The organism is Ruicaihuangia caeni, assembly GCF_040536845.1.
GTDB lineage: Bacteria > Actinomycetota > Actinomycetes > Actinomycetales > Microbacteriaceae > Ruicaihuangia > Ruicaihuangia caeni.
On sequence record NZ_CP159582.1, the window covers coordinates 1,143,838 to 1,599,026 of the forward strand.

The 455,189-nt window shown below is 67.6% G+C and carries 424 protein-coding genes, 12 tRNA genes, 1 pseudogene and 1 riboswitch (2 of these 438 only partly in view); of the genes and pseudogenes, 226 read left to right on the forward strand and 211 right to left on the reverse strand.

Annotated elements, in window-relative coordinates; translation table 11 throughout:
• Positions 1–252, reverse strand: partial view of a nitroreductase family deazaflavin-dependent oxidoreductase gene (locus tag ABV606_RS05270; protein ID WP_353988626.1) — the 5' portion only. The gene continues 213 nt to the left of window position 1, outside the view; the window shows 252 of its 465 coding nt (coding positions 1–252); its start codon is at positions 250–252; the stop codon falls past the left edge of the window.
• A 134-nt stretch (positions 253–386) separates the two neighbouring features.
• Positions 387–459 (reverse strand) — tRNA-Arg (locus tag ABV606_RS05275).
• Positions 460–644: 185 nt separating this feature from the next.
• Between ABV606_RS05275 and ABV606_RS05280 the strand changes: the two genes are divergently transcribed.
• Both ABV606_RS05280 and ABV606_RS05285 read left to right on the forward strand, forming a co-directional pair.
• Positions 645–1,211, forward strand: coding sequence for an SRPBCC family protein (locus ABV606_RS05280; RefSeq protein ID WP_281488739.1), 567 nt, complete (start codon positions 645–647; stop codon positions 1,209–1,211).
• A 189-nt stretch (positions 1,212–1,400) separates the two neighbouring features.
• The gene (locus ABV606_RS05285; RefSeq protein ID WP_353988627.1) at positions 1,401–3,329 is read left to right on the forward strand and encodes a BCCT family transporter; all 1,929 of its coding nucleotides are present in this window, start codon (positions 1,401–1,403) and stop codon (positions 3,327–3,329) included.
• A 14-nt stretch (positions 3,330–3,343) separates the two neighbouring features.
• On the opposite strand, the gene ABV606_RS05290 is transcribed toward ABV606_RS05285, so the two are convergent.
• Both ABV606_RS05290 and ABV606_RS05295 read right to left on the reverse strand, forming a co-directional pair.
• On the reverse strand, positions 3,344–3,991 hold the full coding sequence (locus ABV606_RS05290; RefSeq protein ID WP_353988628.1) for a UdgX family uracil-DNA binding protein: 648 nt from the start codon (positions 3,989–3,991) through the stop codon (positions 3,344–3,346).
• A 736-nt stretch (positions 3,992–4,727) separates the two neighbouring features.
• Positions 4,728–4,814: transfer RNA gene (locus ABV606_RS05295), tRNA-Ser, on the reverse strand.
• Between the two features lie 88 nt (positions 4,815–4,902).
• Between ABV606_RS05295 and ABV606_RS05300 the strand changes: the two genes are divergently transcribed.
• Complete coding sequence (locus tag ABV606_RS05300) at positions 4,903–6,048, forward strand: replication initiator (RefSeq protein WP_353988629.1); 1,146 nt, start codon at positions 4,903–4,905, stop codon at positions 6,046–6,048.
• A 232-nt stretch (positions 6,049–6,280) separates the two neighbouring features.
• Here ABV606_RS05300 and ABV606_RS05305 read toward each other — a convergent pair whose 3' ends face one another.
• From ABV606_RS05305 to ABV606_RS05320, 4 genes are read right to left on the reverse strand one after another with little or no spacing between them, the layout of a single operon-like run.
• On the reverse strand, positions 6,281–6,706 hold the full coding sequence (locus tag ABV606_RS05305; RefSeq protein ID WP_353988630.1) for a very short patch repair endonuclease: 426 nt from the start codon (positions 6,704–6,706) through the stop codon (positions 6,281–6,283).
• 10 nt (positions 6,707–6,716) lie between these two features.
• Positions 6,717–7,412 carry an HNH endonuclease gene (locus tag ABV606_RS05310; RefSeq protein WP_353988631.1) on the reverse strand — a complete coding sequence of 232 codons (696 nt, stop codon included), beginning with the start codon at positions 7,410–7,412 and terminating at the stop codon, positions 6,717–6,719.
• Between the two features lie 2 nt (positions 7,413–7,414).
• Positions 7,415–8,293, reverse strand: a complete 879-nt coding sequence (locus tag ABV606_RS05315) for an NgoMIV family type II restriction endonuclease (RefSeq protein ID WP_353988632.1) — start codon at positions 8,291–8,293, stop codon at positions 7,415–7,417.
• Positions 8,293–9,252 (reverse strand): DNA cytosine methyltransferase, encoded by a 960-nt coding sequence (locus tag ABV606_RS05320; protein WP_353988633.1) that lies wholly within the window; start codon positions 9,250–9,252, stop codon positions 8,293–8,295. The genes ABV606_RS05315 and ABV606_RS05320 overlap by 1 nt, the downstream gene beginning before the upstream one ends.
• 380 nt (positions 9,253–9,632) lie before the next feature.
• On the opposite strand from ABV606_RS05320, the gene ABV606_RS05325 reads away from it, so the two are divergent.
• The 3 genes from ABV606_RS05325 (at position 9,633) to ABV606_RS05335 (ending at position 11,800) form a co-directional block, all read left to right on the forward strand.
• Entirely contained in the window at positions 9,633–9,950 is a 318-nt protein-coding gene (locus tag ABV606_RS05325) for a hypothetical protein (protein WP_353988634.1), read from the forward strand.
• A gap of 71 nt (positions 9,951–10,021) precedes the next feature.
• A complete protein-coding gene (locus ABV606_RS05330) occupies positions 10,022–10,432 on the forward strand; it encodes a hypothetical protein (RefSeq protein WP_353988635.1) in 411 nt (136 codons plus the stop codon).
• Positions 10,433–10,633: 201 nt separating this feature from the next.
• A complete protein-coding gene (locus ABV606_RS05335) occupies positions 10,634–11,800 on the forward strand; it encodes a tyrosine-type recombinase/integrase (RefSeq protein ID WP_353988636.1) in 1,167 nt (388 codons plus the stop codon).
• Here ABV606_RS05335 and ABV606_RS05340 read toward each other — a convergent pair.
• The 6 genes from ABV606_RS05340 to speB (ABV606_RS05365) form a co-directional block, all read right to left on the reverse strand.
• A tRNA-Ser gene (locus ABV606_RS05340) sits at positions 11,782–11,870 on the reverse strand. The two genes, ABV606_RS05335 and ABV606_RS05340, sit on opposite strands and share 19 nt — an antisense overlap.
• Positions 11,871–12,040: 170 nt before the next feature.
• Entirely contained in the window at positions 12,041–13,312 is a 1,272-nt protein-coding gene (locus ABV606_RS05345) for an LCP family protein (protein ID WP_353988637.1), read from the reverse strand.
• A 173-nt stretch (positions 13,313–13,485) separates the two neighbouring features.
• The gene (locus ABV606_RS05350) at positions 13,486–14,151 is read right to left on the reverse strand and encodes a cyclase family protein (RefSeq protein WP_353988638.1); all 666 of its coding nucleotides are present in this window, start codon (positions 14,149–14,151) and stop codon (positions 13,486–13,488) included.
• A gap of 57 nt (positions 14,152–14,208) precedes the next feature.
• A complete protein-coding gene (locus ABV606_RS05355) occupies positions 14,209–15,612 on the reverse strand; it encodes a purine-cytosine permease family protein (RefSeq protein WP_353988639.1) in 1,404 nt (467 codons plus the stop codon).
• 81 nt (positions 15,613–15,693) lie between these two features.
• Positions 15,694–16,122 carry a YybH family protein gene (locus ABV606_RS05360; protein ID WP_353988640.1) on the reverse strand — a complete coding sequence of 143 codons (429 nt, stop codon included), beginning with the start codon at positions 16,120–16,122 and terminating at the stop codon, positions 15,694–15,696.
• A gap of 72 nt (positions 16,123–16,194) precedes the next feature.
• Entirely contained in the window at positions 16,195–17,142 is a 948-nt protein-coding gene (gene speB / locus ABV606_RS05365) for an agmatinase (RefSeq protein ID WP_353988641.1), read from the reverse strand.
• 173 nt (positions 17,143–17,315) lie between these two features.
• Here speB (ABV606_RS05365) and ABV606_RS05370 point away from each other — a divergent pair, with 173 nt between their 5' ends.
• Positions 17,316–17,900 carry a helix-turn-helix domain-containing protein gene (locus ABV606_RS05370; protein WP_353988642.1) on the forward strand — a complete coding sequence of 195 codons (585 nt, stop codon included), beginning with the start codon at positions 17,316–17,318 and terminating at the stop codon, positions 17,898–17,900.
• 20 nt (positions 17,901–17,920) lie between these two features.
• Here ABV606_RS05370 and ABV606_RS05375 read toward each other — a convergent pair.
• The 4 genes from ABV606_RS05375 to serS all read right to left on the reverse strand — a co-directional run bounded on the left by ABV606_RS05375 (position 17,921) and on the right by serS (position 21,731).
• Positions 17,921–18,008: transfer RNA gene (locus ABV606_RS05375), tRNA-Ser, on the reverse strand.
• Positions 18,009–18,239: 231 nt separating this feature from the next.
• The gene (locus ABV606_RS05380; RefSeq protein WP_353988643.1) at positions 18,240–19,550 is read right to left on the reverse strand and encodes an LCP family protein; all 1,311 of its coding nucleotides are present in this window, start codon (positions 19,548–19,550) and stop codon (positions 18,240–18,242) included.
• Between the two features lie 94 nt (positions 19,551–19,644).
• On the reverse strand, positions 19,645–20,469 hold the full coding sequence (locus ABV606_RS05385; RefSeq protein WP_353988644.1) for an HAD family hydrolase: 825 nt from the start codon (positions 20,467–20,469) through the stop codon (positions 19,645–19,647).
• Positions 20,466–21,731 carry a serine--tRNA ligase gene (gene serS, locus ABV606_RS05390; protein WP_353988645.1) on the reverse strand — a complete coding sequence of 422 codons (1,266 nt, stop codon included), beginning with the start codon at positions 21,729–21,731 and terminating at the stop codon, positions 20,466–20,468. Before serS ends, ABV606_RS05385 begins: the two co-directional genes overlap by 4 nt.
• Before the next feature lie 38 nt (positions 21,732–21,769).
• On the opposite strand from serS, the gene ABV606_RS05395 reads away from it, so the two are divergent.
• Complete coding sequence (locus tag ABV606_RS05395) at positions 21,770–22,780, forward strand: diacylglycerol/lipid kinase family protein (RefSeq protein WP_353988646.1); 1,011 nt, start codon at positions 21,770–21,772, stop codon at positions 22,778–22,780.
• A 62-nt stretch (positions 22,781–22,842) separates the two neighbouring features.
• Here the strand turns inward: ABV606_RS05395 and pheA are convergent, their stop codons facing one another.
• A complete protein-coding gene (pheA, locus tag ABV606_RS05400; RefSeq protein WP_353988647.1) occupies positions 22,843–23,787 on the reverse strand; it encodes a prephenate dehydratase in 945 nt (314 codons plus the stop codon).
• A gap of 35 nt (positions 23,788–23,822) precedes the next feature.
• Here pheA and pgm point away from each other — a divergent pair, with 35 nt between their 5' ends.
• Entirely contained in the window at positions 23,823–25,475 is a 1,653-nt protein-coding gene (gene pgm / locus ABV606_RS05405; protein WP_353988648.1) for a phosphoglucomutase (alpha-D-glucose-1,6-bisphosphate-dependent), read from the forward strand.
• 18 nt (positions 25,476–25,493) lie between these two features.
• Here the strand turns inward: pgm and ABV606_RS05410 are convergent, their stop codons facing one another.
• Complete coding sequence (locus tag ABV606_RS05410; protein WP_353988649.1) at positions 25,494–26,378, reverse strand: M15 family metallopeptidase; 885 nt, start codon at positions 26,376–26,378, stop codon at positions 25,494–25,496.
• Between the two features lie 225 nt (positions 26,379–26,603).
• Here ABV606_RS05410 and ABV606_RS05415 point away from each other — a divergent pair, with 225 nt between their 5' ends.
• Positions 26,604–28,256, forward strand: coding sequence for an MDR family MFS transporter (locus ABV606_RS05415; protein ID WP_353988781.1), 1,653 nt, complete (start codon positions 26,604–26,606; stop codon positions 28,254–28,256).
• Positions 28,257–28,331: 75 nt separating this feature from the next.
• On the opposite strand, the gene ABV606_RS05420 is transcribed toward ABV606_RS05415, so the two are convergent.
• The 4 genes from ABV606_RS05420 to ABV606_RS05435 are packed head-to-tail and all read right to left on the reverse strand — an operon-like array spanning position 28,332 to position 32,117.
• Positions 28,332–29,108: a heme ABC transporter ATP-binding protein gene (locus ABV606_RS05420; RefSeq protein ID WP_353988650.1), complete on the reverse strand. Its 777-nt coding sequence runs from the start codon at positions 29,106–29,108 to the stop codon at positions 28,332–28,334.
• Positions 29,105–30,172, reverse strand: coding sequence for a FecCD family ABC transporter permease (locus ABV606_RS05425; protein WP_435415476.1), 1,068 nt, complete (start codon positions 30,170–30,172; stop codon positions 29,105–29,107). Before ABV606_RS05425 ends, ABV606_RS05420 begins: the two co-directional genes overlap by 4 nt.
• On the reverse strand, positions 30,169–31,218 hold the full coding sequence (locus ABV606_RS05430) for a lipoate--protein ligase family protein (RefSeq protein ID WP_353988651.1): 1,050 nt from the start codon (positions 31,216–31,218) through the stop codon (positions 30,169–30,171). The genes ABV606_RS05425 and ABV606_RS05430 overlap by 4 nt, the downstream gene beginning before the upstream one ends.
• 11 nt (positions 31,219–31,229) lie before the next feature.
• Positions 31,230–32,117: an alpha/beta fold hydrolase gene (locus tag ABV606_RS05435; protein ID WP_353988652.1), complete on the reverse strand. Its 888-nt coding sequence runs from the start codon at positions 32,115–32,117 to the stop codon at positions 31,230–31,232.
• 94 nt (positions 32,118–32,211) lie between these two features.
• Here ABV606_RS05435 and ABV606_RS05440 point away from each other — a divergent pair, with 94 nt between their 5' ends.
• The 4 genes from ABV606_RS05440 (at position 32,212) to ABV606_RS05455 (ending at position 37,408) form a co-directional block, all read left to right on the forward strand.
• Complete coding sequence (locus ABV606_RS05440) at positions 32,212–32,631, forward strand: MarR family winged helix-turn-helix transcriptional regulator (RefSeq protein WP_353988653.1); 420 nt, start codon at positions 32,212–32,214, stop codon at positions 32,629–32,631.
• Positions 32,628–33,950, forward strand: a complete 1,323-nt coding sequence (locus ABV606_RS05445; RefSeq protein WP_281488760.1) for an MFS transporter — start codon at positions 32,628–32,630, stop codon at positions 33,948–33,950. Before ABV606_RS05440 ends, ABV606_RS05445 begins: the two co-directional genes overlap by 4 nt.
• Before the next feature lie 456 nt (positions 33,951–34,406).
• A complete protein-coding gene (locus ABV606_RS05450) occupies positions 34,407–35,921 on the forward strand; it encodes a sugar transferase (RefSeq protein ID WP_353988654.1) in 1,515 nt (504 codons plus the stop codon).
• A 233-nt stretch (positions 35,922–36,154) separates the two neighbouring features.
• The gene (locus tag ABV606_RS05455) at positions 36,155–37,408 is read left to right on the forward strand and encodes a hypothetical protein (RefSeq protein ID WP_353988655.1); all 1,254 of its coding nucleotides are present in this window, start codon (positions 36,155–36,157) and stop codon (positions 37,406–37,408) included.
• Between the two features lie 27 nt (positions 37,409–37,435).
• Here the strand turns inward: ABV606_RS05455 and ABV606_RS05460 are convergent, their stop codons facing one another.
• The 3 genes from ABV606_RS05460 to ddaH form a co-directional block, all read right to left on the reverse strand.
• Positions 37,436–38,557 carry an acyl-CoA dehydrogenase family protein gene (locus tag ABV606_RS05460; protein ID WP_353988656.1) on the reverse strand — a complete coding sequence of 374 codons (1,122 nt, stop codon included), beginning with the start codon at positions 38,555–38,557 and terminating at the stop codon, positions 37,436–37,438.
• Positions 38,558–38,686: 129 nt separating this feature from the next.
• Entirely contained in the window at positions 38,687–39,793 is a 1,107-nt protein-coding gene (locus ABV606_RS05465; protein ID WP_353988657.1) for a 3-hydroxyisobutyryl-CoA hydrolase, read from the reverse strand.
• 119 nt (positions 39,794–39,912) lie between these two features.
• Positions 39,913–40,761, reverse strand: a complete 849-nt coding sequence (gene ddaH / locus ABV606_RS05470) for a dimethylargininase (RefSeq protein WP_353988658.1) — start codon at positions 40,759–40,761, stop codon at positions 39,913–39,915.
• Positions 40,762–40,864: 103 nt separating this feature from the next.
• On the opposite strand from ddaH, the gene ABV606_RS05475 reads away from it, so the two are divergent.
• Positions 40,865–41,302 (forward strand): Lrp/AsnC family transcriptional regulator, encoded by a 438-nt coding sequence (locus ABV606_RS05475; protein WP_281488766.1) that lies wholly within the window; start codon positions 40,865–40,867, stop codon positions 41,300–41,302.
• A 110-nt stretch (positions 41,303–41,412) separates the two neighbouring features.
• Here the strand turns inward: ABV606_RS05475 and aceB are convergent, their stop codons facing one another.
• On the reverse strand, positions 41,413–43,050 hold the full coding sequence (gene aceB, locus ABV606_RS05480) for a malate synthase A (protein WP_353988659.1): 1,638 nt from the start codon (positions 43,048–43,050) through the stop codon (positions 41,413–41,415).
• Positions 43,051–43,063: 13 nt separating this feature from the next.
• Positions 43,064–44,407, reverse strand: coding sequence for an isocitrate lyase (gene aceA / locus ABV606_RS05485; protein ID WP_353988660.1), 1,344 nt, complete (start codon positions 44,405–44,407; stop codon positions 43,064–43,066).
• 134 nt (positions 44,408–44,541) lie between these two features.
• On the opposite strand from aceA, the gene ABV606_RS05490 reads away from it, so the two are divergent.
• The 3 genes from ABV606_RS05490 to ABV606_RS05500 all read left to right on the forward strand — a co-directional run bounded on the left by ABV606_RS05490 (position 44,542) and on the right by ABV606_RS05500 (position 47,689).
• Entirely contained in the window at positions 44,542–46,077 is a 1,536-nt protein-coding gene (locus tag ABV606_RS05490) for a helix-turn-helix domain-containing protein (RefSeq protein WP_353988661.1), read from the forward strand.
• Between the two features lie 41 nt (positions 46,078–46,118).
• A complete protein-coding gene (locus ABV606_RS05495; RefSeq protein ID WP_353988662.1) occupies positions 46,119–47,156 on the forward strand; it encodes an isopenicillin N synthase family dioxygenase in 1,038 nt (345 codons plus the stop codon).
• A gap of 176 nt (positions 47,157–47,332) precedes the next feature.
• Positions 47,333–47,689: a GntR family transcriptional regulator gene (locus ABV606_RS05500; RefSeq protein WP_353988663.1), complete on the forward strand. Its 357-nt coding sequence runs from the start codon at positions 47,333–47,335 to the stop codon at positions 47,687–47,689.
• A 70-nt stretch (positions 47,690–47,759) separates the two neighbouring features.
• On the opposite strand, the gene ABV606_RS05505 is transcribed toward ABV606_RS05500, so the two are convergent.
• Together ABV606_RS05505 and ABV606_RS05510 are read right to left on the reverse strand one after the other, a co-directional pair.
• Positions 47,760–51,278, reverse strand: a complete 3,519-nt coding sequence (locus tag ABV606_RS05505; protein ID WP_353988664.1) for a bifunctional proline dehydrogenase/L-glutamate gamma-semialdehyde dehydrogenase — start codon at positions 51,276–51,278, stop codon at positions 47,760–47,762.
• A 685-nt stretch (positions 51,279–51,963) separates the two neighbouring features.
• The gene (locus ABV606_RS05510) at positions 51,964–52,554 is read right to left on the reverse strand and encodes an NADPH-dependent FMN reductase (RefSeq protein ID WP_281488770.1); all 591 of its coding nucleotides are present in this window, start codon (positions 52,552–52,554) and stop codon (positions 51,964–51,966) included.
• A gap of 134 nt (positions 52,555–52,688) precedes the next feature.
• Between ABV606_RS05510 and ABV606_RS05515 the strand changes: the two genes are divergently transcribed.
• From ABV606_RS05515 to ABV606_RS05530, 4 genes are all read left to right on the forward strand, one after another.
• Positions 52,689–53,270: a MarR family winged helix-turn-helix transcriptional regulator gene (locus ABV606_RS05515; RefSeq protein ID WP_353988665.1), complete on the forward strand. Its 582-nt coding sequence runs from the start codon at positions 52,689–52,691 to the stop codon at positions 53,268–53,270.
• Positions 53,271–53,332: 62 nt separating this feature from the next.
• Positions 53,333–54,883: a phytoene desaturase family protein gene (locus tag ABV606_RS05520; RefSeq protein ID WP_353988666.1), complete on the forward strand. Its 1,551-nt coding sequence runs from the start codon at positions 53,333–53,335 to the stop codon at positions 54,881–54,883.
• 211 nt (positions 54,884–55,094) lie between these two features.
• Complete coding sequence (locus ABV606_RS05525) at positions 55,095–55,625, forward strand: SRPBCC domain-containing protein (RefSeq protein ID WP_353988667.1); 531 nt, start codon at positions 55,095–55,097, stop codon at positions 55,623–55,625.
• Positions 55,618–56,049: a DUF1801 domain-containing protein gene (locus tag ABV606_RS05530; protein ID WP_353988668.1), complete on the forward strand. Its 432-nt coding sequence runs from the start codon at positions 55,618–55,620 to the stop codon at positions 56,047–56,049. Before ABV606_RS05525 ends, ABV606_RS05530 begins: the two co-directional genes overlap by 8 nt.
• Before the next feature lie 327 nt (positions 56,050–56,376).
• Here the strand turns inward: ABV606_RS05530 and ABV606_RS05535 are convergent, their stop codons facing one another.
• Positions 56,377–57,300 carry a DNA-3-methyladenine glycosylase family protein gene (locus ABV606_RS05535; protein ID WP_353988669.1) on the reverse strand — a complete coding sequence of 308 codons (924 nt, stop codon included), beginning with the start codon at positions 57,298–57,300 and terminating at the stop codon, positions 56,377–56,379.
• Between the two features lie 155 nt (positions 57,301–57,455).
• On the opposite strand from ABV606_RS05535, the gene ABV606_RS05540 reads away from it, so the two are divergent.
• Both ABV606_RS05540 and ABV606_RS05545 read left to right on the forward strand, forming a co-directional pair.
• Positions 57,456–58,352 carry a rhodanese-related sulfurtransferase gene (locus ABV606_RS05540; protein ID WP_353988670.1) on the forward strand — a complete coding sequence of 299 codons (897 nt, stop codon included), beginning with the start codon at positions 57,456–57,458 and terminating at the stop codon, positions 58,350–58,352.
• Positions 58,353–58,424: 72 nt separating this feature from the next.
• On the forward strand, positions 58,425–59,450 hold the full coding sequence (locus tag ABV606_RS05545; RefSeq protein WP_281488777.1) for a 6-phosphofructokinase: 1,026 nt from the start codon (positions 58,425–58,427) through the stop codon (positions 59,448–59,450).
• 65 nt (positions 59,451–59,515) lie between these two features.
• On the opposite strand, the gene ABV606_RS05550 is transcribed toward ABV606_RS05545, so the two are convergent.
• Positions 59,516–63,883 carry a beta strand repeat-containing protein gene (locus ABV606_RS05550; RefSeq protein ID WP_353988671.1) on the reverse strand — a complete coding sequence of 1,456 codons (4,368 nt, stop codon included), beginning with the start codon at positions 63,881–63,883 and terminating at the stop codon, positions 59,516–59,518.
• A 162-nt stretch (positions 63,884–64,045) separates the two neighbouring features.
• On the opposite strand from ABV606_RS05550, the gene ABV606_RS05555 reads away from it, so the two are divergent.
• The 5 genes from ABV606_RS05555 to panD all read left to right on the forward strand — a co-directional run bounded on the left by ABV606_RS05555 (position 64,046) and on the right by panD (position 66,684).
• On the forward strand, positions 64,046–64,480 hold the full coding sequence (locus ABV606_RS05555; protein ID WP_281488779.1) for a DUF6916 family protein: 435 nt from the start codon (positions 64,046–64,048) through the stop codon (positions 64,478–64,480).
• A 6-nt stretch (positions 64,481–64,486) separates the two neighbouring features.
• On the forward strand, positions 64,487–65,074 hold the full coding sequence (locus ABV606_RS05560; RefSeq protein WP_353988672.1) for a phage tail protein: 588 nt from the start codon (positions 64,487–64,489) through the stop codon (positions 65,072–65,074).
• Positions 65,075–65,126: 52 nt separating this feature from the next.
• Positions 65,127–65,624 carry a phage tail protein gene (locus ABV606_RS05565; RefSeq protein WP_281488781.1) on the forward strand — a complete coding sequence of 166 codons (498 nt, stop codon included), beginning with the start codon at positions 65,127–65,129 and terminating at the stop codon, positions 65,622–65,624.
• A 45-nt stretch (positions 65,625–65,669) separates the two neighbouring features.
• Positions 65,670–66,197 carry a phage tail protein gene (locus ABV606_RS05570; protein ID WP_281488782.1) on the forward strand — a complete coding sequence of 176 codons (528 nt, stop codon included), beginning with the start codon at positions 65,670–65,672 and terminating at the stop codon, positions 66,195–66,197.
• Positions 66,198–66,273: 76 nt separating this feature from the next.
• Positions 66,274–66,684 carry an aspartate 1-decarboxylase gene (gene panD, locus ABV606_RS05575; RefSeq protein ID WP_353988783.1) on the forward strand — a complete coding sequence of 137 codons (411 nt, stop codon included), beginning with the start codon at positions 66,274–66,276 and terminating at the stop codon, positions 66,682–66,684.
• A gap of 68 nt (positions 66,685–66,752) precedes the next feature.
• Here the strand turns inward: panD and ABV606_RS05580 are convergent, their stop codons facing one another.
• Positions 66,753–68,075, reverse strand: coding sequence for a glycosyltransferase (locus ABV606_RS05580; protein WP_353988673.1), 1,323 nt, complete (start codon positions 68,073–68,075; stop codon positions 66,753–66,755).
• Between the two features lie 211 nt (positions 68,076–68,286).
• Between ABV606_RS05580 and ABV606_RS05585 the strand changes: the two genes are divergently transcribed.
• Entirely contained in the window at positions 68,287–68,895 is a 609-nt protein-coding gene (locus tag ABV606_RS05585) for a TetR/AcrR family transcriptional regulator (RefSeq protein WP_353988674.1), read from the forward strand.
• Here the strand turns inward: ABV606_RS05585 and ABV606_RS05590 are convergent.
• From ABV606_RS05590 to ABV606_RS05605, 4 genes are read right to left on the reverse strand one after another with little or no spacing between them, the layout of a single operon-like run.
• On the reverse strand, positions 68,877–70,055 hold the full coding sequence (locus tag ABV606_RS05590) for an ABC transporter ATP-binding protein (RefSeq protein ID WP_353988675.1): 1,179 nt from the start codon (positions 70,053–70,055) through the stop codon (positions 68,877–68,879). The genes ABV606_RS05585 and ABV606_RS05590 overlap by 19 nt on opposite strands.
• Positions 70,052–70,828, reverse strand: coding sequence for an ABC transporter permease (locus tag ABV606_RS05595; protein ID WP_353988676.1), 777 nt, complete (start codon positions 70,826–70,828; stop codon positions 70,052–70,054). The genes ABV606_RS05590 and ABV606_RS05595 overlap by 4 nt, the downstream gene beginning before the upstream one ends.
• Positions 70,825–71,775, reverse strand: coding sequence for an ABC transporter permease (locus ABV606_RS05600; RefSeq protein WP_353988677.1), 951 nt, complete (start codon positions 71,773–71,775; stop codon positions 70,825–70,827). The genes ABV606_RS05595 and ABV606_RS05600 overlap by 4 nt, the downstream gene beginning before the upstream one ends.
• A 52-nt stretch (positions 71,776–71,827) precedes the next feature.
• Positions 71,828–72,967, reverse strand: coding sequence for a polyamine ABC transporter substrate-binding protein (locus ABV606_RS05605; protein WP_353988678.1), 1,140 nt, complete (start codon positions 72,965–72,967; stop codon positions 71,828–71,830).
• 109 nt (positions 72,968–73,076) lie between these two features.
• Between ABV606_RS05605 and ABV606_RS05610 the strand changes: the two genes are divergently transcribed.
• A complete protein-coding gene (locus ABV606_RS05610; protein ID WP_353988679.1) occupies positions 73,077–74,435 on the forward strand; it encodes a hypothetical protein in 1,359 nt (452 codons plus the stop codon).
• On the forward strand, positions 74,405–75,469 hold the full coding sequence (locus ABV606_RS05615) for an SIS domain-containing protein (RefSeq protein WP_353988680.1): 1,065 nt from the start codon (positions 74,405–74,407) through the stop codon (positions 75,467–75,469). The genes ABV606_RS05610 and ABV606_RS05615 overlap by 31 nt, the downstream gene beginning before the upstream one ends.
• 215 nt (positions 75,470–75,684) lie before the next feature.
• Here ABV606_RS05615 and mgrA read toward each other — a convergent pair whose 3' ends face one another.
• The 10 genes from mgrA to ABV606_RS05665 all read right to left on the reverse strand — a co-directional run bounded on the left by mgrA (position 75,685) and on the right by ABV606_RS05665 (position 84,459).
• On the reverse strand, positions 75,685–76,737 hold the full coding sequence (gene mgrA, locus ABV606_RS05620) for an L-glyceraldehyde 3-phosphate reductase (protein WP_353988681.1): 1,053 nt from the start codon (positions 76,735–76,737) through the stop codon (positions 75,685–75,687).
• Between the two features lie 72 nt (positions 76,738–76,809).
• Positions 76,810–77,493, reverse strand: coding sequence for a bifunctional 4-hydroxy-2-oxoglutarate aldolase/2-dehydro-3-deoxy-phosphogluconate aldolase (locus ABV606_RS05625; protein ID WP_353988682.1), 684 nt, complete (start codon positions 77,491–77,493; stop codon positions 76,810–76,812).
• Positions 77,490–78,272: an IclR family transcriptional regulator gene (locus ABV606_RS05630; protein WP_353988683.1), complete on the reverse strand. Its 783-nt coding sequence runs from the start codon at positions 78,270–78,272 to the stop codon at positions 77,490–77,492. Before ABV606_RS05630 ends, ABV606_RS05625 begins: the two co-directional genes overlap by 4 nt.
• Positions 78,272–79,237, reverse strand: a complete 966-nt coding sequence (locus ABV606_RS05635; protein ID WP_353988684.1) for a sugar kinase — start codon at positions 79,235–79,237, stop codon at positions 78,272–78,274. The genes ABV606_RS05630 and ABV606_RS05635 overlap by 1 nt, the downstream gene beginning before the upstream one ends.
• Positions 79,238–79,351: 114 nt before the next feature.
• Entirely contained in the window at positions 79,352–80,179 is an 828-nt protein-coding gene (locus ABV606_RS05640; RefSeq protein WP_353988685.1) for a sugar phosphate isomerase/epimerase family protein, read from the reverse strand.
• A gap of 19 nt (positions 80,180–80,198) precedes the next feature.
• Positions 80,199–81,179: a VOC family protein gene (locus tag ABV606_RS05645; protein ID WP_353988686.1), complete on the reverse strand. Its 981-nt coding sequence runs from the start codon at positions 81,177–81,179 to the stop codon at positions 80,199–80,201.
• Positions 81,176–81,616, reverse strand: a complete 441-nt coding sequence (locus ABV606_RS05650) for a carboxymuconolactone decarboxylase family protein (RefSeq protein WP_353988687.1) — start codon at positions 81,614–81,616, stop codon at positions 81,176–81,178. Before ABV606_RS05650 ends, ABV606_RS05645 begins: the two co-directional genes overlap by 4 nt.
• Positions 81,613–82,419, reverse strand: a complete 807-nt coding sequence (locus ABV606_RS05655) for a 2-keto-4-pentenoate hydratase (RefSeq protein ID WP_353988688.1) — start codon at positions 82,417–82,419, stop codon at positions 81,613–81,615. The genes ABV606_RS05650 and ABV606_RS05655 overlap by 4 nt, the downstream gene beginning before the upstream one ends.
• A 14-nt stretch (positions 82,420–82,433) precedes the next feature.
• The gene (locus ABV606_RS05660; protein WP_353988689.1) at positions 82,434–83,579 is read right to left on the reverse strand and encodes a Gfo/Idh/MocA family protein; all 1,146 of its coding nucleotides are present in this window, start codon (positions 83,577–83,579) and stop codon (positions 82,434–82,436) included.
• Between the two features lie 88 nt (positions 83,580–83,667).
• Positions 83,668–84,459: an IclR family transcriptional regulator gene (locus ABV606_RS05665; protein WP_353988690.1), complete on the reverse strand. Its 792-nt coding sequence runs from the start codon at positions 84,457–84,459 to the stop codon at positions 83,668–83,670.
• Positions 84,460–84,654: 195 nt separating this feature from the next.
• Here ABV606_RS05665 and dctP (ABV606_RS05670) point away from each other — a divergent pair, with 195 nt between their 5' ends.
• Both dctP (ABV606_RS05670) and ABV606_RS05675 read left to right on the forward strand, forming a co-directional pair.
• Positions 84,655–85,698: a TRAP transporter substrate-binding protein DctP gene (gene dctP / locus ABV606_RS05670; protein ID WP_353988691.1), complete on the forward strand. Its 1,044-nt coding sequence runs from the start codon at positions 84,655–84,657 to the stop codon at positions 85,696–85,698.
• Between the two features lie 120 nt (positions 85,699–85,818).
• On the forward strand, positions 85,819–86,877 hold the full coding sequence (locus ABV606_RS05675; protein WP_353988692.1) for a Gfo/Idh/MocA family protein: 1,059 nt from the start codon (positions 85,819–85,821) through the stop codon (positions 86,875–86,877).
• Here the strand turns inward: ABV606_RS05675 and ABV606_RS05680 are convergent.
• A complete protein-coding gene (locus tag ABV606_RS05680; RefSeq protein ID WP_353988693.1) occupies positions 86,867–89,014 on the reverse strand; it encodes an ATP-dependent Clp protease ATP-binding subunit in 2,148 nt (715 codons plus the stop codon). The two genes, ABV606_RS05675 and ABV606_RS05680, sit on opposite strands and share 11 nt — an antisense overlap.
• A 195-nt stretch (positions 89,015–89,209) precedes the next feature.
• Here ABV606_RS05680 and ABV606_RS05685 point away from each other — a divergent pair, with 195 nt between their 5' ends.
• The 4 genes from ABV606_RS05685 (at position 89,210) to ABV606_RS05700 (ending at position 93,231) form a co-directional block, all read left to right on the forward strand.
• Positions 89,210–90,205 carry an LLM class F420-dependent oxidoreductase gene (locus ABV606_RS05685; RefSeq protein ID WP_353988694.1) on the forward strand — a complete coding sequence of 332 codons (996 nt, stop codon included), beginning with the start codon at positions 89,210–89,212 and terminating at the stop codon, positions 90,203–90,205.
• A gap of 178 nt (positions 90,206–90,383) precedes the next feature.
• Complete coding sequence (locus ABV606_RS05690; protein WP_353988695.1) at positions 90,384–91,649, forward strand: sensor histidine kinase; 1,266 nt, start codon at positions 90,384–90,386, stop codon at positions 91,647–91,649.
• Positions 91,637–92,368: a response regulator transcription factor gene (locus ABV606_RS05695; RefSeq protein WP_353988696.1), complete on the forward strand. Its 732-nt coding sequence runs from the start codon at positions 91,637–91,639 to the stop codon at positions 92,366–92,368. The genes ABV606_RS05690 and ABV606_RS05695 overlap by 13 nt, the downstream gene beginning before the upstream one ends.
• Positions 92,365–93,231, forward strand: a complete 867-nt coding sequence (locus ABV606_RS05700; protein WP_353988697.1) for a hypothetical protein — start codon at positions 92,365–92,367, stop codon at positions 93,229–93,231. Before ABV606_RS05695 ends, ABV606_RS05700 begins: the two co-directional genes overlap by 4 nt.
• Positions 93,232–93,313: 82 nt before the next feature.
• Here the strand turns inward: ABV606_RS05700 and ABV606_RS05705 are convergent, their stop codons facing one another.
• Both ABV606_RS05705 and ABV606_RS05710 read right to left on the reverse strand, forming a co-directional pair.
• The gene (locus ABV606_RS05705) at positions 93,314–93,817 is read right to left on the reverse strand and encodes an aminoacyl-tRNA deacylase (RefSeq protein WP_353988698.1); all 504 of its coding nucleotides are present in this window, start codon (positions 93,815–93,817) and stop codon (positions 93,314–93,316) included.
• 67 nt (positions 93,818–93,884) lie between these two features.
• Entirely contained in the window at positions 93,885–95,069 is a 1,185-nt protein-coding gene (locus tag ABV606_RS05710; RefSeq protein ID WP_353988699.1) for a class I SAM-dependent methyltransferase, read from the reverse strand.
• A gap of 221 nt (positions 95,070–95,290) precedes the next feature.
• Here ABV606_RS05710 and ABV606_RS05715 point away from each other — a divergent pair, with 221 nt between their 5' ends.
• Entirely contained in the window at positions 95,291–96,565 is a 1,275-nt protein-coding gene (locus tag ABV606_RS05715; protein ID WP_353988700.1) for an MFS transporter, read from the forward strand.
• A 62-nt stretch (positions 96,566–96,627) separates the two neighbouring features.
• Here the strand turns inward: ABV606_RS05715 and ABV606_RS05720 are convergent, their stop codons facing one another.
• The 4 genes from ABV606_RS05720 to dnaK all read right to left on the reverse strand — a co-directional run bounded on the left by ABV606_RS05720 (position 96,628) and on the right by dnaK (position 100,672).
• Positions 96,628–97,047, reverse strand: coding sequence for a heat shock protein transcriptional repressor HspR (locus ABV606_RS05720; protein ID WP_353988784.1), 420 nt, complete (start codon positions 97,045–97,047; stop codon positions 96,628–96,630).
• A 41-nt stretch (positions 97,048–97,088) separates the two neighbouring features.
• Positions 97,089–98,051: a DnaJ C-terminal domain-containing protein gene (locus ABV606_RS05725; RefSeq protein WP_353988701.1), complete on the reverse strand. Its 963-nt coding sequence runs from the start codon at positions 98,049–98,051 to the stop codon at positions 97,089–97,091.
• Positions 98,052–98,192: 141 nt separating this feature from the next.
• On the reverse strand, positions 98,193–98,810 hold the full coding sequence (locus ABV606_RS05730; protein ID WP_281488804.1) for a nucleotide exchange factor GrpE: 618 nt from the start codon (positions 98,808–98,810) through the stop codon (positions 98,193–98,195).
• 5 nt (positions 98,811–98,815) lie between these two features.
• Positions 98,816–100,672 carry a molecular chaperone DnaK gene (dnaK, locus tag ABV606_RS05735; protein WP_353988702.1) on the reverse strand — a complete coding sequence of 619 codons (1,857 nt, stop codon included), beginning with the start codon at positions 100,670–100,672 and terminating at the stop codon, positions 98,816–98,818.
• A 347-nt stretch (positions 100,673–101,019) separates the two neighbouring features.
• Here dnaK and ABV606_RS05740 point away from each other — a divergent pair, with 347 nt between their 5' ends.
• Entirely contained in the window at positions 101,020–102,483 is a 1,464-nt protein-coding gene (locus ABV606_RS05740) for an MFS transporter (protein ID WP_353988703.1), read from the forward strand.
• An 84-nt stretch (positions 102,484–102,567) separates the two neighbouring features.
• Positions 102,568–102,993 (forward strand): MarR family transcriptional regulator, encoded by a 426-nt coding sequence (locus ABV606_RS05745; protein ID WP_353988704.1) that lies wholly within the window; start codon positions 102,568–102,570, stop codon positions 102,991–102,993.
• 61 nt (positions 102,994–103,054) lie between these two features.
• Here the strand turns inward: ABV606_RS05745 and ABV606_RS05750 are convergent, their stop codons facing one another.
• Positions 103,055–103,840, reverse strand: coding sequence for a 2-keto-4-pentenoate hydratase (locus ABV606_RS05750; protein WP_353988705.1), 786 nt, complete (start codon positions 103,838–103,840; stop codon positions 103,055–103,057).
• 68 nt (positions 103,841–103,908) lie between these two features.
• A complete protein-coding gene (locus ABV606_RS05755; RefSeq protein WP_281488825.1) occupies positions 103,909–104,709 on the reverse strand; it encodes an IclR family transcriptional regulator in 801 nt (266 codons plus the stop codon).
• A gap of 64 nt (positions 104,710–104,773) precedes the next feature.
• On the opposite strand from ABV606_RS05755, the gene ABV606_RS05760 reads away from it, so the two are divergent.
• Entirely contained in the window at positions 104,774–105,733 is a 960-nt protein-coding gene (locus tag ABV606_RS05760) for an acetaldehyde dehydrogenase (acetylating) (RefSeq protein ID WP_353988706.1), read from the forward strand.
• Positions 105,734–105,736: 3 nt separating this feature from the next.
• A complete protein-coding gene (gene dmpG / locus ABV606_RS05765; RefSeq protein WP_353988707.1) occupies positions 105,737–106,783 on the forward strand; it encodes a 4-hydroxy-2-oxovalerate aldolase in 1,047 nt (348 codons plus the stop codon).
• Between the two features lie 111 nt (positions 106,784–106,894).
• Here the strand turns inward: dmpG and dcd are convergent, their stop codons facing one another.
• On the reverse strand, positions 106,895–107,500 hold the full coding sequence (gene dcd, locus ABV606_RS05770; RefSeq protein ID WP_353988785.1) for a dCTP deaminase: 606 nt from the start codon (positions 107,498–107,500) through the stop codon (positions 106,895–106,897).
• A gap of 89 nt (positions 107,501–107,589) precedes the next feature.
• The gene (locus tag ABV606_RS05775) at positions 107,590–108,345 is read right to left on the reverse strand and encodes an SDR family NAD(P)-dependent oxidoreductase (protein ID WP_353988708.1); all 756 of its coding nucleotides are present in this window, start codon (positions 108,343–108,345) and stop codon (positions 107,590–107,592) included.
• 132 nt (positions 108,346–108,477) lie between these two features.
• Between ABV606_RS05775 and ABV606_RS05780 the strand changes: the two genes are divergently transcribed.
• Together ABV606_RS05780 and ABV606_RS05785 are read left to right on the forward strand one after the other, a co-directional pair.
• A tRNA-Gly gene (locus ABV606_RS05780) sits at positions 108,478–108,548 on the forward strand.
• Between the two features lie 997 nt (positions 108,549–109,545).
• A complete protein-coding gene (locus tag ABV606_RS05785) occupies positions 109,546–110,556 on the forward strand; it encodes a TerC family protein (protein ID WP_353988709.1) in 1,011 nt (336 codons plus the stop codon).
• 103 nt (positions 110,557–110,659) lie between these two features.
• Here the strand turns inward: ABV606_RS05785 and ABV606_RS05790 are convergent, their stop codons facing one another.
• Positions 110,660–111,532 (reverse strand): universal stress protein, encoded by an 873-nt coding sequence (locus tag ABV606_RS05790; RefSeq protein ID WP_353988710.1) that lies wholly within the window; start codon positions 111,530–111,532, stop codon positions 110,660–110,662.
• Positions 111,533–111,756: 224 nt separating this feature from the next.
• On the opposite strand from ABV606_RS05790, the gene ABV606_RS05795 reads away from it, so the two are divergent.
• On the forward strand, positions 111,757–112,233 hold the full coding sequence (locus ABV606_RS05795; RefSeq protein ID WP_281488831.1) for a hypothetical protein: 477 nt from the start codon (positions 111,757–111,759) through the stop codon (positions 112,231–112,233).
• 234 nt (positions 112,234–112,467) lie between these two features.
• The gene (locus ABV606_RS05800) at positions 112,468–112,977 is read left to right on the forward strand and encodes a DUF2231 domain-containing protein (RefSeq protein WP_353988711.1); all 510 of its coding nucleotides are present in this window, start codon (positions 112,468–112,470) and stop codon (positions 112,975–112,977) included.
• 64 nt (positions 112,978–113,041) lie between these two features.
• Here the strand turns inward: ABV606_RS05800 and ABV606_RS05805 are convergent, their stop codons facing one another.
• On the reverse strand, positions 113,042–113,803 hold the full coding sequence (locus ABV606_RS05805) for an MBL fold metallo-hydrolase (protein ID WP_353988712.1): 762 nt from the start codon (positions 113,801–113,803) through the stop codon (positions 113,042–113,044).
• A gap of 109 nt (positions 113,804–113,912) precedes the next feature.
• On the opposite strand from ABV606_RS05805, the gene ABV606_RS05810 reads away from it, so the two are divergent.
• A complete protein-coding gene (locus ABV606_RS05810) occupies positions 113,913–114,350 on the forward strand; it encodes a hypothetical protein (protein WP_353988713.1) in 438 nt (145 codons plus the stop codon).
• Positions 114,351–114,465: 115 nt separating this feature from the next.
• Entirely contained in the window at positions 114,466–115,725 is a 1,260-nt protein-coding gene (locus ABV606_RS05815) for an APC family permease (protein WP_353988714.1), read from the forward strand.
• 49 nt (positions 115,726–115,774) lie between these two features.
• Here ABV606_RS05815 and ABV606_RS05820 read toward each other — a convergent pair whose 3' ends face one another.
• Both ABV606_RS05820 and ABV606_RS05825 read right to left on the reverse strand, forming a co-directional pair.
• On the reverse strand, positions 115,775–116,836 hold the full coding sequence (locus tag ABV606_RS05820; RefSeq protein WP_353988715.1) for a glycosyltransferase: 1,062 nt from the start codon (positions 116,834–116,836) through the stop codon (positions 115,775–115,777).
• 53 nt (positions 116,837–116,889) lie between these two features.
• The gene (locus ABV606_RS05825) at positions 116,890–117,468 is read right to left on the reverse strand and encodes an HhH-GPD-type base excision DNA repair protein (RefSeq protein WP_353988716.1); all 579 of its coding nucleotides are present in this window, start codon (positions 117,466–117,468) and stop codon (positions 116,890–116,892) included.
• A gap of 141 nt (positions 117,469–117,609) precedes the next feature.
• Here ABV606_RS05825 and ABV606_RS05830 point away from each other — a divergent pair, with 141 nt between their 5' ends.
• Positions 117,610–117,912: a DUF2470 domain-containing protein gene (locus ABV606_RS05830; RefSeq protein WP_353988717.1), complete on the forward strand. Its 303-nt coding sequence runs from the start codon at positions 117,610–117,612 to the stop codon at positions 117,910–117,912.
• 60 nt (positions 117,913–117,972) lie between these two features.
• Here ABV606_RS05830 and mmsB read toward each other — a convergent pair whose 3' ends face one another.
• On the reverse strand, positions 117,973–118,899 hold the full coding sequence (gene mmsB, locus ABV606_RS05835; protein ID WP_353988786.1) for a 3-hydroxyisobutyrate dehydrogenase: 927 nt from the start codon (positions 118,897–118,899) through the stop codon (positions 117,973–117,975).
• 258 nt (positions 118,900–119,157) lie between these two features.
• Here mmsB and ABV606_RS05840 point away from each other — a divergent pair, with 258 nt between their 5' ends.
• Positions 119,158–119,814 (forward strand): heme oxygenase (biliverdin-producing), encoded by a 657-nt coding sequence (locus tag ABV606_RS05840; protein WP_353988718.1) that lies wholly within the window; start codon positions 119,158–119,160, stop codon positions 119,812–119,814.
• A 44-nt stretch (positions 119,815–119,858) separates the two neighbouring features.
• Here the strand turns inward: ABV606_RS05840 and ABV606_RS05845 are convergent, their stop codons facing one another.
• Positions 119,859–120,722 carry a DUF72 domain-containing protein gene (locus tag ABV606_RS05845; RefSeq protein WP_353988719.1) on the reverse strand — a complete coding sequence of 288 codons (864 nt, stop codon included), beginning with the start codon at positions 120,720–120,722 and terminating at the stop codon, positions 119,859–119,861.
• A gap of 19 nt (positions 120,723–120,741) precedes the next feature.
• Complete coding sequence (locus tag ABV606_RS05850; protein WP_353988720.1) at positions 120,742–122,031, reverse strand: ATP-dependent DNA helicase; 1,290 nt, start codon at positions 122,029–122,031, stop codon at positions 120,742–120,744.
• A 56-nt stretch (positions 122,032–122,087) separates the two neighbouring features.
• Between ABV606_RS05850 and ABV606_RS05855 the strand changes: the two genes are divergently transcribed.
• On the forward strand, positions 122,088–123,047 hold the full coding sequence (locus tag ABV606_RS05855) for a hypothetical protein (RefSeq protein ID WP_281488840.1): 960 nt from the start codon (positions 122,088–122,090) through the stop codon (positions 123,045–123,047).
• A 68-nt stretch (positions 123,048–123,115) separates the two neighbouring features.
• Here the strand turns inward: ABV606_RS05855 and ABV606_RS05860 are convergent, their stop codons facing one another.
• From ABV606_RS05860 to rpmB, 5 genes are all read right to left on the reverse strand, one after another.
• Entirely contained in the window at positions 123,116–125,095 is a 1,980-nt protein-coding gene (locus tag ABV606_RS05860) for a cytochrome c oxidase assembly protein (protein ID WP_353988721.1), read from the reverse strand.
• Between the two features lie 364 nt (positions 125,096–125,459).
• The gene (locus ABV606_RS05865) at positions 125,460–125,747 is read right to left on the reverse strand and encodes an HU family DNA-binding protein (protein WP_281488842.1); all 288 of its coding nucleotides are present in this window, start codon (positions 125,745–125,747) and stop codon (positions 125,460–125,462) included.
• Positions 125,748–125,822: 75 nt separating this feature from the next.
• Entirely contained in the window at positions 125,823–126,128 is a 306-nt protein-coding gene (gene rpsN, locus ABV606_RS05870) for a 30S ribosomal protein S14 (protein ID WP_281488843.1), read from the reverse strand.
• Between the two features lie 3 nt (positions 126,129–126,131).
• On the reverse strand, positions 126,132–126,299 hold the full coding sequence (gene rpmG, locus ABV606_RS05875) for a 50S ribosomal protein L33 (RefSeq protein ID WP_281488844.1): 168 nt from the start codon (positions 126,297–126,299) through the stop codon (positions 126,132–126,134).
• The gene (gene rpmB / locus ABV606_RS05880; protein WP_281488845.1) at positions 126,299–126,535 is read right to left on the reverse strand and encodes a 50S ribosomal protein L28; all 237 of its coding nucleotides are present in this window, start codon (positions 126,533–126,535) and stop codon (positions 126,299–126,301) included. The genes rpmG and rpmB overlap by 1 nt, the downstream gene beginning before the upstream one ends.
• 367 nt (positions 126,536–126,902) lie before the next feature.
• On the opposite strand from rpmB, the gene ABV606_RS05885 reads away from it, so the two are divergent.
• Positions 126,903–129,047, forward strand: a complete 2,145-nt coding sequence (locus ABV606_RS05885) for an acyl-CoA dehydrogenase family protein (RefSeq protein WP_353988722.1) — start codon at positions 126,903–126,905, stop codon at positions 129,045–129,047.
• Between the two features lie 136 nt (positions 129,048–129,183).
• On the forward strand, positions 129,184–130,218 hold the full coding sequence (locus tag ABV606_RS05890; protein ID WP_353988723.1) for an LLM class F420-dependent oxidoreductase: 1,035 nt from the start codon (positions 129,184–129,186) through the stop codon (positions 130,216–130,218).
• A gap of 70 nt (positions 130,219–130,288) precedes the next feature.
• On the opposite strand, the gene ABV606_RS05895 is transcribed toward ABV606_RS05890, so the two are convergent.
• The 12 genes from ABV606_RS05895 to ABV606_RS05950 all read right to left on the reverse strand — a co-directional run bounded on the left by ABV606_RS05895 (position 130,289) and on the right by ABV606_RS05950 (position 142,794).
• Entirely contained in the window at positions 130,289–130,681 is a 393-nt protein-coding gene (locus ABV606_RS05895; protein ID WP_281488848.1) for a Fur family transcriptional regulator, read from the reverse strand.
• Positions 130,678–131,541: a metal ABC transporter permease gene (locus ABV606_RS05900; RefSeq protein WP_353988724.1), complete on the reverse strand. Its 864-nt coding sequence runs from the start codon at positions 131,539–131,541 to the stop codon at positions 130,678–130,680. The genes ABV606_RS05895 and ABV606_RS05900 overlap by 4 nt, the downstream gene beginning before the upstream one ends.
• Positions 131,538–132,497 (reverse strand): metal ABC transporter permease, encoded by a 960-nt coding sequence (locus tag ABV606_RS05905; RefSeq protein WP_353988725.1) that lies wholly within the window; start codon positions 132,495–132,497, stop codon positions 131,538–131,540. Before ABV606_RS05905 ends, ABV606_RS05900 begins: the two co-directional genes overlap by 4 nt.
• A complete protein-coding gene (locus ABV606_RS05910; RefSeq protein WP_281488851.1) occupies positions 132,484–133,254 on the reverse strand; it encodes a metal ABC transporter ATP-binding protein in 771 nt (256 codons plus the stop codon). The genes ABV606_RS05905 and ABV606_RS05910 overlap by 14 nt, the downstream gene beginning before the upstream one ends.
• 4 nt (positions 133,255–133,258) lie before the next feature.
• On the reverse strand, positions 133,259–134,365 hold the full coding sequence (locus ABV606_RS05915) for a metal ABC transporter substrate-binding protein (protein ID WP_353988726.1): 1,107 nt from the start codon (positions 134,363–134,365) through the stop codon (positions 133,259–133,261).
• Positions 134,366–134,459: 94 nt separating this feature from the next.
• Positions 134,460–136,814 carry a heavy metal translocating P-type ATPase gene (locus ABV606_RS05920; protein ID WP_353988727.1) on the reverse strand — a complete coding sequence of 785 codons (2,355 nt, stop codon included), beginning with the start codon at positions 136,812–136,814 and terminating at the stop codon, positions 134,460–134,462.
• Complete coding sequence (locus tag ABV606_RS05925; protein ID WP_353988728.1) at positions 136,811–137,137, reverse strand: heavy-metal-associated domain-containing protein; 327 nt, start codon at positions 137,135–137,137, stop codon at positions 136,811–136,813. Before ABV606_RS05925 ends, ABV606_RS05920 begins: the two co-directional genes overlap by 4 nt.
• Before the next feature lie 180 nt (positions 137,138–137,317).
• Positions 137,318–137,599, reverse strand: coding sequence for a metal-sensitive transcriptional regulator (locus ABV606_RS05930; RefSeq protein WP_281488855.1), 282 nt, complete (start codon positions 137,597–137,599; stop codon positions 137,318–137,320).
• Between the two features lie 212 nt (positions 137,600–137,811).
• On the reverse strand, positions 137,812–139,362 hold the full coding sequence (locus ABV606_RS05935; protein WP_353988729.1) for a dihydrolipoamide acetyltransferase family protein: 1,551 nt from the start codon (positions 139,360–139,362) through the stop codon (positions 137,812–137,814).
• An 86-nt stretch (positions 139,363–139,448) separates the two neighbouring features.
• Positions 139,449–140,408, reverse strand: coding sequence for an alpha-ketoacid dehydrogenase subunit beta (locus tag ABV606_RS05940; RefSeq protein ID WP_353988787.1), 960 nt, complete (start codon positions 140,406–140,408; stop codon positions 139,449–139,451).
• Between the two features lie 182 nt (positions 140,409–140,590).
• Positions 140,591–141,706 (reverse strand): thiamine pyrophosphate-dependent dehydrogenase E1 component subunit alpha, encoded by a 1,116-nt coding sequence (locus ABV606_RS05945; RefSeq protein ID WP_353988730.1) that lies wholly within the window; start codon positions 141,704–141,706, stop codon positions 140,591–140,593.
• A gap of 38 nt (positions 141,707–141,744) precedes the next feature.
• Entirely contained in the window at positions 141,745–142,794 is a 1,050-nt protein-coding gene (locus ABV606_RS05950) for a histidinol-phosphate transaminase (protein WP_353988731.1), read from the reverse strand.
• A 48-nt stretch (positions 142,795–142,842) separates the two neighbouring features.
• Between ABV606_RS05950 and ABV606_RS05955 the strand changes: the two genes are divergently transcribed.
• Positions 142,843–143,235: a phage holin family protein gene (locus ABV606_RS05955; protein WP_353988732.1), complete on the forward strand. Its 393-nt coding sequence runs from the start codon at positions 142,843–142,845 to the stop codon at positions 143,233–143,235.
• On the opposite strand, the gene ABV606_RS05960 is transcribed toward ABV606_RS05955, so the two are convergent.
• Positions 143,195–144,655 carry a hypothetical protein gene (locus ABV606_RS05960; RefSeq protein ID WP_353988733.1) on the reverse strand — a complete coding sequence of 487 codons (1,461 nt, stop codon included), beginning with the start codon at positions 144,653–144,655 and terminating at the stop codon, positions 143,195–143,197. The two genes, ABV606_RS05955 and ABV606_RS05960, sit on opposite strands and share 41 nt — an antisense overlap.
• Positions 144,645–144,899, reverse strand: coding sequence for a hypothetical protein (locus tag ABV606_RS05965; protein ID WP_281488861.1), 255 nt, complete (start codon positions 144,897–144,899; stop codon positions 144,645–144,647). The genes ABV606_RS05960 and ABV606_RS05965 overlap by 11 nt, the downstream gene beginning before the upstream one ends.
• Positions 144,900–145,015: 116 nt before the next feature.
• Between ABV606_RS05965 and ABV606_RS05970 the strand changes: the two genes are divergently transcribed.
• Both ABV606_RS05970 and purB read left to right on the forward strand, forming a co-directional pair.
• On the forward strand, positions 145,016–145,540 hold the full coding sequence (locus ABV606_RS05970) for a low molecular weight protein-tyrosine-phosphatase (protein ID WP_281488862.1): 525 nt from the start codon (positions 145,016–145,018) through the stop codon (positions 145,538–145,540).
• Positions 145,537–146,922 carry an adenylosuccinate lyase gene (gene purB / locus ABV606_RS05975; RefSeq protein ID WP_353988734.1) on the forward strand — a complete coding sequence of 462 codons (1,386 nt, stop codon included), beginning with the start codon at positions 145,537–145,539 and terminating at the stop codon, positions 146,920–146,922. Before ABV606_RS05970 ends, purB begins: the two co-directional genes overlap by 4 nt.
• A 57-nt stretch (positions 146,923–146,979) precedes the next feature.
• Here purB and ABV606_RS05980 read toward each other — a convergent pair whose 3' ends face one another.
• The 7 genes from ABV606_RS05980 to rpsF form a co-directional block, all read right to left on the reverse strand.
• Positions 146,980–147,144 carry a hypothetical protein gene (locus tag ABV606_RS05980; protein WP_353988735.1) on the reverse strand — a complete coding sequence of 55 codons (165 nt, stop codon included), beginning with the start codon at positions 147,142–147,144 and terminating at the stop codon, positions 146,980–146,982.
• Between the two features lie 89 nt (positions 147,145–147,233).
• The gene (locus ABV606_RS05985; RefSeq protein WP_281488882.1) at positions 147,234–147,860 is read right to left on the reverse strand and encodes a DUF308 domain-containing protein; all 627 of its coding nucleotides are present in this window, start codon (positions 147,858–147,860) and stop codon (positions 147,234–147,236) included.
• A 110-nt stretch (positions 147,861–147,970) separates the two neighbouring features.
• Positions 147,971–149,353, reverse strand: a complete 1,383-nt coding sequence (gene dnaB, locus ABV606_RS05990) for a replicative DNA helicase (protein ID WP_281488884.1) — start codon at positions 149,351–149,353, stop codon at positions 147,971–147,973.
• A 575-nt stretch (positions 149,354–149,928) separates the two neighbouring features.
• On the reverse strand, positions 149,929–150,384 hold the full coding sequence (gene rplI / locus ABV606_RS05995; RefSeq protein WP_353988736.1) for a 50S ribosomal protein L9: 456 nt from the start codon (positions 150,382–150,384) through the stop codon (positions 149,929–149,931).
• A gap of 10 nt (positions 150,385–150,394) precedes the next feature.
• A complete protein-coding gene (gene rpsR / locus ABV606_RS06000; protein WP_281488886.1) occupies positions 150,395–150,658 on the reverse strand; it encodes a 30S ribosomal protein S18 in 264 nt (87 codons plus the stop codon).
• A gap of 49 nt (positions 150,659–150,707) precedes the next feature.
• The gene (locus tag ABV606_RS06005; RefSeq protein WP_281488887.1) at positions 150,708–151,196 is read right to left on the reverse strand and encodes a single-stranded DNA-binding protein; all 489 of its coding nucleotides are present in this window, start codon (positions 151,194–151,196) and stop codon (positions 150,708–150,710) included.
• A gap of 3 nt (positions 151,197–151,199) precedes the next feature.
• Positions 151,200–151,574 carry a 30S ribosomal protein S6 gene (gene rpsF, locus ABV606_RS06010; RefSeq protein ID WP_281488888.1) on the reverse strand — a complete coding sequence of 125 codons (375 nt, stop codon included), beginning with the start codon at positions 151,572–151,574 and terminating at the stop codon, positions 151,200–151,202.
• A gap of 146 nt (positions 151,575–151,720) precedes the next feature.
• Between rpsF and ABV606_RS06015 the strand changes: the two genes are divergently transcribed.
• A complete protein-coding gene (locus ABV606_RS06015; RefSeq protein ID WP_353988737.1) occupies positions 151,721–152,806 on the forward strand; it encodes an inositol-3-phosphate synthase in 1,086 nt (361 codons plus the stop codon).
• A 6-nt stretch (positions 152,807–152,812) separates the two neighbouring features.
• Here ABV606_RS06015 and ABV606_RS06020 read toward each other — a convergent pair whose 3' ends face one another.
• Positions 152,813–154,231, reverse strand: a complete 1,419-nt coding sequence (locus ABV606_RS06020) for a CCA tRNA nucleotidyltransferase (RefSeq protein WP_281488890.1) — start codon at positions 154,229–154,231, stop codon at positions 152,813–152,815.
• 63 nt (positions 154,232–154,294) lie between these two features.
• Between ABV606_RS06020 and ABV606_RS06025 the strand changes: the two genes are divergently transcribed.
• The 7 genes from ABV606_RS06025 (at position 154,295) to ABV606_RS06055 (ending at position 163,101) form a co-directional block, all read left to right on the forward strand.
• A complete protein-coding gene (locus ABV606_RS06025; RefSeq protein WP_353988738.1) occupies positions 154,295–156,337 on the forward strand; it encodes a DUF6049 family protein in 2,043 nt (680 codons plus the stop codon).
• Positions 156,330–157,985, forward strand: coding sequence for a murein biosynthesis integral membrane protein MurJ (gene murJ / locus ABV606_RS06030; RefSeq protein ID WP_353988739.1), 1,656 nt, complete (start codon positions 156,330–156,332; stop codon positions 157,983–157,985). Before ABV606_RS06025 ends, murJ begins: the two co-directional genes overlap by 8 nt.
• A gap of 254 nt (positions 157,986–158,239) precedes the next feature.
• A complete protein-coding gene (locus ABV606_RS06035; RefSeq protein ID WP_353988788.1) occupies positions 158,240–159,244 on the forward strand; it encodes a fatty acid desaturase family protein in 1,005 nt (334 codons plus the stop codon).
• A gap of 146 nt (positions 159,245–159,390) precedes the next feature.
• Positions 159,391–160,335, forward strand: coding sequence for a thioredoxin-disulfide reductase (trxB, locus tag ABV606_RS06040; protein ID WP_353988740.1), 945 nt, complete (start codon positions 159,391–159,393; stop codon positions 160,333–160,335).
• A gap of 52 nt (positions 160,336–160,387) precedes the next feature.
• Positions 160,388–160,711 (forward strand): thioredoxin, encoded by a 324-nt coding sequence (gene trxA / locus ABV606_RS06045; protein ID WP_353988741.1) that lies wholly within the window; start codon positions 160,388–160,390, stop codon positions 160,709–160,711.
• A gap of 113 nt (positions 160,712–160,824) precedes the next feature.
• Entirely contained in the window at positions 160,825–162,138 is a 1,314-nt protein-coding gene (locus tag ABV606_RS06050) for a PLP-dependent aminotransferase family protein (protein ID WP_353988742.1), read from the forward strand.
• Positions 162,139–162,144: 6 nt separating this feature from the next.
• The gene (locus ABV606_RS06055) at positions 162,145–163,101 is read left to right on the forward strand and encodes a D-alanine--D-alanine ligase family protein (protein ID WP_353987068.1); all 957 of its coding nucleotides are present in this window, start codon (positions 162,145–162,147) and stop codon (positions 163,099–163,101) included.
• Between the two features lie 154 nt (positions 163,102–163,255).
• Here the strand turns inward: ABV606_RS06055 and ABV606_RS06060 are convergent, their stop codons facing one another.
• From ABV606_RS06060 to rpmH, 8 genes are all read right to left on the reverse strand, one after another.
• Positions 163,256–164,215 (reverse strand): ParB/RepB/Spo0J family partition protein, encoded by a 960-nt coding sequence (locus ABV606_RS06060; RefSeq protein WP_281488897.1) that lies wholly within the window; start codon positions 164,213–164,215, stop codon positions 163,256–163,258.
• Complete coding sequence (locus ABV606_RS06065; RefSeq protein WP_281488898.1) at positions 164,208–165,110, reverse strand: ParA family protein; 903 nt, start codon at positions 165,108–165,110, stop codon at positions 164,208–164,210. Before ABV606_RS06065 ends, ABV606_RS06060 begins: the two co-directional genes overlap by 8 nt.
• A gap of 1,398 nt (positions 165,111–166,508) precedes the next feature.
• Positions 166,509–167,141 carry a 16S rRNA (guanine(527)-N(7))-methyltransferase RsmG gene (rsmG, locus tag ABV606_RS06070; RefSeq protein ID WP_353987069.1) on the reverse strand — a complete coding sequence of 211 codons (633 nt, stop codon included), beginning with the start codon at positions 167,139–167,141 and terminating at the stop codon, positions 166,509–166,511.
• 5 nt (positions 167,142–167,146) lie between these two features.
• A complete protein-coding gene (locus ABV606_RS06075) occupies positions 167,147–167,704 on the reverse strand; it encodes a protein jag (protein ID WP_353987070.1) in 558 nt (185 codons plus the stop codon).
• A complete protein-coding gene (gene yidC, locus ABV606_RS06080; protein WP_281488901.1) occupies positions 167,701–168,669 on the reverse strand; it encodes a membrane protein insertase YidC in 969 nt (322 codons plus the stop codon). Before yidC ends, ABV606_RS06075 begins: the two co-directional genes overlap by 4 nt.
• A 10-nt stretch (positions 168,670–168,679) precedes the next feature.
• On the reverse strand, positions 168,680–168,991 hold the full coding sequence (gene yidD, locus ABV606_RS06085) for a membrane protein insertion efficiency factor YidD (RefSeq protein WP_422785378.1): 312 nt from the start codon (positions 168,989–168,991) through the stop codon (positions 168,680–168,682).
• A gap of 5 nt (positions 168,992–168,996) precedes the next feature.
• On the reverse strand, positions 168,997–169,350 hold the full coding sequence (gene rnpA, locus ABV606_RS06090; protein ID WP_353987071.1) for a ribonuclease P protein component: 354 nt from the start codon (positions 169,348–169,350) through the stop codon (positions 168,997–168,999).
• Positions 169,351–169,359: 9 nt separating this feature from the next.
• Positions 169,360–169,497, reverse strand: a complete 138-nt coding sequence (gene rpmH, locus ABV606_RS06095; protein WP_058724833.1) for a 50S ribosomal protein L34 — start codon at positions 169,495–169,497, stop codon at positions 169,360–169,362.
• A 303-nt stretch (positions 169,498–169,800) separates the two neighbouring features.
• Between rpmH and dnaA the strand changes: the two genes are divergently transcribed.
• The 11 genes from dnaA (at position 169,801) to ABV606_RS06150 (ending at position 180,522) form a co-directional block, all read left to right on the forward strand.
• Entirely contained in the window at positions 169,801–171,228 is a 1,428-nt protein-coding gene (gene dnaA, locus ABV606_RS06100; RefSeq protein ID WP_353987072.1) for a chromosomal replication initiator protein DnaA, read from the forward strand.
• Positions 171,229–171,610: 382 nt separating this feature from the next.
• Entirely contained in the window at positions 171,611–172,756 is a 1,146-nt protein-coding gene (gene dnaN / locus ABV606_RS06105; protein ID WP_353988789.1) for a DNA polymerase III subunit beta, read from the forward strand.
• Complete coding sequence (gene recF / locus ABV606_RS06110; protein ID WP_353987073.1) at positions 172,753–173,919, forward strand: DNA replication/repair protein RecF; 1,167 nt, start codon at positions 172,753–172,755, stop codon at positions 173,917–173,919. The genes dnaN and recF overlap by 4 nt, the downstream gene beginning before the upstream one ends.
• Positions 173,920–173,990: 71 nt before the next feature.
• Positions 173,991–174,470: a DUF721 domain-containing protein gene (locus tag ABV606_RS06115; RefSeq protein WP_422785379.1), complete on the forward strand. Its 480-nt coding sequence runs from the start codon at positions 173,991–173,993 to the stop codon at positions 174,468–174,470.
• A gap of 90 nt (positions 174,471–174,560) precedes the next feature.
• Complete coding sequence (gyrB, locus tag ABV606_RS06120) at positions 174,561–176,522, forward strand: DNA topoisomerase (ATP-hydrolyzing) subunit B (protein WP_281488907.1); 1,962 nt, start codon at positions 174,561–174,563, stop codon at positions 176,520–176,522.
• Between the two features lie 60 nt (positions 176,523–176,582).
• Complete coding sequence (gene gyrA, locus ABV606_RS06125; protein ID WP_353987074.1) at positions 176,583–179,150, forward strand: DNA gyrase subunit A; 2,568 nt, start codon at positions 176,583–176,585, stop codon at positions 179,148–179,150.
• Positions 179,143–179,550 carry a DUF3566 domain-containing protein gene (locus tag ABV606_RS06130; protein ID WP_281488909.1) on the forward strand — a complete coding sequence of 136 codons (408 nt, stop codon included), beginning with the start codon at positions 179,143–179,145 and terminating at the stop codon, positions 179,548–179,550. Before gyrA ends, ABV606_RS06130 begins: the two co-directional genes overlap by 8 nt.
• A 49-nt stretch (positions 179,551–179,599) precedes the next feature.
• A tRNA-Ile gene (locus tag ABV606_RS06135) sits at positions 179,600–179,673 on the forward strand.
• Positions 179,674–179,710: 37 nt separating this feature from the next.
• Positions 179,711–179,783 (forward strand) — tRNA-Ala (locus ABV606_RS06140).
• A 97-nt stretch (positions 179,784–179,880) separates the two neighbouring features.
• A complete protein-coding gene (locus tag ABV606_RS06145) occupies positions 179,881–180,048 on the forward strand; it encodes a hypothetical protein (protein ID WP_353987075.1) in 168 nt (55 codons plus the stop codon).
• A gap of 48 nt (positions 180,049–180,096) precedes the next feature.
• Entirely contained in the window at positions 180,097–180,522 is a 426-nt protein-coding gene (locus ABV606_RS06150; protein ID WP_281488929.1) for an NUDIX hydrolase, read from the forward strand.
• A gap of 89 nt (positions 180,523–180,611) precedes the next feature.
• On the opposite strand, the gene ABV606_RS06155 is transcribed toward ABV606_RS06150, so the two are convergent.
• The gene (locus ABV606_RS06155; RefSeq protein WP_281488930.1) at positions 180,612–181,139 is read right to left on the reverse strand and encodes a DNA helicase; all 528 of its coding nucleotides are present in this window, start codon (positions 181,137–181,139) and stop codon (positions 180,612–180,614) included.
• Positions 181,140–181,261: 122 nt separating this feature from the next.
• On the opposite strand from ABV606_RS06155, the gene ABV606_RS06160 reads away from it, so the two are divergent.
• Positions 181,262–181,795 (forward strand): peptidylprolyl isomerase, encoded by a 534-nt coding sequence (locus tag ABV606_RS06160; protein ID WP_281488931.1) that lies wholly within the window; start codon positions 181,262–181,264, stop codon positions 181,793–181,795.
• Between the two features lie 228 nt (positions 181,796–182,023).
• Entirely contained in the window at positions 182,024–182,635 is a 612-nt protein-coding gene (locus ABV606_RS06165) for a rhomboid family intramembrane serine protease (RefSeq protein WP_353987076.1), read from the forward strand.
• 169 nt (positions 182,636–182,804) lie between these two features.
• Here the strand turns inward: ABV606_RS06165 and ABV606_RS06170 are convergent, their stop codons facing one another.
• Entirely contained in the window at positions 182,805–183,050 is a 246-nt protein-coding gene (locus tag ABV606_RS06170; RefSeq protein ID WP_281488933.1) for a cell division protein CrgA, read from the reverse strand.
• Between the two features lie 113 nt (positions 183,051–183,163).
• On the opposite strand from ABV606_RS06170, the gene ABV606_RS06175 reads away from it, so the two are divergent.
• Genes ABV606_RS06175 through ABV606_RS06185 form a run of 3 tightly spaced genes read left to right on the forward strand, consistent with a single transcriptional unit; the run spans position 183,164 to position 184,883 of the window.
• Positions 183,164–184,069: a class E sortase gene (locus ABV606_RS06175; RefSeq protein WP_353987077.1), complete on the forward strand. Its 906-nt coding sequence runs from the start codon at positions 183,164–183,166 to the stop codon at positions 184,067–184,069.
• On the forward strand, positions 184,069–184,227 hold the full coding sequence (locus ABV606_RS06180) for a hypothetical protein (RefSeq protein WP_281488935.1): 159 nt from the start codon (positions 184,069–184,071) through the stop codon (positions 184,225–184,227). Before ABV606_RS06175 ends, ABV606_RS06180 begins: the two co-directional genes overlap by 1 nt.
• Positions 184,224–184,883 (forward strand): anthranilate synthase component II, encoded by a 660-nt coding sequence (locus ABV606_RS06185; protein WP_353987078.1) that lies wholly within the window; start codon positions 184,224–184,226, stop codon positions 184,881–184,883. The genes ABV606_RS06180 and ABV606_RS06185 overlap by 4 nt, the downstream gene beginning before the upstream one ends.
• 60 nt (positions 184,884–184,943) lie before the next feature.
• Here ABV606_RS06185 and pknB read toward each other — a convergent pair whose 3' ends face one another.
• From pknB to ABV606_RS06220, 7 genes are all read right to left on the reverse strand, one after another.
• Positions 184,944–186,650: a Stk1 family PASTA domain-containing Ser/Thr kinase gene (pknB, locus tag ABV606_RS06190; protein WP_353987079.1), complete on the reverse strand. Its 1,707-nt coding sequence runs from the start codon at positions 186,648–186,650 to the stop codon at positions 184,944–184,946.
• 132 nt (positions 186,651–186,782) lie between these two features.
• Entirely contained in the window at positions 186,783–188,510 is a 1,728-nt protein-coding gene (locus tag ABV606_RS06195; protein ID WP_353987080.1) for a serine/threonine-protein kinase, read from the reverse strand.
• On the reverse strand, positions 188,507–189,961 hold the full coding sequence (locus ABV606_RS06200; protein WP_353987081.1) for a peptidoglycan D,D-transpeptidase FtsI family protein: 1,455 nt from the start codon (positions 189,959–189,961) through the stop codon (positions 188,507–188,509). The genes ABV606_RS06195 and ABV606_RS06200 overlap by 4 nt, the downstream gene beginning before the upstream one ends.
• Positions 189,958–191,379 carry an FtsW/RodA/SpoVE family cell cycle protein gene (locus ABV606_RS06205; RefSeq protein WP_353987082.1) on the reverse strand — a complete coding sequence of 474 codons (1,422 nt, stop codon included), beginning with the start codon at positions 191,377–191,379 and terminating at the stop codon, positions 189,958–189,960. The genes ABV606_RS06200 and ABV606_RS06205 overlap by 4 nt, the downstream gene beginning before the upstream one ends.
• A complete protein-coding gene (locus tag ABV606_RS06210; RefSeq protein WP_281488941.1) occupies positions 191,363–192,607 on the reverse strand; it encodes a Stp1/IreP family PP2C-type Ser/Thr phosphatase in 1,245 nt (414 codons plus the stop codon). The genes ABV606_RS06205 and ABV606_RS06210 overlap by 17 nt, the downstream gene beginning before the upstream one ends.
• Before the next feature lie 4 nt (positions 192,608–192,611).
• The gene (locus ABV606_RS06215) at positions 192,612–193,145 is read right to left on the reverse strand and encodes an FHA domain-containing protein FhaB/FipA (RefSeq protein ID WP_353987083.1); all 534 of its coding nucleotides are present in this window, start codon (positions 193,143–193,145) and stop codon (positions 192,612–192,614) included.
• Positions 193,142–193,852: an FhaA domain-containing protein gene (locus ABV606_RS06220; RefSeq protein WP_281488943.1), complete on the reverse strand. Its 711-nt coding sequence runs from the start codon at positions 193,850–193,852 to the stop codon at positions 193,142–193,144. The genes ABV606_RS06215 and ABV606_RS06220 overlap by 4 nt, the downstream gene beginning before the upstream one ends.
• Before the next feature lie 176 nt (positions 193,853–194,028).
• Between ABV606_RS06220 and ABV606_RS06225 the strand changes: the two genes are divergently transcribed.
• Both ABV606_RS06225 and ABV606_RS06230 read left to right on the forward strand, forming a co-directional pair.
• Positions 194,029–194,112 (forward strand) — tRNA-Leu (locus tag ABV606_RS06225).
• Positions 194,113–194,423: 311 nt separating this feature from the next.
• A complete protein-coding gene (locus ABV606_RS06230; RefSeq protein WP_353987084.1) occupies positions 194,424–195,116 on the forward strand; it encodes a hypothetical protein in 693 nt (230 codons plus the stop codon).
• 48 nt (positions 195,117–195,164) lie between these two features.
• Here ABV606_RS06230 and ABV606_RS06235 read toward each other — a convergent pair whose 3' ends face one another.
• From ABV606_RS06235 to ABV606_RS06245, 3 genes are all read right to left on the reverse strand, one after another.
• Positions 195,165–195,554: a VOC family protein gene (locus tag ABV606_RS06235; RefSeq protein WP_353987085.1), complete on the reverse strand. Its 390-nt coding sequence runs from the start codon at positions 195,552–195,554 to the stop codon at positions 195,165–195,167.
• Between the two features lie 39 nt (positions 195,555–195,593).
• Positions 195,594–196,658 (reverse strand): 2,3-butanediol dehydrogenase, encoded by a 1,065-nt coding sequence (locus ABV606_RS06240; protein WP_353987086.1) that lies wholly within the window; start codon positions 196,656–196,658, stop codon positions 195,594–195,596.
• Positions 196,659–196,819: 161 nt separating this feature from the next.
• Positions 196,820–197,776 carry an alpha/beta fold hydrolase gene (locus ABV606_RS06245; protein ID WP_353987087.1) on the reverse strand — a complete coding sequence of 319 codons (957 nt, stop codon included), beginning with the start codon at positions 197,774–197,776 and terminating at the stop codon, positions 196,820–196,822.
• A 238-nt stretch (positions 197,777–198,014) separates the two neighbouring features.
• Here ABV606_RS06245 and ABV606_RS06250 point away from each other — a divergent pair, with 238 nt between their 5' ends.
• A complete protein-coding gene (locus ABV606_RS06250) occupies positions 198,015–200,525 on the forward strand; it encodes a sensor domain-containing protein (RefSeq protein ID WP_353987088.1) in 2,511 nt (836 codons plus the stop codon).
• Between the two features lie 3 nt (positions 200,526–200,528).
• On the opposite strand, the gene ABV606_RS06255 is transcribed toward ABV606_RS06250, so the two are convergent.
• Together ABV606_RS06255 and ABV606_RS06260 are read right to left on the reverse strand one after the other, a co-directional pair.
• Positions 200,529–201,173: a hypothetical protein gene (locus ABV606_RS06255; RefSeq protein WP_353987089.1), complete on the reverse strand. Its 645-nt coding sequence runs from the start codon at positions 201,171–201,173 to the stop codon at positions 200,529–200,531.
• Positions 201,170–202,045: an endonuclease/exonuclease/phosphatase family protein gene (locus ABV606_RS06260; RefSeq protein ID WP_353987090.1), complete on the reverse strand. Its 876-nt coding sequence runs from the start codon at positions 202,043–202,045 to the stop codon at positions 201,170–201,172. Before ABV606_RS06260 ends, ABV606_RS06255 begins: the two co-directional genes overlap by 4 nt.
• A 143-nt stretch (positions 202,046–202,188) precedes the next feature.
• Here ABV606_RS06260 and ABV606_RS06265 point away from each other — a divergent pair, with 143 nt between their 5' ends.
• Complete coding sequence (locus ABV606_RS06265; RefSeq protein WP_353987091.1) at positions 202,189–202,647, forward strand: GyrI-like domain-containing protein; 459 nt, start codon at positions 202,189–202,191, stop codon at positions 202,645–202,647.
• 37 nt (positions 202,648–202,684) lie between these two features.
• Here the strand turns inward: ABV606_RS06265 and ABV606_RS06270 are convergent, their stop codons facing one another.
• A complete protein-coding gene (locus ABV606_RS06270; protein ID WP_353987092.1) occupies positions 202,685–203,050 on the reverse strand; it encodes a DUF488 domain-containing protein in 366 nt (121 codons plus the stop codon).
• Positions 203,051–203,195: 145 nt separating this feature from the next.
• Here ABV606_RS06270 and mgtA point away from each other — a divergent pair, with 145 nt between their 5' ends.
• Positions 203,196–205,784 carry a magnesium-translocating P-type ATPase gene (mgtA, locus tag ABV606_RS06275; RefSeq protein ID WP_353987093.1) on the forward strand — a complete coding sequence of 863 codons (2,589 nt, stop codon included), beginning with the start codon at positions 203,196–203,198 and terminating at the stop codon, positions 205,782–205,784.
• Between the two features lie 41 nt (positions 205,785–205,825).
• Here mgtA and ABV606_RS06280 read toward each other — a convergent pair whose 3' ends face one another.
• Together ABV606_RS06280 and ABV606_RS06285 are read right to left on the reverse strand one after the other, a co-directional pair.
• Entirely contained in the window at positions 205,826–207,127 is a 1,302-nt protein-coding gene (locus ABV606_RS06280) for a M20 family metallo-hydrolase (RefSeq protein ID WP_353987094.1), read from the reverse strand.
• Between the two features lie 189 nt (positions 207,128–207,316).
• The gene (locus ABV606_RS06285) at positions 207,317–208,960 is read right to left on the reverse strand and encodes an amidohydrolase (RefSeq protein WP_353987095.1); all 1,644 of its coding nucleotides are present in this window, start codon (positions 208,958–208,960) and stop codon (positions 207,317–207,319) included.
• Positions 208,961–209,102: 142 nt separating this feature from the next.
• On the opposite strand from ABV606_RS06285, the gene ABV606_RS06290 reads away from it, so the two are divergent.
• From ABV606_RS06290 to ABV606_RS06300, 3 genes are all read left to right on the forward strand, one after another.
• On the forward strand, positions 209,103–210,260 hold the full coding sequence (locus ABV606_RS06290; RefSeq protein ID WP_353987096.1) for a helix-turn-helix domain-containing protein: 1,158 nt from the start codon (positions 209,103–209,105) through the stop codon (positions 210,258–210,260).
• Positions 210,261–210,413: 153 nt separating this feature from the next.
• The gene (locus ABV606_RS06295; protein ID WP_353987097.1) at positions 210,414–210,545 is read left to right on the forward strand and encodes a hypothetical protein; all 132 of its coding nucleotides are present in this window, start codon (positions 210,414–210,416) and stop codon (positions 210,543–210,545) included.
• 2 nt (positions 210,546–210,547) lie between these two features.
• Positions 210,548–211,912 carry an MFS transporter gene (locus ABV606_RS06300; RefSeq protein WP_340309597.1) on the forward strand — a complete coding sequence of 455 codons (1,365 nt, stop codon included), beginning with the start codon at positions 210,548–210,550 and terminating at the stop codon, positions 211,910–211,912.
• Positions 211,913–212,112: 200 nt separating this feature from the next.
• Here ABV606_RS06300 and ABV606_RS06305 read toward each other — a convergent pair whose 3' ends face one another.
• On the reverse strand, positions 212,113–213,051 hold the full coding sequence (locus ABV606_RS06305; RefSeq protein WP_353987098.1) for an Lrp/AsnC family transcriptional regulator: 939 nt from the start codon (positions 213,049–213,051) through the stop codon (positions 212,113–212,115).
• A 213-nt stretch (positions 213,052–213,264) separates the two neighbouring features.
• Here ABV606_RS06305 and ABV606_RS06310 point away from each other — a divergent pair, with 213 nt between their 5' ends.
• The 7 genes from ABV606_RS06310 to ABV606_RS06340 all read left to right on the forward strand — a co-directional run bounded on the left by ABV606_RS06310 (position 213,265) and on the right by ABV606_RS06340 (position 222,018).
• Positions 213,265–214,122 carry an ABC transporter substrate-binding protein gene (locus tag ABV606_RS06310; protein ID WP_281488957.1) on the forward strand — a complete coding sequence of 286 codons (858 nt, stop codon included), beginning with the start codon at positions 213,265–213,267 and terminating at the stop codon, positions 214,120–214,122.
• Between the two features lie 72 nt (positions 214,123–214,194).
• Complete coding sequence (locus tag ABV606_RS06315) at positions 214,195–215,055, forward strand: amino acid ABC transporter permease (RefSeq protein ID WP_281488958.1); 861 nt, start codon at positions 214,195–214,197, stop codon at positions 215,053–215,055.
• The gene (locus ABV606_RS06320) at positions 215,052–215,858 is read left to right on the forward strand and encodes an amino acid ABC transporter ATP-binding protein (protein WP_281488959.1); all 807 of its coding nucleotides are present in this window, start codon (positions 215,052–215,054) and stop codon (positions 215,856–215,858) included. The genes ABV606_RS06315 and ABV606_RS06320 overlap by 4 nt, the downstream gene beginning before the upstream one ends.
• Complete coding sequence (locus ABV606_RS06325; protein ID WP_353987099.1) at positions 215,848–216,885, forward strand: C-terminal binding protein; 1,038 nt, start codon at positions 215,848–215,850, stop codon at positions 216,883–216,885. The genes ABV606_RS06320 and ABV606_RS06325 overlap by 11 nt, the downstream gene beginning before the upstream one ends.
• 54 nt (positions 216,886–216,939) lie before the next feature.
• Entirely contained in the window at positions 216,940–218,655 is a 1,716-nt protein-coding gene (locus tag ABV606_RS06330) for an amidohydrolase (protein WP_353987100.1), read from the forward strand.
• Entirely contained in the window at positions 218,652–220,364 is a 1,713-nt protein-coding gene (locus ABV606_RS06335) for a thiamine pyrophosphate-binding protein (RefSeq protein WP_353987101.1), read from the forward strand. The genes ABV606_RS06330 and ABV606_RS06335 overlap by 4 nt, the downstream gene beginning before the upstream one ends.
• An 88-nt stretch (positions 220,365–220,452) precedes the next feature.
• Complete coding sequence (locus ABV606_RS06340) at positions 220,453–222,018, forward strand: amidohydrolase (protein ID WP_353987102.1); 1,566 nt, start codon at positions 220,453–220,455, stop codon at positions 222,016–222,018.
• A 21-nt stretch (positions 222,019–222,039) separates the two neighbouring features.
• Here ABV606_RS06340 and ABV606_RS06345 read toward each other — a convergent pair whose 3' ends face one another.
• Entirely contained in the window at positions 222,040–222,249 is a 210-nt protein-coding gene (locus ABV606_RS06345; protein WP_353987103.1) for a hypothetical protein, read from the reverse strand.
• 827 nt (positions 222,250–223,076) lie between these two features.
• On the opposite strand from ABV606_RS06345, the gene ABV606_RS06350 reads away from it, so the two are divergent.
• Complete coding sequence (locus tag ABV606_RS06350; RefSeq protein WP_353987104.1) at positions 223,077–223,592, forward strand: COG4315 family predicted lipoprotein; 516 nt, start codon at positions 223,077–223,079, stop codon at positions 223,590–223,592.
• A gap of 77 nt (positions 223,593–223,669) precedes the next feature.
• Here ABV606_RS06350 and ABV606_RS06355 read toward each other — a convergent pair whose 3' ends face one another.
• Both ABV606_RS06355 and ABV606_RS06360 read right to left on the reverse strand, forming a co-directional pair.
• On the reverse strand, positions 223,670–224,467 hold the full coding sequence (locus ABV606_RS06355; protein ID WP_353987105.1) for an ABC transporter permease subunit: 798 nt from the start codon (positions 224,465–224,467) through the stop codon (positions 223,670–223,672).
• A complete protein-coding gene (locus ABV606_RS06360) occupies positions 224,464–225,564 on the reverse strand; it encodes an ABC transporter ATP-binding protein (protein ID WP_353987106.1) in 1,101 nt (366 codons plus the stop codon). The genes ABV606_RS06355 and ABV606_RS06360 overlap by 4 nt, the downstream gene beginning before the upstream one ends.
• Before the next feature lie 144 nt (positions 225,565–225,708).
• Here ABV606_RS06360 and ABV606_RS06365 point away from each other — a divergent pair, with 144 nt between their 5' ends.
• Positions 225,709–226,692 (forward strand): ABC transporter substrate-binding protein, encoded by a 984-nt coding sequence (locus ABV606_RS06365; RefSeq protein WP_353987107.1) that lies wholly within the window; start codon positions 225,709–225,711, stop codon positions 226,690–226,692.
• A complete protein-coding gene (locus tag ABV606_RS06370) occupies positions 226,682–228,100 on the forward strand; it encodes a M20 family metallopeptidase (protein ID WP_353987108.1) in 1,419 nt (472 codons plus the stop codon). Before ABV606_RS06365 ends, ABV606_RS06370 begins: the two co-directional genes overlap by 11 nt.
• Before the next feature lie 420 nt (positions 228,101–228,520).
• Here the strand turns inward: ABV606_RS06370 and ABV606_RS06375 are convergent, their stop codons facing one another.
• The 3 genes from ABV606_RS06375 to ABV606_RS06385 are packed head-to-tail and all read right to left on the reverse strand — an operon-like array spanning position 228,521 to position 231,432.
• The gene (locus ABV606_RS06375; RefSeq protein ID WP_281488969.1) at positions 228,521–229,282 is read right to left on the reverse strand and encodes an ATP-binding cassette domain-containing protein; all 762 of its coding nucleotides are present in this window, start codon (positions 229,280–229,282) and stop codon (positions 228,521–228,523) included.
• A gap of 53 nt (positions 229,283–229,335) precedes the next feature.
• Complete coding sequence (locus ABV606_RS06380; protein WP_281488970.1) at positions 229,336–230,364, reverse strand: ABC transporter permease; 1,029 nt, start codon at positions 230,362–230,364, stop codon at positions 229,336–229,338.
• Between the two features lie 51 nt (positions 230,365–230,415).
• Entirely contained in the window at positions 230,416–231,432 is a 1,017-nt protein-coding gene (locus ABV606_RS06385) for an ABC transporter substrate-binding protein (protein ID WP_353987109.1), read from the reverse strand.
• Positions 231,433–231,717: 285 nt separating this feature from the next.
• On the opposite strand from ABV606_RS06385, the gene ABV606_RS06390 reads away from it, so the two are divergent.
• Both ABV606_RS06390 and ABV606_RS06395 read left to right on the forward strand, forming a co-directional pair.
• A complete protein-coding gene (locus ABV606_RS06390; protein ID WP_281488972.1) occupies positions 231,718–232,971 on the forward strand; it encodes a zinc-dependent alcohol dehydrogenase in 1,254 nt (417 codons plus the stop codon).
• An 85-nt stretch (positions 232,972–233,056) separates the two neighbouring features.
• The gene (locus ABV606_RS06395) at positions 233,057–233,455 is read left to right on the forward strand and encodes a RidA family protein (protein ID WP_353988790.1); all 399 of its coding nucleotides are present in this window, start codon (positions 233,057–233,059) and stop codon (positions 233,453–233,455) included.
• 180 nt (positions 233,456–233,635) lie between these two features.
• Here ABV606_RS06395 and ABV606_RS06400 read toward each other — a convergent pair whose 3' ends face one another.
• From ABV606_RS06400 to dctP (ABV606_RS06410), 3 genes are all read right to left on the reverse strand, one after another.
• Entirely contained in the window at positions 233,636–234,562 is a 927-nt protein-coding gene (locus ABV606_RS06400) for an EamA family transporter (protein ID WP_353987110.1), read from the reverse strand.
• Between the two features lie 28 nt (positions 234,563–234,590).
• Positions 234,591–236,033, reverse strand: a complete 1,443-nt coding sequence (locus ABV606_RS06405) for an aldehyde dehydrogenase family protein (RefSeq protein ID WP_281488975.1) — start codon at positions 236,031–236,033, stop codon at positions 234,591–234,593.
• Between the two features lie 199 nt (positions 236,034–236,232).
• Entirely contained in the window at positions 236,233–237,252 is a 1,020-nt protein-coding gene (gene dctP / locus ABV606_RS06410) for a TRAP transporter substrate-binding protein DctP (protein ID WP_281488976.1), read from the reverse strand.
• Between the two features lie 180 nt (positions 237,253–237,432).
• Here dctP (ABV606_RS06410) and ABV606_RS06415 point away from each other — a divergent pair, with 180 nt between their 5' ends.
• The 4 genes from ABV606_RS06415 (at position 237,433) to ABV606_RS06430 (ending at position 242,210) form a co-directional block, all read left to right on the forward strand.
• On the forward strand, positions 237,433–239,136 hold the full coding sequence (locus tag ABV606_RS06415) for a thiamine pyrophosphate-dependent enzyme (RefSeq protein ID WP_353987111.1): 1,704 nt from the start codon (positions 237,433–237,435) through the stop codon (positions 239,134–239,136).
• Positions 239,137–239,336: 200 nt separating this feature from the next.
• Positions 239,337–240,101, forward strand: coding sequence for an ATP-binding cassette domain-containing protein (locus ABV606_RS06420; RefSeq protein ID WP_281488978.1), 765 nt, complete (start codon positions 239,337–239,339; stop codon positions 240,099–240,101).
• Positions 240,101–241,123 (forward strand): ABC transporter permease, encoded by a 1,023-nt coding sequence (locus ABV606_RS06425; RefSeq protein WP_353987112.1) that lies wholly within the window; start codon positions 240,101–240,103, stop codon positions 241,121–241,123. The genes ABV606_RS06420 and ABV606_RS06425 overlap by 1 nt, the downstream gene beginning before the upstream one ends.
• Positions 241,124–241,184: 61 nt before the next feature.
• Entirely contained in the window at positions 241,185–242,210 is a 1,026-nt protein-coding gene (locus ABV606_RS06430) for an ABC transporter substrate-binding protein (protein WP_353987113.1), read from the forward strand.
• Between the two features lie 71 nt (positions 242,211–242,281).
• Here ABV606_RS06430 and ABV606_RS06435 read toward each other — a convergent pair whose 3' ends face one another.
• The 4 genes from ABV606_RS06435 to ABV606_RS06450 all read right to left on the reverse strand — a co-directional run bounded on the left by ABV606_RS06435 (position 242,282) and on the right by ABV606_RS06450 (position 245,432).
• Positions 242,282–242,716, reverse strand: coding sequence for a secondary thiamine-phosphate synthase enzyme YjbQ (locus ABV606_RS06435; RefSeq protein WP_281488981.1), 435 nt, complete (start codon positions 242,714–242,716; stop codon positions 242,282–242,284).
• Positions 242,713–243,609, reverse strand: coding sequence for an amidohydrolase family protein (locus ABV606_RS06440; protein ID WP_353987114.1), 897 nt, complete (start codon positions 243,607–243,609; stop codon positions 242,713–242,715). The genes ABV606_RS06435 and ABV606_RS06440 overlap by 4 nt, the downstream gene beginning before the upstream one ends.
• Positions 243,606–244,601 (reverse strand): carbohydrate kinase family protein, encoded by a 996-nt coding sequence (locus ABV606_RS06445; protein ID WP_353987115.1) that lies wholly within the window; start codon positions 244,599–244,601, stop codon positions 243,606–243,608. The genes ABV606_RS06440 and ABV606_RS06445 overlap by 4 nt, the downstream gene beginning before the upstream one ends.
• A gap of 138 nt (positions 244,602–244,739) precedes the next feature.
• Complete coding sequence (locus tag ABV606_RS06450) at positions 244,740–245,432, reverse strand: GntR family transcriptional regulator (RefSeq protein WP_353987116.1); 693 nt, start codon at positions 245,430–245,432, stop codon at positions 244,740–244,742.
• 387 nt (positions 245,433–245,819) lie between these two features.
• Here ABV606_RS06450 and manA point away from each other — a divergent pair, with 387 nt between their 5' ends.
• Positions 245,820–247,019 carry a mannose-6-phosphate isomerase, class I gene (gene manA, locus ABV606_RS06455; protein WP_353987117.1) on the forward strand — a complete coding sequence of 400 codons (1,200 nt, stop codon included), beginning with the start codon at positions 245,820–245,822 and terminating at the stop codon, positions 247,017–247,019.
• Positions 247,020–247,139: 120 nt separating this feature from the next.
• On the opposite strand, the gene ABV606_RS06460 is transcribed toward manA, so the two are convergent.
• The gene (locus ABV606_RS06460) at positions 247,140–247,832 is read right to left on the reverse strand and encodes a GntR family transcriptional regulator (protein ID WP_353987118.1); all 693 of its coding nucleotides are present in this window, start codon (positions 247,830–247,832) and stop codon (positions 247,140–247,142) included.
• Positions 247,833–248,106: 274 nt separating this feature from the next.
• On the opposite strand from ABV606_RS06460, the gene ABV606_RS06465 reads away from it, so the two are divergent.
• Positions 248,107–249,120 carry an SIS domain-containing protein gene (locus ABV606_RS06465; RefSeq protein ID WP_353987119.1) on the forward strand — a complete coding sequence of 338 codons (1,014 nt, stop codon included), beginning with the start codon at positions 248,107–248,109 and terminating at the stop codon, positions 249,118–249,120.
• Between the two features lie 423 nt (positions 249,121–249,543).
• Here the strand turns inward: ABV606_RS06465 and ABV606_RS06470 are convergent, their stop codons facing one another.
• Entirely contained in the window at positions 249,544–250,506 is a 963-nt protein-coding gene (locus ABV606_RS06470; RefSeq protein ID WP_353987120.1) for a 2-hydroxyacid dehydrogenase, read from the reverse strand.
• Positions 250,507–250,766: 260 nt separating this feature from the next.
• Here ABV606_RS06470 and ABV606_RS06475 point away from each other — a divergent pair, with 260 nt between their 5' ends.
• Complete coding sequence (locus ABV606_RS06475) at positions 250,767–251,321, forward strand: TRAP transporter small permease (protein WP_353987121.1); 555 nt, start codon at positions 250,767–250,769, stop codon at positions 251,319–251,321.
• Between the two features lie 12 nt (positions 251,322–251,333).
• The gene (locus tag ABV606_RS06480; RefSeq protein ID WP_281488990.1) at positions 251,334–252,614 is read left to right on the forward strand and encodes a TRAP transporter large permease; all 1,281 of its coding nucleotides are present in this window, start codon (positions 251,334–251,336) and stop codon (positions 252,612–252,614) included.
• A gap of 270 nt (positions 252,615–252,884) precedes the next feature.
• Here the strand turns inward: ABV606_RS06480 and ABV606_RS06485 are convergent, their stop codons facing one another.
• The gene (locus tag ABV606_RS06485) at positions 252,885–253,904 is read right to left on the reverse strand and encodes a LacI family DNA-binding transcriptional regulator (protein ID WP_353987122.1); all 1,020 of its coding nucleotides are present in this window, start codon (positions 253,902–253,904) and stop codon (positions 252,885–252,887) included.
• Between the two features lie 194 nt (positions 253,905–254,098).
• On the opposite strand from ABV606_RS06485, the gene ABV606_RS06490 reads away from it, so the two are divergent.
• The 5 genes from ABV606_RS06490 to ABV606_RS06510 all read left to right on the forward strand — a co-directional run bounded on the left by ABV606_RS06490 (position 254,099) and on the right by ABV606_RS06510 (position 259,859).
• Positions 254,099–254,944 (forward strand): PfkB family carbohydrate kinase, encoded by an 846-nt coding sequence (locus tag ABV606_RS06490; protein WP_353987123.1) that lies wholly within the window; start codon positions 254,099–254,101, stop codon positions 254,942–254,944.
• Between the two features lie 50 nt (positions 254,945–254,994).
• Positions 254,995–256,440 carry an NAD(P)/FAD-dependent oxidoreductase gene (locus tag ABV606_RS06495; RefSeq protein WP_353987124.1) on the forward strand — a complete coding sequence of 482 codons (1,446 nt, stop codon included), beginning with the start codon at positions 254,995–254,997 and terminating at the stop codon, positions 256,438–256,440.
• 110 nt (positions 256,441–256,550) lie between these two features.
• Entirely contained in the window at positions 256,551–257,390 is an 840-nt protein-coding gene (locus tag ABV606_RS06500) for a sugar phosphate isomerase/epimerase family protein (protein WP_281488994.1), read from the forward strand.
• A 40-nt stretch (positions 257,391–257,430) separates the two neighbouring features.
• Complete coding sequence (gene hglS, locus ABV606_RS06505) at positions 257,431–258,849, forward strand: 2-oxoadipate dioxygenase/decarboxylase (protein WP_353987125.1); 1,419 nt, start codon at positions 257,431–257,433, stop codon at positions 258,847–258,849.
• The gene (locus ABV606_RS06510) at positions 258,846–259,859 is read left to right on the forward strand and encodes a hydroxyacid dehydrogenase (protein ID WP_353987126.1); all 1,014 of its coding nucleotides are present in this window, start codon (positions 258,846–258,848) and stop codon (positions 259,857–259,859) included. Before hglS ends, ABV606_RS06510 begins: the two co-directional genes overlap by 4 nt.
• A 146-nt stretch (positions 259,860–260,005) precedes the next feature.
• Here ABV606_RS06510 and ABV606_RS06515 read toward each other — a convergent pair whose 3' ends face one another.
• The 8 genes from ABV606_RS06515 to ABV606_RS06550 all read right to left on the reverse strand — a co-directional run bounded on the left by ABV606_RS06515 (position 260,006) and on the right by ABV606_RS06550 (position 267,092).
• On the reverse strand, positions 260,006–261,526 hold the full coding sequence (locus ABV606_RS06515) for an amidase family protein (RefSeq protein WP_353987127.1): 1,521 nt from the start codon (positions 261,524–261,526) through the stop codon (positions 260,006–260,008).
• A gap of 79 nt (positions 261,527–261,605) precedes the next feature.
• Positions 261,606–262,592, reverse strand: a complete 987-nt coding sequence (locus tag ABV606_RS06520) for an ABC transporter substrate-binding protein (protein ID WP_353987128.1) — start codon at positions 262,590–262,592, stop codon at positions 261,606–261,608.
• 72 nt (positions 262,593–262,664) lie between these two features.
• Positions 262,665–263,714 carry an ABC transporter permease gene (locus tag ABV606_RS06525; protein WP_353987129.1) on the reverse strand — a complete coding sequence of 350 codons (1,050 nt, stop codon included), beginning with the start codon at positions 263,712–263,714 and terminating at the stop codon, positions 262,665–262,667.
• On the reverse strand, positions 263,711–264,499 hold the full coding sequence (locus ABV606_RS06530) for an ATP-binding cassette domain-containing protein (RefSeq protein ID WP_281489000.1): 789 nt from the start codon (positions 264,497–264,499) through the stop codon (positions 263,711–263,713). The genes ABV606_RS06525 and ABV606_RS06530 overlap by 4 nt, the downstream gene beginning before the upstream one ends.
• A gap of 139 nt (positions 264,500–264,638) precedes the next feature.
• Positions 264,639–265,298, reverse strand: coding sequence for a TetR family transcriptional regulator (locus ABV606_RS06535; RefSeq protein WP_281489001.1), 660 nt, complete (start codon positions 265,296–265,298; stop codon positions 264,639–264,641).
• Between the two features lie 233 nt (positions 265,299–265,531).
• Complete coding sequence (locus tag ABV606_RS06540; protein ID WP_281489002.1) at positions 265,532–265,723, reverse strand: DUF2795 domain-containing protein; 192 nt, start codon at positions 265,721–265,723, stop codon at positions 265,532–265,534.
• 101 nt (positions 265,724–265,824) lie between these two features.
• A complete protein-coding gene (locus tag ABV606_RS06545) occupies positions 265,825–266,061 on the reverse strand; it encodes a CDGSH iron-sulfur domain-containing protein (protein ID WP_281489003.1) in 237 nt (78 codons plus the stop codon).
• Positions 266,058–267,092 (reverse strand): iron-containing redox enzyme family protein, encoded by a 1,035-nt coding sequence (locus ABV606_RS06550; protein WP_435415536.1) that lies wholly within the window; start codon positions 267,090–267,092, stop codon positions 266,058–266,060. The genes ABV606_RS06545 and ABV606_RS06550 overlap by 4 nt, the downstream gene beginning before the upstream one ends.
• A gap of 304 nt (positions 267,093–267,396) precedes the next feature.
• Between ABV606_RS06550 and ABV606_RS06555 the strand changes: the two genes are divergently transcribed.
• On the forward strand, positions 267,397–267,852 hold the full coding sequence (locus ABV606_RS06555) for a nuclear transport factor 2 family protein (RefSeq protein WP_353987131.1): 456 nt from the start codon (positions 267,397–267,399) through the stop codon (positions 267,850–267,852).
• Here ABV606_RS06555 and ABV606_RS06560 read toward each other — a convergent pair.
• Positions 267,833–270,217 carry a LuxR C-terminal-related transcriptional regulator gene (locus ABV606_RS06560; RefSeq protein WP_281489006.1) on the reverse strand — a complete coding sequence of 795 codons (2,385 nt, stop codon included), beginning with the start codon at positions 270,215–270,217 and terminating at the stop codon, positions 267,833–267,835. The two genes, ABV606_RS06555 and ABV606_RS06560, sit on opposite strands and share 20 nt — an antisense overlap.
• Positions 270,218–270,389: 172 nt before the next feature.
• On the opposite strand from ABV606_RS06560, the gene ABV606_RS06565 reads away from it, so the two are divergent.
• From ABV606_RS06565 to ABV606_RS06605, 9 genes are all read left to right on the forward strand, one after another.
• Positions 270,390–271,595: an acyl-CoA dehydrogenase family protein gene (locus tag ABV606_RS06565; RefSeq protein ID WP_281489007.1), complete on the forward strand. Its 1,206-nt coding sequence runs from the start codon at positions 270,390–270,392 to the stop codon at positions 271,593–271,595.
• 7 nt (positions 271,596–271,602) lie between these two features.
• Positions 271,603–272,823: a flavin reductase gene (locus ABV606_RS06570; RefSeq protein ID WP_281489008.1), complete on the forward strand. Its 1,221-nt coding sequence runs from the start codon at positions 271,603–271,605 to the stop codon at positions 272,821–272,823.
• Positions 272,824–272,853: 30 nt separating this feature from the next.
• Positions 272,854–273,837 carry an ABC transporter substrate-binding protein gene (locus ABV606_RS06575; protein ID WP_353987132.1) on the forward strand — a complete coding sequence of 328 codons (984 nt, stop codon included), beginning with the start codon at positions 272,854–272,856 and terminating at the stop codon, positions 273,835–273,837.
• Positions 273,838–273,946: 109 nt separating this feature from the next.
• Positions 273,947–274,699, forward strand: coding sequence for an ABC transporter permease (locus ABV606_RS06580; protein WP_281489010.1), 753 nt, complete (start codon positions 273,947–273,949; stop codon positions 274,697–274,699).
• Positions 274,696–275,526 carry an ABC transporter permease gene (locus ABV606_RS06585; protein WP_281489011.1) on the forward strand — a complete coding sequence of 277 codons (831 nt, stop codon included), beginning with the start codon at positions 274,696–274,698 and terminating at the stop codon, positions 275,524–275,526. The genes ABV606_RS06580 and ABV606_RS06585 overlap by 4 nt, the downstream gene beginning before the upstream one ends.
• On the forward strand, positions 275,523–276,332 hold the full coding sequence (locus tag ABV606_RS06590) for an ABC transporter ATP-binding protein (RefSeq protein WP_281489012.1): 810 nt from the start codon (positions 275,523–275,525) through the stop codon (positions 276,330–276,332). The genes ABV606_RS06585 and ABV606_RS06590 overlap by 4 nt, the downstream gene beginning before the upstream one ends.
• Positions 276,333–276,486: 154 nt before the next feature.
• Positions 276,487–277,368 carry a VOC family protein gene (locus ABV606_RS06595; protein WP_353987133.1) on the forward strand — a complete coding sequence of 294 codons (882 nt, stop codon included), beginning with the start codon at positions 276,487–276,489 and terminating at the stop codon, positions 277,366–277,368.
• Between the two features lie 5 nt (positions 277,369–277,373).
• Entirely contained in the window at positions 277,374–278,567 is a 1,194-nt protein-coding gene (locus tag ABV606_RS06600) for an MFS transporter (RefSeq protein ID WP_353987134.1), read from the forward strand.
• 60 nt (positions 278,568–278,627) lie between these two features.
• Positions 278,628–279,482, forward strand: coding sequence for a fumarylacetoacetate hydrolase family protein (locus ABV606_RS06605; protein ID WP_353987135.1), 855 nt, complete (start codon positions 278,628–278,630; stop codon positions 279,480–279,482).
• Between the two features lie 66 nt (positions 279,483–279,548).
• On the opposite strand, the gene dgt is transcribed toward ABV606_RS06605, so the two are convergent.
• The 6 genes from dgt to ABV606_RS06635 form a co-directional block, all read right to left on the reverse strand.
• The gene (gene dgt / locus ABV606_RS06610) at positions 279,549–281,081 is read right to left on the reverse strand and encodes a dGTP triphosphohydrolase (protein WP_353987136.1); all 1,533 of its coding nucleotides are present in this window, start codon (positions 281,079–281,081) and stop codon (positions 279,549–279,551) included.
• A gap of 21 nt (positions 281,082–281,102) precedes the next feature.
• Complete coding sequence (locus ABV606_RS06615; protein WP_281489027.1) at positions 281,103–281,753, reverse strand: HAD hydrolase-like protein; 651 nt, start codon at positions 281,751–281,753, stop codon at positions 281,103–281,105.
• A 62-nt stretch (positions 281,754–281,815) separates the two neighbouring features.
• Entirely contained in the window at positions 281,816–283,078 is a 1,263-nt protein-coding gene (locus ABV606_RS06620; RefSeq protein WP_353987137.1) for a hypothetical protein, read from the reverse strand.
• 13 nt (positions 283,079–283,091) lie between these two features.
• Positions 283,092–283,787, reverse strand: coding sequence for an endonuclease NucS (gene nucS, locus ABV606_RS06625; protein ID WP_353987138.1), 696 nt, complete (start codon positions 283,785–283,787; stop codon positions 283,092–283,094).
• 472 nt (positions 283,788–284,259) lie between these two features.
• Positions 284,260–285,552: an MATE family efflux transporter gene (locus ABV606_RS06630; protein WP_353988791.1), complete on the reverse strand. Its 1,293-nt coding sequence runs from the start codon at positions 285,550–285,552 to the stop codon at positions 284,260–284,262.
• Positions 285,553–286,088: 536 nt separating this feature from the next.
• On the reverse strand, positions 286,089–287,354 hold the full coding sequence (locus ABV606_RS06635) for a uracil-xanthine permease family protein (protein ID WP_353987139.1): 1,266 nt from the start codon (positions 287,352–287,354) through the stop codon (positions 286,089–286,091).
• Positions 287,355–287,668: 314 nt separating this feature from the next.
• On the opposite strand from ABV606_RS06635, the gene ABV606_RS06640 reads away from it, so the two are divergent.
• Positions 287,669–289,612, forward strand: coding sequence for a M13 family metallopeptidase (locus ABV606_RS06640; RefSeq protein ID WP_353987140.1), 1,944 nt, complete (start codon positions 287,669–287,671; stop codon positions 289,610–289,612).
• 221 nt (positions 289,613–289,833) lie between these two features.
• Here the strand turns inward: ABV606_RS06640 and ABV606_RS06645 are convergent, their stop codons facing one another.
• Positions 289,834–290,469 carry an NYN domain-containing protein gene (locus tag ABV606_RS06645; RefSeq protein ID WP_353987141.1) on the reverse strand — a complete coding sequence of 212 codons (636 nt, stop codon included), beginning with the start codon at positions 290,467–290,469 and terminating at the stop codon, positions 289,834–289,836.
• 115 nt (positions 290,470–290,584) lie between these two features.
• Complete coding sequence (locus ABV606_RS06650) at positions 290,585–291,814, reverse strand: glutamyl-tRNA reductase (RefSeq protein ID WP_281488147.1); 1,230 nt, start codon at positions 291,812–291,814, stop codon at positions 290,585–290,587.
• 43 nt (positions 291,815–291,857) lie between these two features.
• Between ABV606_RS06650 and hemE the strand changes: the two genes are divergently transcribed.
• The 15 genes from hemE (at position 291,858) to hemC (ABV606_RS06725) (ending at position 306,749) form a co-directional block, all read left to right on the forward strand.
• Complete coding sequence (hemE, locus tag ABV606_RS06655; protein ID WP_281488148.1) at positions 291,858–292,913, forward strand: uroporphyrinogen decarboxylase; 1,056 nt, start codon at positions 291,858–291,860, stop codon at positions 292,911–292,913.
• Between the two features lie 8 nt (positions 292,914–292,921).
• Positions 292,922–294,271 carry a protoporphyrinogen/coproporphyrinogen oxidase gene (locus ABV606_RS06660; protein WP_353987142.1) on the forward strand — a complete coding sequence of 450 codons (1,350 nt, stop codon included), beginning with the start codon at positions 292,922–292,924 and terminating at the stop codon, positions 294,269–294,271.
• 352 nt (positions 294,272–294,623) lie between these two features.
• Positions 294,624–295,784: a ferrochelatase gene (locus ABV606_RS06665; RefSeq protein WP_353988792.1), complete on the forward strand. Its 1,161-nt coding sequence runs from the start codon at positions 294,624–294,626 to the stop codon at positions 295,782–295,784.
• Positions 295,781–296,755 (forward strand): hydroxymethylbilane synthase, encoded by a 975-nt coding sequence (gene hemC / locus ABV606_RS06670; RefSeq protein WP_281488150.1) that lies wholly within the window; start codon positions 295,781–295,783, stop codon positions 296,753–296,755. Before ABV606_RS06665 ends, hemC (ABV606_RS06670) begins: the two co-directional genes overlap by 4 nt.
• The gene (locus ABV606_RS06675; protein WP_353987143.1) at positions 296,752–297,606 is read left to right on the forward strand and encodes a uroporphyrinogen-III synthase; all 855 of its coding nucleotides are present in this window, start codon (positions 296,752–296,754) and stop codon (positions 297,604–297,606) included. The genes hemC (ABV606_RS06670) and ABV606_RS06675 overlap by 4 nt, the downstream gene beginning before the upstream one ends.
• A complete protein-coding gene (gene hemB, locus ABV606_RS06680) occupies positions 297,603–298,589 on the forward strand; it encodes a porphobilinogen synthase (protein WP_353987144.1) in 987 nt (328 codons plus the stop codon). The genes ABV606_RS06675 and hemB overlap by 4 nt, the downstream gene beginning before the upstream one ends.
• A complete protein-coding gene (gene hemL / locus ABV606_RS06685; RefSeq protein ID WP_353987145.1) occupies positions 298,586–299,968 on the forward strand; it encodes a glutamate-1-semialdehyde 2,1-aminomutase in 1,383 nt (460 codons plus the stop codon). Before hemB ends, hemL begins: the two co-directional genes overlap by 4 nt.
• 155 nt (positions 299,969–300,123) lie before the next feature.
• The gene (locus ABV606_RS06690) at positions 300,124–301,161 is read left to right on the forward strand and encodes an iron ABC transporter substrate-binding protein (protein ID WP_281488154.1); all 1,038 of its coding nucleotides are present in this window, start codon (positions 300,124–300,126) and stop codon (positions 301,159–301,161) included.
• Complete coding sequence (locus ABV606_RS06695) at positions 301,158–302,702, forward strand: ABC transporter permease (protein WP_281488155.1); 1,545 nt, start codon at positions 301,158–301,160, stop codon at positions 302,700–302,702. Before ABV606_RS06690 ends, ABV606_RS06695 begins: the two co-directional genes overlap by 4 nt.
• Complete coding sequence (locus tag ABV606_RS06700) at positions 302,699–303,805, forward strand: ABC transporter ATP-binding protein (protein WP_281488156.1); 1,107 nt, start codon at positions 302,699–302,701, stop codon at positions 303,803–303,805. Before ABV606_RS06695 ends, ABV606_RS06700 begins: the two co-directional genes overlap by 4 nt.
• 74 nt (positions 303,806–303,879) lie before the next feature.
• Positions 303,880–304,359 carry a hypothetical protein gene (locus tag ABV606_RS06705; protein ID WP_353987146.1) on the forward strand — a complete coding sequence of 160 codons (480 nt, stop codon included), beginning with the start codon at positions 303,880–303,882 and terminating at the stop codon, positions 304,357–304,359.
• Positions 304,356–304,793 carry a phage holin family protein gene (locus tag ABV606_RS06710; protein ID WP_353987147.1) on the forward strand — a complete coding sequence of 146 codons (438 nt, stop codon included), beginning with the start codon at positions 304,356–304,358 and terminating at the stop codon, positions 304,791–304,793. Before ABV606_RS06705 ends, ABV606_RS06710 begins: the two co-directional genes overlap by 4 nt.
• Positions 304,790–305,020, forward strand: coding sequence for a DUF3618 domain-containing protein (locus ABV606_RS06715; protein WP_281488159.1), 231 nt, complete (start codon positions 304,790–304,792; stop codon positions 305,018–305,020). Before ABV606_RS06710 ends, ABV606_RS06715 begins: the two co-directional genes overlap by 4 nt.
• Positions 305,021–305,160: 140 nt before the next feature.
• Complete coding sequence (hemQ, locus tag ABV606_RS06720) at positions 305,161–305,853, forward strand: hydrogen peroxide-dependent heme synthase (protein ID WP_422785359.1); 693 nt, start codon at positions 305,161–305,163, stop codon at positions 305,851–305,853.
• Positions 305,850–306,749, forward strand: coding sequence for a hydroxymethylbilane synthase (hemC, locus tag ABV606_RS06725; RefSeq protein WP_281488160.1), 900 nt, complete (start codon positions 305,850–305,852; stop codon positions 306,747–306,749). The genes hemQ and hemC (ABV606_RS06725) overlap by 4 nt, the downstream gene beginning before the upstream one ends.
• Before the next feature lie 98 nt (positions 306,750–306,847).
• On the opposite strand, the gene ABV606_RS06730 is transcribed toward hemC (ABV606_RS06725), so the two are convergent.
• From ABV606_RS06730 to ABV606_RS06745, 4 genes are all read right to left on the reverse strand, one after another.
• Entirely contained in the window at positions 306,848–307,222 is a 375-nt protein-coding gene (locus ABV606_RS06730; protein ID WP_353987148.1) for a DMT family transporter, read from the reverse strand.
• A complete protein-coding gene (locus tag ABV606_RS06735) occupies positions 307,219–307,533 on the reverse strand; it encodes a DMT family transporter (protein ID WP_281488162.1) in 315 nt (104 codons plus the stop codon). The genes ABV606_RS06730 and ABV606_RS06735 overlap by 4 nt, the downstream gene beginning before the upstream one ends.
• A gap of 16 nt (positions 307,534–307,549) precedes the next feature.
• A riboswitch (guanidine-III (ykkC-III) riboswitch) is annotated at positions 307,550–307,616 on the reverse strand.
• A gap of 54 nt (positions 307,617–307,670) precedes the next feature.
• Positions 307,671–308,687: a LacI family DNA-binding transcriptional regulator gene (locus ABV606_RS06740; protein WP_281488163.1), complete on the reverse strand. Its 1,017-nt coding sequence runs from the start codon at positions 308,685–308,687 to the stop codon at positions 307,671–307,673.
• The gene (locus ABV606_RS06745; protein ID WP_353987149.1) at positions 308,684–309,667 is read right to left on the reverse strand and encodes a polyprenyl synthetase family protein; all 984 of its coding nucleotides are present in this window, start codon (positions 309,665–309,667) and stop codon (positions 308,684–308,686) included. Before ABV606_RS06745 ends, ABV606_RS06740 begins: the two co-directional genes overlap by 4 nt.
• Positions 309,668–309,861: 194 nt before the next feature.
• On the opposite strand from ABV606_RS06745, the gene speB (ABV606_RS06750) reads away from it, so the two are divergent.
• Positions 309,862–310,851, forward strand: a complete 990-nt coding sequence (speB, locus tag ABV606_RS06750) for an agmatinase (protein WP_281488165.1) — start codon at positions 309,862–309,864, stop codon at positions 310,849–310,851.
• A 52-nt stretch (positions 310,852–310,903) separates the two neighbouring features.
• Here the strand turns inward: speB (ABV606_RS06750) and ABV606_RS06755 are convergent, their stop codons facing one another.
• The gene (locus tag ABV606_RS06755) at positions 310,904–311,680 is read right to left on the reverse strand and encodes a nitrilase-related carbon-nitrogen hydrolase (RefSeq protein ID WP_281488166.1); all 777 of its coding nucleotides are present in this window, start codon (positions 311,678–311,680) and stop codon (positions 310,904–310,906) included.
• A 261-nt stretch (positions 311,681–311,941) separates the two neighbouring features.
• Here ABV606_RS06755 and ABV606_RS06760 point away from each other — a divergent pair, with 261 nt between their 5' ends.
• Positions 311,942–313,423, forward strand: coding sequence for an APC family permease (locus tag ABV606_RS06760; protein ID WP_353987150.1), 1,482 nt, complete (start codon positions 311,942–311,944; stop codon positions 313,421–313,423).
• A 178-nt stretch (positions 313,424–313,601) separates the two neighbouring features.
• Here ABV606_RS06760 and ABV606_RS06765 read toward each other — a convergent pair whose 3' ends face one another.
• The 5 genes from ABV606_RS06765 to ABV606_RS06785 all read right to left on the reverse strand — a co-directional run bounded on the left by ABV606_RS06765 (position 313,602) and on the right by ABV606_RS06785 (position 318,470).
• Positions 313,602–314,669 carry a threonine aldolase family protein gene (locus ABV606_RS06765; protein ID WP_353987151.1) on the reverse strand — a complete coding sequence of 356 codons (1,068 nt, stop codon included), beginning with the start codon at positions 314,667–314,669 and terminating at the stop codon, positions 313,602–313,604.
• Positions 314,666–314,947 (reverse strand): SHOCT domain-containing protein, encoded by a 282-nt coding sequence (locus tag ABV606_RS06770; RefSeq protein ID WP_353987152.1) that lies wholly within the window; start codon positions 314,945–314,947, stop codon positions 314,666–314,668. The genes ABV606_RS06765 and ABV606_RS06770 overlap by 4 nt, the downstream gene beginning before the upstream one ends.
• A 134-nt stretch (positions 314,948–315,081) precedes the next feature.
• Complete coding sequence (locus tag ABV606_RS06775; protein WP_353987153.1) at positions 315,082–316,170, reverse strand: ABC transporter permease; 1,089 nt, start codon at positions 316,168–316,170, stop codon at positions 315,082–315,084.
• Positions 316,167–317,051, reverse strand: coding sequence for an ABC transporter ATP-binding protein (locus ABV606_RS06780; RefSeq protein ID WP_353987154.1), 885 nt, complete (start codon positions 317,049–317,051; stop codon positions 316,167–316,169). The genes ABV606_RS06775 and ABV606_RS06780 overlap by 4 nt, the downstream gene beginning before the upstream one ends.
• A 21-nt stretch (positions 317,052–317,072) precedes the next feature.
• On the reverse strand, positions 317,073–318,470 hold the full coding sequence (locus ABV606_RS06785; RefSeq protein ID WP_353987155.1) for a DUF6421 family protein: 1,398 nt from the start codon (positions 318,468–318,470) through the stop codon (positions 317,073–317,075).
• 267 nt (positions 318,471–318,737) lie between these two features.
• On the opposite strand from ABV606_RS06785, the gene ABV606_RS06790 reads away from it, so the two are divergent.
• The 5 genes from ABV606_RS06790 to ABV606_RS06810 all read left to right on the forward strand — a co-directional run bounded on the left by ABV606_RS06790 (position 318,738) and on the right by ABV606_RS06810 (position 325,088).
• Positions 318,738–319,655, forward strand: coding sequence for an AEC family transporter (locus ABV606_RS06790; RefSeq protein ID WP_353987156.1), 918 nt, complete (start codon positions 318,738–318,740; stop codon positions 319,653–319,655).
• Between the two features lie 178 nt (positions 319,656–319,833).
• Positions 319,834–321,945 carry an MMPL family transporter gene (locus tag ABV606_RS06795; RefSeq protein ID WP_435415539.1) on the forward strand — a complete coding sequence of 704 codons (2,112 nt, stop codon included), beginning with the start codon at positions 319,834–319,836 and terminating at the stop codon, positions 321,943–321,945.
• 375 nt (positions 321,946–322,320) lie between these two features.
• Positions 322,321–323,157 carry an exodeoxyribonuclease III gene (locus ABV606_RS06800; RefSeq protein ID WP_353987157.1) on the forward strand — a complete coding sequence of 279 codons (837 nt, stop codon included), beginning with the start codon at positions 322,321–322,323 and terminating at the stop codon, positions 323,155–323,157.
• A gap of 48 nt (positions 323,158–323,205) precedes the next feature.
• Complete coding sequence (gene pyrE / locus ABV606_RS06805) at positions 323,206–323,760, forward strand: orotate phosphoribosyltransferase (protein ID WP_353987158.1); 555 nt, start codon at positions 323,206–323,208, stop codon at positions 323,758–323,760.
• The gene (locus tag ABV606_RS06810) at positions 323,757–325,088 is read left to right on the forward strand and encodes a septum formation family protein (RefSeq protein ID WP_353987159.1); all 1,332 of its coding nucleotides are present in this window, start codon (positions 323,757–323,759) and stop codon (positions 325,086–325,088) included. Before pyrE ends, ABV606_RS06810 begins: the two co-directional genes overlap by 4 nt.
• A 37-nt stretch (positions 325,089–325,125) precedes the next feature.
• On the opposite strand, the gene ABV606_RS06815 is transcribed toward ABV606_RS06810, so the two are convergent.
• Both ABV606_RS06815 and ABV606_RS06820 read right to left on the reverse strand, forming a co-directional pair.
• The gene (locus ABV606_RS06815) at positions 325,126–325,929 is read right to left on the reverse strand and encodes a class I SAM-dependent methyltransferase (RefSeq protein ID WP_353987160.1); all 804 of its coding nucleotides are present in this window, start codon (positions 325,927–325,929) and stop codon (positions 325,126–325,128) included.
• Positions 325,930–325,968: 39 nt separating this feature from the next.
• Entirely contained in the window at positions 325,969–326,892 is a 924-nt protein-coding gene (locus ABV606_RS06820) for a DNA-methyltransferase (protein ID WP_353987161.1), read from the reverse strand.
• A 209-nt stretch (positions 326,893–327,101) separates the two neighbouring features.
• Between ABV606_RS06820 and ABV606_RS06825 the strand changes: the two genes are divergently transcribed.
• Positions 327,102–327,701, forward strand: coding sequence for a TrmH family RNA methyltransferase (locus ABV606_RS06825; RefSeq protein ID WP_353988794.1), 600 nt, complete (start codon positions 327,102–327,104; stop codon positions 327,699–327,701).
• 78 nt (positions 327,702–327,779) lie between these two features.
• A complete protein-coding gene (locus ABV606_RS06830) occupies positions 327,780–329,066 on the forward strand; it encodes an adenylosuccinate synthase (RefSeq protein WP_281488179.1) in 1,287 nt (428 codons plus the stop codon).
• A gap of 115 nt (positions 329,067–329,181) precedes the next feature.
• Here the strand turns inward: ABV606_RS06830 and ABV606_RS06835 are convergent, their stop codons facing one another.
• A complete protein-coding gene (locus tag ABV606_RS06835) occupies positions 329,182–329,790 on the reverse strand; it encodes a maleylpyruvate isomerase family mycothiol-dependent enzyme (RefSeq protein ID WP_281488180.1) in 609 nt (202 codons plus the stop codon).
• A 119-nt stretch (positions 329,791–329,909) separates the two neighbouring features.
• Between ABV606_RS06835 and ABV606_RS06840 the strand changes: the two genes are divergently transcribed.
• The 3 genes from ABV606_RS06840 to ABV606_RS06850 all read left to right on the forward strand — a co-directional run bounded on the left by ABV606_RS06840 (position 329,910) and on the right by ABV606_RS06850 (position 331,847).
• On the forward strand, positions 329,910–330,827 hold the full coding sequence (locus tag ABV606_RS06840) for a DMT family transporter (RefSeq protein WP_353987162.1): 918 nt from the start codon (positions 329,910–329,912) through the stop codon (positions 330,825–330,827).
• Between the two features lie 71 nt (positions 330,828–330,898).
• Positions 330,899–331,213 (forward strand): chorismate mutase, encoded by a 315-nt coding sequence (locus tag ABV606_RS06845; RefSeq protein WP_281488182.1) that lies wholly within the window; start codon positions 330,899–330,901, stop codon positions 331,211–331,213.
• A 40-nt stretch (positions 331,214–331,253) separates the two neighbouring features.
• Complete coding sequence (locus tag ABV606_RS06850; protein ID WP_281488183.1) at positions 331,254–331,847, forward strand: nuclear transport factor 2 family protein; 594 nt, start codon at positions 331,254–331,256, stop codon at positions 331,845–331,847.
• A gap of 60 nt (positions 331,848–331,907) precedes the next feature.
• Here ABV606_RS06850 and purL read toward each other — a convergent pair whose 3' ends face one another.
• The 4 genes from purL to purS form a co-directional block, all read right to left on the reverse strand.
• Positions 331,908–334,169: a phosphoribosylformylglycinamidine synthase subunit PurL gene (gene purL, locus ABV606_RS06855; protein WP_281488589.1), complete on the reverse strand. Its 2,262-nt coding sequence runs from the start codon at positions 334,167–334,169 to the stop codon at positions 331,908–331,910.
• Positions 334,170–334,378: 209 nt separating this feature from the next.
• Entirely contained in the window at positions 334,379–334,918 is a 540-nt protein-coding gene (locus ABV606_RS06860) for a DUF3817 domain-containing protein (RefSeq protein ID WP_281488184.1), read from the reverse strand.
• A 2-nt stretch (positions 334,919–334,920) separates the two neighbouring features.
• Complete coding sequence (gene purQ / locus ABV606_RS06865; protein ID WP_281488185.1) at positions 334,921–335,619, reverse strand: phosphoribosylformylglycinamidine synthase subunit PurQ; 699 nt, start codon at positions 335,617–335,619, stop codon at positions 334,921–334,923.
• Complete coding sequence (purS, locus tag ABV606_RS06870; protein WP_281488186.1) at positions 335,619–335,918, reverse strand: phosphoribosylformylglycinamidine synthase subunit PurS; 300 nt, start codon at positions 335,916–335,918, stop codon at positions 335,619–335,621. Before purS ends, purQ begins: the two co-directional genes overlap by 1 nt.
• A gap of 164 nt (positions 335,919–336,082) precedes the next feature.
• Between purS and ABV606_RS06875 the strand changes: the two genes are divergently transcribed.
• Together ABV606_RS06875 and ABV606_RS06880 are read left to right on the forward strand one after the other, a co-directional pair.
• Complete coding sequence (locus ABV606_RS06875) at positions 336,083–336,559, forward strand: Fur family transcriptional regulator (protein ID WP_281488187.1); 477 nt, start codon at positions 336,083–336,085, stop codon at positions 336,557–336,559.
• 76 nt (positions 336,560–336,635) lie between these two features.
• Complete coding sequence (locus ABV606_RS06880; protein WP_353987163.1) at positions 336,636–338,090, forward strand: catalase; 1,455 nt, start codon at positions 336,636–336,638, stop codon at positions 338,088–338,090.
• A 238-nt stretch (positions 338,091–338,328) separates the two neighbouring features.
• Here the strand turns inward: ABV606_RS06880 and ABV606_RS06885 are convergent, their stop codons facing one another.
• The 3 genes from ABV606_RS06885 to ABV606_RS06895 all read right to left on the reverse strand — a co-directional run bounded on the left by ABV606_RS06885 (position 338,329) and on the right by ABV606_RS06895 (position 340,793).
• Positions 338,329–339,198 carry a VOC family protein gene (locus tag ABV606_RS06885; RefSeq protein ID WP_353987164.1) on the reverse strand — a complete coding sequence of 290 codons (870 nt, stop codon included), beginning with the start codon at positions 339,196–339,198 and terminating at the stop codon, positions 338,329–338,331.
• A gap of 184 nt (positions 339,199–339,382) precedes the next feature.
• Positions 339,383–339,889: a GNAT family N-acetyltransferase gene (locus tag ABV606_RS06890; protein WP_281488190.1), complete on the reverse strand. Its 507-nt coding sequence runs from the start codon at positions 339,887–339,889 to the stop codon at positions 339,383–339,385.
• 4 nt (positions 339,890–339,893) lie between these two features.
• On the reverse strand, positions 339,894–340,793 hold the full coding sequence (locus tag ABV606_RS06895) for a phosphoribosylaminoimidazolesuccinocarboxamide synthase (protein ID WP_435414784.1): 900 nt from the start codon (positions 340,791–340,793) through the stop codon (positions 339,894–339,896).
• Positions 340,794–340,911: 118 nt separating this feature from the next.
• Between ABV606_RS06895 and ABV606_RS06900 the strand changes: the two genes are divergently transcribed.
• The 3 genes from ABV606_RS06900 to ABV606_RS06910 are packed head-to-tail and all read left to right on the forward strand — an operon-like array spanning position 340,912 to position 344,267.
• Entirely contained in the window at positions 340,912–342,195 is a 1,284-nt protein-coding gene (locus tag ABV606_RS06900; protein ID WP_353987165.1) for a CaiB/BaiF CoA transferase family protein, read from the forward strand.
• Positions 342,185–343,354, forward strand: a complete 1,170-nt coding sequence (locus ABV606_RS06905) for an acyl-CoA dehydrogenase family protein (RefSeq protein WP_353987166.1) — start codon at positions 342,185–342,187, stop codon at positions 343,352–343,354. Before ABV606_RS06900 ends, ABV606_RS06905 begins: the two co-directional genes overlap by 11 nt.
• Before the next feature lie 49 nt (positions 343,355–343,403).
• A complete protein-coding gene (locus ABV606_RS06910) occupies positions 343,404–344,267 on the forward strand; it encodes a metallophosphoesterase (RefSeq protein WP_353987167.1) in 864 nt (287 codons plus the stop codon).
• Positions 344,268–344,612: 345 nt separating this feature from the next.
• On the opposite strand, the gene purD is transcribed toward ABV606_RS06910, so the two are convergent.
• Both purD and ABV606_RS06920 read right to left on the reverse strand, forming a co-directional pair.
• Positions 344,613–345,851, reverse strand: coding sequence for a phosphoribosylamine--glycine ligase (gene purD / locus ABV606_RS06915; RefSeq protein ID WP_353987168.1), 1,239 nt, complete (start codon positions 345,849–345,851; stop codon positions 344,613–344,615).
• A 23-nt stretch (positions 345,852–345,874) separates the two neighbouring features.
• Positions 345,875–346,912, reverse strand: coding sequence for an MBL fold metallo-hydrolase (locus tag ABV606_RS06920; RefSeq protein WP_353987169.1), 1,038 nt, complete (start codon positions 346,910–346,912; stop codon positions 345,875–345,877).
• A 135-nt stretch (positions 346,913–347,047) separates the two neighbouring features.
• Between ABV606_RS06920 and ABV606_RS06925 the strand changes: the two genes are divergently transcribed.
• Together ABV606_RS06925 and ABV606_RS06930 are read left to right on the forward strand one after the other, a co-directional pair.
• Positions 347,048–347,407, forward strand: coding sequence for a sterol carrier family protein (locus ABV606_RS06925; protein ID WP_353987170.1), 360 nt, complete (start codon positions 347,048–347,050; stop codon positions 347,405–347,407).
• Positions 347,408–347,482: 75 nt separating this feature from the next.
• Positions 347,483–347,878, forward strand: a complete 396-nt coding sequence (locus ABV606_RS06930; RefSeq protein ID WP_353987171.1) for a hypothetical protein — start codon at positions 347,483–347,485, stop codon at positions 347,876–347,878.
• Positions 347,879–348,001: 123 nt separating this feature from the next.
• Here ABV606_RS06930 and purF read toward each other — a convergent pair whose 3' ends face one another.
• Positions 348,002–349,459: an amidophosphoribosyltransferase gene (purF, locus tag ABV606_RS06935; protein WP_353987172.1), complete on the reverse strand. Its 1,458-nt coding sequence runs from the start codon at positions 349,457–349,459 to the stop codon at positions 348,002–348,004.
• A gap of 75 nt (positions 349,460–349,534) precedes the next feature.
• Between purF and purM the strand changes: the two genes are divergently transcribed.
• A complete protein-coding gene (gene purM / locus ABV606_RS06940; protein WP_353987173.1) occupies positions 349,535–350,626 on the forward strand; it encodes a phosphoribosylformylglycinamidine cyclo-ligase in 1,092 nt (363 codons plus the stop codon).
• A 99-nt stretch (positions 350,627–350,725) separates the two neighbouring features.
• On the opposite strand, the gene ABV606_RS06945 is transcribed toward purM, so the two are convergent.
• Positions 350,726–350,926 carry a DUF3073 domain-containing protein gene (locus tag ABV606_RS06945; RefSeq protein WP_281488200.1) on the reverse strand — a complete coding sequence of 67 codons (201 nt, stop codon included), beginning with the start codon at positions 350,924–350,926 and terminating at the stop codon, positions 350,726–350,728.
• 123 nt (positions 350,927–351,049) lie between these two features.
• Between ABV606_RS06945 and ABV606_RS06950 the strand changes: the two genes are divergently transcribed.
• Together ABV606_RS06950 and ABV606_RS06955 are read left to right on the forward strand one after the other, a co-directional pair.
• Positions 351,050–352,147 carry an NAD(P)-binding domain-containing protein gene (locus ABV606_RS06950; protein WP_353987174.1) on the forward strand — a complete coding sequence of 366 codons (1,098 nt, stop codon included), beginning with the start codon at positions 351,050–351,052 and terminating at the stop codon, positions 352,145–352,147.
• Positions 352,144–352,437, forward strand: a complete 294-nt coding sequence (locus tag ABV606_RS06955) for a hypothetical protein (protein ID WP_281488202.1) — start codon at positions 352,144–352,146, stop codon at positions 352,435–352,437. Before ABV606_RS06950 ends, ABV606_RS06955 begins: the two co-directional genes overlap by 4 nt.
• Here ABV606_RS06955 and ABV606_RS06960 read toward each other — a convergent pair.
• Both ABV606_RS06960 and ABV606_RS06965 read right to left on the reverse strand, forming a co-directional pair.
• Positions 352,339–352,698 carry a fluoride efflux transporter FluC gene (locus ABV606_RS06960; RefSeq protein WP_353987175.1) on the reverse strand — a complete coding sequence of 120 codons (360 nt, stop codon included), beginning with the start codon at positions 352,696–352,698 and terminating at the stop codon, positions 352,339–352,341. The two genes, ABV606_RS06955 and ABV606_RS06960, sit on opposite strands and share 99 nt — an antisense overlap.
• The gene (locus ABV606_RS06965) at positions 352,695–353,084 is read right to left on the reverse strand and encodes a fluoride efflux transporter FluC (protein WP_353987176.1); all 390 of its coding nucleotides are present in this window, start codon (positions 353,082–353,084) and stop codon (positions 352,695–352,697) included. Before ABV606_RS06965 ends, ABV606_RS06960 begins: the two co-directional genes overlap by 4 nt.
• Before the next feature lie 50 nt (positions 353,085–353,134).
• On the opposite strand from ABV606_RS06965, the gene ABV606_RS06970 reads away from it, so the two are divergent.
• On the forward strand, positions 353,135–353,764 hold the full coding sequence (locus ABV606_RS06970; protein ID WP_353987177.1) for a hypothetical protein: 630 nt from the start codon (positions 353,135–353,137) through the stop codon (positions 353,762–353,764).
• A gap of 673 nt (positions 353,765–354,437) precedes the next feature.
• On the opposite strand, the pseudogene ABV606_RS06975 reads toward ABV606_RS06970, so the two are convergent.
• The 3 genes and pseudogenes from ABV606_RS06975 to ABV606_RS06985 form a co-directional block, all read right to left on the reverse strand.
• A pseudogene (locus ABV606_RS06975) lies at positions 354,438–354,818 on the reverse strand (PadR family transcriptional regulator); the annotation flags it as partial.
• Entirely contained in the window at positions 354,815–355,615 is an 801-nt protein-coding gene (locus tag ABV606_RS06980; RefSeq protein ID WP_353987178.1) for a DUF4097 family beta strand repeat-containing protein, read from the reverse strand. The pseudogene ABV606_RS06975 and the gene ABV606_RS06980, both read right to left, overlap by 4 nt.
• A 342-nt stretch (positions 355,616–355,957) precedes the next feature.
• Positions 355,958–356,644: a YczE/YyaS/YitT family protein gene (locus ABV606_RS06985; RefSeq protein ID WP_353987179.1), complete on the reverse strand. Its 687-nt coding sequence runs from the start codon at positions 356,642–356,644 to the stop codon at positions 355,958–355,960.
• Positions 356,645–356,823: 179 nt separating this feature from the next.
• Between ABV606_RS06985 and ABV606_RS06990 the strand changes: the two genes are divergently transcribed.
• The 4 genes from ABV606_RS06990 to ABV606_RS07005 all read left to right on the forward strand — a co-directional run bounded on the left by ABV606_RS06990 (position 356,824) and on the right by ABV606_RS07005 (position 363,394).
• Entirely contained in the window at positions 356,824–360,090 is a 3,267-nt protein-coding gene (locus ABV606_RS06990; protein WP_353987180.1) for an efflux RND transporter permease subunit, read from the forward strand.
• 90 nt (positions 360,091–360,180) lie between these two features.
• Positions 360,181–360,648: a type II 3-dehydroquinate dehydratase gene (aroQ, locus tag ABV606_RS06995; RefSeq protein ID WP_353987181.1), complete on the forward strand. Its 468-nt coding sequence runs from the start codon at positions 360,181–360,183 to the stop codon at positions 360,646–360,648.
• 1 nt (position 360,649) lies between these two features.
• Positions 360,650–361,525 carry a shikimate dehydrogenase gene (locus tag ABV606_RS07000; protein ID WP_353987182.1) on the forward strand — a complete coding sequence of 292 codons (876 nt, stop codon included), beginning with the start codon at positions 360,650–360,652 and terminating at the stop codon, positions 361,523–361,525.
• A 45-nt stretch (positions 361,526–361,570) separates the two neighbouring features.
• Positions 361,571–363,394: a bifunctional sugar phosphate isomerase/epimerase/4-hydroxyphenylpyruvate dioxygenase family protein gene (locus ABV606_RS07005; protein ID WP_281488211.1), complete on the forward strand. Its 1,824-nt coding sequence runs from the start codon at positions 361,571–361,573 to the stop codon at positions 363,392–363,394.
• 21 nt (positions 363,395–363,415) lie between these two features.
• On the opposite strand, the gene ABV606_RS07010 is transcribed toward ABV606_RS07005, so the two are convergent.
• Complete coding sequence (locus ABV606_RS07010) at positions 363,416–364,822, reverse strand: MFS transporter (RefSeq protein WP_353987183.1); 1,407 nt, start codon at positions 364,820–364,822, stop codon at positions 363,416–363,418.
• A 164-nt stretch (positions 364,823–364,986) separates the two neighbouring features.
• Here ABV606_RS07010 and ABV606_RS07015 point away from each other — a divergent pair, with 164 nt between their 5' ends.
• From ABV606_RS07015 to ABV606_RS07080, 14 genes are all read left to right on the forward strand, one after another.
• Positions 364,987–365,772, forward strand: a complete 786-nt coding sequence (locus tag ABV606_RS07015; RefSeq protein ID WP_353987184.1) for an IclR family transcriptional regulator — start codon at positions 364,987–364,989, stop codon at positions 365,770–365,772.
• Positions 365,773–365,900: 128 nt separating this feature from the next.
• Positions 365,901–367,796, forward strand: coding sequence for an FAD-dependent oxidoreductase (locus tag ABV606_RS07020; RefSeq protein WP_353987185.1), 1,896 nt, complete (start codon positions 365,901–365,903; stop codon positions 367,794–367,796).
• Positions 367,793–368,569, forward strand: a complete 777-nt coding sequence (locus tag ABV606_RS07025; RefSeq protein WP_353987186.1) for an SDR family NAD(P)-dependent oxidoreductase — start codon at positions 367,793–367,795, stop codon at positions 368,567–368,569. Before ABV606_RS07020 ends, ABV606_RS07025 begins: the two co-directional genes overlap by 4 nt.
• A gap of 82 nt (positions 368,570–368,651) precedes the next feature.
• The gene (locus ABV606_RS07030; RefSeq protein WP_281488216.1) at positions 368,652–368,942 is read left to right on the forward strand and encodes a Dabb family protein; all 291 of its coding nucleotides are present in this window, start codon (positions 368,652–368,654) and stop codon (positions 368,940–368,942) included.
• 247 nt (positions 368,943–369,189) lie between these two features.
• A complete protein-coding gene (locus ABV606_RS07035) occupies positions 369,190–371,325 on the forward strand; it encodes a DEAD/DEAH box helicase (RefSeq protein WP_353987187.1) in 2,136 nt (711 codons plus the stop codon).
• Between the two features lie 215 nt (positions 371,326–371,540).
• Positions 371,541–372,530 (forward strand): LLM class flavin-dependent oxidoreductase, encoded by a 990-nt coding sequence (locus ABV606_RS07040; protein ID WP_353987188.1) that lies wholly within the window; start codon positions 371,541–371,543, stop codon positions 372,528–372,530.
• Between the two features lie 191 nt (positions 372,531–372,721).
• The gene (locus ABV606_RS07045) at positions 372,722–375,007 is read left to right on the forward strand and encodes a bifunctional metallophosphatase/5'-nucleotidase (protein WP_353987189.1); all 2,286 of its coding nucleotides are present in this window, start codon (positions 372,722–372,724) and stop codon (positions 375,005–375,007) included.
• A 209-nt stretch (positions 375,008–375,216) separates the two neighbouring features.
• Positions 375,217–376,152, forward strand: a complete 936-nt coding sequence (cysK, locus tag ABV606_RS07050) for a cysteine synthase A (RefSeq protein ID WP_353987190.1) — start codon at positions 375,217–375,219, stop codon at positions 376,150–376,152.
• Positions 376,153–376,154: 2 nt separating this feature from the next.
• The gene (gene cysE, locus ABV606_RS07055; RefSeq protein WP_353987191.1) at positions 376,155–376,679 is read left to right on the forward strand and encodes a serine O-acetyltransferase; all 525 of its coding nucleotides are present in this window, start codon (positions 376,155–376,157) and stop codon (positions 376,677–376,679) included.
• Between the two features lie 82 nt (positions 376,680–376,761).
• Entirely contained in the window at positions 376,762–378,957 is a 2,196-nt protein-coding gene (locus ABV606_RS07060; RefSeq protein WP_353987192.1) for a S9 family peptidase, read from the forward strand.
• Entirely contained in the window at positions 378,896–380,893 is a 1,998-nt protein-coding gene (gene recQ / locus ABV606_RS07065; protein ID WP_435414796.1) for a DNA helicase RecQ, read from the forward strand. Before ABV606_RS07060 ends, recQ begins: the two co-directional genes overlap by 62 nt.
• A gap of 47 nt (positions 380,894–380,940) precedes the next feature.
• On the forward strand, positions 380,941–381,651 hold the full coding sequence (locus ABV606_RS07070; protein ID WP_281488224.1) for a lysophospholipid acyltransferase family protein: 711 nt from the start codon (positions 380,941–380,943) through the stop codon (positions 381,649–381,651).
• 131 nt (positions 381,652–381,782) lie between these two features.
• Positions 381,783–382,652, forward strand: coding sequence for a KPN_02809 family neutral zinc metallopeptidase (gene ypfJ / locus ABV606_RS07075; RefSeq protein WP_353987194.1), 870 nt, complete (start codon positions 381,783–381,785; stop codon positions 382,650–382,652).
• Between the two features lie 79 nt (positions 382,653–382,731).
• Positions 382,732–383,061, forward strand: a complete 330-nt coding sequence (locus ABV606_RS07080) for a hypothetical protein (protein WP_353987195.1) — start codon at positions 382,732–382,734, stop codon at positions 383,059–383,061.
• A gap of 25 nt (positions 383,062–383,086) precedes the next feature.
• On the opposite strand, the gene rarD is transcribed toward ABV606_RS07080, so the two are convergent.
• From rarD to ABV606_RS07125, 9 genes are all read right to left on the reverse strand, one after another.
• On the reverse strand, positions 383,087–384,088 hold the full coding sequence (gene rarD / locus ABV606_RS07085; protein WP_353987196.1) for an EamA family transporter RarD: 1,002 nt from the start codon (positions 384,086–384,088) through the stop codon (positions 383,087–383,089).
• A 268-nt stretch (positions 384,089–384,356) separates the two neighbouring features.
• Positions 384,357–385,622 carry an amidase gene (locus tag ABV606_RS07090; protein WP_353987197.1) on the reverse strand — a complete coding sequence of 422 codons (1,266 nt, stop codon included), beginning with the start codon at positions 385,620–385,622 and terminating at the stop codon, positions 384,357–384,359.
• Positions 385,623–385,693: 71 nt separating this feature from the next.
• Positions 385,694–387,208 carry a sodium:solute symporter family protein gene (locus ABV606_RS07095; protein WP_281488230.1) on the reverse strand — a complete coding sequence of 505 codons (1,515 nt, stop codon included), beginning with the start codon at positions 387,206–387,208 and terminating at the stop codon, positions 385,694–385,696.
• A gap of 159 nt (positions 387,209–387,367) precedes the next feature.
• Positions 387,368–388,381 (reverse strand): LacI family DNA-binding transcriptional regulator, encoded by a 1,014-nt coding sequence (locus ABV606_RS07100; RefSeq protein WP_281488231.1) that lies wholly within the window; start codon positions 388,379–388,381, stop codon positions 387,368–387,370.
• A gap of 40 nt (positions 388,382–388,421) precedes the next feature.
• Entirely contained in the window at positions 388,422–389,951 is a 1,530-nt protein-coding gene (locus ABV606_RS07105; protein WP_353987198.1) for an MFS transporter, read from the reverse strand.
• Positions 389,948–391,198, reverse strand: a complete 1,251-nt coding sequence (locus ABV606_RS07110) for an amidohydrolase (RefSeq protein ID WP_353987199.1) — start codon at positions 391,196–391,198, stop codon at positions 389,948–389,950. The genes ABV606_RS07105 and ABV606_RS07110 overlap by 4 nt, the downstream gene beginning before the upstream one ends.
• Positions 391,199–391,407: 209 nt before the next feature.
• Positions 391,408–391,758: a hypothetical protein gene (locus ABV606_RS07115; RefSeq protein ID WP_281488234.1), complete on the reverse strand. Its 351-nt coding sequence runs from the start codon at positions 391,756–391,758 to the stop codon at positions 391,408–391,410.
• A gap of 48 nt (positions 391,759–391,806) precedes the next feature.
• The gene (locus ABV606_RS07120) at positions 391,807–392,106 is read right to left on the reverse strand and encodes a hypothetical protein (RefSeq protein ID WP_353987200.1); all 300 of its coding nucleotides are present in this window, start codon (positions 392,104–392,106) and stop codon (positions 391,807–391,809) included.
• A 204-nt stretch (positions 392,107–392,310) separates the two neighbouring features.
• A complete protein-coding gene (locus ABV606_RS07125; protein WP_353988796.1) occupies positions 392,311–392,736 on the reverse strand; it encodes an Hsp20/alpha crystallin family protein in 426 nt (141 codons plus the stop codon).
• Positions 392,737–393,177: 441 nt separating this feature from the next.
• Between ABV606_RS07125 and ABV606_RS07130 the strand changes: the two genes are divergently transcribed.
• Complete coding sequence (locus ABV606_RS07130) at positions 393,178–395,286, forward strand: hypothetical protein (RefSeq protein ID WP_353987201.1); 2,109 nt, start codon at positions 393,178–393,180, stop codon at positions 395,284–395,286.
• Here the strand turns inward: ABV606_RS07130 and ABV606_RS07135 are convergent.
• The gene (locus tag ABV606_RS07135) at positions 395,265–395,471 is read right to left on the reverse strand and encodes a hypothetical protein (RefSeq protein WP_353987202.1); all 207 of its coding nucleotides are present in this window, start codon (positions 395,469–395,471) and stop codon (positions 395,265–395,267) included. The genes ABV606_RS07130 and ABV606_RS07135 overlap by 22 nt on opposite strands.
• On the reverse strand, positions 395,447–396,106 hold the full coding sequence (locus tag ABV606_RS07140; protein WP_353987203.1) for a methyltransferase: 660 nt from the start codon (positions 396,104–396,106) through the stop codon (positions 395,447–395,449). The genes ABV606_RS07135 and ABV606_RS07140 overlap by 25 nt, the downstream gene beginning before the upstream one ends.
• A gap of 187 nt (positions 396,107–396,293) precedes the next feature.
• On the opposite strand from ABV606_RS07140, the gene ABV606_RS07145 reads away from it, so the two are divergent.
• On the forward strand, positions 396,294–396,557 hold the full coding sequence (locus ABV606_RS07145) for a type II toxin-antitoxin system Phd/YefM family antitoxin (protein ID WP_353987204.1): 264 nt from the start codon (positions 396,294–396,296) through the stop codon (positions 396,555–396,557).
• A complete protein-coding gene (locus ABV606_RS07150; RefSeq protein WP_353987205.1) occupies positions 396,554–396,826 on the forward strand; it encodes a type II toxin-antitoxin system RelE family toxin in 273 nt (90 codons plus the stop codon). The genes ABV606_RS07145 and ABV606_RS07150 overlap by 4 nt, the downstream gene beginning before the upstream one ends.
• A gap of 325 nt (positions 396,827–397,151) precedes the next feature.
• Here ABV606_RS07150 and ABV606_RS07155 read toward each other — a convergent pair whose 3' ends face one another.
• The 4 genes from ABV606_RS07155 to ABV606_RS07170 form a co-directional block, all read right to left on the reverse strand.
• Positions 397,152–398,012, reverse strand: coding sequence for a hypothetical protein (locus tag ABV606_RS07155; RefSeq protein ID WP_353987206.1), 861 nt, complete (start codon positions 398,010–398,012; stop codon positions 397,152–397,154).
• Positions 398,013–398,969: 957 nt separating this feature from the next.
• A tRNA-Phe gene (locus ABV606_RS07160) sits at positions 398,970–399,042 on the reverse strand.
• Positions 399,043–399,104: 62 nt separating this feature from the next.
• Positions 399,105–399,178, reverse strand: a tRNA-Asp gene (locus ABV606_RS07165).
• Positions 399,179–399,198: 20 nt separating this feature from the next.
• Positions 399,199–399,271: transfer RNA gene (locus ABV606_RS07170), tRNA-Glu, on the reverse strand.
• A 303-nt stretch (positions 399,272–399,574) separates the two neighbouring features.
• On the opposite strand from ABV606_RS07170, the gene ABV606_RS07175 reads away from it, so the two are divergent.
• Positions 399,575–400,978 (forward strand): M23 family metallopeptidase, encoded by a 1,404-nt coding sequence (locus ABV606_RS07175; RefSeq protein WP_353987207.1) that lies wholly within the window; start codon positions 399,575–399,577, stop codon positions 400,976–400,978.
• 34 nt (positions 400,979–401,012) lie between these two features.
• Positions 401,013–402,371, forward strand: coding sequence for a C40 family peptidase (locus ABV606_RS07180; protein WP_353987208.1), 1,359 nt, complete (start codon positions 401,013–401,015; stop codon positions 402,369–402,371).
• A gap of 435 nt (positions 402,372–402,806) precedes the next feature.
• Here the strand turns inward: ABV606_RS07180 and ppa are convergent, their stop codons facing one another.
• Positions 402,807–403,295, reverse strand: a complete 489-nt coding sequence (ppa, locus tag ABV606_RS07185) for an inorganic diphosphatase (RefSeq protein WP_281488242.1) — start codon at positions 403,293–403,295, stop codon at positions 402,807–402,809.
• A 47-nt stretch (positions 403,296–403,342) separates the two neighbouring features.
• On the opposite strand from ppa, the gene tilS reads away from it, so the two are divergent.
• The 14 genes from tilS to ABV606_RS07255 all read left to right on the forward strand — a co-directional run bounded on the left by tilS (position 403,343) and on the right by ABV606_RS07255 (position 417,088).
• Positions 403,343–404,617 (forward strand): tRNA lysidine(34) synthetase TilS, encoded by a 1,275-nt coding sequence (gene tilS / locus ABV606_RS07190; protein WP_353987209.1) that lies wholly within the window; start codon positions 403,343–403,345, stop codon positions 404,615–404,617.
• A gap of 49 nt (positions 404,618–404,666) precedes the next feature.
• Positions 404,667–405,218: a hypoxanthine phosphoribosyltransferase gene (gene hpt / locus ABV606_RS07195; RefSeq protein WP_281488243.1), complete on the forward strand. Its 552-nt coding sequence runs from the start codon at positions 404,667–404,669 to the stop codon at positions 405,216–405,218.
• A gap of 163 nt (positions 405,219–405,381) precedes the next feature.
• Entirely contained in the window at positions 405,382–407,481 is a 2,100-nt protein-coding gene (ftsH, locus tag ABV606_RS07200; protein ID WP_353987210.1) for an ATP-dependent zinc metalloprotease FtsH, read from the forward strand.
• An 11-nt stretch (positions 407,482–407,492) separates the two neighbouring features.
• On the forward strand, positions 407,493–408,149 hold the full coding sequence (folE, locus tag ABV606_RS07205) for a GTP cyclohydrolase I (protein ID WP_353987211.1): 657 nt from the start codon (positions 407,493–407,495) through the stop codon (positions 408,147–408,149).
• Complete coding sequence (folP, locus tag ABV606_RS07210) at positions 408,146–409,033, forward strand: dihydropteroate synthase (protein WP_353987212.1); 888 nt, start codon at positions 408,146–408,148, stop codon at positions 409,031–409,033. The genes folE and folP overlap by 4 nt, the downstream gene beginning before the upstream one ends.
• A complete protein-coding gene (gene folB / locus ABV606_RS07215) occupies positions 409,030–410,184 on the forward strand; it encodes a dihydroneopterin aldolase (RefSeq protein WP_353987213.1) in 1,155 nt (384 codons plus the stop codon). The genes folP and folB overlap by 4 nt, the downstream gene beginning before the upstream one ends.
• A complete protein-coding gene (locus ABV606_RS07220) occupies positions 410,181–410,786 on the forward strand; it encodes a DUF3180 domain-containing protein (RefSeq protein WP_353987214.1) in 606 nt (201 codons plus the stop codon). The genes folB and ABV606_RS07220 overlap by 4 nt, the downstream gene beginning before the upstream one ends.
• Before the next feature lie 81 nt (positions 410,787–410,867).
• Complete coding sequence (locus ABV606_RS07225) at positions 410,868–411,365, forward strand: PH domain-containing protein (protein WP_353987215.1); 498 nt, start codon at positions 410,868–410,870, stop codon at positions 411,363–411,365.
• On the forward strand, positions 411,362–413,095 hold the full coding sequence (locus ABV606_RS07230; protein ID WP_353987216.1) for a PH domain-containing protein: 1,734 nt from the start codon (positions 411,362–411,364) through the stop codon (positions 413,093–413,095). The genes ABV606_RS07225 and ABV606_RS07230 overlap by 4 nt, the downstream gene beginning before the upstream one ends.
• Positions 413,092–413,931, forward strand: coding sequence for a Rossmann-like and DUF2520 domain-containing protein (locus tag ABV606_RS07235; RefSeq protein WP_353987217.1), 840 nt, complete (start codon positions 413,092–413,094; stop codon positions 413,929–413,931). Before ABV606_RS07230 ends, ABV606_RS07235 begins: the two co-directional genes overlap by 4 nt.
• Positions 413,928–414,800, forward strand: a complete 873-nt coding sequence (gene panC / locus ABV606_RS07240) for a pantoate--beta-alanine ligase (protein WP_353987218.1) — start codon at positions 413,928–413,930, stop codon at positions 414,798–414,800. Before ABV606_RS07235 ends, panC begins: the two co-directional genes overlap by 4 nt.
• Before the next feature lie 275 nt (positions 414,801–415,075).
• Entirely contained in the window at positions 415,076–416,569 is a 1,494-nt protein-coding gene (gene lysS / locus ABV606_RS07245) for a lysine--tRNA ligase (RefSeq protein ID WP_353987219.1), read from the forward strand.
• A gap of 8 nt (positions 416,570–416,577) precedes the next feature.
• On the forward strand, positions 416,578–416,742 hold the full coding sequence (locus ABV606_RS07250; RefSeq protein ID WP_281488254.1) for a hypothetical protein: 165 nt from the start codon (positions 416,578–416,580) through the stop codon (positions 416,740–416,742).
• A gap of 142 nt (positions 416,743–416,884) precedes the next feature.
• Positions 416,885–417,088, forward strand: coding sequence for a hypothetical protein (locus ABV606_RS07255; protein ID WP_422785362.1), 204 nt, complete (start codon positions 416,885–416,887; stop codon positions 417,086–417,088).
• A 111-nt stretch (positions 417,089–417,199) separates the two neighbouring features.
• Here the strand turns inward: ABV606_RS07255 and ABV606_RS07260 are convergent, their stop codons facing one another.
• The 3 genes from ABV606_RS07260 to ABV606_RS07270 form a co-directional block, all read right to left on the reverse strand.
• Positions 417,200–418,204 (reverse strand): pirin family protein, encoded by a 1,005-nt coding sequence (locus ABV606_RS07260; protein WP_353987220.1) that lies wholly within the window; start codon positions 418,202–418,204, stop codon positions 417,200–417,202.
• Positions 418,205–418,213: 9 nt separating this feature from the next.
• On the reverse strand, positions 418,214–418,417 hold the full coding sequence (locus ABV606_RS07265; protein WP_353988797.1) for a helix-turn-helix domain-containing protein: 204 nt from the start codon (positions 418,415–418,417) through the stop codon (positions 418,214–418,216).
• A gap of 65 nt (positions 418,418–418,482) precedes the next feature.
• A complete protein-coding gene (locus ABV606_RS07270) occupies positions 418,483–419,136 on the reverse strand; it encodes a hypothetical protein (protein ID WP_353987221.1) in 654 nt (217 codons plus the stop codon).
• A 204-nt stretch (positions 419,137–419,340) separates the two neighbouring features.
• On the opposite strand from ABV606_RS07270, the gene ABV606_RS07275 reads away from it, so the two are divergent.
• From ABV606_RS07275 to ABV606_RS07295, 5 genes are all read left to right on the forward strand, one after another.
• On the forward strand, positions 419,341–421,887 hold the full coding sequence (locus tag ABV606_RS07275; protein WP_281488257.1) for an ATP-dependent Clp protease ATP-binding subunit: 2,547 nt from the start codon (positions 419,341–419,343) through the stop codon (positions 421,885–421,887).
• Between the two features lie 89 nt (positions 421,888–421,976).
• On the forward strand, positions 421,977–422,750 hold the full coding sequence (locus ABV606_RS07280) for an LLM class flavin-dependent oxidoreductase (RefSeq protein WP_353987222.1): 774 nt from the start codon (positions 421,977–421,979) through the stop codon (positions 422,748–422,750).
• 20 nt (positions 422,751–422,770) lie between these two features.
• Complete coding sequence (locus tag ABV606_RS07285) at positions 422,771–423,280, forward strand: amino-acid N-acetyltransferase (RefSeq protein WP_281488259.1); 510 nt, start codon at positions 422,771–422,773, stop codon at positions 423,278–423,280.
• Positions 423,281–423,284: 4 nt separating this feature from the next.
• Positions 423,285–423,950, forward strand: a complete 666-nt coding sequence (locus tag ABV606_RS07290) for a hypothetical protein (protein WP_353987223.1) — start codon at positions 423,285–423,287, stop codon at positions 423,948–423,950.
• Positions 423,951–424,000: 50 nt separating this feature from the next.
• Positions 424,001–424,420 (forward strand): SseB family protein, encoded by a 420-nt coding sequence (locus tag ABV606_RS07295; RefSeq protein ID WP_281488261.1) that lies wholly within the window; start codon positions 424,001–424,003, stop codon positions 424,418–424,420.
• A 150-nt stretch (positions 424,421–424,570) separates the two neighbouring features.
• Here ABV606_RS07295 and radA read toward each other — a convergent pair whose 3' ends face one another.
• The gene (radA, locus tag ABV606_RS07300) at positions 424,571–425,920 is read right to left on the reverse strand and encodes a DNA repair protein RadA (RefSeq protein ID WP_353987224.1); all 1,350 of its coding nucleotides are present in this window, start codon (positions 425,918–425,920) and stop codon (positions 424,571–424,573) included.
• A 96-nt stretch (positions 425,921–426,016) separates the two neighbouring features.
• On the opposite strand from radA, the gene ABV606_RS07305 reads away from it, so the two are divergent.
• Positions 426,017–426,107: transfer RNA gene (locus tag ABV606_RS07305), tRNA-Ser, on the forward strand.
• Positions 426,108–426,192: 85 nt separating this feature from the next.
• Here the strand turns inward: ABV606_RS07305 and ABV606_RS07310 are convergent.
• The 3 genes from ABV606_RS07310 to ABV606_RS07320 form a co-directional block, all read right to left on the reverse strand.
• Positions 426,193–427,374, reverse strand: coding sequence for an adenosylhomocysteinase (locus tag ABV606_RS07310; RefSeq protein WP_353987225.1), 1,182 nt, complete (start codon positions 427,372–427,374; stop codon positions 426,193–426,195).
• A gap of 111 nt (positions 427,375–427,485) precedes the next feature.
• Positions 427,486–427,923: an SRPBCC family protein gene (locus ABV606_RS07315; protein ID WP_353987226.1), complete on the reverse strand. Its 438-nt coding sequence runs from the start codon at positions 427,921–427,923 to the stop codon at positions 427,486–427,488.
• Positions 427,920–428,570: a MerR family transcriptional regulator gene (locus ABV606_RS07320; protein ID WP_353987227.1), complete on the reverse strand. Its 651-nt coding sequence runs from the start codon at positions 428,568–428,570 to the stop codon at positions 427,920–427,922. Before ABV606_RS07320 ends, ABV606_RS07315 begins: the two co-directional genes overlap by 4 nt.
• A 156-nt stretch (positions 428,571–428,726) precedes the next feature.
• Between ABV606_RS07320 and ABV606_RS07325 the strand changes: the two genes are divergently transcribed.
• Positions 428,727–430,121 (forward strand): M20/M25/M40 family metallo-hydrolase, encoded by a 1,395-nt coding sequence (locus tag ABV606_RS07325; RefSeq protein WP_353987228.1) that lies wholly within the window; start codon positions 428,727–428,729, stop codon positions 430,119–430,121.
• 27 nt (positions 430,122–430,148) lie between these two features.
• On the opposite strand, the gene ABV606_RS07330 is transcribed toward ABV606_RS07325, so the two are convergent.
• Positions 430,149–430,646 (reverse strand): MarR family winged helix-turn-helix transcriptional regulator, encoded by a 498-nt coding sequence (locus tag ABV606_RS07330; protein ID WP_353987229.1) that lies wholly within the window; start codon positions 430,644–430,646, stop codon positions 430,149–430,151.
• A 101-nt stretch (positions 430,647–430,747) separates the two neighbouring features.
• On the opposite strand from ABV606_RS07330, the gene ABV606_RS07335 reads away from it, so the two are divergent.
• Positions 430,748–431,371 (forward strand): NADPH-dependent F420 reductase, encoded by a 624-nt coding sequence (locus tag ABV606_RS07335; RefSeq protein WP_353987230.1) that lies wholly within the window; start codon positions 430,748–430,750, stop codon positions 431,369–431,371.
• A 76-nt stretch (positions 431,372–431,447) separates the two neighbouring features.
• On the opposite strand, the gene ABV606_RS07340 is transcribed toward ABV606_RS07335, so the two are convergent.
• The gene (locus ABV606_RS07340; protein WP_353987231.1) at positions 431,448–432,047 is read right to left on the reverse strand and encodes a TetR/AcrR family transcriptional regulator; all 600 of its coding nucleotides are present in this window, start codon (positions 432,045–432,047) and stop codon (positions 431,448–431,450) included.
• A 193-nt stretch (positions 432,048–432,240) separates the two neighbouring features.
• On the opposite strand from ABV606_RS07340, the gene ABV606_RS07345 reads away from it, so the two are divergent.
• The gene (locus tag ABV606_RS07345) at positions 432,241–432,798 is read left to right on the forward strand and encodes an OsmC family protein (protein ID WP_353987232.1); all 558 of its coding nucleotides are present in this window, start codon (positions 432,241–432,243) and stop codon (positions 432,796–432,798) included.
• 110 nt (positions 432,799–432,908) lie between these two features.
• Here the strand turns inward: ABV606_RS07345 and ABV606_RS07350 are convergent, their stop codons facing one another.
• Positions 432,909–434,090 carry a 4-hydroxybenzoate 3-monooxygenase gene (locus ABV606_RS07350; protein ID WP_353987233.1) on the reverse strand — a complete coding sequence of 394 codons (1,182 nt, stop codon included), beginning with the start codon at positions 434,088–434,090 and terminating at the stop codon, positions 432,909–432,911.
• Between the two features lie 76 nt (positions 434,091–434,166).
• The gene (locus ABV606_RS07355; RefSeq protein ID WP_353987234.1) at positions 434,167–434,934 is read right to left on the reverse strand and encodes an IclR family transcriptional regulator; all 768 of its coding nucleotides are present in this window, start codon (positions 434,932–434,934) and stop codon (positions 434,167–434,169) included.
• 119 nt (positions 434,935–435,053) lie between these two features.
• Between ABV606_RS07355 and ABV606_RS07360 the strand changes: the two genes are divergently transcribed.
• Positions 435,054–436,067 carry a LacI family DNA-binding transcriptional regulator gene (locus ABV606_RS07360; RefSeq protein ID WP_281488272.1) on the forward strand — a complete coding sequence of 338 codons (1,014 nt, stop codon included), beginning with the start codon at positions 435,054–435,056 and terminating at the stop codon, positions 436,065–436,067.
• Positions 436,068–436,168: 101 nt separating this feature from the next.
• Here ABV606_RS07360 and ABV606_RS07365 read toward each other — a convergent pair whose 3' ends face one another.
• Positions 436,169–437,677 (reverse strand): hypothetical protein, encoded by a 1,509-nt coding sequence (locus tag ABV606_RS07365; RefSeq protein WP_353987235.1) that lies wholly within the window; start codon positions 437,675–437,677, stop codon positions 436,169–436,171.
• An 81-nt stretch (positions 437,678–437,758) separates the two neighbouring features.
• Positions 437,759–438,745, reverse strand: a complete 987-nt coding sequence (locus ABV606_RS07370; protein WP_353987236.1) for a hypothetical protein — start codon at positions 438,743–438,745, stop codon at positions 437,759–437,761.
• A 286-nt stretch (positions 438,746–439,031) separates the two neighbouring features.
• On the opposite strand from ABV606_RS07370, the gene ABV606_RS07375 reads away from it, so the two are divergent.
• The 16 genes from ABV606_RS07375 to ABV606_RS07450 form a co-directional block, all read left to right on the forward strand.
• The gene (locus ABV606_RS07375; RefSeq protein ID WP_353987237.1) at positions 439,032–440,081 is read left to right on the forward strand and encodes a Gfo/Idh/MocA family protein; all 1,050 of its coding nucleotides are present in this window, start codon (positions 439,032–439,034) and stop codon (positions 440,079–440,081) included.
• A complete protein-coding gene (locus ABV606_RS07380; RefSeq protein ID WP_353987238.1) occupies positions 440,078–440,881 on the forward strand; it encodes an SDR family NAD(P)-dependent oxidoreductase in 804 nt (267 codons plus the stop codon). Before ABV606_RS07375 ends, ABV606_RS07380 begins: the two co-directional genes overlap by 4 nt.
• A gap of 124 nt (positions 440,882–441,005) precedes the next feature.
• Positions 441,006–442,076, forward strand: a complete 1,071-nt coding sequence (locus ABV606_RS07385) for a BMP family ABC transporter substrate-binding protein (protein WP_353987239.1) — start codon at positions 441,006–441,008, stop codon at positions 442,074–442,076.
• A gap of 64 nt (positions 442,077–442,140) precedes the next feature.
• Positions 442,141–443,814 (forward strand): ABC transporter ATP-binding protein, encoded by a 1,674-nt coding sequence (locus tag ABV606_RS07390; protein ID WP_353987240.1) that lies wholly within the window; start codon positions 442,141–442,143, stop codon positions 443,812–443,814.
• Positions 443,807–444,898 (forward strand): ABC transporter permease, encoded by a 1,092-nt coding sequence (locus ABV606_RS07395; protein WP_353987241.1) that lies wholly within the window; start codon positions 443,807–443,809, stop codon positions 444,896–444,898. Before ABV606_RS07390 ends, ABV606_RS07395 begins: the two co-directional genes overlap by 8 nt.
• Entirely contained in the window at positions 444,891–445,799 is a 909-nt protein-coding gene (locus ABV606_RS07400) for an ABC transporter permease (RefSeq protein ID WP_353987242.1), read from the forward strand. The genes ABV606_RS07395 and ABV606_RS07400 overlap by 8 nt, the downstream gene beginning before the upstream one ends.
• A gap of 242 nt (positions 445,800–446,041) precedes the next feature.
• Positions 446,042–446,827, forward strand: a complete 786-nt coding sequence (locus ABV606_RS07405; protein WP_353987243.1) for an acetoin reductase — start codon at positions 446,042–446,044, stop codon at positions 446,825–446,827.
• 275 nt (positions 446,828–447,102) lie between these two features.
• Positions 447,103–448,014, forward strand: coding sequence for a hypothetical protein (locus tag ABV606_RS07410; RefSeq protein ID WP_281488282.1), 912 nt, complete (start codon positions 447,103–447,105; stop codon positions 448,012–448,014).
• Positions 448,015–448,037: 23 nt separating this feature from the next.
• Positions 448,038–448,952, forward strand: coding sequence for a PfkB family carbohydrate kinase (locus ABV606_RS07415; RefSeq protein ID WP_353987244.1), 915 nt, complete (start codon positions 448,038–448,040; stop codon positions 448,950–448,952).
• Complete coding sequence (locus ABV606_RS07420; RefSeq protein ID WP_281488284.1) at positions 448,949–449,698, forward strand: GntR family transcriptional regulator; 750 nt, start codon at positions 448,949–448,951, stop codon at positions 449,696–449,698. Before ABV606_RS07415 ends, ABV606_RS07420 begins: the two co-directional genes overlap by 4 nt.
• Before the next feature lie 92 nt (positions 449,699–449,790).
• Positions 449,791–450,822, forward strand: a complete 1,032-nt coding sequence (dctP, locus tag ABV606_RS07425) for a TRAP transporter substrate-binding protein DctP (RefSeq protein WP_353987245.1) — start codon at positions 449,791–449,793, stop codon at positions 450,820–450,822.
• Positions 450,823–450,897: 75 nt separating this feature from the next.
• Positions 450,898–451,476 (forward strand): TRAP transporter small permease, encoded by a 579-nt coding sequence (locus ABV606_RS07430; RefSeq protein ID WP_281488286.1) that lies wholly within the window; start codon positions 450,898–450,900, stop codon positions 451,474–451,476.
• Positions 451,473–452,753 (forward strand): TRAP transporter large permease, encoded by a 1,281-nt coding sequence (locus ABV606_RS07435; protein ID WP_353987246.1) that lies wholly within the window; start codon positions 451,473–451,475, stop codon positions 452,751–452,753. Before ABV606_RS07430 ends, ABV606_RS07435 begins: the two co-directional genes overlap by 4 nt.
• Positions 452,754–452,809: 56 nt before the next feature.
• A complete protein-coding gene (locus ABV606_RS07440; RefSeq protein ID WP_353987247.1) occupies positions 452,810–453,301 on the forward strand; it encodes a nuclear transport factor 2 family protein in 492 nt (163 codons plus the stop codon).
• A complete protein-coding gene (locus tag ABV606_RS07445; RefSeq protein WP_353987248.1) occupies positions 453,298–454,305 on the forward strand; it encodes a 2-hydroxyacid dehydrogenase in 1,008 nt (335 codons plus the stop codon). Before ABV606_RS07440 ends, ABV606_RS07445 begins: the two co-directional genes overlap by 4 nt.
• Before the next feature lie 39 nt (positions 454,306–454,344).
• Positions 454,345–455,189 carry the 5' portion of a saccharopine dehydrogenase family protein gene (locus tag ABV606_RS07450; RefSeq protein ID WP_353987249.1) on the forward strand. The gene runs 340 nt beyond the window's last position, so the window shows 845 of its 1,185 coding nt (coding positions 1–845); the start codon lies at positions 454,345–454,347; its stop codon lies beyond the right edge, outside the window.

Consider the following 455,189-nt stretch of genomic DNA (forward strand, 5'->3'; position numbering starts at 1 on the left):
AACGTTGAACACCCATGCCGGGTGCTTGGGCGCCCCACCTTTCGAGCCGACGAGCAGATACTTCCCTCCGTGCTCCACTCGCATGAGCGCCGTCTTCCGCAGCTTGCCGGTCGAGGCTCCGACCGTCGTCACGACGATGATCGGCATCCCGCGCAGCGTTGCAGCCTCGGTGCCGCCCGATGCTTCGTACCGCTCGGCCTGTTCACGCGCCCAATCCGAGGTGCTCGGCGCGTATTCACCCTGCAATGCCATGTGCTCCCCTCCCAGACACTGGGAGACTACAGCCCCCGCGACCTCCGGCTCGGCACGCGATCGCATTGGCGGATGCCGGTGAGATTCACGTGGCGTGTGCGAAGGGATCGCCGACGCCCACGGAGAAACAGATGCGCGCCCGGAGGGACTCGAACCCCCAACCTTCTGATCCGTAGTCAGATGCTCTATCCATTGAGCTACGGGCGCATACTGGCGAAAACCAACCTGAAAAGCATAACAGGTTGTGAAGGCTCCGAAATCTGGGTGGGGCTGAGCGCAGCCTGAGCGGAAGCTGCGGCATCCGTCCCCTCCCCTGTCACGGCGTAACCGGCCCGCCTACCATGGGCGGCACTTGACCAGCCGTGTCAAGACATTCCGACGAAGGAGGGCTGATGTCCAACACGACGAACGCCGATGTGGAGATCGATGCACCGGTCGAGACGGTGTACACCCAGTGGCGCAATGTTGATGCGTTCCCCGGGTACTTCCCGAACGTCAAGTCTGTGCGGCGCATCGACGCCGACACTACGCACTGGGCCGTCACCGTTGGTGGAGTGGAGCGCGAGTTCGATGCGCGCACGACTGACAGCGTTCCGAACCAGCGCATCTCGTGGACCAGCACCGGCGACACCGAACACCAGGGTCGGGTGATCTTCAGCACGATCGACGGAGGCCGCACCAGGGTCGAAGTCGAAGTCGACTGGGAGCCTGAGGGATTCGTCGAGAAGGTCGGAGCGGTGCTGCACGTCGACGCCATGCAGTTGAAGACGGCGCTCGGCCACTTCAAGGATTTCGTCGAGCACCACATGCGGCAGTCCGGTATGGCGACCAACGAGGACGACGTGATCGGTGACGAGAACGAGTTCCATCAGCACTACCCGCCGAAGCGCGCGGGCACCGAGTTCTCGACCGACCCCCGGATGCACCCTCCGGTTGACCCGCCTGAGACCCGGATCTAGTCGCACCTGACCGCGGCCGCGGCTTCTTGAGCTCGAGCCGCGACCAGATGGCGTCAGATCACGGCGCGCGCCCCTGTTGCACCAGGGGCGCGCGCCGTCTGCTTGCGTCACCATGGGGCGGCGCACTAGCGCGCGGCGATGAACGGTGCGCCGCGCATGTCACTGCAGCAGAGGACAGGATCCAACGTGATGACTACGGCGAGCGAGCAACGACAGCGGCCGGCCACGCGGCGAGCCCTCGAGGCGTGGGTGTTCTGGCCGACGGCTGTAGTAGTGCTCGCGTTCTCAGCGTTCGCAATGATCGCGCCCCAGACTGCCGAGCAACTGTTCGGCGCGATCCAGTCGTCGATCGTCAATGCGTTCAGCTGGTACTACGTGCTGATCGCTGCGTTCTTCGTGGCGTTCAGCCTCTTTCTCGGGTTCAGCCGGTTCGGCGATATCAAGCTCGGGCGTGACGAGGACCATCCGGAGTTCTCGCTCGGCGCCTGGTTCGCTCTGCTGTTCGCGGCAGGCATGGGGATCGGACTCGTCTTCTACGGAGTGAGCGAACCGCTGAGCCATTTCGCGACGCCGCGACCCGGCGTGACCGGCACGACCGAGCAGCTTGCCCAGCAGGCGCTGACGCAGACCTACCTGCACTGGGGCGTGCACGCCTGGTCGATGTACGTCGTGGTGGGTCTCGCGCTCGCCTACGCGATCCACCGCCGGAAGCGCCCGATCTCGATCCGCTGGACCCTCGAGCCGCTCTTCGGCCGCCGCATTCGCGGCTGGGTCGGCAACGTCATCGACGTCGTCGCCTTGGCGGGCACGCTCTTCGGCGTCGCGACCTCGCTGGGGCTCGGCGTGCTGCAGATCTCGGCTGGGCTGGATGCGTCCGGGCTGCTCCAGCCGTCGGTCGGCGCGCAGATCGGGATCATCGCCGTGATCACCGTCTTCGTGCTCATGTCGGTGCTCTCAGGAGTGGCCCGTGGCATGAAGTGGCTGTCGTCGATCAATCTCGTGCTCGCCGGACTGCTCCTGCTCTATCTGCTCGTGGTCGGCCCCACCGGATTCCTGCTTCGCGAGTTCGTGCAATCGATCGGCAACTACATTCAGAACTTCGTCGGCCTGGCGTTCAACGTGAGCGCGTTCCAGGGTGCGGCAGGTGAGGCCTGGCAGGCGAGCTGGACCTCGTTCTACTGGGGGTGGTGGATCTCCTGGGCGCCCTTCGTGGGGATCTTCATCGCGCGTGTGTCTCGCGGACGCACAGTGCGGCAGTTCGTCGCCGGCGTGCTGCTCGTTCCTACGCTGCTCGGCATCCTCTGGTTCAGCGTGCTCGGGGGTTCGGCGCTCGTGCTCGAGGCGGCATCCCCCGGCACGCTGACGCGGCCCGACGGCACCGTCAACGTCGAGGCGGCGCTGTTCGAGCTGCTCCGGCACGTGCCGGGTACGCCGGTGCTCACGATCGGCACCATCCTGCTCATCGCGATCTTCTTCATCACCTCGAGCGATTCCGGCGCGCTCGTCATGGGAATGATCGCGACCGGCGGCCAGGTCAGCCCAGCGCGCTGGGTTCGCACGTTCTTCACGCTCATCACTGCGGTGCTCGCCACGGCGCTGCTGCTCGCCGGGGGCCTGCAGGCACTGCAGACCGCCGCGATCATCATCGCGCTGCCATTCAGCGTCGTGATGCTGCTCATGTGCGCCTCAACCGTCCGGGCGTTCCAGCGCGAGAGACGAGCGTACGATCTCGCACGACGCGCGCGGTTCGTCGACCACATCGGCGAGTACTACGGTCTGGAGGCCGAGAGCGTGCCGACTCCGGATGCCGGCGGCACCGCCCTGGGACGCTTGTTCTTGCTCGCCAGGCAGCGTTTGAGGAGGGGCGGGGCACCGCTCGACATAGCGGTCGGCCCGACCTCGCCGTTGCCGCGGCAGCCGGCACGGCCGGCGGCTCCTGTGGGCGAACCCCACCCGATCCACCCCTCCGAACGGGCTCTCGCCGCTGAAGAAGCGGAGAGCGAGTCGGCCGCGCCGAACGATGTCGACGAGATCGTCGCCCACGACCGCGAGGCGCTGCTGCACGACGTCGACGAGGTGCCCGACAGGGGCGACGACGCTCCCCCGCCGATCCGGTAGGGGCGGGGCCTGCTTCACCGCAGAAGACCGGCGGCAGTCCTCAGGTCGGCGACCAGTTGAGCGAACGCGGCCTCGCGATCGTCGTCTCCGCGCAACCGCAGGATCGCCGAGGGGTGCGCCGTCACGACTACTGGTGCGGGTAGCCCCTCGCGCACGAGCGGCTCGCCCCTCGCCCGACCGATCGCCACAGTGCGGCCGAGCACCGACCTCGCGGCGGTGGCGCCGAGGCACACGATCGCCTGCGGTTGCACCGCCTCGAACTCCGCTTCGAGCCACGGGTGGCACGCCACGATATGCGCCACCGCAGGCTTGGCGTGGATGCGCCGCTTGCCCCGCTGCTCGAACCTGAAATGCTTCACCGCGTTCGTGAGGTAGAGCTCCTCACGACGGATGCCGGCGGCATCCACCGCCTCGGCGAGCACACGCCCGGCAGGCCCCACGAACGGCTTGCCTTCCTCGTCCTCCCGATCGCCCGGTTGCTCGCCCACGAGCATGAGCCGCGCAGCGGCCGGGCCGGTGGAGAACACCACCTGGGTGGCCGGTTTCCAGAGCTCGCAGCCGCGGCATCCTTCCGCCGCGCGCTTGAGTTCGCCGAGGCTCGCCTCTGCCGGCACCCACCGCTGCGCGCCGGGACGCTCGACCTCTGCGAGTTCGGGAGCCATGCCCCGAGTGTAGGAGCGGGCCGCGCGTGCGGAAGGAGGCTCTGCCGAGGTAAGGCTCGCGCCTGGCTGCGAGCCCGCTGCGCTTCAACCGAGAAGTGGAGAGTGCTCCTTGACCTGCGCGCAAGCCGCGCTAACCTCTTAGGCCATGGCAAGGCTCAACGCTGATCGAAGAGGGCGCGCCGCAGAGCGATCAGCGCACTGGGCACGCCGCTCGCTCTCAGCGGTGCCACCGAACGCGGAGCCGCGATCCGAAGCATGAACAGTGACCAACTTCGACCAATGATCTGTCGAGACTGCCTCTACCCGCTGCAGCACATCGGGGGTTCGGAGCGTCCGTACTTCGGGTGCATCCTCTGCGGGGCGCTGGGAGTGCGGGTTGCTCAATCGACTGAGCGTTTGTCAGACGCTGACGCTCAAATCCACAGCCCGAGCCACGGTCGCCATGAGTTCCGTCGTCGTCGACGCGGAGACTCGGATGCGAGCAATCGGTCGTTGCCGCACGGCGACGGAGACTTGCAGCGCTAGCACCGCCGTATCAGAAGGCCCCCAACAACCGCTGGAATCTCGCGGAAGTGCGGGGCTAGCGCTTGGCGGAGACGGAGGGACTTGCTCCCGTGGTCCTCCCCCACCATTGGTCCGCAACGCTCGGCGCCCGTGGGCGTGACCCCACCCGACAGTCCAAGCCACAGCACCCGCTCATGAAAAAACCCGGCCTTGGCCGGGTTTTTTTCATGAGCGGAGACGGAGGGATTTGAACCCTCGGTCCCCCGGAGGGGACTCCACCTTAGCAGGGTCGTCCGTTCTCGGCTGCGATGCAGTTTCCTACTCAGTCTGCAACTTATGCAACTGGGATCACGGGCTGCGCGCGCCTGCGGGGACCCCCACAGGACCCTTGGACTCGGCCGAACCTCATGGCCGCCGATCCGTTCGACTTGCTCTCTGCCGCTCGCAGCCGCTTCTGCTCACAACCGCTAGAGGTGGCTCCTGGCTTATTCGTGCGTTGCCAATCCCGCCGCCGGTCGGTGTGTCCGTCGTGCTCCGATCTGTACCGCGGGGATTGGGATCACATCGCTAGGGCGGGCATTTACACCCTGGACGGCACGCCCGTAGCAGGTCACCGCTTTTACTTCATTACCCTCTCTGCACCGAGCTTCGGTCAAGTTCACCGAGTCCCAAGCACGGCCACGCAGAGGGCGCGTCGTTGCGCATGTGGAAGGAGTCACGCTCAAGGAGACGCTGACTTGCGCGGCGTACCGATAGATCTGGACCGCTACAAGTACCGGCAGCAAGTGTCTTGGCACCTCGGGTTGGGTCGCCTGTGGAACTCGACCGTGATGGCAATGCGCGATCTCGCACCTGATCTGGCCTTCTTTGCAGTGCGTGAGGCCCAGGCCCGCATGGCCTTGCATGTCCATGCCCTAGTTCGAGTCCCCGAAGCGCAGGCTGTGCCTGCTGAGGCGCTCGGCCGTGCCGCTCGACGAGCCACGGCGATTCATCCCGTCACGCGCAGAATCGTGAGGTGGGGACAACGGGGAGCTAAAGACTCCGAAATCGCACCCATGACGGCGCTAGCGGCCGAAGCGCTGCCAACCGAAGGCGCGCCTCCGACAGAATCGGTAGCAGCGTCACGCGTGGCTCGATATGTGTCCAAGGCGGTCACCTACTCGTTGAAGGACATCACACCAGGCGACGAAGCTTCAGCGATAGGCGCATCGCCGCTTCGGCTTGAGTTCATCAGGCGACTGCATGCGGCAGCACGATTTGAAGTCCGCTGTCCGAAGTGTGGACATGCCGGCCCGCGGAATTGCGCCGCGCGGTCGCATTCAAACCTCGGTTACTCCGGGCACACAGTTTCGGTAAGCCGCGCTACCCCGGAAAGAGCCGGCTGGGCACTAACGGGTGTTACTCGGGCTAGCCTCCGAGAGCGACGCCGCGAGTGGATGGAGGAAAATGCAGCCGACCTGCTGGGAGCCGGTCTGGACCACACTGCACTCAACGTTGCGGAGTGGATTCAGAGCGAATTGAACCGCCGTGCAAGGGCACCTGAGCGACCGTGACCTGGGAACTCGTGCCTGGTCACGCGCGTGTCGTGCAAGGCTCGATGCATGAGGAGTTTCTCGTCCCCCGGGTCAGTAGCATCGCGAACGGTCTACTGGACCAGTTGCGAGGAGTGCGGGCTTGACGGACAGGAATGGGATGACGAACTTTCGGCGAGGCGGGACTTGAACGTCCACAGACGGATCTGGCATCCGTCATCGAGATAGGTAGGGCGTCCGACAACGAGAAAACTTAGGCCGGATGGTGATGCGCGACGGCGCAGATCACGGCTGCTGCGATATCGGCGGGGTCCTCGTGCTCCCAAAAACGCAAGACCGTCCATCCTTCGGCCGCGAGTTTCTCCGTCGTCTCCCGATCTCGATCTCGTGTGCGTTGCAGTTTGGGGCTCCAGTAGCCAGCGTTGATAGCTGGGGCGCGGCCGTGCAGCGGGCAAGAGTGCCAAAAACAGCCGTCGATAAAGAGCGCGACCCGCCTCCGCGTGAACACAACATCGGCCGTGCGGCGAAGGTCAGGGATCGGACGGCAGGCAACACGGTATCGGAGGCCCGCAGCGTGGAGCAGTCGTCTGACTGCCAGTTCCGGCTTGGTGTCGCGAGAGCGATTCGCTTGCATGTTCCGGCGTCTGGCTGGCGTTGATGCCCAGCTCTCGGTTGGCATTACGCCAGTCTCAGCGATGTTGCTGGACGAGTTCTCGGACCGCAAGCGGGGTAATCCAGGGACCACGGTGACACATTCGGTGGCAATTCGCGCACAGAAGTGCCAAGTCTTCAAGAGAGGTCTTCGTCGGGCCCGATACATGGAGCGGGAGCACGTGGTGAACTTCTATGTAGCCGTCACCTCGCTCGCCGTAGAACGCCCTGAAATCGAAGTTGCATGCCTCGCAGATGATGCTTCTACCCTGTGCGCGCACCTCAGCAAGCTTCCGGTCGCGCAGTGATCGATCGCGCTCACGGGTCCTCGCGATGTGTTCGAGGATGCCGCCCTCATGTCCCAGCTCATCGTCGTGAGTGTCAGCGGGACCGACTTCCCCAGCCAAGAGGGCAGCTCGGATCGCACCTGCACGGGCCTGCATGCCGACAAGGTCGTCGCGGAACGCCTGAATGACCGGCCCCACGAGCATGCCTCCCCGGGTCGGTTTTCCGTGGTATGCCGCGTCGGCGGTTGCGAGATCGAAGGTCTTGCGTTGGATGCTCGCAGGGCTACGGAAGTTTGCGGGGAGGATGATTCCCGGATGCAGTTGGCCTCGCTTCAATAGCTCGGACAACGCTTGTGCCGCCGGCGAAGTCGATCTGACTCCTGTCCACGCGTTCTTACTGACGAGGTCAGCAGCGAGCACGAGTTCATCGTGCGTCCAATTCGGCATGGTCACACGGCTAGGTCCAGGGGCAGATCGGCGATATCTCGCAGTCGCTTCCCCGAAACCATGGTGTCGAGCAGCGTCATCGCTTCGTCGTTGTCTGAGGCCTGAACCGCGTCGATCAACTCAGGTAGGGCGAAGTGATAGAGGCAGTCAATATCGCCGGTTCCGAGTGCCAGAGAGGCCAGTCGCGAAGGCGAAGGTTCAGCAGTAACGACCGAGATGTGTGGCAGCCGGCCTTTTCGGTTGCGTATGAGATTCAGTGACTCGGAACGGGCGTTCTGGGCCCGGTCACTGCGGATCGTCCACTTGCAGGAAATGACCGCGTGGAGAATCCCCAGGGGTTGGTTAACCCTCCGAATGGAAGTTCGTCGGGCGACGCTGTCGTCAACGAGGGTTTGGTCGCGATTTATTAGCTCGTCGTCGACGGGTGCACGCACCACTACGACGTCAGGGGCAATCACATACGCGTTTCCCAAGACAGCCCGTAGCTGCGGGTTTTCTCTGACCGCGTCGTCTAACTCTGAGAGGTGGGAGTACTGCTCGTAGCGCGCAATGTACTCGATGCTTCGGCGGCCAGCGACTTTGATCACGTCCCACTCGCCGGGCCGCAACATTCCCAACTGCGTGAACGTGGATCGCACAAAATCCGCGCAGGCCGTTTCAAATTCTCCACCGCTGGTCTGACCGGCCAGGCGTTCGGCGACCGTCTCTACGAACAGCTGCTCTGCAATGTGCTTGGCGTACGCCACGCTCGATCTCTGCGACCCGTCCGCATTACTCGCAACGCCATTGGCGTTCACTGTCAGGACGTTGTTCGCAAGCAGTCCCGCGTGGAACTGCCTACGCGCTTCTGCAAACCGGGATGCGCTGGTTGCGGCGTCCATTACGCCACCGCGTGCAGCGTGCGGACTGACAGTGCCTTTCGGATGTTGTCACCTACTGCTCGCGCGACGGGGGCCGGAAAGGCATTGCCGACCTGGCGATATGCTGCCGTCTTGCGTCCCCAGATCTCCCAGTCATCGGGGAATCCCTGTATGCGCGCAGCCATCCGCACTGTGAGGCGAGGCATCCCGACGAAGCCGGGCTCGGGCGCTTCCTCGGCTAGAGTCCGGCCGTCGACGCCGAGCGCAGCCCATGCGGCACGAGCGCGCGTGGGACCCAAGTCAGGGCCACCGTGTTTCTTCGACCCTCCTACGAGGGTGGGAGCGATGCTAGACGCGCGCTCCGCCCACACGTCCGCCCCCTCCCAGCCACGCTCAGCCATGAGGTCGCGGAGCGTCTCTCCAACCGTGGGCGGCTGAGCGTCATGCGGCGTGGGCCAGCGGAAGTGCTCCGAGAGGTCATTCCTCATAGCGACGAATATCACTCTCGGCCGCAGCTGTGGCACCCCAAAGTCGGAGGCGTTGACTAGGCGCCACCCTGGCGTGTAGCCCAACTTTCGAAGTTGAGACTCGACATCGTTGCGGTAGGTGTCGAACACCGCGTCTAGAAGACCACGGACGTTCTCGAACATCACTGCGCGGGGTCGAATTTCATCGACCAAGTCGATCGCCTTGGGGAACAGGTTGCGTTCGTCCTCGGCACCGAGCTGCTTGCCTGCTTTGGAGAACGGCGGGCAAGGCACGCCCCCAGCCAGTAGGTCGACGCCTTCATAGCCCTTGCCGGACCACTGGAGCAGATCCTGCTCCAGAACGTTCCACTCGGGACGGTTGGCGCGGATCGTCTGACACGCCGCGTGCTCGTACTCCACGAGCGCGAGGTGCTCGAAGCCCGCCTGTTCAAGACCTAGTGCCTGGCCGCCGGCTCCGGCGCATATCTCCACGGAAGTAAAGCTCGAAGTCACGCCACAACCGTATCGGGAAGCCCCGACATTACTCAGATCCGAGCACCGGGCGCGCCCCGACTCTTTGGTGGCGCAGCCACGAGAGCGGTAGCCGCGTTAGCGCGGGTGCCGCTCTCCCTTGTCTCTGTAAGGCGTTTCTCCACCGTCGCAACCCGTTTGCAGCCGACTGCGCGGGCCCCGCATAGAGGCAGGCAAAGGCAGTTCCAACACATGACCAACGACCGACCCCACATCCCAGGAGTGGAAATGAACCCTACGCTTCGCCCTCCCGACAGGGCTCCACCCGCGGCTACCCGTTTTGCCGCATCCATGAAATTCGAGCGACCGACATGAGTCGCGACCAGGGAGCCCGGAAGGGCGCTAGTAGAAAGGCAATCTTCATGCCACACCTCATCGACACGTCCGGGGGCGGCTACGTCCCGCTGTCCGTCGAGCCGAAAACCGACCGAGAGGGCAACCAGAGGCGAAATCGCGAAGGTGTCCCGCAGTGGACCATCAACGTCCTCCATGCAGAGCCGGGCCGCGGGAAACCCGAGGTCATCGCCGTCACTGTGTCATCCACCGATGCGCCCGCCATCAAGCCGATGCAGCCCGCGGTCTTCACCAATCTGCGAGTCGACATGTACCAAGTCGGCGACAGTGCCGGGCTGTGGTTCGCGGCGGACGCCGTCGCTCACGGCAGCCGCACCGACCAGTAACGACAATCAGCGCCGCGGAGCGGTGGACCGAGTCTTCCGCTCCGCGGCTCGACCTAGAGAAAGGAACAAGAATGACGAACTTCCCTCAGTGGTTCATCCTGGACCTGATGGGCGAAAAAGAGGGCATCCACGACGGAGAGGGCCTGCGCCGCGTCGCTCGCACGTGGCTGTTTCGCGCTCGGCACTCTCTCAAGAGCGAGCCCCTCGACACTGCGACCCGGTTCCGCCTGGACAGGCAGCTGAAGGACGCGTTCACAGCGCTCGGTGACTGTTCAGACGACGCCGACCAGCTGGATGCAATCCTCCGGGCAGTCCTGGCGGTCAGCGCGAACGTGCCTCATCGCTATATCTCGCTCAGCGATGATCAGGGGAACTGGAGCGAGCCGATCACCTATGAAGTGCTCGACCCCGCCTGGCGTGCCATCGAATCCTGGCGTGACCACTTGAGGATGGTCCACCACTCCGGCCCGTGGGGCCTCTAACGTGATGACCGACCGCGTCGCGACCGCTCGCCTCCTTTTCATGACTGAGAAGGAGGCGGCGGCGACGCTCCGCATTCACCCGTCGACCCTCGGTCGCCTCGCCAAGGCGGGGCACGCTCCTGTGGCGCCCGTTGTCGCGGGTTCTCGTCGCATTTATCCAGTCGCTGCTATCGAACAGCTGGCGGGAGTAAAGGGGGAATCATGATCGAGAGGCGAACGCTACGAGATGGAACGCTTCGGTGGAAGGCGAGAGTAAAGAGTGGCGGCCGCGTCGTCGCTCAGCAGACATTCGCCCGAAAATCCGACGCTGAGGCATGGGAGCGTGAACAGTATCGCGCTCTCCATTTGGGGGTCTTTCTGCCGCCTTCAGGAGGCAAGACCAGCCTCCACGAGGTCGTCGAGCGGTTCCTAGACGCTCGCAAGGCGCAGGTATCACCGCATTCCTATCGAACCGACCGCGACAATCTCGCGGCGCTTCCGGCCACCCTTCGCGCTCGTCCCATAGCGTCTGTGGACTCAGGAGAGGTCCTCGCATTCCTGACCGCGCAACTGCACGTGAAGGCTCACTCGACGGTGGCTCGATTGAAGACGACCCTTAGCGCGCTATTTTCCTACGCGGTCCGTGAGCGACTTATCCCGGCAAACCCGGTCATTGGGGTACGGCTGCCTGCAGGAGCAAGTCAGAAACCGGCGGATGAATGGTTCACCGCTGAGTCCCTTGCCTCGACGCTGAGAGCCCAGTACTCGCGCTCGCCTCACTACGCGTCAATCAGCGAGTGGCTGGCCCTCACTGGCCTCCGATGGTCTGAAGCGCGTGCCCTGCGAGTCGCTGACTTGCAGGACATCCCGTTTCCGGGTGTGAGAGTCACCCGAGCTCACTCCGATGGATACGCAGAGAAGGCACCCAAGTCGCGTCGCTCGCGGCGAACGGTGCCCCTGACCAATCGCGCGTTGGAAATCGCGAATCACTTCCGAGCGGACAAGCAGATCGACGACTACCTCTTCACAACGAAGACGGGTAAGCAGCTTCGAATGAATCTGTTTCGACGGTACGCAGCGTGGAGCGATACAGCCCCAAACAAGCGGGTTCATATGCTCCGCCACTACGCTGCCTCGTCCTGGCTTCGTTCGGGCGTGCCCATCAATCAGGTGGCTGCGTGGCTTGGCGACGACCCGCGCACTGTGCTTTCCGTTTACGCGCATGTCCTGGGTGAACAGCAAGACTTGCAAGCGCTCCGCCGTCTCAACGCGTTGGCGTCGGGCCCCTCTCAGGACCCCGGCAAGCCCGATATCACAACACCCTCCAACACTCAGGAAGGAGAAACGCCCGAGTTTCCACGGGTCTTCAGCGGAGACGGAGGGATTTGAACCCTCGGTCCCCCGGAGGGGACTCCACCTTAGCAGGGTGGTGCACTAGACCTGACTATGCGACGTCTCCAGATAGTCCTGTGCAAGCATACCGGCATCCGCAAGCGGCTTCGAACAGGGTCGACCGACGAGAAGCTCTCTGCTCGGCGAGAGTTCGATACGCCGACCGGGGTTGCAGCCCCGTCCAGCGTCGACAACTCGGGCGCGCGCCTGCGAACCGGCGCCGCTGCGAGCGCGCGCTCAGTTCGCGCGCGAGCAGGTCTGCTGAGCGGCTGTCTGACCGAGCACGCCCTCGAGCACTTCGGGCTCCGGTGTCGGCGAAGCCGACTCGGTCGGAGCGGGAGTCGCGGTTCCCGCACCCTCGCCTTCCGGCGCAGGCGCGGCGGTCTCGGCGGGCTCGGCGGTCGCAGTCGGCTCTGAGCCGGGCGCGAGCGTCGAACCGACACCGGTCTTGCCCTCGAGCGCGAAGAGCTCGTCGTTCTGCAGCTTCGCCATGAGGGCATCGGCCTGCGACTTGATGGGGGCGACCTTGCCTTCGTAGACGCCGCCGAGGCCAGTGGTGCCGGGGTACTGCACGAAGACGACCTTCTCAAGATCGAGCTTTCGCAGCACGTTCGCCATCGACACCATGGTGTCGAGGTTGGCGAGACTCGTTGAGAGCGTCATGCTCTCGGTCGCGGTCTTGGCAATGTTGTAGAGCTTTCCGGGGTTGGTCAGGGTGTCCGAGCTCTTCAGCGTGCGGACGAGCGACGACATGTACACCTGCTGCGAGCTGATGCGCCCCAGATCGCTGCCGTCGCCCACCCCGTGTCGCGACCTGAGGAATGCGAGCGCCTGATAGCCCACGAGCGTGTGGTTGCCGGCGGTCGGCAGGTCGAGCCCTGTGTAGCGGTCGTAGATCGGGGCGTCGATGCAGACGTCGACGCCGCCGACCGCTGAAGACATCATGGCGACGCCGTCGAAGGTGATGAGACCGGCGTACGGGATGCTGAGGCCGGTGAGTTCCTCGACGGTCAGCACGGTGCAGGCGAGCCCGCCATGTCCGAGCGTCGAGTTGATCGGCTGCGCGCGCATGGGCGAGAGCTCGCCCTCGCCATCCGGGTCGGGACAAGCAGGCACCGGGACCACCAGGTCGCGCGGGATGCTCACCACCACGGCGCTGCTGTGGTCGTTCGCCACGTGCACCAGGATGTTGACGTCGTTGAGCTCACTCCCGGTGTAGCCGAACTCCTCTTCGCGTCCCTCACGGCTGTCGCTGCCGACCAGCAGGATGTTGAAGCCACCGTCGAACTCGCCGATCTGCGGAAGCGGCGCCCCCTGCCCGCTGGCGAGGTCCACCGTGTCGAGATTGCTGGCGAATTGCGCGGCCGTCACGGTCGCGACCGACACGCCGCTCACGAGCACGACCGAGAGCACGGCGGCGACGCCCTTCAGCAGAGCCGGCCAGGCGCGGTGGCGGCGACGGCGGGCGTGACGGGGCGTAACGGCGTTGCGGCGTTGCGATGCGGGCATGATCGGTGTGGGCGGGTCTGCTCTCGTGCGGCTGTTGCTCGGTGACGGTGTCGAGGAAAGACGATGTCGAGGAAAGAAGTCGCGGGAGCGCCCGCGCGAACCAGACTAAACGAAGAACGTGCCGCGAAAGCTGAGCGCGACACACTCCTGGCCGCCCGGAAGGGCCTCGCGCGTCAGTCTGCCGGCACGCCGAAGGCGACCGCTCTTACCGGCGCGCCGTCTGCGTCGATCTTCAGTGGGAAGAAGCCGAGCTCCACGAGCACGGGCAGCCCGTCGAGCCCCGCAAGGTTCTCGACGATGAGCCCATCGCCGCCGAGCACCACCTCATGCACGGGGAAGCCCCCGGCATCCGAGCCCCCGGCATCCGACCCCGTCTCATCAGGGCTGAGCGTGTCGACGGCGAGCAGGTGCATGCCTCTGTTTCGGAGCTCCCGCGCTGCTTCGGCGGCCATGAACGGATGCCGCAGCGCCCGCTCGGTGCCGAAGTGCTTCTCCCAGCCGGTGTGCATGACCACGATCGAAGGCACGCGCTCTGGCAGCTCCCCGCCGAGCGCGGCCGCGATCTCGGCGGCACCGTACTGCTGGCCGTCGGCGAGCTCCCCCAGGTGAACGATGAGCGCGTCGCCCACCAGTTCATCGAGCGCGATGTCGCCGGTGGTGCGACCGCCCTCGACAGTGTGCGACGGCGCATCGAGGTGGGTGCCGGTGTGGCTTCCCATGTGCAGTTGCGCAACGTCGACGCCGTCACGGGCCAGCACGAGTCCCGGCTCGATCGTGACCCCGGGGTCGCCCGGGTAGACCATCATCGCGTCGGTGATGTTCCGGCTCAGCTCACGCATGGGCGTCGTCCTGGCGGACGATGCGGCGGCGTGTCGGCGCGACCCCGAGGTCATCGCTCAACCGTTCTCGACAGCCGTGCGGTCGGCCTCGTTCGCGTCGACATCCGCCAGGTGGCGGCTCGGTTCGGCCGCATGCCGTGCCCGATCGGGCAGCATCGCGAGCAGGTACACGACGAAGCTCAGCACGAACGCCGGGATGGTCGCCCCGACCGGCAGCGGCCAGACATACGCCCAGACATACGACATGACGGCCCCGAGCACCCACACCGCGATGGCGATCCAGTTGACACCGCCGGTGTACCAGTGGCGCCCGCCTCGTGCCGCGAGGATGTCGCGTCCGTACGACGCCCGCTTGATGATGTAGTAATCGACGATCATGATCGCGAATACCGGCACGAAGAAGGCGCCGATCATGACAAGGAAGTCGGTGAACTGATTCAGCAGAGCGAGCCAGGTGGAGCCGATGATCGAGATGCCGCCCAGCAGGAGCGCCATCGGCAGGAATCGAAGGCGGCTCCCGGCCTTTGCGTTCACCACCGAGGTGACCATGCCGTAGACGACCATGGTGTTCGTCGCCATGACCGAGAGGAAGATGACGATCGCGATCGGCGCTCCGAAGTGCTCGACGAACACTGCGGGGTCGAAGACGTCTGGCGTGCCGCCCGACAGCATGATGTAGACGAACGCGGTGAGACCGAGGGTCATCGAGGTGACAGTCGAGAGCGTGTAGCCCACGCCCGAGCCGATCACGCCAGCCTTCGTGGTGCGGGCGAGCCGGTTGAAGTCGGCAGACAGCACGGTCCACGAGATCGCCGTGGCGATCACGATGTCGAGCACCGAGATCGCGTTCATGCCGTATGAGGGGTCGGGCTCGACCGCCTGGAAGTCGCCGAGGTCGAAGGTCGTGAACGCGGTGATGAAGATCCACGCGATGATCACGAGCATCAGCACGGCGAACCACGGCTCGAGGCGCGCAATGCCCTCGTGCCCGAAGATCGCCATGATGACGACGAGCGTCTGGCAGAGCACCGAGAACAGGATCGGGTTGGAGAACCCGGTGAGGCTGTGCACGAGCGCGTCGACGGTGACTCCGGCGAGCATCGCCTGCACCCAGCTCCAGCCCATGAGGATGATGACGTTCGCCGCGACCGGCAGGAAGCTCCCGTTGATGCCGAACGCGCCGCGGGTGAGCGCCATCGTCGGCAGTCCCGTGCGGGTGCCCATGGCGCCGATCGATGTCAGCACGATCGCCCCGCCAGCAGTGCCGAGCACGATCATCAGGAACGCCGTGCGGAAGTCGACACCCGGCACGAAGAAGGTTCCCGTGAGCAGGGTGGTGACGACCAGGTTCGCGGCCAGCCAGATCATGCCGATCCTGGGCAACGAGAGCGTGCCTCGGATCGGCCCGCTGCCTTCTGCCTGCGCCTCGAGGCGTCGATCGAGTCGGGTGTAGAGCGACATTGCTGTCTCCTCTTGTCAGGGTGTTGCGGCGTCGGTGCGCCGCGGGTCTGCATTCACAGGGGGTCAGGGTTGTTCAGCGTGTTACTCGTCGTTCGCGTCGTCTTCAGCGTTGTCGTCCTGCGGCATCGGCGACAAGTGCTCATGCACGGCGATGAGACCATCGTCATCGACGCTGAACACGATCGTCTCGCGCTCCTCGTAGGCGTCTTCACCGTCTCCGGTGTCGACGCGCGTGAACACGTGGTGGGTGAAAACGGCGCCGCCGGGGAACGTCTGCACGCGACGCTCGCTCGACCGGCACTCGAGCACGCGCCAGCCGTCGGCCACCCACCCCTTCCAGATGTCCTCGTACTCAGGAGTGTCGAGCAGTTGCGGCTCGGTGTGGAACAGGAACGTCGCATCGCGCGCGAACCCGGCGAAGTAGCGCTCGGTGTCGGTGGCGGCGAAGGCATCGACGATGGCGGATGCCGCGGCCAGCACCTCGCTCTCGGTCGGCGTGCGGGTGGTCATCGCTTGCTCCTTCGGTCTGCGTGACTGCTGGTCGCGGCATCCGAATTGCGTATCCGGGATGCCGGTGGCGGATCAGCCGCGGGGTGCCATGGCGCTGATGAGGTCGTAAGCGACATGGCTGGCCGCCACAGCGGTCAACTGGGCGTGGTCGTACGCGGGTGCGACCTCGACGACATCCGCACCGACGATGTTGCGATCGGAGAGCGCACGGATCATGCGCAGCAGTTCGCGACTCGTCAGGCCGCCGGCCTCGGGCGTGCCAGTGCCGGGCGCGTGCGCCGGGTCGAGCACGTCGATGTCGATCGAGATGTACAACGGCTTGTCGCCGATGCGGGTGCGGATTCGCTCGATGGCGACCTCGACGCCTCGCTCTTCGATGTCTTCGCTCGTGACGATCGCGAAGCCGAGGCGCTTGTCGTCTTCGAGGTCGCCGACGTCGTACAGCGGGCCACGAGTGCCGACGTGCATGCTCGCGGTGAGGTCGATGAGGCCCTCCTCCGAAGCGCGGCGGAACGGCGTGCCGTGGGTGATCGGGGCACCGAAGTAGGTGTCCCAAGTGTCGAGGTGCGCGTCGAAGTGCAGCACCGCGACCGGGCCGTGCTTCTTCGTGACGGCGCGCAGCAGCGGAAGCGCGATGGTGTGGTCTCCGCCGATCGTGACGATCTTGTCGGCCTTCTCGGCGAGCTCGAGTGCACCGGCCTCGATATCGCGAACGGCTTCATCGATGTTGAACGGGTTGACCGCGATGTCACCCGCGTCTGCGACCTGCTGCACGGCGAACGGAGAGATCTCCTGTGCCGGGTTGTATGGCCGCAGCAGGCGGGATGCCTCGCGCACATGTGACGGGCCGAAACGCGCACCGGGGCGGTAGCTGACGCCGCTGTCGAAGGGCACGCCGACGACCGCCACGTCGGCGCGTTCGACCTGGTCGAGGCGGGGAAGGCGGGCGAAGGTGGCGATGCCGGCGAAACGGGGAACGACGCTCGCGTCGATCGGACCGATGGGCTCGTTTGGTTGCATAGAGCTAAACTTCCGATAAATTGAGGTAAACCTTGGCCGTCATGCTACGCCGCGGCTCGGAAGACTGTCAACGCGGACGCCCCTCTTTCGTGGAGCTGCAACCGTGATCACCGCTCCAACCGCCAGCATGCGGCAACCCAACCTGTCTTGCCACCCTCATCAGGAGTTTCTCCATGCGACCCGTCCCACCTTCGCCAAGTGGTCAGCCCCTCCTGATCGGCGCCCGCATCCGCAGCGCCCGCCAGGGGCAAGGGCTCACCCTGGCGCAAGTGGCCGATGCGACCGGGCTCACCAAGGGCTTCCTCAGCCGCCTCGAGCGAGACGACACATCCCCGAGCGTGGCCACGCTCGTGCAGCTCTGTCAGGTGCTCTCGATCGAGGTGGGCTCGCTGTTCGCCGAGCCTCCGATCCAGCGGATCCAGCTCTCGCAGGCGCCCCGCATAAACCTCGGCGGCACGAAGCTCGATGAGCGGCTGATCTCACCGCGCTCTGAATCGAGGGTGCAGATGATCCGATCGTCGATGCAGCCCGGAGCGACCGGGGGCGAAGGCTTCTACACGATCAGTTGCGAGGTGGAAGTGCTCCACGTCATCTCAGGGTCGGTGACGGTGAAGTTCGTCGGTCGCGAGATCGTGCTCGAGACCGGCGATTCGCTGACGTTCCCGGGGCGGGAGCCGCACAACTGGGTGGCGGATGCCGAGACCGGAGCCGAGGTCGCCTGGGTGGTCGTGCCGGCATCCTGGAGCGGCGCCGGGTAACAACCTGCGGCGGAGCCGCTTGGCGGAGGGCGTGGGATTCGAACCCACGAGGCATTGCTGCCCACTGGTTTTCAAGACCAGCTCCATCGGCCGCTCGGACAGCCCTCCAGATACGAGTCACGAGCATATCGGACGCCGCTGCGCCCCGATGGTGCCCGCAGTCGCCACGCCCTGACCGGCCCGCCGCGATCTCGGATGCACGTCGCTTGCGCGCCACCTAATCGCATCTGCGCCACTAGGAAGTGGCGCAGATGTCCCTAACTGGCGCGGACGGGTGGGTTAGTAGTGCGGTGACCACGGAACGGGTGCGGTCAGCGGCTGACCACGGAGCAGGTGCCGTCAGCGGTTGACCACCGAGCAGGTGCGGTCGGCCGCGGTCTGGCCGGTGAGGCCCTCGATGACAGGGGGACTCGTGGGGGCAGGCGACGAAGGCGGTGAACTGGCGCCCGGCGCGGCTGTCTCAGTCGGCGCGGGCGTCTCGGTGGGCTCGCTCGGCGCCGGCGTCTCACCGGCGTCGGGGCCACCGGCATCCGTTCCGCCCGGCTCGAGCGCAGCGCCCGGCCCGGTCTCGCCGGTTGCGACGGCGAATGGGGAGTCCGCGCGGATCGCGGCCATGAGCTGATCCGCCACCTGCTGATCGGGGATGAGACGGGTGAACCCGTCGGTGTACGCGCTCGGGTACATGACGAACTGCACTTCGTCGAGCTCGATGTCCTTCAGCGCCTGCGCGATCGACATCATGGTCGGCACATTGGCGAGGCTCGGCGAGAGGGTCATGTTGCGAAGCGCCACTTCGGCGATCTGATAGAGCCGGATCGGGTCGCCGAGCGTGTCCGAGCTCTTGAGCGTGCGCACGAGCGAGGCGAGATAGACCCGCTGCGAGCTGATCCTCGCAAGGTCACTGCCGTCTCCAACGCCATGGCGCGACCGGAGGAACGCGAGGGCCGTCGCACCCGAGATGACATGCTCGCCCGCCGTTGGCAGATTGATCCCCGTGTACGGGTCGACAAGCGGGCCGTCGATGCACACCGGCACACCACCCACGGCATTGGTGAGCTCGATGACTCCGAGGAACGTGATCATGCCGGCGAACTGGATGTCGAGGCCGGTCAGTTGCTCGACGGTGTCGACGACGCAGCCCAGACCGCCCCGCCCGAGCGCCGCGTTCAACGGTTGCGATTGGAGCGCAGCGTGTTCGACGCCCTTCTCGTCCACGCAGACCGGCGCGGGCACCCGCAGATCGCGCGGCAGGCTGATGGCGATCGCCCGCGAATGGTCGGCGGAGACGTGCAGCAGGAGGTTGACGTCGTTCAGCTCGGCTTCGCGATCGCCGAACCCGTCGCCCTGGCCCTCGCCGGTGTCGCTTCCGACGATGAGGATGTTGAAGCCCCCGGGGTAGGCGCCGATGGTGGGCGGCCGCGCGTGGTCGCCGTCACCGATCGAGACCACGTCGATGTCGCGGGTGAAGCGCATCGCCGTCACTCCTGCGATGGCGACGGTGCTCACCAGGACCGCGCTGAGCGCCAGGCCGACCGCTCGCAGCACCGATCGGCCGTCGCGATGCGGGCGCAGCCTGCCGTGGCGCGCGACGCCATCGGTCGAAGGAACCGCGATCGTGCGACCGGAGAGCAGCGGGTCGGTCACACCCATCGCTCACCTCCAGTCGAGCTGCTGACGCTCGCTCAGATCTTGCGCCTGCGAAGGGCGCCCGCCCAGTACCCGACGATCGGAAGAGCCCGGGCGATCAGGCCGACGCGAGCCGGCCCGGAACGAGTTCTTCGAGAATCAGTGCGACACCGTCATCGTCGCCGTGCGCCGTGAACGTGTTCGCCACCGCACGCACCTCTTCCGGCGCTTGCCCCATGGCCACCCCGTGGCCGTTCTCCGACGCCCAGCGCAGCATGTCGATGTCGTTGCGGCCGTCGCCGATGGCGATGACATTGCCTCGACGGATGCCGAGCGATTCCCGCACCCGCTCGAGCGCTGTCGCCTTGTTCACTCCGTCGGGCGCGATGTCGAGCCAGGCCGTCCACCCCACGTTGTAGCTCACCTGGTGGAGGCCCATGCGCTCGACGATGTGCAGGAACTCCTTCACCTCGTGCTCGGGTGAGATGACGACGACGCGGGTGGCGTCCCTGTTGAGGAGTTCCTCGAAGTCGACCCTCTCGGCGGTGGCGCCCACGGTGCCGTTCGAGAACCAGCCCGTGTACTTGAAGAGGCCGTGCTCGTCTTCGACCGCGAAGTCGGCGCCCTTCAGATGCTCTCGCACGGTGAGCAGGACCGCGGTCGGGTCGAACGTCTCGACGTGATCGCGCGCATACCCGACGGGCGCGTCCGGGTCGCGGCGAAGCGTTACTGCACCGTTGGAGCAGACGATGTACTCGGAGGTCAGCTCGAGGCGTTCGAGAACGGGAAGCGTCATCGACGGTGCGCGCCCCGTGGCGAGCATGACCTCGTGACCGGCGTCCCGCACTCGGCTCACCTGCTCGTGCACGGCATCGCTGATCTCACCGTCTTCCATGAGCACGGTGCCGTCGATGTCGAGTGCGACAAGCAGGCGTTCGGTCAAGTGATCGGCTCCAATCGTTCCAGTCCGCCGAGGAAGGGTCGCAGCGCGTCGGGCACTGTCACCGAGCCGTCGGCGTTCTGATGGGTCTCGAGCAGGGCGACAAGCCACCGCGTGGTGGCGAGCGTGCCGTTGAGGGTGGCGACCGGGGCGGTCTTTCCGGTCTCGGTGCGGGAACGGATGTCGAGCCGACGCGCTTGATAGGTCGTGCAGTTGCTCGTGCTCGTCAACTCGCGGTACCGACCCTGGGTGGGCACCCACGCCTCTACATCGTACTTTCGCGCGGCGCTGGAGCCCAGATCGCCGGCCGCGGTGTCGATGACCCGGTACGCGAGCCCCAGTGCCTGCAGCATCTCCTCCTGGAAGGCGAGCATGCGCTGGTGCTCGGCCTCGGCATCCTCGGGCAGCGTGTAGGCGAACATCTCGAGCTTGTTGAACTGGTGCACGCGGATGATGCCGCGCGTGTCCTTTCCGCCTGACCCCGCTTCGCGTCGGTAGCAGGTGGACCATCCCGCGTACCGCAGCGGGCCGCGCGAGAGGTCGAGGATCTCGTCGGCGTGGTAGCCGGCGAGCGCGACCTCGCTGGTGCCCGTGAGGTAGAGGTCGTCGGCGGGCAGGTAGTACACCTCGTCGCTGTGCTCGCCGAGGAAGCCGGTGCCCGACATGATCTCGGGTCGCACCAGCGTCGGCGTGATGAGAGGAACGAACCCTCCGGCGAGCGCCTTCTGCAGGCCGAGGTTCATGATCGCCAGCTCGAGCTGGGCCCCGACTCCGCGCAGGTAGTGGAACCTCGCTCCGCTGACCTTCGCGCCTCGCGCCATGTCGATGGCACCGAGCAGCTCGCCGAGCTCAAGGTGATCGCGCGGTTCGAAGTCGAACTCCGGGATGCCGCCGACCTCGCGAAGCACGACATAGTCGTCTTCGCCGCCAGCAGGGACGCCGTCGAGCACGATGTTGTCGATCGCGGTGATGGCGCGGGTGAACGCCTCCTCGGCATCCGTCGCCTGCTGCTGGGCCTGCTTGACGTTCGACGCGAGCTCCTGGGCCTGGGCGACGAGTGCGGCCTTCTCATCGCGAGGCGCGGAGGAAACCGTCTTGCCGAACGCCTTCTGCTCGGCACGCAGGCGCTCGAACGAGGCGATCGCGGCACGTCGCGCGGCATCCGCCTCGATCGCGCGGTCGACCAACTCGACCGAGGATCCCCTGGCCTCCTGTGAGCGGCGAACCACGTCGGGATTGTCGCGAAGAAGTTGGGGATCGATCACCGCACTAGTCTGGCACGGCATGCCATAGCGTGTTCTGCATGGCAGAGGCCCTTGCGCGCGGCACCCGCGCGGCAGTGATCGTGAATCCATCGAAGGTGGATGCCGAAGCGCTGCGCGCCGCCGTGGAGCAGCACGAGCAGGCCGAAGGATGGCAGCCGTCGCTGTGGATCGAGACCACCGTCGAGGATCCCGGCAGCGGGCAGGTGCGTCGTGCGCTCGACGAGCAGGTCGCGCTCGTCATCGCCGCAGGGGGCGACGGCACGGTCAGGGCGGCCGCTGCGGCGCTCCGTGACAGCGGCGTACCGCTCGCCATCGTGCCCGCCGGCACGGGCAATCTGCTCGCGCGGAACCTGGAGCTACCGCTCGGCGACCCGGCCGCCGCTGTGCGCGTGGCATTCACGGGCACGGAGCGCGCGATCGATCTGGGCATCATCGATGCCGAGCGGGTCGATGGCGAGGTGGATCAGTTCGTGTTCCTCGTCATGGCCGGGGTCGGTCTCGACGCCCAGATGGTCGCGAACACGAACCCGCAACTGAAGGCGAAGGTGGGCTGGCTCGCGTACGTGGATGCGATCGCGCGCTCATTGCGCAGCGGCAGCCGGGTGCGGCTTCGCTACCGCCTCGACACGAATCCCGATCGGGCCATGACTGCTCACACGGTACTCATCGGCAATTGCGGCATGCTGCCGGGCAATATCGCGTTGCTCCCGGATGCAGAGATCGACGATGGCCGCCTCGACGTGGTGGCCCTGGCACCGCGCGGGTTCCGCGGGTGGCTGCGGATCTGGTCACGAGTGGTGTGGGAGAACGGCCTCCTTCGCCGCACCCAGGTCGGTCGGTGGATCGTGGGAGAGACGAAGCCGATCCGCGCCCTGCGCTATCTGACTGGAGAGCGCTTCATCGCTCGGTTCCCCCATCCCGAGGAGTTCGAGGTAGACGGCGATCCCGCAGGCGAGGTCGTCGCGCTGCGCGCCACCGTCGACCACCAGGCGCTCGCGGTGATGGTCAGCGCCGAGGGCACGCCCGAGGAGGACGACGTCGGTCGCTGATCGTTCGCGTCAGTCGAGTGCGACGGCACGCCGAAGCCGCAGCCTCGGTCGGCGCTGACCCGTCAGTCGTCGGGTTCGCCCGAGAGGATGCCGCGCAGCCAATCGCGCGCTTCGATGAACACCTCGTCGGCATAGCGCGAGGGCACGGCCACGGGCTGGCGGTCGGCACGCGGGTACGAGCCCAGGAAGATGACGTTGGGGCTGAAGCGCTTGAGCCCGAGCATGGCGTCTGCCACGCGCTCGTCCTTGATGTGACCGTCGAGATCGATCACGAAGCGGTAGCGACCGAGGGCATCGCCGATGGGACGCGACTCGATGAGGCTCATGTTCACGCCCCGCGTCGCGAACTGCTCGAGCATCTCGAGCAGCGATCCCGGCGCGTCGACCGGCAGTTCGGCGATCACGCTGGTCTTGTCGGCCCCCGTCGGCTCGGGCAGCACACGAGTGCGGCTGACGAGCACGAAGCGCGTCACGGCGTGCTCGCTGTCGGCGAGGCGCTCGGCGAGCACCTCCAGCGGGTAGTGGTCGGTGATGCCGGGCGGGGCGATGGCGGCATCCGCGTGCTCGACCTCGAGCAGCGACGCCGCGGCGCTCACGTTCGACGACGCCGGAATATGGCCGTGCTCGGGCAGCGCCCGTTCGAGCCAGCGCCGCGTCTGGGCGTAGGCCACCGGGTGGGCGTTCACCACGCGCACCTGCTCGAGCGAAGTGCCAGGGCGTGCGACGAGCACGAAGTCGACCGGCACCAGATACTCGCCGGTGATGCGAAGACCCGGGATGCTGGCGAGCGCGTCCTGCGTGGCGCTCACGCCTCCCTCGATCGAGTTCTCGATCGCGATCATCGCGGCGACACTGCGGCCGGTCACCACATCGTCGAGCGCCTCGCCGACGTTGTTCACCGCGCGCCAGCTCTTGTTCTGCGCTTCGGGCACCTGGTTCAGCGCCAGCCAGGTGAAGGTGCCGACCGGGCCGAGATAGCTGTAGGTCTCAGCAGCGGCATCAGGCATGGAACAAGCTTAGGGGCGATGCCAGACTGGGCGGCATGAACGCCCGAGCAGGAGAGCCGGCATCCGAGTCCGACCTGATCAACGTGCACGAACTCGTCGCAGCGTACTTCGAGCTGGCGCCGGATCCCCGTGATCCCGCTCAGCGCGTGGCCTTCGGCACGAGCGGGCACCGCGGCTCGTCGCTCGACCGCTCGTTCAACGAGGCCCATATCGCCGCCACGACGCAGGCGATCTGCGAGTACCGGAAGGCGCAGGGCATCACCGGTCCCCTCTTCGTCGGGCGCGACACGCACGCGCTGAGCCGGCCGGCCGAGACCACGGCGCTCGAGGTGCTCGAGGCCAACCGAGTGCACGCGCTGACCGACGCGTACGACGACTATGTGCCAACGCCGGCGCTGAGCCGCGCGATCCTCGCGCACAACCAGGGGCTCGCCCCCGATGCGGGCAGTCGCGCCGACGGCATCATCATCACACCTAGCCACAACCCTCCCCGCGATGGAGGCTTCAAGTACAACCCGCCGCACGGCGGTCCGGCTGATTCCGACGCGACCGATTGGATCGCTCGCCGCGCCAACGAGCTGCTCGAGGACGGCAACCGCGACGTGAAGCAGCAGGAGCCGAGCGCTGTCGATACCTATGACTTCCGGGGCGAGTACGTCGACGCGCTCTCGTCGATCATCGACATGGACGCGATCCGATCGAGCGGCATCCGCATCGGGGCCGACCCGCTGGGCGGCGCGAGCGTGCACTACTGGCAGTACATCGCCGAGCGGTACGGCTTGCAGGGCCGCGATGGTGCCGCTTCGCTCGAAGTCGTGGATCCGATCATCGACCCGACCTGGGCTTTCATGACGCTCGATTGGGACGGCAAGATCCGCATGGACCCCTCGAGCCCGTCGGCGATGGCCGGCGTGCTGGCGAACAGGAACCGGTTCGACATTCTCACCGGCAACGATGCGGATGCCGATCGGCACGGCATCGTGACACCCGACGCCGGACTCATGAACCCCAATCATTTCCTCGCCGTCGCGATCCACTACCTGCTGAGCCACCGCCCGCAGTGGAGCGCCGACGCGGCGATCGGGAAGACGCTGGTCTCAAGCGCCATGATCGACCGGGTGGTGGCTTCCCTCGGTCGACGGCTCGTGGAAGTGCCCGTCGGATTCAAGTGGTTCGTTCCCGGGCTCAGCGATGGCTCGGTGGCGTTCGGCGGCGAGGAGAGCGCCGGCGCGAGCTTCGTGCGAATGGACGGCAGCGTCTGGACCACCGACAAGGACGGCATCCTGCTCGCCCTGCTCGCCGCTGAGATCAGGGCTGTCACTGGTCAGAGCCCCTCAGAGCTCTATCGCGAGCTCGAGGCGCAGCACGGCTCGCCCGCGTACGAGCGCACGGATGCCGCCGCGACACCGGCCCAGAAGGCGCGCCTGGCGAAACTGGCGCCCGCCGACATCACCGCCGATCGGCTCGCCGGCGACCCGATCGTGGCGAAGCTCAGCCGCGCGCCGGGCAATGATGCGCCGATCGGCGGCGTGAAGGTGATGAGCGAGCGCGCGTGGTTCGCGGCGCGTCCGAGCGGAACCGAGAACGTGTACAAGATCTACGCCGAGTCGTTCGCCGGGCCTGAGCATCTGGCCGCGGTGCAGGCGGAGGCGAAGGCCATCGTCGACGCGGCGATCCACGGGGCGTGAGCCACGCGCTTTCGCGCGTCAGCCGGCGTAGTCCGGCGCGGGCGGCAGGCCGAAGAACTCCTCGAGTGTGGGGATGCCGGTGCGGTGCAGCTCTGCCGCGAGTTCCGGCCCGACGTAGCGGAAGTGCCATGGCTCGTACTCGTAGCCGGTCACCGGCGTCATGCCGTTCGGGTACCGCAGCGTGAAGCCGAACCGCCACGCGTTGGCGGCCAGCCACTTCCCGTGCGGCGTGTCGCCGAAGCAGGCCTGCAGCGCGCACTCCGCGGGCAGTGAGGAGATGTCGATCGAGAGTCCGGTCTGGTGCTCGCTGTGACCGGGCCGGGCGCTGGTGCGGTCGGCGCCCGCTTGCCCGAGCGACGACACCCAGCTGTTGTAGACGTCGACCTGTGTGGTGTAGCTGCGGTAGGCGCTCTGCGACTGCAGTTGTAGCCCCGTCTCGGCGGTGAACGCGGCGAACATCTCGACGACGGCATCCGCTGCCGCTTTGCGCAACTGCGGCGTGTACACGTGCGGCACAGGCACCTCGACGAGATCGTCGGGCGCGTAGTCGAGCGGTTGCAGCGGGCGCAGCTTGTTCGCGACGACCCAGTAGCTGCTGGCCGCATCGATCGACTGCGCGGTCTTGTCGAACTCCGGCTGCGCGGGAGGGGCTGACGGGGTGGGCGTCGCGGCCTGAGGCGGGGGGTCGAGAGTCGGAGACGGCGACTTCGACGGCGCGGATGCCGGCGGCTGATCGCCCGCGCCCGTCGCTGCGGCGACGATCGCCCAGACCACCGCCACCAGCGCGATGCCCGCGACGATGCCGAGCACCACCGCACGACGCCGACGCACCGCTGGGGACGGTGCACGTTGTGCGCGTTGGGAGCGCTCGCCCCCGCTCGGCGTCGTCTGCTGGTCGCTCACCGCACCAAGGCTACGCGAGGCCGCCCCTCACAGGCGGTCAAGCACCAGAGGCAAAGAGGCTGCGCATCGTGTAAATTTGCACTCCACGCAATTATGAGTACAACGCCGAAGAATCACTCGAGCACGCCCGAACGCACGCGTATCGCCGAGCAGACGCCATCGAAGCCCCGACGAGGGTCGCGCGGCGCTGCCCGCGCCCAGGCCATCGCCGAGGCCGGCGGCGTCATGACCCATCGCGAGATCCTGCTCGTGATCGCCGGCCTGATGGCCGCGATGTTCCTGTCGTCGTTGAACCAGACGGTCGTCGGAACCGCGATGAAGACCATCGCCGACGACCTCGACGGCATGGCGCTGCAGGCCTGGGTGACCACCGCGTTCCTCATCATGTCAACCGTCTCGACACCCATCTACGGCAAGCTCAGCGACCTCTTCGGCCGTCGCCCGCTGTTCCTCGCCTCGATCGTGATCTTCTTGATCGGTTCGCTGCTGTGCGGACTCGCCAACGACATGGTGCAGCTCGCCGCGTACCGTGCTGTGCAGGGGCTCGGCGCCGGCGGACTCATGGCCCTGCCGCTCACCGTGATGGGCGACATCCTGGCGCCTCGCGAACGGGCGAAGTACCAGGGTTACTTCCTCGCGGTCTTCGGTGTGACGAGCGTGATCGGGCCGCTCATCGGCGGGCTGTTCGCCGGACTCGACGAGATTCTCTTCATCTCCGGCTGGCGCTGGGTGTTCCTGCTCAATCTGCCCATCGGTGTGATCGCGCTCATCATGGTGATGACATTCCTGCACATCCCGCACACGCCGCACCGCTCACGCATCGACTGGTTCGGGGCGGTGCTGGTGATCGTGACCGTGGTGCCGCTCATCCTCGTCGCCGAGCTCGGTCGCGACTGGGGCTGGACCTCGCCCCTGTCGGTCGCCATGTACTTCACCGGCGCGCTCGGGCTCGTCGCGTTCATCCTGGTCGAGCGCAGGATGGGCGATGCCGCGCTGATCCCGCTGAAGCTGTTCCAGTCGCCCACCTTCTCGATGGTCACCGTGCTGAGCGTATTCGTGGGCGTCGGCATGTTCGGCGCCCTCATGACGGTGCCCCTCTACCTGCAGATGGTGCAGGGGGCGACCCCGACCGAGAGCGGCTACCTCATGCTGCCGATGGTCGCTGGACTCATGCTCTCGTCGATCGTCGTGGGCCAGCTCATCGCACGCACCGGGCGGTACAAGATCTTCCCGATCATCGGCACCGGGATGCTGTCGGCCGCGTTCCTCTGGCTCAGCTTCGCCACCGCCGACAAACCGTTGTGGTTCATCATCGTCGGCATGGCCGTCGCGGGGCTCGGGCTCGGCCAACTCATGCAGACGCTCACGATCGCCAGCCAGAACTCCGTGGGCCACCGCGACATCGGCGTCGCGACCAGCTCCGCGACGTTCTTCCGGCAGATGGGCGGAACGCTGGGCACCGCGATCGTGTTCTCCCTGCTCTTCGGCGCTTTGCCATCCACACTGCGCGCGGCCTTCGGCGACCCCGCTCTCATGGGTGCCCTGCGATCGGCGGCCGCGGATCCCGCGGTGGCAGCCGACCCGGCCAACGCAGCGGTTCTCGAAGTGCTGCAGCATCCGGCGCAGCTCGGCGAGACCCTCAATGGCGACACCTCGTTCCTGATCGGCGCAGACCCTCGGCTCACCGCGCCGTTCCTCGACGGCTTCGCCGACGCGAACACGCAGGTGTTCTTCTTCTGCTTCGTCGTGGTGGCGATCGCGTTCGTGCTCAGCTTCTTCCTCAAGGCAACGCCCCTGCGCGAGAAGTCAGCGATCCAGGAGGCGCACGAGCACGCGCGGAAGCAGGACGACCGGCAGCAGCCCGAAGACGCGCAATAAACGTCGGGCTCGGAGGACTCGACCAGGGCCAGTCTGGCCAGAACGGGGTTTCGACCGGGTCGCCCGCTCAGACGATCAGCGCGGAAGCGAGTCGCGCACGGGCAGCACGATGGGCACCCCGTCTTGCACGATGACGCGCACCGCAAGCCCATACACCCCGCCGATGACCTCGGCGTCGAGCACCTCGTGCGGCGTTCCTGAGGCGACCAGCCTTCCCCCGCTCAGCAGGGCGATGCGGTCGGCGTAGGCACCCGCGAGCGAGAGATCGTGCAGCACGACGACGACCGCGCGGTCTTCAGCCGCGAGCGCCCGCGCCGTCAGCATCACGTCTTCCTGATGGCGCAGATCGAGGGCAGCGGTCGGTTCATCGAGAAACAGCAGCTGCGTGCGCTGGGCGAGCACGCGCGCGAGCGAGACCCGCGCCTTCTCACCGCCTGAGAGCGAGGTGTAGCGGCGTCCGAGCAGGTGCGAGACGTCGGTGGCTTCGACGGCATCCGTCACCGCTCTGCTGTCCTCGTCGATGCGCGAGGTGCGGTTCCAGGGGGAACGCCCCATCTGGATGACCTCGATGGCACGGAACGGGAAGCTCACGGCGTTCTCCTGCGTGAGCACCGCCCGGTGGCGGGCGAGCTCGAGCGGCCGATAGTCGCCGATGGGCCGGCCGTCGAGCTCGATCGCCCCGCGGGTGGGCCGCGCATCGCCGCTCAGAACGCCGAGCAGGGTCGACTTGCCCGCACCGTTCGGGCCCACGAGCGCGAGCACCTCGCCCCGCTCGATCTCGAGCGAGACCCCGTCGAGGATCACGGTGCCATCGCGCACCACGTCGACGTCGCGAGCGACGAGCAGACTCATGCCCACCCCCCGCTGCGCCGACGCTGCCGGAAGAGCAGGAAGAAGAAGAACGGGCCGCCCACGAGCGAGGTGAGCATCCCGATGGGCAGATCCGCGCCGGCGATGAGCACACGCGTGAGCAGATCGGCGACCACGAGCAGGGCGCCGCCGCCGAACGCGGACGCGATGATCAGGGGTCGGTGCGCGGGCCCGATCGCCATGCGGATGATGTGCGGCACGACCAGGCCGACGAACGAGATGATGCCGACGAAGGCGACGCCGATGCCGGTGAGCAGGGCGACGAGCAGGATGCTGGCCATGCGCAGCCCCTCGACGTTCACGCCGAGGTGCCGCGCGTTTCGCTCGCCGAGCGCGAGGAGGTCATAACGACGACCGAGCGCGGCAGCGACCGCCGCGCCGAGCACGCAGACGACTGCGACGAGGAGCGCCTCCGACCAGCGCGCGCCGTTGAGCGACCCGAGCTGCCAGAAGACGATCTGCTCGCGGCTCGACGAGCTGCCCATGAAGAGCACGAAGGCGAGGCCCGCGCCCGCGAAGGCATTGATCGCGATGCCCGTGAGCAGGAGCGTGACGACCTCGGTGCGCCCGCCGCTGCGCGACACGAAGTAGACGATGAAGGTGGCGAGCAGGCTGCCGGCGAACGCCAGCACCGCAACGCTCCAGTTGCCGAGCGCGGTGATGCTGAAGGCGATCGCGATGGCCGCGCCCAACGCCGCACCCGACGAGACTCCGACCACTCCAGGCTCGGCGAGCGGGTTGCCGAAGATCGCCTGCATCACGGCCCCCGCCACGGCGAGCGCTGCTCCGACCATCAACCCCATGACGATGCGCGGAAAGCGCACGACCCACAGGGTCGATTCGACGATCGGATCATCAGGCGCCCAGCCGTTGGCGATACCCATCGCGCGCAGCAGCGAGCCGATCACCTCGGATGGCGAGACCGGCAGTTGACCGACCATCGATGAGGCGCCGACGCCGACCACGAGAACAGCGCCCAACACGATGCTCAGTGCCACGCCGCGCGCCACCCGCCGGCGGCGAACCACCGGGCGGGACGCCGTCACGGGACCCGGTGGAGCCACGAGTCCGACGAGAACTTCTCGGCCGCCAGCTGATGCGCTGCGTCGAGCTCACCCGAGGTGAGCCGGCCATCGCTCAGGCCGTACAGCTCTCGGAAGGTGGCGACCATGCGCTCGATGATCTCCTCGCGCTCGAGCCCGGTCTGCATGCGAAGCGGGTCGACGCGCTTCGCGGCGCTCACGGTGCCCTTGTCGCTCAGCTTCTCGCGACCGATGCGGAGCACTTCGGTCATCCGTTCGCGGTCCATGTCGTAGCTCATGGTGACGTGATGCAGCACGGCACCGTTCCCGAGGCGCTTCTGGGCAGCGCCGCCGATCTTGCCCGCGGGGCTCGTGATGTCGTTGAGCGGCTGATACGTCGCCTCGATGCCGAGCGATCGCAGCGCCGTGAGCGCCCAGTCGTCGAGGTAGGCGTACGAGTCGGCGAACGACATGCCCTGCACGAGGTCGCCGGGTACGTACAACGACCAGGTGATCACCGACCCGGCTTCCATGAACATCGCACCGCCACCGCTGATGCGGCGCACGACATCGATGCCGTAGCGAGCGGCGTTGTCGAGGTCGACCTCGTTCTTGACCGACTGGAAGCTGCCGATCACGACCGCGGGCTCGTTCCACTCCCAGATGCGAAGCGTCGGCCTTCTGAGTCCCTCGCCGACGGCTTCTGTGAGCACCTGATCAAGGGCCAGGTGCACCCGGGGGGCGAGCGCGCCATGGCGCACCAGTTGCCAGTCGTAATCGCGCCACTCGGTCGCGCGGCGGAGCGCACGACGGATGGCGGTGGCCACGGCATCCGCGTTGAACCCCAGCATCTGCGTGCCCTCTGGCAGCGCCTGCTCGATCACCTCGGCGATGTGGCGCGACTCGCTCGTGACGGGCAGTCCGTTGACGGCCTGGTCGATGGCTTCGAGCGCGCTGTCGGGCTCGAGGAAGAAGTCGCCCGCCAGACGGAAGTTCGCGATGCGCCCTTCGATGGAGTCCAGGTCGACGACGACGAGCTTGCCGCCGGGAACCTTGTACTCACCGTGCATAGCAGGCAAGCCTAACCAATCCGGCGGGCCGGTTCTTGGGGCACCTTCTCACGCAGCCACTCGACAAGACGCGCGCGGACCTCCGCCTGGTTCAGCTCGTTGAAGATCTCGTGGCGCGCTTCTTCGAAGACGACCACCTCGACGTCTGTCAGCCCACCGCGGCGGCGGTACTGCTCTGCCAGACGGTGGGCGCTCCGGATGCCGCCGAGCGAGTCGTCGGAGCCGATCATGATCAGCATGGGCACATCGGGCAGCCCTCGCCGCGGCCGACCGTACAACCGCAGACCATCACGGACGCCGAAGAGCTTCGCGGCGGTCGCGTTGAACGTGAGCGGGTCGGCCTGGAACGCCTTCGCGACCTCCGGGTCGCGGCTGAGCCACTCGTGGCCGGTGTCGCCGAGCGTGCGGTGGCGCTTGTTCAAGTCTCCTGGGTTCATGGTCCACGGCATCCGGTATGCCGTGCCAGTGAGCACGACCCCGGCGTAGTCGGCACGCCGTCGATCGAAGATGATCTGCGCCATGAGCGAGCCCCAACTGTGGCCGAGCAGCACCACGGGCAGCTCCGGGTGGCGCTCGTCGATGATGCCCCTGAACTGCACGATCGCGTCGATCGTGGCGCGCAGTCCCCCTGGGCCGAGACGCCCGAGCTTGGAAGGATCGTCCGCCCACTGCTCGACGCCCGTGCGCCCATGCCCGCGGTGGTCGTCGGCATAGACGGCATAGCCGGCCGAGACCAGGTCTTGCGCGAGCAACTCGTAGCGTGCCGCGTACTCCCCGAGCCCGTGCAGCAATTGCACGACCCCGCGAGGCTTGCCCGGGCTCCAGATCGAGTAGTGGATGCGCACCCCGTACGCGTCGACGAAGCTGTCGTCGCGGCGCTCGACGATGAACTTGGGCATCGCTACTCCTCTCGTCCGACGCTCATTTGTATCGCTTGCAGACCCTCGCTGCGATATTTACTTAGCCTAACTATTTTGTTATCGTTGACGCCGTATGCCACACACTGCGCTCCCCAATGAACTCCGCCTCTCCATAGGTCGTCTGGCCCGCCGCCTGCGCGCCGAGAAGGCCGATCGGTCGATCTCCGACAGCCAGTTGTCGGCGCTCTGGCGCCTGCGAGAGGCCGCCGACTGCACGATGGGCGCGCTCAGCGGAATCGAGGGGGTGACCGCGCCCTCGATGCACCGCACGGTCAATGCGCTCGTGGATGCCGGCTATGTCACGCGCTACTCATCGCCCGATGACGGGCGGAAGGTGCTGCTGCGACTGACGGATGCCGGCGAACGCGTGCTCGACGAGACGTCGCGCCGGCGCGACGAGTGGTTCACCGGCAGGCTGCGCGAGCTCGACGCCGACGAGCTCGCGATCGTCACGGCGGCCGCACCAGTGATCAAGAAGCTCGCCAATTCATGAGCGCGATGTTCCTCGCCCTCAGGGGCATGAACTATCGACTCTGGTTCGCGGGTGCGCTGATCTCGAATGTCGGCCTGTGGATGCAGCGCACTGCCCAGGACTGGCTCGTGCTCACTGAGTTGACGGACAACGACGCCACCGCCCTCGGCATCAACATGGGGCTCCAGTTCGCGCCGCAACTGCTGCTCGTGCCATGGGCCGGGCTCATCGCCGACCGCTTCGAACGGCGTCATCTGCTGATCATCACGCAGGCGAGTGCGGCACTCCTCGCGGTGGGGCTCGGGGCTCTCGTGCTCACCGGGCACGTCGCGCTGTGGCACGTCTTCGCATTCTCCGCAGCCCTCGGAGTGGTCTCGGCGATCGACTCGCCGGCGCGACAGGCGTTCGTCTCTGACCTCGTGCGGAAGCGCGAACTGCCGAACGCGGTCGCCCTGAACGCGGCATCCTTCAACACGGCCCGTCTCATCGGTCCCGCGGTCGCCGGCGGACTCGTCGTGCTCGTGGGGCCCGGCTGGGTCTTCGTGCTGAACGCCGGCACCTACGCCGCGACCATCACCGCACTGCTGCTGCTGAACGCCAGCACGCTCTTCAGGACGCCCCGCGCACCACGGGGCAAGGGTGAGTTGCTGGCCGGCTTCCGGTACGTGCGGCGACGCGGCGACCTGCTCGTGCTCTTCATCGCAGCGTTCATCATCGGCACGTTCGGACTGAACTTCCCCATCTATTCGTCGACGATGACGCGCATCGAGTTCGGGCTGGGCGCGGGCGAGTATGGCGTGCTCTCGTCGATCCTGGCCATCGGATCGATCACAGGCGCGCTCGTGGCGGCTCGCCGCGAGCGACCCCGACTTCGCATCGTGTTCGGAGCAGCCGGACTCTTCGGCCTGGCTTGCCTGCTCTCCGCGGCCATGCCGAGCTTCTGGAGCTACGCGGTCTCGCTCATCGTGGTCGGCCTCGCGTCGACGACGTTCATGACCACCGCGAACGCCACGATCCAGACGACGACCTCGCCGGTCATGCGCGGCCGCGTCATGGCGCTGTACATGGCGATCTTCGTCGGAGGGACGCCGCTCGGCGCTCCGATCGTCGGCTGGATCGCCAGTGAGTTCGGTCCGCGCTCAGCACTCCTCGTCGGCGCCGCATCGGGCATCGTCACGGCCATCATCGGAGTGGCGTGGATGGTCGTCGCCCACGACCTGCGACTTCGCTACAGCCGACGGCATCCGAGGCGCTTCTACTTCACGCGCGACGGGCAGTCGCGAGAGGCGGCGACCTCGGAGATCGCGATCACGGAGACGATCGCCACGAAGGGGTCGTGACGAGCCCTCCCTCGTGAGCCGCGCATCGGGTCGCGGCGCTTACCACCCACGAATTACCCCCAAATGGGGGGTGTGGCGTTACGGCGCGTTTGCCTGTAGCTTGTGTAGCTATCAGCCCCCCTTCGGGGGCGCTGGGAGGAACCCGAATCCTCGCTGAGTGCGACGGCGCACTCGAAGGTCGATCGTACGTTCGGCCAGGCCCTTCCACGTCTGGGGCGCACCCCGAATGCGCGTCAGACGCTATTCCCGCACGCTTGCACATGCCTCGATGCGCCAGGCGCGTCTGATCCGTCACGACCGATCCTGTATACCCGAAACAGGTTGAACCGTGAAGTTCGCCCTCATGGAGGGGCGAGAGATTACCCGACTCGCTCCTGATCGTTCATTCCCTCACTCAAACCCCGATCGCCCTTCTCATGCCCTTTCGGGCATTGGTGTGGCGCGCAGGATCCGGCGATGACCCGAGTCGCCGTGAGCCCCATTCCCGGCGTGCGCCGGGGCGCGTCACCTGGACGACTCGCGGTCGGCGGCCACCGTGCCGCCGCCGCGGTCGCTCCAGCAACCGGCACCCGCTGGTGCCGGAGCTACCGCCGCCGTCTCATCGTGACGGATGCCGTCGTGATCGCGACAGCGGCGTTCGCACCCATCGCTGCGATCGCAGCGGCGCGCGGCATCCTTCCCGCCAGCCCGCCGTTGTGGATCAGCGCGTCACTCGTGACGGTCGTGTGGCTCCTCGCGCTTGCCGTGTGGCGCACTCGCGAGACTCGAGTCCTGGGCGTCGGCGCGACCGAGTACAAGACCCTCGCGGGAGCCAGTGCGACGACGTTCGGCCTGCTCGCTGCGGTGTTCCTCGCCGCTGATTTCGAAGGCATCCGCACCTCGTTCATCTCCACGATGGTGGGCGGCACTGTGGCGCTCATGCTCAGCCGGTGGCTGTGGCGCCACTGGCTCACACAGCAACGTCAGTACGGCCACTACCTGTCGAAGGTGATCGTCGCCGGAGCCCCCGACGAGGTGCGCTACATCGTCGACCGCCTCGAGAAGCGCACCGGTGCCGCGTACCGCGTCGTAGGCGTCGCACTCGACGAGCCCTCGACGGGAACGCTCGCGACCGACACGGGAGAGGTGCCCGTGGTGTGCGGACTCGACACGGTGACCGAGACCGTGCAGCGCGTCGGCGCCGACACCGTGATCGTCACCGACCACACCGAGCGCGGCGGCACGTACCTTCGCGATCTGGGGTGGAAGCTGGAGGGCACGAGCGCTGAGCTGGTGGTCGCGTCGAGCCTGACGAACGTGGCCGGCCCCCGCATCCATCTGCGGCCGGTCGAGGGACTCCCGCTCATGCACGTCGAGCTGCCGCAGTTCGAGGGCGGAAAGCACGTGCTCAAGCGCGTGTTCGACGCGACCGCGGCAGGGCTCGCACTGCTGCTGCTCATGCCGTTGCTCGTCATGGTTGGCATCGCCATCAGGCTCGACAGCAAGGGGCCGGCGCTGTTCCGGCAAGAGCGGGTCGGACGCGGCGGCACGACCTTCATGATGCTGAAGTTCAGGACGATGGTGCCCGACGCGGAGTCGATGCTCGACGGCCTCGGCAGCGGAGACAGCAACGGCATGCTGTTCAAGCTGCGCGATGACCCTCGGGTGACCCGCCTCGGCAAGCTGCTCCGCCGCACGTCGATCGACGAGCTGCCGCAGCTGTGGAATGTACTCACCGGCGAGATGAGCCTGGTCGGTCCCCGCCCGCCACTGCCTCGTGAGGTCAACCAGTACGAGCCGCACGTGCACCGGCGGTTGTACATCAAACCCGGCCTCACCGGCATGTGGCAGATCAACGGCCGCTCTGATCTCAGTTGGCAGGAGAGCGTGCGTCTCGACCTGTACTACGTCGAGAACTGGTCACTCACGACCGATCTGCTCATCCTGTGGCGCACCCTCAAGGTGTTCGTCCGACCAGACGGGGCGTACTGATGCACGCCGCGGCCATCCACTCGCAAGAATTTGCGACACAGCGGATGCCGCGGCGATCCGCCCGGAATCGTCCAGCCACGCCAGGCCCCGTCCCGGCGTCAATCGGGAGGCGCGTCGGCGGCCACCGAGGATGGCGTGGCTGGGCCCCGGGTCGAATCGCTCCCGCCGATCCGCCACCGTGGCAGGTTCTGCTCCCGCGGATGCAGGCCCTGCGCAGCTGAAAGGCGCGGCGTATGCACATCGCGATGCTTGGCACCCTCGGCATGCCGACGCGAACCGTCGCGAGTGCTTCGGATCCCGACACCGACGCCGTTATCGCACTCGACGGCTCCGGCGCAGCCGACTTCGGGGTGATCCCGCAGGAGGTGGGACCTCGCCTTGTGGCGCTCGGCCATCGGGTGACCCTGTACTGCCGCGCAGACCGGCAAGATCCGGCTGAGGAGTGGCACGGCATGCGGCTCGTGACCCTGCGAGCCTTCGGCCCGTCGCCGACAGCGCGCGAAGCGGGCTGGTCGAGAGCTCGATCTCTGGGCACGTTCCTGCAGACCGCCAGGTCAGCGGCGCGGCTGCTGCGAGAGAACACGACCGATACGGCCTTCGTCTTCGGCACGGCGAACGCGATCGCGCTCCCCGTGCTTCGATCTGGCCGAGTTCCCTCGGGGCTCTACCTCGACTCCCAGCAGACCGCCGCCGTGCCGGGCAAGCGTCTGGAGCCGCTCGCCGAACGTGTCGCCGTGCGATTCGCCGACGCGCTGCTCAGCGACGATCAGGAGGTGGCCGAGAGGTTTCGTGCGCAGTTCTCGGCGTTGGTCGAAGTGGTCACCATGTCTGGTGACTCGAGCGCCGTCCCTCGCTCTCACCGGCGACTGGCCGAACTCGACCTCTTCCCTCGCGGGTATCACCTGGCCGTGTCGGCGCGCCCCGACGAAGACCATCTCCCCCAGATCATCGAGGGGTTCCGGCGATCGGGCACGCACCGCCCGCTCGTCATCGTTCCGCGCGTCAGCGCTGTCTCACCTCGGACCATTGAGCAGCTTGCCGGTGACGACCCACGTGTGCTGGTGCTCGGCGGAACGGCCGATGAAGAGCTCATCGCAGAGCTCACGGCGCACGCGCTGTCGTATCTGCACGGGTGCGCTATTGGCCGAGCGGACGCCTCGCTCCGGCACGCGATGGACGGCGGAGCGGCAGTCATTGCGTGGGATGCCGGGATCGGGCGCCGCACGGATGCCGGCGAGGCATGCAAGTGCTCCGGTTCTGCCGATGCCCTCGCGCGCGCGATCGACCTCGTGGACGAGGAACCGCACGAGGCGATGGCGCTCGGAACCCGGCTCCGGGCTCGCGCGCAGCAGCGCTCGCGATGGGACGCCATCGCCGAGCAGTACGAGCGCATCGCCTTCGCACTCCTTGAAGGGCGCAGCATCCGCGAACCGCGTGCGCACTTCGACCGCCGACGCTGGTCGCCGGACGCGATCGCCGGTTCTTGAGCGCCTCTCAGCGGAGCTGCGCCGGACTCACCCGCCGAGCAGCTGGCTTGCGACCGTCGAGTGCGCAGACTCGGGGTCGCTCGGGTGGAAGAGCCCGGCAAGCGCGTCGCGGTAGAGCCGGGAGAGCTCGTTGCCAACGCTGTACGAGCTGCCTCCCGACACCCGGATAGCGGTCTCGACGGCAGCGCGGGCAATGTCGACGGCCCGGGTCTTCGCTCCGACCAGGTAGCGGAACCAGGCATCGCCATGGTCGCTGAGCTCGTCGACGTCACGCGCGAGAGACTCGAGCTGCGGCGCGATCGAGTCGAGCGCGATCGCCGCGTCGGCCAGTTGCCACCGGATGTCGGGGTCGGCCGAATACGACTCGCCAGTGCGCATCGACATGCGGTGCTTCACTGCGTCGACACCGAGCTCGAGGGCGCGGTCGCCGATTCCCGCATACACCGCACCGATGAGGAGGAGGAAGTTCGCGAAGATCCCGAACATGTACGGGTCAGCGGTCGGCCCGACCGGGAGGATTCGGCCGACCCGCTCGGCGGGCATCTCGACAGCATCCAGCGACGTGGCATAGCTCTGCGTGGCGCGCATGCCGAGCACATCCCACTCGCCGACCGCACGGTGACCTGGGGTGTCCCGAGTGATGAAGCCGTGCACGAGTACCGGGCGCTCGGGGTCGCTGTCGTCACGACCGAAGATTCCGAGGCGCGTCCACGCTGGCGAGAGCGAGGTGAAGATCTTCGTTCCGGTGAAGCGGTACCCGCCGTCACCGGTGGGCTCGGCCTTGGTCCGCGAGTCGAACATCACCAGGTCATTGCCGGCTTCGCTGTTGCCGAACGCGAACAGTTCGCCGGCCTCGGCGTCGGCGAGCACCCAGTCGAGGCTGTGATCGCCGCGGTCGTGCAGCACCCGGGCGACCCCGACGACCACGTGGTGCATGTTGATGCCGAGCGCCGTCGCCGGAGCGTACCGGGCAAGCAGGCGCTGATTCCGAACGCCATCGAGCAGGGGCTGCGGTCGCAGATAGCCTGCCTGCCGCAATTCGTCGAGGTCTTCGCTGAAGAACGCGTTGTCGCGGTCGTAGCCGGGCGCACGCGAGCGGATGCGCTCGAGCAGCTCGGGACTGAGCACGGAAGAACTTGGGGCCGTCATTCCCCCACGCTACTCAGCGCGGCTGGGCCCGTCATCATCGCCCGTCCGGGCCGGGCTCGGGTTTCGGACACGGGCTGGGGTCGGGCCGGGCTCGGGATGCTCCCGCCCAGGGCACACGCCGGCAGGACGTCAGAACAAGGGGCCATCGGCGGCCGGCCGCTCGAAGAGCGCCCGCACCTGGTCGGCGTCGACATCCTCGAGCGCCGCAGGGCTCCACCGAGGAGTGTCGCGATCGACGAGCAGCGCCCGCACGCCCTCGCGGGCGTCAGGCATCTCGGCGAGCGCCGTCATCGCCCGGTACTCGAGCTCGAGCGCTTCGCGCAGATCGACTCCCTGCGTGCGACGCAGCAGTTCGAGCGTGGCGACGGCCGCGGTGGGAGACACAGCGAGGATCGCGGATGCCGCAGCCTCGGCATCCTGCCCCCCATCTCCCCGCGCTGACTCACGCAGCGCCTCGACGATCTGCGGAACCGAGTCGCTCGCGTAGCAACGGTCGATCCAGTGCTGCTGGGCCATGAGGGTCGATTCGGGAACCGGCGCCGCGTAGTTCGCGACCGCGGCGTCGATGGCAGCGGCGGCCGCGACAGCATCCGCAGGTTCGTCGAGCTCGTCGAGTGCTATCAGCACTGCCTCCACCAACTGCACGAGGTGGGTGCTCGCGACAGTGGTATCAGCGAAGCCGCAGGCGATCGCGTCGGCGCCATCGAACTGGCCAGAGGTGAGCCCGAGGTGGCGCCCGATGGCGCCGGGTGCGGCGTTGAGCAGCAGAGAGCCCCCGACATCCGGAACCATTCCGATGCGAGTCTCGGGCATCGCCAGCTTCGAGCGCTCGGTCACGATGCGGTGGCTGGCGTGCGCGCTGACTCCGATGCCGCCGCCCATGACAATGCCGTCCATGAGAGCGATGAAGGGCTTCGGGAACTCCGCGATCTGCAGATTGAGGTGGTACTCGTCGCGTAGGAAGGCCGGGGTGAGTGGCGCGTCGCCGTTCTTGTGCAGATCGCCGCCCGCGCAGAGCCCGCGTTTGCCGGCACCGTCGAGCAGCACCGCGGAGACGCTATCGTCGGTCGACCACTCGGCGAGCGCTGCGGCCATGGCCAGCACCATCTCGTGATCGATCGCGTTGAGGGCACGAGGCCGGTTGAGCGTGATGCGCCCGAGCCGCCCCTCGGTGCGCACGATGACGGGGGCATCGCCGAGCGCTTCGCCCGGCGTCGACAGATCGGCAACAGACATGCCGTCAGCCTAAGACGGCGCTCGCTGCTGGCCGGGACAGCGAGCGTGCACGTATTCTCTACCGCCTGATTGGCGCTACGAACTGGACGAGCTCCGCGTGCGCACCGAGCGTCGTCCCGCTAGCGGAGCTCAAGCGTGCAGCACTTGATGCCGCCGCCGCCGCGCTTGAGCTCGGAGAGGTCGACCGGCACGGGTGTGTAGCCCGCATCCTTCAACTGCTCGTGCATACTCGTCGCCTGGGCTGCGACGACGACGTTCTTGCCATCGCTGAACGCGTTGAGGCCGAACACGTCGGCAGAGGCGCGGTCGACCTCGATCGCTCCTGGGAACCGCTCGCGCAGCGTCGCCTGGGAGGCCTCATCGAACGCCTCCGGCAGAAAGGCGATAGCTGCTGGTCCGGCAGCAGCGGAGTCGAGCACGGCGACGGCGGTGTCGAGGTGGTAGAAGCTCGGGTCGACCAGCCTCAAGGTGACGACCTCGCGGTTGAACGCGGCAGCCACTTCGGCATGGCTCGACGAGTCGCTGCGGAACCCCGTGCCGGCGAGGATTACGCCGCCCACCAGGAGGAAGTCGCCCTCGCCCTCGTTGATGTGCCGGGGCTCGCGCAATTCGAAGCCGTTCTGCTTGAACCACTCGTTGTACCAATGCGCCTCGGGCTGCCGCTCGGGGTAGACGAAGCTCGCCCCATACGCGACCCCGTCGATCACGAAGCCGCCGTTCGCGGCATAGACCATGTCGGGAAGTTCCTCGACAGGGTCGATCAGTTCGACCTCGAATCCGAGTGAGCGATATGTGTCGTAGAGGTGCTGCCACTGCCGCATCGCGAGCTCATGGTCGGTGTGCTGCTCGGGGTGCATCCAGGGGTTGATCCGATACGCCACGGTGAACCAGGTCGGACGGCACATGAGCACTCGCCTTGGCACCGCTTCGCGATGAGCGGCAGCGGATGCCGGACGAGTCAGAGTCATGGCTCCATGCTCACATGTGGGGCGCGGCCGCGCGATGGCTTGGCTTGCATGATTCCTGCAAGCAACGGCCGGGTTGCGCAACAAAACGCCATAGACTGGCGGTGTGGACAACCTCGACCGGCAGATCATCGAGCAGCTCAGGCTGAACGCCCGCGCCGGCTACGGCGACATCGGCGCGGTCGTCGGGCTCTCGGCATCCGCTGTGAAGCGCAGAGTCGATCGGCTGGTCGAGACCGGCGTGATCCGCGCATTCACCATCGAGGTCGATCCCGCTGTCGACGGTCTGGTCGTCGAGGCATACGTCGAGCTGTTCTGCCGCGGAACCGTCGCACCTGATGAGTTGCGCAGGCTCCTGAGCACGGTGCCCGAGGTCGTCGACGCGGGAACGGTCACCGGTTCGGCCGACGCCGTCGTGCACCTGCGCGCCCGCGACATCCCGGGGCTCGAGGACGCTCTCGAACGCGTGCGCGTCGCACCCAATGTGGATCACACGCGCTCGGCGATCGTGCTCTCCCGACTGATCAAGCGCGACCCCCGCTGATACCGAGAGCTGGGCCGTGGCGAGCCCCGTCGACATGGCGCCGTTCGCCAGGTGGCACCCCAGGTCGCTGATGGAACCTCGACGAGAGCGATCGACCGGCAAAGCCGCCTTCAAGCGGCGGCCGAGTCCTCGCTCTCGACACCCGATGCCGCAGGCTCGACGAGATAGCGGCTGTAAGCGCACAGGGTGAGGAAGGTCGGAAACTCATCGCCGAGCGCCACCTCGCGCAACACCTCCACGGCGTCATCGATCCGATCACCATCCACACGTGGCAGGTCGGCGACGACCTCGGCGAGCAGGCGCTCGACATATGCGCGAGTCACGGTCTCGCCGTTCGACGTGTCGGTCGCATGCTGGATCCACTGCCAGAGTTGCGAACGGCTGATCTCGGCGGTGGCCGCATCTTCCATGAGGTTGTCGATTGCGGCGGCGCCCACGCCCCTCAACCAGGAGTCGATGTATCGCACGGCAACAGAAATGTTGTTGCGTACGCCCTGCTCGGTGACCGCAGCCTCGGGGACCGCGACATCGAGGAGTTGGCGCGCGGTCACCTGCACGTCCTCGCGTCGATGATCGAGCTGGTTCGCTCGGTCGCCGAGCACGGCGTCGAACTCTGCCCGTGCCGTGTCGATGAGGCCGGGGTGCGCCACCCACGTGCCGTCGAAGCCGTCGGCGGCCTCTCGTCGCTTGTCAGCGGCGACCTTGGCCAACGCGAGCTCGGTCACCTCGGGATCGCGACGGCTAGGGATGAAGGCGCTCATGCCTCCGATCGCGTGCGCGCCGCGGCGGTGACAGGTCTTGACGAGTAAGTCGGTGTACGCGCGCATGAACGGTAGAGTCATCGCGACTTGGTCGCGATCGGGCAGCACGAATGACCGGCCGCGGTCGCGATAGTTCTTGATGACCGAGAACACGTAGTCCCAGCGCCCGGCATTGAGTCCAGCGCAGTGGTCCCGCAGTTCGTACAGGATCTCCTCCATTTCGAAGGCCGCTGGGAGTGTCTCGATCAGCACGGTGGCCCGGATGGCGCCATGGGAGACGCCGATGAACCGCTCCGCGAACGTGAACACCTCGTTCCACAGCCGGGCCTCCAAGTGGCTCTCGAGCTTGGGCAAGTAGAAGTAGGGCCCGCTGCCTCCCTCGATCAACTGCATCGCGTTATGGAAGAAGTAGAGACCGAAGTCGACGAGGCTGCCGCTCGCCGGCATCCGCGCTCCCGTCCGGTCGACGTAGGCGAGGTGCTTCTCGACCAGGTGCCAGCCACGCGGACGCATCACGATCGTCGGGATGCGATCGGCCGTCACGCGGTATTGCTTGCCTTCCGGGCTCGTGTACCGCAGCTGCCCGCGCGCCGCGTCGAAGAGTGACAGCTGCCCCTCGACAACGTTGGCCCACGTCGGACTGGTCGCATCTTCCTGATCTGCGAGCCACACCTGGGCTCCGCTGTTCAGTGCGTTAATCGCCATTTTGCGGTCGGTCGGGCCCGTGATCTCGACTCGCCGATCGATGAGTCCCGGTCCACCGCCGACGACCCGCCAGCCGTCGTCACGACGGATGTGAGCGGTCTCGGGCAAGAAACGCAGGTCGCGCCCATTCGCGAGCTCTGTGCGCACGCGCATCCGATCAGCCAGACGATCATGCCGGATGCCGGCGAAACGGTCGTGAAGTTCGGCGATGAACTGAAGGGCGTTCGGCGTGAGGATTTCGTCGTACCGGTCGCGCATGGGACCGGTGATCTGGATAGTCATGATCGGGGGCCTCTCAGTGGAATTGTGCAGTCTCGGTCGAACCGGCGAGGGCGAGGGTCTGGCTGTTGGGGTTCAGTGCGGTCGCGATGCGATCGAAGTACCCTGTGCCGACCTCTGCCTGATGGCGAGTGGCGGTGTAGCCGTCAACCTCTGAGGCGAATTCAGCCTCTTGCAGTTCGACATACGCGCTCATCTGGCGATCGCGGTAGCCGCTCGCGAGAGTGAACATCGAGTGGTTGAGGGCGTGGAAGCCGGCAAGAGTGATGAATTGAAACGCGTAGCCCATCGCGGCCAGTTCCTTTTGGAAGCGCGCGATCCGGTCGTCGTCGAGGTGGCGCTTCCAATTGAACGAAGGCGAGCAGTTGTACGCCAGCTTCTTCCCGGGAAAGCGCTCGTGGATCTGCTCCGCGAAGCGTCGTGCCAGATCGAGATCTGGTTCGGCCGTCTCGACCCAGAGGAGGTCGGCGTAGGGTGCGTATGCGAGGCCGCGACTGACGACTGTGTCGAAGCCGGGAGTAGTTTCGTAGAAGCCTTCGGCGGTGCGTTCGCCTGTGAGGAACGGCTGATCGCGTTCATCGACATCGCTGGTGATGAGGTTGGCACCCAGTGCGTCGGTGCGGGCGATGATGACTGTCGGCACACCAGCGACATCGGCGGCGAGACGCGCGGCATTCAGTGTGCGGATGTGCTGAGCGGTCGGCACGAGCACTTTGCCACCCATGTGGCCGCACTTCTTCTCACTCGCGAGCTGGTCCTCCCAGTGCACGCCGGCCGCACCGGCCTCGATCATGCCCCGCATGAGTTCGTACGCATTGAGCGGCCCACCGAAGCCAGCCTCGGCGTCCGCAACGATGGGCGCGAGCCAATCGCGCCCATCGCTTGTGCCAGTCGAGTGCTCGATCTGGTCGGCCCGCATGAGCGCATTGTTGATGCGCCGAACGACGGCCGGAACGGAATTCGCGGGGTAGAGACTCTGATCCGGGTAGGTGTGACCGGCGAGGTTCGCGTCGGCCGCGACCTGCCAGCCTGAGAGGTAGATCGCCTTCAGGCCAGCGCGCACCTGCTGCACGGCCTGGTTGCCCGTGAGCGCGCCGAGAGCGTTCACGAAGGGCTGCTCGTGGATGAGCCGCCACAGGCTTTCGGCACCGCGGCGTGCCAACGTGCGCTCTTCGATCACGCTGCCGCGAAGCGCGACCACGTCTTCAGCGGTGTAGTCGCGCTCGATACCCGCCCACCGCGCTTGGGTCTTCCACTGGTTCTCGAGTTCGGCGGCGGTTTGCGTCTGGTCGCCCGTGCGCGGCGCGCGGTTGCCACCCGGGGGTGCGGCAGGCGATGAGTGGTTGACGGGGGTGCTCATCTCGGTACTCCTATTAGTCGGACGCGCGTTCAGCACGTCGCAGCAGGGTGCTGTGAATTCGAGATTGGTCGATAAAACCACGACAATCTCGGCATCCACTTGCAGAATTTCGAGCCGTTTTCTACGATCCAGAAATGCGCAGAGCAGCCGGGCCAGCTGGCGGCCCCGAACGGGGACGCGAGGAGCCGCAAGACCAGGAGAACGAGTTCGACGCACTGCTAGTGGGGCGCCGAATACGCCAGCTACGACTCGATCGCGGCATGACGCTCGAGGCACTCGGCGAAGCGATCGGCCGAGCCGCGTCACAGGTGAGCGTGCTCGAGAACGGCAAGCGCGAGCCGAGACTCGGCGATCTCCAGCGAGTGGCTCGAGCACTCGGGGTCACGCTGGAAGCCCTGCTTTCTCGCGAAGCGCCGAGCAGACGCGCGGCACTCGAGATCGCCCTCGAACGCGTTCAGCGAGGCCCGCTATTCGCCGCGCTGAACATTGAGCCGCTCGCGGTGCGACGATCACTGAGCGATGCCGCTATTGAGACGATCCTCGCGCTGCACGACGAACTCGATCGCGTCAACCGGGAGCGGGCGGCCACCCCCGAGGAGGCGCGTCGGGCAAACACCGAGTTGCGCGAGCAGATGCGGAGGCAAGACAACTACTTCCCCGAACTCGAAGCCGAGGCCGCCAAGCTGCTCGAAGCCGTCGGTCACCGCGCTGGACCGCTCTCACAGCGCGTGGCCGCAGACCTCGCGGCACGCCTCGGGTTCACGCTGCACTATGTGGGCGACCTTCCGACATCCACGCGCTCAGTCAGCGACCTCGCTCACCGGCGCATCTATCTACCCGCGCGCTCGACCGAGGATCCCCGCGGCGAGGTGCTGCGAGCGCTGGCTCGGCATGTGCTCGACGTGCGAGAGCCCCGCGACTATGCCCAGTTCCTGGCCCAACGCGTGCAGACGAACTACCTCGCTGCGGCGCTCATGGTGCCGGAGCGAGGCGCAGTCGCGTTTCTCTCCGAGGCGAAGCAGCGGCGCGAGCTCTCGGTTGAGGATCTGCGAGACGCCTTCGCGGTGACCTACGAGACAGCAGCGCATCGCTTCACGAATCTGGCCACGCGTCACTTCGGCATCCCGGTGCACTTCATCAAGGTGCACGAGTCGGGCTCCATCTCGAAGGCCTATGCGAACGACCAGGCGCAATTTCCCACCGACGCGCTCGGCGCGGTCGAAGGTCAACTCGTCTGCCGGCAGTGGGCCGCGCGTCAGGTGTTCGCGGTCGAGGATCGGCTCAGCCCGTATCACCAGTACACCGACAAGCCGAACGGCAGCTACTGGTGCACTTCGAGCATTCAGAGCTCGCGCCATGGCGTCTTCTCGGTAAGCGTTGGCACACCGTTCGCGCACACGAAATGGTTCCGCGGCCGCGATACCACGAACCGTCACAGCTCGACGTGCCCCGACCCTCAGTGCTGCCACCGACCGTCATCTGCGCTCACAGAGCGCTGGGCGAACGCGGCATTGCCCGACGCCCGGCTGGAATCGTCGCTGCTCGCAGCCGTGCCAGTCGATGCATTCACCGGCGTGGACCATATCGAGGTGTATGAGTTCCTCGAACGTCACGCTCCCACTGAACGCGCGGCATCCATCAATCGGAGCACCGGCCAGCCGCTCCCGTAATAATCAACAAACCCACGCCTCGCAGTGCTAGAACGGTTGCCATGTCAACCTCCACTTCGTCTTCGCTCTCGCTACCCGTGCTCGATCTGTCACGGCTCGCGTGTGGTGACGAAGAGGCTGCCGCGTTCCGCGATGATCTGCGCCGCGCGACTCACGAAGTCGGGTTCTTCTACCTCACCGGGCACGGCGTGCCCCAGGAACTCATCGATCGCATGATCTCGGTCGGGCGCAAGTTCTTCGAGCTGCCCGAGGCAGACAAGCTCGCGCTCAATATGGTCGACAGCCCGCATTTCCGCGGATACACCCGCATCGGCGGCGAGCTGACGCAGGGGGCCGTCGACTGGCGTGAGCAGATCGACATCGCCACCGAGCGCGAGCCCGTGACGGATCCGGATGCCGAGGACTTCTGGGTTCTCCAGGGACCGAACCAGTGGCCGGCCGCCCTACCCGAGCTGCGGGAGCTCGCCACCGAGTGGATCGAGCGGCTCAACGACGTGAGCCTGACGCTGCTCCACGCCTGGGCAGAGGCGCTCGGCGCTCCCGCCGACGTGTTCGATCCGGCGTTCGCCGAGCGACCCGCACCGCACATCAAGATCGCCCGATACCCGGGCAAAGAGGATGCCGGACAGGGTGTCGGAGCCCACAAGGACCTCGGCGTGCTCACCCTCCTCTACGTGGAGGAGGGCAAGGGCGGATTGCAGGTCGAGCGCGACGGCCAGTGGATCGACGCACCTCCGGTCTCGGGCGCCTTCGTGGTGAACATCGGCGAATTGCTCGAGATCGCGACCAACGGGTACCTCAAGGCGACCATGCACCGCGTGGTCTCGCCGGCTCCCGGCCAAGACCGCATCTCGGTGCCGTACTTCTACGGCCCGGCCCTCGACGCGACGATTCCGACCATCGACCTGCCGCCGGAGCTCGCCGCCGAGGCTCGCGGGGTCACGCGCGATCCGTCGAACCCGCTGCATCCGGTGTTCGGCAAGAACTGGCTGAAGAGCCGGCTTCGCGCGCACCAGGATGTCGGCTGGGCCCACCACCCGGAGCTCATGGAGGCGCAGGGCTTCACCCGCGACGCCTGATGCGTCAGGGGGCCGAGCCCGGGCGGGCCTCGCCTTGGGTGAGCGTCTTGCTTCCGGGCTCGGCTCGGCTCGGCTCGGCTCGCCCCTGCCCTCGTGCGGTGACCGTGGCGCGCCGACGCGACAGAATCGAGAGCGAGCGGTGTCGACGGATGCCGCGGCCCGAGGCAGGAGGCGGCATGCCGTTCATCATCGACGCGTCAAGCGCGACACCACCGTTCGAGCAGTTGCGGCTGCAGGTGATCGAGCAGGTGCGTTCGGGCGAGCTCGCCCCGGGTGCTCGACTCTCGCCAGTCCGGGCGCTGGCGGAGCAGCTCGGTCTGGCGGCCAACACGGTGGCCCGGGCCTACCGTGAGCTCGAGGCTGACGGCGTGATCGAGACGCGGGGTCGCGCCGGGTCGTTCATTGCAGCGCACGGGGATGCCACTCAGCAGCAGGCGCAGCTCGCGGCGATCGCGTTCGCCGAGCGGATGCAGCACCTCGGTGTCGCGCGTGACGACGCCCTCGCGTTGGCGCGGGCGGCACTCGACCGCTGACCCTCGGCACCAGGCGGCCGAGCACTGCAGCGACCCGCACGAGCGCCGAACTCGCGCGTGCGGCATCCGATCAGAGTTCGAGGTCGAGCAGCTCTCGATCGAGCGAGCCGTACCGATGGGCGGTGATTGACACCGCCTGCTCTCGCAGGAACGGCAGCAGCTCCACACGTCCGGCGTCGGTGACAGGGTCTGCGAACAGGGCGAAGTCGGGGCTGCCGCCGGTCGCCGCGGCGAACGCTGCGGTGTCGCCGCCGATCATCCTCACCCGGCTCACGGAGGGCGTCCGGGAGTCGGCGGTGCCGCGCGCGGCGAGGTCGGCCATGCGGCGGTTGAACGCGGCATCCGTCTCTACCGTGATCGACTCGACGTGCAAGGGCGAGTCGGCACCGGCGAACAGTGTTGCGAGCGGCGCCGGAAGCGGTTCGGGCGTGCTCACCAGAACCGTCGCGCCGGCGGTCGCTGCAGCGGCGAGCACTCGCACGAAGTCGCCGAAGTCGCCCTGCTCGGCGAGCCGCACGAGCGCCCGCGCCGGCAGGTAGCGGAACACGTTGCGCTCGACCCCCAGCCCGGAGAGGTCGCGCGGCACACCGAATCGGTCGCGCCACTCGACCGCGTCGTCGGCTGCACCACGCCGGGCTCGGTCGAACTGCGCGTAGTCCATGCCGGGCTGGGCGGCCTCGATGAGACCGGCGATCGCATCGGACACACCGCTGAGCCTCAAGTGCTGCCGCTGCGGCGACGGCACGGGCTCCCACCGCCCCAGCGAAGCCACATAGTCGGGGCCACCGGCCTTCGCGCCAGGACCCACCGACGAACGCTTCCACCCGCCGAACGGCTGGCGCCGCACGATCGCACCGGTGATCCCGCGGTTGACGTAGAGGTTCCCCGCTTCGACGTTGCTCAGCCAGTGACTGATCTCCTCGGGGTCGAGCGAGTGCAAGCCGGCCGTGAGCCCGTAAGCGGGAGCGTTCTGCAACGCGATCGCCTCATCGAGCGTGGTGGCCGACATGAGGCCGAGCACTGGACCGAAGTACTCGGTGAGGTGGTACTCGGAGCCCGGCTGCACCCCATCCCGCACGCCCGGAGACCACAACCGACCGGTGTGATCGAGCCGTCTGGGCTCGAGCATCCACCATTCCCGAGCACCGAGGGTGCCCAGCCCTCTGGCGAGCTTGCCTTCGGGAGGCGCGATGACCGGGCCCATCACGCTGCGCGGATCCGAGGGCCAGCCGACCCGCAGCGACGTGACGGCGTCGAGGAGCTTCGCCTTGAACCGCGACGACTCCGCGACCGAGCCGACGAGGATGACGGTCGATGCCGCCGAGCACTTCTGGCCCGCATGCCCGAACGCGCTCTTCACGATGTCGGCCACGGCGTGATCGAAATCGGCGCTCGGCGTGACGATGATCGCGTTCTTGCCGCTCGTCTCCGCGTGCAGGTCGAGTTCGGGACGCCAGGAGCGGAACTGCGCGGCCGTATCGTACGAACCGGTGAGGATCACCCGATCGACGAGCGGGTCTGTGACGAGCTCACGCCCGAGGTCGCTCGAGTCGAGCGGCGCGAACACGAGCAGGTCGCGCGGGATGCCGGCCTCCCACATGAGCTCGGCGAGCACCGCAGCCGTGCGCTCGGACCGCCGTGAGGGCTTCAGCACCACAGCGCTCCCGGCGGCGAGCGCGGCGAGCACACCGCCGGCGGGGATCGCGATGGGGAAGTTCCACGGCGGGATCACTGACGTGACACGAGGCGGAACGAAGCGCGCCTTCGTCACAGTCGCGAGCTCGCGAGCACTGGCCGCGTAATAGTGCGCGAAATCGATCGCTTCGCTGACCTCCGGGTCGGCTTCGCCGATCGTCTTGCCCGCCTCGGCGGCCGCAACTTCGATCAGCCGATCACGGTGCGCAGCGAGGGCGGCGCCCACGGCGTCGAGCGCGCTGGCGCGTTCCTCTGCAGACCGCGCACCCCAAGCCTCGCCTGCGGCAGCGGCCGCTTGCAGCAGGTGTCGCAGCCCGGCGACAGAGCCGACTCTTGAAGCAGCGACCGTCGCTTCACCGGCATCCGACGCTGCTGCGCGCTGCAGGATCGCCCGACCCCAGGCGCGGTTCGCCCCGAGTGCGGGGTCGGTGTCGGGAGTGTTCGTGAAGGCAGCGACGGATGCCGCGGGCGCGACCACCGCGCCGCGCTCGGCCTCAGCATCCGCTCGGTCCTGGGTGCGGCGGGGCTCCGCGCTCACCGTGTCGATCAGACCGAGTGACTCGCGGAACCGCTGCGCTTCGAGCTCGAATGCGCTTCCTTCGGCATCGAGCAGCGGTAGTGAGCTCATGAAGTTCTCTGGGCTCGCAGCCTCTTCGAGCCGGCGAACGAGGTAGCTGATCGCGGAATCGAATTGGGCGGGGTCGACCACTGGCGTGTAGAACCGCACCGCCCCCACATCCGCTGACACGGCTGCGGCTTGTGCCGGCGCCATGCCCAGCAGCATCTCGAAGTCAGTGCGGCCTTCGACGCCGCGCTGCCGGGCGAGCAACCAGGCGTACGCGATGTCGAAGAGGTTGTGGCCCGCGACCCCGAGGCGTACGACCGCCGCCCGCTCGGGAGTGAGCGCCCACTCGAGCATGCGCTTGTAGTTGGCATCGGTCTCGGCCTTGGTGGCGTACGGCGCGGGCGCCCAGCCGTGCAGCGCCGCGTCGACGTGCTCCATGGGCAGGTTGGCGCCCTTCACGAGCCTCACCTTCACCGGTGCGCCGCCATCGGCGACCCGGGAACCGGCCCATTCCGCGATCCGCTGCAGCGCCGCGAACGAGTCGGGCAGGTAGGCCTGCAGCACGATGCCCGCCTCGAGTCGACGCAGCGTTGGTCGGCTCAGCAGCCGCATGAACACCGCGACGGTCAGGTCGAGGTCGCGGTACTCCTCCATGTCGAGGTTGATGAACTTGCCACCGGCTGCAGCCGCGTCCTCGTAAAGCGGTGCGAGCGTGTCGACGACCTGGTCGACGGTCTCATCGAAGGCCCAGAGGTTGAGTTGGCTGACGACCGATGACACCTTCACCGACACGTAGTCGACGTCGCTCCGGGCGAGGAGGGCACGGATGCCGCGGAGCCGGCGCGCGGCCTCGTCGGCGCCCAGCACCGCCTCGCCGAGCAGGTTGATGTTGAGCGCCGCGCCACCCTGGCGCAACCGCGCGAGGGACTTGTCGAGCTTCTCGGGCGTCGCGTCGACGACGAGGTGCGAGACGGTGCTGCGCATGACGCGGCGAGCGATCGGCACGACGACCGGAGGCATGAGGGGGGCGAAGCCGCCGCCCATCAGCACCGCGGCGCGAAGCCAGGCGGGCAGGCTGCGGGGCACGTCACGGCTGACCCGCTCGAACTCTCTGGCTGCGACGCCGAGGTCGTCGGGGCGCACCACACCGTCGACGAACCGCCGCGCGAAGCTGAGGCCGCCTGGGTCTTGCAGCAGCTGCATCAGCCGCCGGGAGTGAGGGTCGGCATGCTGTGCACTGCTCGCTTGCAGCCAGCGCCGAACCGTCGCGATCGAGGCGTCGGCGAGCGCCACGCGATCCGCGGTCGCAGAGGGGTCTGTGATCGACACACGACCAGTGTGCTCCCACCGCTTGCGAGAACGCAGGGCACCGGATGCCGCGGGTCGCTGTGGTGCCCCGGTTCGCCGTCGCGTGGGTTGGCCCCGCCCTGCCGCTGCGGGTCGCCCCGTCGCCCGCGGTTCAGCGTGCGACGGGGTGCCGGACTGGCTGCCGCCCGACGCCGGGCTGGACCAGCATCCGCGCCACTTACGTGCTTCCGCGCCACCTCTACGTGGCGCGAATGAGCACACGTGGCGCAACTGCGACCGAAGGTTCGCGCTGAGAGCCTCCAGTCGAGACGGTGCGCCGTCGCGAGCTCGCCGTCGAGAAGGTGCACCGCCCCAGCGGCCTGACTGACGCCCGACGCCAGGCTGGACCAGCATCCGCGCCAGTTACGGGCTTCCGCGCCACCTCTACGTGGCGAGACGACGCGGGGGCGCCGTAGAGACGGCGCGGGATGGCGTTGAGACGGCGCGGGCCGCGTTGAGACAGCGCGCGGTCGAGAGGGCGCGGGCGCGCGGTCGAAAGGGCGCGGGCGAGAGGGCGAGAGGGCGAGGGGCCAAGAGGGCGAGGGGCCAAGAGGGCGAGGGGCCAAGAGGGCGAGGGGCCAAGAGGGCGAGAGCGCGAGCAGACGCGCGTTAACGCGACTGTGCCCCGCGCCAGAAGGCGCAGGGCACAGTTCAGCGATCTCGCGGATCAGGCAGCAGCGGCCTCGGCGGCCTGCGCCTCGCGCACGCTCTTGAGCGCCTCGGCCCAGGCGACGACCTGTGCGATCTGCGCCTGCAGCTCGGGAACCTTCAGCTCGTTGGCCGGCTTGAAGGTGCTGAAGTTCTCGAAGTCGGTGAAGATCGAGAACATGACGTGCTTCTGCACGTCGGCGATCTGCAGCTCGGCGAGCACCTGACGCACGTGCTCACCGGCGCGCACGCCACCCATCGAGCCGTAGCTGATCACGCCGGCGGCCTTGTTGTTCCACTCGGCGCCGACGAAGTCGAACGCGTTCTTGAGCGAACCAGGCATGGTGTGGTTGTACTCGGGCGTGATGATGAGGTAGCCGTCGAACTCGCCGACCTTGGCCGCCCACTTCTTGGTGTGCTCGTTGCTGTACTGGCCGTATCCGGCGGGCAGCGCCTCGTCGAGGTTGGGCAGCGCGTAGTCGTGCAGGTCGACGAGCTCGAACTCGACGCCCTCCGCCGCTGCGTTCTCCTTGACCCAAGCGCCGACCTGGTCGCCGACGCGGCCGGGACGGGTGCTGCCGATGATGATGCCGATCTTCAGATCTGCCACGAAGGCTCCCTTTCTTACGTTTCGGTGCCGCCGAGGGTTCCGGCGGCCGCCATCCGATCGATCATGTCGATCAGTGACGCGTCAACAATACGCGCCCATTGGTGATGTGTCAACTAAACGCTAGAATGGGTGGCATGTCTGAAGTTGCTGCGATCAGTGAGCGCGAGTGGGAGGTGTGGCGCACCTTCTACGGCATGCGCCGCCAGCTCGACCGCGCCATCGAGCAGCAGCTGCAAGAGGATGCCGGCATCTCGCGTCCCGAGTTCGAGATCCTCCTCGCGCTCTGGGAGGCGCCGCAGAAGCGCCTGCGCAGCCGCGAGATCGCCGAGTTGATCGGCTGGGAGAAGAGCCGCATCTCGCATCAAGTGTCGCGCATGGAAGCGCGCGGCCTGGTCGAGCGCACCGAGTGCGACAGCGACCTGCGCGGCATCTGGGTCGGTCTGACGCCCGACGGCCGACGTGCGGTGCTCGGCGCCTCGCGCAAGCACGCCCTCAAGGTGCGCGAACTCTTCTTCGACGCGCTGGATGCCGAGCAACTCGACGCCGTGCTCGAGATCTCGAAGCGCGTGCTGGGCTCGATCGACGCTCCGGCTTGCGACATCGTCGCGCAGCAGGCGCAGCAGGCGCAGCAGGTGCAGCACGCACAAGACGGCAACAGCGACGGCAACAGCGAAGCAGAGAGCCGCGACTCGAACGAGGCGGCGCAGCGCGCGTGAGCGGGCTCGCTCCAGCCGCGCCGCGAAGCGCCCTACCGGCATTGCACCCCTAGGCTCACACCATGTCCGACGTCTACGATGTCGCCGTCGTCGGCGGAGGCCACAACGGGCTGACCGCCGCCGCCTACCTGGCGAAGGCGGGCAAGCGCGTCATCGTGCTCGAACGCGAGACGCAACTCGGCGGCGCGGCGGTCTCGGCCCGACCGTTCCCCGGCATCGACGCACGGCTCTCGCGGTACTCCTATCTGGTGAGCCTGCTGCCGCAGCGCATCATCGACGACCTCGGCCTCGGCATCCGTCTCGCGAGCCGTCGCTACTCCTCCTGCACGCCGCTGCCCGGCACCGACCGCGCACTGCTGATCGACGACTCGGATGCCGCCGAGACGACCGACTCGTTCGCCTCCGTCGGCGCCCTCGACGACGCCGCGGCCTGGCGAGACTTCGCGGCAGACACGGCCCACCTGGGCTCTCGACTCTTCCCCTCGATGCTCGAGCCGCTCCAGCACCGCCACCAGGCGCGCGCTGCGGTCGGCGACGACCGCGTGTGGAACAGCCTGGTCGAGCAGCCGATCGGTTCCACGATCCAACGCACCTTCGCGAGCGACCTGGTTCGCGGCGTCGTGCTGACCGACGCACTCATCGGCACCTTCGCCCCGGTGGTGGACGAGACCCTCGCCGCGAACCGCTGCTTCCTCTACCACGTGATCGGGCAGGGCACCGGCCGCTGGGACGTGCCGGTCGGCGGCATGGGCGGCATCACCGGCGAGCTCGCCCGAGCAGCGCTCATGGCCGGCGCCTCGCTGAGCACCGAGAGCGAAGTGACCGCGATCACTCCCGATGGAGAGGTGCTGTACCGCAGCGGCGATGGCCAGCGGGCGGTGCAAGCGCGCTGGGTGCTCTCGAATGTGGCGCCCACCGTGCTCGAGCGCTTGCTGAGCGCGGGCGGCGCGACGATCGACGAGCCGGCGGTTGCCCCCGAGGGCGCGCAGATCAAGTCGAACCTGCTACTGCGTCGACTGCCTCGCCTCCGCAGCGGCATCGAGCCTGCAGCGGCCTTCGCCGGCACCCTCCACATCAACGAGACCTGGTCAGCGCTCGGCAACGCGTACGACGCAGCGGTGCACGGCGCACTCGGCGACCCGCTGCCGGTCGAGGTGTACTGCCACACGCTCACCGACGACAGCATCCTGTCGCAGGAGCTGCGCGATTCAGGCGCCCACACGCTCACGGCGTTCGCGCTCCAAGCACCGCACCGACTCGGCGTGTCGCGGGACGACGCGCAACGCGCCCTGCTCGCCTCGCTCGACTCGGTACTCGCGGAGCCCATCGAGTCGGTGCTCATGACGGATGCCGACGGCCGCCCCTGCATCGAGACCCGCACCACTGCCGACCTCGAAGTCGCCCTGGGAATGCCGGGTGGCAACATCTTCCACGGACCGCTCTCATGGCCCTTCGCCGAGGACGACGCGGAGCTCGACACACCCGCGAAGCGCTGGGGCGTCGCGACCCCGCACGAGCGCGTGCTCATCTGCGGGTCGGCCTCGCATCGAGGCGGAGCGGTGAGCGGCATCGGCGGGCACAACGCGGCGATGGCGGTGCTCGAGGCCGGCTGAGGCGCTGGAGGCCTCGCCGCGCGCGGTGCTTGCGCGGAGGGACGCTTCGCCCGGGTTGCTCGACGCAGCGACTCCTTCCTCCAGAGGTTGCCCGACGGCCGACTGGTTGGCCGTTGGCTCGCTGCCGCCGGCTCGGCCGAAGGGCTGGCTCCCTGGCTTGCAGACGGCTTGATCGCTGGCCGGCATCCGACTCCCCCGTTACTGTGAGCGCATGACACCCCCGGTCAACGGCCGCATCGAGCGAGACAGCCAGGGCCGAGCACTCGTGCTCGAGCGCGAGTATCCCCTCCCGGCCGCAGAGCTGTGGCGGCACTGCACGCAGTCAGAGTTGCTCGAAGCGTGGTTCGGCAGCTTTTCCGCACGCCCGGCGATCGGCAAGACGATCGCGCTCGTGATGAGCGAGGAGAATAGTGAGGTCGAGCATGTGACGGTGCTCGGCTGCGACCCGCCGCGGCATTTTCTTGGCGAGTTCGGGCGCGCCGGCGAGATGTGGCGCGTCGGCTTCGACATCGCTACTGTCGCGAGCGATGACGGGACGGATGCCGGTACCACGGGGCGCGAGAGGAGCCGCCTCACGCTTCGCCACTACCTCCGCGGTCACGACGAACTGAGCGGTATCGGGCCCGGCTGGGAGTACTACCTCGACCGCCTGCTCTCAGTGCTCACGCATGGGGAACCACCCGCGTGGGATGAGTACTTCGACACCTTGAGCGAGCCGTACCGGGAGCTGCAGCATGGCTGACCCGAAGCCGGCGACGCAGAAGACGCTGCCCACCGAAGTGCCGCCCGAGGAGTTCCTCGCGACGATCCCAGAAAGAAGCAGGCGCGAGCGCGGGGAGCGACTGCTCGAGCTCTTCCGCGATGAGACGGGCGAGGATGCCGTGATGTGGGGGCCCAGCATCGTGGGGTTCGGCACCGTTCGGCTCAAGTACGACTCAGGTCGAGAGGGCGATTGGCCTCGCGTGGGCTTCTCGCCGCGCAAGGGCGCGATGACGCTGTACGGCCTCACCGATCACGCCGAACTGGAGCCGCTGCTGGAGCGGCTCGGCACCTACACGCGGAGCGTCGCGTGCGTGTACATCAAGAAGCTCGAAGACGTCGATGAGGCGGCGCTTCGAGAACTGGTGCGGCGCGCGTACCGACTCGCGCAGCGCGTCGACGCGTAAGCGCACGGGACCGCAGCGGCGTTTCGGCGGGAGCGTTCCGCGAAGCGCGCCGGCGCCGAACCTCAGCGCCACGTGGGTGAAGCACTCCCCGAAGGTCGTCCGGGCGCGGGCGTGGTGTGCGCGAAAGGCCTCCGAGCGCGCCGGATGCTGCCGCTTGCGCACAGTGAAGACCCGCGAGTGGCGCTGCGCTGTGCGCATGTGGTCGGCGGAACACGCCAGTCAGAGCCAGTCGCGCACAGTCTGCGACGGAGCGCCCGGGTCACGGGTGCGGGTCGCGCGGCACGTGCGGGTCGCACGGCACGCAGAACCGCAATGCGCGCGCGGCGCTCAGTGCGCCCGGTGGTCCTGAATCGTCATGCGGGGGCCGAACGACGGCTTGCGAAAGCCGCTCGCGACGATCAGCCGCACGATGCGCTGCCGCTGCCCTCGCCAGGGGTCCAGAAGCTCCAGCATCCCGTCGTCATCCACCGGCCGGCCGGCGAGCGCCCACCCCACGTACGCCGCGAGATGGTAGTCGCCCACACTGACGTGATCGGGCGCGCCGTGTGATCGCTGCAGCGCCTCGGCCGCGGTCCAGACGCCGATGCCGCGCACGCTCTTCAGCTTCGCGGCGGCAGTCTCGGCATCCATGCCCACGAGCCGTTCGACGGATGCGGCGACCTCGGCGACCCGAAGCACGGTCGCCGAGCGCTGCGGCCCCACGCCCGCGCGGTGCCACTCCCAGCTCGGGATGCGTCGCCACGTCACCGCACGAGGAACGACTCGCATGCCGAGCGGAGCCGGGCCGGGCGCACGTTCGCCGTGCCGCGTGACCAGCTGGCGCCAGGCTCGCAGCGCTTCGATGCTGGTCACCTTCTGCTCGAGCACGGCGCAGACGAGGGCCGGAAAGAGCCGATCGGTGCGCGCCAGTCGTAGGCCCGGGTTCTGACGGTGCACTTCTCGCAGCTCGGGGTGCGAGTCGAGCGTGAGCTCGCTCCAGTCGTCGTCGGCGCCCAATAAGCGCGGCACTGCGGCGAGCGCTCGCTCAGCGGCGGGGCCCCAGGCGGTGACGCGGATGCCGTCGCGCCGCGGCGCGAGGTGCAGCGTGGCCGCGGCGGTCTCTGCTGCGGCATCCGGCCCGTCGAACCGCATCGTCATCCACGCGTTCGAGCCCTCCCAGCGGAGGGTCGGGTCGGCGGGGCCTCGTCCCACTGGGCCGAGCGTCTGCCGAAGGTCGACCGGCACGCGCGGGGCGTAGGTCGTCTGCAGCACGAGGGAACCCTAACCCACCCCACCCTCACGCCTTCTCCTGCTCACCGCTCGCAAGGACTGCGAGCAGGCGGAAGCCTCTGGGCGGACGGCCCGGCAGAAAGCCGAGGAAGCCGCCCCGGCGAAGAGCCAGGAGGCGCTGTTTAGACTGGCGAGTCGTGGCCGTGCCGAAGATCCTGCTCTACTACCGCTTCACGCCGATCGCCGACCCTGACGCGATCCGGCTCTGGCAGCGCGACCTGTGCGAGTCGCTCGGGCTCAAGGGCCGCATCCTCATCTCGAAGCACGGCATCAACGGCACGGTCGGTGGCGAGCTCGCCGACGTGAAGCGGTACGTGCGCAAGACGCGTGAATACGCGCCCTTCAAGGACATCGACTTCAAGTGGAGTGAGGGCACCGGTGACGACTTCCCCAAGCTGTCGGTGCGTGTGCGAGATGAGGTCGTGAGCTTCGGAGCACCCGGCGAGCTGCAGGTCGACGATGACGGCGTGATCGGCGGCGGTGAGCGCCTGACGCCCGAGCAGTTGCACGAACTCGTCGCCGAGCGTGACGACGTCGCGTTCTTCGACGGCCGCAACGCGTTCGAAGCCGCGGTCGGCAGGTTCAAGGACGCGGTCGTGCCCGAGGTTGCGACGACGCGCGACTTCATCGAGGAACTCGACAGCGGCAAGTACGACCATCTCAAGCAGAAGCCCGTGGTGACCTATTGCACGGGCGGCGTGCGGTGTGAAGTGCTCTCGGCACTCATGCGCGACCGCGGGTTCGAAGAGGTGTACCAGCTCGACGGCGGCATCGTGCGCTATGGGGAGACCTTCGGCGACGCGGGGCTCTGGGAGGGGTCGCTGTACGTGTTCGACCGGCGCAAGACGGTCGAGTTCAGCGAGGCGGCATCCGTCATCGGGCGCTGTGCGGGGTGCGGTGCGCCGAGCAGCGAGATGGAGAACTGCAGCGATCCGTCGTGCCGGGTGCAGCTCGTGAGCTGCACGGCGTGCGCCGGGCGCCTGGCGTGCGAGGCGCATGCCACGGCCCTTGCTCAAAGAGGTATGGGAGAGTAGCAGACGGGGCGCCCGGCGGATGCCGCGCCCTTTCTTGCGAGAGTCCCACTACCACTTCAAGGACAACACGCCATGCGAATCGGAATCCTCACCGGGGGCGGCGACGCACCCGGCCTCAACGCCGTGATCCGAGCGGCAGTACTGAAGGGCGAGAAAGACGCCGACACCGAGTTCGTCGGGTTCATCGACGGCTGGGAAGGCGTCTTCAACGAGAACTTCACGCCTCTGTTCCGCAACGACGTGCGCGGAATCGGCCGCCTGGGCGGCACGATCCTCGGCACGTCGAGAACGAACCCGATCAAGGACTTCGGCGGCCCTGACCGCATCGCTACGGTCTTCGAGCGCAACCGGATCGACGCCATCATGGTGATCGGCGGCGAGGGCACGCTCGCGGGCGGACACGAACTCGCGAAGCTCGGATTCCCCGTGATCGGTGTGCCGAAGACCATCGACAACGACATCTCGGGCACCGACTACACGTTCGGGTTCGACACCGCCGTGCAGATCGCCACGGATGCGATGGACCGCCTGCGCACGACGGGCGAATCGCACCGCCGCTGCATGGTCGCCGAGGTCATGGGCCGCCACGCGGGCTGGATCGCCCTGCACTCGGGGATCGCGGCGGGCGCGCACGCGATTCTCATCCCGGAGCGCAAGACCTCGATCGAGCAGATCGGCGAGTGGGTGCTGAGCGCCACCAACCGTGGACGTTCCGCCCTGGTGGTCGTGTCGGAGGGCTTCGGCCTCGACACCATGAACGACCCCTTCTCGATCAAGGGACTCGACTCGGTCGGCCGTCCGCGCCTCGGCGGCATCGGCGAGATGCTCGCGCCGCTCATCGAAGCGCACACCGGCATCGAGACGCGCGGCACGACGCTCGGCCACATCCAACGCGGAGGCACTCCGACCGCCAACGACCGCGTGCTCGCGACCCGCTACGGCATGGCCGCGCTCGACCTCGCCAAGCAGGGCAAGTGGGACCACATGGTCGCGCTCCGCGGCACCGAGATGTGCGTGGTGCCTCTTGAAGAGGCCGTCGGCCAGCTCAAGTCGGTGCCCGACCACCGCTACGACGAGGCCGCGGTCCTCTTCGGCTGATTCGGTCCGTCGGCGCGCGCTGAGCGGTCGCTCAAGCGCTCTGTGCGCGCTCGCGGAGCGCTCGCTCAAGCGCGCCGACGGCGCATCAGCAGCAGGATGCCGGCGAGGAGCGTCAGCAGGGCAGCGCCGAGCGCCACGCCGTACGCGTCGCCGTCGGCTCCGGTTGCCTGGAGCGACCCGCCGCCGCTGGGGTCGGCATCCGTGCCGCTGCCTGCCGACGGCCCTGGGGGCGGCGTGGGGGCCGCCTGGGAAACGAGTGTGATCGGCGAGCCGAGGTAACGGAGCGAGCCGTCAGGGGCGTAGCCGCCCGCCACCACCGTGTGCGATCCGGTGATGCTGGCCGGCAGCGTTACCCGCACGCTGAACGCGCCAGCACGATCGGCAACGACCGAACCGAGCGGAACCAGTGTCGAGTAGAGCCCAAGGGTGATCGGCGACTCGGGCGCGAAACCAGTGCCTGTCACCAGCAGCGCGGTGCCGGGCGCTGCGGTCAGCGGAACGCCGTGCAGCGAGGCCACGATCAGCGGCTTTCCGGCAGGTGGCAGGGGCACTGCCGTCGCATCCACCACGCGAAGCGTGAATGACTGAGCGGCACCGACGACCTTCGAGTTCGCGGGCGTCACCGTGAGCAACACATCGCCGACCGCGTCGAGTGTGGTGCCGGCGAGCACGGCGGTACCGTCGCGGCGGTCGGTGAAGGTGAGCCCTGCAGGCAGAGCGCTTGAGACGTCGATGCGTGGTGCGGCACCGTAACCCCCCGCGGCAGTGAAGACGAACTCGCCACGGATGCCGCGGGTGAACGTCGCGGTCGCCGCGCTCGTCAGCGAGGGTGCCTCGAACACGGTCACGGTGACCGGCACGATCGAGGTCAGCCCCCACTCGTTGGTCAACTCGACCTGGAACGACCACATGCCGCCGGCCCCGGCCGCGGGTGACCCGGTGAACGTCACGGTGTCGCCGGCAGGCGCGACCTGCAAGGCAACGCCGGGCGGCATCGCACCGACCGCTTGAACGGTGACGGTGCCCGAGACTGCCGAGAGGCCCAGCGCGAGGTCGATCGCACCGCCGACAGTGCCTTCGCCACTGCCGGCCGGCGTCGCAGCGGGTCGCGCCGCAGCGACGACCGTGAGGGTCTGCGTGATAGCGGGGTCGACGCCGTTGCTCACGCGCACTTGCACCGTGCCGGTCGCGGGCGCGGTTGCGGTCGAGCGCAGTTCGGCATCCGCTCCGAGCTGAGTGACCGTGATCCAGGCGGGGGCGGCGTCGATCGTCACCAGGTAGTCGTGGCCGGAGCCGCTGACCGTGAACGCATCGCCTTGACCGATCTCGAAGAGTGCGAAATCGGGGCTGGTGATGGCCAGCGGCGCGCGCACCTCGAGCGGAGCCGCAGTCGCCGTGGCGGTGCCGTGTGAGTTCGTCGCGGTCACCCGGAAGAGCGCGCCGTCGTCGGTCGACGCTGCGGTGAGCTTCAGTGTGCCGTCTGGCTGACCGGCGATGGACGTCCAGCTCGCGCCGCCGTCGCGCGACACCGACCATGCCGGAACCGGCGCGGGGAACCCGCCCAAATCGGCGGTGACGACGACCTCGTCACCCTCACGTACCGAACCGGCATGTGAGATCGCGTCGATGGTCGGCGCCTCATCGACCACGAGCACCATCGGATGCGTGTCGCTGCCGTGAGCGTTGGTAGCGCTGAGCGTGACCGGCCACTCGCCGCCCGCTCCGGGCGCTGGCGTGCCGACGAGCGAGATCGAACCATCGCCGTTCGGCACGCTGCTCACGCCGGACGGCAGCGAACCCGTGATGGAGAAGGCGGGCGCCGGGTAGCCGGTCATGGTGACCCGGATGCCGGCTGCAACGCCGTTGCCAATGCGCGTCGAGCCGCTGACCGTGAGCTCCGGCGCCTCGTTGACGATGATGGTGAGCGTCTGCGTCGCGACTGTTCCGAAGCCGTTGGATGCCGTGAGCTCGACGGAGTGCACACCGCCATCCCCGGTGCGGGGCGTCGCAACGATGGTCGCGGTGCCGGGGCCGGTCGACTCGAAGGTCGCCCACGAGGGCACGGACGACGAGGCGATGGTGGCGGAGGGCGTCGACTGCACGACGATCGAGATCGACCGTGACCCGTCATTGGCGGTGGCGACCGCGCTCGGCGACGAGACGAACACCGGCTGCTCACCCACCCTCAGCGCCGCGATCGATGAGTAGACGGTGCGGCCGCCCTGCGTGAGCGTGGCGCGGAATCGGTCGCCGTCGTCGCCGAGTCCGACGGTCCGGGTCAGCGTCGCCGAACCGGCATCCGGGAGATCGACGAAGCCGGTTCCCCGGTCGACTTGCCACTGCACGGTCGGCACGGGGAAGCCGAGGTGCTCGACCTCGAAGGTGACGGTGGAACCGGCGAGCACCTGTTGGCCGACCGGGTTCTTCGTGACCGAGACATCCTCCAGCACTGTGAGCACGAGGGTCTGGGTCGCGGTGCCATGCGCGTTGCTCGACTGGATGGTCAGGCTTTGCGCGCCCCCCGAGCCCGCTGCCGGGGTCCCGGAGATGCTGAGCGAGCCCGCGACAGCGGAGACGCTGAGGCCGTTCGGCAACGTGCCACCGGTGATCGCGAGGGTCGGTGCCGGGAAGCCTCGGCTCGTCACGGTGATGGATGCGGCATTGCCGACTGCGGTCGAGGCGCTCGCCGAGGAGGTGAACGCGGGCGCCTCCGTCACGGTCAGCGTCACCGACTGCTCGTCCGAGCCGCTTGCGTTGACCGCCCGGAGCGTGAGGGGGTATTCGCCGCCCTGGCCGGGCCGCGGAGAGCCGGAGATGTCGGCGGTTCCGTTGCCGAAGTCGGTCAAGACGAAGTTCTCGGGCAGGCCCGTCGCCGAGATGGCGGCAGAACGATAGCCGCTCGAGGAGAACGTCACGCTGCGCGGTGCGGCGCCGACGTGATAGGTCAACGGCGGCACGATGCCGAACGTCGGTGGATACAGGATGTGCACTGGGATGCCGAGGCTCGAGCCGTCGAGCGACGCCGTCACGTTGGCGAGCCCGCGCGGTCCCGACGTGGTGAACCCAACCGATGTCTCGCCCGAGGCGAGCGCTGACTGGGGCTGTGCCACCGAGGTGCCGCCCACGAGACCGCTCCAGCCGATTCGCAGCCCCTCGAACGCGGTGAGTTGCGCAGCCGACACGGCCCCGCCGCTGGAATCGAGCAAGAGGCTCACGGTCACGGTGGTCGTGGTCGAACCGAATTCGATGTCGGGGGCGTCGCCGCTGAGCTGCAGCCACGGCGTGTAGACGGATGCTGTCGGGGCGGCGACGCGGCCACAGGCGCCCGGGTCGCCGTTGCAGCTCCACCAGTTGAGGCTGAGGTCGGAGCCGCTGGGCGCTGCGACTTGCACGCCAGGGCCGCCTGCCCCGACGAAACGGTTGTAGTGCGCTGTGAGCGTCGCGTCGGGCATCGCATGAACAGCCGCAGCTCCGACGGGCGAGGCGGCCGGAACGGTGTTGGCCGTGAACGTCGAGCGCTCGATCGTGAGGGCGCCGCCGCGATGCCAGACCGCCGCACCTGATCCCGGGTTGCCGCTCGTCGAGTCCACCGCGTTCTCGCTGAACGTGCTGTCGGAGATCCGCATGGTCGCCGGCGTCGCGGTCGTGCGCTGGTCGATGACGAGCGCGGCACCGCCGTTCTCGATCTGCCGCGCGGTCGCCGAGTTGGCCGAGAAGGTCGAGCGCTCGATGATCAGCGCCTCGTTCGGGATCCCGGTCGCGCCGTAGGCGATTCCACCGCCCGCGCTGCCGTTGGAGCGGTTCTGGCTGATGACGCTGTCGCGGACCGTGAGTCTGCCCCCGATGAACTGCACGCCGCCACCCGGCGCCGTCGTCGTGTCAGGCGTCGCGGCGTTGGCGACGTTGTCACTGATCACGGAGTCCTCGATCGTGAGCACGTCGGGCTGCGCACTATTCGACCCGCCGATGATCCCAGCCCCGCCGAAATCGTCGCTGACGCCGCCCGTGATGGTGACGCGGCGCAGTGTCAGCGAGACCCCGCCCACCATGCCGGGGTCCATATCGATCACACGATCGGTTCCATTGCCCCGGATGACCACCGTGTCGCTCGCGCCCATGCCACGGATGGTGATGTCAGCGCCGGGCCGGGTGCCGGCGATGAGCGCACCATCGGGCCCGAGGTTGTAGTGACCCGCAGGGAGCACGATCTCGACCGCCCCGCCGCGGTTGTCGGCCACGCAGAGCGCGTTCCGCAGCGTGACGGGCGTGGCGGTCGTCAGCTCAGTGCTGTCGGCACAGGCACCATTGGCGTCGGCGTCCACCGTCGTCTCCACTTGGAACACGATCGCAGCGTGGGCGGCCGGCACGTGCAACTGCGCAAGCCCGGCGATGGTGACGAGCGACGCCGCAGCGGCGATGAGTCGCGTGGCCATGCGAGAGCGCATGCGGGCCTTCCGGGTCGGGTGGAGCGGGGCAGTGCGAGAAACGTGCGGGTGAAGCGAGAAACGTCGCGGCGATCTTCCGCGACAAACTCACATTGTGAATTATGCTCGCAGTTGTTCACCCGATCGCGCAATCCGACACGAAGGTTTGCCTTGCCCACCCTTTCGCGACGCTCCCTCCTCGCCGGCGCCGGCGCCGTCGGCGTTGCCGCCGTGGCGACCGCAGTCGTCGTCGGGGCACCACGCAGCCCCTCGGCTTCCACGGCATCCGACCCGGCCACCGTTCCGGAGGTGCAGCGCGAACTCGTGCGCTCGCGGTTCGCGCCCCATGTCGGCGACACGTTCGTGTTCGAAGCGGAGGGGCGTTCGGCGTCTTTGGTTCTTGACGCGATCGACGATGTGGCACCGGTCGTCGAGCCCGATGACGAGCACCGGTTCAACCTGCTCTTCACCCCCGCTGGTGGCGAGCTTCCTGCCGCTGTGTATCGGGTGCGGCATCCGGATGCCGGCGACGCATGGCTGTTCGTCTCGAGCGTCGGCACTGGCGGGAGCACCCGGCACCAGGCCCTCGTGGTGAGCGCAGCATGAGCCGTCGTGGCGATCTCGCGCGCGGTCGGCGCGCAGCGTGCCGACGCGGCCACAGCGGTTACGCACCGGAACGACAGGAGTGAGGCATCGATGCCCTACCTAGGCGAGATCCGCATGTTCGGCGGCAACTTCGCGCCCGCCGGCTGGGAGTTCTGCGATGGCCGGCTCATGGCGATCTCGGAGTATGACGCCCTGTTCAGCCTGATCGGAACGACCTACGGCGGCGACGGCCAGGAGTCGTTCGCTCTTCCGAACCTCGCCTCCCGGTTCCCACTGCACATGGGCGACACCTACCTCGGCAACTACGTCCTGGGTGAGACCGGTGGTGTCGAGGAGGTCACGCTGACGCAGAACCAGTTGCCGGCGCACCGGCACACGCCGCTCGCCGCCGCGACGGCTCAGACCCGGCATCCCCAGGGCAAAGTGTGGGCGAACTGGGGAGATGCGCCCTTCAGCGATCAGACGCCCTCGAACCCGATGGCGGCGAACGCAGTCGGTGCCGTCGGCGGATCGCAACCGCACGAAAACATGCCGCCGTACCTCGCGGTGAACTTCATCATCTCGCTGTACGGCGTGTGGCCGCAGCCGGCCTGAGCAGTGCAACGCGAGTACACCAGCCAGCACTTGACGATCGGGAGTCTCTGACATGGACCCAACGCCCTTCCTCGGCGAGATCCGGCTGTTCGCGACCAACTTGGTGCCGAAAGGCTGGGCCGCGTGCAACGGCCAGCTCATGCCGATCAACCAGAACCAGGCGCTCTTCTCCCTGCTCGGCACGCAGTACGGCGGCGACGGGAGAGTGAACTTCGGGCTACCTGACCTGCGCGGCCGCATTCCGTTGCACTTCGGAGCCGGGCTGGGAATCGGCGCCCGTGGCGGTGAGTCGGCGCACACGCTCACGAACGCGGAGATGCCGCAGCACTCGCACCCCGTCCGTGCCGCAGGCGTCGCGACGACGGAATCGCCGGCATCCGCGCTCTGGGCCGATCCTGGCAAACCCACGTATGGCGACACGCCCGCAGTGGGCATGAACCCCGCATCGGTTCGGAGCAGCGGCGGAAGCCAGGCGCACGAGAACCGGCCGCCGTTCCTCGCACTCGAGTACTGCATCGCGATCGCCGGCGTCTTCCCGAGCCAGAACTGATCGTCGCGCTTCGCAGCCCCCACCGACTTGAGAGTGAGCAACTGAATGGATCAGTTCGTAGGCGAGATCCGCATCGTCGCGTTCAACTTCGCACCGACGGGCTGGGCGCTGTGCGAGGGGCAGATCCTGCCGCTCAGCCAGAACACCGCGCTCTTCTCGCTGCTCGGCACGACGTACGGCGGTGACGGCAAGTCGACGTTCGCCCTGCCGAACCTCGCGGGACGGATGCCGATCGGAGCAGGCTGGGGGCAAGGCCTCTCCGCGCGCGACCCGGGTGAGCAGGGCGGCTCCGCGACGGTCACCCTGACCATCCCCGAGCTTCCGACCCACACGCACGTCGTCGCGGGTCATGCGGGAGCGGGCAACAAGTCGACCGCGAGCGGTGCGACGTGGGCGATGCCTCGCTATGGGCGCAGGCAGACCGATGCGTACTCGCCGACCGCCGACGGCAAGGAAATGGCGATGACGGCCCTCTCACCGAGCGGGAGCAGCCAGCCCCACAACAACATGCCGCCCTACCTGGCCATGAACTTCATCATCGCGCTGCAGGGCGTCTTCCCGCCCCGCCAGTGACGCGGCGGGCCGCTTGGCCCAGTGGACGGGTGCTGCGCGCCCCCGGCGCCTCAGCGGCCCGGTAGCGTGGTGGCTCGTGCTGCTGACCATGCTCAAGGCCAAGATCCACCGCGCCACCGTCACGCACGCCGACCTCGACTACGTGGGGTCGGTCACCGTCGACAGTGAGCTGCTGGAAGCGTCCGGCATCCTGCCGGGCGAACTCGTGTCGATCGTGGACGTGACGAACGGAGCGCGCCTCGAGACCTACACGATCGCCGGCGAGCGCGGCAGCGGGGTACTCGGCATCAATGGGGCGGCAGCGCATCTCGTGCACCCGGGCGACATCGTCATCCTCATCGCCTATGCGCAGATGACGCCCGCGGAAGCCCACGAGTTCGAGCCGTCGATCGTGCACGTCGATGATCAGAACCGCATCGTGCACCTCGGCGCGGATGCCGCGTCGGCAGTCGGCATCCGCGCTCATCGCCCGCCGCACACCGACTGAGCTCGCATCTCTCTGCGCGCGAATGCATCGCGGCGAGCCGAATCTGCGTGCAGCCGAGGAGGAGCCGCCTACGCGCCCGACGTCCCAGCCGGTTCGAGCACTGCATTCGCTGCCAGCCCGATCAGCTCGTCCGCGGCGCGGGCAAGCCCATCGCGCCCCCGGATCGCTTCACCCGCTGCACGCGATCGCGCACGCAGTGCGTCATCGGCGAGAACCCCGGCCACGGCATCCCTGATTCCCGCCTCGGTGACCCCGTAGGTGTCGAGGCGCATCCCGAATCCACGCTCGTGCACTCGCTGAGCATTGTCGTACTGATCCCAGAAGAGCGGCATGAGCACCATCGGCTTGCCGAAGTGCATCGACTCAGTGACCGTGTTGTTTCCCCCGTGGGAGATCACGACGTCGACCAGCGGCAACAGTTTCGTCTGCGGAAGGAACTCGGCTCCCCACATGTTCGGTGCAAGCTCGATCTCGTCGTGCAGGGGTCCCTTCGACACGATGACGCGGTGGTCGGTCTCAGCGAGCGCCGCGATCACCTTGCGCATCAGACCGACATCCGCGCTTCCGAGCGAGCCGAGGCTGAAGTACACGACCGGCGCACCGCGATCGAGGAATCCTTCGGGGAGTGAGATGTCATCGTCGGTATCGCGCACCGACGAATCGAGGCGCACCCAGTCGGCGCCCAGTGGTCGGGCATCCACGTAGTCGAGCTCCTCGGGATACACGTAGAGGTTCAGGTCGCCGTCGTGGATGAACTCGAGATCACCGAGCGGCGCGGCGCCCTGCTCCTGCACCCATTCGTTGAGATCTCGCCACATCTCACGGTGCGTGCGCTCGTACTCGGCCGCGAACTCCTTCCAAGCCTCGTGCTCGTGCTCACCGAGACCCGAGAACACGGGAGCGATACCACGCCCGCGCACTTCGAGCGGGTTGCACGAGACGATTCGCACGAAGGGCACCCCTGCCGTGGTGAGCGCCGGGAACGAAACGACATTGTCTTCGATGATCACATCGGGCCGGGTGGCAGCGATGATCTCTCGCAGTTGCGGCTCGCAGTACTTCGCGCCGGCGATCAGCTCCTCCCAGATGGGGCGCACGACCGTCTCGAGCTGCGCGGTTGTCGGCTTTGCGAATTCCGGCGAGATCTCGCGAATGTACTCCTTCCAGAAGGCGCCCGCGTCCTGCTCCTCGGCGTCGTGCGAGGGCTCGGCCAAGTCGACTAGTGCCTCTTCGAAACCCATGGGCTCGAGTCGACCGGCCCACGAGCGCTCCGCGGCGAAGACCACGCGGTGTCCGCGCCGCAGCAACTCCGCACCGATGCCGATGCAATTGTTGGTCGGTCCGTACGCGCTCTCGGGCATGAACAAGAAGGTGTGCGACGCTGCACTCATCGGTTCGGTCCTTTCTTCACCATCTGGGGAGGAACGCTTCGGAGCACTGAGCGCTCCAAAGGGAGGCGAGCTCATTCTTTGAACTCGCGTGACAATCGAGGCGGACGCCAGAATGCCTGGTCAGGCGCGCGTTCCGCACATAAGATCGAACGGCGCGCGAACTGTCCTCCCGTGAGGGCACAGGTCGCGCTCGATCGAGTGGAGGGGCGGGATGGCTCGGCCGAGACGGCAGCAGCAGCGGCGCAGTGAATTGGTGGCAGCAGCCCAGCGCGCGATCGCCAAGCATGGGCAAGACGGCGCTCGCCTCAGCCGAGTGGCCGAGGAGGCCGGGCTCACGAGTGGGGCCGTGCTCTACTACTACCCCGACCTCGACGAACTGATGCTTGAGGCCAACCGCGCTGGCATGGAGCGCTTCTACGAGCAGCGGGTCAGGATGCTGTCGTCGCTGCCCGATGATCCGGTCACCCGCCTGCTCGCACTCATCGAATCGGGGCTGCCAGCCGACGCGCACGACGCCGAGGTCAGGCTGCTGTGCGAACTCGGCGGGTCGGCGGGCCGGAATCACGTCTCCGCAGCCTTGCTCACTTCGCTCTTCGATCGGCAGGTGAGCATCTACCAGCTCGTGCTCGAGCAGGGAGTGGCTCGAGGTCTCTTCGTCCTTCGCGAGTCGGCGCTCAGCACGGCCCGCAATCTGGTCGCCTTGGAGGACGCCTACGGCTACCGCATCGTCGCGCAGCATCCGGTCATCGATTCCGTCGGCGCTCGTGAGCTCATCACGTCGTACGCGCGTCTGGCCACGGGTCATCCGCTCACCGCCTGAACATCAGGAGCCGGCTCAGGGTCAGCAGGCACCGGCGCCTCGGTGGAGCCTGAGGCGGGAACAGCATCGGAAGCGCGCGTCGGCACGATCACGACTGACGCGAGATCGATGCGAATGCCGATAGCCGAGCCGCGCGCAGGCACGTTCGCAGTGTTGACGGTGCACGCCAGCGGTTCGTCATGGCCGGGCACGAGCACGGTCACGGTCGATGCGCCGCCGAGGAAGAAGGTGTCGACGACGGTGCCTTCGAGGTCATGGCCGGAAGCCTCGGGGCGGGCGTTGTCGAGGTGCACGAGCGTGAGCTGCTCGGGGCGGATCACGGCCGTGACCGCGGCGTCGTCGGCGTGCGCTCGGGCGCGCTCGAGCGGGAGCCGGCCGATGCCCGGAGCCGAGAACAGCGCACTGTCTCCCGAGCCCTCGATGCGTCCGTCGACCAGGTTCGCACTGCCGATGAAACCCGCTACGAACCTGCTGCGCGGACGGGCGTAGAGACCGACCGGGGTGTCGAGCTGCTCGAGCCGTCCGTCGTTGAATACGGCGATGCGATCGGCCATCGACATCGCCTCTTCCTGGTCGTGCGTGACGACCACGAAGGTCATGCCCACCTCGTGTTGCAGACGCTTGAGCTCGAGTTGCATCTCTGCGCGCACCTTGCGGTCGAGCGCTGAGAGCGGCTCGTCGAGCAGCAGCAGGCGAGGGCGTTTGACGATCGCTCGCGCCAGCGCCACCCGCTGCCGCTGACCGCCCGACAGTTGGGCCGGCCGGCGCTTGGCCAACGCTGACAGACCGACGATCTCGAGCGTCTCGGCGACCCTTCGCTTGATCTCGCTGCGATCAAGTCGCTCAGCTTCGAGCCCGTAGGCCACGTTTCGCTCCACACTCATGTGCGGGAACAGGGCATACGACTGGAACATGAGATTGACCGGGCGGCGGTTCGGCGTGATGCCGAGCAGCGATCTGCCATCGAGCGCGATCGATCCCTCCTGGGGTGTCTCGAAGCCCGCGATGGCCCGCAGCAAGGTGGTCTTGCCGCAGCCCGACGGTCCGAGCAGCGCGAAGAACTCGTTGTCCTGGATGTCGAGGTCGATTCCGTCGAGCGCGACGACATCACCGAATCGGTGGCGCACCCCACGGATGCTGAGCAGTGGCACCGGGTTCATGTGCGGATCAACTCCGTGACTCGGGTGAGCCGCTGAGCGCCGATCACGGCGAGCATGCTCACGAACAACAGCATGGTGGCGAGGGCGTTGACCTCGGGAGTGACTCCGAAGCGCACCATCGAGTAGATGGCTATCGGCAGCGTGGGAGTCGTCGGAGCGGCGGTGAAGAACGCGATGACGAACTCGTCGAGTGACAGCGTGAACGCCAATACCGCGCCCGCGACCACTCCGGGCAAGAGTTGCGGCAGCGTGACGCGAACGAACGTGCGCGCGGGACCGGCTCCCAGGTCGAGCGACGCCTCTTCGAGGCTGGGATCGAGATGGGCCAGGCGTGCGAGCACGATCGCAGCGACGAAGGCCATCGCGAACGCCGTGTGCGCGATGATCACCGAGTGCAGCCCGAGCGTGATCGAGAGCAGCGAGAAGAGGCTGAGCAGTCCGATCGCGAGCAGCAGATCCGGCAGCAGAGCCGGAGCGATCGCGAACGCGCGGATCAGGCCGCCCCGTGTGTAACGGTGGATGCCGACCGCGAGCAGGGTGCCGAGGAACGTGGCGAGCACCATGGCGGATGCCGCGACGACCAGAGTGTTTCGCAGCCCCTCCATGATCGCTGCGCTCTGGAACACCGCGGGGTACCACTCGAGCGAGAAGCCTCGCCACACGAACAGGTTCGACGATGCATTGAACGACATGACCACGACCACCGCGATCGGCAAGTACAGGAATGCGAGGGTTGCCCACATGACAGTGCGCACAAGGCGCGAGCGGGTCATGGTGCCACCTCCGCGTGTCGCCGGTCGGTAGCGCGCGCCCTGCCGGCATCCGTCTCGCCGTCACGAAGGGGCGCCCCCTCGGTGAGACGGCTGGCCACTCGTTGCTGCACCACGAGCAGCACCAGCAGGATCACCGTGAGCACGAGCGCCAGTGCGGCGCCGAACGGCCAGTCGCGCGCCTTCAGGAACTGGTCGCGCACGAGGTTGCCGATCAGCACCGACTTTCCACCCCCGAGCAGCTCCGGAATCACGAAGTTGCTCATCGAGGGCACCAGCACGAAGATGCAGCCGGTGAGCATGCCGGGGATCGACATAGGCAAGGTGATGGTGAGGAACACGCGCACCGGACCGGCTCCGAGATTGGTGGCCGCCTCGCGCAATTGCGGATCCTGGCCGCTCAAGGTCGCATACAGAGGCAGCACCATGAGCGGCAGGTACATGTACAGGAGCCCGACGACCACGGCGGGCTGGGTGTACAGCATGCTGATCGGCGAATCGGTGAGGCCGACTGCCATGAGCCCTTGGTTGATCCAACCGGCATTGTTGAGCAGGAGGATCCACGCGTAGGTGCGGATGAGGAAGTTGGTCCAGAACGGAAGCATCACGGCGATCAGGGCGACCGTGCGCCATTTCGCCGGCAGCCGCACGATCGCCAACGCGGTGGGATAGCCCAGGATCAACGCGAGCACCGTCACGATGAGACCGATGCCGAGCGACCCCATCACGACATTGAGATAGAGCGGGTCGGCCAATCGAGCGAAGTTGTGGAAACCGAACTCCGGCACGACCCCGCCGAACCGTCCGCGCTCGAAGAATGCGTATACGGTCACGAGCGCGATCGGCACCGCGGCGAACACGATGAGCACCGCGATACCGGGTGCCATGAACGGCGCAGCGGCGACCCTCCGGCGCCAGGCGGCGCCGGAGGATGTGGAGCGTGAGGTCACTGCGAAGGCACCTGCCTCGGGGGGTCACCGGCGGTCGCCGAGCCGAAGGCCATTACTGTGCCGCCATGATCTCGGTCGCGAGCCTCGTGTACTCCGGGCTGAAGTCTCCGAGGTCGATCACGACCTCTTGCTGCGTCAGCTCGTCAGGAGTCATGCCGAGGTTCGGGAAGCTCTCGATCACCGAGGGATCGACCCGCTCCATCGCGGCCTGGTTCGGCACCTTGTAGAGGATGTTCTCGACCACCCACGAGTGCACCTCGGGCCGCAGGATGTAGTCGATGAACTTCATTGCGGCCTCCTTGTGCTTGGAGGTCTTCAACACCGTCATGGTGTCGGTCCACAAGTCGCTGCCCTCGCTCGGGACGACGAAGCGGATGTCGGGGTTCTCAGCGATGCCGTAGTTGCACCAGCCGTCCCAAGCCTCCGTGAGGGCTGCTTCGCCAGAGACGAGCTTGCTGTAGAACGTGGTGTCGTCGAACGCGAGCAACGTGGGCTTCGTCTCCATCAGCGTTCCGCGCACTTCCTCGAGCACCGCAGGATCATCGCTGTTGACCGAATGACCGAGCAGCTTGAGAGCAGGCAGGGCCATCCAGCGCTCAGTCGACAGCATCGTGGTCTTGCCGACGAGCGACGGCGCCGGCTGCAGCAGGTCTTTCCATGAGGTCGGCTCGAAGCCCGTCAGGTCAGGCCGGTAGCAGAGCCCTGTGGTGCCCCAGGCGTAGGGCATCGAGTAGACGTTGCCCTCGTCGTAGGCCAACTTCGTGGCCTCGGGGTAGAGATTCGATTCGTTGGGGATGAGCGACTTGTCGAGGGGCTCCAGCAGGCCGCCCTCATTGAGCGCCTGCGCGTACTGGCCCGAAACGAAGGCGACATCGATACCGCTATCGCCCCCAGCGGTCAGCTTCGCCATGATCTCTTCGTTGGTGGCGTGGTGCACGATCGTCATCGGGATTCCGGTGGCGTCTTCGAACTGCTCCGCAAGGTCGGCGGGGTAGTAGTCGGCCCAGATACCCACCACGAGTGGCTCGTCAGCCGATGGTGGGCTGGCGTCACCGTCGCCGCTGCCGCCGCTGCCGCACCCGGTGAGCAAGAGGGCCGCCGCTGCGCCGACCGCGATCAGTGGAACTCCGTTGTACCGCACTGTGCCTCCTCGAACGAGGGCGCTGAACCACGCCGATGTGATTGCTTCCACGGATTGTTGCACTGTTCATGAAGGAACTGAAGCATCGGCGCCATTGCTGTGACCAGGAGAAAAGATCAAACCTGCAACGCGCGTTCAAGGAATCGGGCATGCTGGGGCGATGGCTCGACAGCCGCTTGCGTCTCTGATCACGCCGGCGGGGCGCATCGATGCGACCCCCGACGGTGGGCTTGTGCCGCATGTCGCGGATGACGTCGCGACACCCGGCGAGCCGCGCCGTGCGAGGGCCGGCGATGGTCTCGCCGCGGCCCTGTACGACGCGGCGACGGATCCTGCGGCATCCGAGTTGCTGGCCGCTGAGCAGGGAGTGGTGAGGGTGCATCGGCATGCGCCCGTTTCAGAGTCGACCGCACGAGCGCCGCGTGACGTGACGTCGGGCACTGCTGTTCTTCGAGAGCGCGCGATCGCAGTCGACATGACCAACTGGGCGGTGATCGTGGATGATCGAGCGCTGGTGAAAGTCGCTGCGCGCTGGGGTGCGGTCGAACGGGCCGGACGGATCCTGGACCGTCTCGCCGAGCGCGAGTCGCAGGTGAGCCCGGCGCTGACTGCACGCATCGAGTGGGAGCTTCCGGGCCTCGGCCGGTCGACGGTGGCCTTGATCACCGACGCGGTCATGGGTGCCCACGACGGCTGGACTTGGGCCCTGGGCGATGTGCTCGCCTGGCGCCGCGGAGAGAGCCCAGAACCTGACTGGCCCTGGCGGCTGGGGTCGCTCACCGCGGAACTGCACGCCGACCTGCTGGCCACCCAACCGGAGCACGCTGGATCGGGGGACCACGTGAGAGGCGACGCCCGGCGCGCGGCGGCGAACGGTCTCGAGTTGCGGCGGCGAGCTTCGCAAGCGATCGCCGACGCGTGCGAGCTGGTCGGCGGCGCGACCGGTGTGCGATTGCGCCATCGGCGCGGTGCGCTGCAGCGGGCGGTCGACACTCTTCCGGAGCGGCCGATCGGGAGGATGTTCGACGGGCACGGAGACCTCCATGTGGGCCAGGTACTGCGGTCCCGCGAGGCGGGTCGATCGCGATACTGGCTGGTCGACTTCGACGGAGACCCCCAACTGACTGCCGCAGAACGGGAACAACCGGACTCGTCAGCGCGTGATGTCGCGCATTTGGCTGTCTCGTTCGATCTCGTCGCTGCGGTCGCGTTCAAGAGACTCGGCGAGGTCGATCGTGCCGTGCTCGAGTGGGCCGACCGAGCGAAGACCGCGCTCGTCAACGCGTATCGCGCCCGTGCAGAAGAACTCGGCATCGACCGGGAGTTCGATGAGCGGCTGCTGCCCGGGTTCATGGCCGAGCAGCTGGCGCGCGAGCTGCTGTATGCGGAGCGGTTCCTACCGCGCTGGCGCTACGCCCCGGACGCCGTCATCAGCATTCGCTATCCGCGCGACCCCGCCGCGCGGCCCGACACCACCCCGGAGGAACCATGGAGCCCGCCCGCTTTCGAGAAGATCTGAGCCTGATTCCCGACCGCCTTGGGGCACTGGCGGAGGCGCTGAAGGGCGGTTCCGACGGGTTCGAACGGCTCGACACGTTGTCCGCATCGCTACGGGACCGCACTGGTGAGGCCGCGGCGGAGCGTTCGGTCGCTCCGTTCGAACGCGTGCTGGTGCTCGGTATGGGCTCGAGCGCGTTCGCCGCGGAATCGGTGGCGCTCGAGGCGCGAGCGTCAGGCTTTCCGGTGACGGTCGAGGTCGCGAGCACGGAGTTATTGCCGGCTGCGGCGCCGTCGCTGCTGGTGATCGCGATCTCGGCGACCGGGGAGAGCCCCGAGGTGCTGACGGCGATCGAGCGGTACGCGGGTCGCGCGCCGCTCGTGGCCGTGACGAACAACGAGGGTTCGAGCCTTGCGTCCCGTGCCGATGCGGTGCTGCCGATGTTGGCCGGCCGCGAGCTCAGCGGTGTCGCGTGCCGCACATTTCGGCACACCATCCTGGTGCTGCAGGCGGTGCTCGAGCGGCTCGGGGCGCGATTCTCGAAGTCGACTGTCGCAGCGGCTCAGGATGCGGCAGCGGCTTCGGCGCACCTGCTGGACTCGAGTCGCGAATGGCTTCCAGCGGCAGCATCCGCTCTGTACTCGGCCGACGGCACCTTCGTGCTCGCACCGGCAGACCGGCGATCGAGCGCGAGACAGAGCGCGCTCATGATGCGCGAACTGCCGCGGCGGCCGGCATTCGCGAGCGAGACGGGCGACTGGTCACACGTCGACGTGTACCTCACGAAGACACTCGATTATCGCGCGCTGCTCTACACCGGCTCACGGTGGGATGCGCAGGCGATCGAGTGGCTCGAGCAGCGCGAGAACCGGCTGGTGACGGTGGGCGGCGAGCACCCGATGGCAGAGGTCGCGATCCGTTACCCAGGCGACACGGACCGCATGACCGCCATGCTGACCGAGGTGCTCGTGGGCGAACTGCTGGCCTGGGAGTGGTACCAAGCCGATCCACGCTTCAGCTGGTCGCGCCACCCGGGAGCCGCACGCTCCGCCTGAGCCGCGAAGGCCCTCTGCTGCTTGCAGCGAGATGACACAATCTGCGCTTCTGGCTGGCATGAAGGCGCGGATTGTGTCATCTCGGCGTGAGGCGGCGACACGTGCGGGAGCGGAGGGGGACGGGCGGCGACCGGAGCGGGAGAAGAGGGGGGCGACCGGAGCGGGAGAGGAGGGGCCGCGACGGGCGTGGTCGCGGCCCCTTCTCGGCGGAGGTGTCAGGCGTTCGAGGACTGCGCCCAGAGGTTGATGCCGCCCTCGACGGCGTACTTGTCGATCGCGGCGAGGTCATCCGCGCTGAACGGCGTCGAGTTGACCGCCGCCAGCGCATCGTCGAGCTGCGAGGTGCGGCTCGCGCCGATGAGCACCGAGGTGACGCGCTCGTCGCGGAGCGCCCACGCGAGCGCCATGGTCGCGAGCTTCTGCCCCCTGCCCTCGGCGATCGCGTGCAGTTGCTTGATGCGCTCAAGGTTGTCGTCGCTGAGCATGCCCTCGCGGAGGCTCTTGCCCTGCGTGGCCCGCGAGCCCTCGGGCACCCCGTGGAGGTACTTGTCGGTGAGCAGCCCCTGGGCGAGCGGCGAGAAGGCGATGAGACCCGCGCCCGCCTGCTCGAGCGCGTCGAGCAGGTTCGGCTGGCCCTCTTCGATCCAGCGGTTGAGCATCGAGTACGAAGGCTGGTGGATGAACAGCGGAGTGCCGAGCTCGCGCAGGATGCCGGCGATCTCCGTCGTGCGCGCTGCCGAGTACGACGAGATGCCCACGTACCGCGCCTTGCCCGATCGCACCGCGTAGTCGAGCGCCGACGCCGTCTCCTCGAGCGGAGTATCGGGGTCGAATCGGTGGCTGTAGAAGACGTCGACGTAGTCGAGCCCGAGCGAGCGAAGCGAGTTGTCCAGACTGTCGAGCACGTACTTGCGGTTGCCGCCCGTGCCGTTCGGTCCGGGGAAGAACGGGTAGCCGGCCTTGGTCGAGATGATGAGCTCGCCCCGCAGACTCGCGAAGTCCTCACGAAGGATGCGGCCCACGTTCTTCTCGGTCGAGCCCGACGGCGGACCGTAGTTGTTGGCGATGTCGAAGTGGTTGATGCCGCGGTCGAAGGCGTACTGCAGCAGTTCCCGCTGGCGGGCGAGCGGCGTGTCATCACCGAAGTTGTGCCAGGTGCCCAGCGAGACCGCCGGGAACTTGAGCCCCGATCGCCCGACCCGGCGGTACTCCATGCGGTCGTAGCGGTCTTCGGCTGGCAGGTAGGCGGGATCGAGCGTCAATGCCAATTGAGGGTCCTTCGTGTCGATTCGGATGGTGGTAGAGGCTTGTGGTCCGGGTTCCGGGTTCGGATGCGGTGGTCAGCGGTGGCCGGCATCGCCGGTTCGAGTCTGGCTCATCAATTCGGCCAGGAGCGGCAGCTGCTGCGGATCGCCGAGGGCGGATCCAACGGCCACCACATCGGCGCCCGCATCGAGGTAGTGCCGCGCGTTGCCCGCCGACATTCCGCCGGTGGCGACGATGCGAATGTGCGGGAACGGCCCTCGCATTCCGCTGAACCAGCGTTCGCCCAGCGCATCCGCCGGAAAGGCCTTCATCCACGTGCGGCCGGTGCTCAGCACCCTCTGGATCTCGGATGCTGTCGCGACACCGGGCAGGTGCGGCATCCCCCGCGCATCGCTCTCGTCGGCGACCGCCTCATCGAATCCCGGAGCCACCGTGAACGCGGCGCCGGCTTCGCCCGCGAGTCGCACCAGGTCGCTGCTGACCACTGTGCCGGCCCCCGCGATGCGGTCGAGTTCTCGAGCGCGGGCGGCGACCGCTGCAAGGGTCTCGACCGCATCCTGGCTCTGCACGGGCACCTCGACCGCACGCACGCCGAGCTCCCACGCTCGTTCTGCCAGCTCGAGGGTGCGCTCTCGCGAGTATCCGCGGAGGATCGCCATGAGCGGCGCGCCGGTGAACAGCTCGTCGAAGAATGCGCCGCTTGCGCTGTTGGGGCCGGTCTGACCGGCGGCGCGGCTCGAGTTCGCCGGGCTGCTCATCGATGCGCCTCCTGTTGATCGGTTGTCTCCGGACCGGCGGGCCGCCAGCCGAGGTCGCGCGAGATCCCCGCTGTGGTCTCGGCGAGCAGCGGTGTCAGTCCCCTGAGCGTGCCGAGGTCGGCGCTCGCGCGCAAGGACGTTATCGACACCGCCGCGACGACGGAGCCCCCGGCGTCACGCACCGGCATGGCGACGCAGTTCGCGAAGTCCTCATACTCGGCATCGTCTTCGGCCCAACCACGCTCACGCACCGCGGCGAGCGCTCGGTCGAAGTCGGGGCGGTTGGTGATCGTCGTGGTGGTGTGGGCGGTGAACTCGTGCCCCTGCAGCATCCGCTCCACGACATCGGAGGGCTGGAAGGCGAGAATCGCCTTGCTGACGCCTGCGGTGTGCAGCACGACGCGCTGCCCGATCTGGGAGTAGAGCCGCACCATTCCCGGCTGCTCGATCTTGTCGACATACACGATCGCATCGCCGTCAAGGGCGGCGAGATGCACGGTGTGCCGGCACACTCGACCGAGCCGTTCGAGCGCCGGACGAGCGATCTCGCGAAGGTCGAACTGCTCGGCGGCGACGTTGGCGAGACCGGCAAGCCGGTAGCCGAGACCGTAGCGACCGTCGGCGCGGCGTCGCGTGAGCCCTGCGTCGCAGAGCGTCTGCAACGTGCGGAGCGCCGTGGATCGGTGCACGCCGAGACGCGCCGCGATCTCCGCCTGGGTGCGGGGCTCCTGCGCCACGAGCTCGAGCACCTCGGCGGCCCGTTGGATGCTCTGCGACATCAGCGCAGCTCCGCTCCGGAAGGCTCCGCTCCAGTCCGCTCGGCTCCCTTGGGCAGACGCGCGGTCGTCGAGGGGGCGAAGTCGCGCGTGCTCCCAAGAGCTCTCGCGGCGAGTTCGTGACCGAGGTCGAGTCGCGCCGCGGCATCCGCACCCTCGAGCAGGCCTGCGAGGTAGCCCGCGGCGAACGCATCGCCCGCGCCGACGGGCTCCACCACGTCGACCGCTCGTGCGGCGACCACGGTCGACCCGGTCGCGGTCACTTCGATCGCTTCGACGCCGCCGTCTTTCACCACCAGCACGCCGCGCGGCGCGAGTCGCTGGTGCAGTTCACCGAGCGGCCTCGGGCCCCAGACGGTTTCGGCCTCGTCGAGACCGACGAAGACGATGTCGGATGCTGCGGCGAGCTGCTCGAGCACCGGCGCTGCCTCGCGCGGGCTCCACAAGCCCGGGCGGTAGTTCACGTCGAACGACACGAGCACGCCCGAGGACTGCGCCCGCTCGATCCCCGCTTCGACGAGCTCAGCGCAGGTCTGCGAGAGCCGAGGAGTGATGCCCGTCAGGTGCAGCACTCGCGTCGACGCCCAGTCGATGCGTTCGAGCGCGGCGACGGTCATTCGCGAGGCCGCCGAACCTGCCCGGTAGTAGTGCACCTTGGTCGTGCCGTCGGGATGGGGATCCTTGAAGTACACGCCGGTCGGCGCGTGAGGCACGCGCTGCACACCGGTGACATCGACGCCGTAGTGGCGCAGCTCTTCGAGCATGCGCTCGCCGAGAGGGTCGTCACCCACGTCGCTGATCCAGGCGGCGTCGTGGCCGCGGTCGGCGAGATAGAGCGCCACCGTCGACTCGGCACCGCCGATGTTCAGCGCGAACTCGGACGCCTCGGCCAGCCGCTCACGACGGATCGGAGTGACCTGAGCCATGGTCTCGCCGAGGCACACGACCCGGCGTCGTTCGTCGCTCATGTCACCCTCGCTCCTTTGTTGCACCTGCCGCAACGGCATGTTGCATGCTGCAACACGCTCACTGTAGGGCAATCTCTGGCCGAGGGCGACACCGTTACCCGCAGAGCGGTCCCGTCAGCGCTCCTGCGACTGCCCCAGCGTGGCTCGACCGGCGGCCAGCGCTTGGCCCGCAGCCTCAGTGACGTCAGCCGCGAACAGCTGGGGGTATCCGCTCTCGACCATCAGCCGCCCGCGATACCCGATTCCGTGCAGGGCCGCGAGCAGCCCGGTCACGTCGAGGTCACCTGCCCCGGGCAGGAGCCGCCCCGACCGCGCGTGCGCGAGGAAGTCGTCGTGCACGCGGGCACCGTCGTTGAGCTGCACGGCGGCGACGCGCTCCGACGGAAGCGTGCCAAGCCAGTCAAGCGTCCCGCCGGTATTGAAGAAATGCCACACGTCGAGCATGAGCCCGGCGTTCGGGGCGTCAGCTCGGGTGACGATCTCGTTCGCGATCTGATAGTTCGCGATCGACGACCAGGCGAACGCCTCGACGGCGAGCGTGACCCCCGAGGGCTCGAGCGCTGCGGCGATCGAGCGGAGATTGGATGCCGCGATGTCGAGGTCCAGCGTCCCGTCGCCGAACTCACCCGACGTGAGGTGGAACGGCCCCCACTCGTCGGCGAGACGCCGGATCAGCGGAATCCACCGCTCAGCGGCTCGTGCATCGCCGGCGAGCGCCCACCCCGAGAGGAATTCGACCTCTGCCACGCTGACGCCATGGCGAGCGGGCAGCTCGAGGAGTTCGGAGAGGTCTTCGGGGTCATCGAACTCGGCGAGCCGCACGCCGAACGCGTCGAAGCCCGCTTCGGCCGCGGCACGCGCGCGGGCTTCGACCCCGAAGCGGGGTTCACCCACGAACCCGGTGCCTGAGAGGGTGACGAAACTGATGCCGAGCTCGGTCACAGCACCCTCGGCTCGCCGTTCACGACGCGGCTCCGGTGGCGACCGGGTAGGGCGGGGTCGCGTGGGAGTGGAACGACTCGGGCACCGGGGTGCCCCATGCGGTGCCGCGGCCACCGGCTTCAGTGGTCCAGGTGACCGGCTCGAAGTCGGGCGAGAAGATGTGGATGCCGCCGGTGAAGATCTCGATGCGGTTGCCGCCCGGTTCGATCACGTAGAGGAAGAACCCCTGGGTGCGCGAGTGCTTGGCCGGGCCGAACTCGACGCCCACGCCCTGCTCCATGAAGATGTCGGCCGCGCGGATCACGTCGAGATGGCTCTCGACCGCGTAGGCCAGGTGGTGCAGCCGTCCTTCAGTCGGGTGAGGCTCCTTGGTCAAGGCCAGATCGTGCGCCTTCGTCATGACCGACAGCCATGCGCCGACCTCTTCAGCACCGGCGGGAGTGAGCCGCTCACGCAGTTTGAAGCCCAGGGTCTCCTGCTGGAACCTGCTCGCTTCGGCGACGTTCGGCACCAACAGGTTGATGTGGTCGATGTGGGCGGCGGCGGCGCCGTGGGGCGCGAACTTCTGCGGCTGGTTCGGCAAGTACGGCTCCTGCCCTTCGGGAGCCCGGTACTTCTCGGTCTCGAAGTAGAGCTCCTGCTCATGGCCGCCGACGCCGGTGTAGCGATACGCACGGCCATGGCCGACGTCGCCGTCGTGCCAGGCGCCCTCTACGCCGCGCTCTTCAAGGGCGGCCACTCGGCGCTCGAGCGCCTGCGGGCTGGTGGTGCGCCAGGCGACGTGCCCGAGTCCGGGCTGCTCGGCGGCGGTCAGCCGCAGCGAGGTGAGCACGTCATCGTTCCAGGCGCGCAGGTACACGGCATCCGCGGTCTCGGCGACGCGGTACAGGCCATACACGTCGGTGAAGAACTGGGCGCTGGCCTCGAGGTCGGGCGTGAGCAGCTCGACGTGCCCGAGCTGGGCGACGTCGTAGATCGGTTCCGCTGGGAGGGCGCTCATCGAGACTCCTCCGCGGCCTTGCGCTCGAAGTCGGCGATCTTGTCGAGGAACGCCGGCGTGTGGTTCGCAACACTCACGCCCCCGAACAGATAGGCGAGGTCGAACGTCGCCTGCAATTCCTCCCAGCTCGCTCCAGCCCGCCGGGCCGCGTGTCCGTGCAGCGCCGCGGCGTCGCGCAGCTGCACGGCGAGCACCGCCGTCAGGATCAACTGCGTCGTCTTCTCGTCGAGCACATCGTCATAGGCGACGAGATTGCGCACCTTCTCCTGAGCGATCAGGAGTTCAGGGTTGCTGCGCGACAACCGCTCGAAGCGCGCAGCCACGCGCGGCGGCACGAAACCCATCAAGTCGCGGTAGGTCTCGAGGTACTGATCGATCTGCTCCTGCTGCTCCGGCGTCGGCATTGCTGCTCCCTCTTCGGTTCGTTCGTTGCTCAACGTGCTCCCTCCGCCGACTCGCTCGTGCCGACCACGGTCAGCGACCCCAGGGTCGAGTACGCGGCGGTGACTGGCACATCGGGCTCAAGGGGAACGGCATCCGTCATCGCGCCCGCGAGCACGATCGCACCAGCAGGAATCCGCTCTCCGCGCCGGCCGAGCTCGTTGGCGGCGAGGGCCAGCGCTTCGGCGGGGTGTCCCTGGATCGCCGCCCCGGTCGCGGTGTCGACGATGTCATCGCGCACCGACAGCTCGACCGTCTCGCCGACGAGATCGATCCGGTCGGGCGCGATGCCCTCGGAGCCGATGATGAACCAGGATGCCGAGGCGTTGTCGGCGACGACATCCGGCAGCGCGAACGAGAAGTCGCGGAACCGGCTGTCGATCACCTCGAAGGCGGAATGGACCGTCGCGACCGCGCTGAGCGCCGACTCGGCCGTGACGCCGGGACCGGCCAGTTCTTCACGCATGACGAAAGCGATCTCAGGCTCGATCCGCGGGTGGATCAGGCTGTCGAGCGGAACTGTCGCTCCAGGCTCGAGCACCATGGCGTCAGTGAGCACTGCGATCAGCGGCGCGTCGACGCCCATGCGGCGCTGCTTCGCCTCCGACGTGAGCCCCAGCTTGACGCCGATCACGGTCTCGCCGCGTTCTGCGCGCAGCTCGATCAGGCGCGACTGCACGGCGTAGGCGGTGTCGAGGTCGAGCTCGGGCCACTCGTCGGTCAACCGGCCGCGGTCGCGCCTCTCGGTCTCGGCGGCGAGCAGCTCGCGCGCAGCAGTGTCGATGTTCCAGGTACTCATCGTGTTGTTGCTCCTCAGGCAGCGGTCGTCACCGCGTTGGCACCCGCGCTGCGAGTCGCAGCCAGGTCGATCGGCATTCCGGTCTTCGACGACTCATAGATCGCCGCGATCACCGCAAGCGACTTGCGCGCCTCGCGGCCGGTCACGACCGGTTCACGTCCATTGCGAACGGCGTCGATGAACTCGGCGATCTGCAACGCGTGATACGGCACGAGGCCCCCGTGAATCTCGGCGATGGGGATGTCGAACGGCTGACCGGCACGGAAGGCGTCCGCGTACGGGTCGCGGTACTCCCTCTCGTCGCCGACGCTCCACACATCGGTGAGGCCGGTTCCCTCTGGGAATTCCAGGACGCTGGCCGTGTTCCCGGCGCGATCGCTCACGAGCACTTGCACCCCGTGCCCCGGGTCGAACGTCGTACTGGCGTGGATGGTCGCAAGAGCGCCAGACTCGAACTCGATCGTCGCGACGGCGGTGTCCTCGACTTCGATGAACTCGCCATGCGCGAGGGTTGCGATTCGACCGAAGACCCGTTTGGCGGGCCCCATGAACCAGAGCAGCAGGTCGACGTGATGAATGGCCTGGTTGATCAGCACGCCTCCACCCTCGGTGTCCCACCGACCGCGCCAGGGCTCGGCGTAGTACTCCGCGTCGCGACGGAATCGCGCGATGACGCTCCCGGTGATCGGAGCCGTCATCCGCCCCTCGTCGATGGCCGCACGGATGCGCTGGGCAGCGGGCCAGAATCGGCGCTGGAACACGACGCCGAACCACACGCCTGCGGCATCCGTCGCGGCGATCATGCGGTCGGCCTGGTCGAGATCGACCGCGATGGGCTTCTCGCACAGCACGTGCACGCCGTGTCGCGCCGCCGCGAGCACGTTCGCCTCATGAGCGGGATGCGGCGTGCAGACTGTGGCGACCTCGATGCCGGAGGAGAGCATCGCGTCGACGTCGTCGAAGGCGTGGCGGATGCCGTAGGCGTCGGCGAACGCTCGTGCGCGCTGCGCATCCACGTCGACGACCGCGCTCACCTCGACCCCTTCGATGGCCTGCAGCGCGTGCACGTGATTGATGGCGATCTTGCCGCAGCCGATGATGCCGACACGGAGGGGCTTCGAAGCGGGCGACTGTGCGCCGCTCGCAGCGGGATAGCTCATGGGATACGGCCTCACTGCTGTTGCTTGCCGGACGGGAACGCCAGGATTCTCCCGTCGTCGGCGCTCGCGTAGCAACGCCTCGTTCTACTCAACGGGACAAACCAGTCTGCTCGCGGATGCGGTCGAGCGGCCGGTGGGGCAGCTGACGCATCAGGCCGACGACCGCCGTGCGCACCGCGAGCCCCACGCGTCGAGCGTCGAACTCGCCGACGCGCCCCGAGATCGACATCGCTGCCACCGGCACGCCCGCAGCATCCACGATGCAACTCGCGGCGGAGGCGATGCCCGGTCTCGACTCCTCCACCTCGTATGAAACCCCGGCGGCGCGGATGAAGGCGAGCTCCCGGCGGAACGCTTCGGGGTCGATGATGGTGCGCGGCCCCACCGCGTCGAGCCCGTTCGCGATCACGCGCTCGACGACATCGGGCTCTGAGAACGCCAGGAGCGCCTTGCCCGATCCGGTGGCGTACGCCGGCATCCGCCCACCCACTCTCGAGGGCAGCTTCACTGAGCTCCGGCCTCGCAGAATCCCGACGTAGACGACCTCGACGCCGTCGAGCACGCCGAGCTGCACCGTCTGGCCCGTGGCATCCCGGAGGTCGGCCATGCTGGCGAACGCGAGCTTGCGCAGCTCTTTCGGGCCGGCCGCCAGCTCGCCCAGTTCGAAGAGGCGCAGCCCGAGCCGCACCTGCGAGCCGTCGCGCTCGAGATACCGGAGGTCGACGAGCTCACCGACGAGCCGAGACACGGTCGACTTCGGGAGCCCCGTACGCCGCGCGATGTCGCTCACACCGAGGGCGGAGCGCTTGACGTCGAAGCAGTCGAGGATCGCGGTGGCGCGGGCGAGCAGACTCACCGGCGCTCCGCGGTCAGTCGACATCGTTGTTCCAGTGAACGGGACACACGGTTGAATCCTCGCAAGTGACGCCACGACGATGCAAACCGGTACCGGCTGCGATCGATGACGATCGCAGCACCCGGTTCCAAGCCGCAACCCGCGTAACGAGGAGGCCTCCGGGCCTTCGTCCTTTCACCGACACGCAGCAGATCAAGACCTCGAAGGAGAGCACCTGCGATGAAGCACCTCCGCAGCACCCGTGCAGCAACGATCGCCGTGACCGCATTGGCATCGGCACTCGCCCTCACTGCCTGCACCGCCGACGGCCCGGGTGACGATGACAGCAATGCCGCCCCCAGCGGCGAGACCGTCACGCTGTCACTGGCGACGAGCCAGCCCGAGAACACCCCGAACTTCTACTGCGGCGCCGAGCTGCTGAAGGAGCGCGTCGAGGCCGCCGACGTCGGCGTCAAGATCGACCTGTTCCCCTCAAGCCAGCTCGGTCCCGACACTGAGCGCTTCCCCGCGATCCAGAGCGGCGACATCGACATCGACCTGCAGGGAGCGTCGGGCTTGAGCCAGACCTTCGCACCGATCGGCGTGCTCGACGCGGCCTACGCGTTCGAGAGCGTCGACCACGTGTTCGACTGGATCGACAACAACTCGCAGGAGATGTTCGACGCGTTCAACGAGGAGACGGGCACGACCATCGTCGACGGCTGGTACTTCGGCACCCGCACGTTCAGCTCAACGGCGCCGATCCGCAACCCCGACGAGCTGGCCGCACTGCAGATCCGCTTCCCTGACTCGCCCGCGTTCCTCGCGAACGCCAAGGCGATGGGCGCGAACCCCGTCGCTGTGGCGAGCGAGGAAGTGTACGTGGCGCTGCAGCAGGGCATCGCCCAGGGCCAGGAGAACCCGGTGGTCGCCACCAAGTCGCAGAGCTACGACGAGGTGCTCAAGTACGTCAACCTCAACAACCACCAGATCGGCATCCACTGGATCGTCGTCTCTGACAAGACGTTCGAGCGCCTGAACGACGAGCAGGAGAAGGTGCTCGTCGACGCCATCCACGAGATCCGCGCTGAGAACCGCGAGTGCGTGGACGAGGAGACCAACACCATCCTCGATGAGTGGCGCGCCAACGGCCCGCTCACCGTGATCGAGGAGGACGAGATCGACAAGGCGGCGTTCATCGCGAAGGCCGAGGAGTTCTTCAGCTCGTACTTCACCGGTGACGACCTGGCGCTCTACGAGCAGATCCGCTCGACCGCACCGTGAGCTTGAGCGGTCGGATGCAGCGAAGCTGACCCAGGCCGGTGCGGTGCATGCGCCTCGCGCGCAACTCCGCACCGGCCTTCTCTTTCTCTCCGCCGAACGTCAGACCAACGAGGAGTCGCATTGAGCGAACGCAGCCGCGCAGTCATCATCGGTGCCGGGCACTGGCACTTCGAGCTCTACCAACCGGGCTGGTCGCGACATCACGACATCGCCGGCGTGGTCGACGACGACGAGTCGGTGGCGCGGGCTCGAGCTGCGATCCTCGGTGCGCGTGCCTGGACCGATCTCGGTGCAATGCTCGACGAGGCTGGCCGGATCGACGTCGCCTACGTGCTCGGGCGTCACGCCTCGATGCCGTGGGCGGCGGCCGAGCTCGTGCGACGAGGCATCCCGTTCGTGCTCGAGAAGCCGGGCGCATCGAACCTCCGCGACCTCCGGGAACTGTCATCGCTCGCACGCCGAGCGAACGTGCCTGCAGCAGCGGCGCTCGTGCAGCGGTTCGGCCCGCTACCGGCGCTTGCGCAAGAAGTGGGCGAGGTGCAGCACGCCCGATACACCTTCCTCGCCGGGCCGCCCGAACGCTACATCGACAGCGGCAACCCGTGGATGATGCAGCGAAACGAGAGCGGCGGGGGCTGTCTCGCGCTGCTCGGCGTGCACTTCGCCGACATGTTCTTGCACACCCAGCATGCGCACGAGAGATCACACGACGACGTGACGGTGCGAAGCAGCGTGAGCAACGCGATGCACGGTCGGCGCGTCGACGACCACGCCACCGCGCTGCTGCGCACACCGAGCGGCCGCTCGGCCACCATCGAAGTCGGGTGGACGTTCCCCGCCGGCGCCCCGCTTCAGCGCCTGGTCTCCTACGTGCTCACCGGCTCGGAGGCGACCGCGGTCATCGACACCGAGGGCAACCTCAGCGTCATCAGCCGCGACGGAACGGTCGCGGAGCGCCACGTCGATGTCGAGGCTGACAACCTGTACCCGCTGTTCGTCGAACGGGTGCACGAGTCGCTCCAACGCGGCCTTGCCGGCCTCCCGACCCTCGACGATCTGACCGCGGCGATGGGGCTCATCAGCCGCGCGTATGTCGATGCGGCGGCCGGGTACGCAGTCGACGACACCGCGTGGCAGGCCGCGAGCTTGCAGGACCCAGCGCTGTCGGTCAGGCGCTGAAGCGCTCGACCGTGAGGCCCTCGCCCTCGAGATCGACACGCACGGTGTCTCCGTCGTGGATCTTTCCGGCGATCAGCTCGCGCGCCAGCTTGTCGTCGATCTCGCGCTGCATGAGCCTGCGTAGCGGACGAGCTCCGTAGATCGGGTCGTACCCGCGCTCCGCGAGCCACGCGCGTGCGTCTGGCGTGACGGCGAGCTCCAGGCGACGATCGGCGAGCCGCTTCGCGAGCCGGTCGATGTAGAGCTCGACTATCTCGCCGAGTTCGGCCGTGGTGAGCGGGGAGAACACCACGATGTCGTCGAGCCGGTTCACGAACTCGGGCTTGAACGCCTGCCGAACCAGCTCGTTGACCTGCCGCTTCTTCTCCTCCCAGGTCAGCGTGGGCTCGATGAGCACCTGGCTGCCCAGGTTGCTGGTGAGGATCAGGATGGTGTTCCTGAAGTCGACCGTGCGTCCCTGCCCGTCGGTCAGCCGCCCGTCATCGAGCACCTGCAGCAGCACATCGAACACCTCAGGGTGCGCCTTCTCGACCTCGTCGAAGAGGATCACCGAATACGGACGTCGACGAACCGCTTCAGTGAGCTGCCCGCCCTGTTCGTAGCCGATGTAGCCCGGAGGGGCGCCCACGAGGCGCGAGACGCTGAACTTCTCGCCGTACTCGCTCATGTCGATGCGCACCATGGCGCGCTCGTCGTCGAAGAGGTACTCGGCGAGCGCCTTCGCGAGTTCTGTCTTGCCCACACCCGTGGGGCCGAGGAACAGGAAGGAGCCCGTCGGACGGTTGGGATCGGCGATCCCGGCGCGAGTGCGGCGCACCGCCTCGCTCACCGCCTGCACGGCCTCGTGCTGCCCGATGAGTCGTTTGCCGAGCTCGTGCTCGAGGTACAGCAGCTTCTCGCTCTCGCCCTGCTTGAGCTTGTCGACCGGGATGCCGGTCCACGCGGCGACCACGGCCGCGATGTCGTCATCAGTGACCTGCTCGTTGACCATGCGGTCTCCGACGCTCTCCGAGCTCTCGGCGGCGGCCAGGTCGTCCTCGATCTTCTTGATGACCTCGTAGTTCAGCCTGGCGGCCTCCTCGTAGCGCCCCTCACGCATGGCGCGGTCGAGCTGGATACGAGCGTCATTCAGCCGGGTCTTCAGCTCGCCGACATCCGTCAGCGAAGCCTTCTCCCTCGCCCAGCGCTGTTGAAGGGCATCGAGATCGGTCTGCTTCTCGGCGATCTCCTCGCGCAGCTTCTCGAGCCGCTCGCGCGAGGCGTCGTCCTTCTCCTTCTTGAGAGCCAGCTCTTCGATCCGCATGCGGTCGACCTCGCGCTTCAGCGTGTCGATCTCGACCGGCTCGGAGTCGATCTCCATCTTCAGCCGGCTCGCCGCCTCGTCGACGAGGTCGATGGCCTTGTCGGGCAACTGCCGCCCGGTGATGTAGCGATTGCTCAGAGCCGCCGCCGCGACGAGCGCGTTGTCGGCGATCGTCACCTTGTGGTGAGCCTCGTAGCGCTCCTTCAACCCACGCAGGATCGCAACGGTGTCTTCGACGCTGGGCTCGCCCACGTAGACCTGCTGGAACCGCCGCTCGAGGGCGGCATCCTTCTCGATGTACTCGCGGTACTCGTTCAGGGTGGTGGCGCCGATGAGCCGCAATTCGCCGCGAGCGAGCATGGGCTTCAGCATGTTGGATGCCGCGACGGAGCCCTCGCCGCCGCCCGCGCCCATGAGAAGGTGCAACTCGTCGACGAAGGTGATGATCTCGCCCTCGGCCTCGTTGATCTCTTTGAGCACCGCCTTGAGCCGCTCCTCGAACTGGCCGCGGTACATGGCTCCCGCCACCAACGCCGAGATGTCGAGCGCGATGAGCTGCTTGTTCTTGAGCGAGTCGGCGACATCGCCCGCGACGATGCGCTGCGCGAGACCCTCGACGACAGCGGTCTTGCCCACCCCCGGCTCTCCGATGAGCACGGGGTTGTTCTTGGTGCGGCGGGTGAGCACCTGGCTGACGCGCCTGATCTCGGCGTCGCGGCCGATCACCGGGTCGAGCTTGCCGGCGCGGGCGATCTCGGTCAGGTTCACACCGAACTGCTCAAGGGCCGACTTCTGCTCCTCCTGGCTGCTCGGAGCGCCCTGCATGTTCGCCATTCTTGGTCTCCACTTCTCGACGGCTGCGGAACTGCATCAAGACTCTCGGCTCAAAGTTGAGCCTGCTTGACTCAAGTTTATCGATGCGCAAGGAATCGCACCAGTTGTCCCGCGCGCTGTCGGCGAACTCACGGCATCCGCGCGCAAGTGGTCTCAACCCTGCGCCGCGCCTTCGAGCCCGCCTAGGGTGAACGCATGCGCTTCGGCATCTTCATCCCCCAAGGCTGGCGGCACGACCTCATCGGCATCGATCCGCACGATCACTGGCGCACGATGCGCACGCTCGCACAACAGGCGGATGCCGCGGAGTGGGAGTCGCTCTGGGTCTACGACCACTTCCACACCATCCCCGACGTCACCGAAGAGGCGACGCATGAAGCGTGGACGCTGATGTCGGCGTTCGCGGCGACGACCTCGCGGATCCGTCTGGGGCAGATGTGCACCTGCATGGCCTACCGGAACCCCGCGTACCTGGCGAAAGTCGCCGCGACCACCGACATCATCAGCGGTGGACGCGTAGAGATGGGGATCGGGGCCGGTTGGTACGAGCACGAGTGGCGCGCCTACGGCTACGGGTTCCCAAGCGCCGGCGAACGGCTTCGCATGCTCGACGAAGGGGTGCAGATCATGCAGCAGGCGTGGCGCACGGGAAGCGCGACGCTGCATGGCCGCCACTACACGGTCGACGGCGCCGTGGTGCGGCCATTGCCGCTGCAGGATGGCGGGATTCCGACCTGGGTCGCAGGCGGGGGCATGAACGTCACGCTCCGCATCGCCGCCAAGTACGCCGACTACACCAACTTCGCCGGCACCCCTGAGGGCTTCACCGCGAAGTCGGAGCGCCTGCGAGAGCACTGCGCTGATCTGGGCCGCGACTTCGACTCGATCGTGCGCAGTTCCAACTACTTCACGATTGTGGGACAGACGGAAGGCGAAGTCGCCGAGCGGATCGATCGGCTCGAGGCGCGATACGCGACCGTGCTCGGCGCTGAGCGAGCGGCTGACTTCGTGAAGGAGTACCGCAATCCGCACAACCAGGCGGTGGGCACAGTGGAGCAGGTCACCGAGCGTCTGCGGGCGATGGGCTCGATCGGGCTCGGGTATGCGATCCACTACTTCCCGGAAGCTGCGTACGACCGATCGGGCATCGAGCTCTTCGAGCGCACGGTGATTCCAGCGCTGCGCGGCTGATCGCGCGAGGACCGCACCACCGAATCACCTCTCTCCAGGTACCACCGAGGCCGCTGAAGCCGGCCGGTCTGTCGCTCAACAACCGCGATGCCCAGTCGCATGTGTGGGGGAAAACCCGAAAAGAAGTGTCCGGATGACTCTGGCGCGCATGCCCACCCCGGGCCGTAGCGTGGTGCCCATGAACGCAGAAGTCCCCTCTCCGGTGCGCTCCGTAGCGCGCCCGGGCCATGTCGCGGGAGCGATCGCCCAGCTCGCCGCGATGAGCCTCATCGGCCCCATCGTCTTCACAGTGCTGTTCCTGCTGCTCGGCCTCGGCCTCGGCCTGCTCCCGGCGCTCGGCATCGGCCTGCTCTTCCTCATCGCCCTCAGCTATGCCATCCTCGGCGTCGGTCGGCTCGAGACGGCCCGCATCGACGGCCTGTACGGCTTCGGTGTGCCGGTGGCACGCCCCCGTACCAGCGGGCGCCCCGGGTTCGGCGGATTCCTGCGCACGCTGTGGCTGCAGGCGACCGACCCTACGAGCTGGCGCGGCATCGCGAACTTCTCGATCGCGACGATCCTCGGCTGGATCACGGTCGCACTCGCGAGCGTTGCGGCATCCGGCGTCGTCATGGCCTTCGCGCCGATATTCGCTGAATCGAGCACCGTGCGCATCGCTCGGGTCGGCATCGAGGTTCCGATCGCGTGGTCGATCGCGGTCGGCATCATCGTGCTGATCGTCGCGATCGCCGGCATCATCGGCGTCGCCGTGCTGCACGGAGTCATCGCCCGCGCGATCATCGTGCCCTCCCGCGAAGCCCAGCTCGCCGAGGCAGCGCGTACGGCAGACGCACAACACGCGGGTGCGGTGCGAGCCGCTGACGTCGAGCGCACCCGAATCGAACGCGACCTGCACGACGGCGTTCAACCCCGGCTCGTGTCGGTCGGAATGACGCTCGGCCTCGCGCAGCAGAAGATCGACTCCGACCCCGAGGCGGCGCGGGCGCTGATCGACGAAGCGCACACCTCGACGAAGGCGGCGATCACCGAGCTCCGACAGCTCGCTCGCGGCATCCACACCTCCGTGCTCGATGATCGAGGTCTCGATGCGGCACTGTCGGCCCTGGCTGCGCGCTCAGTGGTCCCAGTCCGCCTCGATGTGCGCCTCGACGGTCGCTGCAGTCGCGAGACCGAGGCCGCCGCCTACTTCGCCATCGCCGAGGCTCTCACCAACGCGGCGAAGCACGCGCGGGCGACCGAGATCCGAGTCGTCGTGCGCCGTCGCGAGCCGGGAGTGCTCTGGGCGCGAGTCGAAGACGACGGAGTCGGCGGCGCTCGGGTCGTCCCCGGGGGCGGCCTCGACGGAATCAACAACCGCGTGATCGCCGCGGGCGGCGAGACCCGCCTCGACAGCCCCGTGGGCGGCCCGACGAGCGTGGAGGTGACGCTGCCATGCGCATCCTGATCTGCGAGGACTCGACCCTGCTTCGTGAGGGCCTTGTACGGGTGCTCGAGGATGCCGGCCACCACGTCGTCGCCGCACTGCCGGATGCCTCAGAGCTCGACGAAGCGGTCGACCGCACTTCGCCGGAGTTGTGCATCCTCGACGTGCGCCTGCCTCCCTCATGGACAGACGAGGGCATCCGCGCCGCACTCGCACTGCGCGCACGGCTCCCCCAGCTCGCCGTTCTCGTGCTCTCGCAGTACGTCGAAGAGCGGTATGCATCTGAACTGGTCACCTCGAGCGGTGGCGCGCTCGGCTACCTCCTGAAGGACCGGGTAGCGGATGTCGGCGACTTCCTCGACGCGGTCGACCGCATCGCGGCAGGCGCCACGGTGCTCGACCCCGAGGTTGTCGCCCAGCTGCTGAGCCGCCGTGCGCGCGATGAGCGCATGCAGCGGCTCACCGAGCGCGAGGCCTCCGTGCTCGCGCTCATCGCGGAGGGCCGCTCGAACCAGGCCATCGCCCGCACGCTGCACGTGAGCGAGGGCAGCGTCGAGAAGCACATCACCGCTGTGTTCCAGAAGCTCGGACTCGAGCCCGATGAATCCGGCAACCGCCGCGTGCTCGCCGCACTGGCACACCTCGAGCACGGCGGCGCCACAACCACGCTCCAACAGGGCGCCAACTCGGCCGCCCACTCAGGAATTCGCACCGCATCCCAGACAGGAATGAACCGATGAGCACGACCATCACGCCGCCAGAATCAGCGCCCCCGGCGGGCGGCGCCCCCGCACAACGACCGTCATCAGGCGCCCGCACCGTCGCGATCCTCGCGATCGTGCTCGGTGTGCTGGTGCTGCTCGGCACGCTCGTCTCGGCGGCGCTCACCACCGTCGCATCCGCGGCGGTGCACACCTCGTCCCGCACGGTCGCAGTCGCCGGTGTGAACGAACTCGCAGTTCGCGTCTCCGCCGGCTCGCTGCGCGTCGAGTTCGGCGCCGTGCGCGAGGCCGAACTCGAGGTCACAAGCTCGTGGGGCGCGGATCGCTGGACGTTCGAGCGCACCGGCGACCGCCTCGTCGTCGGCACGCCTGACCGGTTCGGTCAGTGGTTCGGCGACTGGTTCTCGTGGGGCGAGCAGCACGGTGAGGGACGAGCGGTGCTTCGCCTGCCCTCGTCACTCGCGGGCGCCGACGCGGGTCTGAGCCTCGCTGCCGGAGACCTCACCGTTGACGGCGACTTCGGAGACCTGCGGCTGAACATCAGCGCGGGTGGACTCATGGTCAGCGGATCGGCGGAGACTCTGACGGCTGATGTGAGTGCGGGCAAGGGCGAGGTCGATCTCGCAGACGTCGCTTCAGCGACGCTGTCGGTCAGCGCCGGCGGTCTCGACGCCACCTTCACGGGCGAGCAGCCCCGCTCCATCGAGGCCGACGTGAGTGCGGGTTCTCTTCAGCTCGAAGTGCCCGAGGGCCAGTACCAAGTCACGTCGGATGTCTCGGCCGGAGGATTCGACAATCGCATCGGCTCCGACGTGAACGCATCGAGCCGCATCCACGTCGAGGTCTCAGCCGGCGAGGCGGTGCTGCGCTCGGCGCGCTGACCTCACAGCGCTCCGACGAGCAGCGCCGCACACACCTGCGGCGCTGCTCGCGGCGTCAGAAGCGTCAGAAGCGTCAGAAGCGTCACCGAGGTTGCTCGGGGTCGGTCACGTCGGCGACCTCGGCACGGAGATGCGCCACTAGAGCGTCACCATCCAGTGTCGCGGCGACACCGTGATCACCGCCGCCGATCGAGACCCGGTGCCCTCGAACACGGACGTCGGCCACAACTGGCAGTGGTTGTTTGGTACCGAATGGAGTGATGGTGCCCCGGCGGTACCCCGTGACCTCGAACGCGGCATCCGCATCTGGCATCGACAGGCGGTTGACGCCGAGCAGTTCACGCAGCTTGGGCCACGAGATGGTGCGATCGCCGGGCACGAGCACCAGCAGGTGATCGTCAGCGCCCCGCCGCACCACCATCGTCTTCACGATCTCGGCCGGGCTCACGCCGCGGGCCTCGGCCGCCTCCGCAAGCGATCGGACATGGCCGTGTCGCGTGACTTCGTAATCGAGTCCCGACGCCGCGAGCGCATCGAGCGCGGGAGTGCTGGCAACCGAGCCGGACGACGACGTGCTGTCAGCCATGCGCCAAGGCTAGTCCCCACCAGGTGGGCGCGCTCTGGCAGCATCCCGGCAGCGCGGCCGAGCCGCGTCACCGGCGCGTCGAGACCGTCACCGTGAACTTCGGTGTGCGAGCGGCCTGCCGTGTCGGGCCGACCAGTCGACGCAGTTGCGGCGCGTACTGCAGGTGCGAGTTCCATACGCACCACAGCTCGCCTCCCGGCTGGAGCACTCGAGCGGCTGCCTCGAACAGCTTCGTCGCAATGCCGGCGTGAACCGTGCTGCCGACGTGGAACGGCGGGTTCAGCACGATCAGGCGAGCGGATGCCGGGGGCCTGCCTTGCAGAGCGTCGTCTCGCTCGACGACGACCCGATCGGCCACTCCGTTGGCACGTGCCGTCGCGGCGGCCGATGCCACGGCAGCCGCGGATTGATCGGTTGCGAGCACCCGCATGCCGCGCTGCGCCAGCCAGGTGGCGATGACGCCCGTGCCGCACCCGAGGTCGATCGCCTCGCCACCGCGGCGGTCGACGCCCTCGGCCTCGAGCGTCGCCAGCAGCAACCGCGTGCCGAGGTCGACCCGAGGGCCGGCGAAGGCGGCGCCGTGCGCGCACACCGCCAGGCCAAGGTCGTCGTCGCGCAAGCAGCGGGGCCAGGCATCCGCCTCTGCAGTCGCTCGAGGACCGTTGAGCACGAGCGCGCGAGCCTTCTGCCGAGCGCGCGCGACGTCGACGCGCTCGAACCATCGGCCGAGCAGCTCATTCATGGCCGGCGTCATGTGCTTGACCATCCCGGCGGCCAGCACGACCGCATCACGATGCACCCCGGTCGCCACGAGGCCGGCGATCTCTTCGAGCGCATCGAGCGAGCGGGGCAGCTTCACGAGCACGGTCTCGGCATCCGCTACCAACGAAGGAGCCAGCGGATGATGCTCGAACCGCCGGAGAGCGCCGGGCGCGAACTCGGCGGCGTTGGCGTCGAGAGCCTGCTCGGCCGAGAGCGGATCCTGGTGCACTCGCACTCGGCGAGCGCCGCCGAGCTCCAACGCACCGAGGGTGACCGCCCCGTACGCGTCGCCGATCACCGAGACGTCTCGTCCGGCGAGCGCGTCGAACCCGCCCGCGGACTGCTCGCGGAGGTGCTCGACGAGGTCTGGCGCTGCCCCGCTCGCGAGGTCGAGCAGCATCCGATCGGCCGCATCGACGGCGTGCAGCGAGGGGGCTTCGACATCGGGGCGGCGTCGCAAGCGGTCGAACGAGAAGGCGGCTGGCGTCACCGGCTCCGAGGGCCGGCGGTCAGTCGCGGACCGATCCGAAGGGAACCGGTCTTGGGGCATGCAACGACGATAGTCGAGCAGTCGGCACGCCCCCAGCAAAGCGCTGCGAGATCGCCGCGTCGCTGACCCCGAACGCCGAGCTCGCAGTGCGCGTGCCACCCATCCGCTCAATGGTGCACGAGCCGAGGCGGTCTCACCCGCCGCCCTAGACTCGAACCGAGATGCGAGACCGCGGGCGTCGGTGGCGCGACGGCCGACAGGCGCTCTTCGTCGCGGCGATCCTCGCTGTCGCGCTCAACGCGCGAGCGACGATCAGCGCGCCTGCACCCGTGCTCCCCCAGATCCAGCGAGACCTGGGGATGGATTCAGCGGTCGCCGGCCTGCTTGTCGGGCTGCCCATCCTGCTGTTCGCCCTGGCGGTTCCGCTTGCGAGCGTCATCATCCGCAAGCTCGGCCCCGACCGTGCCGTCGATGTCATGCTCGGCACGATCGTGCTCGGCGTCGTGGTGCGCTCGCTGGGCACAGCCGAGTTCGCGCTCGCGGGCACCGTAGTGCTCGGTGCGGCACTGACGATCGGCAACATCGCCGTGCCCGTGATCATCGGCCGCGAATTGCCGCTTGCCCGGGCGATCAAGATGAACGGGGTCTTCGCCGCCTTCTCGAGCGGCGGCATGATGATCACCTTCGCCGCGACCGCACCGCTCGCACTCGCCTTCGGCTGGGAGATCGCGATCGCGTCGTGGGGCGTGCTCGCGGTGATCGCGTGGATCCCCTGGCTCTTCGCGCGTCGATCCGGCGCAATGACCGCCGCCGGGGAGCAGCCCGAGCGCGCGATGTTCACCGCTCCGATCGAGGCGATCTCAACGATGACCTCGCCCACGCCGGTCATCCGAGGGCCGGTCAACCGCCGCCGGGGGACCTGGACGAGTCTCAGCGTGTGGCTCATCGCCGGCACATTCGCGTGCCACAACTTCGCGTTCAACGTGCTGAGCGGCTGGCTGCCGACGATCCTCGTGGAACGCACCGACCTCTCGATGACATCGGCGGGCCTCGCGCTGTCGATGTTCATGGGATGCGGCATCGTCGGCGCCATGCTGTTCCCGATGCTCGTCGGAAGTCGACCGCCGGCTCCCGTGCTGGCGCTGGTCGGCACGCTGTGGATGTCGGCACCGTTCGGCCTGCTCCTGGCGCCCTCGCTGTGGCCTATCTGGCTCGTGCTCGGTGGGCTCGCCCAGTCCGGGCTCTTCACCGTGCTCTTCGGGTTGATCTACCAGCGGGCCGTCGACAGCGATCACACCCGTCGCATGTTGGCGATGGTGCAGATGATCGCCTACACGAGCGGAGCCACCTCCGCGAGCATCGCGGGATGGCAGTACGACTCGACGGGCGACTGGACGCTCCCGCTTATCACGACGGCCGCAGCAACGGTGGTCATGAGCGTCGGTGCCGTGTCTGCCGGCATCCTCGTGTGGCGAGAGCGACGCTCCGGGCGCTGAGCGAGCCGAACTGGCCGCATGCCGCGCACTGGGTCGCGGTGGGGTCGCGGTGGAGTCGGCGCTCAGCCGCGCTCCTGATGCCCGCTCCACAGCACGAGCTGATTGCGGCGGCGCACCCGGGTGCCCGGCGTGATGGTGATGACCTCGCCCTGCGCTCCAGCCGCGAACACGCGTCGCCCAGGCCGGGCGAGCAGCTCATCGGCGAGCGCCGACTCCAGTTCCTTGACTCGCGCTCGCAGCGCCGCCGTCTCATCCTCGAGCTGCAGAATGCGCCTGATGCCCTCGAGGTTCAGCCCTTCGGCGCTCAGCGCAGCGATCTCGCGAAGCCTCGCGATGTCACGCATCGAGTAGCGGCGTGACTTGCCCACCGTGCGGGTAGGCGACACCAGCCCGAGCCGGTCGTACTGGCGCAGCGTCTGGGGGTGCATGCCGGAGAGTTCGGCGGCGACCGCGATCGCGAACAGCGGGGTGTGCTCGTTCATCGTCATCGCGCTCTCCTCTCTGCGGAGCTGGTTCTCGTCCGCTACGCTCGCGCGCGGTCGAGCAGGTCGAGTCTGGGGTTCTCGTCGGGCAGCGATGCCGCGAACGCCTCGAGCTTCTCACGGGCCTCGCCGGGAAGGTGGCTCGGCACGGCCACCTGGACAGTGGCGAGCAGATCACCCGTGGCCTTCGGCGTCTTCACACCACGATCCTTCACGCGGAGCACGCGACCGCTCTGCGTTCCAGGCGCGATCTTCAGTCGCACCGGGTCACCCCCGAGCGTCGGAACCTCGATGGTCGCGCCGAGCGCGGCCTCAGCGAAGGTGACGGGAACGTCGACTCGCAGGTTGAGCCCATCGCGCTTGAACACGGGGTGCTTGCGCACCGTGACCGTGAGGATCAGGTCGCCGGCCTCTCCGCCGTCGGGGCTCGGCTCACCCTTTCCGCGCAGCTTGATCTTCTGCCCGTCGGCGACTCCTGCCGGGATCTTGACCTTGATCGGGCGGCCGTCGCTGCGCTGCAGCTCGACGGTGTCGCCGTGCACGGCGGTGGTGAACTCGAGGGTGACGTTCGCGGTCTGGTCACGACCGCGAGTCGGGCCGCCGAAGCCGCGGAATCCGCCGCTGGTCTGCCCGAACCGGCCGCTGCCGAACATGCCGCCGAGCAGGTCCTCGAAGTCAGCCGTTCGGGCGCCACCGCCGAACACGCCGCCGAAGACGTCTTCGAAGCCGCCCTGGCCCCCTCCACCTGGGGCCGTGAAGCGCGCGCCCGACCCCATTGCGTGCAGCTGATCGTACTCCCGGCGCTGCTCCGGATCGGAGAGCACCGAGTACGCCTCGCTGATCTCCTTGAAGCGCGCCTCGGCCTTCGCGTCGTCGGGATTCGAGTCCGGGTGGAACTGGCGCGCCAGCTTTCGATAGGTCTTCTTCAGGTCGGCGTCGCTGACGTCTTTCGAGACGCCGAGCACGGCGTAGAAGTCCTTGTCGAACCAGTCCTGGCTCGCCATGCGCGTCCCCTCCTCAGGTGGTCGTTCCGGCCGGTGGCCTCATTCAGTGTGTGTACGGACATGCGGATGCCGGTGCTTCGCGCCGAGCGCAGCGGATGCCGGGGCGACCGTGCGGCCGACCCCCGGCATCCGCCGTCTGCGTTACTCCGCGGGCACCGCCACCGCGACCTTCGCGGCACGGAGCAGCCGGTCGCCCAGGGCGAAGCCGACCTGCACCACATCGGCCACGGTCTGCTCGGTCGCTCCGGGCGTCGGCAGCTGCGCGATCGCATCGTGGAAGTTCGGGTCGAACACCTCGCCCTGCTCCCCCACGCGCCGCAGGCCCATCCGCTCGAAGGTGCCCCGCAGCTTCTCGGCGATCAGCGCCACCGCGGAGCCCTCAACGAGGTCGCCATGCTTCTCGGCGAGATCGAGGTCGTCGATCACCGGGAGCAGCGAGCGCACCACGTCGGCCACGACCGCTTCGCGGTTCGCGGCGCGGTCGCGTTCGACGCGCATCCTGAAGTTGACCAGTTCGGCCTCGGCGCGGGCAGCCCGCTCACGGTACTCCGTGACGAGATCCCGCTCGGCCTCGTCGAGCAGCGCGCGATCCTCAGACGACAGGTCGTCGCTGGGCTGCTCGACGTCGGGTCCCTCGGCTGCGATCAGCTCCTCGGCATCCGTCGTGTCACCGTCTTCGGAGTGCGGCTCGCGCTGCAGCTGCTCGTGCTGCAATCGCTCCTCCGGCACACCCTCCTCCGGGTTCTTCTCGTCGGCCATGCTGACTACTTCTTCTCTTCCTCGTCAACGACCTCGGCGTCGACGATGTCCTCGTCGTCCGAGCTCGACGCGTTCTCGGCACCCGCCGGCTGCCCCTCAGGGGTCTCCGACTGGCTCGAGGCGTAGATGGCCTCGCCGAGCTTCGTCTGGCTCGCGTTGAGCTTGTCGAATGCCGACTTGACCGCCGCCTCGTCGTCACCGGCGAGCGCGTTCTTCAGCGCGTCGAGGTCGCCCTGCACGTCGCTCTTCACGTCGGCGGGCAGCTTCTCCTCGTTGTCCTTGATGAGCTTCTCGATCGAGTAGGCGAGCTGCTCGGCGTTGTTGCGCACCTCGGCCGCCTCACGACGCGCCTTGTCCTCAGCCGCGTGCTCCTCGGCCTCGCGCACCATGCGCTCGATGTCCTCCTTCGGCAGCGACGAGCCGCCGGTGATGGTCATCGACTGCTCCTTGCCGGTGCCCTTGTCCTTCGCCGAGACGTGAACGATGCCGTTCGCGTCGATGTCGAAGGTGACCTCGATCTGAGGGATGCCGCGAGGCGCCGGGGCGATGCCGGTCAGCTCGAACGTGCCCAGGTTCTTGTTGTCGCGAGTGAACTCGCGCTCGCCCTGGAACACCTGGATCGCCACCGACGGCTGGTTGTCGTCGGCGGTGGTGAACGTCTCGCTGCGCTTGGTCGGAATGGCGGTGTTGCGCTCGATGAGCTTCGTCATGATGCCGCCCTTGGTCTCGATTCCGAGGCTCAGCGGGGTCACGTCGATGAGCAGCACGTCCTTGCGCTCACCCTTCAGCACACCTGCCTGCAGTGCGGCGCCGACGGCGACGACCTCGTCAGGGTTGACGCCCTTGTTCGGCTCCTGGCCGCCGGTCATCTGCTTGACGAGCTCGCTTACCGCCGGCATCCGGGTCGATCCGCCGACGAGCACGACGTGCGCGATGTCGGAGACCTTGATGCCCGCCTCGCGGATCACGTCTTCGAACGGCTTCTTGGTGCGGTCGAGCAGGTCTGACGTCATCTGCTCGAACTGCGCGCGCGTCAGGGTCTCGTCGAGGTTGGCGGGGCCGTTCTCGGTGAGCGAGAGGTAGGGCAGCTGGATGCTGGTCGACATCGAGGAGCTGAGCTCCTTCTTCGCCTGCTCCGCGGCCTCCTTGAGGCGCTGCTTGGCGATCTTGTCGTTCGACACGTCGACGCCGGTGGTGTCCTTGAACCGCTTGATGAGGTGGTCGACCACGCGCTGGTCCCAGTCGTCACCGCCGAGTCGGTTGTCACCGGCGGTCGCGCGCACCTGGATCGTCGAGAAGTCCTCGTCCTTGCCCACTTCGAGCAGCGACACGTCGAACGTTCCACCGCCGAGGTCGAAGACGAGGATGAGCTCGTCCTCCTTGCCCTTGTCGAGGCCGTACGCGAGGGCCGCCGCAGTGGGCTCGTTGATGATGCGGAGCACGTTGAGGCCCGCGATCTCGCCCGCCTCCTTGGTGGCCTGGCGCTCGGCGTCGTTGAAGTACGCCGGCACGGTGATGACGGCGTCGGTGACGCTCTCGCCGAGGTACTGCTCGGCGTCGCGCTTCAGCTTGCCGAGGATGCGCGCCGAGATCTCCTGCGGCGTGTACTTCTTCCCGTCGATCGTCTGGGTCCAGTCAGTGCCCATGTGGCGCTTGACCGATGCGATCGTGCGGTCGACGTTGGTGACGGCCTGGCGCTTGGCGGTCTCGCCGACGAGCACCTCGCCGTCCTTGGTGAACGCGACCACCGACGGGGTGGTGCGCATGCCCTCGGCGTTCGCGATGACGGTGGGCTCACCGCCCTCGAGAACCGAGACCACCGAGTTGGTGGTTCCGAGGTCGATTCCTACTGCTCGAGCCATGTGCTGCGCTCCTTCATGTTCTTGGTCAGGGTCAGGTCTGCTGGACGGATGCTGGATGCCGGCCGTTGCTGCACAGCATCCGATTCGAAGGTCATCGAACTTGAGTCGCGATGTATCAAGTTTGCGCGCCCCGGTGCCGAGTGTCAATTTGCGCGGCCTGGAAGTTGAGTGTGAATGACTCAAGTCCCCGCTATGTGGAGGGGTTGGTCGCCGTTGCGACCGCTCTCACGGCCCCGTGCCATTCATCAACCGCTCTCACCGCCACGTGCCATTCAGTGCCGTGGCGCGTAGCAGCCTTGCGCGCGCCGGTTCTCCTCCGGTTCACCAGGCGGCACTAGCTTGGCGATATGAGCCAGTCTCCCCAGCATCCGCGTCGCGCCGGCCATGATGCGGCGTCTTCCTCGTCACTGGTCGGAGGCGGGCGAACTGCCAATCCGCCCTCCGCGCAGAGCGGCGAGCAGGGCCGGGATGCCGCGCCTCGCAGCCGGGTGTTCGCCTGGGCGCTCTGGGACTGGGGTTCGGCTGCCTTCAACGCGGTGGTCACGACCTTCGTGTTCAGCACCTACCTCGCCAGTTCGCTGTTCGTCGACCCGGCCATCGTCGACGCCGCGGGTGAGAACGCGAAAGACCCGGCACTCGTCCGCGCGCTCGCCGATAACGCCAGTCTCGTCGGTGGCGGACTCGCCATCGCGGGCGTGCTGATCGCAGCCCTCGCACCCGTGATGGGCCAGCGCTCCGATGGCTCAGGCCGCCGCAAGTTCTGGCTCGGCGTGAACACCGCGCTGGTCGTGCTCGCGATGGCCGCGATGTTCTTCGTGCAGGGCGCCCCGTCGTACCTTGTGTTGGGGGCCGTCCTCCTCGCAGTCGGCAACGTCTTCTTCGAGTTCGCGAGCGTGAACTACAACGCGATGCTCGTGCAGGTCTCGACTCGCGACAATGTCGGAAAGATCTCCGGCTTCGGCTGGGGCATGGGCTACATCGGCGGCATCGTGCTGCTCGCGGTGCTCCTGCTGCTCTTCATCCAGGATCTCGGCGTCGGCGGGGGCCGAGGCGTGCTGGGCGTGACGACGGATGACGGGTTCAACGTGCGGCTCGCGGTGCTCGCCTCGGCGGTCTGGTTCGCACTGTTCGCACTGCCGGTGATGTTCAAGGTGCCCGAGATTCCCGCCCGCGAGCGCGAGAACCGGGTGGGGTTCCTCGCCTCCTACCGCGTGCTGTTCCGCACGATCGGCCAGCTGGCGAAGCGCAGCCCTCAAGTGCTGCTGTTCCTGCTCGCGAGCGCTGTGTTCCGTGACGGACTCGCCGGGGTCTTCACCTTCGGCGCCATCATCGCCGCCCAGGTGTTCGGGTTCAGCACGACCGAAGTGCTCTACTTCGCCGTGGCAGCCAACGTGGTCGCCGGTGCGGGCACCTTCATCGGCGGCTGGCTCGACGACAAGCTCGGCGCGAAGACGATCATCATGGGCTCACTCGTCGGGCTCGTCATCGCCGGCACCTCAGTGCTGTTCCTCGGAGACGGGAAGGGCGTCTTCTGGGTCGCCGGCCTCGCGCTCTGCCTCTTCGTCGGACCGGTGCAATCGGCGAGCCGCAGCTTCCTCAGCCGAATCACTCCACGAGGCCGCGAGGGCGAGCTCTTCGGGCTCTATGCCACAACCGGCAGGGCTGTGAGCTTCCTCGCCCCCACGCTGTTCGCGGTGTTCGTCGCCGTCACCGGCGACACCCGCTTCGGCATCCTGGGCATCGTGCTCGTACTGCTCGCGGGCCTGCTGCTCATGCTGCCGGTCAAGGCGAAGCAGTCGGAGCTCGTCTAGCTGGGCCAGTTCCGCTTATGAAGAACCGCACCGACCCTGAGCGGTTCTGCTGACACGGACCATCAGCCTCGTTAACCTGTGGCTATGACAGCGCAGTCACGACCGATCGGGTTCTGGTTGAAACTCGTCGACCGGTTGATCGACGACCGATTCATCACCGTGCTCGAAGAGCACGGCGTCACGCGGCGACAGTGGCAATTGCTGAACGTGCTCTCGGCCGGCGAGGCCGATGTGGCTCGCCTCGACGCTGCCGTGGCGCCGTTCATCGAGGGAGCCGAGGGCGAGTCGTCGGTCGAGCATCTGACCGAACTCATCGAGAGCGGCTGGGTGGGCGCCACTCAGGGCGGCTATGAGATCACGGAGCGTGGCTCGGTCGCCTTCGGCAGGCTCAGCGAGGTGGTGAGCCAGCTTCGGGATGACCTCGGGTCGGATGTCGACGAAGCCGACTACGACACGACGCTGCGCACGCTCGAGGCGATGGCGCGCAACCTCGGGTGGCGCGAAGACTGACGTCACCGAGGAGCCCCGCCGTCACGGGGCCCCGGCATCCGCGACCCCGCCGTGGTGGTGATCAGACGAAGCGGGCCGTGACCGGGCCGAGTACGCCGAAGTGCGCCGTCACTGTGTCGCCGGCGGATACCGCAACCGCGGCGCAGACCGATCCGGGCATCACGACTTCGCCTGCCTCGAGTGAGACCCCAAGTTGCCCGAGCGTGTTCGCAAGCCACACGAGCGACCCGATCGGCGATCCGAGCACGGCTCCGCCGGCGCCCGTGTCGACGACCGCGCCGTTCTTGGTGAGCACGCAACCCGTAGTGAAGAGGTCGATGTCGCGCAGTTCCACTGGCCTGGTGCCGAGTACGACGCCGCCCGAACTCGCGTTGTCGGCGATCGTGTCGACGAGGGTGATCTTCCAGTCGGCGATGCGCGAGTCGATGATCTCGATCGACGCGATCGCGTAGTCGACGGCCTGGATCGCCTCAGCGACCGTCACGCCCGGGCCGGCGAGCGGCTTCTTGAGCATGAACGAGATCTCAGGCTCCACCTTCGGGCTGATGAATCGGCTCGCCTCGATCGGCATCGAGTCGAGGTGGAACATGTCATCGAGCAGCACGCCGTAGTCGGGCTGGTCGACGCCGAGCTGCCGTTGCATCGCAAGCGAGGTGAGCCCGACCTTGCGCCCTCGGATCGTGCGTCCGGATGCCGTCCATGCCGCTACCTGGTGCTGCTGGATCGCGTACGCGTCGGCGACCTGCAGCCCTTCGACCGTGGAGGTGATCGGCGCTATGGGCTGCTTGCTGTCGTACGCGGCGAGCAGTGCGTCTCCGAGACGGGCGTGGTCGGTGCTGGCGGTCATGCGGTTGCGTTCTCTCTTCCTTGGGGCGCTGATCGCCGTCTGCGGCGACGGCGGTGTAATCGTCGGACTCAGGCGGTGCGGCGGTCGGCTTCGCGCGGGGTCTTCGGAGCGCGGTATCCGAGCCGGATCGAAAGCTGCTCGGCACCGTCTCGTACCGCCTCGACCCAGTGCTCCTGGGGCTGCTGCTCCCAGCGCGGCACGGGCACCGAGGTGCTGATGGCCGCGACGACGGCTCCACTCGCATCGCGCACGGGCGCGGCAACGCACGTCACGTTCTCGGCCGACTCCTCGCGCTCGAAGGCGACGCCGTCGTGGCGCACCTGTTCGAGTTGCGCTTCGAGTTCCGCGATGGTCCCGATCGAATTCGCGGTGAGCTTCGGCAGCCGAGTTCCGTCGGGAAAGAGCACTCGCACCTGGTCTGCGGTCAGCGCGGCGAGCAGGGCCTTGCCCAGCGCCGTCGCGTTGGCAGGCAGCGTCTTGCCGATGCTCGACGGCATGCGCACAATGTCCCTCGCCTCGATCTTGGCGAGATAGAAGACCTCGGCGCCCTGGCGGAGCGCGACGCTCACAGTCTCGCCCAGACGGTCCGACAGCATCCGGGCGACTTCGTTCGCTGCCGCCAACATGTCGAAACGTGCCGAATACGCGTTGCCGAGCTGCAGTAGGCGCACACCGAGCCGGAACACTCCCCGAGACTCGTCCTTCTCCAGGTATTCGCGCGCAACCAGCGTGTTGATGAGCTCGTGCACGCTCGTGCGCGGCAGCCCCGTGAGCTTCACGACCTCGGCAGCCGAGAGCTCGGTGTCGTCAGCGAGGAAGAGTTCGAGGATGTCGAACGTGCGCATGACTGCGGGGGTGAGCCTTGCCATGCGCACATGCTAGCATCCTGTCGATAGTTCGAACGGCTGTCGAAATATCGAACAAGGAGGCGCCATGGGCGGCAAAGCGACTGCGAACGCAGCCATCATCGGGTCGGGGAACATCGGTACCGACCTCATGATCAAGATCCTCCGCGGCAGCGGAACCCTCGCGATCAAGGCGCTGGTCGGAATCGACCCGCAGAGCGACGGACTCGCCAGAGCGCAGCGCCTCGGCGTCGAGGCGATCGCGACCGGCGTTGATGGCTTGATCGCGCATCCCGTCTTCGAAGAGATCGACATCGTGTTCGATGCCACCTCGGCCGGCGCCCACAAGGTCAACGCCGAGAAGCTGCTCGCCGCGAAGCCGTCGATTCGACTGCTCGATCTCACCCCCGCCGCGATCGGCCCGTATTGCGTGCCGGTGGTCAACCTCGAGGAGCACCTCGACGCGCCGAACCTCAACATGGTCACCTGCGGCGGCCAGGCGACGATTCCGATCGTGGCTGCCGTATCGAGTGTGACGAAGGTCGCCTACGCCGAGATCGTCGCGTCGATCGCCAGCAGATCGGCCGGGCCGGGCACGCGCGCCAATATCGACGAGTTCACGGAGACCACCTCCGCCGCCATCGAGTCGATCGGGGGCGCCCAGAAGGGCAAGGCCATCATCGTGCTGAACCCGGCCGAGCCTCCGTTGATGATGCGCGACACCGTGTTCACGCTCTCGGAGCCCGCCGACCAGCACGCCATCGAAGCGGCGATCGAGCAGATGGTCGCCGAAGTCAACCAGTATGTGCCGGGCTACCGCCTCAAGCAGCAGGTGCAGTTTGAACTCATCGATGTGCCGGTCAACATTCCGGGCGTCGGTCAGTTCTCGGGTCTCAAGACCAGTGTCTTCCTCGAGGTCGAGGGTGCGGCGCACTACCTGCCGGCGTATGCCGGAAACCTCGACATCATGACGTCGGCAGCGCTGCGCACCGCCGAGACGATCGCTCAACGCGCGGAGTCGCGCCGCAGCACGCAGGAGGTGGCCTGAGCCATGTTCAACCGCAACACGTTCAACCCCGCGAGCGACAAGCTCTTCATCTCCGACGTCACTCTGCGCGACGGCAGTCACGCGGTGCGGCATCAGTACAGCGTGCAGAACGTGCGCGACATCGTCGCCGCGCTCGACAAGGCGGGCGTCGACAGCGTGGAGGTCGCGCACGGTGACGGGCTCAACGGCTCGAGCGTGAACTACGGCTTCGCCGCGCACTCCGATGTCGAGTGGATCGAGGCCGCGGCTGAGGTCGCTGACCGAATCGCGATCGCGACACTGCTGCTGCCAGGAGTCGGTACCATCCACGATCTCAAGCGGGCGGCATCCGCAGGCGTGAGCTACGTGCGCATCGCGACGCACTGCACGGAGGCTGACGTCTCGGCGCAGCACATCGAGACCGCGCGCGAGATCGGCCTCAACACCACCGGCTTCCTGATGATGAGCGCCATGACCCCTGCGGCCGAGCTCGCCAAGCAGGCGAAGCTGATGGAGAGCTACGGCGCGCAATGCGTCTACGTCGTCGACTCGTCAGGCGCCCAGACCATGGACGACGTCACCGACCGCGTGAACGCGATGCGCGATGTGCTCGAGCCGACCACCGAGATCGGCATCCACGCGCACCACAATCTCTCGCTCGGTGTCGCGAACAGTGTCGCCGCCGTGAAGGCGGGCGCGAACCGCGTCGATGCAAGCCTCACGGGCATGGGGGCCGGCGCCGGCAACGCGCCACTCGAGGTGTTCATCGCGGTCGCCGACAAGCTGGGTTGGGTGCACGGCACCGACCTTTTCGCCCTCATGGATGCCGCCGACGACATCGTGCGGCCGCTGCAGGTGCGACCGGTGCAGGTCGACCGCGAGACGCTGGGCCTCGGCTACGCGGGGGTCTACTCGTCGTTCCTGCTGCACGCCGAGCGCGCGTCGGCGCGTTACGGCATCCCGACGATCGAAATCCTGATGGAGCTCGGAAAGCGCAAGATGGTCGGCGGTCAGGAGGACATGATCGTCGACGTGGCGCTCGACCTCATCAAGCAACGCGAGGCTGCGTAGCCGCAGCCTCACCAACTGTCGTGGGGACTGGCCCACGGCTCATTGCGAAAGCGCTCTCGCCTCGGCGGGGGCGCTTTCGTGTGTGCCTCGGTGCGGCCGCGTCGCCCTTGCTCAGTTGCCGCGGCTGCCGGCGTCGGTGACCGAGACGTCGGTGCGGTGGAAGTTCTTGTACGAGCGCGATGCGGTGGGCCCGCGCTGGCCGTGGTACCGGCTCGAGTACACGCTCGAGCCGTAGGGGTGCTCGGCCGCCGAGCTCAGCCTGAAGAAGCAGAGCTGGCCGATCTTCATGCCCGGCCAGAGCTTGATGGGCAGGGTCGCCACATTGCTGAGCTCGAGCGTCACGTGCCCCGAGAAGCCGGGGTCGATGAACCCGGCTGTCGAGTGCGTCAGCAGCCCGAGGCGCCCGAGCGAGCTCTTGCCCTCGAGCCTGGCGGCGACGTCGTCGGGCAGGGTCACCTGCTCGAACGTGGAGGCGAGCACGAACTCGCCCGGGTGCAGCACGAATGACTCGGTCGCGTCGACCTCAACCAGTCGCGTGAGCTCCGGCTGGTCTTCTGCAGGGTCGATATAGGGGTACTTGTGGTTGTCGAAGAGTCGGAAGAAGCGGTCGAGGCGCACGTCGACGCTCGACGGTTGCACCATTCCGAGGTCGAGCGGTTCGAGCGCGATGCGCGACGCGGCGATCTCGGCCTTGATGTCTCTGTCACTGAGCAGCACGCAGCCAGAATATGCGACCGGCGGTGGCCAGCGCTGAGGGGTGACGGATGCCGCGGCGAGCGCCAGCATCCGTCACCGTGCGATTGCGGTCAGACGGTCGTGTAGCCGCCATCGACGACGACGTACGCGCCCGTCATGAACGAGGCTCTGTCGGAGAGCAGGAACGTCGCGACACTCGCGACCTCCTCGGCTCGGCCGAGACGACCAAGCGGATGCTTGGCCTTGAGCCCGGTGAGGATCTCTGCCGGGGCGGACTGCAGGAGCGGCGTGTCGATGTACCCCGGGCCGATCGCATTGATGCGAAGTCCCTGTGGCCCGTACTCGGCTGCCGCGTTCTTGGTGAGCCCCACAACGCCGTGCTTCGCCGCGGTGTACGCGGAGTTGCCGAGCGCGGCGACCATGCCGTGGATCGACGCCATGTTCACGATCGCGCTGTTCTCGGCCCCGGCTTTGAGCATTTCAGGGATCTGGTAGCGCATGCCGTAGAGCACACCGTTGAGGTTGATGTCGATCACACGGTTCCAGTCCTCGAGGTCGACTTCGCCCGTCGGTGCGTTGGCGCCGCCGATGCCCGCGTTGTTCACCGCGAAATGCAGCGCCCCGAAGGTGTCGACCGCGAATCTCACCGATTTCTCACTGTCTTCCGCTCTCGCGGTGTCTGCTTGGAGGGGTTCGGCCTTGCCGCCGGCGGCCTTCACCTCGTCGGCCACCCGGGTGGCCGCGTCGAGCTTGATGTCGGTCACGACGACGCTCGCGCCGTGCTTCGCAAGATCCTTGACGATCGCCTCGCCGAGGCCGGAACCGCCGCCGGTGACGAGAGCGACCTTGCCTTCGAAGTGGTTCATTGTGCGCTTCTCCTGTTCACTCTGGTGAGCGCCGTTCGGCGTCGCTCCCACTCTGGGCCGGATGCGTCATGTTGGCGACCGAACAGCGGCGATCAGTAAGATGAACCCGCGCCGCTCTTCTCAGAGCGACTCGGGGATGTAGTTCAATGGCAGAACTTCTGCTTCCCAAGCAGACAGCGCGGGTTCGATTCCCGTCATCCCCTCAACGCCCTGACGTGCCGCCGAAGGCGGTGCGGCAGAGCGTTCGTGCATGCTGCGAATCGAACCCCTGGGTGGGCCCACGCCGCCGGTTCCGGCGCGTCGCGCAGCGACGTGGCGGCCGTGCGGTGGGGACGATTCCCGTCATCCCCTCGGAAGAACGAAGGTCGCCCTTGTGGCGGCCTTCGTTGTTTCGAGAGACAGGCAGGGCAATCGAACTGAGCCCGGAGGCGGAGCCGCAGGGCGAAGGCTCCCGTCATCCCCTCAACGCCCTGACGTGCCGCCGAAGGCGGTGCGGCAGGGCGTTCGTGCATGCTGCGAATCGAACCCGTGGGTGGGCCCACGCCGCCGGTTCCGGCGCGTCGCGCAGCGACGTGGCGGCCGTGCGGTGGGGACGATTCCCGTCATCCCCTCGGAAGAACGAAGGTCGCCCTTGTGGCGGCCTTCGTTGGTTGTTTCGAGAGACAGGCAGGGCAATCGAACTGAGCCCGGAGGCGGAGCCGCAGGGGGAAGGCTCCCGTCATCCCCTCAACGCCCTGACGTGCCGCCGAAGGCGGTGCGGCAGGGCGTTCGTGCATGCTGCGAATCGAACCCGTGGGTGGGCCCACGCCGCCGGTTCCGGCGCGTCGCGCAGCGACGTGGCGGCCGAGCGGTGGGGACGATTCCCGTCATCCCCTCGGAAGAACGAAGGTCGCCCTTGTGGCGGCCTTCGTTGGTTGTTTCGAGAGACAGGCAGGGCAATCGAACTGAGCCCGGAGGCGGAGCCGCAGGGGGAAGGCTCCCGTCATCCCCTCAACGCCCTGACGTGCCGCCGGTGCGACCAGCGCATTCCGTTCAGCAAACTTCCAACGGATGCCTTTACCCTTTGAAGTCCAAGGGGAGTACTCCGGCACGGTCGCTCGTCATTACGGATGCACGTCGCATCCCGGGCCATCGGTTCCTGCTCGAAGGAATGGAGAAGACCTTGGCGTCGAGTTGTTCACGCCAGGTTTGGAGCTTTCTTTGAACGTCACCCCACTCGTTTGGATCATCACGGTCGGCGTCACGATCGCCTTCTTCATCTACGAGTTCTTCGCCCACGTGCGCAAGCCCCACGAGCCGACGGTCGGCGAGTCGGCTCGATGGTCAGCGTTCTACATCGTTCTCGCGCTCCTCTTCGGCGTCGGCATCGGCGTGGTGTCCGGCTGGACGTACGGCGGTGAGTACTTCGCGGGCTACCTGACCGAGAAGGCGCTGTCGGTCGACAATCTCTTCGTCTTCCTCATCGTGATGACGAGCTTCGCCGTGCCGAAGATCTATCAGCAGAAAGTGCTGATGATCGGCATCGTCATCGCGCTGATCCTGCGCGGCGTCTTCATCGCGGTCGGTGCCGCGCTGATCGAGAACTTCTCCTGGGTCTTCTACGTATTCGGTGCTCTGCTGCTGTTCCTCGCCTATCGGCAGGCGTTCGCGCACGGCGGTTCCGACCTCGTCGACGGCAGGTTCATGCGTTTCGTCCGCCGTCATCTTCCAGTGACGAACGAGTACCACGGTGACCGGCTCACGGTGCGAAAGGACGGCAGGCGCTGGGTGACGCCGATGCTGCTCACCATCGTCGCCATCGGCTTCGTCGACCTCATCTTCGCGATCGACTCGATCCCGGCGATCTACGGGCTCACCGAGGAGGCCTACATCGTCTTCACCGCCAACGTGTTCGCGCTGATGGGGTTGCGGCAGCTCTTCTTCCTGATCGGCGGTCTGCTCGAGCGACTCGTGTATCTCGCTCAGGGGTTGGCGGTCATCCTGGGCTTCATCGGCGTGAAGCTGCTGATCCACGCCCTGCACAAGAACGAGTTGCCGTTCATCAACGGCGGGGAGCCGATCACGGTGATTCCCGAGATCCCGATCTGGCTATCACTGCTGTTCATCGTGGCGACGATCGCGGTGGCGACCGCCGCCAGCCTCATCAAGACCCGAGCCGACCGCCGCCGACCGATCGCCGAACGGCCGTCGGCTATCGACCCCGATGAATAGTTCAGGGCCCGCTGATGCTCCTCGGATCACAGCCCTTCCTAAGCCCTGGTTCGAACCGGCAAGATCTCTAGTGCCGCTGACGGGGAGTCCCAGCCCTCTCGACTCAACTCTGGTGCGGCGCGGGCACCACAAGCACGGGTCGGTGCGCGTGGTGGAGTACCGCCTTGGCGACGCTGCCAAGGAGAAGTTCCCGGCTGGCCGACCGGCCACGGGACCCAACCACGATCGCCGCCGCACCTCGCTTCGTCGCGTACTCGCCGATCGCCTCGGCGACGGCTCGCGCGCTCCCCGGGAGGCCGCGGAGCGGGATGTGGACGCTCTCCTGATCGTCACCGCTGGTCGCCTCGCGCTCGGTAGGGGACTCGGCGGTGACGCGCAACATCTCGCGGCCAGTGAACAACCTCGCGGCAGTTGCCGCTGCCGCTTCAGCGCCGGGTGAACCGTCGGACGCGATCAATATCGGGCCGGCATCCATGGCGGCCCACTCGGAGGTAGTGAGGGGGAATGGAACGACCAGAACCGGCACCTGGCTGACGTGCGCCACGACATCGGACGTGCTGCCGAGCACCGCGCGCGCACCGCTAAGCCCCCGGGACCCCATGGCCATCAAGTCGAACCCGCTCTTTTCAGCGATTCCGGCGAGCTGGTACCCCGCGTTGTACGAGCGCTCAACCAGCTGATCGGCATGCCATCCTGCTGCGCGGGTCAGCGTGGCCCCCTGCCCGACGACACGTTCCGCTTCGGCGCGGCCTTCGTGTTCGATGAGGTCGACGAGACCAGCGACGGATTTCGTCCTTCCCGCCAGCCGCTCCCGCAACTCGAGCGACGCGAAGGGCGGGTCCCACAGGTGGACGACCGTCGCCGACGCTCCCGGAATCAGACGCGCGGCGGACTCGACCGCGTCCATGGCGCTTCGAGATGCGTCATAGCAGAAGAGGACGCGCGTCCGTCCGGGACTTGCTTCATTGGTCGCCATCCGATCCTCTTTCCTCTCGACCCAATGATCCAAGTTCCGACTGGCGGGTCCAGGGCAAAGGTCCCGTCTCGCTGAACGATCACCACGCTCCGGCGAGCGCGCCGGGGCATCGACAACCTCACCGGGTTCATGACCGCGACGTTGTCGACGGAATCGATAGGGGCTTGCGGGGCCTCGTCGGTGTCGCCGGCCAGATGACGCTGAGTGTTACGCTCTTCAGCGCAATGCGAGAGCTCCGAGTCCCCAAGCGCAGAACCCCAGTGGAGTTGGTTCTCGCCGACGGCACCCATCGAAACGTGCTGGTCTTCCTGGCCGAATCGGCTGCTCGGCATTCGGGCCCCGAACGCCTGTCTGATCTCCTCGATGGCGAGTCCGAATTCATCCCCGCCGTCGACGCCTCGACGGATGCAGTGTTCTTCCTGAGCTGCCAGTCAGTCGCTGTGGCGCGCGTCGATTCCTCGGTGGAGGGAGACGATGTGGGCCAGCACACCGTCTCAACCGAGCATGAAGTTGAACTCACGCTCGTCGGAGGCGTGAAGCTACGAGGGCTCGTCGCATACGTCATGCCGCCGGACCGTTCGCGGCTCACCGACTACCTCAACTCGGAATCGCGCTTCATCAAGCTGATCGAGCAAGACGCGGTCGCGCTCATCAACAAGCAGCAGGTCGCCCTAGTCGAAGCGCTCGAATCGACCCGCTGACCTGAGCCCGTCCCGGCATGCGCCGAAGGGCCGGACGAGTGGCGCGCCTGCCGGCTCATTCGATTCCGCGCTTGAGGAACGACCCACTTCGGCTTCCGCATCAGCGCCAGCCGAGCGAGTGACGGCCGACCATGGCCGAACCATCGCGGGCGGCCTATCCTGTGAGCACATTCACGGAACTGGACGCCCGGGTCTTCCGCGCATGGTCTCATCGGCGAGGCTATTGGAGGAGTCGTGGAAACAAACGCCACACCGCTGCAACAAGCAAAGCGCCCGCGCACCGCACTTGCCGGTCCCTACGGGCACCCGTTCCATCCGATCCTCGTCACGATTCCGATCGGTGCGTGGATCTCGAGCCTGATCTTCGCGCTGTTCGCCCTGTTCGGCGATGACGACGAGGTCTGGGTGCAGGGCAGTCAGCTGCTGATCGCCATCGGCGTGATCATGGCGGTGGTCGCCGCGATCTTCGGTCTCATGGATCTCTCGGTCATTCCGAGCGGGACGCCGGCCAAGAGGACCGCGTTCACGCATATGGCGCTCAACCTCACGGTTGTAGCGCTGTTCGTGGTCGCCTACATCATCCAGGCGGTCAGCGGAGTCGACGACCTGAACATCGCCTCGTTCGTGCTGGTGATTCTCGCGCTTGCCCTCCTGACGGTTTCAGGCTGGCTGGGCGGCAAGCTCGCGTACCACTATGGCGTTCGAGTAGCTGCCGAGGAAACGCAGGTGGAGGGCTACCGCTGAGGTCGGCGGCGCCGGGCATGCGGAAGGGTGCGCCCCGCCGCATCCGTCTGCGAGCAGCGGCCGATCATGACGGTCCGGCGGCGAAGGCCTGGCGGCAGGCTTCCCGGATGCCGCCAGGGAACGGGTCACCGTGGCCCGGAAGCACCAGCGACGCATCGGTTCCCTCCATACGCTCCAAGGTGCGAAGCGCCATCGGAGAGTCGGCCGTGGCCGCGCCGGCGACGATGCGGGGGCCGCGCTCACCGGTATAGGGATCGAGCGTCACGATGGCGTCGCCGGTGATGATGGCGTCGCGCCCAGGGAAGTGCAGCGCACAGTGGCCGTACGTGTGCCCCGGCGTGTGAATCAGCTCGGGAGAGCCGGGGAGCGCCGAAGCGGTTTCAGGGGTGAGATCGAACGCCTCGCTGACTCCCTTCACCATGAGCGCTCCAGCGACCGCCATTCGCGCGAGCGAGGGCAGACCACCCGGATGCGTCAAGGGGAAGAGCGCACGGCTCTTCTCGTGCCGGTACGTATAGGGATGCCTGACGAGCCGCGCATCGTTCTTGTGCACGTAGACGGGAACTCCCGCCGCTCGAAGTCGCTCTGCATTGCCGACATGGTCGAAATGACCGTGCGTCAGCACCAACGCCTCGAGCCGCTCGGCGCGCAACCCGAGATACTCGAGGCCCGCGCTCAGGAGTGGCCACATGCCCGGCAGGCCGGCGTCGATGACCATGCCGCGGTGGCCGTCCTGCACGATGAACGCGTTCACGTCGGCGTGCTGAATCATATGGATGCCGGGCGCGATGTTCTTTCGCACCACCGGTCGTGTGAATCTTGTCATCGTCGACCTCCCGCCCCGGCACCGTCACGCGGGACGTCACCCGCACGGTACGGCAGCCCTTGAGGCGCGACAAGGCCGCCGGGAGCAGAATGCGCTCGGAGGTGCCGGCATGCCAACCGTCAGCGCAGTATCCCGAGCCCATGGGCTGTTCAACTTGATTGCCGGGGTCTGGCCGCTCCTGCACATGCGCAGCTTCGTGGCCATCACTGGGCCCAAGACCGACTACTGGCTCGTGCGCACTGTGGCCCTCCTGCTCATCGCGATCGGGTCGACCCAACTGGCGCCGACTCCAAGCGTCGCGAAAGGCGCGGCCGCATCCTCGAAGCGAGGCGGGCCCCGACATCCTGACGTTTCGACTTCCGCGCCGCAGCCGGCGCGGCGACTCGGCCTCCTCACCGCTGCAGGCCTCTGCGCGATCGACGTGATCTACGCCGCGCGTCGCCGCATCAGCGTGGTCTACCTGCTCGACGCGGCGTTCGAGCTGGGGTGGATCGCACTGTGGCTGTCGACCAGTCGGCGACGCAAGCCGCGGTCTCGGCGACGATAGGCGCGGTCTCGACGAACAAGGTAGCCGGCTGCGGAGCGCGGGCCGCGGCGCCCTCGAGAGCGGTAGCGACCGAGGCGGCACCGGTCGTTCACTCCGCGGCGGTACCCTCGCCCTCGTGACCCCTCCCCCGCTGCTCAGACGACTGCGGCTCGGCGACGCCGTCTTCATCGGACTGGGCTCGATGATCGGCGCTGGCGTGTTCGCAGCGTTCGCGCCGGCAGCGGCCGCAGCGGGCAATTGGCTGTTGCTCGGGTTGGCGATCGCGGCGTTCGTGGCGTACTGCAACGCCACGTCTTCTGCGCAGCTCGCGGCCCAGTTCCCGACATCCGGTGGCACCTATGCGTATGGCCGCGCGATGCTCGGTGACTGGTGGGGCTTCGTCGCCGGGTGGGGCTTCGTGGTGGGCAAGATCGCGAGCTGCGCCGCGATGGCCCTCACCTTCGCCGCCTACGCCGTGCCGCCCGAGTGGCAGAAGCCGGTCGCCGTATTGGCGGTCGCGGGGCTCGTCACCGTCAACCTGTTCGGCGTCACGCGCACGGCGCTCGCGACACGCATCATCGTCACCGTCGTACTCGTCGCCCTCGCCATCGCGGTCGCCGCGACCACGACCGTCAACAGCGCGTCGGCCACGTGGGCTCCTGGTCAGTGGGCGCTTCCGGATGCCGGGCTGTACGGCATCCTTCAGTCTGCTGCCCTGCTCTTCTTCGCCTTCGCCGGATACGCGCGCATCGCCACCATGGGCGAGGAGGTTATCGACCCGGCGAAGACCATTCCTCGGGCGATCTCGATCAGCCTCGGCGCGGTCATCGTGATCTATGCCGTTGTCGGCATATCAGTGCTGGCGGCGCTGGGCCCGGCGGCTACAGCGAGCTCGACCAGGCCGCTCGCGGACGCGGTCGCGGCCGCAGACTGGCCCTGGGCATCGGTCGTGGTGCGGGTCGGCGCGGCTGTGGCGTCGCTTGGAGCGCTGCTTGCACTGATCGCGGGCATCGGCCGCACTTCGCTCGCGATGGCCAGAGAGCATGACCTGCCCGCCTGGCTCGCCGCCGTGCACCCCCGCTGGCACGTGCCCCATCGCGCCGAACTCGTCGTCGGCGCGATCGTCGTCGTGCTCGTGCTCGCGACAGATCTTCGTGGCGCGATCGCGTTCTCGTCGTTCGGTGTGCTCGTGTACTACTCGATCGCGAACATCTCCGCCTGGCGCCAGGTCGGCGCGGCTCGGCGGTACCCGCGCTGGCTGCAACTGGCAGGCGCGGCGGGGTGCGGCATCCTCGTGCTCACACTGCCGCCGCTCGGGGTGCTCACCGGGGTAGCCGTGTTCATCGTCGGCCTCGCCTATCGGGGGATACGGCTGCGCGTGGCTGCCCGGGGCTGAGCGCAGCGTCTCGCCGCTGACGCCGAAGCTCCCATGAGAACCGCCGTCGTCAGCCCACCGACTTCGACTCGAGAACATCGGCGGCTCGACGCGCCCCGTCGGTTTCTCGGATCTCCGCTCCCAAGCGGGCGGCGGCAGCTCGGTGCGGGCCGTCATCGAGCAGTTCTTCTATTGCGGACCGGATCTCGACGATCGGCGATCGGCGGTTCAGAACGCGCCCAGCACCGGCCCGCTGAATCGCGCGTCCGATCATCGGCTGGTCGGTGGTGGTGTCCAATGGCAGCACCAGCAGCGGCAGGTCGTGCGCCAGAGCGGCCACCGTGGTCGCATGGCCGCCGTGGCAGACGACCACCGAGACCTCCGGCATGATCCTCTCGTGGGCGAGCCACTCGTGAATCTCGACATTGTCTGGCGGGTGCAGTCGATTCGGCGCGACGGCCGGTCCGGTGGTCGCGATCACTCTGGCCGGCACAGCGGCAAGAGCATCCAGCACGTGTTGCCAAACGGGATCAAGGTCGCGATACGCGAACGTGCTGAGGCTCACCAACACCGTGGGCTCTTGGGCGAGGGCGGGGACACCCGACACGATCGGTCCGGTGTGCACCACATCGCCGTGACCGGCATCCAATTCCGCCAACGAAGCAACGATCGTCGGTTCGCCACCGTCCACCAGCTTCGACGCGCGAAGGCCGCTGAACCTCAACGCCAACCCAAGCGGGCCTCTCGCTGAGCGGCGCAGCCAGCCGTCCAGCGTGTGCTCGAGCACGACGTAGCGCCTTCCGGCTTGCTGGAGCGCGGCCATCACGCCGAAGAGAAGAGCATCCACCACGATGACGTCGTCGTGCCTGGCCGCCGCGACCACATCGCTGCCCATCGCGCGGTCGGCGAACGTCGCGAGGATGCGCCGTGTCGACGCCACGTCTGAGGAATCAAAGGGCCTCGCGGTGAGGAACGACGTGAACGGCAAGCCGGCCTTGGAGAACCGCTCGGACTGCGACGGATGGCCCATGAACCGCACGTCGTGACCTCGGGCCGCGAGTTCCGTGGCGATCCCCAGCGCCGGCGGGACGTTGCCGCCGCCATCCCAGGTGACGAAGAGGAAGTGACCCATGAACTGCACTCCTTTCCAGAGCCGCCCGCGCGGCGCGTCTCAGCCGGCTGAGCTCAGCCCTTCTTGGCGGCTGCCTTCGCCGCCTTCTTCGCTTCGCGGACGCGCCCGAGCGACTCGGCGTCGACGATGTCGGCGACCGACATGAGCGACCCCTCCGAGCCATACGGCGCGGATGCCTCTCGCCACCCGTCCGCGGTGAGCCCGTACTGCTTGCCGAGGAGCGCGAGGAAGATCTTCGCCTTCTGCTCGCCGAACCCGGGCAAGGTTCGCAGCCGCCGGTACACCTCCGCGCCATCGGGCTCGCCGCGAGTCCAGATGGCAGCGGCATCGCCGTCCCAATCGTCGCGAACAGCGGCGCACACCGCCTGCACGCGGCCCGCCATCGAGCCGGGGAAGCGATGCACTGCTGGGCTCTGCTTGAAGAGCTCCACGAACGCGTCCGGCTCAGCCGCGGCGATCGTCGCGGCATCCAGCGAGCCCATGCGGTCGCGGATCTTCGCGGGCCCCGCGAACGCCGTCTCCATGGTGACCTGCTGGTCGAGCAGCATCCCGATCAGCAGGGCAAGCGGATCTTCGCTCAGCAGCCGATCGGCATCCGCATCGCCGGTGATGTGCAGTTCTCGCGTGGTCATGCGCTCATCCTTCAGGCGCAAGCCTCCGTCGTGCAAGTGCTGTCGATGGTCGAACGGGCGATCGAGCCACGCGTCCCGGGCCCGGGTGCACGACGGGCACGCTCCAGGCATCGCCGCTCGCGAGCACGTAGCGTTGGCACCATGCCTGTGTTCTCCGATGACGTGGTCGCCGCTGTGCTTCACCACATGAACGACGACCACACCGACGACAATCTGCTCATCGCGCGAGCCTTCGGAGACGCGGATGCCGCTGAAGCCGTGATGACGAGCCTCGACGAGCACGGCGGCACGTGGCGATACACCTCAGCCGGCCAAGACCGCGAGCTGAACGTGCCTTGGCCGGGCGGTGCCATCGCCGAACGGCGCGATATCCGTCGCGAGGTCGTCGCCCTGTACGAGAGCGCGTGCGAGCGCCTGGGGGTTCCCCTGCGCGAGCAGCACTGATCGGTGCATACGAGAACAGTGCGCGCGACGCCCTCCCTGTGAGCCGCGTGCCCGCGACGCTCACTTCGGCACGGCCACCCCTCCCCCGCTGTTCGCCCGGATCTCGTCGATGATCGCCGAGAAGTCGAGCTCACCGCCGGGTCCCTCGGCGAACCTCCGGTAGAGCGCGCTCGCAAGCGCCGCCAGGGGCGCGTCGACATCGGCGAACTCCACAGCGTGATCAGCGAGGGCGAGATCCTTCGCCATGAGCTTGCTGGTGAAGCCGGGCGCGAATCCCCTGTTCGCCGGGCTCTCGGGCACCGGACCCGGAACGGGGCAGTTGGTCGTCACGGCCCAGCACTGGCCCGAAGCGTTCGAGACGACGTCGAAGAGCGTCTGGGCATCGAGCCCGAGCCGCTCCCCGAGCACGAACGCCTCGCTGACGGCGATCATCGACACGCCAAGGATCATGTTGTTGCACACCTTGGCCGCTTGGCCGAGACCGGATGCGCCGCAGTGCACCACTCTGCGCCCCATCGCCTCGAGCAGTGGCAGGGCGTCGGCGACATCGGCATCCGCGCCGCCCACCATGAATGCGAGCGTGCCGTGCTCGGCACCGACCACGCCACCCGACATTGGAGCGTCGATGTTGCGATGCCCGGCGGCGGCAGCCAGCCGGTGAGCGAGTTGCGCGTCCTCCACCGAGATCGTCGATGACTCGACGAACAGGGTTCCGGGCTCCGCGAGCTCCAGCAGCCCGGGCTCCTCAGGCGTGCCGCGGTAGGCCGCGAGCACCTGCTGCCCAGTGAGCAGGACGGTCACGACCACTTCAGCACCGCTCACCGCCTCCCGGACGGATGCCGCCACCTGGATGCCGCGCCGCGCCGCCGCCTCCCGTGCGACCAGCATGGGGTCATACCCCGTGAGCTGGTGACCGGCATCGCGAAGCCGCTGTGCCATGGGAAGACCCATGTGGCCAAGACCGAGGAATGCGATGCGCTTCGACATGGCGCCCTCCTGCTCCAGCAGACGTCGACCGTCGAGTGCCGCTTTTCCCAGCCACCTCGCCGACGACTCGTTTGAGGCGATCCTGTCACCGGCCGACCCGGCGCGCACGGGCCCGCCGATGGCCGACTCGAAGGTCAAGAAACCCTCGCTCGAGCGAGTGGGTGGAGCCGCGAGCTGCTCATTGCCGCGGCCGACCCGCCATCGACCGCCGTGCAGCCCGTCTATATGATTAGGGTCACCTAACTTTGGGAGACGAGAATGCCGGAGACACGCAGCCTTGCGCAGGCGATCCGCGAGCGAAGCTGGAAGAGCCACGGCGCGAGCGAGGGCGCCGGCTTCATGGCTCGTCTGCTCAAGGGCCATGCGACCCGCGATGACTACACGGCGCTCGTCGTCCAGCACTTCTACATGTACGAAGCGCTCGAAGCCGCTGCGGAGCAGTTGGCCGGCCACCCCGAGTTCGATGCTGTGAACGACGCCCGGCTGCGGCGCATGCCGGCGATCGAAGCCGACCTCGCACACCTCATGGGCGAGGGTTGGCGCACGCGCATCTCACCGGTCGCGAGCGTCACGCGCTACGCCGCACGCATCCGTAAAGTGACGGCTCAGGGCTGGGCCGGAGGCGTCATCGCACACCACTACACGCGCTACTTGGGCGACCTCTCCGGCGGGCAGCACATCAAAAAGGTCATGCAGCGACACTTCGATCTCGGAGATGACGGTGTGCGCTTCTACATGTTCGATATCGACGACATCGACGCCTTCAAGAACGCGTACAGAGCCGAACTCGATCGGATGCCGTGGGACGACGCCGAGTTCGAGCGGGTGGTCGACGAGACGCTCGCCGCGTACCAGTTCAACACCGATGTCTTCACCGATCTCGAGGCGTCGCAGCCGACGCCAGCGCTCGCCTGAACCGGCACGCGGCCGTGCGGCGCCAACCTGTGTCGCTACGCGCATCAGCGCTGGTCGAGTCGCGCGATGAGCGACATCGCATCGACAGGCGCCCGCACCTTCGTGTCGTTGTCGAAGTAGATGAACACATCGCGCCCCGCCGCGAGGTGCGTCTCGCACCACGTCGCCCAATGCTCGATCGCCTCAGCGTCGTATCCCGAGACGTACAGCTCGTCTTTGCCGTGCAGGCGCGCGTACCCGAAATCGGCGGTGACCGCGTCGATGACCGGAAACTTCCCGGCGCTGTCCGCCGTGACGGAGGCGGCCTTGTGCCGCTGCAGCAGTTCAGTCCATTCCTCGATCGCGGTCTCGAAGCTCGGATGCCGCACCTCCACCGCGTGCCGCACAGGCGTTGCCCCAGCATCCGCCCCCACCTCGAACCACGCGCGGCCGTCCATCCAGGCGTCGTGCCCGGTCGCCAAGCGTGCCGCGTCGCTCAGCGTGTGCGGCAGCCTGCTCAAGAACTCATCCAGCAGTCCCGCCTCGAACGGGAGCGTGGGCGGCAGTTGCCAGAGGAAGGGGCCGAGCTTCGTGCCGAGACCGAGCACTCCTGACGCGAAGAAGTTCGCGAGCGGCCCGTCGAGTTCCTGGAGACGCCGGATGTGAGTGATGAAGCGCGGCCCCTTGACGGCGAACACGAAGTCGTCCGGCACGGTGTCGCGCCACTTCGCCCAACTCGCTGGGCGTTGCAGCGAATAGAACGAACCGTTGATCTCGATCGACGTGACGTGGCGCGATGCGTAGGCGAGCTCCTCTGCCTGCTTCAGGCCCTTGGGATAGAAGACCCCTCTCCAAGGCTTGTAGACCCAACCCGAGATGCCGACGCGCGCCTCTGATCGGCGCGCTGACTGTCGGCCCGGCGAGTTCATCTGGGCTCCTCTCCCCCATTCAGCCTGCCTCGATCGCCGGGATGGCGGCAGCGGTCGACATGAACCGTCGCACGTGCTCGTCGACGCGGATGTCGCTGGGCCGGAGCGGGCGGGTCAGGAAGAGCCCGTCGATCGAGGTGATGCGGCTCAGCGCGACATACGTCTGGCCCGGCGCGAAGCTTCGAGTGCCAAGGTCGACGATCGCACGTTCATAGGTCTTTCCCTGCGACTTATGGATGGTGACCGCCCAAGCGAGACGCAGAGGGAATTGCTGGAACTCCCCCACGATGTCGCGATGCAATTGCTTCGTCGCCGGGTCGTAGCTGTACTTGTACTTCTCCCAGACGGCGGGAAGCACCTCGTGCTCCTCACCCTCCACCTCGACGCGCACGGTGTCGGTAATGCGCGTCACCTCGCCGATCGAGCCGTTCACCCAGCGCTGATCAGGGTCATTCCGCAGAAACATGACCTGCGCACCCGGTTTCAGCTCGAGGGCCTCGTCGGCGGGATACGCCCGGCCGCCGAAATCCCCGTTCACCTCTGCTCTGGCGGTGAGGGTCCTCCCAGGAAGACGCGCGAGCGCCGCGCCGTTGATGCGGTTGACAGTCGCGTTGGTCGTTGCGAGCGTGATCACCCCGTGGTCGGGCGCTGGTCGGGCGCCCGCCGTGTTGAGGCGCTCGGCGATCTCGGCGGTGACCATGCCATGGCGCACGGCGTTCAGCATGTGCTTGAACTCGTCGTCGCGCTGCCTGTGGATCGTCGTCAGTTCGAAGATGCGGAGCTCGGCCTCCTGCCACACCTTCGCGTCGAAGAACCACATCGAGCGGTACTCGTGCTCGAAGTACGCACGTTCGTCGCGATCGCCGGGCACAGGCGCGAGTTGGTACGGGTCGCCGAAGAGCACCAATTGCGCCCCGCCGAACGGCACGTCGCGGCGCTGGCGCGCCTGCCGCAGTGACCGGTCGATCGCATCCAGCAGGTCGGCGTTGACCATCGACACCTCATCGATGACAACCGTGTCGACGGTGTTGAGCAGTTTGCGGAGCTGATCCGGCTGGTCGAGATCACGGTCGCCGATGAGGCCGATCGGCAGACGGAACAACGAGTGGATGGTCTGCCCGCCCACGTTCAACGCGGCCACGCCGGTCGGGGCACAGATCACGAGCTGCTTCTCGGAGTGCCACGAGAGGTGGTTGAGCAACGTCGACTTGCCGGTTCCCGCCCGGCCGGTGACGAAGACGTGCTCGCGCGTCTTCTCGATCGTCTCGAAGACGGCGCGCTGTTCGTCGGAGAGTTCCGGCTTCGTCACTCCCCCAGGCTAATCTCGTCGCGAAGCCTGCCGATCACGCGAAATAGGATGAGTGGATGCGTCGAACCGCCGTCGTGTGGTCGTTCGCGTTCGCGGCACTGATCCTCGTCTTCGTCGGCACTGTCGCTGCGCTGAACGCCACGCTCTTCTCTGCCGGAGGCTTCGCGCGCGTCTATCTCGATTCGATCGCGCGCCACGACGTCGACGGCGCGCTCGCCCTGCCTGGCGTGGAACCGCCGCCCGACGCACGGCTCGACCTCTTGTCCCCCGCAGCGCTCGGCGAGCTCACCGAGATCGAGCAGTCTGCCGAGGTGACGCTTTCCGACGGGGTGCGTCGCGTGGAGTTCGAGTACCGCCTCGACGGCGAACGGCACAGCACCTGGTTCACGCTCGAGCCTGCCGGCAAGGTGTTCGGAGTGTTCGACGGCTGGCGCTTCCAGCGAAGCCCCGTTGCCATCCTGGAAGTCACCTCGCTGCACGCAGACCGGTTCTCGGTCGGTGAGCTCGCCCTGACGGCATCCGAACCCACTGCCCTCGGCGTGCTCGTGCCGAGTCGGTACGTCGTCGGCCACGAGTCTCAGTGGCTGCGTGCGCGACCGGTGCCAGCGGCGGTGACGCGACCGGGTGACACTCACGCGGTCTCGCTCGACGTCCAGGCGAGCGAGCGCTTCGTGGACGAGGTTCGCGACCAGCTCGCCGAGTATCTCGACACATGCGCAGAACAGAATGTATTGATGCCGAGCGGGTGCCCGTTCGGGCATCCGATCTCGAACCGCGTTGAGAGCGAGCCGGTCTGGTCGATGGTGACCTACCCGGAAGTCGCGATCGTGCCGGGCCCGGAGACGGGAGTCTGGCTGATGCCCCGTGCCGATGCCGCGGCGCATCTGACCGTCGATGTCCGCTCGCTCTTCGACGGTTCCGTGACGACGCTCAGCGAAGACGTGCCGTTCTCGGTCGGCTACACCATCACGTTCCAACCGGATGGTTCGCTGCTCGTCACCGCGATCTCGGGCTGAGGATTCACGACCTCACGCAGGCCGGCAACCATATTCCGGCAACGGAATAGCGCGGGGTCGACGGGCGGTCAGCCGCGCAGTTGCTGGTCGCGCTCGGCGCGCTCTGCCAGCATCCGGTTCCACTCGGCGAGCTCTGCGTCGCCATCGCGGTCGGCCTGGCGGTCGATGCGGCGGGTCTCGCGGGTGTCTTGACGGCTCCACATGATCGCCACGGCGACCGCGAGCGCAAGCGTCGGTATCTCGCCGATGCTCCAGGTGATGCCGCCGCCGGTCTGCTGATCGACCATCGGCGTATCGCCCCACGTGCGGCCCATCGCGCCATACCAATCGGCGAGCAGCAGCCCACTGCTGCTGATGATGGCGAGCCCGAAGAACGCGTGCGCAGCCATCGTCGCGAGCAGCAGCACCAGTCGCAATGGGTATGCTGGCCTGCTCGGGATCGGGTCGGTGCCGATCAGCACCAGCGCGAAGAGGTACCCGCTGGCGAGGAAGTGCACGATCATCCAGTAGTGACCGATGTGGTCGGTGATCGCCCAGCTGAAGATGGGCGTGAAGTAGAACAGCCAGAGCGATCCGACGAAGATCACCGCAGCGACGATCGGATTGCTCAGCAGCGCCAGGTACCGCGAATGCACGGCGAGCATGATCCACTCGCGCACGCCACGCGTGCCGTCGTTCCGCTTCTCGATGGAGCGCAGCGCGAGGGTGATGGGCGCGGCGATCACCAGCAGGATCGGGATCACCATCGCCAGCAGCATGTGACCGAGCATGTGCACGCTGAACAGGTAGCGCTCGTAGACCATGAATGAGCCGTTCGTCACCCAGAAGAGCATCAGGATGCCGATGACCCAGACGACCGTGCGATGCACCGGCCAGCGATCTCCGCGACGGCTGAGCCGCCACACGCCGGCGAGGTAGAAGAAGAGCAGCATCGCGCAGGCCGTCGACCAGAACGGGTCGAGCTGCCACGCCGTGATCCACGTGGAGAGCTCCGGCTCAGGCGGCAGCGGACGGCCGGTCAGGATCTCGGCGGGTGTCGGGTTCGCCGTGTTCGCAACGATCACCTCGGGCTTCGGCGTCGCGGTGCGCGCGAGTGCAGCCGCAACCCCCGAGGCGATGCCCATGAAGGCGAGTTCGAGGGCCGCCAGCCCCCAGAACGACTTGCCCGAGGGGTTCCGCTCGATGCGGTTGATGATCACGCGACGCTGCCATGCGCCGGCGGCTCCGAGCACGACGAGCGCGGCGATCTTCACGAGCACGAGCACCCCGTACGGAGTGAAGAGCCCCTCGAACGAACCGATGCGCACCTCTGCGCTGACGTAGCCCGAGACGACCATGACGACGTAGCAGAGCAGCGCGAGCGATGAGTAGCGGCGAACCACGACGCTGAGCCTGTCGCCGAGCGAACCCCGCAGCAGCACGATCGTGAGGAGGCCGCCCAGCCACACTGCAGCGGCGACGATGTGCATCCATAGCGCGCTGACCGCGACATCGTGGTCAGCGGTGCCGCCCGAGTGCCCCTGCGCTGCGAGCGGCACGAGTCCGCCGACCGCGAGCAGGGCGACGAACAGCAGCGCTGTGTGATTGCGCACCGAGAAGCAGAAGATGCTGACAGCCGCGGCGATCAGCGTGGCCCAGAGCCAGGTGCGCCCGAGTTCGGTGTCGGTGAGGAAGCGACCCAGCAGCTGCCCGAATTGAGGGTCAGCGGTGACCGGCTTCAGATACAGCGTCAGAAAGGTGAGGAACGCGGTGAACGCGGCGGCCAGCGTCCAGATGACCGACGCGACCGAGGCGATGTCGAGCGCACGCTCGAATGGTCGCTCGCCGGGTTTCAGGGCGAACACCGCGATGGCCAGCGACCCGATGGCGCCAGCCGCACCCAGGTCGACGAGCAGCTTCGACGCGGGGAGACCCCATCGCACGACCGCGCCGGGGTCGCTGATGAGTTGGGGAGCGGCCGCGCCGCCGTAGGCGAGCGCCGCGAGCAGGGCCGCGAATGCCGCGATCAGCAGCAGAGCGGGCAGGCTCACCCGGGCGATTCGTGGCACCCTGCAAGCCTACGCGTGGCGCCTGCACGGTCTCTCCGCGCTCGTGCTCTCCTCGCTCTGCCTTCCGTCGCCGGCTGTCGACCGACGCGCGGGGAGTGCCCGCCCGTGACCGCCGGGCGGCATCCGCGCTCTCGGCCGCGAAGTCGGCATCCGCGCCAGGCAATCGTGTCCGTGCCACTTCCTGGTGGCGCGGACACGAAGGAGTGGCGCGGGCTCGAGGAAGGGGCGCGCTTGCTCGGAGACCGCCGCCAGAACACCCCGCAACAACGAAGGATGCCGCCCACCTGAGTGGACGGCATCCTTCGAAAATCGATCCTTGCGGAGCGACTCAGTCGGCGCCGCGCGAGCGCGGCACCGGGTCGAACTACTTGGCGGCAGCCTTCAGCTTGCTACCGGCGCTGATCTTCACACCGAAACCGGCGGGGATCTGGATCTCCGCACCGGTCTGGGGGTTGCGGCCCGTACGAGCGGCACGCTCGGTGCGCTCAACCGAGATCCAACCGGGGACGCTGACCTTCGTGCCCTCAGAAACCGACTTCGACAGGGTGTTGAAGAGGGCGTCGAGCACGCCGTTGACGGCGGACTGGCTCAGGTTGGTGTCGGCGGCGATCGCGGCGACGAGCTCGGTGCGGTTCAGTGACTTGTCAGCCATTCGGTAGTCCTCCTCGGACGATGTGCGATGAGTGGTTGTCCTGCATCGCCTGGGCCTTGCAGAACCGCCTTGAACTTACCAGCTTGACTTGGTGATACCGGGCAATTCGCCACGGTGTGCCATGTCGCGGAAGCGCACACGCGAGATGCCGTACTTCGAGAGCACACCGCGGGGGCGGCCGTCGATGGCGTCGCGGTTGCGCAGACGCACGGGCGAAGCGTCGCGGGGGAGCTTCTGCAGACCCAGGCGCGCGGCCTCGCGGGTCTCATCGGTGCCGTTCGGGTCGACGAGCGCCTTCTTCAGCTCGCGACGCTTCTCGGCGTAACGGTCGACGATCTCCTGCCGCTGCTTGTTGCGGGCGATCTTGCTCTTCTTTGCCATGACTTAGCGCTCCTCGCGGAATTCGACGTGCTTGCGAACCACCGGGTCGTACTTCTTCAGCACGAGGCGGTCGGGGTTGTTGCGGCGATTCTTGCGGGTCACGTAGGTGTACCCGGTGCCGGCGGTGGAGCGGAGCTTGATGATCGGACGAATGTCTTGCTGCTTGGCCATCAGATCTTCTCCCCACGAGCGAGCAGGTCCTTCACGACCGACTCGATGCCACGGGCGTCGATCACCTTGATGCCCTTAGCGCTGACGTTCAGAGTCACGTTCCGCCGGAGCGACGGCACGAAGTAGGTCTTCTTCTGCACGTTCGGGTCGAAGCGGCGCTTCGTGCGGCGGTGCGAGTGCGAGATGTTGTGACCGAAGCCGGGTACGGCTCCTGTCACCTGGCAGACTGCTGCCATCGGTTCCTCCATTGCTACCGTGAGGCGGAAGAACCGCCTCACCCAAGGTCACTTGTCGGCGCGCATCTCCCGCTCGGCGCCACGACACGCGAACGCGACGAGGAATCGGGTGGAATCAGCACACAAGCCGGCACAGAGCGCGCCAGCCAACGTTCAAGGGTACGTTGTGCACCCGGCATCCGCAAACCGCGGAACCGAACGAGCCTAGCCGGATGCCGAGGCCTTCACCTCGCGAAACGCACAACTCGACGCGCGCTCAACCGCGCCTTGGTTGTAGGCGACAAACGATCGCAGCGTTGTTTAGCGTGATGCGACATATCGTGGCTGCTGTACCGCACCCATCGGCACAGGAACAAAGGACGTTTCAATGGTCGACATCGCTTCAGGCAGCCCACGAGTCGAGACACCGACCACGGCGCAGGCGGCACCCGCTGCCGCGCCCCCCGCATCCACTCGCCCCGGGATCGAAGAACCCGCGGTCTCTACCGGTCCCCTCGAGGTGCCGGCACCCGAGGTCGACGTCGAGGCACTCGGCCGCCGCCTGCTCGGAACCTGGGCCGATCTGCGCCTGCGGGCGCGTGAGCTCGTCGCCGACCCGGAGATGCAGCGCATCGAGGGCCTCACGATGGAAGAGCACCGCGCGCGCGTGTTCGAGCAACTCAAGCGCTTGGCCAGGGACGGGCAGGTCAATCGCGCGTCGCCAAAGGAACTCGGGGGCGAAGACGACCACGGCGGCAATATCGCTGGTTTCGAGGAGATGGTGCTCGCCGACCCGTCGCTGCAGATCAAGGCAGGCGTGCAGTGGGGCCTTTTCGGCGCTGCCGTGCTGCACCTCGGCACCGAACGGCACCACCGCGAGTATCTGCCAGGCATCATGACGCTAGAAGTGCCCGGAGCCTTCGCCATGACCGAGAGCGGGCACGGTTCGGATGTCGCGTCGATCGGCACCACCGCCACCTTCGACGAGACGAACGGAGACTTCGTGCTCCACACGCCGTTCCGCGGGGCGTGGAAGGAGTACCTCGGCAACGCTGCGCTGCACGCGACCGCGGCCGTCGTCTTCGCGAAGCTCATCACCAAGGGCGTCGATCACGGCGTGCACGCGTTCTACGTTCCGATCCGCGATGAGCACGGCGACTTCCTGCCCGGCATCGGGGGAGAGGACAACGGCCTGAAGGGCGGCCTGAACGGGGTCGACAACGGGCTGCTGCACTTCGACGAGGTGCGCGTTCCGCGCTCTGCCCTGCTGAACAGGTACGGCGATGTCGACGAAGAGGGCAACTACACCTCGCCCATCGCGAGTCCCGGACGCCGGTTCTTCACCATGCTCGGCACTCTCGTGCAGGGCAGGGTCTCGCTCGACGGCGCCGCGACGTGGGCGGCGGCGGTCGGGCTCGACATCGCAGTGACCTACGGCAACCAGCGGCGTCAGTTCACGGCATCCAGCGACACTGAAGAAGAGGTGCTGCTCGACTACCAGCGTCACCAGCGCCGTCTGATCCCGCGGCTGGCCACCACCTACGCGCAGATCTTTGCGCACGACGAACTGCTGCGGAAGTTCGATGCGGTGTTCAGCGGCGCCGAAGACACGGATGCCGACCGGCAAGACCTCGAGACCCTCGCCGCGGCGCTGAAGCCGCTGTCGACCTGGCACGCGCTCGACACGCTTCAGGAGGCGCGCGAGGCGTGCGGGGGAGCGGGGTTCATGGCGGAGAACCGCCTTGTGGGTCTGCGGCAGGACCTCGACATCTACGTGACGTTCGAGGGCGACAACAACGTGCTGCTGCAGCTCGTGGCGAAGCGTCTGCTGACCGACTTCAGCCACCGCTTCGCGAAGGCCGACACCGGCGCACTCGCCCGCTATGTCGTCGAGCAGGCGAGGGAACGCGCGTACCACGGCACAGGGCTCCGCACGCTGGGGCAGACCATCGCCGACTTCGGCTCGACCGCACGCTCTGTCGGCCAGCTGCGCGAGACCAACATCCAGCGCCAACTGCTCACCGACCGCGTCGAGACGATGATCGGTGAGATCGCAACGGCGCTGCGCCCGGCGCGCAAGCTCGACAAGGCCGCTGCGGCGGCGCTGTTCAACTCGCAGCAGAACGCGATGATCGAGGCCGCGCGCGCCCACGGCGAGCTGCTGCAGTGGGAAGCGTTCACGCGCGCAGTCGACGCCGAGACGGATGCCGGCAACCGGCAGGTGCTCACCTGGCTGCACGACCTCTTCGGGCTCGGCCTCATCGAGAAGCACCTTGCCTGGTACCTCATGCACGGCAGGCTCTCGGGTCAGCGGGCGCAGGCGGTCACCGCCTACATCGACCGGCTGATCGGGCGGCTCCGCCCGTATGCGCAAGACCTCGTGGATGCGTTCGGCTACCAGCCCGGGCATGTCCGGGCGAAGATCGCGACTGGTGTGGAACGCGAGCGCCAGGAGGAAGCGCGGGCGTACCGTGAGGCGCTTCGGGCATCGGGCAATGCGCCCACGCCTGAGAAGTCAGCGCGCGATCGCTGACCGAGGCGCCGGGACGCGCCACGACGGCGTACTGGCGCGGAGCAGCGCGGCTCAAGCGGAGCAGTGTGGCTCAACAGGTGCAACGCACGTGCAGCGCTGGTGAGGCGGTTCGCGCTCACTGACTGAGGAGGGGTCGATGAAGCTCGGGTACTCGCTCGGATACTGGCAATCGGGGCCGCCGCCCGGCGCGCTTGAGGCGTTGCTCGAGGCCGAGAGGCTCGGCTTCGACTCGGCATGGACGGCCGAAGCGTACGGCTCCGACGCGTTCACTCCGCTGGCGTGGTGGGGGTCGCGAACCTCCCGCATCCGCCTCGGCACCGGGATCGCTCAGTTGTCGGCGCGGACTCCGGCGGCCACGGCCATGGCGGCTCTCAGCCTCGACCACCTCTCGGGCGGTCGCTTCACACTCGGTCTCGGAGCGTCAGGGCCTCAGGTCGTCGAGGGGTGGTACGGCAGGCCATACCCGAAACCCCTCGCCCGCACGCGCGAATACGTGCAGATCGTGCGCGACATCCTCGCTCGCGAGGCCCCGGTCGCTGCTCCCGGCCCGCACTACCCACTGCCATACGACGGCCCGGATGCTGCGGGCGGCGGCAAGCCGCTGCGCTCCACGGTGCACCCGCTCCGCGCCGACCTGCCCATCTACCTGGCCGCCGAGGGACCGAAGAACGTCGCCCTCGGGGCCGAGATCGCCGACGGATGGCTGCCATTCCTGTTCTCACCCAGGGCGGATGCCGACTACCGGCGCGCCCTCGACGAGGGCTTCTCGAAGCGGGCGGCGAATCGTTCGCCGCGCCAAGCGTTCGAGGTCGCCCTGCAGGTGCCGGTGGTGCCGCACGACTCGGTTGAAGAGGCCGCCGATCACGTGCGGCCGATGCTCGCGCTCTACATCGGCGGTATGGGGTCGCGGCAGGCGAACTTCCACCGCGAGGTGATCGAACGGCTCGGCTACGACAAGGAATGCGGTCTGATCACGGAGCACTACCTCGCGGGCCGCAAGCGGGAGGCGATCGCTGCTGTGCCGACGCGGCTCGTGGAGGAGCTCGCGCTGATCGGGCCGCCGGAGAAGATCCGTGACGAATTGCAGCGGTGGGAGGAGACGGTGGTCACGACGCTGATCGTGCAGGGGGATGCCGCGACGCTGCGCGTGATCGCCGGCATCCTCTCGTAGCGTTCTTCTCCAACCGCCGATCGCAGCGCTGGCCACAGATGAGGCAGGGGAGCGGAGCAGTGCAGCCCGGTCAGCCGGCCGCCCGGGCCGCGCACTCGGCGCACAGCCCGAAGACGTCGACGACGTGACTCGGCTCGGTGAAGCCGTGCTCCGCAGCCACCTGCCGCGCCCACGCCTCCACCGGCTTCGCCTCGATCTCGACGGTCAGCCCGCAGCGACGGCAGATGAGGTGGTGGTGGTGGGTCCCGGGAGTGCAGGCTCGGTAGAGTTGCTCGCCATCTTGCTGCAGCAGGTCGGCGGTGCCGTCTTCGGCGAGCTTCGCGAGCGTGCGGTACACGGTCGCGAGCCCGATCGGAGACCCCTCTTCTCGCATGCGAGCATGCAGCGCCTGGGCGCTGACGAACGCCTCCGACTCGCCGAGAGCCTCGCGCACCGCCTCTCGCTGCCAGGTGTTGCGCTTCATGCCCTCAACCGTAGCCTCGCTGCACCGAGCCCGAGACGAGCCCGTTCCTCAAGCGCTTGCCGCCGGCGACGCGCGGAGGTCGACTGCCGAGTGACGAGCTGTGCCAAGACGTAGATCGCGGCCGCGAGCAGCGTGATCGTGCCTCCCGCGCTGACTCCGAACGAGACCGAGAGCCAGAGACCGGTGAGACCGACGGCGGCGCCGAGCAGGGGAGCGCCCAGCGCCATGCCGACCGCTGAGCGCGCGAACAGCTGCACCGTCGCAGCCGGTCCCACGATGAGGGCGATGGCGAGGATGCTGCCAACCGCCGGCATCGCGACGACCACCGTGCCGGCAATGAGCACGAGCGTGAGAAGCTCGGCGACCCACGGCCTGTATCCGGCGGCGCGATACGCGGGCGCATCGAAGCTCGCGAAGAGCAGTTCCTTGCCTGCGACGGCGACGACGACCAGCGCGAGCACCAGCATCGCGGCTGCCAGGGCGAGATCGAGGACGCTGACGGTGAGGATCGAACCCACCAGGAACGACTCCAACTGGATCGGCAGTTGAGGGTTGAGCGCCTGCAGCAGAGCGCCGAGGGCGAACCCCGAGGTCAGCACGACGCCCGACGCGACTTGCCCGCCGAGGCGCCGCACCGACGCGAGCGCCGTCATGAGCGCGACGAGCGCAAGGCTGAACACGCCGGCGCCCAGTGCCGGTGGCACGCCGACCACGACCGCGACGACAGCGCCGGGGAACGTGGAGTGGGTGAGCGCCGTGGCGAAGAACGCGCGGCGGCGAAGCACCACCAGCACTCCGACCAGTCCGGCGAGCGCGCCGACGAGCAGCGCTTCGATGGCTGCCGCTTCCAGGTAGCTCATGCGCGAGCACCTCGATCCGCGATCGGCGAGTCGAGACGCTCCCAATCCGAAACCGGCGGCGCGGCTGCTCCGCGGCCGCCTCGAGTTCCGCGCACCCACCATCTCCTGATCCCGTATGCGGCGAGCGCGACCCCGAGCAGCACGAGCAGCACGAGCACGACCGTGGCGCTGCCCGGCAGATCGAAGCCTGCATGCACCGATCCCACGAAGGTCACGGCAAGTCCGAGCCAGGCGCCGAGCAGTGCGGTGAGCGTCGAACCGGCGATGAGGGCGCCGATCGTGCCGATGAGCAGCCGTGCGACCGCGACGGGCACGATGAGCAGGGCGAGCATGAGCAGCACACCGAGGGCGCGCGAGGCCGCGACGACCACGAGTGCGATCGCGACGTTGAGGAACAGGTCGAGCGGGAGCAGCCGGTATCCGGCCGCCTCGGCCGCCTGCGGGTCGAACGCGCGGAAGACATGGTCCTTCAGGGCGGGCAGCACCAGCAGCAGGGCGAGCGCGACGAGGATGCCGGTGGCCCAGACATCCGTCTCGGTCACGGTCAGCACGTGACCGAACAGGAGCTCCGAGAGTTGCCCGGCGTATCCGCGCTGCTGGGAGACTATGATCACGCCGATGCTGAACATGCTCGTGAGAACGACAGCGACCGGCACATCTCCCGGTTCACCCCGCCGCGAGACGAGCGTGAGCGCGACGGCCGCGATCACAGCGGCGATGGCGCCCCCGATGAAGAGTCCGGGCGATCCGGCGATCACGAAGCCGACCACCACGCCGGGGAAGACCGCGTGCACGAGCCCGTCGCTGAGGAACTCGAGCCGCCTCAGATGAACCAGCGGGCCGAGCACGCCGGCCGCGAGCCCGAGCATGACGAGCACGATGAGCGCTCGAGCCATGAACGGCAGCGTGAACGGCTCGATGAGCCACTGCCACACCGCCACGTCAGTGCCCTTCATGGGTGGGCAGGTGCAGCGAGTGCTCGTCGACCTCGATGGTGGTGTCGGGGTGCGCCGCCTCGATGAGCTCGAGTTTGAGCGTCTCATCGGTCGGGCCCCACGCGACCTGCTCGCGGTTGATGAGCAGCACCGAGTCGGCGGTCTGCTGCGCGAGGGAGATGTCGTGGGTCGACATCACGACCGCCATGCCTTCGGCCTTCAACGTGTTGACGAGGGCGATCAGTCCGGTGCGGCTCTCCGCGTCGAGGCCGTTGAACGGTTCGTCGAGCAGCAGCAGCCGTGGCTTCGAGACGATCGCACGGGCGATGATGGCCCGCTGCTTCTGACCGCCGCTCAGCAGGCCGAACGGGCGGCGATCGTGCGACGAGAGTCCGACGCGCACGAGGGCTTCACTGACGGCTGAGCGATCGGCCGCACCCGGCCAGCGGCCCCAGCCGATGCGGCGGTAGAGGCCCATGGTCACGACCTGGCGCACGGTGACGGGGAAGTCGGGGTCGATGGTGTCGGTCTGAGGCATGTATCCGACATGAGGACGAGCGGTCGCAGCATCGCCGCCGAGCACCTCCAGACGACCGGCGGTGAGCGGAACGAGCCCGAGCAGGCCGCGCAAGACGGTCGACTTGCCGGCGCCGTTCGGCCCGATCAGCGCCAGTGCCTCGCCCTGGGGGAGCACGGCAGAGACCCCCGTCGCCGCGGGCTCAGCGGCCCGGTAGGCGAACGCGGCGTGGTCGAGCACGACTGCGGGTGGCTGCGGCATCCGCTTACTCTCGCACTTCTGCCGGCGGAGGCGCGGCCTCGACGCCCCACGATTGCAGGATGCGCTCGACATTGTGCACCTGGGCGCCGATGTACGTGCCCGCGGGCGACCCCGCGGGCCCCAGCGAGTCGACGTAGAGCGCGTCGGCTCCAGCGAAGACGCGCACGCCGGCTTCGCGAGCGATCGTCTCGGCGGCCTTCGGCGAGAGCGACGCCTCGGCGAACACCGCTTTCGCGCCGGACGCCCTGATCGCGGCGACGAGCGCATCGATGTCGGATGCCGAGAGCTCAGCACTGTCGTCGAAGCTGGGGATGACCGCGCCGACATAGGTGATGCCGTAGTCGGCGTTGAAGTAGCCGAGGGAGTCGTGGTTGCTCACGATGAGTCGCTGCTCGGCCGGCACACGGTCGATCTGCTCGGTGGTCCACTCGTCGAGAGCCTCGAGACGGTGGGCATACGCGTGGCCGCGCTCGATGTAGGCCTCGGCGCGCGGCGAGTCAAGCGCTTCGAGCGTGTGGGCCAACTCATCGACGATGCGGATCGCGTTGCGGATGCTGGTCCACAGATGCGGGTCGGCGACCTGGTCGGACCCGGCGGTCGCGGCATCATCGGCCGCGGCATCCGCGTGCCCCTCGTGCTCTTCATGCTCGGCGCTGTCGGCTGCACTGTCGCCATGGTCGTCGTCATGACCATGGTCGTCGTCATGTCCATGGCCATCGTCATGACCGTGGTCGTGGTCGTCGTGGCCCTCGCGAAGGGCCACCGCGTGCGAGGCGTCGAACACCTGCCCGTCGAAGCCCGAAGCCGAAATGGCTCCTTCGAGCCATGGCTCGAGGCCGGCGCCGTTCATGACGAGCACATCGGCGCGGCCAAGAGCCAGCAGGTCGGCGGCGCTGGGGTCGAAGGAGTGCGCGCTGGTGTTGGGCTTGAGCAGCTGCGTCACTGCTGCGTCGTCTCCTGCGACCTCGCGCGTGAGGTCGCCCAGTTGAGTCGTGGTGACGACGATCGACAATCCAGTGTCGCTGCCCGACGCCTCTGTGGCGCAGCCGACGAGACCCAGAACCGCGACCACCGCCGTTCCGAGAGCAGCGAGCGGTCGGTGAAGGTTCATGACAGCAACGCTATGCCTTGTTGATAATGATTGTCAATCCGGTTTGGCGTTCGAACGAGGCTTCTGCCGGACCATCAGACGTGGCGCTGCCACCTCACGCCGGCTTGAACCGCCGCAGACGCAGGCTGTTGCTCACGACGAACACCGAGGAGAACGCCATCGCAGCGCCGGCGAGCAGCGGGTTGAGCAGTCCTGCCATCGCGACCGGGATTGCCGCGACGTTGTAGGCGAAGGCCCAGAACAGGTTGCTCTTGATCGTCGACAGCGTGCGCCGCGACAACCGGATTGCGTCAGCGACGCCGCTCAGGTCGCCGTGCACGAGCGTGAGGTCGCCCGCCTGGATCGCGGCGTCGGTACCGCCGCCCATGGCGATTCCCAGATCGGATGCGGCGAGCGCCGCCGCGTCGTTGACTCCGTCGCCGACCATCGCAACGACGCGCCCGTGCGCCTGCAGCTCACGCACCAGGTCGAGCTTGCCCTCGGGAGTCATTCCCGCGTGCACCTCCTCGATGCCGACCTCGGCGGCCACTGCGCGAGCGGCGCGTTCGTTGTCGCCCGTCGCGAGCACCGGGCGCAGGCCCATGGCACGCAACCGCTCGACGGCAGCAGGACTCGTGCTCCGCACCGTGTCGGCCACCTCGATCACGCCGGCGACGACGCCATTCCATCCCACCGCGATCGCGGTGCGGCCCGCCGCTTCTGCGGCGTCGAGCGCTTCAGCGAGCGCGGGCGACAACGGAGTGCCGAGTTGCTCCACGACCCAAGCCGGGCGCCCCGCCACAACGCGGCGGTCATCCACGACGGCGCGCACGCCGAAGCCGCGCACCGAGGAGAACTCGGCCGCAGCGAGCGCCCCGCCGGCCACTTCCTCGCCCGCGCGCACGATCGCTCGGGCGATGGGGTGCTCGCTGCCGTGCTCAACGGCGGCGGCAACGGCGAGCAGCTCGTCGCGGCTCGTCGCTGTCTCCGTGGTGACGCCAGCCACCCGCATCCTGGCTGCCGTGATGGTACCGGTCTTGTCGAGCAGCACCGTGTCGATGCGGCGCGTCGACTCGAGCACCTCTGGGCCCTTGATGAGGATGCCGAGGCGCGAGCCCCGCGCGGTGCCTACAAGCAGTGCCATTGGTGTCGCGAGGCCGAGCGCACACGGGCAGGCGATGATGAGCGTCGCCACAGCAGCGGTGAACGCCGCTTCGACGGAGGGTCCGAAGAGGAGCCACCCGGCGAGCGTGAGCACAGCCAGCACCAGCACGATGGGCACGAAAACGCCCGAGATGCGGTCGGCGAGTCGCTGCACCCGCGCCTTGCCCGATTGGGCCTGCTCCACGAGTTTCGCCATCTGGGCGAGCGCGGTCTCTGAGCCGACGCGCGTCGCCTCGACCACCAGCGAGCCGTCGGTGGCGATGGTCGAACCCGTCACCGCGTCGCCCGCCGACACCTCCTCGGGCACGGGCTCGCCGGTCAGCATGCTCATGTCGATTGCGGCAGCGCCTTCTACGACGACCCCGTCGGTGGCGATCTTCTCGCCGGGTCGCACGATGAAGCGGTCGCCCGGCTGCAGCTGCGCGACAGGCACCCGGGTCTCAACGCCGTCACGCAGCAGAGCCGCCTCCGACGCGCCGAGCTGGAGCAGTGCCCGGATGGCGGCGATCGAGCTGCGCTTGGAGCGGGCTTCCGCGTAGCGGCCGGCGAGGATGAACACCGTGACCGCTGCGGCTGTCTCGAGGTAGAGCTCGTGCGCGCCGGCGCCGGGCTCGCCGAACCACACGAAATCCATCCGGAGGCCGGGCATGCCGGCGCCCCCGAAGAACAGCGCGTACAACGACCACGCGAAGGCAGCCAGCACGCCGATGCTGACGAGGGTGTCCATCGTGGCGGCGCCGTGGCGTGCGTTGATGACCGCGGCGCGGTGGAACGGCCAGGCTCCCCACACCGCGACAGGAGCTGCCAGTGTGAGCGTGAGCCACTGCCAGTTGTCGAATTGCAGCGGCGGGACCATCGAGAGCACCATGACCGGCACGGTCAGCAAGGTGGAGATGATCACTCGCTGGCGCAATGACCGCAGCGACGAGTCGTGCGCTGCGTCTGCGCGGCCGGCACCGGATGCCGGGGCGAGGGCGTCACCGAGCAGGATGGTGGGGGCGGGTGCGCCGCCGCTCGTGCTCACCGCGGAGGCCTGCGCACCCGCCGCGACAGCTCCCGAAGCGCTGGAGCTCCCACTTGGAGACGACGCCAGCCGCTCAACCGGTTCCGCGGTGTAGCCGGTCGCGACCACCGTGTCGATGAGTTGCTGCAGGGTGACATCGTCTGCGACCTCGAGCGTCGCCTTCTCGGTCGCATAGTTGACGGTTGCCGTGACTCCCGGCATCCGGTTCAACTTCTTCTCGACGCGAGCGGCGCACGACGAGCAGGTCATGCCGCCGACGGCGAGCTCGAGGTTGGTGCTCATGCCAGCGCGTAGCCCGCCTCATCGATCGCGGCACGCACGTCGTCATTCCGCAGCGGGGCGTCGCTGCGCACCGTGACCTTCGACGTTCCGCCCGCGACCAGTTCGACCTCCACGGCGCTCACGCCGGCCAGTCCGCTGAGCTCCTCAGTCACGGAGTTGACGCAGTGACCGCAGGTCATGCCGGTCACCGAGAGCTCGGTCACCGTCTCGGCGCCGACTGCCGCTTGCGAGTTCTGCGCGGCGCTGCCGCCGCCGCAGCCGCACCCGCCGCAGCCGCAGCCGCCGGTGCTCGCGTTCTTGTCGGTGAGGTTGAGTTCCTGCATGGGGGTTTCCTTTCGTGGGGTGATTCGATGGAACGAAGCGCTCTTTCGCAGTCGGTCGAGCGCCGAGAGTCTCTTCAGTCGACCAGCGCGGCAGGCGGACTTCGCTCGAGCCGAGGGTGGCGGGATGACCGTCAGAGATTCGATGTCTCTCGTCGCCCGCGCTGGGTCCGGCTTCGCGGATCAGGACCGGACGAGCCGAGCGATGGCCGCGTTGGCCTCGCGCAGCTTCTCTTCGGCGACTGGGCCGCCCTCACGGGTCGCCTCCGCGACGCAATGGGAGAGGTGGTCGTCGAGCATCGTGAGTGCCACCGTCTCGAGCGCTTTGGTCACCGCTGAGATCTGGGTGAGCACGTCGATGCAGTAGGTGTCTTCTTCGATCATGCGCTGGATGCCGCGCACCTGGCCCTCGGCCCTGCGCAGCCGCTTCAGCAGCGCATCCTTATCGTCGACGTATCCGTGCATGCGCACAACGATACCCCCATGGGGTATCTCGGTCAACCCTCGGGAGCGACCGAGCCCCTCACGCCGGGTTCTCCGATCGGAGCGTCTGCGCCAGCCGGAGACAAGTGCGCCAGTCGCACGTGGCGCATTTGTCGGCTTCGGGCGCAAGCTACACCAACCATGCCGCGTGTCCGGTCCGCGCCCGAGTTACCGGGCGACGCGGGGTTTCCGCGTCAGTCGAGCAGCAGCGCCGGTTCCTCGATCACCGAGGCGACGTCAGCGAGGAAGCGGCTGGCCACATCGCCGTCGACGACGCGGTGGTCGAACGACGCACCGAGCGTCGTGACGAAGCGCGGCCGCACCTCGCCATCGACCACCCATGGCTTCTGCTTGATGGTGCCGAGCGCCACGATGCCGACCTCGCCAGGGTTCAGGATCGGTGTACCGGTGTCCATGCCGAACACACCGATGTTCGTCACCGTGATCGTTCCGCCCGCCATGTCGGCGGGCTGCAGCCGACCCTCGCGCGCGGTGTTCGTCATGTGCTCGAGGGCGACGGCGAGCTCCTTGAGCGAGAGCGCCTGCGCATCCTTGATGTTGGGCACCACCAGACCGCGCGGGGTCGCCGCGGCGAAGCCGAAGTTCACGTAGTGGTGCACGATGATCTCGTCGTCGGTCCACGTCGAGTTGACCGTCGGGTTCCGACGCACGGCCCAGATCATCGCCTTCGCCATGATGAGCATCGGCGAGACCTTGATGCCCGCGAAGTCGGGGGAGCTCTTCAGCCGCTTGACGAACTCCATGGTGCGGGTGGCGTCGACATCGACGAAGAGGCCGACGTGCGGCGCGCTGAACGCGCTCTGCACCATGCTGGTCGCGATCGCCTTGCGCACCCCCTTCACGGGAATGCGCTCTTCGCGGTCGTCCGGCCATTCGGGCGTCTCGATGTTGCGGAACACGCTCGCCTGCTCCGCGTGGCGGATCACGTCTTCGCGCGTGATCTCGCCGAGCAGACCGGTGCCCTCGACCGCCGACAGGTCGACGTCGAGATCCTTGGCGAGCTTTCGGATCGGCGGCTTCGCGAGAACGCCGGCGGTCACGACCGGCAGGGGTCCGACACGGCGGATGCCGTGGTGCGCGCGCGTGGCAGTCGGCGCCGAGCCCGGGGTCGGTGCCGAGCCGGCGGACACCGGCGATGGCATGACCGGTGACGCAGGGGAGGGCGCGGAGACGGCGGATGCCGCGGGCACAGGCGCCGCGGTCGTGGCCTCGCTCACACTGGTCGTTGATGCAGCCGCGGCGTTCGAGGCCGACTGAGCCGCCTGGGCAGGCCGGGCTGATTCACCGGCCGACGCGGCGCCGGCCGCCGGCGCACCCGCTCCAGCAGCGCCACCCTTGCGGCGACGCGACGAGCCGTGTCCGGCTGCCCCGTACCCGACGAGGTTCGCAGGCTCGGCTGGTGTGACTGTTGCAGCCGTGTCCTCGACCAGGGCGGCCTCGGAGTCCCGGGCGTCGCCGGACCCGGCAGGGCCGGCATCCGCGCCTTCTGAAGCGACACGCACGATCACCTTGCCGACCTCGACGGTCTGGCCCTCGTCAGCGAGCAGTTCGACGACGGTGCCGGCGAAGGGCGACGGCAGTTCGACGAGCGACTTGGCCGTCTCGATCTCGACGATCACCTGGTTCACCGCGACGGTATCGCCGGGCTTGACCTTCCACGCGACGATCTCGGCTTCCGTGAGGCCTTCACCGACGTCGGGAAGCGGGAACTCGGAGGTGGCCATGTCGGCTCCTTCGTGGTCGGAGGTCTGGTTGAAGTCTTGCAGAGCGGCTGGTGACGGGCGAGCGGAGGCTGCGGCATCCGCTCTGCTCAGTAGGCGAGCGCCCGGTCGACTGCCTCGAGAATGCGGTCGGCGTCTGGCAGGTAGAGCGATTCGAGCTTCGCGGGAGGAAACGGGGTGTCGAAGCCCGAGACCCGGAGCACCGGGGCTTCGAGCGAGTAGAAGGCCTGCTCGGCGATCGTCGCGGCGACCTCTGAGCCGACGCTCACGTTTCCAGGCGCTTCCTGACAGACGATGAGCCGGCCGGTCTTGCGCACCGACTCGAGCAGCGGGGCGTAGTCGATGGGGGAGAGCGAGCGCAGGTCGACGACTTCGAGGCTCGTGCCCTCTTGCTCGGCGATCTCGGCGGCTTGCAGCATCATCGACACCATCGCGCCGTGGCCGACGAGCGTCGCATCGGCGCCCTCGCGAACCACCTGCGAGCGGTGCATGGGCGCGCTGCGCTCGTCGAAGTCGACAGGGGCCTTCTGCCAATACCGGCTCTTCGGCTCCATGAACACCACGGGGTCATCGCTTGCGATGGCGTCCTGGATCATCCAGTACGCCTCGTTCGGCGTCGCGGGGCTCACCACGCGCAGGCCGGCCGTGTGCGCGAAGTACGCCTCGGGGCTCTCCTGGTGGTGCTCGACCGCGCCGATGTGACCGCCATAGGGGATGCGGATGACGATGGGAAACGACTGGGCGCCGCCGTGCCGGTAGGTCAGCTTCGCCAGCTGGGATGTGATCTGGTCGAAGCCCGGAAACACGAACCCGTCGAACTGAATCTCGCACACCGGGCGGTACCCGCGCATCGCGAGCCCGACCGCGGTGCCGACGATGCCCGACTCGGCGAGCGGAGTGTCGAGCACACGCTTCCCGCCGAAGTCGCGCTTGAGGCCCTCGGTGACGCGGAAGACGCCCCCGAGCGTGCCGATGTCTTCACCCATCATGAGCACGCGGTCGTCGTCGGCCATCGCCCGGTGGAGGCCAAGGTTGATGGCCTTCGACATGGGGAGCTGCTGGATGCCGGTGCGCGGCGAGGCGGCCCCTGATGCGGCAGGACCTGACGCGGCAGGTTGCGAGGAGGCGATGGCCTGGGCCGCGGCCTCTTGCAGACCGGACTCGGCCGCTGCCTGCGCGGAGGTGGCCGGCTCGGCGCCGGTCGACTGCTGAGCTGCGGTGTGCTGGGTGGTCACGCTCCCGCCTCCATCTGCGCCTCGTACTGCTTGAGCCACGCACGCTGAGCCTCGAGCCCGCTGTGCGGCTCGGAGTACACATGGTCGAAGATCGCGTCGAGCTTCGGCGTGCCGAGGCCGAGGGTTCGGCGCCGGGTGTCGGCGGCCAGGTCGGCGGCCTCGCTTCGCACTTCTTCGAAGTACGCGTCGCTCGCGCCGCGGTCGCGGAGGAACGCCTCGTACCGCTGGATGGGGTCGCGGGCGAGCCAGGTGTTGTGCTCGTCGGCCGTGCGGTACTTCGTCGGGTCGTCGGATGTCGTGTGCGCGCCGACGCGATAGGTCACGGCCTCGATGAGCCGGGGGCCGTCGCCGTTCCGGGCCTCATCGAGCGCCAGGAGCGACACGGCGTAGGCAGCCAGCACATCATTGCCGTCGACCTGCGTGCCAGGGATGCCGAACCCGTCGCCGCGCCGGTAGAGCGGTACGCGTGACTGAGTCGACACCGGCACTGAGATCGCCCACTGGTTGTTCTGCACGAAGAAGACCTGAGGGGTCTGGTAGCTCGCAGCAAAGACGAGCGCCTCGCTGACGTCGCCTTGGCTGGTCGCACCATCGCCGAAGTACACGAGCACCGCCGCGTCACGCTCCGGGTCGCCCGTGCCGCACGCGCCGTCGAGTCCGATGCCCATGGCATAGCCGGTGGCGTGCAGCGCCTGTGAGCCGATCACGAGGGTATAGAGGTGGAAGTTCCCGTGGTCGGCAGGGTCCCAGCCTCCATGGCTGAGCCCGCGCATCATCTCGATGATGCGCATGATGTCGACGCCGCGGATGCGGGCGACCACGTGTTCGCGGTACGAGGGGAAGATGTGGTCCTGGGGGCGGGCTGCGAACGCTGATCCGACCTGCGCAGCTTCCTGACCCATGCTCGGTACCCACAGCGCCATCTGGCCTTGTCGTTGCAGATTGGCCGCTTCAACGTCGAAGGCGCGGATCGCCACCATGTGGCGGTGGAAATCTTGGAGACGTTCTTCGCTCAGCGTGTCGATCACCTGGCGGAATCGCTCGTTCTCGGCAGTCTCCACCGGCTTGCCCTCTGGCGACAGCAAGCGGATCGTCGCTTCGGTGTACGGCATGGATTCCAATCTAAGTTCTGCGCCTGCGAAGGGGCAGGTTACGCGACCTCGCCGAGCGCAGTCAGCAGGCGATCGACAGACGCCGGCTCTCCGATCGATACTCGGATGCCGTCAGGGTGGAAGGGGCGGGTGATGAGGCCATGGCGGTCAAGGAGGGCGGCGATCTCCTCGGTCCTGTCGCCCGTCGGCAGCCACACGAAGTTGCCGTGCGGCTGAGGCACATCCCAGCCGAGATCCACGAGTGCCCTCCAGAGATCGTCGCGAAGGCGCGCGATCCTATCGACGCGCTCCAGCAGTTCGCCTTCGTGGTCGAGGCTGGCGATCGCCGCCTGCTCGGCCTGCAGGGTCACCGACAGTGGGATCGCCGTCGAGCGCACCGCGTCGAGCACATAGTCGGGGCCGACGGCATACCCGACGCGCAGCCCCGCCAAGCCGTAGGCCTTGGAGAAGGTGCGCAGCACCACGAGGTTCGGGTAGCGGCGCAGAGAGGCGATGCCGTCGACCACGTCGGGGTCGCGGCAGAACTCGATGTACGCCTCGTCGAGGGCGACGAGCACCGTCGGCGGCACCTTCGCCATGAAGTCGTCGAACTCCGCCTGAGTGACGATCGAGCCGGTCGGGTTGTTGGGGCTGCAGACGAAGACCAACCGGGTGCGCTCGGTGATGGCAGCAGCCATCGCATCGAGGTCATGACGGTGGTCGGGGAGATTTGGAACCTGCACCGAGACAGCACCCGCGACGACGGCCAGCAAGGGGTACGCCTCGAAGCTCCGCCACGAGTACACGACCTCATCGCCGTGCTGCACGGCCGCGGCGAGCAACTGGGCGATGATCGCCACCGACCCCGAGCCGATGTGCACCTCATCGGGGGTGACGCCATAACGATCGGCCAGCCGAGATCGCAACGTGGAGGCGAGCGCGTCCGGATAGCGGTTTAAGGAGTCGAGATCGATCGAGTCGCGCACCGAGGGCAACGGGTCGAAGGGATTCTCGTTCGACGAGAGCTTGAAGCTCGCAGCATCCGCCGGCTTTCCTTGCCGGTAGGGAGGCAGCGACTCGATCTCGGCGCGAAGGCGGACTCTGGTCACCCAGTCAGACTAGTTGCGCTCACATTCCGCAGGCGGCATAGTCGCCGTATGAGCTTCGTGCTGCGAATCGTCATCACCGCCGTTGCGCTCTGGCTGACGACGCTGATCGTCGCCGGTGTGAACGTGGTGCCCTTCGAGCCGGGCGGCACGCTCGAGATCGTGCTCACCTTCCTGCTGGTCGCGGTGATCTTCGGAATCGTCAACGCGGTGGTCGGCACCGCGATCAGAATCGTCGCGTTCCCGCTCTACGTGCTGACGCTCGGCCTCGTCGCACTCATCGTGAACGGGCTGCTGCTGCTGATCGTCGCGTGGATCAGCGGGCTGATCGGGTTCGGGCTCTTCGTCGACGGCTTCTGGTGGGGCGTGCTCGGCGCGCTGGTGCTCGGAGTGCTCAGCTGGCTCATCGGGCTTGTACTGCGCCCGCTCGGGCGCCGGCGATGACGCTGCGGTCAACGCGCCACGACGTAGCCTGACCCTCGGCTGCCGGCCGTGCGGCGTCGATGCCGGCCAGTCTCGTTTCGATATCAGGATGCCGCGAGCGGTCAGCCATCGCAGCGGTCTCGGCGTAGAGCTCGAGGCTGTGCGCGGGAAGCAGCGAACGGTCATCGGCCGGGATGCCGTCGACAAGCGGGTCGCGCATGAGGCGCAGCGTGTGCTCGCCGCTGGCATCGCCACCCAGCGCCGGAACGACGTCGGTCGTGTGATCCAGCCGCACGCGGTTCACGGTGTCGGGCACGGGCACTTGCCCGCTGGGGCCGCCCACCTCGATCAGCGCCTCGACGTTGTGCGCGCCCGAGGTCGCCAGCAGCGCGCCGACGAGCGCCCCCTGCGAGTAGCCGGTGACGACGATCGGGTCGGCGGCGGTCGCCCCCGCCCTGGCGAGCGCTTCTTCCACGCCGCGCAAGGATGCCGGCGATCCGGCCGCCAATGCGTGCACGTTGCTCGTCATATCCCATGCCTCGCGTCCCGCTTCCGGTGAGCCGTCGATCGTTCCGCCGATGTAGACCTCATAGCGGGTCTGCCCGTCATGGCAGTCGTAGCGCTCGACCCGTACTTGCTCACGGCCACCGCTCGGAATGCGCGCGACCCGCTCCTCGAGACCCTTCGGAGGGGCGACGGTCTCGGCCGCTGTGCGCCGCACCTGCACCGGGGTCTCGCGAAGCCAATCGGTCCGCTGTGCGATCGCGGTGATGAGCGCGGCGGTAGAGGCGACGCCGGTGATCCCGATGCCCTGGTCGCCGAGTGCGGCGATCACAGCGGGAGGCACTCCGAGCAGTCCGGCCGCAGCATCGTCGCTCGCCATGACGGTGGCACGCACCGCCTCGACGAAGAAGACCGAGTTGATGAGGTCGCGCCGCTCGGCGAGGGTCTGCGCCATCCGGTCTGGCGCGAGCGCGCTCAGCCAAGCGACGGCGATGGCAGGCGGCAGCAGCACTCTGGCCAGCAGGATGCCGAGGAGGGGCGCGATCGCACCGAGCGTCGCGGTGACCGCGCCCTGCACGAGCCGCAGCATCCTGTGGTTCCCCGACTCGGCTGCCGAGTACACCGCTGTGACCGTGCGAAGCCGTTCGACGAGTTCGTCCGACTGCTCGCTGCAACGCCGCACAGCGTGTGAAGCTGCGTCGAGTTCGACGTACGCCCGGCCGGCATCAGCCGGAGGCGTCGCCCGTGAGACGACGTCGATGTCGTACTGCGCCAGCATCCGCCCCTCGACCATCGAAAGTCCGCTTCTCGCGGCGGTGACTCCGAGCGCGGCTCGGCGGGTCGTGGCGGCGAGCGAAGCCAAGGCATCCCGGTGCAGTGCAATGGCCTCGGGAGTCACGCGGAGCGCGCCCACCCGCACGCTGAGGTCACCAGCCATGGGTGTCCAGGCCGTCGACGACTCGCCAGAGCTGAGCTTCAGCGGTCACCAGCGCGTCACGGGCGGCGTTGAGCTGCGCCATCAGCGACCCATGGGCGGCCTCATACGCGCCTCGGGCGACGCCGAACCAATCGGCTTCCTCGGGCAGGCGCGCGGCCGACGCGGCCTGCAGCAGGTCGCGCTCGAGTTCCTTGAGCGCTCGCGCATGGTCGCGCAGCGCCTCGGCCACGTCAGAGGTGCTCATGCGGTCAGAGCGTGCCGTCCCGACACCGCGACATCCCGCGACCGAGGCTGCCCGGTTCACACCGTCGCGAGGATCGACAGGTGTGGAGGACCACCCGCATCCGCAACAATGAGCGCATGAGTTTCGGAAGAGCGTTCGACGAGTCGGCGTTGTTCCGCATCTGCTTCGTGTGCACCGGGAACATCTGCCGTTCACCGATGGCCGAGGTGCTGTTCAAAGACCTGGTCGAGCGGAGCGGTTACGGCCACGCGGTCTCGATCATGTCGGCGGGAACCGGCGAGTGGCATGTGGGCGAGCAGTCGGACGCGCGCACCTTGGCCGCGCTCGCCAGCAAAGGCCACGATGGGTCGAAGCACCGGGCGCGGCAGTTCGACCCAGATTGGTTCAATAGTCTGGATCTCGTCGTCGCCTTCGACCGAAGTCAGGAACGCATCTTGAAGTCGTGGGCGAGAACCGACCAGGACCGCGCGAAAGTGCACTTGCTGCTGAGCTTCGACAAGGAGCAGGCCCCGCTGATCGACGTACCGGACCCGTACTACTCGGATGCCGCGTACTTCAGCACCGTGCTGAACATGATCGAACGGGCGGGGCGGGCACTGTTCACGCAAATCGAACCAGGAATCCGATGGGGAGCACGATGAGCCCGATGCCAGCACAGCCGATCAGCCCGCTCGACGGGCGGTACCGGGCCGCGGTATCACCCGTCGGCGATCACCTCTCGGAAGCCGGGCTCAATCGTGCCCGCGTGCACATCGAGGTCGAGTGGCTGATCTTCCAGACCGAGCTCGGACTGTTCGGCACCGAGGCGCTGAGCGGTGAGCAGCAGCGCGCCCTGCGCGCGTTCGCGAGCGACTTCGGGCAGCCCGAGATCGACCGCCTCGCCGAGATCGAGGCCACCACACGGCACGACGTGAAGGCCGTCGAGTACCTCGTGCGCGAGCAGCTCGACCGGCTCGGCCTGAACCGCGTGGCCGAGCTGACCCATTTCGCGTGCACGAGTGAGGACATCAACAACCTCTCCTACGCGCTGACCGTGCGAGCCGCGGTGCGCGAGGTGTGGCTGCCCGCGTTCGACCATGTGATCGCGAAGCTTCGCGCCTGGGCTGAGGAGCACCGTGCGGCTCCGATGCTCTCGCACACCCACGGCCAGCCGGCGACGCCGACCACGGTCGGCAAGGAGTTCGCGGTCATGGCGTTCCGCCTCGACCGCATCCGTCGTCAGATCGAGGCGACCGAGTACCTGGGCAAGTTCAGCGGCGCGACCGGAACCTTCTCTGCGCATCTCGTCGCCGACCCTGAGCGCGACTGGCCGCAGCTCTCGCGCGATTTCGTGACCGGGCTGGGTCTCACGTGGAACCCGCTGACCACTCAGATCGAGTCGCACGACTGGCAGGCAGAGCTGTACGCGCGCATCAGTCACGCGAACCGGGTGCTGCACAACATTTGCACGGATGTCTGGACCTACATCTCCATGGGCTACTTCAAGCAGGTGCCTCAGGCCGGCGCCACAGGCTCGTCGACCATGCCGCACAAGGTGAACCCGATCCGCTTCGAGAATGCCGAGGCGAATCTCGAGCTCTCGAGCGCGCTCTTCGACTCGCTCGCGGCAACACTCGTCACCAGCCGGCTGCAGCGCGACCTCACCGATTCGTCGTCGCAGCGCAATATCGGTGTCGCGCTGGGCCACTCGCTGCTCGCGCTCGACAACATCAGCCGCGGTCTAGGCGAGATCGCCCTCGACGAGACGAAGCTCGCGGCCGACCTCGACGCCAACTGGGAAGTGCTCGGCGAGGCGATTCAGACTGTGATTCGCGCCGAGGTCGCCGCCGGTCGCAGCACCATCGAAGACCCGTATGCCCTGCTCAAGGAGCTCACCCGCGGTCGGCGCGTGGGGCAGGCCGAGCTCGTCGAGTTCGTGAACGGCCTCGACATCGGCGACGAGGCGAAGGCCCGGCTCGCGGCCCTCACGCCCGCTGACTACGTGGGCGTGGCGGCATCCCTGGTCGACCAGCTGGAGGCCTGATACCGGCCTCTCAGAGGCAAGAGCAGTCGGCAGGGGCGCGGCTGGCGCCCTGCTGACTCAGTCGTTGGGAGGCGTTGTGCCGTCGCCCGGCTCACCGGTCCATTCGCCGTCCATCTTCTGGTTCGGCTTGACGGCCAACAGCAGCATGGCGACGGTCACGAGGATCGCGATGAAGGCGATCCCGAAGAAGATCACGCCGAGCAGCACGTCGCGAGTGGTCATCCAGACGACGAGACCCACGAAGACTGCGAGAAGCCCAGAGAAGCCAATCAGTTCGACTGGACGCATGCGCTCTTTCCTGTCCGGTTTCCTCATGCGCTTGGCGCCTCCTTCACTGTCGACTCCTCAGACCGCGGAGCCTGCTTCACCGGGAACGCCGCGATGAGTTGAAACACTCCGGCAACCGCCGCGTACGCGCCGAACACTCCGACGGCGACGACCGGCGCGGTCAACACGCCACTCACGCCTTCGGTGCCCTGGAAGTGCTGGTCGAGGTCGGGCGGCAGCAGCACCATGACGATCGCGAGGAGCGCCGTCAGCCCGCCGATCAGCAGTCGATCGCGGGCGATCGGATCGCGCCCCCTCGCGCGCATCCACAGATACAGCTCGGCGAACCCGGTGATCGCAGCCCACACGGCAACGGTGAAGAGGAACATCGGCAAGCCTGCGCCTGTGAGCGCGAGGGCGGCAACGCCCGCTGCTGCACCGACCGCCGCCATGATGGCGAGGATGGTGCGCTCAACGGATGCCGTGCCACGCAGTTCGATCACGAGAGCAAGCGCTGTGAGCACCGCGAACCCACCGAACACCAGCAGCCCGACCCGGGAGGAGTGGTCCTGCGAGAACGTGATGATCAAGGCCGCGATGACAGCGACAAGTCCGCGCAACAGCGGGCCGATGGTGCGGGCCCTCGGTGCGACACCTGCTGAGCCTGGCACGCGCAACCTTTCTGGAGGATTCGGGATGCCGTCAAGTCTAGACGCGCCGCCTGACCACAAGCCTTCAGCCGAACGATGCCCGGGGCTCAACCGACCAGGCGCGACAAACGTCAGACGTTCGGCATGTCGGCGAAGCGCGAGAAGTGGCCCTGGAAGGCGACGGTGACGGTGTCGGTGGGGCCGTTGCGGTGCTTCGCGACGATGAGGTCGGCTTCACCCGCGCGGGGGTTCTCTTTCTCATACGCGGCCTCGCGGTGCAGCAGGATCACCATGTCGGCATCCTGCTCGATCGATCCCGACTCTCGCAGGTCGGCGATCTGGGGCTTCTTGTCGGCTCGCTGCTCGGGTCCACGGTTGAGCTGCGACAGCGCGATCACCGGCACCTGCAGCTCTTTGGCCATGAGCTTCAGCGCACGTGAGAACTCAGACACTTCCTGCTGGCGCGACTCGACGCGCTTGCCCGAGGTCATGAGCTGCAGGTAGTCGATGACGACCATCTTGAGGCCGAACTTCTGCTTCAGTCGCCGGCACTTCGCGCGGATCTCGACGAGCGTCATGTTGGGGCTGTCATCGATGAACAGGGGCGCATCGTTGATGCGGCCGCGCACCGACGCGATGGTCGTCCAGTCGCGGGTGTCGACCGTTCCCTTGCGCATGTTCTGCAGCGGCACGGCTGCCTCGGCCGAGAGGAGCCGCATCGCGATCTCACTGCGCCCCATCTCAAGAGAGAAGAAGATGGCGGGCATGTTGTGCTTGATGGCGGCCGATCGGGCGAAGTCAAGCGCCAGCGTTGACTTTCCGAGGGCGGGTCGTGCCGCGACGATGATCATCTGACCCGGGTGGAAGCCATTGGTGAGGTTGTCGAGCCCGGAGAAGCCGGTCGGTACGCCGGTCATCGATCCGTCACGGCCCTGGGCCGCCTCGATCTCGTCGATCGCAACCGTCACAGCCTCGGTGAGCGGCACGTAGTCTTCGGCTTCGACCCCACCGGCGACGTTGTAGATCTCGGCTTGAGCGTTGTTGACGAGGTCGGCCACCTCGCCCTCGCTGGCGTACCCCATCTGCACGATTCGGGTGCCCGCCTCGACCAGGCGGCGCAGCACTGCCTTCTCGGCGACGATGGATGCGTAGAACCCGGCGTTGGCGGCGGTCGGCACCAGGCTGGTGAGCGTGTGCAGGTATTCGGCGCCACCGGCTCGGCTGAGCAGTCCGGTCTTGGTCAACTCGTCGGTGACGGCGATGACGTCGGTCGGCTCACCGTGCGAGTACAGGGTCAGGATCGCGTCGAAGATCAACTCGTGCTTCGGCATGTAGAAATCGACGGCGCGAACGGTCTCGATCACATCGGCGACGGCATCCTTGCTCAGCAGCATGCCGCCGATGGCGCTCTGCTCAGCGAGCAGGTCGTGCGGGGGAGTGCGCTCAGCCCGGTACTGCTCGCGGTGCTCGCCGGTCGAAGGCTCGCCCGCCAATCCGAGATGTGCGATCGACATGCTTCCCCTTCCGCGTCATCCGACCGTGCCGTGCATTGCGACAGCACCGTTCATAGCGGTTGCCGCCGACATCGCGATCCCGGACCCCGATCGGATTGGGCGCCGCAACCTGAGAGGCAGCCGATGCGCACACTCGATTGCTCACCCTAGAAACCGGAGAGCCATCTACTCAACCCTGCCTGTGGATAACTATGTGGAGACTCGCCGCGAGACTCGGGGACAACTCTGTGCCGTCTGTTGATAACTCTGTGGAGCACACTTCGCATCTCGCAGCTACACCGGGGCTGACCAGGCATTTTGTTTCGCACAGCATGTGTGAACAAGATTGTTTAGAGTCTTGGTTGAGGGTTTGAAAGTGTGAGCATCGCCTGTGTAGAAATCTCGGAAGAACGCTTGACACAGGCGTCCCCGAAACGCTATTGGCCATACGTCGTTCCGTGCGGGGTTCGCAAGTCACCACGCTGTAACCATCCTGTGAAAGCCCTCGGGGCCGACGGGTCGGCTCCGAGGTCCGAAATGACGAACGGCGGCGGCTCCCGAAGGAACCGCCGCCGTCAGGGGCGTACGAAACGCGCCTACTTCTTCGCCGCGACCACCTGCAGCGAGATCGTCGCCACGACGTCCTCGCGAAGGTTCACGATCGCCTCGTGATCGCCCACCGTCTTGATCGGGGTGGGGATCTGCACCTTGCGCTTGTCGATGGAACCGATGCCCTCGGCCTCCACGGCAGCAGCGATGTCAGCGGTCTTCACCGAACCGAAGAGGCGGCCCTCAGCGCCGGCCTTGACGGTCAGGCGCACACGCTTGGCCTCGATCTTGGCCTTGAGGTCGTTGACCTCTTCGATCGTGGCGAGCTCGCGCGCCGCGCGGGCAGCCTTGATCGACTCGACCTGCTTCTCGCCACCACGGGTCCACGCAACCGCGAAGCCCTGGGGGATGAGGTAGTTGCGGGCGTACCCGTTCTTGACCTCGACGACATCGCCGGGGGTGCCGAGACCGGTCACCTCGTGCGTCAGAATCAGCTTCGACATGTCGTACTCCTTAGCGGCCCGAGCCCGAGTACGGCAGCAGAGCCATCTCGCGCGCGTTCTTCACTGCGCGGGCGATGAGGCGCTGCTCCTGCACGGAGACACCGGTGATACGGCGAGCGCGGATCTTCCCACGCTCTGAGATGAACTTGCGGAGGGTGGCGACATCCTTGTAGTCGATGACGCCGACGCGGATCGACTTCGCCGGAGCGGCGTTCTTCCCGCCCTTGGCTCCGCGGCCGCCCTTGCGGCGATCGCCGCTGCTCTTTCCAGCCATTGATTGCTTCCTTTAATGAATCTCGATCGTTCCGACGGCAGCAGGCCGATCAGAACGGAACATCGTCGTTGTAGCCGCCGCCGGGCGTGTTCCACACGTCGCCGCCGGAAGAGGCGGGCGCGCTCGGCGCCCATGCGTCCTCGGTGACCTGCGAGCGGTTGCCGCCGCCACCACCGGAGGTGCGCGTCACCTGTGCCGTGGCGTAACGCAGCGACGGGCCGATCTCGTCGATCTCGAGCTCGATCGTCGTGCGCTTCTCGCCCTCACGGGTCTCGTAGGAACGCTGACGAAGCCGCCCCTGCGCGATGACTCGCATGCCCTTGGTGAGCGATCCCGCCACGTGCTCGGCGAATTCACGCCAGACGCTCGCACGCAGGAAGAGGGCTTCGCCGTCTTTCCACTCGTTCGCCTGACGGTCGAACGTGCGCGGCGTCGAGGCGATGGTGAAGTTCGCCACCGCGAGGCCCGACTGCGTGTACCGCAGCTCAGGGTCGGCAGTGAGGTTGCCGACCACCGTGATGACGGTCTCCCCGGCCATCGGCTACTCGGCCTTCGCCTTCGCCGAAGTCGCCTTGCGGGCGGCCTTCTCATCGGCGAGCTTCGCAGCGGCCGCGACGCGCGCGATCGCTTCCTCGGCGCGGAGCACCTTGGTGCGCATGACGGCTTCGCTCAGCTTGAGCTGACGGTCGAGCTCGACCACCGACTCGCTGCTGGCGGTCATGTTGACGACGGCGTAGATGCCTTCGCTCTTCTTGTTGATCTCGTAGGCGAGACGGCGACGGCCCCAGATGTCGACGTTGTCGATCGTTCCACCGTCATTGCGAATGACGTTGAGGAACTTGTCTAGGCTGGGAGCCACGGTGCGCTCATCGATCTCTGGATCGAGGATCACCATGAGTTCGTACTGATGCGTCACTAACCCACCTCCTCTGGACTCAGCGGCTGCAGTCGTTCTGCAGCAGGAGGGTTGTGCATCTTGCGTCTTGCGGCATCGGGCCGCAGACAACCTGCCTAGTGTAGTCAGGTTCCACCTGTGCTTTCAAGGAGTGTGCTCAGAGCGTCATGCCCATCAACGTCGCGATCGTCGGTGTCGGAAACTGTGCCAGTTCGCTCGTCCAGGGCGTCTCGTTCTATGCGGATGCCGCAGACGACGAAGTCATCCCGGGGCTCATGCACACGCGGTTCGGCCAGTACTCGATTCGCGACATCCGGTTCAGCGCGGCGTTCGATGTCGATGCCGGCAAGGTCGGACTCGACCTCGCAGACGCGATCCTGGCTCGCCCCAACAACACGCTCCGCTTCTCGGCGGTCGCGCCGACTGGGGTGACCGTGCAGCGCGGTCCGACGCTCGACGGGCTCGGCCACTACTACCGCGACGCCGTCCTCGAGTCGGATGCTGAGCCGGTCGACGTGGCGCAGGCCCTGCGCGACAGCGGCACCGACGTGCTCGTGTGCTACCTCCCCGTCGGATCGGAGGAAGCGGCGAAGTTCTACGCTCAAGCAGCGATCGACGCCGGGGTGGCGTTTGTGAACGCCCTCCCCGTCTTCATCGCGAGCGACCCTGTCTGGGCGCAGAAGTTCACCGACGCCGGGGTTCCGATCGTCGGCGACGACATCAAGAGCCAGCTCGGCGCCACCATCACTCACCGGGTGCTCGCACGGCTGTTCCAGGAGCGGGGCATCGTGCTCGACCGCACCTACCAGTTGAACGTCGGCGGCAACATGGACTTCAAGAACATGCTCGAGCGCGAGCGACTCGAGTCGAAGAAGGTCTCGAAGACGCGCGCGGTGACGAGCAACATCGACGTCGACCTTCCGGCTGACGATGTGCACATCGGGCCCAGCGACCACGTGCCGTGGCTCGAAGACCGCAAGTTCGCCTATGTGCGGCTGGAGGGCCACGGCTTCGGCAATGCGCCGACGAGCCTCGAGTACAAGCTCGAGGTGTGGGACTCACCGAACTCAGCCGGCGTCGTCATCGACGCGGTGCGCGCGGCGAAGCTGGCTCTCGACCGCGGCGTGGGCGGACCAGTGGAGGCGGCATCCGCATACTTCATGAAGTCGCCGCCCGTGCAGCACCCGGACCACATCGCGCGTGAGCTGCTCGAGCACTTCATCGACGAAGCGAAGGATGCCGTCGGGCAGTAGTCACGGCTAGCGGTGTCGCCACCACTCGACCAGGCGGCGCTCGACCTCCTCGCGACCGAGCTCGCCCTCGTCGAGGCGCAGGTCGAGCAGGAACCGGTACGCCTCGCCCACCTGCGGTCCGGGCTTCAACTCGAGCAACTGCATGATCTGCTGCCCGTCGAGCTCGGGTCGGATCGAGGCGAGCTCCTCGGCTTCCGAGAGCTCCTCGATGCGGCGCTCGAGATCGTCATAGGCAGTGCGCAGCCTGGCCGCCTTGCGCTTGTTGCGGGTCGTGACGTCGGCGCGCGTGAGGATGTGGAGGCGCTCGAGCAGATCACCGGCATCCCGCACATAACGTCGAACAGCCGAGTCGGTCCAGGCGCCCTCCGAATACCCGAAGAACCGCAGGTGCAGCTCGACCAGCCGTGACACTGCGCTGATCGTCTCCTTGTCGAAGCGCAGCGCGTGCAGGCGCTTCGCCGTCAGCTTCGACCCGACCACGTCGTGGTGGTGGAAGCTGACTGCGCCGGAGGCGTCGATGCGGCGAGTCTTGGGCTTTCCCACGTCGTGCAGCAGCGCCGCGAGGCGTAGCACGAGGTCAGGCTCGTGTCCTCGAGCGGCCTCGAGGTCGATGGCCTGTGCGAGCACCGTGAGGCTGTGCTCGTAGACATCTTTGTGATGCGCGTGCTCGTCGATCTCGAGGCGCAAGGCGGGAACCTCGGGGAGCACGTGGGCCGCAAGGCCCGAGTCGACCAGCAGCCGGATGCCCTTTCCGGGCTCTTCCGTCAGCATCAGCTTGGTCAACTCGTCTGAGACGCGCTCGGCGCTCACCATGTCGATGCGCTCGGCCATGGCACGCATCGCCTCGAAGGTGGCGTCGTCGATATCGAAGCCCAGCTGCGCCGCGAACCGAGCCGCACGCATCATGCGGAGCGGGTCATCGCCGAACGACACCTCCGGCTGCGAGGGCGTGCGCAACGACTGTGCGAGCAGGTCTTCGATGCCGCCCGCGGGGTCGACGAGCACCCGCTGCGGAAGACGCAACGCCATGGCGTTCACCGAGAAGTCGCGGCGAGTGAGGTCGCCTTCGAGATCGGTGCCGAACTGCACCTCGGGCTTGCGGGTGAGTCCGTCATACGCGTCACTGCGGTACGTGGTGATCTCGACCGTCTCGCCAAGGATCCGCGCGCCGATCGTGCCGAACTGGCGGCCGATGTCCCAGTGAGCGTCGGCGATCGGCTTGACGATGCGGAGGATCTCGTCGGGCGTCGCGTCGGTGGTGAAGTCGAGGTCTTTGACCGGCCGCCCGAGAAACGCGTCGCGCACCGGTCCGCCGACGAGGGAGAGCTCGAAGCCGGCTGCCTCGAACTCGGCCGACAGCCTCGATATCGGTGGGGATGCCGTGAGTTCGTGCAACCGGCTGATCGCTGCAGCGGCGCTCTCCATAGCCCTTGAGTCTAGACTTCTCACCATGTCGGCCGAGCCTGAGAGCGGGGTCGGCCTGTGCCCTTGACGCTCCTGCGCGCCTTGCTCGCGCTTGTGGTGGGCCTGGCCGGCGTGCTCGTGCTCCCGTCGGCTTCGATCGCCGAAGAGGCCGCGTCGATCACGGTCACGGCCGCCCCCACAACGAGCGCACTGCTGCGACCGAGCGCCCCGCTTCGTGTCGATGTGGCGCTCACCAACCCCGGCTCGGCAGAGCTCGAGGCGGTGACGGTGGAGCTCCAACTGCAGCGTGAGCCCATCACCAACGCGGAGGCCCTCGACCAGTGGCTCACCGGTGAGGATTCAGCGCTGGATCGCGACCTCGACACGCTGACCGCCACCTCGCCGATCTCGATCGCTCCGCGATCCACGTCTCGGCTCGCAGTGGTGACCGAACCCGAGACGATCCTGCTCGACGAGGCTCGGCCGGGCGTGTACCCGGTCGCTGTGGTCGTCGCTTCGGCATCCGAGCGCATCTCGAGCACTCGCACCGCCATCGTGTGGAAGCCCGACGAGCTCGGGTCGCGGGTCGGCCTCTCGCTGGTCACCCCGATCACCATCCCGGAGCCGACCGGGGCGCTCCTGACCGCTGACGAACTGGCGCTGCTCACGTCGCCCGGCGGATTGCTGGCTGAGCGCCTCGACGCGATGGCGGGCCGGTCGGTGGCACTCGGCATCGATCCCATGGTCGCGGCGTCCATCAGGGCGCTCGGAACCCAGGCGCCCCAGTCGGCGACGGACTGGCTGCAGCGTCTCGAAGCGCTGACGAACGACACCTTCGCACTCATGTACGCGGATGCGGATGCCGCGGCGATGCTGCAGGCCGGGGTGCCGTTGCTGCAACCCACCGGCTTCGCCCTCGACCCCGCCAACTTCGGCACCGCCGAGCCGACCACCGAACCGGATCAGCCGACGGAGCCCGGCTCGCCCCCGGACAGCGGACAGGACACCCCGGCGCTGCCCACGACGGAGGAGCTGCTCTCGGTGCCCGCCAGCCTCGGCGCCGTCTGGTGGCCCGCTGCCGACACCGTCACGCCGAGCGACGCCCAGACGCTCACTGAGAGCGGCAGTGACCGCATCCTGCTCTCCTCTTCGAACGTCGAGGCCGTTGATCGCACCCCCGTCGCACGTATCGGTGGCGGCATTGCCCTCGTGAGCGACGACCGGATCACGTCGATGCTCGACACCACCCTCGAGGCCGGTACACCGGCGGAGTGGAACGAGTCAGCCGCGCACCTGGCAGCGGCGCTGGCGATCGAGGCCGGTTCGCGCACGAGCCCGGTGATCGCCGCGCTCGACCGCGAATCGTCGGCCGCGCCGCAGCGGCTCGCCGACACGCTGAACGTGCTCGCCGGTCTGCCCTGGGTGACTCCAACGGCGCTCAGCGCGGTGAACACGGGTGACAGCATCCCCAGCGCGAGCGTCGCCGAGCGACCCCAGAGCGCCGATCGCATCGCTGCGATCAGCGGCATGGTCGCCAGCGAGCGCCAGGTCGCCGCGTTCGCCACTGCCGCGGTCGACACCGCCGCGATCGTCGACGCCCGACGGCTCGCGCTGCTCGGAACGCTCAGCCAGTCATGGCGCATGAATGCGAGCGGCTGGGAGGCCGTCGTCGACCAGTTCATGGCGGAGAACCGCAGCATCGTCGATTCGGTCGAGGTGGTCGAGCGCGGCCAGATCCTCGTGCTCGCCGACCGCACCGAACTGCCGATCAATGTGCGGAACGAACTCGGCCAGGCCGTCGAAGTGGTGCTCGATGTGAGGGCCCTCACGGCGGGGCTCGCGGTCGAGCAGCAACGCACCGTGGTGGTGGTCGAACCGGCATCGACGCGCAATGTGCCGGTGCCGGTGCAGTCGATCGCGAACGGCGCTGTCATGGTCGAGCTCACGCTGACGTCGACCACGGGGGTGCCGCTGGGCTCGCCGGTGTTCGTGCGCGTCAACGTGCAGGCGGGCTGGGAGACCGCGGGCACCGTCATCGCGGCATCCGTCGTCGTGCTCGTGTTCATAATCGGAATCGCACGCACCGTGCTGAAGCGCCGACGAGCGACTGAGGAGGCCGATGACTGAGGCGGGCGGAGGGACCCCGAGCATTCGCCGGTCGAGCGCGCTGCTCGCGTCGGGCACGCTCGTGTCTCGCGTGCTCGGCTTCGTCAGCGCATTCCTGCTCGCGACGACGCTCGGCACGGTCGGCGACGGTGCCGACCTCTTCACGCTGGCGAACCAGCTGCCGAACAACATCTACGCGATCGTCGCCGGCGGCGTGCTCAGCGCGGTGCTGGTTCCGCAGATCGTGCGGGCCGGGCTGCACGCCGATGGGGGAGCGGCGTACGTCAACCGTTTGGTGACGCTGGGCCTTGTGATCTTCGCGGTGATCGGCGTGATCGCCACGCTCGCTGCGCCCCTGCTCGTGCGCCTCTACGCGCAGTCGGGCGAGGGCATGGGAGACGGACTCTCGCAGGCGCAGTTCGGGCTCGCGGTGGCGTTCGCGTACTGGTGCTTGCCGCAGGTCTTCTTCTACGCCCTGTACAGCCTGCTCGGCGAAGTGCTCAACGGCCGCAGCGTGTTCGGCCCGTTCACCTGGGCGCCGGTGCTCAACAACGTCGTGGCGATCACCGGCATCCTGCTGTTCGCCATGCTCTACGGCACCGCGCCCGACCACCAGTCGGTCGAGACCTGGACGACTGACCGCGTTGTGCTCATCAGCGGCAGCGCGACGCTCGGCGTGGCAGCCCAAGCGGTGGTGCTCTTCGCGTTCTGGAAAAGGGCCGGGCTGCGCTTTCGTCTCGACTTCCGCTGGCGCGGCGTTGGGCTGCGGCAGACGGGCAAGTCGGCCGCGTGGGTGTTCGGCATGATCCTCATCACGCAGTTGGCCGGCATCGTGCAAAGCAATGTGGCCTCACTGGCTGCCGGCACGGGCGAGGCATCTCTGGCGGTGCTTCGCTTCGCCTGGCTCATCTTCATGCTTCCCCACGGCATCGCGACGGTGTCGATCGTGACGGCGTACTTCACCCGCATGAGCACGCATGCGCGCGACGGCGACTTCGTCTCCCTGCGCGCGGATGTCGCGGCATCCCTTCGCACCACAGGGCTGATCATGGTGTTCTCGAGCCTTGGGCTCATCGCGATCGCCTACCCCTTCGCCGCCGTGTTCGGTGGCGGGTTCAAAGAGATCGAAGCGATGGCGCTCGTGCTTATCGCCTACCTGCTCGGGCTCGTGCCGTTCAGCATGCTGTTCGTGCTCCAGCGCACCTTCTATGCGTTGGAAGACACACGAACGCCGTTCCTCGTGCAGGCTGCGCAGGCCGTGGTCTTCGTGCTCGGGATGCTGGTGGTCGCACAGTTGCCGCTCGACCGCATCGCGATCGGTGTCGCCGTCACTGTCACGATCGCCGGAACGCTGCAGACCGCGCTCGCGTGGGTACTGCTGCGACGCAAGCTCGGCACCGGTGGCCAGAGCGGCACGATCGTGCGCGAGCATGTGCGCTACACGGTCGCGATGCTTCCCGCCGCTGCAGCCGGCGCGCTCATCGTCTGGCTGCTCGGCGGGTTCCAGGAAGGGGGATTCGCGGTCTCCGGCGTGTTCGAAGCCGGAGCCGTGATGGTGCTCGCCGGCACGGTCATGGCGCTCATCTACGCCGTTCTGCTCCTGCTCATGCGCAACCGCGAACTGCTCGAGTTCATGCGGCCCGTCGTCGCCCGCCTCCGTCGTCGCTAGGCGCTCTCGACAACGCGTACTTCACCCGCTCGCCGGCCGGGATTCGCCCGTCCGAAGCTTGCGACATCCTGTGGATGTCTCCCAACGCCTGCACATCCCGTAGCCACGGCGTCACGCTGGTGAGCAGGGACAAGGAGGTCAACGTGTCGAACCCGAGCCGAGGAATCCGCCGACACCCGAACCATCTCGAGCGCGGGGCAACGAGTAGGCCGTATGCCGGCAAGGGGAACAGCGACTTCACAGCCCTCGCCCAGATGATTCGAGAAGCAGGCTTGATGCGTCGCCGGTACGGCTACTACTGGACGAAGCTGATCGGCATCCCGCTCCTGATCATCGGCACCATCGTGGTATTCGTCATGATCGGCGACACCTGGTGGCAACTCCTCACTGCCGTTGTGTTCGGCATCCTCTTCGCGCAGGTCGCCTTTCTCGGCCATGACGCCGCGCACAGACAGATCTTCGTGTCTGGCAAGGCGAACGATTGGGCAAGTCTCATCATCGGCGACCTGTTCATCGGCATGAGCTACGGATGGTGGCGCCATAAGCACACGCGCCATCACGCCAACCCGAACAAAGTGGGTGAGGATCCGGACATCGAATTACCGGTCATCGCTGTGACTGCTGAGCGGGCCGGCAGGATCAAGAATCGGCTCATGCGGTGGGTCGTCGCCCACCAAGGCGCGTTCTTCTTCCCGATACTGCCGCTCGAGGGACTCTCGCTCCATGCGTCGAGCGTGCGGCGCGTCCTCGCTCGCGATCGGGTTGAGCGCCGTTGGGTCGAGATCACTCTCCTCGCGGTCAGACTGATCGGTTTCGGTGTTCTGGTCTTCCTGGTTCTGTCGCCGGGCGTGGCCGTCGCCTTCCTCGCGGTGCAACTCGGCGTGTTCGGCTTCTACATGGGCGCATCATTCGCGCCCAACCACAAGGGGATGCCTATCGTCAGCAAGGATGCGACGCTCGACTTCCTGCGTCGCCAGGTGCTGACGAGCCGCAATATCCGAGGGAGCCGGCTTCTCGACGTCGCGATGGGCGGATTGAACTATCAGATCGAGCACCACCTCTTCCCATCAATGCCGAGACCGCATCTACGAAGAGCTGCTCACATCGTCGCCGAGTATTGCCGCGAGCGAGGTATCCCGTACACGTCCGTCGGGTTGATCAGTTCGTACCGCACCGTCGTGGCGTACATCAATCGCGTGGGCCTTGGGGAACGGGACCCCTTCGAATGCCCACTTCTTGCGCAACGTCGAACCCTCTGACGCCCGACAGCACTCGCCTTCATCGACCTCGCCACGAGCCCACGGCCACCGCAGGCCGCTTCCGCGAGGCGACGCTTGCTCGGCTCTGCGGAATACCGCGCCGTTAGGATTCGTTGTACCGGTCACCAGTCAACGAAAGGTGCGCAGTGCGCCACGTCATCATCATCGGTTCAGGCCCCGCCGGGTACACCGCCGCCATCTATGCCGCCCGCGCCAATCTGGCACCCCTCGTCATCGCCAGCTCCGTCGAACCGGGCGGCGAACTCATGAAGACGACGGATGTCGAGAACTACCCCGGGTTCCCTGAGGGCATTCTCGGCCCCGACCTGATGGCCAAGTTCCAGGAGCAGGCTGAGCGGTTCGGCGCTGAGGTGATGTACGACGACGTCGTCTCGGTCGACTTGACGAGCGACGTGAAGTCGGTGACGGTCGCAAGCGGCGAGACCTACCAGGCTCACTCCGTGATCATCGCCACGGGCTCCGCGTACCGCAAGCTCGGCGTGCCCGGCGAAGACACCTTCAGCGGCACCGGAGTCTCGTGGTGCGCGACGTGCGACGGGTTCTTCTTCAAGGAGAAGACGATCGCGGTTGTCGGCGGCGGCGACTCCGCCATGGAAGAGGCGACCTTCCTCACGAAGTTCGCGAGCAAGGTCTACGTGATCCACCGCCGCGACTCGCTGCGTGCCTCGAAGACGATGCAGGACCGCGCGTTCGCCAATCCCAAGATCGAGTTCATCTGGAACAAGGAAGTCACTCGCGTGACCGGCGACGCGCTCATCAACGGCGTGGAGCTGCTCGACACCGTCGACGGCACGGTGTCGACGCTGCCGATCGAGGGGCTCTTCGTCGCGATCGGTGCAGACCCTCGCACGCACCTGGTGCACGGCCAGCTCGAATTGACGGATGCAGGCACCATCGCCGTCGAGGACCGCTCGAGCCGCACGAACCTCCCCGGCGTCTTCGCCGCGGGCGACGTCGTCGACCCGACCTACCGGCAGGCCGTCACGGCGGCCGGCTCAGGCACGGTCGCGGCTCTCGACGCGGAGCACTACCTCGCATCGATCGCCGACCGTCAGCCGGCGCAGGCGTAGCCATCCGGCATCCTGTGCTCGAACCACTAGTTGTGAACCGATAGGAGTGAACATGACCGCCAAGGCAGTGACCGACAGCTCGTTCCAGAGCGACGTGCTCGACGCCCAGAAGCCCGTGCTCGTCGACTTCTGGGCCGAGTGGTGCGGACCGTGCCGCATGGTCTCGCCGATCCTCGACCAGATCGCCGCAGAGCACGGCGAGAAGCTCGAGATCGTGAAGCTCAATGTCGACGAGAACCCGCAGACGGCCATGAAGTACCAGATCACCTCGATCCCCGCGCTCAAGGTGTTCCGCGGCGGTGAGGTGGTGAAGACGGTGATCGGCGCGAAGCCCAAGCATGCGCTCGAGGCCGACCTCGCCGAGTTCATCGGCTGAACGACGACCCTGACGCCGCTCAGCGCATCAGCGAACCCGCCCGGCTCCGGCCCGGGCGGGTTCGCTGATTCTGGCGGCGTATCCTGGTCTGCACGCGAAGAGAGTGGAAGCGCATGACGAAGCAGGGATCCCCCGGCGGGACCAACCTCGACCCCTGGTATGACAATTACGCCGACCGCACCGCCGGTCTGAGCGCCTCAGCGGTCCGAGCCCTCTTCGCCGTGGCCTCGCGCCCCGAGGTCGTGTCGTTGGCCGGTGGGATGCCGTACGTCTCGGCGCTTCCCGATGAACTGGTGACCGGCGCACTCGAACGCGTCATGCGCGACCAGGGTCCGGTCGCCCTGCAGTACGGCTCAGGCCAGGGAACACCGGAGGTGCGGGAGCACATCCTCGAGGTGATGCGCACCGAGGGCATTCGCGGCTCGATCGACGATGTCGTGGTCACCACCGGATCGCAGCAAGCGCTCGATCTGGTCAGCAAGATCTTCTTGAACCCAGGCGACGTCGTGCTCGCCGAAGCGCCCAGCTACGTCGGTGCGCTCGGGGTCTTCAAGTCGTACCAAGCGCAAGTGCGGCATGTGGGCATGGATGCCGAGGGCATGATTCCGGAACTGCTCCTGGAAGCGATCACCGCCCTCAAGGCCGAGGGCCGCAGAATCAAGCTCTTGTACTTGATCCCGAACTTCCAGAACCCTGCCGGGGTGACGCTGAGCTGGGAGCGCAGACTGCGGATCATCGAGATCGCGCGTGCCCACGGCATCCTCATCATCGAAGACAACCCGTACGGGCTGCTGTACTTCGATCAGCCGGCGCCGCACGCAATGCGCTCGGTCGAGGAGGAGGGGATCGTCTACCTCGGTTCGTTCTCCAAGACCTTTGCACCGGGATTCCGGGTCGGCTGGGCACTGGCCCCGCACGGGATCAAGGAGAAGCTCGTGCTTGCCAACGAGTCGGCGGTGCTCTCACCCAGCACCTTCTCGCAGAGCGTGATCACCGAGTACCTCAACGCGGCCGATTGGAAGGGCCAGATCGACACGTTCCGCGTGATGTACCGCGAGCGTCGCGATGCGATGCTCGAAGCGCTTGACGACTTCTTGCCCGAGATGAGCTGGACGGTACCCAATGGCGGCTTCTTCGTGTGGCTCACGCTTCCGGAGCACCTGGACTCGCAGTCGATGCTGCCCCGCGCGGTGAAAGAACTGGTCGCCTACACCCCAGGAACCGGGTTCTACGCAGACGGCAATGGGCGGCACAACATCCGCCTCTCGTTCTGCTACCCCAAGCCCGATTTCATCCGCGAAGGCGTGCGTCGGCTCTCGACGGTGATCAACGCCGAGCGCGCGCTGCTCGACACGTTCATGCAGTCGACGCCCGCAGTGATGCCCCTCGACCGCGGCGTTGTGAACCCGCCCGCCAACATCAACTGATCGCGCATGAATCGCAAGATTTCGAATGTACTCGTGCTCGCCGGCGGCATCTCGCATGAGCGCGATGTGTCGCTCCGGTCGGGCCGGCGCCTGGCGGACAGCCTCACCGCGCACGGATTCACGGTTCAATTGCGTGACCCGGATGCCTCGCTGCTGCCGTATCTGCACCGTAATCGCCCCGACGTAGTCTGGCCGGCCCTCCATGGCGCGAGCGGTGAAGACGGAACCCTCCGTGCTCTGCTGGAGATCACCGGGATCCCCTTCGTCGGTTCGACCGCTGATGCGACCCGGCTGGCATGGGAGAAGCCGATCGCGAAGACGCTCGCTGCGCGAGCCGGAGTGCGAACTCCAGCGTCGATCACCCTCACGCGAGACGCATTTCGTGAGTTAGGCGCGGTCGGGGTTCTCGAAACCATCGCCGAGCAGTTCGATGGTCCGCTCGTAGTGAAGCCGGCCCATGGCGGTTCAGCTCAGGGCGTCACAATCGTCGACGACAGCGCTGGTCTTCCGCGCGCCATGGTCGACGCCTACAACTATGGCGAGACCGCGTTGATCGAAGAGCGCATCGTCGGCACCGAGGTGGCGGTCTCGATTATCGACACCGGTGACGGACCGGTGGCGCTGCCGATGGTTGAGATCGTGCCGCGCGGTGGCGTCTACAGCTTCGAAGCCCGATACAACGCGGGGGAGACCCGCTTCTTCACGCCCGCGCGCGTCGACGAAACGGTCGCGCAGCGCACCGCGGATGCTGCACTGGTCGTTCACCGGGCACTGGGCCTGCGGCACATCTCCCGTGTCGACTTCATCATCGACGGCGTCGGCACTCCGTGGTTCCTTGAGGCCAACGTCTTGCCGGGTCTCACGGAGACGAGTCTGCTTCCGCTCGCTCTCGAAGCCGCCGGCCACGATCTGGGGTGGGTCTACACCGCACTCGCAGAGGCTGCGGTTCGAGACAACGGCTGATTTTCCCCGTTCGGATCACGCTCCGGGCTTGCTTCACGCGCCCGGACGCCGTGACAACGCACGGCCTTGGGTGTTAGATTCCCCGCTTGACCAGGGGTTTTCCGAACCGGGGTTGTCGTCGCGGAGCATCAATCACTCGCGATGACTGCCCGGACTAGTCAGCGATCGGGTTGCTGCCGTATCCAGGTTCCCCCAGTTCGCCAAGGATGCGATTGAGGTCTCCGATCGTCGCGAAGTCGATCGTGATGGTTCCCTTGGAGGCTCCGAGCGCCACCTTGACGCGTGTGTCGAGCCGGTCACCGAGGCGCTCGGCGATCTCATCCAAGTGACCCTGGCGGCCGCCGGCAACCGGGCGCGGCTTCCGAGTCTTGGTCTGCTTGGTTGCAGCCGCCTCGGCGGCGCGCACGGAGAGGTCTTCGTTGATGATCTTGTCGGCGAGGCGTTCCATCTCCGCCGGGTCGACAACCGACAGCACGGCGCGAGCGTGGCCGGCACTCAGTACTCCGGCGGCGACCTTCTGCTGCACACGCTCCGGCAAACGCAAGAGGCGGATGGTGTTGGTGATCTGTGGTCGCGATCGCCCGATGCGCTTCGCGAGCTCATCCTGCGTGATGTTGAAGTCGCTCAGGAGTTGCTGATATGCCGACGCTTCTTCAAGCGGGTTGAGCTGCGCGCGGTGCAGGTTCTCCAAGAGCGCGTCACGCAGCATCGCATCGTCGGCCGTGTCTTTGACGATGGCCGGGATCGTTGCGAGCCCGAGCGACTTCGTCGCCCGCAGCCGGCGCTCTCCCATGATGAGCTCGTACTGCGGCTCATTTGACGCCGCGCCCTTGATGGGTCGCACCACGATCGGTTGCAGCACGCCGAACTCGCGGATCGACACCCGCAGCTCCTCGAGTTCTTCTTCGCGGAACTCAGTGCGCGGCTGCTGGGCGTTCGGAACGATGTCGAGGGGATTCAGGTTCGCTAGCCGAGCCCCCGGTACCGCGACGAGGTCGTCCGCGGTTGGCGTTGGAGCGGACTGCGGGAAGAACACGTCGACCGGGCGGTCCGCCTGGTCGGCCGTAGGGATGAGTGCGCCAATGCCTCGACCGAGACCAGTTCTCTTAGCCATTCGTTCGTGCTCCACGGTTAGCGATTTCTGCAGCGGCTTCTCGGTACGAGACAGAGCCGGGGGAGTTGGGGTCGTAACTGATGACGCTTTGCCCATAACTGGGCGCCTCCGAGATCCGGACGGACCTGGGGATAACTGTGTTGAGAACCTCTTCCGGGAAGTGACTCCGAACATCGTCGGCTACTTGATTGGCGAGGTTGGTGCGCCCATCGAACATCGTCAAAACGATCGTGGATACGCGCAATTCCGGGTTCAAATGGCGCTCGATCAAACTGATGTTGTTCAGCAGTTGGCTGAGACCCTCGAGTGCGTAGTACTCGCACTGGATGGGGATAAGTACCTCTTTCGCCGCGACGAATGCGTTGATCGTGAGCAGTCCAAGCGAGGGTGGGCAGTCGATGAAGACGTAGTGGAACGGCTCTTCGGCCGCGTCAAGAAACCGGGTGAGTGCCCCGCGCAGCCGCTGCTCCCGAGCGACCATCGACACGAGCTCTATCTCCGCGCCGGCAAGGTGGATCGTGGAGGGCACGCAGAAGAGGTTGTCGGATTCCGGGCTCACCTGAACGACATCCCGGATCGCCTGGTCCTCAATGATGACGTCGTAGACGCTCGGTATGTCCGCCCGGCGGTCCACGCCGAGGGCCGTCGAGGCGTTTCCTTGTGGATCGAGGTCGATGACGAGCACGCGAGCGCCCGAGCGAGCGAGCGCGGCTGCCAGGTTCACCGTCGTGGTGGTCTTTCCAACGCCACCCTTTTGGTTGGCAACGGTCAAGACACGAGCCCGGGGAGGGAGAGGCAGTTCAAGTTCAGCCAAGGCCTGTCGGCGCTGATTCAGTTCCGCGAGCTGGCGCGCCAGAGGCGTCGAGTCGTCATACGAACTGCTCACCAAGCGCATTCACCCCTCGATGTTTCACGTGAAACGGGCCGCGGAAGTTTCACGTGAAACAGCGTTCGCGGGCCGACGCAACATGGACCAGACAACTGTAACGGCTGAACCTGGGGGAGCGGAGCCCGCTGCGCAGTGTCGATGCGATCTGATGCCCGGTGTTTCACGTGAAACTTCCCTGCGCCTCGGACGAATCGGTGCAGGGGAGTGCGATTCGGATCGTCCACGCAAGGTCGCGCCCGTTCGCGCCCGCTGGACCGCAAACCATAGTCTGGGATCTCTTTCCGGGCATTGACCAGGGGACGGCGGCTAGTCCGCAACGGAGAAGCAAGTCATCGAGAGGCTCCGCTGGCCAATCCTCACGAGCACACCGGCAGCCGATCAATCAGCGCGCTCGAGCCAGGCCGTGGGTGTTCTGCGATTGCGGCCACGTAGCAGCGGCGAATCTCCCGCACGGCGCTCGTCACCATCGCACACCTCTCACCGGTTTGGGATTCGCGCTGCCTGTCATCCATAAAGCCAGCACTACGATGCCCTGAGCGCTGAGCGCTGAACGCTGAGAGCCGGGCTGCGTGGCCGCTCACTGTTGCTGGAGGTCAAGAGGCGCCGCGCGGCGATCACATTCGCCGGTGACGGGTTGTGGGGCGCGGAGTATCGCTGCCACCCGGCGAAACAACGGCATCCTGCTGGCACCACGCGCGATTGGCGGCACTGACCACGACGCCAGACGCGTTTCACGTGAAACATCATTAGACACGGCGAATGACGCGACGAGAGCGTCCACGGAGCAGGATGTCCCGGGCGGGGGACAGGGCGGCGGCTGCAAGAAGTCAGTCTCACACCGCACCGCTCTTGTTTCACGTGAAACACGATCAGCGCCTGGTGGACTGGCAGATCGATCGCTGAACGACTTCCGGTACATGGAGTGGTGCGCAGCCGCGAGGCTTGTTGTCAGCTCGGCAGTCAGTTCACCGGCTCTCTTGTGGCAGGGTAGCCTGCACGCGCAGTCGCGCTCGAGCCGCGACCGAACAAGTAGGCACGGCGGCGGGGAGACCGGGCTCGGCGGATCGGCTACCGCGGACTCGATCGAACCGCTGCTTGGGCCAGCCCGTGTCGCGTTGATACACCCAAGTCAGGTGCCGACTCATCTCTGCGGAAGTCGGCATGTGCGGTCGTTGAGGCGCAGAGACGTGCAGAGAACACAGCGACGTTTCACGTGAAACCGATCCAGGCGCCTGCGGCCGACGCGACCGATTGACCCAGGACGCCCGCGCTCTCCCGACAGGAGATCGAAAACGAGCAAAGCAACCCTTCAGGGGCGAATCCGGCACCGGAGTGAGCAGAGTGCCGCGCGCGCATCCGGGGGACAGCTGGAACTGCGTGTTATTACCAGAACGGCGGGAGTGACTAGCCGACGGTCGCCCGGAACACCCGGGTGACCTCGGTGTCGTACTCCTCACCGAGCAAGAGCACTTCGATGTCGGAGAGACGCGCCTTGCGGATTGCCTTCGCAGCCGCGTCGATCTCTGCCTGCACGCGCTCGCCCTTCATGAACAAGAGCTGCCCGCCATCGCGGACCATCGGTGCGGTCCACGGGATCAGCTTGCTGAGCGCGCTGACAGCGCGGGCGGTCGCTTGGTCGACCTGTGCGTCAAGAACGACATCCTCAGCGCGCGCTCGCTGCACCGTCACGTTCTCGAGCCCAAGACGTTCAGCCTCCGCAGTGAGCCATTCGACTCTCCGCTCCATCGGTTCGATGAGGATGAATCGTGCGTCAGGGCGAGCGATCGCGAGCGGCAGCCCCGGAAGCCCGGCGCCGCTACCGACGTCGCTCACACGAGCGCCCGTCCAGATCAACGGCGCAACAAGCGCGCTGTTCACCACATGACGAGTCCACAGCCGGGGCAACTCCAGCGGTCCGATCAGACCGAGCTCCTCGCCGTACGTCGCGAGGTCGTGCGTGAACTGGCGAGCCAGTTCGATTCGGTCGCCGAACAGCTTCGCCGCAGCCGCCGGCTCCGCCTCGAGCTGTTCGGTCATGCTGGTCACGCTCGGCGAATCACGTTATGCCGGTCGCGGCCTTCGCCCTCAGACTCGGCCGAGTAGCCCCGCTCGCCGGCGAAGTCGTGCACGAGCTTGCGCTCGTAGCTCGACATCGGGGGGAGTGATGCGGACTCCGCGCCGCCCTCGATCCGCTGGATCGCGTGGTCGACTAGTCGTTGCAGCTCAGAAGCGCGGGCGTCGCGAGAACCGCCGATGTCGAGAATCAGCCTGGAGAACTCACCGGTACGAGCCTGCACTGCCAGCCGAGTGAGCTCCTGCAGCGCCTCGACCGTATCGGGTGACGACAACGACCGCACAGATTCCGGGTCCTCGGCCACGACACTCACATAGGTGCGGTCGCCGCGAACCTCGATCTCGATGTCACCATCCAAATCGGCGATGTCAAGCAGTTCCTCGATGTAGTCGGCAGCGATGTCGCCCTCATCGGTGCTGTCGCCGTCGAGTGCGTCGTCGTGGACAGCCTCCGCAGCGACCTCATCCTCGATCGGGGGCTGCTCAGCATCGGTCGAGTAGTCATGAGAATTGCTCGAATCAGTCATTTCTTCTTCTTCCCCGCCTGCTTCGCACGGTTCTTGCCGATGGGCTGCTCACGCTGGGTCCGTCGCGGTTCGTCGACGACGACGGTTCCTCCGTCGCCTCCGGCGATCTCCTCCTGCTCAGGCTGGCCACGACGCTGTCGCTTACGAGCCAACCGGGCCTCACGCGCGAGCGCGGCTTCACTGCCCGGAGTCGGCATGTTGCGAATCACGAGGAACTGCTGACCCATGGTCCAGAAGTTCGAGGTGAGCCAGTAGAACATCACGCCCAGCGGGAATGCGAAGCCCGAGAATGCGAACACCAAGGGAAGGATGTACAGCAGAATCCGCTGCTGCTTGTACATCGGGCTTTCCTTCATCTCCGGCGACTGGTTCTTCGCCATGATCTGAAGCTGGGTGATGAACTGGGAGGCGCTCATCACGACGATCATCACGATCGCGACCCACACCACGTGGCCGTTGGACGCGGTCGACATGCTGTCGCGCAGGGGAGCGCCGAGGAACGTGGATGCCGCGAACTGCTGCGCGAGATCGAGGTTCAGCAGGCCGACGCCGGCCTTGTTGTGCGTCGCATCATTCAGCACCGAGAACAGGCCGAAGAAGATCGGCATCTGAAGCAGCAGCGGCAGACAGGAGCTCAGCGGGTTCGTGCCGGCCTTCTGATAGAGCGCCATCGTCTCACGCGACATCGCTTCGCGAGAGAACTGGTCCTTCTTGCCCTTGTACTTGTCCTGGATCTTCTTGAGTTGCGGGGCGACTTCAAGCATCCGGCGCTGTGACTTGATCTGTCGCACGAATACCGGGATGAGCAGGGCGCGAACGACGAGCACGAGGCCGACGATCGCGAACACCCAGGTGATGCCCGCCGCCGGGTCCATACCGATCTGCGTGAATGCCCAATGGAACGCGACGAGGATGGCCTCGATCACCCACTTGATCGGCCACAGGATCGTGCCAATGATGTCCATGAGTTGAGAGTCAGCCCTTTCCTTGGCCCATCGTGGAGACGAAACCGAATCGCGTCACGCGATACCGCTGCACAGCGCGGGTCGGCACATCGTCGATGCCCCCGGCTGCCCACGGGTGACAGCGCAGAATCCGGCGAGCTCCGAGGAAGCATCCCTTGAGCACGCCGTGCTGCTGGATCGCTTGCAGAGTGTACGCGGAGCAACTGGGGTAGTACCTGCACACATCGCCATACAGCGGAGAGATGATCCGCCGATAGACGATCAGGATGCCGATGCAGACGTTCCGCGGCAGCAACCACACGAAGCGAGCTGCGCGACTCAAACCACTCATGTCGACGCCACCATGCGATCCACCGCTCGATCGAAGCCCTTCGTCACCTCGTCGTGAAGGGTCTGCCAGTCGAGCGCATCGATGCCCGGGAGTGCCCGGATCACCACATCGGTGCCAGTCGGACGAGCGACCAGCAGTTCACGCGCGATCGCTCGGAGCCGACGCCGCACGCGGTTGCGGACGACAGCCACGCCGACCGCCTTCGACACGATGAAGCCGAAACGCGTTGGCGCAGCATCCTGGCGCGGGAACAGATAGAGCACGGCATGTGCCGTGCTCATCCGACGGCCGCGACGCACCGCTACGCGGAATTCGTCGGGCCTGATCACCCGGTTCGCTCGTGCGAGCACCGGCTGCTGTTACGCCGAGAGTTCGGTGCGGCCCTTTGCGCGGCGGGCAGCGAGGATGGCGCGGCCGGCACGGGTGCGCATGCGAGCGCGGAAGCCATGCTTCTTGGCGCGACGACGGTTGTTCGGCTGGAAGGTTCTCTTGCTCATAGTTCTATCTCCGCTGCCCAGCACGAACTGCCGGGGAAGTGTGTGGATCGCCGGAAATCGGCAGAAGTCAACTGATTAAAAGTACGGCCTCTTCGCCGAGCGGTCAAACCGCGGGAGAACACACCATTATCCACATCGGGATAACTCAGGGTTGGTAACGACATACCAGCGCGAACTAAGGTTGTTCGAGCCCCGGATCCATGCCCTATTTCGAGGGATAGCCGAACTCCGCGGCGATCGACACAGTGGATAACCCTGTGCATAACATTCGTGGGAATTCCTATTCCGAGATTGCGGGGAACGATGGAGCAAGCGCCGGATCCGACGCGGGAACTCTGGCAGTCGGTGCTGCAGACGCTTGCGCGCGATGATCGGATCACCCCACAGCTGCACGGCTTCATCAACCTGGTCGAGCCCAAGGGCGTGCTCGGTGACACCTTGTATCTCGAGGTGCCCAACGATCTGACACGCGGCATGCTCGAGCAGCGCATCAGAGGGTCGCTGCTGTCAGCGCTCGGCGACGTCGAGTCGCCCAAGATCTCGCATTTCGCGATCGTCGTGAATCCGGACATTCAACCGGAGAGCTTCGACGAGCCTGCCGGCACCGCCCCCGCGCCGCCCTACGAGCAGGCGCCCGCTCCAACCGCAACTGCCGCAGTCGACCCGGGACTCACCGGGAAGCGGACGGACACCCGGCTGAATCCGAAGTACAGCTTCGACAACTTCGTCATCGGAGGCTCGAACCGATTCGCGCACGCTGCGGCGGTCGCAGTCGCCGAGGCTCCGGCGAAGGCATACAACCCCCTCTTCGTATACGGAGAGTCGGGGCTCGGCAAGACCCACTTGCTCCACGCGATCGGGCACTACGCGATCAGCATGTATCCGGGCATCCGGGTGCGATACGTGTCGAGCGAGGAGTTCACGAACGACTTCATCAACTCGATCGCGAACAACCGGGCGAGCGAGTTCCAATCGCGCTATCGCGAGATCGACATCCTCCTCATCGACGACATTCAGTTCCTCCAGGGCAAGGCCGAGACTCAAGAAGCGTTCTTCCACACCTTCAACACGCTCCACGATCACAACAAGCAGGTCGTGATCACCAGCGATCTGCCCCCGAAGCACCTGACCGGCTTCGAAGACCGGATGCGGTCGCGCTTCGAATGGGGCCTCATCACCGACGTGCAGGCACCCGACCTCGAGACGCGCATCGCGATCCTCCGCAAGAAGGCGCAGAACGACAAGCTGCAGGTGCCGGACGACATCCTCGAGTTCATGGCGTCGAAGGTGTCGTCGAACATCCGCGAGCTCGAGGGCACGCTCATCCGGGTGACGGCGTTCGCGAACCTCAACCGCACGCCGGTCGACATGCAGTTGGTGCAGACGGTGCTGAAGGACCTCATCACCCTCGACGAAGACAACGTCATCGCGCCGGTCGACATCATCAATCACACGGCCGCCTACTTCAAGCTCACCGTCGACGACCTCTACGGCTCTTCTCGATCGCAGGCAATCGCGACGGCGAGGCAGATCGCCATGTATCTCTGTCGCGAGATGACCAACCTGTCGCTCCCCAAGATCGGGCAGCTCTTCGGCAACCGCGACCACACGACGGTGATGTACGCGAACAAGAAGATCAGCGAGCTGATGAAGGAACGGCGCTCGATCTACAACCAGGTGACCGAGCTCACCAGCCGCATCAAGCAGAACCACCGCTTCAACAGGGCCTGACCTTCAACCACAACTCCAACTTTTCCACTTGTGGAAAGTCTTGTGGACAACTGTGCAAAACGCCGGGCCTCGGTGTTGAGAACGATCGCAGCAGTGTGGATGCCGACACTGGGGCCCGAGACGTTCACCAGCTGAGTCGGTCTTAACGCCAACATGCGGCTCACAAGTTACAACCTTGTGGTTCCTAGTGTTTTTGCGGTGTTAACAGGGTTATCCACACTGTGCACAGCGGTTAAGACGGTTAAACCGATTAATAAATGACAACTTCTCCGGCCGATAACCTTAGGTTTCCGAAGCGCGGAGTCAAGCGGATCCGGCCCGCGAAGCGCGTGTGCCAGTATTAACCGCCAATGCCCGACTTCTTGCGACAGGGGTGACATCTGTGAAGTTCCAGGTCAATCGCGATGTGTTCAGTGAGGCTGTCTCCTTCGCGGTGAAGCTCCTGCCACAGCGCACGACCCTGCCGATCCTCAGCGGTGTGCTCATCGATGCGAATGACGACGGCCTCACTCTGTCGACCTTCGACTACGAGGTGTCCGCACGCACGAAGATCGATGCAGATGTCAGCGAACCCGGTCAGGTGCTGGTCTCCGGGCGTCTTCTCGCCGAGATCGCGAGCCGGCTGCCCAACGCGCCCGTGAACTTCAGCACCGAGTCGGGCCGCATCGTCGTCACGTGCGGAAGCGCCAACTTCACCCTGCTGAGCATGCCGGTCGAGGAGTACCCGACCCTTCCGCAGGTGGAGGGCACGTCTGGCGTCATCCCGGGCGAACGATTCGCCGAGGCCGTATCGCAGGTCGCGGTTGCCGCCTCGCGCGATGATGTGACGCCCGTGATCACGGGTGTGCAACTCGAGGCTTCCGAGACGAACCTGTCGCTCGTCGCCACCGACCGATACCGCGTCGCGATCCGCGACATCGACTGGGACGGCGGGGATGCGCCGGCCGAGACGGTGCAGGCTCTGGTTCCCGCTCGCATCATCGCCGAGATCGGGAAGACCTTCGGGCACAGCGCCCAGATCCAGGTCACGATCACCAACGCCGACGACCGCGAAGTCATCGCGTTCAGCGCCGGCGACAAGACCGTCACTTCGTTGCTGATCAAGGGCAATTTCCCGCCGGTGCGTCGGCTCTTCCCGGAAACGGTTGAGAACTACGCGGTCATGAACACCGCCGACCTCATCGAGGCGACCCGTCGTGTCTCTCTGGTGCTCGAGCGCGAGGCCGCGCTCCGGTTCTCATTCAGCGCTGAGGGCGTGAAGCTCGAGGCCATCGGCTCGGAGCACGCGCAGGCATCCGAGCAGATCGATGCGCATTTGGTCGGGGATGACACGGTCGTCTCGCTCAAGCCGTCGTTCCTGCTCGACGGACTCGGCGCCGTGCATTCGGAATTCGTGCGCATCTCGTTCACCAAGACCGACAATCCGAACAAGCCGGGTCCGGTGCTCATCACGAGCCAGACGTCGCGCGACGAGCCCGGCGCTGACAACTACAAGTACCTGTTGCAGCCCAACCTGCTCTTGCGGTGATCGTTCGGCACCTCTCACTGGTTGACTTCCGGAACTACGAGACCGCGGAAGTCGAACTGCATCCGGGCGCCAACCTCTTCGTCGGGCGCAATGGCCAGGGCAAGACCAACCTCGTCGAGTCGATCGGCTACCTCAGCACGCTCTCATCGCACCGGGTGCCGTCCGATCAGGCGATGATCAGAAGCGGGGCGGATGCCGCGATCATCAGGGCGCGTCTGCAGCACGGCGACCGCCAGCTACTTGTTGAAGCGCAGCTGAACCGTAGCGGTCCGAACCGCGCGCAGGTCAACCGCGGAGCGGTCAAGCCCAGAGAACTGTCGCGATACGTGTCGAGCGTGCTGTTCGCTCCAGAGGATCTGGCATTGGTGCGTGGCGAGCCGAGCGGCCGGCGCCGTTTCCTCGACGGAGTGCTCGTGCAGCGGAACCCGCGGCTGTCGGGTGTGCTCTCGGACTACGAGCGCTCACTCCGCCAGCGCAACATGTTGCTCAAGTCGGCGCGCGCGTCGGGACTGAAGAATGCTCCGCTCAGCACGCTCGACATCTGGGACGAGAGAGTGATCGAGTTCGGCAGCGAGCTGATGGCGGCGAGAAGTGAGCTCGTCGCCGAGCTCGAACCTCACACCCGGCTCGCGTATGCAGCGATCGCGGGCGATTCCCACGACGCGACGCTGAGCATGCAGTTCAGCGTGCTCGACTCGGCGCGCGACGATGACGAGGGCCTGCACGAGGAGGCTGTGCGACACGGGGCGATCGACCGTGCGCTGGCCGCGAGCTGGTTCTCAGAGGCGCTCGAACGATCGCGGCGCCAGGAACTCGAACGAGCGATCACGCTTGTCGGCCCGCACCGCGATGACCTCGTGCTCACCTTGAACGGACTTCCGGCGCGGGGCTATGCCAGTCACGGCGAGTCCTGGTCATTCGCACTGGCGCTCAAGCTCGCCACGGCCGAAGTGCTCAGGCAGCACTCCACCGCGGGTGACCCGATCATCGTCCTCGATGATGTGTTCGCCGAACTCGATGCTTCGCGGCGAGAGCGCCTCACCGAAGCGATCGAAGGCTATGAGCAGGTGCTCATCACGGCAGCGGTATTCGACGATGTGCCGGCGCCGCTCGCTGCCCACACTGTGCACATCGACTCGGGCAGGATCGTCGAGGCGTCATGACCGATCGACGCTCACCGGAAGATCGGCATTCAACGGATGCCGAGGGTGCCGGCGTGTCGGAAGACGGCGCCATGTCGGAGGCCCGCCGCGCATACCTGCGGTTCAAGCGCGTGTTCGGCGACGGCTCGAAGACGAGCCGCGATGGCCGCCGTCGTGAACGGCGGTCGAAGGAACCGTCGCAGCCCTTCGGGCCCGGCCGTGATCCGCGAGGGGTCGGCGATGTGCTCGATAGCGTCACAGCCGAGCTCGGATGGTCGGCACCGCTGGCTGAGTCGCGCCTGTTCCTCGAATGGGCGGAACTGGTCGGCTCGGAGACCGCCGAGCACTCGGAGCCGGTCGGCATCCACGAGGGAATGTTGACGGTGCGGTGCGACTCGACGGCTTGGGCCACGCAGCTCCGGTTGATGCGCAGCCAGATCACCACGAGGATCGCTGAGGAGTACCCGGACGCGGGCATCAGCGACATCCGGTTTCAAGGGCCGAACGCCCCCACCTGGAAACGCGGTCGCAGAGCAATCCCAGGGCGCGGTCCGCGCGATACTTACGGGTGACAAGACAAAACAGGTGCCGGGGGCGAGAAAATCGCTCACAGGGGGCGTCTACGCCCTATTTCCACAGCGTTCGACGGTAGAATGTGTGAAATGGCTGACAAGACTCCCGAAGACAACTACGGCGCGAATGCGATTCAGGTCCTCGAGGGTCTTGAAGCGGTACGCAAGCGCCCCGGAATGTACATCGGTTCCACCGGACCGCGTGGCCTGCATCACCTCGTGTATGAGATCGTCGACAACTCCGTCGACGAAGCACTCGCCGGGTACTGCGACACCATCGATGTGACCATTCTCGCCGACGGGGGAGTGCGCGTCGATGACAACGGGCGCGGCATCCCGGTCGACATGCATCCCGTCGAGAAGAAGTCCACTGTCGAGGTGGTGCTCACCATCCTGCACGCCGGCGGAAAGTTCGGCGGCGGCGGATACGCCGTGTCGGGCGGCCTCCATGGCGTCGGCAGTTCCGTGGTGAACGCGCTGTCGCGTCAACTCGATGTGGAGGTGAAGCGGCAGGGATTCGTCTGGCGGCAGGAATTCCGAGACGGAGTGCCACAGGCGCCGCTCGCACAGGGCGAGCCCTCCGAGGAGACCGGCACCAGCATCACCTTCTGGCCGAACGGCGAGATCTTCGAGACGACCGAGTTCGACTACGAGACGCTCCGAACCCGCTTCCAGCAGATGGCCTTCCTGAACAAGGGGCTCCGCATCAACCTGACCGACAAGCGAGTCGAGTCGGATGCCGATGAGCCGCGCCGCGAGGAGTTCCTCTACGAGAACGGCCTCGTCGACTACGTCACCCACCTGAACTCGACCCGCAAGGTCGAGGTCGTGCATCCCGACATCATCTCGTTCGAGATGGAGGACAAGGAGCGCCGCATCGCACTGGAGGTCGCGATGCAGTGGACCACCTCATATCAGGAGAGCGTGCACACCTTCGCGAACACCATCAACACGCATGAGGGCGGCACGCACGAGGAGGGCTTCCGCGCGGCGCTCACCACGCTGGTGAACAAGTACGCGCGCGAGAAGGGGATCCTCAAGGAGAAGGACGAGAACCTCTCCGGCGACGACGTGCGTGAAGGACTCACCGCCGTGATCTCCGTCAAGCTCGGCGAACCGCAGTTCGAGGGCCAGACGAAGACCAAGCTCGGGAACACCGAAGCGAAGTCGTACGTGCAGCGCATCACCGGCGACCAGCTCGGCGACTGGTTCGATCGCAATCCGGTGCAGGCCAAGGAAGTGATCCGCAAGGCGTTGCAGGCCGCCGCCGCGCGAATCGCCGCCCGTAAGGCGCGCGAGCAGACCAGGCGAAAGGGCTTGCTCGAGGGCGGCGGCATGCCGGGCAAGTTGAAGGACTGCCAGTCGAAGGATCCCTCGATCAGTGAGATCTTCATCGTGGAGGGCGACTCGGCCGGCGGTTCGGCCGTCCAGGGCCGCGACCCCGAGACCCAGGCGATCCTGCCGCTTCGCGGCAAGATCCTGAACGTCGAGAAGGCACGCCTCGACCGTGCCCTCAACAACGCTGAGATCCAAGCGATGATCACCGCCTTCGGAACGGGCATCGGCGAGGACTTCGACGGCAACAAGGTTCGCTACCACAAGATCGTGCTGATGGCCGATGCCGACGTCGATGGCCAGCACATCACGACCCTGCTGCTTACGCTGCTCTTCCGGTACATGCGCCCGCTCATCGAACTCGGCTACGTCTACCTGGCGCAGCCTCCGCTGTACCGCTTGAAGTGGTCGAACTCCGATCACGAATACGTGTACAGCGACCGCGAGCGCGACGCGTTGCTCGCGGAGGGCCTCGCCTCCGGCAAGCGGATCCCGAAGGACAACGGCATCCAGCGGTACAAGGGTCTCGGTGAGATGGACTACCGCGAGCTGTGGGAGACCACGATGAACCCCGACACCCGCACGCTGCTGCAGGTGACGCTCGACGACGCGGCAGCGGCCGACGCGATCTTCGCCACCCTCATGGGCGAAGACGTCGAGTCGCGCCGCCAGTTCATCCAGCAGAACGCGAAGGACGTGCGCTTCCTCGACATCTGAGGCAGCCGATCCCAGACCTGCGTTCTGGGCGACTGAACAGCGCGACAACGAAGGAAAGCAATGGCAGAAGAGAACGAGTCGATCGGCGAGCAGCCCGCAGGCGGCCGCGTCAACCAGGTCGACCTCCAGCTCGAGATGCAGCGCAGCTACCTCGACTACGCCATGAGCGTGATCGTCGGCCGAGCGCTGCCCGAGGTTCGTGACGGCCTCAAGCCCGTGCACCGTCGCGTCATCTATGCCATGTATGACGGCGGGTACCGCCCCGACAAGGCCTTCTCGAAGTGCGCCCGCGTCGTCGGCGATGTCATGGGCCAGTTCCACCCGCACGGCGACAGTGCCATCTACGACGCGCTCGTGCGGCTCGTGCAGCCCTGGAGCCTTCGCTATCCGCTCGCGCTCGGGCAGGGCAACTTCGGTTCACCGGGCAACGACGGTGCCGCCGCTCCCCGGTACACCGAGACGAAGATGGCTCCGCTCGCGCTCGAGATGGTGCGCGACATCGACGAGGAGACCGTCGACTTCCAGGACAACTACGACGGTCGCACCCAGGAGCCGACGGTGCTGCCGGCGCGGTTCCCGAACCTCCTGGTGAACGGCTCGGTCGGCATCGCCGTCGGCATGGCGACGAACATTCCACCGCATAACCTGCGCGAAGTCGCTGACGGAGCGCTCTGGGCGCTCGCGAACCCCGAGGCGAGCCGCGAGGAACTGCTGGAAGCGCTCATGCAGCGCATCAAGGGCCCCGACTTCCCGACCGGCGCGCAGATCCTCGGCGTCAAGGGCATCCGAGACGCCTATGTGACCGGTCGCGGATCCATCACCATGCGAGCGGTCGTGACCGTCGAGGAGATCCAGGGACGCACGTGCCTGGTCGTCTCGGAACTGCCGTACCAGGTGAACCCCGACAACCTGGCCATCAAGATCGCCGACCTCGTGAAGGACGGCAAGCTCACCGGCATCGCCGACATCCGTGACGAGACGTCGGGACGCACCGGTCAGCGTCTCGTGATCGTGCTCAAGCGCGACGCGGTCGCGAAGGTCGTGCTGAACAACCTCTACAAGCACACCCAGCTGCAGGAGAACTTCGGCGCGAACATGCTCGCGATCGTCGACGGCGTGCCGCGCACGCTCTCGCTCGACGGCTTCATCAGCGCCTGGGTCGACCACCAGATCGACGTCATCGTGCGTCGCACCCGTTTCAGGCTCAACAAGGCCGAGGCCGAGGCGCACATCCAGCGCGGCTACCTGAAGGCGCTCGACCTGCTCGATGAGGTGATCGCGCTCATCCGCCGCTCCGCCGACGTCGAAGCGGCTCGTGAAGGCCTCAAGGACCTGCTCGACATCGACGATCTCCAGGCCAATGCGATCCTGTCGATGCAGCTGCGACGACTCGCAGCGCTCGAACGGCAGAAGATCATCGACTACGCGGCCGAGCTCGAGCGCCAGATCGCCGAATACCAGGCGATTCTCGCCGATCCCGCCCAGCAGCGCGCGATCGTGAGCGAAGAGCTCACCGAGATCGTCGACAAGTACGGCGACGACCGTCGCACCGAGATCATGTACGGCTACGACGGCGACATGGACATCGAAGATCTCATCCCCGAAGAGGAGATGGTGATCACCGTGACGCGTGACGGCTACGTCAAGCGCACGCGCAGTGACAACTACCGCAGCCAGCACCGCGGTGGAAGAGGCGTGCGCGGCGCCCAGCTGCGGGCGGATGACGTCGTCGAGCACTTCTTCGTGACCACGACGCACCACTGGTTGCTGTTCTTCACCACCAAGGGCCGCGTGTACCGCGCGAAGGCGTACGAACTGCAGGAAGGCGGTCGCGACGCGAAGGGCCAGCACGTCGCCAACCTGCTCGCGCTGCAACCCGATGAGGAGATCGCCCAGATCCTCGACATCCCGGACTACGAAGCGGCGAAGTACCTCGCGCTCGCGACCCGTCAGGGACTCGTCAAGAAGACAGCCCTCGCCGAGTACGACACCAACCGTTCCGGCGGTATCATCGCGATCAACCTGCGCGAAGGCGACGAGCTGGTGTCGGCCATGCTCATCGACGAGGACAGTGATGTGCTGCTCGTCTCGCGGAAGGGCATGTCGCTGCGCTTCACGGCGACCGATGAGGCGCTGCGGCCCATGGGTCGCGCCACCTCTGGTGTGATCGGCATGCACTTCCGAGCCGGCGACGAATTGCTCAGCGCCTCGGTCGTGACCGATGACGGGTTCGTCTTCGTCGTCACTGAAGGGGGCTACGCCAAGCGCACCGCCGTCGACCAGTACCGCGTGCAGAACCGTGGCGGGCTGGGCATCAAGGTCGCCAAACTCAGCGACGATCGCGGCGATCTCGCCGGCGCGTTGATTGTCGATGAGGACGACGAGACCCTGGTCGTGCTTGCCAGCGGCAAGGTGGTACGCTCTGCCGTGGCCGAGGTACCGGCCAAGGGTCGCGACACGATGGGCGTGGTGTTCGCGCGGTTCGCTGATGATGACAAGATCATTGCGATCGCGAAGAACAGCGAGCGCAACCTCGTGGACCGCGACGACGAGAACGACACAGCATCCGATGGTGCTCCGGCATCCGCCGAAGAAGCGCCCGGGAAGGACACCGCGATAGATGAGTAGCGTCGCCGAAAAGCTCCAGCGGAAGGCGCCGCGTCAGGCCGGCACCAAGCAGGTGCGGCTGAAGCTCGTGTACGTCGACTTCTGGTCGGTCGTGAAGATCTCGTTCCTGGTGGCTGTCTGCGCCGGCATCGTGCTGGTCGTCGCCGCCGTGCTCGTCTGGATCGTGCTGCAGTCGACGCATGTCTTCGACAGCATCGACAGCCTGCTGCGCGATGTGCTCGGCAACAACGAGTTCACGGTGATGGAGATGTTCGGGCTCGGGCAGGTGGCGCTGTTCGCCATCATCATCGCCGCGCTCAACGTCGTCGTCGGTACGGCGCTCGGGGCGATCAGCGCGCTGCTGTACAACCTCATCGCGAGGGTCACCGGCGGCATCCTGGTCGGCTTCACCAACAGCTGACGCGATTACAGGAACGCGGCCCGCATACGGTACAGTTTTATGCGGTTCGGGGGTTATAGCTCAGGTGGTTAGAGCGCTTCGCTGATAACGAAGAGGTCCCAGGTTCGAGTCCTGGTAACCCCACAAATTTCCCTCAGGGGAGCGCAAGCTCTCCGCCCGAGGGGCCTTAGCTCAATTGGTAGAGCACCTGCTTTGCAAGCAGGGGGTTAGGGGTTCAAGTCCCCTAGGCTCCACATCTTCTTGGCTCATCTATCGGACCGCATCGGACAGACGAGATCGCACTCGGAATGGGTCGCGACGACTCGTCCTCTTGAGGGGTAGCTTGCCCTTGTGACCCAGGAACTCGTCGTCCTTCTTGTTATCGCTGGCTGGGTTGTCGGCGTCAGCCTCGGAATCCTCGTCCAGTACCTCGTGCTTCGTTATGCCATTCAGCACGCACTGCGTGCGCACTACTGGTACAAATTCGATCTCAAGTATGGTCCGGAGCCGAAAGACTAGGACGTCGCAAAGTGCGGCTCGCCGACCCCAGCGTGGCATCATGGCTCGGTGGATATCCGAGTCGCGGCATACGGCGTGATCGTCGATGACGGCGGCCGTGTGCTGCTGTCGCACTGGAACGAGCACGGCCGGTCGGGGTGGAGCATGCCCGGCGGCGGGCTCGAGCCGGGGGAGGACCCTGCGGCCGCGGCGGTGCGAGAGATATTCGAGGAGACCGGATACAACGCAGAGCTCGGCCACTTGCTGGGCATCGACTCGCATGTGGTGCCCGCCGCGAACCGCAGCAAGCGCACCGACGTGCCACTGCACGCGATCAGGATCGTCTACCGCGCCAGGGTCGTCGGCGGCAAGCTCACGAACGAGGTCGGCGGCAGCTCGGATGAGGCGAAGTGGTTCTCTCTGAAGGAGATCGGCTCGCTTCAGCGAGTAGGCCTTGTCGACATCGCGCTGAGGATGGCGGGACTCCGACCGTGACTCTCACGCGGGACTCCGCGTAGAGGCGGAGCTCGAAAGATCAGGACGCGCGCATCTCGTGAACGCGTAGCGTCGGCCGCGCGAACGCGTCAGACTGTCGCGGAAGCCTCGGTCGCCGTAGCACCCAGCTCTTCGGCCTCGACCCAGAGCTCGTCGTCAGCGCGCAGCGTCTGCCACACGGCGTAACCGACGCCGGCGGCGGCCAGGATGCCGAGGGCGATGCCGAAGAAGGCCAGCACACCCTTTCCGCGCTTCTGCTTGCCGCGGAGTGCGGCGGCCCGGAACTTCGGATCCTTCGCCACCTCGATCACCGCGAGCGCCGAACCGAGCGCACCTGACACAGCGGAGCCGAAGCCCTGCTTCGCGCCCCGGCGCGCACCGTCTGCCACAGTGCGGCCCGCGGCGATGCCCGTCGCGATCACCGGCCTAACGCGGTGATCGTACGCTTCGCGCACACGCGGAGTCACTTCTTCCTGCGTCAGCTTGCCGAGCTGGCGGCTCGCCTCACGAACGACGACGTTCGCGTGATCAAGCACCTCGCGTTGTTCGCGCCACAGCGACTCGGCCTTGCCCTGGAGCTTCTTGAGTTCGCGACTGCGCTTGCGGGAAATTGCCATGTCGACCTCCGTGGAACCGTGCCGTGGACTTACCCATCGTGGCACGATTCACTCTTCCGGCAAACAGTCCGCACTGGGCGCGGGCTGTGAGCTCCCAGTCGGCGCTATGGAACAATCGAGGCATGCATACCGCCGTTGCGACGATCCACACCAACCACGGTGACATCAAGGTCAACCTGTACGGGAACCACGCACCCAAGACGGTGCAGAACTTCGTGGGGCTGGCCACGGGCACCATCGAGTGGACGCACCCCGCCACGGGCGCCAAGACCACCGAACCGCTCTACAACGGCGTGATCTTCCACCGCATCATCAAGGACTTCATGCTGCAGGGCGGCGATCCGCTCGGGCAGGGCATCGGTGGGCCCGGTTACCAGTTCGATGACGAGATCCACCCCGAGCTCGACTTCAGCAAGCCGTATGTGCTCGCCATGGCGAACGCCGGCGTGCAGTTCGGGCGCGGCACCAACGGCTCGCAGTTCTTCATCACGACCGTTCCGACGCCGTGGCTGCAGGGCAAGCACACCATCTTCGGTGTGGTCGCCGACGACGAGTCGAAGAAGGTCGTCGACGAGATCGAGGGTGTTGCGACCGACGGTCGCGACAAGCCGCTCGAAGACGTCGTGATCTCGAGCATCACCGTCACCGAGGTCTGAGTGAGCGCGGCGACGCCTGAGGCGTCGGCGAACTACTGCTACCGGCATCCGGATCGGCAGAGCTGGATTCTCTGCCAGCGCTGCGGGCGAACCATCTGCACCGAGTGCCAGACACCCGCGGCCGTGGGGGTTCACTGTCCCGAGTGCATCGCGGAGGCTCGGCGCACGACACCCAAGCCGCGACGTCGGGTCTCGGTGCTGCTGCGGCCCGATTCGGGACGACCCGTCGTGACGTGGACCATCATGGCGATCACGGCACTGGTGTACCTGCTGCAGGCTGTGGTGCCCGCCGTCACCCAGTACCTCATCTACTACCCGCCGTTCACACCGTGGGCGCCGTGGACCATGCTGACCGCCATCATCGCGCACTCGAGCTTCGTGCACCTCGCGGTCAACATGCTCACGCTCTTCCTGTTCGGACCGATGATCGAGCATCTGCTCGGCCGATGGCGCTTCCTTGTGCTCTACCTGCTCGCAGGGCTCGGTGGATCGGTGGCGGTGCTGTGGCTCGCACCGCACACCGGCGTGCTGGGAGCCTCAGGAGCGATCTTCGGATTGCTGGGCGCGTTCTTCGTGATTCAACGCGGCCTCGGAGGCAACACGGCACAGTTGGTGGTCGTGATCGCACTGAACCTGGGCCTCGGGTTCTTCGTGCCGCGCATCTCGTGGCAGGCGCACCTCGGCGGCCTCATCATCGGCGCGCTGGTGGCGTTCATCTACATGCGCACGCGCGAGCGATCGAAGCGGGGAGTGCAACTCGCCCTGCTCGTGTCGACCGGGGCGCTGCTGGTCGCTGCCACGGTCGCACGGTTCGTGATGGCCATCTCGTTCGGGATCTGAGCGGGCCGAGCGGTTCAAAGAATTGCTCGAGCACTGCCGAGCCGCCTCGCGAAGTTATCCACAGGTGATTCCACAGTGGGGATAATTACAGGCGTGTAAGTCCGCCCCCATACTGGGCACAGCTGTCATCGCGGACGGCCGCCTCTGTGGAGAAGCGGGTGCGGAGCGGCTAGCGCCACCTCGTGGTCATGAGGAATCCGATGAACATGATTCCGAAGCCCACGAGGATGTTCCAGTTCCCGATCGCGTCGATGGGGAACCGCGTGTCGCTCACGTAGAAGACGATGATCCAGATCAGCCCCAGCAGCATGAAGCCGAACATGAGGGGCTTGAACCACACCGGATTGGGCGCGGGTTCGCCCGGCTGGCGGTCTTCGCGACGGTCGGCGTCAGAGCGAGCGTTGGAACGGGCCATGCGCGAGAGTCTAGCGTGACCGGCGCAAACGACTCTGGAACCCGAGCAGCCGTCGGTGCCCCTCGAGCACCGGTACGGCGCCTCACGCTTGGTGCACTCCCTACAATCGGAGGGTGAGCAGGCATCCGGGATCGAGCGCTCGCCTGCAGTCTCGGCAGCCGCTCGAACAACGGGTGGGCGCCAGCGGCACCCGAGGCGGGAGCGGTGACCGCCGCATCACCCTTTTGGGCGTACTGGGCGAGCTTCTGGTGACCGCTGGGGTGCTGGTGCTGCTGTTCATCGCTTGGCAACTCTGGTTCAACGACGTGATCGCGACGTCGACGCAGACGGATGCCGCGGCATCCCTCAGCGAGACTTGGCTCGAGCGCACCGCTCCCGAGTCACCAGCGCCGGGCGGGTCGGCAGGGGCGACTCCGGAGCATCCGCACGAACCGGTCGTCATGGCCGCCCCCGAACGCAACGAGACCTGGGGTGTGCTGTTCGTTCCGCGCTGGGGCGCTGACTACGCACGGCCCGTCGCCGAGGGCACAGCGCTCCGTCCCGTGCTGAACGAGATCGGCATCGGTCACTACGTGGAAACGCAGTTGCCCGGCGAGGTCGGCAATGTCGCGCTCGCGGCGCATCGGAACGCCTACGGCGCCCCCTTCGGCGGCGTGCCGGATCTTCGGGTCGGCGACGCGATCGTGCTGCAGACCGTCGACGGCTGGTACACCTACCGATTCCGGAACCTCGAGTATGTGAAGCCAAGCGGAGTCGGCGTGCTGAATCCGGTACCGCAATCCCCGCGAGCGGCCGGTGTGGATGAGCGGTACATCACCCTCACCACCTGCAACCCGCTGTACTCAGTCGCGGAACGCGTGGCAGCCTACGGCGTCTTCGAATCGTTCCACCCGACGGCGGGCGGTCCTCCGGCATCCCTGGCCGCGCCAGAGGAGCCGGCGGCATCAGGCCCGAGCGCTGCGGCGCCGGCGGCATCCTTCTCGCCCGGTTCCGTCTCTGCTCACTCAGGAGGTCGCTGATGTACGCTGCGCTGTGGCGGTCGCTGCCCGGACCCGTCTGGTTGCGCCTGCTGATCCTGATTGTGCTCGTCGCCGCGGTGCTCACCGCGCTGGCGCTGTGGGTGTTCCCCTGGATCGATAGCCTCATCGCCCCCCTGGAAGTGACGGTCGAAGAATGACCCGAGTACTCGTCATCGACAACTACGACAGCTTCGTCTACACCCTCAACGGCTACCTGCTCGAGCTGGGTGCGCAGACCGATGTCGTGCGCAATGACGACTTCGAAGCGGATGCCGCAGGCGATCGCATCGCCGAGTACGACGCCGTGCTGCTCTCACCCGGGCCGGGCACGCCCGCGGCTGCGGGAGTCTCAGTTCCGGTGGTGCATGCCGCTCTTGAGGCCGGAAAGCCGCTCCTGGGCGTGTGCTTGGGTCACCAGGCCATCGCCGAGGCGCTGGGCGCGACCGTGACGCACGCTGAGGAGCTCATGCACGGCAAGACCTCGACCGTCACGCATGACGACAACTCGTTCTTCGACGGTGTGCCACAGCCGTTCACCGCCACCCGGTACCACTCCCTCGCGGTCGTGGACGGCACCGTGCCCGACGCGCTGCGCGTGACCGCGCGCACCGAGGGTGGCGTGATCATGGCGCTGGAGCACCGCGACGCTCCCGTATACGGCGTGCAGTTCCACCCTGAGTCGGTGCTGACCGAGGGCGGATACCGCATGCTGGGCAACTGGCTCGAGATCGCCGGACTCGAAGGCGCCAGCGCACGGGCTGAAGGCCTCAGCCCGCTGGTCAGTCACGAGGGCGAAGAAGACCGTAGAGCCTGAGCGATACGACGGCTTCCTGAGCGGCGCAGCTGCTACCCCTCGCCCAGCCGGTGCAGTCGCTCAGCCGGCGCAGTACCGCAGCGCGACCTCGGACTTCTGAGGCTGGTCGCCCGGCGCGAGGCTCTGGCCCGACACGGTCTGCCCTGAGCATCCCATGTCGGGTTCGAGGCGCACGCGAAGCCCGAGCGAGTTCTGCAGCGTCCTGGTGGCCTCGCTGACATTCATGCCGGTGACGTCGGGCACCTTCACCATGCCGTTGCTCACCACGAGGTTCACGGTGTCGCCCTCACGAGCTCGCTGACCGCCGGCCGGGTCGCTGCTGAGCACCACACCGGCGGGCACGGATGCCGAGTACTCCGACGTCGAGGTTCCAGGCACCAGCTTCGCCGCTTCGATCGCCTGGATCGCCGCTTCCTCACCGAGCCTCTCCACGTGCGGCACGTCAACCGGCGCCCGGCCGATCGAGACGTATACGCCCACGAGGGAGTCTGGTGCGACTCGGACATCAGCCTCGGGGTCGGTGCGGATCACCTCGCCCTCGGGAACGGTGTCGCTCACCTCGCCGAACCGTTGCGCACGCAGGTGCTGCTCGTGCAGCACGTCGACGGCGTCGTCGTACTGCTGGCCGGTCACGTCGGGCACGGCCGCTGAGATCGCGCCGGTCAGGGAGGTGGGGGCCAGGTTGAACGTCCAGTACAGCACGGCGGCGATGATCACCGCCATGACGGTGATGCCGCCCCAGATCCATGCGACCGGCGGCCGCGATTGCGACCGCGGCGGGCGATCCTCGTTGACCGTGAGCTGCCGCAGCGTGCTCTCGGAGGCCGCCGTCGCGTTCGGGTGCACGCCGAAGAGCGTTGCGCCTGCATCGCCGGAGATATCGATGCGACGAGTCGGCACCTTGCCGGCCGCGACTGCTTCGACATCCTCGCGGAACTCGGCCGCGCTCTGGAAGCGGTCGAACCGGTCTTTCGCCAGTGAGTGCAGCACGACGGAGTCGAGCGCGGGAGAGACGCTCGAGTTGTAGAGACTGGGAGCCTTCGGCGTCTCACTCACGTGCTGGTATGCGACCGCGACTGCGCTCTCGCCCTGGAACGGTGGCCGCCCCGCGAGCATCTCGAAGAGCACGACACCCGCTGAGTACAGATCGGTGCGGGCGTCGACGTTCTCGCCTCTTGCCTGCTCGGGCGAGAAGTACTGCGCCGTGCCGACGATGGCGCTGGTCTGGGCGAGGGTCGATGACGTCTCTGTCACGGCGCGGGCGATGCCGAAGTCGGCGACCTTCACCTGGCCGCTCGGCGTCACCATGATGTTGCCGGGCTTGATGTCGCGGTGCACGACGCCGGCGCGGTGCGAGTACTCGAGCGCGGTCAGCACTCCCTTGATGATGCGCATCGCATCGTCAGGATGCATCGGGCCGTCGGCGATGATGTCCCTGAGCAGACGACCGTCGACGTATTCCATCACGATGAACGGTACGTACCGTTCGATCCCGCGGTCGTCGGTTGTGGTCTCCTCACCCGCGTCGTACACGCGGACGATCGTGGGGTGCGCCATGCGCGCCGCAGCCTGTGCCTCGCGCCGAAACCGCACCCGGAACGACGGGTCTTCGGCGAGTTCGGGCTTGAGCAGCTTGATGGCGACTTGCCGGCCGAGGCGCGTGTCGGTGCCGATGTGCACTTCGGCCATGCCGCCGCGGCCGATGAGATCGCCGACCTGGTACCGTCCGGCGAGTTGGCGGATCACTGTGGTGTCGCCGTCCGCCATGCCTGTCCTGCCCCTACGTGATGCTCGGCGTGATCGCCTCGAATGCGTTGCAAGTGTAATCGAGGCGAGGCTTCGAACCCCTCAAGAGCCGCTTCGGGCGAGACGCGTCATCCGCGCCGCCCCGTATGGCGGTCAGCCGCCGGTGCCGCCGGTGCCGGCCCCGGGTGTTCCCTCGGTCGGCGGGGCTGCCACGGTGAACGTGGTGGCCGGCGAGCTCGGCGAAGTCTGGTCGCCGCACTTGGCGATGTACGAGATCGAGATGTCGCCCGTGTAGTCCGAGGCGATCCGGAAGACCGTCTGGGTGGCGTCGGCGCCCGGAGTACCGTTCGCGAACGTTCCACCACCGGAGGCGGTCAGGATATAGCCCGACAGCGGGGCGCCGGCGGGGCAGCCGTCATAGGTGGCCCACCGCACGGTGACCTCGTCGCCGGGGGCAGGTGCGTCTGGGCCGGACTCGACGGCTGGCGCAGCCGGCCGCTTGGTCGGCGCCGGGGGCGGCGGGATCTCGTCGTAGAACGTGACGTTGATGACCGTGCCGACCTGCACGTTGTTGCCGTATGGGCTGACCTCGTACGAGAGGCCGACTTCGCCCGGGCTCGGGGCGACTCGGCCGATGCTCGGCGCGAAGCCCATCCCCAGTTCATTGAGGCGCGCGGCGACCTGCTCCTGCGTCAGGCCGAGGAGTTCATCGCGCAGGACGGCCGCTGTCTGGCTCGTAGGCGGTGGGCTGCTCGGAGGCTCCGATGTCGTCGGCGGAGTGGTTGGCGCGCTGCTTGTTGTGGAAGGGCCAGGGTTTTCATCCGCCCCCCGGTTCAGCAGCGCGAAGATCGTGCCCGCCAGCACAATCGCCAGCAGTGCGATGAGTGCGATGAGCGGCCAGGTCCATGGATTGCGCTTGCGCTGCTCCTCGACCGGCGTCGTGTCGGTGCGGTCGAGCACCTGGGTGGCGCCAAGCACCTGGGTCGGAGCATCGCCGCCCGCCGCGGCGGGAATGGCGCCGGTGCCGAGGATGCCGGGTACGGCCACTGCCGCGCCGGCTACGTCGCCGCGACGCAGGGCTTGCGCTGCGCGCGCGAGATGCGCAGCGGATGCGGGCCTGTCCTCGGGCTTCTTGGCAATGGACGAGTAGACCAGGTTGCGTACCGGTTCGGCGACAGTGGAGGGGAGCTCTGGCGGCGCTTCGTTGATCTGCGCCATCGCGATCGCGACCTGCGACTCGCCCGTGAAGGGCCGCCGGCCGGCGAGCGCCTCGTAAGCGACGATGCCCAGGGAGTAGATGTCGGTCGATGGCGTTGCCGGCTGCCCGCTGGCCTGCTCCGGCGCGAGGTACTGCACGGTACCCATGACCTGGCCGGTCGCGGTGAGCGGAACCTGGTCGGCGATCCGCGCGATGCCGAAGTCGGTGATCTTCACTCGGCCTTCGGGCGTGATGAGCAGGTTTCCCGGCTTGATGTCGCGGTGCACGAGCCCGGCGCTATGCGCGGCGTGCAGCGCGTTGGCGGTCTGGGCGACGATGTCGAGCACCCGGTCGCTTGACAGCACGCGTTCGCGTTCGATGATCGCGCTCAGGGCTTCGCCCGGCACGAGTTCCATTACCAGGTAGGCGCTGCCTTCCTCTTCGCCGTAGTCATAGACGTTGGCGATGCCCTCGTGGTTCACGAGTGCAGCGTGGCGGGCTTCTGCTCGGAAGCGCTCGAGGAAGCCGGGGTCGCCCATGTACTCGTCTTTGAGGATCTTGATGGCGACCGTTCGACCGATGATGAGGTCGGTGGCCTCCCACACCTCGCCCATGCCGCCGATGGCGACGCGTGACGACAGTTGGTACCTGCCACCGAACGTGAGCCCGCTCGTGGGTCTCATCTACTCAGCACCGCCTCAAGCACTCGCTTAGCGATCGGGGCGGCGATCTGGTTGCCGAACGCGTTCTGCCCGCGCCCCCCACCGTTCTCCACCACGACCGCGACCGCCACCTCCGGGTCGTCGGCCGGTGCGAATCCGGTGAACCACAGCGTGTAGGGTTCCCCCTCCCCGTTCTCTGCAGTCCCCGTCTTACCGGCCACGTCGACTCCGTCTATTCTGGCATTGCTCGCGGCTCCATTGCTGACGCCGGCGACCATCATCTGCTTCACCAGTTCCGCTGTCTGCGCGGTCACCGGCTGGCTGTACACCTCGGCGCTCGGTCCCTTGATCTCGCTCAGGTCGGGCGCGTTGATCGATTCGACGAGCGTCGGCACCATCAGTGTGCCGCCGTTTGCAATCGCAGCGCTGATCATCGCGATCTGGAGGGGTGTGACCCTGTCGTCGCCTTGACCGAACGACGACAGCATGAGGTGGGCCTGGTCCATGTCGCTCGGGTAGACGCTGGCGGTGGTCGACATGGGGATCTCGAGGCTCTCACCGAAGCCGAACGCCTTGGCGTAGTCGGAGATGGTGGCCTCCCCGAGCTGCGCCCCCACCTGGGCGAAGGGGATGTTGCAGCTGAGCCGCAACGCATCTGCAAGGCTCACGGTCTCGCCGCCGCCGCATAGGCTTCCGCCGGCGTTGGTCACGATCGACGATGACTGCGGAAGCTGGAGTTGCGGCGGGTTCGGGATCTGCGTATCGGGCGCGAATTCGCCGCTGTCGATCGCCGCTGCCGCCATGAGCACCTTGAAGACCGAACCCGGGTGGTAGAGGTTGCCGCCGATCGTGCGGTTGTACAGCGGGTTCGCCGGATCGGCGTTGAGGGCCTGATAGGTCTGAATGACGGCGGACGTGTCGTGCTGCGCCAGCGCGTTCGGGTCGTAGCTCGGCTTCGACACCATCGCGAGAATGGCACCGCTGGACGGCTCGATCGCGATGATCGCTCCAGACTGATCGCCCAGCGCATCCCAAGCCGCCTGTTGCACCACGGGATCGATGGTCGTCTCAACCGAGGCGCCCTTGGGGTTCTGTCCGGTGAAGATCGCCGTGATCTGGTCGAGGAACTGCGCGTTCGAGGTGCCCGTGAGGTAGTCGTTCAGGGCGCCTTCCAGACCGGAGTTGCCCTGGTTGAGCGTGAAGTAGCCGGTGATGGGCGCGTACAGCTCGGGCGATGGATACACGCGCTGGAACTTGTACTGGCTGTCATCCGGCACCGACTGAGCGATGGGCGTGCCGTCGACGAGGATCGGCCCGCGTTCGGCCGAGTAGCTCGAATAGAGCGTACGGGCGTTCCGAGGGTCGTTGCGGAGCTCGTCGGCCTGCACGACCTGAATGATCGTCGTCGACGTGAACAGCGCGAGGAACATGATGAGCACGGCGATGCTCAGGCGGCGCAGTTCGCGGGTCATGGGCTCACCACCACTCTCGGTTGGTTTCGCACGGTGTCGGAGAGCCGCAGCAGCAGTGCCGCGATCACCCAGTTCGCCAGCAGCGACGACCCACCGGCGGCGAGGAACGGCGTGGTCAACCCCGTCAGCGGAATCACTCGGGTGACGCCCCCGATGACGATGAACACCTGCAGCGCGATCACGAACGAGAGGCCCACTGCGAGCAGCCTGCCGAAATCGTCCTGCCCATTGAATCCGATGCGGAAGCCCCGCGACACGAGGATGAGCATGAGCGCGAGAATCGCGAAGACGCCGGCGAGTCCGAGCTCCTCACCGAGCGCGGCGAAGATGTAGTCACTCTTCGCAAGCGGCGTGAGGTCAGGTCGGCCGAGGCCCCAGCCATTTCCGAGCAACCCGCCCGACGCCATGCCGAAGAGCCCCTGAACGAGCTGGTAGCTGCCGCCGACCGAGTCGTACACGGCGGGGTTGAAGGCGTCGAGCCAGGCATTGAAGCGCCCGTTCACGTATCCGAGGGTCTGGCTGGCGATGACCGCGCCGCCGATGAAGAGCACGAGTCCGAGGATGATCCAGCCGACACGCGCCGTCGCCACGTAGAGCATCACTAGGAACAGTCCGAAGTAGAGCAGCGACGTGCCGAGGTCTCGCTGGAAGACGAGCACCGCCATCGCGGCGGCCCAGATCACCAGGATCGGGCCGAGGTCACGCATCCTTGGGAATCGGATGCCGAGCACTTTCTTGCCGACGAGCGAGAGGGTGTCGCGTGCCGTGACGAGGTAGCCGGCGAAGAACACCGCGAGGGCGATCTTCGCGAGTTCGCCGGGCTGGAATGAGGCGACGCCGATGTTGATCCAGACCCGTGCGCCGTTCACTTCGCGACCGATTCCGGGCAGCAGCGGCAGCAGCAGCAGCACGATGCCGATGAACATCGCGATATAGCGATAGCGCTGCAGCACGCGGTGATTGCGGAACGCGATGACCACCGCGATGGCGGCCGCGATCGCGATCGCGGTCCAGACGATCTGCCTCACGCCGTCGCTCGCCCACCCGGTCGTGCCGCTGTAGAGGTCGAGGCGGTAGATCATGCCGATGCCGATGCCGTTCAGCGTCGACACGATGGGCAGGATGAAGGGGTCGGCGTTCGGCGCCACCACCCGCAGCACGACGTGGAACGCGAGCACGAAGACACCGAGGATCGCGAACGACCAGAGGATGCCGGCATCCGTCTCGCCCGTCATGCCGAGCTGGCCGAGGGCCATCGCCCCGAGTCCGAGGGCGCCGGCGAGCAGCAGCAGGAAGAGCTCGAGGTTGCGGAGGCGGGCTGGTGTGCGGAGCCTGATGCGGATGCTGCTTGTCAGCGTGCCGGCACCCGTGTCATTCGGGCCGGTTCGGCCCGCAGGGAGGCTAACGTTGGGCGGCATTGTCGATCCGTTCGATGATGGCTCGGGCATCGTCGAGATTGCGGGCGTTGATGGTGGCTTCGACGCTGGTGCGCGTGTAATACGGCAGGTCGTCGAGCCAGATCTCGGTCGGTTCGTAGACGTGTGAGAGCGAGATCGGCCCGACGCCCTGCTGCACGCCCTGGAAGATGGCGACCCGGCCTTCGGCCGCGCCGACGTAGTACTGCGATTGCGTCCAGTTGTAGGCGAGTGCAATACCCGTCACGATGGCCGCGATCGCCAGCAGCACCATCGTGAGCCAGGTGACCCTGCGGCGTCGGGCACGGCGGCGATCCTCGTCGATGAGCTCGTCGAGGTACTCCTCGCTCTCGGGCTCGAAGTGGGTGGGGTCGGGCTTGGTCGCTTTGAGCGGGTGAAGCAGGAGTGTTGGCAGGCGGGGGGCGGCGCGGTTGATCTCGCCCTCGTACGTCAAGGGGAGCGCGGCGGAGCCGACGATGCTCGGCGGTTGCGATGCGGAGTCGTCGCTGCCGTCGATGTTCACGACGACGACGGTGACGTTGTCGGGCGCGCCGTTGTCGAGGCTCTCGCGCACCAGCCGGCTTGCGGCATCCCGTGCCTGCGGCACATTGGCGAGCGTCGCGAGGATCTTCTCCTCGGAGACGTAGCTGCTGAGCCCGTCGGAGCAGATCATCCAGCGATCGCCCGGCAGGGTGGTCAGCACCATGGTGTCGATGTCGGGAGTGGCGTCGACATCGCCCAGCACGCGCATGAGCACCGAGCGGCGGGGGTGCACCGCGGCCTCCTCCTGCGTGATGCGTCCGCTGTCGACGAGGCGCTGAACAAAGGTGTGGTCGACGGTGATCTGGCTGAGCTCGCCGTCACGGAAGAGATAGATGCGGCTGTCGCCGATGTGGGCGATCGCGACTTCGCGCCCCACGCGCAGGACAGCGCTGACCGTCGTGCCCATGCCGGTGAGTTCGGGATGGTCGTAGACGGTCTCGGCGAGTTTCACGTTCGCGTCGGACAACGCCTTGTGCAGGGCGGCCTCGGCATCCTGCGCCGAATCGAACTCGCGATCGACCTGAATGATGTGCTGCAGCGCGATCGCGGATGCCACATCGCCCCCGGCGTGGCCGCCCATGCCGTCGGCGACCATGAAGAGATGCGTGCCCGCGTAGCCGGAATCCTGGTTGTTGGCCCGGATCTTTCCGACATGCGACAGCGCAGCGCTCTTCGAGATGACGACCACGCGATTACCGCCGCAATTCGAAGGTCGTCGTGCCGATCTTGACCGGGGTGTTCAGCGGAACGGCGGTCGGCGAGGTCACACGGTTGCCGCCGATGAAGGTGCCGTTGGTCGAGCCGAGGTCTTCGAGCATCCATTCGCCCTTCCAGCGCAGCAGTCGCGCGTGGTGGGTGGAGGTGTAGTCGTCTCTGATGACCAGGCCCGACTCGGAGGAGCGGCCGATTGTGAGCTGCTCTTCGGTGAGCGGAACCTCGAGGCCTTCTTTGGCGCCAGACGTGATGACCAGACGACTCGCGGTGGCCGGCTGGTCGGAGCCGATCGGCGCGGTGGGCAGTGATGCAGCCACCGGGGATCCAGCTGCCAACGGGGCCGGCGCTGGTGCTGGTGCTGGCAGCGGCGGCGCGGGAGTCTCACTCGCCGGCAGGCGTCGCGCGCGCGGGCCGAAGAGATCGGATCGCAGGGCGTACACGATCATGAAGACGAACACCCACAGCAGGACCAGAAAGCCCAGCTTCAGTACGAGGAGCGTCAGCTCACTCATCGGCGGGCACCGGGCTCTCGGTTGCTGCCGTTGGCCGGGGCTGATTGCGCAAGCACCCTGAACACGATACGGGTTCTACCGATGTCGATCACCGAATCGGGTTCGAGCGCGGCGCTTCGCAGGGGCTGCCCATTGAGCTTCGAGCCGTTCGTCGAGCCGAGATCGTTGACCTGTCCGCGCTTGCCGTCCCACAGCACTTCGATGTGCTTGCGCGAGATGCCGCCGTCGTTGACCGTGATGTCGGCCTCGGACCCACGGCCGACGATGGTGCGACCCTTCGTGATGGGATGCCGTTGCCCGTTGACGTCGAGCACCGGCTGCCACGTCACCGCGGCCTCTGAGAGGTTCACCGACTCGACATGCACCATTCCCTCGGTGAGATCCTGCTGCTCGACGAGGTCGACGCTCACCGGGCCGGAGAACGAGTATCCCTGCGAGGAGGCGTGGCGGTGCACCTGCTGCACGAGTTCGCTCTGCAGCGATGGTCCGATGCGGCGCATGCGCTCGTAGTCGCGCGGAGCGAGGGCGAGCGTGAACTGGTTCGGGACGAGGATGCGGTCTCGCGCCACAACGGCGGCGCGCGTGTCGAGCTCGCGCTTCAGGGCGCTCGTGAGCTCGAGCGGCTGCACGCCGCTCTTGAAGCTCTTCGCGAAGGCGCCGTTGACCACCCGCTCGAGCCCTCGCTCGAAGTTGTCAAGTAGTCCCAAGCGACCTCCTCGGTCGGGTGGTGCGTGCGTTCGCCGCGCGTACTCGTGCTTGTTGTGAGGCCGTTGAAAGCATCCTGGATGCCGTCGCGGCCGTGTCCGATGTTAGCCCGAACGATTCAAAGCGCGCTGTGCCGGTGTGATAATCTCGCTGGGTTGACACGGGCTCCGTGTCACATGCGCGAGTGGCGGAATAGGCAGACGCGCTGGCTTCAGGTGCCAGTGCCCGCAAGGGCGTGGGGGTTCAACTCCCCCCTCGCGCACACAGTGTGCTGAGTCGCGACAACGTTGAGAAACGGGTCGCGACTCAGTCGTTTCGGCGGGGATCACGTCGCGCGGAGGACCTGCCGGAAAGATTCAGGACTCGTGGCGATTGACTCGACGGACCGATCGCCGGCGTTGCGTCGTGCGAAGTGCGGCCACCGCCCCATGCGCTCGCAGGCCTTCAGGCCCTTCACTGCAGCGGTGTCGGGCGATAGCATCCGCGAACCGACAGAGACCAGTCGGCGGGCGGGCATCCGACCTGGCATCGGACGCCAGCCGACGTGTGCAGCCGCAGCGTGGAGGGTCCGACATGAGCCGTCGTCCACTTCAGATCTACTTCGGAGCGCTGGTGCTCCTTGCGGGCGTGGTGCTGCTGCTCGAGGCGTCGTCAGTTCTGGATGGCCCCAGGGTCTTATGGGCGGTCCTCCTTGCTGCGGCGAGCGGGGGCTTCTGGTACTTGTTCGCTGTTGATCGACGAGAGTGGTGGGCAGCGATTCCCGGTGCTGCCCTCGCGGGCGCGGCGGTCGTCACCGTCATGGAGCTTGACCCGGTGTACTGGGGCCAGTGGACTGAGGTCCCGTTCTTGGGCGCTCTCGCGATCGGTTTCTTCGCGGTCTATCTTCGTGACACAGGGCGCTGGTGGGCGCTGATCCCCGGCGGGGCGCTGCTCACCCTCTCGGTCGTGACTGCGGCGGCAGACGCTTCGGCCGGTCCGGTCACGGCAGCGATTCTGCTGTTCGGTCTTTCGCTCACCTTCGTGCTCGTAGCGACGCTTCCGGGCGGAGCTTCCCGTCGGTGGTGGGCATGGATTCCCGCTGGGGTGCTCGCTGTGGTCGCGGTGGTCGTACTACTGAACGTCGCCGAATGGTTCGTCGTCCTCAACTACCTCTGGCCGGTACTGGTGATCGGTGCGGGCGTCTTCCTGATCGGTCGCGCGGTGCGTCGCAGCCAACCGGGTCGACGGGATGGAGGCCGCAACTCGAGCCCGCCTGAGCACGCCTGAGCGAATACCCTGCGGCTGCGGCTGCGGCTGCGGCGCGAGTGGTGAGGTTCACGGCTCGTGGCGGGCCTCGTGGCTCATCAGGCCGAGGGAGTTGCCCTCGCTGTCGCGAACCAGCGCGACCCATTCGTCGGCATCCGCTGGTCCGAACAGGTCGGCGTCGTGGTCGAGGCCGTGACTGAACTGCAAACGCGGTTCGGCCAGGATCTCGACGCCCTGTGCGCGCAGGTTCGAGACGGTGTCTCGAACGTTGTCGACCTGCAGGTAGAAGAGCGATGACGGCGCTGCTTCTTCGATCAGCAGCCGCAGCGGACCGACGGTGAAGTACACCTGCTTCGGGTGGTCGAATACGCGGATGGGCGCGTAGCCGAGCAGCGCCTGGTAGAACCGGCTCGCGCGCTCGACGTCTTCGGCGTGCTGGGCGACCTGGAGAACCTCCACCGCACTCCTCCTTCTCTCTTCGGCCGCGCTCGCCGCAGGTCAGCTCATCTCGACGAGTATCTTGACCTCGCTGTCCTTGTTCGTGATGAGGCGCTCGAAGCCCTTCTCCACGATCTCGTCGGGGCGGATGCGGCTGGTGATGAACGGTTGCAGGTCGACCTTGCCGCTGCGCACGAGTTCGATGGCCTCCGCGTGGTCGTGCGCGTAGCCGATGGAGCTGCCGATCTGACGGTCTTGCATGGTCAGCTGCGCGACGATGTTGAGCTCGATCGGCTTCGAGTGGATGGCGACGATCTCGAGACGCCCGTTGCCGCCGAGCACCTCGAGCAGCTGGTTGACGACGACGCCGACGCCGGCTGCATCGAAGGCCAGATCGGCGCCCGCGCCGTTCGTCTCCGAGAGGACGACCGACTTCAGGTCTTCGTTCGCAGGGTCTACCACGACATCCGCGACGCCGGTCGACGTGGCCGTCTCGCGACGGATCTTCGACACCTCGCTGACGATCGTCTTGACACCGAACGCCTTCAGCACCGCGGCGACGAGCAATCCGATCGGTCCCGCGCCGCCGACGACTGCGGTCTGGCCCGCCTTCGCTTGGGCGTGCTTGACCGAGTGAAGGGCAACCGACAAGGGCTCGATCATCGCGGCCTGGTCGAGCGGCATGTCGCCCACGGGGTGCACCCAGCGTTCCTCGACCACGATGTGCTCGCTCAGCCCCCCGCCGCGCCCCGAGATGCCGATGAACCCCATTTGTTCGCAGAGGTTGTAGGCGCCCTTCTGACAAGCGGGGCAAGTCCCGTCGACCATCAAGGGCTCAACGACGACGTGATCTCCGACTGCGAGACCCTCGACCCCGTCGCCGAGCTCTTCCACGACTCCTGAGAACTCGTGCCCAAGCACGACGGGCAGCGTTTCGCCCGACAGCGGATGCGGAGAGTCCGAGGTCGGAGCCGGAGGCATCGGTCCGTCGTGGTACAGGTGCAGATCGCTGCCGCAGATGCCGTTGAAGGCCGGCCTGATCTTCACCGTCCCGGGTCGCACCTGCGGCTCTTCGATGTCTTCGACGCGTACATCTTCTTTGCCGTAGAACCGGACTGCCTTCATGACTGACTCTCCTCCATGGCGACGGTAGCTGCCGTGATTGCCCCACACGGTAGCCCTACTCGCGGAGCCTCGGCAGGGCGCCCTGGCGCTGCCCCCACGAAGCCCCGAACGGCCCGGGCACAGGACCTGCCGCTTCCACGCTTACTTCGCGCGGGAGTGGTTCACAGCGTCGCGGAATCGGAAGCGGCGAGGTTCAGCGTGCGCAGGAACTCGAGCACTCGGGCGTTGACGATTTCCGGTTGCTCCACCGACAGCCCGTGCCCGGCGCCGGGGATCACCTCCGCCTCGAAGTCAGGACGCAACTCGCGAACCTTCCGCACGGCCTTCTCGGTGGAGTAGATCACTTCCTGGTCGCCGACGAGGAAGAGTCCCGGCGCAGAAACCGCTGCGAGCTCCTCGCGAGAGAAGCGGGAGGGCCTGACGATCTTGTGCTTCCATCCGAAGTGCATGATGCCTTGGTAGAACTGCTCGAACAGGTGGGGCTCGATCTCGTTCCCCTTGGCGAGCATCCACTTGCCGAAGAACTCGATGATCGTCTGTCGGGTACGGATCACGTTGATGGTGATCAATCGCACGGGGAACTGCCAACTGAAGTTTAGGAAGGATGCCGCGGGCGCGAGCAGCGCGAGTCCGGCGACCTTCTCTGGTCGTCGGATCGCGAAGTTGAGGGCATGCCAACCTCCGTTGGAATGGCCGACGAAGACAGCCTCCTTCACATCCAAGCCATCGAGCACCTGACTGAGCCACTCGACGTAGTCCTGTTTGGCGCCGAGCGATCTCGTCGTGATGGTTCGGTTGAACTCACCGACGACGTCGACTGCGATCACCCGGTGGTTCGCGCTCCACGCCTTCACGTTCGGGTACCACATGCCAGCACCGAAACCGAAGCCGTGGAGCAGCACGAGCGCCGGCGCGCTGGCCGGGCCGGCCTGCAGGACATGCGTTCGACCGAACTCCGTGTCGACGAAGGAAGAGGTATACGGAACATCCCACAGCGACAGCGTCTCCTCATACGCCTTCATGTAGGCGGCTTCGCCGGCTGCTGACTTGAACAGAGCGCTGGGCGCAAGGCTGTCGATGATCGCTCCTCGTTGATCTCGCTCGGGACTGCGCCGCACGGTCAGATGGACTCAGGAATCGGCACCGCTCCACATCTTCGCGCATCTGAATCCCATTTCGTGGTTACCGACTCACACGCCGGCAGGGTGCTTCGCGTTGACCAGTTCTGGACGTCGGCCCGCCCTGTCGACCGCAAGTCGGCACGCCATTCGAGCCCGCCGAAGGGTGTTACTTTTTGAAGAGAGCTCATAGCGGTTGAGTGCCTGAGCGAGTTTGCCTTCCGGAACGGACTGTCTCGTGATCGAACCTCTCGAAACGCCACTTGAGCCCCAGAGTGAGCTTCGCGACCTTCTCGAGGCCGCACCCGACGCGATGGTCGTGGTGAACGACGCCGGCACGATCGTGCTGACGAACAGTCAGGCCGAACTGCTCTTCCAATACCAACCCGGCGAGCTCGAAGGTCAGCAGATCGAGGTGCTCGTGCCCGAGCGGCACCGGCACCGGCACGACGGTCACCGGCACGGTTATGGCCGAAACCCTCGAACGCGCCGCATGGGGTCCGGGCTCGAACTGCACGGTCGCCGGAGCGACGGCAGTGAGTTCCCGGTCGAGATCTCGCTGTCGCCGATCGAGACGGAACGGGGCACCCTCGTCTGCAGCGCGATCCGCGACATCAGCGACCGAAAGCTCGTCGAAGACGAGTTGCGGGGTCTGCGCGAAGCTGCCGAGGCCGACCGGGCGCGCCTCGCCGAGGCGCAGCGGCTCGCCCACGTCGGCAGCTTCGAGATCGACCTCGTGACCGGCGAGAGGTGGTGGTCCGACGAGTACTGGCGACTGCTCGGGCTCGACAAAGCGCTCAGCCCGTCGCGCGAGCTGCTGCTCAGCACCATCCATGCCGACGATCTCGCTGAGACCCAGGCGATCTGGCAGCGGGTCGACGGCGGCGAGTCGGTCGACGGCGTCACGTTCCGCATCGTCAGGCCGACCGGCGAGGTCAGATGGACTCGCTCCCGGATGCGGGTGGAAGCCGACGAGCACGGCAAGCCAGTCAAGATCGTCGGCACCACGATGGACGTGACGAAGCTCCATGACGCAATGGCTCGGCAGCGTGAGGCTGAGATCAACTTCAGTCTCAGTTTCGAGCACTCGCACGTGGGCCTGGCGATGGCCGATCTCGATGGGCGACTCACGCGCATCAACTCGGCCGTGTGCTCAATCCTTGCGCGGAGCGAGTCGGAGATTCTCGGTAAGCGGATGCTGGACTTCGTCTCGCCCGGCGAACGCGGCGACGAAGACCTCATGGCGAGGCTCATCAGCAACCACGGCCGGAACCGCACCTGCAGCGCGACGACCGAACGGGCGTTGGTCACTCCGCACGGAGACGTCGTCTGGGCCCAGGAGACCATCTCGCTGGTGCGCAACGAACAGGGCGAACCGTCGCACTTCTTCCTTCAGCTCCAAGATGTCTCCGACCGAAAGCAGGCGGAGGACGCGCTGATCCACCAGGCGACGCATGACCCGTTGACCGGCCTTGGCAACCGCGCCTTCCTTTCGGAGAAGATCGACCAGGTGCTCGCCCATCGGACGGCCGATCGAGTCAGCGTGCTGTTCGTCGATGTCAACAAGTTCAAGGTCATCAACGACGCACGCGGTCACGCTGCCGGCGACGCCTTGCTTGTGCAGATCGCCGATCGACTCCGTTCGGCCGTGCGCCCGACCGACACGCTCGCCCGATTCGGCGGAGACGAGTTCGTCATCGTCTGCGAAGACATCACTCCCGAGAACGCCGAGCGGCTGGCCGGTCGGATCGTCGACGCGACGCGGGCGCCCTTCGATCTCGAGGGTCAGCAGGTGTACGTGACGCTGAGCGTCGGCGTCGTGATGGCCGAGGCCGGTGACGACGCGGAGACGCTGCTGCGGAAGTCCGACGTGGCGATGTACCAGGCGAAGGAGCGCGATCGCACCCACGTCGCGGTCTTCGACCACCAGATGCAGGCACTCGCGTCCTCGCGCCTCGAGACGGAATCACAGCTCGGTGGCGCTCTCGAACGCGACGAGCTTCGGCTCGTGTATCAGCCGATCGTCGACGTGCACACCGAGAAGACGATCGGGTTCGAGGCGCTGGTGCGCTGGCAGCATCCGTCTCGTGGCCTCCTCGCTCCGGCCGAGTTCATGTCGATCGCCGAGGAGACCGGCATGATCCTCGCCATCGGCGAATGGGTGCTTCGCGAGGCGCTGATGCAGCTGCAGCTGTGGCGCATGGACGTGCCGGGTGCCCGCGACCTCTTCGTCGCCGTGAACCTCTCGGCCCGGCAGGTGCAGGATCCGGAGTTTCCGGCGGCCGTCGCCAGAACGCTGGCTCAGACGAGGGTGGAGCCGACCGCACTGCATCTCGAGCTCACCGAGTCGATGGTGATGAGCCGCAGCGATGTTGCGGTGCAGAACGTCACCGCCCTGCGAGAGCTCGGCGTGCGCGTTTCGCTCGACGACTTCGGCACCGGCTACTCCTCGCTCAGCTACCTTCACCAGATCCCCGCGCACACGGTCAAGATCGACCGCTCGTTCGTCGCGGCGATCGGGGAGGACAACGCGAGCGCCACCTCGATCATCGGCGCCATCGTCGGCCTCGGACGCGCGCTCGAACTCGATGTGGTCGGCGAAGGCGTCGAGACTCCGCAGCAGGTCGAGGAACTCCGCAGGCTGGGGGTCCGCTACGCGCAGGGATACTTGTGGTCTCCGCCCATCGCTCCGGCAGTGGCCCAAGAGTGGATTCGCGAGAAGGCTGCGCGCAACTCGCCGAGCGTGTGAGCGCTACCCGTGTCGCGCCCGTGATCGCGTCACGGGCGTCATCCGTGCTGGGCTGGCGGAGGCCGTCAAGTCCGAGTCGGCGGGGAAGCCGCGAAGGATGAACTTGATCGCGAGTCCGGCGGCGAGTGACCCCAGGCCGCCGGCCGCGAGATCGCCGAGCGTGTCCTCATACCCAACGAGAGTCTCGGGGTCGATGTAGACCTTCACGAACCATTCGCAGAACTCCCACATCACACCGAGCGCCATACCGACGGCCGTGGCGATCACGGTGCCAGTCGCCACCGGGCGCGGCATTTCCAGCGGGTTCGCGATCAGGTCCAGCCTGATGAGCAGCAGCAGGGCGCAGACGGCGAGAAGCCCGTTCAGCGAGAAGTGCATGGGCAGGTCCCACCACTTCATCGTGTGGTAGATGTCGAGCACCGCGCTCCATGCGGCGACGGTGATCACCACGGTCGCCGCGATATCGACGGCCGGCCGCACTCCCAGCATCCGCGGTATGAGGGTCGCCAGCGCCGCCCCGCCAATGCTCACCGCGTCTTTCGGTCCCCATCCGATGGCAGCGACGATGACACCTGCGACGCTCAATAGGCGTATGACGTCGGCGGCGATCTCTGCACCCTTCGGTGCCCGGAGCAGTGCGCGAATCATGAATCCAGGTTTGACCCTTCGCTCGGTGGTGTCTGCGGCTGAAGCAGCAATACAGCTTGTACCGGTTCGTGATCGGATGCCGCAGCTCCATCGAAACGGGCTGCGTTGATGCCCGCTCGCAGCACCCGCACCCCCGGCCCGACGAGGATCACGTCGATCCTCCTGCCGTCTTGGCGCGGTCGCCGGTAGTGCGAGTACGTGCCCCATTGCGGCGTCAGCCGGTGCTCGGCCGCGGTCCAGCAGTCGCGCAGGAGTCCGCGTGCGGTCAGCCGCTGGTGGGCCGCGGATGCGGAGCCGGCGTTCACGTCGCCGGTGACGACGATGGCGGCATCCGGGTCACGCTTGCGCGCTTCGGCCGCGAGCCGCGTGATCATCCTTGCGGAGTGCAGCCTCGAACGGCGAGAGATGTGATCGAAGTGCGTATTGAATGCGAAGACGCGGCGGCCGGTCGAACGGTCGGTGAAGTCCGCCGCGACGACCACCCGCGGGATCCTGTTGCCCCACGACCTCGACCCCGGGATGTCGGGAGTCGCCGAGAGCGCGCTTTGCTTCCACTCGTTCAGCTCGAGTCGGCGGGTGTCGAAGTAGATCGGGCAGCGCTCGCCGCCGCCGTCTGCATTCCGGCCGTGACCGACCGAGCCGAAGTCCGAGCCGAGCACTTCGGCCACGAAGTGCGCCTGGTCGGCCAGGGCCTCCTGCGTGCCCAGCAGCGTCGGTCGCTCGGTGGTGAGCAACCGCTTCAAGAGGTGCTTCCGGGTGTTCCAGGCATCCGGGCTGCGGGGTCTCAAGGCCGGGAACCGACGGCGAATGTTGTACGTCATCACGTGCAGGCCCGGCGGGTCGACCGGGCCGATGAGCGCGGCATCCGTCACAAGCCCGAGACTACGTCGCGCGGGATGCCGCGCCCACTGTGCTCGGGGCTGACAAGCACTTGCGGGGGCCTTCGCCCGGTGGTGAGCTTGCAGAGAAGACACCTGCCCGCAGCGTTTCGACGCGTTCAAGGAGGAGCGGAGCCATGCCGGACACCGGACCCGAACCGACCCTGGTAGATCTTCAGCCTCAGCCCTGTGTCGTGCTGCGAGAGAGGGTGCCGATGGGCGAGATGACCTCGTTCTTCTCGCGCGCGTTTCATCTCACGGGTGCCGCAGCGGGACCGCACATCGGGGGCCCGCCGCTGGGGATCTACTTCGGGATGCCGAGCGACACGGTCGATGTCGCCGCCGGCTTCCCAGTGCATTCCGCCGTCGAGCCGTCCGGCGAGGTGGTGGCGTACACGCTGCCCGGCGGCCGCGCGGCGCAGTACACGCACCTCGGCTCGTACGACTCGCTGGCTCAGTCGTACGACCGCCTCATGACGTGGATGCGGGAGCGTGACCTGACTCCGGCCGATGTGATGTGGGAGTCGTATCTGAACGAGCCCCAACCGGACCACCCGGAATCGGCCCGCACCCTCATCACGTGGCCGGTCGCCTGACGCCTCATCGACCGACACCCGATCGCGACCCTGGTCGTCAGCGCTCGCCGGTCCAGCGCTCGCCGAGGTAGTCGAGCAGCACGCGGGCGTGGTTGACGTCTGGGTTCTTCGATGCGAACAGCAGGGTGACGGTACCGTGCTCGGCGATCAAGCGACGCAGCTCCTCGACCGCTGAGGCGTTCTGCTCCAGCTCTGAGTGATACCTGCCGACGAACTCATGTGAACGATCGGAATGCTGGTGCCACTCGGTGCGCAGTTCAGCGCTCGGGGCCACATCCTTCAGCCACACGTCGACGGCGGCCCGTTCCTTCGAGAGGCCTCGCGGCCAGAGCCGATCCACGAGCACCCGGAAGCCATCCGACCGTTCCGGATCCTCGTAGACGCGCTTGAACCGCACCGTCATGGCGTCATCCTGGCACTGGTACCTCTGCGTCGCACGGTTGGTCTCCTGATCAGCTCTGGCGCCGGATGACCACCCGCTAGCGCGCCGCGCTCGGCTGCGACCCATGAGCGCGTGCGCCGCACCGGCACAGGGCGCACCATGAGGCATGCCGAGGCGCTCGCCGATCGACACCACACAACAGGTCGCATATTGGGCCCGACCGGTCGACGAGGTGCTCGGGTCGGTGCGGAGCACGAGCGAAGGTCTCTCGCAGGCCGAGGCGACAGAGCGTCGGGCGACGGAGGCCGACCCGCTGGGCGAGCACCGGCGCCGACCTGCTCTTCGCATTCTGATCGGCCAGTACACCAACCCGATCTCGATCGTGCTCATCGGCGCGACGATCGTCTCCATGGCGCTCGGTGACGTGCTCGACGGGTCGATCATCATCGCCATCATCGCGGCGAGCGGGTTGCTCGGCTTCTGGCAGGAGAGTCGCGCCGACAACGCCGTCGCCGAGTTGCTCGCCAGCGTGCAGGTGAAGGCGAGGGTGCTCCGCGATGGCCGTGTTGCGGAGGTGCGCTTGGGCGACGTGGTGGTGGGTGACGTCGTCGAGCTGTCGGCCGGCGACCTGGTGCCCGCCGATGCGAGATTGCTGCAATCGCGTGAACTGCAGGTCGACGCCTCCGCGCTCACGGGAGAGTCGTTCCCACTCGAGAAGGATGCCGCGGCGATCGTCGAGGCCGACGCCACCGTCGCGGCTCGATCGAACGTCGTTCAGCTCGGCAGTCACGTGGTGAGCGGCACTGCCCGCGCGGTCGTCGTTGCGACAGGGCGCGACACTGAGTTCGGCGGCGTCGCCCACGCCGTCGCCGCGGCTGATGTGCGCACCGCATTCGAGTTCGGGATCGCGAGGTTCGGGTGGCTGCTCGCGCGGCTGGTGGCAGTGCTGACGGTGCTCATCTTCATCGTGAACTGGATCTACGGCCGTCCTGTGCTCGACTCCCTGCTCTTCGCCCTGTCGCTGGCCGTCGGCATCACGCCGCAGATGCTGCCGGCGATCGTCTCACTGAGCCTCTCGGTCGGCGCCAGACATCTCGCTCAACGGCGCGTCGTGGTCAAGCGGCTCGATGCGATCGAAGACCTCGGCGCCATCACGGTGTTGTGCACCGACAAGACCGGAACACTGACCACGGGCGCGGTCGAACTCAGTCGCGCGGTGACCGCTGACGGCGTCCGAAGCGATCGTGTGATGCAGTTGGCGGCGATCAACGCTTCGGCCCAGCGCGGGTTCCGCAACCCGCTCGACGCGATCATCCTCGCGGCGCACGCGGTCGACGCCACCGCGCTCGCCGAACTCCCGTACGACTTCCAGCGCAAGCGCCTGAGCGTCCTCGTACCCCGTGGAATGGTCGACACACCCGACAACGAACTGCTCGACGAAACGCCCAATCACTCGAGCGCGGGGTCATCGGCCCTCCTGGTCACCAAGGGCTCGGTCGGCACAGTGCTGCCGCTGTGCGTCACGGTGCGCGCGGCCGATGGCGGCGAGTCTCCGCTCACCACCAGCGAGGTGCAGGCCTTCGCCGATCAGCTCGCCGCGGAGGGCAATCGTGTGCTCGCGGTGGCGAGTCGCGCGATGCCGGCCCTGCACGCATTGAGCGTCGACGATGAGACCGACCTGACCTTCGAGGGACTGCTCGTCTTCAGGGATCCGGCGAAAGCCGGGGCTGCAGAGGCCGTCGCATCGCTGCAGGATGCCGGGGTTCGAGTGGTGCTGATCACCGGCGACTCGGCGGCTACGGCGCGCGCGACCGCGGAGGCCGTCGGAATCCCCGCCGACACAGTCGTGACCGGGCAGGAATTGGGTGCCCTTGACACGGCTCGGCTCGCCGTCGCTTTCCGTGATGTGCGAGTGTTCGCCGAGGTGGAGCCGATGCACAAGGCGCGCATCGTCTCGGCCCTACGAGCCTCGCGCGAGGTGGTCGGATTCCTCGGCGACGGGATCAACGACGCGGTCGCCCTTCACGCGGCTGACGTCGGCATCTCGGTCGACACGGCGGTCGACGTGGCCAAGCAGGCGGCGAGCGTGGTGCTGCTCGAGAAGGGCCTCGATGTGGTCGCCGATGGCGTGCGGCTCGGTCGCCGGACGTTCGCCAACACGTTGAAGTACATCCGGCTCACCACGAGCGCCAACTTCGGCAATATGGCCTCGCTCGCCGTGGCGAGTCTGGTGCTGCCGTTCCTGCCGTTGCTGCCTCGGCAGATTCTGCTGTTGAACTTCTTGAGCGACATCCCGGCCATGACCATCGCCGCAGACGAGGTCGACCGCGAGCAGTTGAAGAAGCCGATCCATTGGAACCTTCGGAGGCTCCAGGTGTTCATGCTCGTGTTCGGACTGCTCTCCACCGTGTTCGACCTGATCACGTTCGCGGTGCTGGTCTGGGGGTTCGGGGCGGGGTCGGTCGAGTTCCAGAGCGCCTGGTTCGTGATGTCCACGCTGACCGAGCTCGCCGTGCTCTTCTCGTTGCGCACGGCGCGACCCATCTGGAAGTCGCGACCGGCCGTGGCGCTGGTGCTCTCGAGCGTCGCCGTCGCCGTCGTCACCCTGGCGCTGCCCTACATCGGGCCGGCAGCCACGGTGATGGGGCTCGAGCCGCCGCCGGCGCTGTTGCTCGCCGCGCTGGGCGCCGTGCTCGTGCTCTACATCGCCGCCAATGAAGTGCTCAAGCGACGGATGCCGGGGCTCCTGCACTGACCGAGGCCTCGAGCCCCGCATCTCTCGCGCGAGTGGCTTGCTCAGCCCTTCGCAGGCCCCAGCAGGTACTCACTCTGGCCGTCCCACAGTTCGCCACCGACCATGCGAGCGGCGACATCCGTGAGCATCGTCACACCCGCGACCGAGTCGGACGCCTCGGTGTTCTCGGCCTCGTTGTGCGAGATGCCCTCGATGCTCGGCACGAACAGCATCACCGACGGCACGACATCCTTCATGTTCGTGGAGTCGTGGCCGGCCACCGTCATGATCTCCGTGTGCGAGAGGCCGAGCGCGCTCGCCGTGTCGCGCGAGAGCTCCACGCCCTCGGGCTGGTAGGCGAGCAGGCCCCAGTGGTGCGTGAGCTCGCGCTCGATCTGCACGCGAGCGCGCTGCTCGATCTCGGCGAACCGTTCGTCGAGCAGGCGGTTGGCTTCCGCGAGCACGTCTTCATCGGGCGAACGCAGGTCGAGGTTCATCTCCACGAGCCGAGCGATGGTGACGGGGGAGTTCGGCAGCACTTCCATCTCCGACACCGAGGAGTGGAGCATCCCGTCGGGCAGCACCTCGGTGAGCTCGCGCGCCGCCGTGATCAGCAGCGCGGCGCCGAACAGCGCGTCGCGGCGGTCGGCCATCACGGTCGCGCCGGTGTGCGCCTGCGCTCCGTGCACGCGGATCTTGTACTTGCTGGCCGCCCAGGTGCGGTCGACCAACCCGATGGTGATGCCCTTGTTCTCGAGGATGCGACCTTGCTCGATGTGGATCTCGCCGTAGGTCGCGACACGCACCTGCTCGGGGCGCGTGTCGACCGGCTGCAGTGCCTCGGCGACGCTCACTCCGGCGTGGTCGCGCACGGCGAGGGCCGTCTCGAGGGCGAGCTTGCCGGTCGCGACGGCGCTGCCCATCATGCTGGGCGCGAAGCGGCTTCCCTCTTCGTTGAACCAGTTGACGACCGCGATATTGAGCTTCGGCTCCACCTCGCCGGCCGCGACACGACGCGCGACCTCTCGTGCCGCATGCCCTGCCGACAGCACGCCATACGCGCCATCGAAGCGCCCGGCGAGCGGCTGAGAGTCGAGGTGCGAGCCCAGCAGCACGTACGGCGCGCCGGGTACGAACTCGAGCAGGCCGAACATATTGCCGATGGGGTCGGTGACCACCTTGAAACCGTTGCCTGTGAGCCACTCGGCCCACCATGCACGAGTCGCGTGGTCCGCCTCGCTCGCGGCCTGACGGTCGACGCCGCCGCCGGGCGTGTGGCCGAACTCCGAGAGCGTCGTGAAGTCGTCGAGAAAGCCCGTGCTGTCACGCGGGGCCGTCTTCTGGGGTGCCTGTTCGATCGACATCGCTGCCGTCTCCTTCTTCTTCAGCGCTCGCACTTCCGCGTGCGCTCCGTCGTACCGGGCGATCGTTGCCCGGCTCTCTGTCTCAAGCGGTATTACCGCCTCGTGTCTCGAGCGGCTCGCGCCGCTTCATGTCTGCCTCGGCCTGCCGGGGCATACCCAGCTCGATGGCGCGGGATGCCGTCGGTCACATCATGCGTCAGGCAGCTCGCCGTGGGTCGACGCACCGCCCACCCAGGTCGCGACCACGTCGATGTCGCCGATCGCGTCGACTGGCACGTCGCGAGGGTCGTCCGACAGCGCGACGAGGTCGGCCAGCATCCCGGGTGCCAGCGTGCCCTTCTCTCCCGCCCACCCGGTCGCGCGCGCCGATCCGACGGTGTACGCGGTGAGCGCCTGCTCGACGCTGATGCGCTCGTCTGCGCCGTACAGCGCTCCGGTCTGCGTCTTGCGCTCGACGAACGCCTGAATGATCGGCAGTGGCGCGCCGGGCGCGACGGGGCGATCACTGCTGCCGGGGAGGTTTGCTCCGGCCTTCAGCAGCGACGCAGCCGGGTATGAGTGCAGTGTGCGATCCGGACCGAGGTTGGCGCCCATGCCGTCGCCGTACTTGGCGATGAACAGCGGCTGCGGCACGAGGCTCACATCCAGCGCCGCGATGCGCGCGACCTGATCCGGGCGCACGACGCCACCGTGCTCGATGCGGTTCGGCATGTGCGGCGGTTGCGATCCGAGCTCCTGGGCTTCCTCGATGATGTCGAGCGCGAGGTCGACGGCGCGGTCGCCGATCGCGTGAAGGGCGAGCGCCCAGCCGCCGGCGGCGGCCTCGTGGGCGCGGCGGCGCATCGCCTCGACGTCATCCTGGAAGTAGCCGCTGCTGTGGCGGTGCGTGCAGTACGGCTCCGTCATCGCCGCGGTGGCTCCCAGCAGCGATCCGTCGAGGAACATCTTCATCGGGCCCAGCTGCAGGCGGGCGTCGCCGAGGCCCGAGCGGATGCCGGCATCCAGGCCGAACACACCCGCCTCGCTCGAGTGCCCGTTCAGCTCATGCAGCACATCGGCGACCACCATCGGCTGCATGCGCGTCGCCAGCAGGCCCCGTTCGAGCGCGACCTGGTAGGCGGTGAACTCGCGCGGGCTGTGTCCGATCCAACCGCCGCCGATGCCGGCATCGGTCACAGAGGTCAGGCCTTCGCGCGCGTACTGCGCGGTAGCGCGACCCAGTGCATCGACGATCTCCGAGGTCGGATCGGGCAGCACAACGTCTTGCACGATGCGCATTGCATTCTCGTCGAGCACGCCGGTGGCCCGGCCCGACTCGTCGACCGCGATGACGCCGCCCTCGGGCTGGTGGTCCGGCTGATCGGGGATGCCGACAAGCCGAAGCGCGATGCCGTTCACCGTGTAGGCGTGGCCCGAGGAGTGCTTGATGAGCAAGGGGCGCCCGCCGCTCGCCCGGTCGAGCTCGTCGCGGTCGGGGCGCTCACCGGTGAGACCCAGGGGGTCGTACGAGGAAGCGACCACCCACGCATCGGGCGCGAGGGAGGAATCGACTCCCGCGCGGATCGCGTCGTAGACGTCGCCGGCGGTCTTGGCGTTGGAGAGATCGATCTCGCCGAGCGTCTGCCCGAACCACACGCTGTGGGCGTGCACGTCGTTGAAGCCGGCCATGACGAACGCGCCGCCGGCGTCCACGCGCCGCGCGGCGGCGAAACCGTCGAGTTGCTCATCGATCCCCACGATGCGGCCGCGCCAGATGCCGATACGGGTTCCGGCGGGGCGCTCGCCCAGGCCGGTACGGATTCGGGCGTTGTCGATCAGCAGGTCGAGTTCCACAGTGCTCCTCGAGCGTTCTGCGACCTCGTCATTGGAGGTCGTGAGGGTGAGGCCTCCATTCCACCTGAGCGAATGCTCAACCGCAATGGCGGACCGCTGCATTTTCTTGCCGCTCAATTGTGCAATTGACTATCATCAGACAATGATGGCAAGCGAGCAGGGCGACCGCCGCAGCGAGGCCGAGATCTGGGACGAGCTCGTCGCGGCGCTGGAGCGCGAGATGCCCGAACTCGTCGAGGAGTTCATGACTGAGCTCACCGATCGCGGTCTGTACGAGCCCGACGCCATCACGGTCGAAGACCTCCGCCAGACCGCGCCGCAGACGCTCGGGATGCTCATCTCGCGGTTGGGCGGGCGGGCGCCTGAGCCGAAGGATGCTGAACTCGCGGAATCGCTCGGGGCGCGCCGAGCGCGTCAGGGCATCCCGCTCGACGCGCTCACCGAGGCGGTGCGCATCGACCTCGTGATCATGTGGCGTCGCCTTCGCCGTCTGGCTGGTCCCGAACACGTGGCGTTGCTCGCCGACCGCTTCGATCTGATGATGGCCGTGCTCGACGAGTACGTGTTCGACGTGCAGTCGTCGTTCCTCCGCGAGCAGGCGGCGCTGCAGCGGGATTCGCGGCTCGCGACGGAGCGCGACCTCTCGAGGCTCTTCAACGCGCGCGAGATCACCCAGTCGGTGCTCGATCGCACAGCGATGACGCTCGGAGTCGACGTCGACACGGTGTTCGACCTGGCAGCATTCGACAGTGATCATGCCGAACGTGTCGCGGCCGTCGCGGAACGCGCGCTGCTTGCAGGCAGGGTGTTCTCGTACGCCTACCGAGACATCACCTGCGTGTTCTGGGTGCGCGGGCTGTCGGACCCCGAACCGGCTGAACGGCTTGCGCAGATCCCCGGCGTGCACCTCAACGATGTGGCGCTCGCCGAGCTGCCTCGTGCCGCGCGATCGGCGCACGAGCTGCTCAACACCGCCGGATCGCTCGAGCGGCTCTCTGGCCTCGATGCCATGTGGGCGCCGATCAGCGCTGCCCACCTCGACACCATTGCTCCGGGGTTCACATCGAATCTGCTCGCCGGCCTCGACGATCTCGGAGATTACGAGCACGACCGGGTCGTGGAGACGGTGCGGGCGTATCTCGAAAGCGGCTCGGTGAAGCGGGCTTCAGAGACGGTCTATTGCCATAGGAACACCGTCGTGAATCGCCTCGCCACCTTCCGCTCGTGGACGGGACTCGACGTCACCGTGCCGGCTCAAGCGGCGCTCGCGTACGTGGCGCTCAGCCGGCATCCTCGCTGAGCAGCACGTCGTATCGCGAGGCCAGCCCGTCTCTTTCTCTCTCTCTCTAGCGGCGGGGGATGCTGTCAGCCGCTGTGTATTCGCACAAGTGACGCCCGAAAACCGCGTCAGTTCGACATTGCACGTGTGCAACTGGCGAATCAGGATTACGGGATGAACCTGCCAACGAGGCGGGTCGCAGTGCGCAAGTGCTGCCGAGACTTCAACCGGGCGATCGAACTCGACGCTGCCGAGTTGAACGCACAGCAAGCCCACGACATCGAGTCCAACAACACAAAGGAGTAACAGTGAGCGACGCCATGACGGAGCCGTCTGGCCGGGCGGGATCGCCCGAGAGCGGACCGGTGCTAGTCAGCCCGAAGGAAGTGCGCCGCATCGCGAACGCTGCTTTCGTCGGCACTGCGCTCGAGTGGTACGACTACTACCTCTTCGGAACCGCGGCGGCCATCGTCTTCAACCGCCTCTTCTTCAGCGACCTCGACCCGACTGCGGCCGTGCTCGCCTCCCTCGCGACCTTCGGTGTCGGCTTCGCCGCGCGCCCGATCGGTGCGTTCTTCTTCGGCGTGCTCGGCGACCGCATCGGCCGCCGCCCGACGCTGATCATCACGATCATCCTGATCGGTACCGCGACCGGACTCATCGGTCTGCTGCCGACCTTCGCCGACGTCGGCCTCCTCGCGCCGGTGTTCCTCGTGATCCTGCGCCTGCTGCAGGGCCTGGCGGTCGGCGGCGAGTGGGGTGGGGCGACCACGATCGCCATCGAGCACGCGCCGGTCAAGCAGCGCGCGCGCTATGCCGCCCTCGTGCAGGTCGGCTCGCCCGTCGGTACGCTCCTCTCCTCGGGTGCGTTCGCACTCGTGCTGCTCTTCCCGTCGGAGACCTTCGACGCGTGGGCGTGGCGTCTGCCCTTCCTCGCCGCGTTCCCGATGCTCATCGTCGCCCTGTGGATCCGGGTCAAGGTCGAGGAGTCGCCGATCTTCGAAGAGCTGCTCCGCGAGGACCAGCGCGCCAAGGTGCCCGCCCTCCAGGTGTTCACCAAGGCCGGGGGCCGTCTCGTCGTCGCCATCATGGCTGCCTTCCTCGGCGTCGGCGGCTTCTACGTGATGAACACCTTCGTGGTCAGCTACGTCACCAACAACCTCGGCGGTGACCGTCAGGTCGTGGTGAACGCGACCCTGATCGCCGCAGTGGCCCAGATCGTCGTGATCCTGATCTTCGGCCGCCTGGCCGAGAAGATCGGCCCGGGCCGAGTCACCTTCTGGGGCGGCATCGCGACCGCTGCCGCAGCGTGGCCCTTGTTCCTGCTCATCGACACCAACCAGGCATGGGCGATCACGCTCGCTGTGGCCGGCGGTATCGCGCTGCTGACGATCACGTACGCGGTCACCGGTGCGCTGCTCACCGAGCTGTTCCCGCCGCAACTCCGCTACAGCGGTGTCTCGCTCGGCTACAACATCGCGGGCGCGCTCTCGGGCTTCCTCCCGTTCATCGCGACCTGGATGATCTCGGCAACCGGCACCACCGCCTCGTGGCCTGCTGTCGTGATCCTCGCCCTGGTCGCTCTGATCACCGCCTTCGGTGGTCTCATCGGTGAGCGGCTGCGCGTTCAGGACAAGGAGATCGTGCAGACGGTCACCACTCCGACGCGGTAGTCGTCACACTGGCGCGATCGCGCGACACCACGGATGCCGGGGCCACTCGCCCCGGCATCCGGCGTCTGTGCGGGTGTCCGGGCGGCGATGGGTGCTGTGCCGCAACGACGCGTTCTGTGCCGCGGTGACGCGGACTGTGGGCTGCTGACCGCGCGAGGCGGGCGGTGAGGCCTATGCCCTGGGCGCGATTCAGGTTCGCGCTATGAGGCGTCGGCGTCGGCGTTGGCGGCGGCGACCTGGTACCTAATGCGGTGCACGCTCTGGTGATACCGCTCATGCGGAACCCGCGCGTGGAGCCACTGCTCCGCGACGCGCACGGAGGGAACCGCGCGCACGCTCGCGAGGAACTCGTTGAAGTCGCGCAGGCTCGCGAAGGTGATCGTGGCCACGATGTCGAAGCGACCGATGGTGCGGCCGAGGAACTCCACCCCGTCTTGGCTCTTGATCAGCTCGACGAGCTGCTGATCGTCGCCGGAGAGGCTGATGCCGAACCCGAAGGGCAGGCCGGTGCCGCTGCTGTCACGGCTGAGGATCGCGCCGATCTTCATGACGCCAGCTGTGATGAGACGGTTCACCCGCGTGCGGCATCCGCTGATGGAGAGCTGCGCGTGCTCGGCCAGTTCGGCGAAGCCGAGGCGCCCGTCGCCCTGCAGCAGCTCCATGATGCGCAGGTCTGCTTCATCGAGCGTGTGCGCGAAGAGCGTCGGCTCCTCGCCGAGGAAGAAGCTCTTGAGCATCCGTTCGTAGAGCAGCATCTGGATCTCGAGCACCCCTGGCATCGCACGGATGTGCTGCAGGTCTTCCTGCAGTTCCGTGAGGGAGGCTCGGTGCACTTCGACGACGAGCTGCGATGGACCGGAGATCTCAGAGATGAACACGGGCGACTCGAGCTTGGCGATCTCGGCCGCCAGAGCGCTGATGTCGCCCTCTGCGCGCACCGTGAGGTGCGCGAGCGTGTCGAGGCCGAGCAGGCGAGGATGCACGGCTGCCACGACTCTCAGTTGCCCTGACTCCAGCATCGGGGCGATGCGGCGAGCGACGTTCGCCCGCGTCGTTCCCAGCCGGCGGGCCATATCGCTGAACGAGGCGCGCCCGTCTTCTCGCAGCAGTGCGATCGCGCGTTCGGTGAGCGAGTCCATGGCAGCACGCTAGCGCACCCGCTCGCTATCAGATACAAGTTTTTTGTCAAATGGCTGAGGCATCGGGGAATTGCCTGTAGATCCGCCACTAGATGTAACGGTTTTGCGACAGTGCCCGCCCGGGCGTGCAAAACTGAATTGACAACCGCGCAGGAACGGCGCACAATCATTCGCACGCACCGTCCCCTTTCGCATTTCAACGGAGAAGGCAATATGAACAAGCGATTCGCTGGAGTCCTCGCCGCGGCCTCTGCCGCGCTCTTGCTGGCAGGCTGTGCCAGCGGTGGCGAGACCGACACCAACAACCAGGGCGACAAGGGCACCGACTCGTCGGCGCCCGCGGGCCTCGTCAACGACGGCTTCGCCACCGCCTGCATCGACCCCGAGTACCCGCCGCTCGAGTACTACGAAGACGGATCGGGCGGCGACATCATCGGCTTCGACGCCGATGCCGTCCGCGCGCTCGCCGAGCACTGGGGCGTTGAGCCGAAGTTCGAGGTCACCTCGTTCGACGGGCTCATGCCCGGCCTGCAGTCGAGCCGCTGCGACTTCATCTTCGGCGGTCTGTACATGAGCGAAGAGCGTCTGCAGATCGCGGATGCCGCGCCCATCATGAACGCCGGACCGGCCGCCCTCGCGGCGCCCGAGCTCGCTGCGAAGCTGAAGAGCCCCGAGGACCTCTGCGGGCTGAAGGTCACCAGCCAAGCCGCATCGAGCAACGCCGCGAGCGTCGACAAGCTCTCGGAGGAGTGCGTCGCCGACGGCAAGGCGCCGATCCAGCACACCCAGTACCCGAAGACGGCAGAGACCGTGCTCGCGGTGCTGAACGGCAAGTCCGACGTGCTCGTCGAGACCAACGTCGCTGCGGCGTACATGGCCACTCAGAACCAGGGCAAGCTCGAGGTCGCCGGCGTGTTCGACCCCGACACTACCTTCGGTGTGTTCACTCGCAAGGATGACCAGCTCAGCCCGGCCGTCGCCGATGGCCTCAAGGCCCTCTACGAAGACGGCACCTGGGCCAAGATCGCCGAGAAGTACAACCTCGATGCCGAGATCCTCGACGTCTACTGACGACGTCTGATCGTCGTTCGATCGATCCCGTGACGGGGGGCCGGTGACGCCGGCCCCCCGAAAGGAACCCCAATGCTGTTCGACCCGGAAATCTTCTTCCAGCAACTCATCAACCCCGCCTACCTCTGGGGTGCGCTCCTCTCGATCGCGGTCGCCGCGGTGTCGTTGATCATCGCCACGGTGATCGGCTTCTTCATCGCACTCGGCAACACCTCGAAGAAGCCGTACTACCGGGGCCCTGCCGCGATCTACACCTGGTTCTTCCGGGCGATCCCTGCACTGCTGCTGCTGCTCATCATGTGGAACGCGCTGCCGCAGTTGATCCCCGCGCTCAAGGCCGACTGGTACACCCCGTTCATCGCCGCCTCCGTGGGCCTCGGCCTCGTCGAGTCGGCGTTCATGGCCGAGATCATCCGCTCTGCACTCAACAGCGTCGACGACGGCCAGGCGCTCGCCGGCCGTGCGCTCGGCATGAAGCCCGCGGCCGTCATGATCAAGGTGGTGCTGCCGCAAGCGATTCGCACCGCGCTGCCGCCCACCGGCAACGAGTTCATCGGCCTCATCAAGTACTCATCACTCGCCTCGGTGATCTCGCTGCGCGAGCTGCTCACTACCGCGCAGATCGGCGTGAACATCACGTTCCGCTACGCCGAGTACTACGCGGTCGCCATCATCTACTACCTCGTCATCGTCACGCTGGTGACGCTGCTGCAGAGCAAGGTCGAGAAGCGCTTCGCCTGGAGCTCGCGCAATGCGCCGAAGCGCAGCGTGCGCACCCTCGGCACGCAGACCGTCGCGGTCGCCACCGCCGCCTCGCGCCGCCGTGCAGCGGACGAGCCCGACGAGACGGCCGAGACCGATGACGAGCTCGCTGCCCGTGAAGCCGCAGAAGCGGCTGAGGCTCGACTCGAGAAGAAAGGGGCGACGGAATGACCGACATCCGTGACGCCGTGGCGACACCCGCCGCCAAGCCGGGTACGCCCACCCTCGAGGTGCGCGACCTGCACAAGACCTACGCCGGCATCGAGGTGCTGAAGGGCGTCGAGTTCGCCATCGACAAGGGCCAGGTGAAGGCCGTGCTGGGCCCTTCGGGCTCCGGCAAGTCGACCATGCTCCGCCTGATGGCGCTGCTCGAGCCGGCCGACCGCGGTGCGATCCTGCTCAACGGCAAGCGCATCGGCGCTGAAGACCGGGGCGGGCGAATGCACCACTACCCCGAGCGTCGGCTCGCAGTGGAGCGCCGAGACATCGGCATGGTGTTCCAGCGCTTCAACCTGTTCCCGCACCTCAACGCCCTCGAGAACGTGGCGCTCGGCCTCACCTCCGTGCAAGACGTCGCCCGCGAGGAGGCGAAGGAGCGCGCCTACAAGATGCTCTCGCGTGTCGGCCTTGGCGACCGCGACCACCACTACCCGTCGGAACTGTCGGGCGGTCAGCAGCAGCGCGTCGCCATTGCACGAGCGCTTGTGCTCAACCCGCAGGTCATGCTCTTCGATGAGCCGACATCCGCGCTCGACCCCGAACTCGTGGGCGAAGTGCTCGATGTGATGGAGCAACTCGCCGACGAGGGCATGACGATGATCGTGGTGACCCACGAGGTGCGTTTCGCACGTCGCGCGGCCGACCAGGTCACGCTGTTCGACTCGGGCATCATCGTCGAGCAGGCGGAGCCCGAGGAGTTCTTCGAGAACCCCCAGCACGAGCGCACGAAGCAGTTCCTTCGCCATGTCCATTGATCAGGCACACCACGCACTCGGGGAGGCGGGCGCGGATGCCGCTGCCCGCACTCTCCGGGCCGTCTACACCGACATGGACGACACCGACATCTCACCCGGTGTCGCGGCTCTCGAGGAGCTCGGCTTCGCCGTAGAGCACCTCGACTCGCGCGATCCCGACCGGATCGTCGAGGCCGGCCGCGACGCCGACGCGCTGCTCGTCGGCTATGCGCCGATCACCCGCGAGATGATCGAGAAGATGCCGCGGGTTCGCATCATCGCACTGATGTCGATGGGCACCGACAATGTCGATCTCGAGGCCGCGACAGAGCGCGGCGTCTGGGTCACGAACATCCTGGGCGCGGCCACCGATGAGGTGGCGGCGCACGCGCTCGGACTCCTGCTGGCGGCGACTCGTGGCTTCCCCTTCTACAGCGAGTCGGCTGTCAGCGACTGGAACGCCCGCGACACCGTGACGCCGCCCCGGCTCAGCGAGCACACGCTCGGCATCGTCGGCCTCGGCCGCATCGGGCTGAAGTTCGCCGAGTACGCCAGGCCGCTCTTCGCAGAGGTGATCGGCACCGACCCGTTCCTGCCCGACACCGCTGAGACGCGTGCCCGGCTCGAAGCGGCCGGCGTGCGCAGGGTCGAGCTCGACGAACTGCGCTCCAAGGCCAAGGCGATCTCACTGCATGTGCCGCTGTCGCCCGACACGGCTGATCTCATCGATGACGAGTTCATCGCGGGGATGCCGGAGGGCTCCTACCTCGTCAATGTGAGCCGCGGCGCCCTGATCGACGAGGACGCCCTGCTGCGGGGCCTCGAGAGCGGCAGGATCGCCGGAGCCGGCCTCGACGTGCTGCGCGAGGAGCCCGCCGATCCGCGGCATCCGCTGCTCAGGCATCCGCGAGTCATCGTCACCCCGCACGTGGCGTACTTCTCCGATTACACCAACGTCGAATACGTACGCCAGCAGGCCGGCAATGTGATCGACCTCTGGGAGCACGGGCGACCCACCACGCCCGTCAACACCATCCCCGCTCGCTGAGCCTCGCTCGCCGAGCCCGTACCACCGCCTTTTCATAGCTTTCCGAGGAGCACCATGCGCAAACTCGCCACGTTCGAGCGTCCGCTCGACGCGCTCGTCCCCCAGATCGTCACCGCCGCCCGCATCCACGTGCTCGACGATGCCGACACCGCCGTCACCGCCATGCTCATCATCGACGGACGCATCGCCGCGACCGGCACCGTCGATGAGTGCCGCGCCCGCGCGAGCGAGTTCTCATCGGCCACGCCGGTGGAGCACGATCTCGGCGACGCAGTCGTCGTGCCGGGCTTCATCGACGCGCACGCCCACCCGCTCATGCTCGGTCAGATGATGAGCTGGGTCGACTGCGGACCCGAGAAGGCCGCCAGCATTCCTGAGATCGTCGCCCTTCTGAAGGCGGCCGCCGAGCGCACGCCCGCCGGACTGCCCGTGCGCGGCTACGGCTACGAGCAGCGCAACCTGGCCGAGCGCCGTCACCCCACTCGCTTCGAGCTCGACGAGGTCGCCACCGACCGCGAGGTGTACCTCATGAACGCCTCCGGACACGGCGGCGTTGTGAACAGCTACACCTTCGAGCTCCACGGCGTGACGCGCGACACCCCGAACCCTCAGGGCGGCGAGTTCTTCCGCGACGCCGAGGGCGAGCTCACGGGCGAGTTGTCGGATGCCGCGTGCAACATCCTCACCGGCGTCTCCGGCGTGAAGATCGGCCACCACGGCCCGAACTTCCACCTCGCAGACGCCCCCGAGGAGCACGTGCGCCAGTTGCTCGCGGCACAGGAGAACTTCTTGCAGGGCGGCGTGACCGCCGTCGGCGACTGCCAGGTCACCAAGCGCGAGTTCGACACCTACCTGCGCGCCGCCGAGCAGGGCGGCCTCTCGGTGCGGATCGCGATGTACGCGCTGTCGCACCTGCTCGATGAGGTGACCGAGCTCGGCATGAACGGCCAGTTCGGCAACAACACCTTGAGCTTCGCCGGCATCAAGTTCTACGCCGATGGCACGCTCGGTGGCTGGACCGCCTACTTCCCCGACGGCTATGTCGGTGACCCCTGCCGTACCGGTCAGCTCTACCACGACCCGGCCAACTACAAGGGCCTCATCGCCAAGGCGCACGCCGCAGGACTGCAGACCGCGACCCACGCGCAGTCGCCCACCGCCCTCGAGATGGTGATCGACGCGATCGAGTCGGCGCAGGCCGAGACGCCGCGAGCCGACGCGCGCCACCGCATCGAGCACTGCGGCCTGCCGACGCCCGAGCAGATCGAGCGCATGGCGGCCGCCGGCATCCGCCCGGTGAACCAGCCGCAGCACTACTACAACTGGGGCGAGGGCGTCGAGCAGGCGATCGGCACGCCTGGTGAGCGCTTCAACCCGCTCGGCGAGTTCGTGCGCGCCGGCGTTCCCGTGACCATCAGCTCGGACGCGCCCGTCGCCGACCCTCGCCCGCTCGAGGCGATCCAGGCGGCCGTCACCCGCATCACGCGTCGCGGCCACAAGCTCGGACCGGACGACCTCGCGATCGACCGTCGCGTCGCACTCCGCGCCCACACGATCGACGCCGCGCGCACGATCGGCCGTGAAGACGACCTGGGCAGCCTCGAGATCGGCAAGCGCGCCGACTTCGCGGTGCTCGGCGCCGACCTCTTCGAGGTGGAAGCCGAGAGCATCGCGCAGATCGAGGTGCGCGAGACGTGGGTCGACGGTGTGCGCCGCCACGCCGTCGGCGCTGACGCGACGGCGTCGACCCTCGAGTCGGTGACAGCATGACCGACCTCTCTCAGAGTGTCGCCGACGTGAGCGCCGCAGAGCGCGAGGCCGCAGAGGCGGCAGGCGTCTCGACGAAGAATGCCGGTCTGGCCGTGCTCACGGCGCTGCGCAACTACGGTGTCGACACGGTGTTCGGCATCCCCGGCACCCACAACCTCGAGTTCTACCGCCACCTGCGGCGACTCGGCATCCATGCCGTGACCTCGCGTCATGAGCAGGGAGCGGGTTACGGGGCTGACGGGTGGGCGCAGCAGCGCGGGTTGCCCGGTGTGGTCATCACGACCTCGGGTCCGGGCCTGCTCAACGCGCTGTCGGCCGCCGGCACCGCGTACTGCGAGTCGCGGCCGTTCATCCTGCTCTCACCCGGCGTGCCCGAGGGGGAGGAGTTCGCCGACATCGGTGCCCTGCACGAGACGAAGGACGCCACAGGCGCGGTCGGCTCGATCGTCGAGTGGAGCCGCCGGGTCACCTCGGCCGAGGAAGCCGTGCAGAGCGTGCACGACGCGTTCGAGCTGTTCCGCACCGGGCGCCCCCGTCCCGTGCACATCGAGATCCCGCTCAACGTGCTCGAGAGCGAGGCCTCGATCGATGAGTCGCTGCTCGCAGCGCGCCCGCATCCGGGGCACCGCGAAGCGGACGCTGACCGTCTTGCGGCCGCCGCGCGCTTGCTCGCCGGAGCGGAACGACCCGCGATCATCGCCGGTGGCGGAGCGACGAGCGTCAGTCGCGAGCTCACAGCGCTTGCGGAACTGCTCGGCGCGCCGGTCGCCACCACGCTCAACGGCAAGGCGGCTGTGTCGGAGCATCACCCGCTCTCACTGCGTGCCGAGCTTCGCCTGGCTGCGGTGCGAGACGTGATCAACGCCTCCGACGTGCTGCTCGTCGTCGGCTCGAAGCTCGGCGAGGCAGAGCTCTGGGGCGGCGTGATCGACCCGGCCGGCAAGGTCATCCGTGTCGACGTGCTCGAGACGCAGCTCGACAAGAACCTGCGGGTCGACGTGGGCCTTCAGGGTCACGCGGAGGCCGTCGTGCCGGCGCTGCTCGAGGCGTTGCGAGGAACGGATGCCGCGGCATCCGACCCCGCTGCATCTTCAACCCGCGAGGCGAAGCCGACGTGGGCCGACATCGAGTCGGTGCGCGCCGCGAGCGAGGTCGAGGCCCGCTCGTACGCACCGCTCGCCATGGCGGCCGCGGTCGACATCGCCTCGGCGATCGATCCCGACGCCATCGTCGCCGGCGACTCGTCGCAGATCACCTACATGGGCATGGCCAGTGCCATGCTGCAGCAGCGCCCGCACTCCTTCCTCTACACCGCCGCCTACGCGACACTCGGCTACGGCCTGCCAGCCGCCATCGGCGCACGGGTCGGCGCGCCGGAGTCGCGAGACGTGGTGTGCGTCGTCGGCGATGGCGCGCTCATGTTCGCGGTGCAGGAGTTCGCGACCGCGATCGAGCAGGGACTCAATCTCACCGTCGTGTGCGTCAACAACGGCGGGTACGCCGAGATCAAGCAGAACGAGCTCGATCGCGGCATCAGCCCCATCGGCGTCGATCTCGCCCAGCCCGACTGGGCGGCGCTCGCCGAGGCGTTCGGCGGCACCGGACTGCGAGTCACCGACCGATCGCGCACGGCTGAGACGGTGCGCGAGGCGATCGCGCGCCCGGGTCTCACGCTCGTGCACATCCCGCTCGGCATCTACGCCGAGTGACCATCCACGCCGAGTGACCGCCGGGGAGCGCTGCTCGACCGCGGCGCTCCCGGCATCCGACCCGATCAACTCATTCGAGGAAGCACCAATGACCGAAATCCTGAACACCGAGGCGAAGGCGACCGCTGAGCGCTGGGTCGAGGAGAACCTGCCGAGGCTCTCGGAGTGGCACACGCACATCTGGCGGCTGGCTGAGCCCGCGTGGCGCGAATATCAGTCGGCGGAGTGGTACGTCGAGCGGCTGCGCGCCGAGGGGTTCGAGGTCGAGGCGGGGTCGGCGGGCATGCCCACCGCCTTCGCCGCCGAGTGGTCGAACGGTGACGGTCCGACGCTGCTCACCTACGCCGAGTACGACGCGGTGCCGGCCAACAGCCAGGAGGCTTCGACCGAGCGCAAGCCCATCGAGGGTGTGAGCGAGCACGCGCCGGGGCACACCGACCCGCACTCGGTGCTCGGCATCTCGACGCTCGCCGGTCTGCTTGCGACGAAGCACGCCATGGAGCAGCACGGCATCACCGGCACGCTGAAGTACACGGGCGAGCCGGCCGAGAAGATGCACGGCTCGAAGGTCGTGCACGGGCTGCGCGGCTACTACGACAACGTCGACGCCATCGTCAGCTTCCACCCCTTCTACATGCTGCCGCTGTGCAACACCGCGCGCTGGGACACCCAGTGCGGCGCGTACTACAGCAAGGTGTACACCTTCATCTGCGACGAGCCCGAGACGTGGCAGCTCTCGGCGAACCCCAACTCGCCGATCCCGGCCTCGCACTCGGCGGCGCGCGCCCCGGGCGCGAACGTGGCGCTCATGCAGATGTACACCGCATCCCGCGTGATGCACGACGCCATGCTGCCGAGCGTCGGCGGATGGAGCCTCTCGGACGCCATCTTGACCGACGGCCAGGCGACGGCTGACAACCTGCCCGCGCGCACCGCGCGCATCCAGTACTCGTGGCGTACGCCGAACATCGAGATGGCGGAGCATGTGCTCGCGGTGCTCGACCGCAATGCCGAGCACGCGGCGGCGATGGCGCACGCCCGCATCGAGGAGACCTGGATCGCGCGCAGCCGTCCGGGCCGCACCAACCACGTCATGGCCGAGGTGCTGTTCTCGAACCTCGAGCGGGTCGGGGCGCCGCAGTACGGCGATGAGGCGATCAGCATCGCGCAGGAGATCCAGCGGAACCTCGGCATCGAGCCGATGGAGAAGCCGTTCCTCACCGAGACGGAGCAGCTCATCACCCCGCAGGAAGCCGAGCGGTTGCTGCGCGAGGAGATGCCCGCGTGGCAGCGCAACTGGACGAGCGACGACTACGTGGAGATGACGCACTACGCGCCGACCGTGCGCTTCTACGTGTCGCGCCCGGCGCTCAAGCCGGCACCGGGCCGGGGCGCCTACCCCGCGTGGGTCATGAATGCACTCGGCGGCATCCCTGAGACGATCGACCCGACCATCGATGTGACGGGAAAGACGATCGCGGGCACCTTTATCGACCTGCTGACGAAGCCTGAGCTGGTCTCGGCGGCGAAGGAGGAGTTCGACCGCCGCGTGGCCGAGGAGCCCATGCCCGCGCTGCTCGACCCGTCGTTCGAGCCGCCGATCGACCTGCCCTGGCCCGACTACCGCCACGACGGCGACAAGCGCGTCTGGTGACCTCGGTCACGGGCACCTCGATCACGTCGCGCCTGTGGCGTCGGTCACTTCGCGTCTGGTGACCTCGGTCGCCTCGCGTCTGGTGACCTCGGTCGCCTCGCGTCTGGCAACCTGGGTCGCCTCGATCACCCGCGGCTGACGCGTGCGGATGCCGGGGCTCGGCGACTTCGGGCCCCGGCATCCCGCGGCATCCGCTTCTGCGAGGCTTTGCTGCACCTGCGCGGGTCGCATCCCTCGCGCCTGCACCAAACCCTCGCGCGGGCGTGTGTGGGCCTGGGTGCTTGTGCGTCTGCGGACTGGGCGGGAGCGTGTGCGCGTGGCGCGAGCCGGCCAGCCACCGGGCGCGTGCGAACCCGAGCCGTTCTGCAGCTGTTCCCGCGAGGGTTCGCTGCACCTGCGCGGGTTGAATCCCTCGCGACTGCACGAAACCCTCGCGCGGGCGCGGGCGCGGGCGCGGGCGCGGGCGTGGGTGTGCGAGCGGCCGGGGACGCGGGTGCACGTGGGCGTGTGTGCTTGCGCGTCTGCGGACTCGGCGCGAACGTGTGCCGGCGCGAGCGTGTGCGCCAGCGCGGGCTCGGCGCACCAGGCGAGCGGTCGCACCAGCCGGCGTCCGGTCCTGCGAGGGTTTGCTGCATGTGCGCGGGTTGAATCCCTCGCGACTGCACGAAACCCTCGCGTGTGCGTGTGCGTGTGCGTGTGCGTGTGCGTGTGCGTGTGCGTGAGCGTGAGCGCGAGCGTGCGCCTGCTTGTGCGCGTGGCGCGAGCCGGCCAGCCACCGGGAGCGTGCGAACCCGAGCCGCCCGGCATCCGTTCCTGCGAGGGTTTGCTGCATGTGCCCGGGTTGAATCCCTCGCGCCTGCACGGAACCCTCGCGCGGGTGCGGCCGCGGGTGTGGTCGCGGGTATGGCGCGGGGTTGGCGCGCTGGGCGCAAGCCACGCGGCTCCGGCATCCGCGCACTGACTGGGAGATCCCTGCGCTTGTGTGGCTGATGCTTCCGCAGCGGGCCATCGTGGACTGGAGTCGCTCGGTGTCGCGTCGTGCGAGGAGGAGGTCTGCCATGAAGCTCAGAGTCGCCGCCGGTGCGGTCGTAATCGCGTCGATACTCGCCCTGACCGGATGCGGGGGCATCGGCGAGCCGGGCAATGACATGACCGCGCCCACCGGAACGCCCTCACCGCAGGACACGAACCGAAACTACGAGTCGGTCGACCGCGAGCCCATCACCGAGTTGAAGACGACCGACTCGTCGCATGGCGAGGTCGTCGTCGACAACAACGGCATGGTGGTCTACATGACCGACCTCGACGAGGCGGGCAGCAGCGACAGCAACTGCGACGACAAGTGCCTCGTCGAATGGATCCCCGTGCCGGAAGGCGACACCCCTCCTGAGCTGAATGGTGTGAGCGGAGAACTCGGCACGATCGAGTCGAACGCCGACGTGACGCAGGTCACGCTCAACGGCATGCCGCTCTACTACTACGTGCGCGACACGCAGCCCGGCGACACCGCTGGCCAGGGCAACGCCGGGGTCTGGTGGCTGGTCGGTCCCGACGGCGAGAAGGTCAAGGGCTGAGCGAAGCCGGAGGGCAGACGCTTCGGCTCTCCCGGGGCGATGGGGCGCGCATCAGCCGAGCGCATCAGCCGAGCACATCAGCCGAGCACATCGCGCCGTCGGAGCGCGACCGCCGTGACGGCGACGAGAGCCGCGCTGATGCCCCAGAGGAGTGCAAGGCGAGGCCAGGCGAACCCCTCTGCGAGGGGAGCGCTCTCGAACGCCCATGAGTACGGCGAAGCGTTCCGCAGCCAATCGAGCCGCTCGGACTGGTTGGCGATGGCGTTCAGCGCATACCCGTAGACCGCGATGGCAGCACCGGCCGCGGTCGCGAACGCACGCCTGCCGGTCAGCGCCCCGACCGCCAGCGCCGCCGTGGCGCCGATGAGCGTCAGCCCCATGAGCGAGACGGATGCCGCGAGCACCCCCTCCGCATCGAGCCCTAGCTCTGCGGACCCGTTGAGGGCCCAGACCATCACGCCCGCGACCGTGACGAGCGCTGCGAGCTTCACCACCAGCGTGAGCGCCGATTCCAGTGCGTACTGGGTCCTGCCGACCCCGTGCGCCAGGTCGAGTTCGAGCCGCCCCGACTCCTCCGCTCCGGCGATCGCCGCGCCGCCCCAGGAGATCGACGCGATGCTCAGCAAGAGGAACCCCATGAGCCCGTAGAAGGTCGCCTGCGCATAGCCCGCGCCCGTGCCGATCGAGGCATAACCGAGGGCGTTGACCAGGCCCTGCGGCAGCCCCTCGATGATCTGCGCCAGCTGCCCGTTGCCACCGATGTCGGGGTAGAGCGGCAGGTACAGCGCGAGCACCGCGACGATTGCGATGGCCCATGCGATCAGCGGGCGCCAGCTGTCAGCGAGCGACCGGCGGAAGACAGGAAGGGCCGTCACTGGGGGTCCCCTTCGGTGTCGCCCGACCGCCTCGGCCTCGCATGGCCGTCGCCGTCGTGCCTCTGCCGGCGAATGAAACGAGAACCGGTGCCGAGAGAAGTCTCCTGACCCTGCCGGCCCTCGTCGCCGTACAGGCTCAGCACGCTCTCCTCCAGGTCGGGCTCCTCCACCGTCAGGTCGACCACCAGATGCCGCGCGAGCGCCTTGATCACCGGGTCGACGGGTCCATCGATCGTCGCTGCGACCCGCACAGGGTCACGCGCTTCGCCGCCTGGCGTCAAGGTGAGGTCGCGCAGTTCGGAGATCGATCCGAGCGTCGCTCCGACAGCATCCGCAGTGGTGCCGGCGATCGTCGCCCGCAGTCTGCGGATGCTGGCGAGCCGGAGCGATTCGACATCGCCCTCCGCGACGATTCTGCCGGCGCTGAGCACCGCCACCCGGTCAGCGGCCTGCTGGATCTCACTGAGCACGTGGGAGCTGAGCAGCAACGTCTGTCCGCGGTCGCGCGCCTCCCGCACGAGGTCGATGAACTCGCGCTGCATCAACGGGTCGAGGCCTCCGGTCGGCTCGTCGAGCACAATCAGTTCGGGTTCATGCATGAACGCCTGGACGATACCGAGCTTCTGGCGGTTCCCCTTCGAGAGTGCGCGAACCGGGCGGTCGAGGTCGAGGTCGAACCGCTCGGCCAGCGCATCGATCGCACCGGGAGCGACCGGGCCGCTGATGCGCGCGAAGTGATCGAGCAGAGCGCGGCCGCGCATGCGGGTCGAGAGCCGGAGGTCGCCGGGAAGGTAGCCGATGCGCCGACGGAGGGCAGGCCCGCCTCGACGCGGATCGACACCCAGCACGCGCATCGTTCCCGAACTCGGCCGGATGATGTCGACGAGCATTCGGAGCGTGGTGGTCTTCCCTGCACCGTTCGGGCCGATGAGCCCGTAGACGGTGCCGCGCTCGACAGAGAAGCGGATGCCGCGCACCGCCTCGTGCGGGCCGTAGTGCTTCGTGAGGCCGTGCACCTCGATGGCGCGCCCGCGCGAGGCGCTTCCGGCATCCGGGTCGACGTCTCGCTGCTGACCCGCGGAGAGGCGGTCTGCCATGGCTGCAGCGTATTCCCGCCAGAGCGTCGCGACAATTGATATCGATCTCAAGTTGTCGGACAATAAAGGTGGAGTGTCGGGCAGACACGGACGGCGCGGCCGATCCGTGCGGCGTTCCATCCGTCGACGACGATAAGGATGCAAGTGCGATCAACGAAGATGTTCATTGCGGCGCTCGGTGCCACGGCGCTCGCGCTCACCGGTTGCGCCTCGGGCGCCAATGACGCTGCAGACGGTGACGGGGGAGGCGACATCACCGTCGCGTTCATCCCTGGCATCGCCTCGGACCCGTTCTTCCGTGCGATGGAGATCGCGGCCAAGGACGAGGCTGAGAAGCTCGGCATCACGCTGATCTGGCAGGGCGCCTCCGACCAGTACTCGCCGCAGACTCAGCTGCCCTTCGTCGACGCTGCGCTCGCCCAGGACATCGATGCGCTCGTGCTGGTGCCAACGGATGCTGACGCGCTGCAGCCGAGCGTGACCAAGGCCGAGTCGATGGGCATCCCGGTGATCACGGTTGACACGACGGTCAGTGATCAGAGCACGCTTGTCTCGCACATCACAGGGGACAACAAGGACGGCGGCGAGCGGGCGGCCGCCGAGATGAACGAGCAGATCGGCGGCAAGGGCACAGTGCTCGTCATCTCTGCCTCGCCGACGAACACCACGGGCACGCAGCGTGTCGCAGGCTTCGAAGAGACGATGAAGGCGGAGTACAGCGGCATCGAGCTTCTGCCGGTGCAGTTCGCGTACAGCCAGCCGTCCGAGGCGACCACCATCCTCAACACCACGCTGCTCGAGCACCCCGACCTCGCTGGCGTATTCGCCGTCGATGGCACATCGTGCACGGGCGCGATCGCCGCCCTCAACAACTCGAACAAGGTGGGCGAGGTCTCGCTCATCTGCTACGACGCGTACTCGAGTCAGGTCGCTGAACTGGAAGAGGGCTCGGTGTCGGCCTTGATCGCACAGGACCCGGCGCAAGAGGCACGGCTCGCGCTGCAGTACGCGTACGCGAAGATCACCGGCGAGGGCGAAGACCAGATCGAGAAGTCGGTCGTGATCGAGAACGTCGTGATGAACCGTCAGAATCTCGCCGAGACCCGCAAGTACACCTATGCCGAGTGAGGTTCGGGCAGCGGATGCCGGGGGCGCGCGCGACGGCGCCCCTGGCATCCGGGCCGGTTCTACTGCGCCGTCTTCCACTGCGCCGTCGCCGGCTTCCACTGCGCCGTCGCGGCTGGAGCTGGCCGTCGATGCCCTCATCGACGAGCACGCCGCCGACGCCGAGCAGCTGCTGACCGAACTGGTTGCCGTGCCGAGCGTCAACCCCAAGCAGCCTGGTGTCAACGGCGACCAGTACGCGGGAGGAGAGACCCGCGCCAACGAGCTGCTGGCCGAGTGGCTCGGCCGCACAGGGATGGAGACGCACTGGGTCGAGCAGGAGGCGGGCCGCGCGAACCTCGTCGCGATCCGCCGCGGCGGGGGAGGCGGGCGCTCGCTCGCGCTGAACGGCCACATCGACACGGTTGCTCCACAGCAGGGCCGCTTCGCGGACCCGTTCAAGGCGGAGCGGATCGGACGCACCCTGTTCGGCCTCGGCGCGACCGACATGAAGGCCGGGCACGCGGCGATGTGGCTTGCCCTGCAGGCGATCGAACGCGCCGGGGCGACCCTGGCCGGTGATGTGCACGTGCACTCGGTCGTCGGCGAAGAGACGATGAGCCACGAAGCCGGCACGACCGCGGTGCTGAACGCGGGATACCGCACGGATGCCGCCCTCATCCCGGAGCCGACATCGTCACCGTCGGCGCTGTTCAACCTCTCGAACACCGCGCCCGGCAACTACCTGTTCTCGGTCACCGTGCGTGGCAAGTCGACCCACTGGGCATCGCGGAACCTCGCGATCCGTGCGGGCGGCGGGGGAGACGAAGTCGGCGTCAATGCGATCGACAAGGCGGTGTACATCTACAACGCCATGCGGCAACTCGAAGAGCAGTGGGCGTTCACGAAGAAGCATCCGCAGTTCGCGCCGGGATCGTTCATCATCCACCCCGGTGTGCTGCACGCTGATATCGGAGTCGCAGCCGCGCCCTACTTCCCCGACCGGGCACGGTTCGACTACCTGCTGTCGTTCCCGCCGGGCGAGACGTCGGAGCAGATCCGCGCCGAGGTCGAGGCCCACCTCAACGGGGCCGCCGCGCTCGATCCGTGGCTGCGACAGCATCCGCTCGAGTTCGAATGGATCGATACCTGGCCGCCCGCATACACCGACCCGCAGTCGGAGTTCGCGCGGGTCGCGCTGGAGGCACGCAACGAGACGGTCGCTGCGCTTGGCGTTGAGGCGCTGGCGGCGCCAGTGCCGGCCGGCGCGCAATCGGATGCCTCGTTCTACGAGGCTCAGGGCATCCCGGCCATCGTGTGCGGACCCGGCGACCTGCTGGTCGCTCACGCGGCCGACGAAGCCGTGAATCTCGACATGATTCCAATGGCGGCGAAGATGATGGCCCGCGTCGCACTGCGCTGGTGCGCCTGACGTAGGGCTCTCGCCCAACGAGGCGCGGCGCGTTCCTTTCGAAGGAGTCGCGGCCGCGCCTCTTTGCCGTTCGCCCGCGCTCTCGAGGCTGACGCTGGGCACACAGGGCGATCTCGGCCCCGGTTGTTCACGCCCGGCCAGAGCTGCAACACCCGCCGGAGTGGGCAAGTCGCTCCCGCGCTGGCAAGTCTCTCCCGCGCTGGGGAGTCTCTCGCGCGCTGGCAAGTCTCTCGCGCGCTGGGAAGTCTCTCCACACGCGCTCTCCGGCGCGCCGGGCTCTGCTGGAAGGTGTCCCCGGCGGGGCCAAGGCTCTGCGCCGCTGGCGGTTCGCGCCACTGGGTACTGTCAGCGGCCCGCGGCCCGCGGCCCGCGGCGCCGGCGCGGGAATACTGCAGGGGACGCGGATGCCGCGCGTGCCGATCAGCCGGCGAGCTGGTCGAGTCCGGTGATCGACTTCACGAGGCTGTCGGGCGTGAACGTGCTGGTCGGTGCGTCCGCGGCGATGCGGCCGAGCCGCATGACCACGATGCGGTCGGTGACTTCGAGCACGTGCGGGAGCGTGTGCGAGATGAAGATGACCGCCAGGCCTTTCTCGCGCGCCTGCTTGATCACCTCGAGCACTTCAGCCGACTGACGGGCACCGAGGTGGTTCGTCGGCTCGTCGAGGATGATGACCTTGTTCGCCCACGCCACCGCGCGGCCGATGCCCACCGCCTGGCGCTGACCGCCCGACAGCTTCGCCACCGATCGCGATGACGAGGGCACCGCGATGCCGACCTTCTCGAGCTCGAGGCGCGCGGCCTCGTCCATGCGCTTGTTGGCGAGGAATCCGAGCTTGCCCCAGAAGCCGGGCGCGAGCAGCTCGCGGCCGAGGTAGAGATTCGCGCTCACCGTGAGGTCGGGGGCCAGGCTCGAGTCCTGGTACAGCGTCTCAATGCCTCCCTCGAGGGCATCGTGGGGCGAGTCCCACTCGACGCGCTCGCCGTCGAGGAGCAGCTCGCCGGCATCCGGCTTATGGGCTCCTGAGAGCACCTTCACGAGCGTCGACTTTCCGGCACCGTTGTCGCCGACGAGGCCCACGACCTCGCCCGCGGAGACCTGGAAGTCGACGTTGTCGAGGGCGACCACGTTCCCGTACTTCTTCGTGATGCCGCGTGCTTGGTAGACCGGCTGCGTGTTCATGTGCTTCCTTGCTTCGTCTGTGCTGCTGGTGCGAGTCGCGACTTCGAACGCGGTCAGTTGCGGTTGCGGCCGATGGACTGCACGGCGACCGCGAACGCGATGAGCGCGCCCACCACGATCTGCTGAGCGTTGGGCTCGACCCCGATGAGGATCAGGCCGCTTAGCACGCTGGCGGTGATGAGGGCGCCGAGCATGACGCCGGTCACTCGTCCGACACCGCCCATGAGGCTGATGCCGCCGATCACGGCTGCCGCGATCGACTGCAGCTCACCACCACGACCCGATGCCGGCGAGCCGGAGCCGAGCCTGAAGTACACGAACAGTCCGGCGATCGCGGCGAGCAGGCCCGTGAGCGCGTACACCTTCATGAGGTGCTTGTTCACGTTGATGCCCGCAACCCGCGCTGCGAAACCGTTCGAACCGATCGCGTAGGTCCACCGTCCGAATCGCGTGCGTGACAGTGCGAGCCAGGCGATGATGAGCGCGACGAACACCACGATGAGCGGAATGGTGATGATGTCGAAGAACCGCGTGTTGCCGATGAGCACGACCTCGCGCGGTGCGCCGGCGATCTGCACCCCGCCGGTGACCACGAGCGTCGTGCCCATGCACGCGCCCATGGTCGCCAGCGTTGCGATGAACGGCGCCAGTTTCACCCGGGTGATGAGCAGCCCGTTGATGATGCCGACGAGCACGCCGACGGCGAGGGCGGTTGCGACGCCGACGGTGATGCTCAGCATCGGATCCATGCCGCTCTCGGTGGTCGCCCGGATCGCCAACGCGGCCGACACACCGGAGAGCCCCAGCACGGCACCGACCGAGAGGTCGATGCCGCCGGTGATGATGACGAAGGTCTGCCCGATCGCCATGAGCATCACCGGACCGAAGTCCTGAAGGATGTTCCCGAACGCCGCTGTCGAGAAATATCTCGGGTTGATGAGCGAGAAGATCAGCACCATGACGGCGAACACTGCGAGCAGCAGCGTCTCCTGCCTGGTGGCGATCTCCTTCCAGCGCTCGCCGCGCGAGGTCTGGATGGGACTCGTCTGCAGCGGCATCCGTGACTCTTTGAGGTCGGTCATGGGGCTCCTCGGTGGTGCGACTTCAGTGGTGCCAGTGGTGCAGCGCCAGGGCTACTTCTCGGCGTAGGTGTACTTGCGGGTCTCGCCGAGGTTGTCGGCGGTCATGACGACGTTCGGGATGACGACGAGCTTCTCGATGTCGCTCTCGCGACCCTCGATGGCGGCGACCGCGGCGCGCAGGGCGATGCGGGCCTCCTCAGCCGGGTCTTGAGCGATGAGCGCGCTGTAGATCCCCTGCTCGAGCTCCTCGACCTGGTTCGAGTACGCGTCGTACCCGATCAGCGCGACCTCGCCGATCAGGTTGCTGTTGCGCAGGGCGGCCACGGCGCCCACGCCGCTGTTGCCCTCTGCAGCGAAGATGCCCTTGATGTCGGGGTTGTTGAGCAGCGCGGCATTGACCTTCGTGGTCGCCTCAGACGGCTGGCTGTACGCGTAGTCGACGCCCACGAGCTCGACGTCGGGGAAGTTCTCCTCGATCTCCTTGGTGAAGCCCTCGACGCGCTGGCTGTCGGTCGTGATCGTGGGCGAACCGGAGATGACGAACACCTTGCCCGAGCCGCCGATCAGCTCGGCCATGGTCTGTGCCGCCTTGCGCCCGCCGTCCTCGTTGTCGCCCGTGACGTGTGCCGTGAGCTCGCTCTGGTCGGTCACGGTGGTGTCGACCGTGATGACGGGGACACCCTGCGCGACGGCCTTCGTGACGCTGGTCAACAGGGCATCGCCATCGGTGGGGGCCATGATCAGCGCGTCGATGTCCTGGGCGAGCACACCGTCGACGAACGGCAGTTGAGTCTGCGGCGAATAGTCGCTCGCACTGCCCTGGTAGATCAACTCGATGCCGAGCTTCTTCGCCTCTTCCTGCGCGGCGAGCTCCATCGCGACGAAGAACGGGTCGGAGGAGATGCCCGGGATGAAGGCGATGCGGTAGTTCTTGTCGGCGTTGTCGCCGTCGCCGTTCTGGCCGTCGGTGCCCGTGCCGCCGTTGTTCGCGCAGCCGCTCAGGGCCAGCGTGCCGGCCGCCGCCACGGCGGCGAGGGTCCACAAGCGCTTGCTGAATCGTCGGTTCATGTTGAGCTCCTTTGCTCGAAACGCGTCGGGTCACCCGCGGGACGCGTCACTGCCTGCTGTGCTTGCTGTGTCGCCCGGTGCCGGAACGACGCCGTGCTTGGTTGAGAACGATATCAGTCGCTGCTCATCTGACCAACCAGACCTCCGCACCGCGGCACATTCGCCGGGCGAAGCGGCTCGGTCATAGGGCGCACGGCGGCCAACTGCATCCGCGGCCGGGTGGGCTCGAAGGGCCCGGAGGGTCATCGTGGGGACAGGCGGAACCAGCCACCGGAAGGAGCGCCGATGCGCGCGGTCACCTGGCAGGGGAACGAGAAGATGTCGGTCGAGACCGTTCCCGATCCGTCGCTGCGTGCGCCGACCGACGCGATCATCCGCGTGACGTCGACCGCGATCTGCGGCTCGGACCTCCACCTGTACTCGGTGCTCGGCACGTTCATGGAGCGCGGCGACATCGTCGGGCACGAGGCCATGGGGATCGTCGAGGAGGTCGGCAGTGGGGTGAGGAAGCTCAAACGCGGCGATCGGGTGGTGATTCCGTTCGTCGTCGCCTGCGGCGAGTGCTGGATGTGCCGTCGTGGTCTGCAGTCGCAATGCGAGACGACCCAGGTGCACGCGCACGACACCGGCGCGACGCTGTTCGGCTACAGCAAGCTGTATGGCCAGCTCGCCGGTGGCCAGGCGCAGTACCTGCGGGTCCCATTGGCGGATGCCGGGGCGATCGTTGTGCCCGATGACGGCCGCCCCGACGAGCGCTATCTCTTCATGTCCGACGTCTTGCCGACCGCCTGGCAGGCCGTCGACTACGCCGGCGTCGAGGCAGGATCCACTGTGGTCGTGCTGGGCCTCGGTCCAATCGGTCAGATGTCCGCGCGCATCGCGAAGTACCGCGGGGCGCGGACGGTGCTCGCGATCGATCTTGTGCCAGAGCGCTTGGCCCTCGCCGAGCGCCACGGCATCGAGACGCTGAACCGGGCGGATGTCGCAGACCTTGCCGACGTGGTGCGCGACCGCATCGATGGGCGCGGCCCCGACGCGGTCATCGACGCCGTCGGCATGGAGGCGCACGGCAACCCGATCGTCGGGGCCGTGCACAAGGTGACCTCGTGGCTGCCGGATGCCGTGGCGGAGCCGATGCTGCTGAAGGCCGGCGTCGACCGGCTGCGAGCCCTGCATGACGCCATCGGGATCGTTCGAAGGGGCGGCACGATCTCGATCTCCGGCGTGTACGGCGGGATGGCCGACCCCATGCCGATGCTGCAGATCTTCGATAAGCAGCTCACGATTCGCGCCGGTCAGGCGAACGTGCACCGGTGGATCTCCGACATCCACCCGGTCGTGGCCGACCCGGGAGACCCGCTCGGGGTGCTCGATCTCGCGAGCCATCGGCTGTCGCTCGACGATGCTCCGATGGCGTACGAGAAGTTCCAGAAGAAGCAGGACGGATTCATCAAGGTCGTGCTCGACCCGTGGCAGGCACCGCCAGCAAGCAGCGGGGCGAGCGAGCGGGCGGCCGAGTTCGCTCGGCCGGTCCAGTAGGGTTCCCACGATCGGGTGCGCGACAGGCGCGCCCGCGCTGGCGTCAGCGACGACGGGGAGAAGACCGCGTCACGCCGTCAGCGCGATCTCGAAAGGAACCACTCATGGAACGCACTATCGTCGCGCCCGCCAAAGCCCCCGCGCTGAGCCCCAGTACTCTGCCGCCGTCATCGCCGGTGACACGGTCTACTTCGCCGGCCAGGTCGGCATCGACCCGGCAACGCGGGAGCTCGCCTCGGGCATCGAGGCGCAGACTCGGCAGGCCCTCACGAACCTGACGGCCGTGCTCGAGGAGGCCGGCTCCTCGCGCGATCAGGTCGTGAAGACCCTGTGCTTCCTCAACGACCTCGCCGACTTCGACGGCTTCAACAAGGTGTACGCCGAGTTCTTCCCGGACGCGCCGCCGGCGCGATCGACCGTCGGGGTGGCGCTCCCGGATGGCATGCTCGTCGAGATCGAAGGCATCGCGATCAAGGGCGCCTGACATCACGAGCGCTCGATCAGGGGCGCCTGACATCACGAGCGCTCGATCGAGGGCGCTCGAACGCGCTGAGTGACGCACGTCTGCCGTCACCTGGAGAATCTCCCCGGTGCTTCGGAGCATCGGGGAGATTCTTCGTTCAGTCACCCTCGCCCACGCTCGTCAAGGGACGGTCGTCGGAGCTCAGCCGATCGCGAACATCACCGCTGCCGCCAGCGCCAGCACGAGTCCGATCATCTGCACGCGCACGATGCGCTCCCTCAGCAGCACCGCGGCCAAGATGATCGTTCCCGCGGGGTACAGGCCGGTCAGCACCGACATCACCGTGAGGTCGCCCATCCGGATGCCGGCGAGCAGCGCGATGTTACCGGCACCATCGATGACGCCCGTGGCCAGACCGAGAGCGATGGGGCCCCGAAAGAACGCGGCGCCCCTGCCCGGACCTTCAGCAGCGCCCAGCAGTGGAAGACTCCCGGTAGCGACGAGCGCCTGCTGCCGCCGGCTTCTCGTCCACCGCGGCACGAGCACGATCGCAACGATCAGTGCCGTCATTGTGAGCGCGTTGCCGATGCGATTCGCGACCAGCGGGATGAGGCCTGAATCCGCCGGGGCGAAGTCGAGGGCGATCAGGAACGCGCCGAGCGACACGCCGGCCCCGATCGCCATCAGCAGCCCTCGCAGACTGGCACGCGCGGCATCCTTCTCTGGCGTGAATGCGACCAGCGCAATGGCGACGAGCGCGACGAACAGCGCCACATAGCCGACCGGACCAAGTCGTTCTCCGGCAAGCATGCCGCCGAACATGGGCACGGCGGCGCCGATCACCGCTGCGATGGGCGACAGCACGCTCATCGGGCCGATGGCGAGGCATCCGTACAGCAGTGCGAGCCCGACGGCCGCGCAGGCTCCGGAGACGGCGCCCCACAGCACCGCGTCAGTCGAGAACGTGCCCGCGACGAAGAGCGAAGCGACCAGCAGTACGGCGAGGCCGCCGAGCGCTGCGAGCAGCGTGACGACCATCGAGTTGATGCGCTTGGAGGCGATTCCGCCGAGGAAGTCAGCCGCGCCTCCGCAGAACGCGCTCGTCAGGCCGAGGATTACTGTCAGCATGACGAGCGCGTAGCGGAGTGCTCAGGGCTCAGTAGCCGGCCGCGGTGTACGCGGTCGTGACGATCGTGAAGAAGTCGCGGGCGTGCGGACCCTGCTCACGCGGCCCGAAGCTCGAGGCCTTCGTGCCGCCGAAGGGCACGTGGTGCTCAGTGGCCGCGGTGGGCCGGTTGATCGCCACGATGCCCGACTGCGCGCGCCGACGGAAGTCGGCCGCCTTCGCCAGCGAAGTCGTGATGATGCCCGAGGAGAGGCCGTAGTCGGTGTCGTTGGCGACCGCGAGGGCCTCCTCGTAGTCGTCGACCTTGATCACCGAGGTGATGGGTCCGAAGATCTCCTCGCGGTTGATGCGCATGTCGTTCCGCGTGCCGACGAACAGCGCAGGAGTGAGGAAGTACCCCTCGGTCGAGCGGGTGACGCGCTCGCCGCCCACGAGCAGCTCGGCGCCTTCCTCCTGTCCGATCCGCAGGTAGTCGAGGTCCTGCTGCAACTGCGATTCGCTCGCGACCGGCCCGATCTGGATGCCGTCTTCGAGCGCGTGGCCGACCGTCAGCGCCTCGGTGGCGGCACGCATCCGCTCGACGAACTCGTCGTGGATGCCGCTCTCGACGACCAGGCGGCTCGACGCCGTGCAGCGCTGGCCCGTGCTGTAGAAGCTGCCGTTGATCGCCGCACCCACGGCGACGTCGAGGTCGGCGTCGTTGAGCACGATGAGCGGGTTCTTGCCGCCCATCTCGAGCTGGAAGCGCTTGGCGCCGTGCTTCAGCGACTCGGCGGCGATGTGCATACCGGTCTGGGTCGAGCCGGTGAACGTCACGGCGTTGACCAGTGGCGACTCGACGATGCGCGCCCCGATCATGCGCCCGCTTCCCATCGTGAGGTTCAGCACACCGCGAGGAAGGCCTGCCTCGTGCGCGATCGAGACAAGGGCCCAGGCGGATGCCGGCACGAGGTCGGCCGGCTTGAACACGACCGTGTTGCCGTAAGCAAGTGCCGGCGCGATCTTCCATGCGGGGATCGCAATGGGGAAGTTCCATGGGGTGATGATGCCGATGACCCCGACCGGCTTGCGCTCGACGTCGATGGTCATGCCGGGCCAGGTGCTCGCGAAGCGCTCGCCGGTGGCCTGCAGGATCTGCTGCGAGTAGTAGCGGAACGTGTGGCCGGCGCGTGTGGCCTCGGCGATGCCCTCGGGCTTGGTCTTGCCCTCTTCGCGTGAGAGCAGTTCGCCCAGCTCGTCGGCGCGAGCGAGGATGCGCGTGGCGATGCCCTCGAGTATCGCCGACCGCTCGCCGACGGTCATCGCCGCCCACTTCGGCTGTGCCTCGGCCGCGGCGGCGATCGCGCGGTCGACATCGCTCTCGGCGGCGCGCGCGTAGAGGCCGATCGTGTCACCCAGGTCGGACGGGTTCACGTTCGGCTTGAAGTCGTCGCCGATCCATTCGCCGTCGATGTAGTTCTTGTGCTCGTTCATGCTGCATCCCTGGTTCGTGGTCGGCGGTCGCTGGTGGGCGCGCTGGAGTTCGGCTCGGAGGCTGTTTCTGGCCTTCTTCGCGACACCAGCGCGGTGCCCGTCACGGGCACGCGTACCGAGAGTGAATTGCGAAAAGACTACAAAGCGGGCAGTGCCCGGGCGCCGAGGCGCCACGCCGCACTGCCCGCTGAGTAGTATGCTACTTGCCCGCCTCGCGGACTCGGTCGAGCAGGTCGCCGTACGAGTCGTAGAAGCCGGCAGTGGCCTTCTGGTAGGCGGCGAGGTTCGCCTCGTGCACGGTCACCCCTTCTTCGGAGGTGATGCGGTCGAGCGTCTCCTTCTCCGCTTCTGCGAAGCGCTCGGTCGCAACCTCGCCTCCGGCGGTGAACTCGTCGATCAGCAGCTCCTGGAGCTCAGGAGTGAGCTTCTTCCAGGTCGCCTCGCCGATGGCGTAGCCCAGGAAGGTGCGGAAGTGCGCGGTGAGGGTCAGCTGCGGAGCGACCTCGTGCCACTTCTGGGCAACGGTGCCGTTGACCGGGCCTTCCGCGGCCTCCACGACGCCCTGCTCGAGCGCGCTGTAGGCCTCGGTGTTCTCGATGGTCGTGGTCACAGCGCCCAGCGGCTTGAAGGTGCGGTCCCAGGTCTCGATCGGTGGGGTGCGAACCTTCACGCCCTCGAGGTCGGTCGGCTCGGGGTACGCGTTCTTTCCCCACATGTGGCGGGGGCCGTCAAGCCAGTTGAGCGCGAGCACGCGGAGGTTGCCCTCTTCCGCGAGCGTCTCGGTCATCTCCTTGAAGACGTCCGACTGGGCGAACTTCAGGGCCTGGTCGTTGTTCTCGAACAGGAACGGTCCGCCGAGGATCGCCATGTCGGGGTTGCCCAGCGAGGAGGCGGTGCCGGCGTCGATGAAGGTGATGATGTCTTCACCCGAAGCCGCCTGCTGAGCGGTGTCGGACGTGGTGCCGATCTGACCCGCGTGGAAGACCTCGAGCTTCAGCGCTCCATCGCTCTTCTCGTTGACGCTTGCGGCGACCTCGTCGATGGTCTTGCCGTAGATGCTGTCGGCGGGGTTGACGCTCGAGACGCGGATGGTGATCGTCTCGGCAGGGGCGTCGTCGCCATTACCGGCGTCGTTGCTCGCTGTGCTGCAGCCCGAGACCACGAGGCCTGCGGCCGCAAGTCCCACCACGGCGGTGAGAGCGCGGGACTTCAACTTCATTGTTGCCTCCATAGATGGATTGCGAAGGTTCACTCCGGCCGCTCGAACCGCAGCCGTGATGATGGTTTGAGAACGATATCATCGAGTAGCACGCTACGTAAGCGCGCCTTCCGGTCGCAACCAGAACCAACTGTTTCAGTTCGATAACGCCGACCGGTCCCGAGAAACGGAGCACCGCCAATGACGGCAAGGTCCCATGTCGGTTCGGCCATCGTCGAGACCCTGGTCGCACAGAGCGTACGGATGGTCACCTGTGTGCCCGGCGAAAGCTTCCTCCCGGTGCTCGACGCGCTTCGCGACCATCGCGACGATGTGCAGCTCATCGTCGCGCGGCATGAGGCCTCGGCCGGGCAAGCCGCTGTCGCGCACGCCATGCGCACCGGACGGGTCGGGGTCTGCGCGGTGTCGCGCGGCCCGGGAGCGCTGCACGCGGCGATCGCTGTTCACACGGCCCAGCAGGATGCGGTTCCGCTCCTGCTCCTCGTCGGGCAGGTGCCGATGGCAGACCTCGGCCGGGGCGCGTTCCAAGAGATCTCATGCGAGGCGGTCTTCGGTTCCATGTCGAAGTGGGTGACCCGCATCGAGCGGCCCGAACGTGCGGCTGAGACCATCGCGCGGGCCGTGCGCATCGCCGAGGCCGGGCGGCCCGGTCCGGTCGTCGTCGAGCTCCCGGAAGACGTGCTCTACGAGACGGTCGCCTCGGTCGAGGAGAACGCCGATGCAGGTGGACGCGCATCTGTGTCGCTCGATGTTGCCAAGCTCACGGCTCTCGCGCCTCTCGCGGGTGAGTTGTCGAGCACGACGCTCGAACGCATTCGCGAGGCCCTGTCGCGATCGGCACGACCGCTCGTGCTGCTCGGCCGTGGTGGCTGGGGTGTGGAGCAGCACGACGGCATCCGTCGGTTCGCTGAGCGCAACACGCTGCCGGTGGCCGCGAGCTTCCGCTGCCAAGACGCCATCGACAACCGTTCATCGAGCTACGTCGGCCACTTCGGGTTCGGGGCAGACCCGGAACTGGTGCGGATGCTGGCCGAGGCCGATTGCGTCATCGCCATTGGTGGCCACTTCGGCGACGTCGAGACCGACGGCTACACGCGGCGGATCGGCGCCCCGGATGCCGAGATCATTCACCTCGCGGCTTCGGAGGAGGATCTCGACCGCACCGTGCGCCCGACCGCTGCAGAACTCGTCGCTTCCGGTGCCGCTGTTCGAGCGCTCGAGTCGCTCGATCTCGACGGCACCGAGCGGTGGGCCGAGTGGACGAGCGTCGGCCGGGCCGCGTACCTCGCGCACTCGACGCCTCCGGCTTCCGATCGCCTCGGCGCCATGATCGCGGCGGCGAGCGAACTGCTCGGCGACGACGCGGTGATCTGCAACGGTGCAGGCAACTACACCGGGTGGCTGCACCGGTTCTATCGCTATCGCAACGCCGGCACGCAGCTCGCGCCCGCGAACGGGGCGATGGCATTCGGTCTTCCCGCGGGAGTGGCGGCTGCGGCGGCCGGATGCCGCGACGTGGTCGTGTTCGCGGGCGACGGCTGCTTCATGATGTCGGCGCCCGAGCTCGTGACGGCGGCATCCGCTGGGCTGCGCCTCGTCGTCGTGGTGATCAATAACAACCTATTCGGCACCATCCGCATGCATCAGGACCGAGAGTTTCCGCAGCGCGACTACGGCACGGAGCTGGGCAACCCTGACTTCGTGCAGCTCGGTCACGCGCACGGTTTTGTGAGCGAGCGGGTGCGCGAAGTGAGTGAATTCGAGGCGGCTCTGCAGGCAGCGCTCGGTCGGGCCGAGTCGACTCTGATCGAGATCGACGCCGTCGGCTGGCCGCTCACACCTGCCGCCGCGGCCGGGGCGCGTTCAGTCTCCGCCTCCGAGTAACTCGCCCGACTAAGTCGCTGGCATGCCATGCGTGCCAGCGGTTTCGTTGCCCCCGAAGGTGCAGCGCGGGGTCGATCCTGCCTGATGCGCGAGCTCTGCAGCCGACAACACGCAACTCATGCTTGTGCAATCACTGTTGTGTCATCCAAACTCAGTATGGAGTTCAGACAACCGTGGTTCGAGCGCATGGGAGGTCGTCGATGCCGACGCCGTTGTTGGAGGCCAGGGGGCTTGTCAAGCACTTCGGTCACGTAGAAGCTCTCCGAGGCGCCGACTTCGACGTCCACGCCGGCGAGATCGTGGCCCTTGTCGGAGATAACGGCGCGGGGAAGAGCACGCTCGTGAAGGCGCTGTCGGGAGTGCAAAGTCCCGACTCCGGTTCGATCACCCTTGAAGGGCAGCGCATCGACCATTTGAATGCCGAGCGAACGCGCGCCATGGGCATCGAGACCGTGTATCAGGATCTCGCGCTCGCCCCAACCTTGAGCGCCGTGGAGAATCTCTATCTTGGCCGCGAGCGTCGCCGCGCCGGCGTGCTCGGCGCGCTTGGTTTCATCGACAAGGGCGCGATGCGGCGCGGCAGCAAGGAGATCTTCAGCGAACTGGGAGTCGCGATTCAAGATGCGGCATCCCCCATCGCCGGCATGTCTGGCGGACAACGACAAGGCGTGGCGGTCTGCCGTGCGGCCGCGTGGGCGAGCAAGGTCATCTTCCTCGACGAGCCGACCGCCGCGCTCGGAGTCGTGCAAACCCGCAATGTGCTCGATCTCGTGCGAAGGATCCGCGACCGCGGTGTGGGTGTCGTTCTGATCAGCCACAACATGCCCGACGTGCTGGAAGTCGCCGATCGCGTTCAAGTGCTTCGGCTGGGGAGGCGCGTGGCGACATTCGAGCGGGCCGGACTGACCATGGAGCGGATCGTAGCCGCCATGACGGGCGCGTTGAGCGCCAGTGAGGAGCGGTAATGGCAGCGCTGTCACAGACTGCGGAGGACCGACCGGCTCGGTTGACCGACGCGCGCCCGGCTCAGACGATTCGCAATCTGTTCGCGAGACAGACCACCTGGATCGTCGTGATCTTCATCGCGCTCATCGTGACGTTCGGCGTCATCGCCGGTCCGGCCTTCGCGTCCCTCAGCAATGCAAGGAACATCCTCGCGAGCGTGGCGATCCTGCTCGTGCTCTCCCTGGGTCAGATGCTCGTCGTCCTCACGGCCGGTATCGACCTCTCAGGCGGGGGCATCCTCGTATTCTCCGGCGTCGTCGCCACCATGACGATGAACGCCATAGGCGGGCTGCACGGAATCCTCACCGGGCTGGTGGTGGGCATTGCAGCGGGTGCCGGGTGGGGGCTCGTAAACGGCCTGCTCGTCACGCGAGCGAAGATCCCTCCGATCATCGCCACGCTCGGCACCCTCGGGATGACCATGGGGCTCGCGCTCGTGATCACAGATGGCATCGATCTCCGAGCGCCCCTTGAGCTCGTGCAGACGCTCGGGGTAGGTGACATCGCCGGAGCGGTCCCCTGGATTGCGGTCATCGCGCTTCTGCTCGCGCTCGTCGCCGCGGTCGTCTTGAACGAGACCGTGTTCGGACGGCGCACCTACGCCGTCGGTGCCAGCAGCGCCGCCGCTGAGCGGGCCGGCATCCGAGTGAGCAGACACCTCGTGGTCATTTACACCATCGCCGGTGCGCTCGCCGGAATCGCCGGATTCCTCGCGCTGGCCCGATTCGGCACCACAACGTTGGCCGGCCACTCGGAGGACAGCCTCAAGGCCATCACGGCAGTGGTGCTTGGCGGCACCAGCCTGTTCGGAGGCAGCGGAAAGGTGGTCGGCACCGTGATCGGTGCGTTCATCCCCGTGATCCTTCTCAACGGTTTCGTGATCACCGGAGTGCAGGCGTTCTGGCAGCAGTTCGCAATCGGGCTCGTGCTGGTCGTCGCCGTGTTCATCGATCGCATTCGCCATTCGCCTGACCGCATGTGAAGCGGGGCGCCGTCGAAGGAGCCCTGTCACTGCTCACCGCTCAACGAAGAGAGGAACAACCATGCACCACTCACCGATCACAATCCGCAGCCGACGCCTCCGCGGAGCCTCGGCCGCGATCGCGGGAATCGCGGCGCTCGGCGTCGCCCTGGCGGGGTGCTCCAGCACGGCCGGACCTGACCCTGATACTGGAGACCCCGCAGCTGAGGAACGGGGGAGCCTGACGTTCGTCGCAGGCGTCAAGGGCGATCCGTTCTACATCACGATGTCGTGCGGTGCTCAAGCGGCTGCCGAAGAAGCGGGCCTGAGCTTCGACTTCCAAGCGCCGAATTCATTCAGTCCGACCGACCAGATCCCAATCGTCGATGGAGTCGCGGCGGCGGCGCCCAGCGCGCTTCTGATCGCACCGACCGATGGAGCAGCGATGTTCGCTCCGATCCAGCGCGTTGTCGACGCAGGCACGAACGTGGTGCTCGTCGACACAGCACTCGATGACTCGTCCACGGTGCGATCGTCTGTCCGTACTGACGACTATGCCGGGGGAGTGGAGGCGGCCAAGCTGCTGGCTGAACTCATCGGTGGCTCCGGAGAAGTGCTGTTGCTCAACTTCCAGGCCGGAGTCTCGACGACCGAGGCCCGAGGCAAGGGGTTCGTCGACACCGCGGAGCAGCTTGGGCTCACTGTCGTGGGCCAGGAGTACGGCGGCACGGACATCGAGAAGGGCGCGCAGATCGTCGATGCGACCTTGCAGCGGCATCCGAATCTCGCGGGCGTCTTCACGACGACCGACTACGGCGCGCAGGGCACGGTCGCATCGCTCAGGAACGCAGGCGAGCTCGGGTCGGTGAAGGTGGTCGGGTTCGATGCATCACCCGTGATGGTCGAGCAGCTGCGTGCCGGCGACATCCAGGGGATCGTGAGCCAGCAGGCGCGCACGATCGGAGAGCTCGGCGTCGCGCAAGCGCTCGCCGCGATGAACGGCGAAGCGACTGAGAGCGTCATCGAGGTACCCACCGTGACGATCCGCGCGGAGGATCTCGAGTCGGAGTCCGCAAAGGCCGGTCTGCAGGTGGAACGCTGCAACTGAGCTCGGTCGGCTTCCATATGGAAGGGCCGCTCGGATGCTGTCCGAGCGGCCCTTCTTCATTTCGCGTCGAGTCAGACACCGATGACGTGCACGATGAACTCGCGGTACAGCGGTCCATCGAACTCGGCGAAGTAGATCGTCTGCCGGCCGCCCATCACGAGTTCGCCATCCTGCACGGGAAACGCCACCTGCATGCCCGTGAGGTGGCTGCGCTGGTGCGAGCACGAGTTGACAGCCATCTGGCCGTCGCTCGGCAGGAAGCGCTGGTGCCGGTGATCGTCGCGCAGTTCGGGTGCCGTGCGCTGCAGCATCGAGATGATGTCGTCTTCCACGTCGGGCAGGCCTTCATTCACCATGATGCCGCTCGTAGTGTGCATGGTCGTCGCATAGCAGACGCCGTTCTGCACACCAGTGCTTCGGGCCGCTTCTTTGACGCGATCGGTGATGTCGATGACCTGCGTGTCGTGGTCGGTCTGGATGCCGAGCCGGATGACCTCAGATTTCACAGCGAACCCTTCTTGCTCTCGGTGGTGCTCACGTTCTTGGCGGCTTTCTTGCCGAGCAGGCGCTCGGCATTGCCGCCCAAGATTTGCTGCTCCGTGACAGGACGGAACTCGAGCATCTGCATGGCCCTCACGAAGCGCTTGGGGTCCACCCGCGGGTAGTCGGAGGCGAAGACGAGCTTCTCGCGCAGGCTCGCCTCGCAGACGTCGAGCCCGATCTGATCGGCGAGCACGCGACGCAGTGAGGATTCGGGGCGTCCGCCGTAGAGCACTGACGTGTCGAGGTGCACGTTCGGGTACTTGATGGCGAGCGCGAGTGCTTCCTGCACATATGGCCAGCCGACGTGCGGGATGACGAAGTCGAGGTCGGGGAACGCGCTGATCGCCGGCTCGAGCGACATCGGCGTGAATGCGGAGGTGGGCGCAATGGGCGCCCAGTTGTGCCCGACGGCGATCGAAACCGGGATGCCGAGGTCTTGTGCCGCTTCGAACACTGGGAACGCAGTGCCCTCGTCGGCCGGCTCGAACTGCTGCAGGGCAGGGTCGAGGTTGAGCCCGCTGAGGCCGAGGTCGTCCACCGCGGTGCGAAGCTTCTGTGGGGCGTCCGCGTCGCTGGGGTCCACCGAGGCGAAGCCGATGATGCGCTCGCTGAGCTTCATGAGGTCGGCCAGTTGCTCATTGGTGGCGACGCTGCTCTTGTGCGCCGTCGTGCAGTCGAGTGCGACCATCACGGCGCTGTCGAGTCCCGCTTCATCGAGCTGCGCGAGATACGTTGCGAGGGGCTGAGTCGAGCAATAGAAGCCGAATACGTCTACTACCGGTTCTCGCAGCCCCGGCTCGAGGTCGAAGAACTCCTGAACCTGCACGGGGTAAGTCCGGAAGTCGATTCTGGTCATTGGTGTGCTCCGGTATCGGTCGAATGGTTTCTGGCGTGTCCGCTCACCTGGTCGGCGGTCGGATAGCGGTCGCGGGGGCGCGACACGTAGAGGGAGGCGGTCGCGTGGGCGTGGCGCAGTGCTTCCTCGATCGGCATCTCTCGCTCAAGCGCTGCCAGCAGCCCGGCGTCGAAGACGTCGCCGGCTCCCACAGCGTCGATGGCCGTCGTTGCGATTGCCGGATGCCGCAGGGTTCGCCCCTCGTGCCAGCTGATGCTGCCTTCAGCGCCGCACTTGATCACGACCGTGCCGGGGCAGACATCGCTCAGCGCTGCGAGCGCGTGCTCAGCAGTGCGTTGCCCCGTGATGGCCTGAGCTTCATCGAGGTTGGGAAGGAACAGATCGACCTCGCGCAGCATCCGTCGCAGTGCGATCAGCGTCGTCTCCGGCCAGTCGGCGGGATCCCAGCCCGTGTCGAGCATGGTGGACTGCCCGCGGCGACGGCACTGGGCGAGAAAGCGATGTGCCGCATCGAAGCCGAGATTCGACACCATGAAGAGGCCGACGAGGGCGACTGTGCGATGCCGTTCCACGACGTGCATCGCATCGCGGAGCAGCTCGTCGGTGAGGCGGCCCGAGCATCCGATGTTCGAGGCGAAGGCGCGCTCCCCATCGGGCCGCACCAGCGCCACGGTGAGACCGGTCTGCTCGCCCGTCAAGCTGCTCACTCCGGCGCTGCAGGCGCCCGCATCCCGCAACGCTTCAACGATGAGCGTGCCTTCGGGGTCGTCACCCACCACGCCGACCACTGAGACGGGCGTGCCGAGTGCTGCGAGACCAAGCGCAAGGTAGCCGGCTTGCCCGGCCGGGAAGAACTGGTGCTCATGACCGACAACCTCTTGGCCCCATTCGGGGAGCTGCGGGACTCCGCGGATGAGGAGGTCCATATTGAGGTTGCCGACCACGCAGATGCCCTCGCGGGCGGTTATCGCGTCGTCGCGATGGTTGACCATGTGTGGAATCCGTTCCGATGTTTGTTTTCAAAGCCTATTGTATGAACTCAAAACTCGAGACGCCGATTTCATCACTGTTCTGTTGTCATTCGCGAAGAAGAGGCGCCTCTGGCGCGACCGGCTGGGGGCGCCCGGAGATCAGCGCCGACGGAGGACGCTGAAGGCGATCTCGCCCCCGCGGAAGTACTCCTCCGCATAGATGGTGCGGAGGCCGGAGCGCGACAGGCATGTCTCTTCGACCAGCATCCATGGCCCGAGGCCGCCGAGGCTGTATCGGTCCTCGACGTCGCGCGGCAGCTCGGCCGCCGTGATGCGCGCCGCCGACGACACGATGTGGTGGCCGTGCGCTTCGAGCGCCCTGCTGAGCGAGCCGCTCCAGTCCCGGTGGTTCAGCGGACCCGGCAGTGCGCTGCGAAGAACCACGTTGAGGCTCATGGCCATGGGCTCATCGTTGCCGTACCGGATCCGGGTGAGCCGGATCACCGGCGTGCCCTCATCGACCGCGAGCGCGGCAGCTTCCTTTGCCGAAGCCGCGGATTCCTGCACGTCGAGCACAGCGCTGGTGACCGAATAGCCTCGTGATTCGAGCATCTCTGTCACGCTCTCGTACCGCGTGACTGGGCGCTCGACGTGGAGAGAGCCGATGGCCGAGACGAACCAGCCGTGACCGTGCACCACGCCGATGGTGCCATCTTGTTCCAGGCTCTTCAGCGCGTCTCGCACGGTCGAACGCGAAGCGCCCGTTCGCTTGGTCAATTGGGCCTCAGTGTCGAGTCGATCGCCGGCTTGCAGACCTTGTTCTTTGATCATCGCGAGGATCGCTTCACGCACGGCGCTCACAGTTGAGCGCTTGCGCCGTGGTGCTTGATCGGAAGCGCCTGCTCTTATCGAGTCGGTCGTTGGATCCTGCATCGTCATTCCGGCTTCGTCCCTTTCGGTTTACGGCACGTCACGGCTGTTCTTGAGACGTTGTGCGGTCGGATGCCGGCGAGAGTCGGCTGCCCGCTGACAACCGTGGCAGGTGGCTGGCTCCGATTCAACACAGTGATGGGTTCTAACGGTATTGAAGTCACACAAAAGCCGCTGTGGTGTGATCTCCGCACAGGAGGGCGCCGCCCAGGCAGTTGTGCTTGGCCCTCCTCCTTGCCGGTTCCTCCCAAGACGCAAGGTAGCCTCGAATGGGCCGCGATCGGCCCGAACAGAGAAGAACTGAGGCAGATGCACATACTGACCGGGGTCCCGCGCCGGTATGCGTGGGGATCGACGAGCCAGATCCAAGCGGTGCTCGGCACGCCGAACGATGCTGATCCGCTCGCGGAACTTTGGTTCGGGGCGCACCCCACGGCGCCTTCACCGACCCGCGATCGCGACGGCGCCGTGTCGAGCCTTGATGCTCTGCTCGAAGCCGAACCTGCCCTGCTCGGAGCAGACGTCGCTGAGCGATTCGGCGAACTGCCGTTCCTGATGAAGTTTCTGGCGCCTGCTCAGCCTGTGTCGCTGCAAGTGCACCCGACGCCCGAGAACGCCCGTGTCGGGTTCGAGCGCGAGGAGGCGCTCGGCATCCCGGTCGACGCCTTCAACCGCAGTTTCAAAGACGTGCACCACAAGCCCGAGATGGTCTTCGCCGTCACCGACTTCGAAGGGCTGGTCGGCTTCCGCGACCGGGCGCAACTCGAACGCGTGCTCGGTGACTACCGCCACCCGGCGATCCGCGACGCGCAGCGTCTGCTCGAGGCAGATCGCTCGCCCGATGGATTGCGGTCGTGCCTGCGCGCGCTCGTCTCGCTGAAGCCGGAGCAGGTCGACCAGATCGTCGACGAGGCTCGCGAGCTGGCTGAGGGCGAGCGGGCAGCGAAAGCGGGAAGGCTCGCGCCGCACTCGACCGTGGTCGAGCTCGCCTCGTACTATCCAGCCGATGCCGGGGCGGTTGCATCGCTGATGCTCAACCGCATCGCGTTCGCGCCGGGGGAGTGCGTGTACGTGTCGTCTGGCACACCCCATGCCTATCTCGACGGCCTTGCCGTCGAACTGATGGCCAACTCCGACAATGTGTTCCGGGCGGGCCTCACGTCGAAGTACGTCGACGTCGAAGGCTTGCTCGAGAACGTCGACGTCGCCTCGGGGCCGATCTCGTTGCTGTCAGCCGAGGAGGCTGCGTCGGGCGTTCGAGTGCTTCGACCTGGCGCGGAGGAGTTCGAGCTCACCGCCGTCGAGCTCGACGGATCCGTTGTGGAACTCGCGGGATCCGGTCCCCGCATCGCGGTCGGCGTGCGCGGTTCGATCACGCTGCACACGGATGCCGACAACGCCCCCCTCGAGCTCCTGCCGGGCGGCGCGGTGTTCGTGTCGGACGCGGAGCGGATGCTCACGGCATCCGGCCGCGGTCACTTCGTGATCGGCTCAGTGCCAATTCGCTGAGCGTCGCGCTTTCGGAGTGGCCGCCTGCGAGCGTTGACCGCCCGTGCGCCTGTGCGCCCGTTCACCGTGTGCTCGTCGACGAGTGACGCCTTCGAGCACCATCGACTGCGAGCCCGCGCGTCAGCTGCGGCGCAGCACGCTGAACGAGATCTCGCTGCCGAGGTGGTAGTCGAGCGCGTACAGCACGCGCCGGCCGGTGGCCGTCAGGCCGACCTCGAACACTCGCAACCAGGGTCCGAGTCCGCCGAGGGAGTACCGCGATTGCCACTCCTCCGGCAACTCGACCGCCGAGATGGTTGCGAGGGCCGAGGTGACCCGATTGCCGTGAGCGGCGAGGGCCGCGGTCAGTGAACCGCTCCAGTCGCGGTGATCGATGGGCCCCGGGAGCGTTTCGCGAGGCATGGTGTTCGCGCTGACCACGAGCGGTTTGTCGTCGCCGTACCGGATGCGCAGCAGCCGGATGACCGGCGCGTCGGACTCGAGTTCGAGCGCCTCGGCCTCCTCGGGAGTGGCCGTGCCCTCCTCGATACTCAGCACGGCGCTGGTGACGGCGTAGCCGCGCCCGGTCAGTACCTCTGTGATGCTCTCGTACTTGGTCATGGGGCGTTCGACGCGCAGCGAACCCGACGCCGAGATGAAGCGGCCCTGGCCCTGAACCGCGTTCACCACCCCTTGCTGCTCGAGCAGCCTGAGGGCCTCGCGCACCGTGGATCGAGAGACGCCGAACAGCTCTGACAGCTCCGACTCGGTGTTGAGGCGATCGCCGGGCTTCAGCCCGAGCTGCGCGATGAGCGCGCTGATCTGCTGATGCACGCGCTCCACGGCACTGCCGCGTCCGCCAGTCGTCCCCGACGACTTGTCGGCCGTCGCGACATTGGTCGTGTCGTTGTCAGACAGGATGCCGCTCCTTGCGCTCTTGTCGTTCGCTGTCGGCCGCGATACCGCGGATGTCCGATCTGGCCGACCATACCAGGCCCCGTTGCAACCCGGGCATCCGACCATCGGTTCGCGCCATGGATATCGTTATCAGCCCGACAAGTGCTAGCTTTGTCCGACAACCTGTCCAATCAACAGACAAAGGATCAGCATGCTGAACTTCGACGAGAAGCGCTACGTCGACATCCAGACCGGCGCCGTGCAGCTCGCCGGCCCGATCCGCGAGGCCCTCAAGGCTGAGCTCGCCAACGGAGCCGAGAACATCTTCTTCATGGGTGCCGGGGGCGTGAACTTCCTCATGCAGCCCGCCGCTCGGATGCTCCAGACGAAGTCGACGTTCCCGACGTTCATCGAGATGTCGGCGGAGATCGTCAACACGGGGCACGCCAACCTCGGACCGAATTCGATCGCCGTCTTCCCCTCGGTCTCGGGCACCACCAAGGAGGCTGTGGCCGCCATCGAGTTCGCCAAGTCGAAGGGCGCCCGGGTGCTCTCGCTCACGGCGAAGGCCGACACTCCCATCGGCGAGATGGCCGACATCAACTTCGCCAACTTCGTCGCCGACGACACCTCGAGCGAGAACTTCTACCTGCAGTCGCTGCTCATCGCGCTGGCGATCATGGATCTGCGCGGCGAGATCGACGACTACGACTCGGTGGTCGCGGAGCTGCAGACCCTGCCTGAGCTGCTCGTCGGTGTGAAGAGCGCGTTCGAACCCCGCGCGAAGTCGTTCGCCGAGGAGATCAAGGACGAGCAGAACCACATCATCACCGGCGCCGGTGGCGTCTGGTACGAGGCGTGGTACTACGGCATGTGCATTCTCGAGGAGATGCAGTGGATCTGGACGCGCCCCGTGCACGCCTCCGACTTCTTCCACGGCACGCTCGAGCTCATCGAGAAGGACACGAGCGTCGTCCTGCTCAAGGGCGAGGACGAAGGCCGCTCGCTGAGCGACCGCGTCGAGCGCTTCGCGCCGACCGTCACCTCGAAACTGCGCGTCTTCGACAGCAAGGACTTCGAGCTGCCCGGCATCTCGGACCGTGTGCGCGCGCTCATCTCGCCGGTCGTGCTGGCCGCCGCGTTCGAGCGCCTCAGCGCTCACCTCGAAGTGGTTCGCGACCACCCGCTGACCACTCGCCGCTACTACAAGAAGGGCGACTTCTAAGCCCGTTCACGCCTAGCGGCGTAGCCGTCTCGAGCCCGGAAGCATCCCTTCCGGGCTCGAGTGCGTTACGTCGCAAACAGCGAAGGCCATTGCTGGCCTTCGCGCGACGTAACGCGGGCGCCGTCCTGGCGCCCGGCGAAGCCCAACGGTTGCGGCCATTTCTGGCCTTCTCCACAGCATCCGCGCCACCTGCAGGCGTCTGCGCCACGAGGAACTGGCGCGAATGCCTGTAAGTGGCGCGGATGGGGGGCGATGCCAGCGCTGGGCGCCCGTCTCGGCGCACCGCGTTCGGGCCGAAGCTCTCCGCTTCGCACCCCGTCGGTCCACGACATCCGCGCCACCTTCAGGCGTCTGCGCCACGAGGAACTGGCGCGAACACCTGTAAGTGGCGCGGATGTCGGCGATGCGGGGGCGCCGCGGCCCTCAGTCCTTCGCGGAGAAGAAGTCGACCAGGTTCTGCAGCGCGATGATGAACAGCCGCTCGGAGGCATCCGTCGTGTTGAACGCGACGTGCGGAGTGACGATCGCGCGCTCGTGATCGCGCAGGCGGCTGTCGCCCGCGAGCGGCTCGCTGCCGAACACGTCGAGCGCCGCCGCGCGGATCGCTCCGTCGTCGAGCACGCGAAGCAGCGCCTCTTCGTCGACGACCGCACCACGCGCCGTGTTCACGAGCACCGCGTCCGGCTTCATCGAGCGCAGCAATTGCTCGCCGACAAGTCCGCGCGTGTGCTCGTTCAGGGGCACGTGCAGCGACACTGCGTCGCTCGTGGCGAAGAGCTCGCTCATGGGCAGCAATGGGATGCCGTCGATCTCCGTCGCGCCGCTCTCCGCCGAACGGTTCCAGGCAACGACATCCATGCCGAGTCCGCGGCCGATCTCGACCATGCGCCGGCCGATGCCGCCGAGGCCGACCACCCCGAGGCGACGCCCACGGATCTGCCACGAGCTCGCCGACGGCCACTCACCCGCTCGCACCGCCCGGTCGAGTTGCGGCACGCTGCGCACCGCCGCCATCATCAGCGCCGCGGCGTGCTCCGCCACCGCGTCGTCGCCGTAGCCCGACACAGTGAGCACCTCCATCCCGCGGTCTGCGGCGAGGCCGAGGTTGACGTGATCGCTCGCGCCCGTGCCGAGGTACGAGATGACCTTCAGCCGGTCGGTGCTCGCGAGCGCCGCGTCGGGAACATGCCAGCCGAGCAGCATGCCGTCGGCGCCGGCCGTGCGCTCGATCCACTCGTCATCGCTGTCCGGCACACCCATGTGGATGCGCAGCTCGAGGCCCGAGAGGTCGATCTTGCCCTCGATCCGCTCCAGGATCGCGATCGACTCGTCGTCGGCGTCGGGAACCGTGATGATCGGCGTTGACGGGGATGAGGCGGTCGCCATTGATGCTCCTGGATTTCGAGTGGTGAGCGGGCATGAACGCCCGAGATGAGGTGCGGATGCCGAAGCTCCGGCATCCGCTCAGAGTACTTGCGCCCCGGAGGCGAACTCTCAGTGGTAACGTTATCAACCGCGCAGCGAGCCGATCCGCGGAACGCTCCCGGCGCGTGCCCGAAAGCAAGGGAGCTTCTCAAGTGACACCAGCGACCAACGCAACGACAAAGCGTGTGTGGACGCGCGTCCTGAGCGCGGTGGATGAAGGCTTGCCCGCGCTGCTGATGGCGGTCATCGTGGTCGCCCTGACTGCCGATGTCGTGGGCCGCTACGTCTTCAGTCACCCTCTGCAGAGCGCCTCCGAGGTCTCGCTCATCGCGTTCATCTGGCTCATCTACCTCGCGGTCACCGCGGTGTCGCGCAAGGGTCAGCACATCGCGATCGACGTGCTCACCCAACTCTTCTCGCAGCGGTGGCAGGCGATCGTCGAGGTCTTCGTGCAGGTCATTGCGATGCTTGTGATGGTCTACCTCATCGTCAACGGCCTCGACTACTTCCTGAACGGCAACTTCGTGCCCTTGACCGGCACCGGGCTCTCGAAGAAGTATCTGGAGCTCGCGATCCCGGTTTCAGCGGCGTTCATGATCGTGTACGCGGCCCGCGACCTCGTGCGCGCCGTGATCGGCGCCATCACCGGCCGGTTCGAGCGGCCCCAGGTCGTCGATGAGGAGATCGAGCGGATCGACGACTCGTATCGGCCCGACGTGCTCCGAACCGGCAACTTCAATGCCTCAGGCCTCGACAACACCGACCACCTCAAGTAAGCGGACGCCCTCATGATCTGGCTACTCATCCTGCTCGTCGTCGCGCTCATCTTCCTGCGCGTACCGATCTTCCTATCGCTGCTCGCGGTGTCGGTGCTCTACATCCAGTTCGAGCAGACCGCCGGCACGATCATCGTTCAGCGGATGTCGAGCGGCCTCGAGTCGTTCCCGCTGCTCGCCGTGCCGCTGTTCATCCTCGCGGGCACCATCATGGCCCGTGGGGGCATCGCCGAACGGCTGATGGGCTTCGCGACCGTGCTGGTCGGCCACTTCCGCGGCGGCCTCGCCCAGGTGAACGTGCTGAACAGCCTCATGATCGGCGGAATGTCGGGCTCGTCGAACGCCGACGCCGCGATCGACTCGAAGATCCTCGTGCCGATCATGCGGCGCCAGGGGTATCCCAACGGGTTTGCCTCGGCGATCACCGCGGCATCCGGCTCGATCTCTCCGATCCTGCCGCCGAGCATCGGGCTCATCCTCTACGGTGTGCTGGCCAATGTGTCGATCGGCGCACTGTTCATCGGTGGCGTGATCCCCGGCATCCTGATCGCCGTCGCGTTGAGCGCGACCGTCTGGATCATCTCGCGTCGTCGTGGGTACCCGAAGGTGCGCGACAACATGGCGCGATTCGCCGAGATCTGGGCGAGTTTCGTGCGCTCGCTGCCCGCGTTGCTCATGCCCGTGCTGCTCATCGTCGGCCTGCGCATCGGCATCTTCACCCCGACGGAGCTCGGCGCGATCGCGGTGGTCTACGCACTCGTCGTGGCCTTCGCCTTCCGCGAGCTCTCGATCAAGGACATCCCGTCGCTGCTCAAGGAGGCCGCGTTCACCTCGGCCATCGTGATGATCATCATCGCCGCAGCGGCCGTGTTCGGCATCATCGTCGCCTACGAGCAGATCCCGGCGCAGGTGCTCGGTCTGCTCACCGCGGTGAGCGACAACCCTGTCGTGCTCCTGCTCATGATCAACCTGCTGCTGCTCGTGCTGGGCATCTTCATGGAGTCGATGAGCCTCATGATCATCCTGGTCCCGGTGCTCGCGCCGGTCGCGGCGAGCATCGGCGTCGACCCGGTGCAGTTCGGCGTCATCATCGTGCTGAACCTCACGATCGGCTCGATCACGCCGCCGGTGGGTAGCGTGCTCTACACCGTGGCGGCCATCACCAAGGTGAAGATCGGCGAGTTCACCAAGGCGTTCCTGCCGTTCTTCATGGCCCTTGTCGTGGTGCTGCTGCTCATCACGTACATCCCGCCGCTCGTCACCTGGCTTCCGGAGCTCACTCGCGGCGGCTGACCGCCTTCACGCTGACGGATGCCGCGGCTCGGCGCCGCGGCATCCTGCGCGCCCTCGTGCGCCCTCGTGCGCCCTCGAGATTGCAATAAGTGCTGCGAGCTTCGCCGATTGGCAGCAGATCTTGGCATCTCGCGAGCTCGGGCGGGGGTAGGCGAGCCTCGCGGGAGCGGGAGCGGGAGCGGGGGAGGATTGCGGGCGCGGCTGGGCGCGACTGCGCGCGGCTGACCCTCGCCGCGGCGCACGGGCGCGGAGCTGCAGCTGCGCCGGGCGCTACGCGGCGTCGGAGGCGGGCGGAGCCTCGACCGAGCCTCGGATGATGAGCTCCGCGAGCAGATTGACGTTGTGCGGCTCGTCTTCCGCCCCCTCGAGCCGGCGCAGGATCAGCCGACCCGCCTCCTGCCCGAGTTCCGCGATCGGCTGCGCCACCACGGTGACGGCGGGGTCGACGAAGGTGGTGAGGTCGAAGTCGTCGAACCCGACGATCGACACATCCGCCGGCATCCGCAGTCCCAGGTCACGAAGGGCACGCAGCGCGCCCTCGGTCATGAAGTTGTCAGTGGCGAAGAGCGCGGTGGGGCGGTGGGCGAGCGTGAGCACCCGGTGCGCCGCTTCGTACGCGCCCTCACGTGAAGCGCCTCCCACGCCGATGTAGGTCGGTTCGAGACGGATGCCGTGGGCGTCGAGCGCCTTCTGGTAACCGGCGAAGCGCTCTGCCGACGAGGCGATCTGCAGGTCGTCGACCAGGATCGCGATGTCGCGGTGTCCGTGCTCGATCAGGTGCAGCACAGCCTGGAACCCAGCACCCTCGTTGTTGACCGTCACCGAGTCGGCGCGCAGGCCCTCGACGCGACGGTCGATCAGCACCAGCGGCACACCGTCTTCGACCAGTTGCGCGAGGTGGGGGGCGTCGTCTTGCGCGGTCGGGGCGACGACGAACCCGGAGACCATGTGCTGCCGTAGCGTCTCGACGACCTTGCGCTCGCGGTCGGGGCGCTCGTCAGAGCTCGAGAGCAGCAGGGTGTAGCCGGATGCCTCGAGGGTGTCGCCCAGGTGACGCGCGATCTTTGCGAAGAACGGGTTCTCGATGTCTCCCGGCACGAAGCCGATCGCGCGCGTCTGCCCGAGCCGCAACGCCTGGGCGATCATGTTCGTCTTGTAGCCGAGCCGCGCCGCCGACTCGGTCACGCGCTCGAGCGCTCGCGCGCTCACCGAGCCGTAGCCGTTCAGCGCTCGCGCCGCCGTGGCCTGAGAGACGCCAGCCGCCTCCGCCACTTCGCGGATCGTGACCACGCCGAGCCTCCTTGCCTAAGATCTCAGACTCTCCCCGGGGCATGCCCCTTCGGAAACTCTAGGGCCCCGGACTGACGTCGCTCCATCCGGCATCCGAATGACGCACGCGGTCGCCCCGACGGGCTGGTGTCCTCTTCAATGATATCGTTATCAATCACAAGTGGGCCTTCTGGGATCTCGAAGGGGAGAACGCCATGCGAGTCGCGGCGATCGGGGACAACTGTCTCGATGTGTACGTCGAGCAGGATCTGCTCACCGTCGGCGGCAACGCGCTCAACGTCGCGGTCAACTGGGCCCGCGCAGGATTGGACTCTCAGTACTTCGGAGCCGTCGGTGACGATGACGCAGCCGACGCGGTTCGCAACGGCGCCAAGGATGTCGGGCTCGACCCCGCTTCGATCGTGGGTCTCGAGGGTCGCACGGGCGTCACGCTGATCCGGCTCGTCGAGAGCAACCGCGAGTTCCTGCACGAGGAATTCGGTGTCGGTGTCGACTGGCGTCCCGGCGACGATGTGCTCGACTCGGTCGAGGGCGTCGACTGGGTGCACCATGCCGGCGTCTCGCGGGATGCCCGCCTCACCAGCCGCCTGGCCGAGCGCGGGCACCGCTTCAGCGTGGACCTCTCGACGTACCACGATTTCGATCGCCTCGACGGCGTCGAGATCGCGTTCGCCTCGATCGACGGCGAAGCCGACAACCCCGCCCACGACCTCGCTGCTCGCATCTGCGACGCGGGGGCCGCCGTGGCCGTGATCATGCGCGGCGAGCACGGCTCGCTGGTCCGCGCGGGACACGAGACGACCACGACCAAGGCGCAGCCGATCAAGCCGGTGGACACCTGCGGGGCCGGTGACAGCTTCATCGCGGCCTATGTGAAGAGCCACCTGCAGGGCAACGCCCCGCAGTTGTCGCTCGTGCAGGCCACCGCAAGCGCAACGGCGACGTGCCTGCACATCGGTGGCTTCCCGCAGCCGACGCTCTCCGTGCCCGAGTGGCTGAAGGCGGCGTACTACCAGTTCGCCGCTTCCTCGCCGGCCTGATTCGCATACCCGCACCACCCACGCCCCTCTGAGGAAGCGAGCACACCCCGATGACCTCCATGCTCAAGTTCAGCCAGCCGGTGCCGGCGCGGCCCCACGAGCGCTCGTTCTGGATCCAGTCGACCGACCCGACGGGGCCCGAGACGAGTGCGCCGCTGCGGGGCAACATCTCGACCCCGATCGCAATCGTCGGCGGGGGATTGACCGGGCTGTGGACCGCGTGGCGCATCCTCGAGCAGCGTCCTGAGCAGCAACTGGTGATCCTCGAAGCGGACTTCTGCGGTTCTGGTGCCTCCGGACGGAACGGCGGCCAGGTTCACACCTGGTACGGCAGCCTCGGCTACCTCCGGGCGCTCGTCGGCAAGAAGGAGGCGATCGAGCTCGCTCGCGCCACCGCCGACGCGATCGACGAATTCGAAGAACTGCAGCAGTCGGGCGAGATCGACATGGACCTTCGGCTCGACGGATGGATTCGCGGTGCGAGCGCCAAGGCCCACGAGGGCATCTGGGAGGGCGCGGCCGCCGACTTGGCGCAGCACGGCGACACGCCCTACCGCCCGCTCGATGCCGAGGAACTGAAGGAGCGCACCGGCTCGGCCTCGTCGTACGAGGGGCTCATCGAAGACCGCGCCGGGTCGATGAACCCGTACAAGCTCGCCCGGGGTCTGCGGAAGCGCCTGATCGAGAAGGGCGTGACGATCTATGAGGGAACGCCGGTCGAGGCGATCGCGCCGGGCCGCCCGGCCAGATTGAAGACGCCTCGCGGAGTCGTGACGGCCGACCAGGTGCTCATCGCCACGAACGCCTGGGCCGGATCGATTCCCGAGATCAACCGCTACATGTACTCCGTCGATGGGCAGGTGATCGTCACCGAGCCGATCCCTGAGCGCCTGGATGCGCTGGGCTGGAAGAGCGGCGCCTCGATCGCCGACTCGCAGATGCAGGTGCTCTACTGGCAGCGCACCGTCGACGGGCGTGTGCTGCTCGGCCAGGGCAGCGGCCTGCCGATCTATAAGGCGAAGCTCGGCCCGAAGAACAACCGCAACCCGAAGCTGGTGCCGCCGGTCGTTCGGGAACTGCATCGGCTGTACCCGTCGTTGAGCGATGTGAAGATCGACTACGACTGGGTCGGTCCGATCGACATCGTCGCTACGCACATCCCCATGCTCGGCACGCTCGAGCAGCAGCCGAATGTGCTCTACGCCGTGGGCTGGAGTGGCACCGCACTGGCACAGATCCCCGCTGTCGCCCGCATTCTGGCGAGCCGCCTGCTGGGCATCGACGACAAGTGGGGCCGCAGCAAGCTCTTCAATCAGAACCGTCGCACCCGCATCTTCCCCGAGCCCTTGCGCTTCATCGGCGCGAACCTCGTGCGGCTCGCGGTGATCAACCGGGTTCGGCGCGAGATCCAGAACAAGCGCGTCGACCCGATCACGAAGTTCCTCGTCTCGCTCATGCCGCGCTACCGCGCGCCGGGCGAGGTAGCGCCAGATTGATCGGCTGACGCGCCACGATCCGACGGGCGGCGGTGCACGAGTCACCGCTGCCCGTCGTCGTCTCCGGGACCGTCCGGCACGAACACCGCAACGAAAACGAAGGGGTAACCATGGCTGCACTGTCCATCGAACAGATCACGGGAACGAACTTCTCGTACCAGCACATGACGTTCGAGCGATTCCTCGACGACATGGTCGCGCTCGAGCGGCGGCACCTCGAGCTCTGGGGCATCGCGAACCACCTCTACATCCCCGAGTTCTCGTTCGCCGACGCGCGACGCATGAAGGCGCAACTCGATGAGCGCGATCAGGATGTCGTCTGCATCACCCCCGAGTCGGTGATGTATCCGGTGAACCTCGCCTCCAGCATCCCCTGGATCCGTGAGTCGGCCATCGCCACGCTGAAGAAGGCTGCTGACATCTGCGTGGACCTCGGCTCGCCCCTGCTCTTCCTCACCCCGGGCCGCGGCTTCGAAGACGAGTCGCGCGACGAAGCGTGGAAGCGCTCGGTCGACGGCATCGCGCAAGTGGCGCAGTACGCGGCATCGCTCGGCGTCGACTGCGTGCTCGAACCGCTGCAGCGGCACGAGTCGAACCTCGTGAACAACTCCGAGCAGCTCGCGCAGATGCTCGCCGAGGTCGGCGAGGGGAACGTCGGTGTGGCTCTCGACACTGTGGCTATGGCCACGGCCGAAGAGACGGTAGCATGCTACGTGAAGCGGTTCGGCGATGGGATCCGCCACGTGCACCTCATCGACGGTCGTCCCGCCGGTCACATGGCCTGGGGCGACGGTGAACTGCCGCTGGACCAGTACCTCGACGACCTCGCGGATGCCGGCTACAGCGGTTACATGACGTTCGAGATCTTCGGAGCGAAGAACACGTTCGAACCCTTCGACGCGCACCGGCGCAGCCTCGCGGCAGTGGAGTCGGCGCTCGCCGCGGCCTGAGCCCGCGGCATCCTTCACTCTCGATGGATCAGGAGACGACATGAGCTTTGTCGAACAGTGGGAACTCCGCGCCCGTTTCGCAAGGAGCCTCTCAGAGCTTTACGGCACCGAGGTGCCGGCATACACGACCCTTGTCGAGGTGTCGTCGGAGGTGAACCGCGACTTCCAGGCCAAGCACCCCGAACTCGCCGAGCGCCTCGGCAGCATCGAGCGTGTGACCGCCGAGCGCCACGGAGCGATCCGCGTCGGCGACATTCGCGAGCTGGCGCAGGCCGCGCGCGTCTTCGGTGCGGCCGGCATGCACCCGGTCGGGTTCTACGACCTGCGCGACGCCAACCCGCCGATTCCGGTCGTGTCGACCGCGTTCCGCCCGATCGATCGCGACGAGCTCGCCAAGAACCCCTTCCGGGTGTTCACCTCGATGCTCGTCGCAGAGGACCGTCGTTTCTTCAACGCCGAGCTCGAGCAGCAGCTCAAGGAGTTCATCGGCTCACGCACGCTGTTCCCTGAGGAACTGCTGCAGCTCGCCGACAAGTCGATCGAGCAGAGCGGCCTGGAGCAAGCGGATGCCGACCGCTACCTCGAGCTCGCGACCGCAGCGTTCGCGCTCTCGCCCGAGCCGGTCGACCGCCAGTGGTACGAGCGGCTCGAGGCGATCTCGAGCGTCGCCTCCGACATCGGTGGCGTTGCCTCGACCCACATCAACCACCTCACGCCCCGCGTGCTCGACATCGACGACCTCTACCAGCGCATGCAGGCTCGCGGGATCACCATGATCGACGCGATCCAGGGTCCCCCGCGCTGGGAGGGCCCCGATGTGCTGCTGCGTCAGACCTCGTTCCGCGCGCTCGCCGAGCCGAGGAACTTCAAGGAGGCCGACGGCAGCATCGGCACAGGCGACCTGCGCGTGCGCTTCGGCGAGGTCGAAGCGCGCGGGATCGCGCTGACCGAAGCGGGTCGCAACGATTACGACCGGATGCTGCGCGTCGTCGACGAGCGCCAGAAGGAGTCGGGCCGGCCGCGGCCCGAGGTCGCCCTCGAGGTGTGGCGGGAGCAGTGCCCCGCGAGCGAGCGCGAGCTCATCGAGCGCGACTACGGCTTCTTCAACTTCGCGGCCACCGGTAAGAGCGTCGATGGCGAGAACCTCCCGACCGACCTGCTCGCGCTGCTCGACGGCGGCTGGATCGTCGCCGAGCCGATCGTCTACGAAGACTTCCTGCCCCGCTCGGCGGCCGGCATCTTCGCCTCGAACCTCTCGGGCGAGGGCACGGTCGACGACTCGCAGGACGAGACCGCGCGTGATCAGTCGTGGATGGCCCGCCACATCGGCGTGACCATGCACAACCCCTACGAGCTCTACGCAGCCGAGCGCGATGCGTCGTTCCGTGAGGCGATCGCGAGTCTCGGGCTTGCACCCGACGCGGTGGCCACCCCGTGGACCGTGGCAGTGGCCGCGTGAGCGACGCGCGTCAGGCGGCGGCCGCGGCATCCGGACCCCTCGGGGGAACGGATGCCGGGGCTCGCCCCGTCGTCGTCGTGCTCGAGCCGATCCACCCCTCGGGCATCGAGGTGCTGGAACGCTCCTGCGAGGTGCGTCAGCTCGCCAACCCGCAGGACCCCGCGCGCGGCGAGGCCCTCGCCACCGCTGACGCGCTGGTCGTGCGCAGCACGAAGGTCGGCGCGGAGCTCATGGACCTCGGCCCGAACCTGCGGGTGATCGGACGCCACGGCGCGGGCACCGACAATATCGACCTGGCGGCGGCGGAGGCTCGCGGCATCCGCGTCGTCAACACGCCCCGCAGCAACACCGACTCGGTCGCCGAGTATGTGATCACGGTCGCGCTCATGCTGCTGAAGCGCATTCCCGAGGTCGAGCAGCGGCTGCGTTCAGGCGCGTTCTCGCCCGAGCACGGCTCGCTGCCGGGCCAGGTGTCGCGCGGAGGGCTCAGCGGTCGCGAAGCGGCGGGCACCCGGCTCGGTCTGGTCGGCGCAGGCGCGATCGGTCGCGCGGTGGCGGTGCGAGCACAGGCGCTCGGCATGAAGGTGAGCGCCTTCGACGCGTTCATGGATGCCGAGACCATCGCGGGCTTCGGCATCACCCCGGTCGCGGAGCTCGACGACCTGCTGGCGTCGGCCGACATCGTGAGCCTGCACATCCCGGGTGGCGGCGAGAACACCGCGCTGCTGAACGCCGAACGCATCGCGCGCATGCAGCCCGGTTCGGTGCTCATCAACGCGGCTCGCGGCGACCTGGTCGAAGCGCACGCGCTCTCCGACGCGCTGACGAGCGGCCACCTCGCCGGTGCGGCCGTCGACGTGTTCGACCCTGAGCCGCCGGCCGTCGACCACGTGCTTTTCAGCGCGCCGAACCTCGTGTTGACGCCGCATGCGGCTGCCATGACCCACGAAGCCCTGGAGCGCATGGCTCAGGATGTCGCCGCCAACGTCGTCGAGGCACTCGGCCGCTGAGGCCCGCGCCTCGGCGACCCGTCGCGTGCCCCTTGCCCCCGCCGAGATGACAGAAGACGCGCGTTCTCGCGCCGCTGGGCAGATTCTGTCATCTCGACGGCAGGGCGCAGACGGCGTGGGGGTGGTCGGCCACCTCCGACGTCGAGCTAGGCGTGGCTTCCACGCGTGGCCCGTGCATCGGACCCACCTTGGCGAAGTGCATCGCGGGCCTGCTCATAGGCGTGACCAGCGCGGAGCACGAGCGCGTCCTGCGCTCGACGTCCCACCAGCATGAGTCCGACGGGGAGCCCGTCGACAGTTCCGCAGGGCACCGACAAGGCTGGGTGCCCGGAGACGTTGAACGGCGCCGCGTTCTGATAGCTGCCTGCTGCCAGCGCGAGCGTCTCTCGAATGCCGCGCTCGGCGGGTTCGGCGCGGAAGGGCAGCTGCGGCGTAGTTGGCATCACCAGCAGGTCGAATTGCTCGAACGCGTCATCATAGGCGCGACGCAACTGATGCCCCAGTTCGATCGCGAGACTGTAGCGACGCTGTTCCGGGCGCTCCAAGAGATACCGCCCCAGCAGGAACGCGGCCTTTCTCGTGTACGGGAACGCGCCGGCGTGTTCATGCAGCGCCCGAGCATAGGCATCCATGTAGGTGCCTGCCGATTCGGCGGCACGGCGAAGTCGACCCGCGGCGTTGTCGACGAGTTGAATGGTGCTTCCTTCGGTCGCGATTCCAGACCAGATCGGAACACCGAACTCGTGCCAGGGGACTGAAACGGGAGCGGTGTGAGCACCGCAGCGCTCGAGAACCGCGATGGCCTCGCGAACAGTCGCGTCGACGACTGGGTCGGAGTGCCCTGCGATGCCGAACCCCTGTTCGAGCACGCCGATGCGGATGCCGGATACTCCCGCGTCCAGTCCTTGCAGGAAGTCTTGTTGTCCGTCTGCGATCGCGCTCAGCACCTGCGCGCACACCTCGACCGTTCGCGCCATCGGACCGAGAGCGGTCAGGGACGGCTCGAAGATCGGTGTGCCGTCGAGGGGAACAAGCCCTGTGGTGGGTTTGAGGCCCACGACTCCAGTCCACGACGCGGGTTCGCGAATCGAACCACCCGTGTCAGAGCCGATCGCGAAATCAACCTCGCCTGCTGCGACAACCGCCGCACTGCCGCTGGATGAGCCCCCAGGAACGAATCCTGGACTCGCGGGATTGTCGGGGAGGGGGCGCGGATGGCCCGTGATCCCTGCTCCGTCGTGTTCGAACTCCGAAAGACGGGTGGTTCCGACGATCCTGGCCCCAGCGCGCAGCAAGCGCTCTACAACGCTCGAGTTCCGGGTCGGCACGTGCTGCACGAGAGTGTTGCCCGCGGAGACGGGCACGCCCGCGACCTCGATGCTCGCCTTGACCGCGGCGGTGCGGCCTTGCAAGGGGCCCGACGTTGCTCCGCCCAGATCGAACTGCAGATCCCAGGCGTGGAACGCGTCTTCAGATGCTGACGGCTCGTGCACCGCCATGGTGGGGGCGCCACCCAGCGTCTTGGACGCGACTTCGTCGAGTACGCCCAAGGCGTTGAGCTGCTCAGTGAGCACCGAGGCCAGTTCTGAAGCTTCAGCGTCGGAGACGTGCATTCCGAGGGTGCCCCCGAGGTGGACCACTTCGGTGGGCGATATTGAGAGGTTCATACACTTCCGTAGACGGGGCGGGGTGGCGAACCACGAAGGGCTCGCCACCCCGTCAGATCGGACGCAGCGGAACTATGGCCTAGTAGAAGTACTTGCTGATGGCCTCGTCGTCGGCGTTCTCGGTCGTCGCCACGACGTTGTCGAGCAGTTGCATCTTCTCGACCGACTCGCCCTTGACCAGCGCGACGGCGGCCTTCACTGCGAGCTCGCCCTCGAGCGCCGGCTGCTGCAGGATCAGCGCGATGACTGTTCCGTCTTTGAGCAGCTGCACCTGTCGCTCCGAGGAGTCGTAGCCGACGATCGGAATGCCCTGCTTACCCTGTGCCTTGAGCGCGTTCGCCGCCCCTTCAGAAGCGGGCTGGTTCGGTGCGAAGATCGCGACGATGTCGGGGTGCGCGAGCAGCAGCGCCTCGGTCTTGGTCTGCGCGTCGCCGATATCACTGCCCGACATGTACTCGGTCGGAAGCACGTTCAGGCCTGGATACTCTTCTGCCGCACGCTGCGTGAATCCATCGACCCGGGCGTTGATGGTCGTCGCGGCGGGGCTCAGTCCGAGCACGGCGACCGTCCCTTCTCCTCCGACGGCTGCGGCGATCTCGTCTGCGGCCAAGGCGCCGCCCTGTTCGTTCGAGGCGGTGACGGCTGCCGAGACGATGCTGTCGTCGGCGAGCTGGGTGTCGACCGTGACGATGTACGCGCCGCCATCCGCGAGAGCCTTCAGCGGCGCGAACATCGAGTCAGCGTCGGTGGGCGCCACGACCACTGCGTCAGGACTCGTCGCCGCGAGCGCGTTGAGGATTGGCGTCTGTGCGGCCGGGCTGAAGTCGGCCGCTCCCTGGTAGACGAGGTTCACACCCAGCTCATCAGCGGCCTTCTCCGCCCCTTCTTTCATCGCCACATAGAACTGCGATGACGTCGAGCCGGGAACGAACGCGATGGTGATCTGCTCACCGTCGCCCGTGGGTTCGGTCGGCTCATTCTGTGCGTTCGTGCAGCCTGCCGCGCCGAGAGCGAGCATTGCTACTACAGGGAGGGCGAAGAGCAGTCTCTTCTTCTGTGATTTCATGGTTCATTCCTTCATTGGACGGGACTGTGTTCTTGTTGCGGGTTCTTGCTAGGGGAGCGCTGGTTCAGTAGGTCATCGTTTTCTTGCGAGCAGTTTCGAGCGCTGCTGGTCAGCCCAAACTGCGACGATGAGCACGACTCCGATCGCGACGTACTGCCAGAAGGGATCGACAGCGGCCACGACGAGTCCCGTCTGCAGCACGGCGATGATGACCGCGCCGATGACTGTGCCGGCGATGGAAGCGCGGCCACCGAACAAGCTGGTCCCGCCGATCACCACTGCAGCGATCGAGTGGAGCTCGGAGCCATCGCCCGCGGTCGGTGACGCGGCCGACAGCCGGGCGACGAGCAGCATCCCGGCCACACCCGCCAGGCCGCCGGCAAGGGCGTAGATGCGGATCAGATGTGCGTCGGTGTTGATGCCGGCTCGCTTCGCCGACTCGGCGCTGCTGCCGATCGCGAGGGCCCGACGACCGAAGCGCGTCTTGGTCAGGTAGTACCACGCGATCACCGCGAGGACTGCCGCGACCAGGACCGGTAGCGGGATCCACCCGAACAGGTTGGTGAATCCGATCGTGGTGATGTCTGAGGGGATAGTGGCGATCTGCTGCCCGCCGCCGATCAGGTAGCCCACGCCCGTTGCAATGCCGAGCATCCCGAGGGTCGTGATGAGGGGCGTGACCTTCATCTTCGTGATCACCAGGCCGTTGATCACCCCTGCTGCGGTGCCCGCTGCGATGCCGGCAGCGAACCCGACCGCGATCGTCGCACCCGACGGCAAGCCGGCCGCCATCAGGGTCGCCATGGTGAGGCCCCCGACCATTCCCGACATTCCCAGCACGGCGCCGACCGAGAGGTCGATACCGCCTGTGGCGATCACGAAGGTTTGGCCCAGTGCGAGGATCAAGATCTGAGTCGTCGCAACCGTGGTCGCGATCCAGGCGCCCTGCGAGAGGAAGTTCGGAGTCACGACTCCGAAGATCGCGATGATCAGCACGAGCACGCCGAGGGTCCAGAACGGACCCACCCGGTCAGCGATCGTGGCTGCGCGCACCCGTCCGGTCGTGTTCGACACGTTGCTCACCGCCTCGGATGTCTTGATCCGCTGTCCCTTGAGGTTCATTCCTCGTCTCCCTCAGTCAGCCCGGTGATCGCGGCTACCAGCGAAGAAGACGTGGCTTCGTCGCGGTCGAACACTCGGACGATGCGGCCCTGCCGGAGAACGGCGATGCGATCCGCGACCTCGAGCACGTGTGAAAGCTGATGACTGACCAGCACGATCGCAAGATCGAGCCGTTCGCGGATGCTGGTGATGAGGTTCAACACCTCTTGCTGCTGCTCGACACCGAGGGCGGCGGTGGGCTCGTCGAGCAGAAGCACCTTGTCGCACCAGGTGACGGCGCGCGCGATCGCGACTGCCTGTCGCTGACCGCCCGAAAGATCCACGCATCGTGCCTCGATGTCTGGGATCCGGATGTGCACTCGATCGAGTGCTTCGCGAGTCCTCTTCGCCATCAGCGCCCGGTCGAGATGGCCGGTCAGTCTCCCTGCCCCGCGCACCGAGACTTCCCGACCGAGGAACATGTTCTCGACGACATCGAGGTCGAGTGCGAGGGCCAGGTCCTGGTAGACGGTTGCGATACCAGCCGCGCTCGCTTCGGCAGGATTCTTGAACTCATGCGCGCGACCTTCGACAAGTACTTCGCCGCTCGTCGGGCGATTGTTCCCAGACAAGATCTTCAGCAATGTCGACTTTCCGGCACCGTTGTCGCCGACGAGCGCCAACACCTCGCCTGGAAAGAGTTCGAGGTCGATGCCGCGAAGCGCGTGGACCCCTCCGAAGCGCTGGTGAATACCGCGTGCGGCGAGCACTGGCTGACGTTGAGCGACAGGGGAAGGTGGGCTCATGGTCCTGGTTGTCTCCGCTGACTCTCGTGACCGCAGGGTCAATGTACGAACTAGTGAGTTATGAAACCATGCGATCGCGAGCAGCGCAATACCGAGACTCGTAACGGTTGGATATTGATTGTGAGAAGGGAAAGTGTCGCTAAGCCTTGGCGGGCGCGCGAGTGCCCTCGGTCAGCCACTGCACGATGAGATCGCCGATGATCGACCGCATCCTGATGAGCGATTCCGACGACAGCAGGTCGATGTCGAACAGATGTCCGAAGGTGCGGCCGCTCGCCACAGGGAACACGCAATAGGCGCTGATCGCGAGGTGGACGTCCAGCGCTGTGACATCGCGGCGGAACACACCGGCCTGCCAACCCCGTTCCAGAATCTGAGTGACGAAATCGAGGGCGGGTGTTCCGAGACTCGACAGCGACTCGATCTTGCTCAGAAAGCGCGCGTCATTGACGTTCTCGAGCGCGACGAGCTTCACGAATTCCTGGTGCGCCATGTGGTGGTCAAAGCTGCGCTCAGCGAGAAGCCGGATCGACGTTACGGGGTCGCTGTGCGCCACGTCGATCTCGCGTTCAGCATCGCGCACCTCTTGGTACGCCCGCTCGAGCACCGCGACGTACAAACCTTCCTTCCCACCGAAGTAGTAGTAGATCATCCGCTTGGTGCTGCTGGTGCGTGCCGCGATCTCGTCGATTCGTGCACCCGAGTAACCGCGCTCGGCGAACTCTTCCGACGCGACCGCCAGGATGTCGTTCTTGGTGCGCTCGGGGTCCCGCGTTCGAATCGTCCGTGCCTTCGTCATCCGCGAAACCTCCTGGTTATATCTCACCAGTACGTTACAAAGGATGCGCGACTCAAGGCGCCGGCGCAGTGAGCGGGTCGACACCCGCGCCGTACATTGCCGGCGTTTATGGGGCCGGCGGAGCCCTCCGTTGCCTGCGCCGCCGAGATGACAGAAGTTGCACGTTCTCCCGCCGCTGAGCAGCAGATTCTGTCATCTCGGCGGAAGGGTCGCGAAGGTGTGAGGGCGAGGGCTCAGCTGCCGAGTTCTTCGCTCACGTCGGCCGGGCTCTCGTAGGTGCGGTCGTCGAGGCCGTCGAGCAGGTCGATGATGTCGTCATCCGCGCCATTCACCTCGGCGGCGCGGAGCAACTCGTCCTTGGTCGCCGGGTAGTCGACTCCGCTCAGGTGCTTCTGCACCTCGATGGGGCTCGGGGTGTCGTTCATCTCGGTTCCTCCTTCTCGTCGGTCGCTCTTCGGGTCCGCTCCTGTGCATGGTGTTCCCATTGCGCGCCGCTGCGAAGACCACATCGAAGGTCGCGCGGCGCTCACTCCTCGGTTCTGAATCGCATGAGCTTGTGCGTGCCGTCGCAGAACGGCTTCACCGCCGATGCGCCGCAACGGCAGAGCGCGATCGTCGGCCGAGTGCGAGGCACGGGGTGCCCGTCGCCGTCGAGGAGTTCGACGTCCCCTCTGACGAGCAGCGGACCGTTCGGGCAGGCGACGATGCTCGCGGCGCCGAAGCCTTTGATCTCGTCGTCGCCGTCTCGGGCATCCGCGGTCATGCAGCCTCCAGCGTGAACGCGTGCCGGAGCGAGGTCTCCCCGGCCTCCCAGCGCGAACGGATGTGGTCGGCGGCTCGCCCATCGATCGTCAGGCACGCAGCCGCCCCGAACATGACGTCAGCCAGCAGCTCGGGCTGCGCCTCCACGAGCCCTCCTGCCAGATCGCGGGCCGCTATCTGCTCGTGCACGGCATCCGCTTCGACGTGCTCATCGAAGTAGTCGGTCACCTGGTCGCCGTAGCCGTTTCGCCGGAAGCCTTCGGCGATCATGCGGGAAGGCAGAGAGGAGGTCATCTCGAACGCGGCGAGGTGCCCGACGCTCGCTCCCCGGAGGCGGCGGTGCAGGCCGAACATCGTGGTCATGTTCAACGAGGTGAGCGTGATCGCGGGCACCAGGTCGAGGTAGGCGCCGTAGCTGTCGTCCAGCCCCGCCCCGCGCATCGTGCGCGCGTAGAGGTTCGCGTGGATCCGCTCCTGTCGGCCTCCTCCGTACTCGTCGGTCTGGATCTCGATCAACGCAGCCTTCGCGCGTCCCCGCAGGCGAGGGATCATCCAGGTGTCGGGGTCAGCCTCTTTCAAGGTGTAGATCGAGCGCTGGATGAGGAACTCGTGCAGCTGCTCCCGGGTCGCATTCTTCGCGATGTACCGGGCGAGGCTCGGACCGGGCGTCGGCGCTGTGAGCTCGAACAAGGCCTCGGCGACTTGCTCGGCGCTCGGAAGGGGAAGCTCCGGCATAGTGACCGCGTCGCGCAAGCCCGCCTCGAAGCCGCGCTCGAGCTCCCCGCGCGCGGCGATGAGCGACGACGACCACTCCAACTCGTCGCGCACCCCGTCGATGCCGGTGTAGTGCAACTCATACATGAGGAACAGCGCGAGCTGCAGATCATCGTCGATCAGGATGTCGGGGCTCGCGGCGACGGCTGCGCTTACGTCGTTGTGGAGCGCGTCGTCGTCGAGTCGTGTCGTCCCGTGGTCCTCGAGCCTCAGGTACTCGGTGAGGGCGGCACTGGCAGGGCCCCGCGGGGCAGGCATCTTCACGGCGTTCTTCTTTCACTCGACTTGGGTTCGCGGCCTGCGGCACCGCCCTCCGTGGCTGAGCGACGGGCACCGCCTGAGACGACGAAACGCTCGTGGCGTACCGTGTTCCGAACTATGGCCCGCAGGCCATGGCCCGACAAGGTGAAGCAGAGCACAGACGTCGGCGGTCTTCTGTGAAGTTCCCGAGTCGTCCGCAGCCAAGATCCCCAATTCCTGTGACGCACAGCGAGGGCCTCGTTCCTAGCGTGAAGAGTCAGCACCCCTGACCGGGGCGCTCTTGAGCAAGGAGGAGAAACGGATGCGGGAGCACAGCGAGTTCGAGCAGAACACCGGCCGCGGCGCAGTGGACCAGGCGACCAGGCACGAAATCGCCGACCTCGTGGCCGAGTTCAACTGGAAGTTGGACGCGGGCCGGCCTGAAGGATTCGCAGCGTTGTTCACTGAGGACGGCGTGTTCGCAGCCGCGGGGAAAGAGCACCGAGGAGGGGAAGCGCTGCAGGCCTTCGCCGATGCGCGCACCGCACAGGACAAGCTCTCGCGCACGTTCTTCGGCCAGCATCAGTTGCGCCGGGTGAGCGATGACGAGATCGAGGGCGTGCTGCCCAACATTCTCTTCATGGGCCCCGGGCAAGCACCGCGCACGCCTGACGTGTTCGCGGTCGCGGAGTACCACGACACCTACCGTCGCGTGGACGGGCGCTGGCTCATCGCGGAGCGCCGATCGGTGCAGGTCTTCAGTCGCCCGAAACCGTGAGCTGCTGCGGCTGAGCGTGGAGGCCGTGCCGGATGGCGTACGCGGTCGCTTCCGCCCGCCCTCGGGCACCGATCTTCCTGTACAGGTTGGTGATGTGACGACCGACGGTGTCGATGCTGATCACAAGGCGGTTTGCGATCGCGCGGCTCGTCATGCCGGCCGCCACGAGTGAGAGGATCTCGATCTCACGGGCCGTGAGACCGTCGGGCCGGGGTCCCGGGTGGAGCGGCTCTGCTCGTGCTCCGCGCTCGGCCAGCTCTGACAAGACGAGCGGGACTTTCTGCAGCACTGGCGTCGGAGGCCAGGCGGCTGCCCCGGTGATCGCCATGCTGATCGCGCGCGGCAGTTCCGACTCGCTGTCAGGGACGCGATTCGGCGAGCACGCTTCCACCCAGCCGCGAAGGTCCAGTTGCTCGCGCAGTTCCACCGCGTAGGCCGAGCAGAGCCGTGCGGTCTCCGGCGCACTCAGCGCCCGCATGGTGTCGCGCAGGCCCTCGAGGCACCACACGGCCCGCGCCTTGAGGCCGAGATCCACCGCGATCCTGAGACTGTCCAGGAATCGATGGGTGGCCTTCGCTGCATTTCCGAGAGACAGCTGGCTTAGCCCGAGCAGATTCAGATACGCCGACTCATGGAACCGATCGCCGACGGCCCGGATCTCTGCCAACCCCCGCTCCAGCACGAGGCGGGCCTGCTCGTACTCCCCATCGTCGAGGAGCATGCGCCCCAGATGTTCGAGCGGCAGGCTCGCGAACCCGACATCGCCAAGCGCTTGCAACGCGGATGACGCGGCGTTGAGATTCGCCCGTGCGAACTCTGTCTGGCCGGGTACGTCTGCCGCCAACGCACCGAGCTGTGCTTGAGCGCGGGCGAGCGACCACTCGTCACCCAACTCCGCGTAGATCTCGATCGCCTCGGTCAGTGCCGCGCGCGCGGCATCCCAGCCGTCCACTTCGAACGCCGCGGGGGAGAACGCGACGAGCGCCTCCGCGAGGCGGTCACGGTGGTCCGTCTTTCGCCATGCCTGGATGGCTTGGACGAACCGCTCGTGAGCGTTCGTGTATGAGGTGAGTTGCGCCTTGAAGATGGCAGCCGCGATCGCGAGACGAGCCGCGGATGCGTGTGCAAGCGCCCCCCGTTGTTCGATCTCCTCGATGTACGACAGCGCTTCGGTGTGGTGATTCCGGTGCACCCAGAATCGTTGCAGCAGGTCCACGATTTCAGCCGCGTCGTCGACCCGCCCGCCGTCGCGGTCGCTCTCGATGAAGCTGATGAGGTTGGCATGCTCAGCTTCGAGCAACTCGGCAGTGCGGTCCCATGCGGGGCCGCGAAGCGCCGAAAGTTCGCGACAGTTCTCGATCGTCGACTCGCGCAGGGTCTCGACGAGCGCCCGTGACGGCTGAGGAGAGCGCGGCTCAATGAAGAACTCTCGGTAGAACGGAGGGAGCTCGAAGCGAGTCAAGGTGCCGCTGGAGTTCGTCCGGGCGTTGAGCAGCCCGGCACCGACGAGCGACGACAGCAGCGGCATGGGGTTCGTGCCATGGCTTCCCAGCCCGGGCAGCCCACGCGCTCGGAGGGTGCGCAACGAGCACCCCGCAGGGAACTGCGCAATGGCGCGAAGCAGTTCGAGCTCGTCGGCGGCAATAACCGCGAGTCCCGACGATATGCTCGCCCGCAACGACGTGGACGGATCGTCCGACTCGACGAACCCCGCATCAAGGAAGTCGAGCGGGAAGCGCAGCTCGTCGAGCATGGCAGGCACGGGCAGTAGCGACGTCTGCAATGCGGCGATATGGAGTGCGAGCGGCAGCCCCTTCAATCGAGCGCAGAGTTCCCCCACGGCCGACAAGGTGGCCCGGTCGGGCTCGAAAGCTCGGGCCACCGTGGTGGCGCGGTCGACGAACATCGCAGCAGCAGGGTTGCTGTCGAGCCACTCCTCGGCGGATTGCGTCGCCGAGAGGGCGCAAGGAACCGCGAGCGGGTGCAGAGCCACGGGCCGTTCCGCAGGGAGCCCGATCAGCGTGCGCGATGCGGCGATGATTGAGAGGTTGGGCTCGCGGTCGAGCAATCGACGCACTGTGGATGCCGCCGCGCTACTGCCCGGTTCGACGTCCAGCACGATCACGCTCGGTGAGGCTTCAGCCTTCGGCAGCAGTCGCGCCGGCTCTGTCGAGTCGGCGCCGGAATCGGCAGCCAGCACGATGACTGCTTGGGGCTCGACGCCGAGCGCCTGGAGCGCTGCTCGAGCGAGTGCCGACTTGCCGACACCGGCCGAGCCGGTCACGGTCACCAACCGAACTCCGTCCCGCACGTGCCCGAGCACCCGTTCGAGCTCCTGCTGCCTGCCTCGGAACGGCCAATCCATGCGTTCGCCCTTTCCACCGACTCCGTAGTCCCTGTGATGCCCAGTGTCACACGCCGTTTCGCGATACCGGGGGGTGGCGGGGCCAAGATGCGGAGTTCCTGTGATTCCGCGGTGGCCGAGGCCCAGCGACGCTGAATGACAGCGACTTCAGTGATGAAAGTGAGGAGCGCATATGACCACCGCCACAGCGCAGCCGGCGACTCGCTGGCCGGCCCAGCGGGAGCAGCGTCGTGAGCACGCGCTCGCCCAGGTTGAACGCATCAAGGACCGAATCGAGGCCGGTGTTGCCGAAGGGCAGCGCGAGGGACGGCTCGCGCCTGACGCGGTTGAGGCGCTGCGCGAGTCGGGCGTCTTCGGCATCATGACCCCGGACGATCTCGGGGGAAATGTCGTCGACCCCGTGACCGCGTTCGAGATCATCGAGGCGATCGGGCGACTCGACCCGAGCACTGCCTGGACGACGACGATCCTGCTCGAGGGCGCAGGCCAGCTCGCGACCCAGCTCGACCCCGAGCGCGCGAAGGAAGTGTTCAGCGGCCGGTTGCCGCTGAAGGCTGGCTCGCTTCGCCCAGGTGAGGCCGAACGCGTGGACGGCGGATATCTCGTCACCGGTCAATGGGACTTCGTCAGCGGTGTGCACTACGCCGACTTCGTCTCCGCGACGTTCCTTGTCGAGGGTGACGGCGGTACGGAACGACGCGCGGCACTTATTCCGACATCCGAGGTCGAGATCCTCGACTCCTGGCACGTGCTCGGCATGAAGGCGACCGGCTCCACCACCTTCCGCGTCGAGCGCACGTTCGTACCCGACGACATGATCTACAACCCCATGGGCCCAGTGCGGCGCGATGACACCCCCCTCGCAAAGCTCACCATGGTGCCTTACGTGCTGCAGATGCACCCAGGCATGGTCCTCGGTGCCGCGCGGCGTGCGCTCGACGAGATCTCTCGCATGGCCCCCACGAAGCGCCGGGGGAGCCGCATCAACCTCGGAGCGTCGACGAGCCTCGCCGAATCGAGCTGGTTCCAGCGGGAGCTCGGTCAGCTCGATGCGAGTGTGCTGGCGGCACGGGCGCTCGTGATGACCACCCTGTCCCGAGTCGACCAGCGGCTTCAGGCAGGCGACGGAATTGACCTGGAACTCATGGATGCCATGCAGTTGGCCTCATCGTACGCAGGGCAGACGGCCCAGCACGTGATCACCAGGGCGTTCCGCCATGCCGGCGCTGAGGCGATCGCGGAGAGCGGAGTGCTGCCGCGACTGCTGCGCGATATCAACACGGTGCTCGCGCATGGGGTGCTCGGCGAGATCGGCTTCGAGCTGCACGGCGAGTTCATGCTCGGCCTGCAGACGCTCGAGACGCGGCGGATGATCTAGGGCTGCCATGAAGACGCAGCAGCTCGATGCCATCCCGGCTCCCGCCCACGGGTTGAACCCGAACGACTTCCGCCGCGTGCTCGGACACTACCCGACCGGCGTCTGCGTGGTCACCGCCATGGACCCCGACGAAGGTCCGGTCGGCATGACCATCGGGTCGTTCAATTCGGTTTCGCTGGAGCCGCCGCTGGTGTCGTTCATGCCGATCAAGACGTCGAGCACGTTCGCTCGGATCCGTCGAGCCGGCAGCTTCTGTGTGAACGTCCTCAGCGCGGATCAGGGCGATGTGTGCCGGCGACTGGCGCGTCGCGATGCCGAGCGGTTCAACGGCATCCCGTGGCGTCTGTCACCGGCGATGGCGCCCGTGATCGACGGGTCCCTGGCGTGGATCGACTGCCGCATCGACGCGGTGCATGAGGCGGGCGACCACTACATCGTGCTGGGCGAGGTGACCGCGATGGACACTGCTGACAACCCGGGGGCGCCCCTGCTGTTCTTCCAAGGCGGGTACGGCCGCTTCAGCACCCTGACACTGACAGCGGTGGCCGACGACGAGCTCTCGGGCAGTCTTCTGCTCGCTGACGCCGCGCGTCCGTATATCGAGCAGCTCGCCTCGAAGTTCGAGGTGGAGTGTCATGCGACGGGAGTCGTTGGCGACCACCTGATCCAGGTCGCCTACTCGGGCGCGATGCGCCCGGGCGGCGACGTATCGAAGGTCGGTCTCAGGCTGCCGTTCCTTCCGCCGATGGGAGCGGTCTTCGTCGCCTGGGCGGGCGAGCGTGAGTTCGACGCGTGGCTCGATCGAGCGGGGGTCGAGATCGACGACTCGACGAGGACCACGCTGAGCTCGATGCTCGCCGACATCCGCCGTCAAGGCTGGGTCGGGACTCCGGCCGATGATCGCTTCAAGGCGGTTGAGCGCACGGTGCACGACATGGCTCGGGCAGGACAGCTTCCCGCTCTCGAACGTGCCCTCAAGACCGTGCTCGCCGAGATCGCGACCACGGCCGTCCCCGCACGAGAGACGGCCGGCGCCAAGGTGCACTCGCTCTCGGCTCCGGTGTTCAACCGCGACGGCCGCGTCGTGCTCGCACTCACGCTCAACTGGCTCGGCGAGACCGCACCGATCACTCCCGAGCACCTCGAGGCCCTGCTCACTGCGGCGGCAGAGGTGACCCGAACCATCGGCGGCGCGACACCCGCCGACTACGCCCCGACGATCCCGTAATCACCACCCCACACAGTAAGGATGAGTTCAATGAAGAATCTCAAGAGAACAGCGTTCGCCGGCCTCATCGTCGCCGGACTGTTCACCGCGACAGCCTGTGCTCAAGGGCCCGCGGACACTCCCGCAGGGCCTGATGACCCCGCCGAGGTGCGCTCGGTCAAGGTCATCGTCTCGACGATCGTCGACACCTCCCCGGTGTTCATCGCTGAAGATCGAGGGCTCTTCGAAGAGCGCGGTCTCGATGTCGAGATCACGGCCGCCCCGAACCCGGGCGCGCGCATCCCGTCGTTGGTGTCGGGAGCCGCCGCCTTCACGATGGTCGGTACGGCAGATGTGGTGCAAGCGGCATCCGCGGGCATCCAACTCCGCGTCACCGGCCAGACCGCGCAGACCACCGACGACCCGCAGCAGGACACCGGCAAGGTCTACGTCGCCGCTGACAGCGACATCAAGACCGCTGCGGACCTGAACGGACGCACTGTCGCGGTCGGCGGACTCGGCGGCGGCGGGGAGCTCTCGCTGCGTGCCGCGCTCGACATGGAGGGCGCCGACAGCAACCAGATCAAGTTCCTCGAAGTGCCCTTCGACAGCATGGTCAACGCGCTCGAGACCGGCCAGGTCGACGCGATCAGCGGCGTCTCGCCGTTCACCATCGCTGCCGAGGAAGCGGGCGCTCGCTGGCTCATGTCGCCAGGCGCGACCGCGATGCCGGGCGCTTCGCAGCAACTCGTGGTCACCACCGAGGAGTATCTCTCGGCCAACCAGGAGACCGTCGACCTCTTCATGGATGCCTTGAACGAGGCGATCGAGTACGCAGGGGAGAACCCCGACGCTGTGCGCGACATCCTGCCGAAGTTCAGCAAGACGCCGGCGGAACTCGCTCAGAAGATGGTGCTGCCGGTGTATAACCCCGACGTCACGGCGGAGAAGATCAAGAAGTGGTCAGACCTGATGTTCGAGTACGGGTTCATCAAGAACGAGATCGACGTCGACACGCTCCTGGCAGTGGACTGACATGCGCACTCCCACCATTCGAGAGGCGGCGGCCATGACGGCCGCCGCCGGGCGGGAGCGGTCGGGGGGCGCGGCTCGCCGCGCTCCCCACCGGCGCACCCGCGGCAGGATGAGCAGCATCATCACGGTGATCGCGGCGCTCGCTGCCTGGGAGGTGAGCAGCCGTCTCGGCATCCTGCCGAACTCGGTCTTCCCGTCGATGTCGCAGACAGCAACCCGGCTCGGCGAGTTGCTCATCGACCCCCTGTTCTGGGCCGCCTTCGTCGAGACCGTGGTCAGCTGGATCGTCGGCGTGCTGATCGCGGCTGCCATCGGCATACCGGTCGGCATGGTGCTCGGCCGCGTCGCCTTCGCCTACCGGTCTACTCGACTGCTCGTCGACTTCCTGCGGACCATCCCGTCGATCGCGGTGATCCCGCTGATCACGCTGCTATTCGGCGCGACGATGCAGATGAAGATCATCCTCATCGTCTACGGGGCCGTGTGGCCCCTCGTGCTGCAGATGATCTACGGCGTGCGAGACACCGACAAAGTGCTCGTCGACACCGTGCACTCCTACAAGGTTTCGAAATGGCGAGCCGCCGCGAGCGTGCTCTTTCCTTCCGCGCTCCCGTACCTCGTGACCGGGATGCGCATCTCCATCGTCGTGGGCCTGCTGCTCGCCATCTCCGCAGAGATGCTCGGCTCGGCCCCGGGGATCGGGCTCGAGCTCGCGCTCGCCCAGACCGGAGGCGATCTGAGCCTCACCTACGCGTACATCGTCTTCATCGGGTTGGTCGCCGTGCTGGTCGACATCCTGCTGCGCCGCCTCTCTCGCGTCGTGCTGTTCTGGCACGCGTCGGTCAGGGAGGAGAAGCCATGAGCACTGAAGCCATCGTCACTGCCACGAGAGCCCGCGCAGGCAAGACACCCAAGCGCCGCGCCCTCACGATCATCACGGAGATCTGGCTGCCGATCCTGCTCTTCGCGATCTGGTGGTTCGCGAGCGCAGACAGCACCTCCATCTACTTCCCGTCGCTGCAATCCATTCTCGAGGCGCTCGGCGAGATGCTGACCCAGAGGTTCGCGTCCGACATCGTCCCGAGCCTGCAGAACCTCGGAATGGGCCTCCTGATCGCCATCGTCTCGGGCATCGCCATCGGCGCGCTGCTCGGCTTGAGTCCCGGGCTCTACCGCGCGTTCCAGCCTCTGCTCGAGTTCATGCGCGCGATCCCGGGCGTTGCGCTCCTTCCCGTCATGCTCGTCATCTTCGGCATCGGATCGTCGATGAAGATCGCGGTCATCGCCTTCGGCGCGTTCTGGCCGATCATGATGAATACGGTCGACGGCGTGCTGAGCGTGGACGGCATGACCCGCGAAGTGTCGAAGTCATACCGCCTGAGTCGGTTCGATCACGTGCTCAGAGTCGTGCTGCCGGCGGCATCCCCGCAGATCATCTCCGGGATGCGGCTCAGCGTCTCGTTGAGCGTCATCCTCATCGTCGCGAGCGAGTACATCGCCTCGACCGAGGGCATCGGCTACATCGAACTCATGTCAGCGCGCATGTACCAGATGGACACCATGTGGGCGTCCTTGCTGCTGCTCGGCGTGCTCGGATACGTCGCGAATGTGCTGTTCCGCTACGTCGAGCACGTTGTACTGCGCTGGCACCGCGGCGTTCGCGGCAATACCCAAGGAGGGCAAGGATGACGCAACTCACCGTCGAGAAAGAGCAACTCGTGAGGCCCGCGCTGACCGTGAGCGGAATCTCGAAGACCTACGGCACTGGCGCGGAGGCACGGCAGATCCTGGGCGACATCACGTTCGAGGCCTATGACAACGAGACGGTCAGCATCGTGGGGCCGTCGGGCGCCGGCAAGACGACACTGCTCCGATGCCTGGCAGGTCTCCTCGAGCCCACGAGCGGCACTGTGCATTTGCGTGACCAGCTCGTCACTTCGCCGCCTGAGCAGCTCGCGGTCGTGTTCCAGGACTACAGCCGTTCACTGATGCCGTGGCTCACCGTGCAGGCGAACGTGGAACTGCCGCTCCGGGGCAAGGCGGGACTGACCAAGACAGAGCGCCACGAGCGGGCTCGCGAGTCGCTGGAGAGCGTCGGACTGGGTTCGAGCGGCAAGCTCTACCCGTGGCAGCTCTCGGGCGGGATGCAGCAGCGGGTCGCCATTGCGCGTGCGCTCGCCTATCAACCGACGGTGCTCCTGATGGATGAGCCGTTCGCGTCTGTCGACGCTCAGACCCGGTCTGACCTCGAAGATCTCACGCACCGGATCAAAGCTCGGTACAACATGACGATCCTGCTCGTCACGCACGACATCGAGGAGTCGGTGTACCTCGGCGACCGGGTCATCGTGATGTCAGGCACGCCGACGACGGTCACTGAGATCGTGCCGGTCGACATCCCTTATCCGCGTGATCAGATCACGACGAAGTCGACGCGTGAGTTCGCCGAACTGCGCGCGCACGTGCTGAGCCAGATTCGTACGACCACCGGCTGACGGGCGCGACGCGGGGCGTGAGGCGCGGTTGCAGGTCTGCAAGCGGGCCCATCGCGATCGACGTCCTGTGGCCGACGACGCACCTCGCCGCGGCCGCGAACCAGCACGAGCACGAATAGCACCAGCAGAACAGCCAATCCGAAGGAGCGACGCCATGTCGTGGGGACTCATCAGCGAGATGGGACATGTCAGCATCCAGACCCGGAATCTGGAGGCATCCGTGTTCGACGCCACCCAGCTGCTCGGCCTGCGCGAGACGGCCCGCAACGGGGGCACTGCGTACCTTGCGGCCGGGCGCGTGCATCACGAACTCGTGTACGTCGAGTCAGATCTTGACGCGCTCGACGGGTTCGGGCTCATCGCGCGCGACGGAGACGCCCTGCTCGAGTTGCGCCGCAGGGTCGACGACGAAGGCTTCACGATCGTGAGCGATCGCCCGCGGTTCGATGCCACCGAGGATGGCTTCTCGTTCATCGGTCCCGAGGGCTTCGTGTTCGATATCGCTCTCGGGGTTCAGCATGATCGCCCAGCGGCGGGCGGGTTCGGGCCCGACCGGTACGGCCACATCAACTTCCACCCGCGAGATGTCGGAGGCATGATGCGCTTCCTGCGGCGGGTGCTCGACTTCCGGCTCTCCGACACCATCGGTGACGACTTCGCCTACTTCATGCGCTGCAACTCCGACCATCACGGCATCGCGCTCATCCGGGGCGAAGGAACGCTCCACCACCACGCATGGCAGACGCAGAGCGTGGCAGACCTCGCCAAGCTCGGTGACCGCCTGCACCTCGCCGGGCGTGAACTGATCTGGGGTCCGGTTCGGCACGGCGCCGGTCACAACATCGCGGCATACTTCGTGGAGGCGAGCGGCGCGGTGGTCGAGCTCTACACCGATCTCGAGCAGATCTACGACGACAACCGGCCGCCGATCGAGTGGGGCCCCGATGACAACTGGTGGAACATGTGGAGCGCATATCGACCGCTCGAGTTCCGGCAGTACGGCATCGCACCAGTGCCCACGGCACGGCTGAAATGAGACGGATGCTGGAACGCCCCGACTCGCGAATGGCACGCCGCGCGACTGACGGTCGCCTGATCCTCGGGCTCGTCGCAGCGGCCCTCGTCGGGCTCAACCTTCGCCCGGCGATCACCTCGGTCGCGGCCCTGCTCGACACCATCGCCGAACACCAGCACCTGACCACCGTCGAAGTGGTGCTGCTCTCGTCACTGCCGATCGCGTCGTTCGGCGTGACGGCGCCACTCGTTCCAGTGGTCATGAGACGGCTCGGAGTCGAGACCACGCTGTTCGCTGCGATGGTCGTGCTCTCGCTCTCGCTCTGGCTTCGGGCCAGCGTCGACGTGCTGCTGCTGCCGGCGACCTTCACCGGCGGGGTGGCCATCATGTTCGGGAGTGTGCTGATCCCGCCGTTCTTGCGCTCGATCGCGGCATCCCCGTTCTGGATCGGCGTGACGACGACCATGTTCGGCATCGGTGCGGCTACGGGCGCCTGGATCGCCATTCCCGTCTACGAACTCGCAGGGAACGAGCTGACGCCCGCGCTCGGGATGTGGTCGATCTCGGCCCTCGTCGCAGCGCTCGGCATGCTCGTGGTGGTCGTCCGCGAGCGAGGCCGCCGTACGAGCCTGCCATTGCCGGGTGCACCGCCTGTCACCGACGCGAGCCGCCCATGGCGCCTCAACGTCTCGGTGGTCGCGACCTTCGCTCTCATGGCGATGGTGTACGCGACAGTGATCGCATGGTTGCCTGTGATGCTCCAGTCGCAAGGAGTGGATGCCGCGGATGCCGGCGCCCTGCTCGCCTGGTTCAACGTCGCCGGATTCCTACCCACGATGCTGCTCGGCACTATCGCGAAGCGCCCTCGCCTGCTCCTCGGCTCGGCGATCGCGGGCGGAGTGCTGCTCGCCGCAGCGATGGCCGGATTCACGCTCGGGCAGCCTTCACTGGCGTGGCTGCTCGTGACGGTCATCGGAGTGGCTGAGACGGGGATCTTCGGCATCTCGATGTACCTGCTCGTGCGCAACGAGCGCCCTGGCTCGAGCGTGCTCTCTGCCACGAGTCAGGGGGTGGGCTACGTGCTCGGCGCGTCCGTCTCCGCGCTCGCGGGAGCCCTGCAATCGTGGTCAGGCGACTGGAACTTCTCGCTCTGGCTGCTGTGCGCGATCTCGCTCGCGCTCGCCGTGTGCGCTGGCCGTGCCGTGCGCTACTCACGCTAACGGAGCCGCCGCGCCGCGGCATCCGCATCACTACGAATCACCATGACGACAGGAGAACCGATGAGATTCGCCAGCTTCACCACCCCCGACGGATCCGACACTTGGGGTGCAGCCGTAGACGGGGCGCTCTACGACCTCGGCCCGAGCGGCGCCAACCTCGCTGACTCGCTGAAGGACGCGATCGCGGAGGGCCTGCTCGACCACGAGCGCATCAGCCTGCAGACGTTGCCGGCCATTCCCGAGCGCGAAGTCGCGTTCCTGCCGGTGATCCCCGACCCGGCGAAGATCCTCTGCATCGGCGTCAACTACAAGACCCACCGCGAAGAGACCGGTCGCGCAGAGGTCAGCGCCCCGACGGTGTTCACCAGATTCGCCGACACGCTCATCGGGCATGACCAGCCGACGATCCGGCCAGCCACCACCGAGCAGTTCGACTTCGAAGGCGAGCTCGCCATCATCATCGGCTCACCCGCCCACAAGGTGAGCGAGTCCGATGCCTGGGGCCACATCGCGGGCATTGCCGCGTTCAACGACTTCAGTGTGCGCGACTGGCAGCGAGCGACCACGCAGTGGACTCCCGGGAAGAACTTCCCGGCGACCGGCGCATTCGGTCCGTATTTCGTGCCGGTGGCAGACGTCGATGACTTCGACGGGCTGCGCCTTGAGACGCGCGTCAACGGCGAGACACGGCAGTCGGCGCTGCTCGGCGACCTCATCTTCACGGTGCCCCAACTGGTGGCGCATGTGACCGGCTTCACCGCTCTGCGACCCGGCGACGTGATCGTGACGGGAACGCCCGGCGGTGTCGGCCTCTTCAGCGATCCGCCGCGCATGCTGATAGACGGCGACGTCGTCGAGGTCGAGATCGGCGAGCTCGGGGTGCTGCGGAACGTCGTGCAGCAAGAGCGCGACTGATCGCCGACTGAGTGGGTCTGGAACTCGGCGCAACTCAGAGCGCCTGCGGCTCGAAGCTTCTGGGCGTCAGAGGCTCTGGCCGAGTTCCCAAAGCCGGTCGGTTCGGCCGGATACCGCCTCTGCCAGGGCGAGTGCCTGGTTGTCGGTGAGCGACGCGACGTAGTCGAGCACGCCGCGCGCCCGTGCCAAGCCGTCGATCGACGGCGAGCCCTCGGGTTGCAACCGCGCCAGCACGTCCGGGTCGAGCGCGCGGTAGCCCTCATGGGCGAGCGCGATCAGGTCGCCCAGACGGCGCGGCACCCGCAGGCTGTCGTCTTCGTCTTGCAGCCAGGCCATGAGGGAGTTCACGGCGCGCACGAGAACGCGGCCGAGTCCGCGCTGGTAGATCGCCAAGTCCGGGCGGCTGAGCACGAATCGCTTGTGCACGAACTTCAGCACCTCGACCTCGTGCCAGGCCTGCACATCGAGGGAGACCGGGCCGGAACGGGAGACGGGCCGCGGGATCAGCACGACGGCATCCTGCAGTCTGCCGATCCAGCGTGCCGTGAACGAGGCGAGCAGTCGCTCGGCCTCGAGCGAGCCGTCGAAGGGGCGCGCGAGCAGCGAGTCGATCAGATCGGCCGAGGTCGAGACGACCGCTGACCGGAACGCCTCGTCGTCGGCGATCCACGCGTCGTTGCGAGCGATCTTGCGGCGCAGCGACTCGAGGCCGGCACCTGGCGTCTGGTCGCCCTGCAGGTCTGCATCGTCGAACCTCGCCCATGCCGCCCGAGCATCCAGCCAGCCGCGGAACTCGGCGGCGATCGACGCGTGGCCGAGCAGTCCTGCCCGGTAGAAGTCCTCGACGTCATGCACCGAGTAGGCGATGTCGTCGGCGACGTCCATGATGGCGCACTCGACCGACTGCTCGAAGGGCCGCAGCCCGCCGTGATCACGACGTGCGTCTTCCAGATCGTGCGCGTCGATCAGGTAGGCGGAGTACTTGTGGATGTCGAGCTGATCGGGATGCCGCCGGATGCCGCGGCGCGGCTCGGCGCCGAGCAACTCCGGATCGGTGGCGCTGGTCCACGGATACTTGGCGAGCGCCGTCCGCACGGCTGCAGTCAGGTTGAGCCCGCGCGCGGCCTCGTCGATCACATCGAGCACCGTGACGATGCGGTAGCTCTGAGCATTGCCCTCGAAGCCGTCGGCGAGGCCGAGCGTCTCACGTGCCATGCGGTCGAGGATCGATTCGCCGAGGTGGCCGAACGGCGGGTGGCCGAGGTCGTGCGCGGCGGCGGCGGCCTGAACGACCACGGGGTCGATGACCGCCTTGTCCTCCTCGACCTCACGCGGGCGCCCCCGCATGCTCTCGAGCTGCTCGGCCTGCATTCGAACAGCGATGGCGCGGGCGACGGCCGCGACCTTGATCGAGTGAGTGAGACGGTTGTGGATCTGCGCGCCCGCCCCCGGCTGCGAGATGACCTGCGTCACCGCCGAGAGCCGCGAGTAGAACGGCGAGAATCTGATGCGCTCGATATCGACGCGGTACTCGGCGTGCTCGTCCCTCGACGAGGCGTCGTGCAGTTCAGGATGCTGTCGCGCGGTGCGTCGTGTCATCGCGGGCTCCTTCCGAGCGGCTCAGTTGAAGAGCAGGTGCGCCAGGTCGGTCGGCGTCTTCGCGACGGCGATCGCGTCGCCGCGCTCCTCTTCGAATCCGTAACCCCAATCGACGATGATCGTCGGGATGCCGTGGGCCGCGGCTCCTTCGATGTCGTAGATGCGGTCGCCCACCATGATGGGGCGACTCGTGTCGTGGCCCATCGACTCCAGTCGGCGAAGCGCCTCCTCGACAACGTCGGCCTTGGCGCTTCGCACCTCGTCGGCCGAGGCGCCGGTGATCACGGTGAAGTACTGTGCCAGGTTGAAGTGCTCGAGCATCAGCGTCGCCGGGATCTCGGGCTTGCTCGTCGCGAGCGAGACCGGCACGTTCCGCCGGTGGATGTCACGGATGAGCGCAGGCATCCCAGCGAAGAGCGCGGAGTCGTACGCGCCGACATCGAGGTACTTCTCGCGGTAGATCTCGAGCGCGCGATCGGCCTCGGCCGGGGTCAGACCCGCCCGGTCCCTGAAGGAGTCCATGATCGGAGGGCCCACCCAGTGCAGCATCTCTTCGCGGCTCGGCACCGGGAGCCCCATCTGCTCGAGGGTCCAGCCCAGCGTGTCGATGATTCCGGGGGCTGAGTCGGTGATGGTCCCGTCGAGGTCGAGCAGGATGCAGGTGTACTTCATGGCGAGACAAGCCTAGGTGCCTGGCGGAGCGGCGAACGCGCGCCGAACCGCGAGGGCGACGGTCAGCCGCGCCGCTGCATGACGTCGTAGCGGGCCAGCGCGTCGGCATCCATCGCCCGGCTTCGAGCTCGCCGAGCCTCGTCGAGGGCAGCCACCGGGTCGGACTCGGCCTCGGAGAGCGCGAGATGGCGCTCGCTCTCGGCAAGACGCGTGCGCGCCGCGGCGCCGATGACGCGGCGGTTGGCGGAGATGAAATCGGATGCCGCTTGCAGCTCGCTGCGCGCCTGGCGTCGAGCTCCGTCGAGCGCCGCCCGGGCCTGTTCGAGGCGCTGCTGCGCGCTTCGGGCTGCACCGAGCGCGGCGTCGAGCGAGTCTGCGGCCGCCTGCACACGACCGAGCGACTCGCGCGCTTCCGCGGAGGCGTTGCTCTGAGCAGCGGTGATCGCGTCGTCGAGTCGGGTGATCGCGGCATTGATGCGGTCGCGCTGCGCTGCCTCTTCGTGCGCGTCGCGCAGCTTCGCCGCTTCAGCCCGCAACCCTGCGGCGTGGCGCAGTGCATCGTCGAGGCTGCGGCGCGTCTCCGCCCGCCCGAGTCGAGCTCGCGCGACGGTCTCCAGGTGTGCGGTTGCTCGCGCCAATGCACGCTCGCTCTCGCGCAGCGCAGGGCCCGCTGGACGAGTGACCACCGCCTCGGCGATGGCACCGGCGGCCGAGTCGGCAGCCGCCACGGCGCCGTCAAGCTCGCGTGTCGCGGCAGACAGCACGGCGCGGTCGTCCTGGCTGAGCTCGCCGGGCGCCCTCTCGCGCTCGGCAGCGAGCTGCGATCGGGCCTGTTCGATCGCGGCTCGCACGCGGGAGAGCTCGCCGGCCGCATCGGCTTCGCGCTGACGCCGAGCCTCGAAGTCCTTCGTCTCGGCAATCAGGCGCTCTGTCGCGGTGGTCGACAGTGCCGCGATGCGGGTCGCCCATTCGCGGCGCTCCCGAGGCGTGTCGGGCACCTCATCGTCGAGCAGTTGCTGCAGCCGGAACGCCTCGCGAGCCGCTTCCTTGGCCTGCGCGACCGCACCGCGAAAGCGTTCGATCGCCGGCGCGCCGAACTGGGCGAAGGCGAAGGCGAGCTCGTCCTCCGCCTCGCGGATCGCATCGTCGAGCTGCACGAGGGCGCTGCCGGCGCGAAGCTCGAGTGCGCGGTTTCCCGTCTGGTCCTCGATGTGGCGGCGCTTCGCCCGGCGCGCCACGAGCACGATGCCGAGCAGCATCCCGCCCGCCGCCACGATCCCCACGACGATCGCCGCTGTCAGCAGGGCGGTCGTGATGGCTTCCATGGCGGAGTCCGGGTCAGAAGAGTCGTGAGTGGCTGTCGTCGAGCCCGCGCAAGGCGTCGTAGTCGAGCGTGACGCAGCGGATGCCGCGGTCGATCGCGAGCGTGCGCGCTTGGGGCTTGATCTCTTGCGCGGCGAACACTCCCTGCACCGGTGCGAGCAGGGGGTCGCGGTTCATCAGTTCCAGGTAGCGGGTGAGCTGCTCTACGCCATCGATGTCGCCGCGACGCTTGATCTCGACGGCGACGCTGGCGCCCTGGTGGTCGCGCGCCAGAATGTCGACGGGTCCGATCGCCGTCATGTATTCGCGGCGCACGAGCGAGTAGCCATCCCCGAGCACATCGATCTGCTCTGCGAGGAGTTTCTGCAGGTGCGCCTCGACGCCGTCCTTCTGCAGGCCGGGATCCACCCCGAGCTCATGCTCGGAATCGTGCAGCACCTCATGGATGCTGAGCAGGAGCACATCGCCGGTCTTCGACTGCGAGACGCGCCAGATCTCTGCGACCCCGGCGTCGGCCTGGTCGGTATCCGGCTCCACGACGCTCATCGTGCAGGGCGGGCTCATCCAGTTGAGCGGCTTGTAGCTGCCGCCGTCGCTGTGCACCAGCACGCTGCCGTCGCTCTTGAGCATGAGCAACCTGGTTGCGAGCGGCAGATGAGCGCTCAGGCGTCCCGCGTAATCCACAGAACACCGAGCAACCACGAGACGCACCCCACGAGTGTATTCGAGCACGCTGGCCAGAACCACGCGCGGGCTTGCCCCGGCCTGGTGCGGGGCCTGCTGGTGCCAGAGCCCGCGACATCCTGCACTTGCCTGCCTGCCTGCCTGCCTGCCTGCCTGGCCCAGCATCCGCGACCCGTGCTCCCCACGCCGCCCGCGATGCGCGGCCCCTGCCTGACCCGCGACCACTGGACCTGGCGCTCTGTGCCCGCGGGGCCTTCCCTTCTCGCGAGGGTTTGGTGCACCCGCGAGGGTTGCAACCCGCGCACGCGCAGCGAACCTCGCGAGAACACAGACGTCGACCGAGCCCTGGTGCACCAAACCCTCGCGAGAACTCAGACGTCGACCGGGCCCTGCCGCAGCAAACCCTCGCGAGAGCACAGACGTCGACCGGGGCCTGGTGCACCAAACCCTCGCGAGAACTCCCCGCCGGGACGGCCGCGAGCCCGCGCGACCGGCTGCATCAGCGCGCGCCGACCACCATCCAGCGGTCACTGCGAGAGCGGATGCCGAGCGTCAGCGCCCGCGCGCCGATGTAGCCGAAGCCGAAGGCCGCCCAGAGCCAGAGCAGCGCGGCCAGGCCCTCGGGCCGCAGCACCTCGAGCGCGACCAGCATCGGTGCGTACATCGCGACGTTCACGAGCCCGGTGATGGCGAGGTAGCGGGCATCCCCGGCACCGATGAGCACCCCGTCGAGCACGAACACATACCCTGCGATTGGCAGACCGGCCGCCATGAGGAGCACCACCGGAGCGAGCCAGGCGCCCACCCGCGGGTCACTCGTGAACACGGGTGCGAGCACCGGGCTCAAGGCCGCGATGAGCAGAGCGAGCGCGCCGCCTCCGAGCAGTCCCATGCGCACCAGGCGCCGTGTGACTTCGCGCACTCGCTCCGCTTCGCCCGCTCCGAGCGCGTGGCCGATCAGCGCCTGGCCCGCGATGGCCAGCGCGTCGAGCGCGAAGGCCATGGTCGAGAAGATGGTCAGCGCGACCTGCATGGTGGCGAGCGTGGCGACCCCGAACGACGTCGCCACCACGACGGTCGCGACCATCGCCGCCCGCAGCGACGCCGTGCGCAGCAGCAGCCACCCGCCCGAGCGCAGCGCTCCCCCGACGCCGACGAGCCCTGGGCGCAACGATGCGCCCTCCGCGCGCGCTCCTCCCACCGCGATCACGATGTACACGGCGGCCATTCCCCATTGCGCCACAACCGTGCCGGCGGCCGAACCAGCGATGCCCCAACCGAAGCCGTAGATGAACACGGCGTTGAGGCCGGCGTTCGCGGCGAATCCGACCGTGGCGACCACCAGCGGGGTTCGCGTGTTCTGCAGCCCTCGCAGCAGCCCAGTCGCGGCGATCACCAGCAGCATCGCCGGAAGCCCCCAGAGCGAGACGCCGAGGTAGGCGGCGGCGGACTCGGAGACCGCCCCGTCGGCTCCGAAGGCCGCGACGAGCGGGTCGATCGTGAGCGCCCCCAGCCCGATGAGCACGACGCCGATGAAGAGCGCCAGCCACATGCCGTCGATGCCGGCGCTGATCGCCCCTGCCCGGTCGCCCGCACCGAGCCGGCGGGCGACCGTCGGCGTCGTGGCATACGCGAGGAACACGAGCAGCCCGACCGCGGTCTGCAGGATCGCGCCCGCGATGCCGAGGCCCGCGAGCGGCTCAGCGCCCAGGTGACCCACCATCGCGGTGTCGGTCAGCAGGAACAGCGGCTCGGCGATCAGCGCCCCGAGCGCGGGCACGGCCAACCGCATGATGTCACGGTCGAGGCGGCGCACCCCTCGAGCCTAGGACGACGGATGCCGTCGGCTGGCGCGCCGCGGAGGCCGCGTGCCGTCGGCCGGTGCGCCGCGACGTGCGCGCCACTTGGTCGCTTCCGCGCCACGTTGAGGTGGTGCGGACTCCACTAGGTGGCGCGCGAAGGGCGAGAGGGTGCCGCGGAGAAGCGCTGGTGAGGCGGCGGATGCCGTCGGCTGGTGCGCCGCGGAGGTCGCGTGCCGTCGGCCGGTGTGCGGCAGAGGCCGTGGGCCGTCGGGCGGTGCGCCGTGACATGTGCGCCACTTGGTCGCTTCCGCGCCACGTAGAAGTGGCGCGGACCCCACTAGGTGGCGCGCAAACAGTGGCAGCGCGCAAACGGCGGCAGCGCGCAAACGGCGGCGGCGCGCGGGCCCCACTGAGCGGCGCGGCGAACGCCCCAGGGCGACGGATGCCGGAGGTATGGCTCCCGGCATCCGTCACGCGCTCCGGGTAACGCGCTCCGCCTCACGCGCTCCGCGTCACGCCCTTCGCATCACGCGGTGCCGCGCCACCGCCCGAGGCCGTTCATGAGGTGGTACACGACGAGCGTCGCGACGGTGCCGAGCACGATGCCCGAGAAGGTCACAGAGCCGGCGTTCATGGTGAAGTCGGCGATCGCCACGATGAGGCCCACGCCGGCGGCGAGCTGGTTCTTCGGGTTGGCGAAGTCGACCTTGTTCTCGACCCAGATGCGCACACCGATGATGCCGATCAGACCGTACAGCGCCGTGGTGATGCCGCCGAGCACTCCCTGCGGAATCGTGAAGATGAGCGCGCCGATCTTGGGCGAGAGCCCGAGCAGGATGGCGGTGATTCCGGCCACCCAGTACGCGGCGGTCGAGTAGACGCGCGTCGCCGCCATGACGCCGATGTTCTCGCCGTACGTGGTGGTGGGCGAGCCGCCCCCGACTCCGGCGAGCACGGTCGCCACACCGTCGGCGAGCAGCGCGCGCCCCGTGAGCGGGTCGAGGTCGCGCTGGGTGAGCTGCCCGACTCCCTTCACGTGGCCGACGTTCTCGGCGATCAGTGCGAGCACCACCGGCAGGAACATCAGGTACAGGGGCAGGAAGCTCACATCGAAGACCGGTGTGGTGAACTCGGGCAGGCCGACCCACGCGGCCTCTGCCACCGGGGTGAAGTCGATCTCGCCCATGGCGACGGCCACGAGGTAGCCGACCGCGACGCCGATCACGATCGAGAGTCGGCCGATCATGCCGCGGAACAGCACCGCGACCAGCACTACGGCGAGAAGCGTAATCGAGGCGATGAGCGGCGAGGCCTCGAAGTTCTGCTTGGCGGCGGGCGCCAGGTTGAACCCGATGAGCGCCACGATGGTGCCGGCCACGACCGGGGGCATCAGCGCGTTGATCCAGCCGGTGCCCGAGAGGTGCACCACGAGGCCGACGATCGCGAGGAGCGCGCCGACGATGATGACGCCGCCCAGCGCCGCACCCCGTCCTTCCGCCGCGACAGCAGCGGTGATGGGCGCGATGAACGCGAACGACGAACCGAGGTAGCTCGGCAGGCGGTTGGCCGTGATGATCAGGAACAGCAGCGTTCCGATGCCCGAGAACAGCAGCGTCGTGCTCGGCGGGAATCCGGTGATCAGCGGTACGAGGAAGGTCGCGCCGAACATCGCGACCACGTGCTGCGCGCCGAAGCCGATGGTGCGCGGCCAGCTGAGCCGCTCTTCGGGGTTGACGACTTCAGAGGATGCGACGGCCTTGCCGTCTCCGTGAAGCTTCCAGGGCAGGGCCATAGGGGGATTCCTTGGTCGTGAAGTGATGAACAGAGTGCTTGAACAGGAGGCAATCGGATGCCGAGGGCAACTGTGCGTGACGATTGCTCGCCTGAGAGTACTGGAGCGCAAGGGAGCAACCCCGGCGCGGCTCGCACGCCGAGCGGCTTCTTTGCTCACGAGGCGTTGCTCCTGGCGCCGAGACGGCACTGAGCGCTGGCGCCGCGGCGGTCCCTGGCGCCAAGACGGCGCCCAGCGCTCGCCGGCGCAGCTAAGGCCAGAAATCGCCTTCACCCCCAGCGCAGGCGCGCCAGCGCGCTGGCTAGGGTGGGGGAATGACGCAGCCATCCGGTATCGCCCTCGACGAGCTCGACCCGGCCGTTCGGCCGCAAGACGATCTGTTCCGGCATGTGAACGGCCGATGGATCGATCGCACCGAGATCCCCTCCGACAAGGCGCGGTACGGCTCGTTCACGCTCCTGGCGGAAGCGTCGGAGCAGGCGGTGCGCGACATCATCATCGAGGCGCAGTCGGCCGAGCCCGGTACTGAGGCGCGCAAGGTGGGCGATCTGTTCGCCAGCTTCATGGATGAGGAGCGCATCGAACAGCTCGGCGTGGCGCCGATCACGGGGCTGCTCGAAGAGATCGACACCATTGACTCGTCGACGCGGCTCCTCGAGGTCGTCGCCAGGCTCGAGAGGCAGGGCGCCTCCGGCTTCTTCCAGCTCTTCGTCGACAACGACCCGGGCGACCCCGAGCGCTACCTCGTCTTCATCGAGCAGGGCGGCCTCGGGCTGCCCGACGAGTCGTACTACCGCGAGGAGAAGTTCAGCGGCATCCGCACCCAGTACACGGCGTTCGTCGAACGGATGCTGTCGCTCGCCGGCCTCGATGACGCCGGCGTTCGTGCCGCCCGGGTCACGGAGCTCGAGACCGCGCTCGCCTCGCACCACTGGGACAACGTGCGCTCGCGCGACAGTCGCGCCACCTACAACCTGACCGCATGGCGCGATCTGCCAGACCTGTTCGGCGGGTGGCTCGCCGCGCTGGACGCTCCGGCCGGCACCTTCGACGAGGTGGTGCTGCGGCAGCCGAGCTTCAGCGAGGGACTCGCGGGCCTCGTCGCAGACGCCGAGCGGCTCGACGCTTGGCGCGACTGGGCGCGGTGGCAGGTCGTGCGCTCGTTCGCTCCCTATCTGCCGAAGCGCTTCGTCGACGAGAACTTCGATTTCTACGGCAAGACGCTCACAGGCACGCCTGAGATCCGGGCGCGCTGGAAGCGCGGTGTCTCGCTGGTCGAGGGCGCACTCGGCGAGGCCGTTGGCCGCATCTACGTCGATCGGCACTTCAGGCCCGAGGCCAAGCACGCCATGGACGAGTTGGTGGCCAATCTCGTCGAGGCCTATCGACAGAGCATCACCGGGCTCGACTGGATGACCGACGAGACCCGAGTCCGCGCCCTCGAGAAGCTCGGCAAGTTCACGCCGAAGATCGGGTACCCGGTCAAGTGGCGTGACTACTCCGCACTGCCGATCGACGAGGGCGATCTCGTCGGCAATGTGCGTGCGGCCGGCGAGTTCGAGTTCCAGCGCGAACTCGCGAAGATCGGCCGGCCCATCGACCGCGACGAGTGGTTCATGACCCCGCAGACCGTGAACGCCTACTACAACCCCGGGTTCAACGAGATCGTGTTCCCCGCGGCGATCCTGCAGTACCCCTTCTTCGACGACTCGCGCGACGCCGCCGCGAACTACGGCGCGATCGGCGCGGTCATCGGTCACGAGATCGGCCACGGCTTCGACGATCAGGGGTCGCGGTTCGACGGGGACGGGCGACTCATCGACTGGTGGACGGACGTCGATCGGCAGGCCTTCGAGCAGCGCACCGGTTCGCTCATCGAGCAGTACAACGCCCTCGTTCCGAAGCAGCTCGACGGGCACAACGTGAACGGCGAGCTCACCATCGGCGAGAACATCGGAGACCTCGGAGGCCTCTCGATCGCGTGGAAGGCCTACCTGCTGTCCCTCGACGGCGCTGAGCCGCCGGTGGTCGATGGGCTCACTGGCGCGCAGCGCTTCTTCTTGTCGTGGGCGCAGGCCTGGCAGCTCAAGGTGCGCGACGAGGAGGCGATCCGGCTCCTCGCGATCGACCCGCACTCGCCGGCCGAGTTCCGCTGCAATCAGATCGTGCGGAACATCGACGCGTTCTATGACGCGTTCGACGTGCGCGAGAGCGATGAGCTGTGGCTCGATGAGGCGCAGCGCGTCAGCATCTGGTGAACCGAGCGTCTGGTGCCTTCGACACCGGCACATCCCGCAACCTGCACTTGATCTGTCGTGGCGAGGCTCAGCGGTGATCGGCGCACCAGTGTCTCGCGACTGAACGGTTTAGTCCGCGTCTTGCGGACACTTATGACATGCGTGCGGTATGATATTGGCATAACCACCCGGATGCTTCGGCTACCGGGCGCGGCCCCCGAGAAATCGGGGGCCTGCTTCGTTCACGGCCAAGACGGCGGTTTATTGATGGTCCGTCCCTGGCTGTCTTGAATCTGTTGCGCGAACTGGGAAGCGGAGAGCGTTCCGCGACGGATCTGTCGCACGGTTTCGAGGCCTGCTCTCTCGAACGCTTTGTTGTACCGCGCGTGGGCCACGGATACCAGCGCAAGGGCCTTCCCGCGGGAGCTCAATAGTTCCAGGGGTGGAACCAGATCAGAGTCATTCGTAACTACCGCGAACGAGTCGGCACGATCTTCCAACGCGTCAACGATGAGATGAGATGCGAGGGCGACGTCGCTGCCTTTTTCCTCCGGTCGCTTGACTCGAACTGTGAGTACGCGCCCATCCTCGCCGACTTCTTGAGGGTGGACCGGCAGGTGTTGCTTCACGAAGTTGAACTTGCCCTCGATGATTTCGACGTTCGTTGTTCGGAGCGCTCGCCAATAGACCTGTTGCCGTTGGCCAATGCCGGGATCATTAGTTAGTGGTTTAAGCGCGGCGGTGAAGAACTTGACTCCCACCACTTCGCGATGGGGAAAGAGCCGACACGCGAGCGCTTCAAGGTCAAGCCACTTGAACTCAGGAAACTCGCGTTGGAGGAGTCCCTTGTAGAGCGCAAAGCCATCGATGTAGACCATGACCGTTCGACGGGCTCGCACGGGCTCATGCTAACGACACCGCGCTATTGCGCACTCAGGGCTTGTGAGTTGCGCACGGGGCTGTGGTGCCGGTGCGGCGTCCGCGCCGTCGGCGTCAGGCGCTTGCTTCGCCCGTGGCGCTCTCGGCATCCCGGCGGCTCTTCTCGGCCGGGCAGAGCCCGAAGAGCGCATCGATGCCGCGCGTGAACTCCTCCGCACGGCCTTCGGCCGCCAGTTCGCGTGCGCGCACGGATGGTCGGTGCAGCAGCACGCCCGCGAAGTGACGCAGCGCGGCGGCGACTTCTGGCGACGCGCCACGGCCTCGTGTCAGTTCGCCCTGCAGCACCGCCTCGACGTGCTGGCGAAGCGCCACGACCGACGGTCCGATCTCGACGTCGTTCGAGAAGTCGGATGCCGCGGCCCGCACGAGCTCTTGAGCCTCAGCGGCGGCATGCACCTCCTCGAGCGGGGCGTGCAGCTTGATCGTCTCGAGGTCGAGCACTTCGGCGCCCGCGACTTCGGCGACGCGCGAGTCGACGTTGCGCGGCATCCCGAGGTCGACGAACAGTCGCCGGCCGGGGCGCACGTGGCCGACCTCGATCACCGGCCGCTCCGTGGTCGTGCAGGTGATCACGAGGTCGGCGCGGTCGATGGCCGCGTCGAGCGAGGTCTCGGCAGTGAGCGAGTGCTTGGCGGCGAAGCCGGCGGCGCGCCCGCTCGCCGAGTAGACGCGGATATCGGTCGCGCCGAGGTCTCGCAATGCGGCGACAGTCGTCGCGGCATACTGCCCGGTGCCGACGAGCAGCACGCGGTGCGTCGCCCAGTCCATCACCCGGCTGTCGGCCAGTTCGAGCGCGAGACGAACGAGTGAGCGGCCCGCGCCCCCGAGCGCCGTTCCGGTCTTGACGGTGCGGCTCGTCGCTGTGGCTTTCTGGAACAGCTGTTCGAGCGCCGACGACGTCAGACCCTCCTCACGGGCCTGTTCGAGTGCCCTGGCGACCTGGCCGGAGATCTCGTCTTCACCGACCACCACCGACTCCAGGCCCGAGGCGACCGAGAAGAGGTGGCGCACGACATCGTCGCCGTGCAGCACCTGAAGGTTGGACCGAAGCTCCGCAGCATCCACTCCCGCGCCGTCTGCGACGGTCTGGAGCGAGTCGAGCGCCGATGAGTCGAGGTAGACCTCGAAGCGGTTGCAGGTGGCGAGCACGACGGCGCCTCGCACATCTCCACGCTCACGGCCCCGCTCACGAAGGGCGTCGGTCACGCCGGGAGCCGCCGCCGACAGTCGTTCGAGCAGCCCGAATTCGGCGGTTCGATGACTGGCGGTGAGACAGAGAAGCACGGCCCACAGTATAGGTAGAGCATCTCGCCCATATCCTGAGCGCATGCCGCTCGCTCACGATCATCCGCTCGTCGATGGACGCACCTCGTCGTCCCCCCTCATCCGCGCCTACCGGGGTGAACGCCCTGAGCGGATGCCCGTCTGGTTCATGCGACAGGCGGGCCGATCGCTGCCCGAGTACCGCGAATTGCGCGCGAACGGCGACATGCTCGAGGCCTGCCTGACGCCCACCATGGCGAGCGAGATCACCCTGCAGCCCGTGCGCCGGCATGGCGTGGACGCCGGCATCTTCTTCAGCGACATCGTCATTCCGGTGAAGCTCGCCGGCGTCGACGTCTCGATCGTGCCCGGGCGCGGGCCCGTGCTCTCCCAGCCGATTCGCACCGCCTCGGATGTGCTCGCGCTTCGACCCCTCGACCCGGAGGCGCTCGCGCCCATTCGCGAGGCCGTCGCGTTGACCGTCGCCGAACTCGGCTCCACTCCGCTCATCGGGTTCGCTGGTGCACCGTTCACGCTCGCCGCGTACCTGGTCGAGGGCGGACCCTCGAAGGACCACCTGCGCGCGCGTTCACTGATGCACTCCGACCCGCACACCTGGGCCATGCTGCTGAACTGGGCAGCCGATGTCAGCGGCCAGTTCCTTCGCGCGCAGGTCGAGGCCGGTGCCTCAGCGGTGCAGCTGTTCGACTCGTGGGTCGGCTCGCTCTCGGAAGCCGACTACGTGCGCAGGGTGGCGCCGCACTCGGCACGGGTGTTCTCGCACCTGCGCGGGTTCGATGTGCCCAAGGTGCACTTCGGCGTCGGCAGCGGCGAGCTGCTGCCGGCCATGCGGGCGGTTGGGGCGGATGTCATCGGCGTCGACTGGCGCTTGCCGCTCGACGTCGCGTCAGCACGCCTCGGGGGCGATGTTCCGCTCCAGGGCAACATCGACCCCGCGCTGCTGAGCGCCCCCTGGCCCGCACTCGAAGCGCACGTGCGGCGCGTCGTCGAGCTGGGTCGCGCCGCCCCGGCGCATGTCGTGAACCTCGGCCACGGCGTGCCGCCCGAGACCGATCCGACCGTGCTGACTCGCGTCGTGGAGCTCGTGCACTCCCTGTGACGGATGCCGTGAACGAAGCGCAGCGCGGTGCCTCGCCGCGCAGCGCGTCCACGCCTGTGGTGGTGGTGGGCGGCGGCGTGGGCGGCTTGGTGGTCGCCCGCGAGCTCGCTCGCAGCTGCATCCGTGTCACGCTGCTCGAAGCCTCCGACCGGCTCGGCGGCCAGGTGCGGCGTCTCACGCTCGCCGGGCTCGACCTCGATGTCGGCGCCGAGGCATTCGCGACCAAGTCGACCGCCGTCGCCGACCTCGCCCGCGAACTCGGACTCGAGGCCGACATCGTCGCACCCGCGCCCCTGCGGGCGTGGCTGCAACCGGTGACCGGGGCGGCGCGGCCACTGCCCTCGACCGGACTGCTCGGTATTCCGTCGAAGCCGCTCGCCCGAGACGTGATCGCCAGCGTCGGCATCTTCGGGGCCGCGCGAGCAGCTGTCGATCGCGTGATGCCGCGCCGCGTCGGAGCCGATGCCGAGTCGCTCGGCGACCTCGTGCGCATCCGCATGGGTGCGGCAGTGCACGACCGTCTGGTGTCGCCGGTGGTCACCGGCGTGCACAGCGCGAGTCCGGCCGAGCTCTCCGTCGATCGCGCGGCCCCCGGACTTCGCGCGGCACTCCTTCGCTCAGGCTCCCTGTCACGCGCGGTGGGAGAGCTGCGGCGCGCCGCGCCGGCGGGGGCAGCCGTGGCAGGCATCCGCGGCGGCATCGCCCGGCTGGTCGACTCGCTCGAGCTGGAGTTGCGCGCTCTCGGCGTCGACGTGCGGCTCGAGACGGCCGTCGAGTCCGTGAGCCCCGACGGCGTTCAGCTCGCGGGCGGTGAGCACGTCGCGGGACGCGTCGTCGTCGCAGCCCCGGGGATGCTCGGGCCCTCGCCGACGAGGCCCGCTGTGGTGGCGGTGCTCGTGCTCCGGTCGGCGCAGCTCGATGCCGCCCCGCGCGGTACGGGGCTCCTCGTCGCCCCCGGTGCTCCCGGCATCCGCGCCCGTGCGCTCACCCATCAGACCGCGAAATGGCCATGGCTCGCCGAACGTGCGGCGGGTCAGGGCGAAGGCCTGCACGTCGTGCGGCTCTCGTACGCGAGCGCGGATGCCGACCTGCCTACGATCGCGTTGCGCGACGCGTCGACCCTGCTCGGCGTGCGCCTCACGGCATCCCACCTGGTGGAGAGGGCGATCGTGACGTGGCAGCGCGCCGCGGTATCGGAGTCACCCGTGCCGGAAGGCGTATTGCTCGTGGGAGAAACGGCCGCCGGCGGGGGACTGGCCGCGGTGGTGGCGCACGCCCGCCGCACGGCGCAGGAACTGGCACGCGACATCGCCGGGGAGGCCGCCGAGGGCGCGCCACGCCGCCTCGGCCAGGGTTAGCCCCGCGGGCCAGGGGTGCAACCCCGACCGACGGCGGCAACTCTGGCCGCGAGCGCAGCCCGCGCCAGAACCGACGCGCGCCGTTGCAGGAGCGCCCGTCGGCGAGAGCGCGCTGCCGGCGCTCACACGTTAGGCCGATTCTCACCGAGGGCTCGCTAGCGTGACCCACATGGCAGATGAGCGTGCTGTGCCCGCAGACGATTCGCCCTCGAGTGCCGCGCGCAGCGGCAGCGAGCCCGAGTCGAACCTCCCCGGAACCTTCGCCCCCACATCACGTGCGGCCTCACCGGCACCCGGCTCCGGCTCAGGCTCCGGCCCCGACGCCGAGCTCCGCCCCGAGCTGCCCGTGACCGTGCTGGGCGCGACTCCTGCCTGCGCCGGCGGCGACCCGCACATCACCGAGCCTGTCGACTACGACGCGATTCTGCTCGCCGGGTTCGGCGGCCCCGAGGGCCAGGACGACGTCATCCCCTTCCTCCGCAACGTCACACGCGGCCGCGGGATCCCCGATGAGCGACTCGAGGAGGTCGCGACGCACTACCGCCACTTCGGCGGCGTCAGCCCCATCAACGAGCACAACCGTCAGCTCAAGGCCGCGATCGAGCAGGAGCTCGCGAGCCGCGGCATCGACCTTCCCGTGCTCTGGGGCAACCGCAACTGGGCTCCCTACCTGGCCGACACCGTTCGCGAGGCGCATGAGCGCGGCTTCACCAAGCTGATCGCCATCGCGACGAGCGCCTACAGCTCGTTCTCGAGCTGCCGCCAGTACCGCGAAGACTTCGCGATGGCGCTCGAATCGACCGGGCTGCTGGGCGATGGCACGTCACCGGCTGCCGTGCAGATCGACAAGGTGCGCCAGTTCTTCGACCACCCCGGCTTCGTTGCACCCTTCGCGCAGGGTGTGCGCGCCGCGCTCGATGAGCTCGAGGGCCAAGGCTTCGCCGACGAGCAGGTGCATGTGCTCTTCAGCACCCACTCGATCCCGATGACGGATGCCGCGCGCTCCGGCCCCAGGGGGCACTCCTTCGGCGAGGGCGGCGCCTACGCCGCGCAGCACCAGGCCGTCGCCGAGGTCGTCATGGAGCTCGCCGAGAGCGACGCGCCCTGGAGCCTGGTCTACCAATCGCGCTCGGGACCGCCCGAGATGCCCTGGCTCGAGCCCGACATCAACGACGCGATCGAGGAGCTCGACGCCGAGCAGACCCGCGCCGTCGTGATCGTGCCGCTGGGCTTCGTGAGCGATCACATGGAGGTCATGTGGGACCTCGATGAGGAGGCCATGCAGACCGCACGCGACCGCGGCTTCGCGGCCGTGCGGGTGCCGACCCCCGGCATCCACCCCGAATACGTCTCGGGCCTAGTCGACCTCGTGATGGAACGCGTTCAGGGCACGCCGGTGGCCGAGCGTCCCGCGCTCACGCCGCTCGGCCCCTGGTACGACGTGTGCCGACCCGGATGCTGCGAGAACGTGCGCGCCGGCTTCAAGCCCGCCGCAGCCGGGGTCGCCCCGTGACGCCGCCTTCCGCCAGCCCGGCCCTTCCCGCCACGATCAGAGTCGGCACGAGGGCGAGCGCGCTCGCCATGGCCCAGACTCGCGCGACCGTCGAAGTCCTGCAGACGATGACCGGTGCTGCCGCCGAGCTCGTGCCGATCGTGTCGGAGGGCGACCGCACCACCGCCTCGTTGGCCTCGCTCGGAGGCACGGGAGTGTTCGCGGCGGCGCTTCGCACTGCGTTGCTCGAAGGCCGCTGCGACGCTGTCGTGCACTCGCTGAAGGATCTGCCGACCACACCGCTCGACGGGCTCGTGATCGCTGCGACGCCGCGCCGCGAAGACGCCCGCGACGCGCTGTGCGCTCGCGATGGGCTGACTCTCGACACGCTACCGGCGGGCGCCCGGGTCGGCACGGGCTCGCCCCGGCGCCGCGCCCAGCTGCTCGCCCGGCGCCCGGATCTGCAGGTGCTCGACATCCGCGGCAATGTCGACAGCAGATTGGGCAGGGTTCAGTCGGGCGATCTGGATGCCGTCGTGCTGTCGCTCGCGGGTCTGAATCGGCTCGGCCGTGCCGATGCCGTCACCGAAGCGTTCCCGCTCGAGGCCTGGCCAACCGCGCCCGGGCAGGGCTCGCTCGCGCTCGAGGTTCGGGCGGGCGATGAGGCGCTCGTGTCGGCGCTCGACGACGTGGTGACCAGACTGACCGTCGACACCGAACGGGGCGTGCTCGCGCGTCTCGAAGCCGGCTGCGCTGCGCCCGTCGGCGTGGTCGCCCGTGTCAGCGGTGGCGGCGAGGGCGATGCCCGCGGGGCTGAACTGCACGCCGAGGCGCACGTCTACGCGCTCGACGGCACGCGCTCGCTGCGCAGCGCTCACAGCATCCTCATCGACGACGCGGAACGGCCCGCAGCCGAGCTCTCTCGCCGAATCGTCGACGAACTGCTCGGGGCCGGAGCCGCGACGCTGGCGCCCCTCGGATCGAGGCGATGACCGAAGCCCATCCTCAGCGTCTCGCCGGCTGGCGGGTGCTCGTGCCCCGCGCAGGGGAGTGGGGCGCGCGCGCTGCGGCCCGCCTTCGCGCGGAAGGCGCCGACCCCGTCATCGTGCCGCTCATCGCGTTCGCCCCGCCGTCGGACCCTGCCGCGCTCGCCGCTGCTGCTTCCCGCCTCGCGACGGGAGAGTACGACTGGGTCGTCTTCACGAGCGCCACGACCGTGAGCGCACTGGCCGGCGCGGCGGGTGCGCATGTGGGCGATCTCCCAGATGCCGCGGCACCCGGCTCGGGCAGCCCCGGCCCCCTCGTGGCGGTCGCGCCCACGACGCGGGTCGCCGCCGTGGGAGAGGCGACGGCTGAGGCCCTCGAGCTCGCCGGCGTCGACGTCGACTTCGTGCCCGAATCCGATTTCTCGGCACGCGCCCTCGTCGAAGAATGGCCCGCACGGATGCCGGGACTGCGGGTGTTCGCACCGCTCTCCGAGATCGCGGCGCCGACCCTCGTCGACGGGCTGCGCGGCTACGGACTCGAGGTCGATGAGGTCGGCGCCTACTGCACCGTCACGGCCTCGCCCGACGACGCCGGTCGTGCGGTGCTGGCGGGTCCGCTCGATGCCGTGCTCGTGACTTCCGGGAGCGTCGCCCGCGCCCTCGTCGAGCTCGCCCCCGAACTCGACCCGTCCACCGTAATCGCCTGCATCGGTCCAAGAACGGCTCAAGAGGCAGCGGAGGCCGGGCTCGCGGTCGACGTCGTCGCCGCTCGCCAGAGCATTCGGGCGCTCATCGACGCGCTCGCCGTCGCCCACCATCCGCACCTCGCGCCGACCTCCGAGGAGAACAGCCCATGACGTTCCCAGCGCACCGCCCTCGCCGCCTCCGTGCCACACCAGCGATGCGGCGCCTCGTCGCCGAGACACGCCTCCACCCCGCTGAGCTGATCCTCCCGATGTTCGTTCGGGAGGGCATCGATGACCCCGTGCCGGTGAGCTCGATGCCGGGCGTCGTGCAGCACTCGCTCGACTCGTTCCGTCGCGCACTGCATGAGGCGGCAGAGGCGGGCATCGGCGGCGTGATGCTCTTCGGCGTGCCGGAGGAGAAGGATGCGGTGGGTTCCGGCGCCACCGACGAGTTCGGCATCCTCAACGTCGCCACACGGCTCGCCGCGGCCGAGGTCGGAGACGCGCTGGTCGTGCAGACGGACCTGTGCCTCGATGAGTTCACCGACCACGGTCACTGCGGTGTGCTCGACCCTGAAGGGCGCATCGACAACGACGCGACCCTCGTGCGCTACCGCGAGATGGGGCTCGCGCAAGCGGCCGCCGGGTCGGCGATGCTGGGTCTCTCGGGCATGATGGACGGCCAGGTCGCGGCGGTGCGCGACGCGCTCGACGGCGCCGGGTTCTCAGACACTGCGATCCTCGGCTACGCGGCGAAGTACGCCTCCGCGTTCTACGGACCCTTCCGTGAGGCGGTCGGGTCGTCGCTGCAGGGCGACCGCAAGACCTACCAGCAGGACCCCGCCAATCGGCGCGAGGGGCTGCATGAGGCGGCACTCGACCTCGGGGAGGGGGCGGATGTCGTGATGGTGAAGCCCGCGATGTCGTTCCTCGACGTGCTGGCCGATGTCGCCGCGATGAGCGACGTCCCCGTGTGGGCGTACCAGGTGAGCGGCGAGTACGCGATGGTCGAGGCTGCAGCCGCCAACGGCTGGATCGACCGCGAACGCGCGATCATCGAGAGCATCATCGGCATCCGGCGCGCCGGCGCGGACGCGGTGCTCACCTATTGGGGGGTCGAAGCAGCCGCCATGCTCAAGGAAGGGAAGGCATGAGCGAGGCAAGGGCTCAGACCGGCATCGCCGCGGGGCTCGACAGCGCGGGGCTCGACAACGCAGCGCAGTTCGAACGGGCGCAATGCGTGATTCCCGGCGGCGTCAACTCGCCGGTTCGCGCATTCGGGTCGGTGGGTGGCACTCCCCGGTTCTTCGTGTCGTCGCGCGGCGCCACAGTCACCGACGTGGAGGGGCGCGAGTACATCGACCTGGTCGCATCGTGGGGCCCGGCTCTGCTCGGCCATGCCCATCCCGAGGTCGTCGCCCGCGTGCAGGAGGCCGCCGCCAAGGGTCTGTCCTTCGGCGCGTCGACCCCCGCTGAGACCGAACTCGCCGAGCTCGTGCGCGAGCGGCTCGTTGTGAACGGTGCGTCGCCCGTCGAGAAGCTGCGCCTGGTGTCGACCGGCACCGAGGCGACGATGACCGCGATCCGCCTGGCCCGCGGCGCGACGGGCCGCGACCTCCTCGTGAAGTTCGCCGGCCACTACCACGGGCACTCCGACTCGCTGCTCGCCGAAGCAGGGTCGGGCCTCGCGACGCTCGCGCTTCCGGCATCCGCCGGCATCACTGCAGCGACGGCTGCGCAGACGCTCGTGCTGCCCTACAACGACCTCGCTGCGGTCGACGCGGCGTTCGCCGAGCACGGTGACCGGATCGCCGCGGTGATCGTCGAAGCCGCCGCGGCCAACATGGGCGTGGTGCCGCCCATGCCCGGGTTCAACGCCGCTCTCGTCCGGATCGCGCGAGAGCACGGCGCGCTGATGATCCTCGATGAGGTGCTCACCGGCTTCCGCGCGGGCCGTGCCGGGTGGTGGGGCCTCGAAGCGACGGGTGAGGTGCCCGGGGGCACGGAGTGGACGCCCGACCTGATGACGTTCGGCAAGGTCGTGGGCGGCGGGATGCCGCTCGCCGCCGTCGGTGGACGCGCAGACCTCATGGATCACCTCTCGCCGCTCGGCCCCGTCTACCAGGCGGGAACCCTCAGCGGGAACCCGCTCGCGGTGGCCGCAGGACTCGCGACGCTGCGCCTCGCAGACGCCGCTGTGTATGCCCGGCTGAATGAGCTCGCCGACACCATTTCGCGTGAGGCGTCGGCGGCACTCAGCGCTGCTGGCGTGACGCACTCCGTGCAGCGAGCGGGCACGCTCTTCTCGATCGCGTTCGCGGAGCAGCCGCCGCGCGACTATGCCGAAGCGAAGCAGCAGGAAGCGTTCCGTTACGCGCCGTTCTTCCACACGATGCTCGAGCAGGGGGTGAACCTGCCGCCATCGGTGTTCGAGGCATGGTTCGTCATGGCCGCGCACGACGACGTCGCCCTCGAGCGCATCGTCACGGCGCTGCCGCATGCCGCGCGGGCAGCGGCTGCCGCGCAGGCCTGAGCCGATCGGGCCTCTTGCGCGGCCGGATGCCTATGAGCACCGCTCGAGTTGGCGCGAAGGCCAAGGTAAGGCTACCCTAAGCACGACATTTTTCTCGGCGGCGCTCGCCGCCAATCACCCCCTATGGAGCCTCTGTGCGCACTCGCTCTCGCGCCATGACCACCCTTTTCGCCTCGATCGCCGCGGTGGCGGTGCTGGCCGGCTGCTCGGCCGGACAACCTGCGCCCGCTGAGCAGAACACCTCGGACGCGCCCGAGAGCGATGGCGCCTTCACGCTCTACTCGGGTCGGAACGAGGCGCTCATTCAGCCGCTGATCGACCAGTTCGAGCAGGAGACCGGCATCGAGGTGGAGGTGCGCTACGGCAACACCGCCGAGATGGGCGCGCTGCTGCTCGAGGAGGGCGACCGCACTCCCGCCCAGGTGTTCCTCTCGCAGGACGCCGGAGCGCTGGGCGCGCTCGCGAAGGCCGATATGTTCATGACCCTGCCCGACGACATCGCAGACGCGGTGCCGGCGGGATTCACCTCGACCGACGGCAGCTGGGTGGGTGTCACGGGCCGGGCGCGCGTCGTCGTCTACGACAGCGAGAAGCTCGCAGCATCCGACATCCCTGACACGGTCGACGCGCTCGTCGAGCCCGAGTGGGCGTCACGTCTCGGCGTCGCACCGACCAACGCGAGCTTCCAGTCATTCGTCACGGCGTATCGCGTGCTGGAGGGCGACGCCGCGGCCGACGAGTGGGTTGCGGCCCTCAGCGAGAACGACCCGCAGATCTTCGAGAACAACAACGCGATCCTCACGGCGGTCAACGATGGTGCGCTCGACGCGGGACTCATCAACCACTACTACTGGTACCAGCTCGCGGCCGAAGTGGGCGTCGACAACATGCGCGCCCAGCTGGCCTACCCCAAGGCCGGCGACCCGGGTTCGATCGTGAACGTGACCGGCGCTGGCGTGCTGCAGAACGGAGCGTCGGATGCTGACGCCCTCGAGTTCGTGCGCTACCTCGTCTCGCAGCAGGCTCAGCAGTACTTCGTCGAGCAGACCTTCGAGTACCCGCTGCTGCCGGGTGTCGACGCTCCAGAGGGCCTGCCCGCACTCGAGAGCCTGATCAACCCCGAACTCGACCTCTCCGACCTGGAATCGCTCGCTGACACCCAGGCGCTGCTGAGCAAGTACAGCCTGCTGTGACCACGACGGCCGGGGTCGGCGAGCGCACCCGGCCGCCGCTGCTGCTGGCAGCCGCGGCCGCGCTGGCCGCATCGGCATCGCTGATCCCGGTCGTCTACCTCGCGGTGCGCGCGGTCGAGGCGGGCACCGAGGGCTTCGTCGCGACACTGCTGCGCCCCAGAGTGCTCGAGCTCGCACTGAACTCGGTGGCGCTCGCCGCCTCGGTGACCGCGACATGCCTGGTGCTCGGAGTTGCCAGCGCCTGGCTGCTCTCTCGGTGGCGTCTGCCGGCCGAGCGCACCATCCTGCTGCTGAGCGCACTGCCGCTCGCCGTTCCGTCATACCTGGTCGCGTACGGGTGGCTCGTCTGGTCGCCAGGCTTGAACGGCTTCTGGCCGAGCTGGGCCGTGCTCACCGCGGTGTGCGTGCCCTATGTCACCTTGCCGGTGGCGGCGGCATGGAGGGGCAGTTCCGGCGACCTCGAAGCCGTCGCCCGCACGCTCGGCCGCGGACCGATACGGTCCTTCTTCTCCGCTACCTGGCCCCAGGTGCGCGGGGCCGCCCTCGCCGGTTCGCTGTTGGTCGGGCTCTACTCCTTGGCGGAGTTCGGTGCGGTGTCGATGCTGCGGTTCGAGACGCTGACCTGGGGCATCAACGCGTCGTACAGTGCGAGCTTCGATCGGCAGCAAGCCGCCGTGCTCGCGCTCGTGCTGGTCGCGCTCGCCCTGATCGTGGTCTGGGCAGAGCGGAGAGCTCGAGGTCAGGCCGTCACCCGCGTCGCGCGCCCGCTCCCGCGCGGGGTCATGCCGAGGCGGTGGCTCTGGGCTGCGCTCGCCGTCGTGCTGGCCGCACCGGTCGTCAGCGTCACCGTGCCCGTGCTGGGACTGGGCGTGCGCCTCTTCAGCGCAGAGAGCATCCGTGCTCTTGACCTGCCGCGCTTCGCAAGCGCCGTCGGCGCCACCCTCGGTCTGGCGGTCGTGGGCTCGCTGCTCGTGCTCGTCTTCGCCCTGCCGATCGCGGCGTTGACCGCGCGGTATCGCGATCGGCTCAGCCGAGGAATCGAGGGGATCGGCTACCTCGGCCATGCCCTGCCCGGCATCGTCGTCGGCCTGTCGCTCGTGTTCTTCGGCCTCGCCGTGGTGCCGTGGGCGTATCAGAGCCTGCTCATGCTGCTCTTCGCCTACGTGGTGCTCTTCATGCCCAGGGCCATCGGCAGCGCGCGGAGCGGCATCGCGGCCGTCGCCCCGGCCCTCATCGACGTCTCTCGAACCCTCGGCGATACGCCGGCGGCGTCATGGCGTCGCGTCACGGCCAGGCTCGCAGCGCCGAATATCGCCATCGGGTGCTTGCTCGCAGCGATCGCCATCATGAAGGAGCTCCCGGCGACGCTGCTGCTGCGCCCGACCTCGGTGCACACGCTCGCGACCGAGCTCTGGACTCGCACCGCCGCCGCCGAGTACGGCGGGGCCGCTCCGTATGCTGCCGCGCTGCTGCTCGTCGCCTCGGTGCCCGCAGTGCTGCTGTCCACGATTCGCAGCACCGCGAGAGAGGATGAGTCGTGAGCTGGGTGAACATCGCTGACCTCTCGGTCGCGTTCGGCGAACTGCCGGTGCTGAGCCGGGTCGGGCTCGCCATCCCACGCGGCGACATCGTGGCGGTGCTCGGGCCGAGCGGCTGCGGCAAGACCACGCTGCTCCGGGCGATCGCCGGGCTTGTGCCGATCGCCGATGGCGAGGTGCGCGTCGGCGATCGGCTGCTCTCGGGCGGCAAGGTGCGTGTGGCGCCTGAGCGGCGGGGCATCGGGTGGGTGCCCCAGGATGCGGCGCTCTTCCCACACCTCACTGTCGCTGAGAACATCGCGTTCGGTCTGCGCGGCCCTGCCTGGCGAAGCCCAGAGGCGCGTGCCGCGCGGGTCACCGAGCTCGCCGGGCTGGTCGGCCTCGCCGACCATGTGAAGCGCACGCCGGCGCAGCTCTCCGGAGGACAGGCGCAGCGCGTGGCGCTCGCCCGAGCGCTCGCTCCGCGGCCCGATCTCGTGCTGCTCGACGAGCCGTTCTCGGCACTCGACCCTATGCTGCGCGTACCGCTGCGGCGCGAGGTCGCCGACGTGCTGCGCGACCAGCGCTCAACGGCCCTGCTGGTGACCCACGACCAGCAGGAGGCGCTCTCGCTGGCCGATCACGTCGCGGTCATGATGGGCGGCCGGGTGCTGCAGTGGGGCACACCCGCCGAGGTGTATCGCCGCCCGGCCACGCCGTGGGTCGCGAGGTTCGTCGGCGACACCGTCGAGCTCGACGGGGTGTGGAGCGCGGATGCCGGCGGCCGATCGGTCGACACCGTGCTCGGGCGAGTGCCCGCCGAACTCGTGGGCGAGGCGCCCGCGAGCGGCTCGCGCGTGCGCGTCGTGTTCCGCCCCGAGTGGCTTCGCATCGAACCGGAGGGCGTGGGAGTCGCCGCGACGGTGACGGAGCTGTCGTTCGTGGGCCATGAGGGGCTCGTCACGCTCGAACTCACAGGCGGCGCCATCGTGCGCAGCCGAGCACTTGCCCTCGAACTGCCGCGGCCGGGCCAGGTCGTCTCGGTCACGGTGCGGCATCCGGCGCTCGTCTATGCGCACGCGGGCCTCGGCGCAGCGGCGCCCATGCCGCAGCCGAGTCAGCCATAACCGGCCCCGGGCGCGATAGCCGAACCGGACTAGTCTGGGGAACGCACGACGGACGACGATCATCGGAGGTCACCGTGAAAGGAAAGCTTCTCTTCGCCGCCGGTCTCGGACTCGGCTATGTGCTCGGCGCGCGCGCCGGGCGAGCGAGGTACGACAAGATGAAGAGCGCTGCAATGCGGTTCTGGAACAGCGACCCCATGCAGAAGCGCTTCGACGAGGTCAGCGACATGGTCAAGGACAAGGCCCCTGAGGTGGTCGGGTTCCTGGCAGAGACCACGAAGAAGCTCGCGAGCAAGGCGTCGGAGAAGCGGAAGGCCGGCGGTGAAGCCGGCCACGAGTCGAGCGGCAGCGGCGCGGGCAAGAACGGTAACGGCGCCGCCAAGAACGGCAACGGCGCTGGCAAGAGCCGCAAGTCGGCTGGAGCCCCCGAGTCGGCCGCGTCGACCTCGACCGACAAGATCGCTCCGGATTCCGCGGCCTCTGAACCGCGGGCCGGCACCCCCGAGGGCATGGGCACCGCAGGTCCCAGTCGAGCGGAGGGACCCACCACATGAGCGACGAGGCCGGCCGCCGGTACGGAAGCCGGCGCTCGCTCTTCCAGCTCATCAGCGATCTTCCCGGGGTGGTCGCAGACCTCGTACGGGCAGAGTTCGCGCTGCTCAAGGCTGAGATCGTCGCCAAGCTCAAGCTGGCGGGCATCGGCGTCGCGTTCCTGCTGATCGCCGCGGTGATCGTGCTGCTGTTCGTCGGCGTACTGCTCACTGCCGCGATCTTCGCGCTCTCGCTCGTGATGCCCGGCTGGCTCGCGGCGCTCTTGGTCGCGCTCCTGCTGCTGATCGTCATCGCCGTGCTGGTCATGCTCGGTGTGCGGCAGCTGAAGCAGGCGATGCCGCCGGTTCCCGAGCAGACGATCGACTCGGTGAAGCGCGACTACTTCACCATCATGGGCGTGCTCTCCCGCACTTCGCCCCAACCGGAGGAGCGATGAACGACACCGAACGGCTCGCGGCAGACGCCGCCGCCCGCCGCGCCGATCTCGAGGCGACCCTCGACGAGCTCGAGGACAAGCTGAACGTGAAGAAGCAGGCGAGGATCGCCATCGAGCGCGCACGGTTATCGTTCAAGCGCGACCCGGTACCGTGGGTGGCCGGAGGAGCAGCGGTCGTGGCCGCCATCGTCGGGCTCATCGTCTGGCGCGTGAGCGGCGACGACTGAGCCCTGCGGAATGGGTCACCGACCCCTCACGACGGAATCAGGCGGCCGGCCCCTCGCCAAGAGGGCTCGGCCACGGCATCCGCCCGCAGCTGCCTCTTCCACCAGCCGCCCCGCCCACGAACGAGAGAGCTCGCACCACTGTGTCCGACACCGCATCGACTGACTCCACCACGCTCGGCTACACGCTCTGGGCCGTGCTGCGCCGCGACCCGAACTCCAACGGCCGGACCGCGGATGCTGCAGCCTCCGCCGCGCTCGACGCGTCGATCGCCGAGGTCGAGGCATCCGGAGTGACCGTGCGGGGGCTCTATGACGTATCAGGACTCCGCGCCGACGCCGACGCGATGATCTGGCTGCACGGTGCTGAGCCCGAGGGGCTGCAGGCCGCGCTTCGCATCCTGCGACGGAGCCCATTGCTGCAGCCGCTGCTGCCGACATGGAATGCCATGGGCGTGCACCGCGACGCCGAGTTCTCGCGCGACCACCTCCCCGCGTACATGCGCGACACCAAGCCGAAGCGCTGGCTCACCGTGTATCCCTTCGTGCGGTCGTACGAGTGGTACTTGCTGCCGGAGGAAGACCGCCGCCGGATGCTCGGCGGGCACGGGCGCATGGGCCGCGAATACGCCCAGGTGCAGGCCAACACCGTGGCGAGCTTCGCTCTCGGCGATTACGAGTGGCTCTTGGGTCTCGAAGCCGATGAGCTGGTCGACCTCGTCGACCTGATGCGGCACCTGCGCGCGGCCGAGGCTCGACTGCATGTGCGCGAGGAGGTGCCCTTCTTCACGGGTCGCCTCGTGAGCAGTGCCCAACTCGCCGAGGTGCTTGCGTGAGCATCCGCGTCGGCTCGCGCGACAGCGCGCTCGCGCTCGCGCAGACGCAATCGATCGTCGAGCGGTTGGCCCGGAAAGCGGGCACGTCGGTCGAGATCGTGCCAGTGCACACCGAGAGCGACGGCCTCGCGCCCGAACTCGCGCCGCTCGATTCGACGGGGGTGTTCGTCTCCGCCTTGCGCACGGCCCTCACCGAAGGGGAGTGCGACGTGGTGGTGCACTCGCTCAGCGACGTGCCCACGACTGAGCGGCCCGACCTCAGCCTCGCCGCGATCGTCAAGCGGGGCGACGCGCGAGATTCACTGTGCGCTCGCGACGGCCTGACGCTGGAGACCCTCGACGCGGGCGCGAGAGTGGGCGTAGGCTCGCCGCTCGCACGAGCGCAACTGCGATCCAAGCGCGCCGAGCTCGAACCCGTCGATGTGCTGGGCGACCTCGACTCCCGGCTGGCCCGGGTGGAGAACGGCGAGCTGGATGCTGTGATCGTGGGCGCCGCGGCGCTGACCCGGCTCGGCCGCGGCGATGCCGCGACCGAGAGCTTCTCGCTCAGCGAGTGGCCGACGAAGGCCGCCCAGGGCGCGCTGGCCCTCGAGGTTCGTCGGGGCGACGAGAAGCTCGTGAGCGCCCTCGACCATCGCGCCACGAGGCTCACCACGACCGCCGAGCGCGCGGTGCTCGAGCGACTGCGCGATGTGTGCGCGGCACCCCTCGGGGTGACCGCGGAACTCGACAACGGACTGCTGTTCGTGTCGGCCCGCGCGTACAGCAGCGATGGCAGCCGCGAGCTCACGAGCTCGCACGCGCTCTACCCCGACGACTCGAAGAACCCGGCCGCTGAGCTCGCCGCGCGCATCGTCGACGAGTTGGTGGGCGCCGGGGTCGCCGAGCTGGGCTGAGGCGCGACCGCACGCGGAGTCCGCGCTCGACCGATCCGTTCGCAGTAGGGCGTCGACACGGCATGACGCGAGGCGGCGCCCTGCTGCGCCGAACGGTGTCACTCCGGAGTCTTGGTCATCGCGGCGGCGCCCGAGTCGTCGTCTGCTTCTCGTGTTCCGACGAGTTTGAGTCCGATCACGCATCCGAGCAGTCCCGCCAGCAGCAGCACCTTCACCACCGAGAAGCGTTCCTCGCCGGTCAGCATCGCGTAGCTCACCGTCAGTGCGGCGCCGAGGCCCGTCCACACTGCGTACGCGATGCTGATGGGCAGGCGCTTCATGGCGATGCCGAGCCCGCCGATGCTGAGCGTTCCGGCGACCAGGAACACGACCGTGGGGACGGGTTCCGTGAATCCGTTCGACTGCCCCAGCGCCGTGGCCCACACGGCCTCGAGCGCTGCACTCATCAGCAGCACCAGCCACGCCGCGTTCACGAGAACACCTTCAGGCCCACGACGCACGCCACGATTCCGAGCACGAGCAGAAGCTTGACGAGGCTGGCCTTCTCCTTGCCGGTCACGATCGCCCACACCACGGTGAGCGCTGCGCCGATCGAGGTCCACACCGCATACGCCGTGCCCGTGGGGATCTCGAGCATGGCCCACGAGAGACCCACCAGGCTCAAGACGAACGCGACCACGAACACCAGCGCGGGCCGGATGCGCTTGAAGCCCTTGGAAGCCGAGAGCGCGGTGGCCCAGACGGCCTCGAGCACCCCCGACAGAATCAGCACGATCCACGCCATGACGAAACGACCTCCGGTTGGTCAGTCTTGTCGCTGGGCGGGTACTGCTCCCTCGTCCGCGGACCCTGATGTCGAGGCCCGCTCAGCAGAATACCAATGGCGCCTGGGCAGTGCGTCGGCATCCGCCCGCCCGCTCGTCACCGCGCAGGCGTCGCGTTCGTCGATTCGCGAATCGTGAGTGAGGTGGGAAGCAGCTCCTGTCGCCGCTCGCGGTCGCCTTCGATCTGAGAGACGAGGAGTTCCACCGCCAGCTCGCCGAGGCGAACCGGGTGCAGGTCGAGGGCGGTGATCGAGCGCTGCAGGCCGAAGTGCAGGTACCGGCTGTCGGCAAGGCTCAGGATCTGAAGTCGTTCCGGAACGTCGATGCCGAGCTGCCGCGCGCTGCGCTCGGTCGCGATCGCGAGGGTGTCGAGTGTGGTGACCACCGCGTCGAACTGGCGGTCGTCGGCGCTCAGTGCGGCGCTGATGACCGGCTCGGCCTCGTCGACGAGTGGTCCGGGGGAGCGGATGATCGTCGGGTTGGCGTTTGCGGCAGCGCACCACTCGAGGTAGGCGGAGAGCTCGTCGCGCACATAGGACGACGTCGTCTCGCTGAGGAACAGCGCGGGCGACCTGGCCGAGAGATGGTCGAGCGACTGCGTTGTGCCGGTGAAGAAGTCGTTGTCGACCCAGCTCACCTCGCGCGAGTTGCGGCCGATCGTCACGCAGGCGATGCCTCTTCGAACGGCTTGGTCGACGAGATCGTCGTCGGCCCCCGGGTCCACCACGATGAGCCCATCGGTGGAGTTGAGGAACCCATGGGAGGTGCCGTGGAAGGGGATCATCGAGAGCAGGAACCCCTTGGTGAACGCGCGAGCGCTCGCGCCGTTGAGCACCCGGAAGTAGTACTCCACATCCCACTCGGGCTGCAGCGATCCCGCGCCTCCTCCGCCAGACATCGGCGACACCGCCAGCGCGATCGTGCCGGTTCGACCCGCGTTGAGATTCTTCGCGGTTCGGCTGGGCGTGTAGTGCAGTCGCTCAGCGACCTCGATCACGTTCTGCCTCGTGGCCGGGGCGACGCGTCCCTTGCCGTTGAGCGCTTCTGAAGCCGTCGCGACGGAAACCCCTGCCTCGCGGGCGACATCTTTGATGGTGGGGCGGCGCGGGTTCACGGCAGTGGCCTTCCGTCTGCTGGGGCGCCTCCCTGAGCAAGGGAGCCGAGTGTCACCGTGATCGCGGCAGAGAGCAGTTCCGGCCGCTGTGCGGTCGGAAGTGCCGCCTCGGCCCGCTCGACCAGTTCCGCGATCTTCCCGACAGTGAAGGCGCGGCTCGCCTCGGAGGCCGAAGCGGCCGCGAGCGCCTGTGCCCCGGGTTCCTCGGCGGATCCACCGAGCGAGTGGTAGGCGTGCCAGATCGGCAGCGTCGGGATGCCGTTCCTGATGTCTGCTCCGTGGTCCTTGTCGAGGTCGGAGACGTCGGTCTGCACGTCGAGGAGGTCGTCGGCGAACTGGAACGCCACGCCGATCCACTCGCCGGCCGCTCGGCAGCGGGCTTGTTCAGCTGCCTGCATCCCCGTCGAGAGCGCCCCGAGCTCGAACGCCGCACCGAACAGCGCGCCCGTCTTGAGCCTCGCATACTCCTCGAGCCGCTCGCATGCGTCATCGCCCCAGCTGAGAGAGGCCTCGCTGAGCTGGCCCCGGCAGAGCTGGGTGAAGGCCGAAGCGAGTGCCGCCGTGGCCTCGCGGCCCAGCGGAGCGACGTGCTCGAACGCCATCGCGACGAGAAGATCGCCGATGAGGATGGCGGTTTCGGCATCCGTGAGAATGTGCAGCGTCGGGCGGCCTCGCCGGACCGCCGAGTCGTCGATGATGTCGTCGTGCACGAGCGAGGCCGAGTGGAGCAGCTGGATGGCCGCGCCGGCTCGCACCAGGTCTTCGCTCGGGGCGGTTCCGAAGGCGTTCGCCACGAGCCAGGCGAGGCGCGCGCGCAACATCTTGCCCCCATTCAGGGAGCCGACGAGCTCCGCCGGCGAGCATTGCAGCGACAGCTGCTCGAATTGGGCTTCGAGCAGCGACGTCACGCGGCTCGACACCGCTTCGAGGTGCGATTGCAATGCGGCTTCGAGGTCCGCGATCTCAGAACGTTTCGGCATTCGGGCCAGGATACCGGCGGCCCATGCATCCTCCGGCTGCGACGTCGGCAAAAGCGCTCGACGGGCGCGGGGACCGCCGTGCTACGCTGAGCCGAATCGTTTCGGCAACGCCTTCACGGAAGGTGCGGCAATGTCCGAGCGAGCACTGATCATCAACGGAGATGCGCTGTGCGGCAGCGTGGAAAGAGAGAATCATGAGCGACACGGCAGGGACCTCCTTCGACGAGACCATGTGGAACGGACTGCTGCATGGCGGTCTCGGCGGCACCTTCATGGGTGTGCCGCAGGTGGAGCTGAAGCGCGAGGCGATCATCGCGTCGGGTGCCAAGGCCGTCGTGTACGGCTTCCCCTTCGACGCGACCACGATCAGTCGCAGTGGCGCGAACTACGGGCCGAGGGCTATCCGCGAGACGTCGGTGCAGTTCACGAACTTCCAGGCCACCTACGATTTCGACCTCTTCCAGCACCTGCCGCTCGCGGACGGCGGCGATTGCCACGTGGCGCTCGGAAACACTCCGAAGACGTTCGAGCGGGTCGAAGCAGACATCGCCGAGATCGTCGCCGCCGGGGCGATTCCGGTGGTCTTCGGGGGTGACCACTCGGTGAGCATCCCGGTCGGGAAAGCAGCCCGCAAGGCTGCGGAGAACCCGGGATGGGTGCAGTTCGACACTCATCTGGATGCGGCGCCGAACGTGGGGGGCGAGGAGCTCAATCACTGCTGCACCATCACGCGTGCCGTCGACAACGGATACGACCCCTCGAAGATGGTGCTCGTCGGCATCAGCGGGTGGATGAACCCGAAGACCGAACTGAAGTACTGCCGCGACAACGGCATCCGTGTGATCTGGCTCGAGGAGATCTGGCAGAACGGGACGGTATGGGCCGTCGAGCAGATTCTTGAGCGCGTGGGCGAAGACGGCTTCTACCTCACCTTCGACGTCGACACCCTCGACGCGGCGTTCGCGCCCGGCACCTGTGCGCCGACCCCCGGCGGCATGACGATGCGTGAGGCGCTCGAGATCGTGCGCGGCATCGCGCCGGCTGGTCTCATCGGACTCGACATCGCCGAGCCCGCTCCGTCGCTCGACCACTCGACCCGCACTCAGCTGGTCGCGGCGCGGATCGCCATCGAGGCGCTCGCGTTCCACGCCGGTTGCCCCAGCACGCCGGTGCGCGTCGGCTGAGAACGGCAGTCACGAACGCGGGGTCGGTTGGATGCCGGCCCCGCGTTCGTGTTCAACCGCTGTACAGCTCGGGTCGGCGTTGAGCGAGCATGGCGACCTCGGTCGGCACCGTGGCGTTCACCGCCAGGTCGGCCACCAGCGATCCCTGCTCGTCCTCACCCAGTTCGCCGAGAAGAGAGCCGTCTCGATCGACGATCCTGCTGAAGCCGCAGAAGGTGTGGCCCGACTCCGAGCCCACGCGATTCGCATAGGCCACGGGCAGGCGGTTCTCGAGCGCGCGCGCCGTTGAGGCGATGCGGTGATCCTCCGAGTAGGGGTGCATGTTCGCCGACCCCGCGAGCAGCAGTGCCGCGCCCTTCAATGCGAGGGTTCGAGCGACCTCAGGAAACTCGAGCTCGAAGCAGTTGATCACTCCGATCGGCGTTCCGCAGAGCGTGATCGGGTCGAGGGAATCGCCCGCGAGGAAGACGTCGCCCTCGGCGCCGAACAGGTGGGTCTTCCGCACCGCGGGGAGGATCGTGCCGTCAGCGTCTATGGCGAGGTAGGCGTCGTAGTATCCCTCGGCCGCGCGTTCGATGAATCCGACCAGCAGCGCGGTCTCGCGCTCCGCGCACCGTGCGGCGAGCGAGCCGAGCCTCGCGTCGGTAGTAGGCATCGCGAGCTCCTCGAGCGCAGCCGTCTGGTATCCCGTCAGGAACAGTTCGGGGAAGACGATCACGTCGGCCGCACTCGCTTCGACCATCGCTGCGGTGGTTTCGAGATTGGCTGCGATGTCTCTCGGTGCTGGAGTGGCCTGAACGACCTCCACCCGGAGCGACGAACGGAGCATTATTGGCGCCCTTCTGTTGGGGGTTCAACGAGCTGCGATCAAGAGGCCTTCACGCAGGCGAGCGAGCATCGGTTGCCGAAGCGTTTAGCACCGATGCTAAGGCAGCCGCCCCAGGAGAAGAAACCCCTTGCCTAAACGTTTCGACATCCTTTAGCATTTCCCCGGACCGATGGCGATCCGAGATCGAGCGCCGCGTGTATCGTCGCACCGCTGCTCGGTGGCGCGGCATCCGGTCCTGGCCGAAGAATCAAAGGAGTTTCTGTGGCAGCTGCACCAACCGCGATGAAGCGAGAGTTCACGATGTTCTCAGCGCTCTCGGTGGCCTTCGCGTTCGTGTCTCCTATCGTCGCGCTCTACAGCGTGCTCGGAGTCGGTCTCTCGGCTTCGGGGCCGGCGTTCATCTGGGGCGGCCTGGTGCTGTACGCAGGCCAGTTCGTCGTGGTGCTCACGCTCGGTGTGCTCGCGTCGAAGTGGGCCGAGTCCGGTGGCATCTACCAGTGGTCGCGCAGGCTCTTGGGCCACCGGTATGGATGGTTCGCCTCCTGGACCTACATCTGCACCCTGCTGATCACGCTTCCGGCGGTGGCTTACGCGGGTGCAGTGCTCATCCCGCCGATCTTCGACATTCCGGCGGCAGACCCGGGCTTCGTCACGTGGCTCGCGGTCGGGCTGCTGGCGTTGACCACGGTCGTCAACCTCGCGGGGCGCGTGTTCATCAAGATCCTCATGGTTGGCGTGCTGGTGGCCGAAGCGGTCGGCTCCGTCGGTGTGGCGATCTGGCTGCTCTTCTTCGAGCGTCATCAGACGCTCGACTACATCTCGCCCGCCTCCCTCGGCGAATTCGACGGCGTCTTCTTCGCTGCGCCCTTCGTGATGGCCATCGCCTTCTCGAGCTACTTCGCGATCGGATTCGAGAGCGCCAGCTCGATCGCCGAAGAAGTGAAGCGGCCGAAGCGCGCCGTGCCGCGCGCCATGGTGGTGTCGTTCTTCGCGATCATGAGCATCGTGCTGCTCAGCACACTCGCCTTCACGCTCGCCGTGCCGAGCGACGAGTTCTTGCAGAACCCCGAGAACGCTGCCGACCCCGCCGTCGCGATCATGGCCGCGACGTTCCCCGAGCCGGTGTTCCGCGGCGTGCTCGCGTTGTTCGTCATCGCCTTCGCCGCAAGTCTCATGACCATCCAGATCACGGTCTCCCGCATCGTCTGGGCCACCGCCCGCAATGGCGAGCTCCCCTTCGCTCGCACCCTGACCAGGTTGTCGGGTGACACCGGTCTGCCTCGAGTCGCCGTGCTGGTGACCGCGGTCGTGGCCGTGCTGCTCTTCATCCCCTTCCAGAGCGAGGGGATTCAGATGGCGCTGATCTCGTTCTCGTCCGTGGGCTTCTTCATCTCGTTCCTCTTCCCGATCCTCGGTATGGCGATCGCGCGCGTGCGCGGCTCATGGCATGACGAGCCTGACCTCTTCCTCGGCCGCGCCGGTCGTGCTGTGAGTGTGCTCGCCCTCATCTGGCTGTTCTTCCAGATCGTCAACGTGGCATGGCCTCGCGAGTCGGGTGCAGGGTGGGCGACCGACTGGTCGACCGTGATCGGCGTCGGCGTCGTGGGTGTGCTCGGCGTGGCTGTCGAGTGGTGGGTGCACCGCAAGCGGCTGCACGCCGCGGCGACGGGCAGCACCCTCGTGGTCATCGAGCGCTCGGAAGACGCCGACGACGAAGAACTGGTCGAGCCGCTCGCGCGCTGACCTGAGCGCGTAGCGCGACTGGCGCGGTTGCCTCCCTGTGGGAGCGACCGCGCCAGTCGTTCGTCCGTGTTGTCAAGGGGCGGAACTCGGTGCAGGGCCCGGGAGTGCCGGGATCCGAACAGCTCCGAACCCGGGCCGGGTCGCTCGCCGGCGCCAGTGCGCCAGCGCGCCAGCAGGCTCAGGCGGAGAGCTCGCGGGCGATGGCGTCGGCGAACGCGTCGATATCGGCTTCCGTGGTGTCGAAACTCGTCATCCACCGCACCTCGCCGCGGGCGGCATCCCAGTCGTAGAAGCGGAACCGCTCGCGCAGGCGATCGGCCACCCCCTCAGGCAATGTCGCGAATACGGCGTTGGCCTGGGTCGCCTGCGTGAAGCCCAACCCCGCGATCTCACCGCTGGCGATCCGCTCCTCGAGGGTTCGTCGCAGCCGAGCCGCCATCTGGTTGGAATGCCGTGCTGAGCGCAGATAGAGATCGTCGTCGAGGAGGGCGAGCAGTTGCGCCGACACGAACCGCATCTTCGACGCCAGCTGCATCGTGAGCTTGCGCAGATACAGCAGTCCGTCGGATGCCGCCGGGTTCAGCACGACGACCGCCTCACCGAAGAGCACGCCGTTCTTCGTGCCCCCGAAGCTCAGCACATCGATGCCCGCGTCGCTCGTGAACTCGCGCAACGGGACTCCGAGAGCGGCCGCCGCGTTCGCCAACCGGGCGCCGTCCATGTGGACCGCCATGCCGCGCGCATGCGCGTGCTCGGCGATCGATCGCACCTCGTCCACCGAGTAGAGCGTGCCCAGCTCGGTCGTCTGAGTGATGCTCACGGCGAGCGGCTGGGCCCGGTGCTCATCGCCCCAGCCCCAGGCCTCACGGTCGATCAGCTCCGGCGTCAGCTTGCCATCGACGGTTTCGACCGGCAGCAGCTTGAGCCCTCCGACGCGCTCCGGGGCTCCGTTCTCGTCGGTGTTGATGTGCGCGGTCTTCGCGCAGACGACGGCGCCCCAGCGCGGCAAAAGGCTCATGAGCGCCGTCACGTTCGCGCCGGTGCCGTTGAAGACGGGGAACGTCTCGGCATCCGGCCCGAAGTGCTCGCGCATCACCTCGCGCAGTCTGGCGGTGTAGGCGTCTTCTCCGTAGGCGACTTCATGCCCCTCATTCGCCTCGGCGATCGCCTGCAGCACTTCGGGGTGGGCGCCCGCGTAGTTGTCGCTGGCGAATCCGCGCCGAGTGGCGTCGTGCAGCCGCCTCACGACTCCGACCTGCCGCGCCGGCCTGCCTCGAGCGTTTCGAGCAGCTCGCGGTATTGCTGCGGCGTCACTTCGCCACGCACGAGCCGCTCTTCGAGCAGTTGCCGTGCACGGTCATGCGGCGGAGCGCCGTGATCCATGCCACCGGTCCATCCCCGTCCCTGCCCGGTCGAGCGCGTGAGCAGCACGATGAGCACGACGATCGCGGCGACGACCAGCGCCATCAGCAGCAGTCCGGGGATCCACATCCACCACGCGCCGAACCCGTGATTCCACACCATTGCGGCACCGCCTTTCGGGTGAAGCACCTACACCGTGGACTCTACTCGCGCCGCACAGCGCGGCCACGGCCGAAACGATCCCTGATTGCCTGCGGGGGCGCGAGCACCGACTTTGCTCAGCGCGGCGACTTTGCTCAGCGCGAGCCGAGCGCCTCCCGCAGGCGCACCCGGGCGCCGGTTCGGAGGAGCGAGTTCGAGTACATGCGCGCTCCGAGCAGTACCACGAGCGCCGTTGACACCAGCAGCACCGCCAGCGAGACCAGCGGCTCCCACCATTCGGCGCTGCCGAGGAACACCCGCATCGGCATTCCGACGGGAGCCGAGAACGGCACGTACGACATGATGCCGAGCACAAGCGGATTGTCGAAGAAGAAGATGACCAGGAAATACGGGATCATCACGAGGTACGTCGCCGGCGCTGTGGCAGTGCCGACGTCTTCCTGACGTGAGACGAGCGCGGCGGTGGCCGAGTAGATGGCGGCCAGCAGCACGAACCCGAACAGGAAGAACACGACGAACCAGGCCAGCGCCGGTCCTATGTCTCCGAGCAGCAGCTCTTGTCGGGTCGCTGCCATCCCGATCGCTGCCAGACCCCCGATCGCCAAGATCTGCCCGAACGCGAGCGCGCTGTTTCCGAGGATCTTCCCGGCGAGAAGGGCCCGCACCGGCACCGTCGACATCAGGATCTCGATGATGCGCGTCTGCTTCTCCTCGACAACCGACTGCGCGATCGTCATGCCGAAGGTCATGGCCGACACGAAGAAGATGATGCCGAAGCCGATCGCAGCGAGATAGGCAAGGAAGGGGTTCTGGGTGGGTGGCTCGAGCAGCTCGACCGAGGGAGAGACGCTGAGCAACTGCACGAGCCCGCCGGGAACCGCTTCGAGCGCGACGACCGTCAGGCCGAGGGCCGTTGAAGGATCGGGGATGACGGCGGCCTCGACCTCGCCGGAGCGCACTAGCTCTTCTGCGGAAGCGGCATCCGAAGCCTCGGTCACTTCGAGGCCGGGCACGGCACGCAACTGCTCTATGGCGGCGCCTGTAGCCGCGACCTTCGTCGTCGACTCGCTCGACCCCGCGATACCGCCGACCACCACCGCCGCTACCACGAGCAGCATGAGCACGCCCGTCGCGATCAAGAACGCCTTGCTGCGTAGCTTCATGCGGATCTCGCGGCCGGCGACGAGCCGCACAGCGGCGACCATCCCGAGCGGTCTCGTCATCGGACGACCTCCTTGAAGATGTCGGCGAGCGACGGGTGCAGAGGGCCGAACCTCAGCACCGGTCCCGTCGTCGAGGCTCGTCGCAGAGCCTCTTGGGCTGCAGCCGGCTCGTCGGTTTCGAACACCGCCCGGCCCCCATCCAGCTCGAGCACTGTGAGCGACGGCTCGCTGTGCAGCCACTCGGTCGACTCGGACGTGTGCAGCTCGTAGCGATTTCTCGTGTGGGCGGCCCGTAACTCGTCGCGCGAGCCCGCCGCGCGCACCTCTCCGCCTGCGATGACGACCAGGTCATCGCAGAGACGCTCGACGATATCGAGCTGGTGTGAGGAGAACAGCACTCGCGCGCCCTTGTCAGCGAAGCGCTTGAGCACGGCCAGCACGGTATCGACCGCCATCGGGTCAAGACCGGAGAAGGGCTCGTCGAGCACCAGCACCCCGGGATCGTGCACGAGCGCAGCGGCGATCTGCGCCCGCTGCTGGTTGCCGAGCGAGAGGCTCTCGACCGTCGCGTCGGCTCGGTCGGCGAGGTCGAGTTGTTCGAGCAGTTCCGTGGTGGCGCGCCTCGCATCAACCGCGGCCATGCCGTGGAGTCTGCCGAGGTACTCGATCTGCTCGGCGACCTTCATCTTCGGGTAGAGGCCGCGCTCCTCCGGCATGTAGCCGAAGCCGCTGCGGACCGCCGGGGTCAACGGTTGCCCGTCAAGGGTGACGGCGCCGGCGTCCGGCTTCAGCACGCCGAGGATGACGCGCATGGCAGTGGTCTTGCCGGCACCGTTGCCGCCGACGAAGCCGGTGATCCGTCCGCTGCGCACGGCGAAGCTCACGTCGTTCAGCGCGCGGCGGTCTCCGAAGTTCTTGACGATTCCCCGCAGTTCGAGCACTCGCTCAACTGTAGTGAAGCGTCAGTCGCGGCCGGTGATGCCCACGGTCGACTCGATGACCGGAGACAGCTTCTTCTGCAGCGCCTCGTAGAACATCGAGAGCGGGAACTCGTCGTCGAGCACCGAGTCGGTCATGCCGCGGGGTGGTCCCGAGAGCACGTCGTCGGGGAGACCGCGCGCCCACTGCGACGCCGGGTGCGGTTCGAGGGTCGAGCGCACGAGGTCGTACGCCGCGAGCCAGTGCGCGACCTTCGGGCGGTCGATCGACCGCCAGTAGAGCTCGTCGATGCTGTCGCCGAGCGCCGTCACCGCCGCCGCCACCTCGTCCCACTCGATCGAGAGCCGGGTGTCGGTCCAGTGCAGCACACCTCGCTGGTGCAGCCAAGCGAAGAGCAACTGTCCGCCGAGCCCGTCGTAGTTGCGAACCCGAGAGCCGGTGAGCGCGAACCGGAAGATGCGATCGAAGAGCACCGCGAACTGCACGAGCCGTGCGCGGTCGCGCGTGACCTCGTCGGTCTCGTCGGATGCCGCGAGCCTGACCGCTTCACGGAAGGCGGTGAGGTCACAGCGCAGTTCCTCGAGTGAGTAGAGGAAGTACGGCATCCGCTGCTTGATCATGAACGGATCGAACGGCAGATCGCCCCGCATGTGAGTGCGGTCGTGGATGAGGTCCCACATCACGAAGGTCTGTTCGCAGAGGCCCTGGTCATCGAGCAGGCGCAGTGCGTCGTCGGGCAGTTCGAGGCGGGTGATCTCGGATGCCGCCCGCACGACCCGGCGGAACCTCGCCGCTTCGCGATCGGCGAAGATGGCGCCCCAGGTGAACGGCACGAGCTCGCGCATTGCGACGGTCTCCGGGAACAGCACCGCTGAGTTGGTGTCGTACCCGCCCGTGAAGTCGATGAACCGAATCGGCACGAACATCGGGTTGGAGAAGTCGCCCGCCTCGAGATCGGCGATGAACTCGGGCCAGATCACCTCGATCAAGACGGCCTCGACGAGTCGGTCGGGTGAGCCGTTCTGGGTCACCATCGGGAACACCACGACGTGGGCCGCCCCATCGGCGCGCGATTGCTCGGGGTGGAACTTCGACAGCGAGTCCATGAAATCCGGCACCCCGAACCCCTCGGCGGCCCACCGCTCGAAGTCGGTGGCGCAGGCGGTCAGATAGTCGGCGTCGTGCGGGAGCTCAGGGGCGAGCGAGCGGAGCGCAGCCGCCAACGTGGCCACGTGCTCCGCGGCGTCGGCGTGGGCGGCGGCATCCGGGATGCTGCCATCCCGCTGCTGCAGCGGTCGCAGCGCGCTCGCTGCGGTCTTCGTCGCATGCCAGGCCGGATGCTGCTGCAACGCGCGAGCGTCGAACGCCGCCGTGTCGAGGGCCGCTGTCTCGGCCAGGGCGCGTGGTTGCGTCTGGGTCATCGCGAGCCTCCTTGCGCGAAGCGGCCGCCGAAGCTCCCTTGTTCCGGCGGCGTGGATGTCAGGGCGCGCTCGTGCGCACCGTGTTTTCAGCGTACGCGGATGATCGCCGCAAAGGCATGAGCCAGCCGCAATGAAGCGGCGCAGTTGGGTCACCGCAGGCAAGGAAATTGCGAAAAGGCCCCGGATTGCGCAAACCGCAAGGGAGGTCGCGCCCCGCTGTGCGGAACTCGAGCGAGCCGCGGGCTGTCGCCGCGACAGAATGACCAGGTGCTGGGGGTTCTCGTCGGATTCGCGATCATCGCGGTCATCATTGCCACCGGCTACCTGGTCAGGCGCACCGGCTTGCTCGGCGACGAGGCGCGATACATGCTCGCGAAGCTCGTCTTCTTCGTGCTGTCGCCGTGCTTGCTGCTCACAGTCATAGCCGATGCCGACCCCGCTCGGCTGTTCTCGCCGCTGATGCTCGCATCGTTGCTCGCTGCGCTGTCGGTCTTCCTGGTGATGTTCCTCGTCGTCAGATTCGTCTGGCGGCGGAAGACCGCCGAGACGGTCGTGACGACGCTCGCGGCGGGCTACGTCAACGCGAACAACATCGGCATCCCGGTCGCGGTGTACGTGCTGGGCGACGCGGCGTGGGTGGCCCCCGTGATCCTGCTGCAACTGCTGCTCATCACCCCGCTGTCGCTCACGGCGCTCGATCTCAGCACTCGAGGCGGGGTATCCGTCGGTCGCATCCTCGCTCAACCGTTCCGCAATCCGATCATCATCGGTTCCGCCATCGGTCTCGTGCTCGCCCTCACCAAGGTGCCGGTCCCCGAGGCCGCGCTCGAGCCGTTCCGCATCATGGGGGCGGCGGCGGTGCCCCTCATGCTCATGAACTACGGCATGTCGCTGCACGGGCAGCGCCTGCTGCAACCGGGCACCGGTCGACGAGACGTGCTCACCGCGTCTGCGCTGAAGCTGTTCGCGATGCCGCTGGCTGCGTGGTTGCTCGGATCGGCGCTCGGAATCTCGGGGCATGAGTTGTTCGTGGTCGTCGCGCTCGCCGCGCTGCCGACCGCGCAGAACGTGTTCAACTACGCCCAGCGGTACGGCCGCGGCGAGACCGTCGCCCGCGACACGATCCTCATCACGACGGTCGGATCCGTGGCGGTGCTGGCGGTGGCCGCGGCGCTGCTCCACTGAGCCCTCGAACGCCCGGATTCTCGGCTGATCCGAAGGTGAGAGGCGTTCGGTATTTGCTACCGTGAGGCAGCAAGATAGGGGCACCCGCGTGACATCACAGCAGCCGAACACACGCTCGCGCGTCCGGGACGATGGCAGTCGTGCCCTCGGCGGCGCGGCGCGCACACCAGGCCGCTGGCTGCGCATTCTGCTGCCGGCAGTGCTCATCGTGGTGTGGCTGGTGGCCGCCGGCATCGGCGGGCCCTACTTCGGCAAGGTGTCGGAGGTCTCGTCCAACGACAGCACGAGCTATCTGCCCGCGAGCGCCGACGCGACCGTCGTGCAGCAGGAGCTTCCGAAGTTCAGCGGAGCCAAGGTGATTCCGGCTGTCGTCGTCTTCGCCGCCGATGCCGAGCTCGACAGTGACGCGCTCAAGACGATCGCCGATCGCGTCAACGGCTTCGAGGATGTGCCGGGCGTCGAGAGCGGAGTCTCGCCGCCGCTGCCCTCCGAAGACGGGCAAGCGGTGCAGGTGTTCGTGCCGATCGATGCTGACTCCGAGCTGCGCGTGGCCGTGGACGGATTGCGCGAGCACGCCCGCGACGGGCTCCCCGCCGGCGTGACCGCTCACGTGACGGGACCGGCGGGCTTCACGACCGACCTCGTCGAAGCCTTCGGCGGAATCGACAGCCTCCTGCTCCTCGTCGCGCTCGGCGCCGTGCTGCTGATCCTGGTGATCGTCTACCGCTCGCCGCTGCTGCCGTTCCTCGTGCTGGCCACCAGCTTGTTCGCGCTCTGCGTCGCGCTGCTCACGGTGTGGTGGCTCGCGAAGGCCGATGTGCTCGTGCTCACCGGTCAGACGCAGGGCATCCTGTTCATCCTGGTGATCGGCGCGGCGACCGACTATGCCCTTCTCTACGTTGCCCGCTACCGCGAAGCGCTTCGTGAGCACGCGACCCGGTGGGAGTCCACTCGCGCCGCGCTGAAGGGATCGGTCGAGCCGATCCTGGCCTCGGGCGGCACCGTCATCGCGGGTCTGCTCTGCCTGTTGCTGAGCGACCTGAACTCCAACCGCTCGCTCGGCCCGGTGGCGGCGATCGGCATCGTGTTCGCGGTGCTCTCGGCACTCACATTCCTGCCCGCCCTGCTCATGGCCTTCGGTCGGGCAGCGTTCTGGCCGCGTCGCACCGCCTACGACCCTGCGCGCACCGCCGACGACGAGGCGCTGCCGAAGCGCGGCATCTGGGCGACGCTCGCGCGGGGCATCGCTCGTCGCCCACGGGTCATCTGGGTCACCACGGCTCTCGCGCTCGCTGTTGCGGCGCTCGGTGTCTTCCAGCTGAAGGCCGATGGCGTCGACCAGGCCGCGCTCGTGCTGAGCGAGTCCGACGCTCGCGATGGGCAGGCGGTGCTCGCCGAGCACTTCCCTGCTGGTTCGGGCAGCCCGGCCGCCGTGCTCACAGATCAGGACCGACTCGAAGCGACGGCCGCGGTGTTGCTCGACAACAGCGGCGTCGACGCGGTCTCGGTGCTCGCCGCCGATTCCCCGAGTGGAAGCGCCCCCGTCACCGCCGATGGCGTGCAGCCGCTCGGACGGCCGGGCACGCCGGCGCCGGCTCCCACGGTGGTCGACGGGCGCGTGCTGCTGCAGGCGACGCTGACGGATGCCGCGGGTTCCGACGCCGCTCAGCAGACCGTGCGCGAGCTGCGCGCCGAACTCGGTGATCAGGCTCGCATAGGAGGCGTCACCGCGACGGCGATCGACACCAATGATGCGTCGGTGCACGACCGCAACCTGATCATCCCGGTCGTGCTCCTGGTGATCCTCGTGATCCTCATGCTGCTGCTGCGATCGGTGCTCGCGCCGGTGCTCCTCATCGCGACGGTCGTGCTCTCGTTCGGCACGGCGATGGGCGTGTCGGCGCTCGTGTTCAACCATGTGCTCGACTTCCCGGGGGCCGACCCAGCGGTGCCGCTCTACGGCTTCGTGTTCCTGGTGGCGCTCGGCATCGACTACAACATCTTCTTGATGACGCGAGTGCGCGAGGAGTCGATCGTTCATGGCACGCGGCAGGGGGTGCTCCGCGGGCTCGCGGTCACCGGCGGCGTGATCACATCGGCCGGCGTGGTGCTCGCGGCCACGTTCGCGGCGCTCGGCGTGATCCCGATCCTGTTCCTGGCGCAACTCGCATTCATCGTCGCGTTCGGCGTGCTGCTCGACACCGTCATCGTGCGCTCGCTGCTCGTGCCGGCGCTCTCGTACGACATCGGCCGCGCCATCTGGTGGCCGTCCAAGCTCGCGAAGCGCTGAGCGGGGCGCCCGACCGAGCCTGAGCCGCCCGACCGCAGCTCAGGCCGCGCCACCGGGTCGCGGGTCAGGCCCCGCCACCGGGTCGCGGGTCAGGCCCCGCCACCGGACCGCGGGTCCGCCGTGAGGGCCGACCCACGCGCTCCTCGCCCGCGCACGCCTTCCTCTGTCCGGATGCCGCCGAGACTGCGCAAATTGCCACTTGGGCGGACGGCGGTTGGTCATTTGCGTAGTCTCGGGCGCCGGGATGGGAGCGCGCCTCGCTTCGGGGGCCCGCGTGTACCGGCACCCGGGACGGGCACCGGCGCTGGCGTCGCGGCGAAGGCCAGAAATGGCCTTCGCTCTGAGCGCCGGCGTGGGCTCCCTACACTTGGCGGCATGCGTGTTGCGACCTGGAATGTGAACTCGATCCGCACTCGAGCGGCGCGCGTGGCCGACTGGCTGGTGCGCGAAGACATCGACGTGCTGGGCATGCAGGAGATCAAGTGCAAGCCCGAGCAGTTCCCGACCCAAGTGTTCGAGGACGCCGGCTACGAGATCGTCGCGCACGGGTTGAACCAGTGGAACGGCGTCGCGTTCGCGAGCCGGCTTCCCATGACCGATGTCGAGACGAGCTTCCGGGGGCAACCGGGGTTCCTCAAGGGCCACGAGGGCCCCGACCTTCCGAAGGAGGCCCGCGCGCTCGGCGTCACGGTGGAGGGCGTGCGCCTCTGGAGCCTCTACGTGCCGAACGGCCGAACGATCGACGACCCGCACTACGTCTACAAGCTCGACTGGCTGGCGGCGCTTCGCGACGAGGCGACCGCATGGCTGGCCTCGCACCCGGGCATGCCGCTCGCATTGATGGGTGACTTCAACATCGCCCCCACGGACGCCGACATGGGCGATCCCTCGTTCGTGCCCGGCCACTCGACGCACATCTCGCAGCCTGAGCGCGACATGTTCGCCTCGTTCGAGACCGTCGGGTTCCGCGACGTGGTGCGCCCCTTCGTGCCCACCGGGTTCACCTTCTGGGATTACAAGCAGCTCCGCTTCCCCCGCAACGAGGGCATGCGCATCGACTTCATCCTCGGTTCCCAGGCCTTCGCCGACCTCGTGACGGATGCCGCGATCCACCGCGACGAGCGCAAGGGTGACGCGCCCTCCGACCACGTGCCCGTCGTCGCGGAGCTCGACCTCGAGCACGAGGACGACGACCGCCCGATGATCTTCTGAGCGCCGCGCGGCTCCAAGCTCCAGCGCGCAGGTCGGTACGATGTCGGGGTGAGTGACGCGCGCGACCGCCTGATCGAATTCATCAAGGAAGAAGCTGTCTTCCACGGCGATTTCACGCTGACCAGCGGCAAGAAGGCCAGCTACTACATCGACCTCCGCAAGGTGAGTCTCGACCACCGTGTGGCCCCGCTCATCGGCCAGGTCATGGCAGAGCTCATCGCTCAGGTGCCCGACGTCGACGCGGTCGGCGGCCTCACCATGGGCGCCGACCCCATCGCGTCGGCGGTGCTTCACCAGTCCGCTGTGAGCGGCAAGGGCTACGACGCCTTCGTCGTGCGCAAGGAGCCGAAGGACCACGGTCGTGGCAAGCAGGTGGAAGGGCCAGACGTCGCCGGCAAGCGCGTCGTCGTGCTCGAAGACACCTCCACCACCGGCGGCTCACCGCTGAAGGCGATCGAAGCCCTCGAGAAGGCAGGTGCGACCGTCGTCGGCGTCGCCGTCGTGGTCGACCGCAGCACAGGCGCCCAGGAGCGCATCGAAGCAGCCGGCTACCCGTATTTCGCCGCGATCACCCTCGAAGACCTGGGGCTGACGCCGCAGTGAGCGACGCCCGCGACCCCCGAGAGTCCGGCGGCGAGCAGCCGGGCGACGAGGAGTCTCCCGACACGCTTGACGACGTCTTCGGGGCCGACGCCTTCCGCGAGTACCCGGAAGAGCCGATCGTTCCCAGGCTCCCGCTGCGGGAGTCTCGCGCCGAGGCGGCCGACGAAGCCGCCGACCGTGCGGATGCCGCAACACCCCCAGCCCCTCAACGCCAGGAGCCCGCGACGCCGGCGGTATCCGTGCCCGCGACTGAGTCGCTTCCAGAACCGCCGACTGAGCGATTGCCGGCGTCGGGCATGGCGAGCCCTGTTCGGCCTCACGACGCTGCTCCTTCTGCGCCCGAGCCGCCTCGCCCGCCGGTGCGACCTGAGCTGTCGCAAGACGCAGCACCGGAGCCCGAGCAGCTCACACCTCCCGCGCCTCAGCACATCGCGCCGTCTGACGAGCAGCCTGAACCCCAGCCGCCCACCGCGGGGGAGGCCCGCTTCCCATTCGGTGAGCCGCTTGTGCCGAGCGCTCCGGTCGCCCCTGATGAGGAGCCTCGCCGCGCGTTCGGCCGACGACTGATGTCAAGCGCTCCCGACGACGCCGTGAGCGGCGCGGCGCGTCGTTCCACCTGGACTCCGGCTCCAGACGGCGATGCAGCAGCGACGGTTCCGGATGTGATCGGCGCGATCAGCGATGGCCCGGGCGGTGACCCCACGGGCGATGCCCCGTCGCGGCGTGACGCCGGCTCGGCGGGAGCGGGCGGCGTCCCGCAGCGGCAGAAGGTGCTGCTCTGGGTCGCCGGGTCTCTCGTCGCCGTACTGGCGCTTCTGGCACTGTTCCTGCTGGGCACGCGCATCGGCGCCGCCCAGGAGGGCGAGCCGGCCGAGCCCGCGGCCCCGCCGGCCGCGAGTGAAGCGCCACCCGAGGAAGAGCCCGAGACGCCGCTGCCGGTGGCCGGGCCCGTTGCGCCGGGCACCTATGAGTGGGACCAGCTCGGCGGGGGCGAGTGCATCGACCCCTATACGAACCCGTGGGCCGAGGAGTTCACCGTCGTCGACTGCGCAACCCCGCACCGCGCGCAGCTCACCGTCAAGCAGCCCTTTCCCGAGTATGACGCTGCGGCGCCGTTCCCCGGCACCGAGGCCCTGCGGGTGCAGTTGGCAGCGCTGTGCTCCGCTCCCGGCACGATTCTGCTCGATCTCGCGGGCCAGTACGCCGACATCCAGATCGACGGCAGCTTCGCGGTGACCGAGGAGCAGTGGGACGCCGGGATGCGCGATTACTCCTGCTTCGTGAGCCGCTCATCGGGCGAGCCCATCGAGGGCAGCCTCATCCCGTAGGTCGGACCGCGCCTCGACGACGCCTCGCCCAGCGGATCTACGCCGTCGCGACCAGCACGTGGCTGCAGAACGGGACCTGCGGGCCGAATCGCGCGATGGCCTCTGTCACCTGCTCGACCACATGCGCCCGCGCGGAGTCGCTCGCAGCGCTCCACCCGCGTGCCATGGGCGTGCCCGCCATGTGCTGGGGCAGGAACTGCGCGACCGGCGTGAGATCGAGGCGCAACGTCACCTGCTCCAGACGGATGCTTGAGAATCCGGCTTCCTCGGCCGATTCGACGGCGGGCTCGGGCTTCGCCAGCGCGAACACAGACGCCACGCCCCGAGCGGTCGTGTCATCGATGAGCCGAAGCAGCGCCGAGGTGAGCGCTTCGAAGTAGGGGTTGCTGTGGGTGCTGGCCCAGAACGACGCCACCAGCCGCCCGCCCGATCGCAGCACGCGTCGCGCCTCCCGGAGGGCTGCCGCACGGTCGGGCAAGAACTGCAGCGTCTGAGCCATGACCACCACGTCGAAGGAGCCGTCGTCGAACGGCAGGTGCTCGGCATCCGCCTCGACCCACTCGATCATCGCGCCGTCGGTCGGCGACACCGAGGCCGCCACCTCCAGCGACGCCTGGTTCACGTCGACTCCGACGACCTGCCCGCTCTCGCCGGCGAGCCTCGCGATCGGGCGCGTTGCGGCTCCGGTGCCGCAGCCGATGTCGAGCACACGATCGCCGGGCGAGATCGAAGCGCGTTCGAGCAGCGCATCGGCGAACGGGCCGAAGATCGCAGGCACGCTGTACCGCTCGCTCTGCACGGCGCTGTCGTGCTCGAGCTGCCACTGTCGGGAAGTCGCCATCGCCTGCCCCCTCGGTTGGAGACCATTGTGCGGGCGAGGTCACGCGGATACAACACCCGGTTTCTCGGCATCCGCCGTGACCAGCTCGTCGATGACGGATGCCGCGGGCAGCCGTCTCCGCATGACCTCGATCGCCTGCGGGTTGCTATCGACCATCACGAACCGGCGACCGAGCGCCGCTGCCACCGCGCCGGTCGTGCCGCTGCCCGCGAAGAAGTCGAGCACCCAGTCGCCCGGGGCGCTCGATGCCTGGACGATGCGACGCAGCACGCCCTCGGGCTTCTGAGTCGCGTAACCCGTCTTCTCGCGACCGGTCGGCGACACGATGGTGTGCCACCACACGTCGGTGGGCAGCTTGCCGCGCGCGGCCTTCTCGGGGGTCACAAGACCGGGCGCCATATACGGTTCACGATCGACCGCTTCGGCGTCGAAGTGGTACGCGTCGGGGTTCTTCACGTAGACGAGGATGGTGTCGTGCTTCGACGGCCAGCGTCGCTTGGTGCGCGCGCCGTAGTCGTACGCCCACACGATCTCGTTGAGAAAGCACTCGCGTCCGAAGAGCGCATCGAGCGCCACCTTCGCGTAGTGCACCTCGCGGTAGTCGAGGTGCAGGTAGAGCGTGCCGCGGTCGTCGAGCAGTCGCCACGCCTCCACGAGCCTCGGCTCGAGGAACTCCCAGTAGTCGACGAAGCGGTCGTCGTACCCGTAGAGCGTCGTCTTGACCGACTCGTAGCGGCGCCCCTTGAACCCGACCCGCGAGCCGCCGGCGCTCGCCACCGTCGTAACGCCTTGCCGCCGCTGTGAGCGGCCCGTGTTGAACGGCGGATCGAGATAGATCAAGGTGAAGGATGCCGAGGGCAGTGCCGCGATCGCTTCGAGGTTGTCGCTCGCCACGATCAGGTCGGGTCCGTCGGGAAGCCACCGTCTCGCGCCCCCGGTGGCGGAGCCTTCAGTCGCCGTCACAGGAGCGACCTTAACAGCGATACCGCGATCGAGCGGCCGGCCGCGCTCGCGTGGCGATCCGCTCAGAGCTGGAACGCTCTAGCCTTGAGGCCGTGGAATCGCCCTCATCAGACCGCTGGTCGTCTCCAGAGCCCCAGCCCGACGACCCGGGCGGCCACCCCGTCGTGCCGCCCGCAGGCGCTGAGCCCGAGGGTGCCCAGGGGTCGAGCATGCACGGGGTAGGTCCGTGGCAGGGCGAGTGGCCGACGGGCCCGCAATGGGACCGCGACCTGCTGGCGACGGGCGACACCCGCAACGTGATCGACAAGTACCGGTATTGGACGGTCGAGGCGATCGTGGCCGATCTCGACGCGCACCGGCATCCGTTCCATGTCGCCATCGAGAACTGGCAGCACGACATGAACATCGGCTCGATCGTGCGCAGCGCGAACGCGTTCGCGGCCGAGACGGTGCACATCATCGGGCGGAAGCGCTGGAACAAGCGCGGCGCGATGGTGACCGATCGATACCAGCACGTGCTGCACCATCCCGATGTCGATGACTTCGTCGAGTGGTGCGCCGAGCGCTCGCTCCCGATTCTCGGGATCGACAACGTGCCCGGCTCGGTGGCCATCGAACGCTTTCGGATGCCGGAGCGCTGCGTGCTGCTGTTCGGGCAGGAGGGCCCCGGGCTCAGCGCCGCCGCGCTCGCCGCCTGCGAGGCCGTGCTCGAGATCACCCAGTTCGGCTCGACGCGCTCGATCAACGCTTCCGCCGCAGCGGCCGTCGCGATGCACTCGTGGGTGATGCAGCACGCCCGACTGCCGTGAGACCGGCTCAAGGCGGGGGCGCAGACGGCCGTCACTAGACTGGGGTGCTGCCCCCAATCGACCCTGAAAGGGATCACCATGCCAGCAATCGTCATCGTCGGAGCCCAGTGGGGCGATGAAGGCAAGGGCAAAGCCACCGACCTGCTCGGCGAGCGCATCGACTACGTCGTGAAGTTCAACGGCGGCAACAATGCCGGCCACACGGTCGTCGTCGGCAACGAGAAGTATGCGCTGCACCTGCTGCCGAGCGGCATCCTGACGCCCGGTGTCATCCCCGTCATCTCGAACGGCGTGGTAGTCGACCTCGAGGTGCTCTTCGACGAGCTGACGGCGCTGAGCGCACGAGGCGTCGACGTGTCGAAGCTGCTCGTCAGCGCGAACGCGCACGTCATCACGCAGTACCACCGCACGCTCGACAAGGTCACCGAGCGGTTCCTCGGCAAGCGCCAGATCGGCACCACCGGTCGCGGCATCGGCCCGGCGTACGCCGACAAGATCAACCGGGTCGGCATCCGCATCCAGGACCTCTTCGACGAGAACATCCTGCGGCAGAAGGTCGAGGGGGCGCTCGACCAGAAGAACCACCTGCTGGTCAAGGTCTACAACCGCCGCTCGATCGGCGTCAACGAGGTCGTCGACGACCTGCTGCAGTACGCCGAGCGTTTGCGCCCACTGGTCGCTGACACCGCGCTCGTGCTCAACAAGGCGCTCGACGAGGGCAAGAACGTGCTCTTCGAGGGCGGTCAGGCGACCATGCTCGACGTCGACCACGGCACCTACCCCTTCGTGACCTCGTCGAACGCGACCTCAGGCGGCGCGGCCACTGGCTCGGGCATCGCCCCGAACCGCATCGACCGCGTCATCGCGATCGCGAAGGCGTACACGACGCGCGTCGGCGCCGGGCCGTTCCCGACCGAGCTCTTCGACGAGTCGGGCGAGTTCCTGCGCTCAGCGGGCTGGGAGTTCGGCACCACCACGGGCCGTCCGCGGCGCACCGGCTGGTACGACGCTCCCATCTCGCGGTACGCGGCGCGCATCAACGGCGTCACCGACTTCGTGCTCACCAAGCTCGACGTGCTCACGGGCCTCGACCGCATCCCCGTGTGCGTCGCCTATGACGTCGACGGCGTGCGGCACGACGAGATGCCGGTGTCGCAGTCGGACTTCCACCACGCGAAGCCGATCTACGAGGAGTTCCAGGGCTGGAGTGAGGACATCTCCGGTGCGCGCGCGTTCGACGACCTGCCGAAGGCGGCGCAGGACTACGTGCTCGCCGTGGAGCAGCTCAGCGGTGCGCGCATCTCGGTGATCGGCGTGGGCCCGGGCCGCGAAGAGGTCATCGTGCGCCACGACCTCGTCGACTAGGAGCAGCTGCCTACCGCTCTCGGGCGGGCGCCCACCGACCGTCGAGGCGTGGCCGTTTCTTCGGAGACCAGCGTCTGCAGGCTCGAGCGCGAACAGCGCGCGCGGGAAATGCGGCTCAGACGACCGAGAACCCCTCGGGCAGCGGAGCCCGGCCGGTGAGTGCGAAGAGCATCTCGCGGCCGAAGCCGCGGGCCACTGCGATGCGTGTGGCGAGTGCGGCAGTGTCTGAGATGGCGGCATCCGGCAGGGAGTGCTCGATGCCCGTGGCCTCGCAGATGTCGAGCGTGTGCACGACGAGCTCGAACACCCGGGTGCGCAGGTACTGCTCGAGCAGCATCCCGTTGCCGCCGAGCGAGACGATGCGCCGTGGAGGCTGCTCCGCGATCAGGTTCTCGGTGCGCTCGAGTGCTTCGCGCAGCGTGAGCACCGGGTTGTCTCCCAGCCACGCGCCGGCCTCGACACCGCGGGCGGCGACCGCCTCGTTGTCAGTGAACTGCTCGAACACCGTCGTGTAGTAGGTCTCGGCGTCGGGAACCGAGATCGCCCCGGGCTCATCGGCTTCGAGGTAGTTCTCGACGGTGAGGATGGCGCGGGCGGTGTGACCGACCAGGCCCCGCACGTTCCAGACGCCGAGGCCGGGCGCATCCCACTGATCGGGTCGGATGCGGCTGACAACGTCGATGTAGGCTCGAGCCGACTGGCTGAACAAACGCGCTTCGGGCATGTTCCCACTCTGTCAAACTTCGCCCCGGTCTGCAGATCGGGGCAGTGTGCCGGTCTGCAGCACGTCATTGCACGGTACCCCCGCGTAACGGCCGGCGCTGCGCAGGATAACGTGATCAGGTGCCCAGCCCCGCAGCCCGTCCGACCACGGCGCTGATGTTCGCCGGGCTGTGCATCGTGTGGGGGTCGAGCTTCCTCTTCATGCGGGTGGCGCTCGACGGCGGGCTGACGCCGTTCCAGCTCGTCTGGTCGCGCGAGGTGCTCGGGGGCTTCACCCTCGTCATCATCGCGCTCATGCTCCGGATGCCGCTGCCCCGGCGCCGCATCGATTGGCTGCACTTGCTCGTGCTTGGCCTCCTCAACAACTTCACCCCGCACTGGGTCGTCGCGTGGAGCCAGCAGTATCTCGACACCAGTCTCTCGAGCATCTTCAACGCGTTCACCCCGATCGCGACCGCCCTCATGGTGACCCTCGCATTCCGAGTCGAACGGCTCACGAGGCCGCAGCTCGCCGGCGTGCTCGTCGGAGTCGTCGGAGTGCTCATCGTGCTCGCGCCGTGGAACGCCGTGTTGTCGGGCGACCTCCTTCCGCAGTTGGCGTTCGTCAGCACGACGCTCATGTACGGCATCTCATTCGGCTACGTGCGGCGCTTCGTAATGCCCCGCGGCTACTCGGGCGTGCAGATCGCGGTCTACAGCGTGGGCATGGCAGCAGGCGCCATGCTCCTTCTCACGCCCATGGCCTTCGCCGATCCGTTCCCGATCGACCCGGGTGTTCTCGGGAGCCTGCTGGCGCTCGGATGCCTTGGCACCGGCATCGCGTACATCTGGAGCTTCACCATCGTCGACCGCTGGGGTGCGACCCGGGCCTCGATGGTCACCTATGTCGCACCGGTGATCGGTGTGGCCCTCGGAGTCCTGGTGCTGGGCGAGACGCTGTCGTGGAACGAGCCGCTCGGCGCAGTGCTGGTGCTCCTGGGCATCGTGTTCGCCCAGCGTCCCCGGTGGATGTTCCGCCGGCCGCCGTTCCTCGCGTAGCGCCGCTGCATCGGAGCCCGTGAGTGGGCGGCTGGCTCCGGCATCCGCTGGTCATGTTTTAGGGTCGATGTATGGCATCCGACGACCGCGACGTGCGCGAGCAGCTGGCCGACTACCGCCGCAGCATCGACAACATCGACGCGGCGCTGATCCACATGCTGGCCGAGCGGTTCCGCTTCACCAAGCAGGTCGGCAGGCTCAAGGCTCAGCACGGTCTCGAAGCGTCCGACCCCGAGCGCGAGCGACGTCAGATCGCACGGCTGCGCGCCCTCGCCGAGGAGAGCGAACTCGACCCGGCGTTCGCCGAGAAATGGTTCAACTTCGTGGTCGCCGAGGTCATCCAGCACCACGAGCAGATCGCAGCCTCTGCTCCCAACGACTCATAGTTCGACTCGTAGTTCATCGCCGAGCAGAGGGGGAGCGTCCGTGACGGATGCAGTCGAAGCCGACCGCCGATCGATTCGTGAGGTGATCGAGAACTGGGCGGTCTGGCGCGATGCCGGTGACTGGGACCGGTTCCGCACGGTCTGGGCCGATGACGGAGTGATGATGGCGACCTGGAAGCAGGGCACCGCCGAAGAGTTCATCCGGGCGAGCATCGACGGGTGGAACCGAGGGGTCCGCATCCTCCACTTCCTGGGCGGCTCGTCCATCGACGTGGCCGGCGACCGCGCCATCGCCCAGACGAAGATGACCATCACCCAGCGTGCCGAAGTCGAGGGCGTCGAGTGCGACATCGTGTGCACCGGTCGCTTCTACGACTTCTTCAGTCGGCAGGCGGGGGAGTGGAAGGTCTCGCACCGCCAGCCGATCTACGAGATCGATCGTCTGCATTCGCTTACGGGTGAGTGGCCCGACCTCGACCGCGATCTCCTGAACAGCTTCCCGGTGGGGTACCGGCACCTCGCGTATGCGCAGTCCCGCATCGGGTACCCGGTGAAACGAGACATGCCGGGACTGGTGGGCCCCGAAGTCGATGCGCTCTATGCGCGCGGTGCTCGCTGGCTCGCTGGCGAGTGAACTGAACGACCCGCCCCTTCCGGGGCGGGTCGTCGCAAGAAGTGGTTGCGCTCGGTCGCGCTACTGCCCGACGACCGGCCCGAAGGCCTCGGCGAGCGGGGCGCGGTGCACGCGGCGCAGCTCGTCGACCTCGACCGTGAAGAGGTCCTGCACCTCGAGGGCGGCGACCGAGTCGGTGACGCCGATACGCAGTGCGGGGTACCCGCGGCCTTCGCAGAGTCCGCGGAACTTCACGTCGTCTTCGCGCGGCACCGAGACCAGCACACGCGCGGTCGACTCGCTGAACAGCGCCGTGGCGGCATCCACGCCGTCGCGCTCGATGATCTCGTCGAGCCACACGCGGGCGCCGACACCGAAGCGGAGCACGCTCTCGGCCAGCGCCTGCCAGAGACCGCCGTCCGCGAGGTCGTGCGCGGAGGCGATGAGCGACTCGCTCGCTCCGGCCGCGATGAGCTGAGCGAGCTGCTTCTCACGCGCGAGGTCGACCGCCGGCGGGCGGCCGCCGAGGTGGTCGTGGATGACCCCGGACCACGCCGAGCCGTCGAGCTCGAGCGCGGTGGTGCCCAGCAGGTAGATGTTGTCGCCGGCATCCTGCCAACCCGACGGGATGCGGCGCGCGACGTCGTCGATCACGCCGAGCACGGCGACGACCGGCGTCGGGTGGATCGGCACATCGCCGGTCTGGTTGTAGAACGACACATTGCCGCCGGTCACCGGGATCTCGAGCTCCATGCAGCCGTCGGCGAGACCCTCGACCGCCTGCGAGAACTGCCACATGACCTCGGGGTTCTCGGGGCTGCCGAAGTTCAGGCAGTCGGAGACCGCTGCAGGCGTCGCACCCGACACCGCGACGTTGCGATACGCCTCGGCCAGTGCGAGCTGCGCACCCTGGCGGGGGTCGAGCTGGCAGTAGCGCCCGTTCGCGTCGGTCGCGACGGCGAAGCCAAGGCCCGACTCCTCGTCGACCCGAACCATGCCCGCGTCATCGGGGAACGCCAGTGCGGTGTTGCCGCCCACGTAGTAGTCGTACTGGTTGGTGACCCAGCTCTTGTCGGCCAGGTTCGGCGAGCCGAGCATGCGCAACGCCTGGTCCCGCAGCTCCTCGCCCGAGGTGGGGCGGGGCAGGGCGGATGCCGTGTCGGCCTGCAGCGCGTCGATCCACGTCGGGTAGGCCACCGGCCGCTCGTACACCGGGCCGTCGACGGCCACCGTGCGCGGGTCGACGTTGACGATCTCCTCGCCGTGCCAGTGGATGACGAGGCGCCCCGTGTCGGTGACCTCGCCGAGCACCGAGGTCTCGACATCCCACTTCTTCACGACGGCGAGGAACTCGTCGAGCTTGTCGGGGTGCACGATCGCCATCATGCGTTCCTGGCTCTCCGACATGAGGATCTCCTCGGCGGTGAGCGAGGGGTCGCGCAGCAGCACCTTGTCGAGCTCGATGTACATGCCGCCGTCGCCGTTCGAGGCGAGTTCGCTCGTCGCGCACGAGATTCCCGCAGCACCCAGGTCTTGGATGCCCTCGACCAGCTCCTTCGCGAAGAGTTCGAGGCAGCACTCGATGAGCACCTTCTCGGCGAAGGGGTCGCCGACCTGCACCGCAGGGCGCTTGGTGGGGCCGCCCTCGTCGAACGAGTCGGACGCGAGGATCGACGCGCCGCCGATGCCGTCGCCACCGGTGCGGGCGCCGAAGAGCACGACCTTGTTGCCCGCTCCGCGCGCATTCGCGAGGTGCAGGTCTTCGTGACGCAGCACGCCGACCGCGAGGGCGTTGACGAGCGGGTTCGCCTGGTACACCGGGTCGAACCAGGTCTCGCCGCCGATGTTCGGCAGACCGAGGCAGTTGCCGTAGAAGCTGATGCCGCTCACTGCGCCGTGCACGACGCGGGCGGTGTCGGGGTCGTCGATGGCCCCGAAGCGCAGGGCGTCCATCACCGCGACCGGGCGTGCACCCATCGAGATGATGTCGCGCACGATGCCGCCGACGCCGGTCGCAGCGCCCTGGAACGGCTCGATGTAGCTCGGGTGGTTGTGGCTCTCGATCTTGAAGGTGACCGCCCAGCCCTCGCCCACGTCGACCACGCCGGCGTTCTCGCCCATGCCGACCATCAGGTTCTCCTTCATCTTCGGAGTCACCTTCTTGCCGAACTGGCGCAGGTAGATCTTGCTCGACTTGTAGGAGCAGTGCTCGCTCCACATGACCGAGTACATCGCGAGCTCACCGCTGGTCGGGCGCCGACCCAGGATCTCGCGGATCTTCGCGTACTCGTCGGCCTTCAGACCGAGCGCCTCGTACGGCTGCTCGCGCTCGGGCGTCGCCATCGCGTGCTCGACGGTGTCGGCGACGCCGCGTGCCGGCGTCGGGGCCGAAGCGTGCGCTGAGGAAGTGGAAACGTCGGTCACGATGGCGTGCTCCTGAGCTCTGGCCGGATGCCTTGGAAAGCGTGAAAACATGCGGATGCCGCAGGGCATAAGTCTACCGGCGGCTCACTGCGCCCGAGCCGAGAGCCGCATCCAGAGCAGCGAGCGCGCTACTTGCCCCACTCGCCGGGAGGACCGAGCACGAGCAGCACGGCCACGACCGCCACCACCGCGGCGACGATGAGCCCCAGCAGCAGCCACGGACGCGCGAGGAACCAGCGCAGCATCCGATCGATCACGCGCTTGTCTCGGGGGTCACCGGAGTCGTGCACACGCCAGTCGCCCTTGAGCAGGCCGCGACGCTCGAGCGCGCGGTCGAAAGGAATCGTCGCGTACGGCACGATCGCGGTCAGGATGCCGAGGGCCACGAGCCCCGGCTTCCACCGCTGGTTGAGCCCCACCACGATCGCGGTTGCGCCGTAGGCCACGAACACGAAGCCGTGGGTCAGGCCGGCGGGGAACAGCAGCGCCGTGTCGGGGTCGAAGCCGTACTTCACGATGAGTGCAGCGATGAGCAGCGTCCACGTGATCGCCTCGGCGACCGCCACGACGCGGTACACCTGCGCGGGGCTGAAGCGGTGACCGCTCGGCGGTGGGGCGGTGGGAACCGCCGCGTCGCTGACGGTGTCGCTGCTGCTCGGCTCCGACATCCTCACGCCCGCGCGAGCGCCTGCTCGACGACGCTCGTGAAGAAGGTGAGGCCGTCGACGCCCGAGCGCATGCGAGTCGAGGTGTCGGGGCCGAAGCCCGCCTCGACCGCGTGCTCGGGGTGCGGCATCAGTCCGACGACATTGCCGCGCTCATTGGTGAGCCCCGCGATGTCATTGAGCGAGCCGTTCGGGTTGAGCCCGACGTAGCGGAACGTCACCAGGCCTTCGCCCTCGATGCGGGCGAGCGTCTCGGCATCCGCGATGAATCCGCCCTCGCCGTTCTTCAACGGGATGGTGATCTCCTGGCCCTGCTCGAAGCCGCTCGTCCACGCGGTCGAGGTGTTCTCGACGCGCAGCTGCTGGTCGCGCCGCACGAACTGGCCGTGGTCATTGCGGATGAGCCCGCCGGGCAGAAGGTGCGCTTCGACGAGCACCTGGAAGCCGTTGCAGATGCCGAGCACCGGCATACCGCTGTTCGCCGCGTCGACGACCTCACGCATGATCGGCGAGTGCGCAGCGATAGCGCCGCAGCGCAGGTAGTCGCCGTAGCTGAAGCCGCCCGGCAGCACGATCGCGTCGACGCCCTGCAGATCGTGGTCGCTGTGCCACAACTCCACCGGCTCGGCGCCCGCGAGCCGCACGGCGCGCTGCGCGTCTCGCTCGTCGAGCGAGCCCGGGAAGGTGACGACTCCTACGCGCATCAGCGGCTCACGCTCGCCTCGGCGTGGGCTTCGCCCGCGTTCGCGGCGGGGTGGTCCTCGGCGACGCGCACGTCGATGACGTCTTCGATGACCGAGTTCGACAGCATGCTCTCTGCGATCTCGCGCACCTCCGCGAGCACGGCTTCGTTCACCTCATCGACGGTGATCTCGAAGCGCTTGCCGATGCGCACACCCGAGATGTGGGCCTTCCCCTGGCGCGCGAGCGACCCGGCGACGGCCTTGCCGGCGGGGTCGAGCAGTTCAGCCTTGGGCATGACGTCGACGACGATGGTGGGCACAGCGACTCCCGGGGGTTCACAGGTGGCGGGGATGCCACGAGTCTACCGAGCCATGTCTGGATGCTTCCCGCTCAACGACCCTGGTCGACAGCCCTTGTCGCAAGCCTTGTCTTGAGCCGGTCATTGTTTTGATCGTGTCAAGACAACTGATAGAATGGATGTCGATGAACACGCAGGATGCCGACACGATCCGCGCCGCTGGCCTCAAGGTCACCGCGCCGCGGCTCGCCGTGCTCCGCGCCCTGCGGTACGCGCCGCACTCCGATGCCGACCAGGTGTTCCGCATGGTCGAGCCGGAGCTGACAGCCACTTCGCGGCAAGCCGTCTATGGCGTGCTGGGTGCCTTCACCGAGGCCGGCCTCGCCCGCCGCATCGAGCCGGCTGGTTCACCCGCCCGCTACGAGCTCCGCGTCGGCGACAATCACCACCACCTCGTCTGCACTGGCTGCGGCCGCGTCGAAGACGTCGACTGCGTGCACGGCGCGGCGCCATGCCTCGTGCCCAGCCAGACCCAGGGCTTCGCCATCGCAGAAGCCGAAGTCACCTTCTGGGGGCGCTGCGTCGACTGCGTCGTAACGGAGGCGGCGGGCGGCACCAGCGACCGCGCGAGCGACATCGCGACCGCATCCGCTCGCCCTTGACCACGGCGGCCGCAGCGCACCAGCTGAGCCGCGATCCCACTTGCAAGACCGAACCACTGAGCAGCTAAGGAGAACCATGACCGGTTACACCACTACCCAGAGCGGAGCGCCCCTCGCGAGCGATGCGCATTCGCTGACCACGGGGCCTGACGGCATCACCGCGCTGCACGACCGTGCGCTCGTCGAGAAGCTCGCCGCGTTCAACCGCGAGCGCGTCCCCGAGCGCAACCCGCACGCCAAGGGCGGCGGCGCATTCGGCGAGTTCGAGATCACCGAAGACGTGTCGAAGTACACTCGCGCGGCGCTGTTCCAGCCCGGCGCCAAGGGCGAGGTGCTGCTGCGTTTCTCGTCGGTCGCCGGTGAGCAGGGCTCGCCCGACACCTGGCGCGACGTGCGCGGCTTCGCGCTGCGCTTCTACACGACCGAGGGCAACTTCGATGTCGTCGGCAACAACACCCCGGTGTTCTTCGTGCGCGACGCGATGAAGTTCCCCGACTTCATCCACTCGCAGAAGCGTCTCGGTGCCTCAGGCCTGCGCAATGGCGACATGCAGTGGGACTTCTGGACGCTCTCGCCCGAGTCGGCGCACCAGGTCACCTACCTCATGGGCGACCGCGGGCTCCCGCTGAGCTGGCGTCATCTGAACGGCTACGGCTCGCACACCTTCCAGTGGATCAACGCCGAGGGCGAGCGCTTCTGGGTGAAGTACCACTTCAAGAGCCGCCAGGGCGTTGTGGCGATGACGAACGAAGAGGCCGAGCGCCTCGCGGGCGTCGACGCCGACCACTACCGTCGCGACCTGTACGAGTCGATCGAGCGCGGCGAGTTCCCGACGTGGGACATCTTCGTGCAGATCATGCCCTACGAAGAGGCGAAGACCTACCGCTTCAACCCCTTCGACATCACGAAGACCTGGTCGCACGCTGACTACCCGCTCGTCAAGGTCGGCCACTTCACGCTGAACCGCAACCCGCGCAACTTCTTCGCGGAGATCGAGCAGGCGGCGTTCTCACCGTCGAACCTCGTGCCGGGCACCGACATCAGCCCCGACAAGATGCTGATGGCCCGCGTGTTCAGCTACCCCGACCAGCAGCGCTATCGCATCGGCACGAACTACAACCAGTTGCCGGTGAACCAGCCCCGCGCCGCCCACGTGGAGAACTACCAGCACGAGGGCAACATGCGGTACCACTTCAACTCGCCCGAGACCCCGGTCTACACCCCGAACTCGTTCGGCGGCGCCTCGGCCGACCCGTCGCGTGCCGGCGAGGGAAGCTGGGAGACCGACGGAGAGCTCGTGCGCGCGGCGCAGACTCTGCACTCCGAGGATGACGACTTCGGTCAGGCGGGCACGCTGTACCGCGAGGTCTTCAACGACGAGCAGAAGGCGCGCTTCCTCGAGACGCTGCTCGGCCAGTACGCCGGCCTGACGATCGACGCCATCAAGGAGCGGTTCATCCAGTACTGGACGAACGTCGACGCCGACCTGGGCGCGAAGATCCGCGCCGAGGTCAGCCGAGTCGCTGCCTGAGTCACGCTGACGCCGCGTGAGCCGAGCCCCTTCCAGGGCCGGTGACCGAACGCAAGAGGCCCGATCCCTTCAGGGGGTCGGGCCTCTTGTGGTATCGACGCGCGGGGCGAGGGGCATGTCGGCTTCGTACGCGGCTCATCGGGCGCGCGAACATGAGAGAGCGGCCCGACCCCTGAGGGGGTGGGCCGCTCTCGTCGTCAGGACGCCGGAAGCGCCCTGGCGCGTCCGGGTGCTGCGGTCAGGCCGCCGCCGGCGCAGCCACCACGCGCACGAGGTTCGCCCACGGGTCGTCGAAGGTCACCTCGCGGCCGTCGTTGCGCACCTGCACGCCCTTCGACTTGAGCCGCGAGGTGAGAGCGTCGAGCTCGCCGGCATCCGGCACCTCGATCGACACCTCACCGAGCCCGAGTGCTGGCGTGCGAGTGCCGGCACCGGCGCTCTGCCAGGTGTTCATGCCGAGGTGGTGGTGGTAGCCGCCTGCCGAGACGAAGAGCGCCTGGGTGCCGTAGGCGATCGTCACCTCGAAGCCGACGGTGTCGACGTAGAACTGCTTCGCGGTCTGGATGTCGCCCACCTTGAGGTGCACGTGGCCGACCTTCGCGTCTCCTTCGACCGCGCCCTCGAGGCCCTGCTCGGTGATGTTCTCGCGCAGGAACGCGTTGGGGTCGAGGAAGACGGTGCCCATGTGCACCTCGCCGTTGCGCCACTCCCACTCGTCGCGAGGCTTGTCCCAGTACAGCTCGACGCCGTTGCCCTCGGGGTCGTCGAAGTAGAAGGCGTTGCTCACGAAGTGGTCGGAGCTGCCGGTGAACGACTGCGGGTACTTGCGGGCGACCGAGTACACCGAAGCGGCGAGCTCGGCCTTCGAGTCGAAGAGGATCGCGGTGTGGAACAGGCCGGCGGCGTTCATCGGCGCGTGCTTGAGCTCGGGGGCGACCTCGAGCACGAGCGCGGGAACCCCTGGGCGGCCGAGCACGGCCGAGTCGCCCTCCTGGGCGAGCACGTCGAGGCCAACGCCCTGCTGGTAGAAGCCGATCATGCGATCGAGGTTGGCGACCTTGAGCGTCACCGCGCCCATATCGGTCTTGGCGGGCAGGATCTCAGCCATAATCGTCACTTTCGTTGTTGAGGCAACTATCTCTCATAGGCAACAACGGATGCCGCCCCGCAGGTATTCCCGTTGCGCTCCCTCGAGTGCGCCGCCGCACCTCGCGCTCCGTACGCCTGACCGACCGGAGCGCGCCATCTCGCACACGAGGGTTCGCAAGGGAACCTGCTAGACCGTCGACCAGCTAGAGCAGCTTGGCGTAGCAGACCGAGAGCTCCTCGGTCTCATAGGGCCCGAAATTGGGGATGCGCGAGAACCCCTCGCGCTCGTAGAACCGCATGGCGTCGGGCTGCCCGGTGCCCGTCTCGAGCACGAGCCGGGTGCGCCCCTGCTCGCGCGCGAACGACTCGATCTCGGCGAGCAGCTGGGGGGCGATCCCGGTGCCGCGGTAGGCCGGGCTCACGTACATGCGCTTGACCTCTGCGGCATCGGTGAACCCTGCGGGGAAGGCGCCGCCGTCACTGCCGGTCGCCGCATCCGCGCTCTCGTCGCCGAGGCACATGACGCCGCCGCATCCTGCCGGCATACCGTCGACATAGGCGAGATAGAACGCCGAGAAGTCCTCCGACGAGAGGCGGCCGGGCTCACGCGCCGGGTCGCGGTATCGCGCCGCGATCTCTGCCCGCTGTGCGGCCCTCAGCAGCACGCTGTCGGCATGCTCGACATCGACCCGCAAGATCGCCGCACTCATTCACTCACGCTCCCGTCATCAACCCGATCAGTTCACGGTAACGAGCCGATGTACGTTCGACAATCTCCTGAGGAAGAACCGGGGGAACCCCTGAGCGGTCCCAATTGGCCGCGAGCCAGTCGCGCACGATCTGCTTGTCGAAGCTCTGCCCCCGCTCGCCGCGGTGGTAGGCGGCGGCGTCCCAGTAGCGACTGCTGTCAGAGGTGAGCACCTCGTCGCCGAGCGTGATGGTGCCATCCGCGTCGCGCCCGAACTCGAACTTGGTGTCGGCGAGGATGACGCCGCGCGCCTCGGCGATCTCGCTCGCGCGCGCGAAGATCGACAGCGAGAGGTCGCGGAGGGACGCCGCAGCATCCGCCCCGACGAGTTCGATCGTGCGCTCGTAGGTGATGTTCTCGTCGTGCAGCCCCAACGGAGCCTTCCACGCCGGGGTGTAGATCGGGCGCGGCAGCCGGTCACCGTCGTTGAGCCCGACCGGCAGCGGCACGCCGCAGATGCTGCCGTTTCGCCGGTACTCCTCCCAACCGCTGCCGGAGAGATACCCGCGCACCACGCACTCGACCGGGAACATGTCGAGGCGCTTGACGACCATCGCGCGTCCGGCGACGGCGTCGGGCACGAGGCCGCCGGCCGACACCGGCTCGGTCGAGAGCACGTGATTCGGCACGTCGAGCTGTTCGAACCACCACGAGCTCAGCCGGGTGAGCAGTTCGCCCTTGCCAGGAATGCCTGGCTCGAGCACGAAGTCGTAGGCGCTCACGCGGTCGCTCGCAACCACGAGCATGCGATCAACCGCGGGGCTGGCGGCATCCGCTGCCTGCTCGTCGATCGGGCGGTACAGCTCTCGCACCTTGCCGGAGTACTCGTGCGCCCAGCCGGGCAGTTCGGTGATCACCCTCCCCATTATTCAGCGTGCCCTGTTCAGCGTGCCCAGTTCAGCGTGCCCTCGCGCCCGCCGAGTGAACAGGGCGGATGCCGGCGGGCGATAGTCTCGAAGGCAGTTCAACAGCGAAGGAGCCCGGGTGAGCCACGCCGACCACGCCGCACACGCGACGAGCGCGTTGCGCGGGGTTCGAGTCGCTGACTTCTCTCGGGTGCTGGCCGGTCCGTTCGCCACGATGATGCTCGCCGACCTCGGCGCCGATGTGATCAAGATCGAGAGCCCGGCCGGTGACGACACCCGAGGTTGGATCCCGCCGGCCGACTCCGCGGGCCGAGGCACCTACTTCGCGAGCGTCAATCGCAACAAGCGGTCGATCGCACTCGACCTCGCGAGCGACGAGGGTCGCCAGCGCGCGTGGCAGCTCGCGTCGACCGCAGACGTGGTCGTCGAGAACTTCCGGCCCGGCACCATGCAGAAATTCGGTCTCGACCACGGACGGCTGCTCGCCGCGAACCCTCGGGTCGTCATGTGCTCGATCACCGGCTTCGGCTCGGGCGCCGGTGCCGACCTTCCCGGCTATGACCTGCTCGTGCAGGCGATGGGCGGGCTCATGAGCATCACGGGCGACCCCGATGGCGAGCCCACGAAGGCCGGCGTCGCACTCGTCGACGTCATCACGGGCCTCAACGCGGTGATCGGCATCCAGGCGGCCCTCCGACACGCCGACGCGACCGGGCGCGGTCAGCACGTCGAGGTCAACCTGCTCTCGTCGCTGCTCGCGGCGCTCACGAACCAGGCGTCGGCGGCCATCTCGACGGGTCGCTCGCCCGCGAGGCTGGGCAACCGGCATCCGTCGATCACGCCATACGAGACGTTCCACGCGGCGGATGCGAGCCTCGCGGTCGCGGTCGGCAATGACCGCCAGTTCGCCTCCTTCGCTGGGGTGCTCGGCATGCCCGAGCTCGCCGATGACGCGCGGTTCGCCACGAACCAGGCGCGGGTCGGAAACCGTGACGCACTGCGCTCGCACATCGAGCCCGCGCTCGCGCAGCGCCCCGCAGACCACTGGGTGATGGCGCTGACCGAGGCCCGCGTACCGGCCGGTCGTGTGAACACGGTGCTCGAGGGGTTCGAGCTGGCTGAGCGACTTGGCCTCGCCCCGATCGTCGAGATCGACGACCCGGATGCCGGTGCCCCCGCCCGGCAGGTCGCGAGCGCGCTGCGGCTCTCTGCCACGCCTCCGGTATATCGCTCGGCGCCACCGAGCCTCGGCGCTCACGATGGCGCCTGGTGGCACGACGCAGCATCCGAGCCCGCTCCCGCGTCCGAGCCGCCCGCATCCGCTGCCGCATCCAGCGCCCACCTCGACCTCGCCAACCAGCATCCCCACCGACCAGAAAGTGAACGGCACGATGACCGCTGAACTGACCACTGAGCGACTGCTCGGCCTCGACGCCCTGCTCTCGGACGAGCAGCGCGAATGGCAGCGACGGGCGCGCCAGTTCGCCACGGAGCGGATCGCACCGGTCATCGAAGACGACTTCGAGGCCAAGCACTTCCGGCGCGAACTCATCGCCGAGGCGGGCGCGGCCGGGTTCCTCGGCATGCACCTCGAGGGCTACGGCACCGCCGGCGCGGACGCCGTGAGCTACGGCCTGGTCTGCATGGAGCTCGAGGCCATCGACAGCGGCTGGCGCACCTTCGTGTCGGTGCAGGGTTCCCTGGCGATGTCGGCGATCGCGAAGTTCGGCTCGGAGGAGCAGAAGCAGCAGTGGCTTCCCGGCATGGCGAAGGGCGAGCTCGTCGGCTGCTTCGCGCTCACCGAACCGACCGGGGGCAGCGACCCCGCAGCCATGCAGACCTTCGCCCGGCGCGATGGCGATGACTGGGTGATCTCGGGAACGAAGCGCTGGATCGGGCTCGCAACCCTGGCCGATGTGGCGATCGTGTGGGCGCAGACCGAAGACGGGGTGCGCGGTTTCGCGGTTCCCACCAACACTCCCGGGTTCACGGCGACCGCCATCGAGAGCAAGCTCGCCATGCGCGCGTCGGTGCAGTGCGACATCGTGCTCGACGACGTGCGCCTTCCCGAGAGCGCGCGGCTCCCCGGGGCAGCGGGGCTCTCCGGCCCGTTCAGCTGTCTGAACGAGGCGCGCTTCGGCATCGTGTTCGGCGTCGTCGGGGCGGCTCGCACCTGCCTCGAGGTCGCGATCGAGCGCTCGAAGAGCCGCGAGGTGTTCGGCAAGCCGATCGGCGCCATGCAGCTGACCCAGCAGAAGCTCGCCGACATGTTCGTCGAGTACGAGAAGGCCATGCTGCTCGCGCTGCATCTCGGACGCCTGAAGGATGCCGAGGCCATCACACCCGAGCAGATCAGCGTCGGCAAGCTCAACAATGTGCGCGAGGCGCAGAAGATCGCGCGGACGGCGCGCGGCATCCTCGCCGGTGATGGCATCACCTCGGAGTTCCCCGTGATGCGCCACATGGCGAACCTCGAAGCGGTGGCGACCTACGAGGGAACCGACGAGGTGCACTCGCTCGTGCTGGGACGCGCGCTCACCGGGTTCGCCGCGTTCCGCTGACCGGCAGCACGTCTCGGCGCGTGTCGGCGGCTGGCGGCAGGATCGACGCATGACCGACGAGTTCACGATCGTCCACCTGAGCGACACGCACTTCAAGGAGGGCGGGGCGCTGCACCACGATGTCACCGACACTGTGGCAGCGCTCGAGTCGGTGCTGGGTCATCTCGAGCCGGTACGCCGGGTCGATCTCGTGGCCTGCACGGGCGACCTCTCAGACGACGGCTCAGTCGATTCGTACCGGCGCTTGCGCGCGATGGTCGAACCGTGGGCGGCTGAGCGCTGTGCGGCAGTGGCGTACTGCTTGGGCAACCACGATCAGACTCCGGGGTTCCGTCAGGCCATGACGGATGCCGGCCTCGAGCCCGGCGAGCATCCTTTCTACTCGTCGACCGTGGTCGACGGGATGCGGGTGATCGTGCTCGATACGCACGTGCCCGGTGCCGGCTACGGCGCGATCGGCGAAGAGCAACTCGAGTGGTTGCGTCGGGAACTCGCCACGCCCTCCGAGCGGGGCACAGTGCTGATGCTGCACCACCCGCCTGTGCCCGCCGAGACCCCCTTGCTGAGGGCGCTCGAGTTGCAGCATCCCGAGGCGCTCATCGACGTGCTGCGCGGCAGCGATGTGCGGGTCGTGCTCGGCGGCCACTACCACGCGGCGATCGTCGACCAGGTGGCGGGCATCCCCGTCGTGCTCGCTCCCGCCATCACCAACCAGTCGGAGCAGTTCTCACCGCCTGAGTTCGAGGGGGCGGTCGCCGGCAGCGGCGCGGCGTTCGTGCGCGTGCACGAGCACGGTGTGCGAGTGCTGCCCTTCACGGTCCCGCGCATCGGCGACGGCGTGCGCGTCTATCGCTTCGATACCCAGCAGATGCAGCGCATCATCGAAGCGGCGGGGCCGGCTCGCCACACCTGACGGCGGCGACGCGACGACCGGCGAAGCAGGGCGGCCGGAACGGCCAGAACGTCCAGAACGTGGCCGTCGCGGGTCCCGCCTCTGGCTGGGGGCCCGCGACGGCCCGTTCGGAGTCGATCTCTCTCGATCAGGGACGGTCAGTCGCAACGTCATCGCACCAGCCGCGTCGCCGCTCAGCGCCAAGCCACTGCCGGCCTCGACGAATTCGCTGCGGAGTCGTCGCCTCATATAGTGACCTGATCGCGGAACCCGGCACAGTGGCTGCCGCCAAGCCGGCAGGCAACTCTCAGATGCCGCCAGCGGCCGGCAGCGCGCTGGGCGACGCAGACATGCGCGATGTCGCGGTCACACAGCGCGGGCGGCGATATCCGTGCGGTAGTGGCTGCCCTCGAGCCCGATCTTCGCGATCTCGCGGTACGTCACCTCGCGCGCTTCAGCGATGTCGCGCCCCGTCCCCACCACGCTCAGCACGCGACCGCCGGTGGCGGTGAAGCCCGTGTCGGATGCCGCGGTCGCGGCGTGCGCGACGCTGACGCCGTCGAGCTCGTCAAGACCGGTGATCGGGCGGCCGGTGATGGGCGCCTCCGGGTAGCCCTCGCTCGCGAGCACGACGGCCACCGCGGCGTCGTCGCTGAACTCCGGCCAAGGACGCCCGGCGAGCCCGCCGGTGGCGGCCGCGAAGAGCAGTTCGCTGAGCGGGGTGCGGAGCCTGGGCAGCACGACCTGAGTCTCGGGATCGCCGAAGCGAACATTGAACTCGATCACGCGAATGCCCTGAGGGGTGATGATGAGGCCGCAGTACAGGAGGCCGATGAACGGCGTCTGCTCGGCCGCGAGCTGGCGCACGGTCGGCACGGCGACCTCTTCGAGCACCTGTTCGGTGAAGCCCTCGGGCAGCCAGGGCAGCGGCGAGTAGGCGCCCATTCCACCCGTGTTCGGGCCGGTGTCACTGTCGCCGACGCGCTTGAAGTCCTGCGCCGGGCTGAGCGGCAGCACGTTGTGGCCATCGCTCAGCACGAAGAGCGACACCTCTTCGCCATCGAGGAACTCCTCGACGAGCACGCTGCCCTGCTGCAGATAGTGGCGGGCATGCTCGATCGCGGCGTCGCGGTCGTCGGTGACGATGACGCCCTTGCCGGCGGCGAGCCCGTCGGCCTTCACCACGTACGGCGAGCCGAAACGGTCGAGCAGTTCGATCGCCTCCTCGAGCGTGCCGGCGCGGTCGGCCCGGCCGGTCGGCACTCCGGCCGACTCCATGATGTGCTTCGCGAAGCTCTTCGATCCCTCGAGCCGGGCGGCGGCCTTGCCGGGGCCGAAGACCGCGATGCCACGCGTGCGCACAGCATCCGCAACGCCTGCGACGAGCGGAGCCTCGGGGCCGATGACGACCAGTTCGATGTCGTTGTCGACCGCGTAATCGGCGATCACGGCGCCATTGGTGGTGTCGAGCGCGACGGTCTGCACCTCACGCGCGATCCCGGCGTTGCCGGGGGCCGCCGTGATCTCGTGCCCCGCGTCCTCCCGCAGCAGCGCGGTGATGATGGCGTGTTCGCGGGCACCTGAGCCGAGTACGAGAATCCTCACCCTTGCAAGGGTACTTGGCGCACTCAGGCCTGAGCTGCCGCGATGAACATCTCGGTCTGCGCGAGCGCTGAGATGCGCTCCACCGGCCCGAGGGCCTCCCAGCCTCCGGTCCACGAGACCCGGGAGGCGGTGTCCCAGACACTCGCCCCAGGATGCTGCTCGACCAGATGCGCGACCTCTTGGCCGCGCGAGCGCTGGTGCGCGCCGAGCCGCTCCGCGCGTTGGCGGAGTCCTCGGAAGCGGAACCCGTGCCCCGGCAGCACTTCGGCGTGGTCGTACGCGGCGATGCGCTCGAGCGAGTCCAGGTAGGCGGCGAGCGGATTCGGATCGATGCGGCCGCCCAGCCCCAGGCCCGGGTTGATGGTCGGCAGCACATGGTCGCCCGTGAAGAGCAGCCCGTGCTCGGCATCGTGCAGACACATGTGACCTGCGGTGTGCCCCGGGGTGTGGATCACCTCGAGGGCGTGCTCGCCCAGGCGGATCGTCTCGCCCTCGACGACCAGGCGATCCGCGGTGAACTGGGCATCGCGCGGCGGTTCGGCATCCTGCCATTCCGAGTACGCCGTGCGCACGGATGCCGGAGCGCCCCACCGCTTCAAGTCGGCCGCTCGGTCTTGCTGCGGATTGCCGACTCCGGCACTGAACCAGTCCTGCTCGATCCGGTGCGCGATGACCTCGGGCTCGGAGACAACCCGGAAGCGCTGGGTGAGCCCGAAGTGATCGGCGTGGAGATGCGTGCAGACGACCGTCGCGACATCGGCGAGGTCGAGCCCGAGCGCTTCGAAGGTCGTGAGCGTGGCGGCCCAGTTCTCCTCGGTGTCGAGGGCCGGGTCGATCACATGCACAGCTCCCTCGCTGTCGCGGATGACCGTCATGAGCGAGTTCACCAGTCCCGGCATGCCCATCGCGATCGACCACACCCCTGGACGAACCTGATCGGGGGCGGCGAGTCGGCCGCTGCTCCAGGCCTCGGCCTGGTCGGCACTGGTGGGCTTCAGATGGGTCGTCGCGCGGGGTCGGCCGGCATCCGTCTTCGAAGTCACCATTTCAGTGTGGCGCACCTGGCAACCGCCTTCGTACGGCGGGAGCGAGCGCCAGGACGAGGGCGAGCGCGAACCCGTGCGCGAGTATGCCGTCGGCTTCACAGCGGCGGCGCCGCATCAGAGGGGGCTTCGCGCACGAGTACGGTGGGCCTCATGGCGCGGGCGAGGATCGATGAGGGGGCAGGCCTGCGCGCCGTCGACGCGGTGCTCGCCGGCGGGGCGCCTCGGCCGGATGTCGCGCTGGCGGTGCGCTACCTGCTGCAGTGCCTCACCGACCGTGCTCCTGGCAACAGCGTCGAGGTTCGAGTTCCGCCGTTCGGCGCGGTGCAGGCGGTCGAAGGCCCCAGGCACACGCGCGGCACTCCGCCCAATGTGGTCGAGATGGATGCCGCAACCTGGGTGGCGCTCGCCACCGGGTCGCTGGGGTGGCCCGATGCCCTGGCCGCGGCCCGCATCAGCGCTTCCGGCAGCCGGGCCGATCTCTCGCCGGTGCTGCCGCTTGTGCGACGCTGACTTCGGCGCTGGGCTTCGGCGCTGGGCTTCGCAGCCAAAGGCCCCGGGTCGCCTCGCGTAGGCGACAATGGAGGGGTGAACGCCGAACCCGAGGATCTTCCCCCGACCGACGAAGTGCGCGTGCGCCGCGCGCCCCGCATCGGCATGTTCCTCATCGCCGGCGCCATCGTCGGGGCGATCGTCGCGTTCATCCTCACCGTGGCGTTCCCGATCGACGAGAACGTGGGATTCGGCCCGACGCTCGGCCTGCTCCTCGTCTACGGAGTGCCCATTGGCGTCGGTGTGGCCGCCGTGATCGCCGTCATCGTCGACTGGAGTTCCAGCCGCCGAGCGGCCCCGGCTATCGCGGAGCGCGAGGAGACCCGGTTGTCGGAGTCGGACTCGCAGCTCGAACCCGACCCCCAGCGCCCGAACGCGCCGGGCGAGCGGCTCGACGGTGGCATGCCCGAAGGCGACCAGCCGAACGCCTGATCGACGCCCGGCTCGGCGAAGCCGGGTCGCAGTTGCTCGTGCCGGCCGAGCTCGAGGAGGCTCGAGCCGACCGAACTCAAGCGGGCCCGAGCCGGCCGAGCTTCGACACCCCCCGGCGGGAGTTCAGGAGGCCTGGTTCGCTTCCACCCACGCGAGGTACTCGTCGGTGACGGTGCCCGTTACGTAATCGCCCGTGAAGCAGCTCATCTCGAGCGAGGTGACGTTCGATCCCTCAAGGATCGCCTGCTCCATGTCGTCGACCTCTTGGAAGATCATGTGGTCGGCGCCGAGCAGCTCGGCGATCTCGGGGATCTTGCGGCCGTGCGCGATGAGCTCCTGGCGTGACGGCATGTTGATGCCGTAGACGTGCGGGTAGCGCACGGGCGGTGCGGCCGAGGTGAACGTGACCGAGTTCGCGCCGGCCTGCCGGGCCATGTCGACGATCTCCTTCGAGGTCGTGCCGCGCACGATCGAGTCGTCGACGATGAGCACGTTCTTGCCCTTGAACTCGGTGCTCAGCGCGTTGAGCTTCTGACGCACTGAGCGCTGCCGCTCCGCCTGGCCCGGCATGATGAAGGTGCGTCCGACGTATCGGTTCTTGTAGAACCCTTCGCGATACTCGATGCCGAGCTTCTGGGCGACCTGCATGGCGGCCGGCCGCGACGAATCGGGGATCGGCATGACCACATCGATGTCACCGAGCGGCGCGTGCTTCGCCACGGTGTCTGCGAGCCGGTCGCCGAGGCGAAGCCGGGCGTCGTACACCGAGATGCCGTTCATGATCGAGTCCGGCCTTGCGAGGTACACGTACTCGAATGAGCAGGGGATGAGCACGGGGTTCGGCGCGCACTGCCGCGTGGCGATCTCACCGTTCATCGCGATGAACACGGCCTCGCCGGGCGCGATGTCGCGCACGATCTCGTAGCCGCCGGCCTCGAGCACGAGCGACTCGCTCGCCACGACCCATTCGTCCTGCTCGCCGTCTTCGCGGCGCACGCCGAGGATGAGCGGGCGGATGCCGAAGGGGTCGCGGAACGCGAGCAACCCATGCCCGGCGATCAGCGCGATGGCGGCGTACGACCCCTCGACGCGCTCGTGCACGCGCGAAACGGCGTTGAACACCTGGTCGGCATCGAGATCGAGGCCCGAGACCTCCTGCTGGAGCTCGTGGGCGAAGACGTTCACGAGCAACTCGGTGTCGCTCGACGTGTTGATGTGCCGACGGTCGGTGCGGAACAGCGCGTCGGTGAGCTCTCGCGTGTTCGTGAGGTTGCCGTTGTGCACCAGCACGATGCCGTACGGGGCGTTGACGTAGAACGGCTGCGCCTCTTCGTCACGCGTCGCGACTCCGCGAGTGGCGTAGCGCACGTGGCCCAGCCCCATACTGCCCATGAGGGTACGCATGTCGCGAGTCCGGTACGCCTCGCGCACCTGCCCGCGCGCCTTGAACATGTGCAGCGTGCTTCCCTCGCACGTCGCGATGCCGGTCGAGTCCTGACCGCGGTGCTGGAGGAGTCCGAGTGCGTCGTAGATGAGTTGGTTGACTGGCTGCGATGAGACGATGCCAACGATGCCGCACATGCGGGAGGAGCTCCAGAACGTAGAGTGGAAGGTGCTTTCGCCCGATTTTCGCACACCCACCTGGAGCACAACTCGATGGACAAGTACGCCGAGGCCGGAGTCGATACGGCGGCGGGTGATCGCGCGGTCGAGCTCATGAAGGCGGCGGTGGCGAAGACCCACACCGCCGGGGTCATCGGGGGAGTGGGCGGTTTCGCAGGACTCTTCGACGTCTCGTTCCTCAAGGAATACGAGCGGCCGCTGCTGGCGACCTCGACCGACGGCGTCGGCACCAAGGTCGCGATCGCCCAGGCGATCGACAAGCACGACACCATTGGGCAAGACCTCGTCGGCATGGTCGTCGACGACATCATCGTGGTGGGCGCGAAGCCCCTGTTCATGACCGATTACATCGCCTGCGGCAAGGTCGTGCCCGAGCGGATCGCCGACATCGTGCGCGGTATCGCCGAGGCGTGCTCAGCCACCGGCACTGCGCTCGTCGGCGGCGAGACCGCCGAGCACCCCGGACTGCTCGGCCCCGACGACTACGACGTCGCCGGCGCGGCAGTGGGCGTGGTCGAAGCCGATCAAGCCCTCGGCGCGGAGCGGGTGCGCGACGGTGACGTCGTGGTGGCGATGGCCTCGAGCGGACTGCACAGCAACGGCTACTCCCTCGTTCGGCATATCCTGTCGCAGCGCGGCATCCGATACACCGACCACTCAGACGACCTCGGCGGCATGGTCGGGGAGGTGCTGCTCGAGCCCACTCGTCTGTACACAGCGCCGCTCGCGGCCATGCTCGATGAGCGGCCGGGTGCGATCCACGCGCTCTCCCATGTGACCGGCGGCGGAATCGCCGCGAACCTCGCGCGCGTGCTGCCGCAGGGCGCCTGGACCGAGGTCGACCGCGCGAGCTGGTCGCCGGCATCCGTCTTCCGGGTGCTCGCCGACTGGGGCGGTATGGCCCTGGGCGACGCGGAAGGCACGTGGAACCTGGGCATCGGCATGTTCGCGATCGTGGCAGCGGATGCCGCCGACTGGGTCGTCGCCGAGAGCACTCGCCGCGGCATCCCCGCGTGGGTCGCAGGCAGCGTCAGCACGAGCGCTCGCGACCTCACCGGTTTCGAGCAGGGTGCCAAGGGAGTCGACGGCGGCGCCGTGCGCCTGGTGGGGGCTTACTCGGGCTGAGGTCCGCCCGACGGACTCGCGCTCTCACGGGCGCACCCGAAGAGTCGTGAGGTGCGAAGAGCCCGGCCGAAGCCGGGCTCTTCGCATGTCGCATCGCGGTCAGGCGATGTTGGACTTCTCTTCGTCGTCGTCGCCGTACTTGTCGTACTGCGCGTACTCGGGCCACGCCTCAAGGTCTTCCTCGAGGCGGGCGTTGCCAGCGAGCTCTCGCTCCAGCGCGTCGAGGTTCGTGTCTGGGCTGAAATACTTCAGCTCACGAGCGACCTTGGTGTGCTTTGCCTTCTGACGGCCGCGCCCCATGCGTGACCCCCTCTATGCGTAAAAATCAGCGGAACCGGTCTTGGAATACCGACCGACAGTTTATCATGCGGCACCCGCCATCATCGGGGCTCAGGACCCGCGCCGGCCGGTAGTGTTGGCGAGGTGCCAGCCGATCGCATTGACGCCCAGGTGGCCGTCATCGGTGCCGGTCAGGCCGGTCTTTCGGTGGCATATTACCTGCGGCGACTGGGTCTTGAGCCCGGGGTCGATCAGATCATCCTCGACCGCGGTCCTTCGACCGGTGGCGCGTGGCAGTTCCGCTGGGAGTCACTGCGGCTCGGGGTCGCACATCGCGTGGCCGACCTGCCCGGCATGCAGGAGCTCGGGGTCAGCTTCGACACGGCTGACCGATCGCTTCCCGCGCGACAGGTGGTCGAGGAGTACTACCGTCGCTACGAGGAGCATTACGACATGCGGGTCGTGCGCCCGGCATCCGTCTTCCGTGTCGAGAACGAGGGCGAGGCTCTTGTCGTGCGCTACACCGCCGGTGAGAGCGAGCACTCGCTGGTGGCGCGCACGATCGTGAACGCCACTGGCACCTGGGGCTCACCATTCGTGCCGTGGTACCCCGGACTCGACCGGTTCAAGGGGCGGATGCTGCACACCGCCCAGTACCGCTCCGCCGATGCGTTGCGCGGCCTCGACGTCGTCGTCGTCGGCGGCGGCACGAGCGCGATCGGGTTCGTCATGGAGCTCGATGAGGTCGCGGCATCCGTCACCTGGGTGAGTCGGCGGCCCGTCGAGTGGCTGCACGAGCAGGAGAACCTCGACACCGAGACCGCCATCGCGGCGGTCGCCGCGCAGGAGGAGGCGGCGCGCGAGGGCCGCGCGCTGCCGAGCATCGTCAGCGGCACGGGCGTTCCGCTGACGCGGCGCATGCAGGCCGCGATCGACCGTGGCGCGCTCATCCGGCATCCGATGTTCACCTCGGTCGAGGAGCACGGGGTGCGGTTCGCCGATGGCAGGTTCCAGCGAGCCGACGTCATCATCTGGGCCACCGGGTTCCGCCCCGAACTCCGGCATCTGGCGCCGCTGCGCCTGCGGGAGAAGGCGGGCGGTGTCACCGTGACGCGCAGCACCTCCCTGAAGGACCCGCGCGTGTTCTTCGCGGGCTACGGACCGACCGCATCGACCATCGGCGCCAACCGCGCCGGTCGTACCATCGCGCGTGAAGTGATCGCGCAGTTGTCGAGGAAGTGAGTGTCGAGGAAGTCGTGAATCCGTCGCTCGCCGATGTGCTGCTGATCTGGGTGCCCGTGGTGTTCGCCGTCATCGTCGGGGTGGTCGGCGTGCTGACGCTCACTGTGATCGTCCCGCCGGCTCGCGAACGGCTTCGGCTCGAACGGCTTCGGATGGAGATCGAGCGTCGCGCCGAAGCACTGGAGCGGGAGTCAGGCCCAGAACGCCGCAGCCGTGAGGACGTATCCGGCGACAGCGAGGCCGATGCCGAGCACGAGGTTCGCCGAGACGCTGAGCAGGGCGACGCCTGACCTGCCGTCGCGCAGGAGCTCGAGCGTCTCGACGCCGAACGTGCTGAACGTCGTGAGTCCGCCGGCGAATCCCGCGATGAGCGCTGTCGTCGCTGCATCATCGAGCCCGCCGCCTCTCGCCAGAGCGAGCACTACGCCAGCCACGGCCGATCCGACGGCGTTGACGATGAGCACGCCCCAGGGGCTGCGCACCGCCCGAGTCACCGCGAAGCGGGCGAGCGCGCCGAAGCCGCCGCCGAGCGCCACCGCGAGGAGGGTCATTGCTTGCGTCCCTTCGCGGTGGCGGCGTGGCCGAGGGCAGCGCCGCTTCGCAGACCGATGAACGCTGCGACCAACCCGGCGAGCAATGTGACGACGAGGTAGCCGAGAAACAACGGCGGCGACAACTCGATGGCGGATGCCGCCACCGCCGAGAAGGTGGTGAAGGAACCGAGGAGGCCGGGGCCCAACGCCAGACGCGCGGGCTGCGGCATCCGTTCCCATCGCGCCCCGACGAGCAGAGCCAGCGCGAAGCTGCCAAGCACGTTCACCAGCAGCGTGGAGAGGGGGAATTCGCCGGACCCGTGCGGCAGCGCCAGGTCGATGGCGTACCGGCCGGCCGCGCCGATCGCGCCCCCGACGAAGACGGCTATCGCGCTGCGGACCACTCCAGCAGCGTAGTGGGGCGCGAGGGGCCGATCGCTAGACTTCGCACGTGATGGCTCGTGAACGTCGGCGGCGCTGGCCGTGGGTGGTGCTCATCGCACTCGCGGTCGTGCTGGTGCCCGTCGCGGTGCCCATCCTGACGCGCCAGAGCGGCGGCTCGTCGGGCCAGCATCAGAGCGAGGAGCAGTGGCCACTCAGCGCCACCGCGCTCGGTGACGACGGACGCGAGCGGCGCATCGACATCCTGCCGGCCGAGCCGGGAGCGACCGTCGACACCTCGGCGCTTGTCGAGGGGGAGCGCCTGGTGGTGAGCGGCACGGGCTATGACCCGTCTCGCGGCATCTACGTGGCGGTCTGCAAGATCCCGCCGGCGGGCGAGAAACCCGGGCCATGCCTCGGAGGCGTGCCATCGACCGAAGAGGGCGAGCAATTCGAAGAGGGCTCGGTGCAGTTCGCGCCGAGCAACTGGATCAACGACGACTGGGCCTGGCGCCTGTTCGGCGCCCGCAGCTACGACGACCCCGAGACGGGAACGTTCACCGCGTACATCGAGGTGCCATCACCCGTCGGCGAGGGCGTCGACTGCCGCGTCGACGAGTGCGGCCTGTTCACCCGGAACGACCACACCGCGCTGAACGATCGAGTGCAAGACCTCTACGTGCCGGTCGGCTTCGCCCGCTGACTCTCCCGCGCGGCGCGCAGCGCCCCTGTGCCCGCCCATGCTCCCCCGGCATCGCCCGCCGAGACTACGAAAATGACCACCCCCGGCGCGGTCGAGTGGTCATTCGCGTAGTCTCGGCGGATCTTCAGGCCGTAGGGCGGTCAGCCGAGAGGCGGTCGGTCGCGGGGCGGTCGGTCGCGCGACTGTCGGGCGCGGGACTTCAGCGGAGCGTGGCGCGCGCGGCTTCGAGCGCTGCTTCGAGACGTTCCACCTGTGCGTCGTCGAGGCGCCCGCGGGCGGCCCGGGTTCGCAGCTCGGCGCGCAGGTCGCCGCGGAACGACGCGAGCGCCGCTTCAGCTCGCCGAAGCGCCACGCGTGAGGCGGCGGCGCTCGGCTCTGCCTCCGTGTCGGTGGCTGCCGTGTCGGCTGCCCAGCCGGGCGCTGCGGCATCCTGCGTCTCGGCTGTGGCTTCGTCGAACGCGCTGCCTTCACCGCGCGCGCCGGCATCGCTCGCCGACTCAGACGACGTGGGTGCAGGTGAGGTCGGCGCTGGCGAGGCCGGTGCAGGGGTCTGCCCCGGCTCGCGACCGGGAGTGCCGGCATCCGCTGTGGCTGCCTGTGGCTGTGGCCCGGTCTCGTTCGCGGTCTGCTGCTGGGCGCCACGCTTCTTCCAGCGCACCTCGCGCTGTGCTTCGCGCCCGGCGGCGGCGAGGTCGGCGCGCAGCGTCTTCATCGCTTCGCTCACCGAGGCGCGCACTTCGTCGGCGAGTCGGCGAACCGAATCGGTGACCTGCTGCTCGATGTCGTCGAGCTCGGTCTGACGCGACGCGAGCTCGGCTCGGCCGGCATCCGTGATCTCGTAGACCGTCTTGCGGCCGTCGGAGGTCTTGGTGACGAGACCCTCCGACTCCAGCTTCGCCAGGCGCGGGTAGATGGTGCCGGCGCTCGGCGTGTAGGTGCCGCCGAAGCGGTCTTCGAGCGCCTGAATCAGCTCGTAGCCGTGCTGAGAGCGCTCGGCGAGCAAGCTCAGCAGGTAGAGCCGAAGGTGGCCGTGGCCGAAGACCGGCGCTCTCATGCGTTCACCGCGTGCAGCACGCTGACATCGCCGGACACCGAGTTCGCGCGAAGCTCGAGCCAGTGCTGATCGAGCGTGCCGAACCGGCTCGTGAAGCTGCCGCGCACGCCCTTGATCTCGGCATCGTCGAGCTGCAGCACGCCGCTCACCGTGTTGATCCGGTATTGCGCCGGCACGCCCGGTTCGAGGCGCACCGTCAGGTCGCCCGACACCGAGTGGCTCCTGATCTCGTCTGGGGTGCCGACCAGATCGAGGAACATGTCACCGCTGACGCTGTCACTGGTGAACTTCGAGATGCGACCGCTGGCTGTGACATCCGCAGAGACCGTGTGCACGTCGACCGAGCCTTCATGGTTGCGCAGCGACACCTCGCCGCTGACCGTGTTCACGGTGATGTTGCCTCGCACGCCGTCGATCACGAGGTCACCGCTGACCGTGCTGAGCGTCGGGTCGGTGGTGAGGCCGCTGACCAGGGCTGAGGCGCTCACAACGCCGAACTTCAGCGCGATGCCCCGGGGCACGAGCACGCTGACCTCGGCCTTCGCCTTGCCGCTGAACGTGCGGAACACCTCGATGAAGTTCTCCCAGCCGAGCTGGGGGTGGTCGAGCTCGAGGCGGTCGCCATCGAGCGTGATGCGAAGCTCCTTGCCGGTGACCGAGTGCACCTCGACGCGCACGTCGGGCTCGTCGTGCGCCACGATGTCGATCTGTCCGCCGACGAGCGCCACCTTGAGTGAGCGCACTCCGTCGAGGTCGATCGTCTTCGGTTCGGAGACCAGCCACTTCTCTTGTGCCATCGGAGTCCTCAAATCATTGGCCGGCGAAGTGCCGGGATCCCTTATGCCGACGGATGCCGGGAGCGCGTCCTTCGCGCTGAACTCACGATATATCTCGAGTGTCGGCGAATCAAGATATATCGCGACTTCCAGGGTCGGCTCAGGGTTAGCCCTGACGTCGGCGCGGAACTTCGCCTCGGCGAGGGTTCACCCCGCGGGCCAGGCACGCAACCCCCGCCGACGGCGGCAACTCTGGCCGTGAGCGCGGTCTTCACCTGAACCTACGCCCGTCGTCGCCGAGAGCGCGGTTCGCCCACCGGCCCGCGGCGCGGGCGGAGGCCGGTGCTTCAGCAGTCCGGGGGTTCAGGCTGAGGCGTCGGAAGACGGCGGCGCGGAACCTGTACGCGTGGCAGCAGCAGCGGCATCCGTCTGACGAGCCGGCCGCACCCGAACAGGAGCCCCGGGCAGCACGAACCGCGGCAGGAAGAACCCGATGACCGGGCCCACCGTGAACGCGCAGAACACGGTGCCGATGCCAACAGTGCCGCCGAGCAGCCAGCCCGCGCCGAGCACCGTCACCTCGATCGCCGTGCGGAGCGCCCACACCGGCTTGCCGGTGATGCGGTGCAGGCCCGTCATCAGTCCGTCGCGCGGACCCGAGCCGAACCCGGCCGCGATGTAGCACGCCGTGCCGACCCCTGTCAGCAGCACACCGATGGCACAGGCGAGGCCGCGCTCCCACCATTCCGAGACCTGGGGCAGCACCCACGTCGACAACTCCGCGAAGGGGCCGACGAGCAATCCGTTCGCAATGGTGCCGAGACCTGGGCGCTCTCGCATCGGGATCCACAGCAGCAGCACGACCACGCTGATGATCACGACGGTGGTGCCGAAGCTCAGTCCGATGCGCCCGGCGATGCCCTGGGCGAAGACCTCCCAGGGCGAGAGGCCGAGGCCGGCTTGCAGCAGGAGCCCGATCCCGGTGCCGAGCACCGCGAGCCCGACGGTGATCTGGGCGACGCGGCAGAGCATGAGCAACCAGGGACGCATAAGAGGGTCAAGCGTATCCAAGGCGGATGCCGTAGCATCCGCGCAAGCCGCCGCTGTACCGCCCGGCGGCACAGCGGAGCGCCCCCCAGACTTCGTGAGCGCGGCCGACTCGCTCACTGGGATACTGGCTCCGGATGCCGATGCCCTGGCATCCGCCCCCGCCACCCTCCGGAGCACTCATGCACCTGCTCGCCGTCTTCAGCCTCCGCAATCGGGCGCTCATCGCATTGGTGACCCTTGTCGTCGGCTTCTTCGGCGTGATCGCGCTGAACGGACTGAAGCAGGAGCTGATCCCCTCGGTCAGCTTCCCTCAGGTCGTCATCGTCACCGCCTACCCGGGTGCGGCGCCCGAGGTCGTGAACACCGACGTGAGCCTGCCCATCGAGACCGCGCTGCAGGGGATCTCAGGGCTCGAATCGACCACGGCGACGTCGAGCACCAACATGTCGCTCGTCAACGCGAGCTTCGAGTACGGCACCGACCTGGTCGCTGCCGAGCAGAAGGTGCAGCTCGCCATCAACCGCATCGGCGGCACCCTGCCTGAAGATGTCGACCCGCGCGTGATCACGGGCACGATCGACGACCTGCCGGTCATCCAGCTCGCGGTCACCAGCGGCCTCGATCAGCGCGAACTCGCCGACCTGCTGCGGGCGTCGACGCTCACCGACATCGAGCAGCTCGACGGCGTGCGCGAAGCCAGCCTGCTCGGTGATCCCGGTCAACGCATCACCATCACACCGGATGCCGCGCAGATCGCCGCGCGCGGGCTCGCCCCCACGGCCATCCGCGACGCACTCGACGAGAACGGCACGCTCCTGCCTGCCGGATCGATCGTCGAAGGCGACCGCAGTCTGGCGGTTCAGGCGGGCACGCGCGTGACCTCGCTCGAGGAGTTGCGGGCACTGCCCGTGCTCGGCGGATCGTCGCCGGCCACGCTCGGCGAGGTCGCATCGGTCGAGCTCACCGAGAACCCCACCACGGGCCTCTCGCGAGTGAACGGCGAGCCGGCACTGACCATCGCCGTCACGAAGATGCCTGACGGCAACACCGTCGACGTCTCGCACGCCGTGCGCGATGCGCTTCCCGAGCTCGCAGCCGCGCTCGGCGAGGGCACCCAGTTCACCGTGGTCTTCGACCAGGCCCCGTACATCGAGCAGTCGATCGAGGCGCTCTCCACGGAGGGTCTGCTCGGCCTCGCCTTCGCCGTCATCGTCATCCTCGTGTTCCTGCTCTCGATCCGCTCGACGCTCGTGACGGCGATCTCGATCCCGGCATCCGTGCTCATCACGTTCATCGCGCTCTGGGCGAGCGAGTACACACTCAACATCCTCACGCTCGGCGGCCTCACCATTGCGATCGGCCGCGTCGTCGACGACTCGATCGTCGTGATCGAGAACATCAAGCGACACCTCGGCCTCGGGCAGGACCGGATGCTGGCGATCACCACCGCCGTGCGTGAGGTGGCCGCCGCGATCACCGCGTCGACCGTGACCACCGTCGCAGTGTTCCTGCCGCTCGCGCTCGTGGGCGACATCACCGGCGAACTGTTCCGGCCATTCGCGCTCACGGTGACGATCGCGCTCGCCGCATCGCTCTTCGTGTCGCTCACCATCGTTCCGGTGCTCGCGTACTGGTTCCTCGGGCGCAAGGCCGATTCCCTGGCTCGCGAGCAACTGGCTGCCGGCGAGCCGCATGCCCACGCGGAAGCCGAAGAACCTCAGGCGGCCGTGCACGCTGGCCAGGAAGCGGATGCCGCGGCCCCGGCATCCGCAACGACGACGGCGTCGTCGCCGACCTTGTCGCGCCGAGAGCGCCGATCCCCGGTCGTCTCGCACGAAGACGAGCTCGACCGGCCCACGCTGCTGCAGCGCGGGTATCTTCCGGTCATCCATTGGACGTTGAAGCGCCCCGCCATCACGCTGCTGCTCGCTGCGGCGGTGCTCGGCGGCACGGTCGCGCTCGTGCCCAGCATGAAGACGAACTTCATCGGCGACAGCGGGCAGAACACCCTGACGGTCACGCAGCAGCTCGGACTCGGCGCGAGCCTCGACGCCAAGGACGAGGCGGCGAGCCAGGTCGAGTCGGCCCTGCTCGACATCGACGGCATCGAGACGGTGCAGACCTCCATCGGGTCGGAGGGCAACTCGCTGCGCGCCGCCTTCGGCGGCTCGGCCGACATCACCTACTCGATCACGACCGACGCGACGGCCGATCAACCCGAACTGCAGCAGCGTGTGCGTGACCGGCTCACCTCACTCAAGGGTGTCGGCACCGTGCAGCTCGCCGCTGCCGGCTCGGGGTTCGCCTCGAGCGACATCGAGGTGAACATCAGCGCCGCTTCGCCCGAAGCGCTGAAGACCGCTGCCGATCGCGTGCTCAAGACGGTCAGGGCGCTCGACGTGACCGCTGAGGCCTCGAGCAACCTCTCGCAGACGCAGCCGTACATCGCTGTGAAGGTCGACCGTACGGCAGCAGCCGAACGCGGACTGAGCGAACTCGCGGTGGATGGGCTGGTCGCGCAGGCGATGCAGCCACTCCCGATCGGTTCATTGAGCCTCAACGGCACCGTCCTGACGGTGTATCAGGACACAGGATCGACACCCGCGAGCATCGATGAGCTCCGCACCCTGCCCGTGTTCACCTCGGCAGGACCCGTGCCGCTCAGCGCACTGGCAAGCGTCGAAGAGGCGGATGGGCCGGCCTCGATCACGGCGATCAGGGGTGTGCGAAGCGCCACGGTGTCGGTGACGCCGAACTCCGACGACGTCGGAACCGCTTCGGCGACCATCGACGAGGCCGTCAGTGGCCTCGATCTCCCGGCAGGGGTCACCGTGAAGCTCGGCGGCGTGACTGCGCAGCAGGCCGACGCGTTCCAGCAGCTCGGAATCGCCCTGTTGGTCGCGATCCTCATCGTCTACGTCGTCATGGTCGCAACGTTCCGCAGCCTGCGGCAGCCGCTGCTGCTGCTGATCTCGGTGCCGTTCGCGGCCACCGGCGCCATCCTGCTGCAGGTCGCGACCGGGGTGCCGCTCGGTGTGCCCTCGCTTGTCGGGGTGCTCATGCTCATCGGCATCGTCGTCACCAACGCGATCGTGCTGGTCGACCTGGTGAACCAGTTCCGCGACCGGGGCTACACCGTGCCTGACGCCATCGTGCACGGTGCCGCGCGACGCCTGCGGCCGATTCTCATGACCGCCCTTGCGACCATCTTCGCCCTCGTTCCCATGGCCCTCGGCATCACGGGGCATGGCGGCTTCATCTCACAACCGCTCGCCATCGTCGTGATCGGCGGTCTCATCTCATCGACGCTGCTCACCCTCGTGGTGCTGCCGGCGCTGTACTCACTCGTCGAGGGCGCCTCGGAGCGTCGTGCGGCTCGTCGAAGGGGCGAGATGGAACGACGCGACTCCATTGATCGGCACGCGGTGCAAGAAATGGAACGCTGACGCCGATAATGGAACGCGGAGTCGCTCCCTGCCGAGATCTCGGCCCGGCGGCCCCGTACGTCGACCCGCGCCACGATTGAGAGAGCGACCATGACCGCAGCCTCGAACCGCACCGTACTGGTGCTCAACGGACCGAATCTCAACCTGCTCGGCAAGCGCGAGCCGCACATCTACGGCAGCACGACGCTCACCGACGTCGAGCAGCGGCTGCGTGCGCTCGCCGACGAGCTCGGCCTCACTGTCGAGTTCCGGCAGAGCAACTGGGAAGGCCAGATCATCGACTGGATCCAGGAGGCCCGCGAGCGCGGCACCGGCATCCTGATCAACCCGGCCGGGTTCACGTCGACCTCGATCGCCATCCTCGACGCGCTGCTCGCCTCCGAGCGCCCCATCGTCGAGGTGCACGTCACCAACATCCACAAGCGCGAAGAGTTCCGGCACATGTCATACGTGTCGAAGGCGGCCGACGCGGTCATCGCCGGTGCCGGACCGCACGGCTACGAGCTCGGCCTGCGTCACCTCGACACCCTGTTGGGCAACGCGCAGCCGAGCGCCTGACATGAGCCGGGTCGACGAGTCGTACCTGGTCGGACTGATCGGCTCGGGCATCACCGGGTCACTCACGCCGCCCATGCACGAGCGCGAGGCGGAGGCGCTCGGCATCCGGTATCTCTACCGGCCGATCGACCTCGACGTGATCGGGCGTCCCGGGGCGGATGCCGGCGAACTGCTGCGCGCCGCGGCCGACCTCGGGTTCAACGCCTTCAACATCACCTACCCCTGCAAGCAGACGGTGATCGCCGGGCTCGACGAGGTCTCCGACGATGCACGGCGGCTCGACTCGGTGAACACCGTGCTCGTCGACGGTGACCGCCGGCTGATCGGTCACAACACCGACTTCTCGGGGTTCCGCTGGGCCCTCGACGCGGCGCTCGAAGGCGCACCGCTCGGAAGCGTGGTGCAACTCGGCGCGGGAGGCGCCGGTGCCGCGGTCGCCTATGCGCTGCTCGACGCGGGCGTGCAACGGCTGAGCCTCAGCGAGGTCGACCCGGCGAAGGCCGAGGAGCGCGCAGCATCCCTGCGGGCGCTCTTCCCCGACCGCCAGGTCGACTCGATCACCCCTGACCGGCTCTCGGAGGCGCTCGCCGAGGCAGACGGGCTCGTGAACGCCACCCCGATCGGCATGCATCACCATCCCGGTCTGCCCCTCGACGCCGCGCTCATCGAGCCACGGCACTGGGTGGCCGATGTGGTCTACCGCCCCGTGCAGACCGAACTGCTCCAGACGGCGGTGCAGCGCGGATGCCGAGTGCTTGAGGGCACTTACATGGCTGTCGGGCAGGCCGTCGACTCGATGCGGTTGATCACCGGTATCGAGCCGGATGTCGAACGCATGCGGGCCCATCTCGTGGAGATGGTCGCCCAGGGGCTCTGACGCCCTGACTGGCGGCGGAGGCCGCCGAGCGGATTGGAGAAGACGATGCGCACCTCGATTGCGACCGTGTGCCTGAGCGGCACCCTCGAAGAGAAGCTGCACGCGTGCGCTGAGGCCGGCTTTGACGGCGTCGAGATCTTCGAGCTCGACCTCGTCGTGTCTCCGCACAGCCCGGAGCGCATCCGCGATCTCGCACGGCATCTCGGGCTCACGCTCGACCTCTACCAGCCGATCCGCGACCTCGAGGGGGTCGACGAGGCGCTGTTCGCACAGAATCTTCGCCGCGCCGAGGCGAAGTTCCGGCTGATGAACCGCCTCGGCATCGACCTGGCGCTCATCTGCAGCAACGTCGCCACTGCGACGGTGAACGACGACGCTGTGGTCGCAGACCAGTTGCGCCGACTCGGTGACCTCGCCGCGCGGTACGGCGTGCGCCTCGCGTATGAAGCGCTCGCCTGGGGCAAGTACGTCAACGATTTCGAGCACTCGTACCGGCTGGTGCAGGCGGCCGACCACGCCAGCGTCGGCGTGGCGCTCGACAGCTTCCACATCCTCTCGCGCGACTGGCCCGTGGAGCCCATCGAGCGGCTTGATCCGGAGAAGATCTTCTTCGTGCAGTTGGCCGACGCGCCCCGCATGCAGCTGGATGTGCTGTCGTGGAGCCGTCATTACCGAGTGTTCCCGGGCGAGGGCGGATTCGACCTCGCGGGGTTCATGGCTCACCTGCTGCGCACGGGATACGACGGGCCGGTCTCGCTCGAGATCTTCAATGACACGTTCCGCCAGGCCGATCCCTTCCGGACCGCGATCGACGGGCTCCGCTCGCTCATCTGGCTACAGGAGCAGGCGCGTGAGCGGCTGGCCTCCGAGCAGCGCGGCGAGGGCAACGTGCGCCTCGCAACCCTGCCGGCCGTCGACGAACCGTCCGGTTTCAACTTCGCCGAGCTGAAGGGCACCGAACCCACGCGGCTCCGGCAGATGCTCGATCAGCTCGGGTTCGCCGATAGCGGTCGGCACCGCTCCAAGCCGGCGGTCGAGCTCTGGTCGCAGGGCGACGCCCGCGTCATCATCAACGCGCAGCGCGGGGCCGAGGGACGGCTGCAAGTGGCCGGCATCGGGTTCGACGTCGTCGAGCCCCTCGCATCGTGCTCGCGGGCGCTGCAGCTGCATGCGACGTCAGTGCAGCGCACCCAGCAGCTCGGCGAAGAGGTGCTGCAGGTCGTGAGCGCCCCCGACGGCACCGAGATCTCGTTCGCGCGCCTCGACGACCAGGGCCGGCCGCCGTGGATGGTCGAGTTCGAGCACACGGTGCCGAACGATGGCCTGATCACCGGCATCGATCACATCAACCTCGCGCAGCCATGGCAGCACTTCGACGAGGCCGTGCTCTTCTTCGAGAGCGTGCTGGGGCTCCGCGCACAGCCGTCGCTCGACATCACCGCGCCGATGGGACTGGTTCGCAGTCAGGTCGTGAGCAGCGAAGACCGAGCGGTGCGACTCGCGCTCAATCTCGCCCCGCTCGGCCGAGGCGACCACCACGGTCGTTTCCACGAGCAGCACATCGCCTTCGCCTGCACCGACGTGCGCGCGCTGGCGCGGCAGGCGGTCGCGAATGGGCTGAAGCAACTGCGGATCCCCGACAACTACTACGACGATCTCCAGTCGCGGTTCGACCTCGACGAGGCCTTCCTCGGCGAGCTTCGGGCGCTGAACCTGCTGTACGACCGCGACGAGCACGGAGACTTCCTGCACTTCTACACCGAGGCCATCGACGACGTCTTCCTCGAGGTCGTCGAGCGTCGCAGCGGGTATGACGGCTACGGTGCACCCAACGCCCCCGTGCGGCTCGCAGCGCAGTACCGTGTGTGACCAGGCCGCGCGCGGGGCGGCTCAACGAGCGGGGCGGCGCGCGACGTCGGCAGCGGCATCCGGTGCGAGCCGGATGGTGTTGAGCACGCTCGCCACGCACAGCGCTGCCACCGCGACGAATGCCGCGCGGTACGGGGCCAATTCGTCGGCCCCTTCGAAGATCGGCTGCGCCACCCGCAAGACGGTCGCCCCGACCGCGATGCCGAGGCCGGTCGCGAGCTGCGCGAGCGTCGCCGAGAGGGTGTTCGCCGAGGGCAGTTGCGACTTCGCGACATCAGCGAACTGCATCGAGTTGTACGCCGTGAATCCGGTCGACCGGAAGGCGCCGCTGAGCACTGCGACGGCGAACACCAGCCAGAACGGTGTCGTCGCGGAGAAGAGCGAGAACGCGATCAGGCACAGGATGCTGCCCGCTCCCGCCGCGATGATGACTGAGCGGAAGCCCCATCGACGCAGCACCGGCGAGGTCAGCGGCTTGATACCGATGTTGCCGATGAACACCGCTGTCACCGCGAGCCCCGACTCGATTGGCGACCAGCCCAGGCCGTCCTGGAAGAGCAGCGGCAGCAGGAAGGGCACCGAACTGACGACGAGGCGGAACACGAAGCCGCCCGTATTGCTCGCCCTGAACGTGTGGGTCTGCAGCACGCGCACATCGAGCAGCGGGGCCGGCGCTCGCAGCAGCCACCACGTGGCCGCAGCGCCCAACGCCATCGCGCCGATCAGTGCCGCGATGCCGTACAGCGCGGCGTCACCCGCGGCGACGAGCTCCACGCCGGCCATCACCCCGAGCGCCGTGCCGGTCAGCAGCAGCAGCCCCCGCCAGTCGAGGGGCACTCGTACACGGTTGTTGTCGCGCACCAGCACCAGAGCCGCGACGAACGCAGCGATGCCGACCGGCACATTGATCAAGAAGATCCAGTGCCAGCTGAACAATTCGGTGATGACGCCGCCGAGCGCTGGTGCCAGTACGGGTGCGAGCAGTGCCGGCCAGGTGATGAGCGCGATCGCGCGAAGCAACTCGCCCTTCTCTGTGCCGCGCAGCACGATCAGCCGGCCGACGGGCGCCATCATGCCGCCGGCGATCCCTTGCACGACTCGTGCAGCCGTCAGCGCGAACAGGGAACCGCTCAATGCGCAGGCGACCGACGCGACGGTGAACAGCGCGATCGATGAGCAGAACACGAGGCGGGCACCGAAGCGGCTTGCGAGCCAGCCTCCCAGCGGGATGGCGCAGGCGACGGCGATGAGATACGCCGTCATCGCAAGGTTCACATCGGCGGATGCCGTGCCGAAGTCCGCCGCGATCTGCGGTGCTGCGGTCACGAGGATCGTGCCGTCGAGGTGCTCCATCGACAGCGTGACGGCGACGAGCAGGGCGACGCCGGGTTGCCAACCTCTGGCGTGCGTCTCTCGACTGCCCGTCATCCCACTCCCTACGTTTTCGGAACGCCGTTCCGATTCGCTGATATTCTGCCGTCTCGGGGCGGCGACGCATAACGGACCAGTGAGGTCGGAGAGATGAGCGAAGTGGCCCGCAACCCAGCCTGGGGCGTTGACGTCCCGTTCACGATACGAGGAGGAGGTCGCTGATGGTCGCAGCAATCCAGCGCAGCATCGCGGTCATCGACCTGCTCGTGGGCAAGCCGAACGGGCTCCCGCTCGGTGCCATCGCCGAGCGCTTGAGCATTCCCAAGAGCGCGGCGCACCGCACCCTCGGCGAGCTCATCGAGCTGGGGTACGTGCGTCAAGACGGCACGCAGGGCAACTACATCCTCGGCCTGCGCCTGGTGTCGCAGGCCCTCAAGCACCTCGCTCGCATTCCGCTGGCAGATCTCGCGAGGCCGGTGCTCGATCGTCTCGCGCAGCTCTCCGGCGAACTCGTCCGCATCGGCATCGTCGACGGCGACAACCTCGTGTGGGTGGCGAAGAGCCAGGGCTCACGCACGGGGCTGCGCTACGACCCGCATCCGGGGCTCGAGGTGCACTTCGCGAGCACTGCCACCGGTATCGCGTGGCTCTCGACCATGCCGGAGGAGCGTGCCATCGAGTTGCTGAAGCAGCAGGGCTTCGACGGCGAGAAGTATGGTCCCGGCTCGCCTCGAGACGTGGAGCACGTGCTCCCGCTGGTGCGCCGCGCGCGCGAAGAGGGGTACTGCTACTCCGACAACACATACGAACTCGGTACGGCAGCGGTCGCGGTGCCGATCGTCACGCCCGGCAAGCCCGCCGCAGGCTGCCTGAGTGTCGCGGGCCCGAACGCCCGGCTCGACCGGCAGACGGCGGTCGCGCTGGTGCCGCACATGCGGGCCGCTGCTTCGGAGCTCGCAATGATCGCGGAGAACGGTGTTCGACCCCTGCTCGAGGATGCCGAGTGAACCGAACGCCGAAGGCCGCAGCCGCGACATCCGTTCGCCTCGACGGTGAGCGGCGCCCGACCTGACGCAGCGCCTCGCCGGCGTGCCCGAGGCGCTCATCGCCGAGCGCAGAAAGAACAGAAAGAGATATGAGCCAGACCAGCCGTACCCTGCCGCCAGCCCTCGGGTCGATCGCCGAGGGAGCCCGCTACGACGTCGTCGTCGCCGGTGCGGGCGCTGCCGGGCTGAGCGCCGCCCTGTTCGCGGCGATCCGTGGCGCAAGCGTGCTCGTGGTGGAGAAGAGCCGCTTCGTCGGGGGGACGAGCGCCCTGACGGCGGGCACGCTCTGGGTGCCGGGCACCGAGCGCTCCATCGTCGCCGGCGGCCCTGCCGACGATGTGTCGGCGGCTTCGCGCTTCCTCGACTCCGCGGTGGGCGAGACGTCGGATGCCGAGCTGCGGCGCGTCTACCTCCAAACCGGACCTGCTGCGATCGCCCTGCTCGAGGCCGAGAGCGATGTGGCCTTCAACGCTCGCGACTTCCACCCCGACTACATGGCGGAACTGCCAGAGTCGTCGACCGGTTGGCGCGCCCTCGAATCGCGTGATTTCGACGGACGGGCGCTGCCGAAGCCGCTGCTGGCGCAGGTGCGTCGGCAGACCCCCGAGTTCACCGTCATGGGCGGCATGATGCTCGGCCGTGAGGACATCCCGAAGCTCAGCGAGGTGGCGAGGGCCCCATTCAAGGCTTCGAACATCGCCAATGTGGTGCACGCGGGGCTGCTGTTCGCCAAGCACGTGCTCACGCGCGTGCGGTACCCGCGCTCCACACGGCTCACGATGGGCAACGCCCTCATCGGTCGGCTGATGCTTTCGCTGCACAAGCGCGGCGTGCCCGTGATCGTCGGCACCGCGGTGAGCGGCATCGAGCGCGACGGCGACCGGGTCACCGGCGTGACGCTCGTGCAGGGCAGCACCACGCGGCGAGTGCAGGTCGGTCAGGCGCTGATCGTCTCGACCGGCGGGTTCAACCGGCATCCGGAGCGCCGCAAGCAGCTCTTCCCCGGTGTCGACATGGAGTGGAGCCCCATCGCTCCGGGCTCGACCGGCGAACTGCACGACGAGGTCGAACGCCTCGGTGGCCACTACGGCCGCGTCGACGACACCGCCGGCTTCTGGGCACCAGTCTCGCTGCCTCCGCGCCGGGGCGGCGGGGTCGGCGTCTACCCGCACTTCGCGCTCGACCGCGGCAAGCCGGGCTTCATCATCGTCGACCAGCAAGGCGACCGCTTCGTCAACGAGTCGGCGTCGTACCACCGGGTCGGCCTCGCCATGCAGCAGCATCCGGACGGCAAGGCGATGCCCAGCTTCCTCATCGGCGATGCGATGGCCGTCAAGCGCTACGGCATCGGTGCGGTGCGGCCAGGCGGTTGGGGCACTCGCGCCCGCCTGCTCGACGGCTACCTGGTGCAGGGGGAGACCATCGAGGAGTTGGCGGTCAAGCTCGGCATGGAACCGGCGCGGCTGCGTGCGAGCGTCGAGAAGTTGAACGGCTACGCGAAGACCGGCGTCGATCCTGACTTCGGGCGCGGCACGACCGTGTACGAGCGCGCGAACGGCGACCCGTCGCACAAGCCGAACCCCTCGATCGGCGCGCTTGAGACTGCGCCGTACTTCGCGATCCGCCTCTACCCGGGCGACATCGGCGCCTCGACCGGGTTCGTCACCGATGCGACCGGATGCGTGCTCGACGGCGACGGCGCCCGCATCGAGGGCCTCTACACGCTCGGCAACGATATGCAGTCGATCATGGGTGACAAGTACCCGGGCCCGGGCATCACGCTCGGCCCCGCGGTCGTGTTCGCCCACCTCGCGATCGAAGACGCGTTGGACCGCACCGGACGGCAGGATGCGGACGCGTCGGACGCCGAGGGGCAGTCCGAGACCGCAGGGCAGCCCGAGACCGCAGGGCAGTCCGATACTGCAGGGCAGTCCGATACTGCAGTGCAGTCCGACGCCGCCGTCGAGGACGGAGTGTCCCGATGACCGCCGTGATCATCACCGGTGCCGCCGGCGGCATGGGGCAGGAGATCGCACGCACGCTCGCCCGTGAGCCGCTGTCAGGTGCAGAGAACGCTCGGCTCGCGCTCGTCGGACGCCGTGTCGAGTCGATGAAGGGCCTGGCGGCCGAGTTGAGCGACCTCGGCGCCGAGGTGGAGCTGATCGGCGCCGACCTCGCCGAGCCCGACGCCGCGGCGCTCGTCGTCGACGCCACGATTTCGCGTTTCGGCGAATTGTCGGGCATCGTGAGCGCGGCCGGCACCATGGCTCAGCGCCCGCTCATGGAGCTCGAGCTCGATGAGTGGGAGTACAACTTCGCGGTGAACACGCGGCCCACGTGGTTGCTCGCCAAGGCGGCGTACCCGCACCTTGCAGAGACACGAGGCTCGCTCGTGGCGATCTCATCGACCAGCGGCCACCACCCTGCTACTCCGCTCGGCGCCTACAGCGCGAGCAAGGCGGCGGTGCTGATCCTCGTCAAACAACTGGCGTACGAGTGGGGTCCCGCCGGTGTGCGCGCCAACACGGTGTCGCCGGGCATGATCATGACGCCGATGTCGCCCGCGGCGAAGAACGAGGAATTGCGCCGCTGGCGCGAGGAGACGATTCCGCTGCGACGCCTCGGCGACCCGCAGGACATCGCGGATGCTGTGGCCTTCCTGCTCGGCGATCGCTCGAAGTACATCACCGGCGAGGACCTCGTCGTCGACGGCGGCATGCGCAGCGGCTTCGTGCCTCGCGCGACAGGACTCGCCTGACCGGACATCACGCGCGCCGCCGGAGCGCTCGCTCAGCGGTGGCCCCGACCCACCGACATCCGACTCAGCAAAGGAAACGACCATGATCCGCCACGTCGCCGTCTTCAAGTTCAAGCCGGAGTTCACCGCCGAGCAGCGGCAGGAGTGGATCGAGATCATCAAGGATCTGCCGAACCACATCCCTCAGATCCGCATGATGTCGATCGGCGAAGACACGCTGCACGGCCCGAACTCGCACGAGCTCGCGATCGTCGCCGACTTCGACAGCCTCGAAGACCTGCACGTCTACAGCACCCACCCGGCGCACCAGAAGGTGCTCGACATCTCGGGCCCGGTGAAGGCGTCGCTCGCGACGGTGGACTTCGAGCTGTAAGCCTCCCCTACGGTTGCCCGCTCTCGGCTGGGAGCGGGTCAGCCGGGCGGTCTCTCAGGGTGCGGCTGCGGCATCCTGTATCGTTGAGCAGTCGGCTCAAGACAGGCGCAGTCGCTGCGCGTGGGTTTGTGGTCTTGCGGGCCGGTTTCACAGCACTTCCGCTGATGAATAGTCACTGATGTGATCGGCCCCGGCCAATGGATGCCCGGGTTTCTTTTCATGCAATCGCGAAAACCCGGAAAGCACTATGCCCAATTTCGACAAGGGCGCGCCGAAGCGTGCCCAGAACCGTTTCGACCGACCCTCGGCACAGGGCGGCGCCGCTCGCGGCTCCAAGCCGGGCAGCAAGAGCCCCAAGCACCGCGGCTTCCGTGAAGAGTCCGCCGCGCAGAGCGGCACGAGCGCCAAGAAGCCTCGTTGGACTGCCGAGCGTCGTGAGGCCCGCGGCCTCGACGCTGAGCGTCCCCGCGGCGGGCGCACGACAGAGCGCCCCGACTGGAGCCCCCGCGAGCCGCGGAGCGACCGTCGCTTCGGGCACGGCCGGCCCAGCGGCGACCGCTTCGAGCGGGGCCAGCGCGGTGATCGCTTCGAGCGTCCCGCGCGCAGCGACCGCTACGGCAATGAGCGCTCGGAGAGCCGCAACCGTTTCGACCGCGCACCCCGCGATGACCGTTTCGACCGTGCAGCCCGCGACCGCGACGACCGTTTCGACCGTGCGCCGCGCGAGCGCGACGACCGATTCGGACGAGCACCCCGCGGGGGCGACTACGACCGCAGCAACCGTGCACCGCGCGAGGGGCGCTACGAGCGTGGCGATCGGCCGTTCCGTGACGGTCGTGCAGAGCGCGGCGAGCGTTCCGGCGGCTACGGCAACGACCGGTTCGACCGGTCGGAGCGGGCGCCTCGCAGCGACCGCTTCGAGCGCGCCGATCGCGGTCCCCGGCGTGACGACCGGTTCGGCGGTGAGAACCGCTACCAGCGCGACGACCGCGCCGGCCGCCAGAATCGCGATGACCGTGCGCCGCGTTCCGACCGCTTCAACCGTGACGACCGCTTCAACCGTGACGACCGTGCGCCCCGCTATGACCGGCGCGACGACCAGCCGGCCCGCCGCGAATCCTCCTACTACCCGTCGCGCGACGCCAAGCCGTCCACCGCGAACGACGATGTCGTGCTCGAGAAGCTCGAGGCGGCGATGACGGTCGCAGAGGACGTCGAAGGCGTGACCTTCGGCGACTTGGGCCTTGGTGACAACATCGGCCGGGCGCTCGCCGAGCTGGGTGCGGTCAGCCCGTTCCCGATTCAGGCCGCGACCATCCCGGTCGTGCTCGAGGGCCGCGATGTGCTCGGCCGCGGGCGTACCGGCTCGGGCAAGACGATCGCCTTCGGCGCCCCCGCAGTGGAACGACTGATGGCGAACGGTGGCGGCAAGAAGCGTCAGCTCGGCCGCAGCCCTCGCGCGCTCATCCTCGCCCCCACTCGCGAGCTGGCGTTGCAGATCGACCGCACCGTGCAGCCCATCGCCCGCAGCGTGGGCCTCTTCACGACCCAGATCTATGGCGGTGTGCCCCAGGCGCGCCAGGTCGGCGCGCTCCAGCGGGGTGTCGACATCGTGATCGGCACGCCCGGTCGCATCGAGGACCTTGTGGAGCAGGGTCGCCTCGACCTCAGCCAGGTCGAGATCACGGTGCTCGACGAAGCCGACCACATGTGCGACCTCGGGTTCCTCGAGCCGGTGCAGCGCATCATCCGTCGCACCGCTCCCGGCGGCCAGAAGCTGCTGTTCAGCGCGACGCTCGACACGGGTGTGGCTGCCCTCGTCGACGAGTTCCTCGTGAACCCGTCGGTGCACGAGGTCGCCGGCGAAGACCAGGCCTCGTCGACCATCGATCACCGTGTGCTGCTGATCGACCACCGTGAGAAGACGGCGATCATCGAGCAGCTCGCAGCGGGCGACGGCAAGACGCTCATCTTCACTCGCACCCGCTCATACGCCGAGCAATTGGCCGAGATGCTCGAAGACGCCGATATCCCCGCGGTGAGCCTGCATGGCGATCTCAACCAGTCGCGTCGCACGCGCAACCTCGAGAAGCTCACTCGCGGCCGCGTGAACGTGCTGGTGGCGACCGATGTCGCCGCTCGCGGCATCCACGTCGACGACATCTCGTTGGTGATCCAGGCCGACGCTCCCGACGAGTACAAGACCTACTTGCACCGCGCCGGTCGGACCGGCCGCGCCGGCAAGCCCGGCACGGTCGTCACGCTCGTGGGCCGCAACCGCCGTCGTCGGGTCGACCAGTTGCTCGAGCGCGCCGACATCGCGGCCGAGTACACCAACGTCGCCGCCGGTGACGAGCTGCTCGAGGAACTCGCGGCACTCTGACGCCAGGAGCAACAACGAACTGACGGATGCCGGGCGGCACCCCGGGGCGGGACATGCGCTCACGGCAGGTGCCACCCGGCATCCGTCGTTCTTGCCGTACGTCTCGAGCACTGCCGTCAGGTGTGCGAGGCTCCGGCCTTTCAGCCACGGCTGAGAGAGTGGGTGACCGGCGGCAATCGCCGCAGTGAAGCATCACCCAAAGGAGACCGCTCGCGTTGTCTGTGCCTCTGAGCATCCTCGACCTGGTCGCGATCCCCGAGGGCCGCACCGCCCGAGATGCGATCGCCGCTTCGATGCGCTCGGCCGAACTGGCCGATCGTCTCGGCTACCGCCGACTCTGGTTCGCCGAGCACCACAACACGACGAACCTCGCGGCGAGCGCGACCGCGCTCCTGATCTCGCAGGCCGCATCGGTCACCGAGCGCATCCGTGTCGGCTCCGGGGGAGTGATGCTGCCGAACCATGCCCCGCTCATGGTGGCGGAGCAGTACGGCACGCTCGCGAGCATGCATGGCGACCGGATCGACCTGGGGCTCGGCCGGGCTCCGGGCACCGACATGCTGACCGCTCAGGCTCTCGCGCGCTCGTCGGCGGAACCGCAGGCGTTCGCCAGGAGCATCTACGACCTGCAGGGGTGGTTCGGTGACGCCGGTAAGGCTCACAGCTCGCCGATCGTCTCGGCGGTATCGGCGGGCACCGAGGTGCCGATCTGGGTGCTCGGGTCGACCGTGAGCGGTGCCTCGATCGCCGGGCAGCTCGGGCTTCCGTTCGCCGTCGCCTCGCATTTCGCCCCCGACCAGCTCGACCAGGCCATCCAGGTCTACCGCCAGACCTTCTCGACCGAATCGCCCACCGCTCGGTTGGATGCGCCGTACGTGATGGCGGGCATCAATGTGATGGTCGCCGACACCGACGAGCAAGCCGCGCGCGAGTTCACCGTCGTCGAGCAGATGTTCCTCGACATCCAGCGGGGCCTTCGGCGCAAGATGCAGCCACCGGTCGATCCAGCGACGCTTCCCAGCACCGGCGAGCAGGGCAACCCGATGCTGCGCATCAAGGCGGTCGGTGCTCCCGCGACGGTCAAGTCACGACTCGAAGCGTTCGTGGAGCGAACCGGCGCTGATGAGCTGATCACCGTGACCTACGCCTATGACGCCGGCGTGCGGGATCGCTCGCTGCAGCTGCTCGCCGACCTCTGGTTCTGACGCGCCGCGGCGAAGTTCGCAGCTGACTCAGATGCCGTTCACCGCCCGTTCTTAGATTCTTGGGTTTCGGGGGTCTGGTGCTCGAGCATCGCGAACCCCTAGGCTGACGGCCAACGTCCCCCATTCGGGGGATCTGCACTTCAGAATCGGCGCCCGCTTGCCCGGCGCGATGACCTTGGAGGCCGTCACACATGGACACAACAGACACCGAACCGTCGCGGTCGCGGCGGATCATAGGGGCCGCGGCCATCGCGGCCCTTTCGCTCGGGTTCACAGCCCTCGTCACCCCGCCGGCCTTCGCCGCAGACCCCGTCGAGATCGAGATCCTCACGGTGAACGATTTCCACGGACGCCTCGCGCCCGATGGTTCGGTTCCCGGTGCCGCCCAGATGGGCGGCATGGTCGATTACTGGCGCAGCCAGAACCCGAACACCTCGTTCGTCGCAGCGGGCGACCTGATCGGCGCTTCGACGTTCACGTCATTCATTCAGCGCGATCTGCCGACCATCCAGGTGTTCAACGCGATCGGCCTCGACACCAGCTCGTTCGGCAATCACGAGTTCGACGCCGGCCGAGCCGACGTCGACGAGCGTGTGCTGCCGGCGGCCGACTGGCCGTACCTCGCGGCGAATCTCTACGACCGCACCACCGGTGAGCCGGCGTATGAGGAGTACTTCATCCAGGAGTTCGACGGTGTTCGCATCGGTTACATCGGCGGCGTCACCGAGGAGCTCCCGTCGCTGGTGAGCCCCGACGGCATCGCGTCGCTCGAAGTGCGCGGCATCGTCGAGGAGACGAACCGGGTCGCGGCCGAGCTCAGCGATGGCGATGAGGCGAATGGTGAGGCGGAAGTGCTTGTGCTGCTCGTGCACGAGGGCGCCGCGACCCCCGACCTCTCATCGTCGACCGACGACTCGGTGTTCGGTCGGATCGTCACCGGTCTCTCGCCTGACGTCGACGCGATCGTCTCGGGTCACACGCACCTCGCCTACTACCACGAGGTGACCGTGCCAGGCATGGAGCGACCGAGGCTCGTGATCTCGGCGGGCCAGTACGGCATGCAGTACGGGCACTTGAACCTCAGTGTCGACCCCGATACCGGTCAAATCCTCTCGTTCACCGGCGAGGTGCTGCCCATGACCGGGTTCACGCCCGACGCCGAGGTCGCGCAGATCGTCGCCGAGGCGTCCGCCGTGGCCGCTGAGCTCGGGAGCGTGAAGGTCGGCGAGATCACCGACTCCTTCTATCGCGCGGTGCAGAACCCGCAACCGCCGAGCACTCAGAATCCGAACGGCGTGCCGTTCCCGGAGAACCGCGGAGGCGAGTCGACCCTCGGCAACTTCGTGGCCGATGTGCAGCTGTGGGCGACGAGTGCACTGAGCACTGAAATCGCGCTCATGAACCCCGGAGGACTCCGCACCGACCTGCTGTACGCCTCGTCGGGCGCCAACGATCCGAACGGCAACCTCACCTATCGGGAAGCCGCCGAGGTGCAGCCCTTCGCCAACACCCTCGTGACGATGACACTCACCGGTGCTCAGCTGAAGCAGGTGCTCGAGGAGCAGTGGCAGCCGGCCGGTGCGTCTCGGCCGTTCCTCAAGCTCGGGCTGTCACAGGGATTCGAGTACACGTACGATCCCACCGCTGCCCAGGGCGAGCGAATCACGAACATGTGGCTCGACGGCCGACTGATCGAACCGACCGACACCTTCAAGATCGTCGCGAACTCCTTCCTCGCGGCGGGCGGCGACAACTTCGCCACGCTCGCTCAGGGGAGCGGGCGCGCTGACAGCGGCCGGGTCGACCTGCAGGCGATGGTCGACTACTTCGTCGCGAATCCGACGGCATCGCCCGACTACGTGCAGCGCTCGGTGGGCGTGACCATGTCGGCTCCGGGGCCATTCGTGCCCGGAGACTCGTTGACGCTCGACCTCTCGTCGCTGCTGTTCAGCCGGGGCGGTCCGACGACCGGCACCGTCGAGGTCGCGCTGGGCGACACCGTGCTGGGCTCGGCGACCATCGACGGCACCATCGTCGACACGACCGACGAGCAGGGTCGAGCATCGGTGACCGTGACCATCCCGCAACTGCCCGCCGGTGTCGCGACCCTCGTCGTCACAGTGGTCGAGACAGGCACCTCCGTCGAAGTGCCGATCATCATCGAGCAGCCGCTCGAGGCGATCACCAGCACCAAGGCGCCGTGGATCACGGGCAACGCGAGCGTCGGCAAGACGCTCAAGGCGCACGAGGGCAAGTGGAGCGTCAAGAAGCCCGAGCTCAGCTTCCAGTGGCTGCGCGATGGCGAGCCGATCCCCGGAGCGACCGCAGCCGACTACCGGCTGACCGAAGACGACCTCGACGCCGAGATCACCGTGATGGTGACCGCCTCGGCGCCAGGGTTCGCCGACGGCAGCGCAGTCGCGGAACCGGTGACGGTCATGCTCAAGCCCGGCGCATCACGCGGGCTGTCGAAGTGATCGGCCGAGCGCCCGAGATGACGACGAAGGGTGACCCCACCCAGCAGTAGCGTCGTCGCAACAGAAACGGATGCCGTGGCTGCCGCCGCGGCATCCGTTCCTGTTCGTGTCGCCATCGTCGTCATGGTCGAGTCGGGGATTCCGAGCCCTGGTACCGTGAATCCCAGCTTGCTGTCACCGCTGCAACGTCCGACCAGGTGAGGAATCCCATGCCCCGCGTACTCGACTCGATCGCCGACGCCGTCGGCAACACCCCGCTCGTCCGCCTCAACCGGGTGACCGAGGGCCTGCAGGCGACCGTGCTCGCGAAGCTGGAGTTCTACAACCCTTCAGCGAGCGTCAAGGACCGCATCGGCGTCGCCATCATCGATGCTGCCGAGAAGTCGGGCGAGCTGAAGCCGGGCGGCACCATCGTCGAGGCCACCAGCGGCAACACCGGCATCGCGCTTGCCATGGTCGGCGCCGCCCGCGGGTACCGCGTCATCCTCGCAATGCCCGAGACCATGAGCCGCGAGCGCAAGATGCTGCTGCGCGCCTATGGTGCTGAGCTCGTGCTCACGCCCGGCTCGGAGGGTATGCGCGGCGCCGTGGAGCGCGCCAAGCAGCTCATCGATGAGACGCCGGGCGCCGTCGCGGCGAGCCAGTTCGCCAACCCCGCGAACCCTGCGATCCACCGCGCCACCACTGGCGAGGAGATCTGGCGCGACACCGACGGCGCGGTCGACATCCTGGTGGCGGGCATCGGCACCGGCGGCACCATCACGGGCGCCGGTCAGCTCCTGAAGGAGCGCAAGCCCGGCGTGCAGGTCATCGCCGTCGAGCCCGAGGAGTCTCCGATCCTCAACGGCGGCCAGCCCGGCCCGCACAAGATCCAGGGGATCGGCGCGAACTTCGTGCCCGAGGTGCTCGACACCGAGGTCTACGACGAAGTCATCGACGTCAACCTCGGCGACGCCGTGAGCACCTCTCGTCGCCTCGCGACGCAGGAGGGCATCCTCGCCGGCATCTCGTCGGGGGCAGCGGTGCACGCTGCGCTCGATGTCGCGGCGCGGCCCGAGAACGCAGGCAAGACAATCGTGGTGGTCATCCCCAGCTACGGTGAGCGGTACCTCTCCACGGTGCTCTTCGAAGACCTCGCCGACTGACCATGGGCGTGCGCGACGACATTCGCGCCGCGCAGCGCCTCGACCCGGCCGCGCGGGGCGCGTTCGAGATCTGGCTCACGTACTCGGGGCTGCATGCGGTGTGGGGCTACCGCGTGGCGAACCGCCTTTGGCGGGCGAACCTCAAGCTGCTCGCGCGCGTCGTCTCGCAGTTCGTGCGCTTCCTGACCGGGGTGGAGATCCACCCCGGCGCGACGATCGGAAAGCGGCTCTTCATCGATCACGGCATGGGCGTCGTGATCGGCGAGACCGCGACGATCGGCGATGACGTGCTGATCTACCACGGCGTCACACTCGGCGGCAAGGGCAGCGACACGGCTGGGACGCGGCATCCGTCGATCGGTCATCGTGTGATGATCGGGGCCGGGGCGACGCTGCTCGGCGACATCTCGATCGGCGACGATTCGGTCGTCGCGGCGGGTTCGGTCGTGCTCAAATCGGCTCCGGCAGGTTCGCTGATCGCCGGGGTGCCCGCCACGGTGCGCCCCCGCGTCTCGGCCAACCGCTGATTGCTGCTTCGCCGGCGTTCGGCGGGCGCACGTTGGTGGCCGATCGGTCGCATGCCTGCCCGGCTCAACGTAGGGTGTGCCCGTGAGTGAGCCCGCGTCTCTGCCGTACGGATCATGGCCGTCGCCGCTGTCGGCGGCCGGCATCGTCGCGGGTGGGCACCCCGTCTCGGGCGGGCTCCTTGTCGGCGCGGGCCCAGACCGCGAGGTCTGGTGGCTCGAATCGCGGCCGGCCGAACAGGGCCGCCTCGCTGTGCGCGCCGTCGCGCTCGCAGAGGTCGGGCGCGACCGAGCGGATGCCGGGAGCGCGGACTCGACGAACGCTGCTGACGACGCGGGAGTGCGCGACGTGCTGCCCGCGCCGTGGAGCGCACGCTCGCGAGTGCACGAGTACGGCGGCGGCGCCTGGGCGGTGATCGCCGCCGATCACCCGAGCGGGCCGACCCTGGTCTTCGTCGAGCACAGCGATCAGCGCGTGTATCGGCTCGACGCGGGCGCCTCGGAGCCCGTGGCCATCACCGGCAGCGATGTCGATGAACGCTTCGGCGAACTGACTCCCGCCGACGGTGCGGTGCTCGCCGTCCGGGAACGTCACGCCGCCGACGGCGCGGTGAAGCGCGACATCGTGAGCATCGCCCTCGACGGCAGCCGCACAGCATCCGTCGTCGCCGGGTCGGACTTTCTCGCGTATCCGCGGCTGTCTCCCGACGGCACCCGGCTCGCATGGATCGCGTGGGACCACCCCCGGATGCCGTGGGACGGCACCGAACTGCGGCTCGGCACCGTGGTCGACGGCGCAGTCATGGAGTGGACGACGATCGCCGGAGGGCCCGATGAGTCGGTGCTGCAACCCGAGTGGGTGGGCGACGAGACGCTCGTGATCGTCTCCGACTGCAGCGGATGGTGGAACCCCGCGATGATCGAATTGGGCGCCGTCTCTCCGAGCAGCGATCGGCCAGACAGGCCTGTCGTTCGACCCTTGCTGAGCGACGCTGCCGAGTATGCAGCCCCGTTATGGCAACTCGGCACGCGGTGGTACTCGCCGCTGCCGGTGAGCTCGCGTGCCGACGACCACGACCGTGACCACGACGACGGCCACGACCGTGACCACGACGACGACGACGATCACGACCGCGACCGCGACCGCGACCATGGCGACGCTGGCGCCGCGCCGCGCCTGCTGACCGTGTCGTTCGATCCGCAGACGGGCACCGACAGGCTGCGTGTGATCAGCACCGGGCCGGATGCCGCGAGCCCGCGCGACCTCGAACTGCCGTTCAGTTCGATCACGCTCGCCGATGTCCAGCCCCAGACCGGTGAGGCGCTCGTCATCGGAGGCGGCTGGTCGGCGCCGAGCACGCTGCATCTGGTCGACCCGGCCGATGGCCGGCGCCGCAGCATCCGCTCCTGTGATTCGAGCCCGCCCGATACCGACTATCTGCCGCTCGCCGAGCCGATGCGGCTCGGGGGAGTGCCGTGCATCGTGCACCGACCGCGGAATCCCGAAGCCGTGGGCGCGCCAGGAGAGCTGCCGCCCTACATCGTCACGGTGCACGGCGGTCCGACGGCACGCTCGTCCATGGCGCTGAGCCTCGTGAACGCGTACTTCACCTCGCGGGGGATCGGCGTGCTCGCCGTCGACTACGGCGGGTCGTCGGGCTACGGACGAGCCTGGCGCGACCGGCTGCGCGGCCAGTGGGGCGTGGTCGACGTCGCTGACACGGCGTCAGCTGCGCGAGGGCTGATCGATGCCGGCCTCGCCGACCCGGCCCGGATCGCGATCCGAGGCGGCTCGGCCGGCGGGCTCACCGTATTGGCGGCACTCGCCACCACCGACGTATTCGCGTGCGGCGTCTCGTACTACGGAGTCACCGACCTGCTGGCGCTCGCCGACGAGACGCATGACTTCGAATCGCATTACCTCGACGGGCTCATCGGCCCGTTGCCTTTCGACGAGGCGGTCTACCGCGAACGGTCGCCGCTGGCGATGGCCGATCGGCTTCGGCATCCAGTGCTGCTGCTGCAGGGCCTCGACGACCCGATCGTGCCGCCGGCGCAATCGGAGCGGCTGCGCGCGGCACTCGAGCGCAACGGCGTTCCCCACGCCTATGTCGGGTATCCGGGTGAGTCGCACGGCTTCCGCCGGGCGGAGACGCTGATCCACTCGGTGCAGGCCGAGCTGTCGTTCTACGGCCAGCTCTTCGGCTTCGACACTCCGGATGCCCCGGGAGTGGAGCTGTGGCGGCCGTCGAGCCCCGCGGCATCCCATTCCTCTACCTGAGCACGTTCGCCGACGGTTCAGCAACGGACAGGGCAGGCTCAGTGCGGTGTCGGATGCCGCGGCTACCCTTAGCGGCGTGACCCCCGCCTCCGAGACCTCGACCGTCGACGCCGCTGCGCTCGAGACGCTGCGCCGTGTCTTCGGCTACGAGCAGTTCCGCGGACAACAGGCCGAGATCATCGAGCGGGTGATGAGGGGCGGCGACGCGCTCGTGCTCATGCCCACCGGCGGTGGCAAGTCCCTGTGCTACCAGATTCCCTCGCTGGTGCGAGAGGGCTGCGGCGTGGTGATCTCGCCGCTCATCGCCCTCATGCAAGACCAGGTCGATTCGCTCGCAGCGCTGGGCGTGCGCGCCGCGTTCCTGAACTCCACGCAAGACCCCGCGCAGCGCGCCGACGTCGAGCGCGCCTACCTCTCGGGTGAGCTCGACCTGCTCTATCTCGCCCCCGAACGGCTCAGCCTCGAATCGACGCGCGCCTTGCTCGATCGCGGGCGGATCGCGCTCTTCGCGATCGATGAAGCCCATTGCGTCTCGCAGTGGGGCCACGATTTCCGGCCCGATTACCTCGGCTTGTCGGCGCTGCACGAGCGATGGCCAACGGTTCCCCGCATCGCGCTCACCGCCACCGCGACGAAGGCGACGCGGCGCGAGATCGTTGAGCGCCTCGACCTGGGCAGCGCACGCGAGTTCGTGTCGAGCTTCGACCGCCCCAACATCCAGTACCGCATCGAGCCGAAGCAGCAGGCGACTCAGCAACTGCTGCGGTTCATCCGCGCCGAGCATGACGGCGACGCCGGCATCGTCTACTGCCTCTCACGCAACTCCGTGGAGAAGACCGCCGAGTTCCTCGAAGCCAACGGGGTGCCGGCCTTGCCGTATCACGCGGGGCTGCCGGCATCCGTTCGCGCGGCGAACCAGGCCCGCTTCCTCCGTGACGACGGCATCGTGATGGTGGCGACGATCGCGTTCGGCATGGGCATCGACAAGCCCGATGTGCGCTTCGTCGCGCACCTCGATCTGCCGAAGTCGGTCGAGGGGTATTACCAGGAGACCGGCCGCGCCGGTCGCGACGGGCTTCCGTCGACGGCGTGGCTCGCGTACGGGCTGCAAGACGTCGTGCAGCAGCGGCGGATGATCGCCGACAGCGAGGGCAGTGAGCAGCACCGCCGCAACCTGTCGCTTCACCTCGACGCCATGCTCGCGCTCTGCGAGACGATCGAGTGCCGCCGCGTGCAATTGCTCGCCTACTTCGGCGAGCCGGGAAGCCCGTGCGGCAACTGCGACACCTGTCTGCTGCCGGTGCAAGGCTGGGACGGCACCGTGCCCGCGCAGAAGCTGCTCTCGACCATCGTGCGACTCAAGCGCGAGCACAACCGGCAGTACGGCGCGGGCCACATCATCGACATCCTGCTCGGCAAGCAGACCGACCGCGTATCGCAGCTCGGTCACGACAGCCTCTCGACGTTCGGTATCGGCGCCGATCTCGGCGAGTCGCAGTGGCGAGGCATCGTGCGCCAGTTGCTCGCCCAAGGGCTGCTCGCCGTGACGAGCGACGGGTACGGCACGCTCACGATCACCGAGCGCAGCGCTGCGGTGCTGCGAGGCGAGCACGAGGTGAGGCTGCGCGAGGAGGCGTCGCGACCGACCCGCTCAGCCGCCAAGCGGCGTGCGCCGGCGGGCGACCTGCCGGGCGAAGCGGCGTCGCTCTTCGAAGCCTTGCGCGAGTGGCGCCTCGCGCTCGCGCGCGAGGAAGCCGTGCCGCCGTATGTGATCTTCGCTGACGCCACGCTGCGCGGCATCGCGCTGCTGAAGCCCGCCTCGCTCGACGCGCTCGGAACCGTGAGTGGAGTGGGCGAGAAGAAGCTCGAGCGCTTCGGTGAAGCGGTGCTCGAGGTCGTCTCGCCGTACGCCGCGGCATCCGACTCGGTCGCGTGACGGCTCGCATGCCTTCTCAGGCATAGAACACCTACTACCCTGAACCGGTGATCAAGTCGCTCTCGCGCGCCGTGCTGGCGCCCATCGCCCGCGCGATCTGGCGGCCCAAGGTGATCGGTCGCAAGAACGTGCCCAAGCAGGGCGCGGTGATCCTCGCCAGCAATCACCTCTCGTTCATCGACAGCGTCGTGATCACGCTCGTCGCACCCCGGTCGGTGTCGTTCCTGGCGAAAGCCGACTACTTCACGGGCAAGGGCTTCAAGGGCTGGGTCTCGCGCTCCTTCTTCACGTCGATCGGCGCGGTGCCCGTCGTGCGCGGTGCCGGCAAGGCCGCTCAGGACGCGCTCGACTCGGGGCTCGAGATCCTTGAGCGCGGTGAGGCGTTCGCCATCTACCCGGAGGGCACTCGGTCGCTCGATGGGCGCCTCTACAAGGGACGCACGGGCGTCGCGTGGCTCGCGCTGACCGCTGACGTGCCGGTGGTTCCGGTCGCGCTCACCGGCACGCAGGACCTGCAGCCGGTCGGCTCGAGCCGCTTGCGGCTCGCGAAGGTCACGGTCGAGTTCGGCGAGCCGCTCGACCTGAGCAGGTTCGGCGAGGCGCGCTCGGGGCGCGCGCGCCGCCACGGCACTGACGCGGTGATGGAGGCGATCCAGCGGATGTCGGGGCAGACCATGTCGCCCGAGTACAACGAACCGCCCGCCTCGACGATCGTCGAGCGGGTGCGCCGGGCGTTTCGCGGCGACTCCCAGGTGTGACACTGCCGCCGCGCTCCCCGATGCTGCGGCGCTGCTTGGCCCTGGCGCGCTGCTCGACCCTGCCGCGCTGCTCCGCCGTGTCGGTGGTCCCGACCTCCCGCGGCTGAATCACCACGGGTACCGTTCGGTGCATGACGTTCAACCCCAATGCGCGCAGCGGCGGCAGTCGCGTCAGCCGCCGAGGACGCAACACCGGCCTCGCGGTCGGCGGCGGAGGACTCGGCGCGATCGTGCTGTTCCTCATCGCACAGTTCACCGGCTTCGACCTGTCGGGTCTCGCGGGCGGCACCGAGACCACGACGCAGCAGCAGGGAACAGCGATCGAGCAGTGCGAGACCGGCGCCGACGCGAACGCCAACGTCGAGTGCCGCATGGACTTCACGGCTCAGGCGCTCGACTCCTACTGGGAGCGCGAGCTCGGCCAGCAGTACACGTTGCCCGAGTTCGTGCTGTTCACCCAGGGCGTCAACACCGCATGCGGCGCGGCGTCGAGCGCAGTGGGGCCGTTCTACTGCCCGAGCGACGAGACCGTCTACCTCGATGTGAGCTTCTACGACGAATTGCGCACGAGGTTCGGCGCGCAGGGCGGCTCGCTGTCGCAGATGTATGTCGTGGCGCATGAGTGGGGGCACCACATTCAGAACATCACGGGCATCATGGCTCAGGCGCAGCGCGGCGACACCGGTGCGGGCTCGGACGCCGTGCGCCTCGAACTGCAGGCCGACTGCTTCGCCGGCGCGTGGGTCGGTGAAGCGTCGACTGTTCCTGATGAGTCGGGCACGCCGTTCCTCGAACCCGTCACGCGCGAGCAGGTGGCTGACGCCCTCAACGCTGCCCAGGCCATCGGCGACGACCGGTTGCAGCAGCGCTCGCAGGGTCAGGTGAACCCCGACACCTGGACTCACGGCTCCAGTGAGCAGCGCCAGCGCTGGTTCACCGAGGGCTACGAGGGCGGCACAGGGGCGTGCGACACGTTCGCGGTGTCGGAGCGGGAGTTGTAGCAACGGCATCCGGGGTGTCGTGACCCGGAGGTAGCATCGACATTGCAGGGCCGGCTGCTTCGATTCTCAGGAGCACCTCATGGCCATGTCGCACCGTGTGCAAGACGGCATCGACGCTGCCGCCCGCGCGCGTGACGGGTATTCCTCCAATTGGCATCCGATCCTCGCGGCCCGCGAGCAGCAGCCCGGCGAGTGGTGGATGATCGACTCACTCGGCACCCGATACGCCATCGTGCGGATGCTGCAACTCGGTGACGAGGTGGGGTATCGCGCCGTGACCGGCGAACCCGAGGGGCGCCGCCTCATCGGGTACTACCGCACCCTACGGGCCGCGTGCGAGGCTGCGCATCGCGCGTTCGTGCGCTCACACCGACCCGGCCTCCACGACCCGAGCCTGCTGCATCAGTAATCGGTCGCTGCACGTCGCGAGCCGTTTAAACGACGTGGATCGGCCCGGTCAGAGGCTCCTCGCCCGGCTTCTCACCGGTCACGTCGCTCGTGATGTCATGGAACTGATGCGTCGCGCGTCGCTGATCGAGCACGCCCTCGATCGCGATGAGGATCACGGCGAGCAGGATGCCGCCGTACAGCACGTACTCGTTCGGCTCGATGGTCTCGTGCAGCAGCGCGGTCGATACAACCACGAGCAGCAGCGGCTCGACATAGCCGAGCAGGCCGAAGATGCCGAGCGTGAGCAGCCGGCTCGCGATGATGTACGAGCTGAGCGCGACCGCGCTGATCAGGCCGAAGAAGAGCAGTGCCGGGATGAGCATCGGCGATTCGCCGATGGTGCCCAGCGACGTTGGCTGCATCGCGAAGAACAGCGCTATCGGCAACTGGGCGGCGAGCTCGAAGCAGAGAGCGCCCGGGGCATCCAGTCCGAACTTCCGGCGCGAGATGAAGTAGATCGGGTAGCCCAGGGCGATCACGGGGATCGGCCACGAGAGGCCATCGGCCGTGATGAAGGCTGCGCCGATCCCGACCACGGCGGACGCCACTGCGACAAGGCGCAAGCCGGTCAGTCGTTCGCGGTAGACGATGACTCCGAGCACCACCATGGTGAGCGGCAGGAGGAAGTAGCCGAGCGTGGCGCTCAGTGCTTCGCCGTTCGTGGGAGCCCAAGCGAAGAGCCACAACTGCAGGCCGAGCAGGTGCCCATTGACGATCAGCACGAGCGCCAGCCACGGCTGGCGCCTCAGGCGCAGGGCGATCGTGCGTATCGCTCCCCACTCCTTGACCAGCGCGAGCAGGCCCAGCATGAACGGCAGCGCCAGCGCAACCCGCCAGCCGTACATCTGTTCCGGGGTGAGCGGCTGCAGCAGCGTCGGCATGAAGAAGATCGCGCCGAACAGAGCGGATGCCGTGAGCGAGAACAACACGCCGCGTCGCCCGGCATGGGCGTCTTCACGTCGATCCGTTGCTGTCTCGCTGTTCATTGGCTCCCGAATGCAGTGCTCATGGACGGTAGTCGCCTCGCTCGGCGTGTGCCGTTCAATTGTGGTTCACTGCGGCTGGCGCGTCGATGGACATCGTGTCGATCGAACCGGCACCGGTACTCCATTCAGCACAGGCTCACGGCGGCTGGCCGCGGAGTGAATCGCGCGGCAGCGGTCGAAGGCGGAGACCGCGGCGCAGTCCCGGAGGAACCGGTCGACCCGACCGCATCCGCCGTCCACCCATTCAGCCGTTCAGACGTTCAGCTCTTCAGCCGAGTCGATCGCCGGCGAGGATCTCCTCGACGAGCGTCGCATCGCGCAGCAAGTCGGCGTCGTTGCCGGCGGCTCGCTCGAGGGTGATGCCGGCCGCGATGCCGGTCTCCTCTGAGACGCCCGCCGGCAGCGAGATCGCCGGTGTCGCGAGCAGGGTCGCGGGGGTGGAGTTCAGCACGACGGCACGGAGCTGGGCTTCCGCCTCGTCTTGTGAAAGCGTGAGCGCTTTCGGCGGCTCGCCGGTGGTCGTGGGGTACACGAGCGTCGTGACGCGTGAGCGGCCCAGCGCCGAGACGAATCGTTCGTGCATCGCCGCGAGCTCAGCTCTCGCAGACCGGTACTCATCGGGCGAGACCGGCTCATCGAGCGCTGCCCTGAGGATCTCGCGCGTATCCGGGCTCTCGGACACCTCTATCAGCGCTTGCACGGCGTCGGCTCCGTGCGCGGCGCCGAGGTAGTCCTTGATCGCGGGGATCGTCTCGTATGCGAGCACCACGATTCCGAGCTCGAAGCACCGGTCGAGCTCGCGCTGCTCGCTCAACCGCATCACCTCGACCCCAGTCGCGGCGATACGAGACATCGCCTCCTCGAACAGTGCTCGGCGCGCCGGCGTCAACGACTCGCAGGCCTCCTCCAGCACGCCGAGCACCGGCGACTGCGACGCAGCCGAAAGCGACGGGGCTGCTGGAACGCTGCCCAGTACTCGATCGACGAGCGCGACATCCGCCACACTCCTCCCGAGCACCCCGACCGTGTCACGTGAAGGCGAGATGCGAATGACGCCGGATGCCGGGTAGCGCCCGGTGCTCGGACGGAACCCGACCAGCCCGGTGTACGCCGCGGGGATCCGCGCCGACCCACCCGTATCGGTGCCGAGTGCGACTCGCGCATACCGGAGCATGACGGCGAGAGCGCTGCCTCCGCTCGATCCGCCCACCGTGTAGTCGGGGTTCTCTGGATGGAGCGTCGTGCCGAAGGTCGGGTTCACGCCGGTGATGCCGTGCCCCAACTCGTGGAGGTTGGTCTTGCCGACGATCGTCGCGCCGGCCGCGCGGAGGCTCGCGACGACCTTCGCGTCGGCGGTGGCGACGTTCTCGCTGAGGAACCGGGTGCCGCCTGTCGTCGGCAGTCCGGCGACGTCGATGTTGTCCTTGACGGCGACATCCCACCCGTCCAGCACCCCGTGGCCTGTGGCGGGAATGAGCGCGCGCGACGTGAAGACGTCGGCGGCGCGAGGCCGGACTCGTTGTTCGAGTGTCATTGCATGTTCCTAGTACGACACGAACGCACCTGCCGGCGGCTCCGCAGTGGGAACCGCCGGCAGGATGCCGCTCAGGAGACCAGAGCGGTGTCGGCCGACTCCGTCTTGGGGTCGCGCTCGGCCTTCACCAGCGCCCAGAGGTCGTCCACACGCTGCTTCTCCTCAGCCGACTGCGGGCGCAGCACCGAGATGAGCACGAGGGTCGCCGCGTTGAAGATCATCGCGACCAGGCCTGAGGTCAGGCCTCCGAGCCACGGGATCTGCACCGGGTAGAGGGCCTGGAGCACGCTCGCCATGGTGAAGCCAACGAGCATTCCCCAGACGGCGCCTGCGGCCGTGGCGCGCTTCCAGAAGATGCCGAGCAGCAGCGTGGGCGCCAGCTGCACAATGCCCTGGTACGAGATCAGGGCGAGGCCCACGAGTCCGGATACCGAGCTCAGCGTCGAGAGCGCGATCAGCGCCGATACCGCGGTCGTGATGCCCACGGCCCACTTCGCGACACGGGTGTCGGCCCGTGATCCCGGACGCACGACTCCGACGATGTCATTCGCAGCCTGCGCGCCGACCGCCTGGATGTTGGCACCGACGTTGCCCAGGGTCGCGCCGACGACCGCGATCGCGGCCAGCGTGAGCACCCAGATGCCGGCGTCGCCCGCGACGATGAACCACACGTGGTCGGGCGCCGCCGCGACGCGCTCGTCGGACGAGGCGAGGTAGGCCACCGTGAGCACGGCGGTGGTGAACACCAGCATGAGCGGCGCAGCCAGCCCTGCGGTCTTGCGAATCGTGCCACTGCTGCGCGCGGTGAAGAGCCGCACGAAGATGTCCGGCCAGCACCAGGTGCCCAGTGCGCCGGTCAGCGTGATGGCCACCGCGTAGAGGGGGCCGTACTCCTCGTTGGGGCCGAGCAGCGAGGTGAAGCCCTCGGGCACGTCGGAGAACCCGTGCCCGTTCGTCAGCAGCATCACGAGCAGGCCGATCGCGATCACGGTGCCGATGAGGTAGGCGAAGATGCCCTGCACCATGTCGCTGATGATGATTCCGCGCATGCCGTGGCGGACCGTCCAGATCTGACGGACGCCGATGACCACGACGCTGAGCACGATCGCCATGATCGGCACGAGCGACCCGGCCGACAGGTACTCAAAGACCAGTGCCAGCGACTGCAGCCCGAGCACGATCCACGGGATCGTCGCGATGATGCCGATCGCCGAGGCGACCAGTCGCACCGGGCGCGAGCGGTACCGCAGCGCGAGCAGGTCGGACTGCGTGCCGAGGTCGAACTTCTTGCCCCATCGGAACACCGGCTTCGAGAGGGCGACCATGAGCAGCACGCCGAGCAGGGCGTAGGCCATCAGGTAGTACCCGATGATCCCGCTCAGGGCGGCGAGCCCTGCGAAGGAGATGAACACGGTGCCGGGCAAGAACGTGTTGACGTACGCCATCGTGCCGAAGATCGGACCGAACGAGCGGCCGGCCGTTGCGTACGAACTGAAGTCGGTATCGGGTTTTCGCGCTCGCTCCATCGCGACGATCGTGATGATGAGAAAGAGAACGAGGCCCCCGTAGCCGATGAGGATGTCCATGTCGGGATGACCTTCCTTGGTCGAGAACAAATAGTGACGGAACGTTCCGGCAGGCAGTGAAACTAACACCTGCCGCTCGGCCGTGTCAAAGCATGAGGTCTTCGCTGTCGGTTCGGGCGTGAGCCCGGTGCGAGATTTCGGTGCCGCTCAGCTGGCCGCTCAGCCCGCGGGGATGCGCATCACCGGCGACGGCTCGGCTGCGGTCGAGAGCGTCGGGTCGTACCGCGCCATGACGGGCTGTTGGTCGCCCGAATCGGTCGCCAGGAGCAGCTCGACTGATGCGAATCCGAAGCCATGCGGTTCCAGGTTGAGCGTCACGTCGAAGGTCGACAGCGCCTTCGCGTTCGGGCGGCTGGCGTACGCACCGATTCGGAGGCTTCGCGAGGCGTACTGCGGTTGGGAGAGGATCAGTCGAGCGCGCTCCGCGGCATCCTGCCATCCGAAGAGGATCGCGTCGACGCTGGGGTCGCTGAGCACGGCATCGACCGCGTGCTGAAGCTCTTCGTTGGTGGCGAACGGCGGCAGCGTCTGGTGCACGGGCGCGACGCGATGGTCGGCTGCCCACCGCAGATATCCCGCCAGCACCTGCGAGGTCCATGAGGTCTCGTCGCGAAGCTCGGCCCCGATCATCGCCGGATGGTGCGACGACAGGCTCGCGAGCGCGTCGAGCGCCCGATAGCTCTCCTCCGCGTGCTCGATGGCGATCACACCCGTCGTGTGCCGTCTCGCCTCTTCATCCAATTCGCCCGCGACCACCAGCGGCACGTCGGAGTCGGTGAGCGATTGCAGCATCGGGTCGTCGCGCAGCGCATCGATGACGATCACGCCGCGGTACGCGCGCCAGGGATTCGCTTCAGTCGGAACGGTGGTCAGCAGGGTGAGGTCGTAGCCATGCCGCCCCGCGGCGTCCACTGCGCCGAACGCGAAGCCCATGTAGAACTCCATGTCGCGGATGTCGGATGGCACATAGAGGCCGAGCGCCCCGCCGTGTCGCATGCGCAGGCTTCTCGCGGCCGGATTCGCGATGTACCCCGCAGCACGCGCCGCCGCCTGAACGCGCTCTCGCGTGACCGCGGAGACCCGGCCGGTGCCGCTGAGCGCTGCCGCGACCGTGGTCTTCGACAGGCCGAGGCTCTTGGCCAGGTCGACGATCGTGGGCGGTCGCGGGGTCATGGTTCCAGGGTAGGCGGCAAGCGCCCTCCGTCAGACCCGCTCAGTTTCCGAAGGCCGGGGGAGCCACGACGTCGGGTCGAGCCTCTTCCTCCTCCTTCGGGCGGTCTCTTGGCACGCTGGCGATGATCGACGCGATCGCCACCACGACCATGAACACGTTGAACAGCAGCCCGATCGCGCCGCCGAAGCGCAGTGCGACATTGTCCTGACGGCCGATGAAGAGGCCCCACGACTGGATCAGTTCGGGATTGACGTTCTGGCCCGCGACATACAGCGCGGCCGAGATCGCGACGCCGATCGCATTGCCGAGCGAGGACGCCATCTTGTAGATGCCGGATGCCGCCCCGACTTGCGCATCCGGCACGTTCGAGAGGGCGGCATCCGTCGACGGGGTCGCGTAGAAGCCGAGCCCCACGCCGAACAGGGTGAAGCCGATGAAGGTGAGCACGAGGTACTCGCTGAGGAGCAGGAAGGTGAGCGAGCACATGAGGATGCCGACACCGGTGATCATGCTGCCCCAGAGCATCGGCCTTCTCGGGCCGAAGCGCTGCAGCAGCTTCTCGCCGACCCTGATGGTCAGCAGGATGGCGACGAGGTAGCCGAGCGTGAGCAGCCCCGATTGCAGTGAGCTCAGCCCGCCCGCGATCTGCACGAGCCCGAGCGCGACGATCAGCGTGCCGGCGGCACCGTTCAGCAGGAAGTTCGACAGCGTCGCGCCGGTGAAGGTGCCATTGCGGAACAGCTTGAGGTCGACGAACGAGTTCCGCTTGCGCGTCTCGATCTGCAGGAAGACGAGCCCACTGACGACGAAGATGGCCACGAGGCTCAGGCCGATGAGGCTGAGCCACCCGATGTGCGGGCCCTGCGAGATGTAGATGTTGATCGCCATCAGCATGACGATGAAGAAGATCAGCCCCGACCAGTCGAAGCGCGCATCAGCGTTCTCGGGGTCGCGCTCAGCGCGGGACTCGGGTGTGGCACGGAGCAGCAACAGCGCGAGGATCGACAGCACGATCGAGATCCAGAAGATGGAGCGCCAGCCCAGCGGCGACGACGCCATCAGCCCCCCGAAGAGCGCTGTGAAGCCCGACCCGCCCCACGAGCCGATCGACCAGTACGACAGTGCGCGCTGTCGCGCTTTGCCTTCGTAGAACGCCTTCACCAGCGCCATCGTCGACGGCATGATGCAGGCTGCCGAGAGGCCCTGCACCGCCCGCCCGGCGAGCAGCATGCCGGAGGTGAGCGCGCCCAGGTTCTCGGGCGTCAGCGCGATGATGATCGACCCGGCGATGCTCAAGTAGATGCCGAGATACATGATCTTGGTTCGCCCGATGCGGTCGGCGAGCCCGCCGGCAACCACGATGAAGATCCCCGAGAAGAGCGACGTGATCGAGACCGCGAGATTCGCCAGCGTCTGCTCGACGCCCAGTTCGTCTTTGATGCCCGGGATGACGTTGAGCAGCGTCTGCGCGAACAACCAGAAGTTGATGACCGCGAGCACGACACCGAGCAGCCACTTGTCGGTCGGCCTCCATTCGGTGGCCGCCCGTTCTGGTGCTGAGGTCGTCACGGTGCGACCTCGTTGGTCGCCTGCTTGGAGAGATAGGCGAGCGCCGCGAGCACATGTGCCGAGGTCGCGATGCCGAGGGTCGGATCGATGACCGGCGCGAACGCGGGCGAGTGATTGGCCGGAATGTCTTGCAGCACGGTGCCGCTCGCCACTGCCTTGCGGTAGCGCTCGGGGTTGACCGACCCGACCGTCCAATAGGTGTAAGGGCAGCCCAAGGCATCCGGGAGCTCGCTGAAGTCTTCGGATGCCGTAACGGGAGCGACACGGAACACGGCGTGCTCCCCGAAGTGGCCGGTGAACGCCGCGGTCACTCGCTCAGTGACGGCTGGGTCGTTGCTCGTCAGCGGGAACTGGTCGTAGTAGTCGAACTGCGGGTCGCGAGGCGAACCCGCCGCCGCGCACTCGCCTCGCACGATGCGTTCGATCGACGCCATGACTCGCTTGCGCAGGTCGGGGTCGTACGTGCGCAGATTCAGCAGCAGCTCGGCGCTGTCGGGGATGATGTTCGACTTCGTGCCGGCATTGATCGCACCCACCGTGACCACCGCGAACTGGCCGGGCTGCACCTCGCGCGAGACGATCGCCTGCAATCTCGTGACGATGGATGCCGCCAGCACCACCGGGTCGATCGAAAGATGCGGCATCGACCCGTGAGCCCCGCGCCCGTGCACCGTGATCTTGAGCGAGTCGCCCGCCGACAGCACGGGCCCTGGCGTGGTGCCGATCGTGCCGGCCTCCTGAGGCATCACGTGCTGTGCGAAGGCGACATCCGGTTTCGGTACCTTGGCGGCGAGCCCGTCCGCGATCATCGCACGTGCGCCGGCGGCGGTCTCCTCGCCCGGCTGGAACACGGCCACGTACGTCCCCGACCACGCATCACGGTGGTCGGCGAGCAGCTTCGCGGCGCCGAGCAATGCGGCCGCGTGCATGTCGTGCCCGCAGGCGTGCATGACGCCATCGACGCTCGACGCGTAATCGAGGCCCGTCGCCTCGGTCACCGGGAGCGCATCGATATCGGCCCGAGCCAGCACCGTGCTGCCCGCGCTGTTGGCGAGGATGCCGACGACGCCTGTGCCGCCCAACCGCTGCACGTCGTAGCCGAACTCCGTGAGCCGGCGTTCGACGATGCCGGCTGTGCGATGCTCCTCCATGCTGAGCTCGGGATGCTGATGCAAGTCTTTGTAGAGCTCGCGCTGCCACTCGAGCTCACTGTCGAGGTTCGCCAGCACTTCGCTCGCGTTCGACATCCGAATCGCCTCGCCTTCGTCGTCGCTGGCGGCCGGGGATTCGCTCCGGCTCAGTCGACAACGTACGCTCGACGCGCGCGTGCGCCAGATGACCGCGCGAGGGTTAGCTGCAGGCCCGCGGGTTGCATCCCTCGCGACTGCACGAAACCCTCGCGCGAACGGCAACCGAGCCGAGCCGAGCCGCGCCGAGCCGAGCTGAGCCGCGCCGGTCAGCTCGGCCGAGAAGCGGAGTCCTCCGGCAGACCACCTGCGGCGGCGGCCGCTCCAGCCTCGAGCGGTCCGGGGGTGCCTGGGCACTTGACCGAGTGCAAGGAGAAGAACGCGTTCAACTCGTCGATCGACCGGAACTCGTACTCCTTGGGCCCGTCGCCGCTCGCGAGCCAGAGGAGTGAGTATGAGTCGGCGGTCTCCTCGAGCAGTCCGAGCAGCGACTCGGCGTTCTTGGGGTCGATGGTCGCGTCGCTCACCCGCCACTCTGTCGTGGAGAGTCGCGTGAAGGCGAGACCATCGATGTCGGGTGGCTCGAAGGATGCGGCGGGCTTGATCTTGACGGCGGGCATTGTCGTTTCCGGGAGAGTGCGAGGGCTTGGGGTGAGGGCTCGACGACGTCAGAGGTCGAAGCCGAGTTGCGCCGCGAAGGCTTGCCAGCGCGGCATGTAGATCGAGGCGAGCACAGCGGTGTTCGCCATCGCGATCAGCCCGAGGGTCGCAGCCGAACCGAGCACCACTACGACCAGCTTCGGAAGGGTTCCGACACGCTCCCATGCAGTGCCTGCCGAGCGACCGAGCCGAGCGGCTTGCGTCGCGGCCCGGGAGACCAGTTCCTGCGAGGGCTTGAGGAGCCGCTCGCCGTGTCGCCTGATGTTCCCCGTGTTGAACCGGCTGGGAAACGCTTGAAATGTGGTCATACGAGCCTCCCTGATGAATGTGCTTCGGCGCTCTTGTGGATGCCGGAAGCGGACGTGCGAGAACGAGCGAGAAGAGGCGGCCACCGGGCGGTGCCCGGCAGCCGCTTCTCCTGCGTCGCGCGGCGCTTGGATGCGACACGAGCATCGTCTGCGACCGCGGCGGCGAAGCGCCGATGTCAGTGTGTGGCGTACTCGCGCTTCGCGCTAGGCCGTGACGGCCTTGTTGGACTTCGATGCGGATTCGACCGTGATCTTGCGCGGTCGCGCGCGCTCGGCGATCGGGATGACCACACTGAGCACACCGTTGTCGTAGCTCGCGGAGATGCCTTCGACGTCGACATCGTCGCCGATGGTGAATTGGCGCATATACGAACCGAATGGGCGCTCCTGCGTGAGCCAGCGTGCGCCCTCTCGGGCCGCTGCGGTGCGTTCAGCGCGGATCGTGAGCACATGCCCATCGACGTCAACGTCGACCGAGCCGGGATCAATGCCGGGGAGGTCGGCGCTCAGCACGTACTGCTCGCCCTCTCTGAAGAGATCCACAGGCATGATCCTGGGCTGACGGCTTGTGTCGAAAAGGCTCTGTGCCAGCCGGTCCAACTGAGTGAAAGGATCAAATGACATCGACATAGCCATGACAAATCACCTCTTTTTCACTTGTTTGGACGCCACGTGGCTTCGTGGCTCGGCCCCGATTTTAGCACTCTCATGCGTCGAGTGCTAATGACCGGCTGAGAGTTCGCTGGGTCACGGCTTGATCGCGGTTGCGGTTGAACTCTGTGGATGTGCAGGAAAGAGGGCGCCGGTCTGTCGCTGTATCTGTTCGCTTCGCCTGAGCGTCTTGACGTACGCCATGCGCGACGGAGACTGGGTGTCACGATCTGTTCAACCCGTTGGCGGCGCGTGGCGACCCGAGTCTTGCCGTCGGCACGACAGACGCCCCCGAAAACCGCACCGATCCCGATCCCGAGCCCCAGGGTGACAAGACAGTCTCCGACCCGAAAAGAACCTCTGCGCAAGAGCGGCCGCATCCTCATCGGCTTGTCGGCGTGCGCGGCGGTCGTTGCCGGGATGTCCGTCGTCGCGGTCGGCACCGGGGCGTGGGCGACTGAGGTGGTGGCCCGCTACCCGGGCGAAGCGGCCCAGGTAGGGCCCGACACCGCGGGGGTCCACGTGCAACTGGAGACCGGGTGGTTCCAAGCGCACGAGGACTTCGACATCGTCCTCACTGGGTCGAACAGAGACGCGGTCGAGGGGCGTACGGAGGCCAACGGCTCGGGAGCGCTGTCGTTCACACCAGATGAGCCTCTCGCTGCGGGGAAGTACGCGGTGAAGGTCGAGGAGAACGCGTCTGGCGCGAGCGAGGGCAACGTCATCGACTCGTGGTCGTTCACTGTCGAGGCGCCGTCGAGTCTCGCGGCGAATTCCTCTGGCGGGGCTTCCGCTCACTCCGGCAGCAGCATCCTGCTCGTCGCTCGCGACGGCACGCGCGATTCCTATCTGGCTGAAGTGCTGCGGGCGGAAGGCTTCACAAGCTTCGACACTGCGACGCCCGAGCAGGTGTCGAGCGATCTGCTGGCGGATCGCGCAGTCGTCATTCTCGGTGCGATGAGCTCAACAGGGCCGCACATCTCCGACATCCGGGCCTGGGTGCTAAGTGGGGGAGACCTCGTCACCATGAAGCCACAGGGGGAACTGGCCGAGCTCGCCGGGCTGCAGCCAACCGGTGAGACGCTCGAGAACGCCTACCTGCAGATCGACACCGATGCTCAGCCGGGTGCAGGGCTGACGGCCGAGGCCATGCAGTTCAAGGGGGACGCCCTGCTGTACTCGAGCGGATCAGTGACCGAGACCGTTGCTACGCTCCTACCCGATCCGGCGAACTCGGGGCAGTACCCCGCGCTCACGGTGAGCGACGTGGGTGACGCCGGCGGCCGCATCGCCGCATTCAGCTACGACCTTGCGACCTCGGTCATGTACACGAGGCAGGGCGACCCAGCGGCCGCCGGGTCGGAGCGCGACGGGTCGCCACCGATCCGGCCCAACGACCTCTTCATGGGCTCGAATGGCGAACCCGACCCGCTGGACTTGTCGAGGATCGGCACCCCGCAGGCAGACGAGCAAATGCGTCTGCTGAGCAACGTGCTGGAGGAACTGCACGGATCCACGTCGCCATTGCCGCGGTTCTGGTACCTGCCGCACGGCGAGAACGCCGCCATTGTGATGACGGCGGACGACCACGCGACGAAGGACGGGAGTCGAACGTTCCTCGAGCGGATGGTCTCTGCTGCGCCGAAGGATTGCGACGTCGCCCAATGGGAGTGCGCCCGGGCGAGTGTGTGGCTCGACCCGTCAACCCCCCTCTCCCCAGAAGATGCGAAGCACTACTCCGACCTGGGGTTCGATCTCGGTGTGCACGTCTCCACGCAGTGCGCCGATTGGACGCCGGAGTCGCTGGCCGACGCGTTCACCCGGCACATGCTGGCGTTCCGCGCGAGGTACCCCGACCTCCCCGACCAGAAGGGTCACCGGCTGCACTGCATCGCCTACAGCGATTGGCTCGGCCTGCCGAAGGAGGATCAGAAGTGGGGCATCCGGATCGACATGGATTACTACAACTGGCCGCCGAGCTGGATCGACGGCCATCCGGGATACATGACGGGATCAGCGCTCCCCATGCGCTTCAGCGATGAGACCGGGCGGATGCTAAATGTCTTCCAGCAGGAGTCGCATCTCGTCAACGAGACGTGGAACGGGTCGACGGCGGCCATCGAAGAGCTGATCGACGCGGCCGAGGACGAGCGCGGCTACTACGGCGCGTTCGGCACGCATTTCGACTTCAGTGACAACTTCGATCAGCAGCTCATGGACATCGCGACGCGACGGGGCGTTCCGATGATCTCTGCGCGCCAGTTGCTGGACTTCACCGACGGCCGCCAAGCCTCGATGTTCGAGAACGTGCGCGCGAGTGCAGACGGCGGGCTCGCGTTCGACATCGACGTCGACCCGCTCGCCCAGAGACTGCTGTGGGGCATGCTCCCCGTCGACTCCGGCGACGCGACCTTGGCGTCGCTCACAGCGGACGGAAACCCGGTCGACTACGACGTGAGGCTCATCAAGGGGGTGCGCTACGCCCTCTTCGAAGCGGGTGACGCGCACTACGAGGCGCGATACCGGTGAGGCGATCCGTGGCGCGAGCGATCTCCGCCCGCCACTCCGCCCGCCACCCGGCCCATGACAACGGTCGCGTCCCACTGCTCGGAATGGATCACGGATGACTGGATGCCGGCCTGCTCGAACAGCCGGGCCAGCGCCGGCGCTTGGCGCCCACTGACCTCGATCAGCACGACCCCGCCGGGAGCCATCCACGTCGCTGCTGCTTCGATGACGCGCCGATGAACGTCGAGTCCGTCGTCGCCGCCGTCCAGCGAGACGAGGTGCTCGTGCAGCCGGGCTTCGCGCGGCATGAGCGCCACAGCATCCGTCGGCACGTAGGGGGCGTTCGCGACGAGCACGTCGATCGTTCCGGCGAGTGCCCGGGGAGAGCGTCGAACAGGTCGCCCTCGAACACTCGCTCGGGCGGCAGGTTGTGTCGCGCGCACGCGGCGGCAACCGGGTCGATGTCACTCGCATAGACGTCTGCCCCCGGCACCTCGTGAGCGATCACGGCGCCGATCGCCCCGCTGCCGCAGCACAGGTCCACGACGACATCGCCTTCGCGGGCATCGGCTGCGGCGAGCTCCGCGAGAAACTCCGTGCGACGCCGCGGAACGAAGACGCCAGGCTCGACCGCTACCCGCAACCCTCGGAACTCGACCCATCCCACGATGTGCTCGAGCGGCACACCGGCGACGCGCTCCTCGACGAACCGCTCCAGCTCAGCCCGGGTGGATGCTTCAGCCACGAGAAGGGCCGCTTCGTCCTCTGCGTACACCGACCCGGCCGCCCGCAGCGTCGCGGCGATGGCTGCCGTGTCTGCCGTATCGCGAAGGGCGTTCATCGAGGTCTCGTTGCAGGGCGCATCTCCCTATTGAAACGCTCTCTTCTTGAAACGCTCTCTTCGTCATGGTGACGACCGTGGCCCCGCTACGCCGAAAGTACGTCTGAAGAGCCGCGTCTTTGGTGACAGCCGACGTGTTCACAAATGCATCTGTGGCTGTTGTGTACATGGTTGCTAACATGGCCCTATGAGCACCATCACGTCCGCTGTCACGATCCGCGAGCTGCGCGAGGGTCTTGCGGACACCGTTGGTCGCGTGAGCTACGGGCACGAGCGCGTGCAGATCACCAAGAACGGCAAGCCAGCGGCGGTGCTCATTGGCACCGACGATTTTGAGTTGCTGGAGCAGTTGGAGATGCTGCGTGACGTCGCCGAGTACCGCGCAGCCAAGTCTGCCGATGACGGCGGGCGCGTCAGCCTCGGTGAATTGCTCGCTGAGATCACCGAGTGAGTCGCGACTCGGGTCGCTACCGCGTCGAGTTCACCACCGCGGCCGCGAAGGAACTGCGGAAGCTCGACACGGGAATCCGACGCCGCATCCTGCTCGCTATTGCCGTACTCCAGGGCGACCCTCGCCCCGACGGCTGCAAGAAGCTGGTCGGCGAGAGCAACGCCTGGCGGATCCGGGTGGGCGACTACCGGGTGCTGTACGAGGTCCTCGACGATGTGCTTGTCGTGACGGTGGTCCGGGTGGCGCACCGCCGCGAGGTCTACGAGTAGTCGACCGCGAATAGGCACCGGCAAGAACGAGGCGAGGGCCCAGAGCCCCGCGAAGGTGGGCACGGGAAAAGCAAAACCCCCGCGATGTAGAAGCTGCGCGAGGGTTTCTGGGGTGATTGTAACGATCACCCTTGTGGCTCCGTTGGCAATGCCGCAGCATCGCCAACGGCCAGTACCGCAATCTCGATACGGATGCCGCGGCCGTCATCGCGCGGCAATCGGCTGCGAATTCTGCGCGCTGATCAATCTGTCGGTGGCTTCCGGAGCGCACAACGCCGAGGGCGGCAGCCGCATGCAACCGCCTATCGCCCGAAGGTCAGTGTTCTCACTTCGAGTCGATTGTCTTTGTCACCGCTGCGCCCTTCACCAGGAGATCCATGACTTCCGCGAGATCTGCGTTAGTTGAACTGCCGTGCTTGGTTGCATCCCGGTTGGAGAATCGGGAAAGAATATTCTTAACGAAAACGGTGTCACCTACTGCAGTGCGCGCTTTCGAACGCTCGCCACTCGCTGCTCCGGCATAGAAGGGCTCTATCGCAGCCAGGGCCAGCGTTACCTCTTCGGCACTGTCAGCCTCCTTAAAATGCCGTCGCGCTTCGCTAGATAGAAAGGTTCCGACGCCCGCCAGCGTGAGTATGAGTGCGCCACGGAGAATCCCGTCGCCCACGGTCAGTTGCATCCCGCGGCCGATCGTGCTCACGAGTATGTAAAGGCCGGTGGATAGTGCTGCGAAGAAAGCGAGCATCGACCCCCACCTCAGCCAGATGGCATTGAGGCGTTCGCGTTTCGCCCGACCGGCCCATTCGGTGGCAGTCAGGAGGCCAGCCGCGTGCTCGACCAATCGACGTCCTACGGAAGCAGAGCCAGCGAGAAGGCTAATGTGTTCGGTGAGCTTATCGTCAAAGTCTTTGTCCTTGGAGCTCCGCTCGACCGCCCAGGCATCCAGGCGGTTGTTCCACTCGAGTTCGAGATTTTCCGCAGCCGTGGCAGTGACTTGACTGATCGTCGCCGCGTCCTGCTTGATCTTTGTGTTCTGGTCGTCGACGGTCTTCGCTAGTTTTTCTAGGCCTGCTTCCATGCCCGACAGCTGTTTCGTGAGACGGTTAGCCTCGCTGCGCAAACTGGCCAGCGTGTTCTCGCGAAAACTAATCGCTTGGTCTAGCGCGTCGATGTATTTCTGTCCCACTTGCCCAGGGGGCGGCCCGGGTAGGTCCCGCACCAACTGCGTAACTGCCGGAAGACTGTTCCGGGTGAATTGGCTGAACTGCCCCTCATCCGCGGCCAGACTGTTTAGGTGGTCCCGAAGAGAGTTCAGAACATCGTCGTAGAGGAGCGGGGAGGGGTTGCGTCTCGAGCGAGCTGCCGCTCGCAGCACCTGAATTACGTCGGTCCGCTTTGACTCCAGGTCCGCCGTGGAATATCTGGCGGTCTCGAGAGCCTCGATCTTAAGCGTCAACATGGCCCAAATTCCGTGTTGCTTGTACCGCTCAATCCCGCTTGTGCTCATGTTTCGAAACATACCGGCTCGCGTCGCGACCGGCGTCGCGACAGCCTGAGTGCACCTCAGGTTCCTGCCGGGAGCACTGTTGGATGCTCCTTGATCCTGTGTGAAGCATTTCGGGACGGTCGTTGGATGTGCACCAGCTCTGAGTAGCTGTACGTCAAGCAGTCAAGCTCGCACAAGTTCTCGTCGGACAGCGCCGACGGGTCGTTCAGCCCCGGGCGCCCAAGTGGCATGCAGTCAAGGACGGTGTCAAAGCCTTCCCGGAGCACGAGCGTCCTCTCCACTCGCACGACCTTCGCCACCCTCCGGCGGTAATGCCGGGGTATCTGCGCCGGACGTTCAAGCGATCCCTGGGCATTCGTCTCTCGCAGTGACTCAGGTCTACGCGGACGCTCGCCGCAATGCCGCGATGGCGCGATGCCGCCAAGCGTGGGGCGAACGCGCTGTCCGCGTGCGGGCAGAAATCGATGCGTCAACGTGTCGGAGGTGAGGCGCCGACGCTCACCGGTCGAGGCCTAAATGTTTCCCACGGGTACCGGAGCCCCCGAGGGGATTCGCGGTCTGACCGCGGAAAAGCAAAACCCCCGCGATGTAGAAGCTACGCGAGGGTTTCTGGGGTGATTGTAACGATCACCCTTGTGGCTCCGACCGGCATCGATCCGGTGACCTTTCGATTTTCAGTCGAACGCTCTACCAACTGAGCTACAGAGCCAGAGGTCGAAGATTTCGGCCTCAGTAGGAGAAAAGCCCCTTGAAAGGGGCTTTTCGCCAGAGCGACCCTGACGGGACTTGAACCCGCGACCTCCGCCGTGACAGGGCGGCACGCTAACCAACTGCGCTACAGGGCCTAGCTATTCAATTCTATACGTGACCCCAACGGGATTCGAACCCGTGCTGCCGCCGTGAAAGGGCGGTGTCCTAGGCCACTAAACGATGGGGCCGTGAAGTGTGAACCTCTTAGCTTGCCGAGGGTCAATCATACGTAACGAGCCTGAAGATGCAAAACCGAGCGGCGCTCGGCTCTCAGGGGCCGCTCGGCTGCTTCCGTGACCCGTGCGACGCGCCCGCGATGAACCCAGAGTTGCGGCATCCGTCGCATAGTTTCAAGTGGTTGTTGAGACTTTCGGGCTTTCTGCCCTTAGGATGCTGGAAGTCAGTGTTGACCGAGTTGATGCTGTTGACAGTGTGAACAACGTTATAAACACCAGCGCAGGGGAACGCGCGACACTGGTATCTGGGGAGCGATGGAAGCCAACGAGTTGCACTCGCAGCACGCCGAGCAGGGCGAAGACCGCGCCGACCGCCAAGGAGCAGGCCGGCGCTTCTTTGCGCGTACGACAGCGACCGAAGCACGGACAGCCAGTGCTTCCGCGACCGCGAGCCGCCGGGTGCGCTGGCGGCGCAGCCCTCTCGTCGCGCTTGTCGTCGCCGTCGGCATCCTCTTCTCAGGCGCGATCGTCGACGCGGCTTCTGAGCCGGCCTATGCCGCCGACTATCCGAGCTGGGACGACGTGCGCAAGGCCCGCGCGAACGAGACGGCGAAGAAGGCCGAGATTTCGCGCATCCAGACGCTGCTGAAGAACCTCGAGGCCGACGTCGCCGCGAAGACCGCTGCCGCGGAAGAAGCAGGCTACGCCTTCGAAGAGGCCGACCTGGCGTTCCAGGAGGCGGCACTCAAGGCGCAAGACCTGCAGGCTCAGGCCGACGCGGCCGGCGAGATCGCCGCGACCTCGCGTCAGCAGGCCGGCCAGATGGCCGCGCAGCTGTCGCGTCAGGGCGGCGGCAACCTCAGCGCCAGTCTGCTCGCGAACCCCGGCGACGCCGACGACCTGCTGCAGCGTCTCGGCTATGCCAGCCGCATCACGAAGCAGTCCGAGGGCCTGTACGTTCGCGCGCTGCAAGACATGAACACCGCGCAGTCGCTGGCCGACCAGGCGGAGGTCGCCCGGGAGGTGCGCGAAGAACTGCGCGCGGAGGCCGAGGCGAAGCAGATCGCGGCACAGCAGGCGGCGGATGCCGCGAACGCGGCGCTCGCCGAGCAGGAGGAGCACGCCGTGGTGCTGCAGGCTCAGCTCGAAGTGCTGAGCGTCGCTCGCGCGAACACCGAGGCCGAGTACGCCGAGGGCGAGCGCATCCGCAAGGAGGCCGAGGCGAGGGCGGCTGCCGCCCGCGCCGCAGCGGCCGCTGCTGCCGCGGCGAACGGCGGTGGGGGATCGACCAGCACCCGCGGGCCGGTCAACGGCTGGGTCTGGCCCGTCAACGGCTGGATCACCGGGCACTACGGCAACCGTCTGCACCCGGTCTACAACTACTGGCGCCTGCACACCGGCACCGACATCGGCGCTGGCATGGGCACGCCCATCTACGCCGCTACCGGTGGAACCGTGACCTACGCTGGCCGTCTCGGCACCTACGGCAACTTCGTGCTCATCAACCACGGCAACGGCATATCGACCGGGTACGCGCACATCCGCGACGGCGGCATCATGGTGCGCTACGGCCAGCAGGTGCAGACCGGGCAGCAGATCGCGCAGGTCGGGTCGACCGGCGCCTCCACCGGCCCGCACCTGCACTTCGAGGTGCGCATCAACGGCGTCGCCACGAACGCCGTGACGTACTACCGCAACCACGGGATCCCGATCGGCTGACCAGTGATCGACCGGGGGACATCGAGGTGGGGGCATGCGACGCCGTAGGGCGACGCTGCTCGCGCTGCTGACCGCGACGAGCCTCGGCATCGGGCTCGGCGTCACGGCCGCGCACGCGCAGCCCGACTTCCCCACCTGGGAAGAGGTCGAAGCCGCACGGTCAGACGCCGCGACCGCTGCGCAGAAAGTGGCCGAGCTCGAGGCGCTGGTGGCATCGCTCTCGTCGGATGCCGCAGCCTTCGGCCAGCTCGCACTGCAGCGTGGCGAGGAATACAACGCCGCGGTCGTCGAGCACGAGCGCGCGGTCGAGCGCGCCGCCCGCTTGCAGAAGCAGGCCGACTCCGCTCGCGAACGGGCAGAGACCTCGGCTCGCCGCGCCGGACAGCTGCTCGCGCAGCTCTCGCGCTCCGGGGGCGGCGACCTCACGCTCACACTGCTCGGCAGTGGCGCGTCGAGCTCCGACGAGCTGCTGCGCGGCATGGGGCGGCTCAGCCAGCTCAGCTCGCAGTCGAGCTCGCTCTACGGGCAGGCGATCACGGAGCGCAACGTCTCGCTGGCGGCGCAGCGGTCAGCGGATGCCGCGGCAACTGAACGCGATCGGCTCGCCGAGCGCGCGGCATCCGTCTTCGCTGCCGCTCAGGCTCGAGCAGCCTCGTCGTCGACCGCTGCTGGGCAGCAGTCCGCCGTGCTCGATGAGCTGTACGCGCAACTCGCGGCGCTGAAGGGAACGAGCGCTGCTGTCGAGCGCGGCTATTACGAGGGCCTCGAGTGGGAGCGCCGTCAGAACGCCGGCGCTCCTCCGGCGGTGCCGCCGCCGCTGCCCAGCCCTTCACCGGCACCGGCGCCGGCTCCATCACCGAGCCCGTCGCCGTCGCCGTCGCCTTCGCCCAGCCCGGCGCCAGGGCCCTCGCCCTCACCCTCGCCGAGCCCTTCGCCGTCGCCGTCGCCATCGCCGTCGCCGAGTCCGGAGCCGACGCCTCCGCCTCCTCCGCCGACGCCCTCACCCGGTGCCGTGCAGACCGCGATCGCGTTCGCCAAGGCGCAGCTCGGAAAGCCGTACCAGCTCGGCGGTCGAGGCCCGACCTATTGGGACTGCTCGGGGCTCACCCTCATGTCGTACAGCGCCGCGGGCGTCAGCATCGGCACGCACTCGGCGACCAACCAGTACAACACCATGGCCGCCCGCGGACGTCTCGTGCCGTACAACCAGATGATGGCCGGCGATCTGCTCTTCTACTCGGCCGGCGGCTCCACTGGCGCTTCGAAGTACCACGTCACGCTCTACCTCGGCGGCGGCCAGATGATCGAAGCGCCGTATCCCGGTGAGACCGTGCGCATCAAGCCTGTGCGCTACGGCGATCTCGTGCCCTACGTCGGCCGCCCGACCGGCTGAGCCCGCGGACGCCTTCACACGCTCCACGGCTCCGGTCCAGCATCCGCCCCCTCCTCTCTTCTCCCTTTGCCCTTCTCCCTGCTCCCTTCGTCGTTCTCCCTTCGCCGAGATGACAAGATCTGCGGTGTTTTGGCGGCAGGAGTTGCAGATTTTGGCATCTCGGCGGAGGTGTGGGCGCACGCGACCGGGCAGGGATGCGCACGGATGCGGGCGGCACCGCGCGTTGGCGGCAACCCGCGCGTGGCGGCACCCCGCGTTGGCGGCACCGCGCGTTGGCGGCACCGCGCACGGGGCACCGCATTGGCGGCACCGCGCACGGGCGGCACCACGCACTAGCGGCACAAACGCGGAGCGGGGGCCGCCCGAAGGCAACCCCCGCTCGATGCGAGTCTGAGGCGTGCTGAGCGGCCAACGCTCGGCACCACCCCGCGAAACTCAGTGCTGCTCAGCGAACGCCTTCACGCCGGCCTCGATGATCGCCTCAGCCTCGGCGGCGTCGCCCCAACCCTCGGTCTTGACCCACTTGCCGGGCTCGAGGTCCTTGTAGTGCTCGAAGAAGTGCTCGATCTCCTTGCGGGTGTACTCAGGGATGTCGCCCACGTCTTGAATGTGGTCCCAGCGCGGGTCCTTCGCGGGCACCGCGATGACCTTGGCGTCGCTGCCGCCGTCGTCGGTCATGTTGAACACGCCGACCGGCCGCACCTTCACGCCGACGCCCGGGAACAGCGGGTACTCGAGCAGCACCAGCACGTCGACGGGGTCGCCGTCGAGGCCGAGGGTGTTCTCGAAGTAGCCGTAGTCGGTCGGGTACACGAACGTCGTGTAGAGCACCCGGTCGAGGAACACGCGGCCGGTCTCGTGGTCGACCTCGTACTTGTTGCGGCTCCCGCGGGGGATCTCGATAACGGCGTCGTAAGCGCCCATATGACGTGCTCCTCAGGGTGGATCGAATGCTGCGTTAACGTTACTGGATGCGCTCTGTGCCGCCCGAGCCGGCTGCGGAGGCCGCCGTTGGGCAGGCCTCCGACCCCGCTGCCCGACCAGCGCCGCGACGTCCGCGGCTCACTCCGGCGATCGCCGACGTGCGTCGCGCCGTGCGAGGGGTGCTCGTTCGGTGCCTCGACGCCGAGGCGCGCACTCCCGACGACCGACAGCGGACGGATGCCGGCAACGCCGCCCCGCCCCGCGATGTCACGCCCGCGGCATCCGCCCCACACGCCCCCGACGGCGCGACCGCAGACGCGACCCGAGACCAAGCAGACGGCCGCCTCGTGCTCGTGGCGCTCAGCGGCGGACCCGACTCGCTGGCGCTCGCCGCCGCCACGGCGTTCGAGGCACCGCGCCACGGTTTGCGTGCCGGTGCCGTCATCGTCGACCACGGATTGCAGAGCGGATCGGCCCTGGTCGCAGCGAATGCCGCGGCGACGGCGCGCGCCCTCGGCCTCGACCCCGTGGTCGTGCGGCGCGTCGAGGTGGGCGAAGCCGGAGGGCCGGAGGCGGCCGCCCGCGACGCTCGCTACTCAGCACTCGCCATCGTCGCCCAGGAGACCGGCGCGGTCGCCGTGATGACCGGCCACACGCTCGACGACCAGGCGGAGACCGTGCTGCTCGGTCTCGCCCGCGGCAGTGGGGGATTGAGCCTCGGCGGCATGCGCGAGTGCGTGCCGCTCGCCGCTGCCACATACGCGGGTGAGCAAACTGGCGGCCCGCAGCTCGCTCGGCCGCTCTTGCTGAGGCCCTTGCTCGGCATCCGGCGTTCGACGACTGAGCAGAGCTGCACCGACCTCGGTCTCACCGCCTGGGCCGACCCGCACAATGACGACACCTCATTCACGCGCGTGAGAGTGCGCACCGAAGCGCTCCCCGCTCTCGAGCGCGCGCTCGGCGCCCATGTCGTCGAGGCGCTCGCGCGCACCGCCGATGTGCTGCGTGAGGATGCCGAGGCGCTCGACCGCTTCACCGATGAACTCATCGAGGAGCTCGCCGAACTCGAAGAGGGCGGGCTCTCGCTCCCCGTCGCAGCGCTCGCCGCGAACCCGGCCGCGCTTCGCAACCGGCTCATCCGCAAGGTCGTCGATGCCGAGTTCCACCGGTCGCTCAGCCGCGCGCACACGCTCGAAGTGGCGCGCCTCGTCACCGACTGGCGGGGCCAGGGAGCACTGCATCTGCCCGGCATTAGAGTGGAACGCGTCGGCGACCGCGTCGTGTTCACCGCCGCCCCGCTCGGGCACGACGCCGACGCATGACGCAAACCACACGCCAGCACACGCGCCGCTAGCACCCTGGAGATTGCATATGGAGCTCGCCGACGTCCGCGATGACCTCGACCGCGAACTGATCTCCGAACGCGAGATCGTCGACAAGATCGCCGAGCTCTGCCGAGCGATCGAGCGCGACTACGAAGGTCGGCGTCCACTGCTCGTCGGTGTGCTCAAGGGTGCCGTCATGGTCATGGCCGACCTCGCGCGCGAGCTCAAGCTGCACGTCGACATGGACTGGATGGCGGTCTCGTCGTATGGCAAGAGCACCCAGTCGAGCGGTGTCGTGCGCATTCTCAAAGACCTCGACTCCGACCTCGCCGGCCGCGATGTGCTGATCGTCGAAGACATCATCGACTCGGGCCTCACGCTGAGCTGGCTGCTCGGCAACCTGCAGAGCCGCGGGGCCGCCTCGGTCAAGGTGTGCGCGCTGCTCCGCAAGCCCGACGCAGCGAAGGTCGATGTGCCGGTCGAGTACGTGGGCTTCGACATCCCGAACGAGTTCGTCGTCGGCTACGGCCTCGACTATGCCGAGCGCTACCGCAACCTGCGCGGCATCGGCGTGCTCGCGCCCCACGTCTATTCCTGATCGGGCGGATGCCGCGACCGGCCGACCGCGTGAAGCACCGCTTCTGACTCGCTCGTCGCCGACCTCGCGCCGACCGCATCCGCCTGCACCGCATCCGCCTGCAGTACCCCTACGGCGAACACGAGGGCTGAGCACAGTCGCCGCGCGCTAGCCTGGCAAGACTATGGATTTCAAGCGCCTCTTCCGCGGCCCGGTGTTCTATGTGCTCGTGGGCGCCATCGCCGTGTGGATCGGCTTCAGCCTGATCACCGGCTCGGGGTTCCGTGAGGTCACCACGCAGCACGGACTCGACCTGCTCAAAGGGACCAACGTCGAGAAGGTGCTCATCGTCGACGGTGAGCAGCGAGTCGACCTCACCCTGAAGAAGGCCGACGGCGACAACGGCACACAGGTGCAGTTCTACTACGTCGCGCCGCGCGGCGACGAGATCGTGCAGGCCGTCACGGACGCCAAGGATGTGCAGTTCGACGACCAGGTGCCGCAGACGAACTGGTTCATGAGCCTGCTGGGCCTGCTGCTGCCGTTCATCATCATCGGTCTCATCTTCTGGTTCCTGCTCTCGAGCATGCAGGGCGGCGGCAGTCGGGTCATGCAGTTCGGCAAGTCGCGCGCGAAGCTCGTGTCGAAGGAGAGCCCGAAGGTCACCTTCGAGGATGTCGCGGGCGCCGATGAGGCGATCGAGGAACTGCAGGAGATCAAGGAGTTCCTCAAGGAGCCCGCGAAGTTCCAGGCCGTCGGAGCGCGCATCCCCAAGGGCGTGCTGCTCTACGGCCCTCCCGGCACCGGAAAGACGCTGCTCGCCCGCGCCGTCGCTGGTGAGGCCGGAGTGCCCTTCTACTCGATCTCGGGTTCTGACTTCGTCGAGATGTTCGTCGGTGTCGGTGCCAGCCGCGTGCGCGACCTGTTCAACCAGGCGAAGGAGAACGCGCCCGCCATCATCTTCATCGACGAGATCGACGCCGTGGGTCGTCACCGTGGCGCCGGCATCGGTGGTGGCAATGACGAGCGCGAACAGACGCTCAACCAGTTGCTGGTCGAGATGGACGGCTTCGACGTGAAGACGAACGTCATCCTGATCGCGGCCACGAACCGTCCCGACGTGCTCGACCCGGCGCTGCTGCGCCCCGGCCGATTCGACCGCCAGATCACCGTCGAGGCGCCCGACCTCAAGGGCCGCGAGCAGATTCTGCACGTGCACGCCAAGGGCAAGCCCATGACCGACGATGTCGACCTGGCCGTGCTCGCCCGCAAGACCCCCGGATTCACCGGTGCAGACCTCGCGAACGTGCTCAACGAGGCAGCGCTCCTCACCGCCCGCAGCAACGCCCAACTCATCGACAACCGCGCCCTCGACGAGGCCGTCGACCGAGTGATGGCGGGCCCGCAGCGGCGCACGCGCATGATGAACGACAAGGAGAAGCTCATCACCGCGTACCACGAGGGCGGGCACGCCCTGGCGGCGGCGGCGATGCGGCACACCGACCCCGTCACCAAGGTGACGATCCTCCCTCGCGGTCGCGCGCTCGGCTACACGATGGTGCTGCCGGTGGAAGACAAGTACTCGGTGACGCGCAATGAACTGCTCGACCAGCTCACCTACGCGATGGGCGGCAGGGTGGCCGAGGAGATCGTGTTCCACGACCCGACCACCGGCGCATCGAACGACATCGAGAAGGCCACGTCGATCGCTCGCCGCATGGTGACCGAGTACGGCATGAGCGCCGAGGTCGGCTCTGTGAAGCTCGGCCACGGCTCGGGCGAGCCCTTCCTCGGGCGCGACATGGGTCAGCAGCGCGACTACTCCGAATCGATCGCCGAGACCGTCGACTCCGAGATCCGCAGGCTGATCGAGACCGCGCACGACGAGGCGTGGCAGGTGCTCAACGAGAACCGCGACATCCTCGACAAGCTCGCCTCCGAGCTGCTCGAGAAGGAGACGCTCGACCACCTGCAACTCGAGGCGCTCTTCGCCGATGTGCGTAAGCTCCCCGAGCGCCCGCAGTGGCTCTCGAGCGAGAACCGTCCCTCGTCGAACGTGCCCCCGGTGGCGATGCCGTCGAAGGCGCCCATCGACCAGGACGCCACTGAGGGGCGAGTCGCCTCCGATCGGTCGCGCAAGGTCGGCGAATCGGCCGCCCGAGTCGGTGCGACGGGAGACGAAGCCGCCGGCGCCCACGGCGCGGACGCCCCCAACATCGACGAGCACGTGCGAAACTCCGAGGAGCACAGCGGCCCCGCCCTGTCCAGCGGAATCACGACCTAGGCAGGCAGAGAGTGTCCGAGCAGCACGCGATGCAGCGAGAGTCGCACGGAGCACCGGCATCCGTGCCGACCGACCGACCTGTGGACGCGGCGGCGCTCGGCACGGCGACGGGCGTCGATGTCGCTCGCGTCGAGGCCGCGGTGCGCGAGATCGTCGCCGCGCTCGGTGGCGGCCCGACGCTCGAGCGCACGCCCGAGCGCGTGGCCCAGGCGTACTCCGAGTTCTTCGCGGGCATCGGCGTCGATCCGCTGGCCCATCTCACCGATACCGTCGCCGTCGGGCCGGAGACCGGTGAACTCGTGCTGCAGCGCGACATCGAGTTCCGATCGATGTGCGAGCACCATCTGCTTCCGTTCATCGGTGTGGTGCACGTCGCGTACGTTCCGGGTGAACGGGTCGTCGGCCTCGGCAAGCTCGCGAGGGTCGTCGAGACCATCGCCTCGCGTCCCCAACTGCAGGAGCGGCTCACCGAAGAGATCGCGGATGCGCTCGAGACCGGCCTCGACCCGCGCGGCGTGCTCGTGGTCGTCGACGCGCAGCACAGCTGCGTCTCCGCGCGCGGCACGCGACAGGCGGCGAGCACCACCGTCACGATGGCGAGCCGCGGTGAGCTCGCCACCGCCGCGCACCGTGCCGAGGTGATGGCCCTGATCGGCGGCATCGCGTGACGCTCATCATGGGCATCGTCAACGTGACGCCCGACTCGTTCAGCGACGGCGGACGCTGGTTCGACGCGGATGCCGCCATCGGCCATGCCGTCGAACTCGTCGCCGATGGGGCACACATCATCGACATCGGTGGTGAATCGACCAGACCCGGCGCCGAACCGCTGACCTCCGACGAGGAGTTGCAGCGGGTGCTGCCGGTTGTCACCGAGTTGGCGGCTCGCGGCATCCGCGTGAGCATCGACACCATGCACGCCGCGACCGCGACGGCATGCGTGGAGGCTGGTGCCGAGTTCGTGAACGACGTGTCGGGCGGGCTCGCCGACCCGGATATGTACTCGGCGGTCGCGGTTACGCCGGCCACCTACATCGCGATGCACTGGCGGGGGCTCCTTGGGCGCACCGATTCGACGCCCGACGACGAGCGCGCCCGGTACGAGGACGTCGTCGACGAGGTGCGGGCCGGTCTCGAGCGGCGGATGACGCAGGCCGTCGCCGCGGGAATCCCACTGGAGCGCATCGTGCTCGATCCCGGGCTCGGGTTCTCGAAGCAGCGCGCGCACAACTGGCAGCTGCTCGCGCGCATGGACGAACTGCGCTCGCTCGGACGGCCGCTGCTCATCGGCCACAGCCGCAAGCGCTTCCTCGGAGACCTCGCGGGCGATCGCGACGTGGCGACCTCGGTGGTGAGCGCACTGAGCGCGGTCTCAGGCGCATGGGCTGTGCGCGTGCACGATGTCGCCTCGACGAGAGCAGCCCTGGAGGTAGCGGATGCCTGGACCTCTGGGCGCGAGGCGCATCCCGGGCATGGCGCAGCGCTCGAGCCGCGGCTCGAGGCTGACGGAGAGCCCGCGTCTGCGGGAGAGCAGCGGGAGCGGCTCACATGACGCGCTCGCTCGACCGCATCACCATCACGGGCCTGCAAGCGCGTGGGCACCACGGCGTATTCGACTTCGAACGGCGAGACGGTCAGACGTTCATCGCCGACGTTGACCTCGAACTCGACCTCAGTGCCGCTGCCGCGAGCGATGAGCTGGAACGCACCGTGCACTACGGCGAAGTCGCCGGCGACGTGGTGGCCGTCATCGAGGGAGAGCCGCACGACCTCATCGAGACGCTCGCCGAGCGCATCGCCGCAGTCGTGCTCGCACGCCCGGCGGTGCAGCGCGTCACCGTCACGGTGCACAAGCCCGAGGCGCCGATCGCCGTGCCGTTCCGCGACGTCTCGGTCACCATCACCCGCGCCCGCCGCCCCGCCGCCGCCCCCGCCGACGCCGCTACTCCCACGCTGTCGCCTGCCCAAACCTCCGCCCAAGCGTCCGCCGAGATGACACGTTCTGCACCGGAATCGGCGGAATCGCAGCAGAAAGTGTCATCTCGGCGAGCAGGTGGGGCGGATGCCGGGGCTCACGCGGTCGCGGCGTTGTACCCCGTCGCAACGACATCCGGCCCCGTCGCGGCATCGCGTCGCGAGACGGTGCGCGCGGTCATCGCGCTGGGGGCGAACCTCGGCGATCGGCGCGCGACCCTCGAGCGGGCGGTGCGCGACATCGCTGCGACCCCCGGCATCCGTGTCGATGCCGTCTCGACGTTCATCGACTCCGTTGCGATCACGCTGGAGGGCCGTGACGAGACGGTGCCCGGCTACCTCAACGGTGTCGCTCTCGTGACCACCTCGCTCGCCGCGACCTCGCTGCTCGACGTGATGAACGCCATCGAAGACGCGCACGGCCGCGTGCGGGCCGAGCGCTGGGGATCGCGCACGCTCGATCTCGACCTCATCGACTACGGCGGCCGCACGCTTGAGAGCGAGCGACTGACGCTGCCGCATCCGCGCGCTCACGAGCGCGACTTCGTCCTCGAACCGTGGTTCGAGGTCGATTCCGACGCGACCCTGCCCGGGCGAGGAGCGGTGCGCGACCTGCTTGCGGCGCTCGGCCACTCGCAAAGGCTCGGCCACTCGCAACGACGCGACGACTCGCAACCGCTCGACGATTCCCAGCGAATCGACGCCGCACGGCGAGAGGGCGCACAGTGAAGCGCACCGGCCCGGTCTCACTGCTCGTGCTCGCCGTCATCGGGCTCGCGGCAGGCATCATGCTCGACACTGGCCTTGCGGCGGCCGGACGCCCGGTCTTCGTGCCGCCGATCACCCTGGCCGTCGCTCTCGCGCTGATCGGCGCGGTGCTCGTCGCGCTTGCCCGGCCGGTGCGCAAAGCCGTGAAGGCACGCACCCTCAACGCGATCGATCCCTTCTACGCCATCCGCGTGCTGGTGCTCGCCAAGGCGTCGAGCCTCGCCGGTTCGCTCATCGGCGGCTTTGGCATCGGCGTCATCGTGTACCTGCTCAGCCGGAGCGTCGTGGCCGCCGGTGGCGCAGTGCTGCTGTCCGCCGCGAGCGTGGTGGGCGGCGCCGCTCTCGTGACCGGAGCCCTCATCGCCGAGCGCATGTGCTCGCTGCCGCCCGGCGACGAGCACGGCGACGGTGACTCGAATGCTGAGAAGGATGCCGCGCGACGCGCCGGTCGTGAGCGCGAAGAGGACGGTCGCAACGATCGGCGCGCCGGCGATCCTCAGGATCGTTCCGATAGCTGGAGTGGTCGAGTCGGCCGAGACGATCCGTTCGGGCCCCGCCGCTAGAGTCGAACACGCGCTGCGGGTGCCTCACGCGCCGTGCGCCGCCGAACCAAGAACCCTTGTGAGCCGTAGTGAAAGGCCGCCGTGTCCCACGCCCTCCCCACCCGCCTCGATCTGCCCGAGCACGAATGGCAGCGGGTGTCGCCGCGCTACATCGTCGTCGAGCTGATCGGCAACGTCATCGCGGCGATCGTGCTCGGTGGCGGGTTGAGCCTGCCGGCGCTGTTCACTGGTGAGACGTGGCTGTGGGTCGTGCCGGCGGCGATCGTCGTGGTGTTCATCATCGTGATCGCGCTCACGCCGCGCCGCGTGCGGTCGATCGGCTACCGCCTGCGCGGTGACGACCTGCTGTTCCGCCGCGGCATCCTCTTCCAGCGCTTCGTCGCGGTGCCCTATGGGCGCATGCAGCTCGTCGACATCAACCGGGGCCCCATCACGCGTGCCATGGGCCTGAGCGAACTGAAGTTCGTCACCGCCGCGGCATCGACCAATGTGACGATCCCCGGGCTGCCGCACACCGAGGCCGAGCGCCTGCGCGACGAGCTGATCGCGCTCGCCGAGACCCGGAGGGCTGGTCTGTGACCGACGCAGACCCGCGATACCCCGTGCCGGATGCCGGCGGTGCGCCCCCCGCATCCGATGGGCGCCCGTACACCAGCGGCAGCACGGGCCTCGCCGACGGCGAGTGGCACAGGCTGCACCCGGCGACGCCGCTGCTCAAGGGCGGGATCGCCCTCATTGCGATCGCCGGCGTCATCATCGCCAACGCGCGCGAACGCATCATCGACTCCTTCATCGGCGCAGGCGAATACAGTGGCGATCCGGTCGACTGGATCATCGGCGAGGGATTGCTCGGGTGGGCGCTGCTCGTCACCGGCGCCGTGCTGCTGATCGTCGTGGCCGGCTTCTACTTGAGCTGGCGCATGCACAGCTTCCGCATCACCGACGAGTTCGTCGAGGTGCGGAGCGGCATCCTCTTCCGAACGAATCGCCGGGCGCGGCTCGACCGCATCCAGGGCATCAACGTGGTGCGCCCATTCATTCCGCGCATCTTCGGCGCCGCGAAGCTCGAGGTCAATCAGGCCGGCGACGACGCGAATGTGCAGCTGTCGTACCTGCACAGCAAGCAGGCCGACGATCTGCGCCGCGACATCCTGCTGCTCGCCTCCGGCACGAGACGAGCGGCCGAGCGGTCGACGGCTGCCGCCGCGAACGGGGGCGTGATCGGGGAGCGCATCAGCGAGTTCCTCGCTCCCGAGCTCGATCCGGATGCCGCGCCGCCCGAGTCGGTCGTGCAGCTCAACCCTGGCCGGCTCGCCGGCTCCCTCGCCCTCAGCGATATCTCCATCGCCATCGTCGCGATGCTGATCGCGGTCGGTGTCTCAGCGTTCATCACTGGTGAGTTCTTGCTGCTCGTCGGTTTCGTGCCGGGCCTGCTCGCGCTCGGCGGTGTGCTCGTGTCGCGGTTCACCAAGTCGCTGCGGTACTCGATCGCGGGCACCGAGGATGGCGTGCGGGTCGGGTTCGGACTGCTGTCGACGAGCAATGAGACGCTGCCGCCCGGCCGCATCCACTCGATCCAGATCAGCCAGACGCTGCTGTGGCGGCCCTTCGACTGGTGGCACATCAAGGTCAACCGCGCGTCGCGGTCATCGACGAAGGGCGCGGCCGGCCAGGAGAACACCACGATCCTGCCCGTTGGCGACCGCCTCGACGTGGCGCGGGTGCTCGCGCTCATCGCGCCAGAGGTCGGCGACCACGAGCACATCATGCGCGGGCTGACGTCGCGCGGCGATGACGAGGGCTGGGTGAACTCACCGGTGCGCGCGCAGGCGCTGCGCTGGTTCAGCCGGCGACGCAACGGGTTCACGCTTGTGCCAGGCGGAGTGGTGATCCGGAAGGGCGCGATCTGGCGCACGCTGATCATCGTGCCGCAACCCCGGGTGCAGAGCACGAGCATGCGACAGGGCCCGGTGCTTCGATCACTGCGACTCGGCGCCCTGCACGTGCACACCGTCGCCGGCCCCATCACCCCATCCCTCGGCGCCATGGACATGGACGAGCTCGGCACCGCATTCGACGAGATCGCAGCGCGCACAGTCGAGGCCGCGGCATCCGATCGATCGCACCGTTGGAGGTCGGAGTCGATGGTCGCGGTCGAGGAACCACTGACGCAGCCGCTCGCGCAGCACTCGCCTGAGCAGCTTCGGCAGCCGGAGCAAGGCGCGCCATTCCAGCAGCCGGCGACCGACATGCCGCCCCAACAGGCGGCGACCGAGTTCGACACCGGATCGAGGGAGCACTCGCAGTGAACCGGCGAGCGGGGCGCCTGGGGGTGGGCATCATCGGCGCGGGTCGAGTGGGCCCCGTGCTGGGCGCGGCACTTGCGGGAGCCGGGCACGCCCTCGTGGGCATCGCGGCTGTGTCCGACGAGAGCCGCGAACGGGCCGACGCCATGCTGCCCGGCGTGCCGATCCTCGAGGTGCCCCGGCTCATCGAGGTGAGCGAACTCGTCATCATCGCAGTGCCGGATGCCGAGCTGCCGGGCCTCATCGCAGGCCTCACGGCGGCGCGAGTCTGGCAGCGCGGACAGCTCGTGCTGCACACCTCGCCCCGGTTCGGCATCGACGTCTTGGAACCGGCGCTGGAGGCCGGAGTCATCCCGCTCGCCGTGCACCCCGCGATGTCGTTCACCGGCACGAGCATCGACCTGGCCCGCCTGCGCGAGAGCTGGTGCGCGGTCACGGCGCCGGTGCCGGTGCAGCCGATCGGCCAGGCACTCGTCGTCGAGATGGGGGCCGAGCCGGTGCTGATCGACGAGCGCGATCGGTCGGCATACGCCGAGGCGATCGATACTGCGACGGGGTTCTCCAGCGAGATCGTGCGGCAGGCGGCCGGCATCCTGCGCAGCGTGGGTGTCGAGCGTCCCGGCGCTGTGCTGGGCCCGCTGGTTCGATCGGCGATCGACAACGCCCTCGCCGCGGCGGGAGAGCATGACCCCGACCCGGTGGATCCGACCGCGTTCGAGCCCGACCTGGAACTGGACTTGCCGGCGTTCCCGGGGCCTGCCGGCCACAGCGGCACCCGCGATGATCCCGACGGCGGCACCCCAGAGCATGACCCGACCGGCCCGGAGGATGAACGATGACCCAGTCGATCAGTCGTCCAGAGGTGATCACGAGCATCGCGGCCCTGCGCGAGCGCCTGCGAGGCGCCCGAATGCAGGGCGCCGACATCGCACTGGTGCCGACGATGGGCGCGCTGCACGACGGGCATCTCGCGCTCGTCGATCGTGCGGTGCAACTCGCGGACACCGTCGTGGTGTCGATCTTCGTCAACCCGCTCCAGTTCGGCGCGGGGGAGGACCTCGATCGCTACCCGCGTACCCTCGAGGCCGACCTCGAAGCGCTTACGACCCGTGGTGCGCACCTCGTCTTCGCTCCGTCGGCGAGTGAGATGTACCCGCATGGCGAGACCGCCACGCGGGTCACCGCAGGGCCCGTCGGATCGACGTTCGAGGGAGCCTCGCGGCCCGGCCACTTCGACGGGATGCTCACCGTGGTGGCGAAGCTCTTCAACATCGTGCAGCCGCGCGTTGCGGTGTTCGGTGAGAAGGACGCTCAGCAGGTGTTCCTGGTCAAGCAGATGGTCGCCGATCTCGATCTCCCGGTCTCGATCGAGGTGGTCGACATCGTGCGGGAGGCCGGGGGACTCGCGCTCTCGAGCCGCAACCGCTACCTCAGCGACCAGGAACGTGAGCAGGCGCTCGCGCTCTCCCGTGCACTGGCGGCGACTCACGATGCCGCGACGGAGGGGGCAGGGGTCGACGCGGCGCTCGACGCCGGCCGCGAGGTGCTGGGCACGGCATCCGGAGTCGATCCTGACTACTTCGAGATCGTCGACACGGCGACGTTCGAACCAGTCGGGGCCCGCTTCCGAGGCGATGCACGCGCTGTGGTGGCGGCGCGAGTCGGCTCGGCCAGGCTCATCGACACTCGCGCGGTGCGCTTCGCCTGAGGCCTGAGGCCTGAGGCCTGAGACCTGAGACCTGAGACCTGAGGCCTGAGGCCTGAAGCCTGAGGCCTGAGGCCTGAGGCCTGAGGCCTGAGGCCTGAGGCCTGAGACCTGAAGCCTTACGCTGGCGCCAACTCCTGGAGCCCGACAGCCCCCGGTTTCGATGACGGTCGCTCAGGGCGAGCCGAGCGACCGCCGGCCCGAGCGACAGCGCGGCACGAACTAGCATGGGACGGGTTGCCGCCGTCCTTCCGCGCGCACATGAACCAGGAGTACGCATGACCGACGAAACCACCGAACTCACCGAGGCAGAGGTCTCGGAGCAGAAGGCGGTTCGGCTCGCCAAGCGCGCTCGCATCCTCGACGCCGGCGGTGACGCCTACCCCGTCGGCGTGCCCATCACCCACTCGATCGGCGAAGTGCGAGCGCGATTCGAGGGACTGGAACCGGATGCCTCGACCGGCGTCACGGTCGGCGTCGCCGGCCGCGTCGTGCACTCGCGCAACACCGGCAAGCTGTGCTTCGCCGCGCTGCAGTCCGGCGACGGCTCGCGCATCCAGGCGATGGTGAGCCTCGCCGAGGTGGGTCAGGAATCGCTCGACGAGTGGAAGGAACTCGTCGACCTCGGCGACCACGTCTTCGTGGAGGGCGAGGCGATCACGAGTCGCCGCGGTGAGCTGTCGATCATGGTGAACCGCTGGCAGATCGCCTCGAAGGCGGTGCTGCCGCTGCCGAACCTGCACTCGGAGCTCAGCGAGGAGACGCGCGTGCGCCAGCGCTACCTCGACCTCATCTCTCGCGAGCAGGCGCGCAATACCGTCATCGCCCGCGCCAAGGCGGTCGCCTCGCTCCGCGACACCTTCGCAGGCCACGGGTACATCGAGGTCGAGACCCCGATGCTGCAGACCATGCACGGCGGAGCGGCTGCGCGCCCGTTCATCACGCACTCGAACGCGTTCGACACCGAGCTCTACCTGCGCATCGCGCCCGAGCTGTTCCTCAAGCGCGCGGTGGTCGGCGGGCTCGAGCGCGTGTTCGAGATCAACCGCAACTTCCGCAACGAGGGTGCCGACTCGACGCACAGCCCCGAGTTCGCGATGCTCGAGGCGTACCAGGCCTACGGCGACTACCACCAGATGGCCGACCTCACTCAGGAACTCATCCAGAATGCGGCGCTCGCCGTGGCCGGTTCCCATATCGTCACGTGGGCCGACGGCACCGAGTACGACCTCGGCGGCGACTGGGCGCGGCTGTCGATGTACGAGTCGCTCTCCGAGGCGGCCGGCGTCGAGGTCACGCCGGAGACCCCGATGGCAGAGCTCAAGAAGATGGCGGATGCCGTCGAGATCGAGGTGCCGCATCCGCTGCCCGGCAAGTACGTGGAAGAGCTCTGGGAGCACTACGTCAAGCCGGGCCTCGAGCGGCCGACCTTCGTCATGGACTTCCCGGTCGACACCAGCCCGCTCGTACGCGCACACCGCACCAAGCAGGGTGTCGTCGAGAAGTGGGACCTGTACGTGCGCGGCTTCGAGCTCGCGACGGCGTACTCCGAGCTGGTCGACCCGGTGATCCAGCGCGAGCGCTTCGTCGAGCAGGCGAAGCTCGCCGCGAAGGGCGACCTCGAGGCCATGCAGCTCGATGAGGAGTTCCTGCGCGCGCTCGAGCACGGCATGCCGCCGTCGGGTGGCATGGGCATGGGCATCGACCGCTTGCTCATGGCGATCACCGGCCTCGGCATCCGCGAGACGATCCTCTTCCCGCTGGTGAAGTAGGCCGCCAGATGACCGAGCCGGAGCGCCAGCGGGATGTCGAGGGTGCGTCGCGCGATCGGTCTGCGTCTCGCCGCTCTGCGCCGCCGTGGACAGCGATCGGCTGGGTCGGCCTTGCCGTCACGTGCACGTACCTGCTGGTCTCCGGCATCATCGGCATCCTGCTCAAGGGCTGACGCTCACCGCGCCCGTCCGGCGCACCCTCCCTCCTCCCGCGCCACTTGCTCGCATCCGCGCCACCTCCTTGTGGCGCGGTCGCGACGAAGTGGCGCGCACCGACCAGGTCGGCCTCAGCCATCGCCGCGTAGACTTGACGCCGTGATCGAGGAGTTCTGGGCCAACGCGGTGTTCTCGGTGACGCCGACGATTCTGATCGGCCTCATCTTCTGGTTCGTGCTGCGCTCGATCATCCGCGCCGACCGCAATGAGCGCGACAGCTACGCCAAGATCGAGGCCGAAGAGCGCGCCAAGTTCGAGGCCGAGCGCGCCGCCCGCGACGCCGGCCCCGCCGCCGCAAGCTAGCGCCCCCGCACCGGCATCTGCGCCAACTGCAGCCGCTTGCGCCCGATGCGCCTGGCGCAAGCGGCCGCAAGTGGCGCAGATACCGAACGCCGCCGCCGGATGCCGGGGGCCTCAGCCGCGCGGGCGCAGCCGCACATTGGGCAGCGCCGGCGCGGGGAGCGCCTTGCCGGCGGCGCCGTCGCGGCCGATGTACCCCTCGACGCGACCGTAGCGTCCAGCATCCGTCTCGCCGTCGATCACCTCGCGCTGCCACTGCTCGCGATAGGCGACCACCTCGTCGTGGGTGCGGCCGATGAAGTTCCACCACATGACGATCTGCTCGCCGAACGGCTCGCCACCGATGAGCACGATGCGCCCCGGTGAGTAGCCGCGGTTCGCGAGGGTCAGCATCGAAGCGCCGGGTGCCCGGTACCCCAGCGATGCCCGAGGCACATGCACACCCTCGAACGAGATGTCACCGGCATCCACCAGTACGCCGTGCTCGAACGTCTCGTCGACCGGCACGCTCACCGAGGCCCCCGGAGGCAGGTCGAACTGGGCGCCGACGATCGGCGTGAAGGCTGTCGCCTCGGCCGTGTAACCGAGCAGGCTGCCGAGGAACACGCTCACCCGAGCGCCCTGATGCTCGAGCACCGGCGGCTCCGAGTGCTCGAAGAACGCCCGCCCATGTCGCGCGTGGGCGGGCAGGGCCGTCCAGAGCTGCACGCCGTGCAGCACACCCTCCGCGGCCGTCGATACCTCGGAGTGCTGCACGCCGCGCCCAGCAGTCATGAGGTTGAGCTGCCCGGGCCGGACCATCGTGTATCCGCCGCTCGAGTCGCGGTGCTCGATCTCGCCGGCGAACAACCACGTCACGGTCTGCAGCCCGGTGTGCGGATGCGGCGGCACATCCATGCGGCGCGGACCGGCGGGGTCGGGCCCGTAGTGGTCGGCGAAGCACCATGCGCCGATGAGCGAGCGTGCCTTCTGCGGCAGCGTACGCCGCACGTTCATCGCCCGCGGGCCGCCGAGCGGCACCTCGCGCGCCTCGATGATCTCGACCGCCGGCTCCGCGAGCATCGTCTCGACGCCCGCCTCGCACACCGTTTCTGACGGAGCGATATCAAGGTTGCTCATACCGGCAGCCTAGGGTGCGGCATCCGTCGTCAACAGCTCGCCCACCTCGCACTCGAGCGCGGTGCAGATCGCGTGCAGCGTCGAGAATCTGATCGCCCGCGCCCGATCGTTCTTCAGCACCGACAGGTTCACGACGCTCACGCCGACCAGACGGCTCAACTCGGTGAGCGTCATACCCCGTGCAGCGAGCAGCTCATCGAGCCGGCACCGGATGCCGGTGCTCTCGGCATCGCTCTGCTCAGCCTCGTGCCGGCCCGCGCCCCTCGCCTCCGCTGCGCTCACACCAGCCCCTCGGTGTCGCGCTGCAACCGGGCGCCGACCTCGAATGCCGCACCGATCGCGGCGAGGCCGATGCCGATGAACACCGGGGTGAGGTCACCCGCAGTCGCCGTGGGGAAGATCGTGTCGCCGGGTTCGGCGTTCAGCTGATCGACGATCCAGAACTGACCGATGCCAGTGAGCGCGACCGAGACCAGCCCGCCGGCGATCAAGGTGACGCTCACCGTCGCGACGATCCAGGTCATGGAGCGTCCGAACGGCTTGCCGCGCAGCACCGCCACGCAGAGCGCGACGAACAGCGCCGCGAGCGCCGCGAAGATCAGCGCGCGTACCGCGATCCCGCCCGCCAGGAACACCAGAGACCAAGGCTCGAGCCCGGCGATGACTACTTGTGCCTCGGTGAAGGCGCCGCTGACGATCGTGGCAGAACCGGTTGCCGCGTCGTCTGGCACTGGCGCGTCGGTGAAGAGCGGCACCGACGCGCCGCGGCCATCGAAGAGGCCGACGATCGATGTGGCCGCACCGAAGAGGCTCAGTGCTCCGATCGTCGCGGCGACGGCCGCCAGCAGCCAGAGCGAGAACCGCTCCGATCCACGCAGGCCTGAACGTGCGGAGGAGAGGCGCGTGGTTCGCTGAGGCGGTCGTGATGCCATGGCTGCATTTCCTTATCGATCATCGATGCCAACGAATATCGATAACATATCGACAGTCGTTATGTCGCGCAACCGCGGTCACGGCATCCGCATCTCCATTCGGTTACGCGCTGCGCCCACGGCGAACAGGGGCATGCCGCGGCCCCTTGCGTCGTTACTCTCGATGTAACGGCGCCAGACCTGGGAGGCGCCCGAGGAGTTGACATGTTCGAGAGATTCACCGACCGAGCCCGTCGGGTTGTCGTCTTGGCGCAAGAAGAAGCCAAGATGCTCAACCACAACTACATCGGCACCGAGCACATCCTGCTCGGCCTCATCCACGAGGGCGAGGGCGTCGCCGCGAAGGCGCTCGAGTCGCTCGGCATCTCGCTCGACTCCGTGCGCGAGCAGGTGCAAGACATCATCGGCCAGGGTCAGCAGCAGCCGACCGGCCACATCCCCTTCACCCCGCGTGCCAAGAAGGTGCTCGAGCTGAGCCTGCGCGAAGCGCTCCAGCTCGGCCACAACTACATCGGCACCGAGCACATCCTGCTCGGCCTCATCCGTGAGGGCGAAGGCGTGGCGGCGCAGGTGCTCGTGAAGCTCGGCGCCGACCTCAACAAGGTGCGCCAGCAGGTGATCCAGCTGCTCTCCGGCTACCAGGGCAAGGAGCCTGTGTCGGCCGGTGTCGACAACACGGCGACCGAGTCGAAGGGCTCGCAGATCCTCGACCAGTTCGGTCGGAACCTCACCCAGGCGGCCCGCGAGGGCAAGCTCGACCCGGTCATCGGCCGTGAGAACGAGATGGAGCGGGTCATGCAGATCCTCTCCCGCCGCACCAAGAACAACCCCGTGCTGATCGGTGAGCCCGGCGTCGGCAAGACCGCCGTCGTCGAGGGTCTCGCTCAGGCGATCGTCAAGGGCGAGGTGCCCGAGACGCTGAAGGACAAGCAGCTCTACTCGCTCGACCTCGGGTCGCTCATCGCCGGCAGCCGGTACCGCGGTGACTTCGAAGAGCGTCTGAAGAAGGTCACCAAGGAGATCCGCACGCGCGGCGACATCATCGTCTTCATCGACGAAATCCACACGCTCGTCGGTGCAGGTGCTGCCGAGGGCGCCATCGACGCCGCGAGCATCCTGAAGCCCATGCTCGCCCGCGGTGAGCTGCAGACCATCGGCGCGACCACGCTCGATGAGTACCGCAAGCACTTCGAGAAGGATGCTGCGCTCGAGCGCCGCTTCCAGCCCGTGCAGGTGCAGCAGCCCTCCGTCGCGCACGCCGTGAACATCCTCAAGGGTCTTCGCGACAAGTACGAGGCGTTCCACAAGGTGTCGATCACGGATGACGCGATCGTCGCCGCGGCGAACCTCTCCGACCGGTACATCCAAGACCGCTTCCTGCCCGACAAGGCGATCGACCTGATCGACGAGGCGGGTGCCCGCCTGCGTCTGTCGATCCTCTCTGCGCCGCCCGAGCTGCGCGAGTTCGACGAGCGCATCGCCCAGGTGCGCCACGAGAAGGAAGAGGCCATCGAAGACCAGGACTTCGAGAAGGCCGCCAGCCTGCGCGACGAGGAGAAGAAGCTGCTCGGCGAGCGGCTGCGCCTCGAGAAGCAGTGGCGCGCCGGTGAGGTCGCGGCATCCGGAACCGTCGACGAGGGCGTGATCGCCGAGGTGCTCGCCCAGGCGACGGGCATCCCGGTGTTCAAGCTCACCGAGGAGGAGTCGGCACGGCTCATCTTCATGGAAGACGCGCTGCACCAGCGGGTCATCGGCCAGCACGAGGCGATCTCGGTGCTCGCCAAGACCATCCGCCGCACGCGCGCAGGCCTCAAGGACCCGAAGCGCCCCTCTGGCTCGTTCATCTTCGCCGGCCCCACCGGTGTCGGTAAGACCGAGCTCGCCAAGGCGCTCGCCGAGTTCCTGTTCGACGACGAAGACGCGCTGATCTCGCTCGACATGAGCGAGTACGGCGAGAAGCACACGGTTTCGCGCCTGTTCGGTGCCCCTCCGGGGTTCGTCGGGTTCGAAGAGGGTGGCCAGCTCACCGAGAAGGTGCGTCGCAAGCCGTTCAGCGTGGTGCTCTTCGACGAGATCGAGAAGGCCCACCCCGACATCTTCAACTCGCTGCTGCAGGTGCTCGAAGAGGGTCGCCTGACCGACGGTCAGGGCCGGGTGGTCGACTTCAAGAACACCGTCATCATCATGACCACGAACCTCGGTACGAAGGACATCACCGGCGGTCCGGTCGGCTTCACGCTCGAGGGCAACACCGAGAACAGCTACCGGGCGATGCGCGCGAAGGTGGTCGAGGAGCTCAAGAAGCACTTCAAGCCCGAGTTCCTCAACCGCGTCGACGAGACCATCGTCTTCCCGCAGCTGAGCAAGGAAGAGCTGAAGCAGATCGTCGATCTGTTCATCAAGCGCTTGGGTGAGCGTCTGCTCGACCAGGACATGACGATCGAACTGACGGATGCCGCCAAGGACCAGCTCATCACGATCGGCTTCGACCCGACGCTCGGCGCCCGTCCGCTGCGCCGCGCGGTGCAGCAGCAGGTGGAGGACCGCCTCAGCGAGAAGATCCTGCACAACGAGCTGCACGCCGGCGACCACGTGAAGGTCGACTTCGCCGATGACGACTTCGTGTTCACCACGAGCCGTCAGCCGGGCCGCGACGAGATCGGCGATGTGGTGGCGGCTGCCGCCATCGCGGCCGGCGAGGGTCACAGCGGCTCTGCGGAGGGGCCGGCTGCGACGGGCGAGAGCGCCTGATCATCGAGCAACAGCACCCCGCGAAGCCGGGCCCGGACGACCGGGCCCGGCTTTCGCTCGGAATCGCCGGCTCGCTTGACCATGCGGTGGTGCGCGAGCTGGCACCCCGACTCGAGGCCGCGGGCTTCCATACGCTCTGGGTGAATGACACCCCGGCCGGTGACGCGCTCGCCTCGATCGCGGTCGCGGCCGAGGTCACCGCGACCCTGCAACTCGCCACGGGCGTGATTCCGATCGACCGTCGACCGCCTCTCGAGATCGCGGCATCCATCGACCGTCTCGGTCTCCCGCTCGATCGCCTGACGATCGGAATCGGGTCAGGTCGGGTCGCCAAGGGCGCGCTCGCGGTAGTCGGTGAGGCGGTCGCTGTCCTCCGCGACGAGATCGGTGTGCCGGTCGTCGTCGGTGCCCTCGGTCCGAAGATGCGGGAGCTCGCCGCACGAGAGGCCGACGGCGTCGTGCTCAACTGGCTGACTCCGGATGCCGCAGCCGAAGCGGCGGCTGATGCTCAGGCCGCGTCGCTCGCCCGGCCCCGCCCCGCGCACGTCGTGCAGTACGTGCGCACGATCGTCGACCCGGCAGCTCGCGAGGCGCTCGTCGCCGAGGCTCGGCGGTATGAGGCGGTTCCCGCCTACGCAGCGAACTTCGAGCGTCTCGGTGTCACGGCGCTGGAGACGACGCTCGATGCCTCCGCGGTGACGGGCGCGTCTGAGTCTGATGCAGGGTCCCTGCTCGACGAGTATCTCGGCGCGGTCGACGAGGTCGTCATTCGGGCCATCACCGCTGAGCAGACCATCGATGATTACGCTCAGTTCATCGATCACCCGCTGCTGGCTGACCGTCTGCAGCTCGACATCCCCTGAGGAACCGGAAGCCGCCTGGCATGACATTCACCGTTCGCCACGCTCGCACCAGCGATGTGCCCGCGATCATGCGACTCATCGAGCCGCTCGTGCATCGCCGCATCCTGCTCGGCAAGGAACGCGTCGTGTTCTACGAGGCGGTGCAGGAATTCCGGGTCGCCGAAGATGCGGCTGGCGAGCTGATCGGGTGCGGAGCGTTGCACGTCATCTGGGAAGATCTGGGTGAAGTGCGAACCTTGGCTGTCGCGGAGCCGTGGCTCGGCCGTGGCGTCGGTCGCGCCCTCCTCAGCACCCTGGAGCACGATGCGCTCGAGCTCGGGTTGAGCCGCCTGTTCTGCCTCACTTTCGAGGTGGAGTTCTTCTCGCGCAATGGCTTCGAGCCGATCGGCGACGACGTGGTCGACGCCGAGGTGCAGGCACAGCTCATGCGGTCGCCCGATGTGGGCGTCGCCGAGTTCCTCGATCTGGCACACGTTAAGCCAAACACCCTCGGCAATACGCGGATGCTGAAGCATCTCTCGTTAGCCTGAGGGCATGTCGACGCTCCGCAATCCGGTGGGCCCGCAGCCGCCCAGCGTCTACTGGCGGCGGCGCATCATGGTGCTGCTCGGTCTGATCGCCGTGATCGTCGTCGTGGTGCTGATCGTCGTGCGCCCTGGAGCTGCTGAAGGCGAGACGCGCGACAAGGGCGATTCCAGCACGGTCGCCGAGACCCCTGCGGCCGGCGGAAGTGGATCGGATGCCGGTGGCTCGGTCGACGACGGAGGCGCTGCTGCTCCCGCCGGTGACGGCGAGTTGTCGGCGTGCAAGCCCGGGACCATCGCCGTCGAAGCGGTGACCGATAAGACGAGCTACCAACCGGGTGAGCCGGTGCTCGTCACGATGACGGTCACCAACACGGGCACGGCCGCGTGCCTCTTGAACGCGGGCACCGATGTGATGGAGTTCCTCATCACGAGCGGTGCTGAGAAGTACTGGTCGTCGAAGGATTGCCAGACGGATGCCGCACCCGCCGAAGTGCGCATCGAACCCGCGCAAGCGATCTCGACTGCGCCGCTCACGTGGGACCGCACTCGCTCGACGCCAGAGACGTGCGACACTGAGCGCCCGGCGGTTCCTGCGGGGGGCGCGAGCTACCACCTCTCGGTGAAGCTCGGCGATCTCGAGGCCGCCTCGAGCCGCCAGTTCATGCTCTACTGACGTCCTGCCGTCGTCGGGTGTGACCTACCTTGGATGCTTAGGCTTGAAGCATGTCGAAAAAGCCCCGCAAGCCCGGCAAGGCCTCGAAGGCCGCCGCTCAGCAACTGCCCCGCACCACCATGCTCGCCGACGCTCTGGCGAAGCAGGACACCGCGGCGGTGGCGCTGGCGTTGCGCAACGATCGGGTCGTGGTTCCGTTGCTGCCCGGGGTTCCCGGCGACCCGCAGGTGCGGGTGTTCCGACGGGGCGAGAGCGACAAGTACATGCTGTTGCTGTTCAGTTCGCCCGAGACCTATGTCGCGATGGTGCCGCAAGAGAACGACCATCGGGTGCTGGGGTACGACGCGGCGACGCTGGCTGACTTCATCGAGCAGAACCTCGGTGTGCTCGAAGCGGTGTGGTTCGACGTCGCCGGACCGCACGCGATGCAGGCTGAGCCTGCCGAGGTGCTGAAGGCGCTGCGCCTCTAGCTGCCTGACACCTGCGGTTTCGGGTGGTTCGTCAGCTGCGCAGCCACGAATCGCCGCGCACTTGGGCCCGCGCGAGGTCGTCCTGGCTCGGGTTCGCAGGCACACCTGTTCCCGCATGCGCTCCTGGACTGCTGAGCGCTGCCGCAAGACCTAGAACGGGTGAGCGCCCTGTATCTCCTGGCGCGAACCGGTGTCGAACGCGATCCGAAGCGCCTCTCGCACATGCGGTGAATCGGCGCCGATGATCGTCTCGTAGCCCAACCGTCGGGCCTCGTTCTCACGCTGGGCCGCGGCGGAGACGGAGCGCACCTCGCCGGCGAGACTGATCTCGCCGAAGGCCGCGGCATCCGTGTTGATCGGCATATCGCGGGCCGCGCTCGCGACGGCGATTGCGATGGCGAGATCGGCGCCCGGCTCGGTGAGGCGGATGCCGCCCACGGTCGATACGTAGACGTCGGCGTTCGAGAGCTTCAGGCCGGCTCGGCGTTCGAGAACGGCGAGCAACATGGCCACTCGCGACGAATCGACCCCGTTGACCACCCGCCGAGGCTGCGGGGCGCTCGAGGCGACGACCAGCGCTTGCACTTCGACCGGGATCGGTCGTCTGCCCTCGATCGCGATGGTCACGCAGGTGCCGCTCACAGGCGTGACCGACCGGGAGAGGAACAGGCCGCTCGGGTCTGGTACCTCCTCGATGCCCTCGCCCGTCATCTGGAAGCATCCGATCTCGTCGGTTGGTCCGAAGCGGTTCTTGAGCGCGCGGATGAAGCGCAGCGTCGACTGCCGGTCGCCCTCGAAATGGCACACCACGTCGACGAGGTGCTCGAGCAGGCGCGGACCGGCGATGCTGCCGTCTTTCGTGACGTGACCGACGATGATCGTCGGCAGGTCACGCTCCTTGGCGACGCGCGTGAGCGTGGCGGCGACTTCGCGCACCTGTGCGGGCTGGCCGGCGAGCCCGTCGTTGAGCGAGCTCGACACGGTCTGCACTGAGTCGACGATCAGCAGCTGCGGCTTGACGGCATCGATCTGTCCGAGGATCGTGCTGAGATCGGTCTCGGAAGCGAGATAGAGGTATGGCCATAGTGCGCCGGTGCGCTCCGCTCGCATCCGCACCTGCGAGGCTGACTCTTCCGCACTGACGTAGAGCACTTTGGTACCCTGAGCGGCAGCCCGGCTGGCCACTTCGAGCAACAGGGTGGACTTGCCCACTCCTGGCTCGCCGCTCAGCAGGATCACGGCTGCGGGCGCCACCCCGCCTCCGAGCACGCGGTCGAGTTCCTCGATGCTCGTGGTCGTTCGCTTGATCGAGCCAGAGGTGTACTCAGTGATGGGCTTCGCTACGCGGGCGGCGCTGATGCGCGCACTCGGCACAGCACGAGTAGGGGCGTCGACGCTGTCGACGGTGTTCCAGGCCTGGCACTCACCGCAACGGCCAACCCATTTCGCGCTCTCCCAACCGCACTCGGAGCAACGGAAGTTCGCGGTGGGTCGGGCCATGCTCGAAAGCGTAGCCGCGGCATCCGACAATCAATCGGCGCGGATGCTGGAGCCTCGCGTTCTGAGCACGCCCGCGCGTGTACTAAGCTTTTCGGCGGTGACGTGTCCGAGCGGCCGAAGGTGCGACTCTCGAAAAGTCGTGTGGAGTGACCCTCCACCGTGGGTTCAAATCCCACCGTCACCGCCAATCTGAACCCCTTGATTTCCGCGGAATGACGCGGAAGTCGAGGGGTTCAGTCGTTCGTTCGCGAGCGAGAACTCGGGAGCTTCGCTCAGCGGTTCGCGCTGAGCGCCCTGACGAAGCGGCGGGCGATCTCGCGTTCGATGTCGTCGGGCACGGGCTGCGCTCCGGCGAGGAGGCTCTCAGGGTCGGTAGCGACGCGCTCCAATGAGAGCGACTGCAGCAGAAACCCGAGGTCCATTGACTCGAGCGAGTTGCCCTTCGGGTTGGTTCCGGCGAGGTTCACCATCCGGCCGCCGGCGAGCAGCACGATGTGGCGGCCTCCGGGGAGGTCTACGCGCTCGATAGCCGAGTCGAGTTCGGTGAGGCGTTCGGCATCCGCGTAGAGCGCATCGACGTCGATCTCCCAAGGGAAGTGGCCGGCGTTTGCGAGCACGGCGCCGTCGTTAATGCGGTCGATGATGTCCCTGGTGATGACGCCAGGGTGTCCGGTCGCGGTCACGAACACCTGGCCCCACTCGGCGAGATTCTCAAGCTCATCGACGCGGTAGCCATCGAGCGCCGCCTCGAACGCCTTGATCTCATCGACCTCGGCGATCGCGACCCGTCCGCCGAACGCCCGAAGGTATTGGGCAATGCCTCGCCCGCACCAGCCGTAACCGGCGACCACGAAGCGGCCTCCGGGGATCATGAGGTTCGTGATCCGCATGATGCTCTCAACGACGGACTGCCCAACCGCGTGACGATTCTCGCCGATCGCCTTCAGGAGGCTGTCGTTGATCACGATCGTGGGAAACGGCAGCTTGCCGGCGAGTTCGGAACGCAGTCGAAGTGCGCCGCTCGTGGTCTCTTCGGTGCCACCGATGACGGAGTCGGCCATGCCTGCGGCGACGATCCCCGCTGCGAGGTCTGCGCCGTTGTCGAGCAGGATGTCGGGCTTCGCGTCGATCACCGCCGCGACGTTGCCGTGGTGCTGCTCGAGAGAATCGTCTCGCGAGCCAAGCACCGTCATGCCTTGTCCACGGAGGAACGCGACCACGTCGTCCTGAGTCGTGCCGAAGTTTCCGGTCGCGACGATCTCGGCACCACCGGCGGCGAGCACTTCCAGAAGCACTGCGGTCTTCGGCTCGAGGTGCAATGACATCCCGACCCGCCGGCCGGCGAAAGGCTGTCGCGCCGCGAATTCTGTGCGCGCGTCGGCCAGCAGTGGCATCCGGGATCGGATCCATCGAATGCGTGCCTCGCCGCGGTCGAAGAGTTCTGACATCTTCATCGCCTTTCTCGCCGTCACAGTCTCACACGCCGTGCGCACGGGACGCCGGCCGCAACTCCGCCGCGCCGCCAGTGGCGCGCTGGAGCAGCGTGGCAACCCCGAGTTGCACGGTCAACCCACTCTGGGCAACAGTCGCTCAAGGCGGCGAAGGTCTTCCCGTAGGCCGCGCCGAAGCTGGAAGCCCAGGAGTGGCTCGAACACCCGGGCGGCGCCGTTCAGACTCACTTCGAGTGCTGCGCGGATCTCGCTGCCGCGGTCGCGCGGGGTGACGGTGTAGCTGCCGCCGCCGTGCCAGGGATCGCCGTCGAGCCGCCACTCGACGCGGTGACCCTCTGCGAAGTCGACGATCGTCCAGCGCATGGTCAGCGACTTCGAACCCATCGCCACATCTGTCTCGCCGTCGACCCCGAGCGCAGGCGCCCCGGCACCGACGTAGCGCGAGCCCACGATGGACTGCCGCCACTGCACCTCATTCTCGACGTTCGCGAGAAACCTGAACGCCGCTTCGGGCTTCAATTCCGTCGAGATGGAGTGTGCGGTTCTCGTCATTGTGCTTCTCGTTCCTGGGAGCTTCGAGCGGCGTGCGGGTAACGGCGAACCGACTGGCTCTCCTGAGCGATGCGCCGCAAGCCGGCGAGCAGGGTGTCGCCGAGCGCTGTCCCGACGATGACCGCCTCCGCCATGCGGTCGCGGTCACCGCTCCGCTCAACCGCGTCGAGGTCTGCTTCGGCGACGATGTCGGCGGCTTCTGCATAACGGGGGAGCGTGTCGGCAAGGTCGGGTCTACCGATCGAGTCGTAGGCGTCGAGCACGCCCGCGGCGAGCTGGATTCCGGGGTTGCCCGGGTGGGCTTTCCACCCGCGCTCCTGCATGACCGACGTCACGCGCTCCATCGACCTGTCGCTGGGATTCCCTTGCCGTTGCGGGGTTCCCGCTTTCTGCGCTTCACCGAGCAGGGCGCCGAGCGGAAGCTGAGGATCGTCGATCGCCTTCAGGATGTCGCGCGTGGTGGCGACCGAGAGCGCCCCGACTTCGATGAGTGCTCTGATCAACCGCAACCTCGCGACGTGCCCGTCGTCGTATTCGGTCTGGTTGTAGCCGGTCCGCTTTCCGGCGGGCACCAAGCCCTCGCGTGTGTAGTACTTCACGGTGGCGGGCGATACCGCTGCAGCCTGGCTGAGCTGGGAGATCTTCACATCGACACTGTAACTATCGATAGTGTAACTATCAACCGTAATCTTCGTGGGGCGGTTTGCGCTGGTCGTCGGGATTAGTCTGCGCAGTGAGGCCAGGGATACCTGCCGATGCGTGAGCGGCAGGCGGAGCGCGAGCGTCACGGAAGCGAGGACGGATTGTCAGAACGAACGGAGGAGATCCGGCAGCATCTGACCTCGACATCCGAGTCGTTCAGGCAGCGCCTGCTGGACTGGGTGCGAATCCCTTCCATCGCCGGTGATGAGGAGCACCGCAGAGCGTTGCTCGATTCGGCTGAGTTGTTCGCGGAGTACTGCCGCGCCGACGGCTTCCCGCGAGTAGAGGTGTGGCCGCAGGGCGACAGCAACGCCGTATTCGCTGAGTGGCCGACCCCTGGCGGCGCGGGCGCCCCGACTGTGCTGGTCTACAGTCACCACGACGTGCGAGCTCTGGCGGGAGACAAGTGGACGGTCGGCGACCCCTTCGACCCGTTCATTCGAGATGGTCTGCTGTACGGACGAGGCTCCTCCGACGCCAAGGCGCAGGCGCTCATGCACCTCTGGGCGCTCAGCGCCCACCTGGGATCGCACGGGAGCGCTCCTCGGGTGCACGTGAAGCTCCTCATCGAGGGCGAAGAGGAATTGGGGTCGCCGCATCTCCAATCCCTGCTCGACGAGCATCGCGCCGATCTCGGGTGCGACTTCGTCCTCTTCTCCGACACGACGCTCGTCGATGCTGACTACCCCGCGGTTTGCACGTCTGTGCGAGGGATGCTGGGAGCCACTGTCACGCTGCACGGTCCGCAGCGCGACGTGCACAGCGGCGCCGTCTCCGGGCCGGCCCCGAACCCGATCCTCGACCTGGCCTTCCTGCTCGCGCGTCTTCACGACGAGCGCGGCCGCATCACGCTTCCGCGCTTCTATGACCGAGTGAGCACGCCCGACGCCGCCCAGCGCGCGGAGTACGCGGCACTGCCGATCACGCCGAGCACCTGGCTCGAGGAGACGCGCACGCCGAGAGTCGGCGGGGAGGAAGGGTTCACGATCCCGGAACTTCTGTGGGCCCGGCCCTCGCTCGAAGTCATCAGCATCGAGGGCGGCGACACGGAGGGGCTGCCTCGCGCAGTGATTCCCGCTACCGCGACGGCAGAACTCAGCATCCGCATCGTCGACGGTCAGCGCACTGAAGAAGTGGGTCAGCAGTTGCGGGAATGGCTTGAGCGCGAGGCGACTGGGCTGCAGTGGGAACTCACGCTGTCAGAGCTCACTGCGCAGCAGCCGTACCGCACCCCGCAATCGCCCCAGCTCGACGCGCTCGCTGCCGCCATGGGCGCCGGATTCGAGTCTGCCGAGGTGGGCCGAATGGGTAACGCCGGTGGCGGACCTGCCGAGCTTCTCGCGCGCATGCTCGATGCTCCGGTGTTGTTCTTCGGCACCGGTTTGGTCACCGACAACTGGCACGCGGCGGATGAACGGGTCGATCTCGCGGTGGTTGAGAAAGGCGCCGCGACCCTGGCGCACTTCTGGGCGCTGATCGCTGAACAGCAGTCGTGAGGTTCGGCGCGATCGCGGCGAGCTAGCTCAGCGCCGCCCGGAGATCCTCTTCGGCCCCCACCGCGCCTGCGGGTCCAGCCGCTGTACGAGAGGTTCCAGCGCGTCGGCCAGTGCGTCGAGCTGCTCGGGGGCGAGGTGGTCGATGACCAGGCGGCGCACTGTCTCGATATGGCCCGGCGTTGCGAGCACCAGTGCGCGCCGGCCCGCGGTCGTGAGGCGCACGTCGATCGCGCGCCCGTCGTCGGATCGTGCCTGTCGCTCGACGAGCCCCCGACTCTCCAGTCGCGTCACCACTTTGGACAGCCGGGGGAGTGTCGCGTTGGTCGCTGCCGCGAGCTCCTTCATGCGCAGCGTGTTGTGCTCTGCGTCTTTCAGCACGGTCAGTGCGATGAACTCGAAGTGGGTGAGTTGCGAATCCGCCTGCAGCTGAGCGTCGAGGGCGGCCGGCAGGAGTTCGGCAGTGCTGACGAGCGCGAGCCAGGCGCGCGACTCCGCGGCATCCATTCGAGGCACCGAGCGATCCATTGCGACGAGTCTAACGAAGGCCTCGGGAATAGTTGCAGCGGCAACCGTGTTGTGCATTGAGTAGCAAGTTGCCGTGGCAACTACTTCTCGAAGGGAACACAATGACCACCATCTCCATCATCGGTACCGGGAACATGGGCGCCGCCATCGCGGCCATCGCTGCGAAGGGCGGCGCGGCTGTGCAGGTCGTCGCCCGCGACCGGGCGAAGGCGGCCGAACTGGCGACGCAGGTGAACGGTGCGGCCGCGGCAGTCGGCGAAGAGCTCACGGGCGAGATCGTCGTCCTCGCCGTGCCCTACCCGGCGCTTGCCGAGATCGTCTCGACGTACGGCGACAAGCTCGACGGCAAGGTGCTCGTCGATGTCACCAACCCCGTGGACTTCGCCACGTTCGACGGGCTCACCGTGCCGGCCGACAGCTCGGCTGCTGCCGAACTCGCCGCATCGGTTCCCGGTGCCCGCGTCGTGAAGGCGTTCAACACCAATTTCGCCGCGACCCTCGCTTCCGGTGAACTCGATGGAGCCGCAACCACAGTGGTCATCGCGGGTGACGATGGTGCAGCCAAGTCATCGGTCGCCGAGGTCGTCAAGGCTGGGGGCCTCGCGGTGGCGGATGCCGGCTCGCTCAAGCGTGCTCGCGAGCTCGAGGCGCTGGGCTTCCTGCAGATGGTGCTCGCTGTGCGTGAGCACATCGGCTGGACCGGCGGGTTCGCGGTTCGCGCCTGAACTGCCGTGACTGAGTCGTCTCAGCACTGATGCAAATCGAGGTGAGGCGGTGGGGCGTTCAGCTCCACCGCCTCATTCACTTCGAGGCGTCGAGGATGCTGCGCGCCATGCGCCGCGCGAGTTCGACCGCTCCGGCTTGCGGTCTGATGGCACTGGTCGCGAGCGCTCCGTCATAGAGGATGCACAGCTGGTCCGCGATCGCTTCGCTCCCCCTGATCCCGCCGAGCATGCGAACGAAGGCATCGTGCAGGCCGCGCTTATTGGTGCGCGCCCAGCGCATTGGCGGCCTGTCCGGATCGGGCACTTCGGCCGCTGCGATCACGAACGCGCAGCCGCGGAATGCCTCGTCGCCCACCTGCTCGGCGAGGTAGTCGAACACCGCATCCACCTTCTCCTGCGGCGACCCATCGCTTCGGGCGATACCGTCGAGCGTCTCGATGACGTGCTGATGCCGCTGCGCGAGGTAGGCGTCGACGAGCTCGTCCTTCGAGCGGAAGTTGCCATAGAGCGTGCCCTTCGCGATGCCCGCTTCATCGATGATGCGGTCGATGCCGGATGCCGCAATGCCCTCCCGGTACAGCAGCTCGTCCACTGCCGCCAGGAGTCGTTCGCGCGCGGGACGCCGACGCTCGGTCCTCGTCGTCTGCTGCGAGGAGTCGTTCCCGTCGTCGCTCATCGGTCTCCCGCCCGGTCAGAGAAGTTGCTGTCGCCTGGTGGCGCGACCGGCAGGCGCTCTTCGCCTGTGCGCCACCGGCGCTGTTGGGCAGCGCTCCTCATTGACTTCATTGAACAGCTCTGTCTAGTCTAGCGAACGGATCATTAGACAAGTCAGTCTAATTAAGGCGATGTTGAACTGTGGAGGAAGACAGATGACGACCGCAACACTTGTGAATGGCGTCGACACGCAAGCACTGGGCGACACCATCGAGGCGGTGCGGCAGAACCGTGCGCTCGGCGAGGTGACGTTCTCCATGAACGGCCAGGTCGGCGGCTTCCGGCTCGATGCGGAGACCGGAGCTCTCACTCAGGCAGGGGAGCAGGATGCGGCGCGCGCCGGGCAGTTCCGCCTGAGCAGCGACGAGCCGGCGGCCCTTCTCGGCAGTGACACCGCTGTCTCGCCCGGTGAGTATCTGCTGCAGGCGCTCGCCGGCTGCTACACCGTGACGTTGGCGGCCAACGCCGCCGGCATGGGCATCGAGCTCGAGAGCTACCGCCTGCACCTCGAGATCGACTTCGACCTCGCCGGATTCCTCGGCATCGATCCTGACCAGGCGCCGGGTGCCGTGCAGATCCGCGCGCGCATCGACCTGGATGCTCCCGGTGCCTCGCGTGAGCAGCTCGAAAACCTCGTGCGGCTCGTCGAGGCTCGTTCGCCGATTCGCAGCACGCTCACCCGCGGCGTCGAGGTGGTCACCGAACTGGCCTAGGGCTCGAAACGGATTCGACCTCGGGCGGCCTGGCGGTCGGCATCCGCCGGTCAGGCCGCCCGGGGCAGCGTTTGGCAGGCGTCAGTTGGCAGAGCGACGGGCCAAGGTGCTCAGAATGTCGCGAGCGGCCAGCCGGTGTATGCCTCGGCGAGATACGTGCGCCCGGCGCGCGATGACGTCACCGAATGCAGTTCGCCGAAGCGGCGCTGGAGATCGAACTCGGTGGCGTCGGGCGCGGCGTGCAGCATGCTGGTCATCCACCATGAGAAATGCTGGGCGCGCCAGATGCGGTCCAGCGCGCGCTCCGGGTATGCGCCCAGGTGGGCCTCGGAGCCCGTTTCGTAGAACGACTGCAGTGCGCCGCTCAGCAGCAGCACGTCGGCGACGGCGAGATTGAGGCCCTTCGCCCCGGTGGGCGGCACGGTGTGCGCCGCGTCTCCAACGAGGAAGGCCCGGCCGCGGCGCAGCCGGTGCGCGACGAAGCTGCGAAAGCGCAGCACGTCGCGCTGGAAGATCGGGCCCTCGATGAGGCCGCCGCCCACGCGGGTTTGCAGCGCATCCCAGATCTCCGGGTCGCTCATGCTGGCCGGGTCGAGCTCCGGGTCGCACTGCAGGTACATGCGCTGCACGGTGTCGCTCCGCTGGCTGATCAAGGCGAATCCATGCGGCGAGGCGCTGTAGATGAGCTCCGGCGCGCTCGGCGGCGCCTCGGTGAGGATGCCGAACCAGGCGAAGGGATACTCGCGGAAGTGGCCGCCGGTGCGAGACCCGGTCACCGTCTCGCGAGCGATCGACTGCGAGCCATCCGCGCCGATCACGAAGTCGGCGGTGATCTCGAACAAGTGCCCGTCGGCGCCGGTGCCGATCACGCGCGGCGCGTCGCTGTCGGCATCCATGATCTCGGTCGCTGTCGATTCGAAGCGCACCTCGCCGCCGTCTCGAAGACGTGCTGCGATCAGGTCTTTGAGCACCTCATGCTGCGGGTACAGCCACACCGCGCGTCCGGCGAGGTCGGCGAAATCGATGCGGTGGCCAGTGCCTTCGAAGCGCAGTTCAATGCCGTCGTGGCGATGGCCCTCGGCGAGCACGCGCTGCGAGACATCAGTCGACGTGAGCAGATCGACGGTGCCGTTCTCCAGGATTCCGGCGCGGATGGTCTGCTCGATCGCATCGCGGCTCCGTCCGTCGATCACGATCGAATGGATGCCGGCACGGTGCAGCAGATGCGAGAGCATCAGGCCCGCTGGGCCTGCGCCGATGATCGCGACTTGGGTTCGGGCGGTTGAGGCCATCGGCGCTCCTTCACGACGCGGGACGGATGGCAGCATCATCGCTTCGCACCTGCGGCGTTCGGTCGGCGCTTCTCGATCAACGGGAAAGGAAGTCGGTCGCCGCGATCGCTTCGGTGATTCGCGATGCCGCTCGCTTGAGCACCAGCACCGCCTCCTGGTCGCCGGCCCGCTCACGGGGGAGCACGACGGAGAGCGCCGCGATCACGGTGCCTGAACCGTCGCGCACCGGAACCGCGATGCCCGACGAGACCTGCTCGATGAACCCCGGTGCCGACGCGAACCCCAGGCGCCGCACTTCTGCGAGCTTCGAACGCAATCGCCGCGGGTCGGTGATGGTCTCCTGCGACACCGCGCGCAGCGGCCCGGAGAGCACCGCCTCCTGCAATTCCGGCGGGGCAAAGGCGAGCAGCACGAGTCCCGACGAGGATGCGTGCAGCGGCAGCCGCCCGGCGATCCGAGTGACGTTGGCGCCGGCGTTCCGTGCGGAGAGCCTCTCGATGAACAGCACTTCGTGCTCTTCCAACACGGCGAGTTGAGTGTGCTCGCGCACGACCGCCTGCACCTCTGCCATGAATGGCATTGCGAGCTGGCGCAGTCCGAGCGCCCGGGAGCCTCTGGTGGTCAGCTCCCACAGGCGCAGGCCGATTCGGACCGCCCCGCTCTCGTCGCGCTCGAGCAGGCCCGTTTCGACCAGCTCGCCCACGATCCGGTGCGCCGTGGAAGTGGGGAGCTGCGACCTTCTGGCGATCTCACTGGCCGTCTGCGAGACGCGGCCGCTGTCGAACGACTCGAGCACGCGCACCACTCGCTGCACCATCGAGTCGCCGGTCGGTGAGTTGGCCACATACGTAGCGTCTCATGCGCCCGACGCGAGGCGTGTGGCGAAGGCGTGCCGCGAGGCCAGGGCGCGCCCGAGCTCTCGTCCGTTGTACCGGGACCCTCAGCGACTGGCAGGATGACGACGTGATCAAGCGAGTGACCGCGGCCGACGTCGCCGCCCGGGCGGGGTGCACTCCCGCCGCAGTGTCGCTTTGGATCAACGGAAAGACCGCCGGCCGCATCAGCGACCAGGTCGGCGAGCGCATCCGCGAGGCGGTGGAGGCCCTCGGCTATGTGCCCAACCGCACCGCGCAGCAGCTCTCGACCGGGCAGTCGCGACAACTCGCCTTCGTGTTCCCCGACGTCTGGTACACGTTCTTCAGCTACATCCTCGACGGCATCACCGCGGAGATCGACGAGAGCTGGGACCTCGCACTGACCATGCCGCTGCGGCACGAGCGCGAGCAGGGCGGCGGAACGCGCGCGGCCTTGCAGCGGGCGCTCCGCGGAGGGCCCGCCGGCCTCATCATCGCGAGCCCCGAGCGCGAGATGCTCGACCTCGTACCACCTGGGCTGCCCACCGTCGTCATCGACGCTGACTCGGCACCGGAGCACTGCTCGCTGGCCCGCTACGACTTCGAACCGGGAGCCGCCGCGGTCGCCGCTCACCTCTCGGCGGCGGGGCACGAGCGAGTCGGCTATATCGGCCTCGACCGGCGAGCGGACACGCTGCTGACGCGCCGCGCGCGGTTGGGCGACGCGCTCGAGGCCCACGACATCCGCTTCGCCCTGCCCGATCTGCTGCTCGATAACATTCGGGCCGACATGGTGGCCGATCGAGTGAGCGACTGGCTCACATCGGACGTGACAGCCGTCATCTGCGGCGATGAGTCGCTCGCCTATGGCGCGATCGCCGCAAGCCAACGGCTCGGGCGGTCGGTGCCCGGCGAACTCTCGCTCGTCTCGTTCAACGACCTCGCGCCGGCGTCGCTCATCGAACCCTCGCTCACGTCGGTGCACATGCCCACGTATGAGATCGGCAGGCTGGCGGGCCAGATGCTCGCGAGTCGCGTTGCCGGCGGTGACGTGCGTGTCGAGACCGTGCCGACCGAACTGGTGGTCCGAGAATCCACCGGCCCTCGCGCTGTACTGCGCTAGGGATCGAGCCAGCGCGGACGACGGATGCCGGGGCACGCGGATGCCGGGTGCAGCCCGTGCCGCACCCGGCATCCGCTTCGCATGAGCCGATCGGCCGACGGCTACGCGGCGGCGAAGCGGCGGAGGCCGATGGTGCCGAGGCCGGTCGCGAGCAGCAGCGCTGCCAGGCCGAGCATCGGAGTGCTGCCCGTGGAGGCAAGCGCTGCCGCGCTCAACCCCGACCCGGCTGTCACCGCTGACTCGTCGAGCTCGATGACGAACCCGTCGCGCTGAGCCGCAACGACCGCTTCGGTGCCGGTGGATGGCGGCGTGGCGCTCGGCTGCGCCGGAACCTCAGCCACGGTTCCAGTGCTGGAGTCGAGCGCAGCATCGAGCTCCACGGCCATGAGCGGAGTGCTCAACGCGAGCGGCGCGCGCATCATGAGGGGAGCGAAGGTCGCCGTACCCTCACTTGTCGCCGGTGCGCTCTCAACCGCCACCGCCGTCGAGTTCGGAGCCAGTGCCATCCGGAACGTCGCCGGAGCAGAGCGAACCGTAGCGGTGCCCGTCGTGCCCACGCCGACCAGTCCGGCGTCCGATGCCTCACCGAGCACGACTTCCACGCCGCCAGCGCCGATGACGCCTTCCTCGATCGGGTTGGTCAGCACGTCTGCGTCGAGCAGCTTGCCTTCGTCGCCCAGAGCCGCCGCGCGGATCACTGCGTCCTCGGGGCTCGTTCCCAGCAGGTCGAGACCGATCCACTCGGCATCGCCCGCACCGGGCTCGATGATCGCGGTGTCGAACACATCAACCCCGATCGCGTCTTCTGCCGGCATGCCATCGGGCACCGTGCCGTCGAGCACCGTGCCGTCGAGCACCACGCCGTCGAGCACGCCGCCGTCAAGCACGGAGCCGTTCAGCAGCGCTTCTTCGCTCAGCGCACCTGAGTCGCCGAGCACCTCGACGCTGTTCCCGTCCACCTCAGTAGGCGCGGTCACGATCGGTGCGACTTGCGTGCCACCGAGCAGTGCGTTCTCGCCTGAGGTGACGGTCGAGCTGTCAGCCGGCGCTCCAGCATCTCCAGCCGTTCCCTCCGGTGCGGTCGAGGCTGCGTCACCGAGCACGCTCAGCGAGTTGCCCTCCACGGCGATGGGCGCGACGACGACCGGTGCCACCTGGGTGCCGCTCGCAATGCCGTCATCGCCCGAGGTGCTGGTCGTGGCGTCGCCGGGCGCGAGGTTCGTCGCCTCGGCATCCGAACCGCCCGCCGCGCTCGAGTCGCCCAGCAGGCTGATGGCGTTGCCGTCGACCGAGATCGGTGCCGTGACAGCCGGCGCCACCTGAGTGCCGCTGACCGCGCTGTCGTCCCCCGACGTGCTGGCGGTGCCTGCGTCGGTCGTCGCGCTCGGGTCGCCAGCGCCTTCGCCACCGGCGGCCTCGGCATCGCCCAGCAGGCTGACGGCATTGCCGCCGACGGAGATCGGCGTGGTGACGACCGGCGCGACCTGGCTGCCAGACGCGATGCCGTCGTCGCCAGACGTCTCCGCGGCGTGGGCGGTGGCGGTGCCGAGCAGCCAGAGGCCGCCAGCGAATGCCACGCCGCACGCGCTCTTCAACAAGAGCTTGTTCATGACTTGATTCCTTCCTGAGTGAGTTGGCGCGCGGAAGCGCGCGTAGGTGCCGTGCTCCGCGTGGCGCGGAGCCGGGCCCACTCAGTCAGGGGTGGAGTCGAAGCCGTACGTGGGTGAAGCGGGCACGATCGTGCTCAGCGGAAGCGATGCTCGTCCGGCATCCACACGCGCGGTCGTTGCCGAATCCGCTTCCGCGGCGGATGTCGAAGAGCCGCCGCCGGAGCCGGTCGCCGCGCCGGCGGTGCTCACCGTGTTGAAGTCGAGTTGGGCTGGCGTCGATGAACCGGCCACCGCTGGCGCAGCCGAGTGCGCATCGTCAGCGCCAGGCTCGAGCGCTCCGACCGTCGCGGCGCGTGGTGCGGCGGATTCGGGCGCCGTCGGTGCGGTCGCTACGTCGAGCGCAGGCGCTGCGGCATCAACCGAGGCCTCGCCAGCGGCGGCCGAAACCCATTCGAATACTGGGGAGACTACGCAGTCGGCGAAGCCCTGCAATCCTTCGCTCATGTAACCGCCTGCAGCGTCGAGGACCTCGACACCGGTCGCTACGACCGCCTGCGTGAGTTCATGAAGGGCGACAAGCGCGCCGTCGACGGAGCTGAGAGCAGGGCCGACCGAGATCCCGGTCAAGTCGTCGACTGGCGCGAGCGCAGGCAGTTCTGCACTCGTCGTCTCGCTTGACTGCTGCACGTCTGAAACGGGCGACTCGATCCGCTCGGCACCGTCGCTTCCACGAACGTCGGCGACTGAGTCGACGACGGGGGTGGCGGCTTCCACGACCGACTCGACCGCCGGCTCAGCGATCACCGCTATACGCGCGGCGACGTCGTCGGCGGAGGCTGCGTCGGCGCGCGACACCACCGAGTTGCCGATGGAAGCGGCCACTGCGCCGAGCTGCTCGGCTGCGCTCGCCACTGGCACGGGTGTCTCGCCGGGGGCCGTGCTCGACTCAGCGGATAAGCGCCCGAGGCCGGCGCCATCGCCGGTGTCATCAGCGGCCTGGGCTGCGCCCGAGTCGAGCAGGAGGGCGAGAGCGGCACCGGCGACCAGCGCGAGCAGTGCGATCAGCACTGCACGAATCGCGCGCAGAGGTCGTGCAGCCCCGACTGCACCCTCCCCGTAGTCCACCCTCAAACCCCCGTGGCCGTTGCCGACAGTCCTTGCGGGTGAGTGAAGCACCGACCCTGCGGGGAGACCACCCCCTCTGCGTGATCTCCCAGGTTTCCGGAGGTTCCTTCAAGTCGCCGCCCAGGACTTGGCAGGCTCGTTCGACTCCTCGCGTTCCACTTCTCGTCGACTTGCGTTAAGCGGTTAACGCTGTTACGGTCGTCGCACTCGTCCCGAAGGAGTCCCCTCAGTGCCCGACACGGCAATCGCTGACATCCGCCCCGTCATCGTCGGCTCGGGCTACATCGCCGAGCGCCACATCGCCGCCTTGGCGCTCCTCGGCATCCGTCCCCTCGCCGTCTGGAGCCCGCGTCGCGAAAGCCGTGAGCGTGTCGCCGAGCGCTGGGGCACGACCGCCGCCGAGTCGCTCGAAGCGCTGCTCGACACCCCTGGCGCGACGCACGCGCACATCTGCTCGACGCCCATGCAGCACGAGGAGCCCATCATGCTCGCCGCGCAGCGCGGCCTCACGATCGTGTGCGAGAAGCCTCTGGCGCCCACCCGCGACGTGGTCGAGCGCATCGCCGGCGAGCTGGAGCGCACGGGCGCTTCCCTCTTCCTCACCTTCAATCGCCGCATGGATGCCGGCATCCAGCAGTTGCGTGCCGCAATCGCGGACGGCCGGCTGGGTCGCGTGGTCTCGGTCTTCGGCTCCTACCGGCAGCAATGGAACGCCGCGCCCTCGTCGCGTGACTGGCGCTTCGACCCCAGCCTTGTGGGTCCGAGCCGCGTGGTGACCGAAATCGGCTCGCACTGGTTCGACCTCGCCGAGTTCGTGCTCGGTCAGCGCATCGAGTCAGTCAGCGCCATGTCGGCCAACATGGGCAAGCGGACCTTCGACACCGGCAGCGAGATCGGCGAGTTCGAACCCGAGAACGAAGACCTCTTCTCTGCCCAACTCCGCTTCGAGGGAGGCGCGCTCGGGCACGTGTACGCGACTGAGCTCGCACACGGCTCGTTCGACGACATCGAGCTGCGCATCGACGGCACCCTGCGGTCGGCCGTCTGGTCGAGCACACACCCCGATCAGTTGACGATCTCGCACAAGGTCGAGGGGTCGCTCACGACCGGACTCGACTCCGACACAGCCTCGATCGAGAACTGCATCCGCGCCATCTACACCGGCACCGCCACCGAAGCGGGCGTGGCCGGCCTTGCGGATGGCCTCAGCAATGCCTCGGTGATGGACGCCGTGCGGGCATCGCACTCAGAGAACACCTGGAAGGACGTCATCCGATGAGCGGCACCACCGCATCCGTCGCCGCAGCCACCCCTGCCGCAGAACCGATCTCGGCCGGAGTGCTGGTCGGCGCCACCGCTCTGGTCACCGGCGCGGCCGGAGGCATGGGCCGAGCCATCACACGCGCGCTCGCCGCAGCCGGTGCGAGCACGATCTACGCGCTCGACCGCGTGGCGGCCGACGACGACCACGTCGATTCGATCGTCGTCGACCTCGCCGACCTCGACACCCTCGCCGGCACCATTCGGGGCCTCGAGCGCACTCCCCAGATCGTCGTGAACGCGGCCGGCTACTACGCCTGGCGCGAGGGGTTCGAGATCGACACCGCCGACTTCACGCGCACCTTCGACATCAACGTCGGCGCACCGTTCGTGATCATGCGTGAGGTCGCACGCCGGCTCGAGGCCGAAGGCGGCGTGGCGGATGCCGCGTTCGTGAACATCGCGTCAGTCGCCGCCAAGCGCGGCTTCCCGAACCAGGCCGACTACGTGGCCTCGAAGGGGGCTCTCGTGAGCCTCACGCGCGCTGCGGCGCAGGACCTCGCGCCGCGCATCACGGTGAACGCCATCGCGCCGGGCACGGTGAACACACCGATGATCGACCAGGTCGCGCGCGATATCGCTGCGAAGACGGGCCTGCCCTTCGCCGAGCAGCGCGCCGCCCTCACCGCTGACATCCCCACCGGGCGCATGCAGGAGCCGAACGAGATCGCGGCCGCCGTGGTCTTCCTCGCCTCGACCGGCGCGCGCTCCATCTCGGGCGAGACCCTCGCGCTCGACGGGGGAGTCTCGCGCGACTGAGCGCGCCGACCGCAGCCTCAGCGGGATGCCGGCGCCACAGCACACCGGCTCACGCGACCCAGCTCACAGCATCCGTTCGACCGTCATCAACCAAACTGCACCAGCACCCACTCCGGAGATCGCCATGACAATCACCACTTCACCGGTGCGCCGTACCGTGCGCGCCGCCCTGAGCCTCACCGCGGGCATCACGCTCGCAGCGGCCATGACCGCCTGCGCCTCCGGCCCGGCCGAGAGCGGCAGCAACGGCGGCGACGCCGACCAGGGGCAGGTCGTCTACCTCTCGAGCCAGCCGGCTGGCGACTCGGGTTCGATCGATGACATGGTCGCGGGCCTGAAGCAGGTCGGCGAGCAGGAAGACGTCGACACCAAGTACCTCGAGGTCACCGACCCCTCGGCGTTCGAGAGCTCGCTCCGCAACGCTGCACAGTCGGGCGCTTCGGTGATCGTCACCGCGTTCCCCGACCTCACCGACGCGATCACCCAGGTCGCCCCCGACTTCCCCGACACCGAGTTCGTGCACATCTTCGCCGCTGAGCGCGAAGAGCCGCTCGACAACGTGACCACGCTCGGCTTCGAGATCCACGAGGCCTTCTACATCGCGGGCTTCTCGGCCGCGAAGCTCTCGCAGAGCGGCGTCGTCGGCTGGGTCGGCGGCGACAGCTCGCCCATCCTGAGCGCGAACTTCCACGCGTTCGAGGCGGGCGCCAAGGCGGCGAACCCCGCCGCGCAGGTGCTCAGCGGCGTCGTCGGCAGCTTCAGCGACCCCTCGAAGGGCCGCGACATCGCCCTCGGCATGATCTCGCAGGGCGCCGATGTCATCCAGACGGATGCCTCGGGCAGCTCGCTCGGTGTGATCGAGGCGGCGCAGCAGCGCGGTGCGCTCGTGTTCGCCGACGCCTCGGGTGAGGTCGCCGCCGAGTACCCCGAGACCGTCGTGGGCACCTCGTTCCTGCGCTTCGGCCAGGCGCTGGTCGACGCGGTCACCGAGGCCCTCGAAGACGGCTACACTGCCGGCCACAAGCAGGTCGGCCTCGACGCCGGAGTGGTCGGACTGCAGTTCGCCGACAGCTTCCTCGCGGGCAGCAGCCCGCGCGTCGCGGATGTGCCCTCGGTGCAGGCCGAGGCCGAGGCCCTGCAGCAGCAGATCATCGCGGGCGAGGTCGTGGTCATCTTCGACCCGAGCAGCATCTGACGCGCAATCACCGATTGCCCGATGCCCGATGTCTGTGACCGCTGATTCTGCGCCGGCAGAGCCCGTGTCCGCACACAGCGTGAACGTCGACCGCGTGCTCACCCTCCAGGGGGTGAGCATGCGGTTCGGCGCGTTCACTGCGCTTGAGAACGTCGACGTGCGCTTCGAGCCGGGGCTTGTGCACGCCGTCGTCGGCCAGAACGGAGCGGGCAAGACGACGTTCTCGCGCGTCGTCACGGGCATCTACACGCCGAGCGAGGGGCGCGTGCTGCTCGGCGGCGCGCCCCTTCGCGCTGGAAGCGTCACCGAGGCGCGCCGTCAGGGCGTCGACATGGTGCACCAGCACTTCTCGTCGCCGCCCTCGATGACGATCGCCGAGACGCTCGAATTCTTCTCTTCGGAGCGGCGGTCGTTCTTCAGTCGTCGAGGTCTCGTGCGCGAGTGGCAGCGACGCGTCGACGCGCTCGGGTTCGACCTCGACGTGAGCCGCCGCATCCGTGACCTCTCGGTGCCCGAGCGGCAGTCGGTCGAGATCGTCCGAGCGCTCAGCGGTGAGGCACGCGTCATCATCTTCGACGAACCCACGGCGTCGATGCCGGCACAGGCCGTCGACGCGCTGCTCGGTCGCATCCGGGACCTGGTCGCCGAGGGTCTCACCGTCATCGTCGTGCTGCACAAGCTCAGCGAGGTCTTCGCCGTCGCAGACACCGTGACCGTGCTGAACCGCGGCATCGTCACCCTGCCCAAGACATCGATCGCCGAGGTGACCGCCGACGAGGTGACCCGCCACATCATCGGCGACACCGGCCCGGCCGGCTCTGCACCGGGTGACGTCGACTCCGACCTCGAGGCGGATGCCGCGGCCGTCGCCGCCGGCGATGCGGCACGCCGCGGTGATGCTGCGCCAGCGGAAGAGGCACGCTCGGCCAGTGGCGAAGGCGTGCGCACCCCCATCCTGGACGTGCGTGGCCTGAGCACCGCAGCGTCGCCGAGCGATGCCCGCCTGCACGAGGTCGACCTCGTGGTCGACCCCGGCGAGATCGTCGGTGTGGCGGGCGTCGAGGGGAACGGTCAGCTTTCACTGGTCGAGGCCCTCGTCGGCATCCGTGATGCCACCGGTTCGATCGAACTCGACGGCGTGGAAGTGTCGAAGCTCGGCGTCGTCGAGCGACGCCGTCACGGCCTGCGGGTGATCCCCTTCGAACGGAACGTCGAGGGTGTGAGCTCGACCAGCGCGGTGTGGGAGAACCACGCGCTCGGTGAAGTGCTCCGTTCGCCGCGACGGTTGCTCGCCGTGCAGAAGCTTCGCGCTGCCGCTCGCCGACGGCTCGACGCCTGGGGCGTCTCGTATCGAGGGCTCGACCAGAACGCGGGTGAGCTGTCTGGCGGCAATGTGCAACGCCTCATTCTCGCTCGCGAGTTGGACGATGAGGCGCGCCTGATCATCGCGGCGCAGCCCACGCGAGGCCTTGATGTCGGCGCCATCGCCTTCGTGCAGCGCAGCCTCGCTGAGTTGGCCGACCGCGGCAACGGCGTACTGCTCATCTCGACCGACCTCGAAGAGCTCAAGGGACTCGCCGACCGCATCGTCGTTCTTCGCGGCGGCCGCCACGTGGCCGAGTTGCCGCCGAGCGCCGACCTGCACGAGATCGGTCGGGCCATGTTGGGCGGCGACGGCGGGACCGATTCGGTCGCCGCACCGTCGGGAACCGAAACACTGGGAGCCCAGGATGCGTGATCTGAAGCCGGTGCTGCAGGCGGCAGGGTTCGTCGTGCTCGCCTTCCTGCTCGCGGCGGTCATCTTCCAAGCCGCGGGCTACGACATCGGCGCGATCGGCGTCGGACTGGTCGACGGGGCCATCGCCGGTCCGGGTGCGTTCATCAACACGGTGCGATGGGCCCTGCCGCTCGCGGTGATCGGTCTCGGCGTCGCAGTGTGCTTCCGCGCGGGCTTCTTCAACGTCGGTGCGCAGGGCCAGCTCTACATGGGCGCGATCGCGTCGACTGCCATCGCGCTGCACCTGCCAGGGCCGGCGTGGCTCGTGACGGTCGTCGCCGTCGTCGCCGCAGTGGTGGCAGGCGCGCTGTGGTCGCTCATCGCGGCGGTGCTCAAGGTGTACACCGGTGCCGACGAGGTGCTCACCACGCTCATGCTCAACTTCATCGGCGTGCTGGTGCTCGACTACGTGGCCTCAGGCCCCTTGAAGGACGTCAAGGGATCGGGCCAGGTCGCCTCGAGCGAGCGCGTCGCAGAAGACCTGCGACTGTCGGATGCCTTCGGTGCATCCCCGACGCTGATCGCCATCACGCTGCTGCTCGCCGCCGCCGTGTGGATCTGGATGGCGCGCACCAAGGGCGGTCTCACCTCGAAGCTCGCCGGGCGCAACCCCGTCATGGTGCGCTGGCAGGGCGGTAACCCCAACCGCATGGTGCTCTCAAGTTTCGCCTTCGCCGGTGCCACTGCAGGCCTGGCGGGGGCGATGCACGTGCTCGGCCCGGCTGGACGCCTGGTGAGCAACTTCTCGCCCGACCTCGGCTTCACCGCAGTGCTGGTGGCGCTTGTCGGGCTGCTCTCGGTGCCCGGCGTGCTTATCGCCGCCGTGTTCTTCGGTGGTCTCCAGGCGGCACTGCAGTACCTGCCCGTGGTGTCCGACCTGCCGCGCGCCGGTCTCGACCTCATCCAGGGCGTCATCGCGGTGATGATCACGCTGCAGTTGCGGTGGCAGTTCAAGCGTCGACGCGAGCGCGCACAGCAGGCGGAGCGTCAGCCGACCCCGGCCGCGACCACCACCGCGTCGAGCGAGGGGAGCAGCAGTGTTTGACTTCATCGCGACGGTGCTCCGCGACGCGGGCCCTCTGCTCTGGGTCGCCCTCGGCGGGCTCATCGCCTACCGGGTGGGCGTCTTCCACCTCGGGCTCGAGGGGCTCATGGCTGTCGGCGCCTTCGTGTCCGTGGCCGTCACCATCGGCACGGGCAATGTATGGCTCGGCCTGCTCGCGGCGGTGCTCGCCTCGGTCGCGCTCTCGGTGGTGTTCTGGCTCGCCATCGCGGTGTTCAAGGGCAACATGATCATCGTGGGTCTCGGGCTCACCACGCTCGGGCTCGCGCTCGCGTCGTTCTTGCAGATCGCGATCTTCGAGACCCAGGGCGCCATCCGCGCGCCGGCCGGGCTGCCGATCCTGGTGCCATCCGCCGATTCCTCATCACCGCTCGCAATGATCTCCGGGCTGCCGATCACGACGCTGCTGCTGCCGATCGTCACGCTCGCGATGTGGGTGCTGCTGCGCCGCTCCTCGTTCGGGCTCCGCGTGACGGCGGTCGGTGACTTCCCATTCGCCGCGCGCAGCGCGGGATACTCGCCCTCCCTCACGCGTTTGATCGCGCTCGTGGTGAGCGGTGCGCTGATCGCGGTCGGAGGCGCCGAACTCGCTCTCGGTGGGCTGAACTCCTTCTCGCAGGACATGACCGCCGGCCGAGGCTTCGTGGCGTTCACCGCTGTGATCTTCGGGGCCGCCGCCGTCTGGGGTGTCGCGGGCGCCTGCGTGTTCTTCGGCATCTCGACCGCCATCGGCATTGCCGCACAACTGCAAGGCTGGGCGATCCCGATCCAGTTCGTGCTTGCGCTGCCGTATGTGCTCACCATCGTGGCGGTCGCGATCGCGGCGTTCGTGGCGAGGAATCGTTCGGGCGGGCTCGCCGGCTTCGCGGAACTGCGCGACTGAACCCCGCTGACGCGCCCGCCGGCGTTGCTGGTTTTTCGTCGGGCAGCGAGCGGAGCCGCGGCATCCGATTCAAAATCCATGCAAAGGAATATTTCTCCCGGTTGACCCGTTGTGGTCTGTGATGGGGATCGGACACCACTCCGGTCCGTGCATCTCGAAGCCCAACACGCTCGAAGCACCAGCGTCGTGAGTCACCGACCGCGACGGCCGTCACTCGAATATTCCAGAACGGGAGAACGACAGTGGCAGTTCAAGACAAGGTTGCACTCGTAACAGGCGCCGGTCAGGGCATTGGCCGCGCGATCGCATTGCGGCTGGCCCAAGACGGCTTCGACGTGGCGATCGCTGACATCGAGCCCCAGCGCGAGAAGGGCGAGGGCGTCGTCGGCGAGATCGAGAAGCTCGGGCGCAAGAGCGTGTTCGTCGCCGCGGATGTCTCGCAGAAGGACCAGGTGGATGCTGCGGTTGACACCGCGGCCGAGAAGCTCGGCGGCTTCGACGTGATCGTGAACAACGCCGGCATCGCCCAGATCAAGCCCGTGCTCGACATCACGCCTGAAGAGCTCGACAAGATCTGGCAGATCAACATCAACGGCGTGCTCTGGGGCATCCAGGCCGCGGCTCGCAAGTTCGAAGAGCTCGGCCACGGCGGCAAGATCGTGTCGGCCGCATCGATCGCAGCGGTGCAGGGCTACCCGATCCTCAGCGCGTACTCGGCGTCGAAGTTTGCGGTGCGCGGTTTCACTCAGGCGGCGGCGCAGGAGCTCGCTGCCAAGGGCATCAACGTCAACGCCTACGCCCCGGGCATCGTCGGCACCGGCATGTGGGATCTCATCGACGCGGAGCTCGCGAAGCTCAACGGCAAGCCCATCGGCCAGAACCTGAAGGAAGCCGTGGATGGCATCGCGCTGGGCCGCATCGAGACGCCTGAGGACGTTGCGAAGGTCGTGTCGTTCCTCGCCGGCCCCGACTCCGACTACGTCACCGGGCAGACCATCCTGGTCGACGGCGGGATGCTGTACAGCTGACCCGCCTTCCGAACTGGTGAGCCGCGAGCGGCGGCGCTCACCCTGTTCCCGTCAGAAGCCCCCGGAGACCCCGGGGGCTTCTTCTTATGGGAGCGCAGATCGATCGAGCACCCTTCGGTCAGGCACACGTCCATGTCGGCCCACTCCCAGGCATTGGGATACCAATTTCACTGACTTGCTTGACAAGTTTCACTTGGCGGTCATACATTCGTCATATCAACGGGGTGCCGGTCGGTACGGGTCGGGATCCCGCCCTGAGAGGAATGCAACGACGCATGCTTGACCAGACGCCATCGCCCACGCTGCAGCGCAGCTACGCCGCATACGCCACCGATCTCTCCCAACGGGATCTCACCATGAGCCCCGAGGATCTCGCGAGCGAATCGCGCCACCCGATGCTCATTCTCGATGACCGAGCATCGCTGTACCGCTGGCTCGCCCGCGAGATGGCCGACGAGCTCAAGCTAAGGAATGCCGAAGGACTGCCGACGCGCTGGCTGCTGCCGGTTGGCCCCAAGGACCAGTACCCCTTGCTGGCCGAGATCTGCAACCGCGAACGGATCAGCTGGAAGAACGTCTGGGCGTTCCACATGGATGAGTGGCTGGATTGGCAGGGCCGCGAGGTGCCGCCGACCCACCCGTTCAGCTTCCGCGGGTACTGTCAGCGGCACATCTACGACCTGCTCGACCCCGAGTTGCTGCCACCCGCCGAGCAGATCGTCTATCCGACGATCGCCGACATTGACGGTTTCAGCCGCACCATTGCGGAAGTCGGGGGGCTTGACACGACGTACGCCGGTTTTGGCTACCGCGGACACGTGGCGTTCAATGAGCCGCCCTCCACGCGCTGGCACAAGTACACGGTCGACGAGCTGGCTGCCTCGAAGACGCGCGTCGTGCCGTTGCTGCAAGACACCATCGTTGCCCACTCGCACCGAACGAGCGGTGGATTCACTCAAGGGATCCCTCCGATGGCCCTGACGGTGGGGATGGCCGACATCCTCTCCGCTCGCAGGCTCAGGCTCCTCACCGACGGGGGCGCCTGGAAGCAGTACATCGTGCGAGTGATGGCGCTCACTACAGAGCCCGACGTCGACTTGCCGGTGACGCTCGCACACCGGCACCCGAATGTCGATATCACGGTCGATCGCGCTTCAGCGCTTCCCATCGTTACCGGACTCGAGTGATCGAGAAGGACTGAGCGAACCAAATGACCGTCGTCGCCATCGGGTTGTATGTGCCCGACCACTATCTCTTCGTCGACCGCCTCCCCATGCCGGGCGAGAGTGTCGAAGTGCGCCGCTATGTGCAATCGCACGGCGGAAAGGCCGCGAATCAGGCGGTCGCGAGCGCGCTGGCTGGCGCCCCGACGTTTTTCGTGGGCGCTGTCGGCGCCGACCTGCCCGGGCGGCAGGGGCTCGCAGCGATGAGCGCGTATGGCGTCGACACGTCTCGGGCGAGTGTCGTCGATGGAGCCGCCACCGGCATGAGCAGCATTTACCTGGCGCCCGACGGAACGCAGATGATCGGGACCTTCGCAGGTGCGGGAGCTCGAATCGATCGTGGATCGGTTGAGGCCGCCCTCAAGGATCTGCAGCCTGACATCGCACTTCTGCAAGGGGAGGTCACAGCAGAACTGGCTCTGGAACTCGTCGGTGCGCGCATCGCACCGACCGTCATCCTCGATCCGAGTCCGGCCGATGCCTTCATCGGGCTGAGCCTTGAGAAGTGCGACATCATCACCCCCAATTCCCACGAGGCGGATCTGCTCGTCGGTTCCAGGCAGGCATCAGCCTCGGCGGTGGCAGACGCCACCGGCGTTGACGTCGTGATCGTGACTCGCGGCGCGGACGGTGCCGAGGTGTTCGATCGCGGAACCACGACTGTGCTTCCTGGTATCGACGTGCACCCCTGCGACACCTCAGGGGCGGGCGACGCATTCAACGGAGCGCTCGCCGCGGCCCTCGACGCCGGCGGTTGTCTGCTGGATGCCGCGACTGCGGGCATTCGCGCCTCTGCATGGTCAGTGACGCGTGAGTTCTGCATGCCGTCGTACGCCACCGCAGAAGAACTCGCTTCGTGGCGAACCGGCTCAACGGCCAGCGCTTCTAAGGTGGCCACATGACAGACAACATCGATACGGCGGACAGGCGACCGCTCGCGGCCGTTCTTCGCGACAAGATCATCGACCAGATCCGACAGATGGAGCTTGGGCCGGGCGATGCACTACCAACCGAGCGCGAGTTCACCGAACTGTTCGGGGTGAGCCGTCCCACGGTTCGCGAAGCGCTACGGCTGCTCGAGCAGGAGGGTTGGGTTCGCTCCCGGCAGGGTAAGGGTCGCTTCGTCACCGCACAGAACCCGATCGACCGGCCACTCACCACGCTCGAGGGCGTGACGGACCTCATGGCGACGCGTGGTTATCGGCCCGAGAATCGGGTGCTGAGCGTGACCGTCTCAACCGCGTCAGTGCAGGAATCGACGGATCTCGATCTCGGGCTCGACGCGGCCGTGGTGCGCTTGGAGCGCGCGCGGTATCGCGACGACACCCTGCTGGTCTACTCGACAGACACCTTCGCGCGAGACCTTATCCCAGGGAGTCTCGACGAGATCGACTGGAGCGGCTCTCTCTTCGACATCATGGAGTCGCTCGGCCACGCTCCCGACTTCTCTTATGCGGCGATCAAGGCAGACGCTTTTCCTGCCAACGCCGCGCGCGCCCTCCGGGTCAAGCAGAACGAGCCATGGCTAGTCATGCGTCAGAAGGTGATCGCGCGTAGCGGGCGGCCCATTCTCCTAGCGCTCGACTACCACCGAGCCGACAGTTTCACGTTCAACGTCATCCGTAAGCGGGAGCCGTCGTCCCGCTGACGGCGCTCCTGACCGGTTCGACGGCACCAGCTCCCTCGACAGCGAAGTCGAGGGCCACCAAGAGAGAAGGAGCAGCGAATCCCATGAATGCCATGAAGACTCGCCCAACGCGAGCAGCAGCACTCGGCGCAGTCGCCGTGTCGGCGTTGCTCGTCGCCGGCTGTGCGCAGGGCACGCCCGAAGCCCCGGCCGAAGAGGAATTCGAACCGATCACCATCAGCGTCGCGCACACCATGCTCGACGCGAACCCCGCGAACCAGATCGTGCTGGAGGTCGCCGAGCGCGTGAAGGAGCGCACGGACGGCAACATCATTCTCGAAGTGTTCCCAGCCAGCCAACTCGGAAATACCACCGAGACGACTGAGCAGGCGTCCCTTGGCCAGGCGGTCATCAGCTATCTCGACGCGGCCACGGCTTCCACCTACGGAGTCGACGAATTCGGCATGTTGGGCGCGCCGTTCCTGGTCTCCGACTACGACGAAGTCGAGCGCGTCGTCTCAAGCGACCTCTTCACGGGTTGGACTGACGAGCTTGCCGAGAGCGCGAACCTGCGGATCCTCGCGCTCAACTGGCTCGCCGGTCCGAGGAACATCGTGGGCCCCAAGCCGTACACGACGCCCGACGCTCTTGAGGGCACCAAGATCCGGATCCCGCCGCTGCCCACCTGGGAGGCGCTGTTCGGCACGGCGCTCGCAGCCACACCGGTGACCGTGAACGCGTCCGAACTGTACACGGCCATGCAACAAGGCGTGGTCGATGCCGCCGAACTCGACACCCCCAGCATCCGCGACTATGGGCTATTCGAACTGCAGAAGCATGTGACCCTTACCGGACACTTCAATCTCTTCATGGGCTTCGCCATGCCGGAGGACCTGTTCCAGAGCCTGCCCGTCGAGTACCAGGAGGTGCTGCTCGATGAGTTCCTCAAGGGTGGCAAGGAGGCGACGGATCTCGCCACCGACCTCGCTGCTGAGGCGCGCACCGAGATGGAAGCCGCCGGCGTGACCTTCCACCAGGGCGACGTCGCCGCATACCGGAAGGCATCGAAGGCCTTCTACGACGCGTTCCCGGATTGGGACTCGGCGGTGGTCGACGAGCTGCTCGCCATCCGAGACGGCAAGTAGACCGCGTCGCGGGCCGGTCATGGTCGACCGGCCCGCGGCCCCCAAAGATTCGTACCCGCAGCGTTGCGAGGAACTATGACCCATCATCTCAGGCCATGGATGCGCCGGTCTGTCGCGCTCATAGAAGACGTGCTGCCATCGCTCCTGCTCTTGGCTACCGCGTTGCTGATCGCGGCTGATGTCTTCATGCGATACGTCCTGAACCACCCGATCCGCGGTGTAGGCGAGATCGTCGCCATGCTGCTGGTCTGGCAGGTGATGCTCGGCGCAGCCGCAGTCGCGCGACTTCGTGGACACATTGTCGTGGACGCCCTCATCGGGCGTTTCAGTGGAACCGTCCGCGCTTGGCTCGACGTCGTGCGTCTGCTGATTGTGATCGCGGTCGTTGCGTTTCTCCTTTGGTTCGGGTTCCAGCTCTTTCAGCAGACAAGCGGCCGAGTCGTTGCCATGCTCGGTCTCTCTCGCGGCTTCACCACCATCGCGATCCCGATTGGTGCAGCGCTCATGCTCGTCTACTACCTGCGCGACATCTCACTTGCCGTGCGCGGGATCCTACGGGGCGGCTACGTCGCGCCCGCCCAGCGCCAGGTGATTGACGAGGACGAGTTCAAGACACGACCTGTGCCCACTCGAGTGGAGGAGGTCTCCCGATGATCACTGCCTTGCTCTTCGGTGTGCTGCTGCTTCTGCTGCTGCTCGGCGTGCCCGTCGCATTCGCGATCCTCGCGACATCCCTGTGCTATCTGCTGCTCGCTCCTGGGGTGAAGCCATTCATCGCCATCCAGCAGTTCTCCGGCGGGCTCGAATCGTTCCCCCTGTTGGCGGTCCCTCTGTTCATCCTCGCCGGGGTGATCATGTCGCATAGCGGCATAGCTGAGCGCATCGTCGGCTTCGCGAATACGCTGGTCGGGCACACGCGCGGCGGACTCGCTCAGGTGAACGTGTTGAACAGCGTGGTCATGGGCGGCATGTCCGGCTCCGCGAATGCCGATGCCGCGATGGATTCGCGAGTCCTCGTTCCGCAGATGGTCAAGCACGGATACGGTCGTGATTTCTCGGGCGCCGTGAGCGCAGCATCCAGCCTCCTGGCGGTGCTCATTCCGCCCTCCATCGTGCTGATTCTCTACGGCCTGCAGGCGAATGTCTCTATCGGCGACCTCTTCATGGGCGGCTTGCTGCCTGCCGCGGTGATGGCGATCAGCATGTCGCTGACGGTGTTCTTCGTCGCCAAGCGTCGCGGCTATCAACCAACGGCGCTGCGGCCTCCAACCGCGTCGGCGGTGTTCAAGAGCACCGGTCGTGCGTTCTGGGCGCTCATGATGCCGGTGCTGCTTTTGGTCGGGCTTCGAATCGGTGTGTTCACGCCCACGGAACTGTCGGCCGTCGCAGTGGTGTACACGCTCGTCATCGGCATGCTCATCTATCGCACCGTGAAAGTGCGAGACTTGGGCCCCCTGCTCAGTGAAGCCACGAAGACGACCGGCATGGTGCTGCTCATCATCGGTGCTGCGAGCGCGTTCGGCTATGTCATCCGTGCCGAGCGCGTGCCGCAGGTCATCGCCGAGGCCATGCTGTCGATCACTGAAGACAAGTGGATGCTGCTGATCATCATCAACGTGATGCTGCTCGTGCTCGGCATGCTCATCGAACCGGCGTCACTGATCATTCTCGCGACTCCAATACTCGCCCCGCTCGCCGTTGAGATCGGCGTGGACCCTGTGCACTTCGGAATCATCGTGGCGCTCAACCTCGCAATCGGCGGCATCACCCCGCCGGTGGGAACGATTCTCTTCACGGTCATGTCGATCACGGGATCTCGGCTCGGCGCGCTCGTACGGGAGCTCGGACCCTTCTACCTCTGCCTCATCGTCGCGCTGGCCATCGTGGTCGCGGTGCCCGCGCTCTCCACCCTCTTGCCGTCGCTCACGTGAGACGGCAAGTACGACCGACCAGCCCCGCAACACCTCACAAAGTAAAGGAAGACACCATGACGGCGACCGAGACGATCACGCGCGAACTGTCCCTCGAAGAGCGGATCACACGGCTCGAAGACATCCACGAGATCAACAACCTCAAGGCGAAGTACGTGGAGGCGTGCGACAACGACCATGATCCGGTCGCGTTCTCCGAGCTCTTCGCCGAAGACGGCTCTTGGGAGGGCCCCGGCCACGGGAAGTACACCGGCCGTGAGAACATCAAGAAGTTCATCGAAGAGATCCGAGGCGACTATCTGTGGTGTGCTCACTACTTGATCCGCCCGTGGATCGAGATCTCGGAGTCGGGCACCGAAGCCACCGCCGAGTGGTACGCGCACATCTACGAGGTAGTCAAGGACGAGAACGGCAACGAACTCAGCGAACTCGCGTTCGCTCGCTACTACGACACCCTCTCGAAGATCGACGGCAAGTGGTACTTGCAGACCGTGCGCGCCGAGAGCTCACGGCTGTGGGAAATGGGCAAGGACTGGATCAGGGCGTGACCCTCGCCGACACTGCGACACCGGGCCGCCGCGATGGCGGCCCGGTGGGCGCCCAGCGCATCGTCTTTGCCGACGGAGACCCGCTGGCAGCCGAGTTGCTCGCCGGTGAACTCGGCCAGCGCCTGGAGAGCCTCGGTAGCTTCGAACTCCACGCTCAGGCGCCCACCTCGAATGAGGAGTTCGCCGACCGCATCAAGGATGCCGACGGCATCCTCCTCGGCTGGCATCTTCCGCTCGAAGTGCTTCGTTCGGCGCCGAAGCTGAAGATCGTGTCCTTCACCGGCACGGGCGCCGCCAACTTCGTCGATCTGGGAGTCGCCGGCGAGCGAGGCATCGCGGTTACCAACACACCGGGGTACGCCGACCAGACAGTCGCAGAGCACGCGCTCGCGCTGACCCTCGCGACGATCAAACAGCTTCACACCGACCGGGCAGTGCGCGAGGGCCAGTGGGAGACCGCAACAACGTCGCGCGACCTGGCTGATGTCACTGTGGGCGTCGTCGGGCTCGGCGGCATAGGGCGTCGCTTCGTTGAACTCCTGCTCGCGCTCGGCATGCGCGTGCAGTGCTGGAACCGAGATCGGCCCGGTGCCCCGAATGCGCCCCGCGGCGCGATAGCTGTACCGCTTGAAGAGTTGATGGCCACGAGCGACGTGGTCTCGTTGCATCTCGGTCTCAATGAGCAGACGCGCGGCATGATCGGGAGCGACCTGCTCGGACGCATGCGTCCGAGCAGCGCCTTGGTGAACACCGCGCGCGCCGAACTCATCGACCGCGCCGCGTTGCTCGATGCCCTCGATTCTGGGCGCATTGCCTCGGCAGCGCTTGATGTGTTCCATGAGGAACCTCTTGCGGCTGATGATCCTCTGCTTCAGCACGCGAACGTGCTCGTCACACCGCATATCGGGTCGCTCACCAAGGGCGCGACTCGGCGGGTACTCGAGATCGCCGTCGAGAACATCGAAGCGTTCTTCGCCGGCGTGCCCCGGAATCTCGTCTCCTGAGAACGCGACCACCAGAGACAAAGAAAAGAGACACTAGCGATGAAGTACACCCTCATCGGGGCCGGCGGCATTCAAGCGCGCGGCTTGCTACACGATCTTCTCGACTTCAGTTCGGCGACCGAGATTCTCCTCGCCGACGTCGCGGTGGGCCCTCTCGAGCAACGGATTGATGACCTCGGGGGCGACCCGCGTATGTCAGCGGTGGCGATCGATCTGCGCGACCTTGCAGCGTCGGTCGAGGCGCTCGCGGGCACCCACGTCCTGATCATGGCAGGCCCGTCGCCTCTCGGTCGTTATGCGATGGACATCGCACTCGGTCTGCGTTGCCATTACGTCGACCTCGGGGGTGCGTACGCAGACACCGAGGTCCAACTCGCCCGGCATGAAGAGTTCGCGGAAGCAGGGCTGATCGCCGTGCTCGGCGCCGGTAGTGCGCCGGGCATGACCAACGTCATGGCGCGCGCCGGCGCGGAACGGCTCGATATCGTGCGCGACATCGAGATGACTGTGGCCATGAACGACCTCACTGAGCGAAGCAGTCCGTTCCACTGGCCGTTCAACCTCGCGGCCATCATCGACGAGTACGAATCGAGCGCGGTCGCGATCGAGGGCTGCGAGCGGGTGCTCATACCGCCACGCACAGGCGAGTGGGTTGAGTTTCCGATGCCGATCGGTCGGGTATTTCCTATCTACACGACTCATCCAGAGCCCGAGAGCCTGTACCGCTCGTTCCGGCAACAAGGCCTGGAGAACGCGTCGTTCCGCATCGCTATGCCGGCAGCCTTCCATCGACAGATGGATTTTCTCGCCTCAATCGGAATGACGAAGCAGACGAAGATCGAAGTGGGGGGTGTCGAGGTCGCTCCAGCGGAGGTGCTGGTCGA

Excerpts from the sequence above, each read along its gene's own strand:
- ABV606_RS05280 (WP_281488739.1), top strand. The coding sequence starts at position 645 with ATGTCCAACACGACGAACGCCGATGTGGAGATCGATGCACCGGTCGAG.
- ABV606_RS05285 (WP_353988627.1), top strand. The coding sequence starts at position 1,401 with ATGACTACGGCGAGCGAGCAACGACAGCGGCCGGCCACGCGGCGAGCC.
- ABV606_RS05290 (WP_353988628.1), bottom strand. The coding sequence starts at position 3,991 with ATGGCTCCCGAACTCGCAGAGGTCGAGCGTCCCGGCGCGCAGCGGTGG.
- ABV606_RS05300 (WP_353988629.1), top strand. The coding sequence starts at position 4,903 with ATGGCCGCCGATCCGTTCGACTTGCTCTCTGCCGCTCGCAGCCGCTTC.
- ABV606_RS05305 (WP_353988630.1), bottom strand. The coding sequence starts at position 6,706 with ATGCCAACCGAGAGCTGGGCATCAACGCCAGCCAGACGCCGGAACATG.
- ABV606_RS05310 (WP_353988631.1), bottom strand. The coding sequence starts at position 7,412 with ATGCCGAATTGGACGCACGATGAACTCGTGCTCGCTGCTGACCTCGTC.
- ABV606_RS05315 (WP_353988632.1), bottom strand. The coding sequence starts at position 8,293 with ATGGACGCCGCAACCAGCGCATCCCGGTTTGCAGAAGCGCGTAGGCAG.
- ABV606_RS05325 (WP_353988634.1), top strand. The coding sequence starts at position 9,633 with ATGCCACACCTCATCGACACGTCCGGGGGCGGCTACGTCCCGCTGTCC.
- ABV606_RS05330 (WP_353988635.1), top strand. The coding sequence starts at position 10,022 with ATGACGAACTTCCCTCAGTGGTTCATCCTGGACCTGATGGGCGAAAAA.
- ABV606_RS05335 (WP_353988636.1), top strand. The coding sequence starts at position 10,634 with ATGATCGAGAGGCGAACGCTACGAGATGGAACGCTTCGGTGGAAGGCG.
- ABV606_RS05345 (WP_353988637.1), bottom strand. The coding sequence starts at position 13,312 with ATGCCCGCATCGCAACGCCGCAACGCCGTTACGCCCCGTCACGCCCGC.
- ABV606_RS05350 (WP_353988638.1), bottom strand. The coding sequence starts at position 14,151 with ATGCGTGAGCTGAGCCGGAACATCACCGACGCGATGATGGTCTACCCG.
- ABV606_RS05355 (WP_353988639.1), bottom strand. The coding sequence starts at position 15,612 with ATGTCGCTCTACACCCGACTCGATCGACGCCTCGAGGCGCAGGCAGAA.
- ABV606_RS05360 (WP_353988640.1), bottom strand. The coding sequence starts at position 16,122 with ATGACCACCCGCACGCCGACCGAGAGCGAGGTGCTGGCCGCGGCATCC.
- speB (WP_353988641.1), bottom strand. The coding sequence starts at position 17,142 with ATGCAACCAAACGAGCCCATCGGTCCGATCGACGCGAGCGTCGTTCCC.
- ABV606_RS05370 (WP_353988642.1), top strand. The coding sequence starts at position 17,316 with ATGCGACCCGTCCCACCTTCGCCAAGTGGTCAGCCCCTCCTGATCGGC.
- ABV606_RS05380 (WP_353988643.1), bottom strand. The coding sequence starts at position 19,550 with ATGGGTGTGACCGACCCGCTGCTCTCCGGTCGCACGATCGCGGTTCCT.
- ABV606_RS05395 (WP_353988646.1), top strand. The coding sequence starts at position 21,770 with ATGGCAGAGGCCCTTGCGCGCGGCACCCGCGCGGCAGTGATCGTGAAT.
- pheA (WP_353988647.1), bottom strand. The coding sequence starts at position 23,787 with ATGCCTGATGCCGCTGCTGAGACCTACAGCTATCTCGGCCCGGTCGGC.
- pgm (WP_353988648.1), top strand. The coding sequence starts at position 23,823 with ATGAACGCCCGAGCAGGAGAGCCGGCATCCGAGTCCGACCTGATCAAC.
- ABV606_RS05415 (WP_353988781.1), top strand. The coding sequence starts at position 26,604 with ATGACCCATCGCGAGATCCTGCTCGTGATCGCCGGCCTGATGGCCGCG.
- ABV606_RS05420 (WP_353988650.1), bottom strand. The coding sequence starts at position 29,108 with ATGAGTCTGCTCGTCGCTCGCGACGTCGACGTGGTGCGCGATGGCACC.
- ABV606_RS05430 (WP_353988651.1), bottom strand. The coding sequence starts at position 31,218 with ATGCACGGTGAGTACAAGGTTCCCGGCGGCAAGCTCGTCGTCGTCGAC.
- ABV606_RS05435 (WP_353988652.1), bottom strand. The coding sequence starts at position 32,117 with ATGCCCAAGTTCATCGTCGAGCGCCGCGACGACAGCTTCGTCGACGCG.
- ABV606_RS05440 (WP_353988653.1), top strand. The coding sequence starts at position 32,212 with ATGCCACACACTGCGCTCCCCAATGAACTCCGCCTCTCCATAGGTCGT.
- ABV606_RS05445 (WP_281488760.1), top strand. The coding sequence starts at position 32,628 with ATGAGCGCGATGTTCCTCGCCCTCAGGGGCATGAACTATCGACTCTGG.
- ABV606_RS05450 (WP_353988654.1), top strand. The coding sequence starts at position 34,407 with ATGACCCGAGTCGCCGTGAGCCCCATTCCCGGCGTGCGCCGGGGCGCG.
- ABV606_RS05455 (WP_353988655.1), top strand. The coding sequence starts at position 36,155 with ATGCACATCGCGATGCTTGGCACCCTCGGCATGCCGACGCGAACCGTC.
- ABV606_RS05460 (WP_353988656.1), bottom strand. The coding sequence starts at position 38,557 with ATGACGGCCCCAAGTTCTTCCGTGCTCAGTCCCGAGCTGCTCGAGCGC.
- ABV606_RS05465 (WP_353988657.1), bottom strand. The coding sequence starts at position 39,793 with ATGTCTGTTGCCGATCTGTCGACGCCGGGCGAAGCGCTCGGCGATGCC.
- ddaH (WP_353988658.1), bottom strand. The coding sequence starts at position 40,761 with ATGACTCTGACTCGTCCGGCATCCGCTGCCGCTCATCGCGAAGCGGTG.
- aceB (WP_353988659.1), bottom strand. The coding sequence starts at position 43,050 with ATGACTATCCAGATCACCGGTCCCATGCGCGACCGGTACGACGAAATC.
- aceA (WP_353988660.1), bottom strand. The coding sequence starts at position 44,407 with ATGAGCACCCCCGTCAACCACTCATCGCCTGCCGCACCCCCGGGTGGC.
- ABV606_RS05490 (WP_353988661.1), top strand. The coding sequence starts at position 44,542 with ATGCGCAGAGCAGCCGGGCCAGCTGGCGGCCCCGAACGGGGACGCGAG.
- ABV606_RS05495 (WP_353988662.1), top strand. The coding sequence starts at position 46,119 with ATGTCAACCTCCACTTCGTCTTCGCTCTCGCTACCCGTGCTCGATCTG.
- ABV606_RS05500 (WP_353988663.1), top strand. The coding sequence starts at position 47,333 with ATGCCGTTCATCATCGACGCGTCAAGCGCGACACCACCGTTCGAGCAG.
- ABV606_RS05515 (WP_353988665.1), top strand. The coding sequence starts at position 52,689 with ATGTCTGAAGTTGCTGCGATCAGTGAGCGCGAGTGGGAGGTGTGGCGC.
- ABV606_RS05520 (WP_353988666.1), top strand. The coding sequence starts at position 53,333 with ATGTCCGACGTCTACGATGTCGCCGTCGTCGGCGGAGGCCACAACGGG.
- ABV606_RS05525 (WP_353988667.1), top strand. The coding sequence starts at position 55,095 with ATGACACCCCCGGTCAACGGCCGCATCGAGCGAGACAGCCAGGGCCGA.
- ABV606_RS05530 (WP_353988668.1), top strand. The coding sequence starts at position 55,618 with ATGGCTGACCCGAAGCCGGCGACGCAGAAGACGCTGCCCACCGAAGTG.
- ABV606_RS05545 (WP_281488777.1), top strand. The coding sequence starts at position 58,425 with ATGCGAATCGGAATCCTCACCGGGGGCGGCGACGCACCCGGCCTCAAC.
- ABV606_RS05550 (WP_353988671.1), bottom strand. The coding sequence starts at position 63,883 with ATGGCCACGCGACTCATCGCCGCTGCGGCGTCGCTCGTCACCATCGCC.
- ABV606_RS05565 (WP_281488781.1), top strand. The coding sequence starts at position 65,127 with ATGGACCCAACGCCCTTCCTCGGCGAGATCCGGCTGTTCGCGACCAAC.
- ABV606_RS05570 (WP_281488782.1), top strand. The coding sequence starts at position 65,670 with ATGGATCAGTTCGTAGGCGAGATCCGCATCGTCGCGTTCAACTTCGCA.
- ABV606_RS05580 (WP_353988673.1), bottom strand. The coding sequence starts at position 68,075 with ATGAGTGCAGCGTCGCACACCTTCTTGTTCATGCCCGAGAGCGCGTAC.
- ABV606_RS05585 (WP_353988674.1), top strand. The coding sequence starts at position 68,287 with ATGGCTCGGCCGAGACGGCAGCAGCAGCGGCGCAGTGAATTGGTGGCA.
- ABV606_RS05590 (WP_353988675.1), bottom strand. The coding sequence starts at position 70,055 with ATGAACCCGGTGCCACTGCTCAGCATCCGTGGGGTGCGCCACCGATTC.
- ABV606_RS05595 (WP_353988676.1), bottom strand. The coding sequence starts at position 70,828 with ATGACCCGCTCGCGCCTTGTGCGCACTGTCATGTGGGCAACCCTCGCA.
- ABV606_RS05610 (WP_353988679.1), top strand. The coding sequence starts at position 73,077 with ATGGCTCGACAGCCGCTTGCGTCTCTGATCACGCCGGCGGGGCGCATC.
- ABV606_RS05615 (WP_353988680.1), top strand. The coding sequence starts at position 74,405 with ATGGAGCCCGCCCGCTTTCGAGAAGATCTGAGCCTGATTCCCGACCGC.
- ABV606_RS05625 (WP_353988682.1), bottom strand. The coding sequence starts at position 77,493 with ATGAGCAGCCCGGCGAACTCGAGCCGCGCCGCCGGTCAGACCGGCCCC.
- ABV606_RS05630 (WP_353988683.1), bottom strand. The coding sequence starts at position 78,272 with ATGTCGCAGAGCATCCAACGGGCCGCCGAGGTGCTCGAGCTCGTGGCG.
- ABV606_RS05635 (WP_353988684.1), bottom strand. The coding sequence starts at position 79,237 with ATGAGCGACGAACGACGCCGGGTCGTGTGCCTCGGCGAGACCATGGCT.
- ABV606_RS05645 (WP_353988686.1), bottom strand. The coding sequence starts at position 81,179 with ATGAGCGCCCTCCCAGCGGAACCGATCTACGACGTCGCCCAGCTCGGG.
- ABV606_RS05655 (WP_353988688.1), bottom strand. The coding sequence starts at position 82,419 with ATGAGTACCTGGAACATCGACACTGCTGCGCGCGAGCTGCTCGCCGCC.
- ABV606_RS05660 (WP_353988689.1), bottom strand. The coding sequence starts at position 83,579 with ATGAGCTATCCCGCTGCGAGCGGCGCACAGTCGCCCGCTTCGAAGCCC.
- ABV606_RS05665 (WP_353988690.1), bottom strand. The coding sequence starts at position 84,459 with ATGTCGACTGACCGCGGAGCGCCGGTGAGTCTGCTCGCCCGCGCCACC.
- dctP (WP_353988691.1), top strand. The coding sequence starts at position 84,655 with ATGAAGCACCTCCGCAGCACCCGTGCAGCAACGATCGCCGTGACCGCA.
- ABV606_RS05680 (WP_353988693.1), bottom strand. The coding sequence starts at position 89,014 with ATGGCGAACATGCAGGGCGCTCCGAGCAGCCAGGAGGAGCAGAAGTCG.
- ABV606_RS05685 (WP_353988694.1), top strand. The coding sequence starts at position 89,210 with ATGCGCTTCGGCATCTTCATCCCCCAAGGCTGGCGGCACGACCTCATC.
- ABV606_RS05690 (WP_353988695.1), top strand. The coding sequence starts at position 90,384 with ATGAACGCAGAAGTCCCCTCTCCGGTGCGCTCCGTAGCGCGCCCGGGC.
- ABV606_RS05695 (WP_353988696.1), top strand. The coding sequence starts at position 91,637 with ATGCGCATCCTGATCTGCGAGGACTCGACCCTGCTTCGTGAGGGCCTT.
- ABV606_RS05700 (WP_353988697.1), top strand. The coding sequence starts at position 92,365 with ATGAGCACGACCATCACGCCGCCAGAATCAGCGCCCCCGGCGGGCGGC.
- ABV606_RS05705 (WP_353988698.1), bottom strand. The coding sequence starts at position 93,817 with ATGGCTGACAGCACGTCGTCGTCCGGCTCGGTTGCCAGCACTCCCGCG.
- ABV606_RS05715 (WP_353988700.1), top strand. The coding sequence starts at position 95,291 with ATGCGAGACCGCGGGCGTCGGTGGCGCGACGGCCGACAGGCGCTCTTC.
- ABV606_RS05720 (WP_353988784.1), bottom strand. The coding sequence starts at position 97,047 with ATGAACGAGCACACCCCGCTGTTCGCGATCGCGGTCGCCGCCGAACTC.
- ABV606_RS05725 (WP_353988701.1), bottom strand. The coding sequence starts at position 98,051 with ATGGCGAGCCAGGACTGGTTCGACAAGGACTTCTACGCCGTGCTCGGC.
- ABV606_RS05730 (WP_281488804.1), bottom strand. The coding sequence starts at position 98,810 with ATGGCCGACGAGAAGAACCCGGAGGAGGGTGTGCCGGAGGAGCGATTG.
- dnaK (WP_353988702.1), bottom strand. The coding sequence starts at position 100,672 with ATGGCTCGAGCAGTAGGAATCGACCTCGGAACCACCAACTCGGTGGTC.
- ABV606_RS05740 (WP_353988703.1), top strand. The coding sequence starts at position 101,020 with ATGAGCCAGTCTCCCCAGCATCCGCGTCGCGCCGGCCATGATGCGGCG.
- ABV606_RS05745 (WP_353988704.1), top strand. The coding sequence starts at position 102,568 with ATGACAGCGCAGTCACGACCGATCGGGTTCTGGTTGAAACTCGTCGAC.
- ABV606_RS05750 (WP_353988705.1), bottom strand. The coding sequence starts at position 103,840 with ATGACCGCCAGCACCGACCACGCCCGTCTCGGAGACGCACTGCTCGCC.
- ABV606_RS05755 (WP_281488825.1), bottom strand. The coding sequence starts at position 104,709 with ATGGCAAGGCTCACCCCCGCAGTCATGCGCACGTTCGACATCCTCGAA.
- ABV606_RS05760 (WP_353988706.1), top strand. The coding sequence starts at position 104,774 with ATGGGCGGCAAAGCGACTGCGAACGCAGCCATCATCGGGTCGGGGAAC.
- dmpG (WP_353988707.1), top strand. The coding sequence starts at position 105,737 with ATGTTCAACCGCAACACGTTCAACCCCGCGAGCGACAAGCTCTTCATC.
- ABV606_RS05775 (WP_353988708.1), bottom strand. The coding sequence starts at position 108,345 with ATGAACCACTTCGAAGGCAAGGTCGCTCTCGTCACCGGCGGCGGTTCC.
- ABV606_RS05790 (WP_353988710.1), bottom strand. The coding sequence starts at position 111,532 with ATGGCGACCAATGAAGCAAGTCCCGGACGGACGCGCGTCCTCTTCTGC.
- ABV606_RS05795 (WP_281488831.1), top strand. The coding sequence starts at position 111,757 with ATGCGAGAGCTCCGAGTCCCCAAGCGCAGAACCCCAGTGGAGTTGGTT.
- ABV606_RS05805 (WP_353988712.1), bottom strand. The coding sequence starts at position 113,803 with ATGACAAGATTCACACGACCGGTGGTGCGAAAGAACATCGCGCCCGGC.
- ABV606_RS05810 (WP_353988713.1), top strand. The coding sequence starts at position 113,913 with ATGCCAACCGTCAGCGCAGTATCCCGAGCCCATGGGCTGTTCAACTTG.
- ABV606_RS05820 (WP_353988715.1), bottom strand. The coding sequence starts at position 116,836 with ATGGGTCACTTCCTCTTCGTCACCTGGGATGGCGGCGGCAACGTCCCG.
- ABV606_RS05825 (WP_353988716.1), bottom strand. The coding sequence starts at position 117,468 with ATGACCACGCGAGAACTGCACATCACCGGCGATGCGGATGCCGATCGG.
- ABV606_RS05830 (WP_353988717.1), top strand. The coding sequence starts at position 117,610 with ATGCCTGTGTTCTCCGATGACGTGGTCGCCGCTGTGCTTCACCACATG.
- mmsB (WP_353988786.1), bottom strand. The coding sequence starts at position 118,899 with ATGTCGAAGCGCATCGCATTCCTCGGTCTTGGCCACATGGGTCTTCCC.
- ABV606_RS05840 (WP_353988718.1), top strand. The coding sequence starts at position 119,158 with ATGCCGGAGACACGCAGCCTTGCGCAGGCGATCCGCGAGCGAAGCTGG.
- ABV606_RS05845 (WP_353988719.1), bottom strand. The coding sequence starts at position 120,722 with ATGAACTCGCCGGGCCGACAGTCAGCGCGCCGATCAGAGGCGCGCGTC.
- ABV606_RS05855 (WP_281488840.1), top strand. The coding sequence starts at position 122,088 with ATGCGTCGAACCGCCGTCGTGTGGTCGTTCGCGTTCGCGGCACTGATC.
- ABV606_RS05865 (WP_281488842.1), bottom strand. The coding sequence starts at position 125,747 with ATGGCTGACAAGTCACTGAACCGCACCGAGCTCGTCGCCGCGATCGCC.
- rpsN (WP_281488843.1), bottom strand. The coding sequence starts at position 126,128 with ATGGCAAAGAAGAGCAAGATCGCCCGCAACAAGCAGCGGCAGGAGATC.
- rpmG (WP_281488844.1), bottom strand. The coding sequence starts at position 126,299 with ATGGCCAAGCAGCAAGACATTCGTCCGATCATCAAGCTCCGCTCCACC.
- rpmB (WP_281488845.1), bottom strand. The coding sequence starts at position 126,535 with ATGGCAGCAGTCTGCCAGGTGACAGGAGCCGTACCCGGCTTCGGTCAC.
- ABV606_RS05885 (WP_353988722.1), top strand. The coding sequence starts at position 126,903 with ATGGTCGACATCGCTTCAGGCAGCCCACGAGTCGAGACACCGACCACG.
- ABV606_RS05890 (WP_353988723.1), top strand. The coding sequence starts at position 129,184 with ATGAAGCTCGGGTACTCGCTCGGATACTGGCAATCGGGGCCGCCGCCC.
- ABV606_RS05895 (WP_281488848.1), bottom strand. The coding sequence starts at position 130,681 with ATGAAGCGCAACACCTGGCAGCGAGAGGCGGTGCGCGAGGCTCTCGGC.
- ABV606_RS05900 (WP_353988724.1), bottom strand. The coding sequence starts at position 131,541 with ATGAGCTACCTGGAAGCGGCAGCCATCGAAGCGCTGCTCGTCGGCGCG.
- ABV606_RS05905 (WP_353988725.1), bottom strand. The coding sequence starts at position 132,497 with ATGAAGGGCACTGACGTGGCGGTGTGGCAGTGGCTCATCGAGCCGTTC.
- ABV606_RS05910 (WP_281488851.1), bottom strand. The coding sequence starts at position 133,254 with ATGCCGCAGCCACCCGCAGTCGTGCTCGACCACGCCGCGTTCGCCTAC.
- ABV606_RS05915 (WP_353988726.1), bottom strand. The coding sequence starts at position 134,365 with ATGAACCTTCACCGACCGCTCGCTGCTCTCGGAACGGCGGTGGTCGCG.
- ABV606_RS05920 (WP_353988727.1), bottom strand. The coding sequence starts at position 136,814 with ATGAGCACCAACCTCGAGCTCGCCGTCGGCGGCATGACCTGCTCGTCG.
- ABV606_RS05925 (WP_353988728.1), bottom strand. The coding sequence starts at position 137,137 with ATGCAGGAACTCAACCTCACCGACAAGAACGCGAGCACCGGCGGCTGC.
- ABV606_RS05930 (WP_281488855.1), bottom strand. The coding sequence starts at position 137,599 with ATGCACGGATACGTCGACGATAAGGATGCGCTGCTGAAGCGGCTGCGC.
- ABV606_RS05935 (WP_353988729.1), bottom strand. The coding sequence starts at position 139,362 with ATGGCCACCTCCGAGTTCCCGCTTCCCGACGTCGGTGAAGGCCTCACG.
- ABV606_RS05940 (WP_353988787.1), bottom strand. The coding sequence starts at position 140,408 with ATGTCGAAGGCCATCAACCTTGGCCTCCACCGGGCGATGGCCGACGAC.
- ABV606_RS05945 (WP_353988730.1), bottom strand. The coding sequence starts at position 141,706 with ATGCCGTACACCGAAGCGACGATCCGCTTGCTGTCGCCAGAGGGCAAG.
- ABV606_RS05955 (WP_353988732.1), top strand. The coding sequence starts at position 142,843 with ATGAGCTTCGTGCTGCGAATCGTCATCACCGCCGTTGCGCTCTGGCTG.
- ABV606_RS05960 (WP_353988733.1), bottom strand. The coding sequence starts at position 144,655 with ATGGCTGGTGACCTCAGCGTGCGGGTGGGCGCGCTCCGCGTGACTCCC.
- ABV606_RS05965 (WP_281488861.1), bottom strand. The coding sequence starts at position 144,899 with ATGAGCACCTCTGACGTGGCCGAGGCGCTGCGCGACCATGCGCGAGCG.
- ABV606_RS05970 (WP_281488862.1), top strand. The coding sequence starts at position 145,016 with ATGAGTTTCGGAAGAGCGTTCGACGAGTCGGCGTTGTTCCGCATCTGC.
- purB (WP_353988734.1), top strand. The coding sequence starts at position 145,537 with ATGAGCCCGATGCCAGCACAGCCGATCAGCCCGCTCGACGGGCGGTAC.
- ABV606_RS05980 (WP_353988735.1), bottom strand. The coding sequence starts at position 147,144 with ATGACCACTCGCGACGTGCTGCTCGGCGTGATCTTCTTCGGGATCGCC.
- dnaB (WP_281488884.1), bottom strand. The coding sequence starts at position 149,353 with ATGTCGATCGCACATCTCGGATTGGCGGGCGAGCCTTCGACCGGCGAG.
- rplI (WP_353988736.1), bottom strand. The coding sequence starts at position 150,384 with ATGTCGAAGCTGATTCTGACGCACGAGGTGACCGGTCTCGGCACCCCC.
- rpsR (WP_281488886.1), bottom strand. The coding sequence starts at position 150,658 with ATGGCTGGAAAGAGCAGCGGCGATCGCCGCAAGGGCGGCCGCGGAGCC.
- ABV606_RS06005 (WP_281488887.1), bottom strand. The coding sequence starts at position 151,196 with ATGGCCGGGGAGACCGTCATCACGGTGGTCGGCAACCTCACTGCCGAC.
- ABV606_RS06015 (WP_353988737.1), top strand. The coding sequence starts at position 151,721 with ATGCCCATCAACGTCGCGATCGTCGGTGTCGGAAACTGTGCCAGTTCG.
- ABV606_RS06020 (WP_281488890.1), bottom strand. The coding sequence starts at position 154,231 with ATGGAGAGCGCCGCTGCAGCGATCAGCCGGTTGCACGAACTCACGGCA.
- murJ (WP_353988739.1), top strand. The coding sequence starts at position 156,330 with ATGACTGAGGCGGGCGGAGGGACCCCGAGCATTCGCCGGTCGAGCGCG.
- ABV606_RS06035 (WP_353988788.1), top strand. The coding sequence starts at position 158,240 with ATGATTCGAGAAGCAGGCTTGATGCGTCGCCGGTACGGCTACTACTGG.
- trxA (WP_353988741.1), top strand. The coding sequence starts at position 160,388 with ATGACCGCCAAGGCAGTGACCGACAGCTCGTTCCAGAGCGACGTGCTC.
- ABV606_RS06050 (WP_353988742.1), top strand. The coding sequence starts at position 160,825 with ATGACGAAGCAGGGATCCCCCGGCGGGACCAACCTCGACCCCTGGTAT.
- ABV606_RS06055 (WP_353987068.1), top strand. The coding sequence starts at position 162,145 with ATGAATCGCAAGATTTCGAATGTACTCGTGCTCGCCGGCGGCATCTCG.
- ABV606_RS06060 (WP_281488897.1), bottom strand. The coding sequence starts at position 164,215 with ATGGCTAAGAGAACTGGTCTCGGTCGAGGCATTGGCGCACTCATCCCT.
- ABV606_RS06065 (WP_281488898.1), bottom strand. The coding sequence starts at position 165,110 with ATGCGCTTGGTGAGCAGTTCGTATGACGACTCGACGCCTCTGGCGCGC.
- rsmG (WP_353987069.1), bottom strand. The coding sequence starts at position 167,141 with ATGACCGAACAGCTCGAGGCGGAGCCGGCGGCTGCGGCGAAGCTGTTC.
- ABV606_RS06075 (WP_353987070.1), bottom strand. The coding sequence starts at position 167,704 with ATGACTGATTCGAGCAATTCTCATGACTACTCGACCGATGCTGAGCAG.
- yidC (WP_281488901.1), bottom strand. The coding sequence starts at position 168,669 with ATGGACATCATTGGCACGATCCTGTGGCCGATCAAGTGGGTGATCGAG.
- rpmH (WP_058724833.1), bottom strand. The coding sequence starts at position 169,497 with ATGAGCAAGAGAACCTTCCAGCCGAACAACCGTCGTCGCGCCAAGAAG.
- dnaA (WP_353987072.1), top strand. The coding sequence starts at position 169,801 with ATGGAGCAAGCGCCGGATCCGACGCGGGAACTCTGGCAGTCGGTGCTG.
- ABV606_RS06115 (WP_422785379.1), top strand. The coding sequence starts at position 173,991 with ATGTCGGAGGCCCGCCGCGCATACCTGCGGTTCAAGCGCGTGTTCGGC.
- gyrB (WP_281488907.1), top strand. The coding sequence starts at position 174,561 with ATGGCTGACAAGACTCCCGAAGACAACTACGGCGCGAATGCGATTCAG.
- gyrA (WP_353987074.1), top strand. The coding sequence starts at position 176,583 with ATGGCAGAAGAGAACGAGTCGATCGGCGAGCAGCCCGCAGGCGGCCGC.
- ABV606_RS06130 (WP_281488909.1), top strand. The coding sequence starts at position 179,143 with ATGAGTAGCGTCGCCGAAAAGCTCCAGCGGAAGGCGCCGCGTCAGGCC.
- ABV606_RS06155 (WP_281488930.1), bottom strand. The coding sequence starts at position 181,139 with ATGGCAATTTCCCGCAAGCGCAGTCGCGAACTCAAGAAGCTCCAGGGC.
- ABV606_RS06160 (WP_281488931.1), top strand. The coding sequence starts at position 181,262 with ATGCATACCGCCGTTGCGACGATCCACACCAACCACGGTGACATCAAG.
- ABV606_RS06170 (WP_281488933.1), bottom strand. The coding sequence starts at position 183,050 with ATGGCCCGTTCCAACGCTCGCTCTGACGCCGACCGTCGCGAAGACCGC.
- ABV606_RS06180 (WP_281488935.1), top strand. The coding sequence starts at position 184,069 with ATGTACGCTGCGCTGTGGCGGTCGCTGCCCGGACCCGTCTGGTTGCGC.
- ABV606_RS06185 (WP_353987078.1), top strand. The coding sequence starts at position 184,224 with ATGACCCGAGTACTCGTCATCGACAACTACGACAGCTTCGTCTACACC.
- pknB (WP_353987079.1), bottom strand. The coding sequence starts at position 186,650 with ATGGCGGACGGCGACACCACAGTGATCCGCCAACTCGCCGGACGGTAC.
- ABV606_RS06195 (WP_353987080.1), bottom strand. The coding sequence starts at position 188,510 with ATGAGACCCACGAGCGGGCTCACGTTCGGTGGCAGGTACCAACTGTCG.
- ABV606_RS06200 (WP_353987081.1), bottom strand. The coding sequence starts at position 189,961 with ATGACCCGCGAACTGCGCCGCCTGAGCATCGCCGTGCTCATCATGTTC.
- ABV606_RS06205 (WP_353987082.1), bottom strand. The coding sequence starts at position 191,379 with ATGCCGCCCAACGTTAGCCTCCCTGCGGGCCGAACCGGCCCGAATGAC.
- ABV606_RS06215 (WP_353987083.1), bottom strand. The coding sequence starts at position 193,145 with ATGAGTGAGCTGACGCTCCTCGTACTGAAGCTGGGCTTTCTGGTCCTG.
- ABV606_RS06230 (WP_353987084.1), top strand. The coding sequence starts at position 194,424 with ATGAGCCGTCGTCCACTTCAGATCTACTTCGGAGCGCTGGTGCTCCTT.
- ABV606_RS06240 (WP_353987086.1), bottom strand. The coding sequence starts at position 196,658 with ATGAAGGCAGTCCGGTTCTACGGCAAAGAAGATGTACGCGTCGAAGAC.
- ABV606_RS06255 (WP_353987089.1), bottom strand. The coding sequence starts at position 201,173 with ATGATTCGCGCACTGCTCCGGGCACCGAAGGGTGCAGAGATCGCCGCC.
- ABV606_RS06265 (WP_353987091.1), top strand. The coding sequence starts at position 202,189 with ATGCCGGACACCGGACCCGAACCGACCCTGGTAGATCTTCAGCCTCAG.
- ABV606_RS06270 (WP_353987092.1), bottom strand. The coding sequence starts at position 203,050 with ATGACGGTGCGGTTCAAGCGCGTCTACGAGGATCCGGAACGGTCGGAT.
- mgtA (WP_353987093.1), top strand. The coding sequence starts at position 203,196 with ATGCCGAGGCGCTCGCCGATCGACACCACACAACAGGTCGCATATTGG.
- ABV606_RS06280 (WP_353987094.1), bottom strand. The coding sequence starts at position 207,127 with ATGTCGATCGAACAGGCACCCCAGAAGACGGCCCCGCGTGACAGCACG.
- ABV606_RS06290 (WP_353987096.1), top strand. The coding sequence starts at position 209,103 with ATGATGGCAAGCGAGCAGGGCGACCGCCGCAGCGAGGCCGAGATCTGG.
- ABV606_RS06295 (WP_353987097.1), top strand. The coding sequence starts at position 210,414 with ATGAACCTGCCAACGAGGCGGGTCGCAGTGCGCAAGTGCTGCCGAGAC.
- ABV606_RS06305 (WP_353987098.1), bottom strand. The coding sequence starts at position 213,051 with ATGGACTCGCTCACCGAACGCGCGATCGCACTGCTGCGAGAAGACGGG.
- ABV606_RS06310 (WP_281488957.1), top strand. The coding sequence starts at position 213,265 with ATGAACAAGCGATTCGCTGGAGTCCTCGCCGCGGCCTCTGCCGCGCTC.
- ABV606_RS06315 (WP_281488958.1), top strand. The coding sequence starts at position 214,195 with ATGCTGTTCGACCCGGAAATCTTCTTCCAGCAACTCATCAACCCCGCC.
- ABV606_RS06320 (WP_281488959.1), top strand. The coding sequence starts at position 215,052 with ATGACCGACATCCGTGACGCCGTGGCGACACCCGCCGCCAAGCCGGGT.
- ABV606_RS06325 (WP_353987099.1), top strand. The coding sequence starts at position 215,848 with ATGTCCATTGATCAGGCACACCACGCACTCGGGGAGGCGGGCGCGGAT.
- ABV606_RS06330 (WP_353987100.1), top strand. The coding sequence starts at position 216,940 with ATGCGCAAACTCGCCACGTTCGAGCGTCCGCTCGACGCGCTCGTCCCC.
- ABV606_RS06335 (WP_353987101.1), top strand. The coding sequence starts at position 218,652 with ATGACCGACCTCTCTCAGAGTGTCGCCGACGTGAGCGCCGCAGAGCGC.
- ABV606_RS06340 (WP_353987102.1), top strand. The coding sequence starts at position 220,453 with ATGACCGAAATCCTGAACACCGAGGCGAAGGCGACCGCTGAGCGCTGG.
- ABV606_RS06345 (WP_353987103.1), bottom strand. The coding sequence starts at position 222,249 with ATGCGACCCGCGCAGGTGCAGCAAAGCCTCGCAGAAGCGGATGCCGCG.
- ABV606_RS06350 (WP_353987104.1), top strand. The coding sequence starts at position 223,077 with ATGAAGCTCAGAGTCGCCGCCGGTGCGGTCGTAATCGCGTCGATACTC.
- ABV606_RS06360 (WP_353987106.1), bottom strand. The coding sequence starts at position 225,564 with ATGGCAGACCGCCTCTCCGCGGGTCAGCAGCGAGACGTCGACCCGGAT.
- ABV606_RS06370 (WP_353987108.1), top strand. The coding sequence starts at position 226,682 with ATGCCGAGTGAGGTTCGGGCAGCGGATGCCGGGGGCGCGCGCGACGGC.
- ABV606_RS06375 (WP_281488969.1), bottom strand. The coding sequence starts at position 229,282 with ATGAACACGCAGCCGGTCTACCAAGCACGCGGCATCACGAAGAAGTAC.
- ABV606_RS06380 (WP_281488970.1), bottom strand. The coding sequence starts at position 230,364 with ATGACCGACCTCAAAGAGTCACGGATGCCGCTGCAGACGAGTCCCATC.
- ABV606_RS06385 (WP_353987109.1), bottom strand. The coding sequence starts at position 231,432 with ATGAACCGACGATTCAGCAAGCGCTTGTGGACCCTCGCCGCCGTGGCG.
- ABV606_RS06390 (WP_281488972.1), top strand. The coding sequence starts at position 231,718 with ATGCGCGCGGTCACCTGGCAGGGGAACGAGAAGATGTCGGTCGAGACC.
- ABV606_RS06400 (WP_353987110.1), bottom strand. The coding sequence starts at position 234,562 with ATGCTGACAGTAATCCTCGGCCTGACGAGCGCGTTCTGCGGAGGCGCG.
- ABV606_RS06405 (WP_281488975.1), bottom strand. The coding sequence starts at position 236,033 with ATGAACGAGCACAAGAACTACATCGACGGCGAATGGATCGGCGACGAC.
- dctP (WP_281488976.1), bottom strand. The coding sequence starts at position 237,252 with ATGAAGTTGAAGTCCCGCGCTCTCACCGCCGTGGTGGGACTTGCGGCC.
- ABV606_RS06415 (WP_353987111.1), top strand. The coding sequence starts at position 237,433 with ATGACGGCAAGGTCCCATGTCGGTTCGGCCATCGTCGAGACCCTGGTC.
- ABV606_RS06420 (WP_281488978.1), top strand. The coding sequence starts at position 239,337 with ATGCCGACGCCGTTGTTGGAGGCCAGGGGGCTTGTCAAGCACTTCGGT.
- ABV606_RS06425 (WP_353987112.1), top strand. The coding sequence starts at position 240,101 with ATGGCAGCGCTGTCACAGACTGCGGAGGACCGACCGGCTCGGTTGACC.
- ABV606_RS06430 (WP_353987113.1), top strand. The coding sequence starts at position 241,185 with ATGCACCACTCACCGATCACAATCCGCAGCCGACGCCTCCGCGGAGCC.
- ABV606_RS06440 (WP_353987114.1), bottom strand. The coding sequence starts at position 243,609 with ATGACCAGAATCGACTTCCGGACTTACCCCGTGCAGGTTCAGGAGTTC.
- ABV606_RS06445 (WP_353987115.1), bottom strand. The coding sequence starts at position 244,601 with ATGGTCAACCATCGCGACGACGCGATAACCGCCCGCGAGGGCATCTGC.
- manA (WP_353987117.1), top strand. The coding sequence starts at position 245,820 with ATGCACATACTGACCGGGGTCCCGCGCCGGTATGCGTGGGGATCGACG.
- ABV606_RS06465 (WP_353987119.1), top strand. The coding sequence starts at position 248,107 with ATGCTGAACTTCGACGAGAAGCGCTACGTCGACATCCAGACCGGCGCC.
- ABV606_RS06470 (WP_353987120.1), bottom strand. The coding sequence starts at position 250,506 with ATGGCGACCGCCTCATCCCCGTCAACGCCGATCATCACGGTTCCCGAC.
- ABV606_RS06480 (WP_281488990.1), top strand. The coding sequence starts at position 251,334 with ATGATCTGGCTACTCATCCTGCTCGTCGTCGCGCTCATCTTCCTGCGC.
- ABV606_RS06490 (WP_353987123.1), top strand. The coding sequence starts at position 254,099 with ATGCGAGTCGCGGCGATCGGGGACAACTGTCTCGATGTGTACGTCGAG.
- ABV606_RS06495 (WP_353987124.1), top strand. The coding sequence starts at position 254,995 with ATGACCTCCATGCTCAAGTTCAGCCAGCCGGTGCCGGCGCGGCCCCAC.
- ABV606_RS06500 (WP_281488994.1), top strand. The coding sequence starts at position 256,551 with ATGGCTGCACTGTCCATCGAACAGATCACGGGAACGAACTTCTCGTAC.
- hglS (WP_353987125.1), top strand. The coding sequence starts at position 257,431 with ATGAGCTTTGTCGAACAGTGGGAACTCCGCGCCCGTTTCGCAAGGAGC.
- ABV606_RS06515 (WP_353987127.1), bottom strand. The coding sequence starts at position 261,526 with ATGAACCTCTCAATATCGCCCACCGAAGTGGTCCACCTCGGGGGCACC.
- ABV606_RS06520 (WP_353987128.1), bottom strand. The coding sequence starts at position 262,592 with ATGAAATCACAGAAGAAGAGACTGCTCTTCGCCCTCCCTGTAGTAGCA.
- ABV606_RS06525 (WP_353987129.1), bottom strand. The coding sequence starts at position 263,714 with ATGAACCTCAAGGGACAGCGGATCAAGACATCCGAGGCGGTGAGCAAC.
- ABV606_RS06530 (WP_281489000.1), bottom strand. The coding sequence starts at position 264,499 with ATGAGCCCACCTTCCCCTGTCGCTCAACGTCAGCCAGTGCTCGCCGCA.
- ABV606_RS06535 (WP_281489001.1), bottom strand. The coding sequence starts at position 265,298 with ATGACGAAGGCACGGACGATTCGAACGCGGGACCCCGAGCGCACCAAG.
- ABV606_RS06540 (WP_281489002.1), bottom strand. The coding sequence starts at position 265,723 with ATGAACGACACCCCGAGCCCCATCGAGGTGCAGAAGCACCTGAGCGGA.
- ABV606_RS06545 (WP_281489003.1), bottom strand. The coding sequence starts at position 266,061 with ATGACCGCGGATGCCCGAGACGGCGACGACGAGATCAAAGGCTTCGGC.
- ABV606_RS06550 (WP_435415536.1), bottom strand. The coding sequence starts at position 267,092 with ATGCCTGCCCCGCGGGGCCCTGCCAGTGCCGCCCTCACCGAGTACCTG.
- ABV606_RS06555 (WP_353987131.1), top strand. The coding sequence starts at position 267,397 with ATGCGGGAGCACAGCGAGTTCGAGCAGAACACCGGCCGCGGCGCAGTG.
- ABV606_RS06560 (WP_281489006.1), bottom strand. The coding sequence starts at position 270,217 with ATGGATTGGCCGTTCCGAGGCAGGCAGCAGGAGCTCGAACGGGTGCTC.
- ABV606_RS06565 (WP_281489007.1), top strand. The coding sequence starts at position 270,390 with ATGACCACCGCCACAGCGCAGCCGGCGACTCGCTGGCCGGCCCAGCGG.
- ABV606_RS06570 (WP_281489008.1), top strand. The coding sequence starts at position 271,603 with ATGAAGACGCAGCAGCTCGATGCCATCCCGGCTCCCGCCCACGGGTTG.
- ABV606_RS06575 (WP_353987132.1), top strand. The coding sequence starts at position 272,854 with ATGAAGAATCTCAAGAGAACAGCGTTCGCCGGCCTCATCGTCGCCGGA.
- ABV606_RS06580 (WP_281489010.1), top strand. The coding sequence starts at position 273,947 with ATGAGCAGCATCATCACGGTGATCGCGGCGCTCGCTGCCTGGGAGGTG.
- ABV606_RS06585 (WP_281489011.1), top strand. The coding sequence starts at position 274,696 with ATGAGCACTGAAGCCATCGTCACTGCCACGAGAGCCCGCGCAGGCAAG.
- ABV606_RS06590 (WP_281489012.1), top strand. The coding sequence starts at position 275,523 with ATGACGCAACTCACCGTCGAGAAAGAGCAACTCGTGAGGCCCGCGCTG.
- ABV606_RS06595 (WP_353987133.1), top strand. The coding sequence starts at position 276,487 with ATGTCGTGGGGACTCATCAGCGAGATGGGACATGTCAGCATCCAGACC.
- ABV606_RS06600 (WP_353987134.1), top strand. The coding sequence starts at position 277,374 with ATGCTGGAACGCCCCGACTCGCGAATGGCACGCCGCGCGACTGACGGT.
- ABV606_RS06605 (WP_353987135.1), top strand. The coding sequence starts at position 278,628 with ATGAGATTCGCCAGCTTCACCACCCCCGACGGATCCGACACTTGGGGT.
- dgt (WP_353987136.1), bottom strand. The coding sequence starts at position 281,081 with ATGACACGACGCACCGCGCGACAGCATCCTGAACTGCACGACGCCTCG.
- ABV606_RS06615 (WP_281489027.1), bottom strand. The coding sequence starts at position 281,753 with ATGAAGTACACCTGCATCCTGCTCGACCTCGACGGGACCATCACCGAC.
- ABV606_RS06620 (WP_353987137.1), bottom strand. The coding sequence starts at position 283,078 with ATGGAAGCCATCACGACCGCCCTGCTGACAGCGGCGATCGTCGTGGGG.
- ABV606_RS06630 (WP_353988791.1), bottom strand. The coding sequence starts at position 285,552 with ATGCGGTTGGCCGTGCCCGCGCTCGGGGCGCTGATCGCCGAGCCGCTG.
- ABV606_RS06635 (WP_353987139.1), bottom strand. The coding sequence starts at position 287,354 with ATGGCCCTGCCCTGGAAGCTTCACGGAGACGGCAAGGCCGTCGCATCC.
- ABV606_RS06640 (WP_353987140.1), top strand. The coding sequence starts at position 287,669 with ATGACGCAGCCATCCGGTATCGCCCTCGACGAGCTCGACCCGGCCGTT.
- ABV606_RS06645 (WP_353987141.1), bottom strand. The coding sequence starts at position 290,469 with ATGGTCTACATCGATGGCTTTGCGCTCTACAAGGGACTCCTCCAACGC.
- hemE (WP_281488148.1), top strand. The coding sequence starts at position 291,858 with ATGCCGCTCGCTCACGATCATCCGCTCGTCGATGGACGCACCTCGTCG.
- ABV606_RS06675 (WP_353987143.1), top strand. The coding sequence starts at position 296,752 with ATGACCGAAGCCCATCCTCAGCGTCTCGCCGGCTGGCGGGTGCTCGTG.
- hemB (WP_353987144.1), top strand. The coding sequence starts at position 297,603 with ATGACGTTCCCAGCGCACCGCCCTCGCCGCCTCCGTGCCACACCAGCG.
- hemL (WP_353987145.1), top strand. The coding sequence starts at position 298,586 with ATGAGCGAGGCAAGGGCTCAGACCGGCATCGCCGCGGGGCTCGACAGC.
- ABV606_RS06690 (WP_281488154.1), top strand. The coding sequence starts at position 300,124 with ATGACCACCCTTTTCGCCTCGATCGCCGCGGTGGCGGTGCTGGCCGGC.
- ABV606_RS06710 (WP_353987147.1), top strand. The coding sequence starts at position 304,356 with ATGAGCGACGAGGCCGGCCGCCGGTACGGAAGCCGGCGCTCGCTCTTC.
- ABV606_RS06715 (WP_281488159.1), top strand. The coding sequence starts at position 304,790 with ATGAACGACACCGAACGGCTCGCGGCAGACGCCGCCGCCCGCCGCGCC.
- ABV606_RS06735 (WP_281488162.1), bottom strand. The coding sequence starts at position 307,533 with ATGGCGTGGATCGTGCTGATTCTGTCGGGGGTGCTCGAGGCCGTCTGG.
- ABV606_RS06745 (WP_353987149.1), bottom strand. The coding sequence starts at position 309,667 with ATGCCGAAACGTTCTGAGATCGCGGACCTCGAAGCCGCATTGCAATCG.
- speB (WP_281488165.1), top strand. The coding sequence starts at position 309,862 with ATGAGCGACACGGCAGGGACCTCCTTCGACGAGACCATGTGGAACGGA.
- ABV606_RS06755 (WP_281488166.1), bottom strand. The coding sequence starts at position 311,680 with ATGCTCCGTTCGTCGCTCCGGGTGGAGGTCGTTCAGGCCACTCCAGCA.
- ABV606_RS06770 (WP_353987152.1), bottom strand. The coding sequence starts at position 314,947 with ATGGTGTGGAATCACGGGTTCGGCGCGTGGTGGATGTGGATCCCCGGA.
- ABV606_RS06775 (WP_353987153.1), bottom strand. The coding sequence starts at position 316,170 with ATGACGAGACCGCTCGGGATGGTCGCCGCTGTGCGGCTCGTCGCCGGC.
- ABV606_RS06785 (WP_353987155.1), bottom strand. The coding sequence starts at position 318,470 with ATGACCCAGACGCAACCACGCGCCCTGGCCGAGACAGCGGCCCTCGAC.
- ABV606_RS06800 (WP_353987157.1), top strand. The coding sequence starts at position 322,321 with ATGCGTGTTGCGACCTGGAATGTGAACTCGATCCGCACTCGAGCGGCG.
- ABV606_RS06815 (WP_353987160.1), bottom strand. The coding sequence starts at position 325,929 with ATGGCGACTTCCCGACAGTGGCAGCTCGAGCACGACAGCGCCGTGCAG.
- ABV606_RS06825 (WP_353988794.1), top strand. The coding sequence starts at position 327,102 with ATGCACGGGGTAGGTCCGTGGCAGGGCGAGTGGCCGACGGGCCCGCAA.
- ABV606_RS06830 (WP_281488179.1), top strand. The coding sequence starts at position 327,780 with ATGCCAGCAATCGTCATCGTCGGAGCCCAGTGGGGCGATGAAGGCAAG.
- ABV606_RS06835 (WP_281488180.1), bottom strand. The coding sequence starts at position 329,790 with ATGCCCGAAGCGCGTTTGTTCAGCCAGTCGGCTCGAGCCTACATCGAC.
- ABV606_RS06845 (WP_281488182.1), top strand. The coding sequence starts at position 330,899 with ATGGCATCCGACGACCGCGACGTGCGCGAGCAGCTGGCCGACTACCGC.
- purL (WP_281488589.1), bottom strand. The coding sequence starts at position 334,169 with ATGGCGACGCCCGAGCGCGAGCAGCCGTACGAGGCGCTCGGTCTGAAG.
- ABV606_RS06860 (WP_281488184.1), bottom strand. The coding sequence starts at position 334,918 with ATGTCGGAGCCGAGCAGCAGCGACACCGTCAGCGACGCGGCGGTTCCC.
- purQ (WP_281488185.1), bottom strand. The coding sequence starts at position 335,619 with ATGCGCGTAGGAGTCGTCACCTTCCCGGGCTCGCTCGACGAGCGAGAC.
- ABV606_RS06875 (WP_281488187.1), top strand. The coding sequence starts at position 336,083 with ATGAACACGCAGGATGCCGACACGATCCGCGCCGCTGGCCTCAAGGTC.
- ABV606_RS06880 (WP_353987163.1), top strand. The coding sequence starts at position 336,636 with ATGACCGGTTACACCACTACCCAGAGCGGAGCGCCCCTCGCGAGCGAT.
- ABV606_RS06885 (WP_353987164.1), bottom strand. The coding sequence starts at position 339,198 with ATGGCTGAGATCCTGCCCGCCAAGACCGATATGGGCGCGGTGACGCTC.
- ABV606_RS06890 (WP_281488190.1), bottom strand. The coding sequence starts at position 339,889 with ATGAGTGCGGCGATCTTGCGGGTCGATGTCGAGCATGCCGACAGCGTG.
- ABV606_RS06895 (WP_435414784.1), bottom strand. The coding sequence starts at position 340,793 with ATGGGGAGGGTGATCACCGAACTGCCCGGCTGGGCGCACGAGTACTCC.
- ABV606_RS06905 (WP_353987166.1), top strand. The coding sequence starts at position 342,185 with ATGACCGCTGAACTGACCACTGAGCGACTGCTCGGCCTCGACGCCCTG.
- ABV606_RS06910 (WP_353987167.1), top strand. The coding sequence starts at position 343,404 with ATGACCGACGAGTTCACGATCGTCCACCTGAGCGACACGCACTTCAAG.
- ABV606_RS06925 (WP_353987170.1), top strand. The coding sequence starts at position 347,048 with ATGGCGCGGGCGAGGATCGATGAGGGGGCAGGCCTGCGCGCCGTCGAC.
- purF (WP_353987172.1), bottom strand. The coding sequence starts at position 349,459 with ATGTGCGGCATCGTTGGCATCGTCTCATCGCAGCCAGTCAACCAACTC.
- purM (WP_353987173.1), top strand. The coding sequence starts at position 349,535 with ATGGACAAGTACGCCGAGGCCGGAGTCGATACGGCGGCGGGTGATCGC.
- ABV606_RS06945 (WP_281488200.1), bottom strand. The coding sequence starts at position 350,926 with ATGGGGCGCGGCCGTCAGAAGGCAAAGCACACCAAGGTCGCTCGTGAG.
- ABV606_RS06960 (WP_353987175.1), bottom strand. The coding sequence starts at position 352,698 with ATGACCCTCCTCGCGGTGGCGCTCGGCGGCGGCTTCGGCGCGCTCGCC.
- ABV606_RS06970 (WP_353987177.1), top strand. The coding sequence starts at position 353,135 with ATGGCTCGTGAACGTCGGCGGCGCTGGCCGTGGGTGGTGCTCATCGCA.
- ABV606_RS06980 (WP_353987178.1), bottom strand. The coding sequence starts at position 355,615 with ATGGCACAAGAGAAGTGGCTGGTCTCCGAACCGAAGACGATCGACCTC.
- ABV606_RS06985 (WP_353987179.1), bottom strand. The coding sequence starts at position 356,644 with ATGCGTCCCTGGTTGCTCATGCTCTGCCGCGTCGCCCAGATCACCGTC.
- ABV606_RS06990 (WP_353987180.1), top strand. The coding sequence starts at position 356,824 with ATGCACCTGCTCGCCGTCTTCAGCCTCCGCAATCGGGCGCTCATCGCA.
- aroQ (WP_353987181.1), top strand. The coding sequence starts at position 360,181 with ATGACCGCAGCCTCGAACCGCACCGTACTGGTGCTCAACGGACCGAAT.
- ABV606_RS07000 (WP_353987182.1), top strand. The coding sequence starts at position 360,650 with ATGAGCCGGGTCGACGAGTCGTACCTGGTCGGACTGATCGGCTCGGGC.
- ABV606_RS07005 (WP_281488211.1), top strand. The coding sequence starts at position 361,571 with ATGCGCACCTCGATTGCGACCGTGTGCCTGAGCGGCACCCTCGAAGAG.
- ABV606_RS07010 (WP_353987183.1), bottom strand. The coding sequence starts at position 364,822 with ATGACGGGCAGTCGAGAGACGCACGCCAGAGGTTGGCAACCCGGCGTC.
- ABV606_RS07015 (WP_353987184.1), top strand. The coding sequence starts at position 364,987 with ATGGTCGCAGCAATCCAGCGCAGCATCGCGGTCATCGACCTGCTCGTG.
- ABV606_RS07020 (WP_353987185.1), top strand. The coding sequence starts at position 365,901 with ATGAGCCAGACCAGCCGTACCCTGCCGCCAGCCCTCGGGTCGATCGCC.
- ABV606_RS07025 (WP_353987186.1), top strand. The coding sequence starts at position 367,793 with ATGACCGCCGTGATCATCACCGGTGCCGCCGGCGGCATGGGGCAGGAG.
- ABV606_RS07030 (WP_281488216.1), top strand. The coding sequence starts at position 368,652 with ATGATCCGCCACGTCGCCGTCTTCAAGTTCAAGCCGGAGTTCACCGCC.
- ABV606_RS07035 (WP_353987187.1), top strand. The coding sequence starts at position 369,190 with ATGCCCAATTTCGACAAGGGCGCGCCGAAGCGTGCCCAGAACCGTTTC.
- ABV606_RS07045 (WP_353987189.1), top strand. The coding sequence starts at position 372,722 with ATGGACACAACAGACACCGAACCGTCGCGGTCGCGGCGGATCATAGGG.
- cysK (WP_353987190.1), top strand. The coding sequence starts at position 375,217 with ATGCCCCGCGTACTCGACTCGATCGCCGACGCCGTCGGCAACACCCCG.
- cysE (WP_353987191.1), top strand. The coding sequence starts at position 376,155 with ATGGGCGTGCGCGACGACATTCGCGCCGCGCAGCGCCTCGACCCGGCC.
- recQ (WP_435414796.1), top strand. The coding sequence starts at position 378,896 with ATGCCCCGGGAGTGGAGCTGTGGCGGCCGTCGAGCCCCGCGGCATCCC.
- ypfJ (WP_353987194.1), top strand. The coding sequence starts at position 381,783 with ATGACGTTCAACCCCAATGCGCGCAGCGGCGGCAGTCGCGTCAGCCGC.
- ABV606_RS07080 (WP_353987195.1), top strand. The coding sequence starts at position 382,732 with ATGGCCATGTCGCACCGTGTGCAAGACGGCATCGACGCTGCCGCCCGC.
- rarD (WP_353987196.1), bottom strand. The coding sequence starts at position 384,088 with ATGAACAGCGAGACAGCAACGGATCGACGTGAAGACGCCCATGCCGGG.
- ABV606_RS07090 (WP_353987197.1), bottom strand. The coding sequence starts at position 385,622 with ATGACACTCGAACAACGAGTCCGGCCTCGCGCCGCCGACGTCTTCACG.
- ABV606_RS07095 (WP_281488230.1), bottom strand. The coding sequence starts at position 387,208 with ATGGACATCCTCATCGGCTACGGGGGCCTCGTTCTCTTTCTCATCATC.
- ABV606_RS07100 (WP_281488231.1), bottom strand. The coding sequence starts at position 388,381 with ATGACCCCGCGACCGCCCACGATCGTCGACCTGGCCAAGAGCCTCGGC.
- ABV606_RS07110 (WP_353987199.1), bottom strand. The coding sequence starts at position 391,198 with ATGTCGAACGCGAGCGAAGTGCTGGCGAACCTCGACAGTGAGCTCGAG.
- ABV606_RS07115 (WP_281488234.1), bottom strand. The coding sequence starts at position 391,758 with ATGCCCGCCGTCAAGATCAAGCCCGCCGCATCCTTCGAGCCACCCGAC.
- ABV606_RS07120 (WP_353987200.1), bottom strand. The coding sequence starts at position 392,106 with ATGACCACATTTCAAGCGTTTCCCAGCCGGTTCAACACGGGGAACATC.
- ABV606_RS07125 (WP_353988796.1), bottom strand. The coding sequence starts at position 392,736 with ATGTCGATGTCATTTGATCCTTTCACTCAGTTGGACCGGCTGGCACAG.
- ABV606_RS07130 (WP_353987201.1), top strand. The coding sequence starts at position 393,178 with ATGTCCGTCGTCGCGGTCGGCACCGGGGCGTGGGCGACTGAGGTGGTG.
- ABV606_RS07135 (WP_353987202.1), bottom strand. The coding sequence starts at position 395,471 with ATGGCTCCCGGCGGGGTCGTGCTGATCGAGGTCAGTGGGCGCCAAGCG.
- ABV606_RS07140 (WP_353987203.1), bottom strand. The coding sequence starts at position 396,106 with ATGAACGCCCTTCGCGATACGGCAGACACGGCAGCCATCGCCGCGACG.
- ABV606_RS07145 (WP_353987204.1), top strand. The coding sequence starts at position 396,294 with ATGAGCACCATCACGTCCGCTGTCACGATCCGCGAGCTGCGCGAGGGT.
- ABV606_RS07175 (WP_353987207.1), top strand. The coding sequence starts at position 399,575 with ATGGAAGCCAACGAGTTGCACTCGCAGCACGCCGAGCAGGGCGAAGAC.
- ABV606_RS07180 (WP_353987208.1), top strand. The coding sequence starts at position 401,013 with ATGCGACGCCGTAGGGCGACGCTGCTCGCGCTGCTGACCGCGACGAGC.
- ppa (WP_281488242.1), bottom strand. The coding sequence starts at position 403,295 with ATGGGCGCTTACGACGCCGTTATCGAGATCCCCCGCGGGAGCCGCAAC.
- tilS (WP_353987209.1), top strand. The coding sequence starts at position 403,343 with ATGCGCTCTGTGCCGCCCGAGCCGGCTGCGGAGGCCGCCGTTGGGCAG.
- hpt (WP_281488243.1), top strand. The coding sequence starts at position 404,667 with ATGGAGCTCGCCGACGTCCGCGATGACCTCGACCGCGAACTGATCTCC.
- ftsH (WP_353987210.1), top strand. The coding sequence starts at position 405,382 with ATGGATTTCAAGCGCCTCTTCCGCGGCCCGGTGTTCTATGTGCTCGTG.
- folB (WP_353987213.1), top strand. The coding sequence starts at position 409,030 with ATGACGCGCTCGCTCGACCGCATCACCATCACGGGCCTGCAAGCGCGT.
- panC (WP_353987218.1), top strand. The coding sequence starts at position 413,928 with ATGACCCAGTCGATCAGTCGTCCAGAGGTGATCACGAGCATCGCGGCC.
- lysS (WP_353987219.1), top strand. The coding sequence starts at position 415,076 with ATGACCGACGAAACCACCGAACTCACCGAGGCAGAGGTCTCGGAGCAG.
- ABV606_RS07250 (WP_281488254.1), top strand. The coding sequence starts at position 416,578 with ATGACCGAGCCGGAGCGCCAGCGGGATGTCGAGGGTGCGTCGCGCGAT.
- ABV606_RS07260 (WP_353987220.1), bottom strand. The coding sequence starts at position 418,204 with ATGAGCAACCTTGATATCGCTCCGTCAGAAACGGTGTGCGAGGCGGGC.
- ABV606_RS07270 (WP_353987221.1), bottom strand. The coding sequence starts at position 419,136 with ATGGCATCACGACCGCCTCAGCGAACCACGCGCCTCTCCTCCGCACGT.
- ABV606_RS07275 (WP_281488257.1), top strand. The coding sequence starts at position 419,341 with ATGTTCGAGAGATTCACCGACCGAGCCCGTCGGGTTGTCGTCTTGGCG.
- ABV606_RS07285 (WP_281488259.1), top strand. The coding sequence starts at position 422,771 with ATGACATTCACCGTTCGCCACGCTCGCACCAGCGATGTGCCCGCGATC.
- ABV606_RS07290 (WP_353987223.1), top strand. The coding sequence starts at position 423,285 with ATGTCGACGCTCCGCAATCCGGTGGGCCCGCAGCCGCCCAGCGTCTAC.
- ABV606_RS07295 (WP_281488261.1), top strand. The coding sequence starts at position 424,001 with ATGTCGAAAAAGCCCCGCAAGCCCGGCAAGGCCTCGAAGGCCGCCGCT.
- radA (WP_353987224.1), bottom strand. The coding sequence starts at position 425,920 with ATGGCCCGACCCACCGCGAACTTCCGTTGCTCCGAGTGCGGTTGGGAG.
- ABV606_RS07310 (WP_353987225.1), bottom strand. The coding sequence starts at position 427,374 with ATGAAGATGTCAGAACTCTTCGACCGCGGCGAGGCACGCATTCGATGG.
- ABV606_RS07315 (WP_353987226.1), bottom strand. The coding sequence starts at position 427,923 with ATGACGAGAACCGCACACTCCATCTCGACGGAATTGAAGCCCGAAGCG.
- ABV606_RS07330 (WP_353987229.1), bottom strand. The coding sequence starts at position 430,646 with ATGGATCGCTCGGTGCCTCGAATGGATGCCGCGGAGTCGCGCGCCTGG.
- ABV606_RS07335 (WP_353987230.1), top strand. The coding sequence starts at position 430,748 with ATGACCACCATCTCCATCATCGGTACCGGGAACATGGGCGCCGCCATC.
- ABV606_RS07340 (WP_353987231.1), bottom strand. The coding sequence starts at position 432,047 with ATGAGCGACGACGGGAACGACTCCTCGCAGCAGACGACGAGGACCGAG.
- ABV606_RS07345 (WP_353987232.1), top strand. The coding sequence starts at position 432,241 with ATGACGACCGCAACACTTGTGAATGGCGTCGACACGCAAGCACTGGGC.
- ABV606_RS07350 (WP_353987233.1), bottom strand. The coding sequence starts at position 434,090 with ATGGCCTCAACCGCCCGAACCCAAGTCGCGATCATCGGCGCAGGCCCA.
- ABV606_RS07365 (WP_353987235.1), bottom strand. The coding sequence starts at position 437,677 with ATGAACAAGCTCTTGTTGAAGAGCGCGTGCGGCGTGGCATTCGCTGGC.
- ABV606_RS07380 (WP_353987238.1), top strand. The coding sequence starts at position 440,078 with ATGAGCGGCACCACCGCATCCGTCGCCGCAGCCACCCCTGCCGCAGAA.
- ABV606_RS07385 (WP_353987239.1), top strand. The coding sequence starts at position 441,006 with ATGACAATCACCACTTCACCGGTGCGCCGTACCGTGCGCGCCGCCCTG.
- ABV606_RS07395 (WP_353987241.1), top strand. The coding sequence starts at position 443,807 with ATGCGTGATCTGAAGCCGGTGCTGCAGGCGGCAGGGTTCGTCGTGCTC.
- ABV606_RS07410 (WP_281488282.1), top strand. The coding sequence starts at position 447,103 with ATGCTTGACCAGACGCCATCGCCCACGCTGCAGCGCAGCTACGCCGCA.
- ABV606_RS07415 (WP_353987244.1), top strand. The coding sequence starts at position 448,038 with ATGACCGTCGTCGCCATCGGGTTGTATGTGCCCGACCACTATCTCTTC.
- ABV606_RS07420 (WP_281488284.1), top strand. The coding sequence starts at position 448,949 with ATGACAGACAACATCGATACGGCGGACAGGCGACCGCTCGCGGCCGTT.
- dctP (WP_353987245.1), top strand. The coding sequence starts at position 449,791 with ATGAAGACTCGCCCAACGCGAGCAGCAGCACTCGGCGCAGTCGCCGTG.
- ABV606_RS07430 (WP_281488286.1), top strand. The coding sequence starts at position 450,898 with ATGACCCATCATCTCAGGCCATGGATGCGCCGGTCTGTCGCGCTCATA.
- ABV606_RS07435 (WP_353987246.1), top strand. The coding sequence starts at position 451,473 with ATGATCACTGCCTTGCTCTTCGGTGTGCTGCTGCTTCTGCTGCTGCTC.
- ABV606_RS07440 (WP_353987247.1), top strand. The coding sequence starts at position 452,810 with ATGACGGCGACCGAGACGATCACGCGCGAACTGTCCCTCGAAGAGCGG.